Below are 437,115 nucleotides of genomic sequence, written 5' to 3' on the forward strand. Positions count from 1 at the left end.
CTTCTTCATCGATTCTTGAACTCAATGTAATTCAGATTTTGATTCGTTTGAATCATCACCTGCTCTGCCATATAGCTGGCTGAGTATTTAAAGTCGGTTTCTGCCCAGTACATAATAACACCTACAAAAGCTGACATGCGGTAGCTGAGCATGATCTCATAGTCTATTGTTCTTGAGGAATCGTCCATCACAATATGCATATCATTCCTCATGGCATCTTTCAGTAGATTGTAGATATCGTATGACAGATCGTTGCTGACAGAGAGAAGGGCTTTGAACTGATCCTTGTGATGCTCAATATGCTCCAATAGACGTAGCGTAGAAGGGTAAATCTTGTCCGCATCAACCCGCTCCATACCTTGATAAGGAGCAAGCAAAGCGATTGAAACCCCTTGCAAAAACTCTCCTTTGATATCTCTAAGCAAATCCTCTTTATCTATATAGTGGTTATAAAATGTTCCACGATTGTAGTCTGCACGGCTGGCAATGTCCATTATCGTGGTAGCCTCATATCCTTTTTCAAGCACCAGCTCGATAAAAGCGACTTTAAGGGCAAGCCGTGTTCGTTTGCTTCTTCTGTCGTTCGTATCTTCCATTTACCTGTAGACTCCTATCCTATTCGTACATAATTAAATCCGTTTCATAACATATTAAAAGGTAGTGTGAGATGGATTACGTTGTTAATTATTATATCGTAAGTCTTCGTGGTTCCCAAATTACGAGAAATTGAACATGTGGAACGTGCGTGTCCAATTTCTAATTGTAAATTTAACAGTTAAATTTTATGTGTCGATTAGATGACAATTTTGTGAATACTGATTATTGTCCTTCTTTTTGGAGAGGTGTACGATAAACAGGAAGTGAGTTACTAACTAAAAGATTCAAGCTTTACAACTGTATGCCATCCTTCGTGGATGCTGCAGCTATTATTTCATAGAAAAGGAAGCGAATATACAATGAGTCAATCACAAGCAAAAACAGCCATTGTTACAGGAGCAGCAGGCGGTATTGGTAAAGAACTGGTACGTCGTTTGGCAGAGCGCAACATTAACGTAGTTCTCGTTGACCTCAAAGAAGAAGCAATTAAAGCAACGATTGCAGATTTGGGTCTTAACGATTCCAACTCTCTGGCTGTTGCAGCCGATGTGTCCAAAGAAGAAGATGTGCAAAATTATGTGAACAAAGCCGTTGAGAAGTTTGGCACTGTTGACTATTTTGCAAACAATGCGGGTATTGAGGGTCCTACAGCAACAATCGATGAGATGAGTGTACAAGCCCTTGACCTCGTATATAACGTCAATGTTCGTGGGGTATTCCTTGGTCTGAAATATGTCATTCCAGTGATGAAAGAACAAAATTCAGGCGCAATCCTGAATACTTCATCTCTAGCAGGCCTCATGGGAGCTCCAGGTATGTCTCCTTACATTATGTCCAAGCATGCTGTCATTGGTCTTACTCGTGTAGCAGCTAATGAGCTGGCTTCATTCGGAATCCGTGTCAATGCGGTTCTTCCAGGTACGATTGCAACACGTATGATGGAGCAGATCGAAGCAAACTCCGGTGCAGCTGAAGAGTACAAAAAAGCGAACGAAGCTGCTACTCCGATGGGCCGTTACGGCAAGCCGGAAGAAGTGGCAGCGGTAATGAACTTCCTGCTGTCTGATGAAGCTTCCTTCGTTACAGCATCTCTATACACCGTTGACGGCGGTATGGTCGGTCAATAATAAGGCAGAATATTCAAGAGCCTGAACCATTATGGTTTCAGGCTCTTTTTTTGCTGTTCAGGAACAAAATTCTAATTATTATTTCATACATGCTATAACGATGCGGTTTCCATCTGGATCAATTACGGCAAATTCGGATAAATCCTCGAAGTGATTCGGTTCACCTGCCACTTGAAAGCCTTGATCCAGGACGTATTGATAGGAGGCCTCTATGTCGTTTGTTTCGAAGTAGAAGAGCTCTGTAAAATCTTCCTGGCGCAAAGAGCGATGCTGATCCAGAAGCAGTACCGGCCCGCTTGTCATAGGAACGCTGTAAATGGGTCCATCCGTGTTCTTGTCGTCATAAGGCAGACTGAACAGCGCTGTATACCAGCGGACAGCGGACTTCATATCGGTGACATCGACAAAGACACCACCAATTCGGGGAAGGATTGGACTGACACCATCAGCGGGGTTCCATGCGTCTGTCTCAGTGGAATCCGTATTACGGCTTACCATGAGTGTATTTCCATCGGAGTCACTGAAGTTGAAATAAGCCATTGGGCCATGATGATAGGGCTTGGAGTATGTCGCAGCCTGCTGCTCAGCATGTTCGTAAGCCGCATCGATATTGCTGCAGGCGAGCATGAAGCGAGGCTTCATCTCTTCACGCCACTCCGGATTTTTTCGATTCTCGGTGTTGGAGTCCAGAATCAGGTGAGCCTCCGGCAGATCAAACCAATACACAGGTCCCGAGCTCAGACGATCTTCCCTAATTGGAAGGCCCAGCAATTGACTGTACCACTCAGTTGCTCTTCGTACATCTGAAACATGAACAAACAGGCTGGTTATCTGGTTTTCTATCGGTTTAATGACATTTTGCGTGTGTGCCGTGTGATAATTGCTCAAGTAGAATCAACTCCTTATCGAATATGAGAGATGCCGATATGCCTTGAGAATCTGACAGGGAATATTATTCGCCTACTGGATATTAATTCCTGCTCATAACCGCTTGAAATGGTAAAAAAAATCAATTAACAATGCCGATAACGAATCCGTCGTAACCTTTGCTTCCTACAGTTTGAACGGCGCCCTAATCTTATAGAACGTAAAAAAACCGTGCTTATGCACGGCCTGTGAACTTTTTGCTGCGGCTCCATTTGTAGATTTCGCTTCCCAAGTCGACTAGGCTGATGATGGCTATAAGATAGATCAAGTTCTGACTTAGTCCTGACCATAGGCTGGAGACGATCTCATGGCTTTCTTCTCCGGGAATAATAAGGCCCGCGGCTTCCAGTTGACTAATGAATGATGCATTCCAGAACGAAGTATCCTGAAGCATAATCCAGGCGAGGACAAATGAGAGCACACTGAACAATATATGGTAGGCGAGAAGAGAAGTCGTCTTTTTGCGGAGAATCAGTTTAAATATTTCCCCCAAAATGCCTACGGCTCCTAACAGCCAGATGAAAGGTACATACTTCTCAATTCCGGCTGAGCTGATGAACGGAATGGAGAAGAAGCCCTGATCACTAATTCGGTACACAGCAAGTAACTCCACATTTAAGGCAAACAGTGCCGTAAACAAAGTAATGAAAATGATACTGGCAATCGGGTCTGACTTTTTGATCTCTGTACCGTGATCAGGCAAAGCCTGCAGATCTTTCGGATTCCATTCTTTCATCGAATTTTCGTTGTTTGGTGAAGTCGATTTTCTCCGCTGCCTGTATTCAATGAGTGCAAATATGACCGTAACCCATGCGATGGCTTGAGAAATAGAGATGAAAATATCAACGAGGAGATGGGTGAAGTGGTCCAAAATATGGCCAGGCGTCATGATGGCTTCAATTATGGTGAATATACTGAGTGCGATCAACAAAGAAGCAAGAACAACTTTCATGACGGTCATGTAACTAGAATACAACGCTGGACCAATGAGATAGCGTTCGCCCGCGTATCTTGCAGCCATCACCTCCGGATGTCCCAGTTCTTTCAGAACGCTCTCTACCTGTTGGTCTGTAATTTCATCTGATGCAGCGTGTTCCTCCAGCATATCTTCAATCAGTCCATGCAGCTCCTTCGATATGTCTGCTCTAAGTTTCTCGGGCAGTCTCTGTGTGACTGCGTACACATAACGCTCAATAAGTTCCATTTTCTTATCCTCCTTAGGTTTCAATAATGTTCTTCATACTCTCAGTCAGTGACAACCATTCCCGGCATACTCCATCATAGACGTCCTGACCGAACGGAGTAATGGTATAGTACTTCCGGGGACGGGTTTCATTCGTATCCCAGCTGCTCATTAGAAGCTCTTGTTTCTCTAGTCTGCGAAGCAAGGGATATAGTGTGCCGGGATCAACAGACAGCCCTTTGTCCTCGAGCACACTGACGAGCGAATAACCGTATTGCGGTTCTGACAACTGGCTGAGTACGGCGATAATGATGCTTCCTCGTCTAAGTTCGCTTAGTAAATTCTGTATCGTTTCTGTTACATCATTCATTTATCATCAACTCCTGATCACATTATACTGTATGACACACACTATTGTACATAGCAAAATAATATTTATTTTAAATTATTGGCTGAAAGCTAGTCTAATAATCATATTTCTTTAAAAATGTTCACAAGAAGCGGAGAATTGACTTTAACCGACGTAAAACGTTGTATCCATTAGGAACTAAAAAAACCGCGCTTATTCAGCGCGGCTGTCAGGATGTTATACTTATTTATTTGGAAATATCAATAAACCCTTCTCCGAATACGTCACGAACATCGTGAATCGTTACAAAAGCGGAGGGATCCTCGGATTTTACAATTTTCTTCAGCATCGACACTTCCTGCTTGCTGATCACGATATACAGAATTTCCTTCTCCTGACCGGTGTAGTAGCCGTAGCCTCGAAGCACGGATACACCACGGTCCATAATATCGGTCACCTTCGAAGCAATTGCATTATGCTTGGCTGACACGATGGTAACGGCTTTTTTCGGATTGAGCCCTTCAATAATGAAATCCATCGCTTTGGTACCGATATATAGGATTAGGATGGTGAACATGAAATTCTCAATACCGATGACAAAGATGGAGAGTATCGCCACAATAATATCGAAAAAGAGCAGCGCGTAACTAATGTTCCAATCTAGATATTTGTTAGCTAGACGTGCCAGGATCGTTGTCCCGGCCGTGGTCCCGCCAACACGTATAATTAGTCCGATACCGAGGCCAGCGAGCAGTCCGGCAAATATGGCATTCAGTACCGGCTCGTCAGCCGGAATCGACCAGTCCTCAGTCCAGTACAGGAACAAGGAATTAAACGCAACGACAATAATGGTGTAATAGGTTGTCTGCTTGTCGAGCAGCTTGTAGCCGATTACGAGCAGAATGCCGTTGATGACGAAGCCGACCAGGGCAGGCGACCACTGAAACAAATAATAGAGAACGATCGAAATCCCCGTAACGCCGCCTTCTCCGAAATCATTGGGAATGACAAACAAATTGACTGCTAGCGCGAAGATAAATGCTCCTGCAAGCAGCATGACCATATCATACATTCTTTTTTTCATAACAAACCCTCCATGAATCTAATGCATTAAAAAACTTGGAAATGAATTCAATCACACAAAAAAAGCGATTAAAGGAGGAAAAATCCTTTAATCGCTTGATGCAAATCTGTAAGATTGCGCAGCTCTTTTAAGAGATAAATCAGACACCAATCACGTACTGTTGGTCAATTACTATCTTATTATAGGGGGCAGACCCCTGATTTGTAAACATAATTTGTATGGTAAGGATGCATTCAAAATATCTTCATTTAACCAAGTACACTCATAATTAGACGAGTATAAGCTTCAGCACCCGCAGGCTCCAGGTGAACACCATCTTCTCTAAAATATTCGGGATGATCCTTGCTGGCTTCGTGCCAATCGATGATTGTCGTATTCGAATATTTGCTTCCGATCTCGGACAGCATCTTGTTTACGTTCTCCTCCCAATCCTTGGGTACTCTCGTGTTCACGAGAAGGACTTGTTCGGCGGATTGAAGAGAGTCCAGCAGGGAGGTCAGGCTCTTCTCCGAAAAAGCACCATTCGTGCCAAGTCCAATAATGACGGTGCCGGATAGACGATCCTTCGCTTCAAGTGCCGGGAGTAGATCAGCTGCATGGCTCATCTGTCTTCCGATCTCTGCATCCACAGTTATACCCGGAAGCAGCTTCTCCAGGCAGGGAGTTACTCCGACCATTACTGAATCACCAATGGCCGTAATGGAAGCGCCGGACATCGGCTTCACTTGATGATCTGCCGGTGTATCCTTTATATCCTCCGGGGCTGTATCCTTTTCAGCATCATTGTTCCCGTTCTTCTCCGGATCTGAAGCTGTTGCAGCTTCGCCATTGGATTCTCCATCGTTAGGTTCTTTAGCATTGGGCTCTTCAGCATCGGGCTCTCCACCATTGGGTTCTTCAGCACTTGGCTGCTCTCCATCTGTCTGCTCTTCATCCGGAACAGGTTCCTTCTCCTGTTGTTGGTCAGGGGCCGGCCCTGCATTCTCCGGAGAAGGAAATTCAGAGAAGACTCCGTTTGCTTCTTGTTTCTTCGCATCCGATATATTCATCGTCATTCCGATACAAAAGATGCCGATGAACAGAAGTGAGCTGCAATAGACAGCAAGACGTCTTGGTGTAAATACACAGCTTCGACGCTTCGGATGCCGTACATCATGCCACCATACACGAAGAGCGCCTTCACGTATCGGTTGTTCAATGTACTTCCAGGACAGAGAGGCCAGAATGACGCTTGCAGCGACCTGCAGAAAGGTATAAAAAGCTCCGATTCCTTCCGGATTCCCTCCGGGACTCGTCAGAATCAGTACAGGATAATGCCACAAATAGATGCCATAGGATCGAATCCCGATCCAGCGCAGGGGTCCTGCTCCAAGGACTTTGGCAAGCAGGGAAGCCGGGTGCGCCAGAACGGCTACTAGAACAGCTGCTGCAATCGAGAAGAGGAGCATCCCGCCGTTATACAGCCATGACGCGTAGCGGTCAGTGCTCCACATCATATATAGCACGAGCAGCAGCGCACCTATGCCTGTTAGATCCAGACCCAGCTGTGCCACCCTCTGGACTCTGCCAGATAACTTGTAGCTGGGCCACACAATGGCAAGGGCAGCACCGGACAGCAGCCCGAATGCCCGGGTATCTGTTCCGAAATAGACTCGGCTTGGATCCGAACCCGGCTCATGAAGCAGGGCCATGAGAAGCGCCGACAATGCAGCCAGCGTACAAATAAATACAAACATCTGGCCTCGTTTTGGAAACCATTTGAGTCCAACCAGCATAAGAAGCGGCCATAGGAGGTAGAACTGCTCTTCTACGGCCAGGGACCACATATGTCCAAGCGGAGAGGGCGGACCAAACGATTCGAAGTAGGATATATCCTGGAAAATAAATTGCCAATTGCTTATGTATGTAACGGCAGCAACAACGTCATAACGCAAGGAAGCGAGCCGAGAAGTATCAAATAAGGTCATCCACACCACGGTCATAAGGAGCATGATCAGCATCGCGGGCAGAAGTCGCCTGAACCTCCTATACCAGAATTGCTTCAGATCAATTCTCCCATGATGATGCCACTCTATGGCGAGGATGTTCGTAATTAAATAGCCGGATAATACAAAGAAAATGCTGACACCTAGAAATCCACCAGGAGCTTCATCAAGCCCCCAGTGGTAGCACATAACGCCAAACAGCGCCAAGGCTCTGAGTCCATCCAGCCCCGGCATATACCGGGAGCCTGTTTTTATCGATTTAGGCATGAGATTTCACCTCAGCCTTGCACACATGCTGCAGATTCTGGTCTGGACACGGAGTCATCTCCGCATAGCTCATATTCACAAACGTCTGGGTGTGTGGAGTCAAGTAAGTGGTCATTTGGAACATGCGAAAACCTTTCCTTTCACAAACAATTTCAATAGGTTAATACTAACACTACAGCAAAATAAGGAAATGACAAAAAGGTAAAGTACAGGTCACATTGTTGAAGTCAAAAATGAGACCAGAATTATAATGATATCAGCTCCTGATCTGGCTTCAAGAGGGAAATAAATTCCATCAGGCTGTTTGATATCCACTTCTTAGGATGAATCACCAAATACATATACAGCTTGATGTCCGAATGAGCAAAAGGAAGGACACTCAGCTCCTGTCTCTGTATCTCATCTCGTACAACCATCTCAGGCAGCAGCGCAATCCCGTCACCTGCCATGACACAGCGTTTAATGGCTTCCGGGTTACCCAGCTCCAAGCGGACATTGAAAGGGATGCCATGTGCTCGCAGTACCTTTTCCAGCATAATCCGATAATTGCAGCTGGCTTCCGCCATAAACCAGTCCGTATGCTTCAGATCGTTAATTTTAATCTGGGTCAACTGTAGTAGGGGGTTCTTTGGACTCGAGACGAGTACAAGCGGCTCTTCTCTGATCACAATCGTGTTTAGGGTTGGTTCCGGCAGTGTATTTCCGAGAATCAGCCCGATATCGAATTCCCCTTCCTTAACCTGATCCAGGATATAATCCTCACGATCGGCTTGCAGCCTTATATTCATCTCGGGGTAAGACTCCCGTATCGTCTGAATGACCTGTGGTAGGAAATAGGAGGCGATGGAATCAATTGTACCGATAGATAAAGTCCCGCCGCCTTGCATGGCCAGCTTTTCTTTGGACTGATCGTACAGCTCGATAATCTGGACGGCAATCTTCAGGAGCTCTTCACCGGACGAAGTGAGACGAAGTGTTTTGCCGTGGCGTTCAAACAATTTGACATTGTATTCCTTCTCCAGCTTCTGAATCTGGGTCGTGACGCTGGATTGGGCATAGCCGAGCTCTTCTGCCGCTCGGGTGAAGCTTTGACGCAGGGCGACCTGCCGAAATGTTTTGAGATATATAAAATCCATGAGCCCACCTCATCAATAATATTGATAACACATATCAACTATTATAGATAACAGTGATGCTGCACGCTATGATAAATTAAAATAAATACAACGTATTGGAGGCAGCTGTAACATGTTAAGCGAGCAAAACTTGAAAGGCATCTACGTACCTGTCGTTACTCCATTCCAAACTAATCATACCCTTGATCTAGCCTCATTTGAATCCTACTTAAAGCACCTTTTGGTCCATGATATTAATGGCCTTGTCATCAACGGAACGACTGGAGAGTGTCCAACGACCAGCTGGGAAGAGGTCACGAGCCAAGTCGAAATAGCGAAGATTGTAATGAAGCAACTGAATAAAACGGTTCCCATTGTCATTGGCACCGGAACCAATGACACACTCTCATCGCTTAAGCGGACAGAGCGTGCAGGAGAGCTGGGCGCAGATGCAGTCCTTGTAGTAACTCCATACTACAACAAGCCGACCGGCAAGGGAGTTGTAGCACATTTTAGTAAAATAGCGGAAGCTGGCGTCCCTGTGATTGCTTATGAAATTCCAGGCCGAACGGGAATCCGATTATCCGTGGATACAATAAGAGAAATCCTTGATATCCCGCAGGTCATCGGATTGAAAGACAGCTCGGGCGGTGTAGAGCTGGTCTCAGAGCTGTCTCGGTATGGATCGAAGCCGGTGCTCTGCGGCGAGGATCTTCTGTTCCACGCTTCTCTGAGCCAAGGGGCAAGTGGAGGGATGCTGGCATCAGCCAACCTGAATACGGCGACATTCATTGATGTATACAATCGGTACATGAGCGGTGAGATCTCCGAATCGAAGAAGCAGTTTGATGAGCTGGTTCCTATGATCCGTCTGTTGTTCGAGCAAGAGCCGAACCCGGCTCCGCTGAAATGGATCTTATCTGAGCTCGGCTGGATCGAGTCTGACTCGGTTCGCCTGCCTCTGCTTCCGATTTCTGATCCATTGAAGGCAGAAATCAAGAAGCATATTTAACTTAAACGCGTAAAAGGGGTGCAGCCTAGGAGAGGCTGTACCCCTTTTTTTTGAGAACATAGAAGAGTAGTTATCTTCGTTCAATAACCTGTTCGCGTCTTGGCCCTACAGAGATGGTTGTGATGTTTACGCCAATACTTGCTTCAATAAATTCCACATATGCAATGGCTTTCTTCGGCAAATCATCAAATTCGCGAATTTGAGAAATATCGCATTTCCAGCCTGGCAGAGTAGAGATGACGGGTTTTGCTCCATTCAGCTTGCTTGTCACCGGAAAAGCTTGAGTTGTACTGCCATCTTCCAGCTCGTATGCGGTGCACATCGGGATCTCGTCCAGATAACCCAGTACATCAAGATTGGTGAGGCATACCTCTGTTGCATTCTGGATGGAACAACCGTACTTTGTCGCGACCGCATCAAACCAGCCCATCCGTCTTGGTCTTCCGGTCGTCGCACCAAACTCGCCGGCATCACCGCCAAGTCCGCGCAGTTCATCTGCTTCTTGACCTTGAATCTCCGATACGAAGGGACCAGCACCTACACAGCTGGAATAAGCCTTGACTACGGCAATGACTCTACTGATGGAGGATGCCGGAAGTCCGGCACCGACAGGAGCATAACCGGACAGGGTTGAAGAAGAAGTGGAGTATGGATAAATCCCGTGATCAGGATCACGCAGTGCTCCAAGCTGTCCTTCCAGTAAAATGGATTCTCCGTCAAGGTTAGCCTTTTGCAGAACCTCAGTTGTGTTCTTGACATATGGAGCTAGAAATTCTGCCTCCTCTTTAAGCTGCTCCATAAGAACCTCTGGATGGATTGGTTCACGGTTATAATAATGCTGAAGCATGAGGTTCTTGGGCTCGAGTAGTCTCTCCACCCGCTCTCTAAGACGCACTTCATCGAACAAATCGGAGACCTGAATGCCAAGCTTCGCATACTTGTCTGCATAGAACGGGGCAATTCCTCTCTTCGTCGAACCGAATCCGCGTGTACCCAGACGCTCCTCTTCAAGCTCATCGAACAGACGGTGAATACTCAGCACGACCTGTGCTCGTTCGGAAACGTATAGTGTTGGTGCGGGTACCCCTTTATCCTTGAGCATTTGCAATTCCTTCTGTAACATGCCGGTGTCCAGTGCCGTTCCCGGACCGATGATATTCGTTACACTCGGGTAGAACACCCCTGAAGGCAGCATGTGCAGAGCGAATTTTCCGTAGTGATTAATAATGGTATGTCCTGCATTACTCCCGCCTTGAAAGCGAACGACATACGAAGAGACAGCGGATAATACATCCGTCATCTTCCCTTTGCCCTCATCTCCCCAATTTGCACCCACGATCGCGGTAACTGTCAATTGTATTGCCTCCCCATTTGTAATTACATCCAGAGACTATTATAATTTCATTCGTTATATAAGAAAAAGTAATATTACTAATAGTTGATATAAAGAGGGGTAATGTAATGAATGTTAATTTGGAGTGGTATCGTGTTTTTTACCAGGTAGCGAAGACAGGAAGCCTGACCCGAGCTGCGGCGCTACTGCACATTACTCAGCCGGCGGTCAGCCATACCCTCAAACAAATGGAGGAGCAGCTTGGAGGATCGCTGTTTTTTAGAACCTCAAGAGGAGTTCAGCTTACGACCGAAGGAGAAGTGCTGCTTGGCTATATCGAACAGGCATTTATTAATGTGAATATGGGGGAAAAGGCGATTGCAGAAATGCACAATCTGGATAAAGGTGAAATTCATATCGGGGCCAGCGATACGTTATGCAAATATTATTTGCTTCCATACCTTGACCGTTACAGGGCGGAGTACCCTAACATTCGCATTCATGTGACGAATCGGACGACACCCGAGACGATTCAGCTGCTGAAGGAAGGGCGGATCGACTTTGGCATCGTTAGTCTCCCCGTAATGGATAAACAGGTTGAAGTGAGAGAAAGCTCCGCGATTCAAGATTGTCTCGTTGGCGGGAAGGGGTATTCCCACTTGGGTAACACCATTTTTACTGGCGAAGAACTGGAGCAATATCCGATTCTCATGCTGGAAAAAGGAGCGAGTACACGCAAATATATCGACGATTATGCGGCTGCACACGATATGCAGATTATCCCGGAGATTGAGCTTGGCAGTATAGATTTGCTCCTTCAATTCGCCCTAAGAGATTTTGGACTTGCCTTTGTTATACGGGATTTTGTAATAAATGAACTAAGAGAGGGATCGCTGGTGGAAATTCCGTTAGCAGTTCCTATACCTAAAAGGCACGTCGGTGTTGCTACACTGCGTGGCGTGCCGTTGTCCGCTGCATCCCGCTCTTTTCTCTCCCTGCTGCCGGATCATTTTTCGAAATAAACTCATTTATATTAACAAATATCTCCTTCGTCTATGGATATATAGGTGAATTAATGGTAGGTAATGAGATGAACAGCGTTATAATTAACTAAAATGGAAATTTGCCGGCAGCATAATAGTTGGGGGGAGCAAAGAATGAGGACTTGGCTTAAGCAGCTTCGCAAAGGTTATGGCAAAAAGCTGGTTTCATTACATACTTGGAATGGCTGGATCGTATTTGTACTGGCTTTGACTGGTTTGATCCTTATCGGCGGATTTTGGCGGAGTTTACTGGGAGAAGGACGGGTATGGATCAAAACGCTCCATATCATGGTTGGTGTGGCGTCTATTCTCCCGGTTCTCTATTATTTGCTGCTTGCAGGGAAGCACTGGAAACAGCTGAAGCAAAAGCCTTGGCAGCGGTTAAACGTCGTTATCGTACTGGTGCTTCTTACAGGCTGGTTTATATCAGGCGTGCTGCTGTGGCAGTTCAAGCAGGTAGGACCTGCTGTATCCAATGCAGCGTTGATTGTTCATGATGTGCTGACCTGGATTGGTCTTCCCTATATCATCTATCACTCCATTACTAGATTAAAATGGTTCAAGGAGCCCGCGCGACGTACGATCAAACAGGGGCGTATGGAGAACCAGCTTCATCCTGCGGCCCCACAGCCTATATACACGAGAAGAGCTTTTATCGGTGGAGTCATTGGCATCGGGTTAATCGTAACGCTGACTCCGTCCTTCCTAAAATGGCTTGGCAGCTTTGGCGGGAGTAATTCGATGGGAAATCTGCTTAAACAGAACGAGAACAAACTTATTCCTACTCCAGTACCGCACTCAGCGTCTCAGCATCCCATGGGCGGGGGAGCGGAGGGGAATTTCCGGATATATACCGTAACGAAAATACCAGTCTTCACCAACGAGAACTGGTCCTTCACCATTGATGGTAAGGTGGATAACCGCTTAAGCTGGAGCTGGGAGGAGTTTGTTCAGCTTAAGCGTACGGTACAGGTAAGTGACTTTCACTGCGTAACAGGCTGGTCAGTCTACAACAATACCTGGGAGGGCATACGGCTAAAAGACCTGCTGAAGCAGGCCGGGGTGCAGCAGTCAGCGCAGACGGTAAAGTTCTATTCGGGAGACGGTGTCTATACAGATACGCTGACGCTGGAGCAGGCAGATCTGGATGATGTGATGGTCGCTGTCCTGCATGACGGAAACCCCATCCCCAGCGACCTCGGTGGTCCGGTCAGACTCATTGTACCGAAGATGTATGCTTATAAATCGGTCAAATGGCTGACCCGGATCGAGTTGATTGAGGGTGAGCATGTCGGCTACTGGGAAGAGCGGGGCTATTCGAATGATGCTTGGGTTAAGAACAGCTAATAATAAGCTGTAGCCTATCGAAGCCATGCTATAGTCTTTATCTTTATCGTCTAAAAGTTAAGCCAGTCTCCTCCAGAGCAGCTCTAAGCTTGGGCAGTGATGCGGGCCCCATACCGTGAAATTTTAAAATCTCTTTTTCACTGTAGGTGGACAGCTGCTCCAAGGTAGTAATTCCATGGTGCTCCAGTGCCCGTCTTGCCGGTGCAGATAGCAGGGAGAGGAACCCGCCGGCGGGTTTTCTCTCCCTCTCACAGGTGGGGCATGTCGGACAATCACTGCTTTTATAATATTGGTGACCTTTGCTGCAGGTTCTCAGACTTTGATTTGATGTTTCCATTCATTTAATGTCCTCCTACAAGATTATATCTGTCACAATAGCAACTACCGTCAAAGAGTCTGCGTATCCAATATGCTTTTAGCAAAAGCGACATAGCTTAACAGCTTCGGAAATTCTTCCGGGAGAGCACCACTTTGTACACTCCAACAGTTTCCCATCGCAGTTTCTACATAGAGGCATTGCCGCAAGACCTCACCCGGAATAAGAAGCTCCTTCTCCAGTGTGTTAATGATATTGTTAATCTTGTTATATAGCGCTGGAGTGACCTCCTCTTCGAATTCATTCAAGATAAATCGGGGAGTGTCAAAGATCGGATCGCCAATGACGCCCTTCGGATCGATAATCTTATATTGTCCATGACTACCCAGCAAAATATTGTCATGATGAAAGTCGCCATGCAGAAGCCGTTTTTTTGAATATTGAGAAGAGAGTGAGATGCAAATCTCCTGGGCCTTCTTCATATGCAAATAGAGCTCTTCGGCATCCTGCCGCTGGCTCATATAACTCGTAATTCGATTCACCCACGTAAGATAGGTTGGGTATATCTCAGCGTCAGCGGGTTCAACATGGAGGTCTGTGTACAGGGAACAGAAAACGGCAAGTCTTCGCTCAAGCGAGCTCTCTTTTCTTAAAGTATAGCCAGGCTCAATACGCTCTTCCAAAATAATGCAGTGTTCACGATCGATATCGTAAACCTTGCAGAATGGCCTTCCCTTGTATTCCTCCAGAGTGCTGAATTCGGTTAACGTTTCTGCGGCAGTAGGGTTCCCGATCTTTAGTATGGAACTGCCGTAGAGGGCGGACTCGCATTTGAACACCAGGTTGGCCGAGTAGGAAGGAATGAACTCAAATGAAGACAGGGACCACATATCTGCGTAGATGCCGAGATATTGTTGGACTTTTTCATAAACGTGTTCACCAAAGTGGTCTTTAATCTTTGCGGCTTCGTCTGACTTAAAGTTATAGCTCATTTTGAATCACTCCCTATTCTCTATCTTACGTTTACATATATTAGTTCAGCAGAATTACGAAAGCAAGCTTCTCCAATCCGACAAGCAGCAGCTTAATTCAAAATATTGCGACACCTCACGCTCTTAGGCTCGTATTAACAAAAATAGATGGAAATAAGGAGGAGATCTCACACGTGGAATTAGTCTTAGAGAATATTGTCAAAAGCTTCGGAAAGAAGAACGTACTGCAAAACACCGGATTTACGTTCGAACAAGGTAAGATTTACGGTCTTCTCGGACGAAATGGTGCTGGGAAAACGACTCTTTTTAATGGCTTGAGCGGGGAAACCAAGCTTGATGGCGGTAATGCATGGCTGCTGGATAATGGTACCCGCCGTGAGCTGAAAGAGGATGATATCGGATATGTCTACTCCTTGCCTATATTGCCTGAGTTCCTGACGGGATACGAATTCGTCAAGTTCTTCTTGGATATTAACAGGGATAAGCTGCAGGCGGATACCCAGATCGACGATTACTTCGAGATGATGAGAATTACAATGGAGGATCGGCATCGTCTTATTAAGAACTATTCCCACGGGATGAAGAATAAAATTCAGATGCTGCTATTTCTCATTACGAAGCCGCCGGTGATCCTGCTGGACGAACCTTTGACCTCGTTTGACGTGATTGTCGCACTGGAGATGAAAAATTTACTGCGGTCGATGAAGAAGGATCATATTCTGATCTTCTCTACGCATATTTTGCAGCTGGCCTCCGATCTTTGTGATGAACTAGTCATCTTAAACAAAGGGCAATTGTCTTCGGTACCGAAAGAGCTGCTTGGCAGTCCTGGCTTCGAACAGAGCGTTATCGACCTGCTGCAGGATGATGCGGATGGGGAGGGGAGACCGGATGCTCCGAACACTTAATACGATTCTTCATCTTCAAGTATCCTCTATTGCAAACCGATTGATCTATTATGTTCGGCGGCTTCCGCTCATCGGTGGTCTGGTTAGTGACAATGTCTATTCCAGAGTGGGTGTGAAGAAGGCAGTGGCCATTGCTGCACTGCTGCTGTCTATTGTGTGGGGATTCTTGACCAGTATGCTGTATGTCGGCCTTGTCGTTTATTTTCCGGTGGTCACCTTGGGCCAAGAGCTGCCTATAGAGCGTCAGCTGGACATCTTTTGGCATATTTTCTTCATTATCACATTTATCATTGCTGGAGTATCGAATGCCAGAATACTTGAACCGAAGCGGAGCAAATACATCGCGGTCAAGCTGTTGCGGCTTCCGGCTACACGATATATGCGGGCGACGCTCAGCTACAAATACGTTACCTTATTTGTCTATCTGCTGACAGCGGTGCTCCTTTTTTCCTCGCTGCTTGGTGCACCGATGCTGCAAGGCATTCTCCTCACGGCTGCTGCTGTAATGTGGCGGATCGTATGGGAATATTTTCATTACTGGTTGTTTCAGCGAACCGGGAATGTATTGATCAAGAACAACGTCATCGTTTGGGCCGTCATTTTCATTGGATACATCGCAGCATATGCGCCATTACTGTTTGAATGGGCTCTGGCTTGGGGGGCAATGTTAACTTCGGCTGTGCCTTTATACGTTATTTGCATTTTGCTGGGAGGCATTGCGAGTGTTGTTCTCTTCTGGCGACTGGACTATACGGATGCGGTAGACGCGGCGACGAAGCGGGATGACCCGCTGCTTGACCTGGGCCGGATGATGGCGGATGCGCAGCAAACATCCGTCAAGGCGAAGGACAGTGATTACGATCTAGAAGGGACGAACGAGAGCAGGAGGACATTCGAGGAAAAAGAGGGGTACGATTATATTAATGCGATCTTCTTCTCGAGACACAAAAGTTTGATCCGGCGGCCGCTGTATAAGCGTTTGGCCATCGTTGCTGCCCTCGGGACGGCCTTGATCCTTGCGGGATTTCTATACCGAGAGCCGATGGCTGCCGCAGCTTCTAGCATAGGGACATTTTTTCCTGGGCTTATCCTCATCATGGCCTATTTGACCGTCGGGGAACAATTGTGCAAAGTGCTGTTTTTCCATTGTGATCTGAAGCTGCTAAGACAAAGCTTCTACCGACAGGATGCGTCGAAGCACTTTCGGATCCGCCTTATTAAGATACTGGGCATGAACCTGCTCCTCGCAGCCGCACTTGCCTTGGTGCTGACGCTGGCGGCTGTCGCTGCCGGAGGGTTAACAACAACAGCCGACTATGTATTTCTGTGGGTAAGCACATTATCACTCGCCATATTTTTCTCCGTACATCACTTGTTTTTGTACTATATATTCCAGCCGTACACGACAGAGCTGAATACGAAAAATCCGTTTTTTTATCTCTTTAGCTGGATTGTGTCAGGCGTCTTTGTCCTATCGATCAGCTTAAGACCAGATCCGGTTGTTTTTTCAATAAGTACGGCTGTTATAGCCCTGCTCTATCTTGTGTTTGCTCTGCCCTTGGTTCGCAAGTATGCTCCGCGCACGTTTCGGGTGAAGTGAATAGATTCGTCTGAAAATAAAGAAGAACCCGCGTCCCACGCGGGTTCTTGCACATTATTCTTTTCCCGTAGCTACCGGGTTCTCCTCATAGCTGATCCAGTCGCTCCAGCTCCCTGCATACAGCTTCACATTCTCATATCCTGCTTCTGTTAACGCTAGTACATTGGGACAAGCCGTAACGCCGGAGCCGCAATATACAATAATATCTTGATCTTTGGACACTGCTTCAAACCGTTTGCTTAACTCCTCAGCTGACTTGAATTTAGTCGATCCTTCCTGAAGGTTATCCTTCCAGAAATAGGAGGCAGCGCTTGGTATATGACCTGCCTTCTTATCCAGCGGCTCTACCTCTCCCAGGTATCTCGGGTATTCACGTGAGTCGATTAACATAGCAGATCCAGTGGTGGAAGCCTTCCGCACTTCTTCTAGATCAGCCAGCAGGTGAGACTGGAGATGTGGGGAGTAGGATGCCGGAATCCGAATCGGTACATCGGCAGTGACCGGAAAGCTCGCAGCCTGCCATGCCGCAAATCCCTCATCCATAATATATACCTGCTCATGACCGAGATAGCGCATCAGCCACCAGAATCTTGACGCCATCGCACCGCCTTGGTCATCGTAAGCAATAATTCGGGTCTCGTTACTGATTCCTGCCTTACGAATGCGGTCAACCAGCTGCTCTACATCAGGCAGTGGATGTCGTCCCCCGTATCCTTTTTCATGCAAGGGTGAAGACAGATCCTGCTCCAGATCAAAATATACGGCCCCTGGTATATGGCTTTCGTTAAAGGCCTGTCTGCCCGTCTCTGGTTGACCCAGAGCAAAACGGCAATCGACAATCGCGACGTCCGGTTCATACATTCGGGCTAGCACCCATTTCATGGATACGATAAATTTCATAGCTCATCACCGCTCTTTATTGGAATGTTGGTTAATACATAATATATGCAAATGCATCGGGTCTAGCTGTATTTTACTTTATATAGAGTTCATCGCCAATCCGAATGTGGAATATGAATCTCCTTAAACCAGGAAGAAGTAAGCAGAAGTATTTCGTATTCATGCATTTTATGAAAAAGTTGAATGGATCTGAGTTGAGGATATTTCTAACCATTGAAGCCCTCGTATGACGATAAACATCGATTCCACCAGAACATTGCTCCAATCTAACAAAAATCCTACTTGACGTTTGACATGAGTTTCATATTTGAGGGTTGACTTTGTCTCGGTATTTTATGTAGTAAATAATGCTCAAATTTGCCATATACAGCAATAGGCAGTCCAAATCCATTTATAATAGATAATTAGACAGTGGATGAATTACAGGAGAAGATGCAGGAGGTCAATGAGAAGATGAGTGAGAAATGAACGAAGAGCTAAATGAACAGCTGGATCAAGCACCCGGCTGGGATGCGATAGATGAAGCATTAAAGCCTATATACGGAGACCAGGAGCCTAAGCATTACGGGACTTTGCTTCCTTATTCTCTTGGAGGTCAGGACCCGCTTGATGGGATCAGCGCATATAAGTCAGAGCAAGGAGGACCGCATTGGCATATCGTCACGTATGGATTTTCTGAGCTATATACAAAGGAATCCGAAAATTTGGAGGATAGCGGCTTTGGATTTGAACTGACCTTCAGGGTTTCGCGGAGTGAATCAGAGGAGGAGCCGCCGGCTTGGGCGCTTAACCTGCTGCAAAACATGGGCAGATACGTGTTCGGGAGCGGGAACATATTTAAAGCAGGAGATTATTTGGATGCGAATGGTCCCATTTGCTTGGGGGCGGATACCTTGCTCACGGCCCTCGCATTTACTCATGATCCGGAGCTCTCACCAATGGATACACCTAATGGGAGAGTAGAGTTTATTCAAATGGCAGGAATAACAGGTGACGAGCTGGACGCTATGATGACATGGAATACACTTGGTGTTTTGTCAGCAGGTCTTGCCCATATGCCTTATTACATAACAGATCTATCCCGAAGCTCTCTTCTGGATATTCAAGAGGTAGCAGATGCCGTGAACACCGGACTCGCGGAGGAAGGCTCGAGCACGGGATTCCTGTTCGTGGATACACTGGACTGGATGCCTGCAGAGAAGAAGCTGTTTAGAAAGACTCCGGCCCGATTAACTATCGGAGCTAAGCAGGCTGGAATTGTTGGCAGGCTGCTTCAAGGCCGGATATTAAAAGGCAAGACGCTTCGATTGTTAAGCGAAAATACTCAGGTTGTGTTTGAGCGAGGCGAGAAAGCGGGTTGTAAAGAAGAGGAGGATAATATTACCATTACTCTGAATGAGCAGGCAGCAGCGGAGTTTACGCAAAAGCTTGTACCTAAAGAAAGCTCGGTCCCAATTTCTTCGGTCAATATCGTACTGGACATTATAAAGACTTTAATTCGGGACAGTGAAGGCAGTATCGTTGAAACCATTGGTTAATGAAAAGAGTTTTGTTATTGCTTTTTAGAAACGACCTAGGTCACACCGGAATTTTTTAAGTGAATCTAGAAACATAAGCCGTAAAAATAGAGAGGAGTCTATAACAAATGAAAAAGCTGGCAGTTTTGCCCCTGGCGTTTGCGCTCACGTTATCGGCATCGGTTGGCGTATTTGCTTCGGGTACCGTATCCGTAAGTGCCGCGGCAAGCAAGGAATGGGTTCAGATATCCGAACGAATTACTTATTACGGGGAAGTAGCAGATGGGTTGCCACATGGAAGAGGAACGATGAACTGGGGGGATGGCAAGAAGTACTCCGGTAACTTTGTTCAGGGCAAGCGCTCTGGCACAGGCAAATATATGAATGAGTATGTATTAGAAGGTGAGCTACATAAAGTGGTATACAACGGGAATTGGAAAAATGACAAGATGAATGGTAAAGGTACCCTGACTCATAAAATTTCGATAGAAGATGGCACGGTCCGCTCTCATCAGATTCAAACAGGCGTATTTAGCAGCAGTCTGCTTCGAAGCGGCTATGACGTTATTCATGCTGTGGCAGATCCGGACTTCAGCTTTGCCTATAAGAATGGAAATGAATCGATTCGGATTCAAGGTAGCAATGAGAACATGAAGACTTCCTGGCAAGAGGGGCGAATGTTCAGCGCCGTCTATAGTAAGGGTTCTGTGCTCAAGGAGTATTCCATTTTCCCAGGTGACACCAAGGCTGAAGAGCGCAAAAATGCAGCAGCTTTAAAATACATGCAAAGTATCAAATCCAAAGTGAATCCGCATCTAGAAGAATTCGAACGTTTATCGAAGCTTGTCCCATTGCGATAGATAGGTTTTGAATTCAAAGGAGGGGAGAATGATGGGATATTTAAAGATTCAGGAGTTGCTTAACAAAGAGGACCATGCTTGGGAAGAGCTCGAGAATATGCTAAGCCAGGGTAAAAACAAGAGTGTGATCATTCCCGCAGAGCATGATACAGGAGCAGACACGCTATATCGTTTGCAGGTTAGCACCAAATCCTACCTTGGTGCAGTTGCTTACGAAACGGCAGGCATTCTGTTTGATTATGGCTGGATTACCTTGCTCGGTGCAGGCGGTGACGGTATATATGGCAGTCTTCCGTTCTGGAATGGACTTCTCGATCGCGAAGGCGTTCCGGCTCTCGAAGGAATGCTGCTTGTAGCATACGATGCGGCTGGCGGTTTTTTCAGTTTGAATATCGGTCGTTTCGGAAATGACGGACACATCTATTATTATGCGCCGGATACACTGGAGTGGGAATCGACGGAGCTTGCTTATTCTGGTTTTGTTAGCTGGCTCGCTGACGGGGATCTAGCCCAGTACTATGAGACCTTTCGCTGGAAGGGGTGGCAGGAGGAGTCAATTCGGCTTCAGCCAGGTGAGGTGTTTACCTATTATCCCCCCCTTTGGACAGAGGAAGGAAGCGGAGCCGGCAGCAGCAAAGTGAAGACCTCGGTTATTGAAGCATGGAATATCGTTTTGGATATCTAGTTGATCCGAGGAAACATCCATATAGAAGTTGGATTGCTTCATGAACAAAAAGCCGCCACGAGGCGGCTTTGAATATGATTTACATTATTCAGCAGGCTTCTGTGCAAGCTCAGGTGTCGGTCTCTGCCAAGTAATCTGATGCTTCGTACCGCTGAGCTGTTCGTATAATAGCATTGGTTTTTTGCTAAAGAACCGGCGCAGCACATGAATGGCAAACCAGAGATCCATGACGAAGATGACAAAAGCAAACAGCGTACTTCCATAGGAAGGAAGACTCGCCGTTACAATCATCAGGTTTAAGCCGAAAAATATCCAGTACAGCAGCCCATATCTGATCATAAGACCGGTAAGCTTCAGCCTTCCCGCCTCTCCTGTCAAATGAATGCGGACAAGCCATTTACCAAAGGTTCTTCCCTTATTCAGAAAAGGAAACACCATGAAATACAATCCCGTAACGATCCAGAAGGCAGCAGGTACATCCAGAATGGTAGCGATATTGAACAAGATCAAGCAGATGAACCCATCAAATAAGAGCGCTACTGCACGTCTGGTATAGGACACGCGTTTTCCAGCAATATCGACTTCTTTATCAAGGTGCTCAATTCGAGGCAGCAATCCTGAGAACCACTCTGCAAGCAGGAATCCAATCATGCCGCCAAGCGTGTTCATAATCAGATCATCTACATCAAATACGCGGTAGGGATGATCATAGAAACCGAATATGCCTGTCAGCTGAGTTATCTCGAAGGATAACGAGAGGAGGAAGCACAACAGGATCCCACGGATCCAGCTTGTTCGGAAATAGTAACGCAGAAAGAGGCCAAAAGGTACGGTCAGAACGATATTAAAGACAACCTGAAGAAAGGCCCTTTCCGTAAGCAGTTTCCAGTAAGTGCTGACATCCTGGGCTGAAACATTGGTTTCTTTGAGGATGTCATGTATGAAATTAAACGGGATGAGCTGATATGGAATACCGGCTAAGGGTTCATTATGCCTCGCCGCCGGCAGCGGCAGAAGAACAAGGAAATAAGCGTTCATTAAATAAAGCAGCAACAGATACAGCATAATCGCCCTAACCTTATTAATGTAGCCGTGTTTTCGATACTGCACAATAAGAAAAGGAAGTGTAAAAAACAAGGCGGCTACAGGAAAGGTCATGAAGGCGTAGGAGATCGGAAACAAATACGAATGAAACATGAATACACCTACCTATGTAAATTAAGTCATATTAAATGGACGAATCATGATATTTTACCCTAAAAGTCGGTATGCAATTGTTACATTTTATTCATATCACTGGATATTGATAAAAAATGAGCCAGAGTCTCAGCTTGGAGACTCTGGCTCATTATTTTTAACAAAGAAACTATAGCCATTGTAGTTGAACCATTACACTTCCGATGTGCTTGGTTTCTGTTGAACCGGAGGCAGCAGCTCTTCTTCACCGTGGATGTTGTTTTTGCCATATCTTAGGAAGATCCAGACGCCAAGCAGAATGATAAATCCTGCAATCAGCTGGATGCCGGTCAGTGCCTCACCGAGCAGCATCCAGGCAAGAATGGAAGCAAACACCGGCTCGCCGAGCACAGACATGGATACGGTTGTGGCATTCATCACTTTGAGCAGCCAGTTGAACAGATAGTGTCCGAACAGGGTAGGGACGATCGCAAGCAGGAGAAATATGCCCCATTCTCTTGCATCATACCCGGTAAAGGGAATTTGATTGATCCCATTATAGGCGGCAAGAGCTGAACCAGCGAATAAAAATACCCAGAAGTTATATACATAAGCACTGATGTTTTTTCTAAGATGCTGTCCAAACAGCATGTGCACAGCTACCGCAATCGTTCCCAGAAAAGACAGCAAATCTCCGAGCAGTGCATCCCCGGATATCTGGAAATCCCCTGCACCGATGACGACGGAGCCGATTACTGCCATCCCCATTCCAATGAGCATGACTTTATTGGGACGAATACTGAACAGCCACATGGACCCGAGCATTACAAGAATGGGCTCCAGTGTGAGAATAACGGTTGAACTGGCGACAGTGGTGAGCCGGAGCGAGCCCATCCATAAGAGAAAGTGGAGACCCAGCATTAGGCCTGAAGCGGCAAGGTACAGCCACTCTTTTTTGGTCAGCCGAACGATATCATGACGGTATTTATACAACAGAGGAGCCATGAGCAAATTGGTGAGAAATAGACGGTACATTGCAATAACAGATACTTCTGCATCCGACCAGCGAACAAAGATGGAAGAGAATGAGATGGCAATGATACCGATAATATACAGCATTTCGTATTTACTAAAGGAACTTTTAGTGCTAGACATGATCGTATACTCCTGTGGTGTATGTATTTTGCTTAAGCTTAACTCAAACATACACATTATACCGGAGCAGCTGGTAATTAGGAATAGCATTTCATTGGCAGCAGAGACCCTGAACCGAATGATCAGCTGATTAACAAGAATGGGATACGTGTAATGAACAGTAAGGCGATTTCAATTGGAGGTAACTCGGATGAAAAAAAGAAACCGACAAACAACAGCCACCTTAAGTGTAACGATCTTGCTGCTGACTGCAGCCATTACTTCGGCAGAACAGACTGCAGCAGCAGAAGCGGCGGCAAGTCTGGAGGCGACAAGCACTGCAGAGCCAATCGTCCGCGGAACCATTGTCGAGACGCAAGCCGTAACACAAAAGGAACAAGCTGAAGAGAATATAATAGAAGAAACGGCGATTTATACAGGTCTCGCTGACCCGCATACAGCTGAGTTTAAAATTGATGGTGAGGCTGCAGCTTTTCAGCTGGAAGAAGGCCTGATGGAGAAATTGGAACGTTTGCGCAGTGGAACACAAATGGAGCTGAAGTATACTGTTAAAACATTCGATAATCTGCCGGATGTAAGACAGCTCGTACTTCATGAGGTGGAGATGACAGACAAGAAGGATGACTAAGAGAGGTGAGCTTGAGTTTGCGGACGGAAGGAACCATTTTTGTATGCGTTTACATAAAGCGTAGTATACAAATCTAAGATCGTCAGGCAATGATGCCTGGCGGTTTTTTATATTTGAAATTCTGCTTGCCTCCTTGAATAATTTGGAATAATATGGATTGAAATATTCAGGGAAATGAAGGTGAGTTTCGGTATGAAGTTTGTTATTATCTTTGGGCCCCAGGCAGTCGGGAAAATGACCGTAGGGCAGGAACTCGAGAAGATTACAGACCTGAAGTTGTTTCATAATCATATGACGATTGATCTGGTATCCCGCTTTTTTAGCTATGGAACCCCTTCAGGGAAGCGGCTGGTGGGTCTATTTCGCAGAGAGATTTTTGAAGAGGTGTCCAAGAGTGATATGCCAGGTCTTATGTTCACTTATGTGTGGGGATTTGATCTTCCTGGGGATTGGGCTTATATCGAGGAGATCAGCCAGATTTTTGAGTCCAGAGGAGGAACCGTGTATTACGTAGAGCTGGAAGCTGATGTGGAGGCGAGACTCGAACGCAACAAAACACCCAATCGGCTTGAGCATAAACCGACCAAACGGGATATTGAATTCTCTGAACGGGATTTGCTTCGAACGATGGAACGCCATCGGCTGAATTCCTTGGAAGGGGAAATCAAGAAGGAGCATTACATAAGAATTGACAATACCGAGCTGAGCCCGGAGGAAACCGCGCAGCGAATTAAAGAAGCGTTTCAATTATAGAACACCGAAATGCAAAATGAATATGTTTCAGGTAAACAGTGAAGGATGTGTACAGCATGAAGAGAATAATTAGCGGAGGTATTCTGCTAATGAGCGGAACGATATTATATACAGGAATTCGTATTTCAACAGCCATTTATGCGGAGAGCTTAGGTGGATGGTCGACTCCGCCGGGTAAATTTGGCACTGCACTTGAAGAATTAGGGGCAGTGCTTCCTAGGAATCTGTCAGTTGCGCTGATACTAGCGGGGGTGGTCCTCGTTCTTTGGGGCTGTTTTGATAAACAAATCATTAAGCTCTTTACTCCTTCCAGCTGATAACTGTGCAGCAGAATGGATGAAGAGAAGCTGATTCTGTTGTAAGAAGTGCAAGAAGGGGCACTCTTGGAAATGGACACCTATGAATGGTACTCTAATGGGGAGAGATTAATGTTATTTTAAGGAGAAACTAACATGAGATCAGAAGACCAAGTCAAACGCAAATTAAATGAACTGAAACGTCAGCTGGATATGATGAAGAGCCGATTGTCCGCTGAAGAAGCGGCAGCTAATGTACAGGTGCTTCGTTTGGAGGACATGATCATGATGCTGGAATGGGTTATTGATCAGCCAAGTGGCAGCTACCACGTGTAAAGGATTTGTATAAAGCGATAGGGAGGAAGCGAATGGTATCTATTAATCCTAGTGAGCAAAGTGAGCGTGAGAATTATAAGTTGCTGACAGGCAGCATTATTCCGCGGCCGGTTGCTTTTGTAACGACATTATCCAAAAATGGTGTGCTGAATGCTGCTCCGTACAGCTATTTTAATATCGTCACATCCAATCCACCCATGATATCCATCTCCGTCCAGCGCAAGGACGGCCAGATGAAGGACACGGCCCGTAATGCCAATGAACGTGGAGAATTTGTCGTACATATTTCAGATGAGACGTATATCGAGGAGATAAACAAGACGGCGGCGAATCTGCCTGAGAATCAGAGTGAGATCGCTCTGACGAATTTGACGCTCACAGATAGTGTTCAGATTGAAGTTCCCGGTATTGCGGAGTCCAGAATACGGATGGAGTGCGTGCTGGAGCATTCCATACCTCTCGGTGGGGAGAAAAATGTGCCTGGATGCGATCTGTTGATTGGACGAGTCGTACATTTTCATGTGGATGATGAGCTCTACTATGAGGGTAAGATTCGGATGAAGGATTTGCGCCCGGTATCAAGACTAGCGGGTAATGATTACAGCAAATTGGGAGAGTTCTTCTCATTACAGCGGCCTGAATAATATCATCCGAAAGTTTGTCTTCGTCATAGTACAGACACTGAAGAGCCCCCCGCTTAGGGAGGCTCTTCAGTGTCTTGTCATGTAAAAAGGGCAGGGGATTCACGTAGGAAGCTGCATGCGGACTAAATTCCATTCAACACCTACAGGAGTGAGCTTTCCCGCTCGGAATATGTGTAAGCTGAGGCTGGAGCTGGAGTTATCTCCGTATTGGCTTGCAGCTTCCTGATTCTCATGGATTTACGATATTCCATAGGCGTCATTCGATAGACTCGCTTAAATACGGCATGGAGGTAATTAGCACTGGAATAACCGGTTTCTTCTGCAATCTCATCTATCGTACTGTCGCTTGTGGTCAGCCGTTTGCAGATATGAGACAAACGAATCGATTCCAGCATCTCGGTAAAGGTACCTCCGCCGTATTCCTTCAATATTCGCTGCAGCTGACGGGCGCTAAGATGTATTCGATCTGCAACGACCTCCACGGTGAGCGGCTCCATATAGTTATCCTTCATAAATTGTTCGGCTAGCAGGTACCGATGACGTCCCATATCTCTGGACGGGAGTGAACGTCCGGGCTGAGGAAAATAGGCTCTGGCCGTACGAAGCATAATATTGATAACGGCTTGCTTCATGAGCGTAAATAATCCGGGTTCATTCCGATACCAAGCAGTATAGGCGGTAAGAAAGCATTCCATCGCTTTAAACCGATCCGTCGTCGGGATCTTGGGAAGCGAGCTTAGCTGACTTATACAAGCTTCGGCCTCTTTGTATTCTTCCTGAATTCCCGTACTCCAATAACCTTGTTCCATAGGGGAATCCTTGTATGTAGCAGCAGGCCGAAGCGGAACAATTTCAATTCGAAGACACAGCTCCTCCATGGCCTCATCAGGAGCCGCTTCCTGATAATGCATCACGTGAGGGCCCGTTAGATACATCATTCCTTCCGACAGCTTGTATTCCTGCTCCTCCAGAATAACCTTGCCCTTACCTCTTGGGATAAAATGGAATTCGTACTCATTTGAATGCTTATGAAACTCAATGATCTTACCCGCCGGAAAGGTGATCAGATGGAACTGAACGACCCGGATCCCGTAATTTCCCCAGCAAAAGTCTACATTCAGCTGCTCCAGTGCATGGCGTTGTTCATTCATCAGTTCATAGGGGTAAGACAGGCTGGATTCATTCCGTTCCATCTTGCATGCCTCCTTGCGTTAGGGTTTAGATTGGAAGCTTGGTGGTCAGCTTCTCTGACACTCCGCTTCGGGCAGAACGATTGGAGGCTTCCATCAGCTGCGTCAGCTGAGAGCCCAGAACCAAATTCGCTTCAAACACCGTGCCAGCCTCGATATGACTTACCCACTGCTCAAATGCACTTGGGTCTGCATCAGGCAGTTCTGCTGTTTGCCACCCCTCATCATCGGCTGCCCGGTATAACAGCTCGCGATTATGATCTGAGTAGAGAAGGCTGCCTTCTGTGCCATGAATCTCGAAGGAAAATGGGGAATGACGGTTGACAAACCCGGCTTCGACAACGCCAAGAGCTCCGTTCGCGTAGCGGAGTTGGACTACGGCATTATCTTCGACTTCTTTGCCGGTTACATAGCCGTAGCTGGCGTAAACCTGCTCCGGCATACCCAGAAACAGATTGGCCAAATACATCGGATGACATCCGAGATCTGTCATCGCACCGCCGCCTGTCTCCTTGTAGTTGAAGAAACGTTCCGGCAGCCAGCCTTGACGGTTAGCACCTTGCGGTATCGCTCCATTATGAGATAGCCGGGTACGGACAAGAGTAAGCTGCCCTAACCTTCCGCTCTGGATAAGCTCCATTGCCTTAAGGGTATAAGGCTCATACAGTCGTGGCAGGGAAACAGTGAGAGTCACCTTCTCCTCCTGCACACATTGGAGGATATCCGTACATTCTACCGTTGTAAGCGCAATCACTTTTTCAGTGAATATATGCTTTTTCGCTCTCGCAGCACGGGTTATGACATCATGATGAATAGCCGTGCTCGTAACAACAATAACACCGTCGATATCTGGACTTGCAAGCAGTTGGTCCAGGTTCTCATAGAATGGAACACCGCGTTTAGCTGCTTCTGCCCGTCCGCGTTCGACATCCTCATCCCATATGGCTGTAACTTCAGTCAGAGGATGGGCATCTGCCTGCGATGCATAATCATTTGCATGGACATGCCAGTAACCGAGAATTGCAAGCCTTAGCATTTTACTCATCGTTTCGTCCTCGCTTCCATTGTATTATTGTAAGGTAAGACTATTCAAAATAAATGGCTTTGCCGGTTCTGCTCGATTCATATATGGCCTCTAGGATCTCTGATACGACACAGGCTTGTTCCGGTGTAACCAGCGGCTCGGTATCATGCAGAATGGAATCATACCAGCTGCGCATTTCAAGATCAGGTGCAGAATCCGATTGGCCTTCATAGAAGTCTGCGCCTTTGGCATTCAGTGAGATCTGGTTCAGGTACAGCTTGCCATGGGTTTCGCCATTGATCCGCAGGCCATTTACCATATCAGCACCACCTTCGGTTCCGCATAGGGTTGTCTTGGCTTCCTGAACATCCATAATATTCAGTGCCCAGCTTGCCTCCAGCGAAATCGTAGCACCGTTCTTCATCACAATTAGACCGACAGCAGAATCTTCAACATTGAATTTGGCAGGATCCCATGGTCCCCAGGCATTTGCGGCATTTTCCTTGGAGGACAGCTTATGGAAGGATCTGCCGAGGACGACGCTCGGTTCGTAGTTATCCATCAGCCATAGGGTAAGATCAAGCGCATGAGTCCCAATATCGATCAGTGGTCCGCCGCCTTGTTTCTCTTCGTCAAGAAATACACCCCATGTAGGTACTCCGCGTCTTCTAATGGCATGGGCTTTGGCGTAATAAATGTCGCCGAGTGTTCCGTCCTGTACAATCTTCTTCAAGGTCAAGCTATCCGAACGGAAACGGTTATTATAGCCGATCGTCAGCTTCTTGCCCGACTCCTTGGCCGCGGCCGTCATTCGCTTGGCATCATCAGCGAGTTTAGCCATCGGCTTCTCACACATGACATGCTTTCCGGCTCTGAGTGCAGCAATAGAGATTTCAGCATGTGTATCGTTTGCCGTCAATACATGTACAACCTCAATCGACTCATCCTGCAGCAGTTCTGTGTAATCGGTATAAACCTTTGCTTCCGGTAATCCATACTCTGCTCTTGCCTTTTCTGCCCGTTCCGGTATGAGGTCACAAAATGCGACAATACCTGTTTCCTTGATCTTGCTTAGGCTTGGTAAATGCTTCCCAAATGCAATACCGCCGCAGCCGATGATGGCTGTTCTGATCTGTTTGTCCACGAGAAAATGGCCTCCTTATTCTGCCTATGATGGAGAAGATATGAGATTCGTTTCGGGAACATTTTAGCATGACAGCCATCTGCGGGGATATTCCAAGATTATGACATAAAAGAGTGCAAAATTACGACATCAGACCTGATTTTTACGATTCATCCTGCTCATCTGCTTCTCAAGCTTATTGAAGCCTTCCGATAAGTTCGTCATTTCCTGCTGTTGGGTCGATACGAGGTCGAGTACATCTTTAAGACTGCTTTTATTTTGTACAGTGATATCGGCTGTGTTCTCAGCCCTTTCTTTGGCGACCTGCAGCATATCCTTTAATTCCGCCATGAGAAGCTCGTAGCTGCTTAACAGAGAACTGTCTTCTCCTGCAGCGCGCAGCTTCACGAGCTCTGCATTCATGGATTCTACCTTCTCACATATAAGAATCATCTGTTGACGGTGCGAGGCCGAGTTCTCATTCTGCACTTCATACGAATATAAAATGTTCTCGATGGAGGAGACGATCTCGACAGAACGCTGGTTGGTCGTGTCTACTGTAGTATTCAGATTGGTCTGATATTCACGAATCGATTGAACCGATTCTGTTAATCGGGACAGCATATCCTCCATCGCCTGCTTGGCTTCGAGCACTTTTTGCGTCTTGCTTCGGTTCTCAAGCTGTAAGTTATTGTTGAACTTCGCCTGCATAATATTAGAAACGGACACAAAGCAAAAAGTAACGATGTAATACAGGAGATCGTTCACGTTTGTCGAATGAAATATGAATTCACCTTGGGTGAAGAAATAGTAGCATAGAATTGCCAACGTAATCAGCGTTGTCATCAGATTAATAAACCGATCCTGGTAAATTCCCATGATGGCGACATAGAAATACATCGTCATGATGTTGATCATATGTGGATCAATATGATTAATCATGAACATAAATATACCGATGATGATCATATTAAAATACTTCATATAAGGTGTAAGCTGCTCTTCAAATTTTGAATAGCTGGCTACAATCGTCATCGGCACGAGCACAAGAAATATGATCCCCTCCACTGTAAGTACAAACCTCAGCGGGATGCCGAGTGCAAAATTAAGCATTTGTACGACAGTGATGACCGTAGCAAATACAGCAACGACCCAGTTGTTTCTCTTCCTTAGTAAGTAATGCTCGTCCACGTCAAAAAACACCCGCTTTCCATTCCTCGGGTGGACTATACCAGTCATGCTCAGCTTGTTCATACACTTCCTGTAAATGAAAGAGAGCGGGAATAGCAAAAGCTCCTTTAAACCACTCTGCTTCTTGCACCTGGGTCGTTCTGATCCGATATGTTTGGTTAAATAACTCAAATACGTAAGGATCTGCCATTCCAACGGCATGGGTGTACTGATGTTCCTTGGCATAGTGAATCAGGAAGCTGACAATTTCTCTTCCAAGCTTGCCGCGATAGGCTGGCAATACAGCAAAACTATCAACCTCCACGAGATTCATCCCGTCCAATACAATATTATCAAATTTATTTCTAATAAAAGGTCTTGAGTATGCATAAGGGGTAAATTGAAAGGTTCCCCCGGGTTTCTCATCTATATAAAAAAGAAATTGCTCTGAATGGGGCTCGGCATATTCCATTTCAAACCCTTTCTCATCCCAGCTTGTTTTTTTAATATGATAAAAAATATCGAGTTCTTGCTGAGTGCCGACTTTTCTATACATCTTTCTTCCTCCTGCTGGCGTGTTGTCATATTTAAAGTATATCGGAGATTGAGGAAAAAGACTGTAGTAAATTCAAATTTCCAGCAGAATATAGTGACACACTGTTGTCAGTTTGAGCTCGTATACTGTGAAGAGTCATTCATTAGGAACAATGAAGATATTTGAAGATCTAATAGAGGAGGCGAAGGGCAGTTGCATAACCGTGATCGTTATCCCATTCGTGTTGATATTGAGAAGATTATGGAGCAGCTAGGAATGAATCAAGAGAAAGTGATGGATTACATAGATGAACAGAAGAACCCGCATTCTTCTTGCAAAAATAATCTTAAGCCCGTATATTTATCGCATGAAAGCGAAAAGAATGAATAAGAAGGATTGGCCCTTACGATTTCAGGTGTGTCCTGATATAATAAAGCGTCATAAGGTAGAGAGGATGAGCAGCAGCAATGCTTGAAATGAGAAGCTATAGATTTGAAGAGGTTAAAGATCCGTTTGGCATTCTGACGGGGACTCGTTATGAATTCCATATTGATCTTGACGTAGAGGAAGATGACGAGCTGTACTCTGAGAATGGAGTGTACATTCGAGTGATTTATAGAACGAGTGATGCAGATTCCGGTATCGTTAAATATGAGCTGTACGAGAGTGTCACAGATCAATATTTGGATTTTGATCTGGAAGAGGATGAGCTTGCTTCGCTTGATGCGTTCTGTAAGGAGAAGCTGGCAGAAATCTAGTCAGGAAGAGCAAGCCGGTAATGTGAATAGGTAGAGTTTCTTTTGATAAGCAGCAGTGCTGCTATCGAAGGGAGCTCTTTTTTTTTGTTAATTCAAAGCTCTTTAATTGCCGATAAATAGGTGACATGATGGTTGAAGGAGAGGACTTTTTGTATAAACGATGGTTAACGATTTCTACGATTGCTTTTATCTTATTTTCTTTGATTCCTGTATCTATTCTTATCAGTAAAGAAGCACGTCAAGAATTACAAGTGCATAACGGAGTGATGGACCTGGCGGCATGGGATCCGGAGCAGCACAGCAGAATTAAATTGGATGGTGAATGGGAGTTTTATTGGAATGAGTTGCTTCCCCCTTCCTTCTTCAGGCATGGCGCATCAGACTCTGTTTCCAGAATGATAATGGAGGTACCCTCCGATTGGACCGAGAGCCGCATTAACGATAAACCTCTACCAGCTTATGGGTATGCGACTTATCGGATGGTGCTGAGCAATGTTCCTGATGATATGGTTTTTGCCTTAAAAAAAACGAATATTCGCTTTTCAAGTGATATTTATATAAACGGAGAGAAGCTCCTGTCTGATGGGAAGCCCTCTCAGCGCAGTACAGACTATACAGCAGGCAATATCCCACAGATCGGCGGATTTTCAACCACTGGTGATGATATAGAAATTATAGTCCATGTAGCAAATTACGATTATATTAATGCTGGAATTCCCTCTTCCCTTTATTTTGGTGAGCTGAACCATATGATGAAGCATCAACAGCAGTTGACTGTTCGTGAGTTCAGTTTAATTGCGATCCTGGTTACACTTGCGGTCATATACGCCGTATGCTTCATAGCTGCATGGCTGAATGGAAAAAAGGATTATTCATTACTTCTATTTTCCTTGATATGCTTACTATTTTCTATCTATCAGGGGCTGGTAGGGGAAAGAGTCTTATTACTGTTTGGTTCAAGCTTTTCCTTTGAATGGATCTACAAAATAAAGGATATCAGCTCGATGACCTACTTTATCGTACTTGTTGTCCTCTTCAATCAGCTGCAACAGAATATTATTTCACGAAGAGCTACGAAAATAGCGATCACCGTCCTTGGTATCTTTACACTGCTCATCGTGCTTCTTCCGATCCAGAGCTATACTCTACTTCAAGTATATGTGATTGTATTTTACGAATTTCTTCTTCTGTGGATGCTGGTAAGGGCAGGAGCCCTATACGTTAAAAGTACGGCCAATCATCGGATAAATTCTATGTTGTTGTTTATGGGGATGTTAACCATAAATCTCTATTCATTAGACCTGCTCTTGTTTGCATTTTCGCTAAAAGAAGAGTTGTGGCTCGGGCAATTATACATTGTTATTTTTAATATCATTATGATATTTCTTGTAGTGCTTCGTTTTTTTACAGCATATCAGGAAATGAAAGAGATGAAGAACAAGCTGGTTAAGCTTGATAAAATCAAGGATGACTTCTTAATCAATACATCTCATGAGCTAAAAACACCGCTCGGTGCAATTGTGGGTATCACGGATTCTATCATTAAGCGTGTTGAAGGACCTCTTAACGAACAGCAAGTTCAAAATCTAACCATTGTTAAGAACAGCGGTAGAAGATTAACCATGCTGGTTAACGATTTGTTGGATTACTCCAAGATGAAGAATGGAGATATAACACTTCATAAGAAAAAGATGAATCTGAGAGCCTCTGTAGATGCGGTTATCAAATTGCAAATGTTTGTACTCGGGAACAAGCCCGTCCGTCTCATAAATAGCATTTCGGAAGCCTTCCCCGATATTTATGCCGATCCTGATCGATTACTGCAAATTCTGCACAATCTGATTGGAAATGCAATGAAGTATACAGACGTTGGTGAAGTTAAAATAAGTGCTGAGATGCATCGAAATACGGTCGTCATTCATGTTAGAGATACCGGAATTGGCATTGCTCCTGGTATGGAGCGGTTTGTATTTCAAGCTTACGAGCAGATTGAATCATCCTCCAAATACGATCGAAGCGGTATAGGCATCGGTCTGAGTATTACTAAGAAGCTCGTTGAACTGCACGGGGGCCGAATTCGAGTGGAATCTGCGATAGGAGAAGGATCTGTTTTTACCTTTACTCTACCGCAGACGGGTATAGATTCAGTGGAGTGGAATACAGCATCAAAGGAACATAATGATGAGGCTCATGAGTCATTAAACCTACAAGTTCAATATCCGTTATATCTGGAAGGTGAAATTAAAGAACCCATATTGGTCGTCGAGGACGACTTGGCGAATATGCAATCCATAATCAATGCTTTGAAGCTGAAGGGTTATTCGATTGTTGCGGTCCATAATGGACATCAGGCGCTGCAGGAACTGGATAAAAACCAAGGCTTCTATCTTGTTATTTTGGATATTGTGATGGCTGATATGAGCGGTTATGAGGTACTAACAAAAATTCGAGAAAGATATACGCTATTTGAGCTGCCAGTATTAATGCTAACAGCAAGAAATAAGGCGGAAGATATGAGAATTGCTGTAGATAACGGTGCGAACGATTACGTCGGGAAGCCATTTGAGACAGAGGAACTGCTCGCTAGGGTCAACAACCTTACCAAAATGAAAGCTGCTGTAAAACATGCGAAGGACGCAGAGATTGCTTTTTTACGTTCACAAATTAAGCCTCACTTCTTATATAACGCCTTAAACTCGATAGCTGAGCTATGTATCGTTGAGCCTTCTCAGGCGGAAGATTTGGTGCTTCATCTTTCCAGTTATTTAAGAAACAGCTTTGATTTTAAACAGCTGGATTCGTTCACTACGCTTGAGAAAGAATTAGCATTGGTTGAAGCTTATGTCCATATTGAAAGAGCAAGGTTTGGCAATCGAATTCAAGTAGAGTATGACATTGACGCGGATCCATTTATTCAAATTCCACCCCTCATCCTGCAGCCATTAGTCGAGAATGCAATCAGACATGGGCTGATGTCGAGCTCGAGTGGAGGAATTGTGAATGTGATGGTGAGGAAGCAGGAGGATCATATGATGTTCATTTCCGTATCCGACAATGGCTGTGGGATGAGTGAGAAGAAGCTCCAGGAGATTCTGTCTCCTCAGACGGAGTCAAAAGGTGTAGGCCTGTGGAATATAGGTCAGCGAATCAAATTGATTTACGGTATCGACTTTGAGGTTAACAGCGCGGAGGGAGTCGGGACACAAATTATGTTCCACATTCCGGCCCATCCAGATTACATGAGAAGGAGTTATTAACTAATGCTGCAAGCTGTTATTGTGGACGATGAAGAGCTCTCGATTAATCGATTAAAAAGGCTGCTGACGGATCATGAGGAAATAGAGATTTCACGTACTTATTTAAATCCTAAGGATGCCCTTCAATATATAGAAGCAAATCATGTGGACATCGTATTCTTGGATATATCCATGCCTGAATTAAATGGAATGGAGCTATCTAAGTATCTGAAGCATCACCATGAATCTATAGAGGTCGTTTTCGTAACCGGATACGATGATTATGCCGTGCAAGCCTTCGAAATCAATGCGCTTGATTATTTGTTAAAGCCAGTCACGGCACAGCGGGTAGAGATGACTTTAAACAAAATCCGGAAAACTGTTTCAACTAAGGTTCGAGAAAAGACCTTGCCTGTAGAGTCCCAAGAGCTATTCTTGAAGGTTGAAATGTTTGACGGTTTTAAAATATATCAAAGTAGTCATCAAAAAGAATGGGTTAAGATGAGAAGCCCCAAGACGGAAGAATTGTTTGCTTTTTTGCTGCACAAAAGAACAGTCAGCCGAGAAGAAATTATAGATACCTTGTGGAAAAATTTTGAGCCTGAAAAAGCGTGGAAAAATCTGAATTCCACCTTGTACTACATTCGTCAAGCTATTAATGGCTGCTACAAGGGAGCATCCGTTATCCAAGCAACTAGAAATGAGATTCGTATTGATGAAAGGTATTTGTCCTGTGACATATATGAGTTTGATCGTTTAATGAAACAGCAAAGCAATAATCGCATTTTTGAAATTGAGCAAGTAGAGTCAGCCATGAAGCTGTATACCGGAACATTTCTAAAAGGAAAAACATACGAATGGGCGAGCAGCTGGGGGTTAGAGCTTGAGCAGGACTATATAAAAATGCTTGAATACGCCGCCAAATACTATAGACAAACAGACCAAAGCGAGCGTTCTCTATACTTTTGTGAGGAAATTATCAAAATAGACGCTTTTCGCGAGGATATTGGCGGAGAATTAATAAAAGTCTACTTAGAGCTGGGGAGGGAGAAGGAAGCGCTCCGTTTTTATCAGAATCTAGAAGATTTATATCGAACAGAACTAGGAACCGAACCGTTAGCCTCTATTAAAAATCTAATCAACTCCATTGTGTATTGATGCAAATAAGGACCTTAAGCGATAAGTCTATTATCCTAGGTCCTTTTTACTTGTTTATTTTTTGTTTATTGCATAAATGTATAATTTAGGAGAATTATGTCGAATTGAGTAATTAGTAATAGAGGGGAAGAAATAAATGAACCGAAAATTTGTGAAAATCGCCGTAAGTACGACACTATCAGTTGGTATTGCGGTATCGGGGACTGGTTACAGTGGGAGTGCCTTGGCCCAAGTAGCAGGCATGGGTTGGAGTACGGATGATAGAGAGACGGTGCTTCACCCGATTGTGGAGGATACTAATAGTCAGACTTTTTTCATCGCATCTCTTTTGTCTGGAAAGGTCTATAATTCTGAAACTACCGGAATTGCTGTAATGGGTACGGACAGCTCTAATGGAACATGGGAGTATTACAATACAGTTACGGGTTATTGGTACAATATTGAGAAAGTAGATGGTGGAATGGCTTATATTCTGCTGTCGAGCTCGGATCAAATTCGTTTTAAGCCAAATCCCAATTGGCATGGTAAAGCCAGTATTGACTATAAGCTGTGGGATACAACGCAAGGTTACAATTCATTTGATAAAAATATCGATACCTCTGGTACTTCTGCATTCAGTGCGGAGCAGGGTTCGACATCCATTAGTGTCACTCCGGTAAACGATGAGCCTTATCTCACGGAGGCAGATGGAGGAGAATATCTTAATCTAAATGGTAACGGAAAGTACGTTGTGCTTCCATCCAGCATCAATTCGATTTACGCCGATTCCTTCACAGTCGAAGGATATCTTAAGGTGGATCAGTTTAATACTTGGATGAGATTTTTCGAATCCTCCAATGGTCCTGGAAGTGACAATATATTTGTAGGTTTTGACAATGGAAAGATGAACTTCTCTGCTTATAACGGTTCGAATGGGCCTGCTATCGGGGCAGTAAACAATATGACTACGACAGCGATTTTTCCGCAAAATCAATGGGTTCATGTTGCACTGGTATACAGTCAGTACGAGAAGAAAGCGTATATCTATTGGGACGGTGAACTTAAGGCTTCCGGAGCTGCAGATTTAAGCTCGATCGGAGGCAGACTTCGCCATAATCACTGGCTAGGCAAAAGTGGTTGGGGTCAAGATGGTTATTATTACGGCGGAATGAAAGATGTAAGCTTCTGGAGCAAGGCCAAGAGCAGGGAAGAAATCATTAGCGGCATGAATGCTAAATTGACCGGATGGGAGCCGGGTTTAGTTGCTCATTACAAGCTGGATCAAGGAAGTCCTCATGCCATCAGTACGCCTCCAGGAAAAGATGGAACAATAGTGAACGCAACACACAAGCAAGCCGAGGGTTTTGTTGGTGCAGTAACGACAGATATGAATCGCTCTGTAAGAAGAGCGTTTAAGGTAACGGATGTAGACGGTGATTCACTTACAGTCACAGTCTCATCGTCTAATTCTTCCATCGTTCCTAATGAGAATGTGGTTATTGAGGGCACTGGAGAAGAAAGAACGATAATCATAACGCCATTGCCTGACCAATATGGAAGAACAACGCTAACGATTGCTGTTAATGACGGAACGGTTCAAAGAAGTTATGATCTGAACGTTATTATAAACAATACGATTACAGTTACGAATGTCGTACTAAACAAGGACAGTCTTGACTTTATAGTAGGAGGGGACGCAGAGACGCTCGTGGCTTCTGTATCTCCGGAGAACGCTTCAAATAAAGATATCATGTGGACATCGGATAACCACAGTGTTGCTACAGTGGATTCTGACGGAGTTGTGACCCCGGTTGGTCCGGGAACAGCCGTCATTACGGTAACGACAGTGAACGGCTGGCATACAGATACAGCGACAGTCAATGTAGCGGACAAGCCAGGTACACCTGAGAATGTAACGGCCATTCCAGGTGATGGTGAAGCGACGGTTAACTTTACAGCGCCTGCGGACAATGGAGGAAGCCCGATTACGAATTACACGGTAACTGCACAGCCAGGAGGTATTACGGCGAGTGGTACGGGCAGTCCGATTAAAGTAACGGGCTTGGACAACGGAACAGCCTACACCTTCACCGTGGTAGCGACCAACCGTGCCGGAGACTCCTTATCTTCGATGTCATCTGCAAGTGTTACACCAATACCGCCTGCTCCAGGAGCACCAACCTTGCTTGAGCCTGCAGCTGGCAATGGCGAAGTGACCTTGACTTGGAACGGAGTAGACGAGGCAACGGGATATAAAGTGTTCATGAGTGAATCGCCGGATGCGATCGATAACGAAGTAGCTACCGTAACAGATTCAGTCTACAGTCATACCATTACAGGATTAACGAATGGTAAAGCCTATTATTTTGTACTGAAGGCAACGAATACGGGCAGTGATAGTGCTCCATCCTTACCGGTTACTGCAACACCGATGACGGTTCCTGGAGTACCGACCAATATAACGGCCACATCAGGCAATCATCAGGCGATCATTACCTTTACTCCTCCTGTGGATGATGGAGGCAGCCCGATTACGGGTTATGAGGTTACCGTCATGCCAGGAAACCATAAGGTGTATGGAACAACTAGCCCAATTACAGTGACAGGCTTGGATAACGGGACGAGCTACACCTTTACGGTGACAGCTATTAATGACAAAGGAAGCAGTGAGCACTCGCTTGAATCGGAGCCAGTGACACCGTTAGTACCAGTTGCACCGCCAAGCGAAGACGAAACAAACATCCCAGCTCCGGCTCCAGCTCCAGTACCGGCACCAGCACCACAAAAAGAAGCCGAGATCCTGGTGAACGGCAAGGCAGAGGATATTGGAACGGTATCAACGAGCGAGCAAAATGGTCAAAGCGTAACCAAAGTAGCTTTAGATGATCAGAAACTAAATGATAAGCTTGCGGGTGAAGATTCAAGTTCAGTCTTATCCATTACCGCTAATAAGGAATCGGATGTACTGATCGGTGAACTAACCGGGCAAACGGTCAAAAATCTGGAGAAGACGGAGACACAGCTCGAAATCAAGACATCGAGTGCAGCATTTATTCTGCCTGCAGATGCAATCCGAGTTGATGAAATTTCGAAGGAGTTTGGAACCGCAGCACTTCAGGATATTCGAATTGAAGTGAAGGTTGCAGCGACCAATCGTGAAATGCTTAAGGTGATCGAGAATGCAGCGGTAAACGGCAGATTCACTTTGATTACACCTGCGGTTGATTTTTCCGTAAGTGCCACTTATGGTAATCAGACCATTGAAATTTCTGAATTTAATCAATTTGTTACTCGGATGATCGCTATTCCGGATGGAGTAGACGTAAGCAAGATCACGACGGGCGTCATCGTTGATGCAGATGGCTCGGTACGTCACGTACCAACCAAAGTCACGCAGATTAACAGTAAGTATTATGCGCTGATTAATAGTTTGACGAGTGGTCATTCCTATTCTGTCATTTGGAATCCTATTGAATTTAGTGATGTAGAAGGTCACTGGGCACAAGCTGCTGTAAATAATATGGGATCAAGAATGGTAGTGGATGGAGTAGGAAGCTCCCTGTTCAATCCTGATCAGAACATCACCCGAGCAGAATTTGCGGCAATTGTTGTTCGCGGATTAGGACTAGGGCGTGATAATCAACCATCATCCTTTACGGATGTAGCTATGTCAGACTGGTATAACAGTGCTGTAATAACAGCAGCGGAATTTGGACTTATACAAGGTTTTGGAGACGGCACCTTCCGTCCGAATGAACAAATTACTCGTGAGCAGGCGATGGTCATCATTGCGAAGGCAATGGAGCTGACGGAGCTGCATTCTACGCTGCCAGCGGATACTTCTCAGCTTGATACTTTCGTGGATGCACCAGACGCGTCAAATTGGGCAAGTATGAGCATTGCAAAGAGTGTACAAGCAGGCGTAATTAATGGCAGAAGTGAGACGAAGCTTGCTCCAAAAGCCAACATGACGAGAGCTGAAGTTGCAGCGATTGTAGAGCTGCTGCTGCAGAAATCTGAACTAATTTAACTAGCTGTATGTAAAAGAGTTTCTCTTGCTTCAGGTGAGGCCTGTTGCGGAGAAACTCTTTTTTTTGTATAAAAGGAAACTTTTCACTGTGCTGCAGCGTCTATAATATAAATTAGATTGTGATTATTTTCTCATATAAAATTTGGTTCGTTAAGGAGGGGGGATGAGAGTGTCCGCGAGTAAGCCGATTTATGTTGAAACGTTCATTCATACAGAGATGGAGTCGATTTGGAGAGCCACACAAGACCCGGCAAAGCATGAGGAATGGGACCTGCGATTTTCCAGGATTGAGTACATTCCGAAACAGGACGAAGAGGAGAAGCAGCGTTTTCGCTACGTCACAAATATCGGATTCGGGCTTCGAATAGAAGGGGAAGGTGTAACCACGCCAGGGAAGTATCAAGACCAAGAACGTATGTCGGCCCTGCAATTTTCCTCGGATCAGGCAATCTCGCTTATACAGTCCGGCGGAGGATATTGGCGGTATATACAAGAGGATCAGGGGGTCCGGTTTTTAACTCGGTACGATTACAAGACACGATTTTATTTCCTGGGAAAATGGTTTGATCGTATGATATTCAGGCCACTGATGGGCTGGGCGACAGCACTCAGCTTTGATGTTCTTAAGATTTGGCTTGAAAAAGGAATCCCTCCGAAAATATCTTATCGGCAGCTGCTTATTCATGCGATCGTTACCTTTGGTCTTATGTTTACCTGGATTTATCATGGATTGGTCCCGAAGCTGCTCACACAGGATGCTCAGGAGCTTGCCCTATTGAAGGGGGTCATCGGTTCGGAGGCGAATGCGGTGCTCTTGCTGCAGGTGGTGGGGATGCTTGAAATTGCTGCTGGGATCTTATGCCTCTTACTTCACAGGGAAAAGGCGCTTTATATATTCAACATTGCAGCCATGCTGCTTCTCGCTATCGGTGCAGCGATCTCAGATATATCCGTCTTCCTTGCACCGTTTAATCCAGCCACTTTAAATATGGCGGTTTGTTTGCTGGCCTGGATCGGCTGTATGACACTCGCACATCTTCCATCCGCAAAGCACTGTATCCGCAAGCAGCCATGAGAGAGGAGAACAAGCGATGGATTCCATCTATCGGACAGCATTAGGAACTGATTTTGAGAAGCTCCATCCCCGAATTCAGAAGCGGTTTGGGTTTAACAGCTCAAGCGGAATCGCTTCAATCGGGACAGGAGTTATGGATTCCGTATGGTACGGGCGAATGTACACTCTTCCTTTTCTTTATATCGGCACCTGGCGGAATATTATGTTTCCTCAGAAGGGGACGAATGTGCCGTTTACGATCGAGAATTATGCTTATCAGGATCAATTTGGACGAGAAACCGTGACTTGGATTCGAACCTACGATTTTGGTAATCAACGCCGCAGATTCGATGCCACCATGATTTACAGCTGTCAGCGGAACAGGGTTGTGGATTACTTAGGTACGCATCAGCACCTGGCAGTGGACATTGACCTGGCTGTGGATGAGGAAGGAGGCTTGAGACTCCGTTCTAGTGAGCAGCGTTTTTATGAAGGGATCATCGGATTCCGCTTTCCCATGCTGTTTTCTGGAACAGCCGATGTGAGGGAGTGGTACGATGATTCAATGGATAAATATCGGATTGATGTGAAGGTTACAAATGATACCTGGGGTCCGTTATTCGGATACAGTGGAAGCTTCGATACTGCCTATATCCCTGTGCTCGAAGACCACATTCCTTCCCATGTGAAGCCAGTTCGTGAGGAAAAGCGGGAATAGCGAATCTCCAAGCAAAAGGATGCGTGAATTCAGCGCATTCTTTTTTTATGGAGAACCTAGAAATACGGTATCGGTTAGTCATGTATACAAATGGTTGATCGGCTAGCAGAAACAATCCGAACTACACCGAATAACGAAATTAGAGTGTTTATTCACAGATACAAAATAATGGAATTGCAGGAAAGCCCGCCTGGAGCCCATAGTGAAAATGGAGGATGAAACGAGAGGAGAAGGGTGATGGCACGAATCCTGTTTAACCATGTGTACAAAAGATATGGCAAAGATCAGCAGCCCGTCGTACAGGATTTTCATCTGGAAGTAGCGGACAGAGAATTCATCGTGTTTGTTGGACCATCGGGATGCGGCAAATCGACGACGCTTCGGATGCTTGCCGGGCTGGAGGAAATCTCGGAGGGCGAGATCTGGATCGATGACGAAATGGTGAATCAGCTGCCGCCAAAAGACAGAGACATCTCCATGGTGTTCCAGAACTATGCACTGTATCCCAATATGTCTGTATATGAGAATATCGCGTTTGGACTGAGGCTTCGCAAAATGCCAAAGCATGATATTGATCTGGCGGTGAAGCGAGCTGCGAGAATTCTCGAGATTGAATCGTATCTTGACCGCAAGCCGAAGGAGCTGTCCGGCGGGCAGCGTCAGCGCGTAGCTCTTGGCCGGTCGATCGTGCGCAATCCGCAGGTGTTCCTCATGGATGAGCCGTTGTCCAATCTGGATGCCAAGCTCCGGGTTCATATGCGGACAGAAATTATCAAGCTTCATAAACAGCTCGGAGTGACAACTATATATGTAACCCATGATCAGACAGAAGCGATGACGATGGGCAGCCGAATTATTGTACTGAAGGACGGCATTATCCAGCAGGTGGATTCACCGGAGCTGATATACAATGATCCGCAGAATATGTTCGTTGCAGGATTTATCGGTTCGCCACAGATGAATTTTATAGAAGGAAAAATTGTAGAAGCGGACAATCAGCTCGAATTTCAGACGCGAAGGCATCGTCTCGTGATTCCCGAGAGCGCTGCTGTTCCCTTGAGGAAGCGTAATCGGGTCAATAAGTACGTGATCCTCGGGATCAGGCCGGAGAATATAAGCATAGAACCCATCATGTTCGAGACCTTTCCAAATGCTGTTTTCCAAGGTACACATCAGTTCAGTGAACTCATGGGTGCCGATCGCTACTTATATGTCGATATTGGAACTGACAAGGATCTGATTGCCAGGGTGAACCCGAGAGAGCATGTGGAAGAGCTGACAGAGATACGGCTGGCGATGGATATGAACAAGGCATTATTTTTCGATAAAACGACGGGTGAAAGGTTCAGCTGATATACAGGAAAAGAGAGGTGCAATATGAAGCATATCCGCTATATTTTCCTTATTCTTCTGCTTGGAGTCATGCTGTTTGCGGGCACCTTTCCGTACGCAAGCTCTTCTGTCACTCGGCCTGCCTCTGCTGCGGATGCCTTGCAAGGTTCGGAGGAAGAGGGAGATCCTCCTGTCAATTCCACAATTGAAAGCGCATTCGAACCCTATTATGTGGACGTTGCTCGTACATGGGAGGAAGAAGGAGCTCGGCCTGCTCGTGAGTCCATTCTTGTACCCGGCACACGTCTCTCAGGCCAATCCGAAGGGGCTAGTGTAACTACAGGCTCTTACGCTGGCAAGGAGGAGGTGCTGATCTGGAACAATAACCGGACAGAATGGATCGAGTATGAGATTGAAGTTCCTGCCGAAGGAATGTATGAAATGGTGCTGTCTTATCACGCCTTGATTGATGAGGACGCTGTTTATCAGAGCTACCGGCCGACAACGATGGCTGTATCCTTTGACGGTGAATATGTGTTCAATGAGGCAAGGGCGATTGAGTTTGCAAGAATGTTCAGGGATGAGCTCCCTTTCAAGAAGGATGAGAAGGGAAATCATATCAGACCAAGACCAATTGAACAGAATCAGTGGATGAGACAGTCATTTCAGGATGCGGAGGGTACCAGTTCTCTGCCGCTGAAGTGGAAGCTGACCGAAGGCAAACACACGCTGCGTCTTCAATCCTTTGCGCCTATCGTTATCGATCAGATTGAGCTTGTCCCGCCGACAACCATACCTTCTTATGAGGAGTTCCAGACGACCCTGCCGGAGAACAACGGGAATGCGAGCGGAAGCGAGGTCATCGTCATCGAGGCCGAGCATATGCAGGCCAAAAATGATGTAGCCATTCAAGTGATGACAGATCAGGACCCGCTTATGTCACCGGATGCCGACAATAAGCTGATTTTTAATGCGATTGGCGGAACACGCTGGCAGAATGGCGGCGGCGCAATAACCTGGAGCTTCACGGTACCGGACAGTGGACGGTATAACCTCGGGATCAGAGCCTATCAAGGCTACCAATCGAGCAAAAAGGTGTATCGCAAGATCATGATTGACGGGAAGGTGCCCTTCGAAGAACTGCTGGCGTACCCGATCTCTTATTCTACAAGCTGGCAGGGGCTCGTGATTGGTCAATCAGTGGAAGAGCCTTACGAAATATACCTTGAAAAAGGGGAGCATACCCTCACTCTGGCTGCTACCTATGCTCCTTACAGCCCGGTGCTTAATGAGCAGGAACAAGTACTCGCACGGATTAGGGACTTATCGGAAAATATCAACACGATTACCGGAGGAGTAGAAGATACAGCTCGAACGTGGAGGATCAAAGAGAATTTTCCGGAGCTCATTACAAGGACAGAGGAGATTAAACAGCGCCTGGAACGTATGGAGACCATGCTGCTTGAAGTGAATGGCGAAGCCGATGCAAATTTACAATCCTTGGCTACAGCCATAACCGATATAGAGGATATTCTTCGTTATCCAAATGACCTACCTTACAAGCTGGAGGATCTCAGCCTCATATCTTCCCGGGTTGCCTCCATCACATCGAGCCTTACGGCTGCACCCATGGCACTCGACAAGTTATATATTGCGCCGGCAGGCACAGCGTTTCCGAGAATGGAAGCGAATTGGGGAGAGAAGACGTTAAGAAATGTCTCTTCATTCTTTCATTCCTTTAGTTCAGACAACAGGCTGTCGTCCAGTGAGGAAGAGGTGCTGAATATATGGGTCAACTATGGTCGTGACTATGTCAATCTGATACAGGAGATGGCGGATCAATATTTTACTCCGGAGACCGGCATTGAAGTTCAAGTGGATCTTCTTCCAGATGAAAATCTACTGGTGATGGCGAATGCGGCCGGTAAATCTCCGGATATTGCGCTGGGGATGACGGAAGGAAGGCCGATCGAATTGGCCATTCGCGGGGCAGTAGAGGACTTGTCGGATTATCCGGGGTTTGATGACTTATTCGAGCAGTACTCACCGGGCTCTACACTGCCCTACTATTTTGCTGACGGCTATTATGCACTCCCCGAAACCCAGCGGTTTCAGGTGCTCTATTATCGCGAGGATATTCTACAGAAGCTGGGGCTTGGCGTGCCCGATACATGGGAAGAAGTGATCGAGATGCTGCCAACCTTGCAGCAAAATGGATATAACTTTCACATTCCGTATAACGATTATATGACCTTCCTATATCAGTATGGTGCTGAGTTTTATACGGCGGATGGAATGAAGACAGCACTTGATTCACCGGAGGCGTTTACCGGCTTCAAGCTCATGACCGACCTGTTTACCGTCTATGGTATTGAGCAGCAAGTCCCAAGCTTCTACCAGCATTTCCGCGATGGAGATATGCCGATCGGGATCGCTGATTTCAACTTTTATTTGCAGATGCGTGTAGCGGCACCGGAGCTGGATGGCTGGTGGGGAATGGCGCCGCTGCCGGGAACAGAGAGTGAGCATGGAGAAGTAGAGCGCTGGACAGGTGGTAATCAGACCGCGGCAGCGATCTTCTCAAACAGCCATCTTAAAGAGGAAGCCTGGCAGTTTCTACAGTGGTGGCTGTCGAGTGAGACGCAGCAGCGATTCGGGAATGATCTGGAAGGATTCTACGGAGTAGCGTTTCGCTGGAATACAGCGAATCTTGAAGCCTTTACAGGACTGCCTTGGAACGAGGAGGAGCTTGCGGTCATGCTGGAGCAGTGGCGCTGGTACAAGGATATGGCTAACATACCAGGCTCCTATTTTATCCCGCGTGAAGTCATGAATGCTTGGAACCGAACCGTGCTGAGCGGACAAAATTACCGCGATGCGCTTGAAGAGGGCATTCTCGGCATGGATCGTGAGATTTGGCGTAAAGCACGGGAATTTGATTATATCGATGAGCAAGGCAGCATTGTCGATACTTACGATCCACCGCAGGTGACAGAGCCTTGGAAGGGAGTGGATAGGTATGTCAACCCATGAGGCAGAGCTCTCTAAGTCAGTAACACCGCCAGCGAAACAGCAAAAAACCAGCCGCAAGCGTATTGCAGGGCTTTTCAGAGAGATATGGAAATATCGGCTTTCTTACCTATTCATTTCTCCCTTTGTCATTGCCTTTATACTCTTTATTCTGCTGCCTGTGCTGGCTGCGTTTGGGCTTAGCTTCACAGATTTCAACACCATCCAATTCCCGAAGTTTATCGGCTGGGATAACTACGAATATATTTTTTCACAGGATACCTTATTTCTGAAGCACGCATTTCCGAACACGATCAAATTTGCGGTGCTGGTCGGACCAGGCGGCTTGATTCTATCCTTTATTCTCGCCTGGCTGATCGCTCAGATTCCAGACAAGATTCGGCTGTGGTTCGTGCTGGCGATCTATGCTCCCTCGTTAACCGGAGGCGTGGTGATGCAGATCATATGGCAGCCGCTGCTGTCTGGAGATCGCATCGGCTACTTGAACAGCTTCTTACTTAAGCTTGGCATCATTGATGAACCGCAGCTATGGGTGCTTGATCCGGCCTACCTGATGAATTCCATGATTATCGTCACCTTGTGGTCCAGTATGGGCGTAGGCTTCCTCGCGATGCTGGCCGGTATTCTGAACGTTGATGAGACGCTCTATGAGGCCGGGCGGCTTGACGGAATCAAGAGCAGATTGCAGGAAATCTGGTATATTACGATTCCTTACATGCGGCCGCAAATGCTGTTTGCTTCCGTCATGGCCATTGTATCTGCGTTCAAGGCAGGGGCTATTGGTGAACAGCTGTCCCAGACCAAGCCGACGCCTGAATATGCAGGGCATACCCTCGTCAATCACATTGATGATTATGGGCTGGTCCGGTTTGAGATGGGCTATGCAGCAGCCCTGTCCGTTGTTCTGCTCATTACAATCTATATATTCAACAGGCTCAGCTGGAGATTGTTTGGTACGAAGGGGGAATGAATATGGACCATGCCGCAAAGGATGGATCTCAGAATTCAGCTAAACGGCCTGTCATGAACCGCAAATCCTGGCTTCGGCGTATGGACAGGACGCAGCTGATCTTGACGCTTCTGCTCGGTATATTCGCTGTGTTGATGCTGGTACCGATCATTTACATCATAAACCATGCGCTTAAGCCGTACTCGGAGCTGTTTATTTTCCCTCCGAATATTTTTGTCCGGCAGCCGACCTTGAGTAACTTTACCGAGCTGTTCGTGATGACCCGGGATGCCGTCATTCCTGCTTCACGATATTTGTTTAACAGCATCGTTGTGGGTGTCATCGGAACAGGCAGCGTCGTTATTGTAAGCGCTCTCTGCGCTTATCCGCTCTCAAAGCACAAATTTCCGGGCCACAAGCTGTTGTTCTCCATTATCGTTGTGTCCCTGATGTTTGTGCAGGAGGCCATTAATATTCCCAGATATGTGGTTGTCGCAAATCTCGGTATTATGAACACGTATTGGGCACACATTCTGCCTCATATTGCGAGCACCGTAGGTGTTTTTCTGATGAAGCAGTTTATGGATCAGGTTCCGAATGAACTGATTGAAGCAGGTAAAATGGACGGCGCAAGGGAGTTCACAATCTTCGCAAGGATCATTATTCCGATTACACTTCCAGCCTGTGCCACCGTTGCCATCCTCTCCTTCCAGTCCATCTGGAGTGATGTATCTACATCAACGCTGTTCATGCAGGACGATGCGATGAAGACATTTCCGTTCTTTCTGTCGACGCTTACCCAGAACCTTGCCAACTCGGTTGCCAGACAGACGGCAGCGGCAGCAGCTGCACTCATCATGTTCTTGCCTACACTGATTATGTTTCTATTTTTCCAGCGCAAGGTGATTGCCACGATGTCGCACTCCGGCATCAAGTAGCGAAGGAAAGGAGGATCGGTATGAAGTTTAACTGTGGACTACGTGTATGGCTGTCTGTCGTTACTGTGGCACTGATTATGGCTGCGATGCAGCTTCCGCATACAGCATGGGCCGACGTAACCTATGGAACTTTTACAAAAGACAGCTATGGACATCAGATGGATACCCAGCCGGCATACACCCCTTTCAAAATGATAGGCAAGGATCTCGCGGCACCCGATCCAGACCATCCGGGACAATACGTGGCTTCACCGATGCAGAAGCCTTCGGATGTCTATATCAGTGCGTCTGATGAAATTTATGTGGCAGATACGGGTAACAATCGGATCGTGAAATTTGATAAAGACGGAAATTTTCAAAGGTATTATGAGCTGGCAGAGAATCCGCTGAATGCGCCTCAAGGTGTATTTGTAGATGACAAGGGGGATCTTCTCATCGCGGATACGGGCAATAAACGCGTTGTTCGATTGTCATCTTCAGGCGAGCTGCTGAAGGAATATAAGCGTCCTGAATCCGGCAATGTACCGGAGGAGCTGAAATTTGATCCTATCAAGGTGGCAGCAGACAAGCGAGGATACATCTATATTGTCACGATGGGCGGCTATTACGGGCTGGTGCAGCTTCACCCGGATGGGGAATTTCAAAGATTTTATGGAGCCAATTCAGCTCCTTTTTCCTTCATAGATTCCTTAAAAAGAGCTCTTTACACACGGGAAATGTATGAAAATGAAACAAGCAAAATTCCTCCAGCTGTAAACAATCTTGCGATCGATGAGGGAGGGTTCATCTATACCGTAACGAACGGTGCTGCGGTTGAAGCCGAGCAGATTAAGAAGCTGAACTTTCAGGGAGAGAATATTCTTGCCCAGTACAATAAATTCGGGACAGCGAAGCAGAGCTTCGGGGAGTATAACTGGTATGACATACGTTATGTTGGCGGTATTACAACCCCTCCCCAGCTTGTCGATGTGGCAGTCGATCCGGAGGGGAATTTTACAGTCGTTGATTCCTATTACACCTATTTGAGCCAGTATGATGCGAACGGGAATCTGCTCTTTTACTTCGGCGGACCTTCATCCGCTGCTTCATCTCAGCTTGGTTTAATTAAGACACCTGTGGCGATTGATATGAATTCCAAAGGTGAAATATATGTGCTCGACAGTCAGGAAAGCATGCTGCAAGCCTATCGTCTGTCGGAGTTCGGGGCAATGGTGCATGAAGCAAACCGCTTAACCCAGGAGGGCAGATATCTCGATAGTGAAGAGCCCTGGAAGGAAGTCCTGCGTTTGAATGAACAATATTTGCCGGCCATACTAGGTCTGGCTCAGGTCGCATACAAGAAGGGGGACTACGAGGAGGCCGCGAGGCTGTTCAAAGCTGCGGGGAACGATACAGGGTATTCAGAGTCTTTCTGGCAGATCCGGCTGCAGTGGTTCCAGGCCCGATTCTCCTTCTTTGCTACCCTGCTCGTCGTTGCAGCGGTTCTCATATTCCTTGTCAATCGACTGGCTAGAGGAAGAACACCACGGATGATCGAAGGCTTCTCAGACCGAATGGATAACAGGTATGTGTTGTTCTCACAAATAAAACAGGCTTTTGTCATTCTAAGACATCCCATCGACGGGTTTACGGCTTTGAGGTTTGAGAATAAAGGCGGGTATGTAAGTGCGTGTATTCTGCTGGTACTGACGGGCGGTGCGCTCCTATTGTCTGAACAGATGACGAGCTTTGCGTTTAATCCGGTTCCGCCGTCTTCGATTACAGTAACCTCGGTACTGCTCCCGTTCCTGGGGCTGTGGTGCGGCTGGGTAGTAAGTAATTATCTGATCAGCTCCATTTACAGGGGAGAAGGGCGCTTCAAGGATGTATTTGTCGGCAGTGCCTATGCACTAACTCCATTTATTCTCATTGGTGTACCGCTGGCTGCCTTATCCAATGTCATGACACACGCAGAAGGTGCAATCTACGATTATCTTCAGCTCGGAATGTACATCTGGCTCGTATTTCTGTTCATTTGGATGGTACAGTCCTTACACAATTACACCGTAGGGGAAACCTTACTGAATATAATAATGAGCCTATTTGCGCTCATCGTACTCGCAGTCTTGATCTTTCTTGTCATTGGTCTTACGAACGAGCTGCTCATATTTATCCACGAGGTCTATCAGGAGGTGCTGTTAAGATGAGGCTAGCCAAATACAGAAAAGCCGTGTTCTTCATTCTTCTCGCCTTCGTTATCATCTTTGGAGCCAGCAGGCTCGAAGTGAAATTCAGAGGAGATCACATGGTCCCGGCAGCTCAGCAAGGGACATCTGGTGGAGCGGAGCAGCAAGACGCTTCACTCCCGGTAGAGGCTGACTTTAGAGCAGCAGCCGAAACCGAGTCAATGATTCTGAAGCTGGATGAGTCGACAGGACACTTCATCGTTCTGGATAAACGCAGCGGCAGCATTTGGAGATCTTATCCGGATCCGCAAGACTTCGAGCATGAGACGATCGGCGGGATCTGGAAGACACATCTGGTCTCGCCTCTTATGTTCCAGTACACCGATTTTACCGTGTATAACACGCAGCCTCGCGAGAGTAATTTCAGGACCTTAGGCGGCACGATCGAAGACATCAAGGAGATCGACGGTGGCATTCAGTGGACTTATGATATGCCCGCGCTGGAATTGAGCGTGCCTGTGCAAATTCGGATACAGGATGATTACGTGGAGACCAAGATTGTAGATCAAGGCTTGAAGGAAGGCAAGTACAGCTTGATCTGGCTGAGGCTGTTCCCATTCATGGCTGCTGAGCACTCCACAGATCGGGAAGGTTATCTGTTCGTTCCGGATGGATCGGGCACCCTGATCGCTTATGATGATCACAGACTGAATACGAACCTTGGCTATCAGGAAAGTGTATACGGCAAAGATCCTTCATTTATGAGCAAGCTTGGCTTCAGTTCCCGATATCCAGCCCAGATGCCTGTATTCGGGATTCATTCGGGCGGGAAGGGACTGCTTGCTGTCATCGAAGGTGGAGCCGAGTACAGCGATATTTTCGCCGCCCCTTCCGGCATGCTGAGCAGCTATAACTGGATTACGGCGCAGCAGACCTATCGAGCCACGTTTGAGCAGATTACGAACCGGAGTAAAGGAACGAGCTTTACGACGTACAACAAGGATAAGCGTTTCGGTGCGGATCGGACTGTGCGATATTATTTCCTGGACAATGGCAAGTCCGATTATGTAGGTATGGCGGAGCGATACCGCAAGTACTTGATGGAAGAGAAAGGGCTTCAGAAACAGAGTGAATCCTCATCCGGTGATATCCCGCTTCATCTTACAATTCTTGGCGGCGATTCGGAAGATGGGATGCTCGGCAGCCGTTATATTGAGGCGACGACAACGGAACAGGCCGCACATATTTTGTCCGATCTCCGGAACCGGGGAATGGGTCCGATGTCCGTCACTTACTTGGGCTGGCAGAAAGGCGGTTATGCACAGTATGGCGGATATTTGGGCGTCGAACAGGCACTGGGCGGAGAGCAGGGGATGAAGGATTTTATCCAGCACGCCCACTCGCTGGGTATCCCGGTCATGCTGGGAGTCAATTATGAGTTCAATAATACCGGCAACGGCGGATTTCGCGAACAGTATCATGCGGTAAGAAACATGGCAGGGACAATGCAGGAAGCCCGAATCCGCGGTGATGAGGTCTATTTGGCCAGCAGCCGTTTTATTCAAAAGGTTCTTCATAAGGAGCTGGGCTCTTATGCTGAGCTTGGAGCAGATGGGCTGTCTCTTCTCGTCACAGGCAGTCGACTAGACAGTGACTACAACACGAGGGTGGGAGCCACCCGTACGGAAGCCATTTCTATACAGCAGCAGCTCCTTCAGCAAGTGAAGGACACACTGGGGAATGTATGGATTGAAAGTCCGAATTTCTATATGTTGAGCGGTGCCGATCACGTCAATGCGCTTCCAGACGATTATTCCTATGATCTGTTCTCCCAGGAGGCCGTTCCTTTTGCACAAATCGCGCTGCATGGACTGATTACCTATACGTCAGGATATGAGAATGACAGGCAGCAATATAAGCACGATTTTTTGCGGGATATGGAATACGGTGCGCTTCCTTCATTTTTATTCACAGCAGTGCCGGCCGAAAGATTAAGTGAAGCTCACGGTCTCCAGCTCAAGAGCTCCCATTATGCAAGCTGGGCGGATTCCGCCGCTTCGGAGTACAGGAGGTATAATGACGCGCTCTCAGGTGTTCAGCATCAGTTTATTGTTGACCACCGCGAGCTGGCTGAAGGTGTAAAGGCAACCACTTATGAAGACGGAACGATGATTATCGTCAATTACACGGAATCGGCATTTGTATATAACGGTGAGGAGGTTGCCGGGCTGGATTTCAAGGTGTTGAAGGGGGATGGAGTGTAGATGAAACGCAAGAAACGGCGTCTTAGTGCAAGAGCTCATCGAAAGCTGTGGGGCTCCATCTTCATATCCAACTGGGTCATCGGTTTCTTGATCTTTATGGCTTTTCCGCTTGTGTATTCTCTGTACATGAGTTTTCATCATTTGGAGATTCTAGCAAGCGGACTCAAGGTGGAGTACAGGGGACTAGCACATTACAAGACGATATTGTTCGAGAACGGCAGATATTTGTACGAAGGGCTGATTCCATTTCTGCGGGAAGCACTGCTCATGATTCCGGTTATTGTCATCTTTGCCCTGCTGATCGCGATTATGCTTAATCAGAAATTTGCGGGGCGCACCGCATTTCGCGTAATCTTCTTTCTTCCTGTCATCTTTACGACCGGGCAGGTGATTGAAGAATTCATGGCGCAGGGCGAGGGAGATATCGAATTCTTATCCAGATACAATATTTCTTCCTTCGTGACGGAGCTGCTTCCGGGCAGCTGGGCTGCACCGATCATTTCGGTGCTGGGATCTTTTGTACTCGTGCTGTGGTATTCCGGAGTTCAAATCTTGATCTTTCTTGCGGGTAGACAAACGATCTCGCACTCGATCTACGAGGCAGCCCGGATGGATGGAGCAACTCCTTGGGAGACGTTCTGGAAAATAACGCTGCCAGAGATGGTCCCCTTCATCCTGTTAAATACCATTTACACGGTGGTCGATTTGTTTACTTTTCCGACGAATCCTGTGATCGACATGGTCAATACAGCAGATTATGGTCTATCGAGTGCTCTAGCTTGGATCTATTTCAGCATCATTCTCGTTTTTTTGGGTATTATTTTCTTCCTGTTCTCGAGAATTTCACGCAGGACCCATGCTTACCGCTAAAGGAGGTTTACCATGGCCAAACCGGTCTTTGCCAAGAACCGAACGAAGAGCCTGCCGCTGACCGCCCGCCGCTTCGTGAAGACCAAGCTTATCGGGCTTGAGGCAGACAAAGGACTTATTTTCAAGTGCTTCCTGTATGTCATCCTCATTGATACGGCTTATATTTATTTGAATCCGATTATCTATATGATCACGAGCATGATTAAGGATGCTGTGGATTTGATGGATCCAGCCGTGACCTGGGTGCCTCGGGTGCTTTATTTCGGGATGCTTCAGGATGCATGGGAGATGCTGCAGTATCCCAAAGCACTCACCATCAGTTTATCGCTCTCCACGGGCATTGCCGTATTCCAGACCATCTCCTGCGCAATTGCAGGTTATGCGTTTGCCAGGCTAGATATCCCATTGAAGAACTTTTGGTTCTTCTGTTTGCTGCTCACCTTCATTGTACCGCCGCAGCTGACTGTACTGCCGAAGCTGATTGCAGCTTCACAGCTGGGGCTGCTTGAGTCTTATGTTCCGCTCGTGCTGCCGGCTTTATTTGGGCAAGGAGTCAAGGGGGCGCTGTTCGTCATTATTTATAGGCAGTTCTTCGCCAAACAGCCGAAGGAGCTGGAAGAGGCAGCGATGATGGATGGAGCCAATCCTTTGAAAGTGTTCTTCCGAGTGATGCTGCCGCTGGCAAGGCCTGCCATTGTCGTCGTTTTTCTGTTCTCCTTTGTTTGGAACTGGAATGATTTTTACACACCGAGCATTTTCCTGCACGGTATGGAGGATCAGCCTCTATCTGTCGGTGTAGCGAGCATAACGAATGAGATTAACATGCGAGCCGAGGAGATCGGGCCGTCCATCTATGATGAGCCGATGAAGATGGCCGCTTCGTTCCTGATGATTATGCCTCCGCTCATTCTGTATATCTTTGCGCAAAGATGGTTTGTAGAGGGAGTTGACCGCACAGGTCTCGTAGAGTAAGAAGGATGATGCTCACAATTTCAAATGGGGAAGGAGATACGATATTACCATGGTTACGAATCTGGACAGTCAAAAGGGACTGCAAACGATCCAAGGTTTAAGATCGCAATTTCTGCAACCTGATGGAGTATTTACCGCCATGCCTTTCTGGTTCTGGAATGGAAGGCTGGAGCGGGAGGAGCTGCTCCGGCAGCTCCGTGATTTTCGTGATAAAGGAGTCGAAGGCTTTGTTCTTCACCCGCGTATGGGTATACCAGATACGATTGGTTATTTATCCGATGAATTCATGACGCTCGTCGAAGCTGTGGTAGATGAAGCAGCGAGCATGAATATGCGTGTCATCCTGTATGATGAAGGAATGTATCCATCAGGCAGTGCCAATGGTGAGATTGTACGTCGTAATCCGGAATTCGCAAGCCGCGGGCTTGTTATGATAGAACAGCCAATGAAGAATACACCCGAATGGAGCATTCCGCTGGAGGAAGGAGACCGTATTGTATCGGTGCAGGCGATTCGCCGGACGGGGACTGATCTGGAAGGGATTGAAGCCAGTAAGACACAGATCATTGAAATGGCAGAGGAGTTTGGCGGCACCGTGAGCTTCGCTCCGCCGGATGAAGGGGAATGGTCATATGCCGCTTTTATCGACCGGTTAAGCTTAGGGACGATTCGCGGCATTCATTACGGACAGGACGATGGAGAGCCGGGGGCACCCCGTGCAGCCGATCTGCTGAATCCGGCAGCCATACAGCTATTCATTGAGCTTACGCATGAGCGGTATTATGAGCGGATCGGCCGCCACTTCGGCAACAGCATCATCGCCATGTTCACAGATGAGCCGGATTTGCTCGGAAGAAAACACCGTAAGGGTATGCTGCCTTGGACGGCGGGATTCCTGGAGGAGTTCATCCGCAGTGGGAATCGTGAGGAAGAGCTTGCTCTCCTATGGCTTGAGAGCGGTGACCATACAGCTGACGTTCGGAGACGCTACCGCAAGGCGGTAAGACACAGAATGGAGCAGAGCTTCTATAAGCCGCTTCATGATTGGTGTGAGGCACATGGCATTGCGCTGACAGGACACCCTGCGGCGAGTGATGACATGGGGCTGCTACGCTATTTTCACATTCCCGGTCAAGATATTGTTTGGCGCTGGCTTGCTCCAGAAGGTGATCTTGGTATTACTGGCAAGCACAGCACGATGGGCAAATGCTCGGCCGATTCGGCGCGGCACCGGAACAAATCGAGGAATTTGAACGAGTGCTTTGGTGTATGCGGCAAGGGTAACAGCTGGGCTCTAACAGCAGATGATATGAAATGGTATTTGGACTGGCTCTTCGTCCGGGGCGTGAATCTGATATGTCCACATGCTTTCTATTACTCGATCGATGGAGAGCGGCTTCATGAACGGGCTCCCGATGTAGGGCCGAACAACATCTGGTGGCCGGAGTATAGCCGCTTCTCGCAGTATATCAAACGCATGAGCTGGATGATGACAGAGAGCATCAATCAGCCGGAAGTGTGTATTCTGTGCCGTGCGGATCACTTGTCCTGGGAACTGGCTAGACCGCTGTATGAAGGTCAAATGGAGTTCAATTATTTGGAGGAGGAGCTGCTTCAAGAAGAAGCTGTTCTTAAGGACGGAATGATGAGCATAGCAAATCAGCGCTACTGTATTGTTCTGCTGGAGGATGTAGAGCAATTTGAACCGAACACAAGGGAGAAGCTTAAGGAATTTGTCCGGCATGGAGGAATCGTTGTGGAGCACAATCGAGGAGCTGCAGCGCCTGTCAGCTATGCCGAACCGGGCTGGGAGGTTCTTCACACCCTTGATTCCGTTGCAGAACGAGTGGAGCAATTGCTCTCCCACCGAGCTGAATTCAAACCCGTAAGCCCCGGCCTAAGAATCAGTCATGTCATAAAGGACCATATTCATCTGTATGTGCTTGTGAACGAAGGCGAAACAGCAATCCAAGGTTCTGTATTCATTAACGGTGAAGGTAAACCTGAGTTGTGGGATGCCTGGAGCGGTATCATCACTCCTGTGCAGGCTGAAGCAAGAGATGGCGGAATGGATATCACGCTAACCATAGATCGCAGACAATGCCTGGTACTTGCGCTGGACCCAGATGCTGCCTCATCAATTATAGACCCTGTTAGCACCAAGCAAGAGACTGTTGCTCAGGACTTGAGTGAGGGCTGGCAAGTCGATGGAGCAGAAGGAGCAATCTCGCTGACCTCATGGACCGAATGGGAAGAAAGAGAGCATTTCTCAGGTACGGTGACGTATACTAGAGAGCTTGAATGGAAGCCATCAGCTTCCTATACAGATGTCATTCTGGATCTAGGGGAAGTCCACGAAATGGCAAAGGTGTTCCTGAACGGGCAGCTTATAGACACGAAGCTGTGGTCTCCGTACCGCTGTTCATTATCCGATTATTTATTGACAGGCAAAAATGTGCTGCAGGTCGAGGTAACAAATACACTGGCAAATCGTTATGATCAGGTATCATTACCTTCTGGAATGCTCGGTCCAATAACGTTGACTACCTATATTGAAGTTTAGCTTTACTACCGAAAATATCCTTGCTGGAAAATGAGGAGTTACATATCGGCCTTGACCTTATGGGTTAAGGTTTTTTTATCTTCTTGTGCTGAAAAGTATGCTTCCAGGCAGGGCTTCATTGGGCATATGAAATAGGTTGCCTTTTACTGCATATCTATGTAAATTAATAATGTATTCGCTTTAATTTCCATATTAAGGGGGAGGGGAATGAGAAAATATCCGAGCTCCAAAGGAAAGTATTATCGTAAAACGCTGCTTGTCATTCTGTTTGCCGCAAGTATTCCCGGTCTTCTCGCGAGTCTCGGTATTTACTGGTTTGCGGCAGGGGCCATCAAGGACGATATGACAGAGCTGCACCGTAAGCAAATGGAGGAGCGGGCTGCCGGCATGGATGATCTGCTGGGATATTTGGAGCAGAGCATAGCTAGCTGGTCTTTGGAATCAAGCTTCGGTGAAGATTTGAAGAACATGGATTTTTCTCTTCCCGCAAACAGCAATGAGATGCGGAATATTAGTCAGGTGCTTCATATCATCCATGGATCACATCCTTTAATTTCGCAAGTTCAATTATATATCCAGCATGAGAATGAGCCCTATTTGTTTAATCCTCAGCTTACATACCTGCATGAGCCTAAACTGCAGCATGAATATGAGAACTTATTAACCCGACCTGAGCGATTTATGTGGAGCACACAGCCTACCGTACTTCGGGGGGCATCTCAGGAGGGGCCTGCCAAGAAGGAGCCGGTCATTATGCTGTCCCACAAAATAATTGGAGCAGACGGAGGTTCATTTGGCGTGCTCATGGTGACACTTGTACCGGAGAAGCTGCTCGATCAGCTGATGGCACTGACTCCTTATAATGAGGGCAGCGTGTTTCTGCTGGATGAAAATATGAAGCCGATGGTGTCCAGCAATGATGGAGTTGAGGCAGAGGTATTCGAGCGCAGTCTGCGGGAGGATATTTTAAAGACGGGACAGCCAAGTGGGAGCAGTATAAAGGAATGGAGAGGTGTCACCTATTCGGTGTCCTATAATACGTTTGATCGTCTCGGTGAGCAGTGGACATATGTTGCCGCAGCACCAATGTCAGTCATTACATCTTCGGTAGAGCTCATTTCCACCATTATTTTTACGATCAGTCTGCTGATGCTGCTTGCAGCTCTGTTTCTTTCCTGGATTGCTTCACGCCATATATACTCTCCTGTCGAGCAATTTGTCACGCTGCTTAGAGGTAACAGGCAGCTGGAGAGCCCTGGTTATGCTATTGATGAATTCAAGCTGTTCGAGCAGGAATGGCAGGAAATTTCGCTAGAGAGCAAAGCGCTTCAGCTTCGACTTGAGGAGGAGCTGCCCCGAATCAAGGAGAGCTTCTTACTTCAGCTCGTACAAGGGCATCTGCAAGCCTATTCTGAGAAGGATATTCGGGAGCGGATGAAGCATTATGGATGGAATGTGTCTGACCGCAAATTCACATTCATTATCGTGCAGCTGACCGGTCAGTCAGGCACCCCTTCTCGATTTGATATCGGCGAAGAAGGGCTGGCTGCCTTTGCTGCAGCAAACATTATTGAAGATACAGCTAGAGATCACTTACTTCAGTATAGTGTTCTAAGTTTCCATAATCTGATGATCGGTGTGCTTGTAATTCAACCTCTAGAGGAGGTCCAACAGAATGGACTGCAGAGCTTTGCCGAAGCGCTGACAGCTGCTGTTAGTGGAACACTTAGACTTGCGGTTACAGTGACAATCAGTCAACCGACAACGCTTGTGCGATCACTTCCGAATCTATTCATTGAGGTGAATCAGGCCGCTTCTTTACGGTTGTTCAGAGATGAGAATCAGATTATTGATATGAACCAGGAGTATGTTCAGTGGGATGAACATGCCGAATCAGGGAAGAACACCAATTATCCATTTGCACTGGACCGTGAAATGACGGAGGCGATGCGTATGGGTGAACAAGAGAAGATGGAGCTCTTGGTTGATGAGTTTTTGGGAGAAGTATCGGCAGGACATGAGAAGGAATACTGGGTTCAACAATGTGTTCTTCAGCTGTATGGCAGCATGCAGTATGTCATCCTGCAGACAGGAATCCAGCCTCACCAATTGTTCAAAGGAAAGAACATGTATGAGCAGCTGTCCATAATTCGGGAGCCCCGCATGCTCTCGCAGTGGTTGAAGGCGTGCGTCATTCATCCGTATATGGAGCACCTCAAGAAACGGACGAATATACAAATGAAACGAATGGTTGAAGAGACGATCCGATATGTTCATCTGCATTATATGCACGATATATCACTGGACAGCTGTGCCCATAAAGTGGGAACCACACCCTACACCTTAAGCCGTCTGTTCAAGCAGGTCACCGGCGTCAATTTTGTCGATTATTTAACCGATTATCGCGTTGTTCGGGCTAAGGAGCTGCTGCGGACGACAAATTTGAAGATTCATGAGATTGCTGAGGGTGTCGGCTATAAACACAGCTACTTTAATCGTATCTTCAAGAAATATGAAGGGATGACACCAAGTGAATATCGGGATGAGTGGAGAGCAGGCTGAACCTCTAGAACTCACGAAACGGCCGATCGCCATCAAATAATTTCTTGAATTCCTTGGGTGCCATTCGAGTGACTTGTTTGAATTTACGATTGAAGTGCGATACACTCGCGAAGCCAACCTGCTCGGAGATATAAATAATCTTGTGATTGGATTCGCGCAGCAGCTTCTCGGCTTCACGAATGCGGAGTGTATTGATGTATTCCTTGAATGTAAATCCTGTCGTTCGCTTAAACAGCCGGCTCAAGTAAAACGTGCTGATATGAAATTGTCCTGCGAGCTCTTCAAGTCCCAGCTCCTCACGAAAATGCTTGTTGCAATAAGCGATAATTTCGGCCATCCTTGCGTTCATGGAATCCTCCGGAACAGCGGGCTGGTCTGTTTGTGTTTTACGAGTGGAGAAGAGCAGGAACTGAACGAGCAGAGATTCCAAATAGAGCTCTCGACCGAAGGAGTCCTGCTGATTAAATTCATGGTGCATTTGAAACATCAGCCGCTCTATATAGCTCTGGTCCCTGATACTGAATTGGACCTTGCGATTATCCCGGTCGAAAGGGGACAGCAGAATTTCTAGCTGATCATTAGAGAAACGGCGCAAGAACCGGCTGCTGAAATAGAGCACCAGTCGTTCATGATCCGGGGTCTGATGATCAGAATCAACGGTTTTATGAATTTCATTTTTACCTATAAATAGAAGACTTCCCTTATCAATCGAATAACGTTTGTTCTCAATGTAATAGTAGCGGTGCCCTGAGAGAAGATAATACACCTCATAATAGTCATGATAATGATATTTCGGCATCGTATAGCTTCCTTTGCGCTTGGCCGGATAAATAGCGAAATCCTTCACGTACCTCACCTCCAGGTGTAAGCATTTTGAAGATGGTTATAGTATAGCGCTCCTTGTTCGAGATGGATAGAAATAAATCCATAAAATAAGAGCAAAAAAGATCAAGGTGATGAAACTTCAGGCAAGAAAAGGTTAGAACGGTACCGTGAGCCATGGTAAAACTGAAATAAGATTAAGAACGAATTGTAATATCAATCAACTGATGGGTGTATTGCGACATACGCGTCGTACGAACCATAAAATGTAAACGCATTCTTAAATGCAAACTACCTTAGGAAGGAGACCTTGTACGTGATGACTGCAGAGATGAAGGACGGTAATAGAAGCAGTAAAAGCATGCTGGTCACGAGATATCCTTCTTCGTGGTGGAAGAGCAAATGGAGGGAAGCCCTGCCTTCCGGAAACGGGGTCATTGGGGCATCCGTGTATGGAGGTGTGCAGGATGAAACGATCCTGATCAACCACCTCGGTCTATGGCACGGCGGACAGATCGGCCTTCTTCCCGACGTCAGTCATACGCTTAAGGATACTCGAAGACTGATGAATGAGGGACGGTTCCAGGAGGCCAGCTGGGTTCTTACCCGCGCGCTCAAGGAAAAAGGGTATAACAGTACCCTGTCTGCTCCTCTGCCGCTAGCGGATTTAAGACTCTCCATGACAGGTCAGGAGGCGTTTCGGCATTACCGGCGCAGCTTGAATATGGAGACGGGAGAAGTGGCCGTATCCTGGCTGGATGGGGAGGTGGCATATGATAGGAGCTTGTTCGTGTCGCGTGCGGATCACATGATCGTATACAGGCTCAAATCTAGTGTTTCCAGTGTAGATGCTTCCCTTACGCTTGATATCCATCCGAGTGATAATCCTTCTAGAGCCGAGCAGCTGCAAGCTTTGAGAGAGACGATAGATTTGACAGCTCAGGGGGAGTTTCTGTCTTTTGCCGCGAGGCATGAGAATGGAACAGATTACGGTGCAGTTCTGAGGGTAAAGACAGACAGCGGCGGACAGGTGAGGCAAGAGGATGGACGGCTGCGGGTTACAAATGCGCATGAGGTCGTTATTCTCGTTAAGGTATTTACAGAGGAAGCAAGGAGCAAGGCGTGGCCCCGTCTGAAAAAAGAATTGGCAGAAGTGAGGTCCTCCTATACAGAACTGCTTGAAGCGCATGTATTGCTTCATAATGCCCTGTTTTCTTCTGCCTCCCTTGAGCTGAGCAGCTTTGAAGAGCCTGAGAGCAGCGACAACAGATCTACGGAAGAATTGCTTCTTACCGCATATGACGGCAAAGCTTCTGTATCTCTGCTTGAGAAATTGTGGGCGTACGGGAGATATCTCTACATTTCCTCTACCGAGGAGAATGGCATGCCGATGCCTTTATATGGATTATGGGGCGGAGATTACAGACTGATGTGGTGTCATTACATGGCCAATGAGAATGTGCAGATGATGAATTGGCATGCGCCTGTTGGTAATCTATCCTCGCTGATGAAACCGTTGTTTCGTCATTATGATTCCCTGCTCGGGATCTTTAAGGAGAATGCCCGTAAGCTATACGGTGCCAGAGGCATTTTCATTCCAGCTGGAACGACGCCGGGTATCGGAAGTCCGACCCAGATCGTTCCGGTGATCTTGAATTGGACCGGCGCTGCCGGCTGGCTGGCGAGGCATTATTATGAATATTACCTGTACACAGGAGATGAGCAGTTCCTGAGAGACGAGGCTTTGCCCTTCATGGCGGAGGCTGCCTTATTCTATGAGGACTTTCTGACGGAAGGAGAGGATGGGCTGCTTCATATTTATCCTTCGGTCTCACCCGAGAATACGCCGGGCAATTACATGCCTGATGCGGGAGAGTCAATGGATCATCCGATGCCGACGGCAATCGATGCTACCATGGACATTGCTATCATTAAAGAGCTGTTCACGAATCTTATCGAAGGCAGCCGAAGAACGGGACGCAGTGAGGAGGATATTGTTCGCTGGGAGTACCTTCTGAAGCGGCTTCCTTCCTATAAGCTGAACGAAGATGGAGCCCTGAAGGAATGGATTCATCCCGAATTTCATGACAGATACAATCACCGGCATCTGTCCCACATCTATCCTGTATTTCCGGGTCAGGAATTTACGCGTGAGGAAAGTCCGGAACTGTTTCAAGGATTGGAGCAGGCCGTTCATAGGCGTGTTCTTGGAGCACAGACCGGCTGGTCGCTGGCACATATGTCGGCAATCTATGCAAGGCTGGGAGAGGGAGAGAAGGCGATTAATTCACTGGATATCTTGACCCGCTCCTGTCTGCTTACGAACTTATTTACGGTTCATAATGACTGGAGAGATATGGGAGTCAGTATGAATAAAGCCCAGGCGCCGGTTCAGCTCGATGCGAGTCTCGGGATCACGAATGCTATTCAAGAGATGCTGCTGTATGTATCCCCACGGATGGTGAAGCTGCTGCCGGCACTTCCCGATCGACTGGAGGCTGGCCGTGTTCAAGGATTTCGATTCTGCACCGGAAGCATTTCGATGACGTGGAACCGAAGGACAAAGAGCTTTGCAGCAGAGCTTAAGGCGGAGCGGGCCACCGATATTACGATTGTTCTTCCAGACATTGCAGCTAACTATCGACTAACCGGAGCAGACGTCGATGTTCATGCCTCAACGATCTACTCTCATACTTACGACATTCAGATGGAGCCAGGCCAAGTGCTGTATATTGCAAATGAGGAGGGCTAATGAATGATTAGTCTATGGAAACGCCAAGTTTCAATGACCTTGCTGACTGCGATGCTGGCAGTTATCGCAGTCCCCTATCAAGCATACGCACAGTATGAACCTCCTTCAGCGGTTCAAGCAGCGGCAGACAGCGAGGCTCTCCCGGCTTTTCCTGGAGCTGAAGGAGGAGGGATGTACACTACCGGAGGACGCGGCGGCGATGTCGTGTATGTGACGAACCTGGATGACAGTGGTCCCGGCTCGTTAAGAGAAGCAGTTAGCCAGGGAAACCGGACGGTTGTATTCAAAGTGTCTGGCAATATTACACTGGATTCTCCGCTGCGTATCCGAGGTGACAACATCACGTTGGCAGGGCAGACCGCACCTGGTGACGGCATCAGTGTCAACAATCACTCAACTTATATCGAGGCAGATCATGTGATCATCCGTTATATGCGATTTAGAATGGGGGATCACACCGAATCGACCGGCGATGGCATGTCAGCCAGAAGATACAGCAATATCATGATTGATCACTGCTCTGTCACATGGGGAGTTGACGAAGTGCTGTCTCCTTACGAGAACCAGAACACCACCGTGCAGTGGTCCATTATCGGCGAAGCGCTTCATATGTCCAGTCATTCGAAGGGAAGACATGGCTTCGGCGGTCTGTGGGGAGCGGGCAATGCAAGCTATCATCATAACATTCTGCTTCATAACTCAAGCCGTAACCCAAGAGTAAAAGGAACGCTGGATGACAATCAAAATTTCGATTTCAGCAACAACATCGTGTACAACTGGAATTATCTGAGCGGTTATGGCGGAGATCAAGCAGATATTAACATGGTGAACAACTACTACAAGTATGGTCCGGATACGTTGCTGGACAAACGAAGCATCATCCTCAGCCAGACTGGGGCAAATGGCAAGCTCCATGTATCCGGTAATGTCGTTGACGGAGATCCGTCAGCGACCCAAGACAACTGGCTTGCCGTGAGTCCGGATACGGGCAAGGAGCTGGTATATGAGCCTCTTCAAGTCACACCGGTTACGCTGCAATCTGCAGCAGAGGCTTATGAGCTGGTGCTGAATCAGGCAGGGGCCATTCTACCGAAACGGGATTCCATCGATGCCAGACTTGTGAACGATGTACGTAACCGGACGGGAAGACACATTAACCACCCTGAGGAAGTGGGTGGATGGACTGAGCTTGCAAGCGAGGCGGCACCTGATGATACAGATCTGGACGGAATGCCGGATACGTGGGAGCTTGAGCAAGGCCTCAATCCGAATGATGCTGCGGACCGGAATGGCGACATCAATGATGATGGATATACCAATCTGGAGAGCTATTTGAACAGGATTGTTGGAAGCGGTTCCAACAATCCGGAGGTTGAGATCGTTTCACCGGATATGAATGCCTTGAAGGGCCAGCCAGGGAAGATCATGATTAACGCCGAGGCATCTGATCCAGATGGAAGTATCGCCAAAGTCGAGTTTTATGCAAGCGGTGTTAAGCTTGGAGAAGATACATCCGCCCCTTATCAATGGAAATGGGATGACCTGCCGGAAGGCAGCTACTATATTACAGCTCGAGCAGTAGATAACAGCGGTACAAAGACGGACTCTGCTGCAGTCGTCGTCCATATTAATGCTAACGGTGAGCTTGGGGCTTGGAGCTCTGCCGATATCGGTGAGCCGGGCATAGCAGGTCATGCTGATTTGAGAAATGGTGTATTTACAGTGAAAGGAGGAGGGAATATTGATCCGCTCTTCGCCGGTAACAGCGGGAAGACGAATGAAGATCAGTCCTTTCAATACGTATATCAGCAGCTCGAAGGCGATGCAGAGTTCATTGCAAGACTGGATCAGTTGTCCGAGACGGCTCCTCATAATCGTTCAGGGCTGATGATCCGCAGCAGCCTAAGTCCGGCAGCCAAAGAAGCGATGATCGGATTTTCGGTTAGAGGCGACCAGTACTGCTCCGTGTTCTACAGCAGACAAGACGAAGGGGGACAGATGGTACAGACACCACCGATTCCATCGCTGAGCACCCCTTACTGGTTTAAGCTGGTTAAGGAAGGGAATACCATCACCGGCTATCACTCCGCTGACGGTGTAGCCTGGACGGAAGTGTCGTCTGTCACGATGGCAGGGCTGGATACCTTTTATATTGGTATGGCCGTTGACGCGGGAGATGAGAATAATCCGGTAGAGAATTATAATACTTCTCTGTTTTCCGAAGTGCAGCTGTTACAGCAGTAAGATTTATGTTTCTCTTGATTCTAACATTTGAAGGGGGATCATTATGAACAGTCGCAAATTTTACTCCGTGATGTTGACGTTATGCTTAAGCTTGGTATGGGTACTTAGTGCTTGCAGCTCGGGCGGTACCGGAAATGCAGGCAATACTGGTGGAGGGGAAGAGCCTGGCGGAACGGCGGCAACGCCAGTCGTGAACAACAAGGATGGAAAAGATACATTGTATGTGTATTCCAACAGCGGAGACTCTGTAGAGAGCTGGAACGAGCGCTTTGGAGATCTGCTGAAGGAGAAGTTTCCGAATTATACAATTGAATACATTCCGAAGACCAATGAGGTCGGTCTGAAGGAATTGATCACAGCAGGACAGCGCATCGATATTTACTGGGAATCCATCGGCGGATTCTCGACATATCTAACGGACTTCGATCTGCAGTACGATATGACGGAGCTGATTGAACAGCATGAGATCGATATGACCCAATTTGAACCGACTATTGTGGATGCCATCAAGCAGATCTCCGGAGATCAAATATGGGGCGTACCCGTCTTTAACAACACGATGGTGCTGTACTATAACAAGGACTTGTTCGATAAATTTGGCGTCGATTATCCGGTGGACGGTATGACATGGGATGAAGCCGCTGAGCTGTCCAAGAAGCTGACACGTACTGAAGGAGATAAGTCCTATGTCGGCTTGTCTTCCTCAGAGACTCATCTTCTGCTGATGAATCATCTATCCATCCCTTATGTCGACCCGGAAACGAAAAAGTCTACACTGGATCAGGATGAGCGCTGGAAAAACTTCTATGAGACCGTATTTGTCAAACCAGCAGATGTATCCGGCTATCGCGAATATATGCAGGCCCATGAGAACAAGCTGCCTTATCGTAAGGAATTCCTTGAAGCCCAGGAGCTTGCCATGTTCGGCTGGCTGTCTTCCATCACATCGGTATTTCCTGACGAGTTCTCGAAAATGAACTGGGATATGGTCGCGATGCCGACCTTTGCGGATGCACCTGGAATCGGTACACAGGCCTACCCTACCTACTTCAGCTTAACGAAGATGACGGAGAATAAAGATGCGGCAATGGAAGTCATTAAATATCTCGTCTCGGAAGAAGTACAGACGAAGCTCTCCAGAAACGGAATTATGCCGGTTCTGAAAAATGACAGCATTATTGAGCAGTATGGAGCGGACAGCGTATACCAAGGCAAGAACTACGGCGCGGCGTTCTTCAATGAATTCGCTGAAATTCCTTATAAATCGGATCATGATCGTACGATTAATACACCTTATGCCAAGGCAGCTCCTAGAGTGGTGCTCGAGGGAGACTTTAATACGATCTTTAGAGAATACGCGGAGGAATCCAACCAGAAGATGACAGATGCCGGGGCAGAGTAATTTATAAAGACTATATATACCCTTGATTGAAGCAGCTAAAGGTATTATGAAATTGATTCAAAAAGCCGCATCCGATAAGGATGCGGCTTCTTTATTGGTGGGTATGCATAACACGTGCTAGGCTTCTTCAATCTTGGGATGAAGACGATCCTCGTAGCAGCATGAACTATCTAAACTTGGAGTGAACTAACTAGTGAATACGCTCTATCCTCTTACTTTTGTATAACTAAAGCAAATGCTGCTAAGCATGGACGGTATGCAAATGAATAGAAGCAGATGCATCGACACCTAATAGGGAACGCTTTCAATTAAGCTCAGGAAGGGAACTTTAATAAGTTCTCAATCTGAACAGCCTGCCCAGTTCTCATCGAAACGTTGCCCGCTATACCAGTGAGGATGGACATGGCTCCGTCCAAATGGGATGCAGAACGGTGGAATGGATCCTCCGGCGGTGTGCCGAACAAGTCTTCTAGCAGAATGGGGTCCGCTCCGCCATGACCACCCGATTTATTTTCCAGCTGAACCTCATAAGCATCCTCCCACATCGGCTGAACGAGAATCTGTCTGAGCCTGGTTGCTCCCTCATCGGTCTGTTTGCCTCCGGAATTTACGTACGATTTTTCACCGATTCGCATCTGAATACGCCCTTTGGTTCCATTGAAGGAAACCATATGGCCTTCCCATGGGGCATAAGCGTGAAGGGAGTAATTGAGCATCGCGTTATTCTTGTACCTCACAAGCACATTCATCGTATCTTCGATGGAGATACCGTCCCCAAATACACTTTGATCCCGTTGGTATCCGTCCTCGTGCTCAGCGTCCAAGTACAATCCTTTTAATGAAGGGGATTTCTCAAGGTCCAGTGCAAAGGGATCTTCCTGGGCTGCCGGATTGCCATATGCACGCTGATAGAAGGAATCCACACCTCTTTTTTCGGCATTTTCCTTTCCATAAAATAATAGATCTCCCATGGCAAAGACCGTCTTCGGCTCCGAGTTCAGCCAAAAGTTAACCAGATCGAAGTGGTGGGTTGACTTATGCACGAGCAGCCCGCCGCTGTTGCGTTTATCCCGGTGCCAGCGCCGGAAATAGTCAGCTCCGTGTCTCGTATCCAGCAGCCACTCAAAATTGACGTGCAGCACATCGCCGATGACCCCGTCCCGAATCAATTCCCTTACCTTGGTCGCATGAGGAGAATAGCGATAGTTGAAGGTGACGCGTACCTTCTGCCCGGTCCGTTCAACGGTGTCGATGATCTGCTGGCATTTGTCCTCGTCCACGGTCATCGGCTTCTCGGTAATGACGTCACATCCGAGCTCCATTGCCCGAATAATATAATGATGGTGGGTACGGTCTATGGTCGTGACGATGACCACATCCGGTTTCTCCGTGCGAATCATCTCATCAAAATCAGCGGCCTTGTAAGTAGGGATGGGGCGATAGTGCGGGAACTTCTCAGCGAGCCGGTTGTTCGCATAGTTCATGCGGGTCTGATTCGAATCGCAAAAAGCGACCAGCTCAGCGCTGTCCTGATAACTGCCCACGATCGCTTCATAGAAGAAGGATGCGCGTCCCCCTGTACCGACGTGTGCATAGCGTTTTTTAACTGCCAATATCATCAGCCTCCTCTATAAACTACTGTCAGAATAGTACAAATAAAGGTAAGCTTTCTACACAGTTGTTGCTAAATTGACCTGTTCTTGATCAAATTTGTCCTACGATGATGAGAAGTGAATACCGGATGCCAAACGAAAAAGCGACGTTTAAAAACATAGATGCGGTTCGTTCGTACAGGCACGAATGGGTGCATGCCTACATACATTAGTTAGACGACAAAGAATGTAGACTCTGAAGAATGTAGGAGGTGTCACCCGTGCCTGGTATTTTTACGGCCATTGCCCTATTTATTAAGGAATTGACACTGCTTGTCTCTTATGTGAAGAACAATGCATTTCCTCAGCCGTTATCAGAGGCAGACGAAGCCAAACATTTGAAGCTGATGGCAGAAGGCGATGCAAGATCGCGTAATCTTCTGATCGAACATAACCTGAGGCTGGTTGCCCATATTGTGAAGAAGTTCGACAACACCGGCGAGGATTTGGAGGATCTTATCTCCATCGGGACGATCGGGCTGATTAAAGCAATCGAAAGCTTTCAGCAGGGAAAAGGGACCAAACTCGCAACATTTGCGGCCCGTTGTATAGAAAATGAAATACTGATGCATCTTCGTTCCCTAAAAAAGACCCGTAAGGACGTCTCGCTCCACGATCCGATCGGAATGGATAAGGAGGGTAACGAATTAACCCCAACAGGTTATCGGTATCCTATCGGGGTCGTTGGTACATCTATATTCTTGGTATGAGCTTCAATTCAAAATCATCATTGCGCTGATGTCTTTCCTTCTTGTACTCCACTCGTACAAGGATGGATTTAAGCAGTGCATTTTTTTTGGCTGGATCCTTTGTCTTTCTGTAGAGTTTAATCACATTCTGAATCGTAGGAATGATATTCTGCTGTGCATCAACCCGATTCTTTTCTTGTTCCAGCTCAATCGTCGTTCGATCAATCGCGGTATTTGTTTCCTTCATACGCTCCGCCAAACTTTGGGAACGCTCCAGATAAATGTCCTCATCATATATTCCGCGCTCAAGGAAGTCGTGAAGCCGATTTTTTTGTTTCTCCAGTTCAGCTGCTTCTTTCAAAAGCGAATCGTATGCAATCTGCTTCAGCTCTACCGCGGATGAATTATCGAATTCACGCTTGTGTTTGCTCCAGTGAATTTTATATTCCTTCAACCACTCTTCAAGTCCATTCATGACAGCATCTTCAACAAAAGTGAAGCGAGAACTGCGGCAGTCACATTCTTTGTTATAGCAAATCAAGTGTCCAGGCTGTCCAGTATAAGGACGATATACCATCGAATACCCACATTTTGCACACCGCATGATCCCAGCTAGTGGATTGATGAGTCCATTCTCTAATTGATAGGGTACATGATACTTCCCTTTAAGTATCTCTTGCGCCTTTTTGAATAACTCGTCGCTAACCAAAGGTACATGTTTACCCTTCGCAGTTATGATGTCCTTTTCGTCTCTCGTTTTGACCACACGACCAGTAGCTGTTTTTTTGGTTTCTTTTTTCTTCCACTGGATCAGTCCGATATATACTGGATTTTTGATGATAGTCAACACTGAGGATGATTTCCAGCTCATTCCGGTGTATGTTTTAAAGCCGAGCATATTTAATTCATTGGAAATCTTATCTGATCCTAGGCGTTTTTCTGGGTCATCATTGGTATACCAGTCGAATATCATCTTCACGACTTTGGATTGTTCTTCATTCGGTACCAGGTAGCGTGACTTACCCTCTTTGACAACGTCATACCCGTATGGAGGGCGAGTTCCGATATAATTACCTTCTTCAACAGAACGCACACGTCCGCCTTGTAGCCGTCGATTGATGATCTTTAACTCCTTACGAGCCATAAATGCTTCAAACTCGGAGTATTCTTCATCAAACTCATCGTTAAGGTCATAAGTCTTTCGTGGTGTAATGATCTTTGTACTGGCGGTGCGGAAGGTCTCTAGAATCAAACCTTGCTCTTGCATGTTACCACGTCCAAGCCGGTCCACGTCCATGACAAGCACGGCATCGTATTCCTTTCGTTCCACTTCACGGAGGAGCTCGTTCATTTCTGGTCGGTGCAACAAGCTCTCTCCGGATACAATCTCTTCACGGATCTTGATTATATTAAGTCCTAGCGTCTTAGCAGTACGCATAAGAGCCTTTTTATGCTTAGCTAGTGTTTCACCCTCACCGCGCGCCTCTGCCTCTAGATCAGCTCTGGATTTACGCAGGTACATTGCTACTCTTTCCATGAATATGCCTCCAATGTTAAACGATAACTTTTATATCTGTATTGTAGGCGAATGTAGGAAAAAGAAAAAGACCCCGAAGGGTCTGCATGGTATAATATGGTTGTACAACACGCCTAGGTGGGTGAGTCTTCCTCCAGAAGGAGGTGAGGCTCATGAACTTCTCCTTTTCAGATATAATTATCTTCGCTGGGTTTATCATAGCGTTGCTAACTTATATTGATCAAAAGAAGAAGTGACCCCTTAGGTTTAGGCAACCGGGATCACTTCTCTAAACACTCGTAATTTGGAGGAGAACCCACCAAGCTGTTGTGCTGAGGACGGACTGCCATCCGTCCTTATTTCTATTCTTATGATATCATAACTGGATTATACAGGCAATTTTATAGATCTAATAAAGTTTGAGCAAAGGCAAGTAAATCATCTGGATGGACTGCGTTTTTAAGATACTGATTAGTAGTTACATACCCAACGACTTTTCCATAGTAAACAATAATTGGAGGTGTGGTAGTGTATTGATTAAAAGCGCTGTCCAGAGAATAATCGCTACCGTAAGTTCCATACTCATTCCAAATACTGTCTATGGAGTACTGACTCCCATAAGTTCCGTACTGATTAAAGATTGAATCGCTGTTAAAGGTATTTGTTGATAGACTACCAAGATAAGTTTCTCCATCATTTGAATATATATGAACATCTGAAGGATTGATGTTTAATGTGCTTGGAACTTCCGTGTTGGTGTTCGAATGGTTGTTGTTTGTCCCTGTTTCTGCTAACCCTTGTCCTTCGATTTCATTGTATGGTACAACTACATCGACATAACCTTGATTTGCATATGCTACCTCATTGGGGTTAAACCGTATAGTAACTCCTTGATCATTATAAAAAAAGCTTTGTGTTTTTGTGTTAGCAAGTTTATTAGTATCAAAAACAGCGCCTGTCTTAGTATTAAGCAAGTTGAGGGTTTCTTTAACGTGTTGATTAAAAAGAAATTGCTTTGAACGTGTATTAAGGATATCAGTTAAGTATATTCTTTTTCCAGTTGACATGTCGTAATTGAAACTATCTGACCACTCCAAACTACTTAATCCACCAGTTGTATATGTAGTATAGAACATAACTGAAAGTTTATTATTCTTATTGTAAGCAGTAGAAACTCTCGTGTTATAATAGTATCCTTCTTGCTTAAATTCTTTTGAGTTAGATATCGAGGCTGATTTCACAGCGAATTTCTTTAATTCCAGGTTAATCTTGTCCGATACTTTCTTATTACTGAAGTTTACTAACTTCACGTACGGATGGCCCTTATAATACTCTGCCTTAAGTGAAACCTTACCCGATGCTGCTGAGGCACTAGTTAGTGTAATGGCATTTAAGAACAAACATAAAATTAGAAAGGTTGATAAGTAACTAACAATTCTTTTCATACATACACCCCGTTTAAATCCACATCGGCTGCGGTAATTGTCTATATATGTAAGTCAACCTCATTATATCCCTATTTTTCCTTTATGGGCAGTACTTCATTGGAATATTTTACATCAAGTCAAGTATTGATTTATCCTCTATACTTTACTCAAATAAAGGAGGATGGTTAATAATTGAAATCAATCAAGATCATTGGTGTAAAAGCGTTCGATAGAACAGGGGGGATTGATGATTTTGTGGAGTTTGATTTAGTTAAGGACGTTAATTTCATATATTTGTTTAGTCCAACAGAACACTCATCCAAGGTACCAGCATATCATACCTCTCAAGGTACTTTGCTGGCGATATCAGCATTAAAAGATGTGAGTATTGCGTATAAACAATATGGGTTTGAGGCTTATGATAAGTCAAATGTGATAAATAAGAGGAAAGTCAAGGAACTTAAGGAGGACTCATACGGTACGAAGGTGATCTTTATCGACGGATCAAGTGTTTATGTGCGAAAAAAACTGATTAAATGACAAGTCAAGTACCCTATAACCCCATTATAGCCCCCCTTTTCACAGATATTTCGACAACACCTGACATAAGGTGTCTGGTATAGTGCTAGTAATAGGACGGGAACTAAATTTTTTATAGTGCTCGTCTTCAAAAGAAGAGTGTATAATCATGTCATCGAGTTCAACAAATCGTGAACTTGGAGCCCGGTCTGAGTGACATTACGTCACTCACTTGCTGCTGACTTCGATGCGTTCATACAAATCATCAATATAGCAACCAATAGCCGCTGCAATGGTCATAGCGGTTGCTAGAGACATAGTCCTTCGGTTGTTTGCATAATCTGAAATCTGAGATTTGAGGATTCCAGTTTGTTCAGCTAACCACGTTTGGGACTTACGTAATTCGCGTAATCGTACAGTCAGCAGGCAACGACCAGGTTTGTATGCCATGATCATGCCTCACAATATATTTTTTTATCCTTGTAACAGAACACATGTTCTCTTAAAATGGAGATTACCAACTAGCAACTATGATGACGGGAGATGGTACTCATGGAAAATAAGGTAGTTTTTAAAATCACCAAGGAAACGTTATTAGAAATTGGGGTAGATCCTGAAATAATAAAAAAGAATATTCCAGATTTAAAAGTACTTAATACTCAATATACATACCCATCAAAAAAAAGTGCTACTCGGTCTTATCCCGATTCTTCTTCATAGCTCTTTCAGTACGAACGAGTGCTATAAATCTTATGATGTCTTCTTCTTCAAGCGCAATCCCATCTACCTCAAATTTGATTCGAGACATAATTTCTTCATCAGTCAGGTTTAAGGAGTCAATCAACACTCTTGATGACTCTGATAAAACCTGTTTTTTTTGTTCCGTTCTTCCTAACAAGTAATCTACTGAGACGCCAAAGAAGTTAGCGATTTTATCTAATGTTTCGTTATCTGGTTCACGTGACCCGTTCTCGTATCCAGAGTAAGTGGTTCTTGCCATTTTTAATAATTTTGAGATTTCTTGTTGAGTTAACTTTTTCTCTTTTCTCAACGCCAACAACCTTTGACTGAGCAACTTTTCCACCTCATTTCTTTTCTGTATTATAGCGACGCGAAATGAATCACAATACAGCTTGCTTCAAATCTCGTCATAAATTAAAAATAATAGACAAAAAGTAGTTGACTTGACGCAAAGTGCGTCATATAATCAAGTCATAAGAACGACGCAAAACGCGTCAAGGAGGTGTGCCAATGCGTCACTGGTTAGTGCAAATGCGCAAAGCAAAAGGATTTACCCAAGATGAGACAGCTAAGCTAGCAGGTATATCTCGCAGTTATTACGCTGAAATCGAGCAAGGTCGTAAGGATGCGAGTGGTCGAGCAGCTAAATTGATTTCTTCAGCTCTTGACTTTGATATGAACCTTTTTTTTGCAAATGTTGGACGCGAATCGCGTCAAAACCCTAAAAAAATCGCTTAAGGAGATAAGAAGATGAATAAACAAATTCAGCAGTTTATGTATGGCCACTTTCAATTAAGATCATTTGTTATCGAGAACGAGCCTTGGTTTGTTGCGAAAGATGTTTGTAACGTCCTTGATATTTCGAATAGTCGAGATGCTTTAAACAGACTGGATGAAGATGAAAAGGGAGTAGTTTCAACCGACACCCTTGGCGGCACTCAACAACTCGCCACTGTAAACGAACCTGGTCTTTACACTCTTATCCTAGGTAGCCGAAAACCAGAAGCCAAACAGTTCAAACGCTGGATCACACACGAAGTCATCCCAAGCATCCGCAAGCACGGAGCATACATGACAACAGAGACACTGGAGAAAGCAATCCTTAATCCAGACTTTCTAATCAACCTAGCAAGCGAGCTCAAAAAGGAACAAGAGAAAAGCCGAGCACTTGAACAGCAGATTCAGCAAGTGAAACCCAAAGTATTATTCGCTGAAGCGGTTGAAGGCTCCTCTAATTCCATCCTGATCGGGCAGCTGGCAACCATCCTTAAACAAAACGGAGTCAACATTGGTCAAAATCGACTATTCGACCGCCTGAGGGAAGAAGGGTTCCTTTGCAAAGCAGGTGATCGCAAGAATCTACCAACTCAGCGAGCAATGGATATGGATCTCTTCGAAGTCCAGGAGAGAACATTCAGCGGTTCGAGTGAAACCAAAGTGAAATTCACAACACGAGTAACCGGACGCGGACAGATTTACTTCCTTAATAAGTTCAAAGGTGATATTGCGTGACCTAATGGACCGTTAGGTCATATGTACGAAACCTCAATATATTGTACTACAGAATCATTCAAATTCCTTCAAAATACTATATCTGCCAATAAAGGAGGTGCTTTAACTCATGGAAGTTGTCCGGTCCAACCTCGCGCATAAGATTACCCGAGGTGATGAACAGATGATTGAAGCGGAATACACATTCGGGAAATCAAAGGTACTCATTGATACATCATTCTTATGTAAGACGAAAGAAGAGCGTGAACAGGTGGATCGACAGATTACTATGGTAGGTTGGTCGATTGTTGATGAGCTCATAAAGGAAGGCGAGGCGGTATAAGCCTCGTGTGAAGGACAAGCCCAAATAAAAAGGAGTGTACGACATGGCTAAAAACAGACGCGAAGTAGAAAACCCGATTCTTACACCGTTATTCCCATTCCGCAAGCCGAGCAAAGCACCGCAGATCTCTTACACCAAATGTGGATGCGGTAAGCCAGCATCTTACGAAGTATATGAGGATCGTCAGCCACACTGCATGGAATGCTTTGAGGAAGCGTTGGACAGCAGCACCTTCATCTTAGCGAGACGCTTATACGGAGGTTTTGACGATGCAAGCTAATATGTTGAAGTTTCGAGCATGGGACAAGGATCGCGGTCGGTGGCTAAACGAAGATGAGATTGTGCAAAGGTTGATCTTTAATCAACTCGTTGGCGGTGCCGGGAAGTTCCAAATAGATGAAAGAACATCGAATGATCTCGCTAAGGATATCGGATATTCCATTGATATCATGCAATGCACAGGGCTGAAAGATATTGATGGCAGAGAAATTTTTGAAGGGGATATCGTCACTCTAACCGTCCCAGATCAAGAATATGTAGAAGTTGGAAATGGGTGGATGGATGCAGGTGTGAATAAAGGTTTCTATAAGAAGGGTGTCGTTAGATTCCTTTATAGCATGTGGATGCTGGACGAAGGCGACGGCAAGGGCGGCCCACTTGAGTGGGAAGATAAACAAACGCTTGAGCTGCATGGAAACATCTACGAAAACAAGGAGCTGATCGAGAATGACTGAGTACCGAGTTGTAACAGCATGTGGACGCATCTTCGCTTGGTCTGAGCACGATTATGACAGCTTGATCCGTGACCTTCATTTCAGAGGGTACAAGCCAGTTTACATCAAGCCAATGAGCGAGTATGAAGCAGAGATCATGGCAAGAGAAGAGCAAGAAAGATTAACGGACGAGCTGTTCCGTGCAGTAGAAGAGGAGCTGAAACATTCTGCGTGAGATGACATTCAAGAATATAGACGATGTAATTACATACTTCCGGAGAGGAGGTGCAGGGAAGGAGAGTGTAAAGGATGACGGACCCGATCATATTTCTGCAGCTAGCCAAGATAGCGAGTGCCAGAGGGAAGTTAAATCGGACACTCAAGAGAGTATATCTGATGAATTACGTGAGAGCAGTTAAAAGACAAAGGGCCGCTGCGGTAACAGCGACCCAGGAAAAACACTTAGTTAAATTTGCGATTTGATTATACCACGAAAGGACGATCCGTATGCAAGTTAAAATCCGATACGTTCCTCAACATAAAGAAAAAGGTTACTTCTTAGATATCAATAGGCAGCCGACAGAAGATTGCAGTAAAGCAATTAGATTTAAATCTCCCTTTGATGATTATGCAGAGTTTATGATGGGTCGTTACCGACCGGATAACCCACTAGATTTCTGGGCAGCGCCACTTCGGATTGAGTATGACGTTGTAGATGGTGCAGTGGATATCAGACACATATTGGAGGAGAAGCTCAATGAACATTTACGAAAAGCTGATTGAGGTGCGGAAGGAAGTTCCCTATATCCAAAAGGCTGATCAAGGAGCTCAGTACAGTTACACCGGATCTAGTCGTGTCCTAGCTTCACTTAAAAAGAAGATGGACGAGCTCGGACTGCTGCTAGTGCCGGCGATTACGAAGCCGACTCTTCACGAATCTCCTATTGAATACAAAGACAATAACGGAAACGTCACCAAACGAACCACAACATACTTTACAGAGCTGGAAATGACCATGACATGGGTGAATGCTGAGAAACCTGACGAGCAAATATCTGTTCCTTGGTACGGTCAAGGCGTAGATATAGCCGGAGAAAAGGGAGTAGGCAAGGCGCTGACCTATGCAGAGAAATATTTCATGCTGAAATTCTTCAACATTGCCACAGACAAAGACGATCCAGACTCTTTCCAACAAAAGCATGATCTTTTACCAGCAATCACAGTCCAACAGATCGGAGACGCCAAAGTACTCTGGCTGGGACTTGGATATAAAGAGGCTGACATCAATAAACAAACTTCCAAGCTCTACAAGAAAACTTTAACGCAGCTGACGGAAGAACAAGCCAATGACTTCATTGAAAAATTAAAAGCCATGAGCGGTGAAAAGGAGAGTGCTTAATGGCTGCTCGCAAATGGTCAGATGAAGAGTTGGAGTCTTTAAAGCAGATGTTCATAAATGGTGTCCCTGATGAGGATATAGCTAAAAAGTTAAACCGGACCAAAGACGCAGTGAAAGTAAAAAGAGTCCGTGCAGGCATAACTGGTGATCACAACAATCGTAGATGGTCAGAAAAGTCACTGAAGTCTATTTCAGAAGCGAGAAAGAGAATTCCAAGGGAGAAGCATCCCAGCTGGAAAGGCGGAAGACGAATCACTTCCAATGGATATATTGAAATTCGTATGCCAGAACATCATCGTGCTAGAGGGAACGGATATGTTTTTGAACACATCATCGTAGCAGAAAAGATACTCGGCAGAAAATTAGCTCCTTGGGAAAACGTTCATCACAAGGATCGAAATAAGGAGAACAATCATCCAGACAATTTAGAAGTACTTTCTGCCTCAGAACATACTAAAAAGCATTCCGCTGATAAACCTAAAACTGGGTCATACCTTAATTGCGTTGTGTGCGGATCAACATTCTACAGAAAAAAATCTCATGTTCAAAAAGCTAAATGCTGCAGCGTAAAGTGCGTTGGAAAATACACCAATATGAAACGAAAAGGGGAGTTCAAAATTGCTGAATAGATCAATTTTAATCGGACGAACAACATCAGATGGTCAATTGAGATACACAAGCAGCGGTATAGCCACTTACTCAGTCAATCTTGCAGTAGATAGACCTTTTACCAATAACAATGGTGAGCGTGAAACGGATTTTATTCCTATTGTGGTCTGGAGGCAATTAGCAGAAACGTGTGCTGAATATTTACGGAAAGGACGACTCGTTGCGGTAGAGGGTAGAATCCAAGTCCGCAGCTACGAAACAGACAATGGAAAGCGGTATGTAACAGAAGTTGTGGCGGATAACGTCCGTTTCCTGGAGCGAGGCGGATCTGGACAGCAACAAGAACAATCGGGAGGCGATTACGGTGATGGACTCCCATTCTAATCCCTTTGACCCTGAATACGAGGTGGAGCTTCCAGAAGGATGTGATGGGCCATTCTGAACTTCGGATTTAACCCAGCGCCTAAGCCAGATAGTCGGAAGAAAAAGAACAACAAAGGTAAGTCACAGAAAGAGAAAGTTAGAGAAGCGGTGATCGCACGAGACGGCGGTAAATGGTGCTTAATCTGCGGTATATCAAGAAGCGGTTTACACCTGCATCGTGTGGTCTACGGCTCTCAGGGAGGCATATACGAGGTTGATAACTGTGTGCTGCTCTGTGACCGTGACCATACGATGGTCCATTCAAATAAACGGATATGGCAGCCGGCATTGCAAGAGTATCTGCAGACATTAGATCCATATGAAATCAGAAGTTTGAGGGATACAGCCTAATAAGGGAGAGATAAACACATGAGACCTGAGTATGCAGTTTATAAAGGCGAAAACTTACTTGTTGTAGGTACTGCCAAAGAATGCGCTGAGGAAATGGGTGTTACAGAAAGATATATCTACTGGCTTACGATGCCATCTGTTCGGAAGAGAATCGCTAGTAGAAAGAAACCAGATAAAGCCACTACGGCTGTTCGACTAGATGATGAAGAGTGATGACCATATAACAGGCTATACAGCCTTAAAGGAGAGATAACAATGGAATTGTACAAATTACGTTTTAATACAGCAAGTAAAACAGCAGATGAGATTAAATCAACGTATGATTTTTCGCCGCCACCACAAGAAGTACTGGAAAAGATGGCTGAAGCTTTTCGGAATTTGAATGGCACAGAGTTTGTGGGTGCAGTGTGGGGATACAGTCCAGACAGCTACGGCCTTTTTGGTTGGGATGACAAAGATGATGAAAAATTCAAAGAGTTCATTTACTCAATAGAGCAAGATGCAATGTTCGGCAATTACATTGATGATCGAGATAGATTTGATGCTCATTGGAAAAGCGGAGAGTTCGAACCAGCTGCTGCACTACACTTCGATAAAAGTGACATCATCATTATTGAAAAGATAGAAAAGATCAAGGATTGAGGCTATCAGCCTCTTTCCCTGGGAGGGGAGAACAACAGACGGTCTTATCATACTGTTAAACTCAACGAAATGATCATACGGCCCCCGCTAAACGCTGGGATTATTCAGTCGATTGAAGGCGGCTTTGCCGCAAAACCAAATCTAAGGAGAGACAGCACATGAAAGTACAAGTAGAGAACAACTTCTACATTGAATCGGACAGCTTCCAGTTCATTTTGAAAGAATACACCGGGAATATGACAAAGGAAGGCGTGCCGACATTCAAGACGCACGGTTACTTTCCGAACGTTTCAGGAGCACTTGAGAAATTCTTAACGTTGAAGATAAAAGAAAGCACAGCTACAAGCCTGAGAGAGCTCATTGCAGAGGTTAAAGGCATTAGGGAATACATTCGGGAGCAAGTGGACTTTTAAACGCTGTACGAGGCTTATAACGGCCGAAGGCCAACGAGACGAACGAATACGCTTAGGCGTTAGCCGGAGGCCGTATAGAGGATCCATAATCCAAGTAAGGGAGAGATAACAGGGATGAAATACAACGTATTAGCAATATGCAAAGCTTGCCTTGATGCAGAATTAGTAAACCGTAAAGGCTATTGTTCTGGATGTTGGGAAGATGTAAAAGACGATTGTCTGGAACCAGCTAAAGGGGAGGAATAACCATGTACGATTGGGAAGATGAACAATTTTATGAACCGAGTCCGTATGACGGACATATCGAGACATTGATCCAGGCTATCCGCGCAGATGTCAAAGAGGGAATCATAAGCGAAATGAATCGCCTAAAAAAAGAGAATGCCGAGCTGCAGGATGTGAAACGTGATTTTGAAGCGATCAAGCGAGAGTATGAGCAGAAGAAGATCGAGCTGGAATATGCAAAGCACAACGTCAAGAACGAGGTCAGGCGTGAGCGGCTTGTTGAGTTGATGGGGGATTTTACTCACGAATTATACAAAGCATCTAGCAAAAGGAATGTCCGTCCAAAGTGTGACAAGTGCGATGAAAGGAGAATGATTCATTACACTTCGCCTCTTGGAAACCCGAAACAGGAAGATTGTGATTGTAAGAATGGCATCGCATATTATGAGCCGCGATCTTATTTATGTTCATCTTACGAAGTTAGAAATAGCGAATTCATTGCTTGGTATAAAGCTTATGAAATTGACGCGGATGGTATGGAGTTTGAGTTCATAACATCATCAAGCACAGCAAAGATAATATATGCAGGTGAAGACTTTGAAAAATTAGAGGACTATCATTATATTCACTTCAAATCTAAAGAAGATTGTCAGAGGTACTGTGATTGGCTCACAGCGAAGGAGGCTGAGAAGGTAAAATGAATGATCAAGAAACTTTGCAGCTGATCAAAGAGGGATTCAATAAGAACCTGAAGGATGGTCTTATAAATCTGCAGATCGATTGGCTGATCCAACAGGCCGAGAAATTGCAAACAATGACGGCATCGATTCCTTGGATAAAGTGGGGCAGTGACAATCCGCCGGCATTAAACCAGGAGTACATTTGTTTATCTGCTTCAGGATCTGTTTTTATAGCGACCTATACAGGGGATAAAGATAATTGGTATTCACAATATTGGGGCGAGTTTTTTAAGGATACCGTCACGCATTACGCAGAAATCAATCTTCCTGTGGAGGATGAAAGGGAATGAGAACGTACAAATTCCGCGGCAAGCGACTTGATGACGTATGGGTATATGGCAGTCTTGTTATCGGAACTGATGGAGAGAAAACATATATATTCACTCGTGATGGGGCCCAATGGAGTGTCGATCCAGAAACAGTAGGTCAATGTACAGGACTCAAAGACAAGAACGGAGTAGAGATATACGAAGGGGATATTTATAGGCTCACAAACTTATCTCTTGGAAGGTTCTGTAGTCAGGAACGATACGTAAACGACCAAGTTGTTTTTATAGGAGGGCAATTTACCTGTAGGAACTGGAACATTCGAGAGTCATACGGAGAAGTCATCGGCAACGTATGGGAGGATGGTGAACTGCTTAATGATAGTCAAATTCCAAAGACCGATCGAAATTATAAACAATTGCCAAGCAATCTATGACGAAGATGAGCTGAAAGAAGCGATAATTTGGTATTCAAGCCGACCTGTAACGAGGATTAAAACTGTATACATGCATGGAGAATATCCAGCTGTATCGATACACGAACAAAAAATACACATTCACAGACTTCTTATGATGTACTGGGAAAAACGACAACTTGATACTAAAGAATTTGTGCATCACAAGAATGAAAATAAACTTTGTGCATTGAGAGAAAACCTTGAGTTGATGTCATCTTCAATACACCAAAGTCACCATAGTAAGGGAAGAATATTTTCTAAAGAACATCGCGAGAAAATAGCAGAATCAAATCGGCGGAGAAAGCGCGTTAAGAAACATAGGATCAACTTACCTGTACCGGAGATTATGAACATGGTTGCTGATGGAATGTCAATCAGTTACATTGCCAAACACTTTAAAGTCGATCGCTCAACAATCAGAAGCCGAATCCACGAACATCCTCACCTATTAAACCTTCCTGGGGAGGTAGACCATGAGTAAGTTGGACAAAATTCATGCTTGGTTAAATGTCATAGCATTTACTACTTCCCTTACCACCTTTTGCTTATTGCTTATAGGTTGGCTGCTTGGATATTTACCGATGGAGGTTGGATTGATAGGCGGAATCCTTGCTGGGCTTTGTTTTGTAATATTTCGCTTAAACAACTATCTATGGGGAAGGGTCGTGAAAGACCATGAGTAAACAAGAGAAGCTTATATCAGCAGATAAACTGCTTGAATGGATAAATTACGGTCTTGAACGAGCAGAAACATTTAAGCCTAAAGAAGACGTAATTGAGGGCAGCGTGCAAACATTGGAACTTTTGGCTGAACAGATTGAGGCAGGCACATTTAACGCTGATCCAGTACCCGCCATTAAGCCGAGAGAAGTGATCATAAAAGATCAGACAACATCTGGAACAGATGTTGAAGATGAAATCGGCAATATAACTCAGGACATGATTGATGCAAATCCTCATTACAACAAAGTTTACATCACAAAGATTTATGAGGATGAATGGGAGATTGTAGGTCGGTTGGAGGTAGTAAAGGATGAGTAGAGAGGAAGAAACATTTGGTGAATATTTCGAACGAATGATATCAGAGGGTTACATTGAGGAAGATGGAACACCCTTAAAATGCCCTCATTGCGAAAGTGCCGATGTAGAGGAAAGGAATCATTTGTATGAGGACTACATTTGTTTATTGGAATATCAAATGTTCTGCAAGCCTTGCAACGTATCAATTGGGCAATGGTCTTATGGAAGTTGGGAGGTTTAAGGATGAATAGAGACTGGCATAAGGACATGGAACGTATACAGCTTGGGCGAAAATTGTTTGAAACATACGGTGCGGTGATAGAAGGTGTTAATTCTAAAGAATCGCTTGATGAAGTGTTAGGATACTGGCTCCAACAATACGCAGAGCTTCAATCTAGAAACGACGAAATGCTTAAGGTTCTAGAACGCATAAAAGCCGATATAGACGAGTTCAGGAGCTATATAGACATAGAAGCATGTGAGAGTGTAGAAGATCAGGCTAGGGCGTTTAACGAGGTCCTGAAGGCTGAGAGAGAACGTGCAGATGAGCTACAGAAAGAATATAGATATGTACTAATGGTAAAAGAAGATTTCGTGAAGGGGTACCACTTACAAGAAGAGCGAGCAAATAGTGCAGAAGCTCGTGAACGGAAGCTGAGGGAAACGATAGAAGAAGTGCTGAGAGAGGCAACCAAGTGGGAGAACCCTTACGAGGGATACGGTGACCTACAGAGAATGTTGTTATCCCTTTACCCAAAGGAGTGAGTCAATATGTCATCTAACAACAGGTTTTCGAGTGAGTCGCTAGCATATTGGGATGATGAACTAGCTCGGGCGGTAGGTGATCTAGAGGACGCTGAACGATATGGCGACTCCGGAGCTATCGAATGGCACAACGAGCGGATCAGATGGGCCAAGATGAAGATCAACAACATATTGGATTATCAACGACACATAAAAGGAGCGTGAGGTTTTGGATCCTTTAGAAAAGAGAAAACAGCAATTCATTGAGTATAAAAATTATGAAGTACAACGAGCATTCATGTTAATGGAGAAGCTCACTCCAATTGAGCAAATTATGTTTTTGAATATATTGGACCTCTTGAGTCAAATCGGTCACCAAAATTACATGATAAGGCTACAAGAAAAGATTGATAGATACACAGTGGACTTTCTACTCATCTACCGTCCTGTAGCAAACCAGTCCATAGAGAAAAAAATCATCATAGAGTGTGATGGTCACGACTATCACGAGAGAACAAAAGAACAGGCTGCACATGATAAAAAGAGAGACAGATTCTTTACAATGAACAATTACACCGTTCTCAGATATACAGGATCAGAAATTGTTAATAATGGCAATCAAGTTTTTGATGATGTGTCTGAAATTATCTTTTATGATCCATCGCTTTATAACCTAGATCAAGGAAGGTGAGAACATGGCAGTTTATCGGCAGATACAAGTTAGCTTCTGGCAAGATCCATTCGTGATCGGGCTGACACCAGAGGAAAAATACTTCTATGTATATCTGATGTCCAACTCTAAAACAAGCCAGTGCGGAATATATGAGCTTCCAAAACGAGTGATTGAGTTTGAAACCGGCTATCACCGGGAGACAGTGGACAAGCTGCTGCATCGTTTCATCGAATATGGAAAGATACTGTATCACGATCCGACACAAGAGATTATGTTGCTCAACTGGCTCAAGCATAACTCTATCAAAAGTCCTAAAGTACGCATGTGCGTGGAGAAAGAGATCAACGGTATAAAAAATAACGACTATAAGTACCGTTTTGCTAGTCTCTGCAAAGACCTTGGATACCCTATAAATAGTCTATCTATAGACTTGGGGGAAGAAAAAGAAAAAGAAAAAGAAGAAGAAAAAGAAGAAGAAAAAGAAGAAGAAGAAGAAAAAGCGTCCGACTCTCTCTCCTCTTCAAATTCTGATTTTAAAGATGAAATAACCAAAATGACAAAGGATTATGACATTCAGCAAGCCAGCATTTATTCCATTGATCAAATATATGCATTCCATCGTGTTGTTGAGAACGAAGTCATTACAGCAGCTTTAAAGAAAGCCAGCGGCAAGCATGTCAATTACGCCATTAATACCCTGACGAACTGGGTGAAGGAAGGAAAAACAAAAATCATCGATATTAACCCACCTTTAAAAGTCGGAGTTGCTCCAGCTCGGACTCAAGGAGGCAAGCCGCAGATCGAGGTAGTCAAGCCAACAGAAGAAGCGCCAGCTGTGTCACAAGAAGAACTTGAGGAAATGATCCGTTTCGCAGAAGAAATGCAAAGCAACACCAACAATAAAAGGAGCGTGAGTTAAATGGCAATGAAAGCATATGGACGGAAACATACACCGGTTAAATCCAAAGACACAATGAAGATGGAGCTGGCTCCAGAACGGAAAAGGGAGAATGAGACGCTACAAGAGTACGTTTTAACCAAGGAAGAGAGACAGGAGATCATCCGGAAGTATGGGCCGCCACTGCGGCCTCTGGGTACTAGCAAGAGCATCGTTCACATGACCAAGGGGAAGAAAGGGGGTGCGGCATGATTCGCAAGACTAACAAATATGGGGCCAAGCAAACGATCATCGACAATATCACCTTTGACAGCAAAATGGAGGCCCAACGGTACGCACACCTTTGCATGCTGCAGCGTGCTGGACTCATTTCAGAGCTTGAGAACCATCCGGAATTCGTGTTGATCGAGCCCTTTACCAAACTGGGAAAGAAAAAGCGAGGTCATAAATACAAAGCGGACTTCATGTATCTGGATGAGCATGGTCAAAGAATCGTGGAAGATGTAAAAGGCTTTGTTGCTCGAGACTTCCCACTACGGAGGACGCTGTTCGATTCCAAGTATCCTGATCTGTTGCTAAAGGTGGTCAAGAATACAAATGGGATATGGGAGGAAAAGTGAATATGAAACTTATGTGTTGGATCACGCATTCTAACGGCATGGTGCTTATAGACGACTCAGGGACTGCTAGAGGCATTTTGATAGAGTTACCCATACAAAGAGTGGGACAGTCTCCAAAACGCCTACAGAAGCCGTCTGAGTGGTTTAAAATGGATGCGCTAGAAGCAATGAAGAAAAAGGGAGCGTAAGGAGTGATGCTAAAACTTAGACAATACTTTTGCAGACATGACTTCACAATAATAGCGCAGCATAGATCGAGTTCACAGAATTTATGGAAATGCGATAAGTGCAAAGTTTATTGCATTCAACATTGGGGATTAGGGACGAATTATAAGTGCAAGGAACCAAATATAAATGGATGGAAGTATGATGATACTTTGTCAAGTAACAACCATGATAGAAAACAAGAAAAATATCGAGAAAATTAACGTAAACAAGTAGTTTCATGCACTAATTCATAGTATAATAGAGTTATAATCTTACAATTACGGAAAATGGGGTGTATGTGGTGATTAACCAAGAGTTATTGGACCAAAAACGTTATGAATTGAGCACAGAAAGACAACGTGGAGCAGTGGCGGATGTGCATAAGATCGAAGCGCTGGAGCAAGAGATTGCCCAGTTGGAGAATAACAAGGTCGAAGAGAATAATGAGGCGATCGCATACTTCTTAGACGAACTGACAGTAGACGACGGCGACGGAAAAGTATACAACATGCGTGACCTTGTCGGCAGCGAGCCGGCTTATCAAATCCTCAGGTTGGCAATCCAACAAGGGATGATGCAGCGTGAAGAAGGACGCATTGCAGAAACAAATAAAGCACAAGAGGCCGCTGCAGCTCAGGTAGTGCAGCTCAAAGCCGAGAAAGAAGAGATTCATAACCGTTACGATGCGATGTATGAAGAAGCAGCTTCACTGCGTAACGAAGTTAACACTCTCCGCAACGAGGTTAATACATTGCAAGAAGCTAAAGCGGATCTTGAACATAAGAGAGATGCGGCAGCAGCTGAACTGGAATCAGCTAACAAGGAAATTGAGAGACTCAATAGCCAAGTGGATGATCTCAGAACAGAAATCGCAGTTGGTGCCAAGAACGCTGTAAGAGTAATTGATGTTGGTCCAGACATGAATGAAATGATGGAGCGATTCAAAGAGCAGAAGAAGAAAGAAGAAGAGAATAAGCCGGCGATCTACAATGTTAACCCATTGGATAACCGCAGATCACGCTTCAGCGCTCAATATGCCGAAACGGATGAGTACTTCGAGGATTACTATATGTACATCGGTAAGTACCGGGAGGTGCAGCCCGAAGAGGCAATCACATTTCGCGCCGCCGCCGAGGAGAAACGTCGTAATGAGGATCTGGCACGCGCTCGGGCTGAGTTGGAAGCGAGCCTGACACCGCCCTCTTTGCAGTTTCAAGAAGAAACCGACCTCGCAGAGCACGGACTGGATCAAGCAGACGCTGACGGAGAGGTGGAAGGACAAGCAACTACGGCAATTGAGGAAAGACTCACGGCGCTTGAGCAACGAGTAAGTATACTGGAGCAACAAAGATTGGGGGAGGCGGCGTAAGCCGTCTTTTCTCTTAAGGAGGTAAAAGGCATGAATAAGGACAAGGTGATTGAGTATCTGGAGAACTTTAACTCATATCAATACGCTGTGAATAGCATAGCTGATGAAAGAGGCGGCCCATTGATGCCTATCAATATGGTCTCGGACAGAAGGGTGCTACCAGCAAACAGATGGGACCACAGAAGATACACTTTGGTAGTGACCATGGTAAAAGGAGCTATTGATACGGTCCTGAGTGATGATGAGAGATCGGTGATCATGCAGAAGTATATTGATCGGAATAAGAAAGCGCTGCATGAGATTGCGCGTTATCTCCACAGAGACAGAGGTACTATATCTAAATGGCATACAGAGGCGCTTAAAAAGCTCTGCAAGGCTCTTGAACCATTGGATGTTGAGTACACTGACATTGAGAACATTGATTACATGTGGGACCCGAACTGGGAATACAGCGAACCCGCATAAATCCCGCATTTTTCCCGCAAAAATCTCACACAAAACCCGCAATGATTATGATAAATTAGTATTATAGGGAACATATGATGGACGTCGGTAGCTGAATGCGCAGCCTCCGTTTACATTGTTCTTTTAACTTGTCACTAGCCAGCACCCAAAAGGATAACCAAGGATCGGTGTATACTGGTCGGCTGGCGGTGATTAACATTGGGACAGGACATCAGAGGGTGATAAAAACCCGTTTCGTCCACTAAAAGCCCATTCCGGGCATGGCGGATTAGCGGTAGCCGCATTATGTACAAATTACCGCATCATATGACAGGAGTGGCGAGCGATCGCTGCTCTTTTTTATTTTGAGGTGACTATGGCTAAGCTGGTCATTATATTTAACGCAGGTAGTCAATTGGAATTTGGTATGACAGAGGAACAGGCGAATAAGTATGCTCAACTGTTAAACGATCCACCTCAGCAGTGGGTGGTTATATGGGGCGATTATGCGACAGAGATCAACACACATGCTGTCGACAGAGCTCTAGTCGTGAAGTAGCAGGTAAGGGCCGAAGGCCATCGAGACGAACGAAATACTTAGCGGAGCGGAGGCCGGATAAGGGGGTTGAGGTTATGAAGATAAGTAAAGAAGAAGCAGAAACTCTTGCTACTCTCATGCTAAGAGATCAAACCAAAGCATATGGCAAAGAAGAGTTAGAACAGATGATAAGAGAGGTGAAGAAAGAACCCATGAAAGTATTCTTTGATACAGAGTTCACAGGACTACACCAAAACACGACGCTGATCAGTATAGGATTGGTAGCTGAGAATGGCAGTGAGTTTTATGCCGAGTTGACTGACTATGATAGGGATCAGGTAGATGATTGGTTGCAAGCAAATGTCATTGATAAGCTGTACATTCCTGATGAAGTAGGACAACAAGCGCCAAACAACTTAAAAGGTGACAAGGAGTATGTACTAGAGCAGCTTAAATGGTGGTTAAGCCAATGGGATCATGTAGAAATTTGGAGTGACTGTCTAGCATATGACTGGGTGCTATTCAATCAATTGTTTGGGCATGCGTTCAATATTCCAAAGAACGTATACTACATTCCATTCGACATATGCACGCTGATGAAGATTAAAGGAGTCGATCCAGATATCAGCCGTGAGGAATTTGTTGAGGGAGACGGAATCAACTGGATGAGACAAAAACATAACGCTTTATACGATGCTCAAGTCATCAAGCGTTGTTATTACAAACTGATGAAGATGTAGAAAGGAGAGTGAATCCCATGGCATTGACGGCCAAACAACAAAAGTTTGTCGATGAATATATGATCGACCTCAATGCCACTCAAGCGGCAATACGAGCAGGTTACAGTGAAAAGACAGCCTCAGAAACAGGGTATGAGAACCTCAGGAAACCTCAGATTGCCGAAGAGGTAGCCAAAAGGCAACAGAAACACGCTGAGAAAGCCGAAATGACCGTAGAATGGGTCTTACAACAGTACAAGGACATAATCCTCAATACGAAGGACATAGACCCTAACGTGGCGCGTGGAGCCTTAGACAGCGTGGCTAAACATTTAGGCATGTTTAAGGAACGTATTGAGCACAGCGGTAATCTTGGCGTTACGATCGTAGATGATATCAGGGGTAAGTCATGATTAAGTTAACTGAGGTGATAGCGCCATCTTTCTACGATGTACATTGTGACATCAAAGCAGATGGTCATACCCATTACTGGTTAGGTGGCGGTCGCGGTAGTACAAAGTCATCTTTCACGGCGATTGAGATTATCCTTGGTATCATGTCCGACCCCAACGCAAACGCTGTGGTACTCCGTAAGGTCAAAGATACGTTGAAAGAATCGGTATTCGAGCAGCTAACCTGGGCTATTGAAGCATTAGGCGTTGAAGAATACTGGCACATCCCAGAGGCGAAGCTGGTTATCACTTATAAGCCTACTGGACAAGAGATCCGCTTTAGAGGTGCAGATAAGCCGAAGAAGATCAAATCCATGAAGTTTAGCCGTGGATACACCAAATTCATTTGGTATGAGGAAGTTGACGAGTTCACGGGCATGGAAGAAGTCCGGATGATCAACCAGTCATTGATGCGTGGTGGACCCAAGTTTACGGTGTTCTACACATACAACCCACCAAAGAGCGCGAACAACTGGGTAAACACTGAGGTTAAACTAACTCGGGATGATCGACTGACGCATCACAGCACCTATCTAACCGTTCCTAGAGATTGGTTAGGGGAACAGTTCATTGTAGAGGCTGAGCATCTTAAAGTGACTAAGCCGCAATCCTATGAACATGAGTACTTGGGTAAGATCACTGGTACTGGCGGTGAGGTGTTCGACAACGTTCAGATCAGACGGATCAGTGATGAAGAGATAGAGGAGTTCCATCAGCTTAGACGAGGCTTAGACTTTGGATATGCGGTTGACCCTTTATCCTACACGGTGATGCATTACGACAGGAAGTACAAACGACTATATATCTTTCATGAGCTGTATAAGGTGGCAATGTCCAACTATGCAGCTTATTTGCATATTGCGAGCGAGAATAAGCGGAATGAAGTCGTCAAAGCAGACTCAGCAGAGCCTAAGAGCATTAATGAGCTGACTCAGTACGGCTTATTTGTGCAGCCAGTGAAGAAAGGGCCTGACTCAGTAGAGTTCGGTATCAAGTTTCTCCAAGGGCTAGAAGCAATCATCATTGATGACAAACGTTGCCCAGAGACAGCACGCGAGTTTCTGACATATGAGCTTGATAAAGACGTACATGGCAACTTTAAAGCGAAGTTTCCGGACAAGAACAATCACTCCATCGACTCTGTACGATATGCGATGGAAGATGATATGTGGGACTTCATGGAGCGTATGAAGGCAAGACATGCGCCTGAGACACCGTTCCCATTCCGTACAGTTGAACCACAGACGACAGGAGGTTTTATGCAGTGGTAGACGATATAACAAAACTAGGCGAATTGCTGAGACTTCCTGATCTAGAGGAAGAGACAAAAGCACTGATCAATAAGAAAATGCGTGAAATGATAGACAAAGCAGAGGTAGTAGCTCCTTCAGCCAATAATCCTTTGAGGGATAAAGATATTATGAATGAATGGATAAACGGCAAGCAGAAGGAAGGTGAGTAACATGGATAAGAAAAAGAATCTGGATAACTTGGCTAGTGAAGTAGATCAGCAGTATGAAGATGGCCTGTCCTATCACCGTAGGATGGGCTTTTTATCTAAATGGCCGATGTACGAACGGTTCAAAGCCAGTGACCAGTGGCCGGCTGCTACTCCTCAAACCAGAAACTTACCTAGACCAGTCTTTAACGTAATTGAGATGATTGAGGATCATAAGGTAGCGAACGTTATGAGTGAGCAAATTAAGCTGGTCTACAGTCGCCAAGAGATTGATGACAACATGACGGAAGAGGAATTAGAGGATGTAGGTGACCTCTTCTCGCGTTTCTCAGAAGCTACATGGGAGCGAATCAAGCAAGATGAATTAAATGATGAAGGCTTAGATATAGCAGCCAATACAGGCACAGGGATATGGCATTATGTTTGGGACAATTCAATCTCCGGTGGCGATCTTTACCCATATGTAGGTGAGATGCAAGGAGAGATCCTTGATCCAATCAATGTTTTCTTTGGTAATCCGCAACAAAGAAACGTTCAGAAACAGCCATATATCATCATCAGCAGCCGTGAATCTGTAAAGCACATAAGGGAATATGCTCGTGCAAATGGTATGTCTAAGGAAATGGCATTGCAAATCAAGCCTGACAAGGATACTCAGAACGAGGGATATGATACAGCCAAGATTGAGATGAATGACTCAGGCAAAGTTACTGTATTAACTCGTTACTGGAAGGGCAAAGACAATCAAACTGGCAACACTAAAGTGTTCATGTGCAAGGTTGCTGGTGGATTGACCATAAAGAAGCCCGCTGATACAGAACTGAGCCTCTACCCATTAGCTGTGATGCAGTGGAAACGCCGTAAGAAGTGTATTTATGGCATTGGAGACACTGAAGGGTTGATCCCAAATCAAAAGGCAATCAACCTTATTATGGCTATGGAAATTCTCTCAGTACAGCTCACGGGCTGGCCTAAGTTGGTTTACAAGTCGAATGCAGTGGATCCATGGAAGATTACCAATACTCCGGGCGAAATGATTGAGGATAGAACTCCATTAGGTCAAGGAGATGGCGTGAAGTATCTGATGCCTGGATCTTTCAACAGCCAAGCAAGTGCGCTGGTCGATGCTATCCTTGGTTACACTCGTGAAATGACAGGGGCCAATGATGCAGCCACTGGTACAGCACCATCAGCTGACCTGAACGCCACAGCTATTATGCTGCTGCAGAAAGCCGCTGCTATCCCAATCGAGTCCATTAAACGCCGATTCTACCGCCTGATTGAGGACATTGGGCGTATATGGGAGGACATGTGGAAGGTCAAATACAACATTGAGCGCCAAGTGATGCTGAAAGATGATGAAGGTGAGACGTATCCGGAAATGTTCACTGGCTCACAGTACCAAGGTATAGAGCTCAACCTGAAGATTGACGTTGGCCCATCGTCCACTTACTCTGAGGCGCTCATGGTATCGACGCTTGAGAAAGCCAAGGCAGAGGGTGATATCACATTTGCTCAGTTGCTGAAGTACATGCCTAAGTCGATTGTTCCTTATCGTGACCGACTCTTGAAGGAATTGGACGAGCAGAAGGGTGTAATTGCCTTGATGGAGGAACAATTCAACAGCATGCCGCCTGAGGACAAGGAAGTATTCGCTTCACTGCCGGTTGAACAACAGTTTGCAATGCTTCAAAATGCTATAGCACCACCAATGCAAGCAGCTCCAATGCAGCCAGAGGCACTACCGATGGGAGCACCACCAATACCAATGGGAGTGTGATGAAATGAGTTGGGATCCACAAGGAAGACCAAGAGGAGAAACGGTATTTGCATCAGCGCAAGGGGCAGCAGCAGTTACGACAAATAACAGTGCTGATCTTCCGTTAAATCCAACAAAGGGTGTCTATTTAGGGGGAGGCGGTGATTTGAGGGTGACTAGGCGCTGACGGATGACGAGGAATTGGGTAATCAGTTCAGTGTAGCAGCCACAGTATACGGACTGCCTGGAGTAGATCGTATCAATGGATTGATGGATAACATCAAAGAATTGAAGAAGTAAGCAACACGGGGCCTTCTCAGTGCAGAGTTGGCCCTATTTTAATACAAATTTGCTCCTACCATAGAGCAAGGAGGGTTCAAAATGGAAGAGACCGCCAACCATAGCGGAGTTGAAGAAGTAACAGAAGTGCCAGAGGTAATTGAGACCAATGAAACGCCAATAGAAGGCAGTGACTCCCCACCACAGGAGGAAACGCCACGAGGCATTAACGTCAAGTACAACAAAGAGGAACGCTTTGTGCCAGAGGATGAGGTGCCTACATGGGTTCAGAAAGGTTTGAACTATGACAAGGTGTCCGAAAAAGCCCAGCAAGCCGAGCGTTACCAACAAAACCTTGACCGCATTGCGAAGTTTTACGGTTATGACAGCCATGATTCTTACTTAGAAGCTCTGGAACAGGCTGAGCAAGACCGCCGAATCCAAGAGGAAGCTCAGAAACTAGGCGTAGATGAAGAGGTGATCCGCACTCATCTGCAGCCAATGCAAGAAAAGCTGAGCAAGTATGAGAAGGAAATGCAGACGATCCGGGAGCAAGAGAACCTTCGTATGGTTGAGTCTCAAATACAGACGCTCAGCGCGAAATACCCGGACTTTGGCAAGCATCAAAATGCAATCATTCAAATGTCCATCGACAAAGGCTATGACCTTGAGGACGCATATATCCTGACTACGCATCAGGAACGGCTAAATGCTGCAAAGCAAGAGGCACAGCGCGAAACGCTGAAAAACATACAACGAAACGCCGACAGCTCCACTGGATTCCTTGGTGAAGATGCTCCAGATCAGGATGGCAGTTATGCTTCAATGTCTGCTGCTGATCGAAAAGCATTCAGGGAACGAGTTAAGCGCGGCGAATTATAAGGAGATGAATATACATGGCAACTCAAGTCCAAGGTTATAACGCAACAACAGGTGTTAACGCATTAACAGCAGAACAACATACTTACTATCAAGACGCAATGCTCGAGCGTCTTAAACCGGAATTGACATGGACTGAATTCGGAGAAAAGAAAAACATTCCTAAGCGTAAAGGTGCGACAACTAACTTCCGTCGTCTTAACTCTTTGGCTGTATCCACGACTGCATTGACTGAGGGTGTTACTCCAGATGGCGTAAACCTTGATATTACTCCGATCAATGCAACGGTAAAAGAGTACGGTAACTGGACAAAAATCTCTGAATTCATCAACCTGACTGGCTTTGACCCATTGATGACTGAGGTATCCGAGCTCATGGGTGAGAATGCTGGTGAGTCTATTGACGTAATCACTCGTGATGTCGTTTCTGCCGGCACTAACGTGCTGTATGCGAACGGCAAGCTGGCTCGTAATACATTGACTGCTGATGACAAAGTCAGCGCTCTAGACATCCTTAAAGCGCGTCGTGCGCTGCGTCGTAACAAAGTTAAGCCTTTGCGCCTTCCTAACGGTGGCGGTACTGGCTATGTGGCGTTGATCCCAGTTGACGTTGCTACAGACCTGATGCAAACAGATGAGTGGAAGAAAGCAAACATCGAAAACAACACCAAGAACTTTATGGATGGCGTCATCGGTAAACTCTACGGCATCTGGTTCATCGAAGTAGACAACGGTGTTGTATTTACTGGTGCTGGTGCTGCTTCTGCTGACGTATACGGTACGATCTTCCTTGGTCGTGGTGCGTATGGTATCCCGGATATCGATGGCAGCTCTAAGCCTGATATCATCGTTCACCCAGCTGGCTCCGGTGGTGTTGCAGATCCGCTGAACCAATTCAACACAATCGCATGGAAATGCGCATTCACTGTTGTTCGCTTGCAAGAGCTTGCTATTTTGCGCTACGAATCAGGCGCTACCGTCTAATAAAACTTATCTAAGGGAGCCTTCGGGCTCCTTTTCAATCTGAGGAGGAAATTAATCATGGCAGTAAATAAAAACGCTCAAGAAGAACTGGATTTGGAAGTAACACAAGAGGAAAAAGGCTTGGAAAGACAAGCGGCTAAAGCTGAGAAAACCATCTTGCAGCAGCTCAAAGCATCCAAGAAAGTGGAGATAACTATCCCGGACGATCCACAAAACCCAGGGGACAAGGTTGTAGCCATCGGACTTGGTGGAGTGGTGTACACGGTGCCACGCGGTATTCCAACGGAAGTGCCTGAGCCTATCGCATTGATCTGGCGTGATTCCTATAACCGGACACGTGAAGCAAATCAACGCATCGAGGATAGCACACGAAAAGAAGTAAAGATCATGTGACAAGGCCCTTCGGGGCTTTTTCGCTTTTAAAGGGGTGAGAATAGTGACGCTACAAGAGATATTAAGTGAGATTACCGAGAAATATCCTCATGGCTTGTCCAATGACAGTGTGATCCGCAAGATCAATCAGATTCAGGGTGAGTTGTTCCGCACCACATTCCGCATTAATACCATGACCCAATATGACATTCTATCCAATGTCTTCGCTTATCCGCTGCCATGCGCACGTACCAATGTGATTGATGTGGTGGTGAATGATCAGGAATACAGCTACAGAGACGTCAAGCAAGGGGCTATAGTGCCGTTCTATTACTTTACCGATGGAGATGAGCTTGGACTGTACCCAACGCCTGATAAGGACAGCGCAGGCGGTCTGATCGTGTTTCATAACCGGGAACCTCAGATTCTTACCACAAGCACGTTGAACATGGAACCTGAGCTCGATCGGGACTTTCATATGCTACTGGTGTACGGTGGATTGGTTCAGATTGCGGAGAACTTTCAGGATGTTGCCATGGTTAACAACTTCACACAAAAATATAACGGTCTGATACAGGAATTCAAAAAAGCCAACGATGAGACGCCGGATTACCCTGTTATTGCAGATGTCATGGGAGGTTGGTTTTGATGCAGGCATCTTTATTGTTGGCTGAACAGTATCGTAATGCTAGTCTCGTAAGAAAGATGTTTGGAGACGCATTCTACATCGTTACAGCATATGGGATTTTTCCAGATGGTCACGATTATACAAATGAGCTGCAAGCATTGGTGAACAAAGCAAATGCCGAAGGCAGATCAGCAATCTTCTTCCCGGCTGGTGATTATTATATTACCAACATTAACAATGATCAGAATATTTACTATTTTGGGGATAATGCAAAGTTTATTGGCGGATACACGAAAGAGATATCCCAAATTGGGTCAGCACCATCTTCTGAGATCTACTATAACGTAAAGGAATTCGGTGCAAAGGGAGATGGAGTAACAGACGATGCTCCAGCCATCCAGAGCGCGATAGACACATGTCACAATAATGGTGGCGGAGTAGTTTTTTTTTCGACTGGAAACTTTTTTATTGGCACAACTTTACTTGTTAAATCAGGTGTACAGTTGCTAGGCAGTGGGTTTAATAACTGGGACTTTAGATTTTCAAAAGGTACATGGCTAATTATGAAAAATACGCTAACATCACTCATTGATGTAGGTGACGATACTACAGGTATGGTATTTGGGACGAGTATAAGCCAAATTAGCTTGACGGTAGAGGGTTACACAAATGGAGGGGCAGTCAAAGGGTTTGGAATATGGGAGCGCTATTCATGGTATTTCCATTCAAATGATATCTACGTTGAAGGATTTGCCACAGGTGTAAAGATAGGCGATACTACCAAAACACTGAATCACTATTACACAAACACTCATATATCAGATTGTGACGTGTTTATACAGATTAATAATGGCGCGGACGTAACATTTAATGGTGGACGTATTGGAACGAATGGACCTGCAGCTGCAAGAACTGCCGGAATAATCATCAAGGGTACGTGCGATAGTCTAGCTTTTAATCGTCTAATAATCGCTCATAATGCCGGTATGCAATATAACGTAAGGATCACGGAAGTAGGAGTTTCGCTCTTCTGGATCACTTTCAATGATTGTGACATGGAAACAGCTACAATTGCATCTTTTCACTGTGATACTTTTGCATCTATGATTCGGATAAATAACAGTTGGGTTGGATCGGCGGCGCCGATGGTGTTTTCTGACGGGGATCGTATTATTGTACGTGACAGCACATTTGCCAATCAAAACGGATTGCCGGCAGCTATTCATCTAACTGGTAAGGTAGGGAATGTTACACTTGAACAAAATGAATTACTGTCTGCTCCAAATGTCCAGATAAAAGTTGATACCTCTGAAAGCGGTATTAAAATTAAAGATTGCTTAATTGCAAATGGAGGCGTAGCAGTACAATTTATGCCGACTGCAGGGACACCTAAAAACTGGTTCCTGATCGACAATGATATTAGAGGACAAGTTGATAACGCAATCGTTATAAACTTATCAGTTCTTAGGCGAGTCAAGGTTAAGGGTAACTTTATAGTTGATTATGCCAATCACGGTATTATTGCAGCCGGATCAGGGAATGTATCGCTCGATATCCAAGGGAATACTATTGGAACAAATGCGACGAGTGGGACTCGGCGGTCTATCTATATTGTGGATGCGATATCTGGTGTAATGGTAATGAATAACGATATCACAAATAATGCATCTGGAATGGTTGACGCTTCTGTAGCTCCTAAAATAGTTGATAATAATATGAGTTAGGAGTGAGGAAATGGAACAATGGCCTAATTCACCACAAAAGACAAAGCAAGTAATTAGTACATTTGCTGACGGTTTAAATCAATCTGTAGAATCCATAGAAATTAAGGACAGTCAACTGACTACCGCGATCAACGTGGATTCTTTTTTATATCCTACATTACAGGTAGCCGATGGACACAGCGTATTAAGCCAGCACACAGGATATATCAACCGCCTATTTAAGTTCCTTGGTGTTTGGTACTGCGGTAATGGTAAAGGGCTGTATAAGCTATCAGGATCGTCATGGGTTGCAGTATATGAGTACGGCGACAGCAACAACGATAGGTTATGGGATGCGTCCATGTTCTTCGATGGCAGCAAGCTATATTTCCTTGATGGCACGCTCCAGTTAAGGCAGTATGATGGCTCATCCTTAACAACCATGTCGAACGCTCCAGCGAACAGTAAGTACATGACAACACACGCCAATCGCTTTTACTTGGCTAATTCGAGTGACAACTTGCTTTCATATTCAGGTTTACGAGATGCTGCAGACTGGACCAGTACGGATAAATACACGGGTACCGGGAAAATCACGGTAGAGACTCCGGACGGCGAAAAGCCAACGGGCCTGACCAACTTCGCAAATCATGTGCTACTGTTCAAGAAATACACGATGCACAAACTTTTTGGTGAGGATTCCACCAACTTCAACATGACACAGCCTTACGGAGTCGGGTGTATATCCGATCGTACCATTGTGCCGACGCGAGATTCACTGTTCTGGCTCGGGCCTGATGGCTTCTATGACTACATGGGTGGTGCAGCACCGACCAAGATCAGCGACCCGATCCGCAATTACATCGAACAAATCAACATGGCTTACGCTCATCACTGTGTCGCTGGCACGGATGGGCGTTTTGTTTATCTATCATTGGTGACAGGATCCGAAACACTGCCAAATGTGACGCTTAAGTATGATCTACAGCGCCGCAGTTGGTGGCCGATGTCGTTCGTAGCTACATCCTTTTATTTGGATGGACAGACATTATACTTCGGTACAGCAAACGGCCAGATCATGAGGGCAGGCAACAGCAGCTATAACGGCGCGCCAATCAGTTGGGCTATCGAAACCAAGCCATTCAGCGAAGGTGACGAGACCGTACACAAGGCGATACACAAGCTTTGGGTTGTGGCTGATATAGAAGTCGGTTCTTCGCTCAATGTGGCTTATGCAGGCGGTACAGAGGGCTCAGACTGGACGACAGTAAGTAACATGACCAACGGTACCGGACAGATTCAGAGCATCAAGATACCGGTAATTGTTCGGACACCTGAGACTTGGTACAGATTGAGGCTGTGGGGAACAGGCAAGGTGAAGATACACCGGATCATTCGCGAGGTAACAAGGAGGGGTGCATAGTGGCAAACGTACAATTGCCGCAGATCGGCATTAGCAATACGCAAATTGACGAAGCTGGCATGGACGGACTCAAGCAGCATGTGAAGTCGCTGCTGAATGTCACGGTTATGCTGACTGAGGAGCTAACCTATCTGCTTAATAACCTTGATACAAGGAACGTCAATGAGCTGAACGCAGATATCATCAATGCCGGTACGATTAATGCGAATCTAGTAAAGATCATGAGCGAGCTGTCGAACGGTGGATATATTAGCTTTGATGGTGAGGGTATGAAGGTTAATGACGGTACACGAGATACGATGACCATCGGCCTTGATGGCAAGCCGCGAATGAGCGGAGCTTATATCGAATCTGCTGAGGGGTATCCTAAAGTAGTTATGGACCCGGATGGAAACTTGTTCAGAGCTTATCTTGATGCCAATAATTACATCGGTATAGAAGCCGACTACGCCGGATCACCGTCAATGACTCTAGTTAATGGTGGAGTTATCAAAGCTAGATTCAGCACTCTATTAGGGACATTACTAGTGGATGCTGTAGGAGGCATGGAGATTAACGTCACCGGTGGTGGATCTCTAGGACTTCCTAGATTTTCAGACATAGTGGGGAGAAATGGATCGAACCTAGGAGTAGAGCTTGATAATAAGGCTCTTGCTGGCATTTCTACTAATGCATCGGGTGGTCATAACCATGGAATTCCAGACGGAACCGTCCTAAGAACAGCAGATGGAGGTACTGTGACTTTCTCGGCAGCCCCTCAACATACACATCAGCAAACAAATTAACTTCCCAAAAACAGTAAAATAATGTTATAATCGTGCCAAAATATAACAACGAGGTGCGGTTAATGCGTAAATTCAAAAATATAGCTCTTGTTTTTGGCGGAGTTCTTATAGGTGTTATGATTTCATATGCTCCGGATCTTCAAGCGGCTGCTAGTAAATTGCTTGGCGAGAAAGTGGCAAAGGTTATCACAGTTAAAAAAGACGGACAAGCCATTGGTGATGGTGCAATTATAAATGGTACAACGTATTTACCAGTAAGATCGCTAGTGAATTCTCTTGATGGAATTGAGGTGGGTAAGGTGAGTTCGACAGAAGTCAACCTTGAGTCAACTGAGACAGAGGATGAGCAAACACCTACTACAGATTATGAACAAAAGGGTAAGGAAGAGCAGCAACAAATCGAGCAAAACACAATCGAGCAAAATGCTAAAGCAAATGAATTGAGAAGTGAAATAAGAGAAACGCAGAAGCAAATAAACGATGTTGCATACAACGCCTATATTGAGCAAACCAGTGCTTATAAATCTGCTAAATCCATTGTTGAAAGCTACGAAAACAAAACTGGCGGCTCAATAAGAGAGGCAGATTACAAAATATACAAAGCTGAATTAGATAAAATGATTGCTGATAAACAAGTTGCAGAAACCAAACTTCCAGAATTGGAATCTAAGTTGGCTGATTTAAAGTCACAATTAGCATCGCTTGAAGGTTAATCTCAAGGGACTCTCATACGAGGGTCCTTTTTCATTTGCAAAGGAGTGAGACAATGGCAACCCCTTTTAATAATCAAGCCTTAGCAGAAGCGTTGCGCAAGCGACAACAGCAACAAAAACAAGCAACCGCAACAACCGGCACGACTCTACCCGTTGCCACAGCTACCACGGTAGCAGCTACGCCAAAGCCAAGTGTCTCTCAGGTATCAGGCGGTGCAACAGCGGCGGCATCCTCTCCTTTGGGACAGGGCGGAACCAGCTACACCACAGCAGACCTTGCCGCCAGACGAGCCATGCAGTCCAATGCGAGCCGTTTAAGGACTGACCCATCCTACGCTGAGAGTGAGACACAACGCGCCTTAAAAGTCATCCAACAGCGTCAGGCACAAGGATTAGATACATCACAACAACAGAAATACCTTACGACTAACCTTGGTTACAAAGGGCCGACTACTGGAACAGCAGCGGCGGCAACGACTGCTCCAGTAACCAATGCTCAAAAAGGCCAGTCGCTCATGGATCAAATCACACAGCTGGCACAGCGCCAGTCGCAACAGTTCTCTTACGATCCTAACTCTGACCCTTTATACCAAGCAGCGCTACAACGAGCGCAAGCCAACATACAAAGTGGTAACGCTGCAGCCCAAGCCGAGATGAACCGCCGTGGCATACTAAACAGCACTATTACGAGTGATCGTATGGGCGAAATCTCAGCACAGGAAATGGGTCGAGTGGAAACTGACGTACTGCCGTCCTTAATGCAACAGGCTTACGCTCAGTTCCTGAATCAACAGCAACAGGATCAACAGCAGCTGGCTAATCTCGCAAATTCTGCTCAGATGTATTTGTCTGAAGATCAGCGCGGTATAGATAATCAATTTGCGACAGCCGATCGGACGGGTAACTTAGCATTACCGGCCGAAGCACAGTCAGCAATCAACTCTATTATCTCGTTGAAACAACAGGCCGAAGCACCGGGCATCACGGCAGCTGAACGCGCAAGGCTCAGCGCTCAAGCCGATGGATACCGGGCGCAACTGGTGGGAATGGGCATTGATCCAAGCGCCTATGCTTCGTCAATCAGCTCAGCAAATATCTCAGCTAATCCTGGAATCCGAACACTTGCAGGTCAGCAGATGGATCTGGCTAATAGACAGGCTAACCTTCAAGCAGCAGGCGTTTATATGGATGCTACAGGGCGTGTGATTACTCCGCAAACTGATTGGACAGGATTCGCGCGCCAAGCAGCTAACCCTAGTACTCCACTGACACTAGCTGGACAGAATCAACAATTTGTTCAGGACCAACAACTTTGGAATAATGACTTTGCTCTGGAACAATATGCGTACCAACAGGCCCGTGATGCAATCGCTGATCAGCAATGGAAAGCACAATTTGATGAAAGTGTCCGACAAAATGGCCTCAGCTATGGCCTAGATATGCTCAGAGAGCAAAATCAACTAGCTTACCAACAAGCCTCATTAGCATTAAGTGAAGATGACAACCTTCGTCAGTGGGCTACATTAGACTATGAAATGGCTAATACCAATACAGGAACCGGTCAAGAATATAATGGGATGTCTGCAAATCAGGTGCTCAGTGCCTTGCAAGGTCAGTTTGCTGATCCAGAAACAAAGAAGATACCTACGGATTCAAAGACTAAAGAGTCGATTTATCAGCAAGTGGCTTCATTTGGATTGCCGATCGGTACAGATGATCAAGTCATGCTTGCACTTGGACTTACATCAAAGGACATTCAAAGCTTCGATAAGAAGTATGGTGCTGGCTCGGGAAAGTAACTGGCTCCACATCCGCCAGTGGAGCACTAGGCACGTTATCCCGACAATACGAATCTAATGGGAATGCTGGCTCCATCGGCAGAAACTCCGGTGATATTGGCGGTGCCAGCTATGGAATGTACCAGTTTGCGACAAACATGGGTACACCCAAGAGATTTGTAGAGTACTTGAAAAAGGTTGACTCTTCCGCATACAGAGCGTTGTCTGGTAAAACACCGGGCAGCGCTTCTTTTGATAAAGCCTGGAAGCAGTTAGCAAGCACTAATAAAAACTTTGCACAGTATCAGCATGATTTTGTGCAGCAGCAGTATTATGAGCCAGCTGTGAAGTCGGTGCTTAAGAACAACGGTTTGGACGTAACTAAACGATCTAAAGCTGTACAGGATGCTATATGGTCTACGGCAGTCCAACATGGTACTGGCAGTGTAACGAGAATCGTCAAGGCAGCTGGCATAACTCCAATGATGAACGATGCCGAGATACTGAAAAGACTGTATGCAGAGCGAGGGGCCAACAACGGAAAGAAATACTTCTCTAGCTCAGATAGCGATACAAGAGCGAGTGTTGTGAAGAGATTTAAAAATGAATTGAGTGACGCATTAAGCATGCTAGGATAGGGGGAGCGGTATGGCTACACGATTGCAGCAGTCAGAAGAACTAAGAAAACGACTTGCCCAAGGGAGTGCGGCGAGGGATAGGGTTTTGAGCGGACAATACAACACGCCGAAGGTTACTCAGCAGCCTACGGTTAATCCTCGTACTCAAGCAGTATTGCAATATCAAGCGAGTCAACCAACCTTTGATGATCTACCTGATGCGCTGAAAAGAGTAGGGGCCGACCGTATCACTCAATCTACTCTAGTCCAAGCAACTCAGGGTAACAAGCAAGCTCAGAATGAGTACAAGGCGGCTACTGGACGGGATATCAGACCTGTTCAGGGCCCGCCAGCTCCTTCTCAGCATCAATTGAATGAAAATGCCATTAACACAAAAGCAAGAGAGAATGCATTTGCCAATGCGGTTGCACCCTTCTCTCGCTTCATGAACGATGTGACTTACGGCAATCCCGTAGGTCAGTTTATTACAAGAGCAGTAGGGACCGGGGGCGGCATGCTCCTTGGTACACCGTCACAGGCGCCAGCTTCCACGGGCAATAAAACAGCTGATAAAGTGGCTGATGTGCTCGGTATCGCTGGCGGCATTGCCGGGGCAGGCTTTAACCCGTCTGCAGGCGGAAACCTTATAACATCTCCGTTACGAGGCGTATCAGGTGCACTTAATACAAGAGCAGGTCAAGCACTCACTGGGGGCGTATCACGGGCTACAAGAGTCAGTCAGCCTGTAGCAAGAGCCGGTATAGAGGGAGCTGCTACTGGCGCAATCGGTGGCGTGGCGGCTGGATTGGTACAGGGACAGGACAGCAACAGAGATATCCTGACTAATGCCGGTCTAGGAGCTGGCTTAGGTGCAGTTGGCGACATTGCAGCCAGAGGTATAGGTAATGCGTTAAGCCGCCGAGCAGCCGCACGAACTACGCCAGATATCACGGCACGTCCTGGAACGTCGGTGGGTCAAACGGTTAATGCTCCACAGTCGACCAGAACTGCTACACAAGCCGCCGTAGTTCCAGAAGCCGAGGCGATGCGAGGTAACTGGTTCACCAATCTCTTTGGCAACACGGGCGTTGGTATCTCTCCATTCAGCAGCAATCGGAGAGTAAACGCTGGTCCACTGACCACAGCTGACCAAATCGTACGCAACAGCATTCGGAATGATGCGAAGGGATTGGCCGAGGAAGCAGCGGCTACTGCACGAGCTGGCTATCAAAATTTTGTGGATCGCCTTTCCCCGCTTAAACGTTTTGGAAATGAGACCTATGAGGCGGCGATGGACACAGCGCGCTCCAATAACCTTGCTAATACAATTATCCGAGACAAATTCGTCACTCCGGAAGGTGTGGTTATTGGCGAGGGGTTAAATAACATATTCAAGAAGGTGCAACGCGGTCAGGATGATGCATTTGTTGATTACATTACATTGAGGCACGCTCCTACTCGAATAGCTCGTGGCGAGCGTGTTTATGATGAAAGTCTCGGAATGACGCCAGAGAAGATTCAGGAGCGCATTGATATGTACGATAAGCGTTACCCCGGATTCGCTCAGATCGCTAGTGAGTGGGATGGATTCAATGAGAATGTGTTACAAGTCCTTGGGGTGGATGAAGGGCTCATTACTCAAGCGATGAAAGACCGCTTAAGAGCAGACAATCCATTTTATTCACCAATGCGACGCCAGTTCAGCCGATCAGAGAAGCCAGGTAAGAAGTTCATTGCCAAGTCTACAAGCTCATCATTCAGCGGTCAAAAAGCGCCGTTACAGAAGGTCAGCCCGACTGGTTCCGTCCGAGATATCGTTGACCCACGTAAGACTACTGTCGAAATGGTAGGGTCGTGGACGAATGCTGCTATGAATAACCGTGTCATGCAAGAGATGGTGGGAGCTATCTCCCGGGATCCTGACAGATTCAAGGGAATTGCTGAGATTGTTCAAAAGCCAGACGACAAGAGAGACTTGCGCTCTGTACTGTTTGAAGGCGGTATGGATGACTTTGCTGAGGAAATTAACAGCGACTTTAGGAGCTTGTTTAACCGCACACGCTTGGATCAAGATAATATCGTTCGCGCTATGGTGAATGGTGAACCGGTTTATCTGCAGGTACATGATCCAGAAGTGGTCAAAACCCTAATGGGCATGGGACCGCAAGCTTCTAACCTGCTATTAGACTTTGCCGAAGTACTCAGTAATGCTACTAAACGCGGAGCGACCGGGGCGCTGGCGCCGATCTTCGCTGTCAAAGGTGCGACAATGGACTTAGTGCAGTCAGCTATCCAGGCAAAGAACCCGGCGAAGCAAGCGGCCTACACAGTTTATGGCATCCTCAGTGGGATTGGAGACCGTTTAAACATTCCCGGTCTGCGCAACCTGGCTCAAGATTTTCGGCGCTCGGGCGGTGAATATTCCGCAGCATTAAAAGGTGACCGCAAGTTGAACCGGAGTATCACTGATATGACCCGGGATCCGTTGTTATCCCCTCGTGGTGTAGCCAAAGGAGTTAGAAATGTGGTGGCTGCTCCATTTAGAGCTTTGGAGGAAGTCGGTAATATTGCCGAGAACGCGCCTCGTATGGCGGCATTTAAACAGGAATTAGACAGACTCGGCGGAGAAAGAACACCAGAGAACGTACGTAAAGCTATGGACGCTGCCCGAGAAGTAACAGTTAACTTCTCACGTAGAGGCGCAAAGTCTCGAGATGTAGAGGCTCTCATACCATATAACAATGCTGCAGTACAAGGTACGTATAGGATATTTCGAGCGTTTAAAGAAAACCCCAAACGAACTGGCTTAACGATAGCTGCAGTAGCGGTGCTGCCAAAGATATACGAATACACGCAATTTGCAGATGATGAGGATTATCAAAAGCTACCAGCACGAGAGCGATACCGGAACCTATTCATTAGCAAGAATGCTGATGGAACATTTATTAAAATCCCGATGGAGCCAGCTTACAACTCCTTTGGTCAGATCACAATCAGCGCATTGCAGAGTTTGAAGGACGGCGATCCTCAAGCATTTAAAGGTGCAGCGGATGCCTTGGCTAGCGTATGGCTTCCACCTGTGGCAACTGGTGCGCTTCAAGGAGTGACACAAGGTACTGGCTTAGAGGGAAGTATTGAAGGTTCACTGAATGCGACTATTGCGGCTCCATTTGTGGCGACAACTTCAAACCGGAGCTTTACTGGGGCGCCGATCGAGTCACGTTCATTGGAGAACTACTCGCCTGAGAACCGTTACGATGAGAGAACGTCAAGCGTGGCTATTCAGTTAGGTCAAGTCCTAAACATGTCACCTAAGAAAATAGACTATCTGATCAGAGCATACGGTGGTGACCCAGCTAGATTGCTACTTCCGCTCACAAGTGAACAAGGGTCAGGCAATGTTCGTAATACTCTCCTTAAGAATTTCATTGCTGATCCGGAGTTTACCAACAATCTGTCAACAGACTTCTATAATGCAAAGGATAACCTGAACCAAGCGTACTATGATTCCCGTGACGGCCGCGGCGAGGCACCTGAGTGGTACAGTGATGAAATTAGGAAACTGGTTACTTCCCAGGCTGCAGGCTCACCATCGAAACGACTGTCTGACCTGAACAAAGAAAAGCGTGATATCGGCTCCAATAAATCCTTGTCAGCCAAGCAAAAAGCAGACAGGCAGCGTGAAGTGCAGCGTCAGATTAACGAGATCTACATTGATGTGAATCAACAGCTCGAAGAAGCTGGCGTACCGCTAAAATAGTTGGTTCAACAGCACTCAAACTGTGGTAATATATGGGTGATACACATACACCCAAGGGTCCCGGACAGCCGGGGCTCTATTATTTTATTGACATATCGTTACCTTGATGGTAAATTTTAACTAGAAGTCCGGAAGCACCGGCCAAAGTTGAGTCCATGGGAAAGAATCCCTGGGCTCTTTTTGTTTTGGAGGTTATCCATGATCGAGATGGATGAGGAAGAGTATCTGCAATCAACCGTGTCGGATGAGTTTTTAAATATGGTATTAATGCTGCTGGGTCCTGAGGTGAAGGACAAATTTCTCTATGCTGATAACAAAAATGGTATAATTTACAATGGGGCTAGGCTGATCACCGAAAGGAAGAATCCTACTTCTTGCCCCGCCAGCTAATTTAGGATAAAGCTGCTAGGGAGGCGGTTACATGGGGAAATTAATTGATTTAACTGGACATCATTATGGTAGGCTCACTGTTATTAAAAAAGCTATTCTAAAGAAACCAGGGCAAGCTAAATGGGTATGTTCTTGTTCATGCGGTAATGTAGTTGAGATCAGGAGCCAGGATTTAAGAAATGGTAGATCAACTTCGTGTGGATGCCTAGCAGTTGAGTTGAGAAGGACTCATAACAAATCTTACACAAACGAGTATAGAATTTGGGTAGGGATGAAACGTAGATGTTCTGTTCCAGATCATAAAAATTACAAAAATTATGGTGCAAGAGGGATAAGTGTTTGTGAAAGATGGTATTCATTCGATAACTTTTTTGAAGATATGGGACCTAGGCCAAGTAAAAAACATTCAATCGAGAGAATTGACGTGAATGGAAATTATGAACCAAGCAATTGTAAGTGGGCTACCACAACTGAACAAGCACGAAATAAAAGGAACTTAACCAATACATCCGGTGAAAGAGGAGTGTATTGGCACAAGCAAAGAAAAAAATGGGTAGCAACAATTAAGGTGGATGGAAAGACCACCTACCTAGGTTGTTTTCTTGATATTAAAGAAGCTGCTCTAGCCAGAAAAGAAGCTGAAGAAAAATACTGGAGAATACCGTCCTAACAGGGCGGTTTTTATTTTGTATGTATGATTTTCTCATCTCTCTTGCAGAAAGCTTAGTTAAACATGGATTCTCTATATCATCAGCTGCAGCAATAATTTTTTTAGTTCTCAAACAGAGGAAAACGAAAAAGAGGTTGAAGAAATACCTGCCTTTCCTCTTTCAGGATGACAGCGAGGTCAAGGAGTATATCCATAACCAGCAGGTCATTATGAGAAATCAAGAAATGATACTAAAAGAAATGGGGCTAGAACCATGCCTTGCTCCTACCTTAGAAATAAATTCAATGGAGTCAGCGACCAACTTAAACAGATTTTACTCTTCATTTTGGGGGACTATTACCTCTGCCCGAGATGCAAAGAAATCCACAGAATGGAGGAATTCAAAAATGGCGAAAAAGAAGCTGAAGTTTGACCCAGGTCATGGCGGCACTGATCCAGGTGCTATTTCTGCTTATGGTAAAGAAAAGGTATTTGTACTGATGCTGGCTCAAAAAGTTGCCGCTCTATTCAAAGGTCATAAGTACATCGAAATCTCATTCACTCGTACAGGCGACACCTACCCTTCTCTAACTGATCGTGTAGCTCAGGCCGAACGAGAAAAAGTGGATGGTTTTATCTCATTCCACGCAAATAGTGCCTCGGATCCAGCTGCTAATGGTACGGAAACCTATTATAGCCGAGCAAACAGCAAAGCATTTGCAGAGATCATGCATAAACACATTAAGTCAGCGACTAAACTCCGGGATCGAGGCGTTAAGACTGCGAACTTCCAAGTCATCAAGCAAACAACAATGCCGGCTATTCTTCTGGAGATCGGGTTTATCTCTAGTCATATTGATGGTCCGCTGTTGTTTGACCCAACATTCCAGGATGCAGTTGCATTGTCCATTGCAGAGGGCATCTGCGAGTACTACGGCGTTCCATACAAAGAGGAGGCAGCGGAAGAAGTGAAAAAGAAGGTAATGGAATTTAAGATCAATCTAGATAACAAGAAAGTCGAACAGGGTGTACTCATCGACGGTCGATCGTATGTACCAGCTACCATGCTGCAACATCATTTAGGACATCGCATCTTCTGGGACAATCAAAATAAAATCTTAGACATATACAAGGACGGTGAAAAGTAATGATCATCAACGACATTATGGATCAGGCTCAGCCGTACATCTCATCTATCATTATGGCAATCATTGGTCTCGTAGCTACGGTTATTATAGGTGCGGTGAACAAGCTCAAGAAAAAGGCCAATGATTACTTTGACGCGAACCTGACTGTAAAGCAACGTGAACTACTGCATAAGATTGCAGCCGAAGCGCATGCATATGCTGAATCGGTTTACAAGGATCACGGTGGGGACGAGAAGCTTAATCAAGCATTTAACTATGTATCATCTAAGCTAGGTGATGCTGGATTGAACATTACAGCAGAAGAAATCAGAGGCGCTATAGAAAAGGCGTGGAATGAAGCGAATAAGAAGAAAGCGAGCTAAACTTTACCCGGCTATTACTGCCGGGTCTTTTTTTGTTTATAATAGAAGATATCCACAAATTAAATTACAGATAACCACTAAGTGTTAATGAAATTACGCTTATAGATATCCTCGGCACGGAAGCGGATGAGGTCATGGATAAGGTTCAGCTCAAGATTGAGAAGAGTAAAATCTATCAGAACCTCGACATTCTCGATGAACGGGAGAAGGAAGTTGTGGTCGGGCGTTTCGGGCTGGAAGCCGGCGGAGAAGAACGCACACAGCGTGAAATCGCGAAGGAGCTCGGCATCAGCCGGAGCTATGTATCCCGAATTGAGAAGCGCGCACTGATGAAGCTGTACCATGAGTTTTATAAGGCAAAGCAATGAGAAACTTATCTATAAAGGCTACTCATAGGAGTAGTCTTTTTTGTGGGATCCAACTGCTATAATGGCCAGATCGAACAATTGAAGGAACAGGATCTTCACCATGAGTGAATCTACTGCTACCATGTTTGTATTTGCAGGAAATAACGGCAGCGGGAAAAGTACGATCCGAAATCTAATTATCGATCGGTTGGGTGTAAATGTAAATATTGATCCTGATGCCTTAGCCCGTAGACTAGATCCGGAAAATCCTGAGCGCCGTAAAGTATCTGCAGGTAAAGAAGCGCTTAAACTTACAAAGGATTGCATTCTGAATAAGAGGGATTTTACTGTTGAAACGACGCTAGCCGGCGGTAATGTGATACGTCAAATGCGTGAGGCGAAGGATCATGGGTTTGAAGTCATCGTGTTCTATATTGGTTTAGAAGATGTTCGTCTTAACATTGAACGAGTTGCTGCAAGAGTTATGAATGGTGGCCAACATATTGAAACTACAGATATTTTAAGACGGAGCCAGACATCGATACATAACTTACTTGAGAATCATTGATCACTTAATTGTTATTGATAATAGCGGTTCTGCTGGTGAAATCATACTGGAGGCCGATTATGCAACAATAAAACAATATATATCACCCTTACCGAAGTGGGTAGAGATTATTTATCGTCGCCTGCAAGAGAGGCATAGCGTACAAGAATAAACCAGATCTGATAAAGGCGACTCCTTATGAACTCTTATGAGTTGCCTTTTTTCTATTATAATAACTTAACAAACATATGTGGCAATCTATGATAGATCGCTTCAATAGATTTATTTATACTTAATAGTTATAGCGAGTCATCCCATGCTAGAATTTAAGCTTGCAATTTTAATATGTTATAATTTTCTGTACATCAAATATTGGGGAGAGACATTTATGATACCATTTCATCATGATCATGTAGGAAGTCTGTTGCGTCCTGCGAATTTAACACAAGCACGTGAACAGTACAAATCTGGCGCAATTACTCTCGAACAGCTGACAAAAGTAGAGAACGAAGAGATCATTCGGGTTATTGACAAGCAGAAGCAGAACGGTGTCCTGGGCGTTACAGACGGAGAATTCCGTAGAAGCTGGTGGCACTTTGATTTCTTGGGTGGGCTTGATGGTGTGGAGTATTATGAGAAAGATACGGGACTTAATTTTCATAAGATGGAGACGCGCAAGGAGGGTATTCGGGTCACCGGCAACATTGATTTCTCATCGCATCCGTTTATTGCGCATTTTCAATTCCTTAATGAGCATGCAGGGGAAGCGGTAGCGAAGCAGACGATACCAAGTCCTAATATGCTGGTGTATCGTGTAGACCAGAATGAAGAGATTTATCCGGATCGGGAAGCTTTCCTCCAGGATACAATTGCCGCTTATCAAAAAGCGATCCAAGCCTTTTATGATGCCGGCTGCCGTTACTTGCAATTAGATGATACCGCTTGGGCGGATCTCTTCTCGGAGGAAGGTCACGATAAGCTTCGTGCCAAGGGGCTCGATCCAGCTGAAGAGATGAAGATTATGCAGCGAATGATCAATGAATCCATTGCAAATAAACCTGAAGATTTAGTCATTACCATGCATATTTGCCGGGGGAATTATAAATCCAATTTCTTTGCAAGCGGCGGATACGATTATGCTTCGGAGACCATTTTTGGGGGCCTCGATGTAGACGGGTTATTCCTGGAGTTTGACGATGAGCGTTCCGGAGGGTTTGAACCTCTGAAATATGTAAATCGCCCAGGTTTAAAAATTGTATTGGGGCTAATTACGTCCAAATCAGGAGAGCTGGAAGATAAAGAAAAGATCAAAGCCCGCATCGAAGAAGCTGCAGCCTATGTGCCGCTTGAACAGCTCTGCTTGAGTCCGCAATGCGGCTTCTCTTCGACAGAGGAAGGAAATATTCTATCGGAAGAAGAGCAGTGGGCCAAGCTTCGTTTTGTTAAAGAAATTGCAGATGAAATTTGGACATAAATCTATTTATATATGGATTGGATGGTGAGAGGGAGCGAATTTCGCTCCCTTTATTTTGTGAGAACAGCTGACGGTTTAATGAGATTGGACTCAGGAGTGTTAAATTACATAATAAATATTTAATTGAGGATAATATTGGGTGTACGTATGCGAACGTATGTGCTATAATGATTTCCATATTTCCCTTACGTAAGTTGCTCCTTCTTGTTCACACCTGGGGATATATCACAACTACAGATTGGGCAGAGAAAGGAAGTACAGGAATTATGATGGGTAGAACCCATATTATCGTCGGGACAGGTGTCTCGCTCTCACTCTTGCATATGGGAGGAATCAGTCTGTCCATCCCTGCGGCGGCCGTTGCGCTGATCAGTTCGGTGCTGCCTGACATTGATGAACCGAATTCACTGCTGGTGACTCGGGTCCTTCCGAACTGGCTTCTTCGGATCGTACAGGTCGCTCTTATTGCTGCGGCAGCAGTCATGGGCATTTACGGGATGGAGAATTATCCATGGAATTTAATTCTTGCAGCATTAATCGCGATTGTATCCTTTATGCCATCTCGATCACTCAGACAGTGGGTTATGTTTTTTATCGGACTAGGGCTCATTGTTTACGGAGGGAGCTTTCATCCATGGAATTTGCTCGTTGGAAGTCTGCTCATACTGATTACGTTTTTACCTCATCGCGGATTAACTCATACGCTATATGGCGTAGCCGTTTGGACTTTTCTTCTCTATGGATCGACGCAAGCTTATGGGGATGCAGTTTGGATGGCCGGCGGCCTGTCCTATTTGCTTCATTTGATTGCAGATAGCTTGACGAATCGTGGAATCAAGCCGCTTCCGCCATTCAAGTGGAAGATCAAGTTTAAGCTGATGAGTACAGGGTCCAAGCAGGGAGCCTGGGTAGAGATCTTCTTCATAGGTGTTACATTTATTGTTGCATGGATTGCGTTTTCACCTTTGTTTCTTTAATGTTTCCCCATGAACTTTCATTATGCACGAACCTTTACATAAAAGAGGTGTCTTGTTCGGCAGCGCAGGCCGGTCAGACACCTCTTTTTCTAATTATTCGAAATAATGAATATGACAATCAGGAGTTCTCAGTAATGGTATTCAATGTTGTACGGTCAAGACCTTTCACCAGCTTAATGAGCAGCTCCTTCGCAGCATCATAATCATCTGTATGAAGAATGGAAGATGAAGTGTGGATATATCTAGCACACACACCGATCACGGTGGATGGTACCCCGATACCACTTAAGTGCACCTGACCTGCATCCGTTCCCCCTGGTGAAATAAAGTATTGATATTTAATCTTGTGCGTCTCAGCGGTATCCTGTACGTATTCTACAACGCCGCGATGTGTCAGCATACCGGGATCGAGAATACGGAGCAAGGCCCCTTGTCCAATGTGACCAAAAGCATTCTTATCTCCGGTCATATCATTGGCAGCACTGCAGTCAAGAGCGAAGAAAATATCCGGTTGAATCAAATTTGCCGAAGTGCGTGCACCACGCAGTCCGAGCTCCTCCTGAACAGTTGCGCCGGAATACAAGATATTAGGCAGCTTCTCCCTATGCAGAGCTTCCAGCAGCTCGATTGCAAGCCCTACACCATAACGGTTATCCCAGGCCTTGGCCATAATTTTCTTAGGATTCTTGAGTGGTGTAAACTCACAGATCGGTACAATTTGCATACCTGGCTTAATACCCCACGATTCTGCCTCCGCACGGTTGTCTGCACCGATATCGAGATACATGGAATCCAGCTCTACGGGCTTAGCGCGATCCGCCGGCGACAACAGATGGGTTGGTGTTGATCCGACGACGCCTGTGATTGGCCCGTCCGGAGTAATAATTTGCAGGCGCTGGGACAGAACAGCTTGGCTCCACCAGCCGCCAATCGGGCGGAATTTGACCATACCCGCCTCTGTGATGCCAGAAGTCATAAATCCTACTTCGTCAAAATGTCCAGCCACCATGACCCGCGGGCCCTGCTCGTCGCCGCGAAGCACTCCAAACAAGCTGCCAAGCCGATCCTGTACGAATTCTTCCGTGTATTGGGACATCAGGCTCTTGGCGTATGCACGAAGCTCTCTCTCAAATCCTGGAGCCGAAGGGAATTCGGTGAGTGTCTTAAACAATTCTTTGGTTTTATTCTCCATTTTCATCTCTCCTTCTGATTGTAAGTACCTTCTTATGTACCACTGTTCAATTACTATATTATGAACGGACTATCTTCTCTTGTCTATCCAATAAGAATGATGAATTATGGAGCGGAATCACATGACAAGTGCCTAGCGCATATACTGAAATGCATAGCTTTGTGAAACCATAAAATTCAGCCGACTTATGAAGGGAGTATGCGATCGATATGGACCCTCATGTACGTAAAGGATTAATTATGCTCGGCGTTTTGTTTATTTTAACTGTCTTTTTGCTTTTTTATAAATAATGCTGGATCGGATCCTTTTACAACCAAATAAATACGATTCCCCATGCTCTATGGCACATAAAGCCTGCAAGGAAGGATGATTTACCATTCATAACATTTGCGGGCTTTAACCATAATTAAATTATCCTCGGTAAACAGTATGAAGACCCGAGTGAAATTTAAGACGGTTAGAGGGGGTGTCAACGATTCCAGATCAATCTCAATCTCAAGATACTAGCTCAAATACGCCATCGCTGTCCCTTGATACGAAGGAATACAAGAAAATTGCCAAAAAGCATGAACCGCCGAGAGCAGTACTTAAGAACTGTATCAAAGCTTTTTTTGTAGGTGGGTTCATCTGCTTTATTGGTCAGTGTATTCAGCAGGCTTTTGTTGCTGGATTGGATATGAGCTCGAAGGAGGCATCGAGCCCGACCGTGGCGGTTATGATTCTTATCTCTATTATTCTAACCTGCTTCGGTGTTTACGATAAGATCGCGCAATTTGCTGGAGCGGGTACGGCAGTCCCTGTTACAGGCTTTGCGAACTCCATGTGTTCGGCTGCGCTTGAGCATCGGGCTGAAGGTCTTGTGCTCGGGGTAGGCGCCAACATGTTCAAGCTCGCTGGCTCGGTCATCGTGTTTGGTGTCGTTGCTGCATTTATTATTGGTATAATCTACGCTTGCCTTGGATTCGGAGGATACCATCTATGAAAAGAGTTGGAGGACAAACCTGGGAATTTGAAAACAAGCCGCGCATCATCGGTACATCCAGCGTAGTGGGACCTGAAGAAGGAGAAGGACCGCTGGCCGAGGATTTTGATTACATTTATGACAACCTGCAAATTGGTGAAAAAACATGGGAAAAGGCGGAGCGCCGGCTGTTTGAGCAGGCAGCGCAGATTGCTATCGCTAACGCAAACATATCGAAAAACGAACTGCAGTATTTTGTGGGTGGTGATTTGATGAACCAAATCATCAGCAGTTCATTTTCTGCGCGGCAACTGGGTGTTCCATACTTAGGCTTATTCGGTGCGTGCTCAACGTCCATGGAGAGTCTTGCACTGGCTTCCTTAATTGTCGACTCGGGAGGCGGAGATTACGTGCTGGCCGGCACCTCGAGCCATAACTGTACGGTTGAGAAGCAGTTCCGCTTTCCAACAGAGTATGGAGCACAGAAGCCGCCGACAGCTCAAAATACAGTAACAGGCTCCGGCTGCGCCATTATCAGCAAGACGGGCAGTGGACCTGTCGTTCGCCGTGCAACCATTGGACGAGTTATGGATCTGGGTATCAAGGACCCGTTCAACATGGGAGCAGCGATGGCGCCAGCAGCTGCAGACACGCTCATATCTCATTTTCGGGATACGGGACTGGAGCCTGGATATTATGACTTGATCGTTACGGGGGACCTCGCTTCGGTTGGACTGCCTATAGCTAAGCAGCTGCTTCAAAAGGAAGGAATACCAATGGAGCAGACGGAGTTCAACGACTGCGGACTCATGATTTATGATATCAACACACAGAAGTATGTATTTGCCGGAGGCAGCGGCTGCGGCTGTTCTGCAACAGTAACGTACGGACATTTAATCAAAAGAATTAAAAAAGGGGAATTAAATAAAGTATTGGTTGTAGCAACAGGCGCTTTATTATCTCCTTTGTCTTATCAGCAGGGTGAAACGATCCCTTGTATCGCTCATGCCGTAGCTATTGAGAGAGAGGAGGAATAAAAGATGCAGTTTCTATGGGCTTTTCTTATTGGCGGACTGATCTGCGTGATCGGACAATTAATGTTCGATGTGCTTAAGCTGACTCCTGCGCATACGATGAGTACGCTGGTCGTAACAGGTGCAGTTATGGATGCGGTGGGCTGGTATGATCCTTTAGTCAAGTTCGCTGGTGCCGGCGCTTCGATACCCATTACGAGCTTTGGCAACTCGCTTGTTCATGGAGCGCTGACCGAACTGGAGCGGGATGGATGGCTCGGGGTCATCACAGGGGTGTTTAACCTCACCAGTGCAGGTATATCATCGGCAATTATCTTCTCCTTTCTGGCTGCCTTGTTTTTTAAGCCGAAGGGCTGAGGTTAATAAAATAAGATCCTTTATAAACTAAGGTGAGGCAAACGTAAGAATGCTTCATCTTTTTTTGTTGCTTAACAAGGATGAGTAAGTTACACTATCGAAGCTCAGGGTTAAGGGGTTAGACGAACAAGAAAACCCTTTAGTTTCAAATCTAGCAATCTCAATATGAAAAAAAGGTAGAGTAAACATTGTACTTTGCCTACTCACTTCATGTACAATAAAAGGAAAATATACTGCCTATTAGGAGGTACATACGTACATGCCCTTAAGTAAGGAATCGATGCAGATCATATCCGAGATTAAATCGAATCTCGAATCTACTATATTAGGCAAATCTTTTGAAATACAATTATTGCTCACAGCACTGCTGGCTGGAGGGCATGTTCTTATAGAAGACGTTCCCGGAACGGGGAAGACTCAGCTGATCAAGGCGTTAGCTCGCTCTATGCAGGGAGAATATCGCAGGATTCAATGTAATCCTGACATTTTGCCAAGTGACATTACGGGTGTATCTGTGTTCCATCCGAGGGATGAACGTTTTTATTTCAGGCCTGGTCCCGTCATGACCAATATACTGCTCGCCGATGAGATCAACCGTGCCACAACAAAGACACAATCCGCCCTGCTTGAAGTCATGGAGGAGCGAAGCGTCACAGTCGATGGAGACACGTATGAGCTTCCTAAACCGTTTATGATGTGCGCAACACAGAACCCAATTGATTTTGAAGGTACTTATATGCTCCCGGAGGCACAGCTGGACCGGTTTATGCTCAAGATCAGCCTTGGCTATCCTGATGCCGCAACAGAGAAGCATCTATTGAGACAGCATCAGCAAGGACAACCGGCGGACAAGCTTAGACCTGTTACCCATATGGAACAAATTTCCAAAGTCCAGCAAGAAATTCGAAGTGTATATATGGACGAAGCTGTGACCGATTACCTGCTTGGAATTGTACGCAGTACAAGAGAGCATTCTTCCGTATTGCTCGGGGCTAGTCCTCGTGCTTCCATTGCATTCATGAATGCAGTCAAAGCGTATGCCTTCTTGAACGGCAGGGACTATGTCATTCCTGATGACGTCAAGGTGCTTGCTCCGTACGTCATCTCGCACCGGGTTGTTCTGAAGCCAGAAGCAAGATTGGATCGAATGAGCCAGGAAGAAATTCTCGCCCAAATCATTGAACAGAAGCATGTTCCTGTATCGATGGAGCGCTGATTATTATGCTGAAGTCAGTACGCTATCGCACAGGTCGATATACGAAATCTAAAGCGTGGATTGTGCTCTTCGTCTGGATCATATGTTTATTTTATGTATTGTTTCAGGGAGGTAAGACCTCCATCATGCTGTTTGGCATGGTCACTTTGCTTAGTATTTACTTGCTGATTGGCCAATTCGGAGGTGCAAAGAGAGCTGTGGGAACACGGCAATTAACCTCGAGTGGAGAACATACAGAGCTGCTCCATGCAGGAGATCAGGTGCACGTTCAGCTTGGCCTTCAAATTCCTGGGCTGCTGCCGTTACCTTACGTCATCGTGAGAGAAGTGCTCAAGCGTCATAACGGAGAATCCTGGTCATTTGAAGAAAGTCTCGTTCCGAATATGCGGGGCAGCGGGAAACTGGTCTTTCTTACCCCTCCGCTTGAGCGAGGCAAATATAAGTTTATGGAAACAGAATGTATTAGCGAAGATATTTTCGGTCTCATTGAGCATAAAGGGACATTTAACGCCTACGGCAGCTTCAGAGTACTGCCAAGAACCGTATTTATTCCATATTGGCAGCTCTACGATCAAAATTCCCGTCTGTCAGGCCCGCAGGCTGCTCTCACACGGTCCCGCAGAGAAACGACGCAAATTAATGGAGTTCGAGATTATGTCTATGGAGATCGATTATCTCGTATACACTGGAATGCGACTGCGAAGACAGGACAATGGAAATCCAAAGAGTTTGAGCATGAGTCGCTGCCGAAGACGATTCTGGTCTTAGATGCGACTGAGGAGGGCTACAAGAGCTCGGAGCAATTTGAACTCGCCGTCTCTACTGCTGCCTCGCTCCTTGAATATGGCAGTCGTGAACGCTTGAGTATGGGGCTGTGTACCATCAGCGAGGAGACCAAGCTGTTCCTGCCTACGGACAGTCAGAATGAACGCCAGAAGATGATTCAGCATCTTGTTGATCTGGATTATACAGGTACAAGTGATCTTCTCTCCAGCATTCAGGATTCCATTCGGTCGTTTCCGCAAGGTGCGTTTTTTGTGCTCATCTCTCCGCTGGATAATGCAAATATTCTGGAATCGCTTCGATATGCCGGCACACGCGGGATGACTGCTTCTCATATCCGTATCGAGCAGCGTGCCAGCCAGGCACATAAGAGTGAATGGCTGACACTTCTTCGTGGACGCGGGATCAAAGGATATGCGGTGTCTGATTTGCAGGAGCTGCCTTCGGCGATGGGAGGTGGAGGTCTATGAGAGCATGGGCTGGCAAAGTTGCAGGGTCCTGGTACAATGCATTTGCTCTACTGTGGATCGTTGTTATCGGAATGCAGTGGGTAACTTATACGGAGCCGATCTGGTTTCAAGAAACAACCGGCTTGGTCGCTCTGACGCTGATTGGCATCAGTCTTGTGGATATTATTTTTCCAATCAAGCAGACATACCGTTTTGTCATTAAAGCAATTGTTCTGTTATTTATTCTATATTATGTGCTAACGTCCTACTCCATCTTTATCCCTGGTGAAGAGTCGAGCTGGCTAATTGATTTTGTGATAGCGACCAATCCGTATATCTGGTTTTCCTTGAGCACTTGGGTGATGCTGGAATGCATTATTCGATTAGCTGTGAATGCCAAGCGAATTCTTGTGTTTGTTGGGCTTAACATTATTGCAATGGGCATCCTGGATTCTTTTACTGTCGCTGTTCTGTGGGAAGAGGTGGCATGGATCGTATTTGCCGCAATGGGCTGGCTCGTGTGCCTTCATCTGCGCAGGTTCCAGCTTAAGTTTCCACAGGGCTGGAAAAGGCTCAGACGGAATCCGCTCAAAGTCATCGCTAACGTGGTCGTTATCTTTGCACTGATTATTGTTGCGGGAGTTAATATGCCTGAAGTTCCGCCAGTTCTTACGGACCCTTATACGGCGTGGGTTAACTATAGAGGGGATGTTATTCCTGCCATCAATACTGCTGGGGGAGAAGGAGGCCTCAACTCTGCCTCAGAATCCGGATACAGCAGGCAGGATAACAGCCTGGGCGGGGGCTTCAATTATGACTACTCTCCTGTAATGACGATTACAACGACAGAGCGAAGCTACTGGCGAGGGGAGACTCGTGATGAGTATTCCGGTACGGGATGGGAAGAGCCATCCACTTCAAGAAGGCAGTTTGATGAAGTCGAACCGGGTAATGATTTAGAGAACGGGGATGGGGGCTCTATACAGACTAGGGAGGTAACCCAGACTGTTAATATGCTGAATGATGAAGTCTACCCCGTGCTCTTTGGGGCCTATGCGATTAGTCAGGTTCAGGCGATTAATGGCGGGACGGAGTTTAACCAGCTGGATTGGAAGAGCGGACAAGCTGAGCTTCACTGGGATTCGAACCCTAGAGAATTAAGCTACCCTTCAACTTATACCATTGTATCCGAGGTTCCTCTCGTTCCTGTTGAGAGACTGATTGGAGAGACTCATGAAGATCTGTACAGCAGCTCTGTTAACGATAACTACCTGCAGGTCCCTAATAACTTCCCTGACCGTGTAGTGAATCTCGCAGAGGAAATTACGGCTGAAGCCGAAACTCCGTATGAAAAAGTCGGTTTACTGCAAGAATATTTAACAACGAATTTCTCATACACAAACAATCCCAATTTATCGCTGAAACAAAGTGCAGATTTTGTTGACAGCTTTCTGTTCGAAATACAGGAAGGCTACTGCGATTATTTCTCGACAGCTCTCGTGATGATGGCACGCTCTCTGGACATTCCCGCGAGATGGGTAAAAGGTTATGCTCCGGGTCAAGCAGCCTTTGGAGAGGACATGGCACTGTCTCAGGCAACAGGTAACACACCAACCCTGTCTTATACAGTGACCAATGCGGATGCCCATTCCTGGGCAGAAGTATATTTTGGAGAGGAATATGGCTGGATTCCGGTTGAAGCCACTCCGGGCTTCAATATGCCGCTGCTGACGGAACAGGCAGAGCCGGAACTTGCAGAGACACCAGAGGTCGAAGAAGCAGAGCAGGAAGAAGAGCTCGCAGAGCCTGTGCAAAATACAGAAAGCTCTGACTTTACGGTAAGCCCAGTTATCATGTGGGCAGCGGGAGCAGTACTTGCGGCTTGGGCTGTTTACATGCTGTGGCGTAATCGTTTTTCTCTCCATTTCTATTTATTAAGGCTTCGAATTGGCAAGCCGTTGACCCCAGACCAGAAGGTGGTCATTGAGACAGAACGATGGATACGTTCATTTAGGCGCAAGGGATTCAAGCGGGCCGAGCATGAGACGCTGAGAGAATCGGTACAACGATGGGAGTCTGAAGCCCCGCAAGTCGCTGGTGAGCTTCATTCCTTATTGAAGCAATTTGAGATGGCAAGGTACAGCCCAAGCCATGTTGAAGAGAATGAATGGCAGGACGTACAGCGGATTGCCGGACAAATGAAAAAAAGGCTCAGAACGGCACGGGCGTAAGCGCCCCGTGCCCGTTTGCCTTTTTACTAACCGTAAAGATTATGTTATAGTTTGTCGTATGAAAAAACGAGGTGAACAAGTTGTTTGAAATGTTGATGCCCAAGCTAAGGGTTGACACGGTATTTGATATTGATTTGGCTGCGCTCTATGAGCAGGGCTACAGAGGGATTATAACGGATCTTGACAACACACTTGTAGGAGCAAAGGCTCCTGAAGCAACGCCTGAGCTGATCGCTTGGTTTGAGAAGGTCAGAGATGCCGGGTTTAAGCTGGTCATCGTTTCGAATAACAAGCTGACCCGTGTATCCACTTTTGCAACACCCCATAAGATTGAATACGTTCACGAGGCCAGAAAGCCTTCCAATATACCTTTTCGCAAAGCAATGAAAATGATGAATTTGGCTGAGGATCAAACGGTCGTTGTCGGTGACCAAATGCTGACGGACGTGTTCGGCGGAAATCGTCTGGGACTGTATACTGTCCTCGTGCTTCCGATCGCAATAGCGGATGAAGGATGGATGACGAAATTTAATAGACGGGTTGAGCGGATTGCACTGTCTCGCCTGCGCAGGAAAGGCTTATGGCTTGAGGAGGAAAAGAAAAAATGAATCATACGCATGACGGCCAAGGGAGATGCAGTGGATGTGGAATCACACTGCAGACAGAACACCCTGAATTGCCGGGATATACTCCGATAAAAGCGCTGGATCGTGATCCTGTAATCTGCCAGCGTTGTTTTCGTATAAAAAATTACAGTGAAGCTTCTTCTGTGACCGTGGATCAGGATGAATTCTTGAAGCTTCTCAGCAAGATCGGCGATAAGGATGCGCTCGTCATTCATATTGTGGATTTGTTCGACTTCGAAGGAAGCTTGATCTCGGCATTACAGCGATTTGTAGGGAATAATCCGGTGCTTCTCGCGGTGAACAAAACGGATCTGCTGCCAAAAGTGACCAATTGGAACAAGGTACGTAACTGGGTGCAGCAGCAAGCCAAGGCTCAAGGGCTTCGTACCGTGGATGTGGTACTCTGCAGCGCGAAACAGAATCAAGGGTTTGATTACTTGCTGGAAGCAGTGAATCTGCATCGTGGAGATCGGGATGTATATGTTGTGGGTGCAACGAATGTAGGGAAATCCACACTGATCAATCGACTGATTCGTGATTACAGTGATCTGGAGCAGGAGCTTACGACATCCAGATACCCTGGTACAACCCTTGATATGGTGCACATTCCACTCGATGATGGAGCTTCCATTATTGATACACCGGGAATCGTCTATCCATGGCGCTACAGTGAGCTTGTATCTCGTAGAGACCTGCAGGCGATCATGCCGGACAAACCGCTTAAACCGAGTGTATACCAATTGAACAGCGGCCAGTCCCTGTTTATTGGAGGACTTGCAAGGTTTGATTTTATTGAAGGAGAGCATCAATCCTTCACTCTGTACACGAATAATACACTTAAGATTCATCGGACGAAGCTTGAAAAAGCGGACGAGCTGTTTGAGAATCATGCAGGTGAATTGTTATCACCTCCAACACGTGAAGGTCTTGAGGAATTGCCGGAGTGGACGAGACATGACATCCGTATTTCCAAAGGCAGCCGCAGTGATGTGTTCATCTCTGGTCTCGGCTGGATTAAAGTGAATGGGCAGACGGGTGCACTTGTCGCCGTTCATGCGCCTCGCGGAGTTCGTGTAATGATTCGGCCATCCTTGATCTAATCGAGCTGCAGCCTGGAGCTGTGTGCCTTAAGAGTTTCATGGGAGGAAGGAATAAACTATGAACTTGACGACAGAGCTTGCCCGCCCCGTCAGCGGGTATTATCTTCTCGGTGTAATCGGAAACCCCATTGCTCATAGCAAATCTCCTGCGATGCATAACGCTGCATTACAGGAAGCTGGGGTGCAGGGGGCCTATGTTCCTTTGCATGTGGAGCCTGAGCATCTTCAGGCAGCTGTAATGGGAATGAAGGCGATGAATTTCCGCGGATTCAATGTGACGATTCCGCATAAAGTGGATATCCTATCCTATATGGACGAACTGGATGAGAGTGCCCGGTTCATCGGTGCTGTAAACACAGTGGTGATCGAGCAGGGGCGGCTCATCGGGTATAATACGGACGGTGTCGGCTATGTGCGTTCCTTGAAGGAGGAAGCAGTTTCTACGATTGAAGGCAAGCATGTGGTTGTCATTGGGGCTGGCGGAGCCGCACGCGGAATCGTTTATGCTCTTCTATTGGAACGGCCTCAGTCTTTGACCATTCTCAATCGCACCGCGGAGAAGGCGGAAGAATTGGCCAAGGATTTTAAGGTGCTCGGCAATGTAAATGGGTATAGTATAGATAGCGCGGAACCGGTATTGGCACAGGCCGATATCGTAATTAATACAACATCAGTAGGCATGCATCCTCATACGGATCAAACGCCGGTCAGCATCCAGCATATACCTGAAGGGATCGTCGTCAGTGATCTCATCTATAACCCGCTGGAAACCAAACTGCTGACAGACAGCAAGCACAAAAATTGCATTACTCACGGTGGTCTCGGCATGTTTGTATATCAAGGTGCTATTGCGTTTGAGCACTGGCTGCACGTTCAGGCACCTGTAGAAGCGATGCGCAGGGCAGTTCTCGCCAGCTTTACCTCGTGAGTTGATGATAACGAAATGAAAGTTTAAGGAGCAAATATAATGACGTTAACTGGAAAACAAAAAAGATATCTTCGTTCACAGGCCCACCACTTGGACCCTGTTTTTCAAATCGGCAAAGGCGGTACCAATGAGCATCTGTTCCGTCATATTGAAGAAGCGATTGAGAAGCGCGAGCTGATGAAGATCTCCATTCTTAATAACAATCTGGACGACAAGCACGAAATTGCGGAAGAGCTGGCAGAGCGTACGGGCAGCGAAATAGTGCAGATTATCGGCAACACGATTACACTGTACAAAGAATCGCGTGATAACAAGCAAATCGTACTTCCGTAACGAATACGAAGGTAGCGAGTATTGTGTAAAAAGGAGCTCACTGCATGAAAGTTGGAATTATGGGCGGAACATTTGATCCGATTCATATGGGACATTTGATGGCAGCGGAGGCGGTTAAGGATGCGTATAAGCTGGATGAAATCTGGTTTATGCCATCTCATATTCCGCCGCATAAGCATGCCGCGGGTGCTACCGGAGAGCAGAGACTTGAGATGACGAATCTCGCGACTGAAGAGTACGAGGATTATCGAGTGCTTGATGTCGAAATCATACGAGGCGGCGTATCCTATACCGTAGATACCATGGAGATCATCCGAAGACAGCATCCTGACATCGATCTGTATTTTATTATTGGAGCGGATATGGTCAATTATTTGTCACGATGGGAACGAATCGAAGATCTAACGAAGCTGGTCACATTCATTGGAGTAGGCCGCCCGGGCTTTGAGCTGCATCTCGATGATTTGCCTGATTTCTTACAGGAGCATGTGCTTCATGCCGACATGCCGCAGGTCGAAATCTCATCAACAGGGATTAGACGCAGGCTGGCGAAGGGAAGATCGGTTCGGTTTATGGTACCCCAAGCGGTGCTTGATTATATTACAAGGAGCGGATTGTATGCAGCTGAGCCGAGATGATCTGATCAAGGCCGTATCTGAGCAAATGCCGCCGCAGCGCTGGAAACATACACAAGGCGTCATGGAAACAGCCGTAATATTGGCAGAACGCTTTGGTGCTGATCCCCGCAAAGCCGATCTGGCTGCCATTTTGCATGATGTTGCAAAGTACTGGCCGGTTAATGAAATGGAGAAGGTTATTCGGGAGAATGGACTGAATCAGGACCTGTTACTGCACGACAAACAGCTGTGGCACTCTGAGGTTGGAGCATTTGTGGCTGAACGGGACTATGGGGTGACGGATTCAGAGGTGCTGAATGCGATTAAATGGCATACCTCCGGAAGAGTCAACATGTCTCTTCTGGATAAGGTGGTTTGCCTCGCGGATTATATAGAGCCGGGGCGTGATTTTCCCGGGGTGAATAATATTCGCGAATTGGCGGAGCATAGCCTTGAGGAGGCACTTCTCGCTGGCTTTGACGGCACCATAACACATCTGATTACATTAAAGAAAGTGATTTACCCTTTAACTTTATTTACACGTAATGATCTTATTGCTCAATTAAAAGTATCACAAAATTTTACGAATCCAATTGGAGGTTGATCCATGACAGTATCATCTAATGAATTGCTACAAATGGCGATGGATGCGGCAGACGATAAGAAAGCAATGAACATTGTTGCTCTGGACCTGAGAGGTATTTCTTTGGTGGCTGATTACTTTGTCATTTGTCACGGTAACTCAGATACACAGGTTCAGGCGATCGCGACAGAAGTTCGTAAACGTGCGCAAGAGAAGAACGTAAAAATCAACGGAATCGAAGGCATGGACTCCGCCCGCTGGGTTTTGATGGACCTTGGGGACGTCGTTGTTCATGTATTCCATCGCGATGAACGCGAGTATTATAATATTGAAAGACTTTGGTCCGATGCCAAAGTGGTGAATACGGTATGAGTTTAATTGCAGGCACGGTCGTTACCCTCCCGGTCGCTCGGGAAGTGTCGCCGTATGGATATTTTTTGACAACGGGCAGTGAGGATGTACTGCTGCATTATACAGAGCTGACACGCGAGATTAAGGTAGATGAGCAGCTGGAAGTGTTTATTTTTTACGATACAGAGGATCGCCTGGCGGCTACGATGAAGAAGCCTTTTCTAACCCTAGGTGAGATGGCAAAGCTGGTTGTAGCAGACGTTCATCCAAGACTAGGCTGTTTTCTCGAAATGGGGCTGGGCCGGCAATTGCTGCTGCCTATCCGCGAATTGCCGGAAATGAAAGAACTTCATCCTCAGGTTGGCGATGAGGTTTTTGTTATTATGGAGCATGACAAGCAGGGCCGGCTTCGGGCCAAATTGGCCGGAGAGCGCGAGCTTGCACCACTAGCCTTTCATGCCCCGACGAGCTGGATGAATGAGTGGGTTGAAGCCACGGTGTACAAGCCGCTGCAGATGGGTACCTTTGTCCTGGTGCATGGCGGTGTGCTTGGCTTCGGCGCAATCGGAATGATTCATTCTTCCGAGCGAAGCCGTCTCTTGAGACTGGGTGAAACGGTGAAAGCACGGGTTACGCTGGTGCGAGAGGATGGCCGGGTGAACCTGGGAATGGCTCCGCGTAAAGAGATTGGAATGAACGAGGATTCAGATCGCATTTTATCCTTCCTGAAGGACCGTCCTAACGGAGCTATGCCATACTCTGATCAGACTCCACCTGATATTATCAAGTCCAAGTTCGGCATCAGTAAGTCAGCGTTTAAGCGCGCACTTGGTAAGCTGATGAAGGAAGGACATGTAACGCAGAAAGAGAACTGGACTTACCTTGCAGGTCACGAGGATAAGCCAGCTGAATAAACAGTGTTCCTGCCTGAGTAGCATTGATAGGTTTGTCTGTTCAGCTTCATGCACTTGATCTTGCATGATTCGAGTGAAGCGAAGCTTTCACACTAAATCATGTACGGGTGTTTATGGGTGCTCCTGCCTCTAAACATAGAAGCAGGAGCACCCACCCTTTTTGCCCCGTCTTGGGTGCAAAAAGGTTTTTTAATAAGCGAGTCTGTTCTGAGACGATGCGGAATGGAGGTTTTTTTGTGAAGTCTGTTGAAAAATGAGTTCACGTGGTAGTGAGGTTTTTGGATGAAGAACGACTTTTGACGAAGTCAACCGGAGAGATTCAGCCAAAAAGCGAACGCAGCGCGAGCCTCTTCATTTTTCATCATATATCTTTACTTCTTCAATGAATAAACCTTCACCTTTTCACATCAGGACCCAGTCAAACCCGCTTATTAACTTCAGCTTTTTACACTAAGTTTTCATATGAAAGTGGTGTCAAACATGTCCTATCGGAAATTTGCCTATGTATACGACGAACTTATGGAAGATATGCCATATCCGGATTGGCTGCGGTTTGCTAGAACAGCTTGGGAGAAGCATGGCATACCAAAAAGCATTGTCGAGCTCGGCTGCGGTACCGGTTCGATTACGATTCCGCTTGTGAAATCGGGCTTTGAAGTGACAGGCATCGATCTATCTGCAGACATGCTGTCTGTTGCCCGCCAGAAGCTGGATGAGTCACCGCAAGGGAACCGCTTTTTCCGAGAAGGCACCATTCGCTGGGTTCAGCAGGATATGCGGGATTGGGAGCTGCCTGAGCAGGCAGATACGGTCATTTCTTTTTGTGACAGTATTAATTATTTGCTCAAAGAAGAGGATATCGTAAGGACATTCCAGAGAACCTATGCCGGTCTTAAGCCGGGCGGAATATTCCTGTTTGATGTACACCATCCGAATACGTTTGTTCGTTATGATGAGGAGCAGCCCTTTGTGCTTGATGAAAAATCGATTTCTTACATATGGACCTGTGACTTCCATCGTCCCACGTATGAGATTGAGCACCATCTCAGCATTTTTACACGAGCCGAAGAGAGTGGACGGGATATGTACCGTCGATTCGAGGAGATTCATAATCAAAGGGCGTATGATCCGGTGTGGATGCAGCTGGAGCTGCACAAGGCAGGCTTCTCTGATGTGCAGATTTATGCTGATTTTGAATGGAAGCCTGCAGGGGAAGACGCTTCGCGGTTATTTTTCGTTGCGGTTAAGCCTCTATGATAAATTTGGAGTACTAGATGATTGAGCGAGGGTTCCTTCTACAGGAGTCCTCGTATTTTTTTCTTAAGCTGGCTGGATGTGATGAGGAAACGGAGGGAAAGCCTTGTTTGAACTGCTGATTACAATGACGGAGCGTATTGGTATCATCGTAACGATTGCTTTTATCGTATCCCGGCTGCGTTTTTTTCGGACCATGCTGAGCCTGGACAAGCTGACTTCCGTTCAACAAGTGCAAGCGGTACTGGTGTTTGGTGTACTGGGTATCATCGGAACCTATACCGGACTTACAGTACATCCTGATTCATTGGCGCTCAACAAATGGATGCTTGAGGTATCTCAGGAGGAAGCCATCGCTAATTCCAGAGTCGTTGGCATCGTAATGGCTGGTCTCTTTGGTGGATGGAAGATTGGGCTAGGTGCCGGTTTGGTTGCCGGGCTGCACCGTTTTACATTGGGAGGCTTTACTGGTCTTGCGTGCGGGCTTGCCACGATATTGGCTGGAATTCTGGCAGGGGTATTTCGTAAGACAGGCGGACAGATCCGGTTCTCGAAAGCACTCATCCTCGGAGCGGTCGCTGAATCCCTGCAAATGCTAATTATTTTGCTGCTGGCAAGACCTTTTGAGCAGGCACTCAGCCTAGTGGGGTATATCGGTCTTCCGATGATCGTTGCGAATGGAATCGGGTGTGCGCTCTTTTTACTTATTATCCACTCTGTCGTTAACGAGGAGCAGAAGGCAGCTGCTCAGCAGGCACTAGACTTCACTTCGTATTGCCCGTCAGACGCTCGGATATATGCGGCAGGGGATGAAGCTCAAATCAGCTGAAGCGGTATGCCGAATTCTGTTCAGTGAGGTTAAGGCCAGTGCTATTGCAATGACAGATCAGCAGGTTATTCTGGCTCATATTGGAATCGGGGACGATCATCATGTGGCAGGACGGCCGTTGCAGACGGAGGTGACTCGGCACGTGATTGAGCAGGGAGAAATGCTCATTGTAGACAACGAGGAGATTCATTGTCAGCAGCAGGGCTGCCCACTCGGTGCAGCGGTCATAGGCCCGTTAAAACAGGGAGGCCAGACTGTAGGGACCCTGAAATTTTATTTTCGCAGCAAAAAGGAAATAACGCATGTAACAACGGAGCTCATGTCTGGACTCACCATGCTGCTAAGCTATCAGCTAGAAGCTGCCCAGCTGGCTGAAGCCAAAGAGCTCGCACGGGAGGCTGAGATTAAGACACTGCAGGCACAGATTCATCCTCATTTCCTGTTCAACACGATGAACACGATTTTGTCATTAACGAGAATAGACGTGGACAAGGCTCGCAAGCTGCTTCGTAGCTTATCGGATTATATCCGCAAGAATCTGACAGCAGCCACGGCGGAACAATCGACGCTACTAGAAGAACTTCAGCATCTGCGCTCCTAGCTAAATATCGAAGAAATAAGATTTGAGGATAAGCTTACAGTTCATTATGATGTCAAGGAGTCCGCCCTGCAGGCCATAGTTCCGCCACTTACTTTGCAGCCGCTAGTGGAAAATTGTATCCGGCACGGCTTCCGCAACAGGACAGCGCAGTGTGTTATCCACATCGAAATCACAGATGATCCGGTTACTGGTGTATCGGTGCTGATCAGAGATAATGGAGAAGGAATTATGGAGGAACGGCTTAGTCAGCTCGGCACACAGAGGATAGAATCCTCAACAGGTACCGGGCTTGCAGTGTATAACGTATCTCGTCGATTGACTCTGATGTATGGAATAGGAGCTTCGCTAGAGATTAAGAGCAGTGAGCATATAGGCACGGAAGTGAAGTTCCTCATTCCACCAGCATCTGCAAGCGGGAGATCAGACCAATGAAAGGCAGGGATCATACCTAATGACAGAGAGAATCAGAACTTTAATTGTGGACGATGAACGATATAGCCGGGAAGAGCTTGGGTATCTATTGGCGCAATATTCATCCGTTGAGCTGGTAGGAGAAGCAGAGTCGGGGGAGCAGGCGGTCATGAAGGCAATTCAACTGCAGCCTGATGTGGTATTTCTAGATGTTGAGATGCCGATTATGAACGGACTGCAGGCCGCGGAAGCCATGATGAAGATGAAAAGCCCGCCAAAGATGGTGTTCGCAACGGCTTATCCTCAGTTCGGAGTGGATGCGTTTCAAGTCGAAGCGCTCGATTATCTGCTCAAGCCAATTGACGAAGAACGCATGGCTGAGACCGTCAGGAGAATGGAGAGAGCAATCCTAAGTCCACATCAGGAGCCGTCATCTCCTGCGCAAATGAAATCTAGTGGGAAGCTGTCTATAGAGGAAGAAGGAGAGATTCACTTCATTGACCCGGATGACATCATTTATCTATCCCGTGAAGAGCCTTATACGAAAATTGTCACTGTTCATCAAGTGCATCAAGTTAAAACGCCGCTGAAGCACCTGGAGGCAAAGCTCAGACTCTACCCGTTCTTTCGTATTCACAAGAGCTATATGGTTCACATGAAATATGTGAAAAGGCTGGTTCCATGGTTTAATGGGGCATATCAGCTTGAACTGAAAGGAAGCAGTGAGCTGCTGGCCGTAAGCCGCAATTATGCAAAATCGTTCCGAGAAGCAATGGAATTATAACAAAGCCGGGCACTTCTTTCATTGCATTTCATCACATATCTGATACACTTCACAGCAGATTTAATGCGTCTTGTCTCAAGATAACGACATGATAATCGTAAATTGCCCCTTAGCTTAATCATTTATTTATAATGAATGTAAGCGATTTCATGAGGAGGCGGTCATTTTGATTACATTTATCATATCCATCTTGCTGTTGGTACTCGGTTACTTCACGTATGGAAAATATATCGAAAAAATGTTCGGGGTTAAAGATTCACGTTCGACCCCTGCCTATGTAAATCAGGACGGTGTAGACTATCTGCCGATGAGTACAAGCAAGAACTCCTTGATTCAGCTGCTCAATATTGCCGGTGTCGGCCCGATTTTTGGCCCGATTATGGGAGCGTTATATGGACCTGTCGCTTTTTTATGGATCGTATTCGGCTGTATTTTTGCCGGAGCGGTACATGACTATTTGATCGGTATGATCTCCATTCGCAACCGCGGAGCCCACCTGCCTGAGCTTGCGGGTAAGTTCCTTGGAAAAGTAATGAAGCATGTTGTAAACGCATTCGCTATTTTGCTGCTCATCTTGGTGGGAACGGTGTTCGTCACTTCTCCAGCGAGCCTGATTCATAACCTGATAGAAGGACGAATCGGCATGGGACTTATACTCATCGCTATTTTCGTTTACTACATTTTGGCTACATTGCTGCCGATTGATAAGATTATCGGTCGTTTCTATCCAATCTTTGGTGCACTGCTCTTGATATCTTCAGTGGGTGTCGGAGCTATGCTGATCTTTAAGCAAGCCCCAATTCCTGAACTGACGCTGACGAACCTCCATCCGGATAATCTGCCGATCTTCCCGCTGTTATTCCTGACGATTACATGTGGTGCCTTGTCAGGCTTTCATGCGACGCAGACACCGATTATCTCACGGACGACACAGCGTGAAGGGCAAGGACGCAAAATCTTCTACGGTATGATGATCGCAGAGGGGATTATTGCCATGGTATGGGCTGCAGCAGCGATGAGCCTGTTTCAAGGTCCGGTTGGCTTAAATGAGCTGCTTGCAGAAGGAGGCACCGGGTTAGTTGTAAGTGAGGTAGCGAAGGTGACCCTTGGTGCATATGTGGGTACGCTTGCCGTGCTTGGCGTTATTGTCCTGCCGATTACTTCAGGCGATACAGCGTTCCGAAGTGCGCGAATGATCATTGCAGACTACATCAAGCTGCCGCAGCTTGATATTAAGAGACGGCTGATCATTGCTGTTCCGCTCTTCGTTATTTCGATCGTACTGACTCAGATTGACTTTAACATCCTGTGGAGATATTTCTCTTGGGCGAATCAGGCAACGGGTGTCATTGCCTTGTTTGTCGGAGCGATGTATCTGTATGTCGCACGGAAGAACTTCTGGGTAGCCCTCATTCCGGGAGCTCTAATGCTGTACACAACCATGGTTTATATCCTGAATGCAGAGATTGGCTTCCGTATGAGCATGGATGCTTCGTATATCGGAGGAGGAGTCATTAGTGTTGTATTGGTTGTTGTCTTTTTCAGAGCTGCACAAAAAGCACGCGCCAATGAGCTTCCTCTGGACGTCGATGTATCGGATTACAACCGGGCAGCCTGAGCTTGAATGAACAGGTAGATTATATGTTCTAATAAGAGCACCGCTGCAGTGCGGATCATCTTGAGATGACGGGCTGCGGAGGTGCTTTTTATTATATTCCACACTTTTTTAACCACATATCAATTAACTTCATTTACTCTATAGAACTGGACAACTAATTGGGATATAATGGGTAGGGAAATCAAGAGAGGGCAGGTGTAACGTCGATGAAATTTAGTGAATATCGTTATGAAAGACCGGATGTAGCTCAGTTCGAACAAGAGTTTGGCAGTCTGCTTACCGTATTTCGCGAAGCAAAGAATGCGGACGATCAAGCCCAAGCGATGAATGAGCTCAACAAGCTCAGAGGAGCCGTAGCCACACAGCTGACACTTGTGTCCATTCGTCATTCCGTGGATACCAACGATGAGTTCTACAAGGCTGAGAAGGATTTTTCCGATGAGACGACACCGCTGTTTCAGAAATACATAACAGAGTACTATGAAGCTCTAGTCCAATCTGAATTTCGTCCAGAGCTCGAAGCCCGTTTCGGGAAGCAGCTGTTCCAACTCGCCGAGCTCGAGATCAAGACGTTCAGCCCTGACATCATTAGTGATCTGCAGCTTGAGAATAAGCTGTCAACGGAATACTCCAAGCTGATTGCATCTGCCAAGATTGAGTTTGAAGGTGAGGAGCGCACACTGTCCCAGCTGATCCCGTTTGGCGAATCGACAGATCGTTCCATGCGGAAACGGGCGGAGGAAGCACGTACCGCCTTTATGAGCGAGCATGAGGAAACGCTGGACCGCATCTATGATGATCTGGTTAAGGTAAGAACAAGCATGGCGATCAAGCTGGGCTTTAACAATTTTGTAGAGATGGGCTATGCCCGCATGAGCCGTATTGGCTATAACGCCGAAATGGTTGAGAAGTTCCGCGCTCAGGTGCTGGAGCATATCGTACCGGTAGCCTCCAAGCTCAAGGAACGTCAGCGTAAACGGATCGGCGTAGACGAGCTCTACTACTATGACGAGAATGTAGTCTTCCCTACTGGGAATGCAACGCCTAAGGGGGACCCGGAATGGATTGTCCGGAACGGGAAGAAGATGTACGATGAGCTGTCACCGGAGATGAGTGAGTTCTTCAACTTTATGCTCGATAATGAGCTGATGGATCTGGTCAGTAAAAAAGGAAAGCGCAGCGGTGGATACTGCACGTTCATCTCAGACTACAAAGCACCGTTTATCTTCTCGAACTTTAACGGAACATCCGGAGATATTGACGTACTGACCCACGAGGCAGGCCATGCTTTTCAGGTGTATCAGAGTCGTGACCTTGGCGTTCCTGAGTATATGTTCCCGACACTTGAAGCTGCCGAGATTCATTCCATGAGCATGGAGTTCTTCACTTGGCCGTGGATGGATCTATTCTTCGAGCATGAAGTGGATAAATACCGATTCGAGCATCTCGCAAGCGGCCTTACCTTTATTCCTTACGGAGTATCGGTAGATGAATTCCAGCATTTTGTCTATGCGAATCCAGAAGCGACTCCAGCAGAACGGAAGCAGGCATGGCGTGAGATCGAACGGAAGTATCTGCCGCATCGCAATTACGAGAATAACAGTTATCTGGAGCAAGGCGGCTTCTGGCATAAGCAGGGCCACATTTTCAGCTCTCCGTTTTACTATATTGATTACACCCTTGCTCAAATCTGCGCGTTCCAGTTCTGGAAGCGTTCGAGAGAGGATTATGCTGCGGCATGGGCCGATTATTTGAATCTCTGTCGTCAGGGAGGAAGCAAATCCTTTACGGAGCTGGTGGCCATCGCGGGCCTGATCTCCCCATTTGAAGAAGGCTGTGTCACTTCGGTGATCGGCACGATTGAAGAATGGCTCGACAGCGTGGATGATACGGCACTGTAAGACGGACATTATACTGACCACAAGGCGAGATTGAAATCAAGCTGTAAAACGCAATATTTGACTTTATCCTTGTCAATCTTGTATAATGATCCCGATTATTATTGAATTTTCGATGAAGAGGAATAGTAATAGCGCCTGTGTATTTCAGAGAGCCAGCGGTTGGTGCAAGCTGGTTGCCGGAGCACTATGAACTCGCCTTGGAGATATGAGGTTAGGCTAATTGTTCAGCATTTGGTAAGCCTCATCGGTTCACCGCCGTTACAGGGTGCTTAAGGGAGTGGACGACGAAGCACGTTTGTCCGCTAACTAGGGTGGTACCACGGGAATTACAACCTCTCGTCCCTAGCGATGACACGCTATGGGATGCGGAGGTTTTTTTGATTATAGAATTCATTTAGTTACGCTAGCTGAACCATTCTGTAATCGCGTGGAGAAGTTGGTTATGATGACGAGGAGGATGCACATTGAGTCAGAAAGAACAGCCGAAGCACGGCTATAATCCCCAGGTAATTGAGCCGAAATGGCAGCAATACTGGGATCAGAACAAGACATTTAAGACAGAGGAAAATCCGGACAAACCGAAATTTTACGCCCTGGATATGTTCCCTTATCCTTCAGGTGCAGGACTGCACGTAGGACATCCAGAGGGCTATACGGCAACTGATATCGTGTCCCGATACAAGAGAATGCGCGGCTACAACGTGCTTCACCCGATGGGCTGGGATGCCTTTGGACTTCCTGCTGAGCAGCATGCTATTGATACGGGACAGCATCCACGGGATATTACCGTGAAGAATGTCAATAACTTCCGCCGTCAGATCAAATCACTCGGCTTCTCTTATGACTGGGATCGTGAGATCAGTACGACAGATCCTGATTACTACAAATGGACACAGTGGATCTTCATCCAGTTGTATAAGCGCGGTCTGGCCTATGTATCCGAAGTGCCGGTAAACTGGTGTGAAGAGCTTGGAACAGTGCTTGCTAACGAAGAAGTCATCGACGGTAAGAGTGAGCGCGGCGGATTCCCGGTTGTGCGCAAGCCAATGCGTCAATGGGTGCTGAAGATTACGGAATATGCCGATCGTTTGCTTGATGACCTGGACGAACTGGATTGGGCAGAGAGCATCAAGGATATGCAGCGGAACTGGATCGGAAGATCCAAAGGTGCGGAGGTGACCTTCCCTCTCGAAGGTCATGATGCAGGGGTTACGGTATTTACTACCCGCCCAGACACCTTATTCGGTGCAAGCTATGCGGTACTTGCTCCAGAGCATGAACTGGTAGCAGACATCACAACAGCTGAACAGCGTGAGGCCGTTGAAGCATACGTCGAGAAGGCTTCGCGGAAGAGTGATCTCGAACGTACCGATCTTGCGAAGGAGAAGACAGGTGTATTCACAGGGGCTTATGTTATCAATCCTGTAAACGGGGCTAAACTGCCTGTATGGATTGCAGATTATGTACTGGCTGGTTATGGTACAGGTGCAATTATGGCCGTTCCGGGTCATGACAGCCGTGACTGGGAATTCGCCAAGGAGTTTGGACTTGATATTATTGAGGTGGTATCCGGCGGAGATGTAACACAAGAAGCATACACAGGCGACGGAGCTCACGTGAATTCCGGCTTCCTGGATGGTCTGCATAACGAAGAAGCGATTGCAGCTGCGATCTCATGGCTTGAAGAGAACGGCAAAGGTCAAGGTAAAGTTACCTACCGCCTGCGGGACTGGCTGTTCAGCCGTCAGCGCTATTGGGGAGAGCCGATTCCGATTCTGCATTTGGAAGACGGAACGATGAAGACTGTGCCTGAGGATCAGCTGCCGCTGCTATTGCCTGAAGTAGAGCAAATCAAGCCTTCCGGTACAGGAGAATCTCCCCTTGCTAATGTAACGGAGTGGATTAATACCGTAGATCCGGAGACGGGCATGAAGGCTCGCCGTGAGACGAATACGATGCCGCAATGGGCGGGAAGCTGCTGGTATTACCTGCGCTTCATCGATCCTCACAATGACAAGGAGCTTGTCTCGAAGGAGAAGCAGCGGGAATGGCTGCCGGTAGACCTTTATATCGGGGGAGCAGAGCATGCCGTGCTTCATCTGCTGTATGCCCGCTTCTGGCACAAAGTGCTGTATGATCTGGGAGTTGTCGAGACGAAGGAACCGTTCCACAAGCTGGTGAACCAGGGCATGATTCTTGGAACCAATAACGAGAAGATGAGTAAATCCCGCGGTAACGTCATTAATCCAGATGATATCGTTGATAACTTTGGTGCGGATACACTGCGTATTTATGAGATGTTTATGGGACCGCTTGAAGCGACCAAGCCTTGGAACGAAAATGGCGTTGAAGGCGCACACCGCTTCCTGGCTCGCGTATGGCGCCTGTTTATCAATGAGGATGGCACTCTGAACGAGAAGATCAGCGATCAAGGCACCGAGGAATTCAAGCGTACATGGCATAAGACGATTAAGAAAGTAACGGACGATCTGGAGCACCTGCGCTTCAACACGGCGATCAGTCAGCTGATGATCTTCATTAATGAAGCATACAAGGCAGAGCGTCTTCCGCGCGAAGCAATGGAGAACTTTGTTCAGCTCTTGTCACCACTCGCTCCGCACATTGCAGAAGAGCTGTGGTCCCGCCTTGGTCATGAAGAGAGCGTGACTTATGTTGCTTGGCCGGACTACGATGAATCACTCACGGTAGATAAGGAAGTTGAGATTGTAATTCAGATCAATGGTAAGATTGTACAGCGTGCACACGTTGCAGCTGACCTCGATGCCAAAGGTCTTGAAGCCCATAGTTTAGAGCTGCCTGCCATTAAAGAAGCACTTTCTGGCAAAACAATCCGTAAAGTGATTGCGGTACCAGGCAAGCTTGTTAATATTGTTGCCGGTTAATTTCACCCGCTCCGAATTCGGCATCCAGCTGTTCCAGGTCCTCCTCGTATTTTGCATGCGTCACCTGGATCAATTGGTCGAATACGCCAGCTAGGTTGGAATCCAATAAATTCAGTGCCTTGGCGGTAATACCGCCAGGGACGGCAACACGTTTTTGGAGCTGTGACGGTGTCATGGCTCCTTCTGTTAACAGCTTACCCGTTCCAAGGAGCATTTCACTGGCCAGGCAAGTGGCTTCCTCATGATCAATTCCGGTATGCTGCACAGCTGCCTGGATCCATTGCTCCAGAAAAAAAGCGATGAATGCGGGTCCGCAGCTGGTAAGATCAGAGCTGATTCGGGTAAAAGTTTCTTCTACCTGAACCGGTCTGCTGATATAGGAGAACAGCTGCTCGACCCGTTTTTTATCTTCATCCTTCATTCGATTTCCATGAATACATAGAGATGCCCCGCTTCCTCTTAAATGAGTGATGCTAGGGATGATTTTCGTAATTTTACAAGGCAGCACAGACTCCAAATGCCGGATTTGAACCGGGCTTGTAATCGAAATAAGAATATGCTCCGGTTTGATAAAGGGCTTGATGTCCTGAGCAACTTCTTTGAATTCATGCGGCTTTACGCATAAGAAGATAAAGTTTGCCTTCATGACGGTTTCCTGATTCGTTTCAGCAGCTTTCAAACCCGGATAGATGGATGAAAGCTTAAGAACTTTGGCATGTGTCCGATTACTTGCCACGATTTGTCTAGCGTCAAGTGCTCCGGAAGCAAGGAAGGCGTTAATGAGTAAACTTCCCATGCTGCCGGTTCCGATAAATCCAACCTTCAACATCTTGAGGTTCCCCCTTTCTTGCTTTACGGTACTTACGCAGGCTTACGTTCTTCTTAGTGTATGCACCAGGTCTTGGACTACATGACGACAAATTTTACATCAATGTCACAATAGTTTAGGAGGTTTATGAGGTGAAGAGAGGAACCATAGCCGTAGCCCTGGCAGTACTGTCTGCAAGCGCGCTCATATTGTTTGGAGGATCTGGAGATTCCGGAACGGAGGAATGGACCGAAATCAGTGACAGAGTTGCTCTATCTGTAAAAGAAGGGGACGAAGCTGCTGAGGCTGGAGCTGAGTCAGCTGAGGTCAAGGAGACGAAGGCTGATGAGAGTACGGAGACAGAAGCTTCATTGGGTATTGGTGAGCAAACTGTAGATGGGCAGTCTGTAAGTGAAAGTAATCCTTCTGCCAAGGCACACGTAACTTCAAGCGAGGTGGAAGAGGCAGTCAGTGATAAGGCAGTGGATCCCTTACCAGAGAAGACGGAGGCTGACCGTGTTGCAGGGGAGGATCTAAGCTCTTCACAACCGGTGCAAAATACAGAGCCGGCCGCTGACACTATAGCGTCAGCAGGGGCAAGTTCTGCTGCTGAAGGCAAGGTAGCTGTTAACACAGCTGCGCTGGCAGAGCTGATGGAGCTTCCTGGTATAGGTGAGAAAAAAGCACAGGCGATCATCGATTATCGTGCTGAGCATGGTCCTTTTCAGAAACCGAGTGATTTGACGAATGTGAAAGGAATCGGCATGAAGATGCTGGAGAAAATGTCTCCCTACCTATATATTAATTAGTAGAATCAATTTCATAATACCTTTGGCTGCTTTAATCAAGAGTATATATAGATCAAAATGGTTTTACTTGTCTATATATAGTTTCAAATTCACCTTTTTTATGATTTATGAAATTGATTCAGTAACAGCGTAATCAATGTCTAAGGAGTAGTGAGGAACGATGTGTGCAGACATAAGAAAAGACTGGGATACTTACTTCATGGATATCGCTTATATGGTATCCACCCGTTCAAGATGCCCCCGCCGACATGTAGGAGCCGTACTCGTACAGGGAAAGAAGCTGTTAGGTACAGCTTATAACGGTGCACCCATGGGTGTGCCGGATTGTTCAGAGGCAGGATGTATGATCTCCGAGGAGTATGAACTTACGAACCAGGATGGCAAGGAGGTCATGGTGAAGAAGCAGCGCTGTGTCCGAACTATTCACGCCGAGCAGAATTTACTGCTCTTCACAGACCGAGCCGATCGGGAAGGCTCCTCAGTATATGTAACCGATGAGCCCTGCTGGACTTGTGCAAATATGCTGGCCAACAGCGGGATTACAGAAATTGTATTTCATAGACCTTATCCGAAGGATACGAGCAAGGTCCGCCAGATGATGGAGCATAAAGGGATTACATTCCGTTCGCTCAGCGGATATGAGCCACCAAGAGAAACACTGATGACCGTATCAGATTAATGGCTCGAAAGTGAGCCTTAACAATTATAATGAAGAGGAAGAACCTCAAATGCAGCCAGGGGAATGTGGCTTGTATTCGGGGTTCTTTTTTTGTGCTGCAGGAAGGAGGGTCCATTGAAGGGGAGACCGCTGGCCTTATTTTGTGCTTGCTGGATTGTAGGAAGCAGTGCAGCTCATCTATATGATGGGTTAAGACTATATGCCATTGTACTTGGTGTTATCCTGTTTCTCGGTATATTGTTCTACTTCACAGAAATTAGAGGAATGCTGCTTACAGTTTTAATGACGAGCATCGTGCTGTCCTGTACTTATTATGAATGGAATGATCTGAAGAACGTAACTGAGCTTCCCGCCTACATGGAACAGCCTGAGGGTGAGGTACCTGGAATGACGGTTGAGCTTCGAGGTACAATTGCATCCAAAGTCGAGGTGGATGGAGACAGAGTGCAGTTTGTGCTGCTTGCGCATAAGGCAAGAGAGATTGGAGCTCTAGATCCGAATTTGCAAAGCTCTGCCGAGACGGGCACAGATGAGGAAGCAGAAGTAATAACGGATGGGGAAGGAGCATATGGAGGAACGAATAAAGGATCAGTTAGCCAAGAAAATGATGTGCCCACAGAAGCTGCGCCTATGCTAAATGAGAAAATTCAGGTGCAGATCAGGCTGCTTGAAGAACAGGAGCAAACCATCGCAGACACATGGCAGCGAGGAGATACACTCACAATGACCGGCACGCTGGAAGCTCCAGGAGAGGCTCGTAATTATGGCAGCTTCGATTACAGAAAGTATCTGCATACGCACCAAATTCACTGGCTTGTGAAAGCAAAAGGAATCGACAGTATCGAGCATGCCCTGCTGGATACCCTCTATGATCGACATGTCATATTACGATGGAGCGATGCAGCGCGAGAAGAACTTGGAGGCAGGATGGAGGCGATGTTCGAGGAGCCGCATGCCGGTTATATGAAAGGGCTTGTTATCGGGATTGGGGACGAAATAGATCCGGATACCTACAGTGAATTCTCGCAGCTTGGACTTACGCACATTCTTGCTATCTCAGGAATGCATGTCGCCATTTACGTCTCTGCACTGCTGTTTGTACTGTCCAAATGCAGACTAAGTAAGGAGACAGCACTGACGATCACCTTATTTTTAGTGCCTGTCTATGTGCTTATATCCGGTTCTTCACCTTCTGTCGTCCGGGCCGGAATCATGTCGATGATCGGATTGTATATGGCAAGAAGAGGTCTCATGAAGGATGGTCTGAACATTCTCTGTCTGACCGCTCTTATTATGCTGCTGGTGGAGCCTTACATGCTGGTGAATGTGAGCTTTCAGCTGTCGTTTCTGGTAACAGCCGGTCTCATGATCTTCGTTCCACTGCTTACTCCGCATTTTGCCAAGTGGCCGAGGATCTTGTCCGGCACGGCGGTTGTAACCATCGCTGCACAGCTGCTGTCTTTTCCAATGACAGTCTATTATTTTAATCAATTTTCGTTATTATCGTTTGGAGCTAATTTTCTGCTCGTAGGGTTTATCAGCTTCCTTGTACTGCCGTTAGGCACTCTTGCTCTGGCTCTCGTCTACTTGTGGGAGCCCGCGACGAAGCCGATTGTATGGATTACAGAATGGCTGAATAGTCTAACCTTCGACTTTGTCGTTTGGCTGAACACCTTTGAGCGATTTGTTCTCATATGGGCAACCCCTCATTTTATGGCGGTAGCAGCTTATTACTTGGTACTATATATTATTTTCTTATTACTTAAAAAATGGAGAACCCGCAGACAGCCGTTAACGCCACGTGATGAGGATACAATTCCGCTAACGGCAGATCACATGATTCATTCAAGAGGGCAGCAGGCTGTTGGCATCATGCCAAGAAAACCAGGTGCATTCTTCCTTCGCGGCGAAACCCGGCTTCAAGGAGCGATTGATGCGCTGCAAATTTCATCCGCTTGGCCCGAGCTGGAGAGCGTGTTTGGACCACAAGGGGCAGGGTATTATGCTCGTGCTCCCTTTCATTTTTTTCACAAGGTGCTGTTGGCAGGTCTGTGTGTAATATTGAGTGCTGGGCTGTTCATTTCTTACCAAGGACCTTACCGAGCCTCCGAGGGGATTGTAGCTGTTCTTGACGTTGGGCAGGGAGACAGTATTCTCATCTCAACGCCGGCGGGCAAGCATATATTGGTGGATGGTGGAGGAACAATCCAGTTTGGAGAGCAGGAGGACTGGAAGCAGCGCCGAGATCCCTATGAGGTGGGGGAGTCACTGCTTGTACCGCTGCTGAAAAAAAGAGGGATTCAGCAGCTCGATGCGGTGATCCTAAGCCATGGCGACCATGATCATGCAGGGGGACTGCAGGCCTTACTAGAGGATATTCCCGTTTCAACATTTATGTTCAATGGACGGATGACAGATAAAGACGCCTTTCATGAGCTGCTGCAGACAGCACTAGATCAAGGAGTTCGTCTATATGAAGCATATGATGGAATGGTATACGAGCCGGACAAGGATACGAGGCTTACCTTTATGGCTCCAGAAGCTCCCCTTGAGGAGATACAGTCTGAGACAGATCACAAGAAGCCTTTGCCTGTATCAGAGGAACAGAATCATGATTCGGTTGTATTTAAGCTCGATATGGAGGGCCGCTCCTTCCTATTTACGGGAGATATTGATGCAGCGGCAGAGCTGGACATATTGGATCGGCTGCGAAGACAGAGTGAACCTGGCAGTCATGAGGATACGGCTCACAAGAGGGAAGCCGGAGAACATTCTATTGCTTCGTCAGAAGGTGATATGGAGGCAAAGGCACAAACGAAGCAGCAACCGCAACATCCGCAGCTTATGAGTCCGGTGGACGTGCTGAAAGTAGCACATCATGGGAGCAAGACCTCCACGACTGAGGAATGGCTTGCCTATTGGCAGCCGCAGCTATCTGTCATTTCTGCCGGAGTCAACAATACGTATGGGCATCCACATCCTACGGTCACAGACAGACTGGATCAATACGGCTCGGAAATTTACCGCACGGATACGATGGGAGAGGTTCAGATCCGGGTAAGAGATGGAGTGATGGAAATACGGAGTAAGCTTGGGGAAGATTGAGCCCGAGATCGTGTCACGTGTGAAGTAATCAGTCTGAATATAATCAAAAAGCTGTAATTTAATATTAGCCAAACCGTCTGCTCTTTTCAAAAATGGTCTATTTTGCTAACATAAAATAAAAAAAGCAAAGGAATTGTGAGGAAATGTCTTCCCCTACACTAGAAACAAGAGCATATCAGGAATTGCGCCGCCGAATCATATTTGCAGAGTACATGCCAGGAACCCTGCTCTCCGAGAACGACCTTGCGGAACAGCTGAGTATGAGCCGAACGCCTATTAGAGCTGCTATTTCATTATTGGTCACAGAAGGCTTTGTCGAATCTTACCGCGGACGCGGCGTGTTGGTTAAGGAAATCAGCTTCCGCGAGTATACCGAGATTCTGGAAGTCCTGATCTCTCTGCAGCTGTATGTCATCAATGCGGTGGAAAGACGTAATTTGAAATTCGATCTTCAGGAGCTGCAAAGGCATTTAGAACGGCAGCAGCAGGCTAAGGATTCGGGCGATATCCCGGGCTATTATGTGAGCTACCTGGATTTTGTGGAAACGATGATCTATACGATCCGCAATCAGCATATGCTGGGTGTTCTGGAACAAACCAAAGGGAAATTTTTATACCGAATGATTTCATATCGCAAGCAGTTTCCTCATCATCAGCCCTACAAATCTCTGGAATCGAATCAAAAGGCTTATGAAGCCCTTGTAAAAGGAGACTTAGATGCAGCAAGATCCGAAATTATGGGGATCTATACAGCCACGTACGAAACGTTAATAATGAATGGAATTATATAGTTGTCCACAGCGAGCCCATAGCAGGCTCGTTTTTTTATCGCTATTTTTTAACAATAGTGGTGCATTACGTTAACACACAACTTACATACAACCTGCATACTTATGTTGAGTCGAAATATGAGAGGAGAGAATCAACAATGATTACTCAAGTGAACAGCAAGCGTAATGAAGTGTTTGTGGATGAGAGCCGAATAGAGACAAGCAAGCGCCCTTGGTTTGGACAGCTGCCGGAAGCTCTGCCAGCCCAGTATTCTTTTGCAGTGATGGGCGACCGCTGCGGGATGATGACCCCGGGTGTATTCGAGCAAGGACTTGAGCTTCTCAAAGATCTAAATCCGGAGTTTGTCTTGTTTGTGGGTGACCTGGTCGAGGGCTACTGGAAGGATGCCGACAAGGCGCGCGAGGAATGGGAATACATAGATGCCCAGATTGAGGCAACCGGCTTACCCTTCTTCCAAACGATCGGAAATCATGATTTCGGCACACAGGCTATGGTTGATGTATGGTGTGAGCGCAAGGGGCATGAATACTATGCTTTTCGTGCAGGGGACCAGCTGTTTCTTACCTTGAATACTGAAGATCCGTTTGAAGAAATGCCGGACGAAATGATTGAGCTTATCAAGCGTTCAACGGAAAAAGTGCATGCGGATCCTGAGCATACGATGGAATATATGAAGGAATTTTACGAGGAGATCACAAAAGGACTTACGCCTGAGCAGCTGCAGAGCATGGGTAAGGTAGGCATTGGCATTAGTGCTGAGCAGCTCGCCTTTTTTGAAAAGGTATTAGAGGACAACAAGGACGTGAAGCATACCTTCGTCAGCATGCATAAGCCAGGCTGGAAAGCAGACAGCGCAGAATTTGCACGTCTTGAAGCGATACTGCAAGACCGGGAATACACGGTGTTTGCCGGACATTTTCACACACTGGAGTATACCGCTGATGCGAACCGCACGTATATTCAGCTGGGACGCACCGGAGCAGGTGCCCATGGAATCGGACGGGCTGACGACAATCTTATACTGTGGGTTACAGTGAACGAGGACCGCGTTTCATATAGAGTCATCCATTTGGATGGTGTTAGCGATGTCATGGCGTACCCGCCTCAGCTGCATCATCAGGATTAATCACGAGTTCATCTATAAACCTTAGAGGGAGTGGAGAAAGTTCCATGCTGCAGAAAAAAATGTGGACAGCGGGGCTGTTGTCGTTAACGATTCTGGCAACGGCTGCGTGCGGAAATTCAGCTTCGAGCGGAGATTCGGCGGGAGCTGCAACTGGAGCGGACAGCGCACAGGGTGCAGGGGAAAAAACGAAGATTACATTTTACAGCTACAACTTGGCAACCGCATCACAAAAGGATGGAACCCAGAAGCTGATCGACGAATTTGAAGCAGCCAACCCGGATATTGATGTAGAAGGCATTCCTGTACCTTCGCCAGACATTAATGCCAAGGTCCAGGCCGATATAGCAGCCGGTTCTTCCCCGGACGTAGCCCAGCTTACTTTTGACGGTCTTGATTATTTTGCAAACAATTTCGGAGTAAAGCCGCTTGAGGATATTGTTCCGGCGGACGAGCTTGCGGAGACATTCGAAGGATTCTCGCCCAATGGTCTGAAGCTCGGACAGCTGGACGGCAAGACCTACGGTCTTCCTTTTACATTTAGTACTCCTGTTTTATTTTATAATGCCAAATTGTTTGAAGAGGCAGGGCTTGATCCGGAGCAGCCACCGGCCACATGGGCGGAAGTGAAGGAATATGCAGCCAAAATTGCCGAAGCTACAGACGCATCCGGTGTCCACATCGGCGGATCGATCGGGAACGACTGGATTGTGCAGGCCTTGATTGGAAGCAACGGTGGAAAAGTACTCTCCGATGACCGTACCACTCTGCACTTTGATAGTCCGGAAGCGATTCGCGCCGTTGAAATGTGGCAGGACATGATTACGAGCGGCGCCGGCAGCAAGCTGAACGACAGTGAGGTCATGGAGGCATTCAGCCAGGGACAGGTCGGTATGTTACTGTTCACGAGTGCGCTGCAGAGTGCATTTCTCTCGGCGGCGGAAGCTGGAGGCTGGGAGCTCAAGGCGGCAGCTATGCCTTCCTTTGATAACAAACCGACGACACCAGTCAATTCGGGCAGTGCATTATTTATTTTGTCTGACGATGAAGCGAAGCAGCAGGCTGCCTGGAAATTCCTCAAGTTTGTGACTAGTGAGCGCGGCTATACCATTATTACTTCCGAGATCGGCTATCTGCCTCTTCGTCCGTCCATTGTTGAGGATGAGGAGTACTTAAAAGGCTGGGTGGAAGAGAATCCGCTGATCAAGCCTAATTTGGAGCAGCTGGACCGCCTTGCACCATGGGTGTCTTATCCAGGAGCGAATTGGTATCAGATCGAGACGATCCTGCTGGAGGCTGTGCAGAAATCTATCCAATCCAGTGATGACGTCACCACCATAATGAAAGAAGCGCAGACGCGGGCACAATCGCTTATGCCATAAATTCTGATGTAGAAGACAGAAGGAGTTCGCTCCTTCTGTCTTCAATAAAATCAGGGTCACTCGAAAGGAGAACCAGTATTGTGAACTATGATACGACGACTTCATCCGAACTGCCGGGTATACACACAGTGCCCCAACCACGGGACAAGCAGCGCAAGAAGCTCGCCGTCCGCTTAAGAGGAATTAAGCCTTATCTGTATCTGCTGCCGGTCCTGCTGTCCCTGGGCTTTTGGATATATAGGCCGCTCATCGAGACCTTCCAGCTCAGCTTCTATCAGTGGAATCTGCTCCCTACCTCACCAAAGGTGTATGTGGGCTGGGACAATTTCAAAAATCTGTTTACACTGCCGGAAATGGGAGCGGCGCTGACCAACACGCTCATCTATACCATTGGTGTTGTACCGTTTTCCTTGATTGTACCTTTGTTCATCGCAATTTTTACCGAAAATATCAGCAAGCGCTCGCGTAACGTATACCGAGCTCTCATCTTTCTGCCGATGATCATGGCTCCTGTTGCCGTCTCCTCCATTTGGCGCTGGATTATGCATCCAACCAATGGCATCCTGAACCGCACGCTGCAATATTTTGGACTCGAAGAACCCATTCATTTCTTTACCGATGAGCGGTGGGCTATCTATTCTATCATTTTTATTACTGGCTGGAAGCTTATCGGGTTCAGCACTCTTATCTTCTCTGCTGCCTTAACCGGCATTAACAAGGAATATTATGAAGCTGCCAGAATAGATCGTGCCAGCCGCTGGCAGATGATTCGTCATATTACGCTGCCGCTTCTATCACCCTCCATTCTGTTCATGGGCATGCTCAGCATCTTGTTTGCCTCCGAGTGGAGCTTCTCTTATGTCAATGTGCTCACCCAAGGCGGACCGCTGGATTCTACGACGAATATCTATTATTTACTGTGGCAATACGGCTTCCAGACATTTGCGGTAGGCTGGAGCTCTGCAGCCGCTGTCGTGCTCTTCATCGGTTTCGGGCTGATTGCGCTCGGATTCATGAAGCTGAGCAAGAAGCTGACGTTCTTTGACGACTAGGAGGGAAATCATGAGTCTGAAAAAATGGACCTTTACCGCTTTTTTGAAGCATGCGCTTCTCATTGCGCTCTGTTTCTTATCCGTATTTCCTTTGTACTGGATGATCAATACATCACTCAAGCCCGAAGGAGAGGTATTCTCAGCCGCGCTATGGCCGACCCATTGGACACTGGACAATTATGTACAGGCTTGGAGTTCGATTCCAATGATGCGGATGATCAGTAATTCCCTGCTGGTCGCGATCGCGCAGACGGTGGCTCAGGTGTTTACCAGCATTCTTGCTGCTTATGCGTTTACCCGATGGAGTTTCCGTGGGAGCAATCTCATTTACGGATTGATTGCACTGACCTGGCTTGTTCCGTTTCAAGTCATTATGATTCCAAACTATGTGGTCATCAGTGAGATGGGCTGGAGAGATACATTGATGGGACTGATTGTACCGAATGTCGCTTCGGCTTTTGCGGTGATGCAGCTCTACAATGCCTTCAAAGCATTTCCCAAAACGCTCATAGAAGCTGCTCGTCTCGACGGAGCATCGGATTGGTCCGTGCTATGGAGAACGATATTCCCGAATTTAAAAGCCTCTATTGCTTCGATCAGCATCCTGCTGTTTATTACCGCATGGAATGATTATTTCTGGCCGCTGCTGGTGACAAACAAAATGGAGAACTCAACGATGCAGAAGGGGCTGCAGATGTTCATGTCTTCTGATGCAAACCTGTGGGGGCCGCTGATGGCGGCAACGACGATTGCGAGCCTGCCGGTGCTTATCATATATCTGGTGCTGCAAAGACAGATTATTGATTCGTTTGTAAAAGGCGGATTGAGATAGAGGAGTTAGTACGATATGCGAAGGGCGTGCAAAGTCCAAGCATTTTGTCTGCTGTTTATATAATATAGAAAGAGGAGAGTGACTTTCACAAGAAAAAAGGGTGAGCAGAAGTTGAACGTACAGGATCTGAAAAAGAATTATGATCTTATCGTAAGTTTTGGTATTTCCTGTGCGCCTGCGATTCAGTTGAGACGGTACAATCTAAGGAGAACATCCTTGCCGCTCGACTGGATGATATCCTCGAAGCTGTCCGATGTGAACAGACTGCTGCAGCATCGTTTTCAAGGCTTTATGGAGTTGAACAATATGCAAGTGCTGGAAGATACCCATATTATGCTGGAGGACGGAAATCCGGTATTTCATGATCGGGGAGGGCTTGTGGAGTCCTATATGATCAAGGATACTTCGTATAATATCATTTCAGTTCATGATTTCCCCCTTGTTCCAGGTCAACATTGGTCGGTGCTCTATCCGGAATATAAAGAGAAGCTGCAAAGGCGAATTCAGCGTTTCTATGATAAACTGGCGGGCAGCTCCTCTACTTTGTTTATTCGCTGGTCCGCGAGTTATGAGGAGACTTTTCATTTACGTGCAATATTGTCCCAGCTGACCTTAAGTGAGTATCGTATATTAATCTTGAATCCGGTCGAGGGACAGTGTGGCATGGCTGATGCCGGTTGGAATTTGGATCGGGTCTGTTCCCTGAATGTTCCTCCCGACATGAACGCCTTGGAGACCTGGGACGAACTTCTTGCAGGAATTACAATCAGTGAAGGCTGAGGGAGAACGTAACAGGCTGCCGGATTTCATGACTTTGCCGATCTGTACTTTTGAATTTGGTATAATTGAATAGCTTCATGTTCACGACGAATAGATAACGATTGTTTTCTGTTCGTTTTTTCTATGGGAAGAAGCCCCATTATCATAGGTTATAACACTTTAAGAAGACAACCTGATTTTAGAAAAAAGGCTGGTCTCTTGTGAGACCAACCTTAGAATTAGTATCGAGTTTGAGCTCTGCTTTTTTTCATCCCGATCAGCCATCCCACAATACTCAGTACTAAAATACCAGCGAGCACTACGATTTGTTGTGATGGACTGAAGTTAAAATACGAGGTGAGTGTGTTCTGAACTGCACGTCCCCCAATGATGATCAGGTAGGTCACAAGCCAGCCGCAAGCGGCGCCCAAGAGTGTCCAGTTCAGGACACGGTTCGACAAGGTCGTTTGGATCAAAAGATACCCCGCTTTGATTGCAATAATAGGCAGGTAATTGAATCTTGCGATGGAGCAAGTGTCATCAGCAGCGAGTAGAGCCATAAGCCGGCTGCACCGCCAAACCTATTCCACGTATATTTATCTTGTTATAAATGATCACAAACAAAATAAAGACAACAAGCGTAACTACCGGGAATAAGTAAATACCGGTAAGTGCTGCCGATAGACCCGGGAAGCTGCCAGGACCTCTATCAGGCAACGAGCTGTAATAGAATACGTCCATTAATTGATATACACATAAATAGAGTGCCAGAGCAGTAACAATACTTCCAAGTAATGAGTAAATAATCTTCATGCTGAATATCCTCCGCAATTTCCTTTTATACATTTTAGTTTGACGCGCTTATTTTAAATAGGTTTCTTTCACCAATCCATTTAATTCAAGCAATAGATATATTATATGTATCCCGTTCTGACCTGCATAAACATATTTTTCCTGATGAACAGAGACAAGGGGGAACTGATAAGGAGAGAGCACTTCCTGTATGTCTTTAGACTCTCCCTTATGAGGGAGGTGCTCATAAATGCTAGGGAATAAAGGTTCTTATTTTCCTTCGTAAAGTGTAAATATACCCAGCAGCACCCCAAACCTTGGAACCAACGGCTTCAGCAAACAGTCTAAATGAGTGAACTAGTTAAATTTGGATGACGATGTTCCAGAATTTTGATATTGTAGAGGAAGCTTTTACTTTAAAATCCTATTATTTTCTATATAAGGATTAGCCTAACTCGCTCTCATCAGACCTTGATTTGGGGTTTATGCAGCTTTCTCTATATACATAAATTCCGTATCAGCCAGTTAAATGAGCATTAATCACGCATGTATGCAACAAATGGAGCATAACTTGCGTCTGTAAAGATACAAGGAGAGGGGGATCCTTTGTGGTAGAGCAGGGACTCATCAGAGCCGCTCAATCAGGCGATCGCGACGCTCTAATTACCCTATTGCGAGAAATCGAACAGCACGTCTACAAAACGGCATACTACATTTTAAATAATGAGCAGGATGCACTAGACGCTGCCCAAGAAGCGCTCATTCGCATTTATACCAAGATTGATTCGTACGAAGAAAAAGCACAGTTCAAAACCTGGGTGCAGCGTATAGTTACGAATATTTGTATAGATAAATTTAGAAGAACCAAACCGACCGTTTCCATTGATGAGCATGAAATGATATTCGAAGACAGGCAGGATGTCGAGCATGAAGTAATGCTGACGTATGTAACGAAGGATGTCCAGTCCGCAATTAATCAGTTATCCGAGCATCACAGGGCCGTGATCGTATTAAGGTATTTGCAGGACCTCTCTTATAACGAGATTGCAGATTGTCTTGACTTGCCGTTAAATACGGTGAAATCTTATTTGTTTAGAGCGAGACAGCAGCTGCAGAATCTATTACAGGAGTACCAGAAAGGTGGTGTAACTTAGATGAAATGCCAAGAGGTGGTGGAAAGTATGCACCGATATATCGATAATGATCTGAACGATCAGGAAAAAGAGCAGCTTTTTGCGCATATGAAGACTTGTCCGAGCTGTTCGGAGAAATTTCAAATATTAAAAGCGTTGTCGCGGGATTTAGAAGCAATACCTGACGTAGCCCCGCCATTCAGCTTGGTAGATCGAATTATGCCGCAGCTTGATGCAATAGATCGTGCAAAGAAGGAACAGGGAAGTGCTCTTCAAGAAATGAAGAAGGAGCCTGAGCTGACCGTATTACCCGGTCGTCCTTCAATCAAGGCTTCAAAAGGATGGATGAAATCCTATGTAGGCCGTATGATCATGGGTACTGCAGCAGCAGCGGTTATTCTCGGTGTTGCTGTATATAACTATGAACCGCAGCAATTGAATCAGGCCGAAGTGGACTCCCACCTGATGAGTGAAACGGAACAGCAATCCGATTCTACTAGCGGCAGCGGGGGCGTCGCTCCTAAATCGGAAGAGGCAGATGCAAGCCTGAAGCTGAAGGAATCCGGTACGGAGACGGAGGCAGCAGGAACGGAGACGGGAGAGGTTCAATCTGATCAGGCGGATACAGCTCGGGCAGAAGAAGTGCCGTCACCATCCAATTCAGGAGACAACCATGCTCAAGACACAGAAACCGCTGCTCCTAATACTGACAGGGAAGCTGCTCCAAGCAAAGCGGAAGATCCATCTTCTCCTACCCCTGGCTCAGATAAAGGGTCTGGCAATGGTAGTGGGGGAAGTCAATCCGAATCGCCGTCAAAGTCGACTACGGATCACAAACCGGCCCCAAGCTCAAGCAGCGCTCCATCGGCAGAGCCTAGCACAAGCGGCCAAACGGGCAATACACAGGGTGGAGACAATGATGCTAAAGGGCAAAGCGATACAAGTGGGCAAAACTCAGCTGGAGAGCAGAACTCCACGGATACTGGAACTTTCAGTATCCAGTCGAATTCCTCATCAGAAATGAGCAGTGCATCTGGAGTAAGCGAACCTCCAAGCAGTAGAGATGAATCCGAGATTCAGAGCCAGGGCTTTAGAAGCTTGGACCTTCCAGGCCTGGTTATGACGATATCTCCTAATTGGCTCTCGCCTGACGGTAAGTATCTCGTTGAAGTCACAGATACGAAGTTAAACGTATATCAGCTGAATGGAGATAATAACGAAGAGAAGAAGCTGTTGCAAGCCATTGAGTTAAAGGGAACCTGGGTTAAAGGAAACTGGTCTGAAGATAGTATGACGTACAGTTATGAACTAGAGTTTGAAGGAAAAACGACACAGCACAGCTATGCTGTACCGGTGAAGTCGGACAGCAGCACGACAGCTCCGTCATCAACGCAAAATAGCAGCACACCAAGCTCCAGTAAAAATACGGAGAACGCTGAACCCAAGAAATAAGACTTGGCCCACACCATTTAAGCAGCACCTGAATATGTATATGATGATTCATCGTTTATGATGAGTCGATTAAGTTAGGGAAGGCGTCGTATGACCGCCGGCCGAATGGTTTCTAGAGCCAGTCTTCGGATATCCGGTGTTTATATAGATGCTTGAACAATAGGGACCTGCCGCCTGTTTAGGACAGACGGAAAGGTCCCTTTGTTGTCTTGCTTTTTTTCTGTTAGGATAATAGGGATGGAGGTGTGTTCGTGAGTGAGTGATGTAAAGGCAGCAGCAAAAGCAATTCGAGGCGGCAGTCCGGCCAGTGTCTATCTGCTGTATGGAACAGAGAAATACCAAATGAAGCAGTTTGCAGATTTAATGAAGGAGCAGCTCATAGAAGAAGCTCATCGTGACTTTGCAATAGCAACGTATGATACAGCCGATACACCTATTGAACAAGTGATTGAGGAAGCGGAGACGGTTCCTTTTTTGGTGCCCCGGAAGTTGATCTTTATTCGGGATCAACAGCTGTTTACAGCAGGCAAAGATAACTCCAAGATTGAGCATCGTATGGAGTCACTGACGTCTTATTTGGACAATCCCGCTGAATACAGCGTACTTATATTTATGGTCCAGGGCGAGAAGCTGGATGAACGCAAGAAGATCGTAAAAACGATGAAAAGTAAAGCGACGGTATTGTCCTTTGGAGCACTCCAAGGGGATGAACTGATTGGCTGGATTGTTAAAAAAGCGGAGTCACAGAAAGTAGTTATAGAGAAGGCAGCAGCCGATGCGCTTGTATCGAGAGCAGGCACGAGCCTGCAGACCTTATCTGCTGAAGTAGACAAGCTGTGTCTCTATGCGGGTTCGGGAGGAACAGTTGCGGTCTCTGACGTGGAAGCAATGGTAGCGAGAAATACCGAACAGAACATCTTTGCTATGGTGGAGGAAATCGCACGATTAAGGCTGAGCAGCGCACTTGAAATCTTCTACGAATTATTGAAGCAGAAGGAAGAGCCGATCAAGATTATGGCGCTGATCGCCAGACAATTCCGCATTATACTGCAGGTGAAAGAGCTGGCTTCCCAGAGCTATTCTCAGCAGCAAATTGCAAGTACGCTGGGGCTCCATCCCTATGCGGTCAAGATCGCTGGAGAGCAATCGAAGAAGTTCCAGGCGGACCGGCTGCGTCTCATTCTGAAGCATCTGGCAGAACTCGATTATCAAATGAAGACAGGAGCTATTGATAAAGTGCTTGGACTTGAATTGTTTCTACTGAAGCTAGGTGCCTGATCTGATAGATTTATCTCCATAATTTGGATATAATAGGCTCGATAGGTGCCAATGTCTTTTGCCTATACGCTTGTTATGGAATGAGGACGAACAATGTCAATGGTAATATCACCGTATATTTATTTGGATGGACAGTGTGCTGAAGCAATTTCTTTTTATGAGAAGGTTCTACAGGCGAAGAATCTGGGTGTTCAGACGTATGGTGAGCTTCCGAATTCATCTGAACCCATGCCGGAGCATTTGAAGAATCGAGTGCTGCATGGGGCGCTGGAGATCGATGGTAATAAAATCTTGTTCTCTGACTCCATGTATGGACAGCCCTATACCTTAGGTGATCAGGTCACCATTGCCATAACGACTTCGGAGCTGGACCGGCTGAAGGGAATGTATGAGGGACTGGCTGACGGAGGGAAAGTGCTGATGGAACTGCAGTCTACCTTCTTTAGTCCCCTGTACGGCATGGTTCGAGACAAGTACGGAATTACGTGGCAGCTCAGCGGCGAGGCCTAACTTGAATTGACATTGATATATGGAAAAGAAACTAAAAAATCCTGATCAGCTGGGCTGGTCAGGATTTTTGCTTAGTCATTATAAGAAACGCAGTCTTATGCGTTAGCAGTAAGAGCGTTCAATTTTTTAGCCAAGCGGGATTTTTTACGGGCTGCAGCATTTTTATGAACAAGACCTTTAGATACAGCTTTGTCCAATTTTTTGGAAGCAGCTTGAATCGCAGCTTTAGCTGTTTCAACTTCGTTCGTAGTCAGCGCTTGGTCAGCAGCTTTAACAGCTGTACGCAGTGCAGACTTCTGGGAAGCGTTCAGCGCACGACGTTTATCGTTAGTTTTAACGCGTTTCACAGCGGATTTGATGTTTGGCATTACATTCACCTCCTGTTAAGGCAATACTTATGAAATACAAAACGTTTCACAACTTAAAATATTCTAGCATGAGCACCCTCAAAAAGCAACAATAACATATGTGATGTTCTTGTGAAAATAGAGGATCGGCTGGCAATTTTGCATAAAAAAGGTCTTGTTCGGCGCACACTACGATAAACTTGTTACTTACTGAGGGAGGAACTACACAGCATGACACTAGATCTGCAAAAGTATGGCGTACGCACCGATCTTGCCATCGAAGCCCGTGAGCTTGCCGGAGTCCAAGAGATGTCTGGCATCCAGGAGGACGTGGAGCAGTTAGGTGACGTCAAAGTGACTCGGCTTGACGTATTGAATGAACAAGGAGCACAGCGCTTGGGACGGATTATGGGACATTATGTAACTCTTGAAGTGCCCAAGCTTCGGAATGGCGACACGACTCTCCAAGAGCAGGTCACTGCTGTATTTACCAAAGAAATGGAAGATTTCATTGCGAAGATTGGGATTAACAAGCAGTCGAAGGTATTTATCGTCGGATTAGGTAACTGGAATGTGACCCCCGATTCTCTGGGACCGCTTGTTGTAGAGAATACGCTCGTTACACGGCAATACTTCGAGCTAATGCCAGATCAGGTATCCCCTGGATACCGCGAAGTGAGCGCGATAGCACCAGGTGTTCTAGGCCTTACAGGTATTGAATCCAGTGAGACGATCCAGGGAATTGTAGAGCTGACCAAGCCGGACCTGATCATCGCCATCGATTCGCTCGCCTCCCGTTCGCTTGAAAGAGTAAACACAACGATACAGGTGGCAGACATCGGCATTCATCCGGGCTCGGGCATTGGGAACAAGCGCAAAGGAATCACGAAGGAAATTATGGGCGTGCCTTGTATTGCCATCGGTGTACCGACGGTATGCTACGCCTCAACGATTGTTAATACAACCTTTGAGCTCATGCAGGCCCACTTTAACAAGCAAACGGATGCAGGCAGTCAGATTCTCGGGGTGCTGAATGAGATCAGTGAGCAGGAAAGACTCGGTCTCGTAAAAGAAGTGCTTGATCCGCTTGGACATGATTTAATTGTGACCCCAAAGGAAATTGACGAATTTATCGAAGATATCGCAAATATTATCGCAAGCGGCCTGAATGCCGCCTTGCATGACGCCGTGAAGCTTGAGAATGTAGCATCCTATACACACTAACACAGCGCCATACACACTTAGACACTTAGCAAAGTGCTGACTGCAAGCTAGAGGCTCCACCTGAACAAGAAGGCCGAATCTATCGGTCTTCTTTTTTTTTGCTATTTTCCTGGTTCTACTTTTTCGTGAGAGTTCATAGTTTTGAAATATGAGAGATTACAAGACTCAAGCTGAATCGCTCGCGGAGGTGGAATAATCCCATTATGAATAAGATCCAAACCTGGAACGTTTCGAGAATGAGAGCACGAGTTCTTCGTATTTTGGCGACAGGGCGTGCACTATTGCTGCTTATATTGGTGTCTGCCCTATTTTTTGTTCTGCTTGGTTTGTCAGGGATGGCAGAGAGAAGGCTGAATACTTCACCTGTCTCCTCTATGCAGGGGTTTGCCGGGTCGATATCAAGCGGAATATTTATGGATGTGCTGGGTATGGAGGTTCCGCATTTGGCCCAAGGCAAGCAGCAGTCAACCTTAACCTCTGAACAGGTGACATCCTTTGTATTTGAACTGCTGACAGGCGTAGATCCATTGAATCCCAAGAGCCTGATTGCAAGTCAGGTTCCCGGTATGGCAAGCAACAAGCCGGTACTGCTGAGAAGCGGCTCAGGCAATGAGATGGCGGAAGCTCCGCAGGATTATCAGCCAGACCCCGGATTTGTCGCTTCTTCCGTTGAAGGTAAGGACGAAGAGACTGATCCTGAACCAACAGAGAACAATACAGAAGAACCACCATCAGCAGAAGAAGATCCTCCGACTGAGGTGCCTGGCGAGGTCATTGATGAGCAAGATCCGGAGGAAGCTCTCAAAAAAACAGTACTCATCTATCATTCTCATCCACATGAAGCTTATAATCCCCTGCTCGGCACGGACAGCACGAATCCTTCGTCCGGCAAAGCCAGTGCCAACGTGTTCAGGGTAGGTTCCTTTGTCAGTAAGCAGCTAGAGAAGCAGGGTGTAGGTACGGTTCACGCACAGGAGGACTACGTAACCACTCAGGAGGACTATAACTGGAACTATTCCTATAAATACTCAAGAGAAACAGTGAAGGCAGCAATGGCGGAGAATGATGAGCTGACGTATCTGATTGACATTCATCGCGACTCTCAGCGTAAGAGCAAGACGACGGCGAAAATTAATGGAGTCACTTATGCCAAAGTGTATTTCATCATTGGTCACGACAATCCTAACTGGGAGAAAAATGAGGCTTACGCTGCACAGCTGCATAAGAAAATGGAGAAGAAGTATCCCGGAGTATCAAGAGGCGTATGGGGCAAGGATGGCGGGGGAGGAAATAACGGCGAGTATAACCAGTCTTTATCGGATAACAGCATCCTGGTTGAAATCGGCGGAATCGATAACACGGAAGAGGAGCTGAAGCGCACCTCAGAAGCTCTGGCGGATATCATCGCTGAAGTGTACATGGAAGATCAGAATGTGGAGAAGGCGAGCACCGACGATTCTTCATCAGCAAATAAAGGATAAATGAGCTATGAATGGATTGAGACAAATAGGCTCCAATGGAGCAAATTTGATATTGGGGGAAGAATAATGGCCGCATTTGGGAAAAGGCTGATTATATTCGCAATTCTGCTCATTCTGGGAATGCTGATGGGAATGCAGATCGCGGGCACTGGATTTTCACTTGAGGGGCAGCAAGGTCAGGGTGTCAGTGCACAGCAGCAATTACAGCAGGAATATCAGCAGGAACAGGCTATGGAGGCTAATGAATTGGAGCAGACGGTATCTGCTTCCTTGCCTGAAGCACAGCCTCAGATTGTCACCCCGCGTGATGTACTTACCACAGAGCCTGCTAAAGCTTCTGCTGTCGATGTTCTTGCCGAAAAAACAGCCGGTCTGCTCCAGCAGGTATCGCAGAGCGGCATCCGCTGGGTCGTTTCCCTTTTTAACGGTGTAACGGAATAGATGATCCAAATATTGAAGGCTGTACCTCTAACTGCTATAATGAGATGATTGACATTAGGCTGTTTGTGGGGGTAAGGCATGACAGACATTCAGGCAAGACAAAAGAAAATTAGAAATTTCAGTATCATTGCACATATAGACCACGGTAAGTCTACATTGGCAGACCGTATTCTGGAGTACACGGGTGCACTAACATCGCGCGAGATGCAGGAGCAGGTGCTTGACCAAATGGAGCTGGAGCGTGAACGCGGAATTACAATCAAGCTCCAGGCCGTACGTTTGACGTACAAGGCTGATAACGGTGAAGAGTATATTCTGAACCTGATTGATACGCCGGGGCACGTCGATTTTACGTATGAGGTATCCCGCAGTCTGGCAGCCTGTGAAGGCGCGCTTCTGGTGGTGGATGCGGCTCAGGGCATCGAAGCTCAGACGCTTGCGAACGTGTACCTTGCGCTCGATAACGATCTTGAGATTCTGCCGGTTATTAACAAAATCGATCTTCCAAGCGCAGATCCTGAACGTGTAAAGCAGGAGATTGAAGATGTTATCGGTCTGGATGCCAGTGAAGCTGTACTTGCTTCCGCCAAAGCAGGCATCGGAATTAAAGAAATTTTGGAGCAGGTTGTGACCGGTGTGCCTGCACCTACAGGCGATCCGAACAATCCACTGAAGGCACTTATTTTTGACTCGCACTATGACCCTTATAAGGGAGTTATTGTATACATTCGTGTCGTCGACGGGAAGATCAAGGCCGGCTCGAAGATCAAGATGATGGCGACTAACAAATCGTTCGAAGTTATTGAGGTCGGTGCGTTCATGCCGCGGATGACGATTGTGGACGAGCTGAACGTCGGCGATGTAGGCTTTGTCGTTGCCGGGATCAAGCATGTAGGCGACACCCGGGTCGGGGATACGATCACTGATGCGAAGAATCCGACTTCGGAACCGCTGCCGGGTTATCGTAAGATTAACCCAATGGTATACTGCGGACTCTATCCAATCGATACATCCGATTATAACGACCTGCGTGAGGCGCTTGAGAAGCTGCAGCTGAACGATGCTTCACTCAGCTTTGAGCCGGAGACATCCAGTGCGCTCGGCTTCGGCTTCCGCTGTGGATTCCTCGGCCTCCTGCACATGGATGTTATTCAAGAACGGATTGAACGTGAGTTTAATATTCCGCTCATCACTACAGCCCCAAGCGTTATTTACCGGGTTAATCTGACGAACGGAGAAGTTCTGGAGATCGACAACCCGTCGAACTACCCTGAGGTTGGACGTATTGATAACGTAGAGGAGCCCTACGTCAAAGCTGACATCATCGTACCGAATGATTATGTTGGAACGGTAATGGAGCTGTGTCAGAGCAAGCGCGGAGAATATTTGAATATGGAATATATCGACTCCAACCGGGTAACGATCACCTATGATATTCCTCTTGCTGAGATTGTGTATGACTTCTTCGATCAGCTGAAGTCCAGCACGAAGGGCTATGCCTCTTATGACTACGAGATTTCCGGTTATCGCCAGTCGAATCTGGTGAAGATGGACATTCTGCTGAATGGGGAGCAGGTCGATGCACTCTCCTTCATCGTACACCGCGAGCGTGCGTATCAGCGCGGACGGATCATTTGTGAGAAGCTGCGTGAGCTGATTCCAAGACAGATGTTCGAGGTGCCGATTCAAGCGTCTGTCGGAACAAAGGTGGTTGCCCGCGAAACAATTAAGGCGATGCGTAAGAACGTACTCTCCAAATGTTACGGCGGTGACATCTCACGTAAGCGGAAGCTGCTAGAGAAGCAAAAAGAAGGTAAGAAACGGATGAAGCAAGTAGGTAACGTAGAGGTGCCGCAGGAAGCATTTATGGCGGTACTGAAGATTGACGATAATTAATGTACAGAATAAGGGAAGCCGTATCGGCTTTCCTTTTTTCTTCATTAACGATACAATGGCTTCTTGTAAGCGATGAATGATCATGCATATTATTGCAGGTTGAATCAATTTTACGAAATTGATTCTATCAACTTATATTAGAGGGGGTATACCCGCATGGCAGCAGAGATGCCGAAATTGATAAATAGCGCACCCGAAGCGGTGTATATTCATATTCCTTTTTGCACCAATAAATGTTTCTACTGTGATTTTAATTCCTATGTGCTGAAGGATCAGCCAGTCATGAAATATTTAGAAGCGCTGGAGCGGGAGATGGAGTATACCGTCAAGAAGACACCTCCAGGCGAGATTAAGACCATATTTGTTGGCGGAGGGACACCAACCGTATTGAAGCCAGACGAGATGGAGTACTTTTTGAAATCGGTTCGAACTTATTTCCCGGACTGGGCAGACGATATTGAATTCTCCATGGAGGCGAATCCAGGAACAACGGATCTGGAGAAGCTGTCCGTAATGAAAGAGGGTGGCGTCAATCGGGTCAGCTTCGGGGTACAGGCTTTTCAAAATGAGCTGCTGACTGGCATTGGCCGTATTCATAATACAGATGATGTATATCGCAGTCTGGAAAATGCGCGCAAAGCGGGCTTGACGAATCTATCTATTGATTTGATGTTTGGATTGCCGAACCAAACGGTCGATATGCTCTCAGAGAGCGTGAGTAGAGCACTAGAGCTTGATCTTCCTCACTACTCGATCTATGGGCTTAAGGTAGAGGAGAACACACTCTTCCATACGCTGTTCCAGAAGAATCAGCTGCCTCTCCCGGATGAGGACCATGAGCTGGAGATGTATAAGCATCTGATGCAGAGAATGAAGGATGCTGGATATATCCAATATGAGATCAGCAATTTTGCGAAGCCTGGAATGCAAAGCCGTCACAATATGACGTATTGGAGAAATGAAGATTATTACGGACTTGGTGCAGGAGCCCATGGATATGTAGGTCGTGAACGCCACATGAATGTCAAAGGTGTGAACCCTTATATAGAAAAAGCAGAACAAGGTCTTCCAAGACTCGAAACCGCTCAGATCACAAGAGAAGAGGCGATGGAAGACTTCATGATGGTGGGCCTGCGTATGCTGGATGGGGTATCGAGCAGCCGCTTTGAAGCACAATTCGGTGAGAAAGTCGAAGACATATTTGCTGGACCACTGCATAAAATGGTGCATGCAGGTCTCCTTGATGCCACAGGTGACGGATATCGTTTGAGCAGTCAGGGAGTCCTGTACGGGAACGAAGTTTTTGCTGAATTTATTGGGGCATTAACCGTCAAATAACCGCTTGAACTTTTATACGCTCTGATGTATATTTATACACATGTTACTTTTTGTCAGGGCGTAAGGAGGAGAGGCGGTCATGGCTGCGGTTTGCAGAAAGGCATCTCATGAGGATGTCGAGACATTGTACGAGATGATCAAGGGTTATGCAGAGAGAGGGATAATGCTCCCTCGTTCAAGAGACATCCTGTATAGGCAGATTGATCTCTTCGTCGTCGCAGAAGTCGACGGAAATGTAGTGGGATGCGGTTCTTTGTGCAAGCTGGGTAAGGATCTGGTCGAGATCCGGTCTCTAGGCATATCCGACGGTCATAAAGGGCAGGGGATTGGGTCGCTGCTTCTGGACAAGCTGGTGGAAGAGGCAAGAGAACAGGAAATCCCGAAGGTAATGGCGTTAACCTACGAGGTATCCTTCTTTGTGAAGAATGGATTCTCCGTTGTAAATAAAGAGATTTTTCCGGAAAAAGTATGGACCGATTGCGTGAACTGCAGCAAGCAGCATGCATGTGATGAAATTGCAGTTCTTAAGATACTGAACTGACTTGACAATGCTCAGGTCAGTTTGGTATTTTTGTATTACTGGTTAGCACTCGTCAGTTGTGAGTGCTAATGACGATAACATCTTTTAGGGAGGGAGACACGTATGTTAACCGAGCGTCAAAGACTGATACTGAATGCCATTGTTGATGATTATATCCGTTCGGCAGAACCCGTTGGATCCCGCAGCATTTCGAAGAGAGGTGATGTCGGTTATAGTCCGGCAACCATTCGTAACGAGATGGCCGACCTGGAGGACATGGGATATTTGGAACAGCCGCATACCTCGGCAGGCCGAATCCCTTCACATAAAGGGTACAGGTATTACGTAGACCATCTGGTTCCATTCAAGTTTGCCGAGCCATCGGAGCTCAAGGAGCTCAAATTGCTGCTCGCTGAGAAATTAAACGCGATGGAGCAGGTTATACAGCATACCTCCACCATTTTGTCGCATATGACGAACTATACTTCCATCCTGCTTGGACCGGAAGTTTTTCATACGTCGCTCCGTCATTTTCAACTGCTCCCGCTAGGAGAGAATATGGCCGTAGCGATTATTGTAACGAGCACAGGTCAGGTAGAGAATAAGACGGTAAGCTTGCCGTCGAATGTCTCGTTGTCTGAGATGGAGAGAGTCGTCAATCTGCTGAATACGAGGCTCGTAGGAGTACCTCTATATAAGCTGAAGGCTAGGCTATATTCAGAGATCGCCAAGGAAATGGAGCGTAACGTCTCTGAGTACGAAGCGTTTATGAAAATATTGGATACAGCCTTTGATGGGGAGCCTGATCATCGATTGTATCTCAGCGGTACGACGAACATGCTGTCCCAACCTGAATTCAAGGATGTCGATAAGGTCAAGGATATTTTTGATTTACTTGAAGAGACATCGACCATAATGAAAATTATGACCCCTTCTATTGGAGGTACCGGGGTACAGGTGAAGATCGGAACTGAGAATGATCATGAGGCTTTTGCCAATTGCAGTCTCATCACCGCCTCCTATTCAGTTGAAGGGGAAGCGCTGGGGACGATTGGAATCTTGGGACCAACAAGAATGGAATATGCCAAAGTGATCAGTATCTTGAACATGCTGTCCAAGAATTTGACCACGATGCTGACACATCGTTATAAATAAATAGATTCATCCAAATGCCAATCTAATTCACTGCCCATCAAGGACAAGGATCATGTTAAAGTTTAAGATGGGCGATTTAAGCTTAATAATGAATTCTAGATGCAACAAAGGGCAGGACCTTATGAATGTTGAATGTTACTTAAGGGAACGTTCTGATCAGGAAGTTAAGTATAAGCTCTGTTTAAGGAGGTGAACATCTTGAAAGATGAACAAACAATAGAGAATACAGAAGAGAACACTCCGCAGGAGGACATGGTGAATGAGGCTGCACAAGCCGAGTCCACTGAAGCACAGGAAGCAGCCGTGAACGATACGGAAACTGCTGGTGCTGAGACTCTTGCTTCTACTGAAGAATTAGACAGACTGAAGGCACTTGCTGAAGAGAATGAGAAGCGCTACTTGCGTGCCCAGGCTGATTTTGATAACTTCCGCCGCCGTACTCAGAAGGAGAAGGAAGATCTGGCGAAATATGCATCGATGAAGCTGATTACAGAGCTAGTGCCTGTAATTGATAACTTCGAGCGTGCCATTGCGACAGCTCCGGCGAACACCGAGTCCGATTCCTTTGCCAAAGGCGTAGGGATGATCTTCCGTCAGCTGGAAAGCGTGCTTCAGGCTGAAGGTCTTACAGCGATGCAAACGGTTGGTGAGGCGTTTAACCCTGAATTCCATCAAGCGATCATGCAGGTCGAGAGCGAAGAGCATGAAGAAGGCATTGTTGTGGAAGAAGTGCAGAAAGGGTACATGCTGAAAGACAAGGTACTCCGTCCTGCGATGGTTAAGGTGAGTATGTAACGTAAGGATTTGCATAATAAAGCGAAGAGCTTTTTCTTCATACCGAATTGTGCAGAATTCCGAACATAAGGAACACTACGTTTTTTTACATGATATTAGATGAATTTAGAACAGGCCTCGTGCCTTGCATAGATTAAGAAGGAGGATATTTTCCATGAGTAAAGTTATCGGTATTGACCTTGGTACTACAAACTCTTGCGTTGCCGTAATGGAAGGCGGCGAAGCAGTGGTTATTCCGAATCCGGAAGGTGCGCGTACAACCCCTTCGGTGGTCGGTTTCAAAAAAGACGGTGAGCGGATCGTAGGTGAAACAGCAAAACGCCAAGCGATCACTAACCCTGACCGTACCATTATTTCTATTAAACGTCATATGGGTACGAATCACAAAGAAAACATTGACGGTAAAGATTATTCTGCACAAGAAATCTCAGCAATGATTCTGCAAAAGCTGAAATCCGATGCAGAAGCTTATCTGGGTCAAACTGTAACTCAAGCCGTTATTACAGTTCCGGCTTACTTCAATGACAGTCAGCGTCAAGCAACGAAGGATGCGGGTAAAATCGCAGGTCTAGAAGTGCTTCGTATCGTCAACGAGCCAACTGCAGCAGCTCTTGCTTACGGTCTTGAGAAATCCGAAGATCAAACAATCCTTGTATATGACCTTGGCGGTGGTACTTTTGACGTATCCATCCTTGAGCTTGGCGACGGCTTCTTCGAAGTAAAAGCGACAAGCGGGGACAACAGCCTTGGTGGCGACGACTTTGACCAAGTTATTATCGATTACCTTGTAAGTGAATTCAAGAAAGAGCAAGGCATTGACCTCAGCAAAGACAAAGCCGCTGTTCAGCGTCTGAAGGACGCAGCGGAAAAAGCGAAAAAAGAATTGTCCGGCGTACTGACTACGACAATTTCTCTTCCGTTTATCACGGTTGCTGACGGCGTACCTCAGCACTTGGAAGTGAACCTGACTCGTGCTAAATTCGAAGAGATCTCTGCTCAGCTGGTAGAGCGTACACTGGGTCCTACTCGTCAAGCGCTTAGCGATGCAGGTATGACAGCTAACGATATCGACAAGATCGTTCTTGTTGGTGGTTCTACTCGTATTCCTGCCGTTCAGGAAGCAATCAAGAAATTGACTGGCAAAGAACCTCACAAAGGCGTTAACCCAGATGAAGTAGTAGCACTTGGTGCTGCAGTACAAGCGGGTGTCTTGACAGGTGATGTGAAAGACGTCGTTCTTCTTGACGTAACGCCATTGTCCCTGGGTATTGAAACTGCAGGCGGCGTATTCACGAAGATGATCGATCGCAATACAACGATCCCTACAAGCAAGTCTCAAGTATTCTCTACTTATGCGGATAACCAACCTAGCGTTGAGATCCACGTACTGCAAGGGGAACGTGAGATGGCTGCGGGCAACAAAACGCTTGGACGCTTCATGCTTGGTGATATTCCTCCAGCTCCACGCGGCGTACCGCAAATCGAAGTTACATTTGACATCGATGCTAACGGTATCGTTAACGTATCTGCTACGGACAAAGGGACAAACAAATCCCAAAAGATCACGATTACTTCTTCAAGCGGCTTAAGCGAAGAGGAAATCGAGAAAATGATGAAGGATGCAGAGCTTCATGCGGAGGAAGACAAGAAACGCAAAGAGCTTGTAGAAGTGAGAAATGCAGCTGACCAGCTGATCTACACTGTAGATAAGACGGTTAAAGATCTGGGTGACAAGGTAGATGCAGGTGAAGTAGAGAAAGCGAATGCTGCAAAAGAAAAATTGCAAAAAACGCTGGAATCTGACAATGTGGAGGACATCAAGTCTGCTACGGAAGAGCTTACCGAAATCGTTCAACAGCTGTCTGTCAAACTGTATGAGCAGGCTGCACAAGATGCACAGGCACAAGGCGGAGACGCTGCGAACGCAGGTGCGGGTGCAGGCGGACGCGACAATGTCGTAGATGCAGATTACGAAGTAGTTGACGAGGACAAAAAAGATAAATAAGCCCTTAAATCCTTAATAAAGGATGACAGGATGCTATAAGCCTTACAAGTGACAAGCATGGGAAGGTCAGAGCCGGAGTTCTTCGCGCTTTGATCCTTCCTTTTGTCACGTATATGCGTTATTGTTATAAAGTTATGGGGGTGGAAGAGTGGCAGATAAGCGCGATTATTATGAGGTGCTTGGTGTTGGCAAAGGTGCCGGTGATGATGAGATCAAGAAGGCTTACCGTAAGCTTGCGCGGCAATATCATCCGGACGTCAACAAAGAAGCAGATGCGGAAGCCAAGTTCAAAGAGGTTAAAGAAGCATATGACGTTCTGAGTGATGGGCAGAAGCGTGCCCGCTATGATCAATATGGTCATGTGGATCCGAACCAAGGAATGGGCGGCGGCTTTGGCGGTCAGGATTTTGGCGGCTTCGGCGACATTTTCGATATGTTCTTCGGTGGTGGCGGAGGTCGGCGTGATCCCAATGCTCCGCAGCGGGGGAATGACCTTCAATATACGATGACCATTGAATTCAAGGAAGCGGTATTCGGTAAAGAGACGGATATCACCATTCCGCGCACAGAGAGCTGTGATACTTGTCATGGCTCAGGAGCGAAACCAGGAACTCATCCAGAAACCTGTACTGTCTGCCGTGGCAGCGGTCAGGAAGAAGTGGTGCAGAATACCCCGTTTGGCCGTATGGTTAACCGGCGTGCCTGCTCCAACTGCGGCGGTTCAGGCAAGACGATCAAGGATAAGTGCAGAACTTGTCAAGGCAGCGGCAAAGTCCGTAAACAGCGCAAGATCAATGTACGAATTCCTGCAGGGGTGGACGATGGTGCGCAGCTGCGTATGAGCGGTGAAGGCGAAGGCGGGCTCCGCGGAGGACCTGCAGGGGATTTGTTCATTGTTATCCGTGTGAAATCGCATGATTTCTTTGACCGGGAAGGCAATGATATTTATTGTGAAGTACCGCTTACTTTTGCTCAAGCAGCACTCGGCGATGAGATTGAGATCCCGACGCTTCGGGAGAAAGTGAAGCTCAAAATCCCGGCAGGTACCCAGACGGGAACCTATTTCCGTCTGAAGGGCAAAGGTGTTCCGCATTTGCGTGGCTCTGGACAGGGAGATCAGCATGTTAAAGTGGTCGTCGTTACACCGACCAAATTAAACGATGAGCAGAAGGAACTGCTTCGGGAATTTGCTGCGCTTGGCGGAGAACAGATGGATGAGCACGAGCAATCGTTCTTTGATCGGGTTAAGCGTGCTTTTAGAGGTGACTGATATAAGCAAAGAAGGATTGTCCATGGTTTGTGGGCAGTCCTTTTTTTTGCGTTGTCTTCTGAATAGCTCTCATTCATTTGCGGCATTCTATATTATGGCTCGAACTTGAGCTTCGAGCTGCGGCGATTTCATTTAATGAGAAGTGACTAAAGGCGGTGTTTTCTTATGGATAAGAACATTCTTGCATATTTCAATACCCCGGAGCAGGCACAGCAGGTTGCAGCCAAGCTGAGCAGCTTGAAGCTGGAGAGCATTTCAATCGATCGTTTCAGCCGCTATCCAGGCGAAGGAAGCAATGAGTCCATATTAAACAGTACAATGGACAGCTTGTCCTCTGCGACACTGCACGGCTCCTTTACAAGTGCATCTTCCGGAATACTGGCTGCTGCAGACCCATCTGCCAGCGGGATGAGTGATGGAGGTGCAGGGGGTCCGACAGGCAAGGACATTCTGCTCACTGTCGTTGTGGATGAATCCGTGCATCATGAGGCGCTGCGGATTATTGAGGAATCCGGTGGTCTTATTTAATTCAGTAATCAGGGAGGAAAATGGAATGTCTTCTAATCGCAGAAAAGATAGAGTGTTAAAAAAATCAGAGAAGATCAGTGAGCTTGCTTCAGCAAAAAATGAGGATGTTGAATTCAGCAGTGCAGAGGCTGATCAAGAGGATATAGAAGCTCTTCGCCGCAGCGAGGCGGCAGACCAGCGGCAGATGAAGAAGCTGGATGATTACAGATATGAGTAAATAAGGAAGCATCGGGTCCCGAGTAGTGGGCACCGGTGCTTTTTTGTGTGCTGTTGCTCAGAGGAGACACTATATTTTTATGGGAATATGGAAATAACTGTGGAGAAAAAAAGGATGAGTATACTCTCGTTCTTTGTGCTCGCTATTGTTTGTATAGTACAATAGAGGGTATGAATACAGGGGAGGAAGCAGCAAATTATGATATGGAATGAAATAACAATACATACAACGGAAATAGCGCAGGAGATGATCTCGAACTTCTTGCATGAAGCGGGTGCAGGCGGAGTAGCTATCGAAGAATCAGGCACGCTGGACAAGATCAGAACGACAAAGTATGGGGAATGGTACGAATACCCTCTTAATGATATTCCTAAGGGTGAAGCCGTTATCCAAGGTTATTTTGCCGATACAACGGATATGGATGCCGTGATTGCTGAGATTGAGCCCCGAATCAAAGAGCTTGCGGATTATGGAATTGATGCAGGCAAGGCAGAGATTACCGTGAAGCAAGTCGATGAAGACAGCTGGGCTACAGCGTGGAAGCAGTATTTTAAGCCGCTTAGAGTATCTGAGACGCTGACGATCAAACCGTCCTGGGAAGAGTATACACCCGAAAGCGCGGCGGAGAAATTAATTGAAATTGACCCCGGCATGGCATTCGGTACAGGAACGCATCCTACCACCTCTCTATGTCTTCGTACACTGGAAAAATATGTGCAAGGCAGCGAAGAGGTCATTGATGTAGGAACAGGCTCGGGTATTCTGGCCATCGGCGCCATGAAGCTGGGGGCAAAGCACGTGCTTGCACTTGATCTCGATCCTGTGGCCGTGACTAGCGCGCGAGAGAATAGTACTCTAAATGGTCTATCTGATCACATTACAGTATACGAGAGTGACCTTCTGTCCATTTTGGACAAACAGGACGGTTCCCTTGGTGTTACAATGCCTGTTCATATCGTTGTCGCCAATATCTTGGCAGAGGTTATCCTTCTCTTCATTAATGATGTTTACGAAGCGCTTCAGCCGGGCGGCCTGTATATTGCTTCAGGGATCTGGAAGAACAAAGAGGAAGCTGTTCTGACCGCACTGCGGGAAGCAGGCTTTGAGATTATGGATATTCAGCGCGACGAAGACTGGCTAGCGATTGTTTCGAGGAAATAAGGGATGAGTATGGATCAGTTTTTCTTTTATCCGTTAGAACAGCTGCCCTTTTTTATTCTGACGATTCTTATTGCGTTTACAGTGCATGAATTTGCCCATGCTTACTTCGCCAATAAATTCGGTGATCCCACAGCGAAAATGCTGGGGAGAATGACCTTGAATCCGGCGGTGCATTTCGATTTCTTCGGCTTGCTGCTGCTTGTAATCGCCGGCTTCGGCTGGGCAAGGCCGATTCCGGTGAACCGGGATAATTTTGACCGAAGACGGATGATGAGTGTGGTTGTCTCTGCGGCAGGGCCCGTGAGCAATTTGCTGCTTGCCGTTGTTGGTACCATTATATATGCGCTCTTGATCCAGTTCGGAGTCATGGATTCTATTGAGAATCAGCGTGTAGTGTTTGCGATCTCGACCTTCTTTTCGATTTTTAACGTAACGAACTTTTTCTTATTCTTCTTTAATCTCGTACCTTTGCCTCCACTCGACGGATATCGAATTGTAGAGGAGCTTGTGCCGACGCGCATTCGCATCAAGCTGCAGTCGCTGGAGCAATGGTCGATACTCATATTTTTAATTATCGTCATTACTCCGCTGAACCGATGGACCATAACGCCTCTATATGAATTGTCGATGAGCTGGTATACAGGTATAGCCCAGATGGTGATGACCTTGTTTGGCGGGTAGTCAGCGACGATAAAAAGTTGTAAGATGTTATGTGGTTATTTTCTAGTTTTTGAGAATGATAGTTGGTTAAGCAGGGGGCCTATCGATCCATGCAGCGTTATTTTATTGAACAGGATCAATTCGACGGACAGACAGTCATCATTCATGGAGATGATGCCCGTCATATTACCAAGGTGATGCGGGGCAAGGCCGGGGACAAGCTCATTGTGAGTGACGGAGTTTCCCGTGAAGCCATGGTCCAGATCACACACATAGAGGCTTCACAGGTGCAGGCAGAGGTCGTGGAGTGGCTTCCTATGGATCACGAACCGCGAGTATCGGTCACCATTGCACAAAGTTTGCCGAAGGGCGACAAGATGGAGCTCGTTATTCAAAAATGTACGGAAATCGGTGCAGTCGGTTTTATCCCTTTTTTATCCGAACGGACCATAGTCCAATATGACGCTAAAAAAGAAGGGAAACGCCTGGAGCGCTGGCGCAAAATAGCGAAGGAAGCGGCTGAACAGAGTCACCGCAATCGCATCCCGGCTGTGTACGAATCGAGGTCGTGGAAAGAGCTGCTTGCTTCTTTTGACAGCTATGATCTCGTCTGCTATTGCTATGAGAAAGAAAACGGCTTGCAGCTGAGAGATGTAATTAAGCCATTAGCAGCCGGATTGTCTGCGGATGAGAGTGCCTCTGTACTCGTTGTTGTGGGTCCGGAAGGTGGATTTACGACAGGGGAGGTACAGGCGGCAGAAACTGCAGGGGCGAGGTCCGTCGGGCTTGGCAAACGTATTCTTCGTGCCGAAACTGCAGGCATGGTCGCTTTGACTTGTATTTTATATGAAACTGATGAAATGGGAGGAATGTAATTATGCCATCCGTGGCGTTTTACACCTTGGGATGTAAAGTAAACTTCTACGATACAGAAGCCATTTGGCAGCAATTTAAAGAACAAGGATATGAGCAGGTGGACTTTGATTCACAGACGGCTGATGTGTACCTGATCAACACCTGTACCGTTACCAATACAGGAGACAAGAAGAGCCGTCAAATTATACGGCGTGCAGTACGCAAGAATCCGGATGCGATCGTGGCAGTAACAGGCTGCTATGCACAGACTTCACCGGCAGAAATTATGGACATTCCTGGTGTCGATCTCGTTGTAGGTAATCAGGATCGGGACAAAATCATTCCTTTTGTCAATCAGATCAAGGAAACACGCGAGCCGGTAAATGCGGTGCGTAATATTATGAAGAATCGCGTATTTGAAGAGATGGACGTACCCGATTTTGCTGATCGCACGCGTGCCTTTCTTAAAATTCAGGATGGGTGCAACAATTTCTGTACCTTTTGCATCATTCCATGGGCGCGCGGACTGTCTCGCAGCCGGGATTCGAGAAGCATTATTACTCAAGCAAATCAGCTGGTAGAGGCAGGCTACAAGGAGATTGTCCTGACAGGAATTCATACCGGCGGCTATGGCGATGATCTGGATAACTATGATTTGTCGAGTCTTCTATGGGATCTGGATAAAGTGGATGGGCTGGAGAGAATCCGCATCAGCTCCATTGAAGCAAGCCAAATTGATGAGCGGATGCTGGATGTATTGAACCGCTCCTCGAAGATGTGCCGCCACTTTCATATCCCGCTTCAAGCGGGAGACGATACGGTCCTTAAGCGGATGCGCCGCAAATATACGACCGAGCAGTTCTATAATAAAATGGGACTGATTCGTCAAGCCATGCCGGATGTGGCCATTACAACGGACGTTATTGTTGGCTTCCCTGGAGAAACGCATGAGATGTACCGAAATGGCTATGACCTTATGAAAGCTATTAATTTCTCAGAAATGCATGTCTTCCCTTATTCCAAGCGGACGGGTACTCCTGCAGCTCGCATGGAGGATCAAGTCGATGATGTAGTGAAGAACGAGCGTGTAACAGAGCTCCTGGCGTTGTCAGATCAAATGAAGCTCAGCTATGCTGAGAAATTTGTTGGACAAGTTCTGGAGGTTATACCGGAAGGAAGAGGAGACCTGGCAGAAGGTCATCTTCACGGGTATAGCGATAATTATATCCAGCTTGAATTCGAAGGCGCCGATCATCTCGTTGGACAGGTGTGCCGTGTGAAGATGACGAAAGCCGGACTTCATTCAAGTGAAGGACAGCTTGTTCGGGTTATGGAAAATGGGCCGCAAAGGGCAGCTCTCTAAGCTAACAAGGACAGCATAGGATCACGAAGACGAACAAGGATTTCGTTTTCTTTTGGAGGGGCGTTGAATGAGGTTCCCCGAAGAAAGAATGCGGAATCCTTGTTGTTCAAGGAGAGGAGCTAAGTTTCAGATGGCAAGAAAAGAGATTTCCGCCGGCGGCGTCGTATTCCGGCATATGGGTGATGAGCTTCAGGTTCAGCTTATTACGGACCGCTATGCTAGAATATCTCTTCCAAAAGGCAAGATGGAGCCGGGTGAAACGGTTGAACAAACGGCGCTTCGTGAAATTGAAGAGGAAACAGGGCTTAAGGGAAGAATTGTTGCACCTGTGGATATTATAAAATATACCTATCATCATGCTGTACATGGCAAAGTAGATAAAGAAGTGCATTACTATCTGGTTGAAGCTGTGGGCGGGAAGCACAGAGCACAGATTGAGGAGATCAAAGCGGTCGCATGGTATGCTCCCCTTGAGGCATGGAGCAGACAGCAGCATCAAGGCTACGATAATAATGATCGAATACTGCAAAGAGCTCTGAGGCAGCTCGGAATTCAGGTTTAACGCTGGGAATCAGGCTCCAGCCGTTTCCAAATCTTAAGGTAGCATAATGGGAGAGCCAGTAAGGAACAGACAATATTGAAAATCGTCTGCGCATGTGCGATTTGTGCGCCTGGTTCAGTCGTGAACAAGGCCGCTGCCTGGTAGAGCAATGAAATAAGAGGGGCAAACAGCAGAGCTCCTGCAACATTCAGAGTAATGTGGGACCATGCTACGAATTGACCGGCTTTGCTGCCTCCAATGGCGGCCATCCAAGCGGTAACACAGGTGCCGACATTGGAGCCGAGTACAATCGCAATCCCGACTTCGGGAGGCAGGGTGCCGGCAGCAGCAAGGCCGATGGCCATTCCGATAACCGCAGCACTGCTGTGCACGAGCGCAGTCAGGCATGCACCAGCAGCCATCCCCCACCATACACTGTGACTGGCCTGCTGGACAAACCATGGGAATACCCCGCCTTGTTCTAGAGCGGGCCCGATCCGCTGCATCATGACAATACCGAGCATAACCATGGAGAAACCAGCTCCTGCAAGACTGATGTATCCAGCCGTATGTACGGTCTTTGAATGCCGGCTGTGCATGACTGATTTTAATTCGCCGAGCATGACACAGATGATCCAGCAGCTGATGAAGACGAGCAGCATGGGTGCTGCGTATTTGCCAATCTTCAGACTGAGCAGCTCGGTCGTTACCGTAGTCCCGACATTGCTGCCCAGAATGATACCGAGGGTACGAGCATATCCAAGCAAATTTGCATTTACGAGGCCGATGGTCAGTACGGTGACCGCTGTGCTGCTCTGCAGCAGGGCGGTTATTCCTGTGCTGAAGAGCATGCCTTTTAACGGCGTTGCGGTGGCCCGGTCGAGAGAGCTTGATAGCAGCGGACCGCTGAGCTTATAGAGTGAAGCCTCCATCAGCTTCATGCCTAGAAAGAATATGGTTAATCCATATAATAGAGGAAACACAATAGAATGCAGCATGATATTACAAGGCACCTTCTCTCTGTACGAGACTTGTCTACAGTCCATCTTATGTTTGTAGCAGGACAACCATGACTTTCTTGTGAGAGTGCAGGTTACTTGATTATAAAAGGAGTTGTAAGCATTTTGGCATCGGTTATTCTTACAAAGAGCCGTAAAAAAAGAGTAGAGCAGGGGCATCCCTGGATTTACAAAAATGAAATTGAGTCGGTAGAGGCAAATGCGGAGCCAGGACAATTGGTTGAGGTGAAGAATCATCAAGGCCGTTACTTGGCGACAGGATATTATAATCCGGCATCCCAAATTACTGTACGGGTCGTTTCCTATGAACCGGTCACGACGATGGACAAGGCCTTCTTTGTCCGTAAATTTGATCAAGCCCTGCAGCATCGTGACCGCTTTGTTACCGGCGGTGACGCTTATCGTCTCATCTATGGAGAGGCAGATTATGTTCCCGGGCTTGTGGTGGATCGATTCGGTGACGTGCTTGTCGTTCAGATCCTGACTCTAGGTATGGATCTGCGCCGTGAGGCAATCGTCGAGGCTTTGGTTGAGGTTGTCCAGCCCAAGGGTATTTATGAGCGAAGCGATGTCAGTGTAAGAGAGCTGGAGGGGCTTGAACAGGTCAAAGGTCTGCTCTATGGAGAATGTCCAAGACATGTAACCGTTACGGAGAACGGTCTTAAGATAAAGGTTGATATCGAGCAGGGACAGAAGACCGGTTATTTCTTCGATCAACGGGAGAACCGCGCAGCCATTGAACCGTTGATGACAGGCTGGGGCCGCAGAAGTGGAATTACAATTCAAGAGGTAGAACAAGATGGCGTGAAGACCCTCGCTCCAATCAACAAGAGCGGTAAAGTCGTAACCTTTCCTTATTGGGACGGTGCAAATGTGCTGGAATGCTTCTCGCATACAGGCAGCTTTACACTGAATGCCTGCAAATTCGGAGCTAAGCGGGTAACCTGTCTTGATATTTCGGAGCATGCGATTGAAAGTGCCAGAGATAACGTGAAGCTGAATGGCTTTGAGGATCGTGTTGAATTTGTAGTTGATGATGCTTTTCAATATTTAAGAAATCAGGTTAAAGGTTTGGAGGAGCGTGCTGCAAGGGCAAAAGCTGACAAAAAGGTAGATACGTCGCTTGCCATGACGGCAGGAGGTGGACGTACCTTTGATGTAGTCATCCTCGATCCTCCTGCTTTTGCCAAGACAAGAGGGGCCGTCAAAGGCGCGGTTCGCGGCTACAAGGATATCAATCTGCATGGCATGAAGCTCGTTAATGAAGGCGGTTATCTTGTAACGGCAAGCTGCTCCTACCATATGCGTCCCGATTTGTTCCTTGAGACAATTCAGGATGCAGCAACCGATGCAGGGAAAATATTAAGACTTGTAGATTGGCGCGCTGCAGGTAAAGATCATCCACAAATTTTGGGCGTAGAAGAGGGTCATTATTTGAAATTTGCCATCTTCGAGGTTCGATCAAAAACGCCATCCGACATCAATTAATTTAAGAAAAAGCATCCGTATTCTCTTTAAAGAAAGAGTGTTCGGATGCTTTTTTTACTGTACCATAGGTGATGTAACGACGATGAATTGAAGGGTTGTAGGGACTTATGCACGTTCTTCTATTGGAAGAAATTTAGCATGGTTTGACTTACTGGAATTACCAAACGCATGTTCCTGTCGAGTGAGATATGTTATACTTGTGCGTAGACTTTATAAGGTTTTTGGTCTCTTTTCGTTCGCATTTTATTTAAATTGAATGATGAATAATCGTGAAGCTTTTTAACTAGTAATAGAGTGCAAAAAAAAGGTTGATTGCAAATACATACATGTCAGTATGCTGATGATGTAGTTTCGAAATAGAAAGGGAGGAATTCAATAAATGCCGCTTCATATGATGATTGGACGAGCCGGCAGTGGAAAAAGCACGGCCATAATGAATCAAATTACGGCTCAGCTGCGTGAGAACCCTGCAGGAAATCCTATAATTCTTATCGTTCCGGAACAGGCTTCCTTCCAGGCAGAATCCGAAATGATTCGTTCTCAAGGCGTGAACGGCTCCGTCCGGGCCCAAGTGCTTGATTTTCGCAGGCTCAGCTTGAGAGTAATGCAGGAAACGGGAGGCTCGGCTCTTATTCCGATTCGGGCCGAAGGCAAGAAAATGCTGCTCTACAAAATTATGCAAAAGCGCAAGGATGAGCTTAAAATCTTCTCTGCATCGGGTACACAAATGGGATTTGCCCATCAACTAAGTTCCCTGTATGCGGAAATGAAGCGATACGGAACTCAGGAACAATCTTTGAAGGAAGAGCTTGAGCGAGTGATGGAGGTGCCTGGCGCAGGTGCGATTCTGCATCACAAGATTCATGATATTTTAACCGTATACCGGGACTTCGAGGAAGAAGTATCCCGACTATACATGGATGAAGAAGATACACTGGACAAATTGGCAGAGCGAATCCCGTCCTCGGATTATGTGAAGCAGGCTGATGTTTGGATTGACGGCTTCCGCAGCTTTACTCCGCAGGAGCTCTCCGTCATCAGACAATTACTGCTGAATGCAAACTCCGTAACCATATCGCTGACTCTGGACAAGCCTTATGATGCGATGAATATGCCGAATGAAATGAACCTGTTCTACTCTGCAGGCATGTCCTATGTCAAGTTGAAAGGAATCGCTGAAGATACAGAAGTGGAATTTGCTACTACTCATATACCTCCCTCACAATCACCTCGTTATGCGGCTCCGGCGCTTGCGCATCTGGAAGCAGGCTTCGAGGCTCGCCGCGTCCGCATGAAGGATGCAGGTCATGAAGGAATTCGTGTTTATGCGGCAGAGAACAGAAGAGCTGAGGTCGAAGGCGTCCTGCGAGAAATCAGACGATTGGCAAGAGAAGAAGGAGTTCGTTACCGGGATATGGCAGTCCTTGTCCGCAATCTCGGCGATTATGGGCATATCGTTGCACCCTTGTTCAAGGATTACGATGTTCCCTATTTCCTAGACGAGCGCAGAGATGAGCTGCATCATCCGCTTGCCGAGTTGATCAGGTCCGCTCTGGATGTCATCAATAGACGATGGAAGTATGAGGACGTATTCCGGGCGGTGAAGACGGATCTGCTGCTGCCTCTCGATGGGTCCGTTAGTCGATACGATATGGATATGCTGGAGAACTACGTCCTGGCATCCGGAATTTCCGGCTATAGATGGACAGACGGCAAGCCGTGGAAGGGAGTACCGAGTTTGTCCCTCGAAGAAGATGGGCCAGCTGGTTCTGAGCTTAATCGCAGCCGGTTCCTGTACTTAATGGAGAAATGTCGTGAGACGGTTGTATCCCCATTGTTTACCTTTGAGAAAAGATTCAAAAAAGCGAAGACGGCCAAGGAGCAATGTATCGCCCTATTCAAGCTGCTGGAGGATGCAGATATCGCTCGTAAACTGGATGCACTGAGCAGCAAGGCGCTTGAGGAAGGAAGTCCTGAGCAGGCTCGCGAGCATCGGGGGATTTGGACCGCGGTTCTGGATTTGCTGGATCAAGTCGTGGAAATGATGGGCACCGAGCATTTGGATGCCGAGCTGTTTGCAGGAGTCATAGAGACTGGACTTGCCGAGCTGAAGCTGGGACTGATTCCTCCTGCACTGGATCAAGTGCTTGTCGGAAGTCTGGATCGGTCTCGGACAGGTAAAGTCAGTCATGTATTTATCCTTGGCGCAACAGACGGTGTCATGCCGCAAATTCAGCAGGAGGAAGGAGTTCTAACGGCTTCAGAAAGATCCGTGCTTACGGAGTATGGCATGCAGCTAGGTCCAGACGTGACACGCAAAATGCTGGATGAACGCTTCTTAATCTATGCTGCGTTTACCCAGGCCAGTCACAGTCTATGGATCAGCTATCCTCTTACAGATGAAGACGGCAAGTCTCTCCACCCTTCAGAAATGATTCGTCATTTGAAGCGGATGTTTCCTGGGCTGGAGGAGCGTCCGCTGCTCTCCCGGCCGGGACAAGCACCCGAATGGAAGGAGCAAGCAGGCTTCCTGCTTCGTCCCGATCTGACAATGTCCTATCTGATGGGTGAGCTTCGGGAATGGCGAAGAGGAAAGAACATCGAGGAGTCCTGGTGGGAGGTATATAACTGGTACCTCGCACATCCAGCAATGCAGGTTCGACTTGAACGAATGCTCGAATCTGTATTCTATAAGAACCGTACCCGTACGCTTTCGAAGGAGACGAGCTTCAAGCTGTATGGAACACAGCTCAAGACCAGTGTATCCCGTATGGAACGCTTTGCCCTATGTCCATTCTCTCATTTTGTCTCGTTCGGTCTGAAGCTGAAGGAGAGACAAGTGTATCGTCTTAAGGCACCAGATATCGGACAGCTGTTTCATGCGGCACTCAGCAAAATGGCGATGAAGCTGAAGGAGCAGAACTTAAGCTGGGCTAATCTCAGCCGTGAAGAGTGCATTTCCTATGCAGAGGAGACCGTGGATGTATTAGCACCTCAGCTGCAAGGTGAAATTTTGCTGAGTACACAGCGTTATGGATATATTTTTCGCAAGCTCAAAAATATCGTAAGCCGAGCTTCCATTATACTGGGTGAGCAGTCCAGAAGGGGCAGCTTTGAGCCGCTGGCGCTTGAGCTTGATTTTGGTCCGGACAAGCCGCTGCCGCCGCTGACATTCACATTGGATAATGGCGTTGTGATGCAAATTGTAGGCCGAATTGACCGGGTAGATGTAGCCGAAGGAGAAGATGGAGAAATTTTACTTCGGGTCATTGATTATAAATCCAGCCAGACCGATCTGAAGCTGCATGAGGTGTTTTACGGTCTATCGCTGCAGATGCTCACTTATCTGGATGTATTGCTGACTTACGCGGAGGAGTGGATCGGAACAGAGGCTCATCCTGCGGGCGTGCTCTATTTCCATGTGCATAATCCTCTCCTTCAATCTGCCAATGGCATGGGCACCGAACAAGCTGAACAGGAGCTGCTCAAGCGATTTAAGATGAAGGGATTGTTGCTCGCGGATCGTGAAGTGATCGGGAAGATGGATACCTCTCTGGAGAAAGGATACTCTTCAATCCTCCCGGTAGCCGTAAAAACGGATGGTGGATTCTACAGCAGCTCGTCAGTGGCGACAGAGGAGCAGTGGGATATGCTGCTGAGCTCGGTACGCGGGACGATTCAAGATATTGGAACACGAATAACGAATGGAGATGTATCGATATCTCCTTATCGCATGCAGCAGCAAAGTGCCTGTACGTTCTGTCCGCTGAAATCGGTATGCCAGTTTGATGAGAGCATGCCAGGCAGTGAATACAATTTACTCAAGAGACCTGACAAGAAGCAGGCTTGGGATTTATTTAACAGGGAAGGAGGAGAACAAGAATATGAGCATGATTCCTAAGCCGGAAGGAAGCTTCTGGAGCGACGACCAGTGGAAGGCGATTGCTTCTTCCGGAGAAGACATGCTCGTGGCTGCGGCTGCGGGCTCAGGGAAGACCGCTGTGCTGGTTGAGCGGATCATTCGTAAAATATCAGATCCTGAAGCTGGGTACAGCGTGGACAGGCTGCTCATTGCGACTTTTACCAAGGCAGCAGCTTCGGAGATGCGGGAGAGGATTCGTGAAGCACTGGAAACAGCGCAGGAGCAGAGCCCAGGCAGCGAGCATCTTGCCAGACAGCTGACTCTGCTTGGCAGGGCTCCAATTACTACGCTTCATTCCTTCTGTATGGAAATCATTCGAAGATATTATCAGCTGATTCCTCTGGATCCCTCATTCCGAATTCTGAATGAATACGAAGCGGAGCTTATGCGTCAGGAGCTGCTGATGGAGCTGTTTGAAGAAAAGTACGGAGAAGAAGGCGAAGGAAGCGATTTTCGAAGGCTCGTCGATTGGTTCAGTGGAGAACGCAGCGATGACGCCATGTATGGACTCGTCCAGAGGCTGTATGATTTTGCCCGCAGTCATTCATGGCCCGAACACTGGCTCTCCGAAATGGCAGCTGCTTTTGAGGTTCAATCATTGGAAGAGCTGGGCAAGACGGAGTGGGTAGCAAGTATTATGAGAGATGCTGAGCTGGCTCTGGGCGGAGCATCAGATCAGCTCAAGCAGGCACTTGCTATTGCACAGGAGCCGGAGGGACCGGCAGCTTATGCCGAGACCTTTACCGAGGATCTGGAGATGGTCGAGCGGCTGCTTGATCAGGTTCGGAGCGGATCATGGTCCGAACTGTATGATGTGTTCAACAGCGCGGCCTTTGGCAAGCTCAAATCGGTACGTAAAGGTCAGGCTGACCCGGGGCTTCAGGAGAGAGCGAAGGATCTGAGAGAATCGGTGAAGAAGACCGTGACGGAGCTGAAGTCAGTCATGTTCGGCAGAACACCGGAGCAGTTTCTCATTGAGCTGTCGAAGATTGCACCACTGATGAAGAAGCTTGCCGAGATCGTCATCCTATTCGGAGAACGATTTACTCGTGAGAAGCAAGCCAAAGGGGTCGTTGATTTCAGCGATTTGGAGCATTATGCGCTCCAGATCCTGCGTCATGCCGATTCAACTCCTGAACAGTCGTATCCGTCTGATGCAGCTATGGAATACAGGCAGCAGTTTGACGAAGTGCTCCTGGATGAATATCAGGATACCAATACGGTTCAGGAGGATATTGTGAGCCTCATCTCCCGTGAGCATCCAGGGAATAGGTTCATGGTTGGTGATGTCAAGCAGAGCATATACCGCTTCCGTCTGGCAGAACCCGGCTTATTCCTGGACAAATACAGAAGGTATGACCATGACGGAGGCGGAGAAGGTCTGCGTATTGATCTGGCACGCAATTTTAGAAGCCGTAAGGAAGTCGTTAATGCAGTCAACATGCTGTTTAGGCAGATTTTGAATGCCGGTGTGGCCGAGATTGAATACGATGACGCTGCCGCACTGACCTTTGGTGCCTCGTTCCCAGAGACATCTGAATCGTTAGAAGAATATACACCGGAGCTTGTACTCATTGATCGTGCCGGAACAGGCTCTCTCGAAGACGCTGAAACGATAGAAGGCGATACAGCAGATGCATCCTCTGAGCAAGTTGAACAGCTGGAGATGGAAACGGCGGAACTGGAGGCGTCCTATATAGCGGCCCGCATTCACCAGATGGTCGGCAATACGGGAGAAGCAGCGCAAATCTATGACAAGCATACCAAACTCATGAGACCGGCGAAATATGGAGATATCGTTATCTTGCTTCGATCAGCCAGAATATGGACGCCACTCATGATGGAGGTGCTGAAACGAGAAGGAATACCGGTTACCGGTGATCAGAGCAAGGGCTTTTTTGAAGCTACGGAAGTGGAGATTATGCTGTCCCTTCTGCAAATTGTGGATAATCCCCAGCAGGATATTCCGCTGGCTTCGGTGCTTCGGTCTCCAATTGTAGGGCTGGATGAAGAGGAGCTTGCTCTGGTTCGTCTGTCCGGCAAAAATATATCGTTCTATGATGCGATGATGAAGACCATTGCAGACGCAGGGAAATCGGGTGGAGCCCAGGCGAATGACAATACGATAACGGAGATCAGCGAGAGCAGTGAACGACAGGCAGCACAGCTGGAAATGGAATTCGCTCTTAGAGAGGCTAGCGCAGCGACAGAGGCGATAGATATTTCCTTAGATCGTAAGGAAGATCGTGCAGATGGATTTATTGAAGAACCGTCACCCGAACGATTCATAAATGAACAAACGGCTGCGCTGGAGGATACAACGAGCGCTGGGGAAGACACCGAGAATAGTCCTCTTCGTGGACGTAAACCTGCAGCTGGAGTTGCGCTAGTAGACAAGCTTCGGGAATTTAGTGAATCGCTTGAGCAATGGAGGCATGAGGCACGTAATGGGAGCTTGAGTGAGCTTATCTGGCGGATATATCAGGATACGGGCTATCTGGACTGGGTCGTAGGTCTGCCGGGCGGAATGCAGCGCAGCCGCAATCTGCAGGCACTGTATGACCGGGCCAAGCAGTACGAGAGCTCGACTTCCAATCGGGGCTTATTCCGTTTTCTTACGTTCATTGCCAGACTGAAGGACCACGGCGGTGATCTCGGTACAGTCAGTGGATCAGGGGATACAGAGCAAGCAGTGCGCATTATGACGATCCATCGAAGCAAAGGCCTTGAGTTTCCGATTGTTTTTGTAGCAGGGATGTCCAAGATGTTCAATCAGCAAGATCTGAATTCTCCTTTCATGATGCATAAGGAGCTTGGCTTTGGTCCGAGATATATTGATGAAGACAATCGGGTCGGCTATCCAACGCTCGCCAATCTGGCGATTCGGAGGCGTGCACATGCTGAGCTGCTGGCCGAAGAGATGCGGGTGTTGTACGTTGCGCTTACTCGTCCTAAGGAAAAGATGATTCTGATCGGAACAGTCAAGGATGCAGCTGCCCGGGCACTTGCCTGGTCGCAGATCAAGGACCTGTCAACGATGCTCCTGCCGGAAACTCTTCTTGCTTCGGGAAGAAGCTATCTGGACTGGGTAGGTCCGGCATTGTTCCGTCATCCGGACGGGAAGCCGCTGCGGGACATGGCTGGGATAGATAATATGGAGAATATGCCACATCGGATATTCGGCGAGGATGCAGCGCATTGGATCGTTTCCATCGTGCCGAGCCAATCGGTTCAAGGCTTAGCCGGTGGAGTGCTGCCTGATGAAGAAGGAATAGATGAGGAGCGGATACTTCGCACAGCCGCACTTATGGAGCGCAGACCTGTGTTGTCCAAGCTGGAAGAGAAGGAAGACACAGCTCAGATGATTGATCATGCTCTCTCCTGGACATATCCGTACATGGCAGCAGCGAAAACTCCGGCCAGTACTTCTGTTACCGAGATGAAGGCACTCCTGGCATCACAGGACCGCCCTTCATTGGAGTGGCTGGACGAGCTGGAGCTCTACGGTGCTCGCACGGAGTCCAGAGAAACACTCCATCTGCGGCGGCCGAAATTTATGAGTGAGGCCTTGCTCACACCCACCGAAAGAGGTACGGTGTATCACACGATTATGCAGCACATGCCGATGATCGCAGAAATGAGTCTTGATCTGATTAAGGAGACCATCGGAAGATTGATTGAGATGAATATTTTGCTGCCCCATCAAGCAGAAGCCGTTGAGCCTGAACAAATATTAAGGTTCTACGAGAGTGAGCCTGGACTACAGCTGACGAGAGCGGCATGGATCAGAAGAGAGATGCCGTTCAGCTACGGACTTCCGGCAGATGAGACAGATGAAGGTCTATTCATGCCTATCTCGCATGAGGAGGCTTCTAGGCTGCAGAGTGAGCTGGGTCAGGAGACGGTTCTGATCCGTGGTATTGTGGACTGCTTGTATGAGGTGGATGGCAAACGTGTGCTGCTGGACTATAAGACAGACAAAGTGCTTGAGCATCGGGGCGGTGTTACCCAGCTGGCGGATGGATACCGATTCCAGCTTGATCTCTATGCAAGAGCGTTAAAGGATATTTTGGATTACGAAATTGATGAAAAATGGCTTTATTTCTTTGATGCGGATACGGCAGTGAAGCTCTAGAGATGCGGCGTAAAGGAGGGAGAGAGACAATATGCGGATATTGCATACGGGGGATTGGCATTTCGGTAAGACGCTGGAAGGCAGAAGCAGGCTTAAGGAGCAGGAGGCATTTGTGGACGAGCTGGTCACTCTTGCGGATGAGGAACAGGCAGACGTCATCCTAATGGCAGGCGATGTGTATGATTCCGTCAATCCGCCTGCGGCAGCAGAGCAGCTGTTCTATGATGCTTGTGCCCGTCTTACGTCAGGAGGAAGACCTCTCGTGGTCATCGCGGGGAACCACGATCAGCCGGAGCGTGTCGCTTCGGTCTCTCCTCTGGTGAACAATAGAGGCATTACTCTGGTAGGCATGCCAACACCAGAGATTATAACGGTTAATGCCGCGAGAACGGGGGAGGTCGCAAGGGTCGCGGCACTTCCATATCCTTCTGAGTCCAGGCTAAACGAGCTGCTAACAGATGATGCTGAAGAACAGGGGATGCGTAAGGCATATAGTGAACGCGTCGGTGAGCTGATGCGGCATCTGGGCAGTTCTTTTCGGAAGGACACTGTTAATCTAGCGATGAGTCATATCTATGTCCTGGGCGGTCTTGAATCGGACTCCGAAAGACCTATTCAGGTAGGCGGAGCGTACACGGTGGATCCATCGGCCCTGGCCATAGGTGCACAATATACTGCGCTCGGACACCTGCATAGACCGCAGGCGGTCAAAGGTGAGGGGATGATGCGTTACAGCGGATCTCCACTCGCATACAGCTTCTCGGAATCCGGACAGACCAAATCGGTTGTCATAGTTGATATTGCGCCCGGAGGGATACCTGCAGCAAGAGAGGTATATCTAAGCAGCGGCAAGCCGCTTGTTCGCTGGAAGGCGCAGGAAGGGCTCGCCCAAGTGTATCATTGGCTGGAAGAGCAGAGAGACGCGAACGCATATATTGATCTGGAGATTTCGCTGAGTGAGGCGATGTCTCTCGGAGAGATTCAGAAGCTTCGCAAGGCCCGTGAGGGCATTATCCACATCCGTCCGGTATACCCGGAAATGCTGACAGAGGAGCTGCGTTCAGCTCGTTCCGAGCTGCCTGTGCATGAGGTGTTCCGCCGATTTTACCAGCGGCAAACCGGGGGAGCCGTGCCTGATGACAGTCTCGTTCGACTATTCCTTGAACTCGTCAATGAGGAGGAGTCATCAGCAGAAGGTGAAGAGGGGGCTGTGTTATGAGACCTGTCAAATTGAAGCTGTCTGGTCTGCAGAGCTACCGTGAAGCACAGGAAATTGACTTTAGAACATTGACAGAAACCGGGCTGTTCGGCATATTCGGTCCGACGGGAAGCGGTAAATCTACCATTCTTGATGCGATCACTCTTGCGATGTACGGTAAAGTGGAACGAGCGGTGAACGGAACACAGGGGATTATGAATCAGGCGGAGGACACACTATATGTCTCCTTCAGCTTTGAACTGCAGTCAGAGAAGGGTGTACAGCATTTCCGTGTAGAACGAAGGTTCAAGCGGACGGGTGATGTTTCGATCAGTAATACCGTGAGCCGTTTTGTTGCTGTTACGGAGGAAGGCGAGGAAGTACTGGCAGACAAGCTTGCGGAGGTCAATCGAGCGGTAGAAGAGATGATTGGGCTGAAAATGGATGATTTCACACGGGCTGTAGTTCTCCCTCAAGGCAAGTTTGCGGAATTTCTATCCCTAAAAGGAGCGGAGCGCAGGCAAATGCTGCAGCGTCTGTTTCATCTGGAGAAGTATGGAGATCAGCTCGCGATCAAGCTGAGCCGCAAGGTAAAAGAGAACGAAAGTGCAAGAAAAGCGCTGGAAGCGGAGCAGCAAGGACTGGGTCTTGCGAGCAAGGAGGCTTTGGAAGAGGCGGAGCACAGGCTCAGCGAATCAGTACTCCTTGCCGAGAATGCCCGGAAACAGCTTGAAGAGCTAACCACAGCGGCTGAAGGTATGGCCAAAGTGAGAGAGCAAATGCTGGAGCGCAGTAAATATCGTCAGCTTCTCGATGGATTGTCTCAGCAGGAAGCTCATATTACAGAACTGGAGAAACAGCTTGATCTGTCTTCCAAAGCCGCAGTGCTTATTCCCATCCTGGAGGAGCTTGAGAAGACACAGACCGAATCGATTAAACGCCAAGCAGCGGCGGAGGCAGCCAAGGTGCAGCTTGACCAGTGCGAGCAGGCAGCTTTGGAATGCTCGAAGGCAGAGGAGCAGGCAGCGAGGGGATTGGCTGAAGAAGAGCCCAAGCTGCTGGTTCGGCTGGAGCAGCTGGAACAAGCACGGGAGCTGGAGCGGGAAACCGATGCGGCTAAGAAATTATTGGCACAGCTTGAGCAGCAGAGGACGGCGGAAGAAGCGTTATATGAACAGACCCGTCAGGCATTTGTCAAGGAACAAGATCTTCATACACGCGGACAGCAGAGACGAAAGGAACTGCAGGAAAGTCTGGCCTCCTGTGAAGTGAAAGCACAGGAAAGAAAGGAAGTATTAGGGGCCGTATCCGGGAAGCATAAGCTCGATACGGCTGCCGAGAGGCTGAATGAATCACGTCTGCTGGGACAGCAGGCTGATCTCAAGCTGAACACAGCAAAAGAAGAGCTGGAACAGACGGCTTCTGAGGAGGTGAGGCTTGCTGAAGAGCAAGCACAGCTGGCTATTCAGCTGCGTGAGGCTCAGGATGCGCTTGTTCTCAGCGGACATCAGCTTGATCGGGATCTTGAACAGCTCGGTGAGCTTGAAGAACGATTGCGAAATGAGCTGAAGGAGAATGAGCGTAGAAATCTGTCCGCCCGTCTGGCAGCTGAGCTGACAGACGGCGTGCCTTGCTCGGTCTGCGGTTCGGTCCATCACCCGAACCCGCAGGCGCTTGTTCACGAGCCGGGCGATGCTCGTGAAGAGGACCTCGCGCAGCTGCGCGCCATCTCGGCAGAGCTCTACGAGCTCCGCCTCGGCCTGCGCCAGCAGCTGCATGAGCTGCGCGGACTCCTCGCGCAGCAAGACCCCGGGACCGCGGACATGGACGCGGTCCCTGCCCCGCAGGCGGAAGCCGCGCCTGCGGCAGAGATCGCCGCAGCGGAGCTCGCTGCTGCGGCGCCGGAGGCGGTGGTGCGCGGCTATGCTGCACGCACCCGCACTTACCGCGAGGCGGCAGATCACTTCGCCGCCTCCCTGACTGCGCTGCGCACAGAAGCCGCGCAGCAGGAGACGCGCGCTGCCACGGCACGGCAGCGCAAATGGCTGGCGCAAGCGGCATATGACGCTTGCATCAGCCAGCAGGCGGAGGCAGCAGCACGCATCGAGCTGCACACCGCCGAATACGAGGCCATTCGCGCAGATTGGGCGCGTGAATGGCCTGGCATCGCACCAGAGGAAGCGATAGAGAGGTATGAATTGCTTCAGGAGAGGGATGCTGCAGCAGAGGAGATCAAGCTCAGACTGGATAAGAGCGTATCGTTCCTTGAAGCGAAGGCATCTGCCATGAACGAGCTCCAGCAGCAGCTGGCCTCCATTGACAAACGGCGCGCGCAGCTTGAGGCCGAATGGCAGGGCAAGAAGGAGCTGCTCACTGAACGAGAAACGCGTCTCCGCCATTTAGTGCAGGAGGAACGTGCAGAATTCCTTCTGGAGGCAGCGGCAGCAAGGCTGTCTGCCATCCGCGAGGCTGCCAAGTCCGCCAAGGCTGCGCTCGTCGCAGCAGAGCTTAAGAAGCAGGAGGCGATGAAGCAGGCGGTCATGTCCCGGCAGGCAGCAGATTCTGTCCAGGAGCAGCTGGCAGTTGTATCGGAGAAGTACGATACCGAGCTTGGCCGTTCACCATTTACGGAGGACAGGGAAGTAAGATCAGCTTACATGTTACCGGAGACGGTTCAAAAAACAGAAGCTGCCGTCCAGGAGTTCCGTGAACGGGAGAGAGAGTTGACTTTACGGCTGAAAGATCTTGAGCATAAGCTGCAAGGTGCCATGCTGACAGATGAAGAATGGCTGACGATGAGTGAGCAGCTTCGCGTGGCCAAAGCACAGGATGAAGAAGCGATGCGGGTAAAAGCTAGGGCAGAGCGGGATCTTGAGGATATAACACGTCGTCATACACGCTGGATGGAGCTTGAAGAAGGGCGCAGTGAGCTGACTCAGTACGGTGAGCAGCTCTCCAAGCTGCAGTCGGTATTCCGAGGGAATACTTTCGTGGAATATGTTGCCGAAGAACAGCTTATACAGGTCAGCAGAGATGCGTCCGCAAGGCTGCGCTATTTGACCAAACAGCGTTATGCGCTTGAAGTGGATTCAGGCGGAGGCTTCGTCATTGTGGATGATGCCAATGGCGGTGTGAAGCGTCCGGTCTCCACCTTGTCTGGAGGAGAGACGTTCCTGACCTCTCTGTCCTTAGCTCTTGCACTGTCAGCACAGATTCAGCTTCGCGGACAATATCCGCTCCAATTCTTTTTCCTCGATGAGGGATTTGGAACGCTGGATTCCGAGCTGCTCGATACGGTGATTACCTCTCTTGAGAAGCTTCATAATGATCAGCTTGCGGTCGGCGTTATCAGCCACGTCCCTGAGCTTCGGGCAAGACTAGCCAGGAAACTGATTGTGATTCCGGCAGAAGAGGCCGGCAGCGGCTCCAAAGTGGCTATTGAACAGCTGTAATCTGATCATCAATGGGTTAAGCATGAATTAATATGGATGTAAAATGTCTATTCTTCTCCTTAAACAGTGGCAATTCGCCCAGCCCTGAATATGTTATGGGTAAGAGTCCATTGTTTATAAGGAGGAGTGTTAGTCTCATGGAGAAACAAGACAAGAAGAAAATGTGTTCCGATCATCTATATCGTTATGTGTCGGTGTGGATGGAGGATGGATCTGTACATGATGGTATCGTGGAAAGTGTAGACGAAGAAAATGTATATTTGGCCGTACCGATGACCTGTGATACTTATCAGCAAGCGCCCACTCACGGAATGAATCCTTATTGTGGATGTATGCCTTCCCCGTGCGGTGATTACAGAGGATTTTTTCCATACGGTGGATATGGCTATGGCAGACGCCGCCGCTTTAATCGACTGGTTCTTCCACTATTCGCACTGACAGCTATTTCATTGCTGCCATATTACTAAAGCTCTCATCATTTGATGCAGCTTGCACACAAACGAAGAGCCCTCTGCTTATGCAGGGGGTATTTCTTTTAGTAAGACGAATTGATGATGGATTCCAATTTGGGAGGACTCCTGCTCCTCTCCATTCTTGAAACGAGCGGCACGAACTTGTATGATAAACTTGTCTATTAGTATAGAACGAACTAATGCGTCATTGCACTTTGCCGTAAGCTCGGCTCATATCGAGTGTTAACTGCTAATTTCTATAGTTCAATCTATATGGATACATAATGACGATATCTAGATTGAATTGACCCGTTCAACTTAGATGACAGGTGGATTAGGTCCGTTATAATTCAGCTGGGTATACGTTCAAGCCCGCGGGTTAACGGATTCAAATGTTACTTGACCCTGTTGTTAACGGACTTTTCGATTGTCCAATTCAAATGATAGATGGAGGTTACTATGATGGACTGTTTGTTTTGCAAAATCGTTGAAGGAACAATCCCTTCAAATAAAGTGCTGGAGAATGAGCAGGTAGTTGTGTTCCACGACATCCAGCCTGCAGCTCCGACACATGTGCTCGTTATACCGAAGAAGCATATCGCTTCAATGAATGAGGTGGAAGGGGAAGACTTTGCTCTGATCGGAGAGATACATAAAGCAGCTCAAGAAGCGGCAAAACAGCTGGGCATTGCTGAATCGGGCTATCGGCTGATCAACAATTGCGGCAAGGATGGTGAACAGACCGTTCATCACTTGCATTATCATGTGCTTGGCGGTGCACGCCTCGGGGCACTTACAGGTATTTCTAAATCACACAGCTAAATCTAACGTGGATTCGAATTGATTTGATTTGATCATACTTTGATTTGATGTAATCAAGATATACAGATACAGATCAACATTGTGTGTCAATATGATCTCGAATTCATTGTTTAATCGGTGTGAAAATGGCTTCATTAAGCCTAAAAACATACTTTTTCAACGGGTATTCTTATAGAGGTTGACACACTAACGAATTTTCACCTATAATTAAGTTTGATGAACCGTGTTATATGCTCTTGGACGGTCTGGTCGGAGGGAGGGAAAACTGGTGTCTGAAACTAAAGTTCGCAAAAACGAGACAATTGATGCTGCACTTCGTCGCTTTAAACGTTCCATCGCTAAAGATGGTGTTTTGGCTGAGGTGAAGAAACGCAAGCATTATGAAAAGCCAAGCGTAAAGCGCAAGAAAAAGTCCGAGGCTGCTCGTAAGAGAAAGTTTTAGGAGGAATTAGAACAACATGAATCTTAGCGAACGATTGAACGAAGATATGAAGCAAGCGATGAAGAGTCAGGACAAGTTCACACTCTCCACCATTCGATTGGTTCGTTCGACGATTAAGAATCTTGAAATAGATTTGAAAAGAACTTTGGATGACAACGAAGTGCTTGATATCCTCAGTCGTGAAATCAAACAGCGCAAAGATGCCCTCCAAGAATTTGATAAAGCGGGTCGCACCGAACTTGCGGAGAATGCCAAAGCAGAAATTGATATAATCAGCAAGTATCTACCCGCACAGCTTACCGAAGAAGAAATTAAAGTCATTGTACAGCAGACCATCCAGGAAACCGGTGCTTCTTCGAAAGCCGAGATGGGTAAAGTGATGTCAGCCCTTTTGCCTAAGGTTAAAGGCAAAGCGGATGGCAAGCTGGTGAGCCAAGCAGTTCAACAATTTCTGCAATAACATAAACCGTAAACACTCCCTGTACCAGGGAGTGTTTTTTCTTTTTTGAAACGTAACGCTTGCATGAAGCGTAATATACGACATATGGTGACATTATAGACTTATACAGGAGGGAGGTTATAAATTTGGCAGTCACTCTGAAAAAGTGGAATTTCTCTGTTGTGATGATGGCTGTTTTATTGCTTGCTATGTTTTCTGCTCTATTCTTGGCTCCATCCGCACAGGCAGCGAAATCAGGCGCTGTGTATGTGATACCGGTTGATCAGCCTATTGAACGCGGGCTCCACAAGTTTATGGAACGTGGGTTCAAGGAAGCTGGAGAAATGGAAGCAGGGCTTATTGTATTGCAGATTAATACACCGGGCGGATTGGTGCAGACGACGAAAGAAATTGGTGATATGATTCAGAGCAGCAGTATCCCGGTGGTGGCTTTTATACATGGTGATGCCGCATCGGCGGGCAGCTATATAGCGTTAACTGCGGATCATATCGCGATGTCACCTGGCAGCACAATCGGTGCAGCAGCCCTTGTCGATGCCAGCAATAACTATATCGATGATCCGAAAGCAGTGGCTACATGGAAGGCGAATATGCAGGCAGCTGCAGAGAAGAACGATCGGAACGGAGAAATCGCACAAGGCATGACAGACCTTAACATGGTGGTTGAAATGCCGGAGATTAACAAGACGAAGCAGCAAGGACAGGTTATTTCTCTGACCGCGAATGAAGCGCTTAAGGTAGGTTATGCAGATAAAATTGCTTCGACCCCTGCAGAGGTTGCTGCATGGCTTGAATATTCGCCGGATAACCTATTTGTAATGGAGCCGACTACGTTTGAGAAAATATCTACTTTTCTCACACATCCGGTGGTATCTACCATTCTGCTGTTCCTCGGCATCGCGGGTATACTGATCGAATTGTTTGTTCCTGGATTCGGCGTTCCAGGTATTGTAGGCGTTATTAGCTTTGCACTGTACTTCGGAGGCAGTTATGTCGCAGGTATCGGTGGTTCTGAGACTTGGTTCCTCTTCATTATCGGGCTGGCGCTGCTTATTGCCGAATTGTTTGTTCCGAGCTTTGGCATACTCGGGATACTGGGATCGGTAAGTTTGATTGCAGGGGTAGTTCGAGCGGCGTACGATACAGGTACGGCTTTGTTCTCTCTTGGGATTGCAGCAGCGGCTGCAATAGCGGTCGTTATTATTGTCGCGATTATATTCAAGGAACGCGGGATATGGAACCGATTTATTCTCAGAGACAGCATGACAGCAGAGCAAGGTTACTCTTCTATTCGGACTAGAGAAGATCTGATCGGCAAGAATGGAATAAGTCTGACTACACTTCGTCCTTCCGGTACAGCTGTTATTGATGGGGAGAATGTCGATGTGGTCACAGAAGGCAGCTTTATTCCAGCTAATGAAGAGATAACGGTTCATAAGGTAGAAGGAACAAGGATTGTCGTTAGACGCATAAATCCATAATTAAGAATGTGCCACGTTTATACACAATGCAGAAGGCAATATCATAAGACAAAAATAATTAGTTTGTGGAGGAATTTAATCAATGATGGATTCAGGTATCGTACCTATTCTTCTGATCGCGGTTGTCGTGATCATCGTTCTGAGTGTATTCTTCAGCTTCTTCCCGGTTATGCTCTGGATTTCGGCTCTCGCATCCGGTGTACGTATCAGCATTATCACACTTGTAGCCATGAGACTTAGACGGGTAACACCAAGCCGGATCGTGAATCCAATGATCAAGGCAACCAAAGCAGGTCTGGGACTCAGTATAAATCAGCTGGAGAGCCATTACTTGGCCGGCGGTAACGTTGACCGTGTCGTGAACTCCCTTATTGCTGCTCAGCGTGCGAACATTCCGCTTGAATTCGAACGTGCTGCTGCGATTGACCTTGCAGGACGTGACGTTCTGCAGGCGGTTCAAATGAGCGTTAATCCACGTGTTATCGAGACACCGGTCGTTTCTGCCGTAGCAAAAGACGGGATCGAAGTGAAGGTTAAAGCACGTGTTACCGTTCGTGCGAACATTGACAGACTCGTCGGTGGTGCTGGTGAAGAGACAATCATCGCCCGTGTAGGCGAGGGGATCGTAAGTACGAATGGTTCCTCAGACTCTCACAAAGATGTACTTGAGCATCCAGATTTGATTTCTCGTACCGTATTGGAAAAAGGACTTGATGCAGGAACTGCTTTTGAGATCCTATCTATCGATATTGCCGATGTCAGCGTAGGGAATAACATTGGTGCGGATCTGCAAACGGAGCAAGCTGAGGCTGACAAGCGGATTGCTCAGGCAAAAGCAGAAGAGCGCCGTGCTATGGCCGTTGCTCAAGAGCAAGAGATGAAGGCTCGCGTCGTAGAGATGAGAGCGCGCGTTGTTGAATCCGAGTCTCAAGTACCGCTTGCGATGGCTGAGGCTTTCCGTAATGGCCAAATCGGTGTCATGGATTATATGAACTACCGCAACATTGAAGCAGATACTCAAATGCGCGGCTCCATTGCCAGACCTGAGGATCGCCAGGGAGATAACGACGAGTCAAACCCTAATAAATAAGGTGGTGGATGTAAATGAACCTTATCGAATGGGTGATGAATAACTTCATTTTTGTGCTGGGTGCTATTTTCGCGCTGGTATCCTTTATAGGAAAGAGCAAGAAGCCGAACGACGAACAGCATCCTTCTCAAAGGGCTCCGCGTTCCAATCCTGCACAGGACGCTCGTCAGCAGCAACAGCAGTATGACTCGAGGTATGAGGAAGAAGATGAAGAAGATGAAGAAGATGAGTACGAGGATGATTCATCCCCTTATTCCAAGCAGCCTCAGCCTGCATATGCTGCAGCCCAGAATGAGGTGCTGGAGCAGAAGCTGCGAGAGCTTGAAGTCGAGAAGATGCGGATGGAGCGTGCCAGGCTGAAGCTGGAGCATAAGGCTCAGCGTCAAGGTGCCTCCAGGAAGCAGGCGGCTGCGCCGGCAATAGATTCTGGTAAGAACGAAGCCCCTCTAAGCTCAGATGAGATTCGTAAAGGAATCATATGGGCAGAGATCTTAGGGCCGCCGCGTGCTAAGCAGTCCTTTACAAGGCATCGGAAATAAGGCAGATTAAGCCGTTTTTTCTCTTATGAGAAAAGACGGCTTTTTGTGTTTCGATGCTTTCATAAAACAGGATTTTGCTGCATATGGTTTAGAGTACAGGAAGGGGGAAGACCAGCCCAATGACCCGAATCAGCCGCAATTTGCGCAAATGGACCAGCGAAGTACTCGATTTGCCGCAGGATGTTCTTTTTGACACGCCCAGGCTAACCCTGATTGGAAGTAATCAGCTATACATAGAGAATCATCGCGGTGTGGTTCACTTCTCTGAAGAACGGCTCGTGCTGGATTTATCAAGCGGGCGGCTTGAGATCAGCGGGAATAATCTGATGATTCGCACCATTCTCCCGGAAGAAGTAGCAGTGGAAGGGCGAATTACGAATATACAGTACCTGGGAACGGGGGATGAGAAATGAAGACACCGAGTCTAGCTAACTTAAGAGGAAGTGTTCATATTGTTCTCCTGGGTGGAGACCTTGAAGCGATGATTAACCAGATGGCTGTCAGGGGTCTTCAGGTTTGGGAGATTCGTTCGATAGGTGAGAGCAGCGCCAGCATGAATATTCTACTTCGGGATTTTTTCAAGCTGCGCCCGCTTTTACGGCGGACAGGCTGCCGTGTTCGTGTGAAGAAGCGTATCGGCTTTCCTTTTTTTCTGGCTCGATTACTTAGAAGAAAGATGTTTGTTGCGGGAGCCTTTCTGTTTTTTGCCATCTTGTTCTCGATGTCCTCGCTTGTATGGGATGTAGAGGTGAAGGGGAATGTGAAAATAACGGAGGAAGAGATTCTGGCTGCAGCTAAAGAAGAGGGGCTGTATCCGTTTCAGTGGTCCTTTCGGCTTCCGACGCAGGACAAGCTGGCTAGAGATTTAATCAAGCAGCTGCCGGCTGCGGCATGGATCGGAGTAGACCGGGAAGGGACCAAATTCACCATTCAAGTTGTCGAGGCAGACGAGCCTGAGAAGCAGCCCTTGTTAAGTCCGAGGCATATTGTGAGCAAAGCAGATGCAGTAATTACAGAAATTTATGCTGAGCAGGGAAGGCCTGTAGTACAGAAGAATACACGTGTTAAAAAAGGGGCGGTTCTCATCTCCGGCATTCTGGGTGACGAGGAGAACAGTGAATTGGTTGTAGCAAAAGGCGATGTGAAGGGACTGGTATGGCACGAATATAACATTGAAGTCCCGCTCGTTCAGAAGCAGGTCACCTATTCAGGTGAGTCCAAGGAGCGGAGATATATCGTCATCGGTGACTGGGCGATTCAGTATTGGGGTTATGATAAAACCCCGTTCAGTAAATACGAGACGATCACGGATGTTGAGCCGCTTATGTGGAGGTCATTCAAGCTGCCGATTGGCTGGATGACGGAGACAGACAGGGAGACGAATTATAGAGAGCTTAATCCGAGTGAGGAAGAGGCTAAACAATATGGGATTACAGCGGCAAAAAACGATATTTTAGCGAAAAATGGGAAAGGAACGAAGGTGATAAGCGAAAAAATTTTGCATGAGAAGAAAGAGAATGGTAAAGTTTATATGAAAGTGCTTTTCGAAGTAGAAGAAAGTATAGCGGAAGAGCTTCCGCTCGTTCATAACCCAAGTCCAAGTCAAGGAGAATGAGGCTATTTGTCAGTAAATAATTACAGCATTCGAATCTCGCTTCAGAACGCGGGAGAAGGGCAGTCGTTATTTGGACCACAGGACGCTTTTCTTAAGATGATGGAATCGCAGATTCCGGCGACTGTCGACTCCCGGGAAGCAGAAATAACAATTAGAGGCAAGGAACAGGAAGTAGAGATCATGGGACAGCTGTTTGAAGTGCTGCTTGCGTTGATCCGGAATGGCCATATCTTATCTGAAAGAGATGTCCAGTATGCCATTGAACTCGCTAAGGATCTGCGTGCAGATCAGCTTCTTGATCTATTTAAAGGTGAGATTACGAATACATATCGCGGCAAGCCGATTCGAGTAAAGACGATTGGCCAGAAGCATTATGTAACGACGATCAAAAAACGTGATATCGTGTTCGGCATTGGCCCGGCAGGTACAGGTAAAACGTATCTTGCTGTTGTTCTAGCGGTTGCCGCGCTGAAGGAAGGCTCTGTCAAAAGGATTGTGCTGACGCGTCCCGCCGTGGAAGCGGGCGAGAACCTCGGCTTCCTGCCAGGTGATCTGCAGGAGAAGGTGGACCCTTACCTTAGACCCTTGTACGATGCTTTATATGACGTTATGGGACCCGATCAGACAGCCAAAGCACTAGAACGCGGATTGATCGAGATCGCTCCGCTTGCTTATATGCGTGGACGAACACTTGACGATTCATTCATTATTCTCGATGAGGCTCAGAACACAACGCCGGAACAGATGAAGATGTTCTTAACACGGCTTGGTTTTGGATCGAAGATGGTCATTACCGGTGATGTGACGCAAATCGACCTTCCCCGCGGAAAAAAATCGGGACTCATTGATGCTAAGGCAATTCTCGAAGGTGTGGAAGAAATCGGGTTTGTCTATTTTACTGAACAGGATGTCGTGCGGCATACACTCGTACAAAAAATTATTACTGCATATGACCGGGCCGCCGAAAATCAAGAATAGGAAGGGATTGTCGTGGGATGACCCTTAAGGAATTGTCGAAGGACAAATCTTTTCAGAATAGAAAGCTGGGATGGAAGAATAGCAGAGGGGTCCGCTATCTTCTGTTTTTGTTTCTGATGATTCTGTTTTACGTCAGCCTGGCTCCTGGTCTTCTGCCTGAACGATACGATATTGCGCAGGGAACACGTAGCGAGAAGGAAATTAAAGCGCCGATGCAGATCCAGGACAATCAGGCAAGAGCGATTGCAGCAGAGGAAGCGGCTGAAGCGGTTCAGCCAGTTTATCAGATTGTATCCTTACGAAATGAGAACCTGGTGACCTCCATATTGGATCGGATTGACAGACTCAATCAGGATGATATTTCCCGAGAAGATAAAATTGAGATCTACAAGGATGAAATTCCCCAGAGACTCAGTGACTCGATTACGAATTATATCAATAACAACCGGGGAACAGGCACTTATTCGGATGCACTTCTTGATGAGATTCATCGAGTAACTCAGGAGCAGTCATACCGGATTCCGGAGGAAACGTATATCAAGATTGCCCGGCTGTCCTCTGAACAGATTCAGGAAATGAAGCCTGTTGCCCGTGAGCTCGTATCCAGATTGATGGTTGACCAGATTACGGATGCTTCGACTCCAAGAGCTAAGGTAGCTGAGATGGTGAATACAAGCTCCTTGACGGATAGAACTGCACGTGAAGTCGTACAGGAGCTTACTCGGTTTGTTATAACGGCAAACAAGTTCTATGATGAAGAAGCAACGAAGGAAGCCAAGGCAAGAGCTAGAGAGAACACACCTCAGGTCTTCATTGAAGAGGGCGAAACACTTGTAGCCAAAGGTGAGATTATTACCGAAGAAGTGTACAAATTGCTGGAAGACAACAAGCTGCTTCGCGACGAAGTCAACTACTGGCCTCAGCTTGGATTGCTGCTCTTATCCTTCGGTTTGTCACTTGGAATTCTAATCTATATGAAACAAATCAGCAGTCCAGAGTTTAAATACCATAATGCTCAGCTTCTGATGCTGCTCTGCATCTTCGCAATTACGATCGGCTGCATGCACATCGTAAGCTTCTTACAAAATGACAACCGAGCCTATGTCGGCTACTTGGCTCCTGTTGGGATTGGCGTCATGCTGATTACGCTGCTGCTGGATATTCCGCTTGCTTATATGTGTGCTATTATCTTCGGTATACTGAGCAGCATTATCCTGAATACACAGCTGAATGAGAATTTCGACTTTAATTTTGGGCTGTTTACGATTATTATCAGCTTTGCCGCTATATTTGCAACGGATAAGGCGAGTCAGCGCTCAACCCTGCTTAAGAGCGGTATCATTGTTTCTCTCATCGGCTCGCTAGTTGTGTTTATGCTGGCCATCCTTGGCAATGCAGAATGGGATCGTACAGCAGCGATGTATAGTGTAGGCTTTGCATTTGCTGGCGGTATTTTGATGGCTGTCCTTGCCATCGGGCTTATGCCGTTCTTCGAATCATTATTCGGTATTTTGTCAGCGCTCAAGCTGGTGGAGCTGTCGAATCCGAACCATCCACTGCTGCGTAAGCTACTGACGGAAACTCCAGGGACCTATCATCATAGTGTCATGGTCGGCAATTTGTCAGAGGCTGCCGCAGAAGCGATTGGCGCGGACGGGCTGCTATGCAGAGTCGGTTCGTATTATCATGATATTGGCAAAACGAAGAGACCGATTTATTTTATCGAGAATCAAAATAATATGGAGAACCCGCATGATACGCTCGATCCGAAGCTAAGCAAGTCCATCATCATTTCGCATGCCAGAGATGGTGTAGAGATGCAGAAGGATTACAAGCTTCCTAAACGGATAAGAGATATTGCGGAGCAGCATCATGGTACGACGTTCCTCCATTATTTCTACCATAAGGCGCTGAAACAGGCCGAGGAGGCTGGCGTAGAGCCGGATTTCACGGAGGAAGATTTCAGATATCCGGGACCCAAGGCTCAGTCCAAAGAAGCGGCTATTGTGGGCATCGCGGACAGTGTAGAGGCTGCAGTGCGGTCCCTTCGTAAACCTACCGTGCAGCAGGTTGAATCCATGATTGAGAAGATTGTGAAGAGCAGATTGGATGATCATCAGCTTAACGACTGTGACCTTACCATGAGGGAGCTCGATATTATTTCCAGGACGCTAAAAGAGACGGTCATGGGGATTTTTCATTCGAGAATTGAGTATCCTGAAGAGATCAAGAAACCAAAAGATAGTTAATACAAATCGAATCCATTTCATAATACCTTTAGCTCTGCAGTTATGAAATGGATTCAATCATTCATTGAAACAAAGGAGCATGCTAATATGAGTGTGCAGCTTGCATGGGATAATAATCAAGAGCAATATAATATCAGTGATGAGCTTATCTCCCTTCTCACTCAGCTGCTTGAAAAAGCAGCCGAAATGGAAGGGGTAGATGAAGGTGAGGTTGCATTAACCTTTGTCAATGATGAGGAGATTCACGAACTGAACAAGGAGTACCGCGGAATTGATCGTCCTACGGATGTGCTTTCATTTGCGATGAATGAAACGCTGGATGAAGAGCTTGACATTGTATATGAGCTCGAGGAAGGCGAATCAATAGATGTACCGGATGTACTTGGTGATATCATCATTTCCGTCCCTACGGCCATCGCGCAGAGCGAGGAATACGGTCATTCTGTGGAAAGGGAGCTTGGATTTTTGTTTGTTCATGGCTTTCTTCATTTGCTCGGATATGATCATCAGGATGAAACGAGCGAAGCGGAAATGATGGGTAAACAAGAAGCTGTCTTGGCAAGCGTCGGGTTGACACGCTAATGAAGCAACGGTCCATAGTGGATGTATTCCGAAATGCGATGGAAGGGCTGATGTATGGTTTTAGAACACAAAGGAACCTACGGGTTCATGCGGTTCTTGCTCTCATCGCCGTTACTGCCGGATGGCTTCTGGATATTTCACGTACGGATTGGATGTTCGTTTGTTTGGCGATAGGTTCTGTAATGGTAACCGAGCTGCTTAACACAGCGATTGAGCTCGTTGTTGACCTTGCATCCCCTGAGATTCACCCGCTGGCCAAAGCTGCCAAAGATACCGCTGCCGGAGCTGTACTGCTGGCGGCGGTTTTTGCCGTCATTATTGGGATTTTTGTTTACCTTAAACCATTCATTAGATGGCTTTTGTAATTCATATCTATCGTTATAAACGTTCACAATAATCGAAAAGAGGTACAAATATGGATGCAAATCAGCTCATGCAGGAAGCGATCGAGGCCCGAAAGAAGGCCTATATTCCATATTCCAAATTTGGTGTAGGTGCTGCGCTTCTAGGGGAAGATGGGTATATATATCATGGATGTAATATTGAAAATGCAGCTTATAGTCCGAGTAATTGCGCAGAGCGAACAGCTCTGTTCAGTGCGATCGCGAGTGGTCACGCTCCCCGCAAATTTAAAGCACTGGCTGTCGTAGGCGACACGGAAGGGCCTATTGCACCGTGCGGGGTGTGCCGGCAAGTTATACTAGAACTATGTGACAGCAGCATGCCTGTATATCTAGGAAACCTCAAGGGCGAAATTCAAGAGACAACGATTAGCGAGCTGCTGCCCGGCGCTTTTGGGCCGGAAGCTCTGGAGAAAGCATAAAAAGGATAAGGGTGTTGACCCTTTTTGGAGGAAAATATGTCTAAAACCGCTTTTAAATCTGGATTTGTTGCCATTATTGGCAGACCCAATGTAGGAAAATCTACGCTGATGAATCAAGTCATCGGGCAAAAAATTGCCATAATGTCGGATAAGCCTCAAACTACTCGTAACAAAATTCACGGGGTATATACGGCAGAGGATAACCAGATCGTATTTTTGGATACACCCGGAATTCATAAACGTCAGTCCAAGCTGGGAGATTTCATGAATCAAACGGCATTCAATACGTTCTCCGAAGTAGAGGCAGTATTATTTCTGGTCGATGCTTCTGAAGGCATGGGCGGTGGGGACCGCTTTATTGCCGAACAGCTCAAAAATGTCCGGACGCCTGTATTCCTCGTATTGAACAAGATTGATCAGGTAGAGCCTGAAGCACTGCTGCCTCTCATTGATCAATATCGCAATCTGCTTGATTTTGCAGAAATTGTGCCGATCTCAGCCAAATTCGGTAATAATGTCAATACACTAATGGATCAGATCAAAAAGTATTTGCCAGAAGGACCAAAATATTATCCTGATGATCAGATTACAGATCACCCGGAGCAATTCGTCATTGCAGAGCTCATTCGTGAAAAAATTCTGCACATGACCCGTGAGGAAGTACCGCATTCCATTGCAGTCACCATTGAGGATATGCGCGTGCAAGAGAATGGAACGGTGCAGGTATCTGCTGTTATTTTCGTAGAGCGCGATTCGCAAAAAGGGATTATTATCGGCAAACAGGGCTCGCTGCTTAAAGAGGTCGGAAAGCGTTCCAGACAAGATATTGAGAGACTGCTCGGCTCCAAAATATTTTTGGAGCTGTGGGTGAAGGTGAAGAAGGATTGGCGTAATCAAGAGCGTGTACTTAAGGATTTAGGCTTCCATCGGGACGCATAATTTCGGTCAGCAAGCATGATCAGCCGCTGCCTCTCGTCAATGCAATTCCAGTTAATGTATCGCATAGAAACAGCAGCCCTGCACATCCTATTCGTAGATGCTTATCACGTCATTTCCGAAGAGAGGATGAATACTTGTGCGAGATTTTTCGTGGACGTATTTTGCAAAGACTGGAGATGTCGATGCCTATCTGCTATACAAGGATTCCTGTGCGTGCAGCACGGGAGAAGCAGGGGCAGAAGCTGACGCAGAGGGAGAGGCTTATGATGAATTACAGACCGAATCTTAAAAGAGTACAGCATGACTTTCTATTGGGGGATGAGACATGCTATATAGGCTGGAAGGCATCGTCATCCGCAGTATGGACTACGGTGAGGGGAACAAAATTATTACGCTTTGCACCGAAAGTGGAGGCAAAATAGGAGTTCTGGTTCGTGGAGCCAAGAAACCGAAGAGCCGGCATGCCGCGTTGACACAAGTCTTCACTCACGGAGAATATGTATTTTTTCGCAATCACGGGCTCGGAACGTTAAACCAAGGTGAGATTATTGAATCTCACCATTTGCTGCGTGAGGACATCGTCAAAGCTGCTTATGCTTCTTATGCTTGTGAGCTGCTCGACCGCGTGCTGCAGGATGAGGAGACGGGAAGCTTTTGGTTTAAGCAATTAAAGGCATGCCTTACGGCACTTAATGAGGATAAAGATCCCGCTGTTATCATATCTCTTTATGAAATGAAAATATTGCAATCCGCGGGTTATGCGCCTGAATTGACGGCCTGCATATCCTGCGGCAGAGAAAGACCGGACGAGGAATATTTTATAAGTCCAGGCCTCGGCGGCACACTGTGCAGAGCATGCAAGCATTTCGATCCACCTGCCATGTCTATTTCTCCAAGAGCGCTGAAGCTGCTTCGTTTATTTACTATGGTCGATCTGCAGCGTCTGGGAAGCGTCTCTGTTCGTGATGAGACCAAATTGGAGATCAAGAAGATCATGCGAGCTTTCATGGATCAACAGCTTGGCCTCACTTTAAAATCCCGTAATTTTCTCGATCAAATGGACAAATACGGATTTTGATGGAGAAGGGCAGCCTTCGAAGGACTTCGAAGTGAAGAAGCTTCGATGCAGGAGCTCAGCTTGACAACGACCTGACATATAAGCTATTATTCATAGTAATATCTCTATACGAGACATGTGTTGATCGAGAAAGTACTAAATAAAGGACCTTTGGCTAATGAGCGAGTCGGAGATGGTGAAAGTCCGGCAGGTCGGGTTTAGGAAATGGCACTCGTGAGCATGAAATGGATACGGAAAAGTGGATTGTACTCCCTCGGAGTGCAGTCAAGTAGGGTGGAACCGCGGGAGTAGCTCTCGTCCCTACGTCTGAACATCAGGCGTAGGACGGGGGCTTTTTGCTGTCCTTGCGCACTTGAAATAGTTTACCTTGCAAAGGAGAAATGAAAATGAACTTTCAGCAAATGATATTGACGCTGCAAGATTTCTGGGCACAGCACAACTGTATTATTGTTCAGCCTTATGATACGGAAAAAGGCGCCGGAACGATGAATCCGATGACTTTCCTGCGTTCGATTGGTCCTGAGCCATGGAAGGTAGCTTATGTAGAGCCTTCTAGACGGCCGTCGGATGGCCGGTATGGAGAGAACCCAAATCGACTGTATCAGCATCATCAGTTCCAGGTGATTATTAAGCCTTCACCAGATAATATCCAGGAGATCTACCTGGAGAGCCTTCAGGCTCTTGGCATTGACGCTAAGAAGCATGATATCCGGTTTGTTGAAGACAACTGGGAGAACCCTTCCCTTGGCTGTGCAGGACTAGGCTGGGAAGTATGGCTGGATGGAATGGAGATTACTCAATTCACTTATTTTCAGCAGGTAGGCGGTATTGAAACGCATCCAGTGTCCGTCGAAATCACGTACGGTATGGAGCGTCTTGCCTCTTATATTCAAGATAAAGACAACGTATTTGATCTAGAATGGGTTGATGGCATTACTTACGGCGACGTATTTAAGCACCCGGAATATGAACATTCCAAGTATACCTTCGAGGTGTCCGATGTGCGCATGCTGTTCACTCTGTTTAATATGTACGAGGAAGAAGCCAAAAAAGCGATGGATCAGCATTTGGTATTCCCTGCTTATGATTATGTTCTAAAGTGTTCCCACACGTTTAACCTTCTTGATGCACGAGGGGCTATCAGTGTTACAGAACGCACGGGATATATCACCAGAGTGCGGAACTTGGCTCGGCAGGTAGCGGCCACCTATTTGGAGGAACGCGAGAAGCTCGGATTCCCGCTGCTCAAACAAGGAGGTGCACTATAATGTCTAAAGATTTATTATTTGAGATCGGTCTTGAGGAAGTGCCTGCACGTTTTGTTCGGGGAGCGATTGAGCAGCTCGAAGACAGGCTTGTTAAATGGCTGGACAGCGTAAGAGTTACTCATGGAGAAGTTCTGGCCTATGCCACTCCACGCCGTTTGGCTGTTATCATCAAGGACGTTATTGAGAAGCAGGAGGATGTAGAAGAGGAAGTTAAAGGTCCTTCCCGTAAAATTGCACTCGATGACAGCGGAAACTGGAGCAAAGCTGCGCTTGGTTTTGCTAGAAGCCAAGGTGTAGATCCTGAGCAGTTTACATTCAAAGAACTCGGCGGCGTAGAATATATCTATGCGACGAAGAGCAGTAAAGGTATCCAAACTTCAGAGGTGCTTGCAGACGGGCTGCTTCAGGTGCTGCATGCGATGACTTTTCCTAAATTCATGCGCTGGGCTTCTTATGACTTGAAATTTGTTAGACCGATTCGCTGGATCGTGGCGATGTTCGGTTCGGATGTTGTCGATATTGAGATTGCAGGGGTGAAGTCGGGGAATGTATCGAGAGGACATCGTTTCCTCGGTTCAGACACGACGATCTCAGAGCCGTCTGCATACGCAGAGGCCCTTCGTGAACAGCATGTTATTGTTGACATTGAAGAGCGCCGTGCCCTTATAGTGAGCCAGATCGAAGCTCTGGCAGCTAAGAAGAATTGGACGATTGCGATTAAAGAAGATCTGCTGGAAGAAGTACTGTTTCTCGTTGAAACACCGACTGTGCTCTATGGTTCATTTGAAGAATCATTCCTGGATATCCCTCAGGATGTGCTCATTACTTCGATGAGAGAGCATCAGCGTTACTTCCCAGTTCTGGACGATAACAGCAAATTGCTGCCTTATTTTGTTACGGTTCGCAATGGGGGAGCAGAATCCCTTGACGTCATTGCAAGAGGGAACGAAAAAGTATTGCGTGCCCGTCTGTCTGATGCGAAGTTCTTCTACGAGGAAGATCAGAAGCTGCAGATCAAGGATGCACTCTCCAAGCTTGAAAGCATCGTATTCCAAGAGGAGATCGGTACGGTGGGAGACAAGGTGCGCCGCATTCGCAAGATCGCTGATACGCTTGCAGCCAAGCTTCAGGTGTCTGCGGATCAAGTCGAGCTGGTTAGCCGGGCAGCGGATATTTGCAAATTCGATCTTGTCACACAGATGGTGTATGAATTCCCTGAACTGCAAGGTGTCATGGGTGAAGATTATGCACTGCGTGCTGGCGAACGTCCTGAAGTAGCTAAAGCGGTATTTGAGCATTACCAGCCAAGAAGCGCTTCTGATACTGTCCCTGCTTCTGTTGTAGGTTCAATTGTAAGCATAGCGGATAAAATAGATACGATTGTGGGATGCTTCTCTATCGGCATTATTCCTACCGGTTCTCAGGATCCATATGCACTGCGTCGTCAAGCCGCAGGTATTGTACAGATTGCCCTGGATCATAGGCTGCCGATTACACTTGATGAGATTTTTGAGATCGGAATCGAAATTCATGAGAACATGCGAGTAATGAAGCGTTCCAAGGATGATATCCACAAGGATCTGCAGGAGTTCTTCGCCCTTCGTGTTAAGAAGCTCCTGTCTGAAACGATGCGCTATGATGTAGTAGATGCAGTGATCAGCGCGGGGTATGACGATATCGTATCTGTCGTGAACCGTGGTACGGCACTGACGAATACGGTGGAGACAGCTGCTGAATTTAAAACGACCGTTGATTCGTTTAACCGTGTAGGCAACCTTGCAGCCAAGGCATCCAATGCCTCTGTGACGGAGGAGGTTTTTGTCGAAGCAGGTGAACGTACATTGTATGAAGCATGGAGCTCCACAGCGCAGGCTTATCGCGAGGCTTTGGCCGCGAGAGATGCAGAGAAGGCGCTGAGCATTGCAGCTGAATGGAGGGAGCCGATCACTTCCTTCTTCGACTCTGTTATGGTGATGGCTGAGGATGAAGCGATTCGAGCCAATCGATTGGGTCTACTCGCATCCATTGACAAAGACTTGAAGGCCTTTGCAGATTTCTCCAAGCTTGTCTGGTAATTGAGTGCCTGATATTTGCTTAAAAAGGTAAAGCGGTAAGTAATAAATATACGGAACGGGGGATAGGCTCCGTTCCGTATTTGTCCTTTATTTTCCATGTGGAGATTAGAGCAGGAATTACGATGCACGAAGGCGTATATAATAATATCCCGGACAGGTGATGAATATTGCATAGGAAAATTGTGGTGGATGCGGATGCATGTCCCGTAAAACGTGAAATTCAGACTGCCGCAGCATCATTTCAGATTCATGTGCTCATGGTGTCCTCCTACGACCATCGGCTGGAAGGCGGGGAAGGGACGACGATTGTGCATGTTGACCGGAGTGACCAAAGTGCTGACCTGTATATTGCTAATCATATCAAGGCACAAGATATTGTTGTAACCCAGGATTATGGACTTGCTGCATTAGCTCTGGCCAAATCCTGCAGCGTAATTACATTCCGAGGCAGAATAATCGACAATCAAGATATCGATTTTTTGCTCGATACTCGGCATTCGCACGCGAAAGCTAGGAAAAGAGGCCAGTATGGCAAGGGTCCAAAGCCCATGACAGATGAGGACAGGAAGTTATTTCAACATAAACTGACAAAACTTTTGAAGGATTTGCAGGAGATTGTGTAAGTTTAGCGAATAATTATTTACGTGTTAAAGAGATGAAGGTGGTTAAGATGAGTGCCGGACAGGGTAACATACCGGAAAGTGTTATCGAATCAGTGCTGAGTCAACATGATATCGTCGACACGGTAAGTAAGTTTGTACATCTGACCAAGCAGGGTAAGTATATGAAAGGGCTTTGTCCATTTCATTCAGAGAATACCCCTTCCTTTACGGTTACACCAGAACGCCAAATCTTCTATTGCTACGGCTGCGGCAAGGGAGGCAACGCCATCAAATTCAGGATGGAAATCGAAGGATTAACCTTTCCCGAGGCTGTTAAGACGATGGCAGAAGAGAGCCATATTCCTCTTGGGGAATGGCAAGGGCGTGATGTCGCACATCATAATCCTGAAACAGAACGTTTGCTGCAGGCTTATGAGCTTACTGCTAAATTATACCATTATTTATTGAAGAATACGGAGTACGGTAAGGCAGCAATTGAATATTTGCGTAATCGGGGTATGAATGACAAAGCGATTGACCATTTTCAGATTGGATATGCTCCGGCCGGTTGGAGTACACTTGTGCAGTTTCTCACGAAACGAGAGTTTCCGCTTGCTGAAATGGAGAAGGGCGGATTGATATCAGCCCGAAATGAAGGCGAAGGGTATGTAGATCGCTTTCGAGACCGTGTCATGTTCCCAATTAAGAACAGCAGTGGCAAAATTATTGCCTTTGCAGGCCGAATTATGGGTGATGGCCAGCCGAAGTATCTTAATTCGCCGGAGACGAGGCTCTTTAACAAGAGTCGTGTCCTCTACAATATGGATCATGCGAAGGCTTCGATCCGTAAGAAAGGACAAGCCATTCTGTTTGAAGGCTATGGCGATGTGATCTCTGCTTGGGAGCATGGAATTCAGAATGGGGTTGCCGGAATGGGGACTGCCCTGACGGAAAATCAAGCCCGTATGCTTAAATCTCTCAGTGATGAGGTAATTATCTGTTATGACGGTGATCGCGCCGGTCAAGCTGCCGCACTTAAGAATTTACCGATCCTGGAGTCGGCAGGGATCCAAGCAAAGGTTGCGCTTCTGACAGATGGTTTAGACCCTGATGAATTTATTCGCAAGCATGGCGGAGACCGCTTCACTCATCAGATCATTGAAGGTGCTGTTCCACCGTTAAAATTTAGACTTATAAACTTGAAAAAAAACCATATACTGCTAGAAGAAGGTGGCCGGATTGCTTATTCGCGTGAGGCCATCAAGCTAATTGCTCCACTCTCTTCTCCTACGGAGAGAGAGGTGTATTTGCGGGAGCTTGCTTCCGAAGTGCATGTGGATTTTGAGACACTGAAGCAGGAATGCAATCTCGAAAGGCAGCAAATGCAAAAAAACGAGCATTATGGGGATAATAACGACAAAAGGTGGAATAATGGTAGGCAACAAAATAGGCAGATTCCTACACCTAATTTACTTCCTGCCTATCATACGGCCGAACGAAGGCTTCTGTCCTGGATGCTTCAAGATGATGAGGCGGCCAGATATGTTGGTGAACGTCTTGGTGAAGCCTTTAACATTAGCGATCATGCAGCTATCGCTGCTTATCTATATGCTTATTACGCTCAAGGCAAACCGCCGGATCTAAGGATGTTTATGCTGTCTCTTCAAGACGATCGTCTTGAAAAAACGGTAAGCTCCATTTCCATGATGGATACGCCTGAGCAGTGGGATCACGGAGCACTGGATGATTGTATCAAAGAGGTATTAAAGTATCCGGTATTACAGCAGATCGATTCTAAAAAAGAGGAAATGATTGCTGCCGAACGATCCGGAGACTTTTTGCGTGCAGCACAAATCGCAAGTGAGATTATAACCCTAGAGAGACAATGATTGTAATTATCATACCATGTTTCTAGGGAGGAGGGAGTCGAAGTATGGCGAATGATCAGCATGCTGAACTAGAAACAGAATTGACGCTGGATCAAGTAAAAGACCAGCTGATTGAGCAGGGCAAAAAGAGGTCGTCTTTGAATTATAAAGAGATCATGGAGAAGCTGTCTCCATTCGATCAAGACCCGGAGCAAATGGATGAGTTCTATGAACAACTTAGTGATTTAGGAATTGATGTGGTAAATGAGAGTGATGATGATAACCCACTACGGCCTAATGATGACTCTGAGGATAAAGAGGGTGATGATTTTCATTTTGATGATGATCTGAGTCTTCCTCCTGGTATCAAAATTAATGACCCGGTCCGCATGTATTTGAAAGAAATCGGACGTGTGCCGCTGTTGTCAGCAGACGATGAAGTTGAACTGGCTAAGCGAATCATGAATGGAGACGAGGAAGCAAAACGTCGGCTCGCTGAAGCTAACTTACGTCTCGTTGTCAGCATTGCTAAGCGGTATGTAGGCCGCGGTATGCTCTTCCTTGATCTGATCCAGGAAGGGAATATGGGTCTGATCAAAGCGGTTGAGAAGTTCGACCACAACAAAGGCTTTAAATTTAGTACCTATGCAACTTGGTGGATTCGTCAAGCGATTACGCGTGCGATTGCTGACCAGGCTCGTACAATTCGTATCCCTGTTCATATGGTGGAGACCATTAACAAATTGATCCGTGTATCCAGACAACTGCTGCAAGAGCTAGGGCGCGAACCGACGCCAGAGGAAATCGCGGCTGAGATGGATCTAAGTGTGGAAAAGGTACGGGAAATTACGAAAATTGCGCAAGAACCAGTGTCGCTTGAAACACCGATCGGTGAAGAAGATGATTCTCATCTCGGAGATTTTATCGAGGATCAGGAAGCACTTGCACCGGCTGATGCTGCTGCGTATGAATTACTGAAGGAGCAATTGGAGGATGTACTTGATACACTGACTGAGCGTGAAGAAAACGTTCTGCGTCTCCGTTTCGGGCTTGACGACGGGCGGACACGTACACTTGAAGAGGTAGGTAAAGTGTTTGGTGTAACGAGAGAACGGATTCGTCAGATTGAAGCGAAGGCACTTCGCAAATTGCGTCATCCAAGCCGCAGCAAACGGCTTAAAGATTTCCTTGAATAGTTAGATTAAGGGCCTTCTGCTGTGCTTGCGGCAGGAGGTCTTTTTGTATGAATCAAGCGATTTTTTTCTTTTTTTTGGATATATTTCCTTCGATTTCTTATTACCCATTATTTTAGCTTTTTTTGATGATGATTGCAAACATCGAAACGAGGCAGTGCCTGATTAGTGGGCGAAGTCATCGTTGAGAGATAGATTTGCAGTGATACCATTTAGTATAGAGTTGGGCGGTGCAATGCATGTTGAAATTGTCGAAAAGATTGCAGCTATTACATGATCTAATGGATCCGGGACGGAATCTTGCCGATATCGGTTCAGACCATGCTCTCCTGCCAGTCGCTTGTATTCAAAGCGGTCAGGCGGCCACAGCCATTGCTGGGGAGCTGAACGAAGGCCCATATGAGGCAGCGAAGAGACAAGTGGCAAGCAGCGGTTTACAAGCCAAAATCGAAGTCAGACGGGGAGACGGTCTGGATGTGATTGAGGCCGGCGAAGTGGATACAATCACGATCGCAGGGATGGGCGGCGCACTGATCGCTAATATCCTGGAACGCGGCAAGCCTAAGCTTAAGGGAGTTACACGTCTTATTTTGCAGCCTAATGTTGGTGAAGATATTTTGCGAAGATGGCTGTTCGATAATGACTACGTCATTGAAGCAGAACGAATTATTGAGGAAGACGGCAAAATCTATGAAGTCATTGCAGCTGTACCCGGGTATTTCAGCCACATCTCAAATGATGAAGTATATGAGCCGAAGCTGATCGGCACAGCTGACCATGAGGTTGAGCTGACTTCAAGCGAACTGCTCAAGATGGGGCCATTCTTGGTAGAACAAGGTGGATCTGTCTTCGTTAAAAAATGGGAGCTCGAAATAGATAAGATCCAAAAGGTGCTCGCTTCCTTATCTAAATCTGATCTTCCTGAAGCAAAAGAGAAGGCTGGGGAGCTCCAGCAGGAGTTGAAAAGAATTGTGGAGGTGCTCACATGTATGCAAAAGGACAAACTGTAATCTCTTATATGGAGGAGCTTGCTCCCAAGCATCTAGCCGTTCCTGATGATCGTATCGGTCTTCAGCTCGGAACGCTGGCAAAAGAAATCAAGAAAGTGCTGGTTGCACTTGATGTGACAGATGAGGTCGTTGAAGAAGCGATCCGTTTGGAAGCAGATCTTATTATCGCACACCATGCCATCATCTTCAGACCCCTCAAATCGCTGAATACCGACTCGCCGATGGGCAAGCTGTATGAAAAACTGATCAAGCATGATATCGCCGTTTATATTAGTCATACGAACCTAGACGTAGCGGAGGACGGCATAAACGATTGGATGGCCGAAGCGATTGGATTAAAGGATGTCGCTCCATTAGAAGATCTGCACACCGATCACTTGTCCAAGCTGGTTGTGTTTGTACCGAAGTCTCATCACCAAAAAGTGCTAGATGCGGTGCTGGACGCAGGCGCGGGCTCAATCGGGAATTACAGTCACTGCAGCTTCAATATTGACGGATACGGCACTTTTGTTCCGGGTGATGCTACACAGCCGTTCATTGGTAAGCAAGGGCAAATGGAGCGTGTAGAAGAGGTTAGAATTGAAACGATTGTTCCGAATAGCATTCGGAATAAAGTCGTGCAGGCGATGCTTAAGGCTCATCCTTATGAAGAAGTGGCTTATGATCTGTACCCTATGGATATGAAAGGCAGAACGCTTGGGTTGGGGCGGGTCGGCAAGCTGTCTGCACCCGTTCTGCTCCAGGAGCTAGTGGATAAAGTGAAGAAGCAGTTCGATGTGAAGCAAGTTCGAGTTGTCGGCGATCTGAATCGTCAGATCAAGAAGGCCGCTGTGCTTGGCGGATCGGGCAGCCGATATGTGAATCATGCGCTGTTTAGAGGCGCGGATGTCATTGTTACAGGCGATATTGACTATCATACCGCTCATGATGCATTGATGGCGGGGATTGCTATTATTGACCCAGGTCATAATATTGAAAAGATCATGAAGCCCAACACGGTGAAATGGCTCAAGGAGAAGCTGGAGAAAGGCCGCTATGCGACAGAGGTGAATGCATCTGAAATTGATACAGAACCTTTCCAATTTGTATAGTCGATTCCAGTAATTTCACTTGAATGATACAGCGAGTCCTAGTATAATATGAATGTTGTCGGAAAGTTTGACAGACAATCGCTGGTGGCCTTGTTGCCACGAGAGGAAAGTCCGGGCTCCACAGGGCAGGATGCTGGATAACGTCCAGTCAGCGCGAGTTGAAGGATAGTGCCACAGAAATGGACCGCCGATGGCTGGCTATATGGCTAGCACAGGCAAGGATGGAACCGAGGTGTAAGAGACCCCGAGGAACGCTGGTGACTTCGTTCCTGGTAAACCCCATCTGGAGCAAGACCTAAAGAGACACCGTCTTCCGTAAGGGAGGCAGCCTTAGCCCGAGGTGTGTCTAGGTTGGTCGCTTGAGCTGTTCAGCAATGAATGGCCTAGATAGATGATTGTCGCTTGTGGTGGAAGGGTAGTTCCCGTTATGACCACGAAGAGCACAGAACCCGGCTTACGTAAAACTTTCCAAACTGCAACACAGTATATGTGATGATATAACGGTAATTTTGCCTGCTTTGTGCAGGACAAATTACCGTTTTTTGTTGTGCAGCAGCTCGCTTCCTTCTATGCCAATATGAACGAATAGACGTTTTTATTAATTATTTGACCTATGGACGAACATCCAAGCCATTAAGGGAGTGAGGAATAGATTATACTATCACTTGAAAAGGAGTTGTTCAATATGTCTCAACGTAGTGGTCATCACATGAAAAAATGTTTTCCTCCTCTTAAGCCTATCGTTTGTGATCCTGTAAATGTAGTGAAAAATCATTATCATCCTCAAATCCAGCCTGTAATTCACCCTGTACAAATCATTAACAAACATCATCCGGTACCAGTTCCAGTTCATGAGTGGGTCGTTGCTGAAACTGAAGAAGTGGTAGGTGGCATGAGCACAGGCATGAATGGTATGAATGGTGTTGCTGGAACAAGCACGATGAACGGTGTAGGCGGCATGAGCACAATGAATCACGGCATGGGTGGCATGCATGGCAAGGGCTGTCATCATGACCGCAACAGAAGAGGCCGTAGATAATTAAACAACGCAAAGAGCAGACGAGATGAACTCGCCTGCTCTTTTTGTTTATTACTTCATAAATCTGTTGATAGTATCTTCAAGCTTGTCGCGAACATTCTGAGGCCATAACTGGAGGGGGGCCTGCTCTCCAGATGCTCCTGCAGCTTCCAGTGCCTTGTACACATCGATCTGACCGTAGCCAAAGTATTTATCGTATCCCGGATCCCCCAGGTCGATCACACTGCTGCGCATCAGATCCATTACTTCTTCGTTAGACAGATCAGGATTATAGGAACGGATCAATCCCGCTAGTGCGGCGACATGAGGGCTTGCCATAGATGTTCCCGACAGGGCAGCGTATTGATTGCCCGGATAGGTGCTGGCAATGCTTGCGCCAGGCGCCATCACATCCACATAATCACCATAATTTGAGAAGTCCGCTCGTTTCATGGATGCATCTGTGGCGGACACGGCAAATACTTCGGGATAAGCAGCCGGGTACCCAGGCCGTTCCGTATTGTCATTACCCGTCGCCGCGATCAGGACGACATCATGGTCATAAGCGTATTTGATGGCATCATGCAAAAATTCAGCATCTGCATAATTACCGAGACTCATATTGATCACCTTTGCTCCGTGATCGGTAGCCCAGATAATTCCCTCAGCTACGGCATAGCTTGTGCCGGAACCGGATTGATCGAGTACCTTAACAGGCATAATTTTGTTATACCAGGTCATGCCTGCGACACCTTCATTGTTATTCACTTTGGCAGATACAATTCCTGCAACATGGGTACCATGCCCGACATCATCATAAGGCTCTGCTTCCCCATCAATAACGTTGTACCCCTCGACCAGCTGCCCTTCCAGATCAGGATGATCAAGATCGACGCCTGTATCAATAACGGCTACAATGACATCCTCACTCCCTTTGGATAACGTCCACCCCTTATTGGTTTCTGTCGCAGGGAGGTTCCATTGATAACGGGAGAACAATAGGTCGTTCGGAATATTATCAGCCAGCTCATTTTCAGGCGCAGTTTCGTTGGTTAAATATAGATAGTGAGGTTCGGTATATACCGGATTCCATTTGTTCTGAAAATAAGACTGAAGTTTAGCAAAATCCATCTTCTTAGAACGAAAAACATACGCCTGGCCAACTTGATGGGTATGATCCAGATCAATATCTTTCTCGATCTGTTTTAGCTTCTCTGATGTTAATTTCTCATTGAATCTAACGACGATCTCATCTTCATAAAAATGACTAGCATTCTGATTATCGTGTCCTGTCTTAACTGTAATATCCTTTAAGGTGTTAGGGAGAACAGATTCTACGCTGTACATGCCCTCTTTGGGATATGGGATCATTCTTAGGTTCCGGCGCTGATGCTCCTCCACATCATTTAGGATATGCTGGCTCATTACTGCGATAACCGCATGCTTACCATCCGAAGAGGGTTCGCCCAGAACAAAATACTTATCCTTATCGAGCGTAAGCGAAGTAGATTCATAGGATTTATGCTTCTGAAGAGCTTGCTTCGCGGAGCCAATGCTTGCTCGAAGCTGTTTGTTCTTCTGTAACGAATCCGCATTCTTCTGAATACTGAAGGATTGCTGCTTGTTTTGCTCTAGATCCATCCAGAGTAAGGTGTGAATGTGACTATGTGTTTTCTCTAATTGATCCATATAAGCTGACAGCTCTTTGTTGTCTGAATCTTTTAATTCTTGCAGTATTTTTTGGAGGTGCATTTGAGCATCCATCCGGGATAAGCGGTCAGTCGCTTGAACATCCTGTGCTTTGATTCGTTGTTTGAGCAGCTGCTCTTGCTGTGGCTCATTAGGGGTCTGCTGCTGGTCAGCGGTATTTTCTTCCCCGGGTAGTAACAGGGTGGTCATTACCAAAACGGCAGCGGCGGCGCCAATTGCCCAGTATGTCCAATTGCTTCTAGCCATTATTTTAGTACTCCTCCTGCCTGTCTATATAGTACCTATAGCGTGAGAAGATGAGGCGGTTTTTATACGAAGGATTTTGCAGCTCTAACTTAAAATAAACAGGGGAAAGGAAATGGCGGCTTTAGGGTTATTTAAGTACCGCTCGTCACATTTTTATGGTAGGATAGAAGCTGAGAAATAATGGTCAGTAGATGTATTTGAATCTTGGCCGGTTATAAGAAGTCTATATGAGGGACTTATTCTTTAAGGGGGAACTACCTTTATGTCAGCAAATGTGCAGAAGTTGTGTGAATCGGCACGAGAGAAATTGAAGCCCGCAATTGAAAAACTGGAAACATTTCTAAACGAAAACTCACTTGCTCAGCTTGCAGCTGACCAGGATCAGGAGACGATTCCATTTTACAAAGGATTTCTTTCCGACCTTCGGCACCTGCTCGTTTTTTCTGAGGTATCGTATGAGAAGCTTGGAACAGCACTCCGTCGTGCCAATTTTGACGTTGATTTTGCGGAAAAAGCATTGTATAACCTTTATCATCAGGGTATCAACAGCTTTTTCTATCCAAAGAATGAATGCTACTCTGAGGATGGACGTTACGCATATACAGGTCAAGATGCCATTCGTTTCCGCATTAAGCCGGTAAGACCTGCTCGCGATATTATTATGGAAATTACGAAGACCTATGAAGAACTGCGTGATGACCTGAATTATTACGAAAGTGACTATCTGACTCAGCGCAGAATGAAGAGCAGAGCTTAAGCGCTGCTGGGTCGATTTTTGAATACAGATTATATCTAAGAGCCGTGTACATTGCACGGCTTTTTTTTGTTTGCAAGCAAAAGGCATCCGTGCATAATAATGCTGGAGTATAAGGTATCGGCAATGAGGGTACCATACCATTTGAGGTGATAATAATGACTGTACCCATCGTGAAATGCAGCGTATCGAACTGCAGCTATTGGGGAGAACAAAATGTTTGCAAAGCAGATCTAATTATGATTGACATTGATGCGCATGCCAGAACCCATCTCAAGGAAGAGTATGCTGGAGAAACATTTGATTCCGAACATCATGATTATGCAAGCACTTCCTCGGCGACTTGTTGTCACACGTTTAAACCAAAGGCTTAAGTCATCAGTATTCTGCGGCTTCTAACCTGACAGGCTCTAATGCTTCGGAGGTGCGAAAATGGACAAACCGAACCAAGAAAACAAAGTAAAGGGAAGCCGAGATCGTATCGATTTTCCTCGCAAAGAGCATCATGAGCACCAAGAGGAGTACGCAGCGGAGATCAGCCCTTTAGTAAGTGCAGATTCTGCTGGGACAACTTCGAGGGCTCGTGAGCGTGATGAAGACACAACCTCTAAACGAATAGGATATCTGGCTCTTGCCGTATCCATTGTGTCCTTGTTTTTATGGTCTTATGTGGTAGGTGTCATAGGTATCGTTCTCGGGTATTATGCCTTCAGCAAAGGGAGACGTACAGCTGGCGGCTGGGCAATGGGCATCGGAATTGCGGCTTTGGTAAGCTACGCGTTCCTAGTAATGTTCACTTACTATTAGTAAAGTAATGCAGGCAGCTCTTCTATCATGCGGGGCTGCCTGTTTAGTTTATTTATATCAGGAAAAACAAGACTTGGCATGCAGGATGGCAATTGTTACAATAGATCAGTGAATGAAACAATATCAATAAATTTAGATATAGGTAGCGAGTATATTGGAGGCCTGTTTACATATGCAAATCGATTCTGTAGGAAAATCGCTGTGGTATGATGTTTCCTCTTCTTCAGAAACAAGTTCCAGATCAGCGGCAACGACGACTTCTGCACCTGAATTCTCGGAGATATGGGCTGAAGTCAACCGAGAACCATCCACTGATCGTCAAGGAGATAAAGGCAGTAACAAATCTTCTATGTCTACAGACGGACTGCTCTGGGTTAACCTCAGAACCGGTAAAATATCCGGCGGCCCAAGCGATATAAATAAAAATGCGAATTTGAATGCAAGTACTGTATCCTCTTCGAATTTAGGGATCTCTTCATCCTCACAAGTGCAGCCCTCACAGCTTGGAGGAACGGTTACTGCCTATGAGTCCATGATTCAGGAAGCCAGTGAGAAATATGGTGTACCTGTATCCCTTATTAAGGCGGTTATCGATACAGAGTCTGGATTTAATTCGAACGCAGTATCTGGAGCCGGAGCCAAGGGTCTGATGCAGCTTATGGATGGAACCGCAGCAGGATTAGGCGTAACGAATCCATTCGACCCTGCGCAGAATATCGATGCAGGAACAAGGTATTTATCATATCAGCTTGAACGGTTTGACGGGCAAGTGAATCTTGCTCTTGCTGCTTACAATGCAGGTCCAGGCCGTGTAGGCCAGCTTCAGGTTACGACGGATGAGCAGCTAATGAATGTACTCCATTTATTACCTAGGGAAACGCAGGACTATGTTGCTAAAATAGAAAAAGCAGAAGCGAAATATAGAGCATAAACAGCATATATTTCAGTCCTTTTGCTGATCGGATCTGAACAAAAGATCAACGTGGACAGTCGGTATGAGGCATCAGCTGACGAGTCCATTATTGATCTTTTTCACGTTTAAGAAAGGAGGCAGACAAAATATGCTTTACTTTGATTATGCGGCTTCAGCACCGCCATATGAAGATGTGATTCGAACTGTGTCAGAGGTAATGAAGCTGCATTATGGGAATGCCTCCTCCATTCACGCATACGGAGAGAATGCAGGACGACTATTGAATAAATCCCGTTCCGTTTGCGCCGAGGCTTTGGATGTCAAACCGGATGAAGTTATCTTCACATCTGGAGCCACGGAGAGTAACAACCTTGCAATAAAAGGAACAGCGTTACGTTATCAATCCCGCGGACGGCATATTATAACGACCAGGACAGAGCATGCGTCTGTATATGAGAGCATCAAGTTTTTGTCCGAAATCGGTTATGATATTACTTATGTGCCGGTGGATGAGATGGGCAGAGTGAAGACAGAGGATGTCCTAGATGCGGTTACCAAAGAGACAATTCTTGTAAGTCTGATGCATGTAAATAATGAGACGGGAGCCGTGCATCCTGTCGTTGAAATAGGGCAGGCTCTTAAGCAGAAGCACCCTAAGATTGTGTTCCATGTCGATGGGGTTCAGGCTTATGGTAAAATTCCCGTTCAATTGAAGTCTGGAATTGATCTATACAGCATCTCAGGACATAAAATCCGAGGACCCAAGGGCGTTGGACTCTTATATATTCGTTCTGGTCTGGAGCTTACTCCCTTAATGTCTGGCGGTTCACAGGAGCAGGGGATGCGTGCGGGAACAGAGAATATTCCGCTGATCGTAGGCATGTCCAAAGCCATGCGTCTTGCCCGGGAACGTCAGCCTGAGCTGAACACACACCTCAAAAAGCTGCAAATCCTGCTTCTTGAGGAAATAAGACTACATCCGGAGTGGGTACTGAACAGCTCAGAAGAAGGTACCCCGCATATTGTACATTTCTCTTATCCCGGCATGAAGGCCGAAGTGATGCTGCACGTATTAGAACAGCTGAATGTCATTGTTTCCACTCAATCGGCATGCTCGTCCAAACAAGCCATTCCAAGCCGGGTGCTGCTCGGAATGGGCAAGTCAGAGGCGATTGCTGACAGCGGGATTCGAGTTAGTCTGGGAGATCAACATACAGAGCAAGATATATTACAGCTGATTCAGGCGATGAGACAGATGAAGGAAAGGCTTGCTTCTTTTGAAGGGTGGAATAGGTAAACCGATGAAATATGATATGTTATTACTCCGTTTTGGAGAGTTTACACTGAAAGGTAAGAACCGAAAGAGGTTTGAGAGATCCGTAATTAAGCATGTGAAGTCTAAATTAAAGGCCTATCCGGGAACCTCCATTATTGAGGAATATGGGAGAATGTACGTAGACCTTGGAGAGAACGATCACCTCATTATAATGGATAGCTTACGCAAGGTATTCGGGATTGTCTCCATTAGTCCTGTTAAGGTAACCCCATCCGTAGCAGATGAGATCGTGGCAGCCTCCCTTGGTTTTATGGAAGAGCTGGATCCGCAGCAAGGAACGACCTTTAAGGTAAACGCTAGAAGGGTCTGGAAAGCGTTCGAGCATTCTTCTCATGAGACGAACCATTTGGTGGGAGCCCCGATCTTAAGAAAATTCAGTGCGCTTAAAGTGGATGTAAGAAATCCGGATATTGAGCTTAAGATTGAGATTCGCGAGGCGAGAACTTATCTATATTATGAATCTGTTCCTGCCGTCGGAGGCTTTCCCCGTGGTTCTAATGGCAAAGCCATGATGCTGCTATCAGGGGGAATAGATTCACCTGTTGCCGCCTGGTCTTCCATGCGCCGGGGACTAGAGCTGGAAATGGTTCATTTCTTCAGCTTCCCGTTTACAAGTCAAAAAGCAAAAGATAAAGTCATCGAGCTGGCTAGAATTCTTGCTGATCATGCCGGTGAAGTGAAGCTTCATCTGGTTCCTTTTACAGAGGTTCAAACTTCGTTTACGAAAACGGGGCAGGATAATTTGATGATTACACTAATGCGCCGTTCGATGCTTCGAATCGCAACTCAGCTGGCGGAACGGGAAGGGGCACTGGCTATTGTAAGCGGAGATAGCCTTGGTCAAGTAGCCAGCCAGACGCTTGGAAGCATGAATGTCATTGGGAGGGCAACTGATCTTCCATTGTTAAGACCGCTTGTCATGATGGACAAGAGTGAAATAGTAAAGATTGCTGAGGACATCGGTACGTACTCCACTTCGATTTTACCTTATGAAGATTGCTGTACCTTGTTTGTGCCCAAGTCACCGACAACGAATCCGAATTTGCGGATTGTCGAAAAGATTGAAGCCTCTATTCCGGAGCTTCCTGAGTTCATTGCGAGGGCAGTAGAGCAGACTGAGACACTGATACTTCGCAGTAACGACGATACCGCAATGCCTGATTCAATACAGGAAGATTGGTTTTAAGAAGTTTACTTTAATAGAACGAAAAGGCTTATCGCTGATATGATCAGCAATAAGCCTTTTTTTGTTCTTCGATCAGGTTGGTGCTAGAAGCTTGTCCAGAAACAATCTTCACTTGTTCTCGTTTTATGAGTAGGAATGTTCTCTCTTCACATTCTGCTGTTTCCGATAGCCAGCAAACAGAACACCGCCGATGACAAGAACAATAAATAGGATCCGAAGAACGGGATGCGAGATAAAGAAGGTTTCAAATCTTCGTTCCTCCGTAATCATATTTGAGGCTGTGTAGGCGAGTACAGCAGCGCCAATATACATGACCCAAGGGAAACGATCGATGAGCTTGATAAACAAGGTACTGCCCCATACGATGACAGGAACACTGATCAGCAGACCCAAAATAACGAGAATCAGATTTTGCTCTGCTGCGCCAGCAACAGCGATTACATTATCAATCCCCATGGCCGCATCAGCGATGATAATGGTACGTACAGCCGACCATAACGAGCTGCCGGCCTTGATATCGCTATGTTCATCGGCACCTTGATCGGCCAGCAGCTTGTAGGCAATGCCCACGAGCAGCAGCCCGGCAACCAGCAGCAGCCATGGAATTTGCAGCAGCCACAGCACGATGATGGTTGCCAGGATCCGAATCAGAACCGCACCTCCAGTACCATAGACAATGGCTTTCTTCTGAACACTTTGCGGTAAATTACGGGCAGCTAGTCCAATGACGATTGCGTTGTCCCCAGCGAGGATTAAATCAATAAAAACAATTTGTAGCAAGCTGATTAAAAACTGACCGATATCCAATTCTTGTCACTCCTTTACTCTAACCATGATTCCGAATCATCCGATTGCATAAATCGGAGTTCATTATATTCCTCTGATTTCTCAGCGTCAAGCATAGCTCGGACAACCAGGGCATACATCTAGTGTATGGAGGTGTTTACCCTGTTCATGGATGATATTTGGCTTATAATGCAGATACTTATGATTAACCTTGTTTTAAGCGGCGATAACGCTGTCGTCATTGCTATGGCAAGTCGTAATTTGCCTGAGCAGAGCCGTAATCGTGCAGTATGGTGGGGAGCATTTGGCGCGGTGTTATTAAGATGTATTTTAACCTTTATTGCGGTGCTCATACTTGGTATACCGTTTATACAAGCGGCTGGCGGACTTATGCTACTCTATATTGCGTTTAAATTGTTGTTTGACGAAGATGAGAATGTGAATGTCAAACAATCTACAACTTTATGGAGTGCGGTATACACGATACTCGTCGCTGACTTTGTCATGAGTCTCGACAATGTTCTGGCCATAGCTGCAATCGCAGATGGCGATCTAGCACTCATTGTAATTGGGATCGCGATCAGCATTCCCATTGTTGTATGGGGCAGCGGTATTATTGTTAAGCTGCTTCAGCGCTTTCCGATACTGGTCTTCGCAGGTTCGGGTATATTAGCTTATACGTCCGGCGAGATGGTCCTTCGTGATCCGAAGCTGGGGTTATGGCTCCAAGAGGTTTTTGCAGGCTATGAGACCTTGCTGCCCGCAGTTTGTGTTATATTGGTTATGCTTGGCGGTGCATTTTTCAAAGTGTTAAGATATCGGGTGGATACATAAATAGATGAATCATAAACCGGCAATCGAAGTGGAATGCCGGTTTTTTTGTATTGTTAAGCGTAAGATCAATGAGGAAAGAGCTGGAAATGAATGTTTTTTCAAATATGAAGCATGACAGTAGTTTTTTGCAAAAACATCGGATAAACTAGAAATATATACGCTAATATAGTTCCTAGTGAACGTAGATCTTGAATTGCCTTGGATAGAAGCAGAGATCATCATACAAACGGGGTGAAGTGTGAAGTGAAGGGAAGAAACGAAAGGTTGGTAGGCATCTTTATCGTCATTGCCGGTCTTGTCATCTTACTTGGTCAATTGGGCTTTTTCAGTTTTCTTGGACGAAATTTCTGGCCGCTCATTTTAATCATTCCAGGAATTATTCTCCATCTTTTTTATTTTTTCAGAAATACGAGTGCCGTTATTTTGGTGCCGGCGGGAATTTTGACGGTGTATGGTATTTTCTTCCTCATATGCAGTATTTGGGGATGGCATCTGACCGCAACTCTATGGCCTGTCTTTATAACAGGGGTTGCCCTAGGCTTGTTTGAATATGCTTTATTTGAATATCCTCGGCCAGCTGTGATCTACAGGACATCCATTATTTTGCTTGCCGTGTCGATCGTGCTCTTGTTCATAACCATGCTCACTACCGGATTCATATATGTCGTCGCTGCTATACTTATCTTTGTGGGAATCTGGCTTATCTTCGGAAGGCCTAAACCGACCCGGCGGCGTTTTCGATAAGCTACTTGATTTTTAACATTTTTCGTCTATAATATAAGGGATATATGTGCGTCGGAGTTATCACCCGGCGCTTCTTTTGTGAGTAAGGTCGTTATATATTACAAGAATCGAACTTTATGGCTTTGTATCGTGAATTTTGATTCAAGAATCAAGCCTCATGACTTCATTATCATGAATTTTGATTCGAGAATCAAATCTCATGGCTTTGCACCATGAACTTGATTCAAATAGAAATGATTTTGGAAAGGATATGGATATAAACCATGCATGTAAGAGAGAATATTCGCAATATTGCGATCATTGCCCACGTTGACCACGGCAAAACAACACTTGTAGACAAACTGCTTCAACAATCCGGAACCTTCCGTGAACATGAGGCCGTACAAGAACGCGCCATGGACTCCAATGATTTGGAACGTGAACGCGGGATTACGATCCTTGCCAAAAATACTGCGATCAATTATAAAGATTTTCTTATCAACATTGTTGATACACCAGGACACGCCGACTTTGGCGGAGAAGTAGAACGGATTATGAAAATGGTTGACGGTGTACTGCTTGTTGTCGATGCGTATGAAGGCTGCATGCCGCAAACGAAGTTTGTACTGCGCAAAGCTCTGGAGCATAACCTGACGCCAATCGTTGTTGTTAACAAAATTGACCGCCCAGCAGCTCGTCCGGCTGAGGTTATTGATGAAGTTCTGGATCTGTTCATTGAGCTCGGTGCTAATGATGAGCAGCTTGACTTCCCGGTTGTATATGCTTCTGCACTTAACGGTACTTCAAGCATGGATCCTGAGAAACAAGATGACAACATGATGAGTCTCTATGAGACGATTGTTGATCACATTCCTCATCCAACAGAAAGTGTTGACGAGCCGCTGCAGTTCCTCGTAACGCTGATGGATTACAATGAATATCTGGGTCGTATTGCAATTGGACGCGTGAACAGAGGCGTTATTCGTCAAGGACAGGCTGTAACAGTTATCCAACGTGACGGCTCCAATAAAACTGCGCGTATTGAGAAATTGTTCGGATTCCAAGGGCTGAAGCGCGTAGAAGTAGCTGAAGCAGGTGCAGGCGATATCGTTGCCATTGCGGGAATTAAGGATATTAATATCGGTGAAACGATAGCTGATCCAGCGAATCCTGAAGCATTGCCGGTTCTTAAGATTGATGAGCCAACGCTTCAAATGACATTCCTTGTTAATAACAGTCCTTTTGCTGGACGCGAAGGTAAATGGGTAACATCCCGCAGACTTCGTGACCGTCTGTTTAAAGAGCTTGAGACGGACGTAAGTCTTCGTGTCGAAGAAACAGACAGCCCAGATGCTTATGTTGTATCCGGCCGTGGTGAGCTTCACCTAGGTATCCTGATTGAGAACATGCGCCGTGAAGGCTATGAACTTGCGGTATCCAAACCGGAAGTTATCATTAAAGAGATCGACGGCAAGAAAATGGAGCCAATTGAGCGCCTAATGATCGATATTCCTGAAGAAAGCATGGGTGCGGTTATGGAAAGCCTGGGTTCCCGTAAAGCCGAAATGGTCAACATGATCAATTCTGGTAACGGCCAGGTTCGTCTTGAGTTCCTGATCCCTGCACGCGGCTTGATTGGATATCGTACGAACTTCTTGACACTGACTCGCGGCTATGGCGTAATGAACAATGCATTTGACAGCTATGGTCCACTCGTTGGCGGTCAAGTTGGTGGACGTCACCAAGGCGTGCTCGTATCCAGTGAGAATGGTACATCAACATTCTATGGTATGATTGGTGTTGAGGACCGTGGTATGTTGTTCCTTGATGTGGGAACGGAAGTTTATGAAGGAATGATCGTTGGTGAACACAATCGTGACAATGACATCGTTGTAAACATCTGTAAGGAGAAACAACTGACTAACGTTCGTTCGGCAACCAAGGACGATACAGTGAAGATGAAGACTCCTATAATCTTCTCCTTGGAGCAAGCTCTGGAGTACTTAAATGATGATGAACTGTGTGAGATCACACCGAAGTCCGTTCGTCTTCGTAAGAAGCTCCTGAATAAGAGTGAGCGTGAGCGTGCGGAGAAGCATCGCAAGATGTCCCAAGCTAATCTATAATATGTAAATAATACGCTTGGAAAAGAGAGCATGTACTTGAAAGGAGCTGAACGCCGCCATGCAGGCATGGTTTGCGTCACACCCGATCGTTAGTTATGTGGTTATATTTGTACTGATTACGTATGTCTACAATAAGGTATTTCGCCCGCAGCAGAAAATGCCGTTACTCAAAGAGATATTACTGTACATTTTGATGGCCATCGGCTCCTTCATGCTGCTCGTTTTCCAAATCGATAAATTGCCGATTATTCAATGCTTGCTTGTCGCAGTAGCACTGATGCTGCTGGTCAGAATCCGTTATTTTGTGGAAGCTCGGCAGAAGAAAAAAACGGAGTCTTCTGGAGAGACAAGTAAAATGTAGCTTTAGTAAAGACAACTTCATATGCACACATTAGAGAGACCGCCCTAATCAGCGGTCTTTCCGTTCTTTTTGGAGCAGTTAAACTCATTTTTTAAGTGGATGATATACCCAGATTTGAAATGCGGCAGCGGTGGCGGTAATATGTAAGAGCAACCATAGAAATGTATAAAGGTGTTGAATTTATAATATGAGTATGGGATCTAACGGATTGCCCCCACGCAATAGAGGCGGCAAGAGCAGCGATAACAACACAGCGCAGACAACGACGAAGAAGAAAGTGAAGAAGAAGAGTCCAGCAAAAACATTTATGAAGTTGGTATTATCTCTCATTGTTATCGGTTTGATCGCAGGTATTGGCTATTTGTACATGGTATTTAATGATGTGATCGACACAGGGAACAATAACCCCGTAGCAGCTGAAGATTCAGCCAAGGTGAAGCCGCAGACGATGCTGATCTTGGGAACGGACTATCGAGAGGAGACAGGCACTCATCTGTCTGACGTCGTGATGGTAGCCTCACTGCATCCGGAGACGAAATCTGCGACGATTGTATCTCTGCCACGTGACACGCTGGTTCAGCTCGAGGGCTATACCGAGAGGAAGCTGAATGAGTTCTATCCTCGCTTCAGAGCTGCGGCGAAAGAATCAGGTATTTCAGCTGAGGAAGAAATGCGGGTTATGCTCGGCAAATACTTGGATGTGGATATTAATTACGTCACCGTGCTGAACTTCAAGGCATTTGAAGAAATCGTAGATGCCTTGGGCGGAGTCGAAGTGAATGTGAATCAGAACATGTGCTATAAGGATACCGCGGATGATACTGATATTAATCTCACTGCGGGTCAACAGACCTTGAACGGTGAAGATGCACTCGGGTATGTACGCTATCGCAAATCAAACTGTGATCCCAAAACGCCGGCTTCCGACGATTTCTCCCGTAACCAGCGTCAAAGCGAAGTTCTGCACTCGTTAATGGATCAAATGAAGTCTCTTGGCGGTGTTACGAAGATTGGTAAAGTCGTGGGTGCTGTCGATGATAACATGACGACCACGGTAGAGAGTGATCAGGTTAAGAACTTCATATCAACCTACTGGAATCTTCCTAAGGATAGTGTAAACTTTGTGCCGGTGACAGGAACATGGAACAGCCCTTATGTATATATTAATCAAGGGGAGTTAGACCAGGCGAAGCAAGCACTAGCTAAGGAGCTGGCAGGCGAGCATACATCTGCAGCTGCTGAAGCTTCGGGGGAATAAAGTATCCGCAAAATATCTATTCAAACTATGGAGAAGTAGTGATATAATGTGGATGTATCCCATAGATGGAAATTCATTAGCGGAGGTCCTGTCTATGTCCAATTATGCTAATCGAATGGAATATCGCTCTCTTCATATGAATATGCTGACAAATGCACTGTTTTGTCATGAATACAAGCCCGGTGAACGCTGTTCACTGGGCTTTTTGTATTTCATGTGATGAACGATGCATATTCCACGGATATTTTCAGGAAATTGTACAATTATTTGCTCCCGGTCGAATACATTTAGATATGGGATACACGATTGTCCTTATCGCTGCCCATAGCTTGCCCTAGCTGTGCTTAAAAGACGCCGCCTTGGAGGGGATACCAATGAAAAAAATTTTTGTGTTGGATACGAATGTGCTGCTTCATGATCCGGGCGCCATTTATGCTTTTGACGAGCATGAAGTTGTAATTCCTGCCGTAGTGCTGGAGGAAATCGACTCCAAAAAGCGTAATGCAGATGAAATAGGGAGAAATGCGAGATATGTCTCGCGTTCATTAGATGGATTAAGGGAGCAGGGACATTTGCACAGTGGGGTACCTTTACCGAATGGTGGAAACTTGAAGGTAGAACTGAACCACCGCAGTTTTATAAGAGTACAGGAGATGTTTGGTGAAGTTACGAATGATAATCGTATACTAGCAGTAGCGCTCAATTATCAGCTGGAGCAGGAGGATAACGAGGAGCCGCGGGACATTGTATTGGTCAGCAAGGATGTACTCGTACGTATCAAGGCAGATGTGCTTGGTCTCAATACACAGGATTATTTGTCTGATCGTACCGCAGATCCAAGCGAATTATATCCGGGGTATACTGCGATTAGAGTCCACCCTTCCGTAATCGATGAATTTTATACGTATCGTTTTCTGCCTATCAAGCCATTGCAGCTAACCTATAATCTGTATCCACACGAATTTATTATATTAAAGGACGAGATGGGCACGGGAAAATCCGCCCTGCTTAAGGTGAATCAGGAGGCTACCAAGCTAGAGCCTTTATATCTCAGCAATGATCCGGTTTGGGGGATTGTCGCACGTAATGCACAGCAGAGAATGGCTTTAGAGCTGCTCTTAAATGATGATATTCCGCTGGTGACAATTACAGGTAAAGCCGGAACAGGGAAAACGCTGCTTGCCCTTGCTGCAGGACTCCTGAAGGTTGAGGATGAACATAAATACAAAAAGCTTCTCATAGCAAGACCGGTGGTCCCAATGGGGAAGGATATTGGTTACCTCCCTGGGGAAAAAGAAGAGAAGCTTCGTCCCTGGATGCAGCCGATCTATGATAATCTGGAGTTTCTGTTCGATACAAAAAAGGCGGGTGACATCGATAAAATACTCATGGGACTCGGCAGTATTCAAGTAGAAGCGCTCACTTACATCCGGGGCAGATCGATTCCTGGACAGTTTATCATTATTGATGAAGCTCAGAATCTATCGAAGCATGAAGTAAAGACTATTGTCTCCCGTGTAGGTGAAGGAAGTAAGATCATTCTGATGGGTGATCCAGAGCAAATTGACCATCCATATCTTGACTCAGCAAGCAACGGCTTAACATATATTGTGGAGCGATTCCGTCAGGAAGGGATCAGCGGACACATTATGCTGGAAAAAGGCGAACGCTCCAAGCTCGCCCAGCTGGCAGCTGATCTCTTGTAGGTCATTTATTTCCCGGAAAATGAAATATAATGCGAAAAAGAACCGGATCCCATTCCGGTTCTTTTCTGAGTTAATAGGACAAGCGGACTATACATTTGGTACAATAATGGGGAAAGGTTGGATATGTCTAGGGGAGGTACAGAAGCTGTGAAGCGAAGAAACCACTGGATACTCTTTGTCGTGTTATTCTTGTCCTTAACCATATTGTCTCCAAGCTTTGATATATCAAGAGACCCGGTTACAGATGAGGACGATCAGAGCACGGATCCGTTATATCGTCCAGCTCCTCCGGCTCCACAGGAGCAGCAGCCATTGAAAATAGCAGTTTCGATGCAGGAGCAGGATTTTGCCGTTTTTCAGCGCCTCGCTGTAGAGATCGGAAATAAGATTGGCAGTGATGTTGAAGTACATAACATGCAAGAAACGGTTGAGAGTGAGGCGTACGCAGCCATTCGCGAAAGCTATGTACTAGGTGATAGTGCAGACATTACCTTACTGAATAATTACTATATCCGATTGTTTGCCATGCAAGGCTATTTGAGACCCATTACAGGGAATGATCTGAATGGAACGGCTGCTGATCCATTTCCACAGACCATTACAGTAAGTGAATGGAATGGATATCGCTGGGCTGTTCCTCTTGATATTGATCCATATCTCTATGCTGAGGCTCGTAGTGACAACGCGTCGTCACCACCCTTGCAGTCAATGAACTCAGATGAGGATTGGATGAACCGAATGACCGCATGGTCTGAGACGGATGATAAGCCATTCTTCTTGGATGTGGAGGACCCGCTGGCGTTTGCCTCCTGGCTTGAATTTCGCGGAATCATTCGTCAAACCGAGGAGCCCTTCAATCCTGCTGGGCAGAGCGAACAGATGCAGGCTAGGATTCAAGATCTGGAGACGCTGCTTCCTTATATTGAGACAAACTTCAAGGATTCTGTCTCCGGTCAATTGAACTGGACGTCTGGAATTGTGAAGCTATCTGATATGCTGCCCGAATATCGTGGTGAACTCACGGAGTACATTAATAACGATGTCGAAACACAGGCCCTTACGGTGACAGGACGCAGCTTCGCCATTTCCTCTCGAACAGGGCAAACAGATCTGGCTACGGAATGGATTAAGGCCATGACATCCCCTGAATCCGTACAAGACTGGTTTGAAGAGACTGGGAATCTGCCTATTTATAGATCGCTTTATGAAGAGCTGGAGATGCGGGACATTACAAGAGCGGTTCCTGTTCAGGCTCTGGAACAGAGCCTTGAGACTGCTTATCGCGATGACTTGATGGATTGGAATTTGTTGAATCGTGCACAGCCTCTGATCACACAATTTCTGCGTGGTGACATCTCGGCTGAAGCTTATAATTCGCGTGTTCAATCCTTATTCTCAGAGCAGGAGGGGGATGCAGTGTCTCATGAGTCTGTGCCGGATCCGCAGCAATGATCGGTGTTATTTCAGGGCTAACTCAAGTGTCACTTCAAGCGTCTGATCCTTTGTTGAGACATCGGTTGCCTTAATGAAAGACATTAGCTTTTGCGGGTAAAATCCTAGATCAAATTCCTGCTGAAGCATGCTCCGCGTTGTATCTGGAAGTTCAAATCCGTTAAATACGAGCTTGTCTACATGAAACAGCAGACCGTTAGCCGGCTCATCAATGACGGTATAATGACCTTGTACAGCAAGCTCAAGATTGTCTCTTTTTCCACTGGCAATGATATAATCATCCGTAAATTCGAAGGCGAAATCGTTGAATATTTCATTCTCCGTTCTCAGAAAATCGTTTAATTGCTCTTCATTGATTCGGATCGAATAGGTACGGCCATTGGTTGATATGATGCCTTTCTCCTGCTGGACAAAATTGGGCAGATTATTCATAGCGGAGGCAAGTGCGCCGAAGTACCGCTTCACCTCATGAATGCCTACATTGCTCCAGTAAGTATTGAGCTCCTCCATCAGCTTCTCCATCAGCTCCCGGTTATCACTGCTTGCCAGCGTATTCTCAACCTCCTGCTCCAGCAAGAGGACTCTTTCCCGTTGATTCTGCAAATTTTGTTTAAGCAGACGAAGCTCTGCATCATTCTGATCTAGTTTAACCGTCATTTCTTCAAATTCCTGCTGCCTCGAATGATATGCATGAAGCACCTCTTGATCTCTGCCTATTATAATCTCATAATAGCCTGCCAGAATTTGAATAGAGCGCAGCGACTTTGCCTTTAAAAAAACATGCAGCAATTGATCTCGTTCCCCCATATAATAGGATCTCACAATAGAGGCCGCACGGTCCTGATGATCTTTCATTTCTTCCTTATGTACAGACATTTGGGTTTCTAGTGATGACCGCCTCTCTTCAATTTGCTGCTGCTGTTCTTCTATACGTTCAATTTCGTGATCAATCTCAACGATAGACAGGCTGTTCTGCAGAACATCTCTCGTATTCTCGTCCATAGCAGGTTCAGCCTGAATAGGGGAGATATGAAGAAAGAACAATAGAATAGAACAACAGATGGTCACATAATATGTAGAACGATTTCTCATCTCATATATTTCCTCCCTATAGCTTGTACAAGTAAATGGGTACTGAATAATGACAAACTTTCTATATCATATACTTAAAACATACATATGAAAAAGAAAACAAATAAAGAACGGACCAGCTTAACTTCGCTGATCCGTTCTTTATTTTGCTTAAAAGATGTGCTATAGAGGTTTGCCCATTTCGAATACAGTCCAGTAGCTAAAGCCTGAAAAGGTGATAATCATGTAAGCCCAGAACAATAAAATATATGTTCTCTCCGTGAATTTCAAATAACCGAGAATTACGAAAAAAGCGGTTTGAAGGAAAAATAATAGTGCCATCTCCAACATATCACCTGCAAAGGCCATAAGACCAATCGTTAGAGTGAAAAATCCCAGTACACGAAACATGCGCGCCACGATGACTTACCCCCTCTCTTAGGAACGCTCGTCTAATTGCTAAGTAACATTATAGCGGTTAAGGAAAATGATGTAAATAAAAAATGGATATGAAAGCGAAATCTTTTAGGGTATGTCCAGGGAGCAATTTGGAAATACATTTTAGTATGAAATAGATTCTATGAACTCTATGAAGGGCATAAGAATGATTAAAGCTGAATTTTATAACCGGCTTCTCATCTCATAGCTTGATGCATGCTGAGAGGTGGAGCTGTGATTATGGATGTCGTTAGGAGGTTTATAGCATGACTGCTGTTAGACAGGATGCTTGGAGCGCGGAGGATGATTTGATCCTGGCTGATGTTACCCTTCGCCATATCCGGGAAGGAAGTACTCAGCTTGCTGCTTTTGAGGAAGTTGGTGAAAAAATCGGTAGAACTTCGGCCGCGTGCGGTTTTCGCTGGAACAGTTTTGTTCGTAAAAAGTATGATGAAGCGATAGGCATTGCCAAGGCTCAGCGCCAAAAGCGAAGCTATTCGAGAAGACATGCTGCAGTTCAGCCTCAAGTTGCAGCATTATCGGTAACGGAAACCGATGAGCTTATGTACAGAACAGAGGGATTCTCTGAGGAAACCTTGTCTATTGATGCGGTGATCCGCTTCTTAAGACAGTGGAAGGGTATGGTTCAAGAGAATTCTAGACAATTGAAGCTTATCGAGAAGGAACTGCGTGAAAAAGAAGAAGAATTGAACGAGCTTCGATTCGAGAATGATCGCTTATCCAAGCAAGTTAGTGAAGTACAAACCGATTATCGGGTAGTAAACGATGATTATAAAGCGCTCATTCAAATTATGGATCGTGCCAGAAGACTCGCCTTTTTGTCTGAGGAAGATGAAGAGAAAACGCGGTTCAAAATGGATGCTAACGGCAACCTGGAACGAATTGAATAAACTCGAATACACAGTAACAATTCTAGATTAGAGATTACGGAACTATAAAGCCTGTTTGACCGCGTTATGCGTGGTCAGATGGGCTTTTGTCATATGCTCCTAACTAATATATAGTAAGAGAGAAAGGTTTATTGGAGGTGTACATAATTTGATTATTGATGTCATCGGTGCGGGATCACTTGGTCTAATGTATGGAGGGGCCCTCATATATGCTGGAGAAGAAGTAAGGTTTTGGACTAGAACAAGTGAACAGGCTGCACAATTACTTGAAGCGGGGATGAAGATAAATCAGCCCGATGGACAAGTATGGAGGGTACAAGCGGGAAGCTTTGAAGCGAGAGACATTGCATCCCTGCCAGAAGTATGGAACCAGAAGCCTGGACATATGATCATGCTCATGTCGAAGCAAGGGGGTATTCAGGAGATAATGGAGATCCTGACAAAGGTCAGGAAGCTGGATGCCGCTTTATTTTGTTTTCAGAATGGAACAGGTCATATCCCTGTCATTGCCAAAGCGTTTCCTTCCACCCGGGTATATGCTGCAATTACAACAGAAGGAGCCAAACGAACGGACAAGGCTGAAGTGACGAGGGCTGGTTACGGAGAGACGCAGATCGGCTGGTCGAATCACCCAGGAATGCCTATCGAATCAGAAGTGGACACGCTAGTCGATAAATTGATGAAAGCAGGATTTGACACACAATCGTCGAATGAAATCGATAGATTGATCTATCGGAAATTAGTCATTAATGCGGTAATTAATCCGCTGACCGCTCTTTGGAGAATACCGAATGGGGAATTACTGACAAACCAAGAGAGAAGGGAAGTAATGAAGCAGCTCTACAGTGAGGCTGTGGCTGTCTATGATGCTCATCAGATTGAATATGATACGAATCTATGGGAACAAGTTGTTGCTGTTTGTCAATCGACCTCGAGCAACTGGTCTTCCATGTGTATGGATGTTCTCCATGGCAGGCCGACGGAGATCGCTGCTATAAATGGCAGTATTGTTGCTATGGCCAGAGAGGCGGGAATGCGTGCGGAAGTCCATCAGCTTGTATGTTCACTTATTGAGGGGATGCCACTAGGGGAGGAGTAAAGGAATTGAACGCTATCGGATCATTTCTTATTGTACTTAGCATGCTTCCGTTTTTTCCTTTTTTGATCGTGTACTATGGGATGGTTTATTTCAAGAAGCCGAAGAAGACGGCTCTTCATATGGCAATGGATGTGACGACCATCTTTTTGATTGCAGCAGTTGCTGCTCTTTTTAACAGCACCTTTAATTTAAATTTTGGCGTTTATCTAATCTTGCTGGTGATGCTGATCGCCTTGGGTTTAATTGGAAGTGCACAAACTCGTTTAAAAGGGAAGATTAACTACAGAAGAATGATAAGAGCCGTTTGGCGCATGGCTTTTGTCGTAATGGGATTCAGCTACATAGTACTTTTAGCCTTTGGATTATTCAGCTACATAATAGATTTCATGTAAGAAAACATAACGTAAATTGTGTGCAAATTGTGTCGAATGTGTCGAATGGTGAAAAAAAGTAGTGTTTCAGAAAAAGTTATGTAGATTTTTTTGACCGCTGGTTGTATAATCTATAAACATATATACCACATCATCTTTTTAGGGGGAAATGCTTGATGAAAAGGAAGAGTTTGTTAGTCCTTTTGACGCTAGTTCTTGCATTTGGTTCCGTACTTGCAGCGTGCGGTTCTGACAATAGCAATGAAGGCAGTCAATCTGGTGAAGGTAATGCACCAGCAGAACAGGTTTTGAACATTAATTTGAGTGCTGAACCGCCGACTTTTGACCCGGCACAGGCTCAAGACAGCCAGACTAACACGGTATTGAAGCTTATGTATGAAGGCCTAGTTCGTATGGGCGAAGATGGTAACCCGGTTCCAGGTGTTGCGGAATCTTGGGAAGTTTCTGAAGATGGCAAAGAATACGTCTTCACACTTCGTGAAGATGCGAAATGGAGCAATGGCGATCCAGTAACAGCAAACGATTTCGTGTTCGCTTGGAAGCGCGTCCTTGATCCAGCTTCTACACCAGCTCCACCTTATGCTTACCAGCTGTACTACATCGAGAATGCAGAACAATTCAACACTGGCGAAATTACAGATTTCTCCCAAGTCGGCGTTGAAGCAGTAGACGAGAAGACTTTGAAAGTAAAATTGGTTAACCCAACTCCTTACTTCCTGGGTCTGACTTCCTTCTACACTTACTACCCAGTTCATTCCTCTGTTGATGGCAATGACAAATGGGCGACGAACAAAGATTCGATGGTTGTTAACGGACCATTCACACTGACTGAATGGACAACTGGTCAAAAGATTCAAGTTACGAAGAACGAACAATATTGGGACAAAGCGAACATTAACCTTGCTCGCGTAGATATGTCCTTGACAAACAGCGGTGCGACTGAACTTTCTTCTTATAGAAATGGTGAAATCGATTACGCTGGTGCACCTAACGGTGAGATCCCTACAGATCAAATTAAAGGTGTTCAAAGTGAACTTCCTGACGAATTTAATGTAAAAGGTATCGCTAGTACGTACTACTATATGTTTAACGTAACAGCTGAGCCTTTCCAAAATGCTAAAATCCGTAAAGCCTTTGCAATGTCTATCAATCGTCAAGCGATCGTTGACAACGTAACTCTTGGCGGACAGCTGCCAGCATTTGGATTCGTACCTCCAGGTATCAAAGGTGCTTCTGAAGAATTCCGTACTGAAGTTGAAGATGCATACTTTGAGGAGAATGCAGAAGAAGCAAAACGCTTGCTTGAAGAAGGTATGAAGGAAGAGGGCTACACTACACTTCCTAAAGTTACGCTGATCTACAACTCCAGTGAAGCTCACCAAAAATTGGCTGTAGCCGTAGCGGATATGTGGAAAAATGCTCTTGGCGTAGAAGTTGCCACTCAGAACCAAGAGTGGGGTGTGTTCCTTGAAACTCGTAAGAACCTGAACTATCAAGTAGCACGTGCTGGCTGGTCTGCTGACTACAATGATCCGATGACATTCATGGATATGTGGACTACTGGCAATGGTAACAATGATTCCGGTTATGCAAACCCTGAGTACGATGCGCTTATCAAACAAGCCGCTGTAGAGCAAGATGCAGCTAAACGTAATGATCTCTTTGCTCAAGCTGAGAAAATGCTCGTTGAAGAGGATATGGTCATTGCACCGTTGTACTACTATACAAATGTTTCTTTAACTAAGCCTTACCTTAAAGGCGTTAGCCTTGATTTCAGTGGAGCCATTGACTTCACTAGAGCTTCTGTTGAGGGTAAGTAAGGATATAACTGTATAGAAGCTTCGGGATATATATGCGGGCTAACCCTTATATATCCCGATTTTTTTGTATGTCGTTCATATTTGGTAAGTAATAGTAAAATTCGCAAATAACTAGAATAGATTTCAATCTCTAGTTTTTATAAAATTGTACTTGTACGACTGTTATTTTAATTTGCGGGGGGTGTCCATGATCATGATAAGATACGTGATCAATAGGCTGATTTTCATGCTGATATCTCTATTTATTCTCATCTCCGCTACGTTCTTCCTGATGAAGGCGATTCCGGGTAACCCGTTTATGAGTGAGAAGGCGACATCACCTGAAATTCAAGCCAGACTTATGGAGCAATATGGTCTCGATAAGCCGGTGTTCGTGCAATATATTGATTATCTCGGAAATATAATTACAGGAGATTTGGGGATCTCCATGAAGCGACTAAACCAAGATGTGGCCGAAATTATTGGTCAAACCTTTGGCGTGTCATTGAAGCTTGGACTTGTTGCTATCGTTGTCGCTGTAGTTGTAGGTATTCTCCTTGGAATGGTGGCAGCAATGAACCATCGCAAGCTGATCGACAACGTGGCTATGGTGCTTGCGGTTATTGGAATCGCGGTCCCGAGCTTCGTGCTGGCATCACTCCTGCAATTTTATCTGGCCCAAGAGCTTGGATTGTTCAAAGTAATGGGGCTGAACGGTCCGCTCGATTATGTTCTGCCGGTTGCGGCGCTCTCAGCCCAGCCTATTGCATACATTGCGCGTTTGACACGCTCCAACATGCTTGAAGTATTGCACGCTGATTATATCAAAACGGCCAAAGCCAAAGGCTTAAACAGCTTCACCATTATGTTCAGACACATTATTCGTAATGCGATCATGCCTGTAGTAACTTATATTGGACCAATGACGGCTAACGTAGTTACAGGTTCTGTTGTTATCGAGCGCGTATTCGGTATCGGCGGTATCGGTAAAGTATTCGTTGAGAGTATTACGACGCGTGATTATACCATGATTATGGGGATCACCATATTCTATGGCATTATTCTAATGCTGGCTCGTTTCCTGACGGACATTGCATATGTTCTTATCGATCCACGCATCAAACTTTCGAATGGAAAGGAGGGCTAGGTAGTGTCTGCAAATCAATCTAGCATCGATCCAAACAACACTCAGCTTACACCTGAAGATTTTAGAAGAATCGGGACGGATGAGAAGCAAGCAGAGGTCATTCAGCGTCAAAGTGTGTCAGCTATGCGCGATGCATGGGAGCGGCTTCTTAAAAATAAGCTCGCAATGACCAGCCTAGTCATCCTCGTGATCATTATTATTATGTCGATTGTTGCACCATTAATGTCCAGCTACGACTATCAAACCAATGATCTGATGAATGCCAATCAGCCTCCTTCCAAAGAGCATTGGTTCGGAACAGACGATCTTGGCCGCGATATGTGGGTACGTACCTGGTCAGGTGCGCAGATCTCGCTCATTATCGGTTTTGCAGCTGCCTTGATTGACCTTTGTATTGGGGTTATCTACGGCGGAATCATGGGCTTCTACGGTGGACGTGTCGGAGAAATCATGAATAAATTCTCTGAAATTCTGTATGCCATTCCTTACCTGCTCGTTACTATTTTGCTGCTTGTCGTGCTGGAACCAAGCGTTGCCACGATTATTATCGCCCTATGTATAACCGGCTGGATTAACATGGCCTGGATCGTACGGGGCGAAATTATGCAGCTCAAGAACAGAGAGTTCGTACTTGCTTCCAAATCCATGGGTGCAAACTCGTCTCGCCTTATCTTCAAACACTTGCTGCCCAATGCAGTAGGACCAATCATCGTAACACTGACTCTGTCTGTACCGAGTGCGATCTTCAGTGAGGCGTTCCTCAGCTTCCTTGGTCTGGGTGTACAAGCGCCTAGAGCGTCCCTGGGTTCCATGATCGAGAACGCACTTACAGGATGGATGTATTACCCTTGGCGGATGTTGTTCCCAGCAGGTCTGATCAGCTTAATTATGCTAGCGTTCAACCTCTTCGGTGACGGACTCCGTGACGCACTTGATCCAAAACTGAAAAAATAGGAGGTGGACATAATGGATCCGTTGTTGCAGGTTAAAGATCTTAACGTTTCATTTAAAGTAAGAGACGGCGAGGTAAAGGCCGTACGCGGCATGAATTTTGAAATCGGCAAGGGTGAGACGGTTGCGATTGTCGGTGAATCCGGTAGTGGTAAGAGTGTAACAGCCCAAACCATTATGCGTTTGATTCCTTCTCCACCGTCCATCATTAATAAAGGTGAAATTATTTTCCAAGGACAGGATTTGCTGAAGAAGACCAACAAGCAAATGGAATCCATTCGTGGTAAAGATATCGGCATGATCTTCCAAGATCCGATGACTTCCCTGAACCCTACCATCAAGATCGGTAAACAGATAACTGAAGTATTGATTAAGCATCAGAACATGTCCAAGGATGATGCGGCTAAAGAAGCGGTCAAAATGCTCAAGATGGTCGGCATCAAAAATGCGGAAGAGCGCTTTAATCAATATCCACACGAATTCTCAGGCGGTATGCGTCAGCGTGCGATGATCGCGATTGCGCTCGCTTGTAAGCCGGCCCTGCTGATCGCCGATGAGCCGACAACGGCTCTAGATGTAACGATCCAGGCCCAAATCATGGATGTTATGAAGGAAATGCAGGAGCAGCTTGGCACTTCAATTATCCTGATTACGCATGATCTTGGCGTAGTCGCTGGTATTGCAGACCGTGTTATTGTTATGTATGCTGGAGAAGTAGTAGAAACAGGTACGAAATACGAGATTTTCAAAAATCCGCAGCATCCATATACAAAAGGTTTGATGCGTTCCATGCCTCGTCTTGATCAGAAGAAGGACGAGCCGCTCATTCCGATCGTGGGTACACCGCCGGATCTGATCAAGCCGCCGCTCGGCTGCCCGTTTGCAGCACGTTGTGATCGTGCAATGAGCATATGCGAGCGCATTGATCCGGGTGCTACGGTATTCAGCGACACGCATATGGCACGTTGCTGGGAGCTGCATCCTATGGCGAAGGAGGTACATTCTTCATGAGCAAGAACTTGATTGAGGTTGAAGGTCTTAAGAAATACTTTAATGTAGGGAAGAATCGTACGCTCAAAGCCGTAGATAATCTTAACTTTTATATTCGTGAAGGTGAGACGCTTGGAATGGTAGGAGAATCCGGCTGTGGTAAATCTACGGCTGGACGTACAATTCTTCGATTGTATGAGCCTACTGCAGGCAGTGTGCGCTTTAACGGGACAGATATCTACAAGCTCTCACCGAACAAGATGAAAGCGATGCGCCGGGACATGCAGATGATCTTCCAGGATCCTTATGCATCACTCAATCCGCGTTTTACGGTTTCTGATATTATTGGTGAAGCTCTGGATATTCACAAAATGGCTGGAAGCAGCTTGGAGCGCAAGAAACGGATTGAGGAGCTGCTTGATCTCGTTGGACTGAATGCAGACCATGCGAACCGTTATCCGCATGAATTCTCCGGCGGTCAGCGTCAGCGGATCGGGATTGCCCGCGCGCTTGCGGTAAATCCTAAATTCATCATTTGTGATGAGCCGATTTCAGCACTTGACGTATCCATCCAGGCACAGGTGGTTAACCTTCTGAAGGATCTTCAGAATCGTTTGGGCCTGACGTACTTGTTCATTGCCCATGACCTCTCTATGGTTAAGCACATCAGTGACCGGGTTGCTGTTATGTACATGGGTAAAATGGTAGAGCTTGCGGACAGCGAAGAGCTGTATGCAAATCCGATCCATCCTTACACCAAAATGCTTCTATCTGCGATTCCAATTCCGGATCCGGACATTGAAGCGAATAAAAAGCGTATTATTATGCCTGAGGACAATTCCGGTCCAATCAGTTCGGGCAACGAGGGAGAGGCAGCGAAGAGCGCCTTTAACCTGGATAATGCGAAGCTGATCGAAGTATCCAAAGGCCATTTTGTGGCTGAGCCTTACGCTTGATCGAAATATGTAGTTTAGTGCCGCCGATGTTACATCGGCGGTTTTTTATATAATTATTACTTTGACGGAATATAAAGCATTCGGTACAATCGAATAAGGCTTTAAATGAATAGGAGGATGACCTCATGAATCTAATTCCTGAGGCGCTGCGTAGTGGATCACCTCTGGCGGAACATTATTTGCGTTACGATGAAGCCGTGCATCATTTGTACGAATATAATTTTCGCGACGTTTCCAGCTACATAGCGCGTGCCGAGTGGCTTGATCGAACCGGAGACACACGAGTAGACCGACAGGCTATTGTTAATTGCCTGCGTATATATAATGAAAATCGAAATCCCCACCCTGCAGTGAAGGCATCTCTCAACAGGCTGGCACAGGAGAACGCTTTGGTCGTTACCGGGGGACAGCAGAGCGGATTGTTCACCGGCTCTTTGCTTGTCATATACAAGGCAGCAACGATTATTAAAGCAGCCAAGATGGCAGAAGAGAAGCTTGGACGACCTGTCGTGCCCATATTCTGGATTGCGGGTGAGGACCACGATTGGGATGAGGTAGACCATACTTACTTGATGAGTTCAGATCTCTCAGTAACCAAAGTCAAAATGCCCGGCAAATATGAAGGGCGTTCTTCCGTGAGTGACGTTGTCGTAGAAAAGGAGCATTGGATTGCCGCTATTCATGAGCTGGAAGAGCTGCTGCCTGATTCGGAGAACAAGCCGCAGCTCATCGCTTCTATAAAAGAAGCAGTTCAGGACGAACATATCAGCCTGAGTGATGTGTTTGCCAAATTACTCGGGCAATTATTCGGTTCCTATGGACTTGTCCTTATGGACTCGGCAGATCCAGAGCTAAGAAGGCTCGAAGTGCCTGTGTTCGAACGTATTATCGAAGATAACGACATGCTTGAGCAGTGTTACCACGAATCTTCCGGCCGAGTTGTAACAAGCGGCTTCACAATGCAGGCCGATGTCGCCTCCGGAGGAGCCAATTTATTCTACATCCATGAGGGATCGAGATTGCTGCTGTTCAAGGAAGATGGTAGATTTGTCGATCGCAAAGGGTATGTCTCTTTTTCCAAAACAGAGCTGCTTGAAATTCTCCATCAGCATCCGGAGCGCTTTAGCAACAATGTTCTGACCCGGCCCTTAATGCAGGATTCTCTATTCCCGGTGCTGTCTACGGTACTCGGGCATGCCGAGATTGCGTATTGGGCGCTGACCAAAGATGCCTTTCACCGAATGGGTCTTCGTATGCCAATACTCATGCCGCGTTTGTCATATACGATTTTGGATCATCATATACAGAAGCTGATGGATAAATACGATTTGAATTTTGCCGATATCCAGTTCACTTTTGATGAGAAGAAAGAAGCCTGGCTGCTCAGCTTGGATGAATTTGATGTAAATGGACAGTTTGAAGATCTAAAGACTTCTTTCCACAAGCTGTATGCGCCATTGATTGAACAGCTCGGTCAGCTGGAGTCGGGACTAGGTCGTCTAGGAATGACTAACAGTGAGAAAATAGAAGAGCAGATTGAATATATGCAAAAAAGAACGAAGCAGGCCATCGCACAGCGACATGATGCTTCCCTTAAACAATGGGATTGTATAGAGAGATCGCTTTTCCCTTCTAAACGGCCACAGGAAAGAGTCTATAATGTTTACTATTACCTTAACCGGTATGGAACGGGCTGGTTGAAGGAATTAATGGAGGTTCCTGCTGATATGAGCGGCAACCATCATATTCTGTATATATAATTGGAGGAACAAGATGAGCACGGATGTGATTAAGAACAGTATCGTTGCAGATATGAACCTGGCCCCCGAAGGGCACCTGAAGATTGATTGGGTGGAGGCTCATATGCCGGTATTGAACCGGGTACGTAAAGAGTTTGAAGCAGATCAGCCCTTTAAAGGACTCAAAGTAACAATTTGCCTTCACTTAGAAGCAAAGACAGCTTATCTTGCAAAGGTTATACAGGCGGGCGGTGCTGAAGTAACGATTACGGGAAGCAATCCACTGTCTACTCAGGATGATGTATGTGCAGCATTGGTGGAGGACGGTATTACGGTGTTTGCCAAATATAATCCTGATCCGGTGGAATACAAGCAATTGATCCTGAAATCACTGGAGACGAAGCCTGACTTCATTATTGATGATGGCGGAGATCTTGTAACCATCCTTCATTCCGAGCGTCCAGATCTGCTGGAGACGATTCGCGGCGGAGCAGAAGAAACGACAACGGGCATTATTAAGCTGAAAGCCCTCGAAAAACAGAAGGTTTTGAACTTACCGATGGTGGCTGTAAATGACGCATATTGCAAACACTTATTCGACAATCGTTATGGGACAGGGCAATCTGCTTTCGATGGAATAATTCGGACTACAAATCTTGTCGTTGCCGGAAGCACCGTCGTTGTCGTCGGATACGGCTGGTGCGGCAAAGGCGTTGCGATGCGTGCCAAGGGACTTGGTGCGAATGTCATCGTAACAGAAGTGGATGCCATCAAGGCTGTAGAAGCTCACATGGATGGCTTCCGTGTCATGCCGATGGTCGAGGCTGCTAAGCTGGGTGATTTCTTCATCACGGTAACTGGAAACAAGGCGGTTATTACAGGTGAGCATTTTGATGTCATGAAGGATGGCGCCGTGCTGGCGAATGCAGGACATTTCGATGTGGAAGTGAGCATACCTGAGCTGAAGAAACGTTCTACATCAGTACGGACGGTACGGAAAAATATCGAGGAATACCAGTTTGCAGATGGACGCAAAATGTATCTGTTAGCAGAAGGACGTCTCGTGAACCTGGCTGCAGCAGATGGTCATCCGGCTGAAATTATGGACACGACTTTTGCCCTACAAGCACTGGGGCTGCGGTATGTAAGGGAAAATTATGAAACTCTCGAACCTGCTGTAATTAACGTTCCTTATGAGATTGATGAGAAGGTAGCCAGATACAAGCTGGAGAGCCTGAACATTGAGCTAGACACATTAACCGATGAGCAAATTCAATACTTGGACAGTTGGAACGTCTAATTTATGAAATGCTGAGCTGGGAATGCTTGGCACATGAGATATGGAATTGGAACGCCAAAGAGTGATGCTTATAAAGCCGAATTCGGCTTTTGGCATCGCTCTTTTTTGCTATGAACGAACCTGGTTTTTCATCCTTAGTCAAGGTAGCTCTCTAACATCTCTTCCAAAAAGTTTCAGTTGGAGAGAAGGGTTTTGATTTTTCAAAGCGAATCAATTATGCTTAAGTGGTGGAAAGTGGAGCAAAGTGGTGAGCAGGAGCTAAGGAGTGGTAGACAATGTTTATGGGGGAGTTCCAGCATAGCATTGACGATAAAGGCCGAATGATTATCCCGGCCAAGTTCCGTGACGCTCTCGGCCCGAGCTTTGTTGTCACACGTGGATTGGACCAGTGTTTGTTTGTGTATCCGATGAATGAATGGTCCATTCTGGAGCAGAAGCTAAAGGCTCTGCCGCTAATGAAATCCGATGCGCGTGCTTTTACCCGGTTTTTTTTCTCAGGAGCAACTGAATGCGAGCTTGATAAACAGGGCAGGGTAAATTTACCGATGAATTTACGCGATTACGCCAAGATGGACAAGGAATGCGTCGTACTTGGAGTATCCAATCGGGTAGAGATCTGGAGCAAAGGCATATGGGAACAATATTACAGCCAATCCGAAGAAACGTTTAACGACATTGCCGAAAAGCTGGTCGATTTCAATTTTGAGTTTTAGGATATGCACAATCCGTAATTACAAAAATGTCTGGAGGACAAACAAGTGTTTCACCACATTACCGTACTCAAAGAAGAAGCAACCGAAGGCCTTAACATCAAGCAGGACGGGATTTACGTGGACTGCACATTAGGCGGGGCAGGACATAGCTCGCTGATTGCCTCACGACTGGGACCCGAGGGACGACTGATCGCCTTCGATCAGGATGACTGGGCACTTGAAAATGCAAAAGAAAGGCTTGGAGAATTTGGGTCCAAGGTTACACTGGTCAAAACCAATTTCAGAGATCTCACTGCGGTATTAAGTGAACAGGATGTTCCAATGACCGAAGGGATTCCTCAAGTCGATGGCATTCTGTACGATCTTGGAGTATCTTCTCCACAGTTCGATGAAGGCGAGCGGGGATTCAGCTACAATCACGATGCCCCCCTTGATATGCGCATGGATCAGTCTGGTGATTTGACAGCAAGAGACATTGTAAATGAGTGGTCTGAAGAAGAAATTGCTCGAATTTTGTATGTTTATGGCGAAGAAAAGTTTTCAAGACGGATTGCAAGGGTAATAGTTGAAAAAAGGCAATCTGCAGCTATTGAAACTACGGGCGAATTGGTCGATATCATTAAAGAAGGTATTCCGGCAGCTGCCAGAAGAACGGGCGGACATCCTGCCAAACGGAGCTTCCAAGCTCTACGAATCGCCGTGAATGATGAGCTCGGTGCGTTTGAGGAGGCTTTGCATCAAGCAGTTCGCTGCTTGAAACCAGGCGGCAGAGTATCTGTTATTACGTTTCATTCCCTGGAAGACAGGATATGCAAACAGATTTTTAGCAGTTATTTGGAGAAATGTACATGCCCACCTGACTTCCCGTTATGTGTATGCGGCGGTAAAGGAACGCTCAAGCTCGTTAATCGCAAGCCGATTGTGCCGAGCGAGGCGGAACTTGCGCAGAACCCCAGAGCGCGTTCAGCTAAGCTGCGTGTAGCGGAGAAATTGTAATTAGAAACGTAAGGAGAGTCGAATATGGCCTATACACGTGGCAACCTGGCAGTTAAGGAAAGAGTGCAGGAGCAGCAAGCACAGCCCCAGCGGTATAAAGAGACGACAAAAGTCGTTACTCGAAGGACAGGTCTGCCGACAAGAGAGAAGCTTCTGTATCTGATATCTGTGATTGTATGTGTCATTGTTGTCAGTGTCATGGTTGGCAGATATGTAAACATCTATGATCTCAACAAGCAGACGCATTCTGTCGAACAAGCAACGGTGTTAGCCAATAAGGAAATTGCTGTTCTGGACGTTCATAAGGAGAAGCTGGAAAACGAGATCGTAGCGAAAGCTCGCGAGCTTGGCTACGTAGAGCAAACTTCGGATCGTGAAGTCATTCGAGTGCCGAGAACGGCAGTTAGTCCTACTTCATCTGAACAAGGCTCTTCAGACGGCAAGTAAGAAATGTGAGGTTTTGGACTATGGGGAAAATCAATAAAAGAATAAAACTTCGCACGTTACTCATTGGAGGGATCATCACCCTCTTTTTTCTTGTACTTGTGGGCAAAGTGTTCTGGATTCAAGTGGTCAACGCGGGCTTCTGGCAGGACTATGCTGCTCAATTGATAGAGAATTCCAAGACAATCCCGGCGAAGAGGGGGACAATTACAGACCGCAATGGCAATGTTCTGGCCACGGATGCACCTGCCTATACAGTGGCTGTAAATCCGGAGCTTATTCATGAGAAGGGGATCGAAGACGTGGTCGTCGAGGGTCTGCATGAATTGCTGGGCAAGGATGAAGCGGGGCTGAGGGAGGATGTGACGGCAACAAGAGAGAACGGTAGCCTCAGGCCGCATAGAGAAGTACGCAGCGAGGGTTATAAGATTGATCAGGAGTTAAGAGATAAGGTTGAAGAATTTCGCAATGAGCTGGACAAGGAGTATGGCGCGAAGAATGCCATCGTCTTAATGGATGAATCCAAGCGCTTTTATCCTAGGGATAATCTGGCGTCGCATGTGCTTGGTTATTTGAATAAAGAGGGAGACCCGGTTTATGGGCTCGAGCTGTACTATGATGAGGAGCTCAAAGGAACTGATGGCAGTCTCCAATATCAGAAGGATGGTATAGGTCTTGAGCTGACAAACTCGGATAGTGCCTATACGGCGCCGCAGAATGGTAAAAAATTAAAGCTGACCATTGATGATACGATTCAGTACTACATCGAGGAAGCGATGAAGGAAGCTTATGATAAATATGATCCGATCAGTATGACGGTCATTGCAGCCGATCCGAATACAATGGAGATCCTGGGCATGGCAAATCTGCCGAATTACAATCCGAACTCCTATTGGGAAACACCGGACAACTATTTCAATCATGCCATTCAATCCATTTACGAGCCGGGCTCTACGTTTAAGATTGTGACACTGGCTGCTGCAGTTGAAGAGAAATTGTTTAACCCGAATGCGACCTTTGAATCAGGTAGTATAAAGGTGGGGGCAGATACAATTAGCGATGTTAGCCGAAACTGGGGTGCCATTTCTTATCTGGAAGGTGTTAAACGTTCCAGTAACGTTGCCTTTGTCAACCTAGGATGGAAGATGTTGGGCGGAGAGAAACTTCGTAATTATATTGATACCTTCGGGTTTGGAGTGAAGACGGGAATTGATCTACCAGGTGAATCGGCTGCTCAGATCAGAGAGTTAAAATGGGATTCAGAAATTGCTGCTGCAGCCTATGGACATGGTCTTGTACAGGTTACACCGATTCAACAGGTAGCAGCCATTTCAGCTATTGCTAATGGAGGGAAGCTACTAGAGCCTCATATAGTTAAAGATATTACAGACCCTAATAATGGGAATATAGAAACTATTGAACCCAAAGAGATACGTCAGGTCGTATCTAGTGAAACAGCACGGACGGTAGGTAGTTATCTAGAGCAGGTTGTATCTGATCTCGATCATGGATCAGGTAGGAAAGCTTATATTGACGGTTACCGAGTAGCAGGGAAGACAGGAACAGCAATCAAAAATATAAATGGTGACTATGATCATACGAAAGCGGTCGTATCCTTTATTGGTTATGCTCCAGTGGATGATCCTCAAATTGCGATGCTAGTTATGATTGATCAACCGAATGATCCTACTGCAGGGGGCGGTTCAGCTGCTGCCCCAGTATTTAAAGAAATCATGTCTAAATCACTCACTTATCTTGGCGTTCCGAAGGAAGCCGTAACAAGCGAGGATGGAGCAGAGACCACCCAGCCATTGGTACGCAAAAAAGCGCCTGATCTGGTCGGCAAATCCGGCAAGGATGCTCGCGCACAGCTCTTGGATGAGGGCATCGCCTATGAGACCCTCGGCAAGGGGAGTAAAGTGATACAGCAGTATCCAAAAGCAGGTGCCGAGCTTACTGCAGGCCAGCGAATCTACCTGCTTACCGAGCAGAGCGACACCATGGAAATTCCGGATTTGACAGGTGAATCTTTACGTGATGCGCTGGAAGTCCTAACCTTGCTTAAAGTGGGAGTTCGAGTTGAGGGTGAAGGTTATGTCACTAAGCAAAAAGTGGAAGTGACCGGAGAAAATCGTACGGCAGTACTTACACTGCAGACGGCGAAGGATGCTGTAACTGGTGAATCGACGGAGGGATCGGCAGATGAGGAAGGAAGTACAGCCGATAAACAGGCAGAAAGTCCTGATAATGCAGAACCTGACAGCTCCGGTTCAGAAGGGTCTGAGACATCGGACACAGATGCAGGCCCAGAAGAGTGAGACCGTAACGTAATAGAATAAAGCTTGTTCTATTCCCTGGTTGTCCCGAATATTCATGATTAAGCATGTCATTGTGAATACGAAAGACAAGTAGGGGGAGATACATATGGCCAAAGTATCCAGCGTGACGCTTCGCCGTCGCTTGCTGTGGTGCATGCTGATACTGCTCATTCTTTTTGCGGCGCTTGCGATCCGTCTAGCTTATGTGCAGCTTGCCAAAGGACCGGAATTGGCAGAGGAAGCCGAGAATCTGTGGCGGAGGCAAATTCCATATACTGCTAAGCGCGGAGAAATACTTGACCGTAACGGCACATCACTTGCTTATAATATTACGACACCAACCGTTATGGCTATTCCGGTTCAGGTGAAGGAGAAGGAAAAAACGGCTGAAGCCCTAGCGCCGCTTCTTGGGATGACGCAGGAGAAGGTGCTCGGTATCATTTCCAAGACCGAAAGAATAGTCGAGATAAAGCCCGGGGGCCGAAAAATTACGATGGAGAAAGCACAGGAAATTCGTGATTTGGAGCTTCCGGGCATTGTTGTTGCTGAGGACAATAAGCGGTTTTATCCTTACGGCGATTTGGCAGCACATATTCTCGGGTTCACAGGAATTGATAATCAAGGGTTAACCGGGATTGAGAAGAAGTACGATGATAACCTCAAGGGCATCGGAGGAGGAATTGAATACCTGTCGGATGCAGCAGGCAGGCTGATGCCAGGTTCATCAGATGAGTATGTCGCACCAAAGGACGGGCTCAACCTTCAGCTGACCATTGATCAGCCGATTCAATCCATTATCGAGCGTGAGCTGGATCAGGCGATGGTCAAATTTGAGGCCAATTCCGCCTTAGCGATAGCCATGAATCCGAAGACCGGAGAAATTCTTGGCATGTCGAGTCGTCCAAGCTATGAGCCGGGTAATTATCAGGAATATCCTGCAGAAATATACAACCGGAATTTACCTGTATGGATGACCTATGAGCCGGGTTCTACCTTCAAGATTATTACCCTCGCTGCTGCACTGGAAGAGAAGAAGGTGGATCTTGTTAACGATCATTTCTTCGATCCAGGCTATGTTGAGGTTGGCGGAGCCCGGCTTCGCTGCTGGAAAAAGGGTGGACACGGCAGCCAGACCTTTTTACAGGTTGTGGAAAACTCATGTAATCCGGGGTTTGTTGCTTTAGGGAACAAGCTTGGCAAAGAGACGCTTTTCGAGTATATTAAAAACTTCGGTTTCGGTGCAAAGACAGGAATTGACCTGAGTGGAGAAGCTTCTGGAATACTATTCAAGCTTTCCCAGGTTGGACCTGTGGAGCTTGCGACGACAGCCTTTGGTCAGGGTGTTTCGGTTACTCCAATTCAGCAGATCACCGCAGTCTCTGCCGCGATAAACGGCGGGAAATTATACAAACCGTTTGTTGCCAAAGCATGGGTCGATCCCATAACGGGCAAAGTTGTCGATGAAACCGAGCCGGAGATGGTAAGACAGGTAATATCGGAGGAGACGTCCAAGCAGGTTCGTGAAGCGCTCGAAAGTGTGGTTGCGAAGGGGACCGGACGACCAGCCTTTATCGACGGTTATCGGGTCGGAGGCAAGACAGGTACCGCACAGAAAGTCATTAACGGTCGTTATTCAACAACCGAACATATCGTTTCGTTTATCGGTTTTGCACCAGCGGATGATCCTCAGATTGTGGTGTATACCGCGGTAGACAATCCGAAGGGGATTCAATTCGGGGGCGTAGTGGCGGCTCCGATCGTCCAGAACATATTAGAGGATTCATTACATTATTTGCAGGTTCCGCAGCGGAAGGATCAGCTTGAGAAGAATTATAAATATGGAGAAACACCAATTGTAACCGTACCAGACCTTACAGGAGCAACGGTACAGGATCTGTATGAAGATCTGAATATGAACTTTATGCTCGTCAAATCAGGAACTGGCAATACGGTCATCAGTCAGGCACCAAAACCAGGAGCCAGGGTGGAAAGAGGCTCGACCATACGAATTTATATGGGAAGTCATCCGGAAGATGCTCACGAGCATGACACCAATACATCCTCTGGCAAGGAAAAAGAAGGAAGTTGATGTTTTTACTTCGCTTCCTATGGACCATAATGCTAGGTAACGGATACAATAGGGAAGGATGACGTTTTAATCTAGGGAAAGAAGGAATACATGTGCTTTTAAAACAGTTTGCTTCCTTGCTGCAGACCAGTAAAGTCACAGGCAACGGGGATACGGAGATTACAGGAATACAAACAGATTCTAGAAAAGTTACCGAAGGAGATCTGTTTATTTGCCTGCCTGGTCACACGGTAGATGGGCATGATTACGCTCAGACAGCGGTGGACCAAGGGGCTGCTGCGCTTGTTGTTGAACGAGAACTCGAAGTCCCGGTTCCTCAAATTATTGTGAATAGCAGCCGCTTGGCGATGGCCGTCTTTTCTAATTATTATTTTGAATTGCCAAGCCAGCGCCTGAACATGATCGGGGTAACCGGCACGAATGGCAAGACAACAACGTCTTATCTCATTGAGAAAATATTAAACGATGCAGGTCAAAGTACAGGTCTCATCGGTACAATACAAATGCGTTACGCAGGCAAAGAGTTCCCTATGTCCGGGACGACACCAGAAGCGCTGGAATTGCAGCGCAGCCTGCATCATATGGTGCAGGAAGAGGTCGAGAACTGTGTCATGGAGGTCTCCTCACATGCGCTGGAACAGGGACGTGTCAAAGGGACCGACTTCCGTACGGCGGTGTTCACGAATCTTACGCAGGACCATCTCGATTACCATCTCACCATGGAATCCTATCGAAGTGCCAAAGGTTTGTTATTTGCAAGACTAGGCAACGGGTATACAGAGGAAATCTCAAAACGTAAATATGCAGTCTTGAACGCCGATGATGAGGCATCCAAGTATTTTGCCAGCCTGACAGCAGCCGAAGTCGTGACTTACGGTATTGATACAGAAGCGGATGTGAAAGCATCCAATATTAAAATCACAGCACAAGGTACATTCTTCCATGTAGATACATTTAAAGGCAGCGCTGATATTCAGCTTCGCATGGTAGGCAAATTCAATGTATACAATGCGCTGGCTGCGACCACGGCTTCACTACTGGAGGGAATTTCCCTCGAAGCTATTAAACAAAGTCTTGAATCCATTCCAGGTGTGGACGGACGGGTTGAAGCCGTTGCTTGCGGTCAGGACTTTGCCGTAATTGTTGACTATGCCCATACACCAGATGGGCTTGAAAATGTGCTTCGAACGGTTAATGAGTTTGCGGAGCGCAGAGTGCTCTGTGTCTTTGGCTGCGGGGGAGACCGCGACCGCACAAAGCGTCCCATTATGGGGCAGATTGCTGCTAAATACAGTGACAAGGTATTTATTACGTCCGATAATCCCCGTACTGAGAATCCGGATGCCATTCTTGAAGATATTAAACAGGGACTTATCGATATGGGGACCGAGCCTGACAAATACGAACTTATCGTGGATCGGAAGGCGGCTATCCATCGTGCTATTGAGCAGGCAAGCTCCGGCGATGTAGTATTGATTGCGGGTAAAGGTCATGAGACGTATCAAATTCTGGGTACGACAAAAACAGATTTCGATGATCGTCTGGTGGCAAAAGAAGCGATAAGGGGCATAGCAAAGTGATAAAAAGAACGTTATATCAAATTGCACAGATGTGCGGCGGCACACTCTTGAGAGATCAAGACAGTGAATTAATTATAAATGGTGTATATACGGATTCACGTAAATCTGCTGAAGGACAGCTGTTTGTACCTTTGGCCGGTGAGCGTTTCGATGGACATGAATATGCTGCAGAGTGTCTGGCTGCAGGCGCGGCCGGGATTATGTGGCAGAACGATCATGGCACACCTCCCGAAGGGCCGGTTGTTGTCGTAGAGGACACTCTTCTGGCATTGCAGGAGTTATCCGCGGCTTATTTAAGGGAGAGTGGAGCATCCGTAGTAGCTATTACGGGCAGCAATGGCAAGACAACGACCAAGGATATGGTGTATTCGCTGTTATCCACTACCTTTAAGGTGCATAAGACGCAGGGGAATTTCAATAATCATATTGGACTGCCGTTAACCATTCTTGATATGCCTCAAGATACGCAGATTGTGATCCTGGAGATGGGCATGAGCGGCCGGCATGAAATTGAGAGACTGGCAGAAATTGCTCGTCCGGATGTTGCCGTTATTACGAACATTGGAGAAGCTCATTTGCTGCAGCTCGGTTCCAGAGAGGAAATTGCACGTGCCAAGCTCGAAATCGTAAGCGGACTGAAGAACGACGGCCTGCTTATCTACAATGGTGATGATTCACTTGCTGATCGTGTTCTAGCTGAGCCGTCTACGAAGAAGCCGAAGGAGTTCAAACGATTTACCTTTGGAATGAATCAGACAAATAATGATTTCCCTACGGGGATTACGAATCATGCCGGCGGGATGATCTTTACTTCTGTTTCCTCCGGCGAGGAGGCCATGCAAATACCGCTGATAGGTCAGCACAATGTGATTAACTCGCTGGCTGCGCTTGCCGTCGCAAGACATTACGGCGTATCTTATGAGCATATGCAAAAGGGCTTGGCAGAAGTGAAGCTGACGGGAATGCGCATCGAAGTGATGAAGGGCGTCAGTGGAATTACGGTGCTGAACGATGCATACAACGCAAGCCCAACTGCAATGAAGGCAGCGGTCGATGCCCTTAGCGGACTTGCAGGCTATGAACGAAAAGCAGCAGTCCTTGGAGATATGCTGGAGCTTGGACCAAGAGAAGAAGAGCTTCATGAGGAGATTGGACACTATCTGACACCGGCCAAGCTTGATCTGGTATTCACATATGGTTCCTTGTCTTCGAGCATCGCAAAAGGCGCGTTACAGAATATGCCGAGCCATGCGGTGCATGCTTTTGAGGATAAGGCTGCTTTAATTGCCCATTTGAAGGCAACAATGACACCTAAGGATGTTGTTCTTGTCAAGGCTTCCAGGGGCATGAAGCTGGAGGAAGTTGCTAACGCACTAATCAATGAACCATTACAGATCGAAGTTGACTAGAGAGGTGTTATCATGGATTTTCAATTAATGCTGCTAACGATCGGTGTGTCATTCATCCTGGCGGTGATTGCGGCACCGATTCTAATACCACTCCTGCGCCGTATGAAATTCGGGCAGCAGGTTAGAGAAGATGGACCTCAGAGCCATCTCAAGAAATCGGGTACACCGACAATGGGCGGCGTTGTCATCGTGCTTGCCTTTACGCTGGCCTTCTTAAAGTTTGCACCTGCGAAGAACACGGATTTTTATGTTCTGATCGTGGCAACTTTAGGCTTTGGCTTAATCGGTTTCCTGGATGACTATATTAAGATTGTGTTTAAACGTTCGCTGGGGCTTACCGCAAGGCAGAAGCTGTTTGGACAGCTGCTATTTGCGGCGATTATGTGCTTCTTGCTTATACAGAATGGTCACAGCACAGAGATTGCCTTGCCTGGAACATCATGGGCATTCGACCTTGGTCCGTGGTTCTACTATCCGTTCATTGTTATCATGATGCTTGCTATAAGTAATGCAGTGAATTTCACGGATGGTCTGGACGGACTATTGTCCGGCGTAAGTGCCATAGCTTTTGGTGCGTTTGCCATTGTAGCGATGCAGGCTACTTCACTACCGGCTGCCGTTTGCGCAGCAGCGATGATTGGAGCCGTACTTGGATTCCTTGTCTACAATGCGCACCCAGCCAAAGTATTTATGGGGGATACCGGCTCGCTTGCGATCGGGGGTGCCATCGGAGCTATAGCCATCGTCACAAAGACAGAGCTCTTATTCCTCGTAATCGGCGGTATATTCGTTATTGAGATGCTGTCCGTCGTTATTCAGGTTGTATCTTTTAAAACAAGAGGCAAACGTGTGTTTAAAATGAGCCCGATTCATCACCATTTTGAATTGTCGGGATGGTCTGAATGGCGTGTAGTAATTACTTTTTGGGCCGTAGGACTGCTGCTCGCTGGTCTCGGACTTTATATCAACAAGGGGTTGTAATTCATGAATCATCCGGAGAGTTATAAAGGAATGGACGTCGTTGTTCTTGGCCTGGCCAAGAGCGGCGTACAGGTGGCTAAGGTGCTGCATCAGGCTGGAGCCCATGTTATTGTTAACGATCAAAAGGACAGAGCGCAGTGTCCCGAAGCATCCGAACTGGAGGCTTTGGGAATTTCTGTTATATGCGGAGGGCATCCGGATGATCTGATTTATCCTGGAGTGCAGCTTCTGGTCAAGAACCCGGGGATCCCATATAAGGTTGCACCGATTCAGAAGGCGCTGGAGCTGGGCATCGAAGTCGTCACTGAGGTTGAAGTGGCTTATCATATTTGCAAAGCTCCCATCATAGGAATTACAGGCTCTAATGGGAAAACAACAACAACGACCTGGGTAGGTCTTTTGCTCGAGAATGCCGGCTTGTCACCGATTGTGGCGGGAAATATTGGCACTCCGTTATCCGAGGCAGCGCAGGCCGCGAAAAAAGAGGATACCATGGTCGTCGAGCTTAGCAGCTTCCAGCTCAAGGGAACGACGGATTTTCGTCCTGCCGTCAGCTGCCTGCTTAACGTTTCGGAGACGCATCTTGATTACCATGGCGGGATGGAGGATTACATCGCTTCCAAAGCCAAGCTGTTCAACAATCAGACACCAGAGGATTATGCGGTTATTAACTGGGATGATCCTGTATGCAGACAGCTTGTGCCTTATATCAAAGGCAGAATTTTGCCATTCTCACTGACAGAAACACTGCAAGCCGGTGTATATGCAGATCCTCCCTACATAACGGATGTTGAAGATGATATTGAGAGAACCATCATGTATCGTGATTTTGATGGAGGAATTCATCCAATTATTTCTGTGGATGAGATAAAACTGCCGGGCCGTTTCAACGTTGCCAATGCGCTGGCTGCCTGTGCGATTGCGTTAGCAGCGGGTGCTGCTCCTTCAGCGCTTTCGGCTCCCCTATCCACATTCAGGGGAGTAGAGCACCGAATGGAATATGTACAGAATCATGCAGGTGCAGCGTACTATAACAATTCCAAGGCGACGAATGCGAAGGCTACTCTTAATGCGCTCACCTCATTCAAAGAGCCCATCGTGCTGATTGCAGGTGGTCTTGACCGTGGGTCCGACTATATGGATATGTTAGAAGTGTTCACAGAGAGAGTGAAGGCTGTCGTTTTGCTGGGGCAAACGAAGGATAAGCTGGCTGAGGTTGCGAAACTTGCCGGTCTAAACGATATTCGGATTGTCGATAATGGGGAGGATGCCGCCGCAGCGCTTGTCGAAGCGGTTAAAAATGCTTCCGAGCTGGCACAAGCAGGGGATGTTGTTCTGTTGTCGCCTGCATGCGCGAGCTGGGATATGTTTAGCTCCTATGAAGAGCGTGGACGCATTTTTAAAGAGGCGGTGCATAATCTGTAAGTAGGGGGGTGGATAAGCCCCTACTACTTATGTAAGAGGTGGCCTCCTAATGAAACAGACCCGACCGGCGCCTGATTTGTGGCTTGTGATCTGCATTGTGTCGCTGCTCTCCATCGGAATCGTGATGGTATACAGTGCAGGTGCCGTCCTTGCCTTTCGTGAACACGGTGACTCCTTCTACTTCGTAAAAAGGCAGCTGCTGTTCGCGGGGCTTGGGCTACTCGCCATGTTCTTTACGGCAAATGTGGATTACCGGATATGGCGCAACTACGCAAAGTTTGTACTCATCCTCTGCTTTATTCTACTCATTATCGTACTGATTCCGGGCATCGGCGTCGTTCGCGGCGGCGCAAGAAGCTGGCTGGGCATCAGTTCGTTCGGTATTCAGCCCTCAGAGTTTATGAAGCTTGGCATGATTCTGTTCCTAGCGAAATGGCTCAGCAAGGATCCTGCAGCGATCAAGAACTTCACTACCGGCTTACTTCCTCCTCTAGGTCTTATTGGTCTTGCATTTGGTCTTATTATGCTTCAGCCAGACCTTGGAACGGGCGCGGTTATGCTTGGCGCATCGATGCTGATCATCTTTACAGCAGGGGCGAGGATGAAGCATCTGATGTTCCTGGCGCTAGGCGGTGTACTTGGTTTTGCCGGCTTGATTCTCGCAGCACCTTATCGTCTAAGACGGATTACTGGATTTCTAGACCCTTGGTCTGATCCGCTCGGTACAGGCTATCAAATTATTCAATCGTTATATGCGATCGGCCCAGGGGGACTTGGAGGACTTGGTCTTGGCATGAGCAGGCAGAAATACAGCTATGTGCCTGAGCCGCAGACCGATTTTATATTTTCCATATTGGCTGAAGAGCTCGGTTTTATTGGCGGCTTGATTGTACTGCTGCTCTTCCTGCTGCTGGTATGGAGAGGGATGCGGGTAGCGATGACCGTGCCGGATGCGTTTGGAAGCTTGCTGGGCGTAGGGATCGTCGGTATGGTTGCCGTACAGGTTGTTATTAATATCGGAGTTGTTATCGGTCTGATGCCGGTAACGGGAATCACACTTCCCTTAATCAGTTATGGGGGTTCATCTCTGACGCTGATGCTAACAGCACTGGGAATACTACTTAATTTATCACGTTATGCGAGGTGACTTATATGCGCGTTGTACTTACAGGCGGCGGGACAGGCGGACATATCTATCCGGCTGTCGCTGTCGCAAGGCAGCTGGAGTCTGAGGACAAGAACGCTGAGTTTTTATATATAGGGGGAAAAAGAGGGCTGGAAAGTAAGCTCGTTCCCGAGGAAAAGCTTCGGTTTGAATCCATTGATATTACGGGGTTTCGCCGTAAGCTGTCTGTGGACAATGTTAAAACCATCCTCCGCTTTTTGCAGGGAGTCCGCACATCCAAGAAACTGCTGCGAGAGTTCAAACCTGATGTGGTGATAGGCACAGGTGGATATGTATGTGGTCCTGTCGTTTACGCCGCAGCTAAACTCGGCATTCCGAGCATTATTCATGAACAGAATGCAATTCCTGGTTTGACCAATAAATTTCTGAGCCGTTATGTGGATACCGTAGCCGTAAGCTTTGAAGGCTCGGAGAAGCATTTTCCCGGCGTGAAAAATGTACTCTACACAGGCAATCCGCGTGCGACTACCGTGCAACATGCGAGCCGCGAACGCGGATTTGCTTCGCTCGGGGTACCAATGGGCAGCAAGGTCGTGCTTGTCGTAGGCGGAAGCCGGGGAGCGAAGGCGATCAATGAGGCGATGATCGACATGAGTGAACGTGTATCCACGCTTAAGGACGTCCACATGGTATATGTTACGGGGGATTCCTATTATGAATCTACTCTTCAGGCTGTAAAAGAACGTCTGGGCAACATTCCAAGCCATATGCATATTTTGCCGTATGTAAATAATATGCCTGAAGTTCTGGCAGCGACCTCGCTGATTGTGAATCGGGCAGGGGCTTCCTTCCTTGCCGAGATTACTTCCCTGGGCATTCCAGCTATTCTGATTCCGTCCCCGAACGTAACAAACAACCACCAGGAGGCCAATGCCAGGGCGTTAGAGAAGGCTGGGGCAGCGCATGTGCTTCTGGAAAAGGATATGAACGGAAATACCCTGTATCAATCGATTGAGGCCATTATCGGCGATGAGGACCGCAAGCGCTCAATGTCCAGCATCTCTAAACAGCTCGGAAAGCCTGATTCAGCAGCTGTACTTGTCGCAGAGATGAGACGGATTGCGAAGAAATAAGACTAACATGATCAGATCATGGATACGTAAGAAACAGTCCAGTAGGCGATTGTCACACACAGAGGTCTCTTTACATAAGATACCTTATCAAATGTGACAATCACTCTGGGCTAACAAAAGTCCATAGTGTGTTACAACAAATTTTTTATCCGCTTAAGGACGTTCATTCCCTATGACTGCCTACTCAAAACGCATATACATCGGACGGTGTGCGCTAGAGACGATTCATGGGTGTTAATAGTCAAGGGGGCGGTAAACTCGGAGGTGATACACTTGGACAAATTGGTGATTGAAGGCGGGAAACCCCTATCAGGATCCATACGTATCCACGGAGCGAAAAATGCTGCATTGCCCATCATGGCGGCAAGCCTGCTGGCGGAAGGGAACACCGAGCTTCACAATGTTCCTCACTTGCTCGACATTGAAGTAATGCTGCAAATCCTTGAAAGGCTCGGCTGCAATACGAGACATGAACAAGGCGTCGTAACGCTCGATACTTCTTTGGTTAGCTCATCAAGAGTTCCGGAAGATTTAATGAACAAAATGCGCTCATCCATTTTTCTGATGGGTCCGCTGCTGGCGAGATTTGGCGAAGTGTCCATTTATCAGCCAGGCGGCTGCGCTATTGGAGAACGTAAGATTGATCTTCATTTGAGGGGCCTCGAAGCACTTGGGGCGGTTATTGAGGAGAAGGATTCTCAGATTACTTGTCGGGCGAAGAAGCTGATCGGTGCAGATATTCAGCTGGATTTTCCAAGCGTAGGTGCAACAGAAAATATCATGATGGCAGCAGTAACGGCTTCTGGGACAACGACGATCACAAATGCGGCTAGAGAGCCTGAAATTCAGGATCTTCAAAATTTCCTCAATGCAATGGGCGCTCATATCATTGGAGCAGGTACGAGCACCATTACAATTCATGGTGTTGATCGGCTGACTTCCTGCACGTATGAGATTATTCCCGATCGAATTGTGGCAGGAACTGTACTGATTGCTGCAGCTGCAACACGGGGGAATGTTACATTAACGCGCAGTAATCCAGCACATCTCACTTCACTTATACACGTGCTGAAGCGTGCCGGTGTTCAAACAAGTGTATGCAATGATATAATAACCGTGAGCTGCATGGGAAGACCCAAGGCAGTTGATCGTATCGTTACGTCACCTTACCCGTCATTTCCAACGGATCTTCAATCACAGGTTATGGTTCTGCTCAGTTTGGCAGATGGTTTCAGTATTATGAAGGAAACGGTCTTTGAAGCCAGATTCAAGCATGTAGATGAGCTTAACGTTATGGGAGCCGATATTTCTGTGGATTTGAATACCGCATTCATCCGCGGCGTACCTCGTTTGTATGGGGCAACGGTTGAGGCTACGGATTTGCGAGCAGGTGCGGCACTGGTTATTGCAGGACTGGCAGCGCAGGGCAAAACAGTGGTGGAGCAGGTGCATCATATTGATCGCGGCTACGACCGGATTGAACAATTATTTCAGTCCCTGGGTGCATCTGTAGAACGACAGCCTGTAAGTTTTGTTGCACCTTAGATTCGAATACCTTCATGGTCATTATATTCAAGTATATTCATGCTACATCAGATTTAAGCACAATATTGCCCTGAAAGTCCCCTCTTTTTGGAGGGGACCTTAAGGCTTTTATGGAGCGGACGTCAATGCCAAAAGGTCAAATTCCTGCTCTCAAAAAAGAGAGCACCCCAAAAATGAAAACAAGCCGGAAAATTATCTTTATTTTGGTGTTGTTATTTATCGTTATTTTTGCAGTGATCTTCTTTAGATCTCCCGTAAGCAAAATTTCCCAGGTTCAGATAGAAGGAAATGTGTTTAGTACTAGAGAAGAAATTTTATCTAAGAGCGGTCTAGCGGTAGGAAGTCCTTTTTTCGGCGCCGATGCATCGGATATTGAAGAGGGGCTCGAGGATAGTCCTCTTATTTCTGAAGCAACGGTGGACAAGCAGTTTCCTGGAATCATTACCATACACGTCAAAGAGTATGAGACTGTCGCGTACGAATTAGGTTCAGATGGTCAGATTCAAGCCATATTATCCAGCGGTGCCAGCGTCAATCTGGAGGGAAGAGGCATTGCAGTAGAAAAACCGATTCTTACCCAGTGGAAAGCAGACGACCCGCTGAAGACCGAGCTCTCTAATGTGCTCAAAGAAATACCAAATGAGCTGACAACCGATATTTCGGAGATTCTGCCTTCGCCGACACCTTCGTTTCCCGACCGGATCAAGCTGTATACCAAATCACAGTTTGAGGTCATCACAACCATTTCTTTGCTTGGAGATAAGGTGAGTTATCTAAACCAAGTCATTGAAACAGAAGAGCCCGGTCTTATCACCATGCTGGAGGCTGATTCCTATGAGCCCTTTCAGCCGGACGAAGAGGATACCGGGGAAGACGAAGCGGGAAGCACATCCTGAAATAATGGAATTGACAGCCTGTGAAGATAGCACTTTCTGATTGATTAAAAAAATGTTACACTTTAAGCTATGTGCATCTTACTAACGTATCCTTCTTTTTTCTTCAGAATTTAATAGAATCATCGAGACGGTTTAAACCGTTAATAGACATAGACATACAGCAGAGTGAATCATGCAGCTATTAGGCTTGGAATCAAGCGTAAAGTTCATAATTACACCTAAGATGGTGGCACCTAAAAAATTTGTAGAAAAAAGAGGGAAAGCCTTAAACGTGTTGAATATGTAGAGAGTGTTGTAACTTGAGAACGTATATTACTATCGGAGTCAGGAGGTGCCACAGACTTGAGCAACAATGACATCATTGTTAGTTTGGACATCGGTACATCCAAAGTTCGAGCTATTATTGGGGAAATTAACAATGGAACCTTTAATATTATTGGAGTTGGATCTGCCGACTCAGAGGGGATTCGTAAGGGATCAATTGTAGACATTGACCAGACTGTACAGTCTATCCGCAATGCAGTAGATCATGCGGAGCGTATGGTTGGTATTCAAATATCCGAAGTATATGTCGGTATCTCCGGAAATCATATCGGACTTATGACAAGTCACGGCGTTGTGGCAGTATCGAATGAAGACCGTGAGATCGGTGAAGAAGACATGGAACGGGTGTTGAAGGCGGCTGAAGTGATTGCTATTCCGCCGGAACGTGAGATCATCGATGTAGTGGCAAGACAGTACGTAGTGGACGGTCTTGAGGGCATTCAGGATCCACGCGGCATGATCGGTGTAAGACTTGAGGTTGAAGCAACGATTATTACAGGTGCCAAGACCGCCATACATAACTTGCTTCGCTGCGTAGAGAAGTCGGGTCTGAAAGTGAAGGATCTTGTACTGATGTCTCTCGGAGCAGGCCTGCTGTCTCTGTCCAAGGATGAAAAGGGTATGGGATCTGCGTTGATCGATATCGGTGCAGGCGCGACCACGATAGCTGTGTTTGAGGAAGGCTCGATTGTCGCCACTTCTACACTTCCGATCGGTGGAGAGTTTGTTACCAATGATATTGCATACGGACTTCGTACATTGACTGAGCAAGCAGAGAAAGTAAAGCTGAAGTATGGATGTGCTTGGCTTGATGATGCAGCCAGAGATGTCGTATTCAAAGTCACTCGTATCGGCAGTAATGTGGATAAGGAGTTTACTCAAGAGGATCTGGCAGCGATTATTGAACCTCGTGTGCAGGAGATATTCCAAATGATTCATCAGGAAATGAAGAGACTCGGTTACACGGAGCTTCCCGGAGGTTATATATTAACGGGCGGCACGGTGGCTATGCCGGGTGTCTTGCAAGTTGCAAGGCATGAGCTTGCGGCTTCAGTAAGAGTGGCCGTACCAGACTTTATCGGGGTGCGCGACCCGGGTTATACTAGCGGTGTAGGTATCTTGCATAACGTGATTCGCAGTGCTAAAATCAGACCCGCAGCACCAACGAGCGGTGGAGGAAGCAATAACAAGAAGCCTACGAATCGTGTTAAGCCGAATCCGGCTCCGGAAGAAGAACATAAACCGGGGTTTTTCGAACGCATAAAAAATATGTTCAGTGAATTGATTTAACACCGATATATGAAATGGACAAGATTCATTTTTGATAAGTGGACGAGCCATCCATGCACACATGAGGGGGAGATGGAAAAGTATGTTGGAATTTGATTTCGAGATGGAGAGCTTGGCTCAGATAAAAGTAATAGGTGTCGGTGGCGGCGGAAGCAACGCTGTGAACCGAATGATTGAGAATGGTGTTCAAGGAGTCGAATTCATTACGGTCAACACAGATGCTCAAGCATTGCATCTTGCCCGTTCTGAACACAAACTGCAAATCGGCGATAAGCTGACAAGAGGGCTTGGTGCAGGTGCTAATCCTGAGGTTGGTAAGAAGGCAGCCGAGGAATCTCGTGACCTTATCGCTAACACGCTTAAGGGTGCGGATATGGTATTCGTAACAGCAGGCATGGGCGGAGGTACAGGTACAGGTGCAGCTCCTGTCATCGCTGAGATCGCCAAAGAGTGTGGAGCACTGACTGTTGGTGTCGTTACTCGCCCGTTCACGTTTGAAGGACGCAAGCGTTCGAACCAAGCAGAGCATGGTATAGAAGCACTGAAAGAAAAAGTAGATACACTGATCGTTATTCCGAATGATCGCTTGCTTGAGATTGTTGACAAGAAGACTCCGATGCTGGAGGCCTTCCGTGAAGCAGACAACGTTCTTCGTCAAGCGGTACAAGGTATTTCTGACCTTATCGCTGTTCCTGGATTGATTAACCTTGACTTTGCCGACGTGAAGACGATTATGACGGAGCGCGGCTCCGCCTTAATGGGGATCGGGATGGCAACAGGTGAGAACAGAGCAGCTGAGGCTGCCCGTAAAGCCATCATGAGTCCGCTGCTTGAAACCTCCATTGAAGGAGCTCGCGGTGTAATCATGAATATAACAGGTGGGGCTAACCTGTCACTATACGAAGTGAATGAAGCAGCTGAGATTGTAACCTCTGCATCAGACCCAGAAGTGAACATGATTTTCGGTGCCATTATTGATGAGAATTTGAAGGAAGAAATTAAGGTTACGGTTATTGCGACAGGATTCGAGAATAAGCCTGCTGCAGCTGCACCACCGGTACGCAAACCTGCTCAGCCGGAAACGCAGGAGAATCGTTCTTCTAACCTGAAGCCATTTGGCAATCAGCCTAGCTCTGATCAATTGGATATTCCGACGTTCTTGCGGAATCGCACCAGAAACAACGGCAATAATAACGAATAAATATCATTCAACAATGCAGCCTGCACAAGGCTGCATTTTTTTGTTTCCTGTCACTTTACGCCTTGTTCACGTCTTGAAAAAGGTGAAAAATCCGACAAAAAAAGTTGCAATCCTCCTCCCAAGTTTAGACAGACTTTGAAAGTCTCCCTCCTTATACTGGTTATATTCTTTGATTCGATGATATAAGGGTGGTGAGAAAAACTGGTTGTATACATCGACTTGATTTTTCTGACCAACCTGCTGATTGACTGGGTCCTGTTATTCTTAACCGCTTGGATGCAGCGCCAGAAGCCAAAGTGGTGGCGAATGGTTATTGCTGCGGTCATTGGAGCTCTATATGTGGTCATGATGTTCGTACCCGAACTTACCTTTTTGTACACCTTTCTCATCAAGTTCGGTTTGTCATTATTGATGATTTGGACCGCCTTCGGATTCCATAGTCTGCAGAGCTTTATGAAGACGATCGGCTCCTTTTATGTCATCAATTTTGTGGCTGCAGGCGGTATACTCGGGGCGCATTATTTACTTCAAAGCTCAGGAGAGTTATTCAACGGAATACTATTCACTACAACGGGCGGCGTGTCGTTCGAACTTCAAGTAGGGTTCTGGTTTATGTTTATTGTCTTCTTTAGCGTTCTATTCATCTTTAGAGCGGTTCATTTGAACAAGAGGAAAGCAGATCAGATGACAGCGTTCTTCGGTGAAGTGAGTGTACGTATTGGGGAAGTTGAAGTGAGCTGCACAGGACTTGTGGATACAGGCAATCAGCTCACAGATCCGTTGACTCGCACGCCAGTCATGGTTATGGAAGCTGCATTATGGGATTCTTACCTGCCTGAGAACTGGAGAGGAAGGATCTCTCAGGTTCCCGCTGATCAGCTTGTTATGGAGCTTAGCGATGACTTCGATTGGCAGGATCGATTAAGGCTTGTCCCCTTTCGGGGGATCAACAAAGGAACGTCGTTTATGCTTGCAATGAAACCCGACTCGGTCATGATCAAGATGAATGGGACGTGCTATACGCCGGCTCGCACATTGATCGGTCTTGATGGAGGAACGCTCTCATCTGAAGGGAAATACAGGGCGATCATTCATCCGGAATATGTGCAGGACCCCATTATCAAACCATCTGCCAGTCAATCAGAAAAGCCGCTGAACGTGGTATAGGAGGAAGTATACATGCTTGTGAAATGGAAGCTCGCCGCACAGCTGCAGTATTACCGGTTCCTGTTTTTGTTCGGGCTGAAGAGTGAGGAGATTTATTATATTGGGGGAAGTGAAGCACTCCCGCCGCCGCTTACCAGGGAAGAAGAAGATTATTTACTGCAAAAGCTAAAAACAGGTGATCCGGCCATCCGGGCGATGCTGATCGAGCGCAACATCAGGCTAGTCGTCTATATTGCCCGCAAATTCGAGAACACAGGCATTAATATCGAAGATCTGATCTCAATTGGCGCCATCGGTTTGATTAAAGCCGTGAACACGTTTGATCCGGAGAAAAAAATTAAGCTGGCTACCTATGCGTCTCGTTGTATCGAGAACGAAATCTTGATGTATCTTCGCCGCAACAGCAAAATACGAACCGAGGTTTCTTTTGATGAGCCGCTGAACATTGATTGGGATGGCAATGAGCTGCTCTTGTCAGACGTGCTTGGTACGGAGAATGATACGATCTATCGCAACATTGAGGAACAGGTCGATCGCAAGCTGCTGCACAAGGCATTAGACAAGCTGACGGATCGGGAACGGATGATCATGGAGCTTCGTTTCGGTCTTCAGGATGGGGAAGAGAAGACGCAAAAAGATGTCGCGGACATGCTGGGTATCTCCCAGTCTTACATCTCCAGACTAGAGAAGCGTATCATCAAGCGACTGCGCAAGGAGTTCAACAAAATGGTGTAAAATCAAGTCTTGGGTATAACTGGTAAGCGGCTCTAATTGGAATAAAAATACCTCTCCCGGAGATAATGTACATTAATGTTTCTCCTTGGGAGGTAAATCACGATGACCCGTAATAAAGTCGAGATTTGTGGCGTGGATACGTCGAAACTGCCGGTCCTAACCAACGTAGAAATGCGTGAGTTATTTACGAATCTTCAGCAAAATAATGAGCGCTCAGCTAGAGAGAAATTAGTGAATGGGAACCTGCGCCTCGTGCTCAGCGTCATTCAACGTTTCAATAACCGGGGAGAATTCGTTGACGATTTGTTCCAGGTTGGCTGTATTGGCCTCATGAAAGCCATTGATAACTTTGATTTGTCTCAGAATGTGAAGTTCTCCACCTATGCAGTACCGATGATTATCGGTGAAATTCGAAGATACCTGCGGGATAACAACCCGATTCGAGTTTCCAGATCCCTCCGGGATATTGCATATAAAGCATTGCAGGTCAGGGATGCGCTGACCAATATGAACTCTCGCGAGCCGACCATCTTTGAGATTTCCGAAGTGCTCAATGTGCCTAAAGAGGATGTTGTATTCGCGCTTGACGCGATTCAGGACCCCGTGTCCTTGTTTGAGCCGATATATCATGACGGCGGTGACCCGATCTACGTGATGGACCAGATCAGTGATGATAAGAACAAGGATGTGTCGTGGATTGAGGAGATCGCACTTAGAGAAGCAATGCAGCGGCTTGGGCAGCGAGAAAAAATGATTCTATCCATGCGCTTTTTTGAAGGAAAGACCCAGATGGAAGTGGCTGATGAGATCGGTATTTCCCAGGCGCAGGTATCAAGACTTGAGAAATCAGCCATTCAGCAAATGCAAAAGCATGTTAAAACCTAATCGTAACAATAAGAGCTTGATTTAAAAAAAGGATTGTATTGCATCATTTTCAAACTAACCTCCACTTTCGCGTATGCAGCGCGGAGCTGGAGGTTTTATTATTGTCCCAAGGCGACCAAGCCTGAATAAAAAAAAGGACATTTTGGGCGTTCCAAACATATATTGATATAAGGATTCAATTAATAAGAGCGGGATGTGAGGATAAGATGAGCTCAGGAGATCTGACGGTGAGAGCGATGAAAATATCGGATTTTCAAACCAAGGATGTCATTAATATTGTGGATGGGAAAAGACTGGGCCAAATCAGTGATCTGGAGCTGGACCTGCGGCAGGGACGCATTGAGTCTATCGTTGTACCCAGCTACAGCCGATTCATGGGGCTGTTTGGTGGAGGCGCAGATCTGATTATTCCTTGGCGAAATATTGTTAAGATCGGTTCGGACGTCGTGCTTGTGAAGATGGATGAAGTGAAGGAAGCGAAGCCTGAGGATGCCTATAACGAACGTACAGAGCGGCGCGAAGGGGAACGAAAGGGATTCTAGAAGGAGTCTAGTCTCCCCTAAAGAGACATGAGGGATGATTTTTTGGTACACTGGTGTATAGATGTTCCTAAAGAAGAACGAGGTGATATACAAGCATGGAACCTTTTGTGTTGAATAATAAGGACAGTGGACCGAAGCTGTTTGCAATAGAGCCCTGGAATTCCTATTCAAAAAGTAATGGACTTATTACAGGATATACAAGCCGTGCCGGAGGTGTCGGTACTGCACCATACAGCAGTCTCAACTGTGCTTATCATGTAGGAGACAACCCTGAGGATGTCATTGAGAATCGCAGGCGCATCGCTGAGGAGATTGGAATACCGGCAGAGGCGTGGACATGCGGTGAGCAAGTACATAAGAGTGAAATTGCCATCGTAACCGAAGCAGATCGAGGCAGGGGCTTCTTGAATCGGGAGTCAGCGATTCAGGATACGGACGGATTACTGACGAACGTCCGGGGTGTGCTGCTGACTTCATTTTATGCGGATTGTGTTCCGCTCTATTTCTATGATCCGGTCAACGAAGTGGTCGGTCTCGCCCATGCTGGATGGAAGGGGACGGTCCAGAAGATTGCAGAACGTATGATTGAACGGATGGAAGAGCATTATGGAAGTAAACGAGCAGATATTCGGACGGCGATTGGCCCGTCGATCGGAAGCTGCTGCTATGAGGTTGATGATTATGTGATGGACCGGGTTAAGGTTTTGTACGAACTTGAACAGGGTAAAGATGAATATAAGGATTCTGCATACAGGAAGGCGCATCAGCCTGCACCTGAAGGAAAAAGCATGCTTGACTTGAAAGAAGTCAATCGACACATTATGATGAAAGCAGGAATATTGCCGGATCATATCGAATGTACATCATGGTGTACAAGCTGCCACCCTGAGCTATTCTTCAGTTATCGTAAGGAAGGCGGCATAACAGGCAGAATGGCAAGCTGGATTGGATTGGAAGAGAGGTGACCCTCCTTGTCACTGGAGGAGAGAATACAGTATGTGGATGAACGCATCCATGCTGCTTGTGAGGCAAGCGGACGTAATAGAGAAAGTGTGAATGTAATCGCGGTAACGAAGTATGTATCTGCCGAGATGACAGAGAAAGTGCTTGGCAGCGGACTGGTACATATTGGCGAGAACCGATGGCAAAATGCCGAGGAGAAATGGAATACGCTCGGCCATCGGGGGATATGGCATTTTATCGGACATCTTCAGACAAACAAAGTGAAGGATGTAATTGGCAAGTTTCCATATATCCATTCGTTAGACCGATTGTCTCTCGCTCGCGAGATCGAGAAGAAGGCAGCGCAGCTGGACATTAAAGTACAGTGTATGCTGCAGGTGAATATATCCGGTGAAGAATCGAAATATGGTCTTCAGCCCGAGCAGGCTGTTCCGCTGCTCAAAGAAATTCGTGAATTTAAGCATGTTCAAGTCGCCGGACTTATGACAATGGCCCCCTATGAAGAAGAAGCGGAACGGACGCGTCCCGTATTTCGTGGACTTCGTGAACTGAGAGACGACTTGAATAGACAAGCCCTGACCCATGAACCATTGACGGATCTGTCGATGGGAATGTCCAATGATTATGAGATTGCAATTCAGGAAGGTGCAACTTGGGTGAGGCTGGGAAGTGTTCTCGTAGGTAAAGAGGAGGGCTAAAGGAGATGAGTGTAGTGAATAAATTTATGAATTTTTTCGGTCTTCAAGAAGAAGAAGAGGTTGTAGAACGCGAGCAGGTTAACACACGCGTAGAAGAACCTGAACAAGAAGTTGAAACGCCGAGCTTTGATAAACGTAGAAACCAGAAGGGCAATAATGTCGTAAGCATTCATTCCCAAAAAAATGTAAAGGTCGTTCTGTACGAGCCGCGTAGTTACGATGAAGCACAGGAGATCGCCGATCATATCAAATCCCATCGGACCGTTGTTGTCAATTTGCAGCGTGTGCGTAAGGATCAGGCTCTTCGCATTATTGATTTTCTAAGTGGAACCGTTTATGCGCTTGGCGGAGGCATTTCCAAAATCGGCGGAAACATTTTTCTCTGTACACCCGACACCGTTGAAATACAAGGAACCATCGCGGAAATACTTACAGATCACGACAGCGAAGTAGATTACAACAGAATGAGGTGACAGGTTTTTGGAATTCGTAGTTCGATTTGTTGACAGCTTGGTTAACATTTACTATTGGATGATCATTATTTACATCCTAATGTCTTGGCTGCCTAACGCAAGAGAGTCTAAGTTCGGAGAAATATTGGGCAAGCTTGTAGAGCCATACCTTGCTCCTTTCCGCAGATTCATACCGCCTATTTTCGGAATGCTCGACATCTCCCCGATTATAGCCATTATTGCGCTGAGGTATGCTGCAATGGGTTTGAACGCTATACTACAAGGAATTTTCACTTAAGACACGATTAAAATGATTAACAGGGTGATTATGAAATGCGTACAGACATTTATGAACATTTTCACCCCGATGAACGGGATTTTGTAGACAAGGCCTGGGAGTGGGTGGAACGTGCCGGACAGTATCATGAGATGAAGCTGACGGACTTTCTGGACCCGCGCCAGGCCTATATTTTGGATACGCTGGCGAATCGCAGAGGAGATGTACAAGTGCGTATGGAAGGCGGCTCTGCTAATGCGGAGCGTCAAAGAGCACTGATTGCTCCTGACTATGCTTATCTAGATGGTGAGGATATGGGACTTGCTATTCTAAGCATTACTTCGGCGGATCAAAAATTTCTGCAGCTCGATCACGGGGATTACATGGGGGCGCTGCTGAGCCTTGGGCTCAAACGTGGAAAGCTCGGTGACATTCACGTCCTGGATGACGGATGCCACACCGTTGTTGCCAGAGAGATCGCAGACTATTTCTCGCTTCATTTACACCAAGTGCATCGGATGAATGTATTTACGGACATACTGCCGATAGATCAGCTTCGGACGAGTGATGTTGCTCTCCAGATGATGGATCTGACGGTGGCTTCTTTGCGTTTGGACGGGATTGCAAGCGATGTGTATAGACTGAGCCGGAGCAAGATTCTTACACCGATTAAGGCAGGACGCTGCAAAGTGAACTGGAAGGTGGCAGAGGATCCATCCAAAATGCTGCAGGCAGGGGACGTCGTATCTGTCCAAGGCTTGGGGCGTTTTAAAGTGATGGAAACCGACGGAATGACCAAGAAAGGTCGGTTTCGTGTGAAAGTGGGTAAATTTGTGTAAATAGATTTGCAGGAATTCTTGTTTTCTTGTCGAAATCTTTAGGTCAGAGTTTATGAAATGATGTACTGGACCGATAAATAAAATGAAGTTCAATGCCTCTCTAATCAAGAGGTTAATACTATAGGAGGTGGACAGCATGCCACTAACGCCGCTGGACATACATAATAAGGAGTTTGCCCGCCGTATTCGTGGTTATGATGAGGATGAGGTCAATGAGTTTTTGGATCAAGTAATCAAAGACTACGAGGCTGTTATCCGTGAGAACAAGGAGCTAAGCACACAGTTGCTGTCCGTGCAGGAGAAGCTGGATCATTTTGCTAATATTGAGGAAACGCTCAGCAAGACCATTATTGTTGCGCAGGAAGCTGCTGATGAAGTGAAGAACAATTCGAAGAAGGAAGCTCAGCTCATTGTGAAGGAAGCAGAGAAGAATGCAGACCGGATCGTGAACGAAGCTTTATCTAAGTCACGCAAAATTTCGCTTGAAGTTGAGGAGCTCAAGAAGCAGGCTTCTATTTACCGAGCTCGTTTCCGCACGCTTGTTGAAGCTCAACTGGAGCTGTTGAGTGTGGATGGCTGGGAAGCTCTGGAGAACCGGGAGCAGGAAGTTCGTGAGCGCGAGCGCGAAATGAAGGAAATTTACTAATACCAAATACACAGGTCATCTGTCAGGTTGACTTTTTGCTGTAAAGAGGCTATAAATATTGTTATATGTAAATTATAATACAGGTTTGATGATGGGAACCAGTAAGCTCATGAGCATTCGTTTACAGAGAGTTGGCGGTAGGTGCGAGCCAATGAAGCGGACCATGGCTGAATATCATCCCGGAGAAGTGAAGCTGAAAGCATGCTGCAGCAGCTGCAATTAAGCCGAACCGTGTGCCGAACGTTACATCGGCTCCTTATGGCAGTCACATAAGGATTAGAGCGCCGTTTATTTGTCACATGCAGACAGATGACGGAACTAGGGTGGTAACGCGAGAACAGTCTCGTCCCTTTTTGGGGCGGGGCTTTTTTATTTTTTCTTGGAGTTGTATTACACCAAAGGTAACTGATGAAAGGAAGAGATGGATGAAACGAGTTGACGTCAAGGAGAAGGCTCGCGCACGTGAGCAGCGAATCCTGGGAAAATGGCAGACGGAAGATACATTTAAGAAATCAATCGAGAATCGTGAAGGCAGACCTAATTATGTCTTCTATGAAGGACCGCCTACAGCGAATGGAGCGCCACATATTGGCCACGTGCTGGGCCGTGTAATTAAGGACTTTGTCGGCCGCTACCAAACGATGAACGGATACCGGGTTGTCCGCAAGGCAGGCTGGGATACGCATGGTCTTCCGGTGGAGCTCGGTGTAGAGAAACAGCTGGGAATCAGCGGAAAACAAGAAATTGAGAATTATGGTGTTGAAGAATTCATTAAGAAATGTAAAGAGAGCGTATTCGTATATGAGCATAAATGGCGTGAGCTGACGGAAGCGATCGGATACTGGACGGATCTGGATCATCCTTATGTAACACTGGATAACACCTACATCGAGAGTGTATGGAACATCCTGGCTACGATTCATGACAAAGGCCTGCTCTATCGGGGCCACCGGGTAAGCCCTTATTGCCCGTGCTGCCAGACGACACTCAGCTCTCACGAAGTGGCACAAGGCTATGAGGATGTGAAGGACCTTAGTGCAACAGCGAAGTTCAAGCTTCATGACCGTGATGAGTACATCCTGGCTTGGACAACGACGCCTTGGACACTCCCGTCTCACGTTGCGCTTGCTGTTAACCCGGAAATGGAATACGCACGTGTTAAGCAGGAAGACGGAATTTATATCGTAGCGAAAAATCTCGTCGAGAAAGTGATGAAGGGTGACTACGAGGTGCTGTCCACCTTGCAAGGCTCTGAGCTTGTTGGCTTGACTTATACTCCGCCGTTCAACTATATTTCAGCCGAAAAAGCGAATATCGTGGTTGGAGCAAGCTTTGTTACGGATGCCAGCGGTACAGGGATTGTTCATATGGCTCCCGCTCATGGTGAGGATGACTACAAGACTTGTCGTGAGAATGGAATCAGCTTTGTCAGTGTCGTGAATTCGGAAGGGAAGTATACCGAGGAAGTTACCGATTTCGCCGGACGTTTTGTTAAGGATTGCGATCTTGATATCGTGAAGCATCTGTCTGAGCAGGGTCTGCTGTACAGCAAGGAAAAAATTGAGCACAGCTATCCATTCTGCTGGCGCTGTAAATCTCCTCTTCTGTACTATGCTATGGACAGCTGGTTTATTGAAACGACGGCAGTAAAGGATCAGCTGATCGCCAACAACAATACGGTGAACTGGTATCCAGGACACGTACGTGAAGGACGTTTTGGTAAGTTCCTTGAGGATTTGGTGGATTGGAACATCAGTCGTAACCGTTACTGGGGTACTCCGCTGAACGTGTGGGTATGTCAGGATTGTGGAGGCCAGTTCGCTCCTCACAGCCACGAAGAGCTGCGCAAGCATGCGACCTCTGAAGTAAGTCCGGAGCTTGAGCTTCATAAGCCTTACGTTGATGAAGTGAAGGTACATTGTACACACTGTGAGAATGGAGTTATGGAACGGACCTCAGAAGTGATCGATGTGTGGTTTGACAGCGGGTCGATGCCGTATGCACAGCATCATTATCCGTTTGAGAACAAAGAGACGTTCGAACAGCAATATCCTGCGGACATGATCTGTGAAGGAATTGATCAGACCCGCGGCTGGTTCTACAGCCTGCTGGCTGTTTCTACTTTGTTCACAGGTAAAGCACCTTATAAGGCTGTAATGGCAACAGGTCATATTTTGGATGAGAACGGGCAGAAGATGTCCAAATCCAAAGGAAATGTAATTGATCCTTGGGAAATCATTGAGGAGTATGGTACGGATGCATTCCGCTGGGCACTCCTGGCAGACAGTGCTCCATGGAACAGCAAGCGTTTCTCCAAGGGCATCGTCGGAGAAGCCAAATCCAAAGTCATTGACACGATTGTTAATACCCATGCCTTCCTTGCGCTCTATGCTGACATTGATGGATATGATCCAGAGAAGCATCCATTCGAAGGATCCGAGAATAAGCTGGATCGCTGGGTGCTGTCACGCCTGAACTCCCTCATTGCAAAAGTAAGCAAGGGACTTCAGGTGAATGACTTCCTGAATGCGGCGAAAGCGATTGAAGTATTTGTCGACGAATTGAGTAACTGGTATATCCGCCGTTCCCGTGATCGGTTCTGGGGCAGCGGTCTGACTGAGGATAAGCTTGCAGCGTATGGCACACTGACAGAGGTACTCTTAACGTTGTCTAAGCTGATGGCTCCATTTACACCGATGCTGTCCGAAGATGTCTACGGTAACCTTGGAGGAAAGGGCAGCGTGCATCTGACCGATTATCCGGCAGCGAATGAAGCTCTGATTGATGAGAAGCTGGAGCAGGATATGGAAACGGCTCGTAACATTGTTGAGCTTGCACGGAATGTTCGTAACGAGACAGGGATCAAGACCCGTCAGCCGTTGTCGGCCCTCATTGTATCGCTCAGTCATGACTTTGATCTGCCTGGCTATGAAGAAATCATCAAGGATGAGATTAACGTGAAGAGTATTGAGGTGGAGACGAGCGACAGTGGATTTGTTGACTTTACACTTAAACTTAATCTGAAAGTAGCAGGTAAGAAATACGGCAAGAATGTAGGCTTCCTGCAAAATCATTTTAAAGCGATGAGTGCAGAAGATACTCGTTCAGTTGTTGAAGCCGGCCAGTTCAATATCGTTTCACCGGACGGAGCAGAGCTGGAAGTGACTAGCGAAGAGCTGTTGATTGAGAAAAAAGCAAAAGAAGGCTTTGCGGCAGCTTCCGGCTATGGACTGACCGTTGCATTGAATACGGAGATAACGCCTGAGCTTGAACAGGAAGGTCTGGTTCGTGAGGTGGTCCGTGCGGTACAGGATACGCGTAAGAAGCTTGATCTTCCGATTGAGAAGCGTGTAAACCTGACACTGGATGTGGATCATGAGCTGAGAACAGCGATTGAAGCTTTTGAATCCGTCCTTCGCGAGAACGTATTGGTTACGGATTTGGCGTTTGGCGCATCGGATGATATGGAACGGGTAGAAGCCGGTTCGAGAACGATTGGTGTGAAGATTCACTAGAAAAAATAAGGAAGCTTTTCCGGCTAAAATGCCGGTAAAGCGGACATAATAGCAAAGAATTGCATGTGAAAGCGAGCCGCTAATGCCGAAGGATAACTCCCTCGTCTTACGGCTCGTTTCATATTTACTGAAATAATTGAAGGAATGAGGCCTTTTTCGTTATGAACAATATTCGGCGAAGATCACGCATTCGTCAGCATTATTCCGCAGAAGTGAAGCAAATGAACGAACAGATGGATGAGATGCATAGTGTTCTTCAGAAGCTCGCTCTTGATCTGGAGAAATCAAGGATTGCAGATTATACGAGACTGCTGCACAAGCCTCTGCGACTGATCTGGCTTAATTTGTTATCCGGAACAGCAAGAGGGGTCGGGATTGCGATCGGATTCACCTTTTTTGCTGCGACAATTGTGTATGTTCTTCAGCAGCTTGGCGCGCTGAATTTACCGATTGTCGGGGATTACATTGCCGATATTGTCCGCATCGTACAGAGACAATTGGAGCTGGATACATATTAGAGCGCTTAAGCATTAGATGGTATTCGCTTTAGGCGGACGAACTATAGTTCATCTTCAATAACATCCGGCTCCAAAATGCTCATGCCCTCGTGATTCTCCAAATATCTTCTGTACTGCTTGTTGCGTACAACGGATACGTTCTGGCCGTAAATGTCTGTCGCGAGAAAGCTCTCATACGCTTCAACACAGCCATCAATCTCCTCGGCAGCCTCCATGTACATGGCATCATAATCATCGTTATTGTTGCCTTCCTGAAGAGCGGGGCTGTTGGAATTTCCGTAATTTTCGAGAATCTGCCAGGTATCTTCACCATCGAATCCATTCTGGGTATCCTTTTCATCCAGGCTTGTTCTGCCGAACGGAGGGCTAAGAAATTCCTCCTCGATCGGACGGTCCTCAGATACCGAGGTTTCAGGAGCATGTTCTCTGCAGAAAATAGTATACGGTACCGCATTTAGCCGTTCATAAGGAATCGGCTTGCTGCATACGGCGCATATACCGTAATCGCCCTCTTCCATATGATTCAGCGCGCTTGTGATTCGTTCAAGCATAAATTCATCGTGCTCATTCAGCGAAATATCTTTTTCACGTTCATACATTTCTGTTGCAACATCACCCGGGTGATTATCAAAAGTCGTTAACTCTCCGGCTTCATAACGTGTTGATCCGCTAAGCCCGTAATGATCGGATTCCTTCTCGCGCTGCTCGATATCGTGTTGCTGCTCAAGAAGCTGCTTCTTCAAGCTGTTCCATTCCTGCTTCGTCAGATGCGTCATGGCGGTCTACTCCTTTAGTTGAACTTATCCTTCATCGGTTTGTCTGTATAGAGTGTGCTGATTTGTTCAATTTTAGAGAAGGAGGATTTTGCAAAAATGATTCACCATGGCCGTCCATTCCCAGGAGCCAGCTTAAAATAGACGCTGTTCGTGACCTTGTGCTACAATATACGAGGCATTACCCATGGAATGGTAAAAGAGAAGGATCGGAGTGACAAAAAAAGGTGATATATTATGTCATTGCACTAATTGTTTTTCTAGTGGACCAGGGTACAAAATGGCTTGTTGCAACTCGGATGACCATTGGGGAGGAAATATCCGTAATTGGCGATTTCTTCTTGATCACTTCCCATCGGAATCGTGGAGCGGCCTTCGGTATTTTGCAGGGTCAGACGTGGTTCTTTATCGTGGTAACAACGATTGTAGCTGTAGCCTTGATCTGGTATATCTACAAGGTGAAATCACAGCCGGATAAAATATTACCTGTAGCTCTTGCTATGGTGCTTGGCGGTGCACTTGGCAACTTTATCGATCGACTGCTGATGGGCGAGGTTGTCGATTTCTTTAAATTTAATTTTGGAAGCTACACCTTTCCGATCTTTAACATCGCCGATTCTGCGATTGTCGTCGGTGTAGGCTTAATCATATTGGACACACTGCTTGAATCAAGACGTGAGAAGCAGGCGGCACAGAGCCAAAAGGAAGGGAAGGAATAAATCTATGACAGATCGGTCCGATCAGGAATCAGGCCAGGACATCCAAGAATGGACCGTTGAGGCGGATTTCGTTAAGGAACGAATTGATAAATATATTGCTGACAGTATGGAGGGCGTATCCCGGTCCCAGGTTCAAATCTGGATTGGTGATGGTCAGGTGACCGTGAACGGCAGCCAAGTAAAGTCAAACTATAAACTGGCGGCAGGAGACAAGATTGAGCTTGTTGTACCCGAGGTTGCCGCGGTCGAAATACTGCCCGAGAATATTCCGCTTGAAGTGGTTTATGAAGATTCAAGTGTCATTGTGGTTAACAAGCCGAGAGGTCTCGTTGTACATCCCGCGCCAGGCCACGCCTCGGGCACGTTAGTAAATGCACTGATGTATCATTGCCATGACCTGTCTGGTATCAACGGAGAACTGCGTCCAGGTATTGTACACAGAATTGATAAGGATACGTCAGGACTTCTGATGGCTGCGAAGAATGATAAAGCCCATGCATCGCTTGCGGCGCAGCTTAAAGACCATAGTGTCAATAGACGTTATATTGCACTGGTTCATGGACATGTTCAGCATGATCAGGGGACCATTGATGCGCCTATTGGCCGGGATGCGCATGATCGGAAGATGTTTACCGTAACGGAGCGTAACAGCAAGCATGCGGTGACTCATTTTTCCGTGATGGAGCGGCTTGGGGATTACACCTTGTTAGAGCTCAAGCTGGAGACCGGAAGAACACATCAAATTCGGGTGCATATGAAGTTTATTGGTCATCCGCTTGTTGGAGATCCGATGTATGGACGAAGCAAGGGTGTGAAGATGAATGGACAAGCATTACATGCGGCAACGCTGGGCTTCGTTCATCCGGATTCAGGCGAAACTCTCGAATTTAATGCCCCTCTGCCTCAAGATATGGAAGATGTACTCGCTTCACTTCGAAGCAGATAAGCTGTTCATTTATATGTTCGATTCTTATATAGAAACCGAAAGGGCCGCAGTGATGTGCGGCTCTTTCTTTATGATTTATTGAGAAGAGAAACTACAGCATGCCTGAATATTTCATGGTGATTGAATGCAAACTGGTGGAAAACCTCAATCCAATGGGTAATAAGTGTGACAGGCATTTTCCGAAATGCAAACTGGTTACAAGGGAGGATGGGACACTCATGAGCATTGACAAATACCAAGAAACGTATATTCAGAATTGCTTTGCTGATCGAATCGGCGGTCCGAACTATGGTAAATCGGCAAACAACAATAAATTGGATAAAATCAAACGCGCAATGGCAGCGGCGAATAAAAATTTTCCCGACATTGAACTGATTAACCTGGGCGCTTACGATCCAAATGAAATGATGGATACAGGAATCGCTGCGACACTAGCTGCAGAGGCTGCGAAGCCGGAAAATCGCGGGTATGCAAATAATGGAATTCCAGAATTTAAAGAAGCGGCTGCAGCATATCTTGCAGAGGTATTCGGTGTAGAAGATATCGATCCTGAGACGGAGGTCGTTTATTCCTCCGGATCCAAGTCCGCTCTGGCCATCATTCCTTCTGCATTTATCAATCCAGGTGATGTTGCTGTTCTGACTGTGCCGGGTTACCCTGCTATGGGAACGCATACGAAGTATTTGGGCGGAGAGGTTTACAATGTTCAATTGACCAAAGAGAACCATTTCCTGCCCGACCTCGCTTCGATTCCAGAAGAGATTGCCCTTCGTACGAAGCTGATTTATTTGAATTATCCGAACAATCCAACAGGTGCTAGCGCAACAGCTGAATTCTTCACTGAAGTGATCGAGTGGGCTAAGAAGTACAATGTGATTGTAGTGCATGATGCAGCTTATGCAGCTCTTACGTATGATGGTCTCAAGCCATTCAGCTTCTTGTCTGTACCAGGTGCCAAAGATGTGGGCGTAGAGCTTCATTCCCTCTCCAAATCGTTCAATATGTCAGGCTGGAGCATGGGGTTTGCAGCGGGGAATCCGCTTGTTGTCAAAGCGTTCAGCGAAATAAAAGACAATCATGATTCAGGGCAATCTATGGCTATTCAAAAAGCAGCTGCTTATGGACTTGCACATCCAGAAATTACGTTGAAAATGACAGAGAAGTACTCCCGTCGTCATGATATGCTGGTACTGGCATTAAATGAGCTGGGCTTCCGAGTAGAGAAGCCAAAAGGCTCCGTCTACTTGTACGTTGAAGCTCCATCAGGAATTGTTGGGGGCCGGCGTTTTGAATCCGCTGAAGACTTCTCCCAGTTTCTGATACGTGAGAAGCTCATTTCTTCTGTACCGTGGGACGATGCCGGTCATTTTGTCCGTTTCTCTGTTACATTCGAAGCAAGCGGTGAAGAAGAGGAGCAGCGTGTAATCGGTGAAATAAAACGCCGGCTAAGTGATATTCAGTTCGAATTCTAATCCTAATCCCAATATACCATGTGGTACCTTTCATAGTTTTGTCACGGATTGATTAATAAAAGTCCTCTGAATTGAGGTAAACTATATATAAGAAATCCATGAAGGAGGCATAATTTTATGGAATTTATCGCAATGATCGCAGTTATTATGGTCTTGGGCGGAATCGGTATTACAGCTATGTTCCGCAGACTTGCCAAGGATGACCATTAATTATTAAATACGTAAGGTAAGAGACCCTTTGTTTAGGGGTCTCTTTTTTTGCGTACATTGCCTGAATCCGGTTAATGAGAGGATCGCTTCAAAGGTCACTGTGCCGATAACTAAGCATCAAAAAAGAACAGTGGATAAATATACGAACTTATTGTATAATTATTAAAAATAATGAATGTTTAATGTATATTTCTCTGATAATTTTGTATAAATCTCATCGCTGTGTAATGTTTATTACTTCACTTGGTGCTTCTTTTTGGTTAAGGTGTTGACAGAGGATAAGCTTTCTGTCATAATTCATGTCGATGAAAAATTGCGTAGGAATGTGAGTAATCCAGAGAGGTTACATGCCGGCGCAATAACATGAATAGCACCTTTAAATCAGTCCCGTGAGACTGGCAAGGTAACGTGATTGGACCCGGATCTTTAGCTGCGGCTGCTGTTTCCGTATGTCCTTTAGAGCTTAGTAACCCGGCGTGCGTAGCCGTGGTTTTGAGACTCCTTGCCCAAGTTTAACGGCAGGGAGTTTTTTTTATCTCATCACGGGACCATAAGAAAGCAAGGAAACCCAGGAGGAGGTTAAACAACATGAGCGGTGAAGCACACGTCATTATGGATGAGATCGCAATTCGCAGAGCACTCACCCGGATTGCACATGAGATTTTGGAGAAAAACAAAGGGATTGAAGGCTGTATTCTTGTCGGCATCCGCACACGCGGTGTATATCTCGCAGAACGCATCGCAGCAAAGATTGAGGAAATTGAAGGGAAGAAGGTTCCCTGCATTGACCTCGATGTCACCCCTTATCGGGATGACCGGAATGTGGAGGCAGATGTAAGACAAAGCATGAAGCAGCAGCTGGACATTGACATTCACAATAAAAAAGTAATTTTGTTCGACGATGTCCTCTACACAGGCAGAACCATTCGTGCTGCAATGGATGCCTTGATGGATATCGGCCGCCCCCAAATGATACAGCTTGCCGTACTTGCAGACCGCGGTCATCGCGAGCTGCCGGTTAGACCTGATTTTATCGGGAAGAATGTTCCTTCCTCAAGATCGGAATCGATCGAGGTTGCTCTGATCGAAGTTGATGGTAAAGACGAAGTCACCATTAATCAGAACCGGGGGAATGAAGCATGATACTAACTGCAAAAAGTATTAGAGAGCGCAGCCTGCTGGGACTGAAGGGTCTGGCAGCAAGTGAGATCGAGTCAATTCTGGATCGGGCGGCACACTGGGATAAACAAGAGGAGAAGCTTGTTCCGGTCCTTGCGTCCAAATTCGTAGCAAACATGTTTTTTGAGAACAGCACACGCACGAGATTTTCTTTTGAAATGGCGGAGAAACGACTGGGTGCTGAAGTATTAAATTTCGCTGCGGCGGCTTCCAGTGTAGCCAAGGGAGAGTCGATCTACGATACGGTACGCACGCTTGAATCGATGGGAATTGACGCTGGCGTGATTCGATTGAAGCCGGAAGGCGTACTTGCGCAGCTTGCTGAGAAGGTGAAAGTGCCTCTGGTTAACGCAGGAGACGGGAATAACGAGCATCCAACACAGGCGCTTCTGGATCTGTATACCATGCGTCAGACTTTTGGAAGTCTCAAGGGACTGAATGTGTCCATCATCGGAGACATCAAGCACAGCCGAGTAGCACGCTCCAATCTGTGGGCGTTGCAAAAACTTGGCGCGAACGTGAAGTTCTGTGCACCAGACATGATGAAGGCTCCTGAGCTCGAAGCACACGCGCCCTATATCAGCATTAATGAAGCACTCAAGGCGGATGTAGTCATGATGCTGAGAGTTCAGCTGGAAAGACATGATAAAGGCATTGATATGAAGGCAGATGAGTATCGTGAGCAGTTCGGACTTACAGAAGAGCGTGCCGCGAAGCTGAATCCAAGCACAATTATCATGCACCCTGCTCCGGTAAACCGGAATGTTGAAATTGATGACGCGGTCGTAGAGAGTCCGGCTTCCCGGATCTTCCCGCAAATGTCGAACGGAGTTCCAATCCGGATGGCGGTTATGGAACGCGCATTGCTTCTATAAATAGGAATGAGAGTAGAAGACAAGACAGAGAAAAATATCAGCTACCAACATTAAACAGGTACAAACATCTTGAATAACGTAGATGGGTGACCGGAGCGGAGGATCTAAATGAAAGCTTATTTTATAAAGAATGCGAACGTGCTGAATCAAGAAGGGGAACTTGAACGGAAAAGCATTATGATAGCGGATGGCAAAATTGTAGACATTATGGATGAAAATGCAGGTCACTTCGCATCAGAAAATACAGATCTAGAAGAAATTGATGCGGCAGGCAAGCTGGTTGTCCCAGGGCTGATCGACATGCATGTACATCTTAGGGAGCCGGGATTTGAGCATAAAGAGACGATCGAAACCGGCAGCCGTTCTGCTGTAAAAGGCGGATTTACTACCATCGCCTGCATGCCGAATACGAGACCTGTCACAGATGATCCGGAAACGGTGCAGCTGGTGCTGAATAAAGCACAGGAAGCAAATCTGGCAAAAGTACTGCCCTATGCAGCTATTACGATCAATGAACTGGGCCGTGAGCTGACCGACTTTGAAGCACTTAAATCAGCAGGGGCGATCGGTTTTACAGACGATGGTGTTGGTGTGCAGAGCGCGCAGATGATGAAGGATGCGATGGCCTTAGCGGCTTCGCTGGATATGCCGGTCATTGCTCACTGTGAAGATAACTCTCTGGTAGAAGGCGCATGTGTAGCCGAAGGAGAGTTCGCAAGGAAGCATGGACTCAAAGGGATTCCAAACGAGTCTGAGGCAATCCATGTAGGACGCGACATTCTGCTGGCAGAAGCAACAGGTGTTCATTACCATGTCTGCCACGTAAGTACAGAGCAATCCGTAAGACTGATCCGCCAGGCGAAAGAAATCGGAATTAAAGTAACGGCTGAGGTATGTCCTCACCATCTGATACTGGCAGATGAAGACATTCCGGGTCTGGATGCGAATTGGAAGATGAATCCTCCACTTCGATCCCGTCGTGATGTTGAAGCCTGCATCAAGGGGCTTGAGGACGGAACGCTCGATATGATCGTCACTGACCATGCACCTCACAGCGCGGAGGAGAAAGCCAAAGGGATGGAGCTCGCTCCATTCGGAATTGTCGGATTTGAGACCGCATTTCCGCTGCTCTATACCAAGTTCGTGGAAACAGGAAAATGGACGCTCAAGTTTCTTGTTGACAAAATGACAGCTGAGCCTGCGCGGGTATTCAGACTGGATACAGGTCGTCTTGAGAAGGATGCCATCGCGGATGTCACCATCATTGATCTTGAAGGACTTCGCGCGGTTGATCCGAACGAGTTTGCGACCAAAGGACGCAATACTCCATTTACAGGCTGGGAGCTCAAGGGCTGGCCGGTTATGACTTTTGTAGACGGCAAGAAGGTATACTCTGATCCAACATTAAGCTAAACAAGTAATCAATATGGTTTACGCACTATTATCTTATCAATTCATTATGTAAGCACATTTTAAATATGAAAGAGATACAACGAAGGAGTGAGTTGGATGCAGGCACAAGCAAGATTATTACTAGAAGACGGCACATTGTTCACAGGCAGAGCATTCGGGGCTGAAGGTGAGCAAACAGGTGAGGTCGTTTTTAATACAGGAATTACGGGCTACCAAGAGGTGCTCTCTGATCCATCTTACTGCGGACAAATTGTAACAATGACCTATCCGCTGATCGGAAACTATGGAATTACCCGGGATGACTTTGAATCGATCCGTCCATACGTGCATGGGTTTGTAACCCGCCGGTATGAACCTGTGCCAAGCAACTGGCGCGCTGAATACAGCATTGACATGCTGCTCAAAGAGCACGGAATTATCGGAATCAGCGATATCGACACACGGATGCTGACACGCCGCATTCGCCATCAGGGAACCATGAAAGGGATTCTGACAACAGGCTCCAAGTCGGTTGAAGAGCTTCTGGAAATGATGGGTGATACGACGATTGATGAGCTTCGCAACCAAGTGCCTCTGACTTCTACGAAACATGTATATAACAGCCCTGGCATCGGCGAAAAAATCGTACTTGTTGACTACGGTGCGAAAACAGGGATTCTGCGTGAGCTGAACAAGCGCGGCTGTGACATTGTGGTCGTACCTCATGACACGACGGCAGAAGAGATCCGCAGATTGAATCCGGACGGAATTCAGCTCTCTAACGGCCCTGGGGATCCAAAAGACGTGCCTCATGCAGTCAAGATGGTATCTGAGCTTCTGGGTGAATATCCGATCTTTGGGATCTGTCTGGGACATCAGCTGTTCGCTCTGGCAGCAGGTGCAAATACGGAAAAACTGAAATTCGGACATCGCGGCGGTAACCATCCGGTGAAGGAGCTTGAAACAGGACGCTGCTATATTACTTCCCAGAACCACGGCTATACAGTTAACGAAGAATCCATTAAAGGAACAGATCTGGAAGTTACACATATCAACAACAATGACAAAACGATTGAAGGGTTGAAGCATACCAAATACCCTGCTTTCTCAGTGCAGTATCATCCAGAAGCAGCACCAGGTCCACAGGATAATTCCTATCTGTTCGACCGCTTCCTTGATATGATTCGTGAACATAAACAAAACAACCCTCAGAAGCCGCGCCAAGCCGTTCTTGCCGCAGCAGGGAAAGGAGCACGCTAACATGCCTATTAATAAAGACCTCAAGAAAATTCTTGTCATCGGGTCCGGCCCGATCGTCATCGGTCAGGCTGCAGAGTTTGACTATGCCGGGACCCAAGCGTGCCAAGCGCTCAAAGAAGAAGGCGTGGAAGTTGTTCTTATTAACAGCAACCCAGCTACAATTATGACTGACACCAATATGGCAGACAAAGTATATATCGAACCGATCACTCTCGACTTTGTCACCCAAATCATTCGTCAGGAGCGTCCAGACGGCCTGCTTCCAACGCTCGGGGGCCAAACCGGTCTTAACATGGCAGTGGAACTGGCTCGTGCCGGCGTACTGGAAAGTGAAAATGTAAAATTGCTCGGAACCCAGCTTACTTCGATTGAGAAAGCGGAAGATCGCGATCTGTTCCGTGAACTGATGCGTGAGCTTGAACAGCCGGTACCCGAAAGCACGATTGTAACAACAGTAGAAGAAGCAGTAAAATTCGCTAATGAGATTGGATACCCAATCATTGTTCGACCTGCTTATACGCTGGGTGGAACAGGAGGCGGTATCTGTGCAGATGAAGAAGAGCTTCTTGAGACCGTAGCTTCGGGTCTTCGTTACAGCCCGATTACACAGTGCCTCGTTGAGAAGAGTATCGCGGGAATGAAGGAAGTCGAATATGAAGTCATGCGGGATGCTAACGATAACTGTATCGTTGTCTGCAACATGGAGAACTTTGACCCGGTTGGCGTGCATACAGGCGATAGTATCGTCGTGGCTCCAAGCCAAACGCTGTCCGACCGCGAATATCAAATGCTTCGCTCGGCGTCACTTAAAATTATCCGTGCCTTGAACATTGAGGGTGGATGTAACGTGCAATTTGCACTGGATCCGCAAAGCTTCCAATACTATGTTATCGAGGTTAATCCGCGTGTCAGCCGCTCTTCTGCACTGGCTTCCAAAGCAACGGGATATCCGATTGCCAAAATGGCGGCCAAGATCGCACTCGGCTACACACTGGATGAGATCATTAACCCGGTAACAGGTCAAACCTATGCATTCTTTGAGCCGACGCTGGATTATATCGTAAGTAAAATCCCGCGCTGGCCATTCGATAAATTTACATCCGCCAACCGCAAGCTGGGTACTCAAATGAAAGCAACCGGCGAGGTTATGGCGATTGGGCGTACTTTTGAAGAGTCCATCCATAAGGCTGTCCGCTCTCTCGAGATTGGTGTCCACCGCATCTATCTAAAAGAAGCGGCAACACTCGAAGATGAGGTACTTAGAAACCGCCTTGCTAAACCGGACGATGAACGTATGTTCTTAGTCGCTGAAGCATTCCGTCGTGGATACACGCTTCAAGAAATTCAGGATATTACAAAGATCGACTGGTGGTTCCTTGATAAGATTGAAGCCATCGTCAAATTCGAAGACCAGATTCGGTCAGAGAAAGAACTGACTGCGGAAACATTGTATCAAGCGAAACGCATGGGCTTTACTGACCGTTCTATTGCCGAGCTTCGTGCTGAAGGTCAACCAGGGACAGCTCATACGAAGGAAAGTGAAGTCCGTGAATTGCGTGAGGCTCAAAACCTGCGCCCGGTCTACAAAATGGTAGATACGTGTGCAGCGGAGTTCGAAGCAACCACACCATACTACTACTCAAGCTATGAAACCGAGAATGAGGTTCTTCCTTCCGACAAGGAGAAGATTGTGGTACTGGGTTCGGGTCCGATTCGGATCGGCCAAGGTATCGAATTCGACTATTCCACAGTCCACGCGGTATGGGCGATTCAAAAAGCGGGATACGAAGCGGTTATTATCAATAATAACCCTGAAACAGTATCCACGGATTTCAATACGTCTGACCGACTCTACTTTGAGCCATTGTTCTTCGAAGACGTAATGAACGTAATTGAGCAGGAGAACCCGATCGGCGTCATCGTGCAGTTCGGTGGACAAACCGCAATCAACCTGGCTGCACCGCTTGCTGCAGCAGGTGTGAAGATACTGGGTACGGATCTTGCGAGCATTGACGAAGCGGAAGATCGCAAGAAATTTGAAGCACTGCTGTCCCGATTGTCGATTGCACAGCCGCAAGGCAGCACGGTTACTTCTGTAGACGAGGCTGTCGGCACTGCACAAGGTCTGGGCTACCCGGTGCTGGTGCGTCCTTCCTACGTACTTGGCGGACGTGCGATGGAGATCGTTTACTCTGACAGCGAGCTGCTCAGCTACATGGAGCAGGCGGTGAAGATTAATCCTGAGCACCCGGTGCTGATTGACCGCTATATGCTGGGTAAAGAGGTTGAAGTCGATGCAATCTGTGACGGTGAAACGGTCCTGATTCCGGGCATTATGGAGCATGTGGAGCGCGCAGGTGTTCACTCCGGTGACTCGATTGCGGTATATCCTCCGCAGCATCTAGAAGCACATCTGAAAGAAAAAATTGTGGATATCACGATCCGAATTGCGAAGGAACTCAAAACGATTGGACTCGTGAACATTCAGTTTGTTATCTATCAGGATGATGTGTATGTCATCGAGGTAAACCCTAGATCTTCAAGAACCGTTCCATTCCTGAGTAAAGTAACCGGTATTCCAATGGCGAATCTGGCTACCCAGGCAATTCTTGGCAACAAGCTAGCTGATCAAGGATATGTGGATGGGTTATGGCCGGAGAGTGACCATGTATCGGTTAAAGTACCGGTCTTCTCCTTCGCGAAGCTGCGCCGTGTGGAACCTACGCTGGGACCTGAAATGAAATCTACGGGTGAAGTTATGGGCCGTGATGTACTTTACGCGAAGGCTTTGTATAAAGGGCTGATTGGAGCGGGCATGAAGATTCCGTCTTCCGGTGCCATCATCGTCACTGTAGCGGATAAAGATAAAGACGAGGCCGTATCTCTGCTCGGCGGCTTCTACAAGCTTGGCTACAAGATTATTGCAACTGGCGGTACTGCGGAAGCACTCGCTAAGGCGGGAATTCCGGTGCAAACAGTCAACAAGCTGAGCGAAGGAACCCCGAACATTCTGGATATGATTCGTACAGGTGAAGCGAACTTCGTATTCAATACGCTGACAAAAGGTAAAACGCCGCAGCGTGACGGATTCCGTATTCGCCGGGAAGCCGTTGAAAACGGGGTTGTATGTATGACTTCTCTGGATACAGTACGCGCGCTTCTGCAAATGCTGGAGACCATTAACTTCTCCTCCGAATCCATGCCAGCGTTCAGCCGCTGATTCGTATAAACAATATCTTAAGGACATCGATAGAGCTCTGAATCAGCGGGCTTTATCCGATGTCCTTTATAACGAACAAAAGAAATGGAATGGAGGAGAGCGGCGGATGCAATTAACTTCTGAATATAAAGAGATGGCCGGACGCCTCATGGTCGCATTGGACTATCCAGATGCAGACAGTGCCAGACAGCTGATCGACCGTCTTGAGGGAATACCTTGTTACATGAAAGTCGGAATGCAGCTATTCTATACGGCAGGACCATCCTTTGTGAAGGAGCTGAAGGCGAAAGGGTATTCTGTATTTCTGGATGTGAAAATGCATGATATTCCCAATACAGTGAAGGGTGGCTCACATAGCATAACCCGGCTGGGTGTGGATATGTTCAACGTTCATGCAGCGGGGGGCAAGGAGATGATGTCTGCTGCACTGACAGGAGCGAAACAGGCAGCGGAGGAGGAAGGACTTACAGTTCCGACGATTATCGCAGTAACCCAGCTGACAAGTACCAATCAAGCGACGATGAACGATGAAATAGGCATTCCAGGCGATGTCGAGACGGCTGTTGTGCGCTATGCCTTACTCACCAAGGAAGCGGGACTTCACGGTGTGGTTGCTTCACCACTGGAGGTAGCTGCAATCAGAGAAGCCTGTGGACATCAGTTTTATACAGTTACACCAGGTATTCGCCCTGCGGGAAGTGCGGTAGGTGACCAGTCCCGAATTCTTACACCCGGACAAGCCATTGCTGGAGGCAGCAGCTTCATCGTTGTAGGCAGACCTATAACAGCCAGTGAGAACCCAAGAGCAGCAGTAGAGCAAATTATTGAGGAGATGATGAATCAATGACAACACTAACGCAAATTCCAGAACAGCTGGCATCCAAATTGTTACAGATTAAGGCGGTGGCACTGCGCCCGAATCAGCCTTTTACCTGGACCTCCGGCATTAAATCTCCGATCTATTGCGACAATCGGCTCACGATGTCTTATCCCGAAATCCGTGATCTCATCGCTGAATCGTTCGCAGCTGTGATTCGCGAGCAATATCCCGAAACAGAAGTGATCGCGGGAACAGCAACGGCCGGCATACCTCATGCCGCATTTGTTGCGCAGAAGCTGGGCCTTCCGATGATTTACATTCGCGATAAGGCCAAAGGACACGGTAAAGAAAACCTGATTGAGGGACTTGTCCGCGAGGGGCAAAAAGTCATCGTCATTGAAGATTTAATCTCCACTGGAGGAAGCTCTTTGAAGGCTGCGAAGGCGGTACAGGAAGCGGGTGCTGATGCGCTTGCCGTACTGGCAATCTTCAGCTATCAACTGGATCGGGCAGCGAAGGCTTTTGAAGAAGCAGGAATTCCACTGCAAAGCTTGTCCAATTATACAGCGCTGACTGAAGTGGCTCTGCGTGAAGGAGCTATTGCCGAGGCGGATCTGGCTTTGCTTCGCTCCTGGCGTGAAGATCCAAGTTCATTTGGAGTGTAATATAAAAGGTTCTATAGATAGGCGGCCCTGCGGAGGGCCGTTTTTTTGTTGATCCAAACAAATGAAATTTATCTTTAAAAGGTTGTAACTTATTCCTGTTTCCTGTCGTTTATAATGCAGATAGAAATATTTGTAATTATATTCTAGTTATTTCCTTGTGGTGTTTGGGGGTGAGTTGTTATAAGAAACCCATTTCGCAGCAGAAAAACGCAGGATGATGACAAACGTTCTTCTATATTTGTTCAGGAGGAGAATAATGCATTGCCTGAGAGAGAGCCTTCTCTTGAGATGATCAGCATAGAAGAGAAGAACGAGTCTATAGGACACTCGGATTCGGATCCATCTCAGCTGGAATCTAGCGAGCCTGTTCTTAAGGTGTGCAATGTTCATCGCAGCTTTGAGACGGGGGGGAAGGCGATTCATGTACTGAAAGGCATTGATCTAGAGGTCCATGCGGAGCAGCTTGTTATGCTGAAAGGAAGGTCAGGCTCGGGGAAGACGACCTTGCTAAATATGCTGGGCGGCCTTGATCAGCCAACCAGTGGTGAGATCTATTTTAATGGAAGGCCCCTGCATGATTCAGGAGACGGGAGTCGCACCAAGCTCAGACGACAGGATATTGGGTTTATTTTTCAAGCGTATGCTCTGATGCCCTTACTGTCTGCATGGGAAAATGTAGAGCTGTCCCTTCGGATGGCGAATGTTCCAAGGAGTGAATGGAAGGAGAGGGTGGCTTATTGCCTTGATATGGTGGGCCTTACCAAACGAGCGAAGCACCGGCCCTTTGAGCTGTCAGGCGGAGAGCAGCAGAGAGTCGCAATAGCCAAGGCCATAGCACACCGCCCGAAGCTTCTGCTCGCGGATGAACCAACGGCAGAGCTTGATTCCAAGATGGGAGCACAAGTGATGGCCGTTTTTCGAAATATGATTGCAACAGAGCAAGTAACGATCTGCATGACGACACATGATCCTACGATTTTGGAGGTTGCAGACCATGTTCATGAGATGGTGGACGGTAAATTCATTACATAACGAATCCTATACCAGCTGGAAGAGACGCCTTCGGAGCATTGCACTAGTTGGTGCAGCAGGTCTTATGCTCAGCGGCTGTTCCTTACTACCGGCAGAACCAGAAGAGGAGGTACTACCCCCGATCACACCGCCGACCATATCCAAGAAACCGGAATATGAGGTTCGTACAGAAACGATTGAAACCAAGGTTTCGGGTTCCGGCAAGCTGATGAGTCAGAGAGAGGAGAAGGTTTATTTTACACTGGATGGCATGCACATCAAGGAGCTGTTCGTCAAACCGGGAGATAAGATAAAGGCTGGACAGCAAATTGCTGTGCTGGATGTGGAGGAGCTGGAGAAGCAGATTCGCCAGAAGAAGCTGCAGATTCGAAAAGCGGAAGTTCAGATGAAGGAGACACTCCGCAAAAAAGACGAGATGGACCCTGTCGAATATGAAGAAGCTGTAATTACGTTTGAAGAGCAAAGACAGGAACTGGCCGATCTGGAGGAGCAGGTAGGCAAATCAACGCTGTCAGCCCCTTTTGCAGGCACCGTGCTGAGTGTTCAGGTGGAAAAAGGAGCTGCTGTGAAGGCATACGATCCGATTGCGACTATTGCTGACACATCCAATCTCGTTGTTGCCGCTACTTTTGCCAAGAAGGATCTGGAAGTCATTGCACAAGGAATGAAGGCTGAAGTGGATATCAATGGGGCAGGTACGCACACAGGTACCATTCAGGTGATGCCTATGGAATTGGCCGAAGAAACGGGTTCTGGAGGAGAAGGAGGAGCAGGGACACCTCCTGCACAGGAATCACTGGACCAATATGTCATTGCTCAGCTGGATGATTGGCCTAAAGGCTTAAATCGCGGTACCCCCCTTACCGTATCGATTGTAACTCAGCGTAAGGAGAATGCTGTTTTAATACCGATCTCTACACTTCGATCCATTGGATCCAGAACTTATGTACAAGTTGTAGAGGCGGATGGTAGCAAGAGGGAGGTTGACGTTGAGGTAGGTCAGCAGACATCGACGGATGTTGAAATCCTCAAAGGTCTGACGCCCGGACAGAAGGTGGTCGGAAGGTAATGAAAGGAATGCCCTTGTTGCGCCTCTTGGCTCGAAAAATGTGGAACACCAGATGGCTCACGCTAAGTACCTTGCTTGGTCTTATTGTGGCTGTAGGTTTCACCGTCAGCATCCCCATGTATGCAGATGGAGCGTTAAAGCGTGTCGTCGCTCAGTCTTTGGAAGAAGAGAGCAGTGGTATGCCTGCAGGTTCTCTGCTCATGAGCTATCAGGCGGCAGGAGGAACGAAGACAGACCTTGCCTCGCTGAACGAAGTGGATCGATATATTAGGGAAGATGTTTCGAGCAGCATCGGCTTCGATCACAATACTTATCTTAACGTCCGTACGATCCGCAGCACGGAAGTTAGTCCTGAAGATCCTACCAAAGTTGACGCCAGCAGAATCAGGACCATGACCGCTGGCTCAATGACTGATTTAGAAGATCATGTAACAGTGACTCAAGGTGTTATGCCAGGCAATCAGGTGCGGGATAACGTGATTGAGGCAGCGATGCTTGAGGAAGGTATGTATCGAAACGACCTGCATGTCGGTGACATCCTGGAATATCCGGTATACAGCGGGCTTGATCTGACGCTGAGGGTCAAAATTACTGGTGTTTTTACTCCGGATGATCTGACCGATCCTTATTGGTTCCAGGGATTTGAAGGAATGATGAATGGACTGTATATTGATCCGGAAGTGATGAATACGTATTTGCTGAGTGAAAAAGGTGTTCCGCTTCAGACCTCCAGATGGTACTACGCCTTTGATCTGGGTGAGATTCAAACGAGCCAGCTTCCAGGTCTAGGAAGAACACTCGAACGGTTGGATATCGAATTGTATCAACGATTAAAGGACACCAAAGTCGATATCTCCTTCGGTGATTTGCTTGCTAACTTTAGAGCCCAGAGCTTGCAGCTGCAGACCATGCTGTTCACACTTGCGGTTCCGATGATTGCCATGGTCTTCTATTTTATCGTCATGAACGCAAGACAATCACTTCAGAAGCAGGAGAGTGATATTGCTGTTCTGCGGAGCCGGGGAGCATCGGCCAGACAGATTATTTTATTGTATTTGCTGGAGGGTCTAATACTCGGCGCGGCAGCTATGATGGCAGGTCCATTTCTTGGCTGGTTTATGGCGAAGAGCATAGGGTCTGCCAGCGGATTCCTGGAGTTCGTCGATCGCAAAGCCATACCTGTAGGTGTAACGCAGGATGCACTCTGGCTAGGCCTTGTTGCGGTAATTGCGTCCATGATCGCTTCCGTTATTCCGGCAATTAATTATGCAAGAGCGACAATTGTGGATGCCAAGCGCCGACAGGCGAGAAGTGATCGTAAGCCGATATGGCAGCGGTGGTATCTCGATATTTTATTGCTCGGTATTTCTGGGTACGGCTACTATCTGTTCTACGAACGCCAGATGCTCACCTTTCAAACAGGAATGACAACCGATCAATTGCAGGTGCAGCCATTTTTATTTTTTGTGCCCGCCATCGCAATATTTGCTATGGGTCTGTTCTTTTTGAGGTTATTTCCGTTGATTCTCAAACTGATCCAGTGGATCGGCCGCAAAATTTTTCCGGTTCCACTCTATCTAACGCTGACTCAGCTCTCTCGGTCTTCATCTTCTTATTACCCGCTTATGATCCTGCTTGTATTGACTCTGGGACTGGGTGTGTACAATGCATCTGCTGCAAGAACCATTGATCTGAACTCCACAGAACGTACGCTGTATGAATATGGGACGGATGTCGTTATGCAGACGGTATGGGAAGGGTCCCCTGAATTGACTCCAGTCAACGGAGGAAATTCGGGAGGGGGAGGCAACCCGAACGAGCCTGGGGGCAGTTCTGGCGGGGGAGGAAATAACAATGGAGGAAATACAGGCGGCAATCCCGGTGTAAGTCCAGGGGGCGGGGGCAATTCCGGCGGTGGAGGGAATCCGGGCCCGGGTGGAGGCGGCGCAGCACCTGGTAGAATGATATACTCTGAGCCGCCTTTTGAAGTATTCAGGCAGCTGCCAGGCGTAGAGCACGCTGCCAGGGTTCTGCAAACCAAAGGGAATGTCATTGTCTCGGGTAAATCAGCAGGTCAGGGAATGATTGTAGGCATCGATAATGTAGATTTTGCCGAGGTGGCCTGGTTCCGTAATGATCTATTTCCAGCTCATCCGAATCGTTATCTTGATCTGCTTGGTCATTATGAAGGGGCCGTCATTATTCCTTCCAATCTTGCGGAGAAATATCAGCTGGAAAGTGGAGACATTGTTTCCATTGCTCTACAGGAGCAGATGATCGAATTTGTTGTATTTGGTATTCTGCCATACTGGCCGGCACAATACCCGGATCAGACACCATTCTTCATTGCCAATTTGGATTATATCTACGACCAGGTTCCGATGATTCCATACGAGGTGTGGCTCAAGATGGAGCCCGATGCTTTAGTTGCTCCTCTGATGACGGAGTTAGCCGATGCAGGGATCGAATTGTCCTCTGTAAAGGATGTACGTACCGAGCTTGTTGCAGAGAGCAAGCATCCTTCGCGAGGCGGAGTTTTTGGAATATTAAGCCTTGGATTTCTTGTTTCCATTATTATTTCATTAATTGGTTATGTACTGTATTGGTTCTTCAATCTGTCAGGCAGAGTCGTTCAGTTTGGTGTGCTGAGGGCGATGGGACTCTCCAGAGGTCAGCTGAGCGGGATGCTGCTGCTCGAACAGGTATTTACGGCAGGGTTATCCATAGCACTAGGGATCGGTATAGGTCAGCTGGCCAGCAGATTGTTTCTTCCATTCCTGCAGACGACAGATAATGTAGAGACTCAGGTGCCTCCGTTCCGGATCGTGTTCGAAGCCAGTGATACGAATCAGCTGTATATCGTAACCGGAGTCATGCTCTTCATTGGAGCAGTGATGCTGTTATGGCAAATTCGCAGACTCAGAGTACATCAGGCTGTGAAGATGGGAGAGGAGCGCTGATATGATTCACTGCGAAGGATTGGTCAAGATTTATAAAACCAGCGAGGTTGAAGTGGTAGCTCTTCAAGGTCTGAACCTGACTGTCGAAGATGGTGAGATGATGGCCATTATTGGCAACAGCGGCAGCGGCAAATCAACACTGCTTAATATCCTGGGGGGGCTGGATCGTCCTTCTGCTGGAACAGCGGTTGTGGGAGATTGGGATCTGCTCAAGATGACCGAAGCACAGCTTGTGGAATACAAGAGACACACCGTCGGCTTTATCTGGCAGAACAATGGCCGGAATTTGCTTCCCTACATGACAGCTCTCGAAAATGTGGAAACACCGATGATGCTTGGGGGGAAATATGATCGGAGCTATGCAAAACAGCTGCTTGAATGGGTAGGGCTTGAGCACCGAATGCACAGCAGACTTCAGCAATTATCAGGGGGAGAGCAGCAGCGGGTCGCTATTGCGATCTCTCTGGCCAATCGGCCGCGTCTGCTCCTTGCTGATGAACCTACAGGTTCTGTTGACAGCGAGACAAGCGACCGGATCATGGATATATTTCGCAAGCTCAATCGGGAACTGGCCGTCAGTGTTGTCATTGTCACTCATGATCTGGCCCTAGCTAATAAGGTAGACCGAATTGTTGCTATTCGTGACGGGCTTACCAGCACCGAATTTGTGAAACGCAACGCCAATTTGGACACAGAGGTTGTTCCAGGCATGAGCGAGGTGCATGAAGCGTTTGTCATTATCGATCGAGCAGGCCGTCTTCAAGTGCCGAGAGAGTATTTAGAAGCGCTGTCTATTGATAATCGGGCTACTCTTGAGTTTGATGGTGAGCGTATCGTCATTACGCAGCCGAAGTAACCATAGAAAGGGAGAATGGGAATGATAAAGAAATCTGTATTTAGTCGACCCGTCATCGCTATGCTGACATGTATGACTTTGCTGACCCCACTTCTTGCAGCATGTACTTCTAATGAACCATCTGAAGATCAAGAGGAGAGAGTGCTTCGAATCGGGACCGTGTACGGAAGTAATGATGACACCTATTTTAGACAGCAGTATACGGATATTTTTGAGGTGCTGAATGACAATATAACGATCGAAATTGTACCTGCAGTAGACCAGGATCAGTATCAATATTTCGACTATACCAAGAATGAACAGCCAGAGCAGCCAGACACCTTGGAAGCAGTCAAGAAGCTGATGACCGGCGAGAATCCAGTGGATGTCATTGTCGGAGATACCTCTCTCTTAAAGTCGCTTATTCAGGAAAATATGCTGACACAGCTTGATCCGCTTATTGCCGAGGATGAGTTTGATACGACGGATATTGTGCCGACTGTGCTGGATGGGATCAAGGATATGGGAGATAACAACTTGTATGCACTGACACCTACTTTTTCATCCTCTGCATTGTTTTATAACAAAGCGATTTTTCAAAAGGCCGGGGTCGAACCACCGGCGGATGGAGCGACTTGGGAAGATATATTTGATCTTGCAAGACGTGTAACGAGTGGTGAAGGCAAGGATCGGGTTTACGGCTTCTCCTTTAGTCAATATGCCGGAGATCCGTTCTACAATGTTCAAATGTATGCTGGTCCATTGCAGCTGCGTACCTTTGATGACAAGGCGGAAACGATGACAGTCAACAATGATTCCTGGGAGAGAGTGTGGGATACTGTGGCTACTCTGGCTCGGGACAAAATTGTGCCTGGTCAGGAGATGTTTGAATATCAAACGGAGCAGACCGAGTTCAATCCTTTTCAAGGCAATATGTTTATGGAAGGAAAGCTCGCTATGGTTGTTTCGGACTACAGTTATGTCACAAGGCTGATTAATGATAACAAGTACGCTGAAACGGATGATAAGTTTGACCCGATTGATTGGGATGTAGTGACTCCTCCTGTACATCAGGAGAAACCGGGCATTGGCGGGAGTGTATATTTAAGCAGCCTGATGGCCATTAACAGCAATGCTCAAAATCCAGAGGATGCATGGGAATTCATTAAGTTTCTGAACGGTGAAGAATGGGCTAAGGTCAAGGCAAGGAGCAGCTATGAGATGGTGTCACGGAAGAGCTATATCCAGCCTAAGGAAGGACTGGATTATAACATTGCCGCTTTCTACACATTAAAGCCGATACCCCCGACAAGCACGGATATGAACACACTGTACCAGAAGATGCCGAATCTATGGCAGGTAGACTCCGTGGGGCAGAAATACTTCAATGAAGTTGTAGAGAATAAGAAGACACCGAAGGAAGCACTGGAAGCCTGGGAGCAGGATGGAAATGAAATGCTGCAGAAGCTGAAGACAGATCCGAAGGCGAGCTTCGAGGATAAATTAGGTGCAAACTAAATAAAATGATCAAAAGGGCCGCTTGATTAAATTTCATCTTGCGGCTATTTTTTTCGCATTTGGGTATCCTAATGGTAGAAAGGAAACAGCATCCACTATGGAGTCAAAGGAAGATGAACACGAGTGAAATGGGTATATTATTCAAGATTATACGGAAGTAAGTTTCAGGCGGGCTGCTTCGCGAAGCGGATGGAGCAGGACGGATGGATCTATGGACATGATGAGCCGCAGCAGGTGGAGGTATACAAATCACGTAAGGGGCGGTATGGTGTCCGTTTTATTCCGTAATTAGCAGCATTCGTTCCTCCAAAAAAAGTGCCTTGACAATTCTATTACACATCATGTATATTATTAGATGTCGCTGTTTTAAGTTTTAATGACGCGGGGTGGAGCAGCTCGGTAGCTCGTCGGGCTCATAACCCGAAGGTCGCAGGTTCAAATCCTGCCCCCGCAATTGTTACATACAGCGTACTCATATGTGTAATAGAATATTGATTCAGGGCCCTTAGCTCAGTTGGTTAGAGCGGTCGGCTCATAACCGATTGGTCGGGGGTTCGAGTCCCTCAGGGCCCATACCTGAACAGCCTTTGCGTAATAAGCAAAGGCTGTTTTATTTTATTTTCTTAGATCGATTTCATATTCATATGAAATGGATTCATTCTTTTCTCTTACAATATTGTAAGTAATGTGTGAGTTAACTTCATAGCAGAGAAAGAGGATCAAGTACATTTATATATAGGTATAGGCATGCAAAATGGTGGGTTTAATAGAGCAATTTTTGTTTAATTGGTCCATATATTGTTTATATAATTTAGACTTTTCAATATATTGTAGAAAGAATGAGTTTTGTACATTCTTAATGAATTCATACGCTGGACTTATATCAAGGTACGATAACATTACCTTTTGTATAAGATCTTGAGGCATCGGCAGCTATTATAAAGCTGTAACCATAACGTTGAACTGGATGGTTAGCAATCAATCATGATATACTTGTAGGAATATTACGGAGGGGAGGTGGACACATTGGGAAGGCGTTACTGTATTTTGAATCGCAGACGCAATTAAACGAACGGAAAATATTCAAGCGGGCTGATCATGATGGCATGAACAAGGTTCTTCTCATGAACACCGCCCCTCATCGGCCGAAGTTGTAATGTATATTTCATTCGAACTTTTAAATTTAAATACAGTTATTCAATAGAGATGCTGTAAATATTCCTGGAGGTGAATCCCTCTTAAGAGGGAAATTATTGGACATTATCACGTTTACCAATTTAATATTACTTGTCATATTACTTGCGCTTACTGCGTTTTTCGTTGCTGCTGAGTTTGCTGTAGTTAAGATACGAATGTCGCGTATCGATCAGCTTATCGCTGAAGGAAACAAGAAAGCAGTGGTTGCCAAAAAAGTAGCTACAGATCTTGATTATTATTTGTCAGCCTGTCAGCTCGGTATTACGGTTACTGCACTTGGTCTGGGAGCGCTGGGTAAACCGGCTGTTGAGAGCCTGCTGTATCCGGTTTTTAACTACTTTGATTTGTCCGAGGCTGTTTCATCTGTGGCTTCCTATGCGATTGCATTTATCTTAGTTACCTTCCTGCACGTGGTTGTAGGTGAAATGGCACCGAAGACATTGGCGATCCAATTTGCGGAGAAGATGACCTTGCTGCTCGCAGCACCTCTCTATTGGTTCGGTAAGATCATGTCCCCATTCATTTGGGCATTGAACGGTTCTTCACGCGTTATGCTGCGTGCTTTCGGGGTTAAGCCAGCGGGTCACGAACAGGCGTATTCTGAGGATGAGATCAAGATCATCATGAATCAGAGCTACGAAGGCGGCGAGATCAATCAGACAAAGCTTGCTTATATGGAAAATGTATTTTCCTTTGATGAACGGGACGCGAAAGACATCATGGTTCCGCGTGTGGATCTGGTAACGCTCGATATCGACATGGTTTATGCAGATATTGTTCCTATTTTTGATGAGTATAATTACTCACGGTATCCGGTTGTTGAAGCTGGAGATAAGGACAAAATTATCGGTGTAGTCAACGTGAAGAAGATGCTCCCTCATATCGTAGACGGAAGTGAGCATCGCCTTGAAGAATTTGTGCGTGAGCTGCCGTATGTCTCGGAAATTACACCAATTCAGGAAGCGATGATCAAAATGCAGCAGCAAAGGGTGCATATGGCAGTCGTTATTGATGAATACGGCGGTACTTCCGGGATTATAACGATGGAGGATATTTTAGAGGAGATCGTTGGCGAGATTCGCGATGAATTTGACAGTGATGAGAAGGCCGACATCCAGCAGCTTGGAGAGAACGAATATCTAATCAGTGGCCGAGTCTTACTGGATGAGCTGGAGAAGCAATTCGGCTTCATATTTGACGGAGCTGATGAGGTAGATACGATTGCCGGCTGGATTCAATCCAAGCGGGGGGCTTCTCTTGAGGAAGGCGATGTCGTTGAACAGGATGAGCAGGTATGGAAGGTCAAGGAGATGGATAACTTCCAAATCAAGCAGGTCGTATTAAGTAAAATTCAACAATAATTTTGTTTTTTGTAGATCTTAAATATGTAAAATACTATAGGACTCTGGAGGTGAATCCCTCTTATAAGAGGGAAATCATTGGACGGAACAATTGCATTAAATTTGTTTTTGGTAGCTGTATTCATTGGACTGACAGCATTCTTCGTTGGAGCTGAATTTGCGATTCTCAAGGTGAGGATGTCACGGATCGACCAATTGATTGCGGAAGGCAACAAGAAGGCTGTTCTAGCCAAAAAGGTCGCACATGAGCTGGATTATTATCTATCGGCGTGTCAGCTGGGAATCACGATTACGGCGCTCGTTCTGGGTGCATTGGGTGAACCAACAGTCGAGAAAATGCTTCATCCGGTTTTTGATAGCTGGAATCTGCCGGCAGCCCTATCGACGGTATTATCCTATGTTATTGCCTTGTCGGTTGTTTCCTTCCTGCACGTTGTTATTGGTGAGCTTGCTCCGAAGACACTGGCTATTCAGTTCTCTGAGAGAATGACTCTGCTGCTGGCAGGTCCGCTGTATTGGTTCGGTAAGATAATGTATCCTGTAATTACTGCACTGAACAATTCGGCTCGCCTCTTGTTGAAGATTTTTGGTGTGAAGCCTGCAGGTCATGATACCGTGTATTCAGAGGAAGAACTGAAGCTGATTGTCAACAACAGCTATGAGAGTGGAGAAATTAATCAGACAGAGCTTGATTATTTGAAGAATATTTTTGATTTTGATGAGCGCATATTGAAGGAGATCATGATTCCAAAAGGGAAAATAGCTACCTTTAGCAGTGATATGTCCCTTGAGAGCATACTTGAGGTCATTCATCAGTATGAGTACACCCGTTACCCTGTTATTAATAAAGGGAATAAAGAGCAATATCTTGGCTTTATCAACACGAAAGAAATGCTGACAAGCATTGCTGCAGGCAGAGAATTTGATCTGAACGGTTTTATTCATCCGATGCCAAGTCTTAAGGAGACCTCGCCCATTAAGGATGTTCTTACTAAAATGCAGCAGAATCGGGTTCATATTGCACTTGTAACCGATGCCAGCGGCCAAGTTACAGGGCTCGTTACGATGGAAGACATATTGGAAGAGATCGTAGGAGATATTCATGACGAATATGATGATATTGCAGTGAACAGTGCGCCTGCCCATTAAGGGACGATCTGTTACGTGAAAGTTTATATAGATCTCATATCGTTGGAAAAAGACCCTTGCATATTGGTATGCAAGGGTCTTTTTGCGTAAGACTCCGTATGATGCATCTTATCATAGATTTGAATTTTTAAGAGTGAAGAAGACAAATTTTACAGTTGATAAAAGAACGTGTGTTCCTATATAATAGATACAAACAAATGTTCTTATTTGGGGTGAGCTTATGCCACGTAAATATATTGGCAAGGTTGTAGAAATCGTTTATCTGGATCGAGCAGGGCAGGTTAGTCAACGTAATATTGAAATTCATCGAATAGTAAATGGCAGAATTTATTCCACATGTCTTCATACAGGGGCTCCGAGAACCTTTAACGAGGAGAATGTGCTGGCTTGGCGACCTGTTAGAGCAACGATAACAGCTTAGGGAGTGATGAGGATGATGCCTGATTTTGAACGCAAACTGCTGCGGATCCTATACAATTTTTGTGGGCAGCGGAGACGCATGCCTCAAATGATGGAACTGGAAGTCAAGACCGGAAGAACAGAAAGTGGTATTCGGAAGGCTCTAAGAGAGTTAGAAAGACAAGGATTTATTAAGTGGCAGGATCAATCATCTACAGAACACATTATGATTCTAGAGGGCTGGGAGCCAGAGGAGCAAACGTCGGTGCGTTCGATACCAGCTTCATCAGATGGAATGGATTATTGGACGAAATACTAGCTGCTGTTTATTTCATAAAGTGGCGGATAATCCAGGAGATCAACGTAAGGATAAGACTAATAACGATACAAGTAACAATGGGGAAATAGAATTTAAAGTTCCCTCGATCTACATAAATGTCTCCTGGTAATTTACCTAGTTGCACAAATCTTCCGAGAATCATCCAGATCAAGCCAATCACGATCAGTGCAATCCCAGCAAATATGAGAAGCTTAGGCATATTGTTCATTACTAGCTCACCCCCATTAAATAATAAAATAGCCAGAGCCATGATGCCAAGCCCCAGCTAATTCATATCTATGATTTACATTGCGTTGTAAATTTATGAACAGTACATTGTAGGATAACTTTAAGATAAAGCCAATTTTCTTGAGCGGTTAATACTGATAATCCGGGTAATTTGCTCTACTTCCTCATATGGTATCCAAACCGGACCAAAGGTTGTTTTTAATACAAGCCTTGATGAATGATCTGTAGGAACAGGATACCCAGTTAGGGTCTCTCCATCTTTGCTTCGTACCATGATCTGCTGATTACGTTTCATCGCAATAATCGCTTCTTTATTCATAAGCCTATTCTCCCTATGCCAGTGATTAATGTAATGAATCAGGTCTAATTACATTGCAAACTGGTTGTTTTATCACATCTTTTTTCACTTTCATGTCTACGAATAGTCTATCAGAACTAGTTCTAAATTTCTACAATAATCCAGGAAAAAATATCTTAAAGTTAAATAAACCAATTCGGCTGGAGTTTAAACATTCGTGATGAATATGAAGAAATGAGTGAGTAAGTTTAATGTGGCAGATAATATGGGTATAACTATCTTAGGAGGAATGCACAATGAATATTCATGGATGGTATATCGTTATCTTTGCTGTAATTATTGCTGCGGGTATTGGTGGCATTGCTTGGTGGATGAGAATGGCGAGCAGAAAGAAAGGGTACAAGGAAGAATAATCTGTGTTTTAGCTAAATAAAGGTAGCTCGTTATTATTCTGTAGATCTGCTTTCTATTCAGGGTACCAGATCAACTTCTTAGAGGGAGCAGAAATATGATGAATGTATTAAAATTTGGGATCGTCATGATGTGCTTATTATTTCCTGTTGCTTGCGCCACAGACTCTGCAGAGCGGGAAGAATCATCCGCAGGGACAGTTCAGACGGAGAACAACGATCCTTTTGTTACATGGTCTGGTGGGATTCCATATAAAGTAATTACCGAGGAAGTTCTTCCAGATAAGTTGGCAAGTGAGGAGCTAGGTGAAGTAACGATGGAAGTAACTTTATCGGAATTAACAGAGGATAACGAGCTTAAAGGTCAAGACGGCTTAAGCAATTATTTGAAAGCGGGATCGCTGATATTTCAATTAAAAGATGCGAACACGAATGAGGTTATTCTTGTTGAACATGAAGGCCAATTATACAAAGCCGTGCGCTTAGATCATGAAGAATAAACTATTCATGGCGATGCAAACGTTCAGGAGTCCATCTCGAAGAGGTGGATTTTTTTGTGCGGTTAAAGTCAGATCAAGATTTCATGAGCACAGAGCTTGTCAAAACGTGACTGTTCATATATAATAAGAGATACCGGATTTTTGAGCATATTTGCTGGGGAATTCGAAAGTGGTTGTGGATTGTTCTTTAACTTTACACTGAGTTTGGTTAAACAGTCTATACACATACGCCGGGGTGGCGGAATTGGCAGACGCACAGGACTTAAAATCCTGCGATGGGTGACCATCGTACGGGTTCGACCCCCGTCCTCGGCATACATTTAGATGAAATAGGCTGGCTCCTAACAGGAGTCCAGCTTATTTTTTTAGATATCTATATATGGTATAAAGTGATTGGGAATGAGGAGAGCAGATATATGTTTAATAATGACTGGGATGAACTGCTGCGGGACGAGATGAGTAAGGATTATATGCAAGAGCTTCGATTGAAGCTGGCTGTTGAATATAAGACGCAAACGATATATCCTCCGAAGGAAGACATATTCAATGCGTTGAAATTGACCTCGTATGCGAATACAAAGGTTGTGATTATTGGACAAGATCCATATCATGGAGCGGGTCAGGCGGAAGGGCTAAGTTTTTCTGTCAAAAAAGGGGTTAGAATCCCTCCATCTTTGCGAAATATATATAAAGAATTACATAGTGATCTTGGGGTGTCCATCCCTACACATGGGTCTCTTCAGGATTGGGCGGAGGAAGGAGTTCTGTTACTAAATAACGTATTAACTGTGAGAGAGGGAGAACCTGCTTCACATCGCCATATCGGATGGGAGCGGTTTACTGACGCGGTAATTGAGAATTTGAATGTCCGGGAGCAGCCTGTCGTGTTTATGCTCTGGGGAAGTCACGCACAGAAGAAGGGGGCCTTCATAGATCGTTCCCGTCATCTGGTTATAGAATCAGCTCACCCGAGTCCGCTTGCAGCTCGGCACGGTTTTTTTGGAAGCCATCCATTTTCTCGAGCGAACGCCTTCTTGGAAGAAGAAGGAATCAAGCAAGTAAATTGGATAATCTCGGACAAGTAACAAGAAGAACACGGAGGTGAACGGGAGAATGAAACACTGGGTAGGCCAAAGAGTGCTGGTGGAACGAGCAGGTGGTCGTAAAGATCCCGTTCAAGGGATATTGCTGAAGTGGGATGCAGATGCCGAAATCATCGTCGTAGGAGCGAAGAGAGTCAAGATTCCGTTTAGTCAAATTGTACGAATTCATCCCTTGCCTGAGGATGCCTATGGAAAAGGCAAGAAAAGAGCAAGATCTTCTATTCATACGGTCGGATATGTGATGCGTCAGTCGATTCAATTTGATAATGCAATTTACTTCAAATCTGCGGTAACGGTATGGAAAGGGGTTAAGCTAATTTCGTACCGGACGACAATCAGCTCTCATGACGACCATAATGTGGTACTTGAAGACGGGACAGTCCTTGATAAAGAACTGTATACGTTCGTTGTGAGGTCAAGGCGTGGATAAGATCTCATTATTTTAATTTAAATTTTATGTTTCTATCATGCAGCGTTAATAATCATGCGGTATTCTGTACTCGTAACCCTTCAAGAGATGATTGGTATATATGAAAACTCACCGGCTGCAAACGGTGGGTTTTTTGCTGTACATAAAAATTAGGATTTGCCCCATTTTTCCCCCACATTGATGCTTGTATAACTTTAAATTGCGGAGGGGATTATACAAGCGACAGGCCAAAACAATAATCAGTGGGGTGAATGATGATGAAAAAGCAATGGGCAGCCACTTTAGCAGCTGCAAGTATTTCTATGGTAATTGCTGTTCCGGCAATGGCTGAAACGAACACAAACCATATGAACGATAATCCGGTTAAGAATTCGGTTAATCGTTTGGAAAAAAACTTGGGTATTGATGGGACAGACAACGGTACAACAAACATGAATCGTACTCGCACAATGAACAACATGAACAATAATATGTACGATGGCAGAGGTACTGGAACTGGAACTTACAATACCAATGCTTACAACAATGGTACTTATGGTACCAATAACGTTCGAGCAAACGCGACAACAGATCGTGGAAACGGCTGGGGATGGCTTGGTTTGTTAGGTCTGTTCGGCCTTGCCGGGCTTCGCAAAGAGAAGCATGAGGGAACACCTCATCACGCGAAATAATTGGAGTAAACAGAGAGAAGTGACAAAAAAGATTTGAAAAATCAGGATACCCGCCCTGTCATCTAATCTAGGTATTCATATACTATCTCATACCTTAGAGATAAGGAGGAGAGCAGCATGAGTGAAGTATCTAGATCCGGATATTGTGGAGGTTACAATGGTTGGTCTTCCATCGGAGCGATTCTTGTTCTTTTCATTCTACTTGTCATCATTTCCAAAACCATTCTATACTAATCACCAAAAAATAAAGGATCCCAGGTATCTGCGGGTCCTTTATTTTTTGGTATAATCTCCTCAAACATCTCACCAAATGAAAACTGAGAGGAAGAATAAACATGGGAATCAACTTTCATTCTGCAGCAGATGTGCTGCTTGAGCTCGATGTAGAACCGTTATGGCAGGGATTTCGAAAAGTCGCCTACGCGATATATAACTCGAGCGAAGTTTTCCTATTTCACCATCCCAAATTTCAATCAGATACGTTTCATCAATTGAAATGGGACCAGCCATTCGTCGGTAATACGTTAATTATGTATAAAGATCATCCTACAGCAATTGTGAACGTGGAAGGAATTGAGGATATGGCAGAGCTCAAGTCACTCCTTGTGCATGAGCTGTTTCATGGATTCCAGTATTTGTGCGAAGAGAAGAGGTTCCCAGATGAGCTATTGGGTTTAACCTACCCTCTTCTTGAAGAGAATGTGGAGCTTAGGAGTCGGGAAAGGCAATGTCTTCGTCTTGCGCTGGAGGCAAGTGATACACAGATAAGGGATGGTCATTTATCCGAGTTTTTTAAATTTCGCAGTAGGAGAAAAGAGCTGCTGGGTTCATATTTTACATATGAGACAAGGGTAGAGACCATAGAGGGGCCTGCTTATTATGTGGAACTGAAGGCATACGCCGAAGATTCAACACAATCATTGCGTTCTATATTGAATCTGTTTGGACAAGAATTGATAAATTCAAAAGCCGCCACACTTCAATTAAGAAAAAGCTGCTACTACTCGGGCTTGTGGATGTGCTTGCTGCTGGATGAGTTCACAGAACGATGGCAGGAGGATTTTTTACATTCGGAGAATTGTTTGTACGAATTTCTAAGATCTCATTCCCACCCGGAAGAGCAAAGTAAAATAAAGGATATTAAAGTAAGTGAAGAGACGGAGACAACAATAGAATATGTTAAAGATAACAGAACGGCTGCGTTCAAGCTGTTTGAAGAGAGTGCAGGATTTCACATATTTATTGAAGGAGATATAGCTGTGAAGAGCATCGATCCGCAAAATATAGATGCACTGCCTGGCAGGCTTCTTCATCAAAACTATGTTAAACTCGCCTTTGGTAACGACGAAATTTTGATACAGCAGCCTGTTGTTTCCTATTATGAGACGGATCTCTGGCAGGCATCAAAACTCCATGTGATTGTAGAAACAAGACCTGTAATCTGTGAAGATAAAGTTAGGCTGGATGGAATCGGTGAGATCAGGGGAGTACATAAATTTAAAGAAGAAGAATATATTTTCCAACTGCACGTGTAATGGGAAGAGGCAGCACGAGTCGAGAAGGATAGTCCGCACTACATCATATGAGTTGAGAAAAAGAAGAAAACCCTTGATAATCAAGGGTTTCTCAGTGATGATCTGTAGTGGGCTCGAACCACTGACCCCTACCCTGTCAAGATAGTGCTCTCCCAGCTGAGCTAACAGATCATGGAATAATAATAAAAAGTGAATAAATTTATATTATCAGGCTTATTATGTGATGTCAATCCCTGTCCTATGTTTAATTTTCCCTCAAATGAGCAACCTTAAAAGGATGAAAATCACAACAAGAGGATGGGGTTCTATGAACAGAAGTGTGACCCGTAGTCTGATCATACTTATGATCTGTGGAATAGTATTAACCAGCATAACAGGATGCACCTTAACTCCTTCACAGGAAACAATTAACCTGCAGCTGATTGAGCCAGCTGATTCAGATCTTCCTGTAATCGATGAGGTATATCGAAAATCCGTAGGCGATGAAGTTTACTCCAAGCCATCAAATGAAGAAACATTTTTACCGTAGCAAAGGTGCACATGCTTGCTTTAATTATCCATATCGAAGACAGACTGTACGATCACTGCTGATGTAGTGTATAATGGTTTGGATTTTTGCATTTATGGATAGTAAGAGGGGGAGACGTATGCCAGCCGAGATTATTAATGTTACAACACAAGAACAGCTTGAAGCTGGGCTGAACATTCGCAAAACGGTGTTCGTAGAGGAACAGAACGTTCCAATAGAAGAGGAAATAGACCAATATGATGTTCTGAGTCCGGATGCACACCATATTTTAATTCAGGATGGACAAGAGATGGTGGCTACCGGCCGCTTGATTTATTATAAAAAAGATACAGCAAAGCTGCAAAGAATTGCTGTCCTGAAGCCTTATCGGGTAAACGGATATGGTCGTGTACTGATTATGGCGCTTGAAGAAAGAGCAAAAGACCTGGGATTAGCCTACTCTATATTGGATGCACAATGTCAGGCAGAAGGCTTCTATAAGAAGCTTGGATATGAAGTGATCTCGGACGAGCCTTTCTATGATGCAGGTATACTGCACGTACGGATGCAGAAAAAGCTCTAAGCGAGAATATTATCTTTCATAAGAAGTCCACTTATTGGGCACAATCATAGATGTCGGAGATCAGGTTATCCTGAATCCGAGCAGGTTACAAACTATGGCTGCAAAAAAGGAGTGTATGTTCTTATGGAAAATAACACACGCGAGCAATTTGTTGCCGTTCAAAAAAACGGAGACGGAGATTTAACCGCATTTAAGACGTCAACGGGCCGAGTGCTTGATTACAATCAAGCGTTGAATGAGATCCAAACCGGATCCATTGCAGGAGTAAATGTATTCAAAGCGAAAGATGGCTCCCTTCGTATTCGCGGAGATGCCGATGGTGATCCGACGAATAATTTGGATCAACTGCCTATCTTTCAATAAAATATCTTGATCGGATGTCATATCTGAACTGTCAAAGGGAAGCCCAATTGCTGGGCTTCCCTTTTTACTTGCTTTTTAAAATTGACCATGTCCATTGGCAAAACATAGTTTAGTCTTTACACCTTCAGCGGAATTTTTTGGATCCCGAACGACTTTTGCGAAGCAACCGGAGAGAGGGAGTCAAAAAATGGAGCGCCTGAAGCAATCGGAGAGAGGGAGTCAAAAAATGGAGCGCCTGAAGCAACCGGAGAGAGGGAGTCAAAAAATGAAGCGTCAAAATGGAGCACCAACGCACTCTCTTATGCACCTTCTCCGCGAATCCCCATACAATGCATTACCAGGCACACGAAGCTGCAGATGAACATGCCTTAAACACCTACGAAAGAGGGGAAGCATCCATGGCAAAGGGGAAGGGGAATAAAGGCGGGTCAAGTAAGGAAAAGGTGCGGACAAGTATGAAGCTGGTGACGTCCGAGGTGTGTGAAGTCTGTAAAACACCGTGTGAACGCGGAATGGCATACGCAGAGCGCATGCGGGAACCGGGAGCAGTAGGGAAGGGCGTCCCTTGCATCTTGACCAAGCCTAAAGGTTAGACCCAAATGACGTGCACCGGGCCCTTTCAAGGAACGGTGCATGTTAAACCCAGCATAGAAGAAGCGGCAGGATACATATTTCGTAAATTTTTCTGAAAAATTTTCCAAACGTACCGCAACTTGTTCTCCGGGATGAAGTATAAATAGACATACTATATTCTCATTGCTGGAGGGGAACAAGAGCTTATGAAGTGGAAAAGAACGCTTGCCCTTGCAATTGTGTTCTCGCTCTTGGGCAGCGGATCCATGTTGTTTGCTGACTCGGTTACCGAACGAATTCGTGTCATTATTAATGGGCAAGAAGTAAGCGGCGGTGGTTACTTTATAAATGGAACGACATACGCTCCGGTCCGTGAGATTAGCGGGCTTGCTTCATGGGATTCAGGAAATGGCAAGGTTACCATTACCAAGCCGAATGTGCATATCACTTTGTTCAAAGGTGAGACAGTGTTTGGGAATGTCAATGTAGGTAAATTAAAGTTTAACGTGTTAAGTCAGGTCGATAGTCTGGATGGGAAAATTTCCGAGGTCAAAGTAGCGATCACCGACCCCTCCGGAAACGTGAAAAATATACAATCCGAGAAGCTGGGCAGCGGATCGAAGGATAATTTTTGGTTCAAAACAAATGATTTTACTTATGATTTTAAAAAAAGCGGGAATTATAAAGTAGGGTTCTATATGAAACCGTCAGGCAGCAATTCGTTCTTCCTTGTTTCGGAAAAAGTGATTACGGCCTTGGATTAGAGTTTCATTGATTTTGTCCCGTAATAGTGTTACGATACGTCCGTATGATTACAAGTGCGACCGTAGTATGATGTTACAAATGCCTATCGTATGATTACAATATAAATATAAAAGTGAGGTATTCTCATGAGCGATCACAATCATGTTCACGACGAACATTGCAACCATGACCACGATCATGAACACGAAATGGCTGTTCTTACCCTGACAGACGAGAATGGTGCAGAGGTCGAAATGATCCTGGCGCAAACTTTTGACGTAGACGGCAAAGAGTATGCGGTACTGCTCGAGCGCGATAATCCTGAAGCGGACGGATTGATCCTCCGCCTGGAAGAAGAGAATGAAGAAGTTGCGTTGTATCAAATCGAAGATGAAGAAGAGTGGAACCGTGTTGAAGCGGCTTTCAACGAAATGGTCGAGAACGAGTAATCGGCGCATCTTCTTCTCAACAGACGAATAAGACCAGACAAGTTGTCTGGTCTTTTCTTGTGCCCTATAACGACAAGTATTAAAAAATAGGCTCCGCCTCAACGATCACTTTGACATTCTGAATCGTTCGGTCCTCTGGTCCTTTAACAGGCAGACCAACCTCGACATGCTCAATGATGTAGTCGATATTATCCTGAGAAATGACTTCACCCGGCAGCAGAATCGGTATACCTGGAGGATACACATAAATAAATTCAGCAATAATGCGGCCCTCCGATTCCTTGAACGGAATCACCTCGGTATCACCATAGAAAGCCTCACGCGGTGTCAGCATCAGCTGAGGAATTTCTGGGATTTTAACGACAAGCTCATTGGCTTGATTCACATTGTAATACGTGTTCGACAGCTCTTGTAGTGCATTAAGCAGTGTATTGACAGTGTCATCATTATCGCCTGGTGTGATCAGGCAGAGAATGTTGTACATATCACTCATTTCCACTTCAATGTTGTAATGCTTGCGAAGCCAGTTCTCTGTATCATAGCCGGTGAGTCCAAGATGTCGAACATGAATCGTCACCTTGGTCGGATCGTAGCTATAGGTGGCTTCTCCGCCTAGTATTTCTTCGCCGAAGCAGTACAGCCCTTCAATATCATTAATCGCCCGGCGGGCATACTCCGCAAGATCAATGGCCTTCTGAGCCATGCTGTGTCCATAGAGTGCAAGATTACGTCTTGCTGTATCCAGTGAAGACAACAATATATAAGATGTAGAAGTTGTAGTCAGCATACTGATAATCGTCTGTACCCGCTCTGGATTAACGAATCCGTTCTTGGTATTCAGGTTCAGGACCGAGCTTTGCGTCATCGAGCCGCCTAATTTGTGCACACTTGTAGAGGCTAGATCTGCACCAGCTTCCATAGCAGACATAGGAAGATCCTCATGGAAATGAATCAGTACACCATGCGCCTCATCCACAAGAACGGGCACTTGGTAACTGTGAGCCAGCTCCACAATCTCCTTCAGATTCGCACAAACGCCGAAATATGTTGGATTAATGACAAGCACACCCTTTGCATCAGGATGGCGTTCCAGTGCCCGGCGTACCGAACCAACTGTAATTCCGTGATCAATACCGAGATTTTCGTCACTGACCGGAGAAATAAAGATCGGTTTGGCTCCGGAAAAAATGATGGCAGACATGACTGATTTATGCACATTCCGCGGCACGATAATCTTCTCACCAGGTCCGCATACGGACAAGATCATGGTCATAATCGCACTGCTTGTCCCTTGTACACTAAAGTAGGTGTAATCTGACCCGAATGCATCGGCAGCCAGCATTTGTGCTTCTTTAATTACTCCAGTCGGTTGATGCAAATCGTCAAGTGGCGCGATATTGATCAAATCTATGGAAAGGGCGTTATCCCCTATGAATTCGCGAAACTCTGAGTCCGTTCCAAGTCCTTTTTTGTGACCAGGGATGTGAAACTGTACCGGATTGTTAGCCGCGTGGTTCTTAAGTGCTGTAAAGAGCGGCGTACGACGGTGATCCATGGATGCTGTCACAACCTTTCATTATTAAGAATAATCAAACCTAGATGAGTATAGCAAAATGAAAAGGGAATGAAAATGGATTTTTTATGATCCGGCCTTTTATTTATAAATATTGGGATATACTCTGATTAAAATGACATTTTATACAAGGGCAGCAGGGCTGCGAAAGTCTCTTCTATAGTCTTGCCGAACTTCTGACCATCCAGAAGGAGCGGATCATCCTTGTCGATACGAAGTCCACATAAAACCTCGGATTTCTTCACATTTTTGAGTCGTTCCGCCATACGCTGAAAATCTTCCTTCGTCATGTCTGCATGATTTGTTCCTTCCGGAATCATATGGTCGGTGGACCAATAATAATGTCCGGGTATATTCTGTGCTACTTCTTCAAACTGACGGGATAATGCTTCAGCGAACACTTCCTTATTGCTGCTCTCATAGATGATGGCGAAGATCACGAACGCATGTGTACCGAACATTCCAACTTGAAAATGGGGATATGCCTTGTACCCTCTTTTATTGTTGGCTACTGCAACCCAGGTATCGTTCGGCGGATTCACCTTCCGGCGGGCATGCTTCGCAACGTGGACAAACATGTCTTCGCCGCACAGCTCGCTGAGGAATGGCGCTGAGGCCGCCCCAATGGCCTCAAGCTTCGGCCGAACCCGTTCAATCAATAGCTCCATGCGGGGCTCCAGTCCGGGTACCTCGAATACTTCAAAATCCGCTTCATTTAATGAGGGGTATGTGAGTTGTGACATTATAAGTAATCCTCCTTATAGGTTAGCATGAACCTAAACACTATCCAATATAATAGTATACACAATATTACGCGACTCATTATAACACAGGAGTACCCGCTTCCCCTCTCTTCAAGTTTGTACATTTGCTGGATAGTTGATGAAGATTATCGGGTAAAAAAATGGTCAAACGACTAAGTACGCTTCCCTTGAAGTCAGTATAAAATAGGGTAAGCCGACTTATGGTGGAGCGAAGAATGGCAAGGATACCAAGGCGGCAAGTCTCATTTTTTAATAAGTAAGATCCGGCTCACATGATCGTAAAAAAATGGAGGAGGAAGTGCCATGAACAAGAGCTATGAAGTGGAATACTGCAATTTAGAGCTCCGGTTTAGCCGCCTTCGTATCCAACAGCTCATTAAGGATCTCATTCAGGAAGGGTATTCGCTATATTGGAGCGAAGATGAGGATTACTTTATTTTGTCCGTACGTACAGGCCGCAAATTAGTAAAGCTGAAATTTCAGCAAATGAGAACTGGTGATTATAAGTTGATTGGTGACTATATCATCAAGGATGCAAAGCTTGCAGAATATATCGAGAAATTGATTGGAGACACGAGAGGGCATGCTGTCGTTCGCAGATTCAAGGATCATATTATCGTAATAGAAAATATTTTGTTCGGTGAGGTCATCAGGCTCGTCGAAGTGTCGGGCTTCAAGCAGAAGGTGATCTATCAGAAGGGGCCGGCACCAACGCTCGAGGAAATGGAAGAGATGTTCACCTCCACGGAAGGGGAATTAAGACTTACACTGCTTCGGATGGAGATCGACGATGAGCTGGAACGGCTGTATGAGGCCATCGGTGCAAATGATACAACAAGGGCAGACAAATGCCGTGCCAAGCTTCTTCAAATGCAGGATCGAATGCTGATGCTTGAATGGTGAGGCTGCCACAAATATATAAAGTAAGAGCAGAGAGTTTGAGCATTTAATGAACACCTCGTGAATAGAGGTGTTTTACCCTTGTTTTGGAGGACCCGGTATTTTACTTCCAAAACCAAACACGATAGAATAGGGGTATTGTTGAAGCGCACTTCATTATACTACATAGAGAAAAGGACTGCAGACGTTATGCTTCCTCATGAAGGCGATCGACAGTGGAAGTCAAAAAAATACGAAGCAAAGGATGGAGATAGAGTGGCAAAACAACAAATTGGTGTTATCGGCCTCGCCGTTATGGGTAAGAATCTGGCCTTGAATATTGAGAGTAAAGGCTTCTCGGTTTCTGTATTCAATCGTTCCCCGGAGAAAACGCAAGATCTTCTAAAAGAAGCTGACGGCAAAAACTTGGTAGGAACGTTCTCTATAGAAGAATTCGTACAATCTTTGGAATCTCCTCGCAAAATATTGATTATGGTACAAGCTGGTCCTGCGACAGACGCGACGATTGAGCAGCTGGTTCCACATCTGGATCAAGGCGATATTATTATTGATGGAGGAAATGCCTACTTCCCTGATACACAGCGCCGCAGCAAGGAGCTTGAAGAAAAAGGCTTCCGCTTCATCGGTGCAGGGGTTTCCGGTGGTGAAGAGGGCGCTCTGAAAGGTCCATCCATTATGCCTGGTGGACAAGAAAGTGCTTATGAGCTTGTGAAGCCGATTCTGACTTCGATTGCAGCTCAAGTAAATGGCGAGCCTTGCACAACATACATCGGTCCTGACGGTGCAGGACATTATGTGAAGATGGTGCATAACGGTATTGAGTACGGCGATATGCAGTTAATTGGTGAAGCTTACCATCTGCTCAAGGATGTGCTTGGACTGAACGCTGAACAATTCCACGAAATATTCAGCGATTGGAACAAAGGGGAGCTCGACAGCTACCTGATCGAAATTACAGCGGATATCTTCTCGAAATATGATGAAGAGACAGGCAAGCCTATGGTAGATGTGATTCTCGATGCTGCGGGTCAAAAAGGTACTGGTAAATGGACAAGCCAAAGCGCCCTGGATCTTGGCGTGCCTCTGTCCATGATTACAGAATCCGTATTCTCCCGTTTCCTGTCTGCGATGAAGGAAGAGCGTATTGCAGCAAGCAAAGTGCTGAGCGGTCCGAAGACAGAAGCATTCACAGGCGACAAAGCGGAGTTTATTGAGAATGTCCGCAAAGCCCTGTTTGCAAGTAAAATCGTATCCTATGCTCAAGGCTTCGCACAAATGCGTGCAGCTTCTGATGAGTACGGCTGGAACCTGAAATACGGGAATATCGCAATGATCTTCCGCGGAGGCTGCATTATTCGTTCCCAGTTCCTGCAGAATATTAAAGATGCTTATGATAAGGATGCCGAGCTGAAAAATCTGCTCCTCGATCCATATTTCAAAAATGTGGTTGAATCCTATCAGGATGCTTGGCGTAAAGTAATCTCCGTCGCCGTTGCAAATGGTATTCCGGTTCCTGGCTTTGCAAGCGCCCTGTCTTATTATGACAGCTATCGTACGGAAAGACTTCCAGCAAACCTGCTGCAAGCACAGCGTGACTATTTCGGTGCTCACACCTTCAAGCGTGTGGATAAAGAAGGTACATTCCATTACAACTGGATGGGGAACTAGTATTTATTAGGTAATGAGTCCTGAGCAGTTTTGGTGATATAAAGTTATGGACTGTGTTCTTCATAGAGGCCGAACAGTGCTTCCTTAAGACACTTCCTTAACCTCTCCTGTGTGCAGTGATGGGAAGCATGCTCATCTAACAGCAGCAGGGAAGCCTCACTAAAATATTGGAAGCTCTGGATAAGACGTGGCTTTGGAAGATCTACGAGAAGTGGATCCTCCGAAGCCACTTTTTGTTGTACATAATGAAGCACGAACAGCACATCATCTCTGCAGATGACATGACCTGTCTGGAAAATTCGAGCGATTCGGCTGGGCGAGGGCTTTTTGACGGCTGTTTCGAGGCTAGTTGTATTTTGAATGGTGTTCACACTCCCTACAGGTATGCTATAGACAACTCATTACTATTATGAGTACGTGATAGGATGTCCTTTTATGACTTCTTGGCGGATGATTTTATCTGTGATATGTTTAAATGAAATAGCGACTGATAGTTCAATTAAAGGGGTGGCAAAGGTCTTTGAGTATGAGTAATGAGAATATCGTCCTTATCGGGATGATGGGAACAGGCAAAACAACAGTGTCCAGTCTGTTGGCGGATAGGCTGGGATACAAGCTTGTGGATATTGATGCAGAAATAGAGGCACAGGAAGACTGCCCGATCCCGGTGCTGTTTGAACAAAAGGGAGAAGCGTATTTTCGTGAGATAGAAACAAGCGTATTGCTTCGTGTTCTTGACCAATCTTCACAGATTATCTCCACAGGCGGTGGCTCCGTGCTAAAGCCGCACAATTGTGACGCAATGAAGAAGGCAGGGTGGGTGGTTGCTCTTACAGCGAGCGCAGAAGCGATTATAAGACGGGTTTCTGCCAATCGTGATCGTCCGTTGTTAGCGGGAAATGTGGAAGAGCGTGTACATCAGATCATGCAGGAGCGCCAAACGAAGTATTCTTTCGCAGATCTAACGGTGGATACATCAGATATGGAACCGGAAGAGGTTGTTCATTATATTTTAGCGCATCACCGCGTTTAAGCTGTTGTGCTTTTAAGGTCTGTTGTAGTATGATTAAAAAAAGGACAGGCATGAATGCCTGCCCCTTAATTTATTAGCCTTCCAGCTCGTTCCAGGCAATCATTCCGCCGACCAGATTGGTGCATCCGTCAAAGCCCTGCTGAGCCAAATACTCGCAGGCTCTTTCACTGCGATAGCCGCTGCGGCAGATGAAGATAATCTCGCCCGTATTCTCGATCTCAGAGAGTCGGTCCGGAATCTGACCAAGAGGAATATGCTTAGCGCCGGAGATCATGCCGGCTGCAACCTCTTCGTCTTCACGGACATCAATCATCTGGAGAGCTTCGCCGGATTGAAGCCGGACTTGCAGCTCAGAAGGTGTAATTTCAGGTACTTGGTTCATAAGGTAGAAACCTCTCTTCTATATAATTTATCGATAGGCAAGTTCATGAATGTACAACAATTCAATGATAACGAAGACAGATGGAGCATGTCAATTTGTTGACGGATTCAACTCTCGTGATATTTTTCTATAAAAAAGGAGCTATGACACGATGGACGTTCTAGTAAACAATACCCCTTCACTCGCCGGAGAGATTAATGCGCTTTCCTCCAAAAACTATACGACACGCTATTTGCTGGTAGGTGCGCTTGCAGAAGGAACCAGCACCATTTACTATCCGGCTCATAGTGAGGACAGTGATGCGATGCGGCGCTGTATACAGGAGCTGGGGGCTGAGCTGATTGAGGATGAGGAGAAAATAACGATTACCGGTTTTGGTGCCTCTCCAAAACAGGTTTCTGAGCTTAATGTAGGTAACGCAGGGGCAGTTCTGAGGTTTCTTATGGGTATCGCAGCACTTGGTGAAGAAATTCATTTTGTGAATACATACCCCGAATCACTGGGGAAACGTCCACATCAGGATTTAATTGATGCACTTGAGCAGCTTGGCGTGGAGGTGGAGCATCAGGATGGAAGACTGCCGATTACGATTCGCGGAGGGAAGCCTCAAGGCGGAGCCATTCGGGTATCAGGTTCTGTTAGCTCCCAATATTTGAGTGCATTACTGTTCCTGACACCGCTCTTGCCTGAGGACAGCACGATTGAAGTTCTCGGAGATCTGAAGTCCAAGGTCGTTGTTGGACAGACGCTGGAGGTTCTAGAGCAGGCGGGCATTATCATTCATGCAGATGAGAATTATATGTTCTTCACAGTGCCCGGCGGACAAAAGTACAAGCCTGCTGAGTACACGGTACAAGGAGATTACCCAGGATCGGCTGCCATACTGGCTGCTGCAGCGGTTACGAATTCTGAGGTTACGGTAACAAGATTAATGGAAGAGAGTAAACAAGGAGAGCGCGCGATTGTTGATGTGCTTCGAATGATGGAGGTTCCCCTCACGCATGAGAACAATACTGTCACCATCAAGGGCAATGGCAGATTGAAGGCGGTGGAGTTTGATGGGGATGCTGCAACCGATGCGGTGCTTGCTATGGTTGCCGCTGCTGTATTTGCAGAAGGAACATCCCGCTTCTATAATGTTGAGAATTTAAGATATAAGGAATGTGACCGGATAACAGATTATTTGACGGAGCTGGCCAAAGCAGGAGCCAAGGTAGAAGAGAAGCAGGCTGAGATTATTGTGCATGGAAGACCGGAAGGGGTAGAAGGCGGCGTGGAAATTAATGCCCATTATGATCATCGGGTTATTATGGCCTTAACGATTGTCGGGCTTCGCGCAAAACAGCCGATTCGGATCAAGGATGCTCATCATGTAGCCAAATCCTATCCGGGGTATTTTGACCATTTGCAGACGCTTGGGGCTAACGTAGAATGGGTATAATACAGTATCAATTTCATAATACCTTTGGCTACCTATGAAATTGAATCACGATAGAAGTGTTAATAATGAATCTGTTGTTAGGAGAGGAGCGAATGCTCAAATGACTTTTGCTAATCCTTCACGTGAAGAGATCAAAGAAATTTTGGCTTCTGCAGGCAATATAGCGGTTGTGGGCTTGTCTGATAAACCGGACCGCACCTCTTATATGGTATCGCAGGCGATGCAATCCAGAGGTTATCGAATTATACCCGTAAATCCTGGAGCGGATACCATCTTGGGAGAGAAATGCTACCCTGATTTGAAGAGTGTTCCGGAGCCTGTCGATATCGTCAATGTCTTCCGCCGCAGTGAATACTGTGCGGATGTGGCAAGAGAGGCGGCGGAGATCGGGGCTAAAGTATTGTGGCTGCAATTAGGCATTGTAAACGAAGAAGCCGCGCAGATCGGCGAAGAGCATGGAATGACGGTAATTATGGACCGCTGCATTAAAGTAGAGGATTCCATTCTTCAACCCAGAACAATATAAGCAAACCCGAAGTAAGGCTGTTTCCACAAAGAAGACTGTGGGGACAGCCTTCTTCATATGCATTATTTAAGCACAGGAATCCGTTCAAAGAGCCTTGCAGGCTATGAAATCAATTCAAGTTTATTCTCATTTTGACAAAAGGACGGCTAACGCTTACCATCAATGATAGAAAGGAGAGGATCGCCATGAATTGGCTCGGTTCCTTGCAGCAGCTTGGAAGAGCTGTCATGCTTCCGACGATGGTACTGCCTGCAGCGGCGATTCTGCTAAGCATAGGCAGTCTTCCTTGGGAATCATGGGGATTTGAAAGTATAAGCGGTATAGCTACCGTCGCGGGACAGAGCCTGTTTTATTTTTTACCTTATCTGTTTGCCGTCGGTGTTGCACTCGGGCTGTCCAATCAGGCGGGTCAAGCAGGACTTGCAGCGCTTGCAGGCATGATTATTTATGACCAAGTCGTAAGCCATTTCGGTAACGGGGTTGTTCAACCCGCATCTTTGATCGGAATTATACTCGGCGCGATCGCCGGGTTTACTCATAACCGTTTCAAAAGCATCAAGCTTCCGGAAATATTGCAGTTTTTTGGCGGATCCCGATTTGTTCTGCTGATTGTAGGCTTGTTCTCCGCCTTGTTCTCCTGCATTATGCTCGGCTTAGCTCCTCTATTGCAGCAGCTGTTAGATTTAATTGCATCCATGGAATACAGCCTCGGCGGTTTCGGGTTATTCTTATACGGTATTCTATATCGGGTGCTTGTCGCATTCGGGCTGCATCATCTGCTTAATAATGTGTTCTGGTTTCAGCTGGGTTCCTACGAGACACCGGAAGGGCAGATTATGACTGGAGATTTGCCGCGTTTTTTTGCCGGGGATCCTTCAGCAGGCTATTTTATGTCAGGCTTGTTCCCTATTATGATGTTCGCCATTCCTGCGATTGCATTTGCCATTATTCAGGAAGCTCGGGAAGATTTGAAGCCCAAGATACATAAGACCTTCATGACTTCTGCGCTCGTTTGTTTTCTAACAGGGGTGTCGGAGCAGATCGAGTTTGCCTTTTTGTTTGCAGCTCCCTATCTGTTTTTTGTACACGCCGTTCTGTCAGGACTTGCCTTATGGATCAGCTATGTGCTTGAAATAAGACATGGATTTTCTTATTCGGCAGGTGTTATTGATTACATACTGAATTTCCACTTGTCTGAAAATGCACTCTTGTTGATTCCGATCGGGATCGTCTATGGCCTGGTATATTACTTCTTATTCCGATGGGCCATCCGTAGATTCCAGATCCCGACCCCGGGACGTGAGGAAGGCTCTGTGCTTGAGGACTGGGCAGGCAGTATACCTTATCAAGCACCGCTTATTGTGGAGGCGCTTGGAGGGAAGACCAATATTGTTCAGGTTGAGGCATGTATTACACGACTTCGGCTTACAGTGCATAATGACCGCCTTATTGATAGCAGCGCGATGAAGGCACTTGGTTCAGCCGGTCTCATCAAGCTCGGCGCAGGTAATGTGCAGGTTGTCTTCGGCACCTACTCTGAGTTAATTCGTGAGGAAATTGCCAAGCTGCTGGAGCGTGATTTGCCGCAAGTGCTGTTCAGCAGCCCTGTGCAAGGGAAGATGCTCCCCATTGAAGAGGTGCCTGACAAAATATTTGCAGGCAAGCTGGTAGGGGACGGCGTCGCTTTTGAGCCGGAGAATGGAGAACTGCTGTCTCCGGTGTACGGGACGGTCATGCATTTATATCCGACCATGCATGCTATCGGGATTCAAACTCCGGAGGGGCTTGAGGTTCTGCTTCATATCGGCATTGATACCTCACAGCTCAAGGGGAATTTTGATGCTGTCGTCAGCGAAGGAGATACCGTAGAGCCAGGTCAGCTGCTCATTCGCTTTAACTATGCTGCCTTGCTCAAGGAAGCACCGTCTCTTGTTACTCCGATGGTCATTACCAACCCGGATCGGGTGAAGTCATGGAGTTATGCACCGTTTAAGCACGTTAGAAAAGGCCAGGCATCTGTCATGTCGGTCGTATTATATGAAGATAGGAACGTTGGAGGGGTAGAAGCATGATACAAGGCATCTCAGGAGCGGCTGGTGTAGCCATCGGCAAAGCATTTGTTCTTCCAAGCTGGGAGTGGGATTTACCGGATCAGAAGATGGACGCTGTAGACCTGGCTCGGGAGTTCGAACGGCTGTACGAGGGGATTAAAACATCCCGTGATGAGATTCAGCATATTAAGCAGGAATTTAATGAAGTGGTGGGTCCCGAGGAATCGAGTATTTTTGATGCTCATTTGGCCATATTAGAAGATCCTGTGTTTATGAACGAGATTCAGGGGATTATTGAACGGCAATATAAAGCGGCCGAGGTGGCCGTAAAGGAAGCAATTGACCACTTTGTCACGATGTTTGACCTCTTGGATGATGAATATATGAAGGAACGGGCACTGGACATCAAGGATGTAGGAAACCGTCTCTTGAAGCATCTATTGGGTGCTCCAGAGATTACGCTGCCATTGGATACACAGCCTTATATTCTGGTAGCGAATGAGCTGTCTCCATCCCAATTGGCACACCTGAATCCTAATTATGTACTTGGTATCGTGACATTGATCGGCGGCAAGACCTCGCATTCCGCAATTATGGCTAGAGCTCTCGGAATCCCCATGGTATCAGGCCTTGAGAATAGTGTTAATCTTCCGGTTCAAACAGGGGATGTTCTCGTTATTAATGGCGATGAAGGAATCGTGTATGTTAATCCGGATCCACTTATTATCGAGAAATATACGGAAATCCGTAATCAGCAGCTGCGAAAGAAGGAGCAGCTTCAAGTGCTGGCGGAGGTAGATGCTGTCACCAAGGACGGAATACAGCTGAATCTGGCAGCCAACATCAGCTCTGTCAAAGAGCTGGACATGTCGCTTCGGTCCGGCGCTAAGGGGGTTGGCTTATTCCGTACAGAGTTCTTATATATGGATCGTCAATCATTCCCTAGTGAAGAGGAGCAATATGAAGTATACCGGCATGTAGTGGAGAAGACAGGCGGGAATGCTGTAGTCATACGAACACTGGACATTGGCGGAGATAAACAGCTTGATTATTTCCCTCTTCCGGAGGAAGACAATCCTTTCCTTGGATACCGTGCGATCCGAATTAGTCTGGAGCTTAAGGATCTGTTCAGGACGCAGCTGTCGGCTATCTTGCGGGCAAGCGTACATGGCAAAGTGAAGATTATGTATCCGATGATTTCATCACTGGATGAGATTAGAGAAGCGAATCAGATCTTGAATGAAGTAAAGGCAAGCCTGTCGGAGCGAGGAATCCCTTATGATGCTAACATTGAAGTAGGGATTATGATTGAAGTGCCGGCTGCCGTAGTTATCGCCGATCTGCTGGCCAGAGAGGTGGATTTCTTCAGCATTGGAACAAATGATCTTGTACAGTATGTTCTGGCTGTTGATCGCATGAATGAACAAATTGCCCACTTGTATCAGCCGTTCCATCCTTCTGTATTAAGACTTCTTCGTATGACAGCAGAGGCTGCGCATGCAGCAGGAATCAGTGTCAGTGTCTGCGGAGAACTGGCCGGTGATGAAAGGGCGGTTCCAATCTGGTTGTCGCTGGGCATACACAATCTGAGCATGTCTCCTCAATCTCTCCTGAGAGTGAAGCACCGTGTGCTGAATACGGAAGCGGCGGAGGCTGTAAAGGTGGCGAAGTCTTGTCTAACCATGTCGACAGGCAAAGAAATTGAGGCAGAGCTGGAGAAGTATAAACGGAATTCGACACAAAGCACTTCCCTGTCTTAATTTGACAGACAAGCTCCAGTATTACATCACGATGCAAAATATGTAAAGTGTTAATCTGCACCAAAAGAGGATGAACGGAGGCAAGCTGCCTGAATTCATCCTCTTTGTTGTTCATATAAATATCAGGATTCATCTGCGAGCAGATCACAGAAGGCTTTCCCGTATGGCGGCAAGTCAGGTGGTCTGCGAGCGGAAACAATGTTCCCATCAATGACCACAGGCTCGTCCTTCCAGATCGCACCTGCATTCTCCATATCATCACGGATTCCTGGTGTTGACGTGACTGTTACACCCTGCAGTATCTTGGCAGATATTAATACCCAGCCAGCATGACAGATTTGACCGATGATCTTGTGATCCTGGTGCATTTCTTGAATGAGCTCTATGACCTTAGGGTATCTCCGCAGCTTGTCCGGTGCCCAGCCGCCGGGAACAAGTATGCCGTCATAGTCCTGACTATTAAGCTCGTCGAAACTATATTCAGCCTTCGCCGGGACACCGTATTTGCCTACATAGGTTTTGTCTTTTGTTTCTCCGGCAAGATGAACCTCGGCCCCTTCTTCACGTACCCGATGAACAGGGTACCATAATTCCAAATCTTCGAACTCTTCATCCACCAGTGCAATGACTTTTTTTCCTGCTAATCTCATGTATTTGTAACACTCCTTCCTAACCGTATACAGTGCCATTGTAACCGAAACGACACGCGAATCCAAATCCGCTGCAGGATAAGAGAAAGAGTTAAGCTATGGAAATAAGTACATCCCTCATAGAGAAGGATTTATGCTACATTAGTCGAAGTAGAGTAGAAAAATATGAGATGAAGTCGAAAAAACTTGAATATTGAGATTTGAACAGATAGGTGGGGGATGGGTTATGCGCAGATGGTGTAAATGTAAATTGACAATGAACTTAGAGCTCCGAAGCGTAATCTATGCTAAGAGAGTAGAGATCAGAGATGTGCCCGTATTTTCCTGCATGACATGTTCAACGTATGAAGTCCTTAAGCCAGTCAAACCGGATTTGATTCAGCTGATCAGCAGCCTAAGTCCCGGAAGTGAATATGTCTCTGTTTCCTTTGCAGATTCAAATGAAGTTGCCAAGCTGATTACTGAACTATTAGAGCATCATCCTGATATCGACATCGATACCATGGGTAAAGAGATTGAACAAGCCAAGCAGGAGAGGATTAATCTGCTATTAGATTTGTATCAGTATGCGCTGAGTGCAGGCGATGAACATTGGATGAATGATGTGGAGAGAAGACTTGAACAGCTCTCTCAATTTCGGTGGGAAGAGCATTTTTCAGAGGCAGGCTGATCAGGTCAGTGCCATATCTTATGAAAATTGGCTTTTCGACTCGTTTTTTGTTAATATATTGGGAGTGTAAGTTTTTCTGAAAAGTATGAAAACGAAAAGCTGAAGTGACAAAGGGGGATGTATAGGCAATGAAAACGATGACAAGACTGACTAGTATAGAACAGCTTGAAGAAGCGGTTACACAGTCTTCAGAGACTCCGCTTCTGCTATTTAAACATAGTACTCGTTGTCCCATCAGCGCACATGCATATGAAGAGGTACAAGCCTACCTGGAAGCGGCACCTAATGAACAGGTTAATTATTCAATTGTATTGGTCATCGAGGATCGCGCCGTATCTACAGCAGCAGCAGAGCGTTTGGGAGTTCGGCATGAGTCTCCGCAGACGATTCTGGTGAAGAATGGGCATCCAGTCTGGCATACTTCCCACTCTGGAATCACTTCAAGAGACCTTAGTTCGGTTTTGAGCTCGACTTAAAGCCTGTTTATGTTTATTGCAAGTCGCAATAATATGTCGTATCATAATTTTTAACATGAAAATGGGAATGAAAATTTATTGCAAATGGAGAGAAGGAATGTGACGGTAACCATTTACGACGTAGCACGTGAAGCCGGAGTATCTATGGCAACGGTTTCGCGGGTTGTGAACAACAACCCTAACGTTAAGCCACAAACGCGTAAAAAAGTATATGAAGCCATAGAAAGACTCGGGTATCGTCCGAATGCAGTAGCAAGGGGGCTTGCTAGTAAGAAGACGACAACGGTCGGTGTAGTTATTCCGGATATCTCGAATTCGATTTTTGCCGAAATTGCTCGGGGAATTGAAGATATCGCGAATATGTACCATTATAACATCATCCTATGTAACGCCGATAAGAAGAAGGAAAAGGAAATTCGTGTTATTAACACCCTTCTGGAAAAACAAGTGGACGGGCTTCTGTTCATGGGCGGTACAGTAACTGATGAGCATATTCAAGCTTTTCAAACAGCGGCAGTGCCGATTGTTCTTTGTGCGACGAGTGATGAGAAGGGGACGTTCCCTTCCGTCGATATTGATCACGAAGCAGCAGCTTTTGATGCAGTAAGCACACTGGTTCGCCATGGCCATCGTGAGATTGCGATGATTAGTGGAACACTTCAGGACCCAGCGAACGGTTATGCAAGATTCCAGGGCTACAAGCGTGCTCTTGAAACAGCCGGTATCGAGTACCAAGAAGATCTGGTACGCATTGGCAACTATCGCTACGAGTCTGGTGTGGAAGCAATGAAGTACTTCCTTGGACTGAAGAAAAAACCAACCGCAATATTCAGCGCAACCGATGAAATGGCGATTGGTGCGATCCACAGCATTCAGGATGAAGGGCTCAAAGTTCCAGATGACTTCTCGATTATCAGTGTCGATAACATCCGAATGGCTTCGATGGTTCGTCCACAGCTGACAACGGTAGCTCAGCCGATGTATGATCTTGGCGCGGTAGCGATGCGTCTGCTTACCAAGCTGATGAAAAAGGAGAACGTGGAGAACCCGCGTGTTATTTTGCCACACGAAACGATTTTGCGTTTGTCAGTCAGTCATGTGTAATTAGCAACCGTATAGGTTAACTGGTAGAAAGCTCCGTTTTTGCGGAGCTTTTTTGCTGAACAAAGGATGTGCTGATTCATAAACCAAGCCGAGCCAAAGGAGATGAATATGAAGTTATGGCACAAACAATTGGACTCATTGGAGCGATGGATGAAGAGATTGAGCTGTTGCTGTCGGATATGGAGAATCCGGTACGAACAGATTATGCGGGCATAACGTATACCGAGGGGGATGTCTATGGCAAGCATGTAGTCGTATGCAAATCAGGTGTGGGAAAAGTGAATGCGGCTGTCACGACTCAAATTTTGATCGAGAAATTCAGCGTATCTCATATTATTTTTACACGGGTAGCTGGTGCAGTCCACCCGGATTTGGAGATTGGAGATATCGTCATCTCGACGGCATGTATTCATCACGATATAGATGTTACTCCTTTAGGTTACAAGCGGGGAGAAATTCCTTACCAGAAAACGTCGGCTTTTCCGGCGGATACAGATTTGATCAAACGGGCGGCTGAAGCATGTGAGGAGTTGTCAGCGAGATATATTAGCGGAATTGTGCTGTCTGGAGATCAGTTTATTGCAAGCAAAGAGGTTGTGAGCAGGCTGCACGACGAGTTCCAAGGGGCGTGTGCCGAGATGGAGGGGGCTGCGGTCGCACAGGTGAGCTTCATGAATAAGATCCCTTATGTTATTTTGCGTGCCATGTCGGATAAGGCAGATGGCTCAGCCCATGTGAACTTTGCCGAATTTACAGTGGAATCCTCTCAGAAATCCCATCGGATCGTAGAACACATACTGGTACATATGTAAGCAGAACAGATGAGTAAACGAGAAAAGACAGGAGCAGCCCGGGGATGTCCGGGACCAGGCTCCTGTCTTATTAGTACATATAGCGCTGTTTAAACCTTACGTGATCGAATTGTTCTTTGGAGGCAAGGGGGACCTTGCTGCCGATTCTCACCATAAGGCAATTGGCAGGATGTGCACAAATTTCAGGGTCATCCGTAGCGTACCAGACCATATCCACCGTCTTCATCAATCGCTCCATCATCTTACGGTAGTCCCATACGGATAGTCCGCTTCCTTTCAAATCCCAATGCCAGTAATATTCGGTCGTAAAGACGATATATTCCTCCATCTGTTCATGTTCAAAAGCGTGCTGAATGAGTGCGCGGCCAATTCCGTAAGAGCGGTAATCATCTGCAACCTCAATCGCTCCCAGCTCAATCAGATCCTTCATATTCCCTTCAGACCAACGTTCCATCTCGTCAGGATAATGAAAAGTCACATAGCCGATAATCGTATCTTGTTCTCTGGCAATAATGATTCTTCCTTCCGGAAGCTCAGATATTTGAATGAGAGCCTCTTGCTGCTCATGAGGTCTTCGGAACGCATCAAGATCCGGATGCATGACTAGATCCTGCAGCAATGCGGCAGGAACAGGACCTTCTACAACAATCTCCCTGCTGTTCATAATGAGTAAGTGAGCGTGGTGATGTTTGGTATGGTTCATTGTTCATCAGTGCTCCTTCTGGAGTGTCATGGCGTGTTCTCTCTACTTATAACAAATAACCAAAAAAATGAAAAGGGAATATTAACAGAATCTCAAATTATGCTATAATATTCCAGACATAAAGTTTTCACATTTCTAGCAATAGCCGCAGTAACTCGGATACGTTGGTAAGTTGAATCAAATTTTACATGAGAGTAAGTATGAATTTGATTCATGTCATTACAGATTTGTAAGCGCTAACTAACCTGTACATTGTGAAAATGTAACTGAGGAGGCTCTGAAGGCAATGAGTCATGATCAAAATGAATTTATCGCAACTGTCGTAGAGCGTAGTAATCTGGGAGATTACACACAGGCTCGTGAGCAATTTAGCTGGGAAGAAGTGAAGAAGCACTTTACGTGGTATGAAACAGGCAAAGTAAATATGGCATATGAAGCGATTGATCGTCATGTAGACGAAGGTAATGGAGCACGTACAGCGCTCCTGTACAGTGATGCGGTCAGAGAGGAAGCCTACAGCTTCCTAGATCTTAGTGAAGGCTCTAATCGATTTGGTAATGTACTCCGAAAGTACGGAATATCCAAAGGTGATCGGGTCTTTATTTTTATGCCAAGAAGCCCTGAGCTGTACTTGAGTCTGCTTGGAACCTTGAAGGTCGGAGCCATTGTGGGACCTTTATTTGAAGCCTTCATGGAAACGGCAGTGAAGGATCGTCTGCTGGACAGTGAAGCAGTAGCACTGATTACCGTTCCACAGCTGCTGCCGCGTATCAATCGTGACGAACTGCCCCAACTGAAGCATATCTTCGTTGTAGGCGGTGGAGCACAGGAGCAAGAGGGTTTCATTGATTACGATGCAGAGATGGCAGCGGCTTCAGATGAGCTGGAGCTGGAGTGGCTCAGTCTGGAAGATGGTATGATTCTGCACTATACCTCTGGATCAACTGGCAAGCCCAAAGGGGTCTATCACGTTCACAATGCAATGATTCAGCATTATTATACAGGGAAGGTCGTCCTGGATTTACGAGAAGATGATATTTATTGGTGTACCGCGGATCCTGGCTGGGTTACGGGTACATCATATGGTATTTTTGCGCCTTGGCTGAATGGAGTCACGAACGTAATCAGAGGCGGCCGGTTCAGTCCACAGGATTGGTATCAAACGATTGTCAGCAATAAAGTAACCGTGTGGTACAGTGCTCCTACTGCATTTCGAATGCTGATGAGTGCAGGAGACGAGGTTATTAAGCAATTTGATTTGTCTACACTGCGTCATGTACTCTCCGTAGGTGAACCGCTGAATCCTGAGGTAGTAAGATGGGGAACCAAAGCCTATAATCAGCGAATTCATGATACCTGGTGGATGACCGAGACCGGAGCACAGCTCATTTGTAACTATCCAGGTATGGTGATTAAGCCGGGCTCAATGGGTAAGCCGCTCCCGGGGATTGAAGCCGCAATTATTAATGATCAAGGGGAGGAGCTTCCTCCGTATTCCATGGGTAATTTGGCAATCAAGACACCGTGGCCTTCCATGATGAGGCAGGTGTGGAACAATCAGCCTAAATATGACGAATACTTTCGTATTCCTGGCTGGTATGTATCCGGGGATTCCGCTTATATGGATGAGGACGGGTATTTTTGGTTCCAAGGAAGAATTGATGATGTCATCAACTCTTCAGGCGAACGAATCGGTCCTTTTGAAGTAGAGAGCAAGCTCGTAGAGCATCCAGCAGTTGCAGAAGCCGGTGTAATTGGTAAACCGGATCTCGTTCGAGGTGAGATTATTAAGGCCTTTGTCTCCCTGCGGGAAGGCTATGAACCTACACAGGAATTGAAGGACGATATTTACCGTTTTGTAAAAGAAGGCCTATCTGCCCATGCAGCCCCTCGTGAAATTGAATTTAAGGATAAATTGCCGAAGACTCGATCAGGGAAGATTATGCGAAGGGTGCTTAAAGCGTGGGAGCTTGATTTACCTGCTGGCGATTTGTCCACGATTGAAGATTAGAATGATCGTCCGTGTTGATATTATGACTTAATCAAAAAACTTGAATATATACAAAAAAGCTAACGTAAGTTTAAAACTTACGTTAGCTTTTTTTACTTCTATAGCCTATCTTAAGGACTTACTGGTGCTGACGGACTGGATTCTCCAGCCGCGTTAACCGCGGTTACTCTGAATGCACCCTTGGCTTCCGCATTATTGTAAGTGAATGCCGTGAAACCAGCAGTTCCAACATGCTGAAAAGGCTCCTGACCTGTTTCGCTGTAGTAAACATTGAAGCCCGTTACGCCTTCCTGTTCGGCCCAGGTGATGACAATACCTTGCTCTGTAATCTGGGCAGAAACACCGCTAGGTGCTGCAGGCGCACCTGACGCATCGCTGTTACTGTTCGCTCCAGCGTCACCGTCCGGGTTCGCATCTGGATCGACGACCGTACCTGGAACCTCAATGGGATTGTCTGGTGTCTCTTCCACTGGAGGAGGAGCCTGAGCGCCGCTGCTGACAATTGCACTAGGTGCTGATTCTCTGCCAGCGACGTCAACTGCAACAATGTAGAACTGTACGCCGCTGCCCGCATAGCTGCTAAATGAAGTCGGATTCCCTGCAAGCACGACCTTACCCTGATTCTGGAACGGACCACCGTTCATGCTCCGATATAGTCTGTACCCGACGACATCGCCGGCTGCGCTTGGATTAAAGGTGATGACTGCATTTCCATTGTTCACCGTCATTCTGACATTGCCAGGGGCATCCGGATTCGCTCCGTCATCCTTACGAGGGTCAACCTCCTTAGGCATGTCTTCATCGGCATCGTCCGGCAAATAGTAGGATAATGGCTCATGCTCGGCCATCACTTTAAATGCTTCCTGCAGTTGCTTAATCAGCTCAGAGATTGGACGTTCACGCTTCACGACGGTTTGCTCCTTCAGCATATCTGAAGGCGTTTCGTCTCTAGGGATATAATTTACACCGTTGTAAGTGATGTACTTCGATTTAGCAACCGCATCGTCGCTTTCGGTTGGTACATATTTCGTATTGAAAATGTCCGTTACGAATTTGTCGGTAAGCGAAGTCGGCAGCTTGCCGCTGTATGCGGATACCGTCTTCGTTGTAATATTCTCAGGCTTCGTAAAGGTCTTGGTAGGGAACAGGTCTGGCTCAGCCTCGGTAACCTCGTTCAATATTTTAGCCCAGAGTCTGCGGGCCCGCTCTCTTTCAGCACCTTTAGCGAGTGTGGATAGAGTCTCTTTGTTGTTATAACCTACCCATACGCCGAGAGTCACATCCGGTGTGTACCCTTGGAACCATACATCTGCATAGTTCTGCGTCGTGCCTGTCTTGCCGGCAATTTCAATTTCACCGTACTTGTTGAAATTGTCTCTAACGAGCTTACCTGTACCGTCCGATATAACCGTACTTAACATGTCTGTCATTAAATAAGCTGTTTCCTTAGAGAAGACTTCCTTCGGTGCAGCTTCATGAGAATATACGATGTTCCCTTGTGAATCAACAATTTTCTCAATCATGTAAGCATCATTAAAGACACCATTGTTGGCAATCGCACCATATGCATTCGTCAATTCTTCTACGGATACACCGTAAGTAAGACCTCCGAGTACACCGGTAGTTGCATTCGTATAGTCCACATCCGTCAAGGTAGTAATCCCAAGACTTTTCGCAAAATCCCAGGCCTTCTCAAGTCCCAGCTTTTCATTAAAGATTTTGAGGGCTGGAATGTTGAGAGATTGATTTAACGCATATCTTGCCGTTACTAGACCGTTATAATTTCCGTTTGAGTTTTTCGGAATATGATAGCCTTTTTGACCATCCTTCAAAATGATCGGCGAATCATCAAGAACGGAGGCTGGCTGTATAATTCCTTCTTCAAGCGCTGGCAGAAAAGCAGCGATCGGCTTCATAGCCGAACCAGGCTGTCTTACCATTTGTGTAGCAAAGTTCAAATTCTCAACATTAAAATCACGACCCTCGATCATGCCGAGAATTTTCCCGGTCTTGTGATCAATCATCATGGCAGCCGTCTGCTCTAAGCCTTTGCTCTCGTTATACGCTGAGAAGTTGCTGTCGTCCTCGGCGATGGTGCGCATCGTCTTGTAGACATTCTTATTAATGGTCGTATAAACGCGATATCCACCGGTACGAAGCTTCTGCAGTGCTTCCTCAGTCAGCTCGCTGTCTGATTTATCCGGCACTTCTCCTTCAGGATAGAGCACATCAATCAGCACTTTGGCAGCCTGTCTTTCGGTTTCTAGCATAAGGTAAGGGTACGTATTGTATGCTTTGGCTACTCTTGGTGCAAGCGATGACTTAAGATCAAATGCTAATGCTTCATCATGTTCACTCTGCGTTATCTTGCCCAAAGCGAGCATACGTCCGAGCACACGCTCCTGACGCTCAATGGCATTGTTGAAATTGTCCTCATTGAACTCACCTTTTCCGTTGAAAGCGGAGTAGGCGGAAGGGAGCTGAGGAAGGCCCGCCAAATAGGCAGCCTGTGCAATGTTCAGATCATCAAGATCATTTACATTAAAAATACCTTTGGCTGCAGCTTTGATCCCGTATACGTTATATCCGCTGGAGCCGTTCCCGAAAGGAACCTTATTTAAATAAGCTGTAATGATTTCATCCTTGGTCAAAAACCGTTCTAAACGCAAGGATAATAAAATTTCCTTCACTTTCCGATCTTCTGTCTTGTCCAGACTCAGGAAGACCCGTCTTGCCAGCTGCTGAGTCAGCGTGCTTCCGCCTGTTTGTACAGGCTCGTTCAGCACTCTCTCCTTGACAGCTCTTAGAGTACCTGTTATGTCTACGCCTTTATGTTCATAAAAAGTATCATCCTCGATAGAAGTCACTGCATCAAGTACGATTTGAGGAATGTCCTCCAGTTCCACAATACGCCGGTCTTCTTCTGTCCTGAGTTGACCGATTGCTGAACCGTCTGCAAAATAAGCAAAACCCGTTAGTGCATTCTCACTGACTGCTTGTTCAATTGCAGCTCTGGAGCGGACAGGCTCGTCTTTAACAATGGATGCTATGTAACCTGTAAGTGCACCGCCGACAAACAGGATACCTACGAAGCCAAGAACGACCATCCATTTAACAAAACTACCTAACCTGCTTAAGAATTTTCTTTTGCGGGAAGGCTGCTCATCAGGTTTTTTATCCTTATCATCAACCATCAAATGTCTTCCTCCTTTTAACAGGCATTATTATAGCATAAAATCACTCTTTTGAACCCCCGTAAATGGTGGCAAGGGTCGGAAATTGACAGCCCTTCTCGGAATATGTTATATATAAAGTCAAAACTTGATACGGAAAAAAGCTGTGAAGGACTCCAGTAGGAGGCGGATAACACATAGTCAGAGAGCCGGTGGGTGGTGTGAACCGGAATGTGCCGCTTGTCGAATTACCGTCCGGAGCTGTCCAGATGAACAGGAATAGCAGGTTGAAATTACCATGAGCTATTGCAGGATTAGTCTGGTACCGGGTTGAAATCCCGTTATGTCAATGAAGTGAAAGTGCCTATCTTTTTATTTGTAGAGCAGGCACTTTAATTAGGGTGGTAACGCGAGAGCTCCTTCTCGTCCCTTGGGATGAGAAGGAGCTTTTTGTGTCCAAATAGGATCGAACATATTATAGGGGGTACGTTTAGGATGAAATGGGAAGAACTCAGCAAGACTCAGCAAGAGGAAGTGAGCCGTCAGCTGGATGTGATATCAAGAGGAGTATCCGAAATTGTTCCGGAAGAGGATTTGAAGCAGAAGATCATGAAATCGGTAGTCAGCGGAGTACCACTTCAGGTGAAGCTTGGAATGGACCCGTCTGCGCCTGACTTGCATATTGGCCATACCGTAGTTATGCACAAGCTGCGTCAATTTCAGGATCTGGGTCATGAAGTACAGCTGATCATCGGGGACTTTACGGGCCGAATTGGTGATCCGACGGGGAAATCCGAGACACGGAAGCAATTGAGTGAGGAAGACGTAATACGCAACGCAGAGACATACAAGAAGCAGCTGTTCAAAATTCTGGATCCAAACAAAACAAAAGTATACAACAACTCCGATTGGCTTGCGCCGATGAACTTCTCTGAAGTTGTTAATCTGGCTGCCAAGGTAACGGTTGCCCGGATGATGGAGCGCGATGATTTCACGAAACGTTTCCAGAGCGGCCAGCCAATCAGCATTCATGAATTTTTCTACCCGCTTATGCAAGGAACGGATTCTGTCGTTCTAAAGAGTGATATTGAGCTTGGCGGTACGGATCAGAAGTTCAATCTCCTGATGGGACGTACTTTGCAAAAAGAAAATGGAGACGAAGCGCAGGCGACCATCATGCTTCCGCTTCTAGAAGGTCTGGACGGGGTTCAGAAGATGAGTAAGAGCCTTGGCAACTACATTGGTATCGACGAGGAGCCGAACGAAATTTACGGCAAATCGATGTCTGTTCCCGATGAGCTTATGCTGAAATACTACACGCTGGCTACCGATCTGAGTACAGAGGAACTGAAGGCGTTGGAGCAAGGTGTTGAAGACGGCAGTGTTCATCCGCGCGACGCAAAGATGAAGCTTGCTTACACCTTTGTCCGCATGTACCACGGGGAAGAAGCAGCTGAGGCAGCTCAGCAGCACTTTGTGACTGTATTCCAGCAGCGTGCACTGCCGGACGATATTGCAGAAGTCGTGATTCCTGCCGAATCGCTCGAGAATGGAACTATACGTCTGATCAGCCTGCTTACGACGCTCGGATTCGCTGCTTCTAACGGTGAAGCGAAACGAAGCATTCAGCAGGGCGCAGTCAAAATTAATGAAGAAAAGTGGGGCGATCCGAACAGTGAGTACACCCCGCAGGATGGCGATATCGTACAGGTCGGTAAACGTAAGTTTGCCAAAATCAAACTGTAAAGTATTATGAGCTTCGTTATAAGCTTTAGATAGTAAAAGAGTGCCTTTAGGTCATATGAGGTCAGTTCCTATGACTTGACAGGCACTCTTTTTTTATGTTTACAGGCAACTAAAAAATCCCCCGAAAGCAAGCTTTCGAGGGATGTGTTCTCCAGTTAAATATTAACGGTTGTAGAACTCGACGATTTGCTTCTCATCGATATCTTGAGAAAGCTCAGCGCGTTCTGGAAGACGGATGTACTTGCCTTCAAGAGCTGCTTCGTTGTACTCAAGGTAAGATGGAAGATGTGTACGGTTTTCCAAAGCTTCTTTAATAGAGGAAAGACCGCGGCTTCTTTCACGAAGACCGATTACATCGCCAATGCTTACTGCGTAAGAAGCGATATCTACTTTTTTACCGTTAACAGTCACATGACCGTGAGCTACCAGCTGACGTGCACCTGCACGAGAGTTGGAGAAACCAAGACGGTAAACGAGGTTATCAAGACGGCTTTCCAGCAGGAACATGAAGTTCTCACCGGCAATACCTTGCATTTTTTGTGCTTTTGCAAACAAAGTACGGAATTGCTTTTCACCCAAGCCGTACATATGACGCAATTTTTGCTTTTCTTGAAGCTGCATACCGTAGTTGCTGATTTTTCTGCGTTGGTTAGGACCATGTTGACCCGGAGGGAAGTTGCGTTTCAATTCTTTACCAGTTCCGCTCAGGGAAATGCCGAGACGGCGACTCAATTTAAATTTAGGACCAGTGTAACGTGCCATTGTTATAGTAACTCCTTTTATAATAAATTTCATATGATGGGGCTCTATTTGCGCCGCTAATTGTATCGCAAGCCTTATAAGGCAATACATTTCTAATCCAGAAAGTTCAGCCGCTGTCCGGATAGCTACAATAAGCTGTGAGGGTGACACAACGTTACGCCCAAATTTAAAGACCATATCGGTCTTATTCAACAATATATATTATATTAAATGTACGAGCGAAGTCAAGAAGATGTGGTCATGAAGCTATAAAAAGAGAACATCCATAATTTGTCTGAAATTGTCGATAGGACTTATTACCTAAAAAAATAGGACAAATTTCTCTTAAACTCCGTGCAAATTGCAATGAAAGAGGGTAAAATAGATTTGTATCTTAATTTTAAGCATTCGAGTACATTAATACAAAGATGACTATCTAGTCTTGGTTTGTGCAAAGGAGTGCCGCTTTTATGACAGAACACCTTCATAAATCTGCTTACAAGATGGAAGATCTCTTGCTGGAGGGACCTAAGCCGGAGAAATATAATCGAAACTCTAGTGATAGCTCCAACGATCTCCATATAGAGCAACATTGGCTGGAATTTTTGGACGTCAACGTATTTGATACAGAGCACATCGAACGTATCCTTAAGGATGCTTTTGAGGAATGGCGAATTCAAATGCTGACGATCCCTTCCTTTAATGAAGCCATTTTTTCTATATGGAGCGGAAGTGGTACATGTCTTGCTGTCCAAGGTGAAGGATTCTCTTCTGTAAAGAAAGCGGCTCAGCAGAAGATTCAACAAATCCTAGCAGAGCGAATGGGGCATTCCGTGGCTTCGGAGGCGATCATCGAGCATAACTTGTCAGAAGCGGAAGATTACAGTTTGTTTACTCTTCCTCTGTATTCCCGGAGCGAGCAGAAACAATTAGGTTTTTTATGTATTGCGGTCATGCAGGAACGGGTGACAGAGGGATTTGCAGACTTGCTCTTATCCTCCAAGTATCACTATCAATCTTGTTTTTACCGGCGGTTTGAACATCTATTTCTAGCGGATATGCTTCATATCCACAAGCTGTCTGATAATGAGAACCGGCGCAGATCCATCCTCCTTCAAATCGTCCAGCGAATGCAGGAGAAGATGGATGTGAGCGCAGTGCTGGAAGAGGTGTTCGACAGTGTTGCTTTTCTTTTTCCTGCGGTAAATCTCACGCTCTATATGTCACAGGACGGCGGCATGGATGACCCGAGAGTTAAGCCGTTATATCTGCATGGAGATAACAGCTCTGTATGTGTTCGTGCCTTTACGGAGGAACGGATTATTACCCAGCCTTCCACACGGCATCAATATGAGATCGGTATTCCTTTCAGAGGCAAACAAGGGACTTATGGTGTGTTTCATATCGAAGGCAATCAGGAATGGATTGAAGATGTAGATCTGAAGCTGATTACCATGATGGCGGACACAGCGGGGACTGCGTATGAGAATGCCAAGCTGCATGAACAATCCGGTACACTCATTCAAGAACTGCGGATGATAGATGAGCTGACCAAACGTCTGAACCGGAGTCTGCAGCTCACGGATATATATGAGTATGCAGTTCAGCAGCTGATTCGCATATTCAAGGCTCAATCCTGCTGTATTCTCAAGCTGAACCCGGAAGACCAACGCTTCCATGTAATGTTCTCCAATGTTGCTGCACTCCGGAACGAGACTTTTTCCTTATCGGGAATCAGCGGGCAAGTATACAAGAGCGGAGAACCTTTTATATTGTTTAATTATGAGAACTACAATGGTCCAAGCTCCTTCTTCATGGAGACAACAGGCTCTATGTCGATGATGGCGGTTCCTTTGAGAATCAGCGGACAGGTAGAAGGCACAGTGCTTGTAGCACATCAGAAGAAGCAATATTTCTCTTATAACAACTTCCGATTTCTGGATATGCTTGCCGTTCATATTGGACTGGCTGTTACGAATGCAACACTGCACGCTGAAGTGAAGCGGCTGGCGACCGTTGATGCACTGACTGGACTGTACGTCAGACATTATGTAGACCGTATGATTGAGGAACGACAGAGCACAGATTTTTGCGGCTCCCTTATCATCATTGATATTGATCAATTCAAACAAGTTAACGACAGCTACGGTCATCAGGTGGGAGATGCCGTTCTCAAGCAAGTAGGGAATATTATTCGAGAGTCGGCTGGACCCAATGATCTCTGTGCGCGATGGGGAGGAGAAGAGATTGCAATTTATTTGCCTCAGGTAAGCAGTGAGCAGGCCAAAATGATCGCAGAAACGATCCGGCAGCGGGTACCCGAATCGACGACTCCTTCCATCACGGTATCGATAGGTATCGGGGAATGGTGCTGGCTTGATGATCAGGTAAGCCTGGAATCTCTTTTTTATCGTGCGGACATGGCGCTCTATGCGGCCAAAAATGGCGGCAGAAATCGGATTGTAGTCGAACATAAAATGATTGACCGATAACAAACATTCGCTGGGGTAGTATTACGGCGGATGTTTTTTTATTTGGCTGCACTGGATATAAGCACTGTTCAACGGGAAACCTAACAACCGACGATACTATATAGCCTGAAGGGCAGTGACTTATTATGCGAAGATTGAGATTACGCACTATTCTAATATCGATTGTGACTTTATCGCTATTCAGCATGAGCGGATGCGGGATGTTCAACAATTCCCTTGATCCTGAAGAGACATTTCATCGAGCTCTTTCGGGACTAGCTGGTAAGGAGGAAATGACCTTTGAAGGCCATGCAGGACTTAGAACTTCAGCGCAGGGCGAGTTTAACCAGCATTTTGAATATAAAGGGACATTATCTAACCATAACAAGCTGGTCGTAACAAGTCAGGAATACAAGGGCCGTTTGGAGACGAGCAGCAGCAATAAGGCAGAGACAGACTCTCATCCTGTCAATATGGAGCGAAAGGCCGGGATGTGGAGAATGTCGGATCGTATGGAGGACAGCTCTTATGGGGGCTTGACCCGGCTGAACCCGGTAGAACAGCTGGAGAAGATCGGTAATATGAAAGGAAAGGCATTCAGCAATGAGTCAGGAGCCCCTCGGGGAACGCAGATGATTCGAATTGAGCTTGCTGAAGATGAAGCCAGTCAATGGATAGCCGATCAACTGAAGAAAGAAATGCAGATGCTTCATGATGAGCTGCCTGAGCTTGCAAACCAGGTAGACAGCAGCAAACGGCGGCAATGTATGAAGGAGCTGGAAAGAATATGGAATGAGGAGAATGATGAACTTAACCAAAGAGTGAAGAATATAACCGTCAAATCGGTTTATCATCTTACCGTAAATAAGCAATCCAGCTTACCGATCAGACTCTCCTCGGAGAATGAAGTCACTGATAAGAATAATAAGAAAGAGAAAGAAATGCTCATTACAGATATTTATTTCAGTAAGTATCACTAAGCATCACTAAGCATCACTAAGCAAAGTATACAGTTGAAAACCAGGTTGGCTGAAGGGGCTGCCCCAAATAGATACCCCAAAACACAAAGGGGTGCTACAATAGAAATGAACCAACTTGAAGGAGGAGCAAGACAATGAAAGATCCTAGAATTCAGAAGCTGGCGCAAAATTTGGTGAACTATTCAGTGAACGTACAGCCAGGCGAAAATGTATTAGTAGAAATGATCGGTTCTGAGCGAGATCTCATCAACGCGATTATTGAAGAGGTCGGTAAAGCAGGCGGAAATGCTTTCGTTCAGCTTACAGATAAGACTGTTCAACGTGCAATGCTCAAGAATGCTACCGAAGAGATGCTGAAGACCTGGGCAGAGATTGATTTGAAGCGTATGGAGCTGATGGATTGTTACATAGGGATCCGAGCCGGCGAGAATGCGAACGACCTGTCTGATGTACCTGAGGACAAAATGAAAATGTATAACTCACTCTACTCGCATCCCGTACATAGTGAAGAGCGTGTTAAACGTACCAAATGGGTCGTCCTGCGCTATCCGAACGCAAGTATGGCTCAGCTGGCCAATACGAGCACAGAAGCTTTTGAAGACTTTTATTTTGATGTATGCAACCTGGATTATGCCAAAATGGATAAAGCTCAAGATCCGCTGGCAGATCTTATGCGCAAGACGGACAAGGTTCGGATTACCGGTCCGGGAACAGACCTTACTTTCTCAATCAAATCTATTGGTGCAGAAAAATGTGCAGGGGAGAAAAACATCCCTGACGGGGAAGTTTACAGTGCTCCAGTGCGTGATTCTGTAAATGGGACGATCAGCTACAACACACCGACTCTATATAATGGCATTACTTTTGAGAACATCAAATTCCGATTTGAAAATGGGAAGATTGTGGAAGCAACGAGCAATGACACGAAGCGTCTGAATGAAATCCTAGATTCGGATGAAGGAGCACGTTATATTGGGGAGTTTGCGATCGGCTTCAATCCGCATATTTTGCATCCAATGAAAGATATTTTGTTTGATGAAAAAATTGCAGGAAGTCTTCATTTTACACCAGGTCAGGCATATGATGTTACAGACAACGGAAATACGTCATCCATCCATTGGGACCTTGTTCTGATTCAGCGTCCTGAGTATGGCGGTGGTGAAATCTACTTTGATGATGTTCTTATTCGCAAGGACGGATTGTTTGTCATTCCAGAACTGGAAGGTTTGAATCCGGAAAATCTCGTTTAATGGATGTAATGGAAAAATCAGTTGCTAAGAAAGCGGATTCAAGGTATCATAAAGCTGGTTATATTACATTAGAGATCTGATATTAGACGGAGGGATTCCTATGTCGAGTAACAATGCAGCGGTTGTAGAAATTGCTCAAACTGCGAGTAAGTTCACTTCTTCTATCGTACTTCACTCAGACAGCAAGTACATTGATGTAAAAAGCATTCTTGGATTATTTACTACGTTAGTAGGCAATAAAACGTATGAACTTCATGTTCATGGACCGGATGCCGATGAAGCGAAACGTGAAATCTCTGAAGTCTTTGCTAAGCATGGTTTGACGGTGGTAATAGCAGCCGAATAACAGCTTATGCAGCGATTGAAAGCACCTTTACCTTGATGGTAAAGGTGCTTTTTTTAGCAGGTTCTTGTCTTGAGCGTGGTTTTCGTCTAATATTAATGATATATTGTCGTACAAGATTCTGGACATAGGGGGGAAGAGTGCATGACTTCATCAAATCTGCAAGAACAACTGAATTCCAAAGCGATGAGTCTTCTTGAAGAAGATGCAGATAAAATAAAAAAGCTTATTCAAGTACAGATGGAGAACCTGGCAACACGTTACTGCCCTCTCTATGAGGAAGTATTAGATACTCAAGTATTTGGTTTCTCCAAAGAAGTTGATTTTGCTGTTCGTGCAGGACTTCTTCCAGCGGAAACAGGCAAGCAGCTGGTGAATAACCTTGAACGTAATTTAGCCGTTCTCTATGAAGCGCTGAATAATAAAGGGAATCTGGAGTAAGCGCAAGGTCATTTATAGAAGCATGCATGGAGAGATGCATGCTTTTTTCGTATGTTTTTTGACTGACTGAAGCGCTCAGATAAGAAAAAAGGAGACGCCGAGAATACAATATACCGCCATGAGAAGCAGTCCCTCATACCAGTTCGTGGAACCGTCCTGCGTGATGGATTTGGATATGAACACGGCAACTGCAATGGCAGCAAGTTCAATAGTGGTGAAAACGATATCCATTGTATTACCGGAGAAGAAGCTCACAAATACGAGAATGGGAGCAACGAACAAGGCGATCTGCAGGCTGCTGCCAACGGCAATTTCTACAGCTGCGCCTATTTTGTTCTTCATGGCAAGCAGGACAGCAGCACTATGCTCGGCGGCATTTCCGATAATGGCGACAAGAAAGGCTCCTACGAATACTTCACTGAAACCGAATTGAGTCGTAAGCGACTCCAGCGTTCCGACAAGCCATTCACTGACAAAGGCAACCATTACGGTAGCAGCAATAAGATAGATAATCGAACGTGTCTTGGACCATTTGGGCTTTTCACCATGATCGGGCTCAGCACCGTCCGAGTAATCCGTCAAAAGGTCCTTATGAGTGATCATGGAGAACAGAATCCAGGCCAGATAGGACACAATCAGGATGCCGGCCACGAGCAAGCTTAAAGTTTTCGTCTGATTTTCTGTAATTGTATGGGTGTTAAGAAAGACGGCAGGGACGAACAAGGCGATAACGGCAACGGTCATGAGAGAGCCGTTCATCCCGGCGAGCGATTCATTAAAGCTCTGTGTTTTGTATTTCAACCCCCCAAGGAATATGCTGAGTCCAAGCACGAGCAGAAGATTCCCGATGATAGAGCCGGTCAAGCTTGCTTTTACCATATCATATAGACCTTCCCGCACGAGGAAAATCGCAATGATGAGCTCTGCAGCATTTCCGAATGTTGCATTGAGAAATCCGCCGAGCCGCTCCCCTGCATAGTGCGCCACGCTTTCGGTTGCTTTTCCTAAAAAAGCAGCTACGAAGATGACGGCAATCGAAGATAGGATAAACTGTATAAGCGGATCAAGGTGCAGAAAATGTGCTGCAGCGCTTAAACAGAAGGTAAGGATGAGCAGGATTGAAGTCAATTTGTTCATAAAGATCGCCCCCTGATAGAACAGAAACATACTTGTTATAATATCCCCTCATTCAACTAAAATATGAGCAGGCTTTGCTATGTAAGTGATGAGATATATAGATTTGCTTTTTAGGGGTGAAAGGCTTTAAAATATGGGTAATGAAGCCAAAGGAGGATTCGGCATGGCAGAGCAGCTCGAAATCGAAACAGGCAACATTCGTATATCTAATGATGTTGTAGCTAAAATTGCTGGTCTTGCGGCACTCGAAACTCCGGGAATTGCAGCAATGTCCGGAGGGTTGTCCGAAGGCTGGGCCAAGCGCCTCAGCGGTAAGAATGTACAGAAGGGCGTAACCGTGGAGGTTGGATCCACAGAGGCGGCAATTGATCTAAGAATTATCGTCTTGTATGAAACACCAATTCACGAGGTGTCCCGGATGCTTCAGCAGAACGTACGTGTAGCCGTAGAGAGTATGACAGGACTGCGGGTAGTTGAAGTGAATGTGAAAGTTGAAGGCGTGTCATTCAAGGGAGATGAGCAGTAAGTCTGTTACAGGTAATGAAACGGCAGATTACTGGTCTTGTGCAATGGAATCGGATAATGACAAAAAAAGGACGGTTTGGTCAAATGACCAAACTGTCCTTTTGTCGTTATTACAACACTTATTTCGAAGTTGTTCTCTTCTGGGTTTTGCGATTAACGAGAGCAGGCGAGGTGCGCTGCTCCTCTGTTATGGTGCGAACAGACTTGACTCTTTCCTGGGGCTGATCAAGACTATTCTCTCGGGAGATACTGAGCATAATACCAATGCTGGCCATCGTAATCAGTAGCGACGTACCTCCATAACTGATGAATGGAAGGGTGACTCCAGTTACAGGGATAGTCTGTGTTACGCCGCCGATATTAATAAAAGCCTGGATTGCGATCAGTCCCATGATGCCGACGCCCACTAGAGTACCGAAGGAGTCCTTACAGCGCAGTGCAATAATGAAGCCGCGCCAGATAAAATAAATATAAACCCCAAGGAACAGGATTGTTCCCACTAGACCTAATTCCTCACCGATAACGGCAAAAATGAAATCGTTAAAAGCGTTAGGTAAATAGTGCAGCTTAATCACGCCTTGCCCAATGCCAGCACCGAACAGCCCGCCTTGTCCAATTGCGGTTAAGGAATGCAGCAGGTTATAGGATGAATTGGTAGGGTCAGATAACGGATTGAGAAATGACGTGAACCGGGCAAGCTGGTAACCGCCGAAATTACCGGATGCATTGCCTGTCATTAAGTCGATGATATATTTTGCTCCGATGACAATGCCTGCTCCGACAACTAAGAGTCCAATTGAACCCATAATATGCTTCATACTGGCGCCGCCTGCATAGATAATAAGGCCGCAGGTAGCGACTAGAATGAAGGTTGTACCAAAGTCAGGCTGCAGCATGATCAGTCCGGCGACAAAGCCGACAATAATCATGACTGGAATATAGCCGGTTCGTAAATCACGGAACCGTTCGCCCTTCTTGGTAATCAGCGCGGATAAATACAGAATGAGAGAAATCTTGGCAATTTCAGAAGGCTGAAGATTAATTGGCCCTAGAGAGAACCAGCTCTTCGCGTTGTTAATTTCCGCACCTACAACTAACACAGCTAACAGTAATATGACAGTTAGGAGAAACAATGGTATATATAATTGCTTGTACTTTGCAAAAGGAATGTTCATGGCAACAAACATGCCAATAACTCCGAGGATCGCAAAGACCACTTGTCGCTTGGTGAAATAAAGAGCATCATTGTTGTAATCTTCTGAGACGAGGGCTATGCTTGCGCTCGAGCTGTAAACCATGATCAATCCAAAGCCTACTAATAACAAGGTGAGGATGAGTAACTGAAAATCAGGCATACCTCTTCGCACACGCCTTGTTTCTTTTGTCTTCATAGGCTGTTCCTGATTACGCTTCAAGCAATTCCTTGAGCTGCTTAATCTTCTCGTTAGCAAGGCTCATCACTGGAGCAGGAATTTCACTTTCGTACTCCAGTCCGTGAGGAAAAGTTGCTCTTCCGATATATACAGCTTCTACAGATAAAATAGTGTCAGGTTTCTCTAGCTTGCCCTCGATTACACGCGTATTGATTCGTAAGAAATATTCATTTTTTGATTTGCTGTCTTCGATTTTGTAGTCGTATGTAGCGCGGTAGTATTCCCATTGCCAACGAACAAAGCCGGCCTTTTCCGCGCTTTCATCTAAGTATGCAAGATCGCTTCTGAGACCGTCCAAGCCCGTGTTCTCAAATATCATAGAAGATGAACCCTCCTTATACAATGCTCCTTTGTGTTCACAAATATCATGATAGTATGTTTCCTCAGCATGTGCAAGCTTTCCATAACCTGCCATTTCATATCGTTTAAGCATAATTTCTGATACAATGATAGGAAAACATTAGAAGGGGTGGAGGGCGTTTTATGAGAGAGCGCAGTTTAGATGAGTGGCTTGACCAAATGATTGTGTGGAGACGTTATCTTCACCAGAATCCAGAGCTTTCCTTTCATGAAGTGAATACATCCAGGTTTATTGCCGAGCAGCTTGAATCCTTTGGTTTGAAGGTTATAAAAAATGTAGGTGGACATGGTGTGATCGGCATCCTGCAAACGAGCGTACCTGGGCCTGTCGTTATGCTTCGAGCAGATATGGATGCACTCCCTATTCAGGATGAGAAGGAGACCGCTTATAAGTCTCAAGTGGACGGAGCAATGCATGCTTGCGGTCATGATGGACATATGGCAACCCTGCTGGCTACTGCAGGATATATGAGCGAGCACAGAGAGGATTTTATTGGCGAAGTGCGGTTTTTGTTCCAGCCTGCCGAGGAGCTTCTTCCTGGAGGAGCGGCAAAAGTGATAGCGGACGGAGCCTTAACGGATGTCGATGTGATTTACGGTATTCATTTATGGACACCAATTCCACTCGGCCAATATGCCAGCACTCCTGGAGCAATGATGGCCGCGGCGGACGACTTTTATATAGAATTAACAGGTAAAGGCGGGCATGGCGGAATGCCTCATACCAGTATTGACAGCATTGTAGCCGGGGCTTCACTTGTGCTCCAGATGCAAAGTGTTGTCAGTCGTTCCGTAGATCCGCTTCAGCCTGCAGTATTAACAATAGGGACAATTAAAGGCGGCTCTGCACAGAATGTAATTGCAGAGAACTTTACGATCAGCGGTACGGTTCGTACTTTTGATGAGGAGACACGTTATGTAATGAAGGAACGTGTTCATCGGCTTACGGAGCAGGTGTCTTCTGCATATGGAGCCGCCTACAACATCAATTATGTGATGGGATACCCGCCTGTCGTTAATGATGACAAGGAAGCGGCCCGTTTTTTTGATACAGCAACGAAGGCATTTGGTGCAGAACGAGTGCGTGTAACGCCAAAACTGATGCCGGCTGAGGATTTTGCTTATTATTTGCAGGAGATTCCAGGCTGCTTCATGTTTGTGGGTGCAGGCAGCGATAATACCGGAGCGATCTATCCGCATCATCATCCCAAGTTTGATTTTGACGAGCAGGCGATGCTCGATGCCATGCAATTATTCATACAAATGACAAAAAGCTATGCTGAGGAGTATATTACATCAACCGTGCATGCATAATGTTTAATAAGTTGAATCCATTTCATAATATCTTTAGCTAGTTCGGGTTAACCTAATAATGAAATGTAAGGCTTAAAATTTCATGATTAGGAGGTCTTCGGATGACAAAAAAAATGGTGTCTGAAGTGATGTCTACCGGTGTAGCGACGGTTTCAGCAGATAAACATATCTATGATATAGCCGTGATGATGAAGGATCAGGATACAGGCTTTATTCCGATTGTAGAAACGGAGAACAGCTCTAAGCTGGTGGGTGTCGTAACAGACCGCGATCTTGTGCTCAGAGGGTATGCGGGCAAGCATTCAGGTTCAACCGGTGTTGAAGAGGTCATGACGAAGAAGGTTCATACCGTGACGAAGGATACCACAGCAGATGAAGCAGCTGAGCTGATGGCTAAATACCAGATTCGCAGAATTCCCGTCATCGAAGGGGATCAGCTGATAGGTATCGTCTCTTTGGGTGATTTGGCGGTCACTCATCTGCTTGCTGATAATGCCGGGGAGGCATTGACGCAAATTTCGGAGCATTTACATTGATCCAGCATCCACTTGCATGAAATGTGCCAGAAAAGTTCATTTTCGCCCATGCGAAATTGGACTTTTCTTTCTTTGGAAGGAGAAGAGATATGAACGCAGACAAAGCGTGTATTGTGCAGCGGGATTTTACGATATTACTTGAAACTGGCCATCCAAGCTATGAGACCGCTAGAGAACAAATTGCACCTTATGCGGAACTGGTGAAGAGTCCTCCTGCTTTTCATACATATAAAATGACCCCACTCACCCTGTGGAGTGCAGCTGCAATGGGGTACAGTGCTGACGATATTATAGAGAGCCTTGTGATGGTGTCCAGGTGGAATGTTCCTGCGTCACTGATTCAGGATGTTCGCGGAATTGTAGAAAAGTATGGGAAGTTAAAGCTTCAATCGGATGATGAGACTGGAGAATGCATACTTGTAAGCGAAGAGGCCAAATGGATTGACCAAATTCAGTCACATAAGGCGCTATCCTCGTATTCTTTTGAGCGATTAACCGATACGAAGCTTCTAATACCTGCGAAGGATCGCGGGCTAATTAAACAGCAGCTCATTCGTATCGGATATCCTGTTATGGACCAGGCGGGGTATAAGCATGGAAGTCCACTTGCCTTCTCGTGGAAATCAATAGAGCAGGGCAAGGGGACCCAGGAATTTCAACTTCGGGACTATCAGATGGAAGCGGCAAACGCCTTTGAAGGATCAGACGGACTTGGTGGAAGTGGTGTACTCGTACTCCCTTGTGGCGCGGGCAAGACGATTATCGGAATCGCTGTGATGGAACGATTGCAATGTGAGGTGCTCATTCTGACCTCCAACACGACCTCTGTTAGACAGTGGATCAGGGAGATTAATGAGAAGACGACAATTCCGGAAGCCTCTGTAGGCGAATACTCCGGGCAGACGAAGGAAGTAAGACCCGTTACTGTGGCCACCTATCAAATTATGACTCATCGCAAAAACCAAAATGATGAATTTACACATATGAAATTGTTCGGAGAGCGCAGCTGGGGGCTCATCATATATGATGAGGTGCATTTGCTTCCTGCCCCTGTATTTCGGGCTACAGCTGACATCCAGGCTACGAGAAGACTTGGTCTCACGGCCACTTTGGTCCGGGAGGACGGCTGTGAGCAGGATGTATTTTCACTTATCGGTCCAAAGCGTTATGACATGCCCTGGAAAGAGCTGGAGCTGCAAGGCTGGATTGCTGAGGTGGACTGCAGAGAGATTCGTGTACCTATGGAGGAGGAGCTGAAGCAAAAATACTTGTATGCCGAACCAAGGCAGAAATTTAGACTGGCCTCTGAGAATCCTGCTAAGCTCCCAGTAGTGAAGCGATTGCTTGACAGTCATCCGGATCTGCCGGCACTCATTATTGGTCAATACGTAGGCCAGCTGAAGCTGCTTGCTGAAGAATTACAGGTGCCGATTATAACAGGTGCAACCTCTCAGCAGGAAAGAAACCGCCTGTTTGCCGATTTTCGCAAGAAAAAGATTACTACGCTGATTGTCTCAAAGGTCGCTAACTTTGCTGTCGATCTGCCTGATGCTGCGCTTGCGATTGAGGTATCGGGAAGCTATGGCTCAAGACAGGAAGAAGCACAGCGTCTTGGGAGAATTTTGCGTCCCAAGGAAGGGGCTAATAAAGCTTATTTCTATACCTTGGTATCCAAGGATTCAAGAGAACAGGATTTTGCGTTAAAGAGACAAATGTTTCTTATTGAGCAGGGGTATGAATATCATGTAGCCGCTGAGAAGGAGGCCACGCTATAAAATGGCTAACCCAGAACAAATGGCATTCGAGAAAAGTATGGAGCAATTAAATCAGCAAGAGAGGCTGCTGTATTTGACAGCCTTTCGGCTGTTCGGCAGCTCGGCGCTGCAGCTTGACTCCCTTCAGGAGGAGCTGTCGGGTCAGCTTAGTGGGCTGGAGCTGGATCTTGCGGTTCTTCGGTTAAGAGGTCTTCAACTGTTGAAGACGGTAAAGAAAACGTGGGGAGAACAAATCTATTATATTCCTTCCGCGCATTTAGTATGGCTGACAGAACGAATCATACTGCCTAAGCTGCCTCTGTCAGGTGATCATGATTCCATGGTGGAGCATGTCCTTCTTGAAGCGAAATCAGATATTACAGGGGAAGTTCTTCATATCCTGTCTTATATTGCGATTCATGGCATGCCTCTGACTGCCAAAGGGACGATACATAAAAAGACGCTGGGAAGGCTGGGGGAAATGACCGTTCTCCAGTCTTCCGATTTCGAAGGGCTTGCTCTATCTTACGCACATCCGGATGTTTATCCGGTGCATATTGCAGTCATCATGGATCTGCTGTTTAGTCTGGGTCTGGTACGCAAAGAGGAAGGACAGATCACGATTGATGAGGATGTATTAAACAGCTGGCTGGACCTGTCAAATGAGCAGATGAGGCAGAACATTTATCATATTGCGGTAGAGAGGTATGGATCACCGATACCGGGGGCCCGGCATTTTCGCAGTCTGCTGACCTGCTGTGGAAGAAGAGATGCTGGACTGTCATGGCTCAGTCTGGACATGCTCTGCACATGCTTAGTGGATAATGGATTTGCAAGGCAGATGACAACTACCGAGCTTGCTGATGCTGCCACAGGCTGGGTACGTCTCCTGGCTGCCTTTGGCTATGGAGAATTAGGCTCCTCTACGGACGGGACTTATTATTTTCGATTTGAGGAGCCTGTTGATGATGATGCGGATCGGGCCGAGGATCGAGATGAGGTTCGATCTGAGAATCGTTATTCAGGGATCTTCGTGCAGCCTGACTTTGAAATCATGGTGCCGCAGAGCGCTTCCAAACGTCTAACATGGATATTGGAGGGCTGTGCAGAGCTGAAGGCTAGGGATCGAATGACGATATACAAGTTGACCAAGGAGCGGCTTCATCTTGCGGCTGAGCATGGACTCGAGCCGGATACGGTAATGGAGTGGCTTGAGCAATACAGCGAGACCGGCGTACCCGATCAAGTCCGGTTAACACTGGAACAATGGGGAGCTGAGCTCGGGAAGACGACTTTCGAAGCGGTTATTCTGCTAAGATGCGCCAATCTGAAGGATGCGGATGCGATTGAGGCTCATCCGTCTTATTCGGTATGGCGCTCAGATATGGAGCGCATTGGCCCGAACCATTTCATTGTAAACAAGGACAAGCTGAATGAAATACAGAAACACCTGACTGCGATGGGCCTCTCTCCTGCAAAGGGCATTAAAGGTCTTAGTCCTGATACCCGGATCTATCCGCTGACGAAGGAGCAGGCGGAGCTCGCTGTGAGGTTCTGTGCAGAAACAGGCAGACAAGGCTTCGTATATACCGGAAACAATCTGCACTATTACGAAAAGGTAGAAGATACACCCGACATTTCCAGTCTGCTGCCTGATTTCAGATCGATACCGAAGTCCTGGTATGAGGAATGGCGGGAATATCATCCTTCAACAGCTAAACAAATGGTTCAGCAGGCTATTTCCTGGCGGATTCGGCTCGGCATCGAATGTGCAGGAATACGTAGAGAATTTATCCCGGAGTCGATTGGCAGAGGCGAGCCTTGGTCAGTAAACGGCTATTTTGCACCGGATAGAGTGATAAACGTAGTCGAGAAGAGTACACTTGTACCTTCAGAATGGACAAAAATGTCCCTTATTTTACCAAAATAAGTTAATTAGCCAGCAAGATAGAGACAAAAACTCTTCTTATGTATAGGCTGATATGTTATGATAGATATAGTCCTTTTCCGAAAAGAAATGGAACTTTGATATAGATCGGGATGAATTTTCATGAGCGTATCTGAGCTAAATACGGTTGATATGGCCCAAGTGCTGTCATACGCCTATGAACTAGGCGATATGATTAACCAATCTACGTTAGTAACAGATTATTTATATTGGAAAGAGCGGGTTCAGCAGAATCCGGAAATTCAAGTATGGGTCCGACGTCTTTCGGACAAAAAGGAGCTATTTGCGGAAACGGAGCGCTTTGGGCATTTCCACCCCAATTATCATAGTGCCAAAGACGAAGTTAAGGCTGTAGAGGATCAGCTTGAAACTTTTGAAGAAGTTAGACGTTTTAAGGAAGCTGAGGCACAGTTAGACGATATGCTGCATCAGATGTCTGAGACGATCGCTTTTTCCGTTTCTAGTTCCATTAAAGTTCCTAGCAACGATCCTTCACCAAAAGGCGGCTGCGGCGGGGGCGGAAGCTGCGGTTGCGGCGGCTGATTTATTCTTCATGAATGCCGATGCCGGTACAAGGAGGATTTTGCAATAGACAGATATAGCAAAATCTGAAGAAGAGGTGAATTTCGTATGTTTGCACAGCGAACAGGATATATCATATGGGTCAGTGATCTAAAAGCTGCTCGCAATCTAGAAAAATATGGCACAGTACATTATATCTCAAGAAGAATGCATTACGTCGTAATGTATGTGAACGCAGAGCGCGCAGAGGATACAATGAAGAATGTCAAAAGACTATCCTATGTTCGCAAGATTGAACGTTCATATCGAAATGAGATTAAAACGGAGTACAGTAAGGACATTCCGGACAAAACCAGCTTTTACGGCGGGATTTAACCTGGTGTAAATACATCGGGAAGGAATTTCATATACAATCCGGAGGAGCGGCCCATAGGCCGCTCTTTATTTTCATATTTTTGAATTAATCAAGCGATCAGATAGGGCTGACGTCGGATGATTTTTTTGATTGACATACTAACAACTCAAATTTCTTATCACAAGAAGCAATTTTACCTTGAGCTATCGGGACTTATGTTGTAATATATTGGTTAAATATGTAGATAGAAAGACCTATCTTGTGGAGAGTGATATCCCATGCGAGACAAGTTGATGCAGCGCTGGAGCACTTACGAACCTTTTTATGTGGCTCTAGGTGATAAGAGAGTAGCTGATGTTGTCATTACGAACCATGCTAAGCTAAGATATGCGGACCGAGTAAGACAGGATAATAACGATATTGAGAACATCGCAGCATGGCTCTGGGAGTGCCTCAAGCAGAACAGGATTTCACCCTACTATCGGAATGAGCAAGATGTTTATCTCATTGATGGTGATCTAGTCGTGGTTGCTGAATTCTCTGAGTTGCCTGGTGAATATGATATTACAGGGAATCCGCTTCACAAAATGATCATTGTCACTTTCCTTGGACGGATGTCAGAGACGATTGAACTGCGTGACTTGAAGACTTACTATTCCTGGCTGCGGCATTCTAGACGAATGACGCTGGTGAAGAACAGCCGTAAGAGAAAGTAGTACGAAGCCTAGCTAGCTTTGTTTAACAGAATAGCTTCGTAGTGGAGTAATCGCTTTGATCGAAAAGTGTGCATATATGCACACTTTTTTTTGTGGATCGGTTACAATAAGAAAAGTTTAAGGGGGAGTAGATCAAGATGAACTTTCACCAGCTACACATTTTTTATACCGTTGCGGACAAAGGGAGCTTCTCTGCAGCAGCTCAGGCTTTACATATGACACAACCAGCAGTTACGATGCAGATTCAATCACTGGAGGATTACTTCGGCACGAAGCTGATTCATCGTTCAACGAAGAAGATCGAGTTATCGGAGGCTGGAGAAGCATTGCTCCCTTATGCCTTGCGCAGCATGGAGCTGTTTCGTGAAACGGATGAAGCGATGTCTTCCTTTACGGACAAGCTTCAGGGCAGGCTGCTGATTGGCGCCAGCCTGACAATTGGTGAATATGTCCTGCCTCGCCTGCTTGGCCCCTTCGGCAAGAAGCATCCTGATATATCCATTGTCATGAATGTGATGAACACGACTCAAATCATTGATGGAATTATGAAGCATCAGCTGAATTTTGGAATGATTGAGGCGCCGCTCTCGCACCCGGATTTAATCGTTCAGCCTGCAATGCGTGATGAGCTGAAACTGATCGTTCCAGGCAATCACCCGCTGACGTATAAGGAAGAGATCGGGCTGCATGATCTGCTTGAGTATCCATTTATTGTGCGTGAGAAGGGATCGGGAACAAGGCAAGTGATGGAGGATGCAATCCGTGAGCACGGGGTTGATCCATCAAAGCTGAACACGGTGATGGAGCTGGGCAGCACCGGAGCTATTAAATCCGCTGTCGAGGCCGGTGTAGGAATTACGATTATATCGCCTTCTTCAGTGAAGCATGAAGTGACACTCGGTCTCTTAAAGATACTGGAGCTGAAGGATATTGAGTTCAAACGGGAATTTTACGAGGTGTATTCTAAATCCTCCATGCTGCCTATTTCAGCGGTAACCTTCTTGAATTACTTGAAGAAGCATGCGCAGTCATTAGACGAAAGCGATGATTAAAATGACTCTGACGAGCGAATGACGAAAGGAGTAGTCTGAACATGTCTATGGAGCACGGAACAAATCGCTGTGATTTGCATACGCATACGCTGGCATCAGACGGCATGCAGTCTCCAACAGAAAATGTCCGGCTTGCATCAGCTAGAGGTCTTGCAGCAGTGGCGATTACGGATCATGACACCGTCTCCGGTGTAGAGGAAGCCATCAGAGCGGGAGAACAATACGGCACTCAGGTCGTTCCAGGTGTTGAGATCAGCACCCGGGCCGGAGGTAAGGATATTCACGTGCTTGGCTATTTTGTTGATATACACAACACTAAATTTCTAGAGCGGCTCGAATCACTCCGACGCACCCGGGAAGAGCGGAATACACGTATTCTGGAGAAGCTGCAGGAGCTTGGGCTGTCAGTGACGATGGATGACGTAATCCGTGTCATGAACAGACCTTTGGACAAGGATGAGACGATTGGACGTCCGCACATTGCCGATGCACTTGTTCACAAAGGTTATGTTAAGAACATGCGCGAAGCATTTGATCGGTATCTGGCTGAAGGGAAGCCGGGATTTGTCAGTGTTCCGCGTGTATCACCGGCTGAGGCGATGGAATGGATTAGAGAGGCTGGCGGTAAGCCTGTTCTGGCTCATCCTGGATTGTACGGGGATGATGAGCTAGTACAGGAAATTATTGAGCAGGGTAAGCCCGAGGGCATTGAGGTCTACCACTCCGATCATGGCCTGGAGGAAGAAGCGCGGTATAGGGCGATGGCCGAGAAATATAGTCTTGTCATAACAGGCGGATCCGATTTTCACGGGGAGAGACAGGGTGTCGTCTTCCACGGTGATCTGGGAAGCGTAACCGTGGCTGCAGAAGTTCTGGAAGAGTTAAACGGAAAGTAAGCTGCAGCGTAACGTGAAACTGAAGCATCAAATACCTGAAGCAGTCTGAAACATCCCTAATCTAAAAAACACCTTCAAAAGTGTCGCCATTCTCGTGAAATGGCTGCATTTTCTGAAGGTGTTTTGTCTATCTTTACGTCTTCAAATGATCTGCTCTAAGTCAGGATCCGTTCTTGATCGTGCTCGGCAGCTGTTTGATCCGCGCCTCATCCGGCGTAACAAATAATGTCTTCTGATTATCGTAAATAACAAAACCGGGCTTTGCACCGTTCGGTTTCTTCACATGTCTGACCAGGGTGTAGTCTACGGGAACACTGCTCGATTCCTTGGCTTGGCTGTAATATGCAGCCAGCTGTGCAGCTTCTTCAAGCGTCTCTTCGCCAAAAGAACTCGCCCGGATCACAACATGCGAGCCGGGAATATCCTTCGTATGCAGCCAGGTATCTCCTGAGCTTGCAAGACGGTTAGTTAAATATTCGTTTTGCAGATTGTTTTTGCCTACACAGATTTCAATGCCTTCTGATGATGTGAACACATGCAGGGTCGGCAAATGGTTTTTCTTCTTTTTCTTAGTGCCTTTTTTGCTGCGATCCCGTAAATATCCCTGAGACACCAGTTCCTCGCGAATTTCCTCGATATCGCTCATGGAGGCGATGGACAGCTGCTGAAGGAGATTGTCCATATAATCAATCTCTTCACGCGTCTTTTTCAGCTGATCCTCGATGATCTGCAGGCTGTTCTTATATTTGTTGTACTTCTTGAAGTAGCGTTGTGCGTTGTCTGAAGGTGTAAGAAGCGGATCCAGCGGGATTCGCACTTCCTTCTGCTCTTCATCATAAAAGTTGGGAAGAACAGCTTCCTTGTCCCCCTTCTGAATAGCATACAGCGATGCGAATAGAAGCTCACCGTAGATTCGATATTGATCTGCATCATCAGCTTCGGCAAGATCCTTCTGCAAGTGGTCCAGCTTCTTCACATTTTTGTTACGCTCGTTCTGCAAAAAGCGGAGCAGATCGCTCACCTTCTGTTTGACCGCGTCCCGCTCAGCCTTCTCGCCGTAATACGCCTCCATGCATTTGCTGATTGAAGAGAATGAGGTGAGCTCTTCGTTCAGATGTGTAAGAGGAATGGCTGAGAACACCATTTTTCCCTTCGTATTCTGACCGATCACAGGGCTGAACTGGTCCGAAGATACAAGGCTCATCACTTCACTAAAGGCCTGTATCAATCTCGGCAGAGCCTCAGACTTCGGCTCTCCGCTAAGCTGGGCTCGATACACGATCTCCTCGGCTATGAGTGGACTTATACCACTGAAGGTATCGACAAGCCACTTGGCAGCTGTCCCTTCATAGGCTGTATAGGCTTCAAACTCAGCTGAGCCGGCTGTTAAAGGATGATGCTTGTTCTGCTGAGGCGGCTCGGTATAAGCAAATCCGGGCATGATCACCCGATAACTGCTAATCGCCGGAGTGACGTGATGGATGCCATCCATCATGGTGCCTGATGCAGGATCAAGCAAAATAATGTTGCTGTGCCGTCCCATCAGCTCAATAATGATCCGTTTTACAGATACATCCCCCAGCTCGTCTCGCTGCCTTACGTCGATGTGAATCATTCTTTCCATACCAACCTGACTGATCTTCTCAATAATACCGCTCTCACAGTGTTTGCGAAGCAGCATGCAGAACATGGGGGCTTCCGTCGGATTAATGAAGGTTTGCTCTGTAAAATGAACCCGGGGATAGGTAGGGCTTGCTGACAGCAGCAGCTTGGCATTCTCCCGGCCTGCTCGAAGGCTGATTACGATATCATGTGTATTAGGTTGATGTATTTTATTGATGCGTCCGCCAACGCAGGCTTGCAGTTCGTCTACAATTGCGCGGACGACGATTCCGTCTAGTGCCATAAGTTTAGTGTTCTCCCATCTTAAGCTTTGGTTCGTGGCCGTGAACGGTTAGATTCACTTCTTACTATCATGCCATAGTTTTGACAAAAACTTAAGAGCTCTTTAGATGTGATAATTCAGTCCTTGTCCGAATACAGTAATGTTAGAAGTTTGTCCGGCAAGATTGGCGCTGCTTATTGAAGGATATGAATCCTATTTTGATTCGGGCAAGTCATGACACTGGACAGGCACAGGACTAAAGACCGGGAGGGGAAACTGTACGTGATGGAGCATAAGAATTGGCATCAGATGAGTATAGAGGATCTTGGGGCCAGCTTGAATGTTGACCCGCAGATAGGTCTGACAGAAGCCGAAGCGGAAGAGAGGCAACAAAAATCAGGAGCTAACGAGCTGTCCGAAGGGAAAGGGATCTCACCGATCACCCTTTTCCTGAATCAATTCAAGGATTTTATGGTGCTTGTTCTGGTTGGTGCCACACTTGTATCCGGGCTGCTGGGCGAATATCTGGATGCTATCACCATTATCGCGATTATTCTGCTGAATGGAATCCTTGGGTTTGTACAGGAGTTTCGTGCCGAACGATCGCTCAGCGCGCTCAAGAAATTGTCTGCGCCGACTTCTAAGGTGCTGCGGAACGGTAAGGTAATGCAAATACCGGCCAAAAACTTGGTCCAGGGAGATATTGTCATGCTGGAGAGCGGAGATCGCGTTCCGGCCGATATTCGCTTTGTTGCAGCCAGCAACTGTGATGTTGAAGAATCTGCGCTCACGGGAGAATCTGTGCCGGTTAGCAAGCATAGCAGAATCATTCAGCAAGAGGAAATCCCGCTCGGTGATCAGAAGAATATCGGTTTCATGGGCACGATGGTGACCAGAGGAACAGCGAAGGGAATCGTAATTCGCACCGGTATGGATACCGAAATGGGCAAAATCGCTGATCTGATCCAGAATACCGAAGCGCAGGAGACACCTTTGCAGCGCAGACTTGAGCAGCTAGGCAAAATATTAATCGTCGTTGCCCTGGTACTTACCGTTCTGGTTGTTGTGGCAGGTATTCTGCATGGACAACCGGCAGTGGGGATGTTCCTGGCAGGTGTGAGCCTTGCTGTAGCCGCAATCCCTGAAGGTCTGCCTGCGATTGTAACGATTGCGCTTGCGCTTGGTGTACAGCGTATGATCAAACGGAAGGCCATTGTCCGCAAGCTTCCTTCGGTTGAAACACTGGGATCGGCCTCGGTCATTTGCTCGGATAAGACGGGAACACTGACGCAGAACAAAATGACGGTAACGGATGTATGGCAGGGCGGACGTCATCTGAAGGTGTCCGGGGAAGGATACAGTCCTTCCGGAGAAATTACGTATCAAGACCAAATCGTGGACTTGAAGAGTGATCAATCTCTTCGCAGACTGTTCCAGATTAGTGCACTTTGCAACAATGCGCAGATCGAAGAGGTTCCGGCCGGAGATATGCGAAACGGCAAAAAGCTGCTGGAGGAGACGGAGTGGAGACTGAAGGGGGATCCAACAGAAGGAGCCCTGGTTACGCTTGCCTCCAAAGCCGGTGTATCACCGCAAAGCCTGTCTGGCTTATATGAGCGTGTGCAGGAGTTTCCATTCGACTCGGAACGGAAGCTGATGTCTGTCATGATGAAGCATCAGGGCGGAAGACTGATCTTTACTAAAGGTGCGCCGGACGTATTAATCCAGGAATGCACCTACATCATGTGGGAAGGCAAGGTAGTGCCATTTACAGGGACGCTGAGACAGAGGGTTACGGCAGCGGGAGAGAGAATGGCAAGCTCGGCTTTGAGAGTGCTGGGCATGGCCTATCGTGAAGTGAAGCCGGAAGAACACGTTGATAGTGAACAGAAAGCAGAAAGTCAGCTGATCTTTGTGGGTCTAGCCGGGATGATTGATCCTCCACGCAAGGAGGTACGTGATGCGATTGCAACCTGCAGAAGAGCCGGAATCAAGACAGTCATGATTACGGGTGACCATTCCATGACAGCGGAGGCGATTGCACATCAGCTTGGCATATTGCCGCGGGATGGCAAGGTACTGACAGGTCAGCATCTTGCTTCATTAAGTGATGAGGAGCTGGACAATGAAGTCGAGCAGACCTATGTTTATGCAAGAGTATCTCCGGAGCATAAGCTGAGGATCGTAAAATCACTTCAGCGCAAAGGGCACGTGGTTGCGATGACAGGAGATGGTGTTAATGACGCGCCTGCGATCAAAGCCGCAGATATCGGGATTGCGATGGGGATCACAGGTACGGATGTAACCAAGGAAGCCTCTGCTCTCATACTAAGTGATGACAATTTCTCTACCATTGTTTCGGCTATTGAGGAAGGGCGAAATATATATGAGAACATAAGAAAATTTATTCGTTATTTGCTCGCTTCCAATGTCGGAGAGATATTGACGATGTTCTTCGCCATGATGGCAGGTCTACCACTGCCACTGTTGCCGATTCAGATTCTATGGGTCAATCTTGTGACCGACGGGCTGCCAGCAATGGCATTAGGAGTCGACCAGCCGGAGAAAGATCTAATGGAGCATAAACCGCGTTCTGCGAAAGAAAACATTTTTGCAAGAAGACTGGGCTGGAAGATTATTAGCCGTGGTGTGCTGATCGGATTATGTACGCTGGGGGCATTCTGGTTAACGTTACAGGCCGCACCCGATAGTGAAGGACAGCTTGTTAAAGCCCAGTCCGTAGCTTTTGCAACCCTTGTCATGGCACAGCTCATCCATGTATTTGACTGCCGAAGCTCAAGATCCATATTCCATCGGAACCCGCTGCAGAATAAATATTTGGTTCTTGCGGTTCTGTCATCTGTCATTCTGATGCTTATCGTAATGTACACGCCTCAACTGCAGCCGATCTTCAAAACTGTACCGCTTGATCTAAGAGAGTGGGCGCTTGTTATCGTTGCTGCCGGAATTCCTACATTCCTGCTTGGAATCGGCAGTGTATGGGGAGGACGCCGTAACCGTAGGAGATTGACTACCGGAGGCTACACACCAAAAAATACAAAGTTTTCAGCATAAAGTAGATTTCCTTCGCTCCTTGAGGTATGCTATCCTGAAAAAGTCAAATGCTTATCATATTTTAGCAGGATAGGCTGGAGAGAATGAGCCTATTTATAATAGCTATCATGAATGGTTCGTTCGATCTGGAGTGCCAAAAGGAGCGGAGTTACGTCATGGAATTTACGAAAATGCATGGACTGGGTAACGACTTTGTTGTCGTATATGGAGAACAAGAGCTTCCCGCTAACGCGGCTGAGCTGGCGATAAAATGGTGCGATCGATTCTTTGGGATCGGAGCAGATGGGCTTGTATTTATTTTGCCTTCCGATACGGCGGATTTCCAAATGCGCATCATTAATTCGGATGGTACAGAGGCTGAACAATGCGGTAATGCAATTCGCTGTGTTGCCAAATATGTGTACGATAACGGACATATTGACCGGGAAGAGATTACGATTCGTACGATTGGGGCAGGCGTACAGCCCGTTCAGCTGACTGTAAAGGACGGTAAAGTGGAGACGGTGCGTGTGGATATGGGAGAACCTCAGCTTGACGGTCTTAAGGTGCCGACGACAATTGATGCAAATCCAGTGGTGAATGAACCTATAGAGGTGGGAGGCAGCGGCTTCCGGTTCACTGCAGTATCTATGGGTAATCCACACTGTGTAATTTATGTTGATGATGCGGTGAGCTTTGATCTGGCCGCATGGGGACCTAAAATGGAAGTACATCCGTTGTTCCCTAACAAAACGAATGTTGAATTTGCAACGGTGAAGGATCGCAGGCATGTAGATATGCGGGTATGGGAACGCGGCGCAGGACCCACGCTCGCCTGTGGAACCGGGGCTTGTGCTACCTTGGTATCCTCTGTTCTGAATGATGTAACGGATCGTGAAGCCTGGATCAGTCTAAAGGGCGGTGATCTGTATATTGAGTGGAGTGAGGAAGATAACCATGTATACATGTCAGGACCTGCCGAGATTGTATATACAGGAACTACGAACTGAGGTAATCGGAATACTATTATAAAGTTATAAATCTGAAGGCATCCCCATTAACCATCGTTTTGGTTGATGGGCGTGCTTTTTTTATGGAATCATACGGAATACCGACAAATGGATAAGGAGTGATTAGTTATGCTGTTAGAGATTATAGCAACGACCGTGGACGACGCCGTTACGGCAGAGAAGTGCGGTGCCAATCGCTTGGAGCTGATTACGGCCATTACTGAAGGTGGCTTAACTCCAGGAATCGGTCTTGTCTCCCAAGTGGTGAAGTCTGTCAGCATTCCCGTGCATGTCATGGTGCGTCCACATAGCCGTTCCTTCGTTTATAGTGAGACCGATGTGGAAACGATGGCTGCCGAGATTGAGGCAATCCGGCAGACAGGTGCAGCAGGCGTTGTACTTGGGGCGCTGACACCAGATGGCAAAATCGATGTTAGAACGTTAGAGCTGCTGCTCAAGTCAGCTGGTGATCTGCAGGTGACGTTTCATCGTGCCTTTGATGAGCTGGAGGATCAGCTGGAGGGTCTCAGTACTCTTGCGAAGTATCCTGCAGTAACGAGAGTTCTCACCTCCGGCGGTCCGAAGCCGGCCCCCCAGTCGATTCCGCAAATTCGCAGACTTGTGGAACAGGCAGCAGGAAGCCACCTTTGTATTCTAGCGGGCAGTGGCTTGAAGAGAGAAATGATCACGAACTTTATTGAGCAAACCGGTGTAACAGAGATCCACTTCGGCTCTGCCGTCCGCTACGATCAGTCTGGTCTTCAGCCGATCAATCCTGCCGAACTGCGCGCCCTCTCTGATTGCATCCAAAAATAAAAGGGTGCAGGAAAAAGTAATACAGAAAAGCATATGCATATTTATAAGCTTGCTACAACGGAGAAAGAGATATTTGCCTATTATCTACTATAGGGCAGCAGCCTGCTTTTTTTGCTTAAACAATCCTCCCATTTGTGTTACATTAGTGTGAATAAATTGGAATTGGCGGGAGGAGAACGATGGCTGATTTACGTGAAGTGTTGAAGAATGAAGTCATTATTGGCGATGGCGCTATGGGAACACAGCTCTATCAAATGGGTGTGCCGGTCGGCGTTTCTTACGAGGAATTAAACCTGACATCCCCCGAGATGGTCAAGGATGTTCATCGCAGATACATTGAAGCGGGAGCTAGGCTCATTGAAACAAATACATTTTCTGCGAATTACGTTAACCTATCCAAATATGGACTTGAAGATCAAGTTGAGGCAATCAACCGGGCGGGTGTTAGGGTTGCGCGGGAAGCCATGGGGAATAAAGGGTTTGTGGTTGGCGCAGTCGGAGCCATTCGCGCGGGTAAGAGAGCAGATATTTCCGCTGCCAAGCTGAATCTTTATTTTGAACAGCAGATATCCGCTCTAGTGGGAGAGGGAATTGACGGGGTATTGCTTGAAACCTTCTATGATGTGGAGGAGCTTGTCATTGCTGTTCGACAGGTTAAGAAGTTGACTGATCTGCCGATCATTTGCCAGTTTGCTATTGATGATGTCGGCCGTACGTTCGATGGATTCACAATGCCTGAAGCGTTCTCGATTCTGCATAAAGAAGGCGCGGATGTCATCGGATTTAATTGCCGGACAGGTCCTAATGGTATTATGCGGGCGATGGAATCTGTTCAGAATTTAGGAATTCCGATGTCGGTATTCCCGAATGCGGGTCTGGCGGAATACGTTGACGGGGAATACCGGTATGGTGCTTCTGCTGAATACTTCGGTCAGAGCGCCGTCCGGTTCGCTGATTTGAATGCACGGATTATCGGCGGATGCTGCGGTACGACACCGGAGCATATTAAAGCCATGGTATCAGCTCTTGATACTTATGAGGCAGCTCCATTAACGGTAGTCGATGATGAGCTTCTGCCATTGCCGGACTCCGTATCCGAGACGCTTGCCGATGGAAGTGCAGCAGGCACGATTCGAACAGAGCCTACAATTGTAGACTTGGTTAAAGAACGCCACACCGTCATCGTTGAACTTGACCCTCCGCGTGATCTTGATATTCAGAAATTTCTAACCGGAGCGAAGAGTCTGAAGAAGGCTGGAGTTGATGCGTTGACACTGGCTGATAATTCTCTCGCGGTAACCCGGATGAGCAATATGGCGCTTGGATATTTGGCGAAGGAGCAGACCGGCCTGAGACCGCTGATTCATATCGCCTGCCGGGACCGCAATATGATCGGAACCCAGTCCCATCTCATGGGCTTTGATGCACTGGGCATTGATCATGTGCTGGCAGTAACCGGGGACCCTGCAAGGTTCGGAGACCTTCCGGATTCAAGCTCTGTCTATGATCTGACATCATTTGAAATTATACGAATGATCAAGCAGCTGAACAGTGGAATAGCGTTCTCCGGTAAACCGCTTAAGCAAAAAGCCGACTTCATTGTAGGTGCCGCATTTAATCCGAATGTGAAATATTTGGAGAAGGCGGTACAGCGTCTCGAGAAGAAGATTGCTGCAGGTGCAGACTATATTATGACCCAGCCAATCTATGATCCTAAGCTGTTTGTACAGCTCAAGGAAGCAACGAGCCATTTGGATATTCCGATATTTGTAGGAATTATGCCGCTCGCAAGTGGTCGAAATGCAGAATATTTGCACAATGAGGTGCCAGGTATTCAATTATCGGACGCAGTCAGAGAAAGAATGGCGGGGCTCGAAGGCGAAGAGGGCCGCAAGGTAGGTACGGCAATAGCGAAGGAGCTGCTGGACGTAGCGATGGAGCATTTTAATGGAATCTATATAATGACTCCGTTCATGTTCTATGGAATGAGTGAAGAGCTGACTCACTATGTGTGGGAGAAATCAGGCCGTGTAATTAAGACCTAGAATCCGGCTAAATAGAGTATCACGAATGAAATCGGAAAAAAGTCCGTGCCTGCTGTGCTGAATACTGCAGGTACGGACTTTTGTGCGGTTGCTCTATCATATGATGGTTAAGTTTAAGCAATTGATTGATCATGAGAAAAGGTTCCGGAGCTGTTCCGGTATCGGTCTGCTTTTTCGAGTGGAAGGGTCGATGGTCACGCTTGTAATGAGCGCGTCTGCGCAGATCTCCTGGGCTTCATTTAATATCATTTGCCTAAGCACATAACTTGAATTCCGGGCACTGTCCTGTTCTGTTGTGACCGTAAGAAGCTGGCCCTGATAGCATTCCTTGCGATAGTTGATATTGATATTAACGGTGACCGTCTGACAGCCAAGCTCAAGTAGTGTTTTGTATGACAGCCCTCCCGCTTCATACCATTCATCTCGTGCCCATTCCAGATATTCTAGATATTTCGCATTATTTACGTGGCCGTTAACATCAATCTCGGTGGGACGAACAATAAGGTTCAGTTCTGTTTTCATAAGCAGCTCTCCTGTTTAAGTTTTTATGGGTCGTTACTAGGAAGCCGGTGCCTGAAGTGCAAATAAATAATGTATGCAGATTCTAATAGGAAGCCCTGAATTAGGCAATAATGGTATGAATTAATGGCAAATCCCCCATGATTATCGTACTTGTTTAAGCCTGTATTATCCGATACAATAGTATAATGGATGTGATGCCGATGTCATTCAGTATGACCGGATACGGTCAATATTTGCTCAGCTATGGCGGGTATAAGGTACAACTTGAAGTCAAATCTGTCAACCATAGATACTGTGAAGTTGTCTTTAGGATGCCAAGGGAATGGAGTCGTTTCGAAGACGGGCTTCGCAGAATGGTACAGCGTAAACTTGCACGAGGCAGAATTGATGTTTTCATTACGAGAGAATTGGATGACAGCAGCAGAGGTACTGTGCTGAACAAGCAGATGGCTGCTTCCTATCTTGAGGCTTCAAGGGAGCTTGAGTCCAGCTTCGGGATGAAGGGGAATCTGACCATTTCAGAGATGCTGCAGCTGCCTGGTGTGTTAGTGAGTTCTGAGGAGATGAGCAATCTTACAGTCTTTGAGGACGAGAACTGGGAGACTGCGCTGCAGGAAGGACTAGCGCTTGCACTTGATGAGCTGCTTGATATGCGCTCTCGTGAAGGAAGTCATCTTGCCGCTGATTTGAAGTCGCGAATATTGAGTCTGCAGGCTCATCATGCAGCGATGGTTCAGTTAGCGCCAGCTGTAGTGACGGAGTACCGAAGCAAGCTGAGACAGCGATTAACCGAAATTTCTGATGCACCATTCGATGAACATAGATTTGGTATGGAGATCGCGATTTTTGCCGACCGATCCAACATAGATGAGGAACTGACTCGTCTCTCTAGTCATATGGCTCAGTGCGAAGAGCTGCTCACCGTGCGTGAGCCTATAGGGCGCAAGCTTGATTTCTTGATCCAGGAGATGAATCGTGAAGTCAACACCATCGGCACTAAAGCTCACCACCTGGGGCTGGTTAATCTTGTAGTCGAGATGAAGGCCGAGCTGGAGAAGATCAGAGAACAAGCTGCGAATTTAGAATAGGCAATGAACACTAAGTTGAAGCAATTTCATAATACCTTTAGCTGCTTTTTTAATGATTTTTATGAAATTGATTCAGTTTTGCAAAGATTACACCAGTAATAGGGGGACGAACCTGAATATGGCAATTAAACTCATAAATATAGGATTCGGCAATATCGTTTCGGCGAATCGCATCATTTCTATTGTTAGTCCTGAATCCGCCCCAATCAAAAGAATTATACAGGAAGCACGGGATCGTCACATGTTGATTGACGCTACATATGGACGCAGAACACGTGCGGTAATAATTACAGACAGTGATCATGTGATCCTGTCTGCAGTGCAGCCGGAGACGGTTGCCCATCGTTTATCTTCTAAAGACGATGACAACGACGAATAAAATGGAGTGTAATATGTCTAAGGGATTACTAATTGTATTATCAGGACCGTCCGGTGTAGGAAAAGGAACCGTGTGTACCGCTCTAAGAAAACGAGTTCCTGAACTCATCTATTCAGTGTCAGCGACAACTCGTCAGCCAAGACTTGGTGAAGAGAACGGAGTCAATTATTTTTTCAAGAGTCGAGAGCAGTTTCTTGATATGATTGAGAAGGATCAGCTTCTGGAGCATGCGGAGTATGTAGGTAACTATTATGGAACCCCGCGTGATTTCGTAGAGGAGACTCTTAATTCCGGCAAAGATATCATTTTGGAGATTGAAGTCCAAGGAGCTCTCAAAGTCAAAGAGAAGTTCCCGGAAGGAATTTTCGTATTTCTGCTGCCTCCGTCTCTTGATGAATTGAAGGATCGAATTCAAGGCAGAGGCACCGAGAATCAAGCGACCATTGATCACCGCATGTCTGTAGCCGAGCAGGAGATCAGTTTGCTGCAGCAATATGATTATGCCGTTGTCAACGATGAAATTGATTTGGCCTGCAAACGAATAGAATCGATCATCATCGCCGAACATTGTAAAATAAATAGTAAATCGAAATGAGGAGTGCTCCATGCTATATCCATCTATTGATGAAATGATGAACAAGGTAGACAGTAAATACTCTCTGGTGGTTGCAGCTTCAAGACGCGCCAGACAGCTGCGTGAAGGTGAGAAATCCGAACTCAGAAATCCGAAATCCCATAAGCAAGTCGGTATTGCACTTGAAGAGATCTATGGTGATTTTGTACGTGTGGAGAAAGGTCATGACGAAGACGAAGCAGAACAACAAGACAGCCAGTCATAACCTATACGCGAAATACGAATAAGGTACAGCTATGATAAAAGTGACAACCGCAAGGTTGTTATTTTTTTCTTTAGACGCGTAATTCGAGTCCCAAATCTTAATCAGAACAGGGGGAGCGCATATGCTGAACGGTAAAAAAATTGTGCTCGGTGTTTCAGGAGGGATTGCAGCTTATAAGGCCGCTGCGCTGACTAGTAAGCTCGTCCAGAAGGGAGCAGAGGTACACGTCATCATGACGGCATCCGCCAAGGAGTTCATTACAGAGCTGACCCTACAGTCATTATCACGAAATCCGGTATATACAGATACCTTTGATGAACGTGATGCATCCGTTGTCTCACATATAAACCTAGCGGATACAGCAGATCTGGTCCTTGTTGCACCCGCAACCGCGAATGTGATTGCCAAGATGGCTCATGGACTTGCAGATGATATGCTGACAACGACATTGCTGGCAACAACAGCGCCGGTAATGGTCGCGCCTGCCATGAATGTACACATGTATGAGCATCCTGCCGTGATCCATAACATGAATACGTTATATTCACGTGGTGTGCATTTTATCGAGCCGGGGGTAGGACAGCTTGCCTGTGGGTATGTCGGAAAAGGACGGCTCGAGGAGCCTGAGACCATTGTGGATGTCATCGAGCGTTTTTTTGGTGAGGAAGAAGCAGGCAAGCCCCTCTTAGGCAAAAAAATGGTAGTTACTGCAGGCGGTACCATTGAGCGAATTGACCCGGTAAGATACATTACCAATGATTCCTCGGGTAAGATGGGAGTTGCTTTTGCCAAAACAGCTAAGGACATGGGCGCAGAGGTCACGTTAATTGCAGCTAATATGCAGGTCAAGTACCCAGAAGGAATAACTGTCGTTCCAGTTCAGTCTGCAGATGATATGCATCAGGCAGTATTTGAGCGTTGGGAACAGAGCGATATCGTTGTTAAGGCAGCTGCGGTTGCTGACTATCGTCCGATGGAGGCCGCGAAGCAGAAGATTAAGAAGAGCGGCGAGACGCTCACGCTGGAGCTCGTCAAGACGGTTGATATTCTCGAAGCACTGGGAAAAGCCAAGACACATCAATTCTTAATCGGGTTTGCGGCGGAAACGAATGACCTGGAGCTGCATGCAGCATCTAAGCTCGAACGTAAAAATGCGGATCTGATCGTGGCTAATGATGTCACTCAAGAGGGTGTTGGATTCGGGACAGATACGAATGCAGTTAAGATTTTTGACAAGCAGGGCTTGGTCAAGGAAATACCTGTGACGGCCAAAGAAGAAGTAGCACGGCAAGTACTGCTGATTGCAGCCTCCCGAATGGATGGGAGGAAGTGAGCTTGTGAATATAGCAAAAGTGATAGTAGACGTGCCTGCCAAAGACGTGGACCGCACTTTTGATTACTTGATTCCGGAATCGCTTAAGGGCTGGGTAGAGATAGGAAGTCGTGTCGGGGTGCCTTTTGGACATCGAACGGTTCAGGGCTTTGTCGTCGGGCTGGAAGAGGCAGTAAACACAGATTTTAAGCTGAAGCCAATTGCCGAACTCTTGGACCTGGTTCCACCGCTGTCGCCAGATCTGGTGGAGCTTGGAAGATGGATGAGCCGGCATTACGCCTGCAGTGCGATTATGGCCTTACAGGTCATGATTCCGACTGCGCTGAAGGGTAAATCCAAGCGTTATATTTCTGTTTCGGAAGGGTTTGAATCATTAGAGGAGCAGACCGTGCAAGAATCTCAGGCTTCGAGCGACGGCCCTGTATTATTTGCTATGCCGGATTCACCGGAGAATGTGTCCATCCAGGATGTAATCATCCGATATGTACGGAGCAAGGAACAAGTGACACTTGATCATCTAAGTGATCGGTATCCGGATCATTCTAAGGAAATCAAGCGTTTAATTCGCAGCGGCATTCTGCATGAGGAACAGATGATCAAGGACAAGCTGCAGAAGAAGATGCTGAAGGCGGTCTATCTTGCTGTAAGTGAGCAAGAGGCTGAGGACGCGCTTGCTGACTTCCCGGCTAAAGGGAAACGGCAGAAAGAGGTCTTGTCTTTTTTGCTCGAAGCGAAGGAGCTTCTTCCCATGCCGCTTAAAGACGTGCTGTCTGCACTTCAAGTATCTGCCGCCACAGTGAAAGGGCTTGAAGACAAGGGCTTAATCTCGATCTCTGAAGTGGAAGTGTTCCGCGATCCATACCGTGGACGTGATTTCAAGCCAACCGAGCCGCTTCCGCTCACATTGGAACAGCAGGCCGTCTATGATCGGATTGCAAGACAGTTAGATGAACGTGAGCAGGGTGTATTTCTGCTGCGTGGTGTAACAGGCAGCGGCAAGACGGAAGTATATCTGCAAGCGATTCAGCGCTGCATTAAGCAGAATCGTCAGGCGATTGTGCTCGTTCCAGAGATTTCACTTACACCGCAGATGGTTGAAAGATTCAAGGGGCGTTTTGGTGACCAGGTTGCCGTCATGCACAGCAGGTTATCGGGCGGAGAGCGATATGATGAATGGCGCAAAATCCGTGAGGGTAAGGTCAAGGTGGCGATCGGTGCCCGATCTGCTGTGTTTGCTCCGTTCGATCAGCTGGGACTGATCATCATTGATGAAGAGCATGAGACCTCCTATAAGCAGGAGGAGACGCCGAAATATCATGCAAGAGATGTAGCGGTGGAACGCTCCAAACAGCATGGAGCAGCCGTTATTTTAGGCTCGGCCACGCCCTCGCTTGAGAGCTACTATGCTGCCAGGTCACAAGCTAGTGATGAATTTGCTCCGGTTCTCATGGAGATGAACTATCGTGCATTGGGCAATGAGCTTCCGAAGGTACGGATCATTGACATGAGGGAGGAGCTGAAAGACGGGAATCGGTCGATGTTCAGCAGAGCTCTGCACCAAGGAATTGCCGAGCGGATTGAACGCGGAGAGCAGACGGTGCTTCTCTTGAACCGCCGGGGTTACTCAACCTTTGTGATGTGCCGCAGCTGCGGCTATGTGGCGAGCTGTCCAGAGTGCGATATTTCTCTTACGTATCACCAGCGAAGCAACAATTTGAGATGTCACTACTGCGGTTATGCGGAAACGGCTCCCCAGATTTGTCCGGATTGCGGCAGCGAGCATATCCGATATTTTGGCACGGGGACTCAGCGCGTTGAGGAAGAGCTGGCGAAGCTGTTTCCTGGCGTGCGGGTCATTCGGATGGATGTGGACACCACGACTGAAAAAGGCTCCCACGAGAAGCTGCTCAAAGCTTTTCGCGAGAAGAAGGCAGATATATTGCTTGGAACACAGATGGTGGCCAAAGGCCTTGATTTTCCGGATGTGACGCTGGTGGGTGTGATCACCGCAGATTCAGCGCTGAATCTGCCTGATTTTAGAGCGGCTGAGAAAACATTTCAGCTGCTGACTCAGGTTGCAGGCCGTGCGGGCCGTCATCAGCTGCCAGGAGAGGTGTTCGTACAGTCCTATACACCGGATCATTATTCCATAGTGCATGCAGGAAGCCATGATTATCTCTCATTTATCAAGGATGAACTGGGTCACAGGCGCGCTCTGCAGTATCCGCCGTACTGCCGGCTGATCCTGGTGACGTTCTCTCATGAGCAGCTTCCTGTTCTTGTAAGGGCAGCGGAGAATTACACGAGACTTCTCAAGGAGCAGGCGCAGAAGATGGGGCTGTTCGGCAGTCTGGATCGGTTCAGTTCTGATGCATTTGATGTGCTGGGTCCGGTTGCCTCGCCCATGCCGCGATTAAAAAATAGATACAGGTTTCAATGTATGATAAAATGGCGTGGGGAAATTGATGCCATCGGCCTTGTCAAAAATATGGCGAGGAAGATGGAACAGGATTTTCAGGGTAAGGATTTGCTTATAAGCCTTGATGTCGATCCACAGATGCTGATGTAGTTCAGGATCGGGATTTTAAACCATATAATTTAACATGACGCAGGATGATTCAATCCTGAAATGATTACGTTCATAGGAAGGTGTTTAGCAGCATGTCAATTCGATTGATTGTAAAAGAGCCGGATGAGGTATTGCACAAGGTAGCCAAGGAAGTAACGAAGATTACACCTAATGTTCAAAAACTGCTCGATGATATGGCGGAGACAATGTATGATGCGGATGGTGTAGGTCTTGCTGCACCGCAGGTCGGCATCTTGAAGCGGCTTATCGTAGTCGATGTTGGCGATGATCACGGTTTGATCAAAATGATCAACCCTGAGATTGTAAGCTCGGAAGGAGAGCAATTTGGACCGGAGGGCTGTCTGAGCATTCCAGGCTACAACGGAGATGTCCGCAGAGCTGAAACGGTAACAGTAAAGGGTCTTGACCGCGATGGCAAAGAATTTACGGTTACGGGCAGTGGTTTGTTCGCGAGAGCGTTCCAGCATGAGATCGATCATCTCAATGGTGTTTTGTTTACAGATCTCGCAGAAAAAGTGTATGAAATCGGAGCTGAACCGAACCGCGGTAAATAAGGAGGTATGGAAATGAACATCGTTTTTATGGGAACACCGGCCTTTGCTGTGCCTTCACTTGAGAGACTGCTTGAGGAAGGATACAGCATCAGCCTTGTAGTGACTCAGCCGGATAAACCTCAAGGACGAAAAAAGGTTCTGACACCGCCTCCGGTCAAAGAAGCTGCGCTGAAGCACGGTATTCCCGTGTTTCAGCCGGCAAGGCTTCGTAATGAAGAATCTGTAGCAGAGCTTGCCAAATGGAAGCCGGATCTCATTGTTACTGCGGCCTTTGGACAAATCTTGCCGAAATCCGTGCTCGATATGCCTCAGTACGGATGTGTTAACGTGCATGGATCGTTACTGCCGAAATATCGGGGAGGTGCACCGATCCAGCGTTCGATCATGAATGGTGAGAAGGTTACGGGAGTAACGCTGATGTACATGGCTGAAGGTCTAGATACCGGTGATATGATCTCTAGGGTAGAGGTCGCAATTGAGGATGAGGATACTTCAGGTACGATGTTTGAGAAGCTCAGCCTTGCTGGAGCAGAGCTGCTGATACGCGAGATGCCCAATCTGACTAAGGGAAAAGTGCAGGCCACTCCTCAGAAGGAGGATGAGGCAACTTATGCGAAGAACCTATCCCGAGAGGATGAGAAGATCGACTGGTCTCGTCAATCACGTCAAATTTATGACCAGGTACGGGGGCTTACTCCATACTCTGGAGGATTTACATTATGGGACGAGCAGGTATTCAAAGTCTGGGGTACTATCAATCCTTCCAAGCTACCAGAGCCTTACCTTCAAGCATCAAATGCCAGCAAGAATGCAGAGCCCGGAACGGTGCTTGGGATGTCCAAGCTTGGCATTGAAGTGAAGACAGGCGACGGCTCTCTGTGGCTGTCAGAGGTGCAGCCTGCCGGTAAGAAGGCGATGGCTGCCGGTGATTTTGCCCGCGGCGGATCGCTCACAGCAGGGACGGTGCTGAAGTGAAGTCAGGAGACAACAATAATCCGCGTCTTGGCAATACATCCAATAAGGGTAGAGAGAAGAGCGGTGCTAAGTCTGCAGCTTCTAGTAAGCGCAAGGTATCCAGCAGAGAAGCGGCGCTTCAAGTCTTGGCTGCGGTTGAACAGGAAGGAGCCTACAGCAATCTGCTTCTGAATCAAGTGTTGAAACAGGCCAATCTCACCCCTGCTGATACGGGACTAGCCACGGAGCTGGTATATGGCACCATTGCCCGTCAAAAGACATTGGATTACTATCTTGAATCCTATGTAGCCAAAGGACTTGCCAAGCTTCAGCCCTGGGTTCGCAGTCTGCTTCGGCTGAGTCTGTATCAAATTCTATATTTGGACCGCGTGCCGGATCATGCGGCGGTAAGTGAAGCGGTAAATATCGCCAAGCGCAAAGGCCATCAGGGTATTTCCGGAATGGTGAACGGTGTGCTGCGCAATATTCTGAGAAACAGGGACAAGCTGACAATTCCAGACAGCCTTCCTGCCGCAGAACGCATCGCACTGATGCACTCCCATCCAGAGTGGCTCGTTCAGCGCTGGATCTCACAATATGGAGAGCAGGAAGCTGAAGCGATGTGTATCGCCAATAACGAGGCACCTCCGGTCAGTGTTCGGGTGAATACGACCATGATCTCGAGAATTAAGCTAATTCAAGAGATGCAGGAGGAAGGACTTGTTGTGGAGCCTTCTCTTCTCAGTGATGATGGGATTATCGTCAAGAGCGGGGGGAATATGGCTCTTACCGACTGGTACAAGGAAGGGATGCTCTCTGTACAGGATGAGAGCTCCATGCTTGTGGCCGGAGCGGTGGACCCGAAGCCAGGCATGACCGTCCTGGACTGCTGTGCTGCACCCGGAGGCAAGACCTCGCATATGGGTGAGAAGATGGAGGATCAAGGCCGTATTATTGCTAATGACATTCATCCTCACAAAGTAGAGCTTATTCATAGACAAGCGGAAAGGCTGGGGCTCGCCTGTATTGAGACCGTATGCCATGATGCGCTTGATCTGGCTTCCAACTACAAGGAAGCTTCGTTTGACCGCATATTGCTCGATGCACCTTGCTCTGGATTTGGGGTTATTCGCAGAAAGCCGGACCTTAGGTGGACCAAATCCCCAGAGGATGTTGAAGCCATCAGTGCGCTGCAATATGAGCTGCTAAGCCGTGTATCCAAGCTGTTGAAGCCTGGAGGCACGCTTGTGTACAGTACTTGTACGACAGAGCATGCTGAGAATGGCGGTGTCGTGGAACGATTCTTGAAGGAGAACGATCAATTTGCCCCTGCAGGTCATCTGTCGCTGAGAGAAGAGCTGCGGCACTCTGCCATATTGGATGAGTACGGAATTCAAATTTTGCCTCACCAGTTTCATAGCGACGGATTCTATATTGCAAGATTGACAAGGGTAGAAACATCGTAAAAAAGTGGATCAATAACAAGACTGCCGCCAGTCACCGTCAGGTATTGGCGGCTTTTTGCAGTTGCCGGCATAAAGACCTGCATAGATGAATACTGAATTATGTGCTAAAATGGGTAGAATGAGAAATAATATGTCTATAGATCAATTGGAAAGAACAGGTGTGAATGAAATGACAAAGCCTTTTATATATGATTACACGCTCGAAGAGTTAGAGCAGTGGGCAGTCGAGAATGGGGAGCCGAAGTTTCGTGCTGCTCAAATCTACGATTGGGTTTATGTAAAGAGAGTGAATGATTTTTCAGAAATGACAAATCTCTCGAAAGCTTTACGCGAGAAGCTAGATGATCAGTTTCAATTCGTGACGCTTTCGGAAATTACGAAGTTTGAGTCCAAGGACGGCACAGTAAAGTTTCTGTTCGGACTGCATGATGACCACGCAATTGAGACGGTCATTATGAAGCATAACTATGGCAACAGTGTATGTGTGACGACACAGGTCGGCTGCAGAGTCGGCTGTACTTTTTGCGCCTCTACACTGGGCGGTTTGAAGCGGAACCTGACTGCTGGTGAGATTATTGCTCAAGTCGTGCGCTCCCAGCAAATACTGGATGAACGCAATGAACGTGTGAGCAGTATCGTCATTATGGGTACGGGTGAGCCATTTGAGAACTACGATGAGACGATGAAGTTCCTTAGAACGATGATTCACGAGAAAGGTCTGAATATTGGTCAGCGTCATATCACAGTGTCGACCAGCGGTATTGTTCCAAATATTTATAAATTTGCTGATGAGGACACCCAGATTAACCTGGCTATCTCCATCCATGCACCGAATGATAAGCTGCGTTCGAAGCTGATGCCTGTTAACCGCCGGTTCCCATTTGATGATGTAATGGAGTCCCTTCGTTATTACCAAGGCAAAACAGGACGACGCATTACATTCGAATATGCCTTGATCGGCGGCGTTAACGATCAGCCGGAGCATGCCGAAGAGCTTGCGGGTGTTCTGAAGGACATGCTGTGCCATGTCAATCTGATCCCGGTAAACTATGTGCCGGAGCGTAAATATATCAGAACGGCTCGCAAGGATATATTCCAGTTCCAGCGTATCCTCGCTGATCATGGAGTTAATGTAACAATCCGCAGAGAGCAGGGTCATGATATCGCAGCCGCTTGTGGTCAGCTGCGTGCGAAGCATATGGAGAAGCACAAGGAAGCTTGAGGTGAGGATATGACTGTGATGAATACAGTGCATGTGAGTCACGTAGGACGAGTTCGTTCGGTAAATGAAGATTCCGCCTGGATAAGGCATCTGGATCAGGGATATATATTAGGTATTGTCGCAGACGGTATGGGCGGACATCTTGCCGGGGATACAGCAAGCAGACTGGCTGTAGAAACGGTATCCGATGACCTCTCGGTGCTTGAGCCCGGTTTGTCAGAGGCATCGCTGAGTGCTGCGCTGAGCGATGCCATTCTGCACGCGAATGAAGTCATCTATCGTACAGCGGCTGGGGATGAGAAGCTGCACAACATGGGGACAACCGTCGTTGCGCTCCTTATGAGTAATGCTTCCGGCATTATTGGCCATATTGGCGACAGCCGTGCTTACAAGATAACAGGCGATAAGGTCGTTCAATTGACAGATGATCATACATTAGTTAATGAGCTGTACAAGAATGGTCAGATCAGTGAAGAAGAGACGCATGTACATCCGCTCAAAAATGTCGTTACCCGAGCGCTTGGAACGGATGAGGATGTGTCTGTGGATCTGTACCCTGTCATTCTGGAAGCCGGGGATGTAATTATGCTCTGCAGTGATGGCTTAAGCAACCTGGTCAGCAGTGTGCAGATGGCAACCGTGATCGGGCAATCGGATCTGCCTTTGTCTGAACGGGCAGACAGGCTGCTGCAGCTCGCACTCCTGGCCGGAGGGGACGATAATATTACGGTTGCTTTATTTGAAATGCCAGCGGGCCCTTTAAGTGTTGTTGAAGAGGGGGTTGAATCATGATCGGACATCAGCTGAGCGGACGTTATGAAGTGATTGAGCGCGTCGGCGGAGGCGGAATGGCCCTGGTATACAAAGCGCACGATATTTTGCTCGGACGTAATGTTGCTATCAAGGTGCTTCGTCAGCAATTCGTTCATGATGACGAGTTTATTCGTCGGTTTAGACGAGAAGCCCAATCGGCTGCATCCTTGTCTCATCCGAATGTAGTTAGTATCTATGATGTAGGTCAGGAAGAAGACATCCATTACATCGTGATGGAGTATATCGAAGGTCAGAATCTGAATGAAATTATAAAAGAACGTGCACCGCTTCAAGTCGATGAAGCTGTCAGAATTGCTGCACAGATTGCGGATGCACTGGATCATGCCCATCATAATCAAATTATTCACCGCGATATCAAGCCGCATAATATTCTGATAGGCAAAAATGGAAGGGTCAAAGTTACAGATTTCGGAATCGCTCGTGCCGTGACCTCGACGACGATTACGCAGACCGGCTCAGTCGTCGGCTCAGTGCATTATTTTTCTCCCGAGCACGCCAAGGGGGTTGTAACAGGTGAGAAATCCGACTTGTACTCACTTGGTATTGTTATCTATCAAATGCTGACCGGACAGCTTCCGTTTCTTGGAGAGAGCCCGATCAGTGTAGCGCTGAAGCATCTGCAGGAGGAATTCGAGGAGCCGAGTGCGGTTAATCCGCTGATTCCACAGAGTGTTGAGAATATTATTCTTAAATCAATGCGTAAAAATCCGAATGAGCGTTATCAGTCAGCGCTGGAAATGTTGACCGATCTGGAGACCTGTTTGCTGCCGGATCGCCTGAATGAGGAGAAGCTTGTATTCGATGATGAGTTCGATACAGATCAGACCCGTATCATTCCTGCGATCAAGCCGGAATCACGCGGGCCATCCTATACGGATGCACCTGAAATGGCTCCAGACGAAGCAGTAACAGACGGTAAATCCAAGAAGAAAAAATCCAAGAAGCGGGCAGCGTTTTGGGTCTCGTTGACACTGTTCATCCTGATTGCACTAGCCGGTGTTGTCTGGTATGTCGAGAGTGCGCTTGTTGTGCCTGAAGTAACCGTGCCGAGCGTTATTGATAAGACCGAGGAAGAAGCCAGAGCCTTGCTTGCTCAGCAAGGGATTGAGGTTAATCAGGTTCTCCAGGAATATAAAGAAGGTGTCGATCCGGGAATTGTCTACGAGCAGAGCAGGCCTGAAGGAGCTGTCGTGAAGAAAGGTTCGCTAATTGACCTTACTGTAAGTGTGGAGAAGCCGAAGGAAACCATGCCGGGGCTTACAGGTCGAAATTATGAAGATGCAGTTCAGGAATTGCTGGCACTTGGCATGAGTGAAGATCGAATCAAGAAAACGGAGGAATTCAGTGAAGAGTCCGTTAATGAAGTGATTGGACAATCGGTTACCGAAGGCCAGCCTTTTGACCCGGAGGTAGATACCATCACCCTGAGGGTAAGTAAAGGCCAGGAAATGGTCGAAATGCCTGATCTGATCAATAAAACTCGCGCAGAGGCAGAAGAGTTGATTCGAAAGAATAAACTGACTGTTGCACCGGTTAAAGAAGAGCCAAGCTTTGAAGTGGAGAAAGGCAGGGTTACCCAGCAATGGCCTTATGATGCTGGGGCTGCAGTTGTTCCGGGTGAAGAAATTACGATCTTTGTAAGCACGGGGTATTCACCAGAGACGATCGAGTACAATTATCATATTTCGGTAGCTCCTCATGAAGAAGGCAAGAACAGCAAGATCCGTATCACCTTCACCGATGCCAGAGGAGAGAACCAAGAGCATGGTACGGAGACGATCAAGAAGACAGAAACGCTGACCGTACCGCTCGTTCTGGCTCCGAACAAGGATGGAGTCGTATCCGTTTATCGTGATGGACAGCTGATGGATACATTTGAAGTGAGATATTTTGATGCGAAGAACGGAACGGTTACCACACCGGAGATTGGACCAGCTGTTACTCCTGACAACCATTCGGGAGATGGTGAAGAAGGGGCGGGTCCGGATGAAGAGCCGAACCCAGAGGATCCGGGTAACGAGAGCAATGAAGGTAATAATGGCAATAATGGTAATGGTAATGAAGAAGGCAATGGAAACAACGATAACAACGGCAATAACGGCAATGGCCGTGGAGACAATCAGAATGAAGATGAAGACGGTGAAGAGTGATCTGGCTACTGAAATTCAGCTGCATTCCTCATTCTAGGCGCCTTAGGGGCGCCTGTTCTTCATTAAGAATCAGAATTCAATTTTTTTCAAACCTAAAAGGGCGGTGAATTATGCTGGAGGGAGTTATTATCAAAGCGCTAAGCGGATATTATTACGTTAAGCCTGCTCCAGATCGCGGAACACCGGATAAGGATGTATCTGCTGTTCAATGCAGAGCTAGAGGTGTTTTCAAGAAAAGAGGGATTACTCCTCTTGTAGGTGACTATGTAAAATATACGCTTACCGAAAACGGGGAAGGAACGGTTGAAGAAATTCTGCCGAGAGATACCGAGCTGATCCGCCCTCCTGTGGCCAATGCGCATCTCGCCGTATTGGTATTCTCGCTCAAGGAACCGGATATGAATGTCCAGCTGCTGGACAAGTTCCTGGTTCATATTGAACAGGCGGGTCTTCAAGCAGTGATCTGCCTTACAAAAATGGACCTTGCTGACGAGTCTGATGATCGTTATGCGCAGCTTGTCCGTCTGTACGAGTCTATAGGGTATGAAGTCATCATTACCAGCTCTCGTCAAGGCACAGGAATGGATCGCTTGAAGCAGCGGCTGGCTGGAGAGATCAGCGTCTTCTCAGGTCAATCAGGTGTGGGCAAGTCCTCGCTTCTGAATGCACTGCTTCCAGGGCTGGAGCTTGAAACAGGTATTATAAGCATGAAGCTGGGCAGAGGTAAGCATACAACCCGGCACGTAGAGCTCATTCCACTGGATAATGGCGGGTTTGTTTCAGATACACCAGGCTTCAGTCAACTGGATTTTCTGGAGATTGGCGTAGAGGAGCTGAGCGATTGCTTCAGAGAATTTCGTGAATATGCCGGCGGCTGCAAATTTCGCGGCTGTACCCATACGCATGAGCCAGGCTGTCAAGTGATCAGAGCCAAGGAAGAAGGCGACATTGCCGAGAGCAGATACACACACTATGTGCAGTTCTTGGAGGAAATGAAAGATAAGAAACGGAGGTACTAAACATGTCAGTATTAATCGCACCATCTATCCTGTCCTCAGATTTCGCCCGTCTGGGCGCAGAAGTAGCCGAAGCAGAGGCTTCCGGCGCAGATTGGATCCATGTTGATGTCATGGATGGGCATTTCGTTCCGAACATTACGCTGGGAGCACCCATCGTACAGTCCCTCAAGCCGCATACCAGCTTGCTGCTGGATGTCCACTTGATGATTGAGAATCCTGAGAACTACATAGCCGACTTCGTAAAGGCAGGCGCAGGAATGATTACAGTTCATGCCGAGGCTTGTGTCCATCTGCACAGAGTCATTCATTTGATCAAAGAGCACGGCATCCTGGCTGGGGTAGCTATTAATCCAGGAACTCCTGCCAGCGCGATCAGCGAAGTGCTCGGAGATGTCGATATGGTTCTTGTGATGACAGTCAATCCCGGCTTTGGGGGACAAGCCTTCATTCCGAGAACGATCCAGAAGATCAGACAAATCCGGAATGAGCTTAACGAATTGGGCCGTTCAAACGTTCATATTGAAGTAGATGGAGGCATTACGAAGGAGACAGCGCCTTTAGTCGTGGATGCAGGTGCTGACGTCCTCGTTGCGGGCAGCGCGGTATTTGGCCGTACAGACCGTGCAGAGGCCATTAGAGAAATCCGGCATAGTATTGGGGGATAACGAACCAATGACACTTAAAGAAGCGCTATGGACTTCGCTTGCCAGTATGGTTACAGGAATACTGCTGGGCTCATTCACACTGCTGCCCTCTCCAATTAATGCAGTAGTATCCTTACTCGGTATTATCCTTGTTATATGGTTCTTTAAAAAGTTTGATAAAAAGTCAGTGAGAATATCATTTATCATATTCACTGTGCTTTATTTCATCCTTTTTATCTTCATTTTATCTGCTTATATTTTTATGACCAATCCTCCAGAAGGATTAAGTTAGTCTCAGTGGTATAGGCTGAACACATGCTGCATAAACATGGTTACATGAGCGCGATTCTCATGTAGCCTTTTTTTCGTTTGCATCGTTGCAGTTAGGGATAAGCGGAGTAGAAGGAAAGGCTTCTGGCACGATAAAAGGTGGAGCGCATGAGGATGATGGGAGGGTGAACTATGAAATTTTACACATTTAAGCTTCCAAAGTTTTTGGGGGGTTTTGTAAAAGCGATCCTTAACACGTTCCAGAAAAGCTAACAGGTTCAAAAAGGGGTTTCCATAGCGTCTAGTAACGTAAAAAAGGCTGCAGTTGAAGGATCGCAGGCGAACATACGGGTATGAAAAAAGCACCTATGTCATATAATGGCAAGGTGCTTTTTGCTTTGTATTCAAAATCAACTATACGCGAGTAACTTTACCGGCTTTCAGAGCACGAGTGCTAACATAAACGCGTTTTGGTTTACCGTCCACCAGAATGCGGACTTTTTGAACGTTTACGCCCCAGGAACGGCGGTTACGGTTGTTAGCGTGAGACACGTGGTTACCGCTACCAGGTTTCTTACCTGTCACATAACATTTGCGAGACATAGATTACACCTCCTATTCTGAAAGTAACCGTTATCCGCAAGGTCAATGGTTGTAATCAATCCAATATACCTGCATAAAACAATACTCAAATATAATATCATATAGGAAAAAGCTTAGTCAATAAAAACAAAAACTTTATTTATTTCTATACTTGATTATAGTACAATGATGTATAGTCCATAATACTGCGGAAGAAAGCCGCTGCCCGTCTGATGACGGGAACAACGGATGTTAAGTGCATGCTTAGTTTTTAGTACTGGTAGTGTACTTATCATCATGCTAGGAAGGGGAATTCTCACTTGAGTAAACGTTCTTTAAATGGAACAGATTTTAACGCAATGGTGTTGGCCGGAGCGGATCAATTGCAGAAGCATGCTGAACACGTCAATTCCCTTAATGTATTTCCTGTCCCAGACGGTGATACAGGAACGAATATGAATTTGACGATGAGTGCCGGTGTGGCCGAATTAAAAAGAAACAGCGCAAGCTCCATTGGCAGCTGTGCAGGTATTTTATCGAAAGGCCTGCTTATGGGCGCACGCGGAAACTCCGGCGTTATTCTATCGCAGTTGTTCCGGGGCTTTAGCCGTTACGCTGCCCCATATGAGGAGCTGAATACTCTTCAGTTTGCTGCTGCTCTGCAAAGCGGTGTGGATACAGCTTACAAGGCAGTAGTTAAACCCGTAGAAGGCACGATTCTTACTGTAGCAAAGGAAGCTGCGAAGCATGCCGGTTATTATGCGAGACGGACCAATGACATTACGGAACTCATGAGCGAAGTGCTCAAGAAAGCAAACGAAACTCTTGCCTTGACCCCTGAGATGCTGCCTGTGCTGAAGCAGGTTGGCGTTGTCGATTCAGGTGGTAAAGGTCTTGTATATATTTATGAAGGTTTTATGGAGTACCTGCTGAACACAGAGGGGAAAACCGTTACTACACCAGTGAAGGAAGCGGCTCCAGCGCCTGTCATGCCGCCTGCTGCACCGAAGACTCGGATTTCCCCTGAAATGCCGATTTCGGCACAAGCAAGACTTGAGACAGAGGATATTGAATTCTTGTATGATATGGAATTTTTTATCAATCGGCAGCTTGGAGATGCAGGCGGAACAAATTTTGATGAGGAAGATTTTAGGAAAGCGCTGTCAGTAAATGGAGACTCGATCATTATTATTTCTGATGATGAAGTGATTAAGGTTCATGTCCATTCCAAAGCGCCTGGGGACGTGCTGAATCTGGCACTCCGCTATGGCGAGATTACCCAGATCCATATTCTGAACATGCGTGAGCAGCATCGTGATCTGCTGACTGCCGGAATGGATATCGCGCCAGCACCTGAATTGTTTGCAGATATTCCGCCTGAACAAGAGGCAGCACCTGAGCCGTCGATTCCTCCAGCGGATGAGCTTGCCCCATTTGGTTTTATCTCGGTTGCATCCGGTGAGGGAATATCTGAAGTGTTCAAGAGTCTCGGGATAGATATTGTATTGTCCGGTGGACAAACGATGAATCCGAGTACAGAGGATTTCGTCAAGGCGATTCATTCCATTGATGCGAAGCACATCTTTATTCTTCCCAACAACTCGAACATTGTGCTGGCGGCCAAGCAGGCCCGAGATCTGCTGGAAGGCGAGCGTGAGATAACGGTTGTTCCGAGCAAGACCATTCCGCAAGGGATTTCAGCTGCATTCGCGTTCCAGGAGGATGAAAGTGCAGAAGTAAACGAGGCGAATATGCTTGAAGCCATTGCACATGTCCGTTCGGGACAAGTGACTTATGCAGTGAGAGATACTACATTTGATGATCTTGAGATTACAGCTGGCCATTTCATCGGGATTCATGACTCCAAGATTGTGGCTACCGAAGAAGGACTTCTGGATACATGCGAGCAACTGCTTCGTAAGATGATTGTAAGCGGTGATGAAGTTATCACAATCCTTGCAGGTGAAGAAGCGAAAGAGACGGAAACGGAACGCCTCGCATCATGGCTTGCTGCTGAATATCCTAATGCGGAAGTGGAAGTGCATCAGGGAGGACAGCCTGTCTACTCTTATCTGTTCGCTGTAGAAGCCTGAAATTAGATAAGGAGGCCAGCGCTTCATGAGCAAAGTATTTATTGTGACGGATAGTACTGCTGATATTCCAGATCAGGTGGTGGATCAGTACGGAATTAAGATCGTACCCCTGCGTGTCGTGTTTAGTGAACAGGAGTCCTATCTCGACGGAATTGAGCTGAGTGCATCCAAGTTCTATGAGAAGCTTGGGGAAGTTAAAGCTCTGCCAACGACCTCTCAGCCATCTCCGATCGAATTTATGAATGTTTACAAGGAACTGAATGAGGCCCATCCGGGCTGTCAGATCGTTTCTATACATTTATCTTCAGGAATGAGCGGTACGTACCAGTCCGCTGTGCTTGGCAAATCCATGCTTGAAGACGAGAGTGAAGCGGATATTACCGTCATTGACTCGAAGTCGGCCAGCTATGGATACGGACTGCTTGTGGTGCATGCTGCCCGGCTTGCCTCTGAAGGGAAGAACGCGGCGGAGATAACGGAAGCGGTCCTTACGCTTCATAAGGAACGCAAGCTCTATTTTCTAGTCGATACACTGGAATATTTGCAAAAAGGCGGACGTATTGGCAAAGCCTCTGCGATTCTTGGTACACTGCTGAACATTAAGCCTGTCCTCTCTATTGATGAAGAAGGCGTGATTTATGCCGTTGAGAAGGTAAGAGGGCAGAAGAAGGCAATGGAACGCATCGTCCAAATGTTCGAGAGTGATTTTGCCGGGAAACGAATCAATATAGCTGTCGGTCATACCGCCAATCCGTCATCGGCAGAAACCTTCGTGGAGCTGATGAAGACACGGTTTGAGCTGAACGAGGTGGTGTATCCGAACATCGGCGCGGTCATTGGAAGTCATGTCGGTTTCGGGACTATCGCGATCTTTGTGTGGCCGGCTTAAGATATGAGGGATGCTTTATGTTGTTAGAAGAAACATCGGTGAAGCAGGTCAGCGGCGTGAGTGCTCTTAAGGAAGGAGAGCTTCACGCCTTTGGCATTTATACGATCAAGGATTTGCTTGAATATTTTCCTTTTCGTTATGAGGATTACCGTCTCAAATCACTGACTGAGGTGAAGGACGGGGACCGGGTGACGGTTCAGGCCAAAATTATGGGTGTGCCTGTACTTCAACGATATGGTAAGAAATCAAGATTGACCTGCAGAATGATGGCAGAGGATTTTATGTTTACGGCGACTTGGTTTAACCGGCATTTCTTGAAGGACCAGCTGACGCCGAACCGGGAGATTACGCTTACCGGCAAATGGGATCAAAAGCGGATGCAAATGACGGTATCGGAGTCAGAATTCCCTGATAAGGGGGCCGTGCGCTCGGGCTCCGTTCAGCCTGTCTATTCTGTGGGGGGAAAGATTACGCAGAACTGGATGCGCAAGACGATTAACCAGGCGCTGCTTCAGTATGGAGAGATCGTGCCTGAACTGCTTCCGGAGGAACTGCTGAGGAAGTACAAGCTGATGCCCCGGAAAAAGGCGATTGCCCTGATTCATCAGCCAGGTGATCCTCAGCTGGGACAAGAAGCTCGTCGCCGTATGGTGTTTGAGGAGCTTTTTTTGTTTCAGTTAAAGATGCAGGCTTTTCGGGCCATCAATCGTGGGAAAACGGACGGAGTCGTACATACCGCTTCCAATGCAACGATCCGCGAGTTTGTGCGCAGCCTGCCTTTTGAGCTGACAGATGCCCAGAAGAGGGTAGAGCTTGAAATTTTGCAGGATATGCGCTCCCCTCACTGTATGAACCGGCTGCTTCAAGGGGATGTGGGTTCAGGCAAAACTGTCATTGCTGCTATTGCACTGTATGCCGCTGTCCGTTCCGGATTCCAGGGCGCCTTGATGGTGCCGACTGAAATTTTGGCTGAGCAGCATATGCGCTCCCTGGAGAAGCTGTTCACTCCATTTGGGATCGAGGTTGCTCTGCTGACAGGTAGTACACCAGGGAAGAAGCGAAAAGAAATTCTGTCTGGACTGCAAATGGGAATGATTGATGTTGTCGTCGGCACCCATGCCTTGATTCAGGAGGATGTGTACTTCAGAAATATCGGACTTGTCGTTACAGATGAGCAGCACCGGTTTGGTGTCAATCAGCGAAGTGTTCTCAGACGTAAAGGCTATAACCCCGATGTGCTGACCATGACGGCAACCCCGATTCCGCGAACGCTGGCTATTACGGCGTTTGGGGATATTGATGTCTCTACCATTTCAGAGCGGCCGAAGGGCCGGATTCCGATCTCGACGTATTGGGTCAAGCATGACATGATGGATCGGGTCATCGGCTTTATTACCCGGGAGCTGGATCTGGGACGCCAGGCATATCTGATCTGCCCGCTTATTGAGGAATCGGACAAGCTGGATGTTCAGAATGCCATAGATTTGCATGTGGCTATGCAGCAGGCGCTTCCTCAATATAGGGTTGGTCTCCTGCACGGCCGGATGACTCCATCCGAGAAAGACGAAGCGATGAAGCTGTTTTATGAAAATGAAACTCAGCTGCTGGTATCCACGACGGTTGTGGAAGTTGGCGTCGATGTTCCGAATGCCACATTGATGATCATTATGGATGCAGAGCGCTTCGGCTTATCCCAGCTGCACCAGCTTCGTGGGCGGGTCGGTCGGGGCGCCCATGCCTCCTATTGTATTCTGATTGCCGATCCGAAATCGGAGGTAGGCCAAGAACGAATGAAGGTCATGACCGAGACGGAGGACGGTTTTGAAGTGTCCAGACGTGACCTGGATCTTCGTGGTCCGGGTGACTTTTTCGGTACGAAGCAAAGCGGGCTGCCCGATTTCAAGCTGGCAGATATGGTCAGTGATTTTGAAGTGCTTGAAATGGCCAGAGATGATGCAACCTCGCTTGTTGGTAATGAGGCGTTCTGGACTTCGCCAGCCTATGCACCGCTGCGCGATTATTTACAGCGGGAGCAGATCTTCCAGGGAGAAGTAATGGATTAGCATAAAAAATAAGGTCAAGAGGACGAGCTCCCTCGGCATATAGTAGTGGAGGACTACGATATAGGCGGGGAGGTGCGATGTTCTGTTGAGCTATCAAAAATATGGGATTAGTCCACAGCTGGTGGAACGGGTGAAGACCAAAATGAAGAACCCGGTGATGAAGGAAAAAGTTAAAGTGCTGATTGACGGCGTGACCAAGGCCGATTTGCAAAATAGTGCGAAAGTCAGACGGTTGGTCAAATCATCTGCAGCCATTCTGAATGAAAAATTTACTTCCGCAGATGAAGATAAGCTCGTTAAATTCGTAATTGATCAAAAAATTGATCCGAATAATACCCTGCATCTCATCAAGCTGTGGGGAATGTTTCGTTAAAAGTAAGGGACCTCGCGATGTCTGCGAGGTCCCTTGCTTATTGAGAATATAACGAAACGAACGATGTTTTATTATGGATTACCTGGTTCTATAGTGCTGGTCCTATGCCAAAGGATGTGTTAATTCAACACTGTCATTCGCGACCCGATTCACGGCACGTGATACGGGATAAGCCTCCATCTCTTCCTCCGGATAAGGACGTAGAAGCGGAAGGAGCTCTTCTGGCTGCTGCACGGTGCGATCCAGCCACAGCTGTTCCTTGCCAGGAGAGAGAATGACCGGCATCCGATCATGTATACGGCTCATCAGCGTATTTGGGCTTGTGGTCAGAATCGTACAGGTGCTGACACGCTGCCCTTCAGGATCCATCCATGTATCATACAGCCCGGCAAAGCTGAACAAGCCCGTCCGGGGGATGATGCGATAAGGAGTTTTGGTTCCATCCTCCTCTTTCAGCCACTCGTAAAAGCCATCGGCGGGAATAAGGCATCGCTTGCGAAGAAACGATTCCCGAAATGCAGGCTTATCCAGCACGGTTTCGCTGCGCGCATTAATCATTCGGCTCCCTATGCTGAGGTCCTTCGCCCAATGAGGAACGAGTCCCCATCTCAGCGTTCCGGCACGTCGCTGTGATCCATCATGAATGACAGCCATAATTTGCTGTGTCGGCGCAATATTATAATGAGGCCTGTAATCAATATAATCCGGAATCTCCTCCAGCATATAGCGGAGCATCAATTCTTCAAGTGATATTCCAAGCGTAAATCGTCCGCACATTCATGAAGCCCTCCTCTATTATCAAGCAGCCAGCGCTGTCTATCCATCGTCCCTATCTCCTGGTCAACGGGTCTTAGGTATCCACTGACTAGGCATCCTGACTAAGGGATTACGAATAAAGTATAACGCATTTAACGGCCAGAGCGAACTTCGATAATATGCCGCATTCGAATGTCATGAAGCGTACCTTCTTCATCCTGAAGGCGGATTGAGCGTGAAGCCTGATCGAATTTGACGACGATGCCGCTCATCAGTATATCTTCCCACTCGTCAAACAGGACAAGGGTTATCTCTGTATACAGCATAAGAGATTCAGCAAGCAAACGCGACATTTCTTCAGCTGCTTGAGAATCCAGCTGAGGGCGAGCCTTGGGTGCGAGTCTTTGCTGATGCGTAACATAGGCCTCCCGGTGCTCAGGAAGCATCATACGTGAGGATTCAAACAATCCATTGCGTTCTAACTTTTTACTCATCGGTAATGACCTCCAATTTTACGAGAACGATCATGTGCCTGCCCGGCCTTTTGCAGAGAGGAAGCACGCATAATAGCGGTGTCTCCAAATCTTCGTTTAATCTCGTCAGTTGCCTTCTCCAGCTCCCGCTTCTGTTCACGCTCATCAAACCATGTCAGCTGATACTCTGTATCAGGTACAAGGTCGGTCAGTGATACGCCGATCCGCCGTACAGGCTCACCATCCCAGTGACGCAGGAAGAGCGTTTTGGCTGCTTCATAGACCTCATCGGTAATGTGAGTAGGCTCTTCAATCTTCATCTGGCGCGAGAAGCCGGTCGGTTTATCAAAATCGATGCCCCGGCAGCCTACAGATACAACACTTCCCATAAGACTTTTCTCCCGGGAACGTCTGGCTACAAGCTCACATAGCTCGAGCAGCACAACCTGAATTTCTGACCAGGTCGTATAGTCTCTCGGCAGCGTCATTTGATGTCCGATCCCTTTTTGCTGCTGGTGGAAGGTGCTGGGCATGACGGGCGATTGATCCACGCCGTTTGCAATGCGCCACAGGACCTCTCCGTTAACTCCCCAGCGGTCACGGAGTCTCGGCAGCGGGGTGCGGGCTAAATCGCCGATCGTATGAATCCCCATCTTGTAAAAATGGCGCGACATCCGAGAGCCGACCATAAACATGTCCCGAATGGGCATCGGCCACAGCGTATCTGCAATTTGTTCTTTGGGAAGAACATAGATGCCGTTTTTGTTTTTTTTGGCAAAAAGATCACAGGCCATCTTGCTCACAACCTTAGTATCGCTGATGCCTAGTCTTACATATACGCCGGTTTCCTGCATGACCTGCTGCTGAATACGGAGAGCAATGTCCTCAGGACTGCCGAACAAGCCGAGGCTGCCGGTAACATCAAGGAACTGCTCATCAATACTATAGGGCTCAACGAGATCGGTATAGGACTGGAGAATATCCGTAATATGGAGAGAGACACGAATATATTCTGACATCCGGGGCCGAACCACCACAACATCCGGACATTTCGCAAGCGCATCGGACAGGCGTTCTGCCGTTGTAATTCCATAGGTCTTTGCAATAGGGCAGGCAGCCAGTATAATGCCGGAGCGCCGGGCAGGGTCACCTGCTACGACAAGCGGCCGGTTTGCATACTCAGGATGGGCCGATTTCTCCACGCTTGCATAAAAGGATTGGCAGTCTGCCAGCATAATAACGCGTTTCATTCGTTCCATAACGCCACGCCTCCCCTCCATTTTGGATTAAATTGAATCAAGGAACGTCACGGTTATTGCAGAGTTGAGATTAAACGGAACACATGTTCTTATTTTATTAGGATAACGGAGAAATATACATACAGCAACCGGAATTTTTTTGAAAAGGTATGAAAGTTCAAAAGTTTGTCAAAAAGAACAGCGAATTAGGAAAATAGACTTGGATTTTTACATATCATGTCAGTTGTTTGAGACCTTTGAGTTATGAAAAGGCATACAAAAATGGGAATGTAAATTAATATTAAATGCCACTCAGGCCTATACAGGACTCACGTCCTTTTTTGCTAAAAACGAAAAAAATCGAAAATGCTGTTATATCAAGCTTTTTCGCTATTTTTTTATCGGACTATTGTATCAATTTTGTAATAACTATGGGTAAAAATGTAAAAACATAAGTAACTTTGGGTAGGGATATGCGTTAAACTATAGGAGGACAGCGCAAATCGATTCCTGAAATTACTCTTTTGCAGTAGTGAGATGGAGCCGATCGGCGTAATAACCACAGGCGTTCAGAGGATTCTTCACTGGGGACAGTAAAGGGGCAGGGCTCATAAATAGGCTGGGACATAGGCTGGGGTGCAGGTAGAGAGGGAAGTACAAGGAGAAAAAGGCAAGGTCTTAGACAGACAGCAAGCAAAATGGGCAATAGTATCCATCTCCATCTTTCCTTCCATTAGCCTAGTTACAAAAGTGAAACCATGACGATATAGTTATTTATGAACCGTGCAGGTGTCACGGGCTGGATTTAAGAGAAACGCATTCGAGCGCTTATCTTAAAAAGTAAGCAAAAAATTTTAAGGCAGTTGAACGATCAGCATGAGATTCATGTTTTGATACGGAGAAATCAACATTTTAGAGAGATGGAGCGAAACAAAAGCCATGAGCAAACGAAAAAGAAAACGTCTTGCCCTATGGATTTTGGCAGGCGTCCTGCTAATCGGCGGGGGAGGAGGGCTTGGCTATTTTCTGCTTAAACCAGCTCAGCTCACCTATGCTGCTGAAGATGGGACGAGAATGAAATTCCGGACGGAAGGCAATCGTTTCCTGCAGTACACCCAAGAGGGCGTATGGGAGGAGATGTTCGTCAAGGGAGTTAATCTGGGCTCTACCAAGCCGGGGTACTATCCGGGGGAATTTCCGCTGGACAAAGAGGACTACTTAAAGTGGTTCGAACAGATTGAGGAAATGGGTGCAAACGTCATTCGTGTGTATACCGTTCATCAGCCTGTATTTTATTCCGCACTTGTTGAATACAACAGGGGGAAAGAGCATCCGCTATATTTCATCCAAGGCATTTGGTCACCTGAGGAACAGCTTATCGAGCAGCAGGATGCATTTGCGGAAGGCATTCAGGAGAAGTTCAAGTCAGAGATTGAGAAGGCCGTTGCAGCAGTATACGGTGATGCGGATATCCCTCCAGTACAAGGAGAGTCGAGCGGAAAGTATACGGCCAATGCCGGACAATATTTGATGGCATGGCACTTAGGCACCGAGTGGGACCCGCATATGGTGGATAACACCAACAAGCAGTATAAGGATCATCCTCGTTATGTCGGGAATTATTTTGCCGGTACAGAGGATGCAACGCCGTTTGAGAACTGGCTTGCGGAGCTGCTTGATCATGTAGCGAGCGAAGAGCAGCAATATGGCTGGGAGCATCCGATGACCTTTACGAACTGGGTGACAACCGACGTGCTTTCTCATCCAGGTGAGCCGCTGTTCGAAGAGGATCTGGTTAGTGTGGATGCCAGACACATTGAGCCGCTGGATTGGCAGGGTGGATATTTTGCAGCATACCATGTGTACCCGTACTACCCTGATTTCTTCCGTACCGATGAAACACTTCAGACCATTAAGGATGACAATGGGGAGTACAACACCTACAAAGCCTACTTGCAAAAGCTTAAATCCGAGTATACCGATATGCCTGTAATGATTACAGAATACGGTGTTCCGGCTTCCTTGGGGATATCCCACTATGGATTAGGCGGAAAGGATCAGGGAGGACACAATGAGCAGGAGCAGGGCGAGATCAATGTATCCCTTACCAAGGACATATATGACGAAGGATATGCAGGAGCGATCCTCTTCATGTGGCAGGATGAATGGTTTAAGAAAACGTGGAATACGATGCCGCTTGAAATTCCTGCAGATCGAAGATCGTTCTGGCTGAACGTGCTGACAAACGAGAAGATGTTTGGCGTACTCGCAATGGAAGCCGGGAAGCAGAATCAGCTGATTATGGATGGAAGCCTCGACGATTGGAGCTCACTTGCCGAAGGAGAGGTCAAGCAGTGGCAGGGAAAGGTTGAGGGCATCGAAAGCATGAAGATGACTCATGATGAAGCTTACGTATATATCGGAATTACGCTGGATGAGGCTTTTGATCCGGATAAGACAAAGCTCAGCATTGGAACAGACACATTAGCAGGAGGTAATCAGCCTGCTGAGGAGCTGCCTGGCAAAAAGATGGAAGGCGGAGATCTAGAAACGGTCATTACTGTTGGCAAGGATGAGGAATCAGCGGTTAACATCGCGAAAAGCTATGATTTCAATCAACGGATGTACGGGCCTGAAGGATATTGGATGCTTGAGGAACAGCCGGCGGACACGCCTTCCTTTGTGCCATGGAAATTAGCCATCAGTCTGATGATGTCACCGCCGGATACCAAATTTGCTCATCCTTACATGGATGAAGTGATAGGTAAGCTGAATAGAGGAAGCTCGGACCCTGCGTCCGAGGACTTTGATTCACTTACATTGTGGCAGTATGAAGGCCGAGAAATTGAACTGCGCATTCCGTGGATGCTGCTTGGGTTTGGTGATCCGAGCTCGCATCAGGTGATTGATTACAGTCCGGTAGGCGAGGAGCGTGCCTTCAAGACCGTTACTACAGAAGGAATAAGATTTATCCCTTGGCTTACAGAGAGAGAGACAGGGGCAGTATCCTGGCCGGGAGGCTCAGAGGAGAGTCTTGATCTGACGACGATGACTCCATACACATGGAATTCGTGGGAAGCTGTCCAGTACAGTGAGCGCCTCAAAGAGAGCTACTACTCGATGCAGAAGGCATTCATGGATATTACGGAGCAGGAACGATAAAGGAGGACACATACTCATGTTTTCAAACATAGCCCTAGCGTACGCGTTCTTGTACCTGTGCGCAGGACTGATTGTGGCAGGTATCATCATTTTATTCGCGTTAAAAAATTCACACAATTCAAAGCTTAGAAAAAAAGAACTGTACGCAAAGAAGCATCAGGATTACTTCGTATACGTTCAAGCTAATCTGACAGGCAGCGAACCCATCCGGCTTCCGATTGGCAAGCTTACCAAGCTTGAGAGGGAAGTCATTATGGACAAGTGTATTGCATGGATCGACCAGCTGAAGGGAGAGCATGCAGACAAGCTGCGTGATCTTACGCGGGAGACCGGCTTCGTAGATGAGCAATTGAAGCTGCTGAACAGCTCTTGGACAGGTACGGCTATACAGGCTGCTTACCGGCTGGGCGGTATGCGAAGCACCGAAGCGGCAGAGCCGATTCTAGAGCTGTTAAAAGAAGAGAAGAAAGTCAACTACGCTATTATCTACGCCCGGGCGGCAGCAAGATGTGCAGAGCGTCCGGCGCAGCTGAAGGAAATGCTGGGTTATCTGCTCAGTAAAGGCAAGCCTATACATCGCATGGCCGCAGATATTCTGATGGAGACAAGTCTTGAATCAAGCAAGCTGTTATATGAATTACTGGAATCTGACGATCCGGATTTCGTCAAAGTTGGTATTGTCGCAATGTCTGGACATGCCATTCCGGAAGTGATGCCGGCAGTAACACAGCTGTTTGGCTCCAAGGATCTGCATATCCGTTCTGAAGCGGTTAAGCTGTACCTCAGTACGAATCCCGTGCTTAAGGAACGGAATATCGTAGAGTGGATGGGAGATCCTGTGGCAGAAGTCAGAGCCGAAATGGCCAAGACGTTAGGGGCAGGCCATCAAGCCGGCAGCATTCCTCTCCTCAAAAATGCACTTGGAGATGAGGACTGGCTCGTTAGACATAACAGTGCGAACAGCCTGATGCAGCTTGGTGAGGAAGGCTTCGAGGCGCTGTGCGAGACAGCCTTGAAGGGAACTGGAGTCGCCAAGGATACGGCACTGGAATATGCAGAACGTGCCATAGAAGCGGCGAATGAGCATGAAGAGATCGAGAAGATGATGACCTTCAACAAGAAAAGGCTGATCTACAATCGTTACTTCGGCACCGCGCCGCAAGCAAATGCAAACCGGATGTCCGGCGTGATTGGAGGAGATTTCACTGCTTAGAGATATTTTGTTGGGTTACGGCACAATCATTATATATTACGTCGTGTTTGTTACTGTCTTGTATTTTGGTATTCTTTGTTTCTCATACAAGGATATATGGTCTATCCGGCGCAGGTCCGAGTTTTCAAGCTTTAAGAGCCTTGCAGGATCAGACGTGGTGCCTCCGGTATCGCTGCTGGTGCCGGCTTACAATGAAGAGCTGACCATTATCGAGAATGTAAAATGCTTGATGACCTTAAATTATCCTACTTATGAAGTTATCGTCATCAACGATGGATCTAGCGACAGAACCGTTCAGGTGCTTGTCAAAGAGTTTGGTCTTACAGAAATTAAAAATCCAAGCTTCCGCGGCACCATTAACGTCGAGCCGATCCGCGGGGTATATCACAATCCGGAATATCCGTTCCTGTACCTGATTGATAAAGAGAACGGAGGCAAAGCGGATTCACTTAACGCCGGAATTAACTTCTCGCATTATCCGCTGATTTCTTCCATTGATGCAGATTCCCTGCTGGAGAAGGATGCACTGATTCGCATGGCCCGCATGTACCTGGAGAATCCGGAAGAGACTGTGGCCATCGGCGGCGATGTAAGAATCGCGAACGGCTGCAAGATCGAGAACGGTGCAGTCAAGGAAGTGTCACTGCCTAGGAAGATGTGGCCGATGTTTCAATCGATTGAGTATTTAAAAGCTTTTCTTGGAGGACGGATTGGCTGGAGTCAGTTAAACGGACTCATTATCGTATCGGGAGCCTTCGGTTTATTCAGCAAAGAGGCGGTTATCGCTGTCGGCGGATACCGGGGGGGTTACCCTGGGGAAGACATGAACATTATTATTAAGCTGCATCGTTACATGCTGGAGAACAAGATTAAATATCGGGTTGCTTTTTGCCCTGAAGCGGTATGCTGGACTCAAGCACCTGACACGTACAAGATCATTTCCAACCAGCGCAAGCGCTGGGGCCGCGGTAACTTAAAAAATATGATTGAGAACGGCAATATGATGTTTAGACCAAAGTATAAGACCATGGGTCTGCTGACGATGCCTTATAACATATTTTTTGAAGCGTTGAATCCTTATTTCCGTATTACGGGGCTGCTTGCTCTAGCGGGTTATGTAGCCTTGGATATGACAGCTTGGCCTGTACTTGTTATCTTCGGGCTGCTGAACTTCCTTAGCGGATATCTTCTCAGTGTAGCTGCGCTGATCCTAGAGGAGATTGCTTTCCGCCGTTATCCGAAGCCAGCTGATCTTGTAAAAATGTTAACCTTCTCGGCCTTGAAATTCGTAGGATATCACCAGCTTGGCGTGCTGTGGAGAGTACAAGGGCATATCCAATATATGCAGAACAACAACTCCTGGGGCGCGATGACAAGACAGAGCTGGGAAGAGCCGAAAGTGGAAGAGGCCGCGTGAATATCTCAGTATTAACAGATGAAAGGGAGGAATAACTTTGGCAAATACGGTCACGCTTGAGCGTCAAATGACGGTGAATGTGTACGACATTCTAGAGGAGCAGCTAAAAGGAATGGGGAGCAGGCCCAGTGGTGTCGTGTTTGTACATTGCAAGAATATGGAGCAGCAGCCGGAGGCTGAAGTGAATGAAGCTCTAGAGCGTACTTGCGAAACAGAATTTCAGCTATGGAAGGACAGCAAGACGAGCACAATCGCTGTGTTTCTTCCTGGCTTGACACTGAACGCTACGCATTACCAGGCACTGCTCATCAAGCAGGAGCTCTTGGAGCGTCTCGGTGAGGCGGATCCGCGGCTGACGATTGCCGGCTTCCCTGAGATGGGCAGCCCAAGCAGGCATATGCTCAAAAATATGGCAGAGTCAGCGAAGCTTAGTCAAAGCACTGACATTCAGCTGTATACCAAGAATGAGACGATGACAGCACCGGGGAAAATTCTGATCGTTGATTATGACGAGACGACACGCGAGTTTTTGAGAATACGACTGTCTATGCAAGGCTATGAAACCTTTGAAGCGGTCGACGGTCTCTCTGCTATAGAACTAGCTAAGAAGATTAACCCGGATTTGATCTTGACCGAGCTTAATTTGTACGGCGTAAGCGGACTGTCGTTTATCCATCAGATTCAGAGCCTCGAGCTGCAGATACAGCCTAAGGTCATCGTGCTGACAGATCAGCGGGTTGAAGACACGATCAGCAAGTGCTTCGAAAAAGGAGTAGACGACTATGTTACCAAGCCGTACTCTCCGGTTGAGCTGGATGCGCGCATTCGCCGCTGCTTCCAAAGTAATGCAGTTTCTTAATTAGGCAACTCAGATTCAACATATAGATTATAAATTCCATCTGGAGGGTGAAGTACTGTGACAGAGCAATTCCATACTTTAATGAATGCGATTGAGAACAAGAAAGCGGTGCTTGGTGTAGTAGGATTAGGTTATGTTGGGCTGCCGCTGGCCGTAGAAATGGTAAAACAGGGTTTTACCGTTATCGGTATTGATTTGGACCCATCCAAAGTGGAACGAATTTATCAAGGCGATTCCTACATCCATGACATTACTTCCGAGGATCTGAAGACCGTAATGCAAAGCGGACGCTTTCAACCAACAACAGACTACAGCATGCTTCGCGTTATCGATGCACTGAGCATTTGTGTCCCAACGCCGCTTAGCGAGAATCAGGATCCGGATACATCTTATATCGAGACTGTTGTAGATAATATTAAGCAGCATATGAAGAAGGGCATGCTGATTACACTAGAGAGCACAACTTATCCAGGTACAACCGAAGAGCTGATTGAGCAGGAGCTTGAGGCAATTGGTCATAAAGTAGGTGAGGACTACTTCCTGTGCTTCTCGCCGGAACGCGTCGACCCGTCCAACGGAAGGTTTACGACATTCAACACACCTAAGGTGATCGGCGGCACAACGGAGGAATGTCTGAAGCTGGGTGTTGCCCTGTACAGCAAATATGTACAAACCGTAGTTCCGGTCTCCAATCCGAAGGTAGCTGAAATGTCCAAGCTGCTGGAAAATACATTCCGCAGTGTAAACATTGCTTTTGTAAACGAGATGGCGATGATGTGTGACCGCATGGGCATCGACATTTGGGAAGTCATTGATGCGGCTGCAACGAAGCCGTTTGGATTTATGCCATTCTACCCGGGTCCTGGAATCGGTGGCCACTGCATTCCGCTTGATCCGATGTACCTGTCCTGGAAAGCGAAGGGCTTCCGATTCTATAGTCAATTCATTGAGCTTGCTCAAAATACAAATGATAATATGCCTTACTATGTAACGAACAAGACAGCGACGATCTTGAACGAGTATGCCAAGTCGGTCCGCAAATCAAATATCTTGCTGCTCGGTATGGCTTATAAGCCGAATATTGCCGATCTACGCGAATCACCTGGACTTGAAGTGTACGAGCTGTTCAAGGAAGCAGGAGCGAATGTTGAGTACTACGATCCGTATGCAGACACATTCCGTGACAAGCATGGTTCTACCGTATACAGCGTGAAATACGATCCAGAGAAGTTCAAATCATACGACTGCATCGTGCTGATTACGAACCATAAGAATCTGGAATATGACGTTATTGCATCCCTTGGCGTGCCGGTACTGGATACTCGTAATGCGTTCAAGGATTATCCGCTGCCTCACATTTATAAAATTGGCCATTCCGTACAACATCCGGTGACACAGCAGGAAGAAGCGGTACTCGCATAAAACCATCCATGATTAGAGGAGGAAAAGCATGGAATGCATATCCTGCATGGGTAAAATGGAGCCTCATGATTGTCATCGTTGTAGTTTTACTCATTCTGTATTTCATGCTGAAGTCACCGGTCATGGATGAGAAAAAAGCAACCTGGCTCTGGGATGCCTCACTTATTGAGCAGCATACGGAGGAGATCGTGCAATTCCTGAAAGAACAGGAGGTGGACACGGTCTTCCTCCAGACGCAGCAAGAAGTAAGTGATGAGGCTTATCGGTCATTCAACCGTTCAGCGCATGCTGCTGATATTACGGTTCATGCGCTGAACGGACATGCAGACTGGGCTTATGCGGAGAAGCGAAGTGAAGGAACGGCATGGATTGAATGGGTGAAGACCTACAATGGGAATGCAGCCCCTGAAGAGAAGTTCGACGGTGTTCAATTCGATGTTGAGCCCTACCAGCTGAGAAGATGGGAACGGGAGGAAGCAGCCGTCATTGCCGAATGGAGCGAGAACATGGAGGAATGGAGCCGGGAAGGTGCAGAAGCCGGGTTATACATGAGTGCTGCTGTACCGTTCTGGCTTGACTCCAGGGAAGCTCCTGATGGCAGCGGCACGTTCAGCCGCTGGGTGATTGACCGGTTCGATGCCATCGCCATTATGGCTTACAGGGACAGCGGAGAGCAGATGTATGAACTGTCCAAGGAGGAGCTTGCGGAGGCGGATGATCTAGATAAGAAGGTGTGGATTGGCGCTGAGCTGGGCCATACCGACGAAGGCGAGCATTTAACCTTTTTCCGTAAGCCGGTAACGAACATGGAATCGGAGATTGAAATTGCAGGCAAGCTGGGCACGACCCATCGTTCCTTCGCAGGACTTGCGATCCATCATTATGAGGCATGGTACCAAAAGGTAACAGGGGATTTAACCTTTGCACAAAAAAACGAGTAGTCAAGGAGAACAGTAGCTATGAGGCTGACTGTTCTCCTTTTTATATTAAATAAAGGTTGACAGTTTGGCAGAATCCATTATAAATAGTTTGATGGGTTATTTAGCATGAACTGAAGATATAAACTGGAGAAGGATGGGAAGAATCTATCCTAAGACCGGCGAAGCAAGATCTTTAGTTCAAGTGGATGTTGATTCATTCAAATACATAGATAGGGAGCAGAACCTTACAATGAGTAATTTAGAAGTATTGCGTAATCCGAAGCAGCGCAAGCTGCTGTTCAGCGCAGGGCTCAGCTGGATGTTCGATGCAATGGAAGTCGGCATGATGTCCTTTATCGTTGCGGCACTGGCCAAAGAATGGCTGCTTACGCCGGGTGAAGTTGGACTCGTATCGAGCTCCACCTCCATCGGCATGGCGGTAGGTGCATTGCTGGCAGGAACGATGGCAGATAAGTATGGACGTAAGGCGGTCCTCATGTGGACACTGCTTATTTTCTCTGTAGCAAGCGGAATTTCGGCACTGGCTACAGGTTACGTGTTTCTATGCATTATCCGGTTCATTGCCGGGGTCGGACTTGGTGGAGAGCTTCCTGTAGCCTCTACGCTCGTATCGGAGTCTGTACCGGCCAAAGAGCGGGGACGAGCCGTTGTGCTGCTGGAGAGCTTCTGGGCAGCGGGATGGATTCTATCTGCGCTGATCTCCTTTTTCGTTATTCCCGAATACGGATGGCAAGTGGCTTTTCTGATCGGGGCGCTGCCTGCCCTATATGCACTCTACTTGCGAAGAGCCATCGAGGATTCACCTCGGCTTGAGAACAAGCAGGAGCTGCGTAAAGTTCCGTTTCGCGAGAAATTTGCATCGGTGTGGTCCACTGAGCATCGCAAGACGACGCTGATGCTATGGATTCTATGGTTTACAGTGGTGTTCTCTTACTATGGGATGTTCCTGTGGCTGCCAAGCATTATGCAGATCAAGGGCTTTGAGCTGGTCAAGAGCTTTCAGTATGTGCTGATTATGACATTGGCCCAGCTTCCGGGATATTTCACAGCAGCGTACTTCATCGAGAGGTTCGGCCGCAAGTTTGTTCTCGTTGTATATTTGGTAATGACTGCGATAAGTGCGCTGTGGTTCGGTAATGCGGAAACAGAAGTCAGCCTGATTCTGGCAGGGATGTCATTATCATTCTTTAACCTTGGAGCCTGGGGAGGAATGTACGCCTATACACCGGAGCTGTATCCCCTTAAGGCGCGTTCTACAGGTGTCGGTCTTTCAGCCTCAATCGGTCGGGTCGGGGGGATCCTTGCACCGCTGCTCGTAGGACTATTGGTGCAAAAAGGGGTCGCTGTGGAATCCATCTTCGTATTGTTTTTCGTTACCGTGCTAATAGGAGCAGCGGCGGTTCTTATCCTTGGCCGAGAGACTAAAGGGCTTGAGCTCGAAGATTAGGACCATTGTCAGATATGACAAATTTGTAACCTGTGATATAGTGTAGTTCGTAGGTGAACGTTTGTGTTCCGCCTTTTCAAGTAATGAAGTCAGTCGTCCTTGATGATACAGACTAACATGAATGAAACTGGAGGATATCTGATCTTAATGAAGAAGAAAATAACAACTCTATTAATAACATGTGCCTGTGCACTTTCCGTGCTGGGTTCAGCGGCATCAGCAGATGCGGCGACACTGCGCCTTGGCAGTCAAAGTGCAGAGGTCGTGGAAGTACAAGAAAGACTGCATAGCAAAAATTATTTTACGGCTGGAATCAGCGGTTACTATGGTAACCATACGAAAGCTGCCGTCAAGTCATTCCAGCGAGCTTACGGATTAAGTGTGGATGGTGTTGTCGGTCCTAATACGAAGTCCAAGCTTGAGGCTGTTGCTCCAATCAATAACAAGGTGCTTCGGCATTTGGCAGGAATTATACAGGATGAGGCTGGCGGTGAATCCTTGACAGGTAAGATTGCGGTAGGTGCCGTTATTCTGAACCGGGTACAGAGCAATGCTTTTCCGGACTCCATAACCAACGTCATATTCCAGAAGAATCAATTTACGCCGGCAATGGACGGTAAGCTCAGCAGTCCAACGGCTGCATCCTATGAGGCTGCCCGCAGGGCGCTGACGGGCTATGATCCCTCCAAGGGTGCTCTATATTTCTATAACCCTAAGACAGCATCCTCGTCGTGGATTAAATCCCGGCCTGTGACGCAAACACTTGGGAATCATGTATTTACGAAATAGCGGATGGATCCAATTCGCTTCTGTATAAAATGCAACAGTTTACTGTAAAGATGGAGATTGTACTGTAATTGGAAAAAGAATGATCCGCTGAAGGATATCATTAGTACTCGATTTTGGTAGCTTTCAGCGGATTAATTATAATATATCTGCACTGACATATAGGCCGTGCCATCATCGCTATATGAGGCGATTTGTATCCAAATATATCTAAATATACACTTATCTATATTTATAGATACATTCAATTGAATGCAGAACTATGACAGGTGTTGCTTCGGCGACACATTCAAACACAACTGGAGGAATGACATCAATGAGAAAACTGACAAAACGACTAATGATCTGTGCTGCGCTTCTGGGAGCGTATGGAACGGTTGCTGCACCGGCAGGTGCAAGTGCTGCGGTAATGCAGCAGGGAATTCAGAGTGCTGATGTGCTGGACTTGCAGGAAAGACTAAGCAGTATCGGATTTATGAATGCAGGGTCAACAGGATATTACGGTAAGGCAACGGAGCAGGCCGTTCGCTCCTTCCAAAAGCAATTTGGACTCAAGATTGACGGAATCGCAGGGCCAGAGACGATCAGCGTGCTTAAGAAAAAAGCACCGATTAACCAAACCTCACTGAATCAACTAGCCAAGGCCATCCATGGCGAGGCCCGGGGAGAATCCTTTGAAGGTCAAGTAGCGGTCGGAGCAGTGATCTTAAACCGGGTTCAATCGGATGCATTCCCGGACTCCATCACAGAGGTCATTCTGCAGCCAAGACAGTTTACCGCCGTAGATGACGGCCAATACAATTTGGCTCCTGATGAGACTGCGATCAAGGCGGCAAAGAGTGCGCTCAATGGCTGGGATCCGTCAGGTGGAGCTCTGTACTACTATAACCCTGAGATCGCAACCTCCGAATGGAGCAAGGAACGTCCAGCGATCAAGCAGATCGGTAATCATCTGTTTACGAACTAATCCAATATCATATATAAAAAGAAGCTGCCACAAAATTACTGTGGCAGCTTCTTTGCTATAGGTATCAATACAGAGCATACATAATGAACCCCTTTGCAGGCAAGCAGCAAAGGGGTTTTAATTATATACATTTCATTTTATAGAACTCTTTTTGCACCGATGTATTTAGGACCCCAATAGGTATTGTCCAGGCTGTCGATTTTTACGCCGGAGGAACTGGTAGCTGAAATAAAATTATTGTTTCCTACATAGATACCGACATGAGAGATCGAGCTTCCTGTTGTCTTGAAGAAGACCAGATCGCCTTGCTGCAGGTTTCCTTTGGATACAGATGAGCCTTGGTTATATTGGGTAGCTGCTGTACGCGGCAGGGATACTCCGTATTTATCGAATACATATTTAACCAGACCAGAGCAGTCGAACCCGCTTGTGGTCGAACCGCCGTAAACATAAGGAACGCCGATGTGATTCATCGCTTCATTTACAATGCTGGTGCCTTTGACATGGTCGTTTGGAACAAGTGCAGGGCTGTATGTTTTACCGGTTGTGCTGATCATGGCCAGCATAAGATCCTTTTTCCAAGTTACGTCATAGCCCATGGCTTCTGATACAAAACGAATGGGTACATATGTACGGTCATTTCGGATGAACACTTGCGTGCCAAGACTTACTTTGCTGCTATTGACCATCGCAGTCGTCTGGTTGGTTTGAATACGAATGGTTGTACCGCCCTTGGACAGCTTGACCACTGTTTCTTTTCCGCTCTTAAATACTTTAATCGTATAGTTCATTTCGTCAGCAAGCATGCGGACAGGCACTTGTGTACTGTAATTCTGATCCAGGAATGGCTCCGCATCTGGGAAATCGATCAGATTACTGTTCACTTGAATATTTACCGTATTGGTACTGGATGAGGATGCATCTGCTTGTCCATTACCCATGATTAACCCAGCTGCGAGCAGGGATGAGAACAACATATATTTACCAAACTTCTTCATTCTGAAAATTTCCTCCAATTGCCTCCGAGGTTAGTTGTCGGGTTCGAGTAGAAGGTACTCTAGCATTTCTTAACTGCTGCATTCACCCCAAATATTGTAAATCGTCCCCCGTACTATTCTGATAGATTCGGCACACTTTTTTAATATGAATTAACTGTAATTAATATATAATAAATTAAGGTTAAAAAGTATCAAAAATGTTACCTTTGTTTTACTTTTTGTACACCAATTACTGGAATAAAACATAGAAAGAACCGGATTTTTTCGAATAATTTCCGCTAAGTCGGGTAATAAATTGTCATTGATTTGAAACAGGTATCCATTAAAGTAACAATATTGTAACTAAATAAATTGTTTTCGGGACCCATTTTATATCCATATATTGTAATAATTCCAAAAACAAAAATATATTAATAAATTGAGCACCAAAAAACCCTTCGTTAAAATCACATAAGGGTTTGGTTTGAACTATTATTTATGCTGCATACACTGATTTCACTGATTTCCTGCCGCTGCATTGGAGTGGTTCTGTTTATATATATAAACAATGCTAATCCTTTTTTCTGCGTCCTGTCAGAAGCAGCAGCAGGAACGACATAAGTACGATCGCAATCGTCCAGGCCCAGGCCATGACCGTATTCCCGCTGTCCACAGCAATGTATATGGCCGTAGGGACGGTTTGAGTTTTTCCTGGAATATTGCCTGCAAGCATCAGCGTTGCGCCGAACTCACCAAGCGCTCGTGCAAATCCGAGAATATAAGCAGAAATAACAGAAGGCCAGATGAGTGGAAGTGTAATATACCGGAATACCTGCCATTCATTCGCACCGATCGAGCGTCCGGAAGCTTCAAGCTCGGAATCAATGGACGTAAATCCGACCTTCATCGTCTGATACACCAGTGGAAACGAGACGACAACAGCGGCGATGACACAGGCTGTCCACGAGAATACGACAGGTGCGGCAAAGATGGCCTCAATCCATGCTCCGATCCAGCTATTTCTCCCCAGCAGGACGAGCAGCAGAAAGCCTACAACCGTGGGTGGAAGGACCATTGGCAGCATAAACGCTGTTTCTAGCAGCAGCTTTCCTTTGAACTTGCTCTTGGACATCCATCTTGCAGTAAGCCCGCCCATCACAATCGTGATAACACTGGACAATAGGGCAACCAGTAAGGATAAGCGCACAGGAGCCCAGAAGTCATGCCAGTCAAATGAAGCTGACATCATTCAGGCACCGAGAACCCGTATTTAGTAAATACAGCTTGGGCTTCGGAAGACTGTAAAAAGTCATAAACCGCTTTTGCCGCTTCGGGATGCGCACTGTCCAATACCACACCTACAGGGTATGTAATTGCTGTGTAGCTTGAGGGATCGACAGTGTGCACGATCTTCACTTTGCTGGAAGTAAGTGCATCTGTTTTGTATACAAAACCGGCATCGGCATTCCCGGTTTCGACATACTGTAATACTTGCCGCACATCCTTGGCCTGAACTATTTTGGGTTGGAGTTGTTCATATAAGCCAAGCGAAGTAAGCGCCTCTTGTGCATAGCTTCCTGCAGGTACACTTTCAGGTATGCCAAGGGCAACAATCTTGATATCTTTAGCAGTGAGATCCTGCTCAGAGGATATAGGCAGCTCGTTGCTGCTGGAAGTAATCAGTACGAGCTCGTTGGTTAACAGCGTAGTCGTATTTTCTGTATCCATGAGCCCCTTATCTATAAGGGTCTGCATATTTTTCTCAGCTGCTGACAGAAACAGATCAGCCGGTGCCCCTTGCTCAATCTGCTGCTGAAGAGAGCCGGAGCCGCCAAAGTTGAAGCTGAGCTTTATACCAGGATGAGCTGTCTCAAAGCGGGGCTGTAGTTCCTCCAGTACATCAGTTAAGCTTGCAGCCGCTGAGATCGTCAGCTCTGTGCGTTCAGATGAAGGAGTCGAGGATGCGCTGCTGTCCGAATTGTTATGGTCTGCTGAAGGGTATGGTGAAGAAGCATTGGGTGATGCACAGGCAGATATGAATACCAGAGCTAGAAGGAAGAAAGAAATCATACTAAGCTTCGTTTGTTTTAACATAATCTCCATCCAATCGATATATTTGATTATAATTAGATATAATTAAATATATTATATTGGTTCTTTGAACAATTACAATACGAGGGTAAGAAAAGAGTATGGTACAATCAATAGCATTAATCATTTGTTATTGCATACCTGACAAGAGGGGTGGCAGATGTGACTGATATTTCCTATACAACCGAGGAAATCGCCCAGCTACTAAAAATATCAAAATTAACGGTGTACGATCTGATTAAGAAGGGGCAGCTTACAGCCTATCGTGTAGGTAAGCAGATGCGGGTCGACCACTCTGATCTTGAGGCGTACAAGCAGCGCTCCAAAGGGGTTGGTCAATATTCTAGTGAGGAGACAAGATCTTTAACTCCGGTGATCGATGCTCCTGCGAATCCACCAGCTGTTCAGGTGACGACTCAGGGAGTAAGGCAAGTGGTGATTACAGGACAAGATATGAGCCTCGATATTTTGGTGCGGCATATAGAGAAGCGCTCGCCTGGCATCAGGCCGCTTAGATCCTACGTAGGCAGCCTGGACAGCTTAATTTCCATGTATCAGGGACATTCCGATATTGTCAGCACCCATCTACTGGACGGAGATACCGGAGAATACAACATTCCTTATATTCGCAAATTGCTGATCGGCTGCTCTTATAAAGTTGTGAATTTGATGAGCAGACGAGCAGGACTATACGTTCAGCCTGGCAATCCTCATGAACTGCATGAGTGGAAGGATCTGGCCAAGTCGGGAATTCGTATGGTGAACCGGGAGCGGGGTGCAGGAGCACGGGTGCTGCTTGAGGAACAGCTTCGTATGCATGGGATCGCTGCCCGAGAGCTAATGGGCTATTATGACGAGGAATCCAATCATTTGGCTGTGGCCGGAAGGGTCGCTTCCAAACAGGCAGATGTCGGAGTAGGCATCGAGAAAGCGGCAACGATTGTGCAAGGGGTGGAATTCATTCCGCTGACGGTAGAGAGATATGACCTTGTGCTAATAAATAAGCCCGAGAATGAAGTGCTTATTCGAACTGTTCTGGATATATTGCGTTCCGAGTCCTTTATCCGGGAGCTGGGTTCAATATCGGGATATGATCTATCCCGGACAGGGGAAGTGCTGTTTGAGGCTTGAAATCAGTGAATATATGTAAGAAGGAGCCGAACGCTTGTCGGCTCCTTCTTACATATTTGTAGTAACAATTAACGTGCTCCAATATTTGTACCGCTTGGTGTCCCGGCTCCGATCAAATCACTGCCTGAAGCCAGTTTCAAGAAATTGCCCAATACCGGATTTCCGTTTGCGTCACGAGCAACTGCGGGAACAAGAGACTGAAAATCTTCACTGCTGGCGAGCAGCCCCTTCGCATTGACGCTTTTTTTGTTTTTCCACCACACGTTGCTGGATGCTACGTCTGTTCCGCTCGTCTTATCGCTTGCTCCTCCGGCAAAGGATAAATTGTTTGTGAAGATATGCGTACCCTCATCAAATGCAAAATTACTCTGTCCGTTGCTCCAGGATGTATTGTTCTTGAAGTTAATGGAGCCGGGATTGCTGTTAAAAGTAAAGCCGTGCTTCTTGTTTTGGAAAGCAATGCTGTTAACCACCGTATGATTCACCGCGATATCCTCTCCACCCAGCTTAAATCCGTTGCCGTCACTGCTCGTAGTAGACGTTCCGTCCGAGGTTTGACCGTTCTTGTAGGCAATGCTGTTGCGGATCGTTACCGGTCCAATCGGGCCTGTATCGTCCTTCGTATAGAGATCCCAGCCATCATCGACATTATATGCCGCTATACATCCATCAAATACGTTGCCGGGGCCGACCGTAAGTTTAGCAGCAAAACCGTCTGCATCTTCGCCATTATCAGGGTCGTAATTGTCATGTGAATAGGAATTAATAACTTCATTATAAGCGGGCCATTCGCTGTATCCGGCAGTGGACGCATAGCGGCCAAGCTGAATTCCAGTATCCCGGTTATGATGCGATTCTATATTTTCAATACGGTTATAGTTACCGGCTATATACAGTCCGTTATCTCCCGCGCCTTTAATTTCCAAACCTTTCACAAGCCAGTAACTGCCAAACAGCTGCAAACCGCGATTGGTCGAGGCAAAGGATTGGGCAGAAAAATCAAGGACAGGCTTCTCATTTCCGTAGGCAGCCAGTGTTTTTCTTGCCGTGGCAGAATTGCCGCTGTTATTTCGATCAATTGTAATGGTAGAGGGATAGCTGTAAGTACCGCCGCGCATATAAATTGTGTAGCCTGCTTCAATTTGCGTGAGTGCATGTTCAAGGGTTGTCGGACTTTGGAGTGTCCCGGGATTGCTTGCAGAACCGTTAGGAGCTACGTATAAATTCCCGGCAGCTGTGAGAGCCTGTGTATTTTGAGGTCCAGCCTCAGCAATCATTACAGCAGAAGTACTCTCAGCAGATAAACTCGTTAGGGGAAGTAAGGGAAGGGCAAGAGACAGGCTGATTCCGGATACAAGCGTTCGGAAGGCGACAGACTTCCGTTTTGTTTTGTAGTCAAGCAGATTCAATTTCGTCACTACGATTCCTCCTATAATTTGATTTAGATTGGCACCCGTGGTTTGGTAACGGTTGCAATCTGAATCATACGTGATATAGAGGGGTACAGGAATAATCATCTTCACTGCTCATGAGGAATGGAGGTTATATCGGAGACGAGCGGCTCCGTCGTTACAGAGCTCACATCATCATAATCATTGCATCAGATGTTATGTCTTGTGCTGCTAACACACGTCAAACTCAACAGGCCAGATAATGGAGCCGCGCGGGACGGTACCCTCCTCAAAGGCAGTGAAATGATGATGCAGCTTGGAGTGAAGGGGGCCTTCTAATATTTTGACCATATATTCGGCGTAAGTGCTGATGTTAACATCAAAGGTTGTAGCAAACCTTTCGAGTAAATAGGAGGTTGCTGGTAACGGCAAAGATAAGTGAGAAGCCGTAAGCGGGTTTAACTTTTGTTTGAAGTAATTTGCAATGAGGAGCAGGGAATGACTGTCCTGTGCCACAATGAAGCTGATTTTTTCCGGGTCTGTGCTGGAGTATCTAATATATCCGCTAAGTTTCTCATCAATTAATAAGGCAGTGCTGATCGTACCTGCACCGGGGCTGATCCAATCCTGAATAGATGAACCTGGAATTAGTGCCAGCGGAGAGGAGGCATGCAGATGCTCCCACATCAGTAAGAAAGACGGAATATCTCCCAGCTCAATACGGCGTTCCCTTACTACGGCAATACGATCGGTATAGATGCTCTCCAAAGGAATGTGGACCTGTTCGTCCATCCATGCCTTTCCTTGATATCCGAAGCGAACGTAGTAATGGGGATGACCCAGTACAACGGATAAGGCAAAGTCTTTATGTAAGGCACGATGATGGCCCGCTTCGATTAATGCAGATCCGATACCTTGTTTTTGATAATTAGGATGAACTGCTAGTGGAGACAGAATTAGACCTTGGTAGGTGCTGCCCTGGATACGTATAGGCTGGGGAGTGAATAAAATGTGGCCGATAATCTGCCCATCCAGCTCGCAAACGAGAGACAGCTCCGGATCAAAAGTGCTCCGTGCTCGCAGTATATTGACAAGAACGGCCTCACCCATTCCGTAGCTGTAAGAGAAGGTGAGAGCATGCAGTTCTGTAATGGCATAATAGTCGGATGGATACTCTTGGCGGATGTTCCAATTCATTCGTTCATAGCGCCCCATTTCTATATACTATGCGTACCTGGTTACTTTTTGAGCATAGCTTAAGCAAGCTGCTTCATTTTAATGCATCGAATCAGCAATAAAAAAATTGCTATCATCTTGGATTTATGAGATAATTGATGTTTGCCTGAATTGGTATTTAGATATCATGGCGTGGATTTACCTTATAAGAAAAATGTTAATGTGGGGGAGTAACCGTGGAGCGATATCCTTTCTCCTATAATCCGACCGAGCCTTTCGTGAAGCAAGTGGGCGATTGGGTGGCGGATGTATTTTATGATATGTTGCCCGAGCATGGTTTTGAAGTGCGGGATGAACAGATTTATATGGCGTATCAGCTGGAAAGAGCCTATGCCGACAAGAAGACGATATTTGCAGAAGCAGGTGTCGGTACGGGGAAGACGCTCGTGTATTTGCTGTATGCGGTGAACTATGCCCGTTATACCCGTAAACCAGCTGTAATTGCTTGTGCGGACGAATCGTTAATTGAGCAGCTCGTCAAGCCGGAAGGCGATATTGCCAAGCTTGCACGCTACTTGGGATTGAACATTGACGCAAGACTGGGGAAATCCCCGGATCAATATATTTGTCTTAAAAAGATGGACGGCGCCCGCCTTAAGGATGAGGATGCCGGTGTAATTGAAGAGGTATATGACAGTCTGCCGGACTTCGTCCATTCGCCTGGAACGCTGCAGACCTTCTCCCCTTACGGGGACAGGAAGGAATATCCCCATCTAAACGACGAGCAGTGGGACAAGATCAGCTGGGATTCTTTCCAGGATTGTTTTGTGTGCGACAAAAGGCATCGCTGCGGGATGACCCTCTCGAGAGATCATTACCGTAAGTCGACTGATCTCATCATTTGTTCTCACGATTATTATATGGAGCATGTTTGGACATATGAAGGGAGAAAGAGGGAAGGTCAGCTTCCACTGCTTCCCGAGCACAGCTCTGTCGTGTTTGACGAAGGCCATCTGCTGGAATCTGCTGCACAGCATGCGCTCAGCTATAAGCTGAAGCACACCGCTTTTGAAGAGATGATTACAAGGCTTCTGGATGGAGAAATACGTGAAACGCTCGCTGAGCGGGTAGAGGATGCCATTGACCAAAGTAAAGTGGTATTCAGCTTGGTTCAAGAGCTCAGTACTACCATTCCGGGATCAGATCGGAAAAGAGTGGGCGTTAATGAGGCTTTGCTCATACAGTTAAATCGCTGGAATGATACGCTTGAGGCGATTGACGAGGAGCTGGTGTTCGAAAGCGGCCTGCACACTCTCAATGAATATAAGCTTCGAATAGTGGAGGAGCACCTCGAGATGATTCAAACGGCTCTCCAGCTGTTCAGACAGCCAGGCAGTTATATTTGCTGGGCGGAAGAGAGCGAGGACGGCGACGTCACGCTGGCTGTTATGCCGCAAAAGGTCAAAGAAGTGCTGGAGCAGCGAGTATTCGGGCTGAATATGCCGATCGTATTCTCCTCTGCAACACTATCCGTAGGACAGTCTTTTGATTATGTCGCTGATAGTCTTGGTATTACCGATTATTTATCGTTCTCCGTGAATTCACCATATAATTATGCCGATCAGATGAGACTGATTGTACCTGAAGAGCTCTGCGAGGCGGGAGAGCTTCGAAGTGAGGTTCTCTTTGCCAAAAAGCTGGCGAGTGCCGCCAAGCTGCTCGCACACTCCGAAGGACGAGCCCTTCTTCTGTTCACTACAATGGAAGAGCTGCGCAGATTCAAGCAGGCTGCAGCCCAGCACCCTTATTTCGCTTCCTATAAGATGCTGTTCGAAGGGGACAGAGAGATCAGCAGCCTGATTGCAGACTTCCAGAACAATGAGGAAACGGTACTCTGTGCAACGAGCTTGTGGGAAGGACTGGACGTACCGGGACCCTCCTTATCCAACGTCATGATCTGGTCACTTCCGTATCCCCCGGAAGATCCGGTATTTATGGCCAAGCGGGAGGCAGCAGAGTCCAGCTATGAGGAAGTGGACATGCCTTATATGCTTCTTAGACTGCGGCAGGGGCTCGGGCGATTGATTCGTTCGTCGTCGGATCAGGGAATTGCCGCTGTGCTTGATCCTGAGCTTGTCGCCGATTCGAAGGTCAGAGAACGGGTGGAGGCTGTGCTTCCTCAAGGAGCAGTACTCAGGGTGGAGAAGATATAGCTGTTGAACCACATACCATGATGAGTTCAATATGGAATCGATACTGAAATAAATAAAGGTCAGTGATCTGATCCTTGTAAGTCTCTTGCAGACTTCACGAAGGGGCAGTTTACTGACCTTTTTTGTACAGGATGTATAGGCTTCCTACTTATCAAAAAAACCTGTGCTGAGGTAGCGTTCGCCTGTATCCGGTGCGATACAGAGCACTTTGTGATCAGCTCCCAGCTGCTTGGCGATCTGCAGCCCGGCCCACACCGATGCGCCGGAAGACGGTCCGAGCAGAAGTCCTTCCTCAGCGGCCAGTCGCCGCATGATATCTAGAGCATCCTCGTCCGTTACTTGAATAATCTCATCCCACACATGGGTGTTGACGATGGAAGGAATAAACCCGGGGCTCGTCCCGACCAGTTTATGAGGGCCAGGCTCACCGCCGGACAATACGGGGGATCCTGCAGGTTCAACTGCATAGATCCGAATGTCTGGAATCTGACGGCGGAGCTCTTCGCCGGTTCCTGTAATGGTTCCGCCGGTTCCCGAAGTCGCTACAAAAGCATCTAATTTCCCGTCCATCTGGGTCATGATTTCGAGTGCTGTTGTCGTTCGGTGAGCATCCGGATTGGCTTGATTCTCAAATTGCTGCGGGATGAAGCTCCCCGGTAGGGCTTCTTTAAGCTCCAGCGCTTTTTGAATCGCTCCAGGCATACGCTCGGCAGCAGGAGTAAGTACAACCTCTGCGCCGTACGCCTTGAGTATGTTAATTCGTTCTTTGCTCATGTTATCAGGCATGACTAGAATTGCTTTGTACCCTTTGGCTGCGGCGTTCATAGCCAGACCGATGCCTGTGTTTCCGCTGGTAGGCTCTATAATGGTTGCGCCAGGCTGAAGAAGGCCGCGGAGTTCCGCCTGTCTGATCAGATTGGCTGCGGCACGATCCTTCACACTGCCGCTGGGATTGAAGTATTCGAGCTTGACGTATACATCAGCATGACCGGCTTTCGGTAGACGATTCAGCCTGACGACCGGAGTGTTCCCGATCAATTCGGTTACATTGTTTACAACGAGGCGATTGCCTGATTTCGGCACGGCAGAATGATTTTGATCATGCATGTGAAAGTCCCCTTTAGTTAATATCCTATTATTTCAGTAGGAATATATATCTTCTAATATCATACGAACAGAAAGACTGCTCCGTCAAGACAGCTCCGTCAGGTCAATGCCCAGCCGTTCGCTCATTTCCTTCATGACTTCGGTCTTGCAGAAGGTCCACAGTAAATATAGGCGCCGGTGATATCCCCGGCACAGGTAGCGCATTTCAAATCCTTCCCTCAGCTTGTTCTCCTCGTAAATGCGGATCCCGCCTCTACGCATCTGTATCCGGATATCCGTCAAATTTCGGGTTACATCCATCTGGATGCGGGTTAAATGATGGACATACAGCTGAGGCATATGCAAAGAAACATGCTGTATGGTATGAATGTCCTGTTCAAGCACATCCAGCATGAGAATGTGCATCATATATTTTTTGACCAGCAAATGATCTGCTTCACTGGGGACCGGGGCGGTGGATGATGTAGACATCCCGTTCACTTCCTTACTGATATGTAGTTGAATCCGTTTCATACTATGCTTTGAATTATATTTACAGAACATACGTTCCTGTAATATTATATTCAATATAAGATCTGTTTATGCGGTCTGACAAGTGGAAATTGCATACATACGGATGGGGAGAGGGGTTTGATGAAGCGATGATTCATCATCTAGAGATCTATGTCTCTGATTTGGAGAGAAGCACTGCATTCTGGGGATGGCTTCTAACGGAGCTGGGATATGAGCAGTATCAGAAATGGGAGAAGGGAATAAGCTGGAGATTTGGAGCGGCTTATCTTGTATTTGTGCAGGCTGAGGACCGATTCCTTGATGTCCCGTATCACAGATGCAGAGTGGGGCTTAATCATCTTGCTTTTCACGCCGAATCAAGAGCGCAGGTCGATTCGCTTACCCGTCAGATGAGGGATAGAGGAGTCCCGATCTTGTACGAGCATCTTCACCCTTATGCGGGAGGAGAGCGGCATTACGCTGTATATTTTGAAGATCCTGACCGAATTAAGGTAGAGCTTACAGCACCACCGGAGAATACATGCAGCTAATGCACAATGGATAAGAGAAAGGCAGCATCGATCAATGATGATCGATGCTGCCTGGATTAATAGGATTTATGCCATATATTGCGGTTTATCGTAGAGTGCGTCCTTCTCTAATATGACCTTGTACGGGCGTTCCTTGCCTTTCAAGGAAGGGCCAAGCGTGACAATGGGCACCTCGGGCTTCTTGAAACTGTTGCCGCTGTCACCTTCCGGTACAGATCCGGTTGTTTCGCGGGCGGCACTCAGACGTACCTTGGGGGCTCCTCTTTTTTTGGTGAGCCTCTGTCTGATTGGTTTCATCCCAACTCTCCTCCTAACAGGTCGTGAATAGCACTAAATAGTTGGCGATTATCGCGGTCAATTTGCTGGAATAGATCATCACCTGCCTCAAGGTGTCCAACAAGATGCACGGTAAATACATAACCACTTGCTACAGGATAGCACAGCATATACTCTTTCTCAAGATAATCATCGTACAGATTCACCTTAATTTTGTTCTCCTTGTACGCATCAACGACAAGAATTCGACTGGGATCATCCGGCGTTTTGCCATCATTGATATTCATAGGGTAACGCCTCCCGATCTCACCGACATTTCCGGCTACCTGCTCAATATATCCGGATAGAGATACCCGGTGCACCGTGGTACCGCGTACGAGAAAGTGAGGCCGAGATACAAAAGCCGTTCGCAGTGTATCACTCATACGATGCAGCATTTGATCATCAATTTTGCGGGAACGCAGCAGTTCACGAAAGAAACGAAGCAGCTTCAGCAGCTGAATGCGTTTATTCTCTTCCTCCTGCTTTACTTTATTCACTTTCTCTGTTAAATACATATCCGACCAAGGGCCTAATCTTTCCATCATGTCTGCAATTTTGTGACAGGCTACCGATACAGCGGGTGCCCAGTTGCTATCTGAACGAATCTCATAAGTCAGGGAACCTAGACCAAGAAGATCACTGGGCATTCGCATGCCTTCGATATCTTTACTGCTATCCAGCTCGTTAACATGCTCAGGTAATATAAAGAATATGCGTCCTCTTCCCAATCGGCTCATAAAAAGACCCATTTCAAACAGGGTATTGTCCCGTACCGTGGCGTACATTTTTCCTCGAATACTGGTGATGTCATCCGGGTGGAAAATAAAAATGGCGAAATCACTGCTTCGAACCTGCTCCTCCAAATCCTCCATCGTATAGCTGCTAGGGTTAAATACGCCGGCATACCATGGAGTGACTTCAGCAGCATACCTTAAATTCTCATGTACAGCTGCGGCAATAGGCTTCGCTTCAAGGGAACATCCGATGAACGCTCTAGGCTTTATCGTCTTCATAGTCCGCTCCGCCTCGCTTACGGGATATGGTTTTTTAAGATCTTTTTCTATATTATACCATTTACCCGAATTTGACGAACCGAAAAGCATCACATTCTGAAGAAAGAGACGTAAGAACTAGAGTTATGCGACTAAAGACGATACTATGATTATTAATAGTCTATTCGCCGTTACATGAAGTGGACATGATGCATGTAATAAAGTGAGTATAAATTACCAAGCAGGCACCGTTTCTGGTATGTTATAATGAGTTTAATCATATATTAAAGAACTGACTCTATGCACGAATATATGATTACTAACAGAAAGGATCTGGATACCATGAGTCCCCGAAGGATGAAGCCCCAAAGGACAATTTGGAAACGAAACGATTCCTCGTATACGTAGCTTCCCTTACGCGATTAGTAAAAGTCACTAGTTAAATGACCAACTATGCGTAGGGAGAGGTAAGCCAAATGAATATTCGAAGGATGAACTCCTCTCAGCTTTCCTTACGCATTAGTTTCGGTCTGTTTCTGACCAAACTACAAACAATGCGAGGGAATCTGTATGAGGACAAAGCAAAAACTTCTGTTTTGGAATAAGACGGCTGTAACAACTCAAGAACAACCTGTTTCATTCGAAAACAGAAAAAAGACGGCAGTAACTGAGGCCGTAAGATCGATTTTTAACTTGAATGAGCTGAAAAGTATCGGAATGATGCTTTTTGGGACGATGCTGATGGCGTTTGCTTTTTATCACATCAACTATGTGAACCATTTGTCGGAAGGCGGATTTGTAGGATTAGCCCTGCTTGGCAGTTATGTCGCCGGTTGGTCTCCTGCACTTACCAGCTTGCTGCTGGATATTCCAGTCATTCTGATTGCGTGGTATTTCATGGGCCGAAAGTATATGCTCAAAGCCATGCTGGGAGCTTTATCTTTCTCCTTATTTTATGAATGGTGCGAACGGTATTCACCTCTCGTCATTGATCTCCAGGGAAGTCTGCTGGCAGCGGCCCTTATATCTGGTATTCTAACCGGAGTCGGAGCAGGGATCGTTATTGCGAGTGGAAGCGCGACAGGCGGAGATGACATTCTGGCAGTGCTCGTCAGCAAGTGGAGCCGAATGAAGATCGGATCGGTGTTCTTTATTTTTGACGGGATGGTACTTCTATTATCACTACTCTTTATGCCGCTCAAAGAAACGCTGTATACGGTGCTTGCGGTATGGATTGCAAGTAAGTTCATAACTCTGATTACTCAAGCAGCAGCTAAGAAGCAGCGGCCCGAATATGAGAGGGAGACCTTACAGCCGAAGCCGGTCAAGACCGATGTTATACTATTACCATTACCGAAGCCTGCAGCTTCAGCTGCGTCTGTTTCATATTCACCGATTAGAACGAAGGATACCAAGCATCACGTATCCACCACCCGAGTTAAGCAGTCAAGTGCTGCCGGAGGATAGAAGATGATTGGTATTGATCATACAGTTGAACATTGATGATAAGAACAAGAAGGATCTGCATGCTTGCAGGTCCTTTTTTGCGTTGTCTTCACAATAGTCGCTGCTTCTAAAAATCGGATATCAAATTTAGTCACAGGTGCCAATGTGAATACAGCGCAGCTCTTCTAAAATAAAGTAAATCTAAGGAGAGAGGAGTACAAATGGATGGATCGTTGGGGAGCATTCGTGAAAAGTATGGGAGACATTTCGGTTCATGAAATAGGGGGAAGTCTGAAAGGTCTTCGATTTGCAGTGAAGGACGTCTATGATATTCAAAATCATGTGAGCAGTGCTGGAAATCCTGACTTTCAACGTACACATCATCCAGCCAAGAATTATGCACCCATCCTGTTACGAATATTGGAAGAGGGAGCTCAACTCGTAGGTGCAACACATACGGACGAGCTCATGTTCGGACTGAACGGCGAGAATGAACATTGGGGTACTCCGGTTAATCCTAAGGCACAAGGCCGTATTCCAGGAGGGTCGTCAAGCGGGTCTGCTGTGTCGGTTGCTGCTGAGATGGTTCATTTTGCGTTAGGAACAGATACAGCGGGATCTGTTCGAGTTCCTTCCAGCTATTGCGGAGTATACGGTATTCGGCCTACATGGGGATGCCTGTCATTGACTGGAGTCGTCCCTCTAGCCCCTAGTTTTGATACGCCGGGCTGGATGGCAAACGAAATAGAGACCATGCTGAAAGTGGGAAAGACGTTATTTAAAGGTGATGCTCGAGAAAATGATCGAGACGAGCTTAGGTTTGTATGGGCAACGGATATGTGGGATCTGGTAGACGAGCAAGTACAAGAAGAATTGGGTGTGAGATTTGGGCAACTACGCTCGGCACTGAATTGTGATGAAGAAGCGATAACCGAAGGGATGCAATTCGAGCTAATGGATTGGGTTCGAGCCTTTCGTACATTACAGGGATATGAGATATGGAGAACACACGGACCTTGGATCGAGGAAGTAAACCCGCGATTTGGAGCTGCTGTTCGCGAGCGTTTTAAATGGGCCGAAGGAATACAAGCTCAAGATGCCGGGTTGGCACGGGAAGATATCAAGCAAGTTCGAGCATTTCTTCATGAGAAGCTGCAAAAGAATACGGTGCTAATTGTGCCGACAACTCCGAGCATAGCCCCTGAAATTGGACTCACGGGTAAGGAAGCAGAACAGATAAGAATTAGCACAATGCAGCTATGCTGTGTAGCTGGAATAGGCGGGTTACCCCAAGTTAACGTTCCATGGATGGAGGCTCAGGGATATCCTTTCGGCTTATCATTTATTGCTGGACCGGGCCGGGATATGGATCTCTTGCGGCTTATCGCTAATATCGAATCTGAGCTGAAGCTGGTTCCCCGAAAGGAGCACATTCGATGAAATATGTGAGCTTTATTCAGAATGGAAAAGAGCAGGCTGGCATTCAAGCTCAGCAAGGTGTCATTTCAATAGAGATGATGAATCGAATCTACAAGACGGATTGGCCTACAGATATGATGTCCTTGCTGAGAGAAGAAAGGCTTGATGAGCTGAATAGCTGGATCATAAGCAGATCTTTTATTAATGAATTACCAGGTCTCGAAATGGCTTCCCCGGATGAGATTTATTTTGCTCCCTTGTATCGTAATCCTGGAAAAATATATGGAATAGGCTTTAACTATACCTCCAGTTATGAAGAACTTACTGCGTTCAGGAATCAAAAAGAACGTGAGGAACCTGTAGGATTTTTCAAACCAAGCACCAGCTTAATTGGTCCCGCGGACGATATTCGGCTTCCAGAGCAATCTGAGCGAGTCATCGCAGAGGCAGAGCTTGCGATCGTTATTGGCAAAGCTTGCAGTCATGTGTCCGAAGAGATCGCGGCTGGCTGTATTGCAGGCTATGTTGCCGTGCTTGATATTGGTGCAGATGATATACATCAAAAAAACCCCCGATTCTTAACTCGCTCCAAAAGCTTCGATACTTTCTTCAGTCTGGGTTCTGAGCTGCTAACACCGGATGAGGTCGATCCGTTTGCGGAGATCCAGATTGCGACGATAAGAAATGGACAGGTTGAAGCACGAAAAAAGGCTGGCCTAATGAGGTACACACCTGCACATGTAGTATCTTTTCATTCCGAGCACATGACGCTTCTTCCCGGAGATATCATCATGACGGGAACTCCCGGAGCCTGTATTATTCGTGAGGGTGATCATGTCGAATGTCGAATAGATGGTTTTATGCCTCTCGTAAATTTCGTTTCAAGAACAATCAAACGGACAGATGCTTAAAAAATTTGCAGGGAAGGAAGATAGAAATGAGTTATGAACTAATGAAATTTACAATGAAGCACCCAGGAGATGTAAGTGAACTAGAGGAACAACTTGAGTCCGGCCAAATCAAGGCCGCTCATATCAAAGCCATCATAGCTCAAACAGAAGGAGATAATTATGCAAGAGGATATAGTACACTTGCTTTCCAAGTGTTATTGTCCAAATATTTAAGCAAAACCCATGATGCTATTTTTGAAGAAATTCCGATGATGATGATTGGTAAGACTGGCGGTTATATGAGTCCGCATTATACCGTATTTTTGAGAAACGATCATCATCTGTCTGATTCAAGAGCGGGAAGCAAACGATGGGTATTCGGCGTAGCTTCAAGTCGAACGCTTCTTCCGGAAGAAATCGGCACTTGCGTTCAAGTGGATCTGGCAGCAGAAGCGGTACGTGATGCAATCAGAGACGCAGGAATCACAGATCTTGGTGACGTGCACTGTGTTGAAATCAAGTGTCCCTGGGGGGAAGGAGGGGTTCGATCCAAAGCTTCTTCTGCACTCGGCTCTGCGGTAGCTTTAGGGGAGGTCGATCGGGAAAAGATTACGGATGAAGCGATCAATGGGGACCATCGTTTATATACAGTCAAAACCTCTGTCTCCGCAGGCGGAGAACAGACAGCCATTCGTGTAATTGTGATGGGTAACAGAGACGGGGCAGACAGTTCACTTGTAATCGCATCTGGCATGATGGAGGACGGATTTGATCTCAGAGGACTTTATCGTGTCTTCGCATCTCTGGATATGGCCGTTGATCCTTTGCTATCACCCAAGGAGCAGGGGAGGATTCGGCAAATATTTGTAAATGCCGGTGCGGATGCTTTGCCTCATATTAGAGGACAGCGTCACACCATTCACACCGATGCACTAAGCATGCATGCAGGAGTCGTTGCCAAATCAGTGGCTCATGCGGTTGTGGCAAGCGTTGTTAATGATGCAGCCATATTGTGCTCAGCCGGTTCAGAGCATCAGGGCCCGCGTGGAGCTAATCTAATCGCAGTTATCGCTGAAGCCAGAGGGGATGAGGAATGATGAGTGAGATCTGGAAATGTAAAGGATTTGCTAATGCGCATACACATCTGGATAAGGGGATGCTCGTTCCCGAGGTAGTCTATGTGGATGCTCCCGCGAGCATTCGTGGCGGATGGACGAGGGAGAAAAAAGCTGAGTTTACTAAAATGGATATATATGACCGCGCTGAGAAGGCGCTTCTTCAGATGATTCGTTATGGAACGACTTATGTAAGAACACATGTAGATGTAGATCCGGTTGTCGGCTTGAAAGGAATAGAGGCTATGCTTGAGCTGCAACAAGCATTTGCCAAGCACATCGTTATTGACATTACAGCTTTTAATCAGGAAGGCTTTGATCGGTACCCAGAGACAGAGAAACTGCTGCAGGAAGCACTCACTATGGGGAGGATGGGGCTTGGCGGACATACGCTAGTTGATGTAGATGGTAAATTACACATTAGAAAAATGATGGCGATGGCTGAGCAATTTGATGTTCCCTGGTTAGAATTCCATACAGATGAGAGTGGGAAGCCGGAGGACTTTCTTCTGCCCTTTCTTGCAGAGCAAGCCTTAGAGCAGGAATGTGGAGATAAGATCTATGCCATTCATTGCAATTCTCTGGCGACTGTACCCGATCTTAAAGCGGCAAAAACGATAGAGCTTATGGCAAATGCCAAGCTTCATGTTACAGTGTGTCCTACAGCAGTAGCAACAAGACCCATTACAAGAACGAAAGAGCTCTTGAAAGCAGGAATTCCAGTAGGACTTGGAAGTGACAATATGGGAGATCTATTCAATCCACTTGGAGGAGGCAACATGCTCGGCTATGCGCAGCTTCTGGCTTACGTGCAGCGGTTTTATGAGCCTGAGGAACAGCTTGCTCTATTAGATATGATTCGAAGAGGCCCGGCTGATCCGCTATCGGCTTCTTCTTATCATGAGCTTAATGTATCCGTCGTATTTGAAACACATGAGGCACGCGAGTTATTATCCCACGTGCCTCTCCCTCAAATTGTTCAGGACAAAGTATGTTCAGCTTGAATTTCATGAGATTTAAGAATGTGATGAATCATGACGGCCATTTGCAGCTTGAGGAGGTCCACAGGATCTTTAAATGAAAGCTGAAGAAGGGATTCACATTTATTTAATCGATAGAAGACGGTATTGCGGTGCAGGAAGAGCACCCTTGCCGTCTCTTTGACATTGCAGTTTTGCTGTAAGTACACATCGAGTGTCTGCAATAGTTCTATATTTTCATCTGATTTCGGAAAAGCAATCGATTTGAGAATACTGCCGCAAAACTCCCTTAATTTATGATAAGGCAGCATCCGAATCAGATCAGGAACCTGCTGAACTCGGTAAGCATGTACTGAAGTGGAGCTATGACTGTCATTTGCATGTTTTAATGCCAGGACAGCTTCCTGATAAGCCCTGGCCAATCGGTCAAGCTGATCGGCATGATTGCTGAGTCCAATGGAGAAGAGGTGATGGTCATTGCTTTTTCGAAGATGGGAGAGTGCACTCTGCAGCAATTGAATCAATCGTCCCTCTTGCTGTGAAACCGACAGATCATTAGAAGTCAGAATGATGACAATATGATCTCCTTTGACGGTTGTTATGGCATTCATGTGTTTAGCATCAAGGTAGGCCTGAATCTGCTCTTGCAGGTACTCATAACCCCTGCTATTAAAAGGAAAGGAAATCCGTCCGTCCAATGAAGAGTCAACTTGGCAAACAGCGACCCAATAGGTGCCATTTGATTGTAATCCATATTTCTCGCCGCGTTTCATAATCTCCTGTACTGATGTATAACCGTTATCTAATAACTCACTGAAAAATTCTTCTCTAAGCCGGTTTGACCCCTCCATTAGAGCAGCTTGCTTGACGCTCTCAAGAGCAATGACCTGAGCAGCTTGTTCCAGAGGCATCAGCAATGTTTTTAACGTTTCATCCGTATGCATGACAATAATGTAGCCCTTTAAATTTCCAGAAGAATGAATGGGATACACTCCGAGCCGTTCTCCGCTTGTTGTTTTATAGTACGATAGGCTGTTTTCAGTAGGGCTCTGATTCACAATGAATTGAAGTAGTTCTTCGCGAAACTCCTCAGATACTGCCCAGGAGCGAGCAGAAGCCGACCATCCGACCATGGTCCGCTTGCTGTTCGTAATCAGAATTGGATGATGAACTACGCTTGTCAGTGTCTGGGCGATGTCTGACATGGTAGCACCATTCAGGAAGAGTTTGGAAAATTTACGATGAATCTCAAAAGTCCGTTCAAGCTCAACCTGCTTTTCATTCAGTAAAATGCTCATGACTTGACTCATCATATCCCCGAGACCCTTTTCATTAGGAAGTACAGCGATTGGCATTCGCAAGGTTGAGGAAGCGGAGAGCATCGCTTTTGGAAGTGGGCTGATGTGGTGACTGGCTTTAATAATCATACCTGCACATCCAGCTTCGGACATTTGATGAATGAATGCGGTAAGTACACGGTGATTGCTTAAAATTACATGTTCTGTGGTGAATAGAAGCTGCCCTCTACACAGCCATGTCGCAATGTCAGGAGAAGCGGACTCTTGATGTGGAAGTTTGACCATGACATTAACGGACTCAATGGTTGAATCCAATCCGTTCTCCCCGGCAACAACGGAAGCGCCGTAGAAGAACGGCAACTTTAAAATTTTTTTCAGTGTTAGTGCCATTTTCATTCCTCCAATGTAAGATTTTATGACGTCATGAATTCAATCTAGGTAAAAACGGACCTGAACAATAGAGTTTTTAACCATTATGCCCTATCAAATAGAGCGCATCTAGATATATGCCCCATTTTTGTAAGTGCTGCTGAAGTTCATAGTCATGATCTTGTGCACTGAGGACATAGGCTTGCATCGTATATCTCGCTATCATGTGTTTATCAAGTAAAAGAACAATGTCAATAAACCTGACACAAAAGAGAGGGAGTGGAAAAAATGAAAAAGATTTGGATCGTCATGCTTGTAACGGTTATGCTGACAGCTTTGGGATGTGCTAATCAAAATCAAGGTGTCCGCGAAACAGCCAGTACAGCTGCGAACGCCAGCTCAAGTACAGGTCTTGGAACTGACTTGCCTCCAGCTGAACAAAGTGAACTCACACTACGTCTAAATTGGAAATTTAAAGGTGAATTTGCTCCATTTTTTGTAGCCAAGGAAAAAGGCATATTTGAAAAGTATGGACTTAACGTGAATGTGTTGGAGGGATCTGGATCAGTGTCGGTATTGCAGGTGATTGCCCAAAATAAAGAAGAAATTGGGGTAACTTCAGCTGTAGAGCCCGTTCAGGGGATAGAGAAAGGGATGCCAGTGAAAATGATTGCATCTTATATGACTCGCTCACCCATCATTCTGCTGTCCTATCCGGATAACCCAGTTCGCTCACCGAAGGACTTAGAAGGAAAGTCATTGGCTTCCTCATCTGGATCAACCTTCACCAGCGTGTATGAGAAATTTCTGGAGTATAATGGCACCGATTATAAAAAAGTAGAGCACATGATGGTGGAAACCGGTGCACGAAATACGCTGTTCCAGAACAGAGAGGCAGATGCGATAGCGGTATTCTCAACAAATGAGTATCCATTGTTCGAGAAGAATCTAGGTCAAGAGCTAGTACCGCTTTATTTAGCGGATTATGGTTTTGACCTATCGGGACTCTCACTTATTACTAACAATAAGTTTGCTGAAGAGAATCCTAATACGTTAAAACGATTTCTGATTGCAGTGGATGAAGCCTTTGCCTATTCTATGGAGCATCCTGAAGAAGCAGCAGCTATATCCAAACGATTATTTCCGGATGTGGTTGATGAACAAATTACAGCTGAACAAATTGTAAGAACAGGAGAGCTGGCTGTACGTCCTGATGGAAAGCCGTATGGATATGTCAATGCAGAGCATTTAGAGCAGATGACACTGCTTATGCAAGAGACTGGCCTTATTAAGAATAGAGAGAAAGTAGATACGTATTATACGAATCAGTACCTTCCTGACCAATCTGCGGAAGCAGGGGGAGAAGACTAATGAGTAATACTGCGAAGTTTAAGTCTCTGCTGTCCGTATCGCTTACCGTATTTGCGCTTCTTGCTCTATGGCAGCTGTGCTGCATGGTGTTCGGAATTCCAGAATACTTACTGCCAACTCCGCTTAATATCGTTGAACGTATGGCTCAGGATTGGCAAGTATTGCTTAGGCACAGCGGGATAACCATAGTCGAAATCCTAGCTGGGTTTGCCTTATCGGTTGGGTTTGGTGTTCCGTTCGCTATCATCATCGTATATTCGAAATATTTTTCCAGGTCGTTTTTTCCAATCATGATTGGTCTACAGTGCGTGCCTATGATATCACTTACCCCGCTTTTGATTACTTGGCTTGGATTTGGGATGGTCACAAAGGTCATTATCGCTTTTCTCATCGCGTTCTTTCCGATCATTGTCAATAGTGTAGTAGGTCTGCGTTCATCGGAGAAAGAGATGCTGATGCTTGCACAGTCCATGAAAGCCAGTACGTTCCAGGTGTTTATGCACTTCCGGCTGCCAAAGGCACTTCCTAGCATCTTTGGAGGCTTCAAAGTAGGAATTACGCTGGCTGTTGTCGGAGCCGTTGTAGCGGAATTTGTCTCCTCAGACAGAGGGCTAGGCTATCTTCAGCTTGCTGCCAGTGCCAATCTTGATATTACGATGCAGTTTTGTGTGGTTGTCATGCTGGCAGTCATCGGACTCATTTTTTACAATTTGGTCGGATGGATCGAAAGAGCAGCTATACCTTGGTACAGAGCTGCCAGAGGAGGAGAATAAGATGGCTGGAAAAACAATCGCAATTCAAAATGTAGAGAAAAAATTCGAGACGCGTACAGGTGTCGTTCAAGCGCTGAGCAAGGTCAGTTTAAATATTGAGTCATCTTCATTTGTTTCTGTTGTGGGACCGAGTGGCTGTGGAAAAAGCACGTTGATGAATCTACTTGCAGGTCTGGATCAACCGACAGGAGGCACCATCGAGATGGATGGAAGTACGATGAATGGGCCGCAGTCGGGGAATGCGGTTGTCTTTCAGAAGGATCTATTGCTGGAATGGAGGACAGTACAGGGGAACATCCTGCTGCCTTATGAACTGGAGAACAGATTGAACCGTAAACAGCTGGCTGAGCAAAAACGAAAAACCAACGAGCTGCTAAGCATGGTTGGACTTGATGGTTTCGGTGACAAATATCCATTTGAGCTGTCAGGAGGAATGAAGCAGAGAGTATCGATCTGCCGTGCTTTAATTCAGAACCCATCGTTACTGATGATGGACGAGCCTTTTGGTGCGCTTGATGCACTAACTCGTGAGCAGATGATGTATGATCTGTTAAAGATTTATACGAAGTATAAATGTACTATTATTTTTATTACCCATAGCATTGAAGAGGCGGTTTTCCTATCTGATCGGGTCATCGTGATGTCACCTAGACCTGGCTCAATCTTAAAAGATATTTCAATTCAGTTAGAAAGGCCGCGTAGTATGGAGACAAGAACGCATCCGAAATTTTTTGAGCATGTTCGGGAGATACGGGAGGTCTTTCAATCTCAAGGTATTCTGACGGAGGTATGAGATGAGCGAATATACAGAGTATAGCTTAACTAATGTATTGAAAGAAAAGACAGCTCTCATGATTATCGATATGCAGAATGATTTTATTCATGAAAAAGGTGTATTCGCTCAGTATGGCTATGATACAAGCATGTACAGTGGGATCGTCCCCGTAATTAGTCAATTAGTGAAGGAAGCGAGGCAGGCTGATATTACCATCATATGGGTTGGGATGTCTCACAACCAGCTGAACGACGGACAGGATGCCTGGATAAGGCGGCGTATAGGTAGAAGCCATCCTCCGAGCTGCCGGACTGGAACCTGGGGGGCCGATTTTATTCAGGAGCTCGATATTCGCACAGAGGATGTATTGGTGTGGAAGCATCGTTATAATGCCTTTGTGGATACGGAACTAAAAAGAGTATTAAAGGGTATGGGAGTAAAGACGCTTATTGCTGCTGGGATCAATACGAATACTTGTGTCGAATCCACACTTAGGGAGGCTCATTTGATAGGGTACCATGTTGTGCTCGCAAAGGATGCTACCACCTGCCTTTATTTGGACGCTTACGAACCGAGTCTAACCAATATAGAACGGCACTTTGGCTTTGTTGAAGCCTCCTCCACCATCACTTCTCTCTGGAACAACGTTGGAAATGTCACATCTACCTGATCAGCCAATACATTGTTATTCATAAAAGAGTACAGAAGAATGGAAACGTTTGGGTCATCCCAGACGTTTTTTTATATTAGATGAATCCATATGGAGGGAATATAAGTGAAGAGATCAAATATTCAGCTTTCAAAATTAATGGGCATAGTTCTAGTTATATCCGGATTCATGATGATCGTGACGAAGCTCTCAGTTGAAGCCGGAGCTGAGGAATTTCGAATTCAAGTCTCTGGGACCGGGGAGACAATTAACGGTACGCCGCAAGAGAAGGTTCTTCTGTATTACTCAGGAGAGATTATAAACCATGGTACTAAATCCTTTATCATTCGTTCAGTGGAGCCCATTCTATCGGAGGAGGCGGAGTCACTACTCGTCGAACCGAAAGCACAGATTCTTATCTACAATACGAAAGTCAAGCCTAAAGATACACTGAATATTGAGGGGAGCTTCGAACTGGATACAAGTACACAGCGCGAAGAAGAGATTACGGATTTGCTTCCTGGAATTATTGCCTACAAAGTAACTTATAGCGACAAGGAATCCGAAATATTTCCCCTTTACTCAGAGACATACCTGCAGAACAAAAAACACGATAGCTCTTTCCTTCCAAATTAGGTAAAATGGTATTAAGGTAGTATTTAAAACTTAGTTTCATCTAATGAAACGAGAAAGTGTTCATGAGGAGGAAAAGGACGATGTCATTTAGGTTTGTTGGTCTTGATCATGTTCAGCTTGCTGCACCGGAAGGCTGTGAATCAGAAGCACGTCATTTCTTTAAAGAGATTCTAGGGTGGACTGAAATTCCTAAGCCGGAGCCATTACAGAAACGCGGTGGTATTTGGTTTAAATGTGGGATTCATGAAGTACATATTGGAGTGCAGAAGGATTTTACACCTGCCTCTAAAGCCCACCCTGCATTTCATGTTCACAATATAGAAGCTTTAAAGGAGCATCTGACGAAGGAAAATATAACCATTATCCATGATGAGGCACGTACAGAAGAAGGCATCACACGCTTCTATACTCATGATCCATTTGGCAACCGAATTGAATTTCTTGAATTTAGCAGATAAAAATATAGCATACGCTTGGAGATCAGGATAGCTGGATGGAAATATTGCATATGACTTCATTTAATTGAAATCGCTTTCTTGTCGGTTATCTCGCGGTGTGAAATTGACGATCTAATAAAATCAGGGCTTAAGATGTGATTACGGTAAAGATTAGTTATAACTTTTCTTTCTCTACCCTGGTGCGAATTACTGGTTATATAATGTAGTTGTCGGGGCCGACGAAATACAAGGAAAGGAGATGATCCAATTGATCAATGAGCGCGAGGTGACTTTCGCTTAAGTGCGAAAGTTGTGCGTTTAGCATGGGAGGAGGCTGATGCCTCCTCTCATTATTCATCCATACCGTATCTTTTTGACCCTGTGTGATAAAATTTGTAAATTTTAAAAACTATTTCTTGCCTATATAACAATGGTTTCATTATAATAAGTGTAGTTTTACATATTGAAGATTTTGCCACATGCTAACTTGCTAAGTAACCGGCGGAATCTAATCTTAAGAAGAGAGGAGAAAGTACAATGCAGCCGTCACTTAAACTTCAACAACAGGAACAACTGAATATGCTCAAGCCAAGGTACCTCTATACCGATACGCGATCATGACAAGTGACTCTTAATGAATCGTGAGAAGGACTGTGTGTTGTGTGAATTTTAGCCTATGAATAATGTTGAGGACTGCCTATGGACATTTGTAAACGTTCAGGGTTTTTTTATTTTTTTGAGGGCATAGTTTCCGTGAGAAGGTTACAACAACCAAAAATGAACGAAAGGAGATGCGAACATGATTTTAAATGTCTTTGTAAGTGATGATGTGAGTAGCCAGAGAACCGTATTTGAGGAGGATATTTATCGTGATGTACAAAAATGGAAGAGATGCGCTTCCCCCTAGCTTATTGAAAGAGATTCAAAAGTATATACAAGGAGATCTCATCTACATCCCAAAAGCTACCGAAGAGCGTGCACGCTGGGGAGAAAAGAGCGGAGCCCGCAAGCAGCTAGCTCAGCGTAATGCAGAAATTTCACTATATTATTCCAAAGGATGGTCTGTTTCGGAGCTGGAGCAGAAATATCATCTATCAAGTGAGAGTATTCGCAAAATTGTAGTAAAGTCCAGGTAACTAGGATGGTTAGATGGGAGAGTGCCTTCATTGTCGATCGTTCAAGGGCTTCCGAGCTCGATTAGTATTCAAATTGAAGGTCCATTGTTATTCAGCGCACGGACAGATTTATTGCGCAATGGACATTTCGGAGAACAGTGGACCGTGATCACTAGGGAAGAGGTCACGGTCTGGACTCCGGAAGGAGTCAATATAAGCAGGCTGGAGGTACAGCAAATGACAGAAGCCCGAGCCGTCAGTGGAATTGGCGGCGGCTCCTTCATTGCGGATACATCCAAAGGTCCTGTAGTTATCGCGAGATATACGGCCGCCCTTACGGCGGTCTATAGCTTCGCAGCTAAGCTTGTCTGTGCTGTGATTCAGCAGGAAGAGCTGCCGACTGCTTCGGAAAAAGAACTTCCGCGTTATTGCCCGAATTGCGAGCATCCACTGGCGGAAGGAACTCAGACATGTCCTGTCTGTAAGGATAATGGAAAAGTACTTCTTCGTATGCTCCGGTACGCAAAGCCATATAAGGGACGAATGATTGTGGCCGGAATTTTACTTGTATTAACTACACTCGTTGAACTCATCCCGCCTTATTTAACGAAGATTATGATAGACGATGTTTTGAAACCGGATTCATTATCCGCTTCGTTACTGTGGCTGGTTATCGGACTAGGAGCAACCATGCTCGTTACATCGGTCATGCAAACGGTTCGCGGATTGCTGGGCGTATGGGTCGGCTCCAAACTAATGGGAGACATTCGGAAGGATATATACCACGCATTAATGAAGCTGTCCCTGTCCTTCTTTGACCGGAGGCAAACCTCGCAATTTATTGGCCGGGTTAACAGTGACTCGGAGGCAATGCGGCAATTCATGACAGACGGTATTATCTGGGTAACTGGAGAATCTCTCCGAGTGGTTGCCATCTTCGCCATTATGTTTGGACTTGACTGGAAGCTGACGCTCTTTGCGTTACTTCCTATGCCTGTGATGGTGTTTGTGTCCTTATCTCTATGGCCTAAGATCGGGCGGCGCTGGTATCAGCAATGGAGATCGATTTTTCGTCTGAACGTCATTGTAGGTGACTCGCTTCAAGGGATACGAGTAGTAAAAGCTTTTGGACAAGAGAAGGCAGAGATATCCCGATATAGTGAAGTGAATGAACAGCTCGTGAAGCATAATATTCGTATCGAGGGCTTGTGGCAGGGAATGTTCCCGTTATTTTCCTTGATCGCTGGGATTGGGACACTGCTCATCTGGTATTACGGCGGAGCATCGGTTATACAAGGGGAGCTTCAGCTTGGTGTACTCATGGCATTGATATCCTACCTTGGTATGCTGTTTGGTCCGCTGCAATGGGTTAGCCAGATGATTAATTGGTCCAGTAATGCACTGGCCGCTGCAGATCGAGTATTCGAAATTCTTGATACGACACCGGATGTACCTGATGCACAGAACCCGCGTGATATTGGCAGCATGAAGGGACATGTCCAGTTCAATGGAGTAACCTATGGCTATGAGAAGCATCATCCCGTACTGAAGAAGGTGAGCCTGGAGGTTCAGCCGGGGGAAATGATTGGGCTGGTAGGACATTCGGGAGCTGGTAAATCGACATTCATTAATCTGATTTGCCGTTTCTATGATCCAGATGAAGGCAGCCTTTATATCGATGGAGTTCCGCTAACAGAGATTAGTCAAACTGATCTTCGGAATAAGATCGGGGTTGTGCTGCAAGAGACATTCTTATTCGATGGAACTATAGCGGAGAACATTGCTTATTCCAAGCCGGATGCTTCGCCGGCTGAAATTATGCGGGCAGCTAAGATTGCTAATGCGCATGATTTCATTGTTCGTTTGCCGGATGGCTATGATACCCGTGTCGGAGAACGAGGGCATAGGCTGTCTGGGGGAGAAAAGCAGCGTGTTGCTATTGCCCGGGCAATTATTCATGACCCACGCATTTTGATATTGGATGAAGCAACGGCTTCCGTAGATACAGAAACCGAGCGTCAGATTCAAGAAGCCATTTCAAGACTTATACAGGGAAGAACTACGTTTGCTATTGCACATCGTCTGTCAACGCTGCGAAATGCCGATCGTTTGGTCGTACTTGATAAAGGAAGAATCGTTGAAGTGGGAACCCATGAAGAATTGCTCTCGATCGAAGAGGGAGCTTATCGCAAACTCGTTGATGCACAGCAAGAATTGTCGAAGATCAAGGGGGTCGAGGGTTAATGGAACGAGATCCTTACGATATTCACTTTCTTCAGCCAGCGGATGTCATGTTCAGCCGCGGGCCGGGAGGTGTTTTACAGGGAGTTATAGAAGGCGCACTGTATGATGAAATTCTGATCTATCGAACTTTTCCGTTCAAGTACACTTCTCAATATATTTCCATTCGTAATGCGAAGGGAGATGAACTCGGAATTATTGAGGATATAAGTCAGCTGGATGATGAAAGTGCAGAGGAATTGGGGAGAGAACTGCAATTTCGATATTTCCTGCCGAGAGTAACCCGAGTAGATAGTGTCAAAGAAAAATCAGAGCTCTGGGTCTGGGAGCTGCAGACGACACTAGGCCCAACACGCATGGCCATGCGTAATTTACACGAGCATGTACAGTACCCTGGCGAGGGACGATTGATATTAACGGATATAAACGGTAAGCGCTGTGAAATTCTCGATTGGAGAGCGCTTGATCAGCATAGTAGAAAGCAACTGACTGACGTAATCTAAATACCGTTAATGACAAAGACCGATACAGCGGTGTAAATGTATCGGTTCTTTGTCATGTTTGTTTTTTTCAAAAATGGAACGCCCGCCGAGAAAACGAACTCGCTTCTCCCTCCCGAGTGGAATTTTTGGAACCTGAACGACTTTTGCAAAGCAACCGGAGAGAAGGAGCCAAACATGAAACGTCCGCCGAGAGACGAACTCGTTCTCCCCTCGCGAGTGGAATTATTAGAACCTGAACGACTTTTGCGAAGCAACCAGAGAGAACGGGCCAAAATAAAACGCCCGCCAAGAAAACGAACTCGCTTCTCCCTCCCGAGTGGAATTTTTGGAACCTGAACGACTTTTGCGAAGCAACCGGAGAGAAGGAGCCAAAAATGGAACGCCCGCTGAGAAGCCGAACACAGTTCTCCCACCCGAGTGAAATTTTTGGAAACCGAACGACTTTTGCGAAGCAACCGGAGAGAGGGGGCCAAAAATGGAACGTCTAAATGGAACGCCCTATACATGATTTTTTCAGAGAGAACACATACTTCACAAAGGAACCATTTTGTTACGGGAGGAGACTGCATATATGAGGCAGATCCTGACGGTTAAATCTTATCGACAAGTGAGGAGAAAGAATGCTTAAAACAAAAATAATCTGTACGATGGGGCCGGCATGCGACTCCATTGAACTGCTAAAGCAAATGATTCAGCAAGGAATGACCGTGGCGCGTCTGAACATGGCACATGGTGAACCAGATGAGCATGTTCAGCGGATGAAGAGAGTACGGCAGGCTGCAGAGGAAATGAACACATTTGTACCGATTATGATTGATATCAAAGGACCTGAGATTCGTATCGGAAAATTAAAAGAAGCCTCTGTCCAGCTCATGACGGGGGAACAGCTCATATTAACAACAGAAGAAATATTAGGAGATGCCACACGTATTGGTGTGAATTATGCCGAGATGAATCTCGTCGTTAAACCAGGTAACATCGTACTCATTGATGACGGACTGATTGGACTTGAAGTGATGGAGGTTACTGGAGCGGATATACACTGCAAAATCTTGAATGGTGGAGTACTAAAGCCTAGAAAAGGTGTGAATCTTCCGGGAATTAAAACGACACTGCCAGGGGTAACCGAGCGAGATAAGAAGCATATAGCTTTTGGGCTCGAGAATAAGGTGGAGATGATTGCCGCGTCCTTTGTGCGCAAAGGAGCAGATATCGAGGAGATCAGGTCAATTCTTAAACAAAACAAGGCCGAGCATGTCCAGATCTATGCCAAAATCGAGAACCAAGAGGGCGTGGATCGGATCAATGAGATTATTGAAGCGTCGGACGGGATTATGGTGGCTCGTGGTGACTTGGGTGTCGAGGTGCCGATTGAGGATGTTCCGATGGTTCAGATCGAGCTTATCCAAAAATGCAATTTGGCAGGCAAGCCTGTCATTGTGGCTACCCATATGCTGGATTCCATGCAGGTGAATCCTCGTCCAACCCGTGCTGAAGTCAGTGATGTATCAAACGCTGTTCTGCAGGGAGCCGATGTTGTGATGCTGTCCGGAGAATCAGCAGCCGGGAAGTATCCGGTGGAATCAGTTAGGACCATGGCTGCCGTAGCTAAGAAGGCTGAATCGCTGATTGATTATAGAAGTGAATTCTTTAAGAAAAGAGAGCAGCATGCGACCAAAATAACCGAGGTTATTAGTCAAAGTGCGGTAAGTGCATCACTTGAGCTGGGAGCAAAGGTGATTATTACATCTACAGGCAGCGGGTTTACTGCAAGAATGATATCAAAGTATCGTCCAAAGGCCCCTATCCTGGCAATCACATCCAACCCTGAGGTGCTGCCTAAATTGTGTTTGTACTCAGGTGTGTTTCCGTATTTGGGTGAGAAGGTAACAACAACAGACGAGATGTTTGAATCGGTGACACGAAACGCAGCGATGAAGGGGTTTGTGGAGCCGGGGGATACGGTGGTGTTGTCCGCTGGTGTGCCGATCGGAAGATCGGGAACGACAAATTTGATCAAAATTGTTGAGGTATGATGAATTCAGATCCCATGTATTAAGGGATCTGGATTCATCAAAATGGAATCAAAATACAAACCATCCATTAGGGAGGCGAACAAATATGCCTGATTGGCTGGAGGTTTCGATCAGAACATTGGCATCGGTAACCGTCCTGTTTCTGATCACCAAAATATTAGGTAAGCGTCAGATTTCCCAATTGTCACTATTTGAATATATTACAGGTATTACGCTCGGAAACTTGGTTGGTTATATCTCGCTTGACGTTGATAATACATGGTACTTAGGGTTTGTAGCTTTGTTTGTATGGGTTGCCGTATCTACAATAGCTGAGTATACCACGATGAAGAGTAAAAAATTAAGGGATATCGTAGACGGCAAAGCAACGGTGTTGGTTGAGAACGGGGCTTTGCTTGCAGACAATTTGAAAAAAGAACGTCTCACGGTGGATGAATTTCTAGAACAGCTGCGTAAAAAAGATGTGTTCAGGGTAGCCGATGTGGAGTTTGCAGTGATGGAGCAGAGCGGAGAAATTAACGTGCTGCTCAAAAAAGAGCATCAACCTCTTACTGCCGATCTGTTAGGCTATCAGCTGTCTTCCGAGCAAGAGCCAAAAACCATTATCATCGACGGACATATTTTACCTGATTCGTTATCCTCTTCGGGACATAATGAAGATTGGGTTCATAAAGAGCTCCGCAAACTGGATCTGCCGCTGAAAGAGGTATTTATAGGACAGGTAGACAGTCAAGGAGAGCTTACCGTACAGACAGGAAAGGACTCTTTGCCTAAACCGACGACCTCGAAGCCAAACGATCAGATTGCTGAGCTGGTCAAGCGAATGCAGGATGATTTAATCATGCGAAGACAGTTATCGGTTTATGAGAAAGACAAGCTGGAATACCAGCAAGCATTAGATCAACTGAACAATGCAATGCATGCTTATAAAGCTCCACACAAGCCGTAACATTATTTAATGTGCGGTTTTTTGCTTTTTCTATGAGTTCACTTTACATATTCTTACTTTAAAGGATAACATAGAGGGACTGGAAGCCGTTATTCTTTACAATTTTATAAAGGAGAAACAAATTGCATATTTCAGAAGGGTCTCTGCTTAGAAGCTTAGAAGCACACTATGAGCTCGAAGAAGTCAAAGGGCTTGTTCCTATATCCGCTGGGCGTACATCTGATGCCCGTCTTTTAGAAACCGCACAAGGACAACAATTCGTTTTAAGACGACTAAGAAGTAAACATCAAGCGACCTGCGAATTTGAAATATCTCATAGAACTGCAGCGAATCAGATTAGTCCATACATGCTTCCTGGTCAAAATGAAAATGGATATATAGAGGTTCAAGGCAATATATACAATCTTCAGCAATATTTAAAGCCGGATAAGGTCTCTGTTCAGGACAAGCTCCTGCAAATGGGCAATGCTATGGGCATCCTGCATACCGAATTGAGGTATACGACAATTCAAGAGCAAGAAGACCGATTTACTCTGGAATGCAGCTGGAATACAGCAACGGTATCTCACAATATTTCTGATAATTTAAAGACGTCTCTTGAACAATATGTAACCTCTTGTCTTGAGACGCAGCAACGAAGAGAAGGGATTATTCATGCCGATCTCGGCATTTGGAATGTTATTTTTCATTCATCATCGGTGTATATTATTGATTTCGGAGAAGCCAGAACAGGTGATTATCACTTGGATGCAGCTGCACTATTAACTTCGTCAATTAGTAAGGCATGGACAGATCAACAGGCTGCTAGTTCTATTTCAGATTTTAAAAAAGGTTATGAACAGAGCGGTGTACAGCTGGAACAAAGCTTGCTTCTCGAAAATATGATCCTGTGGTTGGTAAGGGGAGCAGCAGCCGTTCTTGCGGAGTACGGCGAAACAGAACAAACGACGAATTACGTTAATCAAATGATGGCAGACATAACGAAATATAAACGATTATTGGGCTGAATGCGAGGAAGGGAGAGGACGGTTATGCTTCAGGCTGCAGTGGGACTGGATATTGGAGGAACGAATATAAAGGCCGGGCTTGTACGAGAGGATGGAGTCATTCTGTACGATATGATGGCTCCGACAAATGCAGAGAAGGGCAAGGATCAGCTGCTTGACTCCATTGCCGAAGCGGCTGCAAGCTGCATGGAGCAGGCCCGGAATTATACAAATATCGAAGTAACAGGAATCGGAATGGGAACAGCAGGGTTCATTACGTTAGCCGGGGCCATCGGCAGTGCAACAGCGAATTTGCCAGATTGGAAAGGAACTCCGTTAAGAGCGGAAATGGAGCGAAGACTCCACCTCCCTGCACAGCTGGAGAATGATGTGAACGTACTCGCCATAGGAGAAATGTGGCAGGGCGCAGGCAGAGGTTTGACTGATTTTCTATGTGTTAGTCTTGGAACGGGTGTAGGGGGCAGTATCATAACAAACGGACATACCTATCGGGGAAGAAGTGGATACGCAGGTGCCTTTGGACATCAGATTATCCAGTTGGGTGGTCATCCCTGTACGTGTGGATCGAAAGGCTGCTGGGAGCAGTATGCTTCAGTTACATCACTAAAAAGACAGGTATTGGCAGCGGGACAGCCTGCTTGGGCTGATGATCCCAGACAATTGTTTGCCCAAGCTGAGGTGGGAAATGAAACTGCAAAAATCCTTATCAACGATTATGCCGAGTTCATCGCCATCGGTCTAACCAATCTCATTCATCTCTATAATCCACCCGCTATTATTATCGGCGGTGCGATTTCAGAACAGGGGGATGCCTTGCTCCGCCCGGTACGCAAACATATAGAGAGGTACACGATGGATGGATTTGCGGATCATCCGCCGCTTCCGATCCTGCCCGCCAGATTAGGAAATAGAGCTGGGATTATAGGAGCAGCCAAGCTGATCCTTACATAGCTTAGCTGCTCAGTAACAAGCTTAGTGATAGATCTTGGAGGTCATAATTTTACCTTGTTTATCATGGATAATGACTCTCATCTCTTTACCTGACGCGATTTTCTTGGCCGCATCCTCTGCTTCATTTTTTAAGTGATAGGTATCTTCAGGTTTGTCTTTGCCTTCTTTTTTTATCGCCCAGCCATTTTCATAGGGAACAATATGAAGATTCTGGTGATCACGGGAAGAGTGAACAGGTCTGTCTTTGTCGCCGCCAGATTTGTTCTTTCCTTCAGGATGATTCTCATCCCATTCCTTGGCTTGAGCGGTAGCGATGGCAATCGATCGGCCTTCCTCATATCCGTCTTCGAGCAAAGCATTTGCTATCTCCACTGCTTTCTCACGGATTCTGGGGTCAAGATTTTTCATGGATGGAGGGTAGTCGTGTTTGCTCCATGGCATAATGGTTCTCTCCCTTCATTAGATATCTCCTATCTATTTACCCGATAACAAATTGACAAAAACATAAGGAGGGAATGATCATGCTGCTCCAACTGGCTCTGCCGTTTATGTTTACAATGATAATTCACGCTGCAGACAGCCTGTCTTATGCTCTGAGGCTAGGCGGATTAAGAACAAAGCGGATCACGATTGCTCTGTCTTTATCTGGTATGCTGCTCCTTATTTCAAGAACTTCGAATATGGCACAAGGACCGCTGCTTGGGTCAATGGTTGATAAGGCGAATGGCGCAGACAGCAGTATGCTGCAAACTCAGCTTCATTGGATTTTAGGAGCGGCAGCAGTAGGGACGGTAATCGCCATTCTCATGTTTCCGACCATGGTAAGATGGTCCTCAAGGCTGGTGGTTCATTTGGAGAAGGCAGGATCCATTCCTGGCATGCTTGCTTCACTGTGCTCCATGAATACGATGAAAAATGCCCTTCACTACATTTCTTGGCCCAGGTTCTCCATGCTTCAGACATGCTTCGCTGGAAATTTGCCGAGAAGGCTGATGGTCCTTAACATGTCGGTGACGGCTATTTATACGGTTGGCGTTCTTGCCACTTTATATGCAGCCTATCTAAATCCCGAACAAGCGATGGCTGCTTCACAATCTTCGGGCTTAATTAACGGTATGGCAACGATTCTGCTGACTCTGCTAATCGACCCGCGGATCGCACTTCTAAGTGATCGATCACTTAGGGGAGAGATTCGTCTGGAGCAGATGAACCGGGTATATGGCTGCATGCTGATGTCACGCCTTGCCGGCACGCTGCTTGCCCAGCTGCTTCTAGTGCCCTTCGCTCTGTGGATCAGCCTTATAGTCGGCTGGATATAGTTAGTGCAGGACAACAAAGTAGTCCAGAGCTGCTAGACTCAGCATTAATAACCTAACATCAAATTTCAACGGCAAAAAACGCAGGGCTTTTCAGCTCCTGCGTTTCTAATGAATGAGGGTAAAATGCTCAGCTGTTCTCTTTTTCGAATAAATGGACGTACTCAGCGTAGCCCTCTTTCTCCAAATCCTCTTTTGGAACAAATCTCAGGGCTGCGGAATTGATGCAGTATCTAAGCCCGTTCTCTCCAGGTCCATCATCAAACACATGGCCCAGATGAGAATCGGCTTCCCGGCTTCTAACCTCGGTACGGATCATGAAATGAGACAAATCGGTCTTTTCCTTAATACTGTATTCCCGAAGGGGTCTCGTAAAGCTTGGCCAGCCGCAGCCTGCATCATACTTATCACGTGAGCTGAATAGAGGTTCTCCGGATACGATATCCACATAGATTCCCTCTCCTTCATGGTCCCAGAATTCATTCTGAAAGGGAGGCTCGGTGCCATTATTTTGAGTGACATTGTATTGCATCGGGCTCAGCCGATCTTTCAGCTGCTCCTTATTTATAGAGCGTGACCAGTGTTTCTCGATGAAATCCACACGCCCTGAGCCTTTACTGTAACGTTTGTAATGTGCTGGATTTTTCTTGTGATAGTCTTGATGATGCTCTTCAGCCTCATAGAACGTCTGAGCAGGCAGAATAGGGGTAAAGATGGGTTTATCGAATCTTCCGCTTGCTTCAAGCGCCTGTTTGGATACTTCCGCCTTCACCTTCTGCTCTTCTGTATGATAAAAGATGGCCGTCTGATACGAAGTACCGCGGTCATGAAATTGTCCTCCAGCATCGGTCGGATCAATCTGCTGCCAGAACAAGGCTAACAGCTTCTCATAAGGGAATACTTTCGGATCATAAGTGATCTGAACAGCCTCCACGTGACCCGTCGTTTCTGAGCATACCTCTTCATAGGTCGGATTTTCCGTATGTCCTCCGGTATAGCCTGATCTTACCTTCAAAATGCCGGGAAGATCTTCAAAGGGTGAGACCATGCACCAGAAGCACCCTCCGGCAAATGTAGCTTTTTCGGTAAATAGTGGTTCCATTCTATATTCACACTCCATTCGATGAAGAATTATGAGATCAACTTGTCCTTGAAGTATTATATCTTAAAAAACCGATATTAACCAATGAAGAGGTTATCTCGGTCCTTCTATTTGCTTTAACCTTATTTTATACGCGGCAAACGCGATGACGAGCATAATAACATAAATCAGAGCTATACCTGCGGTTTGCAGCGGATGCTCTAACAGGTTGCCTCCTGCATAGGCATACAGGGCGATACTGGGTATTTTGCCAACAGAGGTTGCCAGCAGATAGCTCCAGAAGGGCAGCGAGGCCGTTCCTGCGTAAATATTCACCCCCATTTGTGGAATGATTGGAAGCATTCTAGCGAGTAGGATCGTGCTGAAAGTATGCTGCTCGAACAGCGCAGTGAGTCTTGAAATGATGGGAACTCGCTCCAAGTACAGCCGTCCTTTCGCCTGAAACAACCATCTGAACATCATGTACACCATAATGGAGGCAATCGTTGTCCCGAGCCAGGTAACGATGCCGCCTATAGCTGCACCGAAGGAGTATCCGAGCAGCCCGATCACAAGCTTATAAGGGAGCACGGGAAACAGAGCGAATAAGGTGGCAATCAGCGTTAAGTTGAAATAATTCGCATGATCCTGCGCCCATGTCAGGATTTCGTTACGATATAATAGAAGAAATATTAGCGCTGGCAGATAAAGCAGCGTAAGGAGAAGCCATTTTTTCATATCATCATCCTCAGAGAATTCATCGTTCTTACATTATACCGGATGCGCACATACTTACATAAGGAGGACAAGTGCACTTTGCTAGTTGAGCAGGCCCTTGTTACACTAGAGCAGGTGATTCTGAAGGAGACAGGAGGAAGTCTAGAACCAGATGAGAATAACACATCGAAAAAGAATTGCGATCGCAGGACTGGGTGACATCGCAAATAAAGTATATCTGCCGCTGCTTACGGCCCATCCTGGGGTGGAAGTTGTCGGCGTAATGAATCGATCATTGTCCAAAGTTGAGGAGATCACCTCTCTGTATCGGCTTGATCGGGGAACAACCAAACTGGACGAGCTGCTTGACTGGGAGCCGGAAGCCGTATTTGTACATACCTCAACAGAAGCTCACTATGAGATCGTTATGGCCTGTATCGAACGGGGAATTGCCGTTTATGTAGATAAGCCATTGTCCTATAATCTCAAGGAATCCATAGAAATGGCGGCTTTTGCAGAGTCGATGGGTGTGCTGCTTGCTGTCGGGTTCAATCGCAGGTTTGCTCCACTGTACCGTGAGGCACAAGACTGGATCAGCCAATCGGGAGAGCTTGAGAGTATCGTGTGCCATAAGCATCGTATGAAGCTGGACAGCCGATCCAGCCGCGTTACCGTCTACGATGATCTCATTCATATGATTGATACTCTATTATGGCTTGGCGGTGAGGATTACGAGCTCGCAAGCCATAGGCTGAGAACGAACGATCAGGGAGCGCTCCTCCAGGCTTCGGGCAGTATAGTGACAGGTAATAAAGGAGCGGGCTCGTTTGGCATGGTGCGTTTTGCAGGGGCGGACACTGAAACGATAGAGCTTCATGGAGCAGGCAGAACAGCATGGGTCCATCAGATGGAAACGCTGCACCTCCATGCAGCAGGCACGCCATCCATCATCCGAACACCGGGCAGCTGGGAATCGATCCTCACTCGCAGAGGATTTACGGGCTGCGTACAGCATTTCCTGGACTTCCTGGACAAGGAGCCGGAGGGATGCGAGCTTCATGCCGGCCGTGTACTTGCAAGTCATGAGCTGTGTGAAGAGCTTCTGACGCAGTAATATTTATCTTAAATCATACAAGACAGGAGATATGAGCCTTGAATAAAAAAGAAATGGAAGAACAAATCATTGAAAGCTACAGACAGGATGAGGATATGATGATTCTCGTCTTCGCTCAGTGGTGTGTAAACAATGAACAGAACCCTGAGGAGCTGTACCGCCAAGCTTATCCTGCACAGAAGAACAACGAACGTCTTCAGCATGTACTGAATCTCGTCGTTCCTAAGGAAGAAGCAGGCGATATTGCAGACGATACACTCCTTGGTGTCCTGTCATTATACGGTAATGACGATCTTGCTATGGTCGTAGCTGAGGTGATCGAGCAGCGGAAGCGTTAGAGAAGCTGTTCTCGGTGGATAGAACGAAATTCCCTCGGCGACATTCCGAATCTTGCCTTAAACACGCGATGGAAGTATGTATAGCTGTTAAAGCCTGAAGATTCGGCGACGTGCTCGAGTGACATCGGACTAAAAATAATGCGCTCACGGGCCATATTTAACCGGATATCCAGTGTATATTGCATGATACTTGTATCAAATGCTTCTTTGAACAAATGAACAGCCCTGGAGACACTAATGCCAATACTGGAAGCTACATCTTCAAGCTTAAATAAAGTAGAAGCATTCTCAACAATGTAATTTTTGATTTGATAAGCTAAATAACTGGTTTGTGTCGTGGTCGGATGCTCCGAGAGTAAACGATCAATTTCAAGGCATAATATGCGCATATAATAGCTTGGGATCTCCGGAAATGGATTTGCGATCCGGCGCTGCTCGAGAACGATTTGACGAAATAGGCTAAGTAGGCTTTCGGTCAATTCGACCTTGATCCGCGTCGGACGCTTCTTTTTATGCCACCATTCATCCGCCCAATCTCCAGTGAAAAAAATATGATAATCTCCACTTTCTACAAGTGAATTGCCGGCACCGTTCTCCTCATTATCAATCTTGAGTTCATACGGTTCTGTCGGATGAAATAACAGCAAATCACCTGATTCTATAAAGGTCATTTGGTCATCAACCCGGGCTCTGCACCTCCCATCGGTCTGAAGACGGAACAGATAATTTTTCACTCCCTCAGGCTGTGAGAAATAGTAAGGCTTCCGATGAAAAGAAAAGCCGGCTGTAAGAACTTGGCAGGATTGTTCAACTGACATAAGTACTGACTCCTTGAAATAAAAATATTGACCAGATTGTTCATGTTTTGATCATATACTTCATTTTAATTTATAAACGAATCGAATACTATAGTACCAGTTAAGAATTACCTTTGAAGGTCAATCACCAGAGGAGTGACAAGATCAGTGAAAAAAATGAAGGCAGGCATTATCGGGTGCGGAAATATCAGCAGCATATACCTCACGAACCTGAAAAAGAGTCCTGTAATTGAAGTTGTAGCGGTAGCGGACATCATTATGGAACGCGCCGAAGCGAGAGCAGCCGAGTTCGGGGTAGCAAACGCTTACACCGTAGACGAGCTTTTGCAGAATGATGAAATTGAACTCGTATTAAATCTGACGGTACCGGGCAGTCATGCCGTAACCAATATAGCTGCACTAGAGGCAGGTAAGCACGTATACGGCGAGAAACCATTCACCATCTCTCTTGAGGATGGCCGCAGAGTGCTTGAGCTGGCTGAAGAAAAAGGGCTTTATGTTGGAACCGCCCCGGATACTTTCTTGGGGTCGGGTATTCAGACTGCGATGAAAGCCATACAAGACGGAGTCATAGGAAAACCGGTATCTGCGACCGCCTTTTTCATGGGTGGCGGGCCTGAGTCCTGGCATCCTGATCCGGAGTTTTTCTATGCCTACGGCGGGGGACCGATGCTGGATATGGGACCATATTATTTGACAGCACTTGTTAAGCTGTTAGGACCGATCCGCAGGGTAAGCGCTTCAACCGGAATTCAAATCCCAGACCGGGTCGTTGGATCCGGACCGAAGCAAGGTCAGAATCTTCAGGTACAAACACCTACCCATCTGGCTGGGACCATGGATTTTGCCAATGGAGTGATTGGAACAATGATCGCAAGCTTTGATGTTCGCGCAGGTTCAGGTCTGCCGCTGATCGAGATTCATGGAACAGAAGGCACGCTTCAGGTGCCTGATCCAAACTTCTTTAACGGCGATGTTAAAGTGAAGCGAATTGGATCTGATGCTTGGGAAGTAATCCAGCCAGTAACGGCCAGTGAGCAGAATGAGCGTGGTCTAGGTCTGAATCAGATGGTAGAAGCGATTCATAACGGAAGTGAGGCTGAAGCAAGCGGTAAGCTTGGATACCATGTGCTTGAAGCCATGCATGCGTTTGAACGCTCTTCGATTGAAGGCAGACATGTACTGCTGGAGAGCACCGTTGAGGTCCATAAGAAACCTGAGCTTGTATCCAACAACTAACTACATCTAAGCAATATCGATTAGACTTACTAAACAATAATGAAATTAACAAGCTGCACGCGGAGGTAAAGTTCATGACCCAAACATTAAAAGTAGCTATTATCGGTTGCGGAGGTATTGCAAACGGTAAACATATGCCATCCCTATCTAAACAAAAGAATGCTGAAATGGTTGCCTTCTGTGACATTGTTGAATCTCGCGCAGAAGAAGCAGCAAGCAAATTTGGTGCCGAGGGAGCTAAAGTGTATACCGATTATCAAGAGCTCCTCAAGGATAAGAGCATTGATGTAGTCCATGTGTGTACGCCAAACGATTCCCACTCGGTTATTACTGTGTCCGCACTAGAAGCAGGCAAGCATGTCATGTGTGAGAAGCCGATGGCCAAAACTTCGGAGCAGGCCCTGGAGATGATCGAAGCGGCAAAACGGACGGGCAAAAAACTGTCCATCGCGTATCAGAACCGTTTCCGCAACGATAGTCTCTATTTGAAGGAGCTTATCGAAACGGGAGAACTCGGGGATATCTATTATGGCAAAGCGATTGCACTTCGCCGCCGCGGTGTTCCTACTTGGGGCGTATTCCTGGACGAAGAGAAGCAAGGCGGCGGACCTTTGATCGATATCGGGACCCATGCGCTTGATCTAACCTTATGGCTGATGGATAACTACAAACCTAAGAGTGTAATGGGTTCTGTGTTCCATAAGCTTAGCGGACGGGAAAATGCAGCGAATGCATTTGGTCCTTGGGATCCTAAAGAGTTTAATGTGGAGGATTCAGCCTTTGGCTTTGTGACAATGGAGAATGGGGCTACCATTCAGGTCGAAGCGAGCTGGGCTCTTAATGTGGTGGAGACGGGCGAGGCACAGACCCTTCTTGCAGGGACAGAAGGCGGAGCTGATATGAAGAACGGTCTTCGTTTGAATGGTGAGAAATTAAGCAGACTATATGAACAGAATATTGATCTTAATGCCGGCGGTGTTGCCTTTTTTGCAGGTGAGAGCGAGAGTGACGCGGATCGGGAAGCTAGAATGTGGATCGAGGCGATTCTTGAAGATAAGGAACCTCTTGTCAAACCAGAACAGGCTTACGTCGTAACTCAAATCCTTGAAGCCATCTATGAATCAGCACGTACTGGAAAAGCAGTTTATTTTGAGTAATAAGCAATCTTCCTTATTCATTTAGAAGCAGCAGTTTAAATATAGTTGAAGTACTCATTACATTACAGGAGGGATTTTAGTTTATGAAATTAGGCGTATTTGCAGTACTATTCGGTGGTCGTAAGTTTGAGGATGCATTAGATTATATCGCTTCCAAAGGTCTAGGTGCGATAGAGATTGGTACAGGAGGGCATCCGGGCAATGCTCATTGCAAACCGGCTGAGCTTCTGGAGAATGAAACGGCATTGAAAGAATTCAAGAAGGCAGTTGAATCTCGTGGTTTGATCATTAGTGCGCTCAGCTGTCACGGTAACCCGCTACATCCGCAAAAAGAGATTGCTAAGAAGTTCCATGATGATTTTGTTAACACAGTGAAGCTTGCTGAGAAGCTCGAAGTACCTGTTGTTAACACGTTCTCAGGCCTGCCTGGTGATCATGAGGATGCTAAATATCCGAACTGGCCTGTCGCTCCGTGGCCAAATGATTTCCAGGAAGTATTGAAATGGCAATGGGAGAATAAACTGATACCATACTGGACGGAATGGGGTAAGTTCGCTTCTGATCACAATGTAAAAATCGGCCTTGAACTGCACGGCGGATTCTCGGTTCATACGCCAGCTACACTGCTTAAATTGCGCGAGGCAGCGGGTGAAGTGATCGGGGCAAACCTAGATCCTTCTCACATGTGGTGGCAAGGTATTGATCCTGTGGAATCCATCAAAATTTTGGGTCGTGAAGGAGCGATTCACCATTTCCATGCCAAGGATACAACGATTGATCCTGTTAACGTAAATATGTATGGTCTTACGGATATGCAGGATTATACAAATATGCAAACCCGCGCATGGCAATTCCGCACCGTCGGATTTGGTCATGATATCAAAACCTGGGCAGATATTATCAGTGCCCTGCGACTTGTCGGATATGATTATGTTGTAAGTATTGAACATGAAGACGGACTAATGTCCGTTGAGGAAGGTTTCTCAAAAGCCGTCCACAATCTCAAGCAAGTACTTATTGAAGAACCGCTTGGCGATATGTGGTGGGTCTAACATCAACAGGGGGAAATAAGAATGATTAACGTCACGATCTGGAATGAATTTGTTCACGAAAAAATTCATGATGAGGTTAGAGAAGTATACCCGGAAGGCATTCACAAAGCGCTTGCTGATGGTCTTTCAGGAGAAGGATATGCGATTCGTACAGCTACTCTAGATGAGCCGGAGCATGGTTTAACGGATGAGGTCTTGAATACGACGGATGTATTAATCTGGTGGGGTCATATGGCTCATGACAGAGTAAGCGACGAAATCGTAAGCAAGGTTGTGAAGAGAGTATTAAATGGTATGGGGTTTGTTGTTCTTCATTCGGGACATTTCTCCAAACCGTTCAAAGAGCTGATGGGTACTTCCTGTGACCTGAAGTGGCGGGAAGCTGGGGAACAAGAAATTATATGGACTGTAAATCCGAGTCATCCGATTGCAGAAGGAATCGACAGCCATATCATATTAGAACATGAAGAAATGTATGGTGAATTCTTCGATATTCCAACGCCGGATGAGCTTGTATTCTTGAGTAATTTTCAGGGCGGAGAAGTGTTTAGAAGCGGATGTACGTTCAAACGAGGTGAAGGTAAGATCTTCTACTTCAGACCAGGACATGAAACGTATCCAACGTACTACCGTCCGGAGATTCTAAGAGTGATCAGCAATTCCATTCGATGGGCTTATCCTCTTCATCATACCAAACCGGTATTTGGTAACAGCGAACCGGTCAGAGCATTAGGTAACGTGCTTGTATAAGCGAATTTCAACAATAATACCATGGACTTACATCTAAGTGAGTCCATGGTATTTTTAAAATTATATAGGTACAAAGAACTGGTTATTCAAATATCAGCGTGATATAATAGAAATGCTTATGAATCTTGATCTTAAAGCCTTCTAAAGTGTGTGGACTGTCTTTGGATGGTCTTTTTTAATTGAAGCAGTTGACTGATTTCACAATTGGGTCATTAGCTTCATTTTTGGTTAATGGTTATAGTATACTTCATGGGATATGGTATAGTTTCTTTCCATACACCAAGAAATGTGCTATTATGATATGTACTAACTAATTGTAAGTTTGTGTTGATGGAAATATTTAAAGAGGTGAATATAATGGAAGGTCAACATCTGAAGATGTGTCCAAGATTTGAGTCGGCCTTTTCATTCCTGGGCAAACGATGGAATGGTCTCATTATTCAAACATTGATGGATGGTCCTAAACGATTTAAGGATATTTCGAATCTCATACCTCAAATGAGTGATAAAATGCTGTCAGAGCGAATGAAGGATCTGGAGAGCGAAGGAATCTTAATAAGACACGTATATCCGGAGACACCCGTCAGAATTGAATACGAGCTTACCGACAAAGGGAAAGCACTCCAGCCTGTAATGCAGGGAATTCAGCAGTGGGCGGAGCAATGGGTTGAATAGCCGAAGCTAGGCTCGTGGCGTCATGAATCTTGTGTGGAGAGGATGAAACTCATGGCAGATATAATTGTTGTTGGTGCAGGTCCTGCAGGAGGCAGTGCAGCTATTTTTGCGGCTAAGGCAGGCAAAGAAACGATCGTTCTTGACAGCGGTGCAAGTATGACAAAGCGCGCCTGGATGGAGAACCATTATGGAACAGAGGGCATATCAGGTCCGAATCTGTTAACATCAGGCAGAAAGCAGGCAGAGAAGTTTGGCGCTGTTTTCTACGATGAGAAGGTGACCTCGATTACCTCCGAGGATGGTCCGGTCAGGCTTACAACAGAATCAGGTAAAGAATACACGGCACGGCACGTAATTCTGACCACCGGTGCTAATCCTGAACTGGCCGCAAATAGTGGGATCCGTATGATTGAAGGACGTGAGCCAAGAATAAAATCGGTTATTGAGGTGGATCGTCTCGGCAGAACAAGTATGCCAAATGTCTGGGCTGCTGGAGTCATTGCTGGAGTCAGTGTCCATACCATCGTGACATCCGGTGACGGAGCAAGAGTGGCCATTGAGGTGCTCAGTGAGCTTAACGGTGAACGGTATGTTGACCACGATATACTTAAGTAATGACTTCAAACTCTTTATTTTTCTGAAGAAAGATAAAGGGTTTTTTTATTAGCACTTGAGGTATGATCTTCGTATTTATTTGTCGTCCTTGCACAAGTCAGTGCTTTTCGTAGTATAATTGCAGAAAGGTCCTAAAAGGCTTAAAAGGAGGGCGATCTACTTGAACAAAATCGTCGTATCTCGTAAAGTGAATTACTTTCAACAAGATGTTGCCGAGCTTGAGCAAGCATCCCTCCGCGTTCAGTCGATCTATGAGAAGGCAGCCAGAATGGTGAAACAGTACTTTTCTCCAGCAGCTGCTGAGAAGCTTGAAGCAACAGTCCTGTCCCAGCGCTCATACTTTCAAAAGTGGATACACACGAGCAAAGGATGGAAATTCATTGGAAGTGAATATCAGAATGAACAAGCAGAAGCCCGTCCCCCATTAGCTGATCTGAAAACGGATACAAGCATGGGCGAGTCTACAGCTGTATCGACCAAACGTGGCGGAACTTTTGCGAGCTTAATTCTACAGGCATTCATATGGTCTCAGTATGAAGAGATTCAATTGTTTCATCCGTTTCTGGGAGATGAATCCTTTTATACGGGAGAAGAGATGGATGTCATTGCTGCTTACTTTGTGCCGACTTATTTGACGGAGAGACCGCTGTATGAGAGTGGAATCCAGTATCGAAGAAGAGATTACGGAGTTACGATCTTCCAAGAGGATGTACCAGCTCCGTCTGTCGTATTTGATTCAGAGTGGGGAACGATGGAAGGTAAGCTTATGACAGGAGTTTATGTGTCAGGTCTGCAATTTAAGGGACTTGGTCCTTATTTAAAAAATATGAGCGGTAACCGAATATATATGCAAGCAGCAGTTCAGTAGTAACATCATACTGGTCATGTCAGAAGCCCAATTTTGGGCTTTTTTCTATTGGAGTTGAAGTTAAACACAAGATAATAGTATGCTATATAAATAGATTGTAGAATAATGCAAAAAAAAGTAAGGCGGTGATTGCATGAAAGTGCGGTACTCATTTACAATTTCAGCAATAATTCTACTCTTGTTCATATTTACGGGCTGCAGTTCGGTAGATAAAGGGACAAGCCTGGCGGAGGATCAAACGCCGGGAACTGTTGAACTCCGTGTAGAAGGTGGCAGCTACATACCGGCATTGACTCAACCTGTACAGATTAGAATTAATGAAGGACTTACAGTACATGATGCAATCGATCGTGTTGCTGAATTTAATGAAGGATCGAATGCCATTGCTTCCGTTGGCTCGTATGTATTAGATGAGTCTCTTGAGTGGAGATTAAAATTAAATGATGAGGATATTGGCTCCGATGCATGGGGACATTCTTTAGATAGTAAAGATTCACTAATTCTATACATTCAACCTATTGCCAAGATTGAGAATATGGAGCCATCGGCTGTAACCTTAACGATTTATGGCGGGGTAAGTCAGCCGGATTTGCGGGGCTCCATTGCTAGTCTTTATTTTCCTAATTTGACCGTACGAGATATTTTGGAGAAGAATGAGCGGATTCAACTGACGGATAACAAACGATACGTTCATTCGATTGATGGTTATGTTCCGTTAATTACGGAAAGATGGAAAATTGAAGTGAACAATAAAGAGTTGATGGATAATGGACTGGATATGGTGCTTAGTCCGAGAGACGAAATAAGATTAGAGCTTGCTGAACGACAGTAGTCGGTGGCAGGCTTTTTTGTCGATAACAAGACCTAATGCATCTGTATTGGGAATATTCACACATTCAAATATCCTACCATGGTATCATTTTGAAATATTCGCCAAAATATGATTTTCATTTCAGAATCTTTAATTTAAAATAATAAAAGATGAATCAATCACTTTGAGACGAAGACATTACCGTATCTTGGAAAGAAGGGTTAACCTATGGGTGTAATCAAGGGGAGAATGAAGGAACAGCAGGTGCCTGTTAATGTATCAGAAGTTATAAAGGCCAAGGCTTATCCAGTAGGAGACGAGCGGGATTTCTATTCATTGATCGGACGTATGGTTACTCTACAGAATCGCGAAATTGGTGTGTTCAGGACAAGTGACGGTGGTCTGTTTGCTCTCGATAATGTAAGAATAAATCCAGAGGGAATCAGGCTCACGGAGGGCATTGTGTCTGGACATACGGTGTATGATCCTTCCGACGATTGGAAGGTTGATCTGGAAACGGGAGATGTCACAAGGGAAGCTAGTACATGATGGCTCAATTAATAAATCATAAATTCGAAAGTTTGCTGGACACAGAATTACCCTTTCTGTATGCTAAAGTTAGTGTTTATCAGC

The 437,115-nt window shown here is 46.5% G+C and carries 414 protein-coding genes, 4 tRNA genes, 1 other RNA gene, 7 pseudogenes, 1 riboswitch and 3 other annotated features; of the genes and pseudogenes, 356 read left to right on the forward strand and 70 right to left on the reverse strand.

Annotated features, from left to right (window positions below):
• Window positions 1-5 precede the first annotated feature (5 nt).
• Window positions 6-596, reverse strand: a complete 591-nt coding sequence (locus BLW49_RS13860; RefSeq protein WP_090725179.1) for a TetR/AcrR family transcriptional regulator — start codon at window positions 594-596, stop codon at window positions 6-8.
• Between the two features lie 360 nt (window positions 597-956).
• Here BLW49_RS13860 and BLW49_RS13865 point away from each other — a divergent pair, with 360 nt between their 5' ends.
• On the forward strand, window positions 957-1,724 hold the full coding sequence (locus BLW49_RS13865) for an SDR family NAD(P)-dependent oxidoreductase (RefSeq protein ID WP_076313398.1): 768 nt from the start codon (window positions 957-959) through the stop codon (window positions 1,722-1,724).
• 78 nt (window positions 1,725-1,802) lie between these two features.
• Here BLW49_RS13865 and BLW49_RS13870 read toward each other — a convergent pair whose 3' ends face one another.
• The 7 genes from BLW49_RS13870 to BLW49_RS13895 form a co-directional block, all read right to left on the reverse strand.
• Entirely contained in the window at window positions 1,803-2,612 is an 810-nt protein-coding gene (locus BLW49_RS13870; protein WP_083655899.1) for a VOC family protein, read from the reverse strand.
• A 214-nt stretch (window positions 2,613-2,826) separates the two neighbouring features.
• Window positions 2,827-3,855 (reverse strand): hypothetical protein, encoded by a 1,029-nt coding sequence (locus BLW49_RS13875; protein ID WP_076313397.1) that lies wholly within the window; start codon window positions 3,853-3,855, stop codon window positions 2,827-2,829.
• Between the two features lie 13 nt (window positions 3,856-3,868).
• Window positions 3,869-4,204: a PadR family transcriptional regulator gene (locus tag BLW49_RS13880; RefSeq protein WP_076313396.1), complete on the reverse strand. Its 336-nt coding sequence runs from the start codon at window positions 4,202-4,204 to the stop codon at window positions 3,869-3,871.
• Between the two features lie 226 nt (window positions 4,205-4,430).
• Window positions 4,431-5,267, reverse strand: a complete 837-nt coding sequence (locus BLW49_RS13885; protein ID WP_076313395.1) for a YitT family protein — start codon at window positions 5,265-5,267, stop codon at window positions 4,431-4,433.
• Between the two features lie 248 nt (window positions 5,268-5,515).
• Window positions 5,516-7,519: an acyltransferase family protein gene (locus BLW49_RS13890; RefSeq protein WP_090725181.1), complete on the reverse strand. Its 2,004-nt coding sequence runs from the start codon at window positions 7,517-7,519 to the stop codon at window positions 5,516-5,518.
• Window positions 7,512-7,643, reverse strand: coding sequence for a hypothetical protein (locus tag BLW49_RS29205; protein WP_256209754.1), 132 nt, complete (start codon window positions 7,641-7,643; stop codon window positions 7,512-7,514). The genes BLW49_RS13890 and BLW49_RS29205 overlap by 8 nt, the downstream gene beginning before the upstream one ends.
• A 121-nt stretch (window positions 7,644-7,764) precedes the next feature.
• Entirely contained in the window at window positions 7,765-8,655 is an 891-nt protein-coding gene (locus BLW49_RS13895) for a LysR family transcriptional regulator (RefSeq protein ID WP_076313393.1), read from the reverse strand.
• 112 nt (window positions 8,656-8,767) lie between these two features.
• Between BLW49_RS13895 and dapA the strand changes: the two genes are divergently transcribed.
• Complete coding sequence (gene dapA / locus BLW49_RS13900; RefSeq protein ID WP_076313392.1) at window positions 8,768-9,646, forward strand: 4-hydroxy-tetrahydrodipicolinate synthase; 879 nt, start codon at window positions 8,768-8,770, stop codon at window positions 9,644-9,646.
• Window positions 9,647-9,716: 70 nt separating this feature from the next.
• On the opposite strand, the gene BLW49_RS13905 is transcribed toward dapA, so the two are convergent.
• Entirely contained in the window at window positions 9,717-11,000 is a 1,284-nt protein-coding gene (locus BLW49_RS13905) for an adenylosuccinate synthase (RefSeq protein WP_090725183.1), read from the reverse strand.
• Window positions 11,001-11,107: 107 nt separating this feature from the next.
• On the opposite strand from BLW49_RS13905, the gene BLW49_RS13910 reads away from it, so the two are divergent.
• Both BLW49_RS13910 and BLW49_RS13915 read left to right on the forward strand, forming a co-directional pair.
• Entirely contained in the window at window positions 11,108-12,001 is an 894-nt protein-coding gene (locus tag BLW49_RS13910; protein ID WP_090725184.1) for a LysR family transcriptional regulator, read from the forward strand.
• 135 nt (window positions 12,002-12,136) lie between these two features.
• On the forward strand, window positions 12,137-13,369 hold the full coding sequence (locus BLW49_RS13915; protein WP_090725186.1) for a molybdopterin-dependent oxidoreductase: 1,233 nt from the start codon (window positions 12,137-12,139) through the stop codon (window positions 13,367-13,369).
• Between the two features lie 43 nt (window positions 13,370-13,412).
• On the opposite strand, the gene BLW49_RS13920 is transcribed toward BLW49_RS13915, so the two are convergent.
• The gene (locus tag BLW49_RS13920) at window positions 13,413-13,706 is read right to left on the reverse strand and encodes an RNA polymerase alpha subunit C-terminal domain-containing protein (protein ID WP_076313388.1); all 294 of its coding nucleotides are present in this window, start codon (window positions 13,704-13,706) and stop codon (window positions 13,413-13,415) included.
• A 50-nt stretch (window positions 13,707-13,756) separates the two neighbouring features.
• Window positions 13,757-14,677: an aminoglycoside phosphotransferase family protein gene (locus tag BLW49_RS13925; protein WP_076313387.1), complete on the reverse strand. Its 921-nt coding sequence runs from the start codon at window positions 14,675-14,677 to the stop codon at window positions 13,757-13,759.
• Window positions 14,678-14,850: 173 nt separating this feature from the next.
• Between BLW49_RS13925 and BLW49_RS13930 the strand changes: the two genes are divergently transcribed.
• Together BLW49_RS13930 and BLW49_RS13935 are read left to right on the forward strand one after the other, a co-directional pair.
• Complete coding sequence (locus BLW49_RS13930; protein WP_076313386.1) at window positions 14,851-15,585, forward strand: ABC transporter ATP-binding protein; 735 nt, start codon at window positions 14,851-14,853, stop codon at window positions 15,583-15,585.
• On the forward strand, window positions 15,569-17,185 hold the full coding sequence (locus tag BLW49_RS13935) for a hypothetical protein (RefSeq protein WP_090725187.1): 1,617 nt from the start codon (window positions 15,569-15,571) through the stop codon (window positions 17,183-17,185). The genes BLW49_RS13930 and BLW49_RS13935 overlap by 17 nt, the downstream gene beginning before the upstream one ends.
• A gap of 54 nt (window positions 17,186-17,239) precedes the next feature.
• Here the strand turns inward: BLW49_RS13935 and BLW49_RS13940 are convergent, their stop codons facing one another.
• On the reverse strand, window positions 17,240-18,085 hold the full coding sequence (locus BLW49_RS13940; protein WP_090725189.1) for a sulfurtransferase: 846 nt from the start codon (window positions 18,083-18,085) through the stop codon (window positions 17,240-17,242).
• A 464-nt stretch (window positions 18,086-18,549) separates the two neighbouring features.
• Here BLW49_RS13940 and BLW49_RS13945 point away from each other — a divergent pair, with 464 nt between their 5' ends.
• From BLW49_RS13945 to BLW49_RS13955, 3 genes are all read left to right on the forward strand, one after another.
• On the forward strand, window positions 18,550-19,623 hold the full coding sequence (locus BLW49_RS13945) for a suppressor of fused domain protein (RefSeq protein ID WP_090725190.1): 1,074 nt from the start codon (window positions 18,550-18,552) through the stop codon (window positions 19,621-19,623).
• Between the two features lie 107 nt (window positions 19,624-19,730).
• Entirely contained in the window at window positions 19,731-20,462 is a 732-nt protein-coding gene (locus tag BLW49_RS13950; RefSeq protein WP_090725192.1) for an MORN repeat-containing protein, read from the forward strand.
• Window positions 20,463-20,493: 31 nt separating this feature from the next.
• Window positions 20,494-21,147, forward strand: a complete 654-nt coding sequence (locus BLW49_RS13955; protein WP_076313382.1) for a DUF2625 family protein — start codon at window positions 20,494-20,496, stop codon at window positions 21,145-21,147.
• An 84-nt stretch (window positions 21,148-21,231) separates the two neighbouring features.
• Here BLW49_RS13955 and BLW49_RS13960 read toward each other — a convergent pair whose 3' ends face one another.
• Both BLW49_RS13960 and BLW49_RS13965 read right to left on the reverse strand, forming a co-directional pair.
• The gene (locus BLW49_RS13960; protein ID WP_090725194.1) at window positions 21,232-22,344 is read right to left on the reverse strand and encodes a VanZ family protein; all 1,113 of its coding nucleotides are present in this window, start codon (window positions 22,342-22,344) and stop codon (window positions 21,232-21,234) included.
• Window positions 22,345-22,536: 192 nt separating this feature from the next.
• Entirely contained in the window at window positions 22,537-23,478 is a 942-nt protein-coding gene (locus BLW49_RS13965; protein WP_090725195.1) for a DMT family transporter, read from the reverse strand.
• 190 nt (window positions 23,479-23,668) lie between these two features.
• Between BLW49_RS13965 and BLW49_RS13970 the strand changes: the two genes are divergently transcribed.
• The 5 genes from BLW49_RS13970 to BLW49_RS13990 all read left to right on the forward strand — a co-directional run bounded on the left by BLW49_RS13970 (window position 23,669) and on the right by BLW49_RS13990 (window position 26,135).
• On the forward strand, window positions 23,669-24,106 hold the full coding sequence (locus BLW49_RS13970) for a hypothetical protein (protein ID WP_090725197.1): 438 nt from the start codon (window positions 23,669-23,671) through the stop codon (window positions 24,104-24,106).
• Window positions 24,107-24,298: 192 nt separating this feature from the next.
• Window positions 24,299-24,859: a DEAD/DEAH box helicase family protein gene (locus tag BLW49_RS13975; protein WP_090725199.1), complete on the forward strand. Its 561-nt coding sequence runs from the start codon at window positions 24,299-24,301 to the stop codon at window positions 24,857-24,859.
• A gap of 56 nt (window positions 24,860-24,915) precedes the next feature.
• On the forward strand, window positions 24,916-25,176 hold the full coding sequence (locus BLW49_RS13980) for a hypothetical protein (RefSeq protein WP_090725200.1): 261 nt from the start codon (window positions 24,916-24,918) through the stop codon (window positions 25,174-25,176).
• A gap of 135 nt (window positions 25,177-25,311) precedes the next feature.
• Window positions 25,312-25,491 (forward strand): hypothetical protein, encoded by a 180-nt coding sequence (locus BLW49_RS13985; RefSeq protein ID WP_076313376.1) that lies wholly within the window; start codon window positions 25,312-25,314, stop codon window positions 25,489-25,491.
• 32 nt (window positions 25,492-25,523) lie between these two features.
• The gene (locus BLW49_RS13990; protein WP_090725202.1) at window positions 25,524-26,135 is read left to right on the forward strand and encodes a flavin reductase family protein; all 612 of its coding nucleotides are present in this window, start codon (window positions 25,524-25,526) and stop codon (window positions 26,133-26,135) included.
• A 140-nt stretch (window positions 26,136-26,275) separates the two neighbouring features.
• On the opposite strand, the gene BLW49_RS13995 is transcribed toward BLW49_RS13990, so the two are convergent.
• From BLW49_RS13995 to BLW49_RS14015, 5 genes are all read right to left on the reverse strand, one after another.
• Window positions 26,276-27,328, reverse strand: a complete 1,053-nt coding sequence (locus tag BLW49_RS13995) for a helix-turn-helix domain-containing protein (RefSeq protein WP_090725203.1) — start codon at window positions 27,326-27,328, stop codon at window positions 26,276-26,278.
• Between the two features lie 25 nt (window positions 27,329-27,353).
• Window positions 27,354-28,361, reverse strand: coding sequence for a Gfo/Idh/MocA family protein (locus BLW49_RS14000; protein WP_090725503.1), 1,008 nt, complete (start codon window positions 28,359-28,361; stop codon window positions 27,354-27,356).
• Between the two features lie 49 nt (window positions 28,362-28,410).
• Window positions 28,411-29,493, reverse strand: a complete 1,083-nt coding sequence (locus BLW49_RS14005; RefSeq protein WP_090725205.1) for a Gfo/Idh/MocA family protein — start codon at window positions 29,491-29,493, stop codon at window positions 28,411-28,413.
• A gap of 129 nt (window positions 29,494-29,622) precedes the next feature.
• The gene (locus tag BLW49_RS14010) at window positions 29,623-30,675 is read right to left on the reverse strand and encodes a hypothetical protein (RefSeq protein ID WP_143042118.1); all 1,053 of its coding nucleotides are present in this window, start codon (window positions 30,673-30,675) and stop codon (window positions 29,623-29,625) included.
• The gene (locus tag BLW49_RS14015) at window positions 30,665-31,198 is read right to left on the reverse strand and encodes a GNAT family N-acetyltransferase (protein WP_090725208.1); all 534 of its coding nucleotides are present in this window, start codon (window positions 31,196-31,198) and stop codon (window positions 30,665-30,667) included. Before BLW49_RS14015 ends, BLW49_RS14010 begins: the two co-directional genes overlap by 11 nt.
• Before the next feature lie 192 nt (window positions 31,199-31,390).
• Between BLW49_RS14015 and BLW49_RS28800 the strand changes: the two genes are divergently transcribed.
• From BLW49_RS28800 to BLW49_RS14095, 17 genes are all read left to right on the forward strand, one after another.
• Window positions 31,391-31,567 carry a hypothetical protein gene (locus BLW49_RS28800; RefSeq protein ID WP_177178740.1) on the forward strand — a complete coding sequence of 59 codons (177 nt, stop codon included), beginning with the start codon at window positions 31,391-31,393 and terminating at the stop codon, window positions 31,565-31,567.
• A gap of 77 nt (window positions 31,568-31,644) precedes the next feature.
• Complete coding sequence (locus BLW49_RS14020) at window positions 31,645-31,935, forward strand: DUF6509 family protein (protein WP_076313371.1); 291 nt, start codon at window positions 31,645-31,647, stop codon at window positions 31,933-31,935.
• 149 nt (window positions 31,936-32,084) lie between these two features.
• A complete protein-coding gene (locus BLW49_RS14025) occupies window positions 32,085-35,192 on the forward strand; it encodes a sensor histidine kinase (RefSeq protein ID WP_177178741.1) in 3,108 nt (1,035 codons plus the stop codon).
• Between the two features lie 3 nt (window positions 35,193-35,195).
• Complete coding sequence (locus BLW49_RS14030) at window positions 35,196-36,329, forward strand: response regulator (protein ID WP_090725211.1); 1,134 nt, start codon at window positions 35,196-35,198, stop codon at window positions 36,327-36,329.
• 136 nt (window positions 36,330-36,465) lie between these two features.
• Window positions 36,466-40,338 carry an S-layer homology domain-containing protein gene (locus BLW49_RS14035; RefSeq protein WP_090725213.1) on the forward strand — a complete coding sequence of 1,291 codons (3,873 nt, stop codon included), beginning with the start codon at window positions 36,466-36,468 and terminating at the stop codon, window positions 40,336-40,338.
• 163 nt (window positions 40,339-40,501) lie between these two features.
• A complete protein-coding gene (locus BLW49_RS14040; protein WP_090725215.1) occupies window positions 40,502-41,413 on the forward strand; it encodes a DoxX-like family protein in 912 nt (303 codons plus the stop codon).
• A 16-nt stretch (window positions 41,414-41,429) separates the two neighbouring features.
• On the forward strand, window positions 41,430-42,110 hold the full coding sequence (locus BLW49_RS14045) for a DUF4166 domain-containing protein (RefSeq protein WP_090725216.1): 681 nt from the start codon (window positions 41,430-41,432) through the stop codon (window positions 42,108-42,110).
• 237 nt (window positions 42,111-42,347) lie between these two features.
• Complete coding sequence (locus tag BLW49_RS14050; RefSeq protein WP_076313365.1) at window positions 42,348-43,463, forward strand: ABC transporter ATP-binding protein; 1,116 nt, start codon at window positions 42,348-42,350, stop codon at window positions 43,461-43,463.
• A gap of 24 nt (window positions 43,464-43,487) precedes the next feature.
• Window positions 43,488-46,475 carry an extracellular solute-binding protein gene (locus BLW49_RS14055; protein WP_090725219.1) on the forward strand — a complete coding sequence of 996 codons (2,988 nt, stop codon included), beginning with the start codon at window positions 43,488-43,490 and terminating at the stop codon, window positions 46,473-46,475.
• Entirely contained in the window at window positions 46,462-47,442 is a 981-nt protein-coding gene (locus BLW49_RS14060; RefSeq protein WP_090725220.1) for a carbohydrate ABC transporter permease, read from the forward strand. The genes BLW49_RS14055 and BLW49_RS14060 overlap by 14 nt, the downstream gene beginning before the upstream one ends.
• A gap of 2 nt (window positions 47,443-47,444) precedes the next feature.
• Window positions 47,445-48,359, forward strand: a complete 915-nt coding sequence (locus BLW49_RS14065; RefSeq protein ID WP_076313362.1) for a carbohydrate ABC transporter permease — start codon at window positions 47,445-47,447, stop codon at window positions 48,357-48,359.
• 20 nt (window positions 48,360-48,379) lie between these two features.
• Complete coding sequence (locus BLW49_RS14070) at window positions 48,380-50,545, forward strand: YIP1 family protein (RefSeq protein WP_256209756.1); 2,166 nt, start codon at window positions 48,380-48,382, stop codon at window positions 50,543-50,545.
• Complete coding sequence (locus tag BLW49_RS14075) at window positions 50,542-52,788, forward strand: DUF5696 domain-containing protein (RefSeq protein ID WP_090725222.1); 2,247 nt, start codon at window positions 50,542-50,544, stop codon at window positions 52,786-52,788. Before BLW49_RS14070 ends, BLW49_RS14075 begins: the two co-directional genes overlap by 4 nt.
• Window positions 52,789-53,658, forward strand: coding sequence for a carbohydrate ABC transporter permease (locus tag BLW49_RS14080; protein WP_076313359.1), 870 nt, complete (start codon window positions 52,789-52,791; stop codon window positions 53,656-53,658).
• Window positions 53,659-53,670: 12 nt separating this feature from the next.
• A complete protein-coding gene (locus tag BLW49_RS14085) occupies window positions 53,671-54,630 on the forward strand; it encodes a carbohydrate ABC transporter permease (RefSeq protein WP_090725223.1) in 960 nt (319 codons plus the stop codon).
• A gap of 49 nt (window positions 54,631-54,679) precedes the next feature.
• A complete protein-coding gene (locus tag BLW49_RS14090) occupies window positions 54,680-57,193 on the forward strand; it encodes a glycosylhydrolase-like jelly roll fold domain-containing protein (RefSeq protein ID WP_090725225.1) in 2,514 nt (837 codons plus the stop codon).
• 207 nt (window positions 57,194-57,400) lie between these two features.
• Window positions 57,401-59,755, forward strand: a complete 2,355-nt coding sequence (locus BLW49_RS14095; RefSeq protein ID WP_090725227.1) for an AraC family transcriptional regulator — start codon at window positions 57,401-57,403, stop codon at window positions 59,753-59,755.
• 4 nt (window positions 59,756-59,759) lie between these two features.
• Here the strand turns inward: BLW49_RS14095 and BLW49_RS14100 are convergent, their stop codons facing one another.
• Entirely contained in the window at window positions 59,760-60,602 is an 843-nt protein-coding gene (locus tag BLW49_RS14100) for an AraC family transcriptional regulator (RefSeq protein ID WP_083655896.1), read from the reverse strand.
• Between the two features lie 294 nt (window positions 60,603-60,896).
• On the opposite strand from BLW49_RS14100, the gene BLW49_RS14105 reads away from it, so the two are divergent.
• Genes BLW49_RS14105 through BLW49_RS14115 form a run of 3 tightly spaced genes read left to right on the forward strand, consistent with a single transcriptional unit; the run spans window position 60,897 to window position 66,975 of the window.
• Complete coding sequence (locus BLW49_RS14105) at window positions 60,897-63,329, forward strand: glycosyl hydrolase family 95 catalytic domain-containing protein (RefSeq protein ID WP_256209776.1); 2,433 nt, start codon at window positions 60,897-60,899, stop codon at window positions 63,327-63,329.
• Window positions 63,330-63,332: 3 nt separating this feature from the next.
• Window positions 63,333-65,573: an Ig-like domain-containing protein gene (locus tag BLW49_RS14110; RefSeq protein ID WP_090725228.1), complete on the forward strand. Its 2,241-nt coding sequence runs from the start codon at window positions 63,333-63,335 to the stop codon at window positions 65,571-65,573.
• A 43-nt stretch (window positions 65,574-65,616) separates the two neighbouring features.
• Complete coding sequence (locus BLW49_RS14115; protein ID WP_090725230.1) at window positions 65,617-66,975, forward strand: ABC transporter substrate-binding protein; 1,359 nt, start codon at window positions 65,617-65,619, stop codon at window positions 66,973-66,975.
• Window positions 66,976-67,289: 314 nt separating this feature from the next.
• Here the strand turns inward: BLW49_RS14115 and BLW49_RS14120 are convergent, their stop codons facing one another.
• A complete protein-coding gene (locus tag BLW49_RS14120; RefSeq protein ID WP_090725231.1) occupies window positions 67,290-68,594 on the reverse strand; it encodes a Gfo/Idh/MocA family oxidoreductase in 1,305 nt (434 codons plus the stop codon).
• 254 nt (window positions 68,595-68,848) lie between these two features.
• Here BLW49_RS14120 and BLW49_RS14125 point away from each other — a divergent pair.
• Window positions 68,849-69,280: pseudogene (locus BLW49_RS14125) on the forward strand (sigma-70 family RNA polymerase sigma factor); the annotation flags it as partial.
• 40 nt (window positions 69,281-69,320) lie between these two features.
• Here the strand turns inward: BLW49_RS14125 and BLW49_RS14130 are convergent.
• Window positions 69,321-70,853 (reverse strand): recombinase family protein, encoded by a 1,533-nt coding sequence (locus BLW49_RS14130; RefSeq protein ID WP_090725233.1) that lies wholly within the window; start codon window positions 70,851-70,853, stop codon window positions 69,321-69,323.
• Window positions 70,854-71,005: 152 nt separating this feature from the next.
• On the opposite strand from BLW49_RS14130, the gene BLW49_RS29475 reads away from it, so the two are divergent.
• On the forward strand, window positions 71,006-71,089 hold the full coding sequence (locus BLW49_RS29475) for a putative holin-like toxin (protein ID WP_371264566.1): 84 nt from the start codon (window positions 71,006-71,008) through the stop codon (window positions 71,087-71,089).
• Window positions 71,090-71,233: 144 nt separating this feature from the next.
• Here the strand turns inward: BLW49_RS29475 and BLW49_RS14135 are convergent, their stop codons facing one another.
• Window positions 71,234-72,277: a DUF3298 domain-containing protein gene (locus tag BLW49_RS14135; protein WP_090725234.1), complete on the reverse strand. Its 1,044-nt coding sequence runs from the start codon at window positions 72,275-72,277 to the stop codon at window positions 71,234-71,236.
• Between the two features lie 174 nt (window positions 72,278-72,451).
• Here BLW49_RS14135 and BLW49_RS14140 point away from each other — a divergent pair, with 174 nt between their 5' ends.
• On the forward strand, window positions 72,452-72,799 hold the full coding sequence (locus BLW49_RS14140; protein ID WP_090725236.1) for a LytTR family transcriptional regulator DNA-binding domain-containing protein: 348 nt from the start codon (window positions 72,452-72,454) through the stop codon (window positions 72,797-72,799).
• Window positions 72,800-73,006: 207 nt separating this feature from the next.
• On the opposite strand, the gene BLW49_RS14145 is transcribed toward BLW49_RS14140, so the two are convergent.
• On the reverse strand, window positions 73,007-73,228 hold the full coding sequence (locus BLW49_RS14145) for a helix-turn-helix domain-containing protein (protein ID WP_090725239.1): 222 nt from the start codon (window positions 73,226-73,228) through the stop codon (window positions 73,007-73,009).
• 102 nt (window positions 73,229-73,330) lie between these two features.
• On the opposite strand from BLW49_RS14145, the gene BLW49_RS28805 reads away from it, so the two are divergent.
• A complete protein-coding gene (locus BLW49_RS28805; RefSeq protein WP_177178742.1) occupies window positions 73,331-73,498 on the forward strand; it encodes a hypothetical protein in 168 nt (55 codons plus the stop codon).
• On the opposite strand, the gene BLW49_RS14150 is transcribed toward BLW49_RS28805, so the two are convergent.
• Window positions 73,467-73,862, reverse strand: coding sequence for a helix-turn-helix domain-containing protein (locus BLW49_RS14150; protein ID WP_256209757.1), 396 nt, complete (start codon window positions 73,860-73,862; stop codon window positions 73,467-73,469). The genes BLW49_RS28805 and BLW49_RS14150 overlap by 32 nt on opposite strands.
• 167 nt (window positions 73,863-74,029) lie before the next feature.
• On the opposite strand from BLW49_RS14150, the gene BLW49_RS14155 reads away from it, so the two are divergent.
• The 56 genes and pseudogenes from BLW49_RS14155 to BLW49_RS14425 all read left to right on the forward strand — a co-directional run bounded on the left by BLW49_RS14155 (window position 74,030) and on the right by BLW49_RS14425 (window position 112,308).
• Entirely contained in the window at window positions 74,030-74,257 is a 228-nt protein-coding gene (locus tag BLW49_RS14155; RefSeq protein WP_218145890.1) for a helix-turn-helix transcriptional regulator, read from the forward strand.
• A 12-nt stretch (window positions 74,258-74,269) separates the two neighbouring features.
• The gene (locus BLW49_RS14160) at window positions 74,270-75,031 is read left to right on the forward strand and encodes a phage antirepressor KilAC domain-containing protein (RefSeq protein ID WP_090725243.1); all 762 of its coding nucleotides are present in this window, start codon (window positions 74,270-74,272) and stop codon (window positions 75,029-75,031) included.
• A 109-nt stretch (window positions 75,032-75,140) separates the two neighbouring features.
• Window positions 75,141-75,353: a hypothetical protein gene (locus BLW49_RS14165; RefSeq protein WP_090725245.1), complete on the forward strand. Its 213-nt coding sequence runs from the start codon at window positions 75,141-75,143 to the stop codon at window positions 75,351-75,353.
• A 43-nt stretch (window positions 75,354-75,396) separates the two neighbouring features.
• A complete protein-coding gene (locus tag BLW49_RS14170) occupies window positions 75,397-75,633 on the forward strand; it encodes a hypothetical protein (RefSeq protein WP_090725247.1) in 237 nt (78 codons plus the stop codon).
• Entirely contained in the window at window positions 75,623-76,087 is a 465-nt protein-coding gene (locus BLW49_RS14175; protein ID WP_143042119.1) for a YopX family protein, read from the forward strand. The genes BLW49_RS14170 and BLW49_RS14175 overlap by 11 nt, the downstream gene beginning before the upstream one ends.
• Window positions 76,080-76,301: a hypothetical protein gene (locus tag BLW49_RS14180; protein ID WP_090725249.1), complete on the forward strand. Its 222-nt coding sequence runs from the start codon at window positions 76,080-76,082 to the stop codon at window positions 76,299-76,301. Before BLW49_RS14175 ends, BLW49_RS14180 begins: the two co-directional genes overlap by 8 nt.
• A gap of 74 nt (window positions 76,302-76,375) precedes the next feature.
• Entirely contained in the window at window positions 76,376-76,549 is a 174-nt protein-coding gene (locus tag BLW49_RS28810; protein ID WP_177178744.1) for a hypothetical protein, read from the forward strand.
• Window positions 76,550-76,573: 24 nt separating this feature from the next.
• On the forward strand, window positions 76,574-76,849 hold the full coding sequence (locus BLW49_RS14185; RefSeq protein WP_090725251.1) for a hypothetical protein: 276 nt from the start codon (window positions 76,574-76,576) through the stop codon (window positions 76,847-76,849).
• Window positions 76,824-77,465 carry an ERF family protein gene (locus BLW49_RS14190; RefSeq protein ID WP_090725253.1) on the forward strand — a complete coding sequence of 214 codons (642 nt, stop codon included), beginning with the start codon at window positions 76,824-76,826 and terminating at the stop codon, window positions 77,463-77,465. Before BLW49_RS14185 ends, BLW49_RS14190 begins: the two co-directional genes overlap by 26 nt.
• The gene (locus tag BLW49_RS14195; RefSeq protein WP_090725255.1) at window positions 77,465-78,094 is read left to right on the forward strand and encodes an HNH endonuclease; all 630 of its coding nucleotides are present in this window, start codon (window positions 77,465-77,467) and stop codon (window positions 78,092-78,094) included. Before BLW49_RS14190 ends, BLW49_RS14195 begins: the two co-directional genes overlap by 1 nt.
• Window positions 78,084-78,449: pseudogene (locus BLW49_RS14200) on the forward strand (single-stranded DNA-binding protein); the annotation flags it as partial. The gene BLW49_RS14195 and the pseudogene BLW49_RS14200, both read left to right, overlap by 11 nt.
• 156 nt (window positions 78,450-78,605) lie before the next feature.
• The gene (locus tag BLW49_RS28545; protein ID WP_177178745.1) at window positions 78,606-78,848 is read left to right on the forward strand and encodes an HNH endonuclease; all 243 of its coding nucleotides are present in this window, start codon (window positions 78,606-78,608) and stop codon (window positions 78,846-78,848) included.
• 18 nt (window positions 78,849-78,866) lie between these two features.
• Window positions 78,867-79,061, forward strand: a complete 195-nt coding sequence (locus BLW49_RS14205) for a hypothetical protein (RefSeq protein WP_090725259.1) — start codon at window positions 78,867-78,869, stop codon at window positions 79,059-79,061.
• A 42-nt stretch (window positions 79,062-79,103) separates the two neighbouring features.
• Window positions 79,104-79,490, forward strand: a complete 387-nt coding sequence (locus BLW49_RS14210) for a hypothetical protein (RefSeq protein WP_090725261.1) — start codon at window positions 79,104-79,106, stop codon at window positions 79,488-79,490.
• Between the two features lie 158 nt (window positions 79,491-79,648).
• Window positions 79,649-79,903 (forward strand): hypothetical protein, encoded by a 255-nt coding sequence (locus tag BLW49_RS14215; RefSeq protein ID WP_090725263.1) that lies wholly within the window; start codon window positions 79,649-79,651, stop codon window positions 79,901-79,903.
• Between the two features lie 114 nt (window positions 79,904-80,017).
• Window positions 80,018-80,149 (forward strand): hypothetical protein, encoded by a 132-nt coding sequence (locus BLW49_RS29210; protein ID WP_256209758.1) that lies wholly within the window; start codon window positions 80,018-80,020, stop codon window positions 80,147-80,149.
• Window positions 80,150-80,151: 2 nt separating this feature from the next.
• Entirely contained in the window at window positions 80,152-80,829 is a 678-nt protein-coding gene (locus tag BLW49_RS14220; protein ID WP_090725265.1) for a hypothetical protein, read from the forward strand.
• Window positions 80,826-81,158, forward strand: a complete 333-nt coding sequence (locus BLW49_RS14225) for a hypothetical protein (protein ID WP_090725266.1) — start codon at window positions 80,826-80,828, stop codon at window positions 81,156-81,158. Before BLW49_RS14220 ends, BLW49_RS14225 begins: the two co-directional genes overlap by 4 nt.
• Complete coding sequence (locus BLW49_RS14230) at window positions 81,155-81,571, forward strand: YopX family protein (RefSeq protein WP_090725268.1); 417 nt, start codon at window positions 81,155-81,157, stop codon at window positions 81,569-81,571. Before BLW49_RS14225 ends, BLW49_RS14230 begins: the two co-directional genes overlap by 4 nt.
• A 494-nt stretch (window positions 81,572-82,065) precedes the next feature.
• Window positions 82,066-82,275, forward strand: coding sequence for a hypothetical protein (locus tag BLW49_RS14240; RefSeq protein WP_090725271.1), 210 nt, complete (start codon window positions 82,066-82,068; stop codon window positions 82,273-82,275).
• A complete protein-coding gene (locus BLW49_RS14245) occupies window positions 82,268-82,633 on the forward strand; it encodes a hypothetical protein (protein WP_090725273.1) in 366 nt (121 codons plus the stop codon). The genes BLW49_RS14240 and BLW49_RS14245 overlap by 8 nt, the downstream gene beginning before the upstream one ends.
• Complete coding sequence (locus BLW49_RS14250) at window positions 82,626-82,853, forward strand: hypothetical protein (RefSeq protein WP_090725274.1); 228 nt, start codon at window positions 82,626-82,628, stop codon at window positions 82,851-82,853. Before BLW49_RS14245 ends, BLW49_RS14250 begins: the two co-directional genes overlap by 8 nt.
• A gap of 2 nt (window positions 82,854-82,855) precedes the next feature.
• Entirely contained in the window at window positions 82,856-83,377 is a 522-nt protein-coding gene (locus tag BLW49_RS14255; RefSeq protein WP_090725276.1) for a hypothetical protein, read from the forward strand.
• 6 nt (window positions 83,378-83,383) lie between these two features.
• Window positions 83,384-83,581 carry a hypothetical protein gene (locus tag BLW49_RS14260; protein ID WP_090725277.1) on the forward strand — a complete coding sequence of 66 codons (198 nt, stop codon included), beginning with the start codon at window positions 83,384-83,386 and terminating at the stop codon, window positions 83,579-83,581.
• Between the two features lie 4 nt (window positions 83,582-83,585).
• Window positions 83,586-84,047 carry an endonuclease domain-containing protein gene (locus tag BLW49_RS14265; protein WP_143042121.1) on the forward strand — a complete coding sequence of 154 codons (462 nt, stop codon included), beginning with the start codon at window positions 83,586-83,588 and terminating at the stop codon, window positions 84,045-84,047.
• Between the two features lie 4 nt (window positions 84,048-84,051).
• Entirely contained in the window at window positions 84,052-84,948 is an 897-nt protein-coding gene (locus BLW49_RS14270; protein ID WP_090725279.1) for a hypothetical protein, read from the forward strand.
• Window positions 84,949-85,179 (forward strand): hypothetical protein, encoded by a 231-nt coding sequence (locus BLW49_RS14275; protein WP_090725281.1) that lies wholly within the window; start codon window positions 84,949-84,951, stop codon window positions 85,177-85,179. It abuts the gene before it with no gap.
• Window positions 85,176-85,547: a DUF1064 domain-containing protein gene (locus BLW49_RS14280; protein ID WP_090725282.1), complete on the forward strand. Its 372-nt coding sequence runs from the start codon at window positions 85,176-85,178 to the stop codon at window positions 85,545-85,547. The genes BLW49_RS14275 and BLW49_RS14280 overlap by 4 nt, the downstream gene beginning before the upstream one ends.
• Before the next feature lie 508 nt (window positions 85,548-86,055).
• A complete protein-coding gene (locus tag BLW49_RS14295) occupies window positions 86,056-87,123 on the forward strand; it encodes a hypothetical protein (RefSeq protein WP_090725287.1) in 1,068 nt (355 codons plus the stop codon).
• A 30-nt stretch (window positions 87,124-87,153) separates the two neighbouring features.
• Window positions 87,154-87,588 carry a sigma factor-like helix-turn-helix DNA-binding protein gene (locus BLW49_RS14300; protein WP_090725289.1) on the forward strand — a complete coding sequence of 145 codons (435 nt, stop codon included), beginning with the start codon at window positions 87,154-87,156 and terminating at the stop codon, window positions 87,586-87,588.
• A 355-nt stretch (window positions 87,589-87,943) separates the two neighbouring features.
• The gene (locus BLW49_RS14305) at window positions 87,944-88,126 is read left to right on the forward strand and encodes a hypothetical protein (RefSeq protein ID WP_090725290.1); all 183 of its coding nucleotides are present in this window, start codon (window positions 87,944-87,946) and stop codon (window positions 88,124-88,126) included.
• Between the two features lie 74 nt (window positions 88,127-88,200).
• A complete protein-coding gene (locus BLW49_RS14310) occupies window positions 88,201-88,845 on the forward strand; it encodes a 3'-5' exoribonuclease domain-containing protein (protein WP_218145891.1) in 645 nt (214 codons plus the stop codon).
• A 17-nt stretch (window positions 88,846-88,862) separates the two neighbouring features.
• Window positions 88,863-89,237 carry a terminase small subunit gene (locus BLW49_RS14315; RefSeq protein ID WP_090725292.1) on the forward strand — a complete coding sequence of 125 codons (375 nt, stop codon included), beginning with the start codon at window positions 88,863-88,865 and terminating at the stop codon, window positions 89,235-89,237.
• The gene (locus BLW49_RS14320) at window positions 89,234-90,547 is read left to right on the forward strand and encodes a PBSX family phage terminase large subunit (RefSeq protein WP_090725293.1); all 1,314 of its coding nucleotides are present in this window, start codon (window positions 89,234-89,236) and stop codon (window positions 90,545-90,547) included. The genes BLW49_RS14315 and BLW49_RS14320 overlap by 4 nt, the downstream gene beginning before the upstream one ends.
• Window positions 90,541-90,738, forward strand: coding sequence for a hypothetical protein (locus BLW49_RS14325; protein ID WP_090725294.1), 198 nt, complete (start codon window positions 90,541-90,543; stop codon window positions 90,736-90,738). The genes BLW49_RS14320 and BLW49_RS14325 overlap by 7 nt, the downstream gene beginning before the upstream one ends.
• 1 nt (window position 90,739) lies before the next feature.
• Window positions 90,740-92,515 carry a portal protein gene (locus BLW49_RS14330; RefSeq protein ID WP_090725295.1) on the forward strand — a complete coding sequence of 592 codons (1,776 nt, stop codon included), beginning with the start codon at window positions 90,740-90,742 and terminating at the stop codon, window positions 92,513-92,515.
• Between the two features lie 4 nt (window positions 92,516-92,519).
• The gene (locus tag BLW49_RS28815; protein WP_177178746.1) at window positions 92,520-92,681 is read left to right on the forward strand and encodes a hypothetical protein; all 162 of its coding nucleotides are present in this window, start codon (window positions 92,520-92,522) and stop codon (window positions 92,679-92,681) included.
• Between the two features lie 194 nt (window positions 92,682-92,875).
• A complete protein-coding gene (locus tag BLW49_RS14335; protein WP_090725296.1) occupies window positions 92,876-93,655 on the forward strand; it encodes a hypothetical protein in 780 nt (259 codons plus the stop codon).
• Window positions 93,656-93,669: 14 nt separating this feature from the next.
• Entirely contained in the window at window positions 93,670-94,635 is a 966-nt protein-coding gene (locus tag BLW49_RS14340) for a N4-gp56 family major capsid protein (RefSeq protein WP_090725298.1), read from the forward strand.
• Between the two features lie 57 nt (window positions 94,636-94,692).
• Entirely contained in the window at window positions 94,693-95,028 is a 336-nt protein-coding gene (locus BLW49_RS14345; protein ID WP_090725300.1) for a hypothetical protein, read from the forward strand.
• A 43-nt stretch (window positions 95,029-95,071) separates the two neighbouring features.
• A complete protein-coding gene (locus tag BLW49_RS14350; protein WP_090725301.1) occupies window positions 95,072-95,656 on the forward strand; it encodes a phage adaptor protein in 585 nt (194 codons plus the stop codon).
• Entirely contained in the window at window positions 95,656-97,359 is a 1,704-nt protein-coding gene (locus BLW49_RS14355) for a glycosyl hydrolase family 28-related protein (RefSeq protein ID WP_143042123.1), read from the forward strand. The genes BLW49_RS14350 and BLW49_RS14355 overlap by 1 nt, the downstream gene beginning before the upstream one ends.
• A 10-nt stretch (window positions 97,360-97,369) precedes the next feature.
• Window positions 97,370-98,761, forward strand: a complete 1,392-nt coding sequence (locus tag BLW49_RS14360; protein WP_090725303.1) for a hypothetical protein — start codon at window positions 97,370-97,372, stop codon at window positions 98,759-98,761.
• On the forward strand, window positions 98,761-99,546 hold the full coding sequence (locus BLW49_RS14365; protein ID WP_090725304.1) for a hypothetical protein: 786 nt from the start codon (window positions 98,761-98,763) through the stop codon (window positions 99,544-99,546). Before BLW49_RS14360 ends, BLW49_RS14365 begins: the two co-directional genes overlap by 1 nt.
• A 62-nt stretch (window positions 99,547-99,608) precedes the next feature.
• Window positions 99,609-100,259, forward strand: coding sequence for a hypothetical protein (locus BLW49_RS14370; protein WP_090725306.1), 651 nt, complete (start codon window positions 99,609-99,611; stop codon window positions 100,257-100,259).
• Window positions 100,260-100,312: 53 nt separating this feature from the next.
• Window positions 100,313-102,058, forward strand: a complete 1,746-nt coding sequence (locus BLW49_RS14375; protein ID WP_090725307.1) for a hypothetical protein — start codon at window positions 100,313-100,315, stop codon at window positions 102,056-102,058.
• Window positions 102,059-102,096: 38 nt separating this feature from the next.
• A pseudogene (locus tag BLW49_RS14380) lies at window positions 102,097-102,675 on the forward strand (chitosanase); the annotation flags it as partial.
• Between the two features lie 10 nt (window positions 102,676-102,685).
• Window positions 102,686-106,414 carry an LPD38 domain-containing protein gene (locus BLW49_RS14385; protein ID WP_090725310.1) on the forward strand — a complete coding sequence of 1,243 codons (3,729 nt, stop codon included), beginning with the start codon at window positions 102,686-102,688 and terminating at the stop codon, window positions 106,412-106,414.
• Window positions 106,415-106,612: 198 nt separating this feature from the next.
• A complete protein-coding gene (locus tag BLW49_RS14390; protein WP_090725312.1) occupies window positions 106,613-106,804 on the forward strand; it encodes a hypothetical protein in 192 nt (63 codons plus the stop codon).
• 31 nt (window positions 106,805-106,835) lie between these two features.
• A complete protein-coding gene (locus tag BLW49_RS14395; protein WP_090725313.1) occupies window positions 106,836-107,474 on the forward strand; it encodes an AP2 domain-containing protein in 639 nt (212 codons plus the stop codon).
• A gap of 20 nt (window positions 107,475-107,494) precedes the next feature.
• Window positions 107,495-108,601 (forward strand): N-acetylmuramoyl-L-alanine amidase, encoded by a 1,107-nt coding sequence (locus BLW49_RS14400; RefSeq protein WP_090725315.1) that lies wholly within the window; start codon window positions 107,495-107,497, stop codon window positions 108,599-108,601.
• On the forward strand, window positions 108,601-108,963 hold the full coding sequence (locus tag BLW49_RS14405; protein ID WP_090725316.1) for a phage holin: 363 nt from the start codon (window positions 108,601-108,603) through the stop codon (window positions 108,961-108,963). Before BLW49_RS14400 ends, BLW49_RS14405 begins: the two co-directional genes overlap by 1 nt.
• An 86-nt stretch (window positions 108,964-109,049) precedes the next feature.
• Window positions 109,050-109,331, forward strand: a pseudogene (locus tag BLW49_RS14410) (sigma-70 family RNA polymerase sigma factor); the annotation flags it as partial.
• A 100-nt stretch (window positions 109,332-109,431) separates the two neighbouring features.
• Complete coding sequence (locus BLW49_RS14415; RefSeq protein ID WP_371264560.1) at window positions 109,432-109,878, forward strand: ATPase; 447 nt, start codon at window positions 109,432-109,434, stop codon at window positions 109,876-109,878.
• Window positions 109,879-110,245: 367 nt separating this feature from the next.
• Complete coding sequence (locus BLW49_RS14420; RefSeq protein ID WP_090725318.1) at window positions 110,246-111,331, forward strand: 5-methyltetrahydropteroyltriglutamate--homocysteine S-methyltransferase; 1,086 nt, start codon at window positions 110,246-110,248, stop codon at window positions 111,329-111,331.
• 266 nt (window positions 111,332-111,597) lie between these two features.
• Window positions 111,598-112,308: a metal-dependent hydrolase gene (locus BLW49_RS14425; protein WP_076313334.1), complete on the forward strand. Its 711-nt coding sequence runs from the start codon at window positions 111,598-111,600 to the stop codon at window positions 112,306-112,308.
• A 118-nt stretch (window positions 112,309-112,426) separates the two neighbouring features.
• Here BLW49_RS14425 and BLW49_RS14430 read toward each other — a convergent pair whose 3' ends face one another.
• Window positions 112,427-113,500 carry a M42 family metallopeptidase gene (locus BLW49_RS14430; protein WP_090725319.1) on the reverse strand — a complete coding sequence of 358 codons (1,074 nt, stop codon included), beginning with the start codon at window positions 113,498-113,500 and terminating at the stop codon, window positions 112,427-112,429.
• Between the two features lie 475 nt (window positions 113,501-113,975).
• Between BLW49_RS14430 and spoVAC the strand changes: the two genes are divergently transcribed.
• The 20 genes and pseudogenes from spoVAC (at window position 113,976) to leuS (ending at window position 136,284) form a co-directional block, all read left to right on the forward strand.
• Complete coding sequence (spoVAC, locus tag BLW49_RS14435; RefSeq protein ID WP_076313550.1) at window positions 113,976-114,482, forward strand: stage V sporulation protein AC; 507 nt, start codon at window positions 113,976-113,978, stop codon at window positions 114,480-114,482.
• A complete protein-coding gene (gene spoVAD / locus BLW49_RS14440) occupies window positions 114,479-115,498 on the forward strand; it encodes a stage V sporulation protein AD (RefSeq protein WP_090725320.1) in 1,020 nt (339 codons plus the stop codon). The genes spoVAC and spoVAD overlap by 4 nt, the downstream gene beginning before the upstream one ends.
• A 3-nt stretch (window positions 115,499-115,501) precedes the next feature.
• Window positions 115,502-115,852, forward strand: coding sequence for a stage V sporulation protein AE (gene spoVAE / locus BLW49_RS14445; protein WP_047910767.1), 351 nt, complete (start codon window positions 115,502-115,504; stop codon window positions 115,850-115,852).
• A 259-nt stretch (window positions 115,853-116,111) separates the two neighbouring features.
• Window positions 116,112-117,068: an AAA family ATPase gene (locus tag BLW49_RS14450; RefSeq protein ID WP_090725322.1), complete on the forward strand. Its 957-nt coding sequence runs from the start codon at window positions 116,112-116,114 to the stop codon at window positions 117,066-117,068.
• 5 nt (window positions 117,069-117,073) lie between these two features.
• Window positions 117,074-118,321 carry a DUF58 domain-containing protein gene (locus BLW49_RS14455; RefSeq protein ID WP_256209759.1) on the forward strand — a complete coding sequence of 416 codons (1,248 nt, stop codon included), beginning with the start codon at window positions 117,074-117,076 and terminating at the stop codon, window positions 118,319-118,321.
• Window positions 118,318-120,531, forward strand: coding sequence for a DUF4129 domain-containing transglutaminase family protein (locus BLW49_RS14460; protein WP_090725323.1), 2,214 nt, complete (start codon window positions 118,318-118,320; stop codon window positions 120,529-120,531). Before BLW49_RS14455 ends, BLW49_RS14460 begins: the two co-directional genes overlap by 4 nt.
• 80 nt (window positions 120,532-120,611) lie before the next feature.
• On the forward strand, window positions 120,612-121,139 hold the full coding sequence (locus BLW49_RS14465; RefSeq protein WP_047911204.1) for a YqeG family HAD IIIA-type phosphatase: 528 nt from the start codon (window positions 120,612-120,614) through the stop codon (window positions 121,137-121,139).
• On the forward strand, window positions 121,136-122,257 hold the full coding sequence (gene yqeH, locus BLW49_RS14470) for a ribosome biogenesis GTPase YqeH (protein WP_090725324.1): 1,122 nt from the start codon (window positions 121,136-121,138) through the stop codon (window positions 122,255-122,257). Before BLW49_RS14465 ends, yqeH begins: the two co-directional genes overlap by 4 nt.
• A gap of 58 nt (window positions 122,258-122,315) precedes the next feature.
• Entirely contained in the window at window positions 122,316-123,185 is an 870-nt protein-coding gene (aroE, locus tag BLW49_RS14475) for a shikimate dehydrogenase (protein ID WP_090725326.1), read from the forward strand.
• A 39-nt stretch (window positions 123,186-123,224) separates the two neighbouring features.
• Window positions 123,225-123,518 (forward strand): ribosome assembly RNA-binding protein YhbY, encoded by a 294-nt coding sequence (gene yhbY / locus BLW49_RS14480; protein WP_047910772.1) that lies wholly within the window; start codon window positions 123,225-123,227, stop codon window positions 123,516-123,518.
• Window positions 123,519-123,562: 44 nt separating this feature from the next.
• Complete coding sequence (locus BLW49_RS14485) at window positions 123,563-124,156, forward strand: nicotinate-nucleotide adenylyltransferase (RefSeq protein ID WP_090725327.1); 594 nt, start codon at window positions 123,563-123,565, stop codon at window positions 124,154-124,156.
• Window positions 124,137-124,739: a bis(5'-nucleosyl)-tetraphosphatase (symmetrical) YqeK gene (yqeK, locus tag BLW49_RS14490; RefSeq protein WP_090725329.1), complete on the forward strand. Its 603-nt coding sequence runs from the start codon at window positions 124,137-124,139 to the stop codon at window positions 124,737-124,739. Before BLW49_RS14485 ends, yqeK begins: the two co-directional genes overlap by 20 nt.
• 3 nt (window positions 124,740-124,742) lie before the next feature.
• Complete coding sequence (rsfS, locus tag BLW49_RS14495; RefSeq protein ID WP_090725330.1) at window positions 124,743-125,090, forward strand: ribosome silencing factor; 348 nt, start codon at window positions 124,743-124,745, stop codon at window positions 125,088-125,090.
• Entirely contained in the window at window positions 125,087-125,983 is an 897-nt protein-coding gene (locus BLW49_RS14500) for a CvfB family protein (protein WP_076313323.1), read from the forward strand. The genes rsfS and BLW49_RS14500 overlap by 4 nt, the downstream gene beginning before the upstream one ends.
• Before the next feature lie 480 nt (window positions 125,984-126,463).
• Window positions 126,464-127,240 carry a class I SAM-dependent DNA methyltransferase gene (locus BLW49_RS14505; protein WP_090725331.1) on the forward strand — a complete coding sequence of 259 codons (777 nt, stop codon included), beginning with the start codon at window positions 126,464-126,466 and terminating at the stop codon, window positions 127,238-127,240.
• 103 nt (window positions 127,241-127,343) lie between these two features.
• Window positions 127,344-129,099: pseudogene (locus tag BLW49_RS14510) on the forward strand (LytS/YhcK type 5TM receptor domain-containing protein).
• A gap of 19 nt (window positions 129,100-129,118) precedes the next feature.
• The gene (locus tag BLW49_RS14515; RefSeq protein WP_090725333.1) at window positions 129,119-129,862 is read left to right on the forward strand and encodes a LytR/AlgR family response regulator transcription factor; all 744 of its coding nucleotides are present in this window, start codon (window positions 129,119-129,121) and stop codon (window positions 129,860-129,862) included.
• Between the two features lie 166 nt (window positions 129,863-130,028).
• A complete protein-coding gene (locus tag BLW49_RS14520; protein ID WP_090725335.1) occupies window positions 130,029-131,480 on the forward strand; it encodes a carbon starvation CstA family protein in 1,452 nt (483 codons plus the stop codon).
• A 206-nt stretch (window positions 131,481-131,686) separates the two neighbouring features.
• Entirely contained in the window at window positions 131,687-133,381 is a 1,695-nt protein-coding gene (locus BLW49_RS14525) for a M3 family oligoendopeptidase (protein ID WP_090725336.1), read from the forward strand.
• A 103-nt stretch (window positions 133,382-133,484) separates the two neighbouring features.
• Window positions 133,485-133,728: a binding site (T-box leader), on the forward strand.
• Window positions 133,729-133,845: 117 nt separating this feature from the next.
• Window positions 133,846-136,284 (forward strand): leucine--tRNA ligase, encoded by a 2,439-nt coding sequence (leuS, locus tag BLW49_RS14530; RefSeq protein WP_090725338.1) that lies wholly within the window; start codon window positions 133,846-133,848, stop codon window positions 136,282-136,284.
• Here leuS and comER read toward each other — a convergent pair.
• Window positions 136,265-137,128 (reverse strand): annotated as a pseudogene (gene comER, locus BLW49_RS14535) (late competence protein ComER); the annotation flags it as partial. The gene leuS and the pseudogene comER sit on opposite strands and share 20 nt — an antisense overlap.
• Before the next feature lie 116 nt (window positions 137,129-137,244).
• Between comER and BLW49_RS29215 the strand changes: the two are divergent.
• The 9 genes from BLW49_RS29215 (at window position 137,245) to BLW49_RS14580 (ending at window position 147,646) form a co-directional block, all read left to right on the forward strand.
• On the forward strand, window positions 137,245-137,901 hold the full coding sequence (locus tag BLW49_RS29215) for a ComEA family DNA-binding protein (protein ID WP_256209761.1): 657 nt from the start codon (window positions 137,245-137,247) through the stop codon (window positions 137,899-137,901).
• 160 nt (window positions 137,902-138,061) lie between these two features.
• The gene (locus tag BLW49_RS14545; protein WP_047910783.1) at window positions 138,062-138,580 is read left to right on the forward strand and encodes a deoxycytidylate deaminase; all 519 of its coding nucleotides are present in this window, start codon (window positions 138,062-138,064) and stop codon (window positions 138,578-138,580) included.
• Window positions 138,581-138,694: 114 nt separating this feature from the next.
• The gene (locus BLW49_RS14550; RefSeq protein ID WP_177178747.1) at window positions 138,695-141,685 is read left to right on the forward strand and encodes a ComEC/Rec2 family competence protein; all 2,991 of its coding nucleotides are present in this window, start codon (window positions 138,695-138,697) and stop codon (window positions 141,683-141,685) included.
• A gap of 143 nt (window positions 141,686-141,828) precedes the next feature.
• Window positions 141,829-142,476: a GntR family transcriptional regulator gene (locus BLW49_RS14555; protein ID WP_090725341.1), complete on the forward strand. Its 648-nt coding sequence runs from the start codon at window positions 141,829-141,831 to the stop codon at window positions 142,474-142,476.
• Window positions 142,477-142,613: 137 nt separating this feature from the next.
• Window positions 142,614-143,603: a metallophosphoesterase family protein gene (locus BLW49_RS14560; RefSeq protein ID WP_090725343.1), complete on the forward strand. Its 990-nt coding sequence runs from the start codon at window positions 142,614-142,616 to the stop codon at window positions 143,601-143,603.
• Between the two features lie 44 nt (window positions 143,604-143,647).
• Window positions 143,648-144,982, forward strand: coding sequence for an ABC transporter substrate-binding protein (locus BLW49_RS14565; RefSeq protein WP_090725344.1), 1,335 nt, complete (start codon window positions 143,648-143,650; stop codon window positions 144,980-144,982).
• An 80-nt stretch (window positions 144,983-145,062) separates the two neighbouring features.
• The gene (locus BLW49_RS14570; RefSeq protein WP_090725346.1) at window positions 145,063-146,034 is read left to right on the forward strand and encodes a carbohydrate ABC transporter permease; all 972 of its coding nucleotides are present in this window, start codon (window positions 145,063-145,065) and stop codon (window positions 146,032-146,034) included.
• Between the two features lie 10 nt (window positions 146,035-146,044).
• Complete coding sequence (locus BLW49_RS14575; RefSeq protein ID WP_090725348.1) at window positions 146,045-146,866, forward strand: carbohydrate ABC transporter permease; 822 nt, start codon at window positions 146,045-146,047, stop codon at window positions 146,864-146,866.
• Window positions 146,867-146,944: 78 nt separating this feature from the next.
• Window positions 146,945-147,646, forward strand: a complete 702-nt coding sequence (locus tag BLW49_RS14580) for a DUF1796 family putative cysteine peptidase (RefSeq protein ID WP_256209762.1) — start codon at window positions 146,945-146,947, stop codon at window positions 147,644-147,646.
• Between the two features lie 218 nt (window positions 147,647-147,864).
• On the opposite strand, the gene BLW49_RS14585 is transcribed toward BLW49_RS14580, so the two are convergent.
• Window positions 147,865-148,185, reverse strand: a complete 321-nt coding sequence (locus BLW49_RS14585) for a hypothetical protein (protein WP_090725349.1) — start codon at window positions 148,183-148,185, stop codon at window positions 147,865-147,867.
• On the reverse strand, window positions 148,166-148,438 hold the full coding sequence (locus tag BLW49_RS14590; protein WP_090725351.1) for a hypothetical protein: 273 nt from the start codon (window positions 148,436-148,438) through the stop codon (window positions 148,166-148,168). The genes BLW49_RS14585 and BLW49_RS14590 overlap by 20 nt, the downstream gene beginning before the upstream one ends.
• 587 nt (window positions 148,439-149,025) lie before the next feature.
• Between BLW49_RS14590 and BLW49_RS14595 the strand changes: the two genes are divergently transcribed.
• The 4 genes from BLW49_RS14595 (at window position 149,026) to BLW49_RS14610 (ending at window position 152,790) form a co-directional block, all read left to right on the forward strand.
• Window positions 149,026-149,571 (forward strand): RNA polymerase sigma factor, encoded by a 546-nt coding sequence (locus tag BLW49_RS14595; RefSeq protein WP_047910790.1) that lies wholly within the window; start codon window positions 149,026-149,028, stop codon window positions 149,569-149,571.
• A complete protein-coding gene (locus tag BLW49_RS14600) occupies window positions 149,572-151,002 on the forward strand; it encodes an anti-sigma factor (protein WP_090725352.1) in 1,431 nt (476 codons plus the stop codon).
• 255 nt (window positions 151,003-151,257) lie between these two features.
• Window positions 151,258-152,280 carry a DNA polymerase III subunit delta gene (gene holA / locus BLW49_RS14605; RefSeq protein ID WP_076313307.1) on the forward strand — a complete coding sequence of 341 codons (1,023 nt, stop codon included), beginning with the start codon at window positions 151,258-151,260 and terminating at the stop codon, window positions 152,278-152,280.
• A 93-nt stretch (window positions 152,281-152,373) separates the two neighbouring features.
• Window positions 152,374-152,790 carry a VOC family protein gene (locus tag BLW49_RS14610; RefSeq protein ID WP_076313306.1) on the forward strand — a complete coding sequence of 139 codons (417 nt, stop codon included), beginning with the start codon at window positions 152,374-152,376 and terminating at the stop codon, window positions 152,788-152,790.
• 95 nt (window positions 152,791-152,885) lie between these two features.
• On the opposite strand, the gene rpsT is transcribed toward BLW49_RS14610, so the two are convergent.
• The gene (gene rpsT / locus BLW49_RS14615; protein WP_047910794.1) at window positions 152,886-153,158 is read right to left on the reverse strand and encodes a 30S ribosomal protein S20; all 273 of its coding nucleotides are present in this window, start codon (window positions 153,156-153,158) and stop codon (window positions 152,886-152,888) included.
• Window positions 153,159-153,368: 210 nt separating this feature from the next.
• On the opposite strand from rpsT, the gene gpr reads away from it, so the two are divergent.
• The 17 genes from gpr to BLW49_RS14700 all read left to right on the forward strand — a co-directional run bounded on the left by gpr (window position 153,369) and on the right by BLW49_RS14700 (window position 170,608).
• On the forward strand, window positions 153,369-154,361 hold the full coding sequence (gpr, locus tag BLW49_RS14620) for a GPR endopeptidase (protein ID WP_076313305.1): 993 nt from the start codon (window positions 153,369-153,371) through the stop codon (window positions 154,359-154,361).
• Between the two features lie 203 nt (window positions 154,362-154,564).
• Entirely contained in the window at window positions 154,565-155,842 is a 1,278-nt protein-coding gene (locus BLW49_RS14625) for a stage II sporulation protein P (RefSeq protein WP_076313304.1), read from the forward strand.
• Window positions 155,843-155,908: 66 nt separating this feature from the next.
• Window positions 155,909-156,283, forward strand: coding sequence for a DUF3679 domain-containing protein (locus tag BLW49_RS14630; protein ID WP_076313303.1), 375 nt, complete (start codon window positions 155,909-155,911; stop codon window positions 156,281-156,283).
• A 78-nt stretch (window positions 156,284-156,361) separates the two neighbouring features.
• Window positions 156,362-158,179: a translation elongation factor 4 gene (gene lepA, locus BLW49_RS14635; RefSeq protein WP_076313302.1), complete on the forward strand. Its 1,818-nt coding sequence runs from the start codon at window positions 156,362-156,364 to the stop codon at window positions 158,177-158,179.
• Window positions 158,180-158,335: 156 nt separating this feature from the next.
• Window positions 158,336-159,517 (forward strand): radical SAM family heme chaperone HemW, encoded by a 1,182-nt coding sequence (hemW, locus tag BLW49_RS14640; protein ID WP_256209763.1) that lies wholly within the window; start codon window positions 158,336-158,338, stop codon window positions 159,515-159,517.
• 79 nt (window positions 159,518-159,596) lie between these two features.
• Window positions 159,597-160,058, forward strand: a complete 462-nt coding sequence (locus BLW49_RS14645) for an N-acetyltransferase (protein ID WP_090725354.1) — start codon at window positions 159,597-159,599, stop codon at window positions 160,056-160,058.
• A 102-nt stretch (window positions 160,059-160,160) separates the two neighbouring features.
• On the forward strand, window positions 160,161-161,192 hold the full coding sequence (hrcA, locus tag BLW49_RS14650; RefSeq protein ID WP_076313300.1) for a heat-inducible transcriptional repressor HrcA: 1,032 nt from the start codon (window positions 160,161-160,163) through the stop codon (window positions 161,190-161,192).
• A 198-nt stretch (window positions 161,193-161,390) separates the two neighbouring features.
• Window positions 161,391-161,987 carry a nucleotide exchange factor GrpE gene (gene grpE, locus BLW49_RS14655; RefSeq protein ID WP_076313299.1) on the forward strand — a complete coding sequence of 199 codons (597 nt, stop codon included), beginning with the start codon at window positions 161,391-161,393 and terminating at the stop codon, window positions 161,985-161,987.
• Between the two features lie 154 nt (window positions 161,988-162,141).
• Window positions 162,142-163,992 (forward strand): molecular chaperone DnaK, encoded by a 1,851-nt coding sequence (gene dnaK, locus BLW49_RS14660; protein ID WP_076313298.1) that lies wholly within the window; start codon window positions 162,142-162,144, stop codon window positions 163,990-163,992.
• Window positions 163,993-164,140: 148 nt separating this feature from the next.
• A complete protein-coding gene (gene dnaJ / locus BLW49_RS14665; RefSeq protein ID WP_090725356.1) occupies window positions 164,141-165,262 on the forward strand; it encodes a molecular chaperone DnaJ in 1,122 nt (373 codons plus the stop codon).
• Window positions 165,263-165,427: 165 nt separating this feature from the next.
• A complete protein-coding gene (locus tag BLW49_RS14670) occupies window positions 165,428-165,790 on the forward strand; it encodes a hypothetical protein (protein WP_076313296.1) in 363 nt (120 codons plus the stop codon).
• Between the two features lie 25 nt (window positions 165,791-165,815).
• Window positions 165,816-166,007 (forward strand): YfhD family protein, encoded by a 192-nt coding sequence (locus BLW49_RS14675; protein WP_076313295.1) that lies wholly within the window; start codon window positions 165,816-165,818, stop codon window positions 166,005-166,007.
• 198 nt (window positions 166,008-166,205) lie between these two features.
• Entirely contained in the window at window positions 166,206-167,168 is a 963-nt protein-coding gene (prmA, locus tag BLW49_RS14680; RefSeq protein ID WP_090725358.1) for a 50S ribosomal protein L11 methyltransferase, read from the forward strand.
• Between the two features lie 3 nt (window positions 167,169-167,171).
• Window positions 167,172-167,849, forward strand: coding sequence for a site-2 protease family protein (locus BLW49_RS14685; protein ID WP_090725359.1), 678 nt, complete (start codon window positions 167,172-167,174; stop codon window positions 167,847-167,849).
• An 89-nt stretch (window positions 167,850-167,938) separates the two neighbouring features.
• Complete coding sequence (locus tag BLW49_RS14690; protein ID WP_076313292.1) at window positions 167,939-168,703, forward strand: 16S rRNA (uracil(1498)-N(3))-methyltransferase; 765 nt, start codon at window positions 167,939-167,941, stop codon at window positions 168,701-168,703.
• A gap of 2 nt (window positions 168,704-168,705) precedes the next feature.
• Window positions 168,706-170,046, forward strand: coding sequence for a tRNA (N(6)-L-threonylcarbamoyladenosine(37)-C(2))-methylthiotransferase MtaB (gene mtaB / locus BLW49_RS14695; protein WP_076313291.1), 1,341 nt, complete (start codon window positions 168,706-168,708; stop codon window positions 170,044-170,046).
• Between the two features lie 130 nt (window positions 170,047-170,176).
• A complete protein-coding gene (locus BLW49_RS14700) occupies window positions 170,177-170,608 on the forward strand; it encodes an NUDIX hydrolase (protein WP_076313290.1) in 432 nt (143 codons plus the stop codon).
• On the opposite strand, the gene BLW49_RS14705 is transcribed toward BLW49_RS14700, so the two are convergent.
• Entirely contained in the window at window positions 170,605-171,585 is a 981-nt protein-coding gene (locus BLW49_RS14705; protein WP_090725361.1) for a Na/Pi cotransporter family protein, read from the reverse strand. The two genes, BLW49_RS14700 and BLW49_RS14705, sit on opposite strands and share 4 nt — an antisense overlap.
• A 126-nt stretch (window positions 171,586-171,711) precedes the next feature.
• On the opposite strand from BLW49_RS14705, the gene BLW49_RS14710 reads away from it, so the two are divergent.
• From BLW49_RS14710 to BLW49_RS14860, 31 genes are all read left to right on the forward strand, one after another.
• A complete protein-coding gene (locus tag BLW49_RS14710) occupies window positions 171,712-173,094 on the forward strand; it encodes a class I SAM-dependent rRNA methyltransferase (protein WP_090725363.1) in 1,383 nt (460 codons plus the stop codon).
• 379 nt (window positions 173,095-173,473) lie between these two features.
• Complete coding sequence (addB, locus tag BLW49_RS14715; protein WP_090725364.1) at window positions 173,474-176,995, forward strand: helicase-exonuclease AddAB subunit AddB; 3,522 nt, start codon at window positions 173,474-173,476, stop codon at window positions 176,993-176,995.
• Window positions 176,979-181,151, forward strand: coding sequence for a helicase-exonuclease AddAB subunit AddA (gene addA, locus BLW49_RS14720; RefSeq protein WP_090725366.1), 4,173 nt, complete (start codon window positions 176,979-176,981; stop codon window positions 181,149-181,151). The genes addB and addA overlap by 17 nt, the downstream gene beginning before the upstream one ends.
• 31 nt (window positions 181,152-181,182) lie before the next feature.
• A complete protein-coding gene (locus tag BLW49_RS14725; RefSeq protein WP_076313285.1) occupies window positions 181,183-182,370 on the forward strand; it encodes an exonuclease SbcCD subunit D in 1,188 nt (395 codons plus the stop codon).
• Window positions 182,367-185,801: an AAA family ATPase gene (locus BLW49_RS14730; RefSeq protein WP_090725367.1), complete on the forward strand. Its 3,435-nt coding sequence runs from the start codon at window positions 182,367-182,369 to the stop codon at window positions 185,799-185,801. The genes BLW49_RS14725 and BLW49_RS14730 overlap by 4 nt, the downstream gene beginning before the upstream one ends.
• Before the next feature lie 137 nt (window positions 185,802-185,938).
• Complete coding sequence (locus tag BLW49_RS14735; RefSeq protein WP_090725369.1) at window positions 185,939-186,268, forward strand: hypothetical protein; 330 nt, start codon at window positions 185,939-185,941, stop codon at window positions 186,266-186,268.
• Between the two features lie 447 nt (window positions 186,269-186,715).
• Window positions 186,716-187,075: a histidine triad nucleotide-binding protein gene (locus BLW49_RS14740; RefSeq protein WP_076313282.1), complete on the forward strand. Its 360-nt coding sequence runs from the start codon at window positions 186,716-186,718 to the stop codon at window positions 187,073-187,075.
• 268 nt (window positions 187,076-187,343) lie between these two features.
• Window positions 187,344-187,517 carry a 30S ribosomal protein S21 gene (rpsU, locus tag BLW49_RS14745; protein ID WP_005547957.1) on the forward strand — a complete coding sequence of 58 codons (174 nt, stop codon included), beginning with the start codon at window positions 187,344-187,346 and terminating at the stop codon, window positions 187,515-187,517.
• 16 nt (window positions 187,518-187,533) lie between these two features.
• The gene (locus tag BLW49_RS14750; RefSeq protein ID WP_076313281.1) at window positions 187,534-187,977 is read left to right on the forward strand and encodes a GatB/YqeY domain-containing protein; all 444 of its coding nucleotides are present in this window, start codon (window positions 187,534-187,536) and stop codon (window positions 187,975-187,977) included.
• A 164-nt stretch (window positions 187,978-188,141) separates the two neighbouring features.
• A complete protein-coding gene (locus tag BLW49_RS14755) occupies window positions 188,142-189,458 on the forward strand; it encodes an NfeD family protein (RefSeq protein ID WP_076313545.1) in 1,317 nt (438 codons plus the stop codon).
• Window positions 189,459-189,540: 82 nt separating this feature from the next.
• Window positions 189,541-190,548: a flotillin-like protein FloA gene (gene floA / locus BLW49_RS14760; protein WP_076313280.1), complete on the forward strand. Its 1,008-nt coding sequence runs from the start codon at window positions 189,541-189,543 to the stop codon at window positions 190,546-190,548.
• A gap of 14 nt (window positions 190,549-190,562) precedes the next feature.
• Entirely contained in the window at window positions 190,563-191,087 is a 525-nt protein-coding gene (locus BLW49_RS14765) for a hypothetical protein (RefSeq protein ID WP_090725371.1), read from the forward strand.
• A gap of 119 nt (window positions 191,088-191,206) precedes the next feature.
• Window positions 191,207-191,500: a sporulation protein YqfC gene (gene yqfC / locus BLW49_RS14770; protein ID WP_047910820.1), complete on the forward strand. Its 294-nt coding sequence runs from the start codon at window positions 191,207-191,209 to the stop codon at window positions 191,498-191,500.
• Window positions 191,497-192,702: a sporulation protein YqfD gene (yqfD, locus tag BLW49_RS14775; RefSeq protein ID WP_076313278.1), complete on the forward strand. Its 1,206-nt coding sequence runs from the start codon at window positions 191,497-191,499 to the stop codon at window positions 192,700-192,702. Before yqfC ends, yqfD begins: the two co-directional genes overlap by 4 nt.
• 6 nt (window positions 192,703-192,708) lie before the next feature.
• Window positions 192,709-193,680: a PhoH family protein gene (locus tag BLW49_RS14780; RefSeq protein ID WP_076313277.1), complete on the forward strand. Its 972-nt coding sequence runs from the start codon at window positions 192,709-192,711 to the stop codon at window positions 193,678-193,680.
• A gap of 17 nt (window positions 193,681-193,697) precedes the next feature.
• Entirely contained in the window at window positions 193,698-195,929 is a 2,232-nt protein-coding gene (locus BLW49_RS14785) for an HD family phosphohydrolase (protein ID WP_090725372.1), read from the forward strand.
• A gap of 87 nt (window positions 195,930-196,016) precedes the next feature.
• Window positions 196,017-196,511, forward strand: a complete 495-nt coding sequence (ybeY, locus tag BLW49_RS14790) for an rRNA maturation RNase YbeY (protein ID WP_090725374.1) — start codon at window positions 196,017-196,019, stop codon at window positions 196,509-196,511.
• Window positions 196,511-196,876 carry a diacylglycerol kinase family protein gene (locus BLW49_RS14795; protein ID WP_090725375.1) on the forward strand — a complete coding sequence of 122 codons (366 nt, stop codon included), beginning with the start codon at window positions 196,511-196,513 and terminating at the stop codon, window positions 196,874-196,876. The genes ybeY and BLW49_RS14795 overlap by 1 nt, the downstream gene beginning before the upstream one ends.
• Window positions 196,877-196,926: 50 nt before the next feature.
• Window positions 196,927-197,334 carry a cytidine deaminase gene (locus tag BLW49_RS14800; protein WP_076313273.1) on the forward strand — a complete coding sequence of 136 codons (408 nt, stop codon included), beginning with the start codon at window positions 196,927-196,929 and terminating at the stop codon, window positions 197,332-197,334.
• Between the two features lie 36 nt (window positions 197,335-197,370).
• Entirely contained in the window at window positions 197,371-198,273 is a 903-nt protein-coding gene (era, locus tag BLW49_RS14805) for a GTPase Era (protein ID WP_047910827.1), read from the forward strand.
• Between the two features lie 136 nt (window positions 198,274-198,409).
• Window positions 198,410-198,562, forward strand: a complete 153-nt coding sequence (locus BLW49_RS14810) for a YqzL family protein (RefSeq protein ID WP_076313272.1) — start codon at window positions 198,410-198,412, stop codon at window positions 198,560-198,562.
• Between the two features lie 36 nt (window positions 198,563-198,598).
• The gene (recO, locus tag BLW49_RS14815; protein ID WP_090725377.1) at window positions 198,599-199,351 is read left to right on the forward strand and encodes a DNA repair protein RecO; all 753 of its coding nucleotides are present in this window, start codon (window positions 198,599-198,601) and stop codon (window positions 199,349-199,351) included.
• A 386-nt stretch (window positions 199,352-199,737) separates the two neighbouring features.
• Window positions 199,738-200,619 carry a glycine--tRNA ligase subunit alpha gene (gene glyQ / locus BLW49_RS14820; RefSeq protein ID WP_090725379.1) on the forward strand — a complete coding sequence of 294 codons (882 nt, stop codon included), beginning with the start codon at window positions 199,738-199,740 and terminating at the stop codon, window positions 200,617-200,619.
• On the forward strand, window positions 200,619-202,694 hold the full coding sequence (gene glyS, locus BLW49_RS14825) for a glycine--tRNA ligase subunit beta (protein WP_090725381.1): 2,076 nt from the start codon (window positions 200,619-200,621) through the stop codon (window positions 202,692-202,694). Before glyQ ends, glyS begins: the two co-directional genes overlap by 1 nt.
• Window positions 202,695-202,858: 164 nt before the next feature.
• Window positions 202,859-203,317 (forward strand): YaiI/YqxD family protein, encoded by a 459-nt coding sequence (locus BLW49_RS14830; RefSeq protein WP_076313269.1) that lies wholly within the window; start codon window positions 202,859-202,861, stop codon window positions 203,315-203,317.
• 47 nt (window positions 203,318-203,364) lie between these two features.
• Window positions 203,365-205,185: a DNA primase gene (dnaG, locus tag BLW49_RS14835; RefSeq protein ID WP_090725382.1), complete on the forward strand. Its 1,821-nt coding sequence runs from the start codon at window positions 203,365-203,367 to the stop codon at window positions 205,183-205,185.
• 44 nt (window positions 205,186-205,229) lie between these two features.
• Window positions 205,230-206,360 carry an RNA polymerase sigma factor RpoD gene (gene rpoD / locus BLW49_RS14840; RefSeq protein WP_047910833.1) on the forward strand — a complete coding sequence of 377 codons (1,131 nt, stop codon included), beginning with the start codon at window positions 205,230-205,232 and terminating at the stop codon, window positions 206,358-206,360.
• A gap of 236 nt (window positions 206,361-206,596) precedes the next feature.
• Entirely contained in the window at window positions 206,597-207,367 is a 771-nt protein-coding gene (locus BLW49_RS14845; RefSeq protein ID WP_305954042.1) for a tRNA (adenine(22)-N(1))-methyltransferase, read from the forward strand.
• Window positions 207,343-208,458, forward strand: coding sequence for a Nif3-like dinuclear metal center hexameric protein (locus BLW49_RS14850; protein ID WP_076313267.1), 1,116 nt, complete (start codon window positions 207,343-207,345; stop codon window positions 208,456-208,458). Before BLW49_RS14845 ends, BLW49_RS14850 begins: the two co-directional genes overlap by 25 nt.
• 62 nt (window positions 208,459-208,520) lie before the next feature.
• An RNA gene (gene rnpB, locus BLW49_RS14855) (RNase P RNA component class A) lies at window positions 208,521-208,930 on the forward strand.
• A gap of 213 nt (window positions 208,931-209,143) precedes the next feature.
• Complete coding sequence (locus BLW49_RS14860; protein ID WP_047910835.1) at window positions 209,144-209,497, forward strand: hypothetical protein; 354 nt, start codon at window positions 209,144-209,146, stop codon at window positions 209,495-209,497.
• Between the two features lie 51 nt (window positions 209,498-209,548).
• On the opposite strand, the gene BLW49_RS14865 is transcribed toward BLW49_RS14860, so the two are convergent.
• On the reverse strand, window positions 209,549-211,432 hold the full coding sequence (locus tag BLW49_RS14865) for a S8 family peptidase (protein ID WP_076313266.1): 1,884 nt from the start codon (window positions 211,430-211,432) through the stop codon (window positions 209,549-209,551).
• A 262-nt stretch (window positions 211,433-211,694) separates the two neighbouring features.
• On the opposite strand from BLW49_RS14865, the gene BLW49_RS14870 reads away from it, so the two are divergent.
• The 6 genes from BLW49_RS14870 (at window position 211,695) to thiI (ending at window position 216,428) form a co-directional block, all read left to right on the forward strand.
• Window positions 211,695-212,189 carry a YpuI family protein gene (locus BLW49_RS14870; RefSeq protein ID WP_047910837.1) on the forward strand — a complete coding sequence of 165 codons (495 nt, stop codon included), beginning with the start codon at window positions 211,695-211,697 and terminating at the stop codon, window positions 212,187-212,189.
• 155 nt (window positions 212,190-212,344) lie between these two features.
• Complete coding sequence (locus tag BLW49_RS14875; protein WP_090725384.1) at window positions 212,345-212,560, forward strand: DUF1540 domain-containing protein; 216 nt, start codon at window positions 212,345-212,347, stop codon at window positions 212,558-212,560.
• Window positions 212,561-212,618: 58 nt separating this feature from the next.
• A complete protein-coding gene (locus BLW49_RS14880; protein WP_076313264.1) occupies window positions 212,619-212,993 on the forward strand; it encodes a protein-disulfide reductase DsbD in 375 nt (124 codons plus the stop codon).
• Window positions 212,994-213,165: 172 nt separating this feature from the next.
• The gene (locus BLW49_RS14885) at window positions 213,166-213,924 is read left to right on the forward strand and encodes a lytic transglycosylase domain-containing protein (protein WP_076313263.1); all 759 of its coding nucleotides are present in this window, start codon (window positions 213,166-213,168) and stop codon (window positions 213,922-213,924) included.
• 130 nt (window positions 213,925-214,054) lie between these two features.
• Window positions 214,055-215,203, forward strand: a complete 1,149-nt coding sequence (locus BLW49_RS14890; RefSeq protein WP_090725385.1) for a cysteine desulfurase family protein — start codon at window positions 214,055-214,057, stop codon at window positions 215,201-215,203.
• A 4-nt stretch (window positions 215,204-215,207) separates the two neighbouring features.
• A complete protein-coding gene (gene thiI / locus BLW49_RS14895) occupies window positions 215,208-216,428 on the forward strand; it encodes a tRNA uracil 4-sulfurtransferase ThiI (protein WP_076313261.1) in 1,221 nt (406 codons plus the stop codon).
• A gap of 123 nt (window positions 216,429-216,551) precedes the next feature.
• Here the strand turns inward: thiI and BLW49_RS14900 are convergent, their stop codons facing one another.
• Entirely contained in the window at window positions 216,552-217,235 is a 684-nt protein-coding gene (locus BLW49_RS14900) for a TerC family protein (protein WP_076313260.1), read from the reverse strand.
• 147 nt (window positions 217,236-217,382) lie between these two features.
• Between BLW49_RS14900 and BLW49_RS14905 the strand changes: the two genes are divergently transcribed.
• The 8 genes from BLW49_RS14905 (at window position 217,383) to BLW49_RS14935 (ending at window position 225,674) form a co-directional block, all read left to right on the forward strand.
• Window positions 217,383-218,048 (forward strand): TerC family protein, encoded by a 666-nt coding sequence (locus BLW49_RS14905; RefSeq protein WP_076313259.1) that lies wholly within the window; start codon window positions 217,383-217,385, stop codon window positions 218,046-218,048.
• Between the two features lie 243 nt (window positions 218,049-218,291).
• Window positions 218,292-218,792 carry a LiaF transmembrane domain-containing protein gene (locus BLW49_RS14910; protein ID WP_076313258.1) on the forward strand — a complete coding sequence of 167 codons (501 nt, stop codon included), beginning with the start codon at window positions 218,292-218,294 and terminating at the stop codon, window positions 218,790-218,792.
• 263 nt (window positions 218,793-219,055) lie between these two features.
• A complete protein-coding gene (typA, locus tag BLW49_RS14915; protein ID WP_076313257.1) occupies window positions 219,056-220,897 on the forward strand; it encodes a translational GTPase TypA in 1,842 nt (613 codons plus the stop codon).
• 58 nt (window positions 220,898-220,955) lie between these two features.
• Entirely contained in the window at window positions 220,956-221,258 is a 303-nt protein-coding gene (locus BLW49_RS14920) for a YlaH-like family protein (RefSeq protein WP_076313256.1), read from the forward strand.
• Window positions 221,259-221,445: 187 nt separating this feature from the next.
• Entirely contained in the window at window positions 221,446-222,516 is a 1,071-nt protein-coding gene (locus tag BLW49_RS14925) for an LCP family protein (RefSeq protein WP_076313255.1), read from the forward strand.
• A 94-nt stretch (window positions 222,517-222,610) separates the two neighbouring features.
• Entirely contained in the window at window positions 222,611-222,736 is a 126-nt protein-coding gene (locus tag BLW49_RS29220) for a hypothetical protein (protein ID WP_256209764.1), read from the forward strand.
• 154 nt (window positions 222,737-222,890) lie between these two features.
• Window positions 222,891-224,222 carry a PhoH family protein gene (locus BLW49_RS14930; RefSeq protein WP_076313254.1) on the forward strand — a complete coding sequence of 444 codons (1,332 nt, stop codon included), beginning with the start codon at window positions 222,891-222,893 and terminating at the stop codon, window positions 224,220-224,222.
• Between the two features lie 147 nt (window positions 224,223-224,369).
• Complete coding sequence (locus BLW49_RS14935) at window positions 224,370-225,674, forward strand: type 2 periplasmic-binding domain-containing protein (RefSeq protein ID WP_090725386.1); 1,305 nt, start codon at window positions 224,370-224,372, stop codon at window positions 225,672-225,674.
• A gap of 6 nt (window positions 225,675-225,680) precedes the next feature.
• Here the strand turns inward: BLW49_RS14935 and BLW49_RS14940 are convergent, their stop codons facing one another.
• Both BLW49_RS14940 and BLW49_RS14945 read right to left on the reverse strand, forming a co-directional pair.
• Complete coding sequence (locus BLW49_RS14940) at window positions 225,681-226,766, reverse strand: hypothetical protein (protein WP_076313252.1); 1,086 nt, start codon at window positions 226,764-226,766, stop codon at window positions 225,681-225,683.
• Window positions 226,767-226,928: 162 nt separating this feature from the next.
• Window positions 226,929-227,165, reverse strand: coding sequence for a DUF2626 domain-containing protein (locus BLW49_RS14945; protein WP_047910852.1), 237 nt, complete (start codon window positions 227,163-227,165; stop codon window positions 226,929-226,931).
• A gap of 284 nt (window positions 227,166-227,449) precedes the next feature.
• On the opposite strand from BLW49_RS14945, the gene BLW49_RS14950 reads away from it, so the two are divergent.
• From BLW49_RS14950 to BLW49_RS15130, 39 genes and pseudogenes are all read left to right on the forward strand, one after another.
• Window positions 227,450-228,094 carry an RsfA family transcriptional regulator gene (locus BLW49_RS14950; RefSeq protein WP_076313251.1) on the forward strand — a complete coding sequence of 215 codons (645 nt, stop codon included), beginning with the start codon at window positions 227,450-227,452 and terminating at the stop codon, window positions 228,092-228,094.
• Window positions 228,095-228,242: 148 nt separating this feature from the next.
• The gene (locus BLW49_RS14955) at window positions 228,243-229,193 is read left to right on the forward strand and encodes a ketopantoate reductase family protein (RefSeq protein ID WP_090725388.1); all 951 of its coding nucleotides are present in this window, start codon (window positions 228,243-228,245) and stop codon (window positions 229,191-229,193) included.
• A gap of 5 nt (window positions 229,194-229,198) precedes the next feature.
• The gene (locus tag BLW49_RS14960) at window positions 229,199-229,585 is read left to right on the forward strand and encodes a DUF3397 domain-containing protein (protein ID WP_238546315.1); all 387 of its coding nucleotides are present in this window, start codon (window positions 229,199-229,201) and stop codon (window positions 229,583-229,585) included.
• A gap of 155 nt (window positions 229,586-229,740) precedes the next feature.
• Window positions 229,741-231,405, forward strand: coding sequence for a peptide ABC transporter substrate-binding protein (locus tag BLW49_RS14965; protein WP_090725389.1), 1,665 nt, complete (start codon window positions 229,741-229,743; stop codon window positions 231,403-231,405).
• 193 nt (window positions 231,406-231,598) lie between these two features.
• Complete coding sequence (locus tag BLW49_RS14970) at window positions 231,599-232,531, forward strand: ABC transporter permease (RefSeq protein ID WP_076313542.1); 933 nt, start codon at window positions 231,599-231,601, stop codon at window positions 232,529-232,531.
• 3 nt (window positions 232,532-232,534) lie between these two features.
• Window positions 232,535-233,485 carry an ABC transporter permease gene (locus BLW49_RS14975; RefSeq protein WP_076313248.1) on the forward strand — a complete coding sequence of 317 codons (951 nt, stop codon included), beginning with the start codon at window positions 232,535-232,537 and terminating at the stop codon, window positions 233,483-233,485.
• Between the two features lie 12 nt (window positions 233,486-233,497).
• Window positions 233,498-234,493 carry an ABC transporter ATP-binding protein gene (locus BLW49_RS14980; RefSeq protein WP_076313247.1) on the forward strand — a complete coding sequence of 332 codons (996 nt, stop codon included), beginning with the start codon at window positions 233,498-233,500 and terminating at the stop codon, window positions 234,491-234,493.
• Between the two features lie 116 nt (window positions 234,494-234,609).
• Window positions 234,610-234,963, forward strand: a pseudogene (locus BLW49_RS29480) (ATP-binding cassette domain-containing protein); the annotation flags it as partial.
• The gene (locus tag BLW49_RS29485; protein WP_371264567.1) at window positions 234,939-234,998 is read left to right on the forward strand and encodes a four-helix bundle copper-binding protein; all 60 of its coding nucleotides are present in this window, start codon (window positions 234,939-234,941) and stop codon (window positions 234,996-234,998) included. The pseudogene BLW49_RS29480 and the gene BLW49_RS29485, both read left to right, overlap by 25 nt.
• A 175-nt stretch (window positions 234,999-235,173) precedes the next feature.
• Window positions 235,174-235,428 (forward strand): ABC transporter ATP-binding protein, encoded by a 255-nt coding sequence (locus tag BLW49_RS29490; RefSeq protein ID WP_371264568.1) that lies wholly within the window; start codon window positions 235,174-235,176, stop codon window positions 235,426-235,428.
• 125 nt (window positions 235,429-235,553) lie between these two features.
• On the forward strand, window positions 235,554-237,188 hold the full coding sequence (gene bshC / locus BLW49_RS14990; RefSeq protein WP_076313246.1) for a bacillithiol biosynthesis cysteine-adding enzyme BshC: 1,635 nt from the start codon (window positions 235,554-235,556) through the stop codon (window positions 237,186-237,188).
• Window positions 237,189-237,201: 13 nt separating this feature from the next.
• The gene (locus BLW49_RS14995; protein WP_076313245.1) at window positions 237,202-238,467 is read left to right on the forward strand and encodes an adenosylhomocysteinase; all 1,266 of its coding nucleotides are present in this window, start codon (window positions 237,202-237,204) and stop codon (window positions 238,465-238,467) included.
• 275 nt (window positions 238,468-238,742) lie between these two features.
• Complete coding sequence (gene mraZ, locus BLW49_RS15000) at window positions 238,743-239,180, forward strand: division/cell wall cluster transcriptional repressor MraZ (RefSeq protein ID WP_047910860.1); 438 nt, start codon at window positions 238,743-238,745, stop codon at window positions 239,178-239,180.
• A gap of 45 nt (window positions 239,181-239,225) precedes the next feature.
• Complete coding sequence (gene rsmH, locus BLW49_RS15005) at window positions 239,226-240,176, forward strand: 16S rRNA (cytosine(1402)-N(4))-methyltransferase RsmH (protein ID WP_076313244.1); 951 nt, start codon at window positions 239,226-239,228, stop codon at window positions 240,174-240,176.
• Between the two features lie 24 nt (window positions 240,177-240,200).
• Window positions 240,201-240,623, forward strand: coding sequence for a hypothetical protein (locus tag BLW49_RS15010; protein WP_076313243.1), 423 nt, complete (start codon window positions 240,201-240,203; stop codon window positions 240,621-240,623).
• 29 nt (window positions 240,624-240,652) lie between these two features.
• Window positions 240,653-242,938 (forward strand): penicillin-binding transpeptidase domain-containing protein, encoded by a 2,286-nt coding sequence (locus tag BLW49_RS15015; RefSeq protein ID WP_090725522.1) that lies wholly within the window; start codon window positions 240,653-240,655, stop codon window positions 242,936-242,938.
• A 106-nt stretch (window positions 242,939-243,044) separates the two neighbouring features.
• A complete protein-coding gene (locus tag BLW49_RS15020; RefSeq protein WP_090725390.1) occupies window positions 243,045-245,027 on the forward strand; it encodes a stage V sporulation protein D in 1,983 nt (660 codons plus the stop codon).
• Between the two features lie 92 nt (window positions 245,028-245,119).
• Complete coding sequence (locus BLW49_RS15025; RefSeq protein WP_090725392.1) at window positions 245,120-246,607, forward strand: UDP-N-acetylmuramoyl-L-alanyl-D-glutamate--2,6-diaminopimelate ligase; 1,488 nt, start codon at window positions 245,120-245,122, stop codon at window positions 246,605-246,607.
• Window positions 246,607-248,016: a UDP-N-acetylmuramoyl-tripeptide--D-alanyl-D-alanine ligase gene (gene murF / locus BLW49_RS15030; RefSeq protein ID WP_090725524.1), complete on the forward strand. Its 1,410-nt coding sequence runs from the start codon at window positions 246,607-246,609 to the stop codon at window positions 248,014-248,016. The genes BLW49_RS15025 and murF overlap by 1 nt, the downstream gene beginning before the upstream one ends.
• Before the next feature lie 12 nt (window positions 248,017-248,028).
• Window positions 248,029-248,997, forward strand: a complete 969-nt coding sequence (gene mraY / locus BLW49_RS15035) for a phospho-N-acetylmuramoyl-pentapeptide-transferase (protein WP_047910865.1) — start codon at window positions 248,029-248,031, stop codon at window positions 248,995-248,997.
• A 3-nt stretch (window positions 248,998-249,000) separates the two neighbouring features.
• The gene (murD, locus tag BLW49_RS15040) at window positions 249,001-250,422 is read left to right on the forward strand and encodes a UDP-N-acetylmuramoyl-L-alanine--D-glutamate ligase (RefSeq protein ID WP_090725393.1); all 1,422 of its coding nucleotides are present in this window, start codon (window positions 249,001-249,003) and stop codon (window positions 250,420-250,422) included.
• A 49-nt stretch (window positions 250,423-250,471) separates the two neighbouring features.
• On the forward strand, window positions 250,472-251,569 hold the full coding sequence (gene spoVE / locus BLW49_RS15045) for a stage V sporulation protein E (protein ID WP_076313239.1): 1,098 nt from the start codon (window positions 250,472-250,474) through the stop codon (window positions 251,567-251,569).
• 5 nt (window positions 251,570-251,574) lie between these two features.
• Window positions 251,575-252,681 (forward strand): undecaprenyldiphospho-muramoylpentapeptide beta-N-acetylglucosaminyltransferase, encoded by a 1,107-nt coding sequence (gene murG / locus BLW49_RS15050; RefSeq protein WP_090725395.1) that lies wholly within the window; start codon window positions 251,575-251,577, stop codon window positions 252,679-252,681.
• Between the two features lie 273 nt (window positions 252,682-252,954).
• Complete coding sequence (gene murA / locus BLW49_RS15055) at window positions 252,955-254,226, forward strand: UDP-N-acetylglucosamine 1-carboxyvinyltransferase (RefSeq protein WP_076313237.1); 1,272 nt, start codon at window positions 252,955-252,957, stop codon at window positions 254,224-254,226.
• A 125-nt stretch (window positions 254,227-254,351) separates the two neighbouring features.
• Window positions 254,352-255,122, forward strand: coding sequence for a cell division protein FtsQ/DivIB (locus BLW49_RS15060; RefSeq protein WP_090725396.1), 771 nt, complete (start codon window positions 254,352-254,354; stop codon window positions 255,120-255,122).
• A gap of 342 nt (window positions 255,123-255,464) precedes the next feature.
• Window positions 255,465-256,736 (forward strand): cell division protein FtsA, encoded by a 1,272-nt coding sequence (gene ftsA, locus BLW49_RS15065; protein ID WP_076313235.1) that lies wholly within the window; start codon window positions 255,465-255,467, stop codon window positions 256,734-256,736.
• Between the two features lie 82 nt (window positions 256,737-256,818).
• Window positions 256,819-257,937, forward strand: coding sequence for a cell division protein FtsZ (gene ftsZ / locus BLW49_RS15070; RefSeq protein ID WP_076313234.1), 1,119 nt, complete (start codon window positions 256,819-256,821; stop codon window positions 257,935-257,937).
• 201 nt (window positions 257,938-258,138) lie between these two features.
• Window positions 258,139-259,104, forward strand: a complete 966-nt coding sequence (gene spoIIGA, locus BLW49_RS15075) for a sigma-E processing peptidase SpoIIGA (RefSeq protein ID WP_076313233.1) — start codon at window positions 258,139-258,141, stop codon at window positions 259,102-259,104.
• Between the two features lie 12 nt (window positions 259,105-259,116).
• On the forward strand, window positions 259,117-259,839 hold the full coding sequence (gene sigE, locus BLW49_RS15080) for an RNA polymerase sporulation sigma factor SigE (RefSeq protein WP_047910874.1): 723 nt from the start codon (window positions 259,117-259,119) through the stop codon (window positions 259,837-259,839).
• Window positions 259,840-259,941: 102 nt separating this feature from the next.
• On the forward strand, window positions 259,942-260,724 hold the full coding sequence (sigG, locus tag BLW49_RS15085; RefSeq protein ID WP_076313232.1) for an RNA polymerase sporulation sigma factor SigG: 783 nt from the start codon (window positions 259,942-259,944) through the stop codon (window positions 260,722-260,724).
• Between the two features lie 236 nt (window positions 260,725-260,960).
• Window positions 260,961-261,266 (forward strand): YlmC/YmxH family sporulation protein, encoded by a 306-nt coding sequence (locus tag BLW49_RS15090; RefSeq protein WP_256209778.1) that lies wholly within the window; start codon window positions 260,961-260,963, stop codon window positions 261,264-261,266.
• A 95-nt stretch (window positions 261,267-261,361) separates the two neighbouring features.
• Window positions 261,362-262,231 carry a peptidoglycan editing factor PgeF gene (pgeF, locus tag BLW49_RS15095; RefSeq protein WP_090725398.1) on the forward strand — a complete coding sequence of 290 codons (870 nt, stop codon included), beginning with the start codon at window positions 261,362-261,364 and terminating at the stop codon, window positions 262,229-262,231.
• 6 nt (window positions 262,232-262,237) lie between these two features.
• Window positions 262,238-262,927 (forward strand): YggS family pyridoxal phosphate-dependent enzyme, encoded by a 690-nt coding sequence (locus BLW49_RS15100; protein WP_076313229.1) that lies wholly within the window; start codon window positions 262,238-262,240, stop codon window positions 262,925-262,927.
• A gap of 5 nt (window positions 262,928-262,932) precedes the next feature.
• Window positions 262,933-263,400 (forward strand): cell division protein SepF, encoded by a 468-nt coding sequence (locus BLW49_RS15105; RefSeq protein ID WP_076313228.1) that lies wholly within the window; start codon window positions 262,933-262,935, stop codon window positions 263,398-263,400.
• Window positions 263,401-263,407: 7 nt separating this feature from the next.
• A complete protein-coding gene (locus tag BLW49_RS15110) occupies window positions 263,408-263,677 on the forward strand; it encodes a YggT family protein (protein WP_090725400.1) in 270 nt (89 codons plus the stop codon).
• Between the two features lie 35 nt (window positions 263,678-263,712).
• Window positions 263,713-264,495 (forward strand): YlmH family RNA-binding protein, encoded by a 783-nt coding sequence (locus BLW49_RS15115; RefSeq protein WP_076313227.1) that lies wholly within the window; start codon window positions 263,713-263,715, stop codon window positions 264,493-264,495.
• Between the two features lie 136 nt (window positions 264,496-264,631).
• On the forward strand, window positions 264,632-265,141 hold the full coding sequence (locus tag BLW49_RS15120; RefSeq protein WP_076313226.1) for a DivIVA domain-containing protein: 510 nt from the start codon (window positions 264,632-264,634) through the stop codon (window positions 265,139-265,141).
• A 79-nt stretch (window positions 265,142-265,220) separates the two neighbouring features.
• Window positions 265,221-265,495, forward strand: a binding site (T-box leader).
• A 71-nt stretch (window positions 265,496-265,566) separates the two neighbouring features.
• Window positions 265,567-268,656: an isoleucine--tRNA ligase gene (gene ileS / locus BLW49_RS15125; RefSeq protein WP_090725402.1), complete on the forward strand. Its 3,090-nt coding sequence runs from the start codon at window positions 265,567-265,569 to the stop codon at window positions 268,654-268,656.
• Between the two features lie 233 nt (window positions 268,657-268,889).
• Window positions 268,890-269,174, forward strand: a complete 285-nt coding sequence (locus BLW49_RS15130; RefSeq protein ID WP_371264569.1) for a DUF5665 domain-containing protein — start codon at window positions 268,890-268,892, stop codon at window positions 269,172-269,174.
• A gap of 41 nt (window positions 269,175-269,215) precedes the next feature.
• Here BLW49_RS15130 and BLW49_RS15135 read toward each other — a convergent pair whose 3' ends face one another.
• On the reverse strand, window positions 269,216-269,950 hold the full coding sequence (locus BLW49_RS15135; protein ID WP_090725405.1) for a TraR/DksA C4-type zinc finger protein: 735 nt from the start codon (window positions 269,948-269,950) through the stop codon (window positions 269,216-269,218).
• A 224-nt stretch (window positions 269,951-270,174) separates the two neighbouring features.
• On the opposite strand from BLW49_RS15135, the gene lspA reads away from it, so the two are divergent.
• From lspA to BLW49_RS15240, 22 genes are all read left to right on the forward strand, one after another.
• Complete coding sequence (gene lspA / locus BLW49_RS15140; RefSeq protein ID WP_090725406.1) at window positions 270,175-270,666, forward strand: signal peptidase II; 492 nt, start codon at window positions 270,175-270,177, stop codon at window positions 270,664-270,666.
• Between the two features lie 4 nt (window positions 270,667-270,670).
• Entirely contained in the window at window positions 270,671-271,612 is a 942-nt protein-coding gene (locus BLW49_RS15145; protein ID WP_090725408.1) for an RluA family pseudouridine synthase, read from the forward strand.
• Between the two features lie 218 nt (window positions 271,613-271,830).
• Entirely contained in the window at window positions 271,831-273,084 is a 1,254-nt protein-coding gene (locus BLW49_RS15150) for an LL-diaminopimelate aminotransferase (RefSeq protein WP_090725526.1), read from the forward strand.
• A 798-nt stretch (window positions 273,085-273,882) separates the two neighbouring features.
• A complete protein-coding gene (gene pyrR, locus BLW49_RS15155) occupies window positions 273,883-274,437 on the forward strand; it encodes a bifunctional pyr operon transcriptional regulator/uracil phosphoribosyltransferase PyrR (protein ID WP_076313221.1) in 555 nt (184 codons plus the stop codon).
• Window positions 274,434-275,348, forward strand: coding sequence for an aspartate carbamoyltransferase catalytic subunit (locus BLW49_RS15160; RefSeq protein WP_076313220.1), 915 nt, complete (start codon window positions 274,434-274,436; stop codon window positions 275,346-275,348). Before pyrR ends, BLW49_RS15160 begins: the two co-directional genes overlap by 4 nt.
• A 108-nt stretch (window positions 275,349-275,456) precedes the next feature.
• A complete protein-coding gene (locus tag BLW49_RS15165) occupies window positions 275,457-276,761 on the forward strand; it encodes a dihydroorotase (protein WP_090725410.1) in 1,305 nt (434 codons plus the stop codon).
• Window positions 276,762-276,857: 96 nt separating this feature from the next.
• Entirely contained in the window at window positions 276,858-278,000 is a 1,143-nt protein-coding gene (gene carA / locus BLW49_RS15170; RefSeq protein WP_076313218.1) for a glutamine-hydrolyzing carbamoyl-phosphate synthase small subunit, read from the forward strand.
• 1 nt (window position 278,001) lies between these two features.
• Window positions 278,002-281,220, forward strand: coding sequence for a carbamoyl-phosphate synthase large subunit (gene carB, locus BLW49_RS15175; protein WP_090725411.1), 3,219 nt, complete (start codon window positions 278,002-278,004; stop codon window positions 281,218-281,220).
• A gap of 106 nt (window positions 281,221-281,326) precedes the next feature.
• Complete coding sequence (gene pyrF / locus BLW49_RS15180) at window positions 281,327-282,067, forward strand: orotidine-5'-phosphate decarboxylase (protein ID WP_305728143.1); 741 nt, start codon at window positions 281,327-281,329, stop codon at window positions 282,065-282,067.
• Window positions 282,064-282,705, forward strand: coding sequence for an orotate phosphoribosyltransferase (gene pyrE, locus BLW49_RS15185; protein WP_076313215.1), 642 nt, complete (start codon window positions 282,064-282,066; stop codon window positions 282,703-282,705). The genes pyrF and pyrE overlap by 4 nt, the downstream gene beginning before the upstream one ends.
• A 261-nt stretch (window positions 282,706-282,966) precedes the next feature.
• Window positions 282,967-283,737, forward strand: coding sequence for an ABC transporter ATP-binding protein (locus BLW49_RS15190; RefSeq protein ID WP_371264563.1), 771 nt, complete (start codon window positions 282,967-282,969; stop codon window positions 283,735-283,737).
• On the forward strand, window positions 283,700-284,806 hold the full coding sequence (locus tag BLW49_RS15195; RefSeq protein WP_090725413.1) for an efflux RND transporter periplasmic adaptor subunit: 1,107 nt from the start codon (window positions 283,700-283,702) through the stop codon (window positions 284,804-284,806). The genes BLW49_RS15190 and BLW49_RS15195 overlap by 38 nt, the downstream gene beginning before the upstream one ends.
• Window positions 284,806-287,766, forward strand: coding sequence for an ABC transporter permease (locus BLW49_RS15200; protein WP_090725415.1), 2,961 nt, complete (start codon window positions 284,806-284,808; stop codon window positions 287,764-287,766). The genes BLW49_RS15195 and BLW49_RS15200 overlap by 1 nt, the downstream gene beginning before the upstream one ends.
• Before the next feature lies 1 nt (window position 287,767).
• A complete protein-coding gene (locus BLW49_RS15205) occupies window positions 287,768-288,622 on the forward strand; it encodes an ABC transporter ATP-binding protein (protein ID WP_090725417.1) in 855 nt (284 codons plus the stop codon).
• A 21-nt stretch (window positions 288,623-288,643) separates the two neighbouring features.
• Window positions 288,644-290,119, forward strand: coding sequence for an ABC transporter substrate-binding protein (locus BLW49_RS15210; RefSeq protein WP_090725418.1), 1,476 nt, complete (start codon window positions 288,644-288,646; stop codon window positions 290,117-290,119).
• A gap of 123 nt (window positions 290,120-290,242) precedes the next feature.
• Window positions 290,243-290,407: a hypothetical protein gene (locus tag BLW49_RS28820; protein ID WP_170862441.1), complete on the forward strand. Its 165-nt coding sequence runs from the start codon at window positions 290,243-290,245 to the stop codon at window positions 290,405-290,407.
• Between the two features lie 92 nt (window positions 290,408-290,499).
• Window positions 290,500-290,573, forward strand: a tRNA-Met gene (locus BLW49_RS15215).
• 45 nt (window positions 290,574-290,618) lie between these two features.
• A tRNA-Ile gene (locus tag BLW49_RS15220) sits at window positions 290,619-290,692 on the forward strand.
• Window positions 290,693-291,372: 680 nt separating this feature from the next.
• Window positions 291,373-292,677 carry a hemolysin family protein gene (locus BLW49_RS15225; RefSeq protein ID WP_076313210.1) on the forward strand — a complete coding sequence of 435 codons (1,305 nt, stop codon included), beginning with the start codon at window positions 291,373-291,375 and terminating at the stop codon, window positions 292,675-292,677.
• Window positions 292,678-292,755: 78 nt separating this feature from the next.
• Window positions 292,756-293,826 carry a hemolysin family protein gene (locus BLW49_RS15230; protein WP_076313209.1) on the forward strand — a complete coding sequence of 357 codons (1,071 nt, stop codon included), beginning with the start codon at window positions 292,756-292,758 and terminating at the stop codon, window positions 293,824-293,826.
• Between the two features lie 220 nt (window positions 293,827-294,046).
• A complete protein-coding gene (locus tag BLW49_RS15235) occupies window positions 294,047-294,247 on the forward strand; it encodes a hypothetical protein (protein WP_090725419.1) in 201 nt (66 codons plus the stop codon).
• Window positions 294,248-294,259: 12 nt separating this feature from the next.
• Window positions 294,260-294,544, forward strand: coding sequence for a hypothetical protein (locus tag BLW49_RS15240; protein ID WP_090725421.1), 285 nt, complete (start codon window positions 294,260-294,262; stop codon window positions 294,542-294,544).
• A gap of 7 nt (window positions 294,545-294,551) precedes the next feature.
• Here the strand turns inward: BLW49_RS15240 and BLW49_RS15245 are convergent, their stop codons facing one another.
• Both BLW49_RS15245 and BLW49_RS15250 read right to left on the reverse strand, forming a co-directional pair.
• A complete protein-coding gene (locus BLW49_RS15245; protein ID WP_090725530.1) occupies window positions 294,552-294,773 on the reverse strand; it encodes a DUF2905 domain-containing protein in 222 nt (73 codons plus the stop codon).
• A 120-nt stretch (window positions 294,774-294,893) separates the two neighbouring features.
• A complete protein-coding gene (locus tag BLW49_RS15250; protein WP_076313205.1) occupies window positions 294,894-295,112 on the reverse strand; it encodes a hypothetical protein in 219 nt (72 codons plus the stop codon).
• 487 nt (window positions 295,113-295,599) lie between these two features.
• On the opposite strand from BLW49_RS15250, the gene BLW49_RS15255 reads away from it, so the two are divergent.
• The 6 genes from BLW49_RS15255 to BLW49_RS15280 all read left to right on the forward strand — a co-directional run bounded on the left by BLW49_RS15255 (window position 295,600) and on the right by BLW49_RS15280 (window position 299,740).
• Window positions 295,600-296,001 (forward strand): hypothetical protein, encoded by a 402-nt coding sequence (locus tag BLW49_RS15255; RefSeq protein WP_090725422.1) that lies wholly within the window; start codon window positions 295,600-295,602, stop codon window positions 295,999-296,001.
• A 229-nt stretch (window positions 296,002-296,230) separates the two neighbouring features.
• A tRNA-Leu gene (locus BLW49_RS15260) sits at window positions 296,231-296,316 on the forward strand.
• Between the two features lie 101 nt (window positions 296,317-296,417).
• A complete protein-coding gene (locus BLW49_RS15265; protein ID WP_090725531.1) occupies window positions 296,418-297,086 on the forward strand; it encodes a uracil-DNA glycosylase in 669 nt (222 codons plus the stop codon).
• 28 nt (window positions 297,087-297,114) lie between these two features.
• Window positions 297,115-297,534 carry a hypothetical protein gene (locus tag BLW49_RS15270; protein ID WP_090725424.1) on the forward strand — a complete coding sequence of 140 codons (420 nt, stop codon included), beginning with the start codon at window positions 297,115-297,117 and terminating at the stop codon, window positions 297,532-297,534.
• 251 nt (window positions 297,535-297,785) lie between these two features.
• Complete coding sequence (locus tag BLW49_RS29225) at window positions 297,786-298,205, forward strand: WGxxGxxG family protein (RefSeq protein ID WP_143042124.1); 420 nt, start codon at window positions 297,786-297,788, stop codon at window positions 298,203-298,205.
• A 335-nt stretch (window positions 298,206-298,540) separates the two neighbouring features.
• Window positions 298,541-299,740, forward strand: a complete 1,200-nt coding sequence (locus tag BLW49_RS15280; RefSeq protein WP_090725425.1) for a hypothetical protein — start codon at window positions 298,541-298,543, stop codon at window positions 299,738-299,740.
• 98 nt (window positions 299,741-299,838) lie between these two features.
• Here the strand turns inward: BLW49_RS15280 and BLW49_RS15285 are convergent.
• Window positions 299,839-299,911: transfer RNA gene (locus BLW49_RS15285), tRNA-Val, on the reverse strand.
• Window positions 299,912-300,047: 136 nt separating this feature from the next.
• Here BLW49_RS15285 and BLW49_RS15290 point away from each other — a divergent pair.
• The 6 genes from BLW49_RS15290 to BLW49_RS15315 all read left to right on the forward strand — a co-directional run bounded on the left by BLW49_RS15290 (window position 300,048) and on the right by BLW49_RS15315 (window position 302,960).
• Window positions 300,048-300,269, forward strand: a complete 222-nt coding sequence (locus BLW49_RS15290) for a hypothetical protein (RefSeq protein ID WP_090725427.1) — start codon at window positions 300,048-300,050, stop codon at window positions 300,267-300,269.
• 118 nt (window positions 300,270-300,387) lie between these two features.
• On the forward strand, window positions 300,388-300,831 hold the full coding sequence (locus BLW49_RS15295) for a GNAT family N-acetyltransferase (RefSeq protein ID WP_076313198.1): 444 nt from the start codon (window positions 300,388-300,390) through the stop codon (window positions 300,829-300,831).
• Between the two features lie 123 nt (window positions 300,832-300,954).
• Window positions 300,955-301,194, forward strand: coding sequence for a DUF3892 domain-containing protein (locus tag BLW49_RS15300; RefSeq protein WP_047910910.1), 240 nt, complete (start codon window positions 300,955-300,957; stop codon window positions 301,192-301,194).
• Window positions 301,195-301,592: 398 nt separating this feature from the next.
• The gene (locus BLW49_RS15305) at window positions 301,593-301,787 is read left to right on the forward strand and encodes a hypothetical protein (protein ID WP_076313196.1); all 195 of its coding nucleotides are present in this window, start codon (window positions 301,593-301,595) and stop codon (window positions 301,785-301,787) included.
• Between the two features lie 186 nt (window positions 301,788-301,973).
• Window positions 301,974-302,531 (forward strand): copper amine oxidase, encoded by a 558-nt coding sequence (locus BLW49_RS15310; protein ID WP_076313195.1) that lies wholly within the window; start codon window positions 301,974-301,976, stop codon window positions 302,529-302,531.
• 126 nt (window positions 302,532-302,657) lie between these two features.
• Complete coding sequence (locus tag BLW49_RS15315; protein ID WP_047910914.1) at window positions 302,658-302,960, forward strand: DUF1292 domain-containing protein; 303 nt, start codon at window positions 302,658-302,660, stop codon at window positions 302,958-302,960.
• A 79-nt stretch (window positions 302,961-303,039) separates the two neighbouring features.
• Here the strand turns inward: BLW49_RS15315 and BLW49_RS15320 are convergent, their stop codons facing one another.
• Both BLW49_RS15320 and BLW49_RS15325 read right to left on the reverse strand, forming a co-directional pair.
• On the reverse strand, window positions 303,040-304,515 hold the full coding sequence (locus tag BLW49_RS15320) for an aminotransferase class I/II-fold pyridoxal phosphate-dependent enzyme (protein WP_090725428.1): 1,476 nt from the start codon (window positions 304,513-304,515) through the stop codon (window positions 303,040-303,042).
• Between the two features lie 128 nt (window positions 304,516-304,643).
• Window positions 304,644-305,276, reverse strand: coding sequence for a DUF1054 domain-containing protein (locus tag BLW49_RS15325; protein WP_076313193.1), 633 nt, complete (start codon window positions 305,274-305,276; stop codon window positions 304,644-304,646).
• Window positions 305,277-305,600: 324 nt separating this feature from the next.
• On the opposite strand from BLW49_RS15325, the gene BLW49_RS15330 reads away from it, so the two are divergent.
• Both BLW49_RS15330 and gndA read left to right on the forward strand, forming a co-directional pair.
• Window positions 305,601-306,200: a hypothetical protein gene (locus BLW49_RS15330; RefSeq protein WP_076313192.1), complete on the forward strand. Its 600-nt coding sequence runs from the start codon at window positions 305,601-305,603 to the stop codon at window positions 306,198-306,200.
• A 252-nt stretch (window positions 306,201-306,452) separates the two neighbouring features.
• Window positions 306,453-307,865, forward strand: coding sequence for an NADP-dependent phosphogluconate dehydrogenase (gene gndA, locus BLW49_RS15335; protein ID WP_090725533.1), 1,413 nt, complete (start codon window positions 306,453-306,455; stop codon window positions 307,863-307,865).
• 44 nt (window positions 307,866-307,909) lie between these two features.
• Here gndA and BLW49_RS15340 read toward each other — a convergent pair whose 3' ends face one another.
• On the reverse strand, window positions 307,910-308,236 hold the full coding sequence (locus tag BLW49_RS15340; RefSeq protein WP_090725430.1) for a hypothetical protein: 327 nt from the start codon (window positions 308,234-308,236) through the stop codon (window positions 307,910-307,912).
• 155 nt (window positions 308,237-308,391) lie between these two features.
• On the opposite strand from BLW49_RS15340, the gene BLW49_RS15345 reads away from it, so the two are divergent.
• A complete protein-coding gene (locus BLW49_RS15345; RefSeq protein WP_090725534.1) occupies window positions 308,392-308,898 on the forward strand; it encodes a shikimate kinase in 507 nt (168 codons plus the stop codon).
• 73 nt (window positions 308,899-308,971) lie between these two features.
• Here the strand turns inward: BLW49_RS15345 and BLW49_RS15350 are convergent, their stop codons facing one another.
• The gene (locus tag BLW49_RS15350; RefSeq protein WP_090725431.1) at window positions 308,972-309,280 is read right to left on the reverse strand and encodes a rhodanese-like domain-containing protein; all 309 of its coding nucleotides are present in this window, start codon (window positions 309,278-309,280) and stop codon (window positions 308,972-308,974) included.
• A gap of 151 nt (window positions 309,281-309,431) precedes the next feature.
• Here BLW49_RS15350 and aroA point away from each other — a divergent pair, with 151 nt between their 5' ends.
• The 4 genes from aroA (at window position 309,432) to ptsP (ending at window position 315,058) form a co-directional block, all read left to right on the forward strand.
• Window positions 309,432-310,721, forward strand: coding sequence for a 3-phosphoshikimate 1-carboxyvinyltransferase (gene aroA / locus BLW49_RS15355; RefSeq protein ID WP_076313189.1), 1,290 nt, complete (start codon window positions 309,432-309,434; stop codon window positions 310,719-310,721).
• A gap of 100 nt (window positions 310,722-310,821) precedes the next feature.
• Window positions 310,822-311,247, forward strand: a complete 426-nt coding sequence (locus tag BLW49_RS15360) for a CoA-binding protein (RefSeq protein ID WP_076313188.1) — start codon at window positions 310,822-310,824, stop codon at window positions 311,245-311,247.
• Between the two features lie 185 nt (window positions 311,248-311,432).
• Complete coding sequence (locus BLW49_RS15365; protein ID WP_076313187.1) at window positions 311,433-313,319, forward strand: glucose PTS transporter subunit IIA; 1,887 nt, start codon at window positions 311,433-311,435, stop codon at window positions 313,317-313,319.
• On the forward strand, window positions 313,316-315,058 hold the full coding sequence (ptsP, locus tag BLW49_RS15370; protein WP_076313186.1) for a phosphoenolpyruvate--protein phosphotransferase: 1,743 nt from the start codon (window positions 313,316-313,318) through the stop codon (window positions 315,056-315,058). Before BLW49_RS15365 ends, ptsP begins: the two co-directional genes overlap by 4 nt.
• Before the next feature lie 122 nt (window positions 315,059-315,180).
• On the opposite strand, the gene BLW49_RS15375 is transcribed toward ptsP, so the two are convergent.
• Entirely contained in the window at window positions 315,181-315,708 is a 528-nt protein-coding gene (locus BLW49_RS15375) for a type 1 glutamine amidotransferase domain-containing protein (RefSeq protein ID WP_076313185.1), read from the reverse strand.
• Between the two features lie 226 nt (window positions 315,709-315,934).
• Here BLW49_RS15375 and BLW49_RS15380 point away from each other — a divergent pair, with 226 nt between their 5' ends.
• From BLW49_RS15380 to BLW49_RS15395, 4 genes are all read left to right on the forward strand, one after another.
• A complete protein-coding gene (locus BLW49_RS15380) occupies window positions 315,935-316,378 on the forward strand; it encodes a hypothetical protein (RefSeq protein ID WP_076313184.1) in 444 nt (147 codons plus the stop codon).
• A gap of 128 nt (window positions 316,379-316,506) precedes the next feature.
• Window positions 316,507-316,854, forward strand: coding sequence for a bacillithiol system redox-active protein YtxJ (gene ytxJ / locus BLW49_RS15385; RefSeq protein ID WP_076313183.1), 348 nt, complete (start codon window positions 316,507-316,509; stop codon window positions 316,852-316,854).
• 99 nt (window positions 316,855-316,953) lie between these two features.
• Window positions 316,954-317,958, forward strand: a complete 1,005-nt coding sequence (gene ccpA, locus BLW49_RS15390; RefSeq protein ID WP_047910927.1) for a catabolite control protein A — start codon at window positions 316,954-316,956, stop codon at window positions 317,956-317,958.
• Between the two features lie 116 nt (window positions 317,959-318,074).
• Window positions 318,075-318,770: a 5'-methylthioadenosine/adenosylhomocysteine nucleosidase gene (locus BLW49_RS15395; RefSeq protein WP_090725434.1), complete on the forward strand. Its 696-nt coding sequence runs from the start codon at window positions 318,075-318,077 to the stop codon at window positions 318,768-318,770.
• A gap of 70 nt (window positions 318,771-318,840) precedes the next feature.
• On the opposite strand, the gene BLW49_RS15400 is transcribed toward BLW49_RS15395, so the two are convergent.
• Window positions 318,841-319,473 carry a GNAT family N-acetyltransferase gene (locus BLW49_RS15400; protein WP_090725435.1) on the reverse strand — a complete coding sequence of 211 codons (633 nt, stop codon included), beginning with the start codon at window positions 319,471-319,473 and terminating at the stop codon, window positions 318,841-318,843.
• A gap of 286 nt (window positions 319,474-319,759) precedes the next feature.
• On the opposite strand from BLW49_RS15400, the gene acsA reads away from it, so the two are divergent.
• A complete protein-coding gene (acsA, locus tag BLW49_RS15405) occupies window positions 319,760-321,484 on the forward strand; it encodes an acetate--CoA ligase (RefSeq protein ID WP_090725437.1) in 1,725 nt (574 codons plus the stop codon).
• A 110-nt stretch (window positions 321,485-321,594) separates the two neighbouring features.
• Here acsA and BLW49_RS15410 read toward each other — a convergent pair whose 3' ends face one another.
• Window positions 321,595-324,678, reverse strand: a complete 3,084-nt coding sequence (locus BLW49_RS15410; RefSeq protein ID WP_090725439.1) for a transglycosylase domain-containing protein — start codon at window positions 324,676-324,678, stop codon at window positions 321,595-321,597.
• A 136-nt stretch (window positions 324,679-324,814) separates the two neighbouring features.
• Window positions 324,815-325,091, forward strand: a binding site (T-box leader).
• A 61-nt stretch (window positions 325,092-325,152) separates the two neighbouring features.
• Between BLW49_RS15410 and tyrS the strand changes: the two genes are divergently transcribed.
• A complete protein-coding gene (gene tyrS, locus BLW49_RS15415) occupies window positions 325,153-326,403 on the forward strand; it encodes a tyrosine--tRNA ligase (RefSeq protein ID WP_076313178.1) in 1,251 nt (416 codons plus the stop codon).
• Window positions 326,404-326,565: 162 nt separating this feature from the next.
• On the opposite strand, the gene rpsD is transcribed toward tyrS, so the two are convergent.
• Window positions 326,566-327,165, reverse strand: a complete 600-nt coding sequence (rpsD, locus tag BLW49_RS15420; RefSeq protein ID WP_076313177.1) for a 30S ribosomal protein S4 — start codon at window positions 327,163-327,165, stop codon at window positions 326,566-326,568.
• Between the two features lie 449 nt (window positions 327,166-327,614).
• Here rpsD and BLW49_RS15425 point away from each other — a divergent pair, with 449 nt between their 5' ends.
• The 5 genes from BLW49_RS15425 to BLW49_RS15445 all read left to right on the forward strand — a co-directional run bounded on the left by BLW49_RS15425 (window position 327,615) and on the right by BLW49_RS15445 (window position 332,629).
• Window positions 327,615-329,636, forward strand: coding sequence for a sensor domain-containing diguanylate cyclase (locus BLW49_RS15425; RefSeq protein WP_090725440.1), 2,022 nt, complete (start codon window positions 327,615-327,617; stop codon window positions 329,634-329,636).
• Between the two features lie 200 nt (window positions 329,637-329,836).
• Window positions 329,837-330,595 carry a hypothetical protein gene (locus tag BLW49_RS15430; RefSeq protein WP_090725442.1) on the forward strand — a complete coding sequence of 253 codons (759 nt, stop codon included), beginning with the start codon at window positions 329,837-329,839 and terminating at the stop codon, window positions 330,593-330,595.
• Between the two features lie 134 nt (window positions 330,596-330,729).
• The gene (locus tag BLW49_RS15435; protein ID WP_090725443.1) at window positions 330,730-331,845 is read left to right on the forward strand and encodes an aminopeptidase; all 1,116 of its coding nucleotides are present in this window, start codon (window positions 330,730-330,732) and stop codon (window positions 331,843-331,845) included.
• A 100-nt stretch (window positions 331,846-331,945) separates the two neighbouring features.
• Window positions 331,946-332,191 (forward strand): HPr family phosphocarrier protein, encoded by a 246-nt coding sequence (locus tag BLW49_RS15440; RefSeq protein WP_047910936.1) that lies wholly within the window; start codon window positions 331,946-331,948, stop codon window positions 332,189-332,191.
• Between the two features lie 141 nt (window positions 332,192-332,332).
• The gene (locus tag BLW49_RS15445; protein WP_047910937.1) at window positions 332,333-332,629 is read left to right on the forward strand and encodes an Fpa/YlaN family protein; all 297 of its coding nucleotides are present in this window, start codon (window positions 332,333-332,335) and stop codon (window positions 332,627-332,629) included.
• 75 nt (window positions 332,630-332,704) lie between these two features.
• Here BLW49_RS15445 and cax read toward each other — a convergent pair whose 3' ends face one another.
• Complete coding sequence (gene cax, locus BLW49_RS15450; RefSeq protein WP_090725445.1) at window positions 332,705-333,766, reverse strand: calcium/proton exchanger; 1,062 nt, start codon at window positions 333,764-333,766, stop codon at window positions 332,705-332,707.
• 163 nt (window positions 333,767-333,929) lie between these two features.
• Between cax and BLW49_RS15455 the strand changes: the two genes are divergently transcribed.
• The gene (locus BLW49_RS15455) at window positions 333,930-334,292 is read left to right on the forward strand and encodes an Asp23/Gls24 family envelope stress response protein (protein WP_047910938.1); all 363 of its coding nucleotides are present in this window, start codon (window positions 333,930-333,932) and stop codon (window positions 334,290-334,292) included.
• A gap of 118 nt (window positions 334,293-334,410) precedes the next feature.
• Here BLW49_RS15455 and ftsW read toward each other — a convergent pair whose 3' ends face one another.
• Window positions 334,411-335,682: a putative lipid II flippase FtsW gene (gene ftsW, locus BLW49_RS15460; protein ID WP_076313535.1), complete on the reverse strand. Its 1,272-nt coding sequence runs from the start codon at window positions 335,680-335,682 to the stop codon at window positions 334,411-334,413.
• A gap of 13 nt (window positions 335,683-335,695) precedes the next feature.
• A complete protein-coding gene (locus BLW49_RS15465; RefSeq protein ID WP_076313171.1) occupies window positions 335,696-336,043 on the reverse strand; it encodes a YugN family protein in 348 nt (115 codons plus the stop codon).
• 164 nt (window positions 336,044-336,207) lie between these two features.
• Here BLW49_RS15465 and BLW49_RS15470 point away from each other — a divergent pair, with 164 nt between their 5' ends.
• The 9 genes from BLW49_RS15470 (at window position 336,208) to BLW49_RS15510 (ending at window position 345,177) form a co-directional block, all read left to right on the forward strand.
• A complete protein-coding gene (locus BLW49_RS15470; RefSeq protein ID WP_090725446.1) occupies window positions 336,208-337,398 on the forward strand; it encodes a M20 metallopeptidase family protein in 1,191 nt (396 codons plus the stop codon).
• 101 nt (window positions 337,399-337,499) lie between these two features.
• Window positions 337,500-337,934: a CBS domain-containing protein gene (locus BLW49_RS15475; protein WP_076313169.1), complete on the forward strand. Its 435-nt coding sequence runs from the start codon at window positions 337,500-337,502 to the stop codon at window positions 337,932-337,934.
• An 89-nt stretch (window positions 337,935-338,023) separates the two neighbouring features.
• On the forward strand, window positions 338,024-339,709 hold the full coding sequence (locus BLW49_RS15480; protein WP_076313168.1) for a DNA repair helicase XPB: 1,686 nt from the start codon (window positions 338,024-338,026) through the stop codon (window positions 339,707-339,709).
• 1 nt (window position 339,710) lies between these two features.
• Window positions 339,711-341,618, forward strand: a complete 1,908-nt coding sequence (locus BLW49_RS15485) for a helicase-associated domain-containing protein (RefSeq protein WP_090725448.1) — start codon at window positions 339,711-339,713, stop codon at window positions 341,616-341,618.
• A 120-nt stretch (window positions 341,619-341,738) separates the two neighbouring features.
• Window positions 341,739-342,179 carry a YlbF/YmcA family competence regulator gene (locus BLW49_RS15490; protein WP_090725449.1) on the forward strand — a complete coding sequence of 147 codons (441 nt, stop codon included), beginning with the start codon at window positions 341,739-341,741 and terminating at the stop codon, window positions 342,177-342,179.
• Between the two features lie 87 nt (window positions 342,180-342,266).
• Complete coding sequence (locus BLW49_RS15495; protein WP_047910945.1) at window positions 342,267-342,533, forward strand: YlbG family protein; 267 nt, start codon at window positions 342,267-342,269, stop codon at window positions 342,531-342,533.
• 258 nt (window positions 342,534-342,791) lie between these two features.
• Entirely contained in the window at window positions 342,792-343,229 is a 438-nt protein-coding gene (locus BLW49_RS15500; protein ID WP_047910946.1) for a hypothetical protein, read from the forward strand.
• A gap of 137 nt (window positions 343,230-343,366) precedes the next feature.
• Window positions 343,367-344,281 carry a selenium metabolism-associated LysR family transcriptional regulator gene (locus BLW49_RS15505; protein ID WP_076313165.1) on the forward strand — a complete coding sequence of 305 codons (915 nt, stop codon included), beginning with the start codon at window positions 343,367-343,369 and terminating at the stop codon, window positions 344,279-344,281.
• A gap of 41 nt (window positions 344,282-344,322) precedes the next feature.
• Window positions 344,323-345,177 (forward strand): PHP domain-containing protein, encoded by an 855-nt coding sequence (locus BLW49_RS15510; protein ID WP_371264564.1) that lies wholly within the window; start codon window positions 344,323-344,325, stop codon window positions 345,175-345,177.
• Between the two features lie 160 nt (window positions 345,178-345,337).
• On the opposite strand, the gene BLW49_RS15515 is transcribed toward BLW49_RS15510, so the two are convergent.
• Window positions 345,338-347,083 (reverse strand): Rqc2 family fibronectin-binding protein, encoded by a 1,746-nt coding sequence (locus tag BLW49_RS15515; protein WP_090725451.1) that lies wholly within the window; start codon window positions 347,081-347,083, stop codon window positions 345,338-345,340.
• Between the two features lie 264 nt (window positions 347,084-347,347).
• Here BLW49_RS15515 and BLW49_RS15520 point away from each other — a divergent pair, with 264 nt between their 5' ends.
• The 4 genes from BLW49_RS15520 (at window position 347,348) to BLW49_RS15535 (ending at window position 353,987) form a co-directional block, all read left to right on the forward strand.
• Window positions 347,348-350,137 (forward strand): calcium-translocating P-type ATPase, SERCA-type, encoded by a 2,790-nt coding sequence (locus BLW49_RS15520; protein ID WP_076313534.1) that lies wholly within the window; start codon window positions 347,348-347,350, stop codon window positions 350,135-350,137.
• 155 nt (window positions 350,138-350,292) lie between these two features.
• Window positions 350,293-351,126: a diaminopimelate epimerase gene (dapF, locus tag BLW49_RS15525; protein ID WP_076313162.1), complete on the forward strand. Its 834-nt coding sequence runs from the start codon at window positions 350,293-350,295 to the stop codon at window positions 351,124-351,126.
• Window positions 351,127-351,255: 129 nt separating this feature from the next.
• A complete protein-coding gene (locus tag BLW49_RS15530; RefSeq protein ID WP_076313161.1) occupies window positions 351,256-351,942 on the forward strand; it encodes a copper homeostasis protein CutC in 687 nt (228 codons plus the stop codon).
• 179 nt (window positions 351,943-352,121) lie between these two features.
• Window positions 352,122-353,987, forward strand: coding sequence for a bifunctional homocysteine S-methyltransferase/methylenetetrahydrofolate reductase (locus BLW49_RS15535; protein WP_076313160.1), 1,866 nt, complete (start codon window positions 352,122-352,124; stop codon window positions 353,985-353,987).
• A gap of 129 nt (window positions 353,988-354,116) precedes the next feature.
• On the opposite strand, the gene BLW49_RS15540 is transcribed toward BLW49_RS15535, so the two are convergent.
• Entirely contained in the window at window positions 354,117-354,509 is a 393-nt protein-coding gene (locus tag BLW49_RS15540) for an acyl-CoA thioesterase (RefSeq protein ID WP_076313159.1), read from the reverse strand.
• Window positions 354,510-354,709: 200 nt separating this feature from the next.
• Between BLW49_RS15540 and BLW49_RS15545 the strand changes: the two genes are divergently transcribed.
• From BLW49_RS15545 to spoVM, 16 genes are all read left to right on the forward strand, one after another.
• The gene (locus tag BLW49_RS15545; protein WP_047910954.1) at window positions 354,710-355,597 is read left to right on the forward strand and encodes a YicC/YloC family endoribonuclease; all 888 of its coding nucleotides are present in this window, start codon (window positions 354,710-354,712) and stop codon (window positions 355,595-355,597) included.
• Window positions 355,598-355,715: 118 nt separating this feature from the next.
• Complete coding sequence (gene remA, locus BLW49_RS15550) at window positions 355,716-355,976, forward strand: extracellular matrix/biofilm regulator RemA (RefSeq protein ID WP_006209218.1); 261 nt, start codon at window positions 355,716-355,718, stop codon at window positions 355,974-355,976.
• 13 nt (window positions 355,977-355,989) lie between these two features.
• Window positions 355,990-356,571 (forward strand): guanylate kinase, encoded by a 582-nt coding sequence (gmk, locus tag BLW49_RS15555; RefSeq protein ID WP_047910955.1) that lies wholly within the window; start codon window positions 355,990-355,992, stop codon window positions 356,569-356,571.
• Window positions 356,572-356,581: 10 nt separating this feature from the next.
• Window positions 356,582-356,815: a DNA-directed RNA polymerase subunit omega gene (gene rpoZ / locus BLW49_RS15560; RefSeq protein ID WP_076313157.1), complete on the forward strand. Its 234-nt coding sequence runs from the start codon at window positions 356,582-356,584 to the stop codon at window positions 356,813-356,815.
• Window positions 356,816-356,936: 121 nt separating this feature from the next.
• The gene (gene coaBC, locus BLW49_RS15565; RefSeq protein WP_076313156.1) at window positions 356,937-358,148 is read left to right on the forward strand and encodes a bifunctional phosphopantothenoylcysteine decarboxylase/phosphopantothenate--cysteine ligase CoaBC; all 1,212 of its coding nucleotides are present in this window, start codon (window positions 356,937-356,939) and stop codon (window positions 358,146-358,148) included.
• A complete protein-coding gene (gene priA / locus BLW49_RS15570) occupies window positions 358,135-360,717 on the forward strand; it encodes a primosomal protein N' (protein ID WP_177178749.1) in 2,583 nt (860 codons plus the stop codon). The genes coaBC and priA overlap by 14 nt, the downstream gene beginning before the upstream one ends.
• 92 nt (window positions 360,718-360,809) lie before the next feature.
• Window positions 360,810-361,292, forward strand: coding sequence for a peptide deformylase (def, locus tag BLW49_RS15575; RefSeq protein WP_047910959.1), 483 nt, complete (start codon window positions 360,810-360,812; stop codon window positions 361,290-361,292).
• A 12-nt stretch (window positions 361,293-361,304) separates the two neighbouring features.
• A complete protein-coding gene (fmt, locus tag BLW49_RS15580; protein WP_076313154.1) occupies window positions 361,305-362,267 on the forward strand; it encodes a methionyl-tRNA formyltransferase in 963 nt (320 codons plus the stop codon).
• Window positions 362,264-363,712, forward strand: coding sequence for a 16S rRNA (cytosine(967)-C(5))-methyltransferase RsmB (rsmB, locus tag BLW49_RS15585; protein ID WP_076313153.1), 1,449 nt, complete (start codon window positions 362,264-362,266; stop codon window positions 363,710-363,712). Before fmt ends, rsmB begins: the two co-directional genes overlap by 4 nt.
• Before the next feature lie 169 nt (window positions 363,713-363,881).
• A complete protein-coding gene (rlmN, locus tag BLW49_RS15590) occupies window positions 363,882-364,934 on the forward strand; it encodes a dual-specificity RNA methyltransferase RlmN (RefSeq protein ID WP_047911230.1) in 1,053 nt (350 codons plus the stop codon).
• A gap of 15 nt (window positions 364,935-364,949) precedes the next feature.
• Window positions 364,950-365,726: a Stp1/IreP family PP2C-type Ser/Thr phosphatase gene (locus BLW49_RS15595; protein WP_047911231.1), complete on the forward strand. Its 777-nt coding sequence runs from the start codon at window positions 364,950-364,952 to the stop codon at window positions 365,724-365,726.
• Window positions 365,723-367,918 carry a Stk1 family PASTA domain-containing Ser/Thr kinase gene (pknB, locus tag BLW49_RS15600; protein ID WP_076313152.1) on the forward strand — a complete coding sequence of 732 codons (2,196 nt, stop codon included), beginning with the start codon at window positions 365,723-365,725 and terminating at the stop codon, window positions 367,916-367,918. The genes BLW49_RS15595 and pknB overlap by 4 nt, the downstream gene beginning before the upstream one ends.
• Before the next feature lie 110 nt (window positions 367,919-368,028).
• Complete coding sequence (gene rsgA, locus BLW49_RS15605; protein ID WP_076313151.1) at window positions 368,029-368,937, forward strand: ribosome small subunit-dependent GTPase A; 909 nt, start codon at window positions 368,029-368,031, stop codon at window positions 368,935-368,937.
• Window positions 368,938-368,939: 2 nt separating this feature from the next.
• Window positions 368,940-369,602: a ribulose-phosphate 3-epimerase gene (gene rpe / locus BLW49_RS15610; RefSeq protein WP_047910963.1), complete on the forward strand. Its 663-nt coding sequence runs from the start codon at window positions 368,940-368,942 to the stop codon at window positions 369,600-369,602.
• 7 nt (window positions 369,603-369,609) lie between these two features.
• Complete coding sequence (locus tag BLW49_RS15615; RefSeq protein ID WP_047910964.1) at window positions 369,610-369,873, forward strand: hypothetical protein; 264 nt, start codon at window positions 369,610-369,612, stop codon at window positions 369,871-369,873.
• A gap of 170 nt (window positions 369,874-370,043) precedes the next feature.
• Complete coding sequence (gene spoVM, locus BLW49_RS15620) at window positions 370,044-370,124, forward strand: stage V sporulation protein SpoVM (RefSeq protein ID WP_006675261.1); 81 nt, start codon at window positions 370,044-370,046, stop codon at window positions 370,122-370,124.
• Window positions 370,125-370,265: 141 nt separating this feature from the next.
• Here spoVM and rpmB read toward each other — a convergent pair whose 3' ends face one another.
• Window positions 370,266-370,454 carry a 50S ribosomal protein L28 gene (rpmB, locus tag BLW49_RS15625; RefSeq protein ID WP_047910965.1) on the reverse strand — a complete coding sequence of 63 codons (189 nt, stop codon included), beginning with the start codon at window positions 370,452-370,454 and terminating at the stop codon, window positions 370,266-370,268.
• A gap of 299 nt (window positions 370,455-370,753) precedes the next feature.
• On the opposite strand from rpmB, the gene BLW49_RS15630 reads away from it, so the two are divergent.
• The 4 genes from BLW49_RS15630 (at window position 370,754) to BLW49_RS15645 (ending at window position 375,851) form a co-directional block, all read left to right on the forward strand.
• The gene (locus BLW49_RS15630) at window positions 370,754-372,526 is read left to right on the forward strand and encodes a DAK2 domain-containing protein (protein ID WP_076313150.1); all 1,773 of its coding nucleotides are present in this window, start codon (window positions 370,754-370,756) and stop codon (window positions 372,524-372,526) included.
• 25 nt (window positions 372,527-372,551) lie between these two features.
• Window positions 372,552-373,415 carry a DegV family protein gene (locus tag BLW49_RS15635; protein ID WP_090725454.1) on the forward strand — a complete coding sequence of 288 codons (864 nt, stop codon included), beginning with the start codon at window positions 372,552-372,554 and terminating at the stop codon, window positions 373,413-373,415.
• A gap of 17 nt (window positions 373,416-373,432) precedes the next feature.
• Entirely contained in the window at window positions 373,433-375,478 is a 2,046-nt protein-coding gene (gene recG, locus BLW49_RS15640) for an ATP-dependent DNA helicase RecG (RefSeq protein ID WP_047910968.1), read from the forward strand.
• A gap of 85 nt (window positions 375,479-375,563) precedes the next feature.
• On the forward strand, window positions 375,564-375,851 hold the full coding sequence (locus tag BLW49_RS15645) for a stage VI sporulation protein F (RefSeq protein WP_047910969.1): 288 nt from the start codon (window positions 375,564-375,566) through the stop codon (window positions 375,849-375,851).
• 102 nt (window positions 375,852-375,953) lie between these two features.
• Here BLW49_RS15645 and BLW49_RS15650 read toward each other — a convergent pair whose 3' ends face one another.
• The 3 genes from BLW49_RS15650 to BLW49_RS15660 form a co-directional block, all read right to left on the reverse strand.
• Window positions 375,954-376,628, reverse strand: coding sequence for an SOS response-associated peptidase (locus BLW49_RS15650; RefSeq protein ID WP_047910970.1), 675 nt, complete (start codon window positions 376,626-376,628; stop codon window positions 375,954-375,956).
• A gap of 131 nt (window positions 376,629-376,759) precedes the next feature.
• Entirely contained in the window at window positions 376,760-377,101 is a 342-nt protein-coding gene (locus BLW49_RS15655) for a YolD-like family protein (RefSeq protein WP_047910971.1), read from the reverse strand.
• Complete coding sequence (locus BLW49_RS15660) at window positions 377,098-378,339, reverse strand: DNA polymerase IV (RefSeq protein WP_090725456.1); 1,242 nt, start codon at window positions 378,337-378,339, stop codon at window positions 377,098-377,100. Before BLW49_RS15660 ends, BLW49_RS15655 begins: the two co-directional genes overlap by 4 nt.
• A 918-nt stretch (window positions 378,340-379,257) precedes the next feature.
• On the opposite strand from BLW49_RS15660, the gene BLW49_RS15665 reads away from it, so the two are divergent.
• The 9 genes from BLW49_RS15665 to BLW49_RS15705 all read left to right on the forward strand — a co-directional run bounded on the left by BLW49_RS15665 (window position 379,258) and on the right by BLW49_RS15705 (window position 390,532).
• Entirely contained in the window at window positions 379,258-381,480 is a 2,223-nt protein-coding gene (locus BLW49_RS15665) for a hypothetical protein (RefSeq protein WP_090725457.1), read from the forward strand.
• A gap of 16 nt (window positions 381,481-381,496) precedes the next feature.
• Window positions 381,497-382,693, forward strand: coding sequence for a HEAT repeat domain-containing protein (locus tag BLW49_RS15670; protein ID WP_047910973.1), 1,197 nt, complete (start codon window positions 381,497-381,499; stop codon window positions 382,691-382,693).
• Window positions 382,694-382,724: 31 nt separating this feature from the next.
• Window positions 382,725-384,110 (forward strand): glycosyltransferase family 2 protein, encoded by a 1,386-nt coding sequence (locus tag BLW49_RS15675; protein ID WP_047911233.1) that lies wholly within the window; start codon window positions 382,725-382,727, stop codon window positions 384,108-384,110.
• Between the two features lie 37 nt (window positions 384,111-384,147).
• Entirely contained in the window at window positions 384,148-384,969 is an 822-nt protein-coding gene (locus BLW49_RS15680; RefSeq protein ID WP_047910974.1) for a response regulator, read from the forward strand.
• Between the two features lie 57 nt (window positions 384,970-385,026).
• The gene (locus tag BLW49_RS15685; RefSeq protein WP_047910975.1) at window positions 385,027-386,391 is read left to right on the forward strand and encodes a nucleotide sugar dehydrogenase; all 1,365 of its coding nucleotides are present in this window, start codon (window positions 385,027-385,029) and stop codon (window positions 386,389-386,391) included.
• A gap of 8 nt (window positions 386,392-386,399) precedes the next feature.
• Window positions 386,400-387,332 (forward strand): hypothetical protein, encoded by a 933-nt coding sequence (locus tag BLW49_RS15690; RefSeq protein ID WP_076313146.1) that lies wholly within the window; start codon window positions 386,400-386,402, stop codon window positions 387,330-387,332.
• A gap of 229 nt (window positions 387,333-387,561) precedes the next feature.
• Complete coding sequence (locus BLW49_RS15695; RefSeq protein WP_047911234.1) at window positions 387,562-388,779, forward strand: MFS transporter; 1,218 nt, start codon at window positions 387,562-387,564, stop codon at window positions 388,777-388,779.
• A gap of 147 nt (window positions 388,780-388,926) precedes the next feature.
• Window positions 388,927-389,568, forward strand: a complete 642-nt coding sequence (locus BLW49_RS15700; RefSeq protein ID WP_047910977.1) for a cell wall hydrolase — start codon at window positions 388,927-388,929, stop codon at window positions 389,566-389,568.
• Between the two features lie 313 nt (window positions 389,569-389,881).
• The gene (locus BLW49_RS15705) at window positions 389,882-390,532 is read left to right on the forward strand and encodes a cell wall hydrolase (RefSeq protein WP_047910978.1); all 651 of its coding nucleotides are present in this window, start codon (window positions 389,882-389,884) and stop codon (window positions 390,530-390,532) included.
• Window positions 390,533-390,669: 137 nt separating this feature from the next.
• Here the strand turns inward: BLW49_RS15705 and BLW49_RS29040 are convergent, their stop codons facing one another.
• The 3 genes from BLW49_RS29040 to modA all read right to left on the reverse strand — a co-directional run bounded on the left by BLW49_RS29040 (window position 390,670) and on the right by modA (window position 393,603).
• A complete protein-coding gene (locus tag BLW49_RS29040) occupies window positions 390,670-391,530 on the reverse strand; it encodes a C40 family peptidase (RefSeq protein ID WP_083655886.1) in 861 nt (286 codons plus the stop codon).
• 5 nt (window positions 391,531-391,535) lie between these two features.
• Window positions 391,536-391,673, reverse strand: a riboswitch (cyclic di-AMP (ydaO/yuaA leader).
• Window positions 391,674-392,080: 407 nt separating this feature from the next.
• Window positions 392,081-392,758 carry a molybdate ABC transporter permease subunit gene (modB, locus tag BLW49_RS15715; protein ID WP_076313145.1) on the reverse strand — a complete coding sequence of 226 codons (678 nt, stop codon included), beginning with the start codon at window positions 392,756-392,758 and terminating at the stop codon, window positions 392,081-392,083.
• Window positions 392,755-393,603, reverse strand: a complete 849-nt coding sequence (modA, locus tag BLW49_RS15720) for a molybdate ABC transporter substrate-binding protein (RefSeq protein WP_076313144.1) — start codon at window positions 393,601-393,603, stop codon at window positions 392,755-392,757. The genes modB and modA overlap by 4 nt, the downstream gene beginning before the upstream one ends.
• 150 nt (window positions 393,604-393,753) lie before the next feature.
• Here modA and BLW49_RS15725 point away from each other — a divergent pair, with 150 nt between their 5' ends.
• Window positions 393,754-394,731 carry a substrate-binding domain-containing protein gene (locus tag BLW49_RS15725; protein ID WP_090725459.1) on the forward strand — a complete coding sequence of 326 codons (978 nt, stop codon included), beginning with the start codon at window positions 393,754-393,756 and terminating at the stop codon, window positions 394,729-394,731.
• A 68-nt stretch (window positions 394,732-394,799) separates the two neighbouring features.
• On the opposite strand, the gene BLW49_RS15730 is transcribed toward BLW49_RS15725, so the two are convergent.
• Both BLW49_RS15730 and BLW49_RS15735 read right to left on the reverse strand, forming a co-directional pair.
• A complete protein-coding gene (locus tag BLW49_RS15730) occupies window positions 394,800-396,008 on the reverse strand; it encodes a right-handed parallel beta-helix repeat-containing protein (protein ID WP_076313530.1) in 1,209 nt (402 codons plus the stop codon).
• Window positions 396,009-396,353: 345 nt separating this feature from the next.
• On the reverse strand, window positions 396,354-397,319 hold the full coding sequence (locus tag BLW49_RS15735) for a GNAT family N-acetyltransferase (protein WP_177178750.1): 966 nt from the start codon (window positions 397,317-397,319) through the stop codon (window positions 396,354-396,356).
• Window positions 397,320-397,534: 215 nt separating this feature from the next.
• Between BLW49_RS15735 and BLW49_RS15740 the strand changes: the two genes are divergently transcribed.
• Window positions 397,535-399,511, forward strand: coding sequence for an ATP-dependent DNA helicase (locus BLW49_RS15740; protein WP_090725462.1), 1,977 nt, complete (start codon window positions 397,535-397,537; stop codon window positions 399,509-399,511).
• A 144-nt stretch (window positions 399,512-399,655) separates the two neighbouring features.
• Here BLW49_RS15740 and cysK read toward each other — a convergent pair whose 3' ends face one another.
• Window positions 399,656-400,618 carry a cysteine synthase A gene (gene cysK / locus BLW49_RS15745; protein ID WP_090725463.1) on the reverse strand — a complete coding sequence of 321 codons (963 nt, stop codon included), beginning with the start codon at window positions 400,616-400,618 and terminating at the stop codon, window positions 399,656-399,658.
• Between the two features lie 84 nt (window positions 400,619-400,702).
• Window positions 400,703-401,089, reverse strand: coding sequence for a YhjD family protein (locus BLW49_RS15750; RefSeq protein WP_052511816.1), 387 nt, complete (start codon window positions 401,087-401,089; stop codon window positions 400,703-400,705).
• A gap of 170 nt (window positions 401,090-401,259) precedes the next feature.
• On the opposite strand from BLW49_RS15750, the gene BLW49_RS15755 reads away from it, so the two are divergent.
• Window positions 401,260-401,661 carry a VOC family protein gene (locus tag BLW49_RS15755; protein WP_090725539.1) on the forward strand — a complete coding sequence of 134 codons (402 nt, stop codon included), beginning with the start codon at window positions 401,260-401,262 and terminating at the stop codon, window positions 401,659-401,661.
• A gap of 66 nt (window positions 401,662-401,727) precedes the next feature.
• On the opposite strand, the gene BLW49_RS15760 is transcribed toward BLW49_RS15755, so the two are convergent.
• Window positions 401,728-401,958, reverse strand: coding sequence for a hypothetical protein (locus BLW49_RS15760; protein ID WP_047910985.1), 231 nt, complete (start codon window positions 401,956-401,958; stop codon window positions 401,728-401,730).
• Window positions 401,955-402,992: a nucleotide-binding protein gene (locus BLW49_RS15765; RefSeq protein ID WP_177178751.1), complete on the reverse strand. Its 1,038-nt coding sequence runs from the start codon at window positions 402,990-402,992 to the stop codon at window positions 401,955-401,957. Before BLW49_RS15765 ends, BLW49_RS15760 begins: the two co-directional genes overlap by 4 nt.
• 549 nt (window positions 402,993-403,541) lie before the next feature.
• Between BLW49_RS15765 and BLW49_RS15770 the strand changes: the two genes are divergently transcribed.
• The 5 genes from BLW49_RS15770 (at window position 403,542) to BLW49_RS15790 (ending at window position 408,845) form a co-directional block, all read left to right on the forward strand.
• Window positions 403,542-404,438 carry a YitT family protein gene (locus tag BLW49_RS15770; protein ID WP_076313137.1) on the forward strand — a complete coding sequence of 299 codons (897 nt, stop codon included), beginning with the start codon at window positions 403,542-403,544 and terminating at the stop codon, window positions 404,436-404,438.
• Between the two features lie 204 nt (window positions 404,439-404,642).
• A complete protein-coding gene (locus BLW49_RS15775) occupies window positions 404,643-405,857 on the forward strand; it encodes an amidase (protein ID WP_090725466.1) in 1,215 nt (404 codons plus the stop codon).
• Window positions 405,854-406,747, forward strand: a complete 894-nt coding sequence (locus BLW49_RS15780; protein WP_090725468.1) for a fumarylacetoacetate hydrolase family protein — start codon at window positions 405,854-405,856, stop codon at window positions 406,745-406,747. The genes BLW49_RS15775 and BLW49_RS15780 overlap by 4 nt, the downstream gene beginning before the upstream one ends.
• 26 nt (window positions 406,748-406,773) lie before the next feature.
• Window positions 406,774-407,823, forward strand: a complete 1,050-nt coding sequence (locus BLW49_RS15785; RefSeq protein WP_076313134.1) for a ring-opening amidohydrolase — start codon at window positions 406,774-406,776, stop codon at window positions 407,821-407,823.
• The gene (locus BLW49_RS15790; RefSeq protein WP_256209770.1) at window positions 407,820-408,845 is read left to right on the forward strand and encodes an amidohydrolase family protein; all 1,026 of its coding nucleotides are present in this window, start codon (window positions 407,820-407,822) and stop codon (window positions 408,843-408,845) included. The genes BLW49_RS15785 and BLW49_RS15790 overlap by 4 nt, the downstream gene beginning before the upstream one ends.
• On the opposite strand, the gene BLW49_RS15795 is transcribed toward BLW49_RS15790, so the two are convergent.
• A complete protein-coding gene (locus BLW49_RS15795) occupies window positions 408,821-410,509 on the reverse strand; it encodes a PucR family transcriptional regulator (RefSeq protein WP_177178752.1) in 1,689 nt (562 codons plus the stop codon). The two genes, BLW49_RS15790 and BLW49_RS15795, sit on opposite strands and share 25 nt — an antisense overlap.
• Before the next feature lie 267 nt (window positions 410,510-410,776).
• Between BLW49_RS15795 and BLW49_RS15800 the strand changes: the two genes are divergently transcribed.
• The 13 genes from BLW49_RS15800 to BLW49_RS15865 all read left to right on the forward strand — a co-directional run bounded on the left by BLW49_RS15800 (window position 410,777) and on the right by BLW49_RS15865 (window position 423,931).
• A complete protein-coding gene (locus tag BLW49_RS15800) occupies window positions 410,777-411,859 on the forward strand; it encodes an ABC transporter substrate-binding protein (protein ID WP_090725472.1) in 1,083 nt (360 codons plus the stop codon).
• Complete coding sequence (locus BLW49_RS15805; protein WP_090725474.1) at window positions 411,859-412,632, forward strand: ABC transporter permease; 774 nt, start codon at window positions 411,859-411,861, stop codon at window positions 412,630-412,632. The genes BLW49_RS15800 and BLW49_RS15805 overlap by 1 nt, the downstream gene beginning before the upstream one ends.
• A 1-nt stretch (window position 412,633) precedes the next feature.
• Window positions 412,634-413,425 carry an ABC transporter ATP-binding protein gene (locus BLW49_RS15810; RefSeq protein WP_090725475.1) on the forward strand — a complete coding sequence of 264 codons (792 nt, stop codon included), beginning with the start codon at window positions 412,634-412,636 and terminating at the stop codon, window positions 413,423-413,425.
• A gap of 1 nt (window position 413,426) precedes the next feature.
• Window positions 413,427-414,077 carry a cysteine hydrolase family protein gene (locus BLW49_RS15815; protein ID WP_090725477.1) on the forward strand — a complete coding sequence of 217 codons (651 nt, stop codon included), beginning with the start codon at window positions 413,427-413,429 and terminating at the stop codon, window positions 414,075-414,077.
• A 105-nt stretch (window positions 414,078-414,182) separates the two neighbouring features.
• On the forward strand, window positions 414,183-414,692 hold the full coding sequence (locus BLW49_RS15820; RefSeq protein WP_090725478.1) for a hypothetical protein: 510 nt from the start codon (window positions 414,183-414,185) through the stop codon (window positions 414,690-414,692).
• 80 nt (window positions 414,693-414,772) lie between these two features.
• Complete coding sequence (locus BLW49_RS15825) at window positions 414,773-415,150, forward strand: VOC family protein (RefSeq protein WP_076313128.1); 378 nt, start codon at window positions 414,773-414,775, stop codon at window positions 415,148-415,150.
• Between the two features lie 851 nt (window positions 415,151-416,001).
• Window positions 416,002-416,265 (forward strand): CD3324 family protein, encoded by a 264-nt coding sequence (locus BLW49_RS15830; RefSeq protein ID WP_285849985.1) that lies wholly within the window; start codon window positions 416,002-416,004, stop codon window positions 416,263-416,265.
• A gap of 21 nt (window positions 416,266-416,286) precedes the next feature.
• Complete coding sequence (locus tag BLW49_RS15835; protein ID WP_256209771.1) at window positions 416,287-418,488, forward strand: ABC transporter ATP-binding protein; 2,202 nt, start codon at window positions 416,287-416,289, stop codon at window positions 418,486-418,488.
• Window positions 418,488-418,988 (forward strand): DUF1854 domain-containing protein, encoded by a 501-nt coding sequence (locus BLW49_RS15840; RefSeq protein WP_090725481.1) that lies wholly within the window; start codon window positions 418,488-418,490, stop codon window positions 418,986-418,988. The genes BLW49_RS15835 and BLW49_RS15840 overlap by 1 nt, the downstream gene beginning before the upstream one ends.
• A gap of 620 nt (window positions 418,989-419,608) precedes the next feature.
• Window positions 419,609-421,024 carry a pyruvate kinase gene (pyk, locus tag BLW49_RS15850; protein ID WP_076313125.1) on the forward strand — a complete coding sequence of 472 codons (1,416 nt, stop codon included), beginning with the start codon at window positions 419,609-419,611 and terminating at the stop codon, window positions 421,022-421,024.
• An 85-nt stretch (window positions 421,025-421,109) separates the two neighbouring features.
• Window positions 421,110-421,973, forward strand: coding sequence for a DUF421 domain-containing protein (locus BLW49_RS15855; RefSeq protein WP_090725485.1), 864 nt, complete (start codon window positions 421,110-421,112; stop codon window positions 421,971-421,973).
• Window positions 421,974-422,095: 122 nt separating this feature from the next.
• The gene (locus BLW49_RS15860) at window positions 422,096-422,980 is read left to right on the forward strand and encodes a phosphotransferase (protein ID WP_090725486.1); all 885 of its coding nucleotides are present in this window, start codon (window positions 422,096-422,098) and stop codon (window positions 422,978-422,980) included.
• 24 nt (window positions 422,981-423,004) lie between these two features.
• Window positions 423,005-423,931, forward strand: coding sequence for an ROK family protein (locus BLW49_RS15865; RefSeq protein ID WP_090725488.1), 927 nt, complete (start codon window positions 423,005-423,007; stop codon window positions 423,929-423,931).
• 21 nt (window positions 423,932-423,952) lie between these two features.
• Here the strand turns inward: BLW49_RS15865 and BLW49_RS15870 are convergent, their stop codons facing one another.
• Window positions 423,953-424,372, reverse strand: coding sequence for a DUF2188 domain-containing protein (locus BLW49_RS15870; protein ID WP_090725489.1), 420 nt, complete (start codon window positions 424,370-424,372; stop codon window positions 423,953-423,955).
• An 80-nt stretch (window positions 424,373-424,452) separates the two neighbouring features.
• On the opposite strand from BLW49_RS15870, the gene BLW49_RS15875 reads away from it, so the two are divergent.
• Window positions 424,453-425,250: a lipid II flippase Amj family protein gene (locus BLW49_RS15875; RefSeq protein WP_090725491.1), complete on the forward strand. Its 798-nt coding sequence runs from the start codon at window positions 424,453-424,455 to the stop codon at window positions 425,248-425,250.
• Between the two features lie 127 nt (window positions 425,251-425,377).
• Here the strand turns inward: BLW49_RS15875 and msrB are convergent, their stop codons facing one another.
• Both msrB and BLW49_RS15885 read right to left on the reverse strand, forming a co-directional pair.
• A complete protein-coding gene (gene msrB / locus BLW49_RS15880; RefSeq protein ID WP_076313118.1) occupies window positions 425,378-426,349 on the reverse strand; it encodes a peptide-methionine (R)-S-oxide reductase MsrB in 972 nt (323 codons plus the stop codon).
• 93 nt (window positions 426,350-426,442) lie between these two features.
• Window positions 426,443-427,066: a TVP38/TMEM64 family protein gene (locus tag BLW49_RS15885; RefSeq protein WP_076313117.1), complete on the reverse strand. Its 624-nt coding sequence runs from the start codon at window positions 427,064-427,066 to the stop codon at window positions 426,443-426,445.
• Window positions 427,067-427,217: 151 nt separating this feature from the next.
• Between BLW49_RS15885 and BLW49_RS15890 the strand changes: the two genes are divergently transcribed.
• The gene (locus BLW49_RS15890) at window positions 427,218-428,159 is read left to right on the forward strand and encodes a Gfo/Idh/MocA family protein (protein WP_076313116.1); all 942 of its coding nucleotides are present in this window, start codon (window positions 427,218-427,220) and stop codon (window positions 428,157-428,159) included.
• Window positions 428,160-428,197: 38 nt separating this feature from the next.
• Entirely contained in the window at window positions 428,198-428,497 is a 300-nt protein-coding gene (locus BLW49_RS15895; RefSeq protein ID WP_256209773.1) for a hypothetical protein, read from the forward strand.
• Here BLW49_RS15895 and BLW49_RS15900 read toward each other — a convergent pair.
• Complete coding sequence (locus BLW49_RS15900; protein ID WP_076313115.1) at window positions 428,494-429,315, reverse strand: AraC family transcriptional regulator; 822 nt, start codon at window positions 429,313-429,315, stop codon at window positions 428,494-428,496. The genes BLW49_RS15895 and BLW49_RS15900 overlap by 4 nt on opposite strands.
• 147 nt (window positions 429,316-429,462) lie before the next feature.
• Here BLW49_RS15900 and BLW49_RS15905 point away from each other — a divergent pair, with 147 nt between their 5' ends.
• The 9 genes from BLW49_RS15905 to BLW49_RS15945 all read left to right on the forward strand — a co-directional run bounded on the left by BLW49_RS15905 (window position 429,463) and on the right by BLW49_RS15945 (window position 437,031).
• The gene (locus tag BLW49_RS15905) at window positions 429,463-430,554 is read left to right on the forward strand and encodes a Gfo/Idh/MocA family protein (protein ID WP_090725492.1); all 1,092 of its coding nucleotides are present in this window, start codon (window positions 429,463-429,465) and stop codon (window positions 430,552-430,554) included.
• Between the two features lie 74 nt (window positions 430,555-430,628).
• A complete protein-coding gene (locus BLW49_RS15910) occupies window positions 430,629-431,711 on the forward strand; it encodes a Gfo/Idh/MocA family protein (RefSeq protein ID WP_090725494.1) in 1,083 nt (360 codons plus the stop codon).
• An 83-nt stretch (window positions 431,712-431,794) separates the two neighbouring features.
• Window positions 431,795-432,763 carry a sugar phosphate isomerase/epimerase family protein gene (locus BLW49_RS15915; RefSeq protein ID WP_047911013.1) on the forward strand — a complete coding sequence of 323 codons (969 nt, stop codon included), beginning with the start codon at window positions 431,795-431,797 and terminating at the stop codon, window positions 432,761-432,763.
• Window positions 432,764-432,784: 21 nt separating this feature from the next.
• Window positions 432,785-433,513 carry a ThuA domain-containing protein gene (locus tag BLW49_RS15920; RefSeq protein WP_047911014.1) on the forward strand — a complete coding sequence of 243 codons (729 nt, stop codon included), beginning with the start codon at window positions 432,785-432,787 and terminating at the stop codon, window positions 433,511-433,513.
• A gap of 357 nt (window positions 433,514-433,870) precedes the next feature.
• Window positions 433,871-434,188 (forward strand): winged helix-turn-helix transcriptional regulator, encoded by a 318-nt coding sequence (locus tag BLW49_RS15925; RefSeq protein WP_047911015.1) that lies wholly within the window; start codon window positions 433,871-433,873, stop codon window positions 434,186-434,188.
• 51 nt (window positions 434,189-434,239) lie between these two features.
• Window positions 434,240-434,803 carry an FAD-dependent oxidoreductase gene (locus tag BLW49_RS15930; RefSeq protein WP_090725495.1) on the forward strand — a complete coding sequence of 188 codons (564 nt, stop codon included), beginning with the start codon at window positions 434,240-434,242 and terminating at the stop codon, window positions 434,801-434,803.
• Between the two features lie 160 nt (window positions 434,804-434,963).
• On the forward strand, window positions 434,964-435,671 hold the full coding sequence (locus tag BLW49_RS15935; RefSeq protein WP_052511818.1) for a hypothetical protein: 708 nt from the start codon (window positions 434,964-434,966) through the stop codon (window positions 435,669-435,671).
• Between the two features lie 133 nt (window positions 435,672-435,804).
• Entirely contained in the window at window positions 435,805-436,503 is a 699-nt protein-coding gene (locus BLW49_RS15940) for a hypothetical protein (RefSeq protein ID WP_090725497.1), read from the forward strand.
• A 207-nt stretch (window positions 436,504-436,710) separates the two neighbouring features.
• Window positions 436,711-437,031 carry a nitrite reductase (NAD(P)H) small subunit gene (locus BLW49_RS15945; RefSeq protein ID WP_090725498.1) on the forward strand — a complete coding sequence of 107 codons (321 nt, stop codon included), beginning with the start codon at window positions 436,711-436,713 and terminating at the stop codon, window positions 437,029-437,031.
• The last annotated feature ends 84 nt before the right edge of the window (window positions 437,032-437,115 follow it).

The organism is Paenibacillus sp. PDC88 (genome assembly GCF_900106725.1).
GTDB lineage: Bacteria > Bacillota > Bacilli > Paenibacillales > Paenibacillaceae > Paenibacillus > Paenibacillus shunpengii.

Bases quoted from the DNA above. Each gene is read 5' to 3' on its own strand.
- BLW49_RS15270 (WP_090725424.1), top strand. From the start codon at position 297,115: ATGAAACACTGGGTAGGCCAAAGAGTGCTGGTGGAACGAGCAGGTGGT.
- spoVE (WP_076313239.1), top strand. From the start codon at position 250,472: ATGAAACAGACCCGACCGGCGCCTGATTTGTGGCTTGTGATCTGCATT.
- BLW49_RS15815 (WP_090725477.1), top strand. From the start codon at position 413,427: ATGAGCGAATATACAGAGTATAGCTTAACTAATGTATTGAAAGAAAAG.
- pyrE (WP_076313215.1), top strand. From the start codon at position 282,064: ATGACAACACTAACGCAAATTCCAGAACAGCTGGCATCCAAATTGTTA.
- BLW49_RS15265 (WP_090725531.1), top strand. From the start codon at position 296,418: ATGTTTAATAATGACTGGGATGAACTGCTGCGGGACGAGATGAGTAAG.
- BLW49_RS15090 (WP_256209778.1), top strand. From the start codon at position 260,961: ATGAAAATATCGGATTTTCAAACCAAGGATGTCATTAATATTGTGGAT.
- rpsT (WP_047910794.1), bottom strand. From the start codon at position 153,158: ATGCCAAACATCAAATCCGCTGTGAAACGCGTTAAAACTAACGATAAA.
- BLW49_RS13980 (WP_090725200.1), top strand. From the start codon at position 24,916: ATGAAGAGAATAATTAGCGGAGGTATTCTGCTAATGAGCGGAACGATA.
- BLW49_RS15485 (WP_090725448.1), top strand. From the start codon at position 339,711: ATGGCTAACCCAGAACAAATGGCATTCGAGAAAAGTATGGAGCAATTA.
- BLW49_RS14630 (WP_076313303.1), top strand. From the start codon at position 155,909: ATGGCCGCATTTGGGAAAAGGCTGATTATATTCGCAATTCTGCTCATT.
- BLW49_RS15475 (WP_076313169.1), top strand. From the start codon at position 337,500: ATGACAAAAAAAATGGTGTCTGAAGTGATGTCTACCGGTGTAGCGACG.
- recO (WP_090725377.1), top strand. From the start codon at position 198,599: ATGCTATATAGGCTGGAAGGCATCGTCATCCGCAGTATGGACTACGGT.
- BLW49_RS15735 (WP_177178750.1), bottom strand. From the start codon at position 397,319: ATGAATTGGAACATCCGCCAAGAGTATCCATCCGACTATTATGCCATT.
- aroE (WP_090725326.1), top strand. From the start codon at position 122,316: ATGAACTTGACGACAGAGCTTGCCCGCCCCGTCAGCGGGTATTATCTT.
- BLW49_RS15320 (WP_090725428.1), bottom strand. From the start codon at position 304,515: ATGGATCACCGTCGTACGCCGCTCTTTACAGCACTTAAGAACCACGCG.
- BLW49_RS14785 (WP_090725372.1), top strand. From the start codon at position 193,698: ATGACCCTTAAGGAATTGTCGAAGGACAAATCTTTTCAGAATAGAAAG.
- BLW49_RS14060 (WP_090725220.1), top strand. From the start codon at position 46,462: ATGTCAACCCATGAGGCAGAGCTCTCTAAGTCAGTAACACCGCCAGCG.
- BLW49_RS14690 (WP_076313292.1), top strand. From the start codon at position 167,939: ATGCAGCGTTATTTTATTGAACAGGATCAATTCGACGGACAGACAGTC.
- BLW49_RS15470 (WP_090725446.1), top strand. From the start codon at position 336,208: ATGAGAGAGCGCAGTTTAGATGAGTGGCTTGACCAAATGATTGTGTGG.
- BLW49_RS14375 (WP_090725307.1), top strand. From the start codon at position 100,313: ATGGCAACCCCTTTTAATAATCAAGCCTTAGCAGAAGCGTTGCGCAAG.
- BLW49_RS15490 (WP_090725449.1), top strand. From the start codon at position 341,739: ATGAGCGTATCTGAGCTAAATACGGTTGATATGGCCCAAGTGCTGTCA.
- BLW49_RS13910 (WP_090725184.1), top strand. From the start codon at position 11,108: ATGAATGTTAATTTGGAGTGGTATCGTGTTTTTTACCAGGTAGCGAAG.
- BLW49_RS14330 (WP_090725295.1), top strand. From the start codon at position 90,740: ATGGATAAGAAAAAGAATCTGGATAACTTGGCTAGTGAAGTAGATCAG.
- msrB (WP_076313118.1), bottom strand. From the start codon at position 426,349: ATGGAACCACTATTTACCGAAAAAGCTACATTTGCCGGAGGGTGCTTC.
- BLW49_RS15350 (WP_090725431.1), bottom strand. From the start codon at position 309,280: ATGAACCAAGTACCTGAAATTACACCTTCTGAGCTGCAAGTCCGGCTT.
- BLW49_RS13935 (WP_090725187.1), top strand. From the start codon at position 15,569: ATGCTCCGAACACTTAATACGATTCTTCATCTTCAAGTATCCTCTATT.
- BLW49_RS14870 (WP_047910837.1), top strand. From the start codon at position 211,695: ATGTCAGCAAATGTGCAGAAGTTGTGTGAATCGGCACGAGAGAAATTG.
- BLW49_RS14755 (WP_076313545.1), top strand. From the start codon at position 188,142: ATGATGGCTGTTTTATTGCTTGCTATGTTTTCTGCTCTATTCTTGGCT.
- remA (WP_006209218.1), top strand. From the start codon at position 355,716: ATGGCAATTAAACTCATAAATATAGGATTCGGCAATATCGTTTCGGCG.
- BLW49_RS14305 (WP_090725290.1), top strand. From the start codon at position 87,944: ATGGCTAAGCTGGTCATTATATTTAACGCAGGTAGTCAATTGGAATTT.
- BLW49_RS15650 (WP_047910970.1), bottom strand. From the start codon at position 376,628: ATGTGCGGACGATTTACGCTTGGAATATCACTTGAAGAATTGATGCTC.
- BLW49_RS15200 (WP_090725415.1), top strand. From the start codon at position 284,806: ATGAAAGGAATGCCCTTGTTGCGCCTCTTGGCTCGAAAAATGTGGAAC.
- gmk (WP_047910955.1), top strand. From the start codon at position 355,990: ATGTCTAAGGGATTACTAATTGTATTATCAGGACCGTCCGGTGTAGGA.
- BLW49_RS15500 (WP_047910946.1), top strand. From the start codon at position 342,792: ATGCGAGACAAGTTGATGCAGCGCTGGAGCACTTACGAACCTTTTTAT.
- BLW49_RS14015 (WP_090725208.1), bottom strand. From the start codon at position 31,198: ATGTATAGAAAAGTCGGCACTCAGCAAGAACTCGATATTTTTTATCAT.
- BLW49_RS15655 (WP_047910971.1), bottom strand. From the start codon at position 377,101: ATGAGTAAAAAGTTAGAACGCAATGGATTGTTTGAATCCTCACGTATG.
- BLW49_RS14120 (WP_090725231.1), bottom strand. From the start codon at position 68,594: ATGATATTGGCAGTTAAAAAACGCTATGCACACGTCGGTACAGGGGGA.
- BLW49_RS14035 (WP_090725213.1), top strand. From the start codon at position 36,466: ATGAACCGAAAATTTGTGAAAATCGCCGTAAGTACGACACTATCAGTT.
- typA (WP_076313257.1), top strand. From the start codon at position 219,056: ATGCATGTAAGAGAGAATATTCGCAATATTGCGATCATTGCCCACGTT.
- BLW49_RS14930 (WP_076313254.1), top strand. From the start codon at position 222,891: ATGAAAAAAATTTTTGTGTTGGATACGAATGTGCTGCTTCATGATCCG.
- pgeF (WP_090725398.1), top strand. From the start codon at position 261,362: ATGGAACCTTTTGTGTTGAATAATAAGGACAGTGGACCGAAGCTGTTT.
- BLW49_RS15795 (WP_177178752.1), bottom strand. From the start codon at position 410,509: ATGGCACTAACACTGAAAAAAATTTTAAAGTTGCCGTTCTTCTACGGC.
- BLW49_RS14245 (WP_090725273.1), top strand. From the start codon at position 82,268: ATGAGTAAACAAGAGAAGCTTATATCAGCAGATAAACTGCTTGAATGG.
- BLW49_RS13965 (WP_090725195.1), bottom strand. From the start codon at position 23,478: ATGTCTAGCACTAAAAGTTCCTTTAGTAAATACGAAATGCTGTATATT.
- BLW49_RS13920 (WP_076313388.1), bottom strand. From the start codon at position 13,706: ATGGAAACATCAAATCAAAGTCTGAGAACCTGCAGCAAAGGTCACCAA.
- rpmB (WP_047910965.1), bottom strand. From the start codon at position 370,454: ATGTCTCGCAAATGTTATGTGACAGGTAAGAAACCTGGTAGCGGTAAC.
- BLW49_RS29225 (WP_143042124.1), top strand. From the start codon at position 297,786: ATGATGATGAAAAAGCAATGGGCAGCCACTTTAGCAGCTGCAAGTATT.
- BLW49_RS13975 (WP_090725199.1), top strand. From the start codon at position 24,299: ATGAAGTTTGTTATTATCTTTGGGCCCCAGGCAGTCGGGAAAATGACC.
- BLW49_RS15060 (WP_090725396.1), top strand. From the start codon at position 254,352: ATGCCAAAAGGTCAAATTCCTGCTCTCAAAAAAGAGAGCACCCCAAAA.
- BLW49_RS13955 (WP_076313382.1), top strand. From the start codon at position 20,494: ATGGGATATTTAAAGATTCAGGAGTTGCTTAACAAAGAGGACCATGCT.
- BLW49_RS13885 (WP_076313395.1), bottom strand. From the start codon at position 5,267: ATGAAAAAAAGAATGTATGATATGGTCATGCTGCTTGCAGGAGCATTT.
- BLW49_RS15250 (WP_076313205.1), bottom strand. From the start codon at position 295,112: ATGAATAAAGAAGCGATTATTGCGATGAAACGTAATCAGCAGATCATG.
- dapA (WP_076313392.1), top strand. From the start codon at position 8,768: ATGTTAAGCGAGCAAAACTTGAAAGGCATCTACGTACCTGTCGTTACT.
- BLW49_RS14175 (WP_143042119.1), top strand. From the start codon at position 75,623: ATGCAAGCTAATATGTTGAAGTTTCGAGCATGGGACAAGGATCGCGGT.
- BLW49_RS15910 (WP_090725494.1), top strand. From the start codon at position 430,629: ATGACCCAAACATTAAAAGTAGCTATTATCGGTTGCGGAGGTATTGCA.
- BLW49_RS15290 (WP_090725427.1), top strand. From the start codon at position 300,048: ATGAACAGAAGTGTGACCCGTAGTCTGATCATACTTATGATCTGTGGA.
- BLW49_RS14405 (WP_090725316.1), top strand. From the start codon at position 108,601: ATGATCATCAACGACATTATGGATCAGGCTCAGCCGTACATCTCATCT.
- yqfC (WP_047910820.1), top strand. From the start codon at position 191,207: ATGACCCGAATCAGCCGCAATTTGCGCAAATGGACCAGCGAAGTACTC.
- BLW49_RS14055 (WP_090725219.1), top strand. From the start codon at position 43,488: ATGAAGCATATCCGCTATATTTTCCTTATTCTTCTGCTTGGAGTCATG.
- BLW49_RS14280 (WP_090725282.1), top strand. From the start codon at position 85,176: ATGATTCGCAAGACTAACAAATATGGGGCCAAGCAAACGATCATCGAC.
- BLW49_RS14940 (WP_076313252.1), bottom strand. From the start codon at position 226,766: ATGAGAAATCGTTCTACATATTATGTGACCATCTGTTGTTCTATTCTA.
- BLW49_RS14360 (WP_090725303.1), top strand. From the start codon at position 97,370: ATGGAACAATGGCCTAATTCACCACAAAAGACAAAGCAAGTAATTAGT.
- BLW49_RS14980 (WP_076313247.1), top strand. From the start codon at position 233,498: ATGGATCCGTTGTTGCAGGTTAAAGATCTTAACGTTTCATTTAAAGTA.
- BLW49_RS14390 (WP_090725312.1), top strand. From the start codon at position 106,613: ATGATCGAGATGGATGAGGAAGAGTATCTGCAATCAACCGTGTCGGAT.
- BLW49_RS15530 (WP_076313161.1), top strand. From the start codon at position 351,256: ATGCTGTTAGAGATTATAGCAACGACCGTGGACGACGCCGTTACGGCA.
- BLW49_RS14205 (WP_090725259.1), top strand. From the start codon at position 78,867: ATGAGACCTGAGTATGCAGTTTATAAAGGCGAAAACTTACTTGTTGTA.
- BLW49_RS15660 (WP_090725456.1), bottom strand. From the start codon at position 378,339: ATGGAACGAATGAAACGCGTTATTATGCTGGCAGACTGCCAATCCTTT.
- addA (WP_090725366.1), top strand. From the start codon at position 176,979: ATGAGCATGATTCCTAAGCCGGAAGGAAGCTTCTGGAGCGACGACCAG.
- BLW49_RS13880 (WP_076313396.1), bottom strand. From the start codon at position 4,204: ATGAATGATGTAACAGAAACGATACAGAATTTACTAAGCGAACTTAGA.
- BLW49_RS15700 (WP_047910977.1), top strand. From the start codon at position 388,927: ATGAAGAAGAAAATAACAACTCTATTAATAACATGTGCCTGTGCACTT.
- BLW49_RS15635 (WP_090725454.1), top strand. From the start codon at position 372,552: ATGAGCAAAGTATTTATTGTGACGGATAGTACTGCTGATATTCCAGAT.
- BLW49_RS13865 (WP_076313398.1), top strand. From the start codon at position 957: ATGAGTCAATCACAAGCAAAAACAGCCATTGTTACAGGAGCAGCAGGC.
- BLW49_RS15120 (WP_076313226.1), top strand. From the start codon at position 264,632: ATGCCACTAACGCCGCTGGACATACATAATAAGGAGTTTGCCCGCCGT.
- BLW49_RS15510 (WP_371264564.1), top strand. From the start codon at position 344,323: ATGTCTATGGAGCACGGAACAAATCGCTGTGATTTGCATACGCATACG.
- BLW49_RS15280 (WP_090725425.1), top strand. From the start codon at position 298,541: ATGGGAATCAACTTTCATTCTGCAGCAGATGTGCTGCTTGAGCTCGAT.
- BLW49_RS14670 (WP_076313296.1), top strand. From the start codon at position 165,428: ATGGATAAGAACATTCTTGCATATTTCAATACCCCGGAGCAGGCACAG.
- aroA (WP_076313189.1), top strand. From the start codon at position 309,432: ATGGACGTTCTAGTAAACAATACCCCTTCACTCGCCGGAGAGATTAAT.
- BLW49_RS14240 (WP_090725271.1), top strand. From the start codon at position 82,066: ATGAGTAAGTTGGACAAAATTCATGCTTGGTTAAATGTCATAGCATTT.
- mraZ (WP_047910860.1), top strand. From the start codon at position 238,743: ATGTTTATGGGGGAGTTCCAGCATAGCATTGACGATAAAGGCCGAATG.
- pknB (WP_076313152.1), top strand. From the start codon at position 365,723: ATGATCGGACATCAGCTGAGCGGACGTTATGAAGTGATTGAGCGCGTC.
- BLW49_RS15330 (WP_076313192.1), top strand. From the start codon at position 305,601: ATGAACAAGAGCTATGAAGTGGAATACTGCAATTTAGAGCTCCGGTTT.
- BLW49_RS14130 (WP_090725233.1), bottom strand. From the start codon at position 70,853: ATGGAAAGAGTAGCAATGTACCTGCGTAAATCCAGAGCTGATCTAGAG.
- BLW49_RS15455 (WP_047910938.1), top strand. From the start codon at position 333,930: ATGGCAGAGCAGCTCGAAATCGAAACAGGCAACATTCGTATATCTAAT.
- bshC (WP_076313246.1), top strand. From the start codon at position 235,554: ATGAATCTAATTCCTGAGGCGCTGCGTAGTGGATCACCTCTGGCGGAA.
- BLW49_RS14210 (WP_090725261.1), top strand. From the start codon at position 79,104: ATGGAATTGTACAAATTACGTTTTAATACAGCAAGTAAAACAGCAGAT.
- BLW49_RS15840 (WP_090725481.1), top strand. From the start codon at position 418,488: ATGGAACGAGATCCTTACGATATTCACTTTCTTCAGCCAGCGGATGTC.
- BLW49_RS14460 (WP_090725323.1), top strand. From the start codon at position 118,318: ATGAGAGCATGGGCTGGCAAAGTTGCAGGGTCCTGGTACAATGCATTT.
- BLW49_RS14970 (WP_076313542.1), top strand. From the start codon at position 231,599: ATGATAAGATACGTGATCAATAGGCTGATTTTCATGCTGATATCTCTA.
- BLW49_RS14260 (WP_090725277.1), top strand. From the start codon at position 83,384: ATGTCATCTAACAACAGGTTTTCGAGTGAGTCGCTAGCATATTGGGAT.
- BLW49_RS15240 (WP_090725421.1), top strand. From the start codon at position 294,260: ATGATGCCTGATTTTGAACGCAAACTGCTGCGGATCCTATACAATTTT.
- BLW49_RS15145 (WP_090725408.1), top strand. From the start codon at position 270,671: ATGACAGATCGGTCCGATCAGGAATCAGGCCAGGACATCCAAGAATGG.
- BLW49_RS14925 (WP_076313255.1), top strand. From the start codon at position 221,446: ATGAGTATGGGATCTAACGGATTGCCCCCACGCAATAGAGGCGGCAAG.
- BLW49_RS13890 (WP_090725181.1), bottom strand. From the start codon at position 7,519: ATGCCTAAATCGATAAAAACAGGCTCCCGGTATATGCCGGGGCTGGAT.
- BLW49_RS14400 (WP_090725315.1), top strand. From the start codon at position 107,495: ATGTATGATTTTCTCATCTCTCTTGCAGAAAGCTTAGTTAAACATGGA.
- BLW49_RS15150 (WP_090725526.1), top strand. From the start codon at position 271,831: ATGAGCATTGACAAATACCAAGAAACGTATATTCAGAATTGCTTTGCT.
- BLW49_RS15665 (WP_090725457.1), top strand. From the start codon at position 379,258: ATGAGCAAACGAAAAAGAAAACGTCTTGCCCTATGGATTTTGGCAGGC.
- dnaG (WP_090725382.1), top strand. From the start codon at position 203,365: ATGAGTGCCGGACAGGGTAACATACCGGAAAGTGTTATCGAATCAGTG.
- coaBC (WP_076313156.1), top strand. From the start codon at position 356,937: ATGCTGAACGGTAAAAAAATTGTGCTCGGTGTTTCAGGAGGGATTGCA.
- murD (WP_090725393.1), top strand. From the start codon at position 249,001: ATGAATCATCCGGAGAGTTATAAAGGAATGGACGTCGTTGTTCTTGGC.
- BLW49_RS14000 (WP_090725503.1), bottom strand. From the start codon at position 28,361: ATGCTAAGGCTTGCAATTCTCGGTTACTGGCATGTCCATGCAAATGAT.
- BLW49_RS15495 (WP_047910945.1), top strand. From the start codon at position 342,267: ATGTTTGCACAGCGAACAGGATATATCATATGGGTCAGTGATCTAAAA.
- BLW49_RS15785 (WP_076313134.1), top strand. From the start codon at position 406,774: ATGAGTTATGAACTAATGAAATTTACAATGAAGCACCCAGGAGATGTA.
- BLW49_RS15160 (WP_076313220.1), top strand. From the start codon at position 274,434: ATGATACTAACTGCAAAAAGTATTAGAGAGCGCAGCCTGCTGGGACTG.
- lepA (WP_076313302.1), top strand. From the start codon at position 156,362: ATGACAGACATTCAGGCAAGACAAAAGAAAATTAGAAATTTCAGTATC.
- BLW49_RS14270 (WP_090725279.1), top strand. From the start codon at position 84,052: ATGGCAGTTTATCGGCAGATACAAGTTAGCTTCTGGCAAGATCCATTC.
- BLW49_RS14320 (WP_090725293.1), top strand. From the start codon at position 89,234: ATGATTAAGTTAACTGAGGTGATAGCGCCATCTTTCTACGATGTACAT.
- BLW49_RS15135 (WP_090725405.1), bottom strand. From the start codon at position 269,950: ATGACGCATCTGACGAAGCAGGAATGGAACAGCTTGAAGAAGCAGCTT.
- rpsD (WP_076313177.1), bottom strand. From the start codon at position 327,165: ATGGCACGTTACACTGGTCCTAAATTTAAATTGAGTCGCCGTCTCGGC.
- BLW49_RS28810 (WP_177178744.1), top strand. From the start codon at position 76,376: ATGACGGACCCGATCATATTTCTGCAGCTAGCCAAGATAGCGAGTGCC.
- BLW49_RS14300 (WP_090725289.1), top strand. From the start codon at position 87,154: ATGAATAAGGACAAGGTGATTGAGTATCTGGAGAACTTTAACTCATAT.
- BLW49_RS15300 (WP_047910910.1), top strand. From the start codon at position 300,955: ATGGAAAATAACACACGCGAGCAATTTGTTGCCGTTCAAAAAAACGGA.
- pyrR (WP_076313221.1), top strand. From the start codon at position 273,883: ATGAGCGGTGAAGCACACGTCATTATGGATGAGATCGCAATTCGCAGA.
- BLW49_RS14625 (WP_076313304.1), top strand. From the start codon at position 154,565: ATGAATAAGATCCAAACCTGGAACGTTTCGAGAATGAGAGCACGAGTT.
- BLW49_RS14030 (WP_090725211.1), top strand. From the start codon at position 35,196: ATGCTGCAAGCTGTTATTGTGGACGATGAAGAGCTCTCGATTAATCGA.
- BLW49_RS15365 (WP_076313187.1), top strand. From the start codon at position 311,433: ATGAATTGGCTCGGTTCCTTGCAGCAGCTTGGAAGAGCTGTCATGCTT.
- BLW49_RS15445 (WP_047910937.1), top strand. From the start codon at position 332,333: ATGACTTCATCAAATCTGCAAGAACAACTGAATTCCAAAGCGATGAGT.
- BLW49_RS15870 (WP_090725489.1), bottom strand. From the start codon at position 424,372: ATGCCATGGAGCAAACACGACTACCCTCCATCCATGAAAAATCTTGAC.
- BLW49_RS15890 (WP_076313116.1), top strand. From the start codon at position 427,218: ATGAGAATAACACATCGAAAAAGAATTGCGATCGCAGGACTGGGTGAC.
- BLW49_RS15440 (WP_047910936.1), top strand. From the start codon at position 331,946: ATGTCGAGTAACAATGCAGCGGTTGTAGAAATTGCTCAAACTGCGAGT.
- BLW49_RS14190 (WP_090725253.1), top strand. From the start codon at position 76,824: ATGAACATTTACGAAAAGCTGATTGAGGTGCGGAAGGAAGTTCCCTAT.
- BLW49_RS14135 (WP_090725234.1), bottom strand. From the start codon at position 72,277: ATGAAAAGAATTGTTAGTTACTTATCAACCTTTCTAATTTTATGTTTG.
- BLW49_RS15855 (WP_090725485.1), top strand. From the start codon at position 421,110: ATGCCTGATTGGCTGGAGGTTTCGATCAGAACATTGGCATCGGTAACC.
- BLW49_RS15505 (WP_076313165.1), top strand. From the start codon at position 343,367: ATGAACTTTCACCAGCTACACATTTTTTATACCGTTGCGGACAAAGGG.
- BLW49_RS29210 (WP_256209758.1), top strand. From the start codon at position 80,018: ATGAAATACAACGTATTAGCAATATGCAAAGCTTGCCTTGATGCAGAA.
- BLW49_RS29040 (WP_083655886.1), bottom strand. From the start codon at position 391,530: ATGAAGAAGTTTGGTAAATATATGTTGTTCTCATCCCTGCTCGCAGCT.
- rsfS (WP_090725330.1), top strand. From the start codon at position 124,743: ATGACAGTATCATCTAATGAATTGCTACAAATGGCGATGGATGCGGCA.
- BLW49_RS15430 (WP_090725442.1), top strand. From the start codon at position 329,837: ATGTTCAACAATTCCCTTGATCCTGAAGAGACATTTCATCGAGCTCTT.
- BLW49_RS13860 (WP_090725179.1), bottom strand. From the start codon at position 596: ATGGAAGATACGAACGACAGAAGAAGCAAACGAACACGGCTTGCCCTT.
- BLW49_RS14345 (WP_090725300.1), top strand. From the start codon at position 94,693: ATGGCAGTAAATAAAAACGCTCAAGAAGAACTGGATTTGGAAGTAACA.
- gpr (WP_076313305.1), top strand. From the start codon at position 153,369: ATGACACTAGATCTGCAAAAGTATGGCGTACGCACCGATCTTGCCATC.
- BLW49_RS14885 (WP_076313263.1), top strand. From the start codon at position 213,166: ATGCAAATCGATTCTGTAGGAAAATCGCTGTGGTATGATGTTTCCTCT.
- BLW49_RS29475 (WP_371264566.1), top strand. From the start codon at position 71,006: ATGAACTTCTCCTTTTCAGATATAATTATCTTCGCTGGGTTTATCATA.
- BLW49_RS14355 (WP_143042123.1), top strand. From the start codon at position 95,656: ATGCAGGCATCTTTATTGTTGGCTGAACAGTATCGTAATGCTAGTCTC.
- BLW49_RS14385 (WP_090725310.1), top strand. From the start codon at position 102,686: ATGGCTACACGATTGCAGCAGTCAGAAGAACTAAGAAAACGACTTGCC.
- BLW49_RS13990 (WP_090725202.1), top strand. From the start codon at position 25,524: ATGGTATCTATTAATCCTAGTGAGCAAAGTGAGCGTGAGAATTATAAG.
- BLW49_RS14515 (WP_090725333.1), top strand. From the start codon at position 129,119: ATGACAGAGAGAATCAGAACTTTAATTGTGGACGATGAACGATATAGC.
- prmA (WP_090725358.1), top strand. From the start codon at position 166,206: ATGATATGGAATGAAATAACAATACATACAACGGAAATAGCGCAGGAG.
- BLW49_RS15790 (WP_256209770.1), top strand. From the start codon at position 407,820: ATGATGAGTGAGATCTGGAAATGTAAAGGATTTGCTAATGCGCATACA.
- BLW49_RS14950 (WP_076313251.1), top strand. From the start codon at position 227,450: ATGACTGCTGTTAGACAGGATGCTTGGAGCGCGGAGGATGATTTGATC.
- BLW49_RS14735 (WP_090725369.1), top strand. From the start codon at position 185,939: ATGGAGAAACAAGACAAGAAGAAAATGTGTTCCGATCATCTATATCGT.
- BLW49_RS15295 (WP_076313198.1), top strand. From the start codon at position 300,388: ATGCCAGCCGAGATTATTAATGTTACAACACAAGAACAGCTTGAAGCT.
- BLW49_RS14505 (WP_090725331.1), top strand. From the start codon at position 126,464: ATGTCCTATCGGAAATTTGCCTATGTATACGACGAACTTATGGAAGAT.
- modA (WP_076313144.1), bottom strand. From the start codon at position 393,603: ATGTTAAAACAAACGAAGCTTAGTATGATTTCTTTCTTCCTTCTAGCT.
- BLW49_RS14075 (WP_090725222.1), top strand. From the start codon at position 50,542: ATGAGGCTAGCCAAATACAGAAAAGCCGTGTTCTTCATTCTTCTCGCC.
- BLW49_RS14575 (WP_090725348.1), top strand. From the start codon at position 146,045: ATGAGTCTGAAAAAATGGACCTTTACCGCTTTTTTGAAGCATGCGCTT.
- BLW49_RS15380 (WP_076313184.1), top strand. From the start codon at position 315,935: ATGCGCAGATGGTGTAAATGTAAATTGACAATGAACTTAGAGCTCCGA.
- BLW49_RS14110 (WP_090725228.1), top strand. From the start codon at position 63,333: ATGATTAGTCTATGGAAACGCCAAGTTTCAATGACCTTGCTGACTGCG.
- rpoZ (WP_076313157.1), top strand. From the start codon at position 356,582: ATGCTATATCCATCTATTGATGAAATGATGAACAAGGTAGACAGTAAA.
- BLW49_RS14875 (WP_090725384.1), top strand. From the start codon at position 212,345: ATGACTGTACCCATCGTGAAATGCAGCGTATCGAACTGCAGCTATTGG.
- BLW49_RS14040 (WP_090725215.1), top strand. From the start codon at position 40,502: ATGAGAGTGTCCGCGAGTAAGCCGATTTATGTTGAAACGTTCATTCAT.
- spoVAD (WP_090725320.1), top strand. From the start codon at position 114,479: ATGAAAAGAGTTGGAGGACAAACCTGGGAATTTGAAAACAAGCCGCGC.
- BLW49_RS15400 (WP_090725435.1), bottom strand. From the start codon at position 319,473: ATGAACCATACCAAACATCACCACGCTCACTTACTCATTATGAACAGC.
- BLW49_RS14685 (WP_090725359.1), top strand. From the start codon at position 167,172: ATGAGTATGGATCAGTTTTTCTTTTATCCGTTAGAACAGCTGCCCTTT.
- BLW49_RS15325 (WP_076313193.1), bottom strand. From the start codon at position 305,276: ATGTCACAACTCACATACCCCTCATTAAATGAAGCGGATTTTGAAGTA.
- rsgA (WP_076313151.1), top strand. From the start codon at position 368,029: ATGCTGGAGGGAGTTATTATCAAAGCGCTAAGCGGATATTATTACGTT.
- BLW49_RS14080 (WP_076313359.1), top strand. From the start codon at position 52,789: ATGAAACGCAAGAAACGGCGTCTTAGTGCAAGAGCTCATCGAAAGCTG.
- BLW49_RS13925 (WP_076313387.1), bottom strand. From the start codon at position 14,677: ATGAGCTATAACTTTAAGTCAGACGAAGCCGCAAAGATTAAAGACCAC.
- BLW49_RS14860 (WP_047910835.1), top strand. From the start codon at position 209,144: ATGTCTCAACGTAGTGGTCATCACATGAAAAAATGTTTTCCTCCTCTT.
- yqeK (WP_090725329.1), top strand. From the start codon at position 124,137: ATGCAGCTGAGCCGAGATGATCTGATCAAGGCCGTATCTGAGCAAATG.
- BLW49_RS14920 (WP_076313256.1), top strand. From the start codon at position 220,956: ATGCAGGCATGGTTTGCGTCACACCCGATCGTTAGTTATGTGGTTATA.
- BLW49_RS14160 (WP_090725243.1), top strand. From the start codon at position 74,270: ATGAATAAACAAATTCAGCAGTTTATGTATGGCCACTTTCAATTAAGA.
- BLW49_RS14310 (WP_218145891.1), top strand. From the start codon at position 88,201: ATGAAGATAAGTAAAGAAGAAGCAGAAACTCTTGCTACTCTCATGCTA.
- BLW49_RS14050 (WP_076313365.1), top strand. From the start codon at position 42,348: ATGGCACGAATCCTGTTTAACCATGTGTACAAAAGATATGGCAAAGAT.
- BLW49_RS14675 (WP_076313295.1), top strand. From the start codon at position 165,816: ATGTCTTCTAATCGCAGAAAAGATAGAGTGTTAAAAAAATCAGAGAAG.
- BLW49_RS15615 (WP_047910964.1), top strand. From the start codon at position 369,610: ATGACACTTAAAGAAGCGCTATGGACTTCGCTTGCCAGTATGGTTACA.
- BLW49_RS13960 (WP_090725194.1), bottom strand. From the start codon at position 22,344: ATGTTTCATTCGTATTTGTTTCCGATCTCCTACGCCTTCATGACCTTT.
- BLW49_RS14890 (WP_090725385.1), top strand. From the start codon at position 214,055: ATGCTTTACTTTGATTATGCGGCTTCAGCACCGCCATATGAAGATGTG.
- glyQ (WP_090725379.1), top strand. From the start codon at position 199,738: ATGAACTTTCAGCAAATGATATTGACGCTGCAAGATTTCTGGGCACAG.
- BLW49_RS15705 (WP_047910978.1), top strand. From the start codon at position 389,882: ATGAGAAAACTGACAAAACGACTAATGATCTGTGCTGCGCTTCTGGGA.
- BLW49_RS14845 (WP_305954042.1), top strand. From the start codon at position 206,597: ATGTTGAAATTGTCGAAAAGATTGCAGCTATTACATGATCTAATGGAT.
- yqeH (WP_090725324.1), top strand. From the start codon at position 121,136: ATGAATCATACGCATGACGGCCAAGGGAGATGCAGTGGATGTGGAATC.
- yqfD (WP_076313278.1), top strand. From the start codon at position 191,497: ATGAAGACACCGAGTCTAGCTAACTTAAGAGGAAGTGTTCATATTGTT.
- BLW49_RS14395 (WP_090725313.1), top strand. From the start codon at position 106,836: ATGGGGAAATTAATTGATTTAACTGGACATCATTATGGTAGGCTCACT.
- BLW49_RS14700 (WP_076313290.1), top strand. From the start codon at position 170,177: ATGGCAAGAAAAGAGATTTCCGCCGGCGGCGTCGTATTCCGGCATATG.
- dapF (WP_076313162.1), top strand. From the start codon at position 350,293: ATGGAATTTACGAAAATGCATGGACTGGGTAACGACTTTGTTGTCGTA.
- BLW49_RS13985 (WP_076313376.1), top strand. From the start codon at position 25,312: ATGAGATCAGAAGACCAAGTCAAACGCAAATTAAATGAACTGAAACGT.
- hrcA (WP_076313300.1), top strand. From the start codon at position 160,161: ATGTTAACCGAGCGTCAAAGACTGATACTGAATGCCATTGTTGATGAT.
- BLW49_RS14185 (WP_090725251.1), top strand. From the start codon at position 76,574: ATGCAAGTTAAAATCCGATACGTTCCTCAACATAAAGAAAAAGGTTAC.
- BLW49_RS14145 (WP_090725239.1), bottom strand. From the start codon at position 73,228: ATGGCATACAAACCTGGTCGTTGCCTGCTGACTGTACGATTACGCGAA.
- BLW49_RS14765 (WP_090725371.1), top strand. From the start codon at position 190,563: ATGAACCTTATCGAATGGGTGATGAATAACTTCATTTTTGTGCTGGGT.
- spoVAE (WP_047910767.1), top strand. From the start codon at position 115,502: ATGCAGTTTCTATGGGCTTTTCTTATTGGCGGACTGATCTGCGTGATC.
- BLW49_RS28815 (WP_177178746.1), top strand. From the start codon at position 92,520: ATGAGTTGGGATCCACAAGGAAGACCAAGAGGAGAAACGGTATTTGCA.
- BLW49_RS14585 (WP_090725349.1), bottom strand. From the start codon at position 148,185: ATGGCTCTACTCGCTGCTGATGACACTTGCTCCATCGCAAGATTCAAT.
- thiI (WP_076313261.1), top strand. From the start codon at position 215,208: ATGAAATATGATATGTTATTACTCCGTTTTGGAGAGTTTACACTGAAA.
- BLW49_RS14560 (WP_090725343.1), top strand. From the start codon at position 142,614: ATGATTACTCAAGTGAACAGCAAGCGTAATGAAGTGTTTGTGGATGAG.
- BLW49_RS14865 (WP_076313266.1), bottom strand. From the start codon at position 211,432: ATGGCTAGAAGCAATTGGACATACTGGGCAATTGGCGCCGCCGCTGCC.
- BLW49_RS15345 (WP_090725534.1), top strand. From the start codon at position 308,392: ATGAGTAATGAGAATATCGTCCTTATCGGGATGATGGGAACAGGCAAA.
- BLW49_RS15480 (WP_076313168.1), top strand. From the start codon at position 338,024: ATGAACGCAGACAAAGCGTGTATTGTGCAGCGGGATTTTACGATATTA.
- pyk (WP_076313125.1), top strand. From the start codon at position 419,609: ATGCTTAAAACAAAAATAATCTGTACGATGGGGCCGGCATGCGACTCC.
- BLW49_RS13950 (WP_090725192.1), top strand. From the start codon at position 19,731: ATGAAAAAGCTGGCAGTTTTGCCCCTGGCGTTTGCGCTCACGTTATCG.
- BLW49_RS15930 (WP_090725495.1), top strand. From the start codon at position 434,240: ATGGCAGATATAATTGTTGTTGGTGCAGGTCCTGCAGGAGGCAGTGCA.
- BLW49_RS14995 (WP_076313245.1), top strand. From the start codon at position 237,202: ATGAGCACGGATGTGATTAAGAACAGTATCGTTGCAGATATGAACCTG.
- BLW49_RS15830 (WP_285849985.1), top strand. From the start codon at position 416,002: ATGTACAAAAATGGAAGAGATGCGCTTCCCCCTAGCTTATTGAAAGAG.
- BLW49_RS15915 (WP_047911013.1), top strand. From the start codon at position 431,795: ATGAAATTAGGCGTATTTGCAGTACTATTCGGTGGTCGTAAGTTTGAG.
- glyS (WP_090725381.1), top strand. From the start codon at position 200,619: ATGTCTAAAGATTTATTATTTGAGATCGGTCTTGAGGAAGTGCCTGCA.
- BLW49_RS15245 (WP_090725530.1), bottom strand. From the start codon at position 294,773: ATGAACAATATGCCTAAGCTTCTCATATTTGCTGGGATTGCACTGATC.
- BLW49_RS14255 (WP_090725276.1), top strand. From the start codon at position 82,856: ATGAATAGAGACTGGCATAAGGACATGGAACGTATACAGCTTGGGCGA.
- BLW49_RS15425 (WP_090725440.1), top strand. From the start codon at position 327,615: ATGACAGAACACCTTCATAAATCTGCTTACAAGATGGAAGATCTCTTG.
- BLW49_RS14340 (WP_090725298.1), top strand. From the start codon at position 93,670: ATGGCAACTCAAGTCCAAGGTTATAACGCAACAACAGGTGTTAACGCA.
- BLW49_RS15865 (WP_090725488.1), top strand. From the start codon at position 423,005: ATGCTTCAGGCTGCAGTGGGACTGGATATTGGAGGAACGAATATAAAG.
- acsA (WP_090725437.1), top strand. From the start codon at position 319,760: ATGAGTCATGATCAAAATGAATTTATCGCAACTGTCGTAGAGCGTAGT.
- BLW49_RS15435 (WP_090725443.1), top strand. From the start codon at position 330,730: ATGAAAGATCCTAGAATTCAGAAGCTGGCGCAAAATTTGGTGAACTAT.
- BLW49_RS15805 (WP_090725474.1), top strand. From the start codon at position 411,859: ATGAGTAATACTGCGAAGTTTAAGTCTCTGCTGTCCGTATCGCTTACC.
- carA (WP_076313218.1), top strand. From the start codon at position 276,858: ATGCAGGCACAAGCAAGATTATTACTAGAAGACGGCACATTGTTCACA.
- murG (WP_090725395.1), top strand. From the start codon at position 251,575: ATGCGCGTTGTACTTACAGGCGGCGGGACAGGCGGACATATCTATCCG.
- ftsW (WP_076313535.1), bottom strand. From the start codon at position 335,682: ATGAAGACAAAAGAAACAAGGCGTGTGCGAAGAGGTATGCCTGATTTT.
- BLW49_RS15305 (WP_076313196.1), top strand. From the start codon at position 301,593: ATGGCAAAGGGGAAGGGGAATAAAGGCGGGTCAAGTAAGGAAAAGGTG.
- ftsZ (WP_076313234.1), top strand. From the start codon at position 256,819: ATGTTGGAATTTGATTTCGAGATGGAGAGCTTGGCTCAGATAAAAGTA.
- BLW49_RS14315 (WP_090725292.1), top strand. From the start codon at position 88,863: ATGGCATTGACGGCCAAACAACAAAAGTTTGTCGATGAATATATGATC.
- BLW49_RS15520 (WP_076313534.1), top strand. From the start codon at position 347,348: ATGGAGCATAAGAATTGGCATCAGATGAGTATAGAGGATCTTGGGGCC.
- BLW49_RS15670 (WP_047910973.1), top strand. From the start codon at position 381,497: ATGTTTTCAAACATAGCCCTAGCGTACGCGTTCTTGTACCTGTGCGCA.
- BLW49_RS14165 (WP_090725245.1), top strand. From the start codon at position 75,141: ATGGAAGTTGTCCGGTCCAACCTCGCGCATAAGATTACCCGAGGTGAT.
- BLW49_RS14485 (WP_090725327.1), top strand. From the start codon at position 123,563: ATGAAAGTTGGAATTATGGGCGGAACATTTGATCCGATTCATATGGGA.
- BLW49_RS14415 (WP_371264560.1), top strand. From the start codon at position 109,432: ATGAGTGAATCTACTGCTACCATGTTTGTATTTGCAGGAAATAACGGC.
- BLW49_RS14600 (WP_090725352.1), top strand. From the start codon at position 149,572: ATGAAATGCCAAGAGGTGGTGGAAAGTATGCACCGATATATCGATAAT.
- BLW49_RS15410 (WP_090725439.1), bottom strand. From the start codon at position 324,678: ATGGTTGATGATAAGGATAAAAAACCTGATGAGCAGCCTTCCCGCAAA.
- BLW49_RS14045 (WP_090725216.1), top strand. From the start codon at position 41,430: ATGGATTCCATCTATCGGACAGCATTAGGAACTGATTTTGAGAAGCTC.
- sigG (WP_076313232.1), top strand. From the start codon at position 259,942: ATGACCCGTAATAAAGTCGAGATTTGTGGCGTGGATACGTCGAAACTG.
- BLW49_RS14590 (WP_090725351.1), bottom strand. From the start codon at position 148,438: ATGAAGATTATTTACTCATTACTTGGAAGTATTGTTACTGCTCTGGCA.
- BLW49_RS15545 (WP_047910954.1), top strand. From the start codon at position 354,710: ATGTCATTCAGTATGACCGGATACGGTCAATATTTGCTCAGCTATGGC.
- BLW49_RS14230 (WP_090725268.1), top strand. From the start codon at position 81,155: ATGAGAACGTACAAATTCCGCGGCAAGCGACTTGATGACGTATGGGTA.
- BLW49_RS28805 (WP_177178742.1), top strand. From the start codon at position 73,331: ATGGAAAATAAGGTAGTTTTTAAAATCACCAAGGAAACGTTATTAGAA.
- BLW49_RS14555 (WP_090725341.1), top strand. From the start codon at position 141,829: ATGTCTTCCCCTACACTAGAAACAAGAGCATATCAGGAATTGCGCCGC.
- BLW49_RS14225 (WP_090725266.1), top strand. From the start codon at position 80,826: ATGAATGATCAAGAAACTTTGCAGCTGATCAAAGAGGGATTCAATAAG.
- BLW49_RS15255 (WP_090725422.1), top strand. From the start codon at position 295,600: ATGATGAATGTATTAAAATTTGGGATCGTCATGATGTGCTTATTATTT.
- hemW (WP_256209763.1), top strand. From the start codon at position 158,336: ATGGCAGCAGAGATGCCGAAATTGATAAATAGCGCACCCGAAGCGGTG.
- BLW49_RS13970 (WP_090725197.1), top strand. From the start codon at position 23,669: ATGAAAAAAAGAAACCGACAAACAACAGCCACCTTAAGTGTAACGATC.
- BLW49_RS15690 (WP_076313146.1), top strand. From the start codon at position 386,400: ATGATTAGAGGAGGAAAAGCATGGAATGCATATCCTGCATGGGTAAAA.
- BLW49_RS14450 (WP_090725322.1), top strand. From the start codon at position 116,112: ATGCCCTTAAGTAAGGAATCGATGCAGATCATATCCGAGATTAAATCG.
- BLW49_RS14180 (WP_090725249.1), top strand. From the start codon at position 76,080: ATGACTGAGTACCGAGTTGTAACAGCATGTGGACGCATCTTCGCTTGG.
- BLW49_RS13895 (WP_076313393.1), bottom strand. From the start codon at position 8,655: ATGGATTTTATATATCTCAAAACATTTCGGCAGGTCGCCCTGCGTCAA.
- pyrF (WP_305728143.1), top strand. From the start codon at position 281,327: ATGCAATTAACTTCTGAATATAAAGAGATGGCCGGACGCCTCATGGTC.
- mtaB (WP_076313291.1), top strand. From the start codon at position 168,706: ATGCCATCCGTGGCGTTTTACACCTTGGGATGTAAAGTAAACTTCTAC.
- modB (WP_076313145.1), bottom strand. From the start codon at position 392,758: ATGATGTCAGCTTCATTTGACTGGCATGACTTCTGGGCTCCTGTGCGC.
- yhbY (WP_047910772.1), top strand. From the start codon at position 123,225: ATGACGTTAACTGGAAAACAAAAAAGATATCTTCGTTCACAGGCCCAC.
- BLW49_RS14335 (WP_090725296.1), top strand. From the start codon at position 92,876: ATGGAAGAGACCGCCAACCATAGCGGAGTTGAAGAAGTAACAGAAGTG.
- BLW49_RS14800 (WP_076313273.1), top strand. From the start codon at position 196,927: ATGGATGCAAATCAGCTCATGCAGGAAGCGATCGAGGCCCGAAAGAAG.
- BLW49_RS15945 (WP_090725498.1), top strand. From the start codon at position 436,711: ATGGGTGTAATCAAGGGGAGAATGAAGGAACAGCAGGTGCCTGTTAAT.
- mraY (WP_047910865.1), top strand. From the start codon at position 248,029: ATGGATTTTCAATTAATGCTGCTAACGATCGGTGTGTCATTCATCCTG.
- ybeY (WP_090725374.1), top strand. From the start codon at position 196,017: ATGAGTGTGCAGCTTGCATGGGATAATAATCAAGAGCAATATAATATC.
- BLW49_RS15825 (WP_076313128.1), top strand. From the start codon at position 414,773: ATGTCATTTAGGTTTGTTGGTCTTGATCATGTTCAGCTTGCTGCACCG.
- BLW49_RS13940 (WP_090725189.1), bottom strand. From the start codon at position 18,085: ATGAAATTTATCGTATCCATGAAATGGGTGCTAGCCCGAATGTATGAA.
- BLW49_RS15375 (WP_076313185.1), bottom strand. From the start codon at position 315,708: ATGAGATTAGCAGGAAAAAAAGTCATTGCACTGGTGGATGAAGAGTTC.
- BLW49_RS15165 (WP_090725410.1), top strand. From the start codon at position 275,457: ATGAAAGCTTATTTTATAAAGAATGCGAACGTGCTGAATCAAGAAGGG.
- BLW49_RS14525 (WP_090725336.1), top strand. From the start codon at position 131,687: ATGAAATTTAGTGAATATCGTTATGAAAGACCGGATGTAGCTCAGTTC.
- BLW49_RS15210 (WP_090725418.1), top strand. From the start codon at position 288,644: ATGATAAAGAAATCTGTATTTAGTCGACCCGTCATCGCTATGCTGACA.
- BLW49_RS15810 (WP_090725475.1), top strand. From the start codon at position 412,634: ATGGCTGGAAAAACAATCGCAATTCAAAATGTAGAGAAAAAATTCGAG.
- BLW49_RS15540 (WP_076313159.1), bottom strand. From the start codon at position 354,509: ATGAAAACAGAACTGAACCTTATTGTTCGTCCCACCGAGATTGATGTT.
- BLW49_RS14275 (WP_090725281.1), top strand. From the start codon at position 84,949: ATGGCAATGAAAGCATATGGACGGAAACATACACCGGTTAAATCCAAA.
- rlmN (WP_047911230.1), top strand. From the start codon at position 363,882: ATGACAAAGCCTTTTATATATGATTACACGCTCGAAGAGTTAGAGCAG.
- addB (WP_090725364.1), top strand. From the start codon at position 173,474: ATGCCGCTTCATATGATGATTGGACGAGCCGGCAGTGGAAAAAGCACG.
- BLW49_RS15695 (WP_047911234.1), top strand. From the start codon at position 387,562: ATGAGTAATTTAGAAGTATTGCGTAATCCGAAGCAGCGCAAGCTGCTG.
- BLW49_RS14020 (WP_076313371.1), top strand. From the start codon at position 31,645: ATGCTTGAAATGAGAAGCTATAGATTTGAAGAGGTTAAAGATCCGTTT.
- spoVM (WP_006675261.1), top strand. From the start codon at position 370,044: ATGAAATTTTACACATTTAAGCTTCCAAAGTTTTTGGGGGGTTTTGTA.
- fmt (WP_076313154.1), top strand. From the start codon at position 361,305: ATGAACATCGTTTTTATGGGAACACCGGCCTTTGCTGTGCCTTCACTT.
- BLW49_RS15765 (WP_177178751.1), bottom strand. From the start codon at position 402,992: ATGAAGACGATAAAGCCTAGAGCGTTCATCGGATGTTCCCTTGAAGCG.
- BLW49_RS14965 (WP_090725389.1), top strand. From the start codon at position 229,741: ATGAAAAGGAAGAGTTTGTTAGTCCTTTTGACGCTAGTTCTTGCATTT.
- BLW49_RS14705 (WP_090725361.1), bottom strand. From the start codon at position 171,585: ATGCTGCATTCTATTGTGTTTCCTCTATTATATGGATTAACCATATTC.
- BLW49_RS29205 (WP_256209754.1), bottom strand. From the start codon at position 7,643: ATGTTCCAAATGACCACTTACTTGACTCCACACACCCAGACGTTTGTG.
- def (WP_047910959.1), top strand. From the start codon at position 360,810: ATGTCAATTCGATTGATTGTAAAAGAGCCGGATGAGGTATTGCACAAG.
- BLW49_RS15020 (WP_090725390.1), top strand. From the start codon at position 243,045: ATGGCCAAAGTATCCAGCGTGACGCTTCGCCGTCGCTTGCTGTGGTGC.
- BLW49_RS15115 (WP_076313227.1), top strand. From the start codon at position 263,713: ATGCGTACAGACATTTATGAACATTTTCACCCCGATGAACGGGATTTT.
- BLW49_RS14420 (WP_090725318.1), top strand. From the start codon at position 110,246: ATGATACCATTTCATCATGATCATGTAGGAAGTCTGTTGCGTCCTGCG.
- BLW49_RS15515 (WP_090725451.1), bottom strand. From the start codon at position 347,083: ATGGCACTAGACGGAATCGTCGTCCGCGCAATTGTAGACGAACTGCAA.
- era (WP_047910827.1), top strand. From the start codon at position 197,371: ATGTCTAAAACCGCTTTTAAATCTGGATTTGTTGCCATTATTGGCAGA.
- BLW49_RS14730 (WP_090725367.1), top strand. From the start codon at position 182,367: ATGAGACCTGTCAAATTGAAGCTGTCTGGTCTGCAGAGCTACCGTGAA.
- BLW49_RS14545 (WP_047910783.1), top strand. From the start codon at position 138,062: ATGTGTGCAGACATAAGAAAAGACTGGGATACTTACTTCATGGATATC.
- BLW49_RS15730 (WP_076313530.1), bottom strand. From the start codon at position 396,008: ATGATTGCTGAGGCTGGACCTCAAAATACACAGGCTCTCACAGCTGCC.
- rpoD (WP_047910833.1), top strand. From the start codon at position 205,230: ATGGCGAATGATCAGCATGCTGAACTAGAAACAGAATTGACGCTGGAT.
- recG (WP_047910968.1), top strand. From the start codon at position 373,433: ATGTTGTTAGAAGAAACATCGGTGAAGCAGGTCAGCGGCGTGAGTGCT.
- BLW49_RS15205 (WP_090725417.1), top strand. From the start codon at position 287,768: ATGATTCACTGCGAAGGATTGGTCAAGATTTATAAAACCAGCGAGGTT.
- BLW49_RS15465 (WP_076313171.1), bottom strand. From the start codon at position 336,043: ATGATATTTGAGAACACGGGCTTGGACGGTCTCAGAAGCGATCTTGCA.
- BLW49_RS15755 (WP_090725539.1), top strand. From the start codon at position 401,260: ATGATTCATCATCTAGAGATCTATGTCTCTGATTTGGAGAGAAGCACT.
- BLW49_RS15010 (WP_076313243.1), top strand. From the start codon at position 240,201: ATGGCCTATACACGTGGCAACCTGGCAGTTAAGGAAAGAGTGCAGGAG.
- BLW49_RS15105 (WP_076313228.1), top strand. From the start codon at position 262,933: ATGAGTGTAGTGAATAAATTTATGAATTTTTTCGGTCTTCAAGAAGAA.
- BLW49_RS15885 (WP_076313117.1), bottom strand. From the start codon at position 427,066: ATGAAAAAATGGCTTCTCCTTACGCTGCTTTATCTGCCAGCGCTAATA.
- BLW49_RS14085 (WP_090725223.1), top strand. From the start codon at position 53,671: ATGGCCAAACCGGTCTTTGCCAAGAACCGAACGAAGAGCCTGCCGCTG.
- BLW49_RS14090 (WP_090725225.1), top strand. From the start codon at position 54,680: ATGGTTACGAATCTGGACAGTCAAAAGGGACTGCAAACGATCCAAGGT.
- BLW49_RS14170 (WP_090725247.1), top strand. From the start codon at position 75,397: ATGGCTAAAAACAGACGCGAAGTAGAAAACCCGATTCTTACACCGTTA.
- BLW49_RS29220 (WP_256209764.1), top strand. From the start codon at position 222,611: ATGTCCAATTATGCTAATCGAATGGAATATCGCTCTCTTCATATGAAT.
- BLW49_RS15130 (WP_371264569.1), top strand. From the start codon at position 268,890: ATGGATGAGATGCATAGTGTTCTTCAGAAGCTCGCTCTTGATCTGGAG.
- BLW49_RS15535 (WP_076313160.1), top strand. From the start codon at position 352,122: ATGGCTGATTTACGTGAAGTGTTGAAGAATGAAGTCATTATTGGCGAT.
- BLW49_RS14155 (WP_218145890.1), top strand. From the start codon at position 74,030: ATGCGTCACTGGTTAGTGCAAATGCGCAAAGCAAAAGGATTTACCCAA.
- BLW49_RS13995 (WP_090725203.1), bottom strand. From the start codon at position 27,328: ATGGAACGGAATGAATCCAGCCTGTCTTACCCCTATGAACTGATGAAT.
- BLW49_RS14430 (WP_090725319.1), bottom strand. From the start codon at position 113,500: ATGGAGAATAAAACCAAAGAATTGTTTAAGACACTCACCGAATTCCCT.
- BLW49_RS15875 (WP_090725491.1), top strand. From the start codon at position 424,453: ATGCTGCTCCAACTGGCTCTGCCGTTTATGTTTACAATGATAATTCAC.
- BLW49_RS15920 (WP_047911014.1), top strand. From the start codon at position 432,785: ATGATTAACGTCACGATCTGGAATGAATTTGTTCACGAAAAAATTCAT.
- BLW49_RS15900 (WP_076313115.1), bottom strand. From the start codon at position 429,315: ATGTCAGTTGAACAATCCTGCCAAGTTCTTACAGCCGGCTTTTCTTTT.
- BLW49_RS15395 (WP_090725434.1), top strand. From the start codon at position 318,075: ATGGCACAAACAATTGGACTCATTGGAGCGATGGATGAAGAGATTGAG.
- BLW49_RS15780 (WP_090725468.1), top strand. From the start codon at position 405,854: ATGAAATATGTGAGCTTTATTCAGAATGGAAAAGAGCAGGCTGGCATT.
- BLW49_RS14850 (WP_076313267.1), top strand. From the start codon at position 207,343: ATGTATGCAAAAGGACAAACTGTAATCTCTTATATGGAGGAGCTTGCT.
- BLW49_RS15235 (WP_090725419.1), top strand. From the start codon at position 294,047: ATGCCACGTAAATATATTGGCAAGGTTGTAGAAATCGTTTATCTGGAT.
- BLW49_RS14565 (WP_090725344.1), top strand. From the start codon at position 143,648: ATGCTGCAGAAAAAAATGTGGACAGCGGGGCTGTTGTCGTTAACGATT.
- BLW49_RS15925 (WP_047911015.1), top strand. From the start codon at position 433,871: ATGGAAGGTCAACATCTGAAGATGTGTCCAAGATTTGAGTCGGCCTTT.
- ptsP (WP_076313186.1), top strand. From the start codon at position 313,316: ATGATACAAGGCATCTCAGGAGCGGCTGGTGTAGCCATCGGCAAAGCA.
- cax (WP_090725445.1), bottom strand. From the start codon at position 333,766: ATGAACAAATTGACTTCAATCCTGCTCATCCTTACCTTCTGTTTAAGC.
- BLW49_RS14370 (WP_090725306.1), top strand. From the start codon at position 99,609: ATGCGTAAATTCAAAAATATAGCTCTTGTTTTTGGCGGAGTTCTTATA.
- BLW49_RS29490 (WP_371264568.1), top strand. From the start codon at position 235,174: ATGGTAGAGCTTGCGGACAGCGAAGAGCTGTATGCAAATCCGATCCAT.
- BLW49_RS14220 (WP_090725265.1), top strand. From the start codon at position 80,152: ATGTACGATTGGGAAGATGAACAATTTTATGAACCGAGTCCGTATGAC.
- BLW49_RS14610 (WP_076313306.1), top strand. From the start codon at position 152,374: ATGTCAATGGTAATATCACCGTATATTTATTTGGATGGACAGTGTGCT.
- BLW49_RS14795 (WP_090725375.1), top strand. From the start codon at position 196,511: ATGAAGCAACGGTCCATAGTGGATGTATTCCGAAATGCGATGGAAGGG.
- BLW49_RS13875 (WP_076313397.1), bottom strand. From the start codon at position 3,855: ATGGAACTTATTGAGCGTTATGTGTACGCAGTCACACAGAGACTGCCC.
- carB (WP_090725411.1), top strand. From the start codon at position 278,002: ATGCCTATTAATAAAGACCTCAAGAAAATTCTTGTCATCGGGTCCGGC.
- BLW49_RS15770 (WP_076313137.1), top strand. From the start codon at position 403,542: ATGAGGACAAAGCAAAAACTTCTGTTTTGGAATAAGACGGCTGTAACA.
- BLW49_RS15315 (WP_047910914.1), top strand. From the start codon at position 302,658: ATGAGCGATCACAATCATGTTCACGACGAACATTGCAACCATGACCAC.
- BLW49_RS15940 (WP_090725497.1), top strand. From the start codon at position 435,805: ATGAAAGTGCGGTACTCATTTACAATTTCAGCAATAATTCTACTCTTG.
- BLW49_RS14645 (WP_090725354.1), top strand. From the start codon at position 159,597: ATGGCTGCGGTTTGCAGAAAGGCATCTCATGAGGATGTCGAGACATTG.
- BLW49_RS14215 (WP_090725263.1), top strand. From the start codon at position 79,649: ATGAAAGTACAAGTAGAGAACAACTTCTACATTGAATCGGACAGCTTC.
- cysK (WP_090725463.1), bottom strand. From the start codon at position 400,618: ATGCATGATCAAAATCATTCTGCCGTGCCGAAATCAGGCAATCGCCTC.
- BLW49_RS15360 (WP_076313188.1), top strand. From the start codon at position 310,822: ATGACTTTTGCTAATCCTTCACGTGAAGAGATCAAAGAAATTTTGGCT.
- BLW49_RS14070 (WP_256209756.1), top strand. From the start codon at position 48,380: ATGAAGTTTAACTGTGGACTACGTGTATGGCTGTCTGTCGTTACTGTG.
- ytxJ (WP_076313183.1), top strand. From the start codon at position 316,507: ATGAAAACGATGACAAGACTGACTAGTATAGAACAGCTTGAAGAAGCG.
- BLW49_RS14905 (WP_076313259.1), top strand. From the start codon at position 217,383: ATGGATGATATTTGGCTTATAATGCAGATACTTATGATTAACCTTGTT.
- sigE (WP_047910874.1), top strand. From the start codon at position 259,117: ATGCTTGTGAAATGGAAGCTCGCCGCACAGCTGCAGTATTACCGGTTC.
- BLW49_RS14115 (WP_090725230.1), top strand. From the start codon at position 65,617: ATGAACAGTCGCAAATTTTACTCCGTGATGTTGACGTTATGCTTAAGC.
- dnaK (WP_076313298.1), top strand. From the start codon at position 162,142: ATGAGTAAAGTTATCGGTATTGACCTTGGTACTACAAACTCTTGCGTT.
- floA (WP_076313280.1), top strand. From the start codon at position 189,541: ATGATGGATTCAGGTATCGTACCTATTCTTCTGATCGCGGTTGTCGTG.
- tyrS (WP_076313178.1), top strand. From the start codon at position 325,153: ATGAAATGGGAAGAACTCAGCAAGACTCAGCAAGAGGAAGTGAGCCGT.
- BLW49_RS15760 (WP_047910985.1), bottom strand. From the start codon at position 401,958: ATGAAACCAATCAGACAGAGGCTCACCAAAAAAAGAGGAGCCCCCAAG.
- BLW49_RS14500 (WP_076313323.1), top strand. From the start codon at position 125,087: ATGAGTTTAATTGCAGGCACGGTCGTTACCCTCCCGGTCGCTCGGGAA.
- ileS (WP_090725402.1), top strand. From the start codon at position 265,567: ATGAAACGAGTTGACGTCAAGGAGAAGGCTCGCGCACGTGAGCAGCGA.
- priA (WP_177178749.1), top strand. From the start codon at position 358,135: ATGGGAGGAAGTGAGCTTGTGAATATAGCAAAAGTGATAGTAGACGTG.
- BLW49_RS15775 (WP_090725466.1), top strand. From the start codon at position 404,643: ATGGATCGTTGGGGAGCATTCGTGAAAAGTATGGGAGACATTTCGGTT.
- BLW49_RS15750 (WP_052511816.1), bottom strand. From the start codon at position 401,089: ATGTCTACATCATCCACCGCCCCGGTCCCCAGTGAAGCAGATCATTTG.
- rpe (WP_047910963.1), top strand. From the start codon at position 368,940: ATGTCAGTATTAATCGCACCATCTATCCTGTCCTCAGATTTCGCCCGT.
- BLW49_RS15195 (WP_090725413.1), top strand. From the start codon at position 283,700: ATGTTCATGAGATGGTGGACGGTAAATTCATTACATAACGAATCCTAT.
- BLW49_RS14095 (WP_090725227.1), top strand. From the start codon at position 57,401: ATGAGAAAATATCCGAGCTCCAAAGGAAAGTATTATCGTAAAACGCTG.
- BLW49_RS14105 (WP_256209776.1), top strand. From the start codon at position 60,897: ATGACTGCAGAGATGAAGGACGGTAATAGAAGCAGTAAAAGCATGCTG.
- BLW49_RS14750 (WP_076313281.1), top strand. From the start codon at position 187,534: ATGAATCTTAGCGAACGATTGAACGAAGATATGAAGCAAGCGATGAAG.
- BLW49_RS14425 (WP_076313334.1), top strand. From the start codon at position 111,598: ATGATGGGTAGAACCCATATTATCGTCGGGACAGGTGTCTCGCTCTCA.
- BLW49_RS14740 (WP_076313282.1), top strand. From the start codon at position 186,716: ATGGACTGTTTGTTTTGCAAAATCGTTGAAGGAACAATCCCTTCAAAT.
- BLW49_RS14250 (WP_090725274.1), top strand. From the start codon at position 82,626: ATGAGTAGAGAGGAAGAAACATTTGGTGAATATTTCGAACGAATGATA.
- BLW49_RS14065 (WP_076313362.1), top strand. From the start codon at position 47,445: ATGGACCATGCCGCAAAGGATGGATCTCAGAATTCAGCTAAACGGCCT.
- BLW49_RS13945 (WP_090725190.1), top strand. From the start codon at position 18,550: ATGAACGAAGAGCTAAATGAACAGCTGGATCAAGCACCCGGCTGGGAT.
- BLW49_RS14880 (WP_076313264.1), top strand. From the start codon at position 212,619: ATGGACAAACCGAACCAAGAAAACAAAGTAAAGGGAAGCCGAGATCGT.
- BLW49_RS13915 (WP_090725186.1), top strand. From the start codon at position 12,137: ATGAGGACTTGGCTTAAGCAGCTTCGCAAAGGTTATGGCAAAAAGCTG.
- BLW49_RS14455 (WP_256209759.1), top strand. From the start codon at position 117,074: ATGCTGAAGTCAGTACGCTATCGCACAGGTCGATATACGAAATCTAAA.
- BLW49_RS15800 (WP_090725472.1), top strand. From the start codon at position 410,777: ATGAAAAAGATTTGGATCGTCATGCTTGTAACGGTTATGCTGACAGCT.
- BLW49_RS14195 (WP_090725255.1), top strand. From the start codon at position 77,465: ATGGCTGCTCGCAAATGGTCAGATGAAGAGTTGGAGTCTTTAAAGCAG.
- BLW49_RS14725 (WP_076313285.1), top strand. From the start codon at position 181,183: ATGCGGATATTGCATACGGGGGATTGGCATTTCGGTAAGACGCTGGAA.
- BLW49_RS15310 (WP_076313195.1), top strand. From the start codon at position 301,974: ATGAAGTGGAAAAGAACGCTTGCCCTTGCAATTGTGTTCTCGCTCTTG.